At 71.4% G+C, this 351,844-nt stretch carries 335 protein-coding genes, 2 tRNA genes, 10 pseudogenes and 1 riboswitch; of the genes and pseudogenes, 184 read left to right on the top strand and 163 right to left on the bottom strand.

What is annotated here, in order from left to right; genetic code table 11:
• Positions 1–333 precede the first annotated feature (333 nt).
• A complete protein-coding gene (locus ACIQJT_RS28775) occupies positions 334–726 on the bottom strand; it encodes a GntR family transcriptional regulator (protein ID WP_402648358.1) in 393 nt (130 codons plus the stop codon).
• A 121-nt stretch (positions 727–847) separates the two neighbouring features.
• Between ACIQJT_RS28775 and ACIQJT_RS28770 the strand changes: the two genes are divergently transcribed.
• From ACIQJT_RS28770 to ACIQJT_RS28750, 5 genes are all read left to right on the top strand, one after another.
• Positions 848–1,390, top strand: coding sequence for an RNA polymerase sigma factor (locus ACIQJT_RS28770; protein ID WP_365452488.1), 543 nt, complete (start codon positions 848–850; stop codon positions 1,388–1,390).
• Between the two features lie 109 nt (positions 1,391–1,499).
• The gene (locus ACIQJT_RS28765) at positions 1,500–2,327 is read left to right on the top strand and encodes a zf-HC2 domain-containing protein (RefSeq protein ID WP_402648319.1); all 828 of its coding nucleotides are present in this window, start codon (positions 1,500–1,502) and stop codon (positions 2,325–2,327) included.
• A 61-nt stretch (positions 2,328–2,388) separates the two neighbouring features.
• Entirely contained in the window at positions 2,389–3,252 is an 864-nt protein-coding gene (locus tag ACIQJT_RS28760) for an ABC transporter ATP-binding protein (protein ID WP_365452484.1), read from the top strand.
• The gene (locus tag ACIQJT_RS28755) at positions 3,249–4,793 is read left to right on the top strand and encodes an ABC transporter permease (protein WP_402648316.1); all 1,545 of its coding nucleotides are present in this window, start codon (positions 3,249–3,251) and stop codon (positions 4,791–4,793) included. The genes ACIQJT_RS28760 and ACIQJT_RS28755 overlap by 4 nt, the downstream gene beginning before the upstream one ends.
• On the top strand, positions 4,780–5,436 hold the full coding sequence (locus ACIQJT_RS28750; protein WP_402648313.1) for an ABC transporter: 657 nt from the start codon (positions 4,780–4,782) through the stop codon (positions 5,434–5,436). The genes ACIQJT_RS28755 and ACIQJT_RS28750 overlap by 14 nt, the downstream gene beginning before the upstream one ends.
• A gap of 18 nt (positions 5,437–5,454) precedes the next feature.
• Here ACIQJT_RS28750 and mshD read toward each other — a convergent pair whose 3' ends face one another.
• Positions 5,455–6,381 (bottom strand): mycothiol synthase, encoded by a 927-nt coding sequence (mshD, locus tag ACIQJT_RS28745; RefSeq protein WP_402648310.1) that lies wholly within the window; start codon positions 6,379–6,381, stop codon positions 5,455–5,457.
• Positions 6,382–6,525: 144 nt separating this feature from the next.
• Here mshD and ACIQJT_RS28740 point away from each other — a divergent pair, with 144 nt between their 5' ends.
• Both ACIQJT_RS28740 and ACIQJT_RS28735 read left to right on the top strand, forming a co-directional pair.
• The gene (locus ACIQJT_RS28740; protein WP_402648307.1) at positions 6,526–8,325 is read left to right on the top strand and encodes a bifunctional metallophosphatase/5'-nucleotidase; all 1,800 of its coding nucleotides are present in this window, start codon (positions 6,526–6,528) and stop codon (positions 8,323–8,325) included.
• Positions 8,326–8,954: 629 nt separating this feature from the next.
• Positions 8,955–10,787, top strand: a complete 1,833-nt coding sequence (locus ACIQJT_RS28735) for an ABC transporter ATP-binding protein (protein WP_402648305.1) — start codon at positions 8,955–8,957, stop codon at positions 10,785–10,787.
• Here ACIQJT_RS28735 and ACIQJT_RS28730 read toward each other — a convergent pair.
• From ACIQJT_RS28730 to ACIQJT_RS28695, 8 genes and pseudogenes are all read right to left on the bottom strand, one after another.
• A complete protein-coding gene (locus ACIQJT_RS28730) occupies positions 10,729–12,492 on the bottom strand; it encodes an immunity 49 family protein (RefSeq protein ID WP_402648302.1) in 1,764 nt (587 codons plus the stop codon). The genes ACIQJT_RS28735 and ACIQJT_RS28730 overlap by 59 nt on opposite strands.
• An 89-nt stretch (positions 12,493–12,581) precedes the next feature.
• Positions 12,582–13,559: pseudogene (locus ACIQJT_RS28725) on the bottom strand (pectinesterase family protein); the annotation flags it as partial.
• A 210-nt stretch (positions 13,560–13,769) separates the two neighbouring features.
• A complete protein-coding gene (locus ACIQJT_RS28720; protein WP_402648299.1) occupies positions 13,770–15,236 on the bottom strand; it encodes a sensor histidine kinase in 1,467 nt (488 codons plus the stop codon).
• Complete coding sequence (locus ACIQJT_RS28715) at positions 15,233–15,970, bottom strand: response regulator transcription factor (RefSeq protein ID WP_365452468.1); 738 nt, start codon at positions 15,968–15,970, stop codon at positions 15,233–15,235. Before ACIQJT_RS28715 ends, ACIQJT_RS28720 begins: the two co-directional genes overlap by 4 nt.
• A 107-nt stretch (positions 15,971–16,077) precedes the next feature.
• Positions 16,078–16,257 (bottom strand): hypothetical protein, encoded by a 180-nt coding sequence (locus ACIQJT_RS28710; protein ID WP_402648295.1) that lies wholly within the window; start codon positions 16,255–16,257, stop codon positions 16,078–16,080.
• Between the two features lie 27 nt (positions 16,258–16,284).
• Positions 16,285–17,454: a S1C family serine protease gene (locus ACIQJT_RS28705; protein ID WP_402648292.1), complete on the bottom strand. Its 1,170-nt coding sequence runs from the start codon at positions 17,452–17,454 to the stop codon at positions 16,285–16,287.
• A 130-nt stretch (positions 17,455–17,584) separates the two neighbouring features.
• Positions 17,585–18,607 carry a LacI family DNA-binding transcriptional regulator gene (locus tag ACIQJT_RS28700; RefSeq protein ID WP_078959670.1) on the bottom strand — a complete coding sequence of 341 codons (1,023 nt, stop codon included), beginning with the start codon at positions 18,605–18,607 and terminating at the stop codon, positions 17,585–17,587.
• A 119-nt stretch (positions 18,608–18,726) separates the two neighbouring features.
• A complete protein-coding gene (locus tag ACIQJT_RS28695) occupies positions 18,727–19,494 on the bottom strand; it encodes a response regulator transcription factor (protein WP_365452462.1) in 768 nt (255 codons plus the stop codon).
• A gap of 119 nt (positions 19,495–19,613) precedes the next feature.
• Between ACIQJT_RS28695 and ACIQJT_RS28690 the strand changes: the two genes are divergently transcribed.
• From ACIQJT_RS28690 to ACIQJT_RS28680, 3 genes are read left to right on the top strand one after another with little or no spacing between them, the layout of a single operon-like run.
• Positions 19,614–20,474: an alpha/beta fold hydrolase gene (locus tag ACIQJT_RS28690; protein WP_365452460.1), complete on the top strand. Its 861-nt coding sequence runs from the start codon at positions 19,614–19,616 to the stop codon at positions 20,472–20,474.
• 37 nt (positions 20,475–20,511) lie between these two features.
• On the top strand, positions 20,512–20,766 hold the full coding sequence (locus tag ACIQJT_RS28685; protein WP_007382997.1) for a MoaD/ThiS family protein: 255 nt from the start codon (positions 20,512–20,514) through the stop codon (positions 20,764–20,766).
• Positions 20,767–20,768: 2 nt separating this feature from the next.
• A complete protein-coding gene (locus ACIQJT_RS28680; RefSeq protein ID WP_365452458.1) occupies positions 20,769–21,983 on the top strand; it encodes a hypothetical protein in 1,215 nt (404 codons plus the stop codon).
• Here the strand turns inward: ACIQJT_RS28680 and ACIQJT_RS28675 are convergent.
• From ACIQJT_RS28675 to ACIQJT_RS28650, 6 genes are all read right to left on the bottom strand, one after another.
• Complete coding sequence (locus ACIQJT_RS28675; protein WP_365452456.1) at positions 21,980–22,375, bottom strand: VOC family protein; 396 nt, start codon at positions 22,373–22,375, stop codon at positions 21,980–21,982. The genes ACIQJT_RS28680 and ACIQJT_RS28675 overlap by 4 nt on opposite strands.
• A gap of 10 nt (positions 22,376–22,385) precedes the next feature.
• Positions 22,386–22,646: a DUF3099 domain-containing protein gene (locus tag ACIQJT_RS28670; protein ID WP_020140201.1), complete on the bottom strand. Its 261-nt coding sequence runs from the start codon at positions 22,644–22,646 to the stop codon at positions 22,386–22,388.
• A gap of 76 nt (positions 22,647–22,722) precedes the next feature.
• A complete protein-coding gene (locus ACIQJT_RS28665; RefSeq protein ID WP_007382995.1) occupies positions 22,723–23,010 on the bottom strand; it encodes a DUF1416 domain-containing protein in 288 nt (95 codons plus the stop codon).
• A 60-nt stretch (positions 23,011–23,070) separates the two neighbouring features.
• A complete protein-coding gene (locus tag ACIQJT_RS28660; protein ID WP_365452454.1) occupies positions 23,071–23,910 on the bottom strand; it encodes a sulfurtransferase in 840 nt (279 codons plus the stop codon).
• A 390-nt stretch (positions 23,911–24,300) separates the two neighbouring features.
• Positions 24,301–25,029 carry a DUF2993 domain-containing protein gene (locus ACIQJT_RS28655; protein WP_402648283.1) on the bottom strand — a complete coding sequence of 243 codons (729 nt, stop codon included), beginning with the start codon at positions 25,027–25,029 and terminating at the stop codon, positions 24,301–24,303.
• A 150-nt stretch (positions 25,030–25,179) separates the two neighbouring features.
• Complete coding sequence (locus tag ACIQJT_RS28650) at positions 25,180–25,542, bottom strand: DsrE family protein (protein ID WP_123761657.1); 363 nt, start codon at positions 25,540–25,542, stop codon at positions 25,180–25,182.
• Between the two features lie 92 nt (positions 25,543–25,634).
• Here ACIQJT_RS28650 and ACIQJT_RS28645 point away from each other — a divergent pair, with 92 nt between their 5' ends.
• The 6 genes from ACIQJT_RS28645 to ACIQJT_RS28620 all read left to right on the top strand — a co-directional run bounded on the left by ACIQJT_RS28645 (position 25,635) and on the right by ACIQJT_RS28620 (position 30,607).
• Positions 25,635–26,462, top strand: a complete 828-nt coding sequence (locus ACIQJT_RS28645) for a hypothetical protein (RefSeq protein WP_402648280.1) — start codon at positions 25,635–25,637, stop codon at positions 26,460–26,462.
• Entirely contained in the window at positions 26,459–27,301 is an 843-nt protein-coding gene (locus ACIQJT_RS28640; RefSeq protein WP_402648277.1) for a hypothetical protein, read from the top strand. Before ACIQJT_RS28645 ends, ACIQJT_RS28640 begins: the two co-directional genes overlap by 4 nt.
• Before the next feature lie 206 nt (positions 27,302–27,507).
• Positions 27,508–28,362, top strand: coding sequence for a hypothetical protein (locus ACIQJT_RS28635; protein WP_402648356.1), 855 nt, complete (start codon positions 27,508–27,510; stop codon positions 28,360–28,362).
• A 223-nt stretch (positions 28,363–28,585) separates the two neighbouring features.
• Positions 28,586–29,161, top strand: coding sequence for an FABP family protein (locus tag ACIQJT_RS28630; RefSeq protein WP_053846074.1), 576 nt, complete (start codon positions 28,586–28,588; stop codon positions 29,159–29,161).
• 32 nt (positions 29,162–29,193) lie between these two features.
• A complete protein-coding gene (locus ACIQJT_RS28625) occupies positions 29,194–29,631 on the top strand; it encodes a Fur family transcriptional regulator (RefSeq protein ID WP_365452442.1) in 438 nt (145 codons plus the stop codon).
• Positions 29,632–29,641: 10 nt separating this feature from the next.
• Complete coding sequence (locus tag ACIQJT_RS28620; RefSeq protein WP_365452440.1) at positions 29,642–30,607, top strand: folate-binding protein; 966 nt, start codon at positions 29,642–29,644, stop codon at positions 30,605–30,607.
• A 4-nt stretch (positions 30,608–30,611) separates the two neighbouring features.
• Here the strand turns inward: ACIQJT_RS28620 and dtd are convergent, their stop codons facing one another.
• Positions 30,612–31,037, bottom strand: a complete 426-nt coding sequence (gene dtd, locus ACIQJT_RS28615; protein ID WP_007382986.1) for a D-aminoacyl-tRNA deacylase — start codon at positions 31,035–31,037, stop codon at positions 30,612–30,614.
• A gap of 168 nt (positions 31,038–31,205) precedes the next feature.
• On the opposite strand from dtd, the gene ACIQJT_RS28610 reads away from it, so the two are divergent.
• A complete protein-coding gene (locus tag ACIQJT_RS28610) occupies positions 31,206–31,829 on the top strand; it encodes an aerial mycelium formation protein (protein ID WP_402648272.1) in 624 nt (207 codons plus the stop codon).
• 71 nt (positions 31,830–31,900) lie between these two features.
• The gene (locus ACIQJT_RS28605) at positions 31,901–33,151 is read left to right on the top strand and encodes a GNAT family N-acetyltransferase (RefSeq protein WP_402648270.1); all 1,251 of its coding nucleotides are present in this window, start codon (positions 31,901–31,903) and stop codon (positions 33,149–33,151) included.
• A gap of 223 nt (positions 33,152–33,374) precedes the next feature.
• Here the strand turns inward: ACIQJT_RS28605 and ACIQJT_RS28600 are convergent, their stop codons facing one another.
• The gene (locus tag ACIQJT_RS28600) at positions 33,375–33,560 is read right to left on the bottom strand and encodes a hypothetical protein (RefSeq protein WP_031056588.1); all 186 of its coding nucleotides are present in this window, start codon (positions 33,558–33,560) and stop codon (positions 33,375–33,377) included.
• A 185-nt stretch (positions 33,561–33,745) separates the two neighbouring features.
• Between ACIQJT_RS28600 and ACIQJT_RS28595 the strand changes: the two genes are divergently transcribed.
• Complete coding sequence (locus ACIQJT_RS28595) at positions 33,746–34,663, top strand: GntR family transcriptional regulator (protein WP_365452434.1); 918 nt, start codon at positions 33,746–33,748, stop codon at positions 34,661–34,663.
• 34 nt (positions 34,664–34,697) lie between these two features.
• On the opposite strand, the gene ACIQJT_RS28590 is transcribed toward ACIQJT_RS28595, so the two are convergent.
• Positions 34,698–34,886: a hypothetical protein gene (locus ACIQJT_RS28590; protein WP_053851924.1), complete on the bottom strand. Its 189-nt coding sequence runs from the start codon at positions 34,884–34,886 to the stop codon at positions 34,698–34,700.
• A 183-nt stretch (positions 34,887–35,069) separates the two neighbouring features.
• Here ACIQJT_RS28590 and ACIQJT_RS28585 point away from each other — a divergent pair, with 183 nt between their 5' ends.
• From ACIQJT_RS28585 to ACIQJT_RS28565, 5 genes are all read left to right on the top strand, one after another.
• A complete protein-coding gene (locus ACIQJT_RS28585; RefSeq protein ID WP_365452580.1) occupies positions 35,070–35,948 on the top strand; it encodes a winged helix-turn-helix domain-containing protein in 879 nt (292 codons plus the stop codon).
• Complete coding sequence (locus tag ACIQJT_RS28580) at positions 35,897–36,682, top strand: HAD family hydrolase (protein WP_402648266.1); 786 nt, start codon at positions 35,897–35,899, stop codon at positions 36,680–36,682. Before ACIQJT_RS28585 ends, ACIQJT_RS28580 begins: the two co-directional genes overlap by 52 nt.
• Positions 36,683–36,955: 273 nt before the next feature.
• Entirely contained in the window at positions 36,956–38,869 is a 1,914-nt protein-coding gene (locus tag ACIQJT_RS28575; protein WP_402648264.1) for a phosphotransferase family protein, read from the top strand.
• A gap of 30 nt (positions 38,870–38,899) precedes the next feature.
• Complete coding sequence (locus ACIQJT_RS28570; protein WP_365452424.1) at positions 38,900–39,508, top strand: TetR family transcriptional regulator; 609 nt, start codon at positions 38,900–38,902, stop codon at positions 39,506–39,508.
• 55 nt (positions 39,509–39,563) lie between these two features.
• The gene (locus tag ACIQJT_RS28565) at positions 39,564–41,612 is read left to right on the top strand and encodes a HelD family protein (RefSeq protein WP_402648261.1); all 2,049 of its coding nucleotides are present in this window, start codon (positions 39,564–39,566) and stop codon (positions 41,610–41,612) included.
• Between the two features lie 72 nt (positions 41,613–41,684).
• Here ACIQJT_RS28565 and ACIQJT_RS28560 read toward each other — a convergent pair whose 3' ends face one another.
• On the bottom strand, positions 41,685–42,527 hold the full coding sequence (locus ACIQJT_RS28560) for a nitroreductase/quinone reductase family protein (RefSeq protein ID WP_402648258.1): 843 nt from the start codon (positions 42,525–42,527) through the stop codon (positions 41,685–41,687).
• A gap of 193 nt (positions 42,528–42,720) precedes the next feature.
• On the opposite strand from ACIQJT_RS28560, the gene ACIQJT_RS28555 reads away from it, so the two are divergent.
• From ACIQJT_RS28555 to ACIQJT_RS28545, 3 genes are read left to right on the top strand one after another with little or no spacing between them, the layout of a single operon-like run.
• Positions 42,721–42,897 carry a hypothetical protein gene (locus ACIQJT_RS28555; protein ID WP_402648254.1) on the top strand — a complete coding sequence of 59 codons (177 nt, stop codon included), beginning with the start codon at positions 42,721–42,723 and terminating at the stop codon, positions 42,895–42,897.
• A 2-nt stretch (positions 42,898–42,899) separates the two neighbouring features.
• Entirely contained in the window at positions 42,900–43,433 is a 534-nt protein-coding gene (locus tag ACIQJT_RS28550; RefSeq protein WP_402648252.1) for an HAD domain-containing protein, read from the top strand.
• A gap of 51 nt (positions 43,434–43,484) precedes the next feature.
• Positions 43,485–44,210: a class I SAM-dependent methyltransferase gene (locus ACIQJT_RS28545; protein ID WP_365452416.1), complete on the top strand. Its 726-nt coding sequence runs from the start codon at positions 43,485–43,487 to the stop codon at positions 44,208–44,210.
• A gap of 32 nt (positions 44,211–44,242) precedes the next feature.
• Here ACIQJT_RS28545 and ACIQJT_RS28540 read toward each other — a convergent pair whose 3' ends face one another.
• Together ACIQJT_RS28540 and ACIQJT_RS28535 are read right to left on the bottom strand one after the other, a co-directional pair.
• Complete coding sequence (locus tag ACIQJT_RS28540) at positions 44,243–45,997, bottom strand: ankyrin repeat domain-containing protein (protein WP_402648248.1); 1,755 nt, start codon at positions 45,995–45,997, stop codon at positions 44,243–44,245.
• Positions 45,998–46,037: 40 nt separating this feature from the next.
• Entirely contained in the window at positions 46,038–46,778 is a 741-nt protein-coding gene (locus ACIQJT_RS28535) for a VOC family protein (RefSeq protein ID WP_402648246.1), read from the bottom strand.
• A gap of 89 nt (positions 46,779–46,867) precedes the next feature.
• On the opposite strand from ACIQJT_RS28535, the gene ACIQJT_RS28530 reads away from it, so the two are divergent.
• The 4 genes from ACIQJT_RS28530 to ACIQJT_RS28515 all read left to right on the top strand — a co-directional run bounded on the left by ACIQJT_RS28530 (position 46,868) and on the right by ACIQJT_RS28515 (position 49,872).
• Positions 46,868–47,908, top strand: a complete 1,041-nt coding sequence (locus ACIQJT_RS28530) for a hypothetical protein (protein ID WP_402648244.1) — start codon at positions 46,868–46,870, stop codon at positions 47,906–47,908.
• Positions 47,909–48,051: 143 nt separating this feature from the next.
• A complete protein-coding gene (locus tag ACIQJT_RS28525) occupies positions 48,052–48,642 on the top strand; it encodes a helix-turn-helix transcriptional regulator (protein WP_365452396.1) in 591 nt (196 codons plus the stop codon).
• 69 nt (positions 48,643–48,711) lie between these two features.
• Complete coding sequence (locus tag ACIQJT_RS28520; protein ID WP_402648239.1) at positions 48,712–49,389, top strand: hypothetical protein; 678 nt, start codon at positions 48,712–48,714, stop codon at positions 49,387–49,389.
• 144 nt (positions 49,390–49,533) lie between these two features.
• Positions 49,534–49,872, top strand: a complete 339-nt coding sequence (locus ACIQJT_RS28515; RefSeq protein WP_030318102.1) for a DUF2516 family protein — start codon at positions 49,534–49,536, stop codon at positions 49,870–49,872.
• Positions 49,873–49,917: 45 nt separating this feature from the next.
• Here ACIQJT_RS28515 and ACIQJT_RS28510 read toward each other — a convergent pair whose 3' ends face one another.
• From ACIQJT_RS28510 to ACIQJT_RS28500, 3 genes are all read right to left on the bottom strand, one after another.
• Positions 49,918–51,225: a PP2C family protein-serine/threonine phosphatase gene (locus ACIQJT_RS28510; RefSeq protein WP_402648236.1), complete on the bottom strand. Its 1,308-nt coding sequence runs from the start codon at positions 51,223–51,225 to the stop codon at positions 49,918–49,920.
• Positions 51,226–51,501: 276 nt separating this feature from the next.
• Entirely contained in the window at positions 51,502–52,578 is a 1,077-nt protein-coding gene (locus ACIQJT_RS28505) for an NlpC/P60 family protein (protein ID WP_402648233.1), read from the bottom strand.
• Positions 52,579–52,951: 373 nt separating this feature from the next.
• Entirely contained in the window at positions 52,952–53,773 is an 822-nt protein-coding gene (locus tag ACIQJT_RS28500; RefSeq protein ID WP_402648230.1) for a class I SAM-dependent methyltransferase, read from the bottom strand.
• A 312-nt stretch (positions 53,774–54,085) separates the two neighbouring features.
• Here ACIQJT_RS28500 and mshA point away from each other — a divergent pair, with 312 nt between their 5' ends.
• A complete protein-coding gene (gene mshA, locus ACIQJT_RS28495) occupies positions 54,086–55,426 on the top strand; it encodes a D-inositol-3-phosphate glycosyltransferase (RefSeq protein ID WP_053853226.1) in 1,341 nt (446 codons plus the stop codon).
• The gene (locus tag ACIQJT_RS28490; protein ID WP_402648228.1) at positions 55,419–55,919 is read left to right on the top strand and encodes a YbjN domain-containing protein; all 501 of its coding nucleotides are present in this window, start codon (positions 55,419–55,421) and stop codon (positions 55,917–55,919) included. Before mshA ends, ACIQJT_RS28490 begins: the two co-directional genes overlap by 8 nt.
• Positions 55,920–55,957: 38 nt before the next feature.
• Here the strand turns inward: ACIQJT_RS28490 and ACIQJT_RS28485 are convergent, their stop codons facing one another.
• Positions 55,958–56,461, bottom strand: a complete 504-nt coding sequence (locus ACIQJT_RS28485; protein WP_402648225.1) for a hypothetical protein — start codon at positions 56,459–56,461, stop codon at positions 55,958–55,960.
• 9 nt (positions 56,462–56,470) lie between these two features.
• A complete protein-coding gene (locus ACIQJT_RS28480; protein WP_402648222.1) occupies positions 56,471–57,319 on the bottom strand; it encodes an AraC family transcriptional regulator in 849 nt (282 codons plus the stop codon).
• A gap of 49 nt (positions 57,320–57,368) precedes the next feature.
• Here ACIQJT_RS28480 and ACIQJT_RS28475 point away from each other — a divergent pair, with 49 nt between their 5' ends.
• Positions 57,369–57,794, top strand: coding sequence for a DUF2000 family protein (locus tag ACIQJT_RS28475; RefSeq protein WP_402648220.1), 426 nt, complete (start codon positions 57,369–57,371; stop codon positions 57,792–57,794).
• 39 nt (positions 57,795–57,833) lie between these two features.
• On the opposite strand, the gene ACIQJT_RS28470 is transcribed toward ACIQJT_RS28475, so the two are convergent.
• Positions 57,834–59,093 carry an MDR family MFS transporter gene (locus ACIQJT_RS28470; RefSeq protein WP_402648217.1) on the bottom strand — a complete coding sequence of 420 codons (1,260 nt, stop codon included), beginning with the start codon at positions 59,091–59,093 and terminating at the stop codon, positions 57,834–57,836.
• A 163-nt stretch (positions 59,094–59,256) separates the two neighbouring features.
• Between ACIQJT_RS28470 and ACIQJT_RS28465 the strand changes: the two genes are divergently transcribed.
• Positions 59,257–60,018, top strand: a complete 762-nt coding sequence (locus tag ACIQJT_RS28465; protein WP_356464169.1) for a phosphoglyceromutase — start codon at positions 59,257–59,259, stop codon at positions 60,016–60,018.
• A gap of 86 nt (positions 60,019–60,104) precedes the next feature.
• Here ACIQJT_RS28465 and ACIQJT_RS28460 read toward each other — a convergent pair whose 3' ends face one another.
• Both ACIQJT_RS28460 and ACIQJT_RS28455 read right to left on the bottom strand, forming a co-directional pair.
• Entirely contained in the window at positions 60,105–60,272 is a 168-nt protein-coding gene (locus ACIQJT_RS28460; protein ID WP_388171387.1) for a hypothetical protein, read from the bottom strand.
• 536 nt (positions 60,273–60,808) lie between these two features.
• Positions 60,809–61,411, bottom strand: a pseudogene (locus tag ACIQJT_RS28455) (tyrosine-type recombinase/integrase); the annotation flags it as partial.
• A gap of 253 nt (positions 61,412–61,664) precedes the next feature.
• Here ACIQJT_RS28455 and ACIQJT_RS28450 point away from each other — a divergent pair.
• The 4 genes from ACIQJT_RS28450 (at position 61,665) to ACIQJT_RS28435 (ending at position 64,277) form a co-directional block, all read left to right on the top strand.
• Positions 61,665–62,180, top strand: a complete 516-nt coding sequence (locus ACIQJT_RS28450) for a hypothetical protein (RefSeq protein ID WP_402648214.1) — start codon at positions 61,665–61,667, stop codon at positions 62,178–62,180.
• Between the two features lie 248 nt (positions 62,181–62,428).
• Positions 62,429–62,743: an immunity 53 family protein gene (locus ACIQJT_RS28445; protein WP_402648211.1), complete on the top strand. Its 315-nt coding sequence runs from the start codon at positions 62,429–62,431 to the stop codon at positions 62,741–62,743.
• A gap of 260 nt (positions 62,744–63,003) precedes the next feature.
• On the top strand, positions 63,004–63,534 hold the full coding sequence (locus ACIQJT_RS28440; protein ID WP_402648208.1) for a hypothetical protein: 531 nt from the start codon (positions 63,004–63,006) through the stop codon (positions 63,532–63,534).
• A 233-nt stretch (positions 63,535–63,767) separates the two neighbouring features.
• Positions 63,768–64,277 carry an SMI1/KNR4 family protein gene (locus ACIQJT_RS28435; RefSeq protein ID WP_402648206.1) on the top strand — a complete coding sequence of 170 codons (510 nt, stop codon included), beginning with the start codon at positions 63,768–63,770 and terminating at the stop codon, positions 64,275–64,277.
• 825 nt (positions 64,278–65,102) lie between these two features.
• Here ACIQJT_RS28435 and ACIQJT_RS28430 read toward each other — a convergent pair.
• Positions 65,103–65,369 carry a DUF6959 family protein gene (locus ACIQJT_RS28430; protein ID WP_402648204.1) on the bottom strand — a complete coding sequence of 89 codons (267 nt, stop codon included), beginning with the start codon at positions 65,367–65,369 and terminating at the stop codon, positions 65,103–65,105.
• Positions 65,370–65,674: 305 nt separating this feature from the next.
• Between ACIQJT_RS28430 and ACIQJT_RS28425 the strand changes: the two genes are divergently transcribed.
• A complete protein-coding gene (locus tag ACIQJT_RS28425; protein WP_402648201.1) occupies positions 65,675–66,046 on the top strand; it encodes a GIY-YIG nuclease family protein in 372 nt (123 codons plus the stop codon).
• A gap of 265 nt (positions 66,047–66,311) precedes the next feature.
• Here ACIQJT_RS28425 and ACIQJT_RS28420 read toward each other — a convergent pair whose 3' ends face one another.
• Both ACIQJT_RS28420 and ACIQJT_RS28415 read right to left on the bottom strand, forming a co-directional pair.
• On the bottom strand, positions 66,312–66,587 hold the full coding sequence (locus ACIQJT_RS28420) for a ribosomal protein L7/L12 (protein WP_402648198.1): 276 nt from the start codon (positions 66,585–66,587) through the stop codon (positions 66,312–66,314).
• A gap of 37 nt (positions 66,588–66,624) precedes the next feature.
• Positions 66,625–67,228: pseudogene (locus tag ACIQJT_RS28415) on the bottom strand (tyrosine-type recombinase/integrase); the annotation flags it as partial.
• A 344-nt stretch (positions 67,229–67,572) separates the two neighbouring features.
• On the opposite strand from ACIQJT_RS28415, the gene ACIQJT_RS28410 reads away from it, so the two are divergent.
• Positions 67,573–68,058 (top strand): DUF4265 domain-containing protein, encoded by a 486-nt coding sequence (locus ACIQJT_RS28410; RefSeq protein ID WP_402648196.1) that lies wholly within the window; start codon positions 67,573–67,575, stop codon positions 68,056–68,058.
• Between the two features lie 18 nt (positions 68,059–68,076).
• A pseudogene (locus ACIQJT_RS28405) lies at positions 68,077–68,244 on the top strand (integrase core domain-containing protein); the annotation flags it as partial.
• Here ACIQJT_RS28405 and ACIQJT_RS28400 read toward each other — a convergent pair.
• The 3 genes from ACIQJT_RS28400 to phoU form a co-directional block, all read right to left on the bottom strand.
• Complete coding sequence (locus tag ACIQJT_RS28400; RefSeq protein WP_365452376.1) at positions 68,241–68,705, bottom strand: hypothetical protein; 465 nt, start codon at positions 68,703–68,705, stop codon at positions 68,241–68,243. The pseudogene ACIQJT_RS28405 and the gene ACIQJT_RS28400 overlap by 4 nt on opposite strands.
• A gap of 24 nt (positions 68,706–68,729) precedes the next feature.
• Positions 68,730–68,978 carry an SCO4226 family nickel-binding protein gene (locus ACIQJT_RS28395; RefSeq protein ID WP_365452374.1) on the bottom strand — a complete coding sequence of 83 codons (249 nt, stop codon included), beginning with the start codon at positions 68,976–68,978 and terminating at the stop codon, positions 68,730–68,732.
• A gap of 476 nt (positions 68,979–69,454) precedes the next feature.
• Entirely contained in the window at positions 69,455–70,144 is a 690-nt protein-coding gene (gene phoU / locus ACIQJT_RS28390; RefSeq protein ID WP_053851307.1) for a phosphate signaling complex protein PhoU, read from the bottom strand.
• 224 nt (positions 70,145–70,368) lie between these two features.
• Between phoU and ACIQJT_RS28385 the strand changes: the two genes are divergently transcribed.
• Entirely contained in the window at positions 70,369–71,625 is a 1,257-nt protein-coding gene (locus tag ACIQJT_RS28385; RefSeq protein ID WP_053851306.1) for a cell wall metabolism sensor histidine kinase WalK, read from the top strand.
• Entirely contained in the window at positions 71,622–72,302 is a 681-nt protein-coding gene (locus ACIQJT_RS28380) for a response regulator transcription factor (protein ID WP_015659563.1), read from the top strand. The genes ACIQJT_RS28385 and ACIQJT_RS28380 overlap by 4 nt, the downstream gene beginning before the upstream one ends.
• 73 nt (positions 72,303–72,375) lie before the next feature.
• Here the strand turns inward: ACIQJT_RS28380 and ACIQJT_RS28375 are convergent, their stop codons facing one another.
• Positions 72,376–73,038, bottom strand: a complete 663-nt coding sequence (locus ACIQJT_RS28375) for a copper chaperone PCu(A)C (protein WP_053851305.1) — start codon at positions 73,036–73,038, stop codon at positions 72,376–72,378.
• 588 nt (positions 73,039–73,626) lie between these two features.
• Here ACIQJT_RS28375 and ACIQJT_RS28370 point away from each other — a divergent pair.
• The 6 genes from ACIQJT_RS28370 to ACIQJT_RS28345 all read left to right on the top strand — a co-directional run bounded on the left by ACIQJT_RS28370 (position 73,627) and on the right by ACIQJT_RS28345 (position 79,912).
• Positions 73,627–74,109 (top strand): CarD family transcriptional regulator, encoded by a 483-nt coding sequence (locus ACIQJT_RS28370; protein ID WP_003953493.1) that lies wholly within the window; start codon positions 73,627–73,629, stop codon positions 74,107–74,109.
• 327 nt (positions 74,110–74,436) lie between these two features.
• The gene (gene ispD, locus ACIQJT_RS28365; RefSeq protein ID WP_053851304.1) at positions 74,437–75,201 is read left to right on the top strand and encodes a 2-C-methyl-D-erythritol 4-phosphate cytidylyltransferase; all 765 of its coding nucleotides are present in this window, start codon (positions 74,437–74,439) and stop codon (positions 75,199–75,201) included.
• Positions 75,191–75,688, top strand: a complete 498-nt coding sequence (gene ispF / locus ACIQJT_RS28360; RefSeq protein WP_402648190.1) for a 2-C-methyl-D-erythritol 2,4-cyclodiphosphate synthase — start codon at positions 75,191–75,193, stop codon at positions 75,686–75,688. Before ispD ends, ispF begins: the two co-directional genes overlap by 11 nt.
• Before the next feature lie 49 nt (positions 75,689–75,737).
• Positions 75,738–77,135 carry a cysteine--tRNA ligase gene (gene cysS / locus ACIQJT_RS28355; RefSeq protein ID WP_365452370.1) on the top strand — a complete coding sequence of 466 codons (1,398 nt, stop codon included), beginning with the start codon at positions 75,738–75,740 and terminating at the stop codon, positions 77,133–77,135.
• A 103-nt stretch (positions 77,136–77,238) separates the two neighbouring features.
• On the top strand, positions 77,239–78,180 hold the full coding sequence (gene rlmB / locus ACIQJT_RS28350) for a 23S rRNA (guanosine(2251)-2'-O)-methyltransferase RlmB (RefSeq protein WP_402648187.1): 942 nt from the start codon (positions 77,239–77,241) through the stop codon (positions 78,178–78,180).
• Between the two features lie 118 nt (positions 78,181–78,298).
• Positions 78,299–79,912, top strand: a complete 1,614-nt coding sequence (locus ACIQJT_RS28345) for a DoxX family protein (protein WP_402648185.1) — start codon at positions 78,299–78,301, stop codon at positions 79,910–79,912.
• A gap of 127 nt (positions 79,913–80,039) precedes the next feature.
• On the opposite strand, the gene ACIQJT_RS28340 is transcribed toward ACIQJT_RS28345, so the two are convergent.
• From ACIQJT_RS28340 to ACIQJT_RS28330, 3 genes are all read right to left on the bottom strand, one after another.
• Positions 80,040–80,771 (bottom strand): nucleotidyltransferase family protein, encoded by a 732-nt coding sequence (locus tag ACIQJT_RS28340; RefSeq protein ID WP_365452365.1) that lies wholly within the window; start codon positions 80,769–80,771, stop codon positions 80,040–80,042.
• A 60-nt stretch (positions 80,772–80,831) separates the two neighbouring features.
• The gene (locus ACIQJT_RS28335) at positions 80,832–81,290 is read right to left on the bottom strand and encodes a hypothetical protein (protein ID WP_365452363.1); all 459 of its coding nucleotides are present in this window, start codon (positions 81,288–81,290) and stop codon (positions 80,832–80,834) included.
• Between the two features lie 226 nt (positions 81,291–81,516).
• Complete coding sequence (locus tag ACIQJT_RS28330) at positions 81,517–82,653, bottom strand: ABC transporter ATP-binding protein (protein WP_053851297.1); 1,137 nt, start codon at positions 82,651–82,653, stop codon at positions 81,517–81,519.
• 216 nt (positions 82,654–82,869) lie between these two features.
• Between ACIQJT_RS28330 and ACIQJT_RS28325 the strand changes: the two genes are divergently transcribed.
• Positions 82,870–82,943, top strand: a tRNA-Thr gene (locus ACIQJT_RS28325).
• Between the two features lie 45 nt (positions 82,944–82,988).
• Here the strand turns inward: ACIQJT_RS28325 and ACIQJT_RS28320 are convergent.
• The 5 genes from ACIQJT_RS28320 to ACIQJT_RS28300 form a co-directional block, all read right to left on the bottom strand.
• Entirely contained in the window at positions 82,989–84,374 is a 1,386-nt protein-coding gene (locus ACIQJT_RS28320) for a tyrosine-type recombinase/integrase (protein WP_402648181.1), read from the bottom strand.
• Between the two features lie 65 nt (positions 84,375–84,439).
• Positions 84,440–84,640 carry a helix-turn-helix domain-containing protein gene (locus tag ACIQJT_RS28315; RefSeq protein WP_280895332.1) on the bottom strand — a complete coding sequence of 67 codons (201 nt, stop codon included), beginning with the start codon at positions 84,638–84,640 and terminating at the stop codon, positions 84,440–84,442.
• Between the two features lie 496 nt (positions 84,641–85,136).
• On the bottom strand, positions 85,137–86,615 hold the full coding sequence (locus ACIQJT_RS28310) for an ATP-binding protein (protein WP_402648178.1): 1,479 nt from the start codon (positions 86,613–86,615) through the stop codon (positions 85,137–85,139).
• A gap of 2 nt (positions 86,616–86,617) precedes the next feature.
• The gene (locus ACIQJT_RS28305; RefSeq protein WP_402648176.1) at positions 86,618–87,445 is read right to left on the bottom strand and encodes a bifunctional DNA primase/polymerase; all 828 of its coding nucleotides are present in this window, start codon (positions 87,443–87,445) and stop codon (positions 86,618–86,620) included.
• Positions 87,442–88,512 carry a DNA cytosine methyltransferase gene (locus tag ACIQJT_RS28300; RefSeq protein WP_402648173.1) on the bottom strand — a complete coding sequence of 357 codons (1,071 nt, stop codon included), beginning with the start codon at positions 88,510–88,512 and terminating at the stop codon, positions 87,442–87,444. The genes ACIQJT_RS28305 and ACIQJT_RS28300 overlap by 4 nt, the downstream gene beginning before the upstream one ends.
• 118 nt (positions 88,513–88,630) lie before the next feature.
• Here ACIQJT_RS28300 and ACIQJT_RS28295 point away from each other — a divergent pair, with 118 nt between their 5' ends.
• Positions 88,631–89,542, top strand: coding sequence for an HNH endonuclease (locus ACIQJT_RS28295; protein WP_402648170.1), 912 nt, complete (start codon positions 88,631–88,633; stop codon positions 89,540–89,542).
• A gap of 10 nt (positions 89,543–89,552) precedes the next feature.
• Here ACIQJT_RS28295 and ACIQJT_RS28290 read toward each other — a convergent pair whose 3' ends face one another.
• The 8 genes from ACIQJT_RS28290 to ACIQJT_RS28255 all read right to left on the bottom strand — a co-directional run bounded on the left by ACIQJT_RS28290 (position 89,553) and on the right by ACIQJT_RS28255 (position 95,528).
• Positions 89,553–90,005: a hypothetical protein gene (locus ACIQJT_RS28290; protein WP_402648168.1), complete on the bottom strand. Its 453-nt coding sequence runs from the start codon at positions 90,003–90,005 to the stop codon at positions 89,553–89,555.
• A gap of 169 nt (positions 90,006–90,174) precedes the next feature.
• Positions 90,175–92,175: a plasmid transfer protein TraB gene (gene traB, locus ACIQJT_RS28285; RefSeq protein WP_402648352.1), complete on the bottom strand. Its 2,001-nt coding sequence runs from the start codon at positions 92,173–92,175 to the stop codon at positions 90,175–90,177.
• A 78-nt stretch (positions 92,176–92,253) separates the two neighbouring features.
• Positions 92,254–92,829 (bottom strand): plasmid transfer protein TraA, encoded by a 576-nt coding sequence (gene traA, locus ACIQJT_RS28280; protein ID WP_402648349.1) that lies wholly within the window; start codon positions 92,827–92,829, stop codon positions 92,254–92,256.
• Between the two features lie 47 nt (positions 92,830–92,876).
• Positions 92,877–93,362: a hypothetical protein gene (locus tag ACIQJT_RS28275; RefSeq protein ID WP_402648165.1), complete on the bottom strand. Its 486-nt coding sequence runs from the start codon at positions 93,360–93,362 to the stop codon at positions 92,877–92,879.
• Between the two features lie 60 nt (positions 93,363–93,422).
• Positions 93,423–93,803 (bottom strand): ParB N-terminal domain-containing protein, encoded by a 381-nt coding sequence (locus ACIQJT_RS28270; RefSeq protein WP_402648162.1) that lies wholly within the window; start codon positions 93,801–93,803, stop codon positions 93,423–93,425.
• 77 nt (positions 93,804–93,880) lie between these two features.
• Positions 93,881–94,261: an RRQRL motif-containing zinc-binding protein gene (locus tag ACIQJT_RS28265; protein ID WP_402648159.1), complete on the bottom strand. Its 381-nt coding sequence runs from the start codon at positions 94,259–94,261 to the stop codon at positions 93,881–93,883.
• Positions 94,261–95,268 carry a DUF2637 domain-containing protein gene (locus tag ACIQJT_RS28260; RefSeq protein ID WP_402648156.1) on the bottom strand — a complete coding sequence of 336 codons (1,008 nt, stop codon included), beginning with the start codon at positions 95,266–95,268 and terminating at the stop codon, positions 94,261–94,263. The genes ACIQJT_RS28265 and ACIQJT_RS28260 overlap by 1 nt, the downstream gene beginning before the upstream one ends.
• Entirely contained in the window at positions 95,265–95,528 is a 264-nt protein-coding gene (locus ACIQJT_RS28255) for a DUF6284 family protein (protein WP_402648154.1), read from the bottom strand. The genes ACIQJT_RS28260 and ACIQJT_RS28255 overlap by 4 nt, the downstream gene beginning before the upstream one ends.
• Positions 95,529–96,384: 856 nt before the next feature.
• On the opposite strand from ACIQJT_RS28255, the gene ACIQJT_RS28250 reads away from it, so the two are divergent.
• Both ACIQJT_RS28250 and ACIQJT_RS28245 read left to right on the top strand, forming a co-directional pair.
• Positions 96,385–97,140, top strand: coding sequence for a helix-turn-helix domain-containing protein (locus tag ACIQJT_RS28250; RefSeq protein ID WP_402648151.1), 756 nt, complete (start codon positions 96,385–96,387; stop codon positions 97,138–97,140).
• A gap of 3 nt (positions 97,141–97,143) precedes the next feature.
• Positions 97,144–97,617, top strand: a complete 474-nt coding sequence (locus tag ACIQJT_RS28245) for an NUDIX domain-containing protein (protein ID WP_402648149.1) — start codon at positions 97,144–97,146, stop codon at positions 97,615–97,617.
• On the opposite strand, the gene ACIQJT_RS28240 is transcribed toward ACIQJT_RS28245, so the two are convergent.
• Together ACIQJT_RS28240 and ACIQJT_RS28235 are read right to left on the bottom strand one after the other, a co-directional pair.
• Positions 97,605–98,171 carry an HD domain-containing protein gene (locus ACIQJT_RS28240; protein WP_402648146.1) on the bottom strand — a complete coding sequence of 189 codons (567 nt, stop codon included), beginning with the start codon at positions 98,169–98,171 and terminating at the stop codon, positions 97,605–97,607. The two genes, ACIQJT_RS28245 and ACIQJT_RS28240, sit on opposite strands and share 13 nt — an antisense overlap.
• Position 98,172: 1 nt before the next feature.
• Positions 98,173–98,523 carry a GntR family transcriptional regulator gene (locus tag ACIQJT_RS28235; protein ID WP_402648346.1) on the bottom strand — a complete coding sequence of 117 codons (351 nt, stop codon included), beginning with the start codon at positions 98,521–98,523 and terminating at the stop codon, positions 98,173–98,175.
• Between the two features lie 425 nt (positions 98,524–98,948).
• Here ACIQJT_RS28235 and ACIQJT_RS28230 point away from each other — a divergent pair, with 425 nt between their 5' ends.
• Entirely contained in the window at positions 98,949–100,682 is a 1,734-nt protein-coding gene (locus ACIQJT_RS28230) for an ATP-dependent nuclease (protein ID WP_402648143.1), read from the top strand.
• 289 nt (positions 100,683–100,971) lie between these two features.
• Here ACIQJT_RS28230 and ACIQJT_RS28225 read toward each other — a convergent pair whose 3' ends face one another.
• Together ACIQJT_RS28225 and vanR-Sc are read right to left on the bottom strand one after the other, a co-directional pair.
• Positions 100,972–102,048 carry a sensor histidine kinase gene (locus ACIQJT_RS28225; RefSeq protein WP_402648140.1) on the bottom strand — a complete coding sequence of 359 codons (1,077 nt, stop codon included), beginning with the start codon at positions 102,046–102,048 and terminating at the stop codon, positions 100,972–100,974.
• Positions 102,041–102,736 (bottom strand): VanSc-type vancomycin resistance response regulator transcription factor VanR, encoded by a 696-nt coding sequence (gene vanR-Sc / locus ACIQJT_RS28220; protein WP_402648137.1) that lies wholly within the window; start codon positions 102,734–102,736, stop codon positions 102,041–102,043. The genes ACIQJT_RS28225 and vanR-Sc overlap by 8 nt, the downstream gene beginning before the upstream one ends.
• A gap of 242 nt (positions 102,737–102,978) precedes the next feature.
• On the opposite strand from vanR-Sc, the gene ACIQJT_RS28215 reads away from it, so the two are divergent.
• Positions 102,979–103,965, top strand: coding sequence for an endonuclease/exonuclease/phosphatase family protein (locus tag ACIQJT_RS28215; protein WP_402648344.1), 987 nt, complete (start codon positions 102,979–102,981; stop codon positions 103,963–103,965).
• On the opposite strand, the gene ACIQJT_RS28210 is transcribed toward ACIQJT_RS28215, so the two are convergent.
• Both ACIQJT_RS28210 and ACIQJT_RS28205 read right to left on the bottom strand, forming a co-directional pair.
• On the bottom strand, positions 103,955–104,434 hold the full coding sequence (locus ACIQJT_RS28210) for a GNAT family N-acetyltransferase (RefSeq protein WP_402648134.1): 480 nt from the start codon (positions 104,432–104,434) through the stop codon (positions 103,955–103,957). The genes ACIQJT_RS28215 and ACIQJT_RS28210 overlap by 11 nt on opposite strands.
• The gene (locus tag ACIQJT_RS28205) at positions 104,431–105,366 is read right to left on the bottom strand and encodes an aminoglycoside phosphotransferase family protein (RefSeq protein WP_402648132.1); all 936 of its coding nucleotides are present in this window, start codon (positions 105,364–105,366) and stop codon (positions 104,431–104,433) included. Before ACIQJT_RS28205 ends, ACIQJT_RS28210 begins: the two co-directional genes overlap by 4 nt.
• Here ACIQJT_RS28205 and ACIQJT_RS28200 point away from each other — a divergent pair.
• Positions 105,365–106,018 carry a rhomboid-like protein gene (locus tag ACIQJT_RS28200; protein ID WP_365452353.1) on the top strand — a complete coding sequence of 218 codons (654 nt, stop codon included), beginning with the start codon at positions 105,365–105,367 and terminating at the stop codon, positions 106,016–106,018. The genes ACIQJT_RS28205 and ACIQJT_RS28200 overlap by 2 nt on opposite strands.
• 11 nt (positions 106,019–106,029) lie before the next feature.
• On the top strand, positions 106,030–107,427 hold the full coding sequence (locus tag ACIQJT_RS28195) for an NAD(P)/FAD-dependent oxidoreductase (protein WP_402648129.1): 1,398 nt from the start codon (positions 106,030–106,032) through the stop codon (positions 107,425–107,427).
• A gap of 78 nt (positions 107,428–107,505) precedes the next feature.
• Here the strand turns inward: ACIQJT_RS28195 and ACIQJT_RS28190 are convergent, their stop codons facing one another.
• From ACIQJT_RS28190 to ACIQJT_RS28180, 3 genes are all read right to left on the bottom strand, one after another.
• Positions 107,506–108,987 carry an MFS transporter gene (locus tag ACIQJT_RS28190; protein ID WP_402648126.1) on the bottom strand — a complete coding sequence of 494 codons (1,482 nt, stop codon included), beginning with the start codon at positions 108,985–108,987 and terminating at the stop codon, positions 107,506–107,508.
• A gap of 44 nt (positions 108,988–109,031) precedes the next feature.
• Positions 109,032–110,012: a zinc-binding dehydrogenase gene (locus tag ACIQJT_RS28185; RefSeq protein WP_402648124.1), complete on the bottom strand. Its 981-nt coding sequence runs from the start codon at positions 110,010–110,012 to the stop codon at positions 109,032–109,034.
• A 61-nt stretch (positions 110,013–110,073) separates the two neighbouring features.
• Positions 110,074–111,234, bottom strand: a complete 1,161-nt coding sequence (locus ACIQJT_RS28180; RefSeq protein ID WP_365452345.1) for an NAD(P)-binding protein — start codon at positions 111,232–111,234, stop codon at positions 110,074–110,076.
• Between the two features lie 151 nt (positions 111,235–111,385).
• Between ACIQJT_RS28180 and ACIQJT_RS28175 the strand changes: the two genes are divergently transcribed.
• Positions 111,386–112,063, top strand: a complete 678-nt coding sequence (locus ACIQJT_RS28175) for a pentapeptide repeat-containing protein (protein ID WP_365452343.1) — start codon at positions 111,386–111,388, stop codon at positions 112,061–112,063.
• 20 nt (positions 112,064–112,083) lie between these two features.
• On the opposite strand, the gene ACIQJT_RS28170 is transcribed toward ACIQJT_RS28175, so the two are convergent.
• A complete protein-coding gene (locus tag ACIQJT_RS28170) occupies positions 112,084–112,584 on the bottom strand; it encodes a hypothetical protein (RefSeq protein ID WP_053851287.1) in 501 nt (166 codons plus the stop codon).
• Positions 112,585–112,624: 40 nt separating this feature from the next.
• Here ACIQJT_RS28170 and ACIQJT_RS28165 point away from each other — a divergent pair, with 40 nt between their 5' ends.
• Positions 112,625–114,070 carry a M1 family metallopeptidase gene (locus ACIQJT_RS28165; protein WP_402648119.1) on the top strand — a complete coding sequence of 482 codons (1,446 nt, stop codon included), beginning with the start codon at positions 112,625–112,627 and terminating at the stop codon, positions 114,068–114,070.
• An 11-nt stretch (positions 114,071–114,081) separates the two neighbouring features.
• Here ACIQJT_RS28165 and ACIQJT_RS28160 read toward each other — a convergent pair whose 3' ends face one another.
• The 4 genes from ACIQJT_RS28160 to ACIQJT_RS28145 form a co-directional block, all read right to left on the bottom strand.
• The gene (locus tag ACIQJT_RS28160; protein ID WP_365452339.1) at positions 114,082–114,597 is read right to left on the bottom strand and encodes a GNAT family N-acetyltransferase; all 516 of its coding nucleotides are present in this window, start codon (positions 114,595–114,597) and stop codon (positions 114,082–114,084) included.
• Positions 114,598–114,626: 29 nt separating this feature from the next.
• Positions 114,627–115,220 carry a Uma2 family endonuclease gene (locus ACIQJT_RS28155; protein WP_402648116.1) on the bottom strand — a complete coding sequence of 198 codons (594 nt, stop codon included), beginning with the start codon at positions 115,218–115,220 and terminating at the stop codon, positions 114,627–114,629.
• Positions 115,221–115,269: 49 nt separating this feature from the next.
• Positions 115,270–116,121, bottom strand: coding sequence for a helix-turn-helix domain-containing protein (locus ACIQJT_RS28150; RefSeq protein WP_402648113.1), 852 nt, complete (start codon positions 116,119–116,121; stop codon positions 115,270–115,272).
• Between the two features lie 223 nt (positions 116,122–116,344).
• Complete coding sequence (locus ACIQJT_RS28145; protein WP_365452335.1) at positions 116,345–116,806, bottom strand: ATP-binding protein; 462 nt, start codon at positions 116,804–116,806, stop codon at positions 116,345–116,347.
• 125 nt (positions 116,807–116,931) lie between these two features.
• Between ACIQJT_RS28145 and ACIQJT_RS28140 the strand changes: the two genes are divergently transcribed.
• On the top strand, positions 116,932–117,768 hold the full coding sequence (locus tag ACIQJT_RS28140) for a helix-turn-helix transcriptional regulator (protein WP_365452333.1): 837 nt from the start codon (positions 116,932–116,934) through the stop codon (positions 117,766–117,768).
• Positions 117,765–117,968 carry a DUF397 domain-containing protein gene (locus tag ACIQJT_RS28135; RefSeq protein WP_365452331.1) on the top strand — a complete coding sequence of 68 codons (204 nt, stop codon included), beginning with the start codon at positions 117,765–117,767 and terminating at the stop codon, positions 117,966–117,968. The genes ACIQJT_RS28140 and ACIQJT_RS28135 overlap by 4 nt, the downstream gene beginning before the upstream one ends.
• 59 nt (positions 117,969–118,027) lie before the next feature.
• Here the strand turns inward: ACIQJT_RS28135 and ACIQJT_RS28130 are convergent, their stop codons facing one another.
• The gene (locus ACIQJT_RS28130) at positions 118,028–118,603 is read right to left on the bottom strand and encodes a TerD family protein (protein ID WP_037709701.1); all 576 of its coding nucleotides are present in this window, start codon (positions 118,601–118,603) and stop codon (positions 118,028–118,030) included.
• Between the two features lie 169 nt (positions 118,604–118,772).
• Between ACIQJT_RS28130 and arfB the strand changes: the two genes are divergently transcribed.
• Positions 118,773–119,210, top strand: a complete 438-nt coding sequence (gene arfB / locus ACIQJT_RS28125) for an alternative ribosome rescue aminoacyl-tRNA hydrolase ArfB (protein WP_053848704.1) — start codon at positions 118,773–118,775, stop codon at positions 119,208–119,210.
• Positions 119,211–119,368: 158 nt separating this feature from the next.
• Entirely contained in the window at positions 119,369–120,211 is an 843-nt protein-coding gene (locus ACIQJT_RS28120) for a sigma-70 family RNA polymerase sigma factor (protein ID WP_402648341.1), read from the top strand.
• Here ACIQJT_RS28120 and ACIQJT_RS28115 read toward each other — a convergent pair.
• Together ACIQJT_RS28115 and ACIQJT_RS28110 are read right to left on the bottom strand one after the other, a co-directional pair.
• Positions 120,208–120,678: a GNAT family N-acetyltransferase gene (locus ACIQJT_RS28115; protein WP_402648106.1), complete on the bottom strand. Its 471-nt coding sequence runs from the start codon at positions 120,676–120,678 to the stop codon at positions 120,208–120,210. The genes ACIQJT_RS28120 and ACIQJT_RS28115 overlap by 4 nt on opposite strands.
• Positions 120,679–120,720: 42 nt before the next feature.
• Positions 120,721–121,266: a flavin reductase family protein gene (locus ACIQJT_RS28110; RefSeq protein ID WP_365452576.1), complete on the bottom strand. Its 546-nt coding sequence runs from the start codon at positions 121,264–121,266 to the stop codon at positions 120,721–120,723.
• A 324-nt stretch (positions 121,267–121,590) separates the two neighbouring features.
• On the opposite strand from ACIQJT_RS28110, the gene cdgB reads away from it, so the two are divergent.
• Positions 121,591–123,246 carry a diguanylate cyclase CdgB gene (gene cdgB / locus ACIQJT_RS28105; RefSeq protein WP_365452323.1) on the top strand — a complete coding sequence of 552 codons (1,656 nt, stop codon included), beginning with the start codon at positions 121,591–121,593 and terminating at the stop codon, positions 123,244–123,246.
• A 121-nt stretch (positions 123,247–123,367) separates the two neighbouring features.
• On the top strand, positions 123,368–124,312 hold the full coding sequence (locus tag ACIQJT_RS28100) for a CBM35 domain-containing protein (protein WP_365452321.1): 945 nt from the start codon (positions 123,368–123,370) through the stop codon (positions 124,310–124,312).
• A gap of 3 nt (positions 124,313–124,315) precedes the next feature.
• Here the strand turns inward: ACIQJT_RS28100 and ACIQJT_RS28095 are convergent, their stop codons facing one another.
• The 3 genes from ACIQJT_RS28095 to ACIQJT_RS28085 form a co-directional block, all read right to left on the bottom strand.
• Complete coding sequence (locus tag ACIQJT_RS28095; RefSeq protein ID WP_402648338.1) at positions 124,316–125,245, bottom strand: 1-phosphofructokinase family hexose kinase; 930 nt, start codon at positions 125,243–125,245, stop codon at positions 124,316–124,318.
• 82 nt (positions 125,246–125,327) lie between these two features.
• The gene (nagA, locus tag ACIQJT_RS28090) at positions 125,328–126,539 is read right to left on the bottom strand and encodes an N-acetylglucosamine-6-phosphate deacetylase (RefSeq protein ID WP_402648102.1); all 1,212 of its coding nucleotides are present in this window, start codon (positions 126,537–126,539) and stop codon (positions 125,328–125,330) included.
• Positions 126,539–127,483, bottom strand: coding sequence for an ROK family protein (locus ACIQJT_RS28085; RefSeq protein ID WP_402648100.1), 945 nt, complete (start codon positions 127,481–127,483; stop codon positions 126,539–126,541). Before ACIQJT_RS28085 ends, nagA begins: the two co-directional genes overlap by 1 nt.
• Before the next feature lie 169 nt (positions 127,484–127,652).
• Here ACIQJT_RS28085 and ACIQJT_RS28080 point away from each other — a divergent pair, with 169 nt between their 5' ends.
• Positions 127,653–128,861, top strand: a complete 1,209-nt coding sequence (locus tag ACIQJT_RS28080) for an extracellular solute-binding protein (RefSeq protein WP_402648335.1) — start codon at positions 127,653–127,655, stop codon at positions 128,859–128,861.
• A 33-nt stretch (positions 128,862–128,894) separates the two neighbouring features.
• A complete protein-coding gene (locus tag ACIQJT_RS28075; protein ID WP_053848713.1) occupies positions 128,895–129,128 on the top strand; it encodes a DUF3263 domain-containing protein in 234 nt (77 codons plus the stop codon).
• 3 nt (positions 129,129–129,131) lie between these two features.
• Here ACIQJT_RS28075 and otsB read toward each other — a convergent pair whose 3' ends face one another.
• From otsB to ACIQJT_RS28060, 3 genes are all read right to left on the bottom strand, one after another.
• Entirely contained in the window at positions 129,132–129,953 is an 822-nt protein-coding gene (gene otsB, locus ACIQJT_RS28070) for a trehalose-phosphatase (protein ID WP_402648097.1), read from the bottom strand.
• Positions 129,954–129,955: 2 nt separating this feature from the next.
• Positions 129,956–131,350: a trehalose-6-phosphate synthase gene (locus ACIQJT_RS28065; protein ID WP_365452313.1), complete on the bottom strand. Its 1,395-nt coding sequence runs from the start codon at positions 131,348–131,350 to the stop codon at positions 129,956–129,958.
• A 110-nt stretch (positions 131,351–131,460) separates the two neighbouring features.
• Positions 131,461–132,405 (bottom strand): glucosyl-3-phosphoglycerate synthase, encoded by a 945-nt coding sequence (locus ACIQJT_RS28060; RefSeq protein ID WP_365452311.1) that lies wholly within the window; start codon positions 132,403–132,405, stop codon positions 131,461–131,463.
• 148 nt (positions 132,406–132,553) lie between these two features.
• A riboswitch (SAM riboswitch) is annotated at positions 132,554–132,712 on the top strand.
• Between the two features lie 17 nt (positions 132,713–132,729).
• Between ACIQJT_RS28060 and thrC the strand changes: the two genes are divergently transcribed.
• The 6 genes from thrC (at position 132,730) to ACIQJT_RS28030 (ending at position 140,369) form a co-directional block, all read left to right on the top strand.
• Complete coding sequence (gene thrC / locus ACIQJT_RS28055; protein WP_402648093.1) at positions 132,730–134,010, top strand: threonine synthase; 1,281 nt, start codon at positions 132,730–132,732, stop codon at positions 134,008–134,010.
• A 114-nt stretch (positions 134,011–134,124) separates the two neighbouring features.
• A complete protein-coding gene (locus ACIQJT_RS28050) occupies positions 134,125–134,400 on the top strand; it encodes a MoaD/ThiS family protein (RefSeq protein WP_123990075.1) in 276 nt (91 codons plus the stop codon).
• A 443-nt stretch (positions 134,401–134,843) separates the two neighbouring features.
• Positions 134,844–135,050, top strand: coding sequence for a cold-shock protein (locus ACIQJT_RS28045; protein ID WP_007382895.1), 207 nt, complete (start codon positions 134,844–134,846; stop codon positions 135,048–135,050).
• A 598-nt stretch (positions 135,051–135,648) separates the two neighbouring features.
• Entirely contained in the window at positions 135,649–137,271 is a 1,623-nt protein-coding gene (gene groL / locus ACIQJT_RS28040) for a chaperonin GroEL (protein WP_020140084.1), read from the top strand.
• A 363-nt stretch (positions 137,272–137,634) separates the two neighbouring features.
• Complete coding sequence (locus tag ACIQJT_RS28035; protein ID WP_402648089.1) at positions 137,635–138,756, top strand: NADH:flavin oxidoreductase; 1,122 nt, start codon at positions 137,635–137,637, stop codon at positions 138,754–138,756.
• An 89-nt stretch (positions 138,757–138,845) separates the two neighbouring features.
• A complete protein-coding gene (locus ACIQJT_RS28030; protein WP_402648086.1) occupies positions 138,846–140,369 on the top strand; it encodes a carboxylesterase/lipase family protein in 1,524 nt (507 codons plus the stop codon).
• A 9-nt stretch (positions 140,370–140,378) separates the two neighbouring features.
• Here the strand turns inward: ACIQJT_RS28030 and ACIQJT_RS28025 are convergent, their stop codons facing one another.
• The 4 genes from ACIQJT_RS28025 to ACIQJT_RS28010 form a co-directional block, all read right to left on the bottom strand.
• Positions 140,379–140,948 carry a hypothetical protein gene (locus ACIQJT_RS28025; RefSeq protein ID WP_402648083.1) on the bottom strand — a complete coding sequence of 190 codons (570 nt, stop codon included), beginning with the start codon at positions 140,946–140,948 and terminating at the stop codon, positions 140,379–140,381.
• 62 nt (positions 140,949–141,010) lie between these two features.
• Complete coding sequence (locus ACIQJT_RS28020) at positions 141,011–141,544, bottom strand: DinB family protein (protein WP_402648081.1); 534 nt, start codon at positions 141,542–141,544, stop codon at positions 141,011–141,013.
• 25 nt (positions 141,545–141,569) lie between these two features.
• Positions 141,570–141,764, bottom strand: a complete 195-nt coding sequence (locus tag ACIQJT_RS28015; protein WP_402648078.1) for a DUF397 domain-containing protein — start codon at positions 141,762–141,764, stop codon at positions 141,570–141,572.
• A complete protein-coding gene (locus ACIQJT_RS28010) occupies positions 141,748–142,587 on the bottom strand; it encodes a Scr1 family TA system antitoxin-like transcriptional regulator (protein WP_402648075.1) in 840 nt (279 codons plus the stop codon). Before ACIQJT_RS28010 ends, ACIQJT_RS28015 begins: the two co-directional genes overlap by 17 nt.
• A 116-nt stretch (positions 142,588–142,703) precedes the next feature.
• Here ACIQJT_RS28010 and ACIQJT_RS28005 point away from each other — a divergent pair, with 116 nt between their 5' ends.
• The 3 genes from ACIQJT_RS28005 to ACIQJT_RS27995 are packed head-to-tail and all read left to right on the top strand — an operon-like array spanning position 142,704 to position 144,454.
• Positions 142,704–143,096, top strand: coding sequence for a hypothetical protein (locus ACIQJT_RS28005; protein ID WP_402648073.1), 393 nt, complete (start codon positions 142,704–142,706; stop codon positions 143,094–143,096).
• A 9-nt stretch (positions 143,097–143,105) separates the two neighbouring features.
• Complete coding sequence (locus tag ACIQJT_RS28000) at positions 143,106–143,810, top strand: class I SAM-dependent methyltransferase (protein WP_402648071.1); 705 nt, start codon at positions 143,106–143,108, stop codon at positions 143,808–143,810.
• Between the two features lie 5 nt (positions 143,811–143,815).
• Entirely contained in the window at positions 143,816–144,454 is a 639-nt protein-coding gene (locus ACIQJT_RS27995) for a dihydrofolate reductase family protein (RefSeq protein ID WP_402648068.1), read from the top strand.
• Here ACIQJT_RS27995 and murQ read toward each other — a convergent pair.
• Positions 144,426–145,370, bottom strand: a complete 945-nt coding sequence (gene murQ / locus ACIQJT_RS27990) for an N-acetylmuramic acid 6-phosphate etherase (protein WP_365452289.1) — start codon at positions 145,368–145,370, stop codon at positions 144,426–144,428. The genes ACIQJT_RS27995 and murQ overlap by 29 nt on opposite strands.
• Positions 145,371–145,436: 66 nt before the next feature.
• Positions 145,437–146,324 (bottom strand): MurR/RpiR family transcriptional regulator, encoded by an 888-nt coding sequence (locus ACIQJT_RS27985; RefSeq protein WP_402648064.1) that lies wholly within the window; start codon positions 146,322–146,324, stop codon positions 145,437–145,439.
• Between the two features lie 55 nt (positions 146,325–146,379).
• On the opposite strand from ACIQJT_RS27985, the gene ACIQJT_RS27980 reads away from it, so the two are divergent.
• Both ACIQJT_RS27980 and ACIQJT_RS27975 read left to right on the top strand, forming a co-directional pair.
• On the top strand, positions 146,380–146,763 hold the full coding sequence (locus ACIQJT_RS27980; protein ID WP_365452287.1) for a hypothetical protein: 384 nt from the start codon (positions 146,380–146,382) through the stop codon (positions 146,761–146,763).
• A complete protein-coding gene (locus tag ACIQJT_RS27975) occupies positions 146,760–147,038 on the top strand; it encodes a DUF4031 domain-containing protein (protein WP_365452285.1) in 279 nt (92 codons plus the stop codon). The genes ACIQJT_RS27980 and ACIQJT_RS27975 overlap by 4 nt, the downstream gene beginning before the upstream one ends.
• On the opposite strand, the gene ACIQJT_RS27970 is transcribed toward ACIQJT_RS27975, so the two are convergent.
• Positions 147,035–148,138, bottom strand: a complete 1,104-nt coding sequence (locus ACIQJT_RS27970) for a GNAT family N-acetyltransferase (protein ID WP_402648061.1) — start codon at positions 148,136–148,138, stop codon at positions 147,035–147,037. The two genes, ACIQJT_RS27975 and ACIQJT_RS27970, sit on opposite strands and share 4 nt — an antisense overlap.
• Before the next feature lie 26 nt (positions 148,139–148,164).
• Positions 148,165–148,806: a hypothetical protein gene (locus tag ACIQJT_RS27965; RefSeq protein ID WP_402648059.1), complete on the bottom strand. Its 642-nt coding sequence runs from the start codon at positions 148,804–148,806 to the stop codon at positions 148,165–148,167.
• A 47-nt stretch (positions 148,807–148,853) separates the two neighbouring features.
• Here ACIQJT_RS27965 and ACIQJT_RS27960 point away from each other — a divergent pair.
• Both ACIQJT_RS27960 and ACIQJT_RS27955 read left to right on the top strand, forming a co-directional pair.
• A pseudogene (locus ACIQJT_RS27960) lies at positions 148,854–149,186 on the top strand (hypothetical protein); the annotation flags it as partial.
• A 125-nt stretch (positions 149,187–149,311) separates the two neighbouring features.
• Complete coding sequence (locus ACIQJT_RS27955; RefSeq protein ID WP_402648057.1) at positions 149,312–150,013, top strand: copper homeostasis protein CutC; 702 nt, start codon at positions 149,312–149,314, stop codon at positions 150,011–150,013.
• Between the two features lie 257 nt (positions 150,014–150,270).
• Here ACIQJT_RS27955 and ACIQJT_RS27950 read toward each other — a convergent pair whose 3' ends face one another.
• Positions 150,271–152,238, bottom strand: coding sequence for a HelD family protein (locus ACIQJT_RS27950; RefSeq protein ID WP_402648333.1), 1,968 nt, complete (start codon positions 152,236–152,238; stop codon positions 150,271–150,273).
• A 365-nt stretch (positions 152,239–152,603) separates the two neighbouring features.
• On the opposite strand from ACIQJT_RS27950, the gene ACIQJT_RS27945 reads away from it, so the two are divergent.
• Together ACIQJT_RS27945 and ACIQJT_RS27940 are read left to right on the top strand one after the other, a co-directional pair.
• Entirely contained in the window at positions 152,604–152,786 is a 183-nt protein-coding gene (locus tag ACIQJT_RS27945) for a hypothetical protein (protein WP_179200241.1), read from the top strand.
• 71 nt (positions 152,787–152,857) lie between these two features.
• Complete coding sequence (locus ACIQJT_RS27940; RefSeq protein ID WP_402648054.1) at positions 152,858–153,223, top strand: hypothetical protein; 366 nt, start codon at positions 152,858–152,860, stop codon at positions 153,221–153,223.
• A 12-nt stretch (positions 153,224–153,235) separates the two neighbouring features.
• Here the strand turns inward: ACIQJT_RS27940 and ACIQJT_RS27935 are convergent, their stop codons facing one another.
• On the bottom strand, positions 153,236–154,882 hold the full coding sequence (locus ACIQJT_RS27935; protein WP_365452275.1) for a DNA repair helicase XPB: 1,647 nt from the start codon (positions 154,880–154,882) through the stop codon (positions 153,236–153,238).
• A gap of 154 nt (positions 154,883–155,036) precedes the next feature.
• Between ACIQJT_RS27935 and ACIQJT_RS27930 the strand changes: the two genes are divergently transcribed.
• On the top strand, positions 155,037–155,576 hold the full coding sequence (locus ACIQJT_RS27930; protein ID WP_402648049.1) for a hypothetical protein: 540 nt from the start codon (positions 155,037–155,039) through the stop codon (positions 155,574–155,576).
• An 83-nt stretch (positions 155,577–155,659) separates the two neighbouring features.
• On the opposite strand, the gene ACIQJT_RS27925 is transcribed toward ACIQJT_RS27930, so the two are convergent.
• Positions 155,660–158,179, bottom strand: coding sequence for a helicase-associated domain-containing protein (locus ACIQJT_RS27925; protein ID WP_402648047.1), 2,520 nt, complete (start codon positions 158,177–158,179; stop codon positions 155,660–155,662).
• A gap of 156 nt (positions 158,180–158,335) precedes the next feature.
• Between ACIQJT_RS27925 and ACIQJT_RS27920 the strand changes: the two genes are divergently transcribed.
• Positions 158,336–159,376 carry a hypothetical protein gene (locus ACIQJT_RS27920; RefSeq protein ID WP_402648044.1) on the top strand — a complete coding sequence of 347 codons (1,041 nt, stop codon included), beginning with the start codon at positions 158,336–158,338 and terminating at the stop codon, positions 159,374–159,376.
• A 66-nt stretch (positions 159,377–159,442) separates the two neighbouring features.
• Entirely contained in the window at positions 159,443–160,087 is a 645-nt protein-coding gene (locus ACIQJT_RS27915) for an HAD family hydrolase (protein ID WP_402648041.1), read from the top strand.
• Here ACIQJT_RS27915 and ACIQJT_RS27910 read toward each other — a convergent pair.
• Complete coding sequence (locus ACIQJT_RS27910) at positions 160,054–160,314, bottom strand: hypothetical protein (RefSeq protein ID WP_053851154.1); 261 nt, start codon at positions 160,312–160,314, stop codon at positions 160,054–160,056. The two genes, ACIQJT_RS27915 and ACIQJT_RS27910, sit on opposite strands and share 34 nt — an antisense overlap.
• Positions 160,315–160,477: 163 nt before the next feature.
• Here ACIQJT_RS27910 and ACIQJT_RS27905 point away from each other — a divergent pair, with 163 nt between their 5' ends.
• Both ACIQJT_RS27905 and ACIQJT_RS27900 read left to right on the top strand, forming a co-directional pair.
• Positions 160,478–160,861 carry a cold-shock protein gene (locus ACIQJT_RS27905; RefSeq protein ID WP_365452265.1) on the top strand — a complete coding sequence of 128 codons (384 nt, stop codon included), beginning with the start codon at positions 160,478–160,480 and terminating at the stop codon, positions 160,859–160,861.
• Positions 160,861–161,316, top strand: a complete 456-nt coding sequence (locus ACIQJT_RS27900; protein WP_402648038.1) for a hypothetical protein — start codon at positions 160,861–160,863, stop codon at positions 161,314–161,316. Before ACIQJT_RS27905 ends, ACIQJT_RS27900 begins: the two co-directional genes overlap by 1 nt.
• Here ACIQJT_RS27900 and ACIQJT_RS27895 read toward each other — a convergent pair.
• The 4 genes from ACIQJT_RS27895 to ACIQJT_RS27880 form a co-directional block, all read right to left on the bottom strand.
• Positions 161,309–162,169, bottom strand: coding sequence for a 1,4-dihydroxy-6-naphthoate synthase (locus ACIQJT_RS27895; protein WP_365452261.1), 861 nt, complete (start codon positions 162,167–162,169; stop codon positions 161,309–161,311). The two genes, ACIQJT_RS27900 and ACIQJT_RS27895, sit on opposite strands and share 8 nt — an antisense overlap.
• Entirely contained in the window at positions 162,159–162,824 is a 666-nt protein-coding gene (locus ACIQJT_RS27890; RefSeq protein WP_402648034.1) for a futalosine hydrolase, read from the bottom strand. The genes ACIQJT_RS27895 and ACIQJT_RS27890 overlap by 11 nt, the downstream gene beginning before the upstream one ends.
• A 13-nt stretch (positions 162,825–162,837) precedes the next feature.
• On the bottom strand, positions 162,838–163,341 hold the full coding sequence (locus ACIQJT_RS27885; RefSeq protein WP_053851159.1) for a hypothetical protein: 504 nt from the start codon (positions 163,339–163,341) through the stop codon (positions 162,838–162,840).
• Positions 163,342–163,403: 62 nt separating this feature from the next.
• On the bottom strand, positions 163,404–164,747 hold the full coding sequence (locus tag ACIQJT_RS27880) for an MFS transporter (RefSeq protein ID WP_365452257.1): 1,344 nt from the start codon (positions 164,745–164,747) through the stop codon (positions 163,404–163,406).
• Between the two features lie 404 nt (positions 164,748–165,151).
• Here ACIQJT_RS27880 and ACIQJT_RS27875 point away from each other — a divergent pair, with 404 nt between their 5' ends.
• The gene (locus tag ACIQJT_RS27875; protein WP_365452255.1) at positions 165,152–166,078 is read left to right on the top strand and encodes a DUF3027 domain-containing protein; all 927 of its coding nucleotides are present in this window, start codon (positions 165,152–165,154) and stop codon (positions 166,076–166,078) included.
• A gap of 10 nt (positions 166,079–166,088) precedes the next feature.
• Here ACIQJT_RS27875 and ACIQJT_RS27870 read toward each other — a convergent pair whose 3' ends face one another.
• Together ACIQJT_RS27870 and ACIQJT_RS27865 are read right to left on the bottom strand one after the other, a co-directional pair.
• Positions 166,089–167,042: a CU044_5270 family protein gene (locus ACIQJT_RS27870; protein WP_402648031.1), complete on the bottom strand. Its 954-nt coding sequence runs from the start codon at positions 167,040–167,042 to the stop codon at positions 166,089–166,091.
• The gene (locus ACIQJT_RS27865; RefSeq protein WP_402648029.1) at positions 167,035–167,652 is read right to left on the bottom strand and encodes an RNA polymerase sigma factor; all 618 of its coding nucleotides are present in this window, start codon (positions 167,650–167,652) and stop codon (positions 167,035–167,037) included. Before ACIQJT_RS27865 ends, ACIQJT_RS27870 begins: the two co-directional genes overlap by 8 nt.
• A gap of 170 nt (positions 167,653–167,822) precedes the next feature.
• Between ACIQJT_RS27865 and ACIQJT_RS27860 the strand changes: the two genes are divergently transcribed.
• From ACIQJT_RS27860 to ACIQJT_RS27850, 3 genes are all read left to right on the top strand, one after another.
• Complete coding sequence (locus ACIQJT_RS27860) at positions 167,823–170,936, top strand: sacsin N-terminal ATP-binding-like domain-containing protein (RefSeq protein WP_402648026.1); 3,114 nt, start codon at positions 167,823–167,825, stop codon at positions 170,934–170,936.
• Between the two features lie 105 nt (positions 170,937–171,041).
• The gene (locus tag ACIQJT_RS27855; RefSeq protein WP_365452247.1) at positions 171,042–171,893 is read left to right on the top strand and encodes a DUF5707 domain-containing protein; all 852 of its coding nucleotides are present in this window, start codon (positions 171,042–171,044) and stop codon (positions 171,891–171,893) included.
• 132 nt (positions 171,894–172,025) lie between these two features.
• Entirely contained in the window at positions 172,026–172,826 is an 801-nt protein-coding gene (locus ACIQJT_RS27850; RefSeq protein WP_402648023.1) for a hypothetical protein, read from the top strand.
• 2 nt (positions 172,827–172,828) lie between these two features.
• On the opposite strand, the gene ACIQJT_RS27845 is transcribed toward ACIQJT_RS27850, so the two are convergent.
• Both ACIQJT_RS27845 and ACIQJT_RS27840 read right to left on the bottom strand, forming a co-directional pair.
• Positions 172,829–175,216, bottom strand: coding sequence for a cation-translocating P-type ATPase (locus ACIQJT_RS27845; RefSeq protein WP_402648021.1), 2,388 nt, complete (start codon positions 175,214–175,216; stop codon positions 172,829–172,831).
• A gap of 112 nt (positions 175,217–175,328) precedes the next feature.
• On the bottom strand, positions 175,329–175,613 hold the full coding sequence (locus ACIQJT_RS27840) for a DUF2530 domain-containing protein (RefSeq protein WP_365452241.1): 285 nt from the start codon (positions 175,611–175,613) through the stop codon (positions 175,329–175,331).
• A 111-nt stretch (positions 175,614–175,724) separates the two neighbouring features.
• Here ACIQJT_RS27840 and ACIQJT_RS27835 point away from each other — a divergent pair, with 111 nt between their 5' ends.
• The gene (locus tag ACIQJT_RS27835; RefSeq protein WP_402648018.1) at positions 175,725–177,119 is read left to right on the top strand and encodes an NCS2 family permease; all 1,395 of its coding nucleotides are present in this window, start codon (positions 175,725–175,727) and stop codon (positions 177,117–177,119) included.
• A gap of 22 nt (positions 177,120–177,141) precedes the next feature.
• Here the strand turns inward: ACIQJT_RS27835 and ACIQJT_RS27830 are convergent, their stop codons facing one another.
• Positions 177,142–177,324 (bottom strand): hypothetical protein, encoded by a 183-nt coding sequence (locus ACIQJT_RS27830; protein ID WP_053849503.1) that lies wholly within the window; start codon positions 177,322–177,324, stop codon positions 177,142–177,144.
• Positions 177,325–177,456: 132 nt separating this feature from the next.
• Positions 177,457–178,623 carry an RICIN domain-containing protein gene (locus ACIQJT_RS27825; RefSeq protein ID WP_402648015.1) on the bottom strand — a complete coding sequence of 389 codons (1,167 nt, stop codon included), beginning with the start codon at positions 178,621–178,623 and terminating at the stop codon, positions 177,457–177,459.
• A 264-nt stretch (positions 178,624–178,887) separates the two neighbouring features.
• Here ACIQJT_RS27825 and ACIQJT_RS27820 point away from each other — a divergent pair, with 264 nt between their 5' ends.
• Both ACIQJT_RS27820 and ACIQJT_RS27815 read left to right on the top strand, forming a co-directional pair.
• Positions 178,888–179,325 (top strand): MarR family transcriptional regulator, encoded by a 438-nt coding sequence (locus ACIQJT_RS27820; protein WP_365452236.1) that lies wholly within the window; start codon positions 178,888–178,890, stop codon positions 179,323–179,325.
• 97 nt (positions 179,326–179,422) lie between these two features.
• On the top strand, positions 179,423–180,697 hold the full coding sequence (locus ACIQJT_RS27815) for an MFS transporter (protein WP_365452234.1): 1,275 nt from the start codon (positions 179,423–179,425) through the stop codon (positions 180,695–180,697).
• Positions 180,698–180,700: 3 nt separating this feature from the next.
• On the opposite strand, the gene ACIQJT_RS27810 is transcribed toward ACIQJT_RS27815, so the two are convergent.
• On the bottom strand, positions 180,701–181,231 hold the full coding sequence (locus ACIQJT_RS27810) for a GNAT family N-acetyltransferase (protein WP_402648011.1): 531 nt from the start codon (positions 181,229–181,231) through the stop codon (positions 180,701–180,703).
• Between the two features lie 26 nt (positions 181,232–181,257).
• Between ACIQJT_RS27810 and thpR the strand changes: the two genes are divergently transcribed.
• Positions 181,258–181,830: an RNA 2',3'-cyclic phosphodiesterase gene (gene thpR / locus ACIQJT_RS27805; protein WP_402648008.1), complete on the top strand. Its 573-nt coding sequence runs from the start codon at positions 181,258–181,260 to the stop codon at positions 181,828–181,830.
• Between the two features lie 135 nt (positions 181,831–181,965).
• On the opposite strand, the gene ACIQJT_RS27800 is transcribed toward thpR, so the two are convergent.
• Positions 181,966–182,958, bottom strand: coding sequence for an aldo/keto reductase (locus ACIQJT_RS27800; RefSeq protein ID WP_365452228.1), 993 nt, complete (start codon positions 182,956–182,958; stop codon positions 181,966–181,968).
• A 133-nt stretch (positions 182,959–183,091) separates the two neighbouring features.
• Here ACIQJT_RS27800 and ACIQJT_RS27795 point away from each other — a divergent pair, with 133 nt between their 5' ends.
• Complete coding sequence (locus ACIQJT_RS27795) at positions 183,092–184,687, top strand: amidase (protein WP_402648330.1); 1,596 nt, start codon at positions 183,092–183,094, stop codon at positions 184,685–184,687.
• A gap of 57 nt (positions 184,688–184,744) precedes the next feature.
• On the opposite strand, the gene ACIQJT_RS27790 is transcribed toward ACIQJT_RS27795, so the two are convergent.
• The 3 genes from ACIQJT_RS27790 to ACIQJT_RS27780 all read right to left on the bottom strand — a co-directional run bounded on the left by ACIQJT_RS27790 (position 184,745) and on the right by ACIQJT_RS27780 (position 186,856).
• Positions 184,745–185,380, bottom strand: a complete 636-nt coding sequence (locus ACIQJT_RS27790) for a 1,4-alpha-glucan branching protein (protein ID WP_402648005.1) — start codon at positions 185,378–185,380, stop codon at positions 184,745–184,747.
• 17 nt (positions 185,381–185,397) lie between these two features.
• Positions 185,398–185,985 (bottom strand): Uma2 family endonuclease, encoded by a 588-nt coding sequence (locus tag ACIQJT_RS27785; RefSeq protein ID WP_402648003.1) that lies wholly within the window; start codon positions 185,983–185,985, stop codon positions 185,398–185,400.
• Between the two features lie 112 nt (positions 185,986–186,097).
• Entirely contained in the window at positions 186,098–186,856 is a 759-nt protein-coding gene (locus ACIQJT_RS27780) for a helix-turn-helix domain-containing protein (RefSeq protein ID WP_402648001.1), read from the bottom strand.
• Between the two features lie 227 nt (positions 186,857–187,083).
• Here ACIQJT_RS27780 and ACIQJT_RS27775 point away from each other — a divergent pair, with 227 nt between their 5' ends.
• The 4 genes from ACIQJT_RS27775 (at position 187,084) to ACIQJT_RS27760 (ending at position 190,409) form a co-directional block, all read left to right on the top strand.
• Positions 187,084–187,749 carry a DUF4097 family beta strand repeat-containing protein gene (locus ACIQJT_RS27775; protein ID WP_402647998.1) on the top strand — a complete coding sequence of 222 codons (666 nt, stop codon included), beginning with the start codon at positions 187,084–187,086 and terminating at the stop codon, positions 187,747–187,749.
• A gap of 38 nt (positions 187,750–187,787) precedes the next feature.
• A complete protein-coding gene (locus ACIQJT_RS27770) occupies positions 187,788–188,738 on the top strand; it encodes an ATP-binding cassette domain-containing protein (RefSeq protein WP_402647995.1) in 951 nt (316 codons plus the stop codon).
• On the top strand, positions 188,735–189,520 hold the full coding sequence (locus tag ACIQJT_RS27765; protein WP_402647992.1) for an ABC transporter permease: 786 nt from the start codon (positions 188,735–188,737) through the stop codon (positions 189,518–189,520). The genes ACIQJT_RS27770 and ACIQJT_RS27765 overlap by 4 nt, the downstream gene beginning before the upstream one ends.
• Positions 189,521–189,680: 160 nt before the next feature.
• Positions 189,681–190,409 (top strand): carbonic anhydrase, encoded by a 729-nt coding sequence (locus ACIQJT_RS27760; RefSeq protein WP_402647990.1) that lies wholly within the window; start codon positions 189,681–189,683, stop codon positions 190,407–190,409.
• Between the two features lie 16 nt (positions 190,410–190,425).
• Here ACIQJT_RS27760 and ACIQJT_RS27755 read toward each other — a convergent pair whose 3' ends face one another.
• The gene (locus ACIQJT_RS27755; protein WP_365452212.1) at positions 190,426–191,103 is read right to left on the bottom strand and encodes an SGNH/GDSL hydrolase family protein; all 678 of its coding nucleotides are present in this window, start codon (positions 191,101–191,103) and stop codon (positions 190,426–190,428) included.
• A 773-nt stretch (positions 191,104–191,876) separates the two neighbouring features.
• Between ACIQJT_RS27755 and ACIQJT_RS27750 the strand changes: the two genes are divergently transcribed.
• Entirely contained in the window at positions 191,877–192,869 is a 993-nt protein-coding gene (locus ACIQJT_RS27750) for a WD40 repeat domain-containing protein (RefSeq protein ID WP_365452210.1), read from the top strand.
• Here the strand turns inward: ACIQJT_RS27750 and ACIQJT_RS27745 are convergent.
• Entirely contained in the window at positions 192,852–193,625 is a 774-nt protein-coding gene (locus ACIQJT_RS27745; RefSeq protein ID WP_365452208.1) for a TetR/AcrR family transcriptional regulator, read from the bottom strand. The genes ACIQJT_RS27750 and ACIQJT_RS27745 overlap by 18 nt on opposite strands.
• Positions 193,626–193,712: 87 nt before the next feature.
• On the opposite strand from ACIQJT_RS27745, the gene ACIQJT_RS27740 reads away from it, so the two are divergent.
• The 4 genes from ACIQJT_RS27740 (at position 193,713) to ACIQJT_RS27725 (ending at position 198,865) form a co-directional block, all read left to right on the top strand.
• Positions 193,713–194,678 carry an ATP-binding cassette domain-containing protein gene (locus ACIQJT_RS27740; protein ID WP_365452206.1) on the top strand — a complete coding sequence of 322 codons (966 nt, stop codon included), beginning with the start codon at positions 193,713–193,715 and terminating at the stop codon, positions 194,676–194,678.
• Positions 194,675–195,484, top strand: coding sequence for an ABC transporter permease (locus ACIQJT_RS27735; protein ID WP_053850230.1), 810 nt, complete (start codon positions 194,675–194,677; stop codon positions 195,482–195,484). The genes ACIQJT_RS27740 and ACIQJT_RS27735 overlap by 4 nt, the downstream gene beginning before the upstream one ends.
• Positions 195,485–195,614: 130 nt before the next feature.
• Entirely contained in the window at positions 195,615–197,129 is a 1,515-nt protein-coding gene (locus ACIQJT_RS27730) for a cellulase family glycosylhydrolase (RefSeq protein WP_402647985.1), read from the top strand.
• A gap of 122 nt (positions 197,130–197,251) precedes the next feature.
• Positions 197,252–198,865, top strand: a complete 1,614-nt coding sequence (locus tag ACIQJT_RS27725) for an alpha/beta hydrolase (protein WP_402647982.1) — start codon at positions 197,252–197,254, stop codon at positions 198,863–198,865.
• A gap of 69 nt (positions 198,866–198,934) precedes the next feature.
• Here ACIQJT_RS27725 and serC read toward each other — a convergent pair whose 3' ends face one another.
• Positions 198,935–200,053: a phosphoserine transaminase gene (gene serC, locus ACIQJT_RS27720; protein ID WP_365452200.1), complete on the bottom strand. Its 1,119-nt coding sequence runs from the start codon at positions 200,051–200,053 to the stop codon at positions 198,935–198,937.
• Positions 200,054–200,256: 203 nt separating this feature from the next.
• On the opposite strand from serC, the gene ACIQJT_RS27715 reads away from it, so the two are divergent.
• The 3 genes from ACIQJT_RS27715 (at position 200,257) to ACIQJT_RS27705 (ending at position 202,508) form a co-directional block, all read left to right on the top strand.
• Positions 200,257–201,024, top strand: a complete 768-nt coding sequence (locus tag ACIQJT_RS27715; protein WP_402647978.1) for a metallophosphoesterase family protein — start codon at positions 200,257–200,259, stop codon at positions 201,022–201,024.
• A gap of 12 nt (positions 201,025–201,036) precedes the next feature.
• Positions 201,037–201,477: a GNAT family N-acetyltransferase gene (locus ACIQJT_RS27710; protein ID WP_402647975.1), complete on the top strand. Its 441-nt coding sequence runs from the start codon at positions 201,037–201,039 to the stop codon at positions 201,475–201,477.
• Between the two features lie 104 nt (positions 201,478–201,581).
• Positions 201,582–202,508, top strand: a complete 927-nt coding sequence (locus ACIQJT_RS27705) for an EamA family transporter (RefSeq protein WP_365452196.1) — start codon at positions 201,582–201,584, stop codon at positions 202,506–202,508.
• A gap of 255 nt (positions 202,509–202,763) precedes the next feature.
• On the opposite strand, the gene ACIQJT_RS27700 is transcribed toward ACIQJT_RS27705, so the two are convergent.
• Positions 202,764–203,504 carry a class I SAM-dependent DNA methyltransferase gene (locus ACIQJT_RS27700; RefSeq protein WP_402647972.1) on the bottom strand — a complete coding sequence of 247 codons (741 nt, stop codon included), beginning with the start codon at positions 203,502–203,504 and terminating at the stop codon, positions 202,764–202,766.
• A 139-nt stretch (positions 203,505–203,643) separates the two neighbouring features.
• Here ACIQJT_RS27700 and ACIQJT_RS27695 point away from each other — a divergent pair, with 139 nt between their 5' ends.
• From ACIQJT_RS27695 to ACIQJT_RS27660, 8 genes are all read left to right on the top strand, one after another.
• Positions 203,644–204,438: a TIGR03084 family metal-binding protein gene (locus tag ACIQJT_RS27695; RefSeq protein ID WP_402647969.1), complete on the top strand. Its 795-nt coding sequence runs from the start codon at positions 203,644–203,646 to the stop codon at positions 204,436–204,438.
• 145 nt (positions 204,439–204,583) lie between these two features.
• Entirely contained in the window at positions 204,584–206,260 is a 1,677-nt protein-coding gene (locus ACIQJT_RS27690; RefSeq protein ID WP_402647967.1) for an acyclic terpene utilization AtuA family protein, read from the top strand.
• Positions 206,215–207,855: an acyl-CoA carboxylase subunit beta gene (locus ACIQJT_RS27685; protein WP_402647963.1), complete on the top strand. Its 1,641-nt coding sequence runs from the start codon at positions 206,215–206,217 to the stop codon at positions 207,853–207,855. Before ACIQJT_RS27690 ends, ACIQJT_RS27685 begins: the two co-directional genes overlap by 46 nt.
• Before the next feature lie 11 nt (positions 207,856–207,866).
• The gene (locus tag ACIQJT_RS27680) at positions 207,867–209,708 is read left to right on the top strand and encodes a biotin carboxylase N-terminal domain-containing protein (protein WP_402647960.1); all 1,842 of its coding nucleotides are present in this window, start codon (positions 207,867–207,869) and stop codon (positions 209,706–209,708) included.
• Between the two features lie 42 nt (positions 209,709–209,750).
• Positions 209,751–210,881, top strand: coding sequence for an acyl-CoA dehydrogenase family protein (locus tag ACIQJT_RS27675; protein WP_365452184.1), 1,131 nt, complete (start codon positions 209,751–209,753; stop codon positions 210,879–210,881).
• Positions 210,882–210,911: 30 nt separating this feature from the next.
• The gene (locus tag ACIQJT_RS27670) at positions 210,912–212,480 is read left to right on the top strand and encodes a 4-coumarate--CoA ligase family protein (RefSeq protein WP_402647957.1); all 1,569 of its coding nucleotides are present in this window, start codon (positions 210,912–210,914) and stop codon (positions 212,478–212,480) included.
• On the top strand, positions 212,477–213,211 hold the full coding sequence (locus tag ACIQJT_RS27665; RefSeq protein ID WP_402647954.1) for an enoyl-CoA hydratase family protein: 735 nt from the start codon (positions 212,477–212,479) through the stop codon (positions 213,209–213,211). Before ACIQJT_RS27670 ends, ACIQJT_RS27665 begins: the two co-directional genes overlap by 4 nt.
• The gene (locus ACIQJT_RS27660; RefSeq protein ID WP_402647952.1) at positions 213,199–213,813 is read left to right on the top strand and encodes a TetR/AcrR family transcriptional regulator; all 615 of its coding nucleotides are present in this window, start codon (positions 213,199–213,201) and stop codon (positions 213,811–213,813) included. The genes ACIQJT_RS27665 and ACIQJT_RS27660 overlap by 13 nt, the downstream gene beginning before the upstream one ends.
• A gap of 75 nt (positions 213,814–213,888) precedes the next feature.
• On the opposite strand, the gene ACIQJT_RS27655 is transcribed toward ACIQJT_RS27660, so the two are convergent.
• On the bottom strand, positions 213,889–215,001 hold the full coding sequence (locus ACIQJT_RS27655; RefSeq protein WP_365452176.1) for a citrate synthase 2: 1,113 nt from the start codon (positions 214,999–215,001) through the stop codon (positions 213,889–213,891).
• A 169-nt stretch (positions 215,002–215,170) separates the two neighbouring features.
• On the opposite strand from ACIQJT_RS27655, the gene pdxH reads away from it, so the two are divergent.
• From pdxH to ACIQJT_RS27640, 3 genes are all read left to right on the top strand, one after another.
• Positions 215,171–215,800 (top strand): pyridoxamine 5'-phosphate oxidase, encoded by a 630-nt coding sequence (pdxH, locus tag ACIQJT_RS27650; protein ID WP_402648328.1) that lies wholly within the window; start codon positions 215,171–215,173, stop codon positions 215,798–215,800.
• A gap of 360 nt (positions 215,801–216,160) precedes the next feature.
• Complete coding sequence (locus ACIQJT_RS27645; RefSeq protein ID WP_365452172.1) at positions 216,161–216,619, top strand: GNAT family N-acetyltransferase; 459 nt, start codon at positions 216,161–216,163, stop codon at positions 216,617–216,619.
• Positions 216,620–216,740: 121 nt separating this feature from the next.
• Positions 216,741–218,150: a PAS domain-containing protein gene (locus ACIQJT_RS27640; RefSeq protein ID WP_402647949.1), complete on the top strand. Its 1,410-nt coding sequence runs from the start codon at positions 216,741–216,743 to the stop codon at positions 218,148–218,150.
• Between the two features lie 2 nt (positions 218,151–218,152).
• Here ACIQJT_RS27640 and ACIQJT_RS27635 read toward each other — a convergent pair whose 3' ends face one another.
• Positions 218,153–218,929, bottom strand: coding sequence for an SIS domain-containing protein (locus tag ACIQJT_RS27635; RefSeq protein ID WP_402647947.1), 777 nt, complete (start codon positions 218,927–218,929; stop codon positions 218,153–218,155).
• Between the two features lie 206 nt (positions 218,930–219,135).
• On the opposite strand from ACIQJT_RS27635, the gene ACIQJT_RS27630 reads away from it, so the two are divergent.
• Entirely contained in the window at positions 219,136–219,828 is a 693-nt protein-coding gene (locus tag ACIQJT_RS27630; RefSeq protein ID WP_053848992.1) for a metal-dependent transcriptional regulator, read from the top strand.
• Positions 219,829–220,387: 559 nt separating this feature from the next.
• Entirely contained in the window at positions 220,388–221,299 is a 912-nt protein-coding gene (locus ACIQJT_RS27625) for an alpha/beta fold hydrolase (RefSeq protein WP_402647944.1), read from the top strand.
• Positions 221,300–221,853: 554 nt separating this feature from the next.
• Here ACIQJT_RS27625 and ACIQJT_RS27620 read toward each other — a convergent pair.
• The 3 genes from ACIQJT_RS27620 to ACIQJT_RS27610 are packed head-to-tail and all read right to left on the bottom strand — an operon-like array spanning position 221,854 to position 224,909.
• Positions 221,854–223,443: a transporter gene (locus tag ACIQJT_RS27620; RefSeq protein ID WP_365452164.1), complete on the bottom strand. Its 1,590-nt coding sequence runs from the start codon at positions 223,441–223,443 to the stop codon at positions 221,854–221,856.
• Positions 223,440–224,210, bottom strand: a complete 771-nt coding sequence (locus tag ACIQJT_RS27615) for an ABC transporter ATP-binding protein (protein WP_365452162.1) — start codon at positions 224,208–224,210, stop codon at positions 223,440–223,442. Before ACIQJT_RS27615 ends, ACIQJT_RS27620 begins: the two co-directional genes overlap by 4 nt.
• Before the next feature lie 36 nt (positions 224,211–224,246).
• Positions 224,247–224,909: a bifunctional DNA primase/polymerase gene (locus tag ACIQJT_RS27610; RefSeq protein WP_365452160.1), complete on the bottom strand. Its 663-nt coding sequence runs from the start codon at positions 224,907–224,909 to the stop codon at positions 224,247–224,249.
• 293 nt (positions 224,910–225,202) lie between these two features.
• Between ACIQJT_RS27610 and ACIQJT_RS27605 the strand changes: the two genes are divergently transcribed.
• Positions 225,203–226,588, top strand: a complete 1,386-nt coding sequence (locus ACIQJT_RS27605; protein ID WP_365452158.1) for a transcriptional regulator — start codon at positions 225,203–225,205, stop codon at positions 226,586–226,588.
• A gap of 170 nt (positions 226,589–226,758) precedes the next feature.
• On the top strand, positions 226,759–228,480 hold the full coding sequence (locus ACIQJT_RS27600; protein WP_402647939.1) for a hypothetical protein: 1,722 nt from the start codon (positions 226,759–226,761) through the stop codon (positions 228,478–228,480).
• A gap of 36 nt (positions 228,481–228,516) precedes the next feature.
• Here the strand turns inward: ACIQJT_RS27600 and ACIQJT_RS27595 are convergent, their stop codons facing one another.
• On the bottom strand, positions 228,517–229,860 hold the full coding sequence (locus tag ACIQJT_RS27595) for an ABC transporter substrate-binding protein (protein WP_402647936.1): 1,344 nt from the start codon (positions 229,858–229,860) through the stop codon (positions 228,517–228,519).
• Between the two features lie 118 nt (positions 229,861–229,978).
• Here ACIQJT_RS27595 and ACIQJT_RS27590 point away from each other — a divergent pair, with 118 nt between their 5' ends.
• Together ACIQJT_RS27590 and purU are read left to right on the top strand one after the other, a co-directional pair.
• Positions 229,979–230,479, top strand: a complete 501-nt coding sequence (locus ACIQJT_RS27590; RefSeq protein ID WP_365452152.1) for a hypothetical protein — start codon at positions 229,979–229,981, stop codon at positions 230,477–230,479.
• Positions 230,480–230,525: 46 nt separating this feature from the next.
• Complete coding sequence (gene purU / locus ACIQJT_RS27585) at positions 230,526–231,407, top strand: formyltetrahydrofolate deformylase (protein ID WP_365452150.1); 882 nt, start codon at positions 230,526–230,528, stop codon at positions 231,405–231,407.
• 176 nt (positions 231,408–231,583) lie between these two features.
• Here purU and ACIQJT_RS27580 read toward each other — a convergent pair whose 3' ends face one another.
• A complete protein-coding gene (locus ACIQJT_RS27580; RefSeq protein WP_365452148.1) occupies positions 231,584–232,885 on the bottom strand; it encodes a maleylpyruvate isomerase N-terminal domain-containing protein in 1,302 nt (433 codons plus the stop codon).
• Positions 232,882–233,463, bottom strand: a complete 582-nt coding sequence (locus ACIQJT_RS27575) for a sigma-70 family RNA polymerase sigma factor (RefSeq protein ID WP_402647931.1) — start codon at positions 233,461–233,463, stop codon at positions 232,882–232,884. Before ACIQJT_RS27575 ends, ACIQJT_RS27580 begins: the two co-directional genes overlap by 4 nt.
• A gap of 315 nt (positions 233,464–233,778) precedes the next feature.
• Between ACIQJT_RS27575 and ACIQJT_RS27570 the strand changes: the two genes are divergently transcribed.
• Both ACIQJT_RS27570 and ACIQJT_RS27565 read left to right on the top strand, forming a co-directional pair.
• Positions 233,779–234,159: an STAS domain-containing protein gene (locus tag ACIQJT_RS27570; RefSeq protein WP_053846151.1), complete on the top strand. Its 381-nt coding sequence runs from the start codon at positions 233,779–233,781 to the stop codon at positions 234,157–234,159.
• Positions 234,160–234,342: 183 nt separating this feature from the next.
• The gene (locus ACIQJT_RS27565) at positions 234,343–234,855 is read left to right on the top strand and encodes an EF-hand domain-containing protein (RefSeq protein ID WP_402647928.1); all 513 of its coding nucleotides are present in this window, start codon (positions 234,343–234,345) and stop codon (positions 234,853–234,855) included.
• Here ACIQJT_RS27565 and ACIQJT_RS27560 read toward each other — a convergent pair.
• Positions 234,834–236,342, bottom strand: a complete 1,509-nt coding sequence (locus tag ACIQJT_RS27560) for a class I adenylate-forming enzyme family protein (protein WP_402647925.1) — start codon at positions 236,340–236,342, stop codon at positions 234,834–234,836. The two genes, ACIQJT_RS27565 and ACIQJT_RS27560, sit on opposite strands and share 22 nt — an antisense overlap.
• A 148-nt stretch (positions 236,343–236,490) precedes the next feature.
• On the opposite strand from ACIQJT_RS27560, the gene ACIQJT_RS27555 reads away from it, so the two are divergent.
• The 3 genes from ACIQJT_RS27555 (at position 236,491) to ACIQJT_RS27545 (ending at position 239,566) form a co-directional block, all read left to right on the top strand.
• Complete coding sequence (locus ACIQJT_RS27555) at positions 236,491–237,624, top strand: acyl-CoA dehydrogenase family protein (RefSeq protein ID WP_402647922.1); 1,134 nt, start codon at positions 236,491–236,493, stop codon at positions 237,622–237,624.
• 98 nt (positions 237,625–237,722) lie between these two features.
• Entirely contained in the window at positions 237,723–238,595 is an 873-nt protein-coding gene (locus tag ACIQJT_RS27550; RefSeq protein ID WP_402647919.1) for an acyl-CoA dehydrogenase family protein, read from the top strand.
• Between the two features lie 509 nt (positions 238,596–239,104).
• Positions 239,105–239,566: an ATP-binding protein gene (locus ACIQJT_RS27545; protein ID WP_365452140.1), complete on the top strand. Its 462-nt coding sequence runs from the start codon at positions 239,105–239,107 to the stop codon at positions 239,564–239,566.
• A gap of 314 nt (positions 239,567–239,880) precedes the next feature.
• On the opposite strand, the gene ACIQJT_RS27540 is transcribed toward ACIQJT_RS27545, so the two are convergent.
• Complete coding sequence (locus ACIQJT_RS27540; protein WP_402647916.1) at positions 239,881–240,807, bottom strand: cyclase family protein; 927 nt, start codon at positions 240,805–240,807, stop codon at positions 239,881–239,883.
• An 85-nt stretch (positions 240,808–240,892) separates the two neighbouring features.
• Between ACIQJT_RS27540 and ACIQJT_RS27535 the strand changes: the two genes are divergently transcribed.
• The 3 genes from ACIQJT_RS27535 to ACIQJT_RS27525 all read left to right on the top strand — a co-directional run bounded on the left by ACIQJT_RS27535 (position 240,893) and on the right by ACIQJT_RS27525 (position 244,069).
• Complete coding sequence (locus ACIQJT_RS27535; protein WP_402647913.1) at positions 240,893–241,759, top strand: SDR family oxidoreductase; 867 nt, start codon at positions 240,893–240,895, stop codon at positions 241,757–241,759.
• Positions 241,760–241,868: 109 nt separating this feature from the next.
• Positions 241,869–243,020: an acyl-CoA dehydrogenase family protein gene (locus ACIQJT_RS27530; protein WP_402647911.1), complete on the top strand. Its 1,152-nt coding sequence runs from the start codon at positions 241,869–241,871 to the stop codon at positions 243,018–243,020.
• Complete coding sequence (locus tag ACIQJT_RS27525; protein WP_402647909.1) at positions 243,020–244,069, top strand: Zn-dependent alcohol dehydrogenase; 1,050 nt, start codon at positions 243,020–243,022, stop codon at positions 244,067–244,069. Before ACIQJT_RS27530 ends, ACIQJT_RS27525 begins: the two co-directional genes overlap by 1 nt.
• Here ACIQJT_RS27525 and ACIQJT_RS27520 read toward each other — a convergent pair.
• Complete coding sequence (locus ACIQJT_RS27520) at positions 244,066–245,046, bottom strand: GlxA family transcriptional regulator (RefSeq protein ID WP_402647907.1); 981 nt, start codon at positions 245,044–245,046, stop codon at positions 244,066–244,068. The genes ACIQJT_RS27525 and ACIQJT_RS27520 overlap by 4 nt on opposite strands.
• Before the next feature lie 71 nt (positions 245,047–245,117).
• On the opposite strand from ACIQJT_RS27520, the gene ACIQJT_RS27515 reads away from it, so the two are divergent.
• Entirely contained in the window at positions 245,118–246,425 is a 1,308-nt protein-coding gene (locus ACIQJT_RS27515) for an MFS transporter (RefSeq protein ID WP_402647904.1), read from the top strand.
• On the opposite strand, the gene ACIQJT_RS27510 is transcribed toward ACIQJT_RS27515, so the two are convergent.
• The 6 genes from ACIQJT_RS27510 to ACIQJT_RS27485 all read right to left on the bottom strand — a co-directional run bounded on the left by ACIQJT_RS27510 (position 246,422) and on the right by ACIQJT_RS27485 (position 254,920).
• Positions 246,422–247,000 (bottom strand): flavin reductase family protein, encoded by a 579-nt coding sequence (locus tag ACIQJT_RS27510; RefSeq protein ID WP_365452128.1) that lies wholly within the window; start codon positions 246,998–247,000, stop codon positions 246,422–246,424. The two genes, ACIQJT_RS27515 and ACIQJT_RS27510, sit on opposite strands and share 4 nt — an antisense overlap.
• Before the next feature lie 65 nt (positions 247,001–247,065).
• Positions 247,066–247,851, bottom strand: a complete 786-nt coding sequence (locus ACIQJT_RS27505; protein ID WP_402647901.1) for an enoyl-CoA hydratase/isomerase family protein — start codon at positions 247,849–247,851, stop codon at positions 247,066–247,068.
• Positions 247,842–250,067 carry an acetate--CoA ligase family protein gene (locus tag ACIQJT_RS27500; RefSeq protein ID WP_402647898.1) on the bottom strand — a complete coding sequence of 742 codons (2,226 nt, stop codon included), beginning with the start codon at positions 250,065–250,067 and terminating at the stop codon, positions 247,842–247,844. The genes ACIQJT_RS27505 and ACIQJT_RS27500 overlap by 10 nt, the downstream gene beginning before the upstream one ends.
• 145 nt (positions 250,068–250,212) lie before the next feature.
• On the bottom strand, positions 250,213–251,718 hold the full coding sequence (locus ACIQJT_RS27495) for a flavin monoamine oxidase family protein (protein ID WP_402647895.1): 1,506 nt from the start codon (positions 251,716–251,718) through the stop codon (positions 250,213–250,215).
• A 148-nt stretch (positions 251,719–251,866) separates the two neighbouring features.
• Entirely contained in the window at positions 251,867–253,060 is a 1,194-nt protein-coding gene (locus tag ACIQJT_RS27490) for a flavin-containing monooxygenase (RefSeq protein WP_402647890.1), read from the bottom strand.
• A gap of 228 nt (positions 253,061–253,288) precedes the next feature.
• Positions 253,289–254,920: a subtype B tannase gene (locus tag ACIQJT_RS27485; protein WP_402647888.1), complete on the bottom strand. Its 1,632-nt coding sequence runs from the start codon at positions 254,918–254,920 to the stop codon at positions 253,289–253,291.
• A 189-nt stretch (positions 254,921–255,109) separates the two neighbouring features.
• Here ACIQJT_RS27485 and ACIQJT_RS27480 point away from each other — a divergent pair, with 189 nt between their 5' ends.
• The 4 genes from ACIQJT_RS27480 (at position 255,110) to ACIQJT_RS27465 (ending at position 257,693) form a co-directional block, all read left to right on the top strand.
• A complete protein-coding gene (locus ACIQJT_RS27480; protein ID WP_402647885.1) occupies positions 255,110–255,556 on the top strand; it encodes a DoxX family protein in 447 nt (148 codons plus the stop codon).
• Positions 255,556–255,966 (top strand): Zn-ribbon domain-containing OB-fold protein, encoded by a 411-nt coding sequence (locus ACIQJT_RS27475; RefSeq protein WP_402647882.1) that lies wholly within the window; start codon positions 255,556–255,558, stop codon positions 255,964–255,966. The genes ACIQJT_RS27480 and ACIQJT_RS27475 overlap by 1 nt, the downstream gene beginning before the upstream one ends.
• 218 nt (positions 255,967–256,184) lie before the next feature.
• Positions 256,185–256,781, top strand: a complete 597-nt coding sequence (locus ACIQJT_RS27470) for a GNAT family N-acetyltransferase (protein ID WP_402647879.1) — start codon at positions 256,185–256,187, stop codon at positions 256,779–256,781.
• Positions 256,782–256,820: 39 nt separating this feature from the next.
• Positions 256,821–257,693 carry a GNAT family N-acetyltransferase gene (locus ACIQJT_RS27465; RefSeq protein ID WP_402647876.1) on the top strand — a complete coding sequence of 291 codons (873 nt, stop codon included), beginning with the start codon at positions 256,821–256,823 and terminating at the stop codon, positions 257,691–257,693.
• Here ACIQJT_RS27465 and ACIQJT_RS27460 read toward each other — a convergent pair.
• The 3 genes from ACIQJT_RS27460 to ACIQJT_RS27450 form a co-directional block, all read right to left on the bottom strand.
• Positions 257,672–258,337, bottom strand: coding sequence for a pyridoxal 5'-phosphate synthase (locus ACIQJT_RS27460; protein WP_365452110.1), 666 nt, complete (start codon positions 258,335–258,337; stop codon positions 257,672–257,674). The two genes, ACIQJT_RS27465 and ACIQJT_RS27460, sit on opposite strands and share 22 nt — an antisense overlap.
• Positions 258,338–258,340: 3 nt before the next feature.
• Complete coding sequence (locus ACIQJT_RS27455) at positions 258,341–258,766, bottom strand: pyridoxamine 5'-phosphate oxidase family protein (RefSeq protein ID WP_365452108.1); 426 nt, start codon at positions 258,764–258,766, stop codon at positions 258,341–258,343.
• A gap of 97 nt (positions 258,767–258,863) precedes the next feature.
• Positions 258,864–260,033 carry a thiolase C-terminal domain-containing protein gene (locus ACIQJT_RS27450; RefSeq protein ID WP_402647872.1) on the bottom strand — a complete coding sequence of 390 codons (1,170 nt, stop codon included), beginning with the start codon at positions 260,031–260,033 and terminating at the stop codon, positions 258,864–258,866.
• An 81-nt stretch (positions 260,034–260,114) separates the two neighbouring features.
• Here ACIQJT_RS27450 and ACIQJT_RS27445 point away from each other — a divergent pair.
• From ACIQJT_RS27445 to ACIQJT_RS27435, 3 genes and pseudogenes are all read left to right on the top strand, one after another.
• Positions 260,115–260,576: pseudogene (locus ACIQJT_RS27445) on the top strand (acyl-CoA dehydrogenase family protein); the annotation flags it as partial.
• Positions 260,577–260,936: 360 nt separating this feature from the next.
• Positions 260,937–262,139 (top strand): acyl-CoA dehydrogenase family protein, encoded by a 1,203-nt coding sequence (locus ACIQJT_RS27440; protein WP_402648325.1) that lies wholly within the window; start codon positions 260,937–260,939, stop codon positions 262,137–262,139.
• The gene (locus ACIQJT_RS27435) at positions 262,136–262,627 is read left to right on the top strand and encodes a nitroreductase/quinone reductase family protein (RefSeq protein WP_402647869.1); all 492 of its coding nucleotides are present in this window, start codon (positions 262,136–262,138) and stop codon (positions 262,625–262,627) included. Before ACIQJT_RS27440 ends, ACIQJT_RS27435 begins: the two co-directional genes overlap by 4 nt.
• A gap of 45 nt (positions 262,628–262,672) precedes the next feature.
• Here ACIQJT_RS27435 and ACIQJT_RS27430 read toward each other — a convergent pair whose 3' ends face one another.
• Positions 262,673–263,308, bottom strand: coding sequence for a TetR family transcriptional regulator (locus ACIQJT_RS27430; RefSeq protein WP_053853061.1), 636 nt, complete (start codon positions 263,306–263,308; stop codon positions 262,673–262,675).
• Positions 263,309–263,443: 135 nt separating this feature from the next.
• Here ACIQJT_RS27430 and ACIQJT_RS27425 point away from each other — a divergent pair, with 135 nt between their 5' ends.
• From ACIQJT_RS27425 to ACIQJT_RS27415, 3 genes are all read left to right on the top strand, one after another.
• Entirely contained in the window at positions 263,444–264,196 is a 753-nt protein-coding gene (locus ACIQJT_RS27425; RefSeq protein WP_402647867.1) for a VOC family protein, read from the top strand.
• Positions 264,197–264,366: 170 nt separating this feature from the next.
• On the top strand, positions 264,367–266,718 hold the full coding sequence (locus tag ACIQJT_RS27420; protein WP_365452100.1) for a serine/threonine-protein kinase: 2,352 nt from the start codon (positions 264,367–264,369) through the stop codon (positions 266,716–266,718).
• A gap of 34 nt (positions 266,719–266,752) precedes the next feature.
• Positions 266,753–267,229, top strand: coding sequence for a hypothetical protein (locus ACIQJT_RS27415; RefSeq protein WP_402647864.1), 477 nt, complete (start codon positions 266,753–266,755; stop codon positions 267,227–267,229).
• A gap of 3 nt (positions 267,230–267,232) precedes the next feature.
• Here the strand turns inward: ACIQJT_RS27415 and ACIQJT_RS27410 are convergent.
• From ACIQJT_RS27410 to ACIQJT_RS27395, 4 genes and pseudogenes are all read right to left on the bottom strand, one after another.
• A pseudogene (locus tag ACIQJT_RS27410) lies at positions 267,233–267,322 on the bottom strand (alpha/beta fold hydrolase); the annotation flags it as partial.
• Positions 267,323–267,328: 6 nt separating this feature from the next.
• The gene (locus ACIQJT_RS27405; protein WP_402647862.1) at positions 267,329–268,102 is read right to left on the bottom strand and encodes an enoyl-CoA hydratase/isomerase family protein; all 774 of its coding nucleotides are present in this window, start codon (positions 268,100–268,102) and stop codon (positions 267,329–267,331) included.
• Positions 268,099–268,506, bottom strand: coding sequence for a Zn-ribbon domain-containing OB-fold protein (locus tag ACIQJT_RS27400; RefSeq protein ID WP_402647859.1), 408 nt, complete (start codon positions 268,504–268,506; stop codon positions 268,099–268,101). The genes ACIQJT_RS27405 and ACIQJT_RS27400 overlap by 4 nt, the downstream gene beginning before the upstream one ends.
• A 1-nt stretch (position 268,507) precedes the next feature.
• Positions 268,508–269,659, bottom strand: coding sequence for a lipid-transfer protein (locus ACIQJT_RS27395; protein ID WP_402647856.1), 1,152 nt, complete (start codon positions 269,657–269,659; stop codon positions 268,508–268,510).
• A gap of 105 nt (positions 269,660–269,764) precedes the next feature.
• Between ACIQJT_RS27395 and ACIQJT_RS27390 the strand changes: the two genes are divergently transcribed.
• Positions 269,765–271,315 (top strand): FadD3 family acyl-CoA ligase, encoded by a 1,551-nt coding sequence (locus ACIQJT_RS27390; protein WP_402647853.1) that lies wholly within the window; start codon positions 269,765–269,767, stop codon positions 271,313–271,315.
• A gap of 88 nt (positions 271,316–271,403) precedes the next feature.
• Here the strand turns inward: ACIQJT_RS27390 and ACIQJT_RS27385 are convergent, their stop codons facing one another.
• Together ACIQJT_RS27385 and ACIQJT_RS27380 are read right to left on the bottom strand one after the other, a co-directional pair.
• Complete coding sequence (locus ACIQJT_RS27385) at positions 271,404–271,589, bottom strand: hypothetical protein (protein WP_365452089.1); 186 nt, start codon at positions 271,587–271,589, stop codon at positions 271,404–271,406.
• Positions 271,590–271,789: 200 nt separating this feature from the next.
• Positions 271,790–274,768 carry a BTAD domain-containing putative transcriptional regulator gene (locus ACIQJT_RS27380; protein ID WP_402647849.1) on the bottom strand — a complete coding sequence of 993 codons (2,979 nt, stop codon included), beginning with the start codon at positions 274,766–274,768 and terminating at the stop codon, positions 271,790–271,792.
• 199 nt (positions 274,769–274,967) lie between these two features.
• Here ACIQJT_RS27380 and ACIQJT_RS27375 point away from each other — a divergent pair, with 199 nt between their 5' ends.
• The 7 genes from ACIQJT_RS27375 (at position 274,968) to ACIQJT_RS27345 (ending at position 283,071) form a co-directional block, all read left to right on the top strand.
• Positions 274,968–276,209 carry an amidohydrolase family protein gene (locus ACIQJT_RS27375; protein WP_402647846.1) on the top strand — a complete coding sequence of 414 codons (1,242 nt, stop codon included), beginning with the start codon at positions 274,968–274,970 and terminating at the stop codon, positions 276,207–276,209.
• Entirely contained in the window at positions 276,206–277,123 is a 918-nt protein-coding gene (locus ACIQJT_RS27370; protein WP_402647843.1) for an LLM class F420-dependent oxidoreductase, read from the top strand. The genes ACIQJT_RS27375 and ACIQJT_RS27370 overlap by 4 nt, the downstream gene beginning before the upstream one ends.
• A gap of 11 nt (positions 277,124–277,134) precedes the next feature.
• Positions 277,135–277,905 (top strand): glucose 1-dehydrogenase, encoded by a 771-nt coding sequence (locus ACIQJT_RS27365; RefSeq protein ID WP_365452081.1) that lies wholly within the window; start codon positions 277,135–277,137, stop codon positions 277,903–277,905.
• Positions 277,906–278,005: 100 nt separating this feature from the next.
• Positions 278,006–279,124 (top strand): LLM class flavin-dependent oxidoreductase, encoded by a 1,119-nt coding sequence (locus ACIQJT_RS27360; RefSeq protein WP_365452080.1) that lies wholly within the window; start codon positions 278,006–278,008, stop codon positions 279,122–279,124.
• Between the two features lie 94 nt (positions 279,125–279,218).
• A complete protein-coding gene (locus ACIQJT_RS27355) occupies positions 279,219–280,949 on the top strand; it encodes a D-aminoacylase (RefSeq protein ID WP_365452078.1) in 1,731 nt (576 codons plus the stop codon).
• Positions 280,946–282,403, top strand: a complete 1,458-nt coding sequence (locus ACIQJT_RS27350) for an aldehyde dehydrogenase family protein (RefSeq protein WP_402647839.1) — start codon at positions 280,946–280,948, stop codon at positions 282,401–282,403. The genes ACIQJT_RS27355 and ACIQJT_RS27350 overlap by 4 nt, the downstream gene beginning before the upstream one ends.
• Positions 282,404–282,537: 134 nt before the next feature.
• A complete protein-coding gene (locus ACIQJT_RS27345) occupies positions 282,538–283,071 on the top strand; it encodes a DUF3455 domain-containing protein (RefSeq protein ID WP_365452074.1) in 534 nt (177 codons plus the stop codon).
• Between the two features lie 62 nt (positions 283,072–283,133).
• On the opposite strand, the gene ACIQJT_RS27340 is transcribed toward ACIQJT_RS27345, so the two are convergent.
• The gene (locus ACIQJT_RS27340) at positions 283,134–283,526 is read right to left on the bottom strand and encodes a nitroreductase/quinone reductase family protein (RefSeq protein ID WP_365452072.1); all 393 of its coding nucleotides are present in this window, start codon (positions 283,524–283,526) and stop codon (positions 283,134–283,136) included.
• 92 nt (positions 283,527–283,618) lie between these two features.
• Between ACIQJT_RS27340 and ACIQJT_RS27335 the strand changes: the two genes are divergently transcribed.
• Together ACIQJT_RS27335 and ACIQJT_RS27330 are read left to right on the top strand one after the other, a co-directional pair.
• A complete protein-coding gene (locus ACIQJT_RS27335; protein ID WP_365452070.1) occupies positions 283,619–284,437 on the top strand; it encodes an endonuclease/exonuclease/phosphatase family protein in 819 nt (272 codons plus the stop codon).
• Positions 284,438–284,452: 15 nt separating this feature from the next.
• On the top strand, positions 284,453–284,626 hold the full coding sequence (locus ACIQJT_RS27330; protein WP_402647835.1) for a hypothetical protein: 174 nt from the start codon (positions 284,453–284,455) through the stop codon (positions 284,624–284,626).
• Positions 284,627–284,636: 10 nt separating this feature from the next.
• On the opposite strand, the gene ACIQJT_RS27325 is transcribed toward ACIQJT_RS27330, so the two are convergent.
• The gene (locus ACIQJT_RS27325; protein ID WP_402647833.1) at positions 284,637–285,773 is read right to left on the bottom strand and encodes an FAD-dependent oxidoreductase; all 1,137 of its coding nucleotides are present in this window, start codon (positions 285,771–285,773) and stop codon (positions 284,637–284,639) included.
• Between the two features lie 220 nt (positions 285,774–285,993).
• Here ACIQJT_RS27325 and ACIQJT_RS27320 point away from each other — a divergent pair, with 220 nt between their 5' ends.
• The 3 genes from ACIQJT_RS27320 (at position 285,994) to ACIQJT_RS27310 (ending at position 290,112) form a co-directional block, all read left to right on the top strand.
• Positions 285,994–286,836 carry an LLM class F420-dependent oxidoreductase gene (locus ACIQJT_RS27320; protein ID WP_402647830.1) on the top strand — a complete coding sequence of 281 codons (843 nt, stop codon included), beginning with the start codon at positions 285,994–285,996 and terminating at the stop codon, positions 286,834–286,836.
• Positions 286,837–286,893: 57 nt separating this feature from the next.
• Positions 286,894–289,479 carry a bifunctional FO biosynthesis protein CofGH gene (locus ACIQJT_RS27315; RefSeq protein ID WP_402647827.1) on the top strand — a complete coding sequence of 862 codons (2,586 nt, stop codon included), beginning with the start codon at positions 286,894–286,896 and terminating at the stop codon, positions 289,477–289,479.
• Positions 289,480–289,551: 72 nt separating this feature from the next.
• Complete coding sequence (locus ACIQJT_RS27310; RefSeq protein WP_402647824.1) at positions 289,552–290,112, top strand: hypothetical protein; 561 nt, start codon at positions 289,552–289,554, stop codon at positions 290,110–290,112.
• Here ACIQJT_RS27310 and ACIQJT_RS27305 read toward each other — a convergent pair.
• The gene (locus ACIQJT_RS27305) at positions 290,105–290,611 is read right to left on the bottom strand and encodes a DUF2165 domain-containing protein (protein ID WP_365452058.1); all 507 of its coding nucleotides are present in this window, start codon (positions 290,609–290,611) and stop codon (positions 290,105–290,107) included. The two genes, ACIQJT_RS27310 and ACIQJT_RS27305, sit on opposite strands and share 8 nt — an antisense overlap.
• Before the next feature lie 89 nt (positions 290,612–290,700).
• Between ACIQJT_RS27305 and ACIQJT_RS27300 the strand changes: the two genes are divergently transcribed.
• Together ACIQJT_RS27300 and ACIQJT_RS27295 are read left to right on the top strand one after the other, a co-directional pair.
• Positions 290,701–294,012: a tetratricopeptide repeat protein gene (locus ACIQJT_RS27300; RefSeq protein ID WP_402647821.1), complete on the top strand. Its 3,312-nt coding sequence runs from the start codon at positions 290,701–290,703 to the stop codon at positions 294,010–294,012.
• A gap of 121 nt (positions 294,013–294,133) precedes the next feature.
• The gene (locus ACIQJT_RS27295; RefSeq protein ID WP_365452054.1) at positions 294,134–295,252 is read left to right on the top strand and encodes an ADP-ribosylglycohydrolase family protein; all 1,119 of its coding nucleotides are present in this window, start codon (positions 294,134–294,136) and stop codon (positions 295,250–295,252) included.
• A gap of 3 nt (positions 295,253–295,255) precedes the next feature.
• Here the strand turns inward: ACIQJT_RS27295 and ACIQJT_RS27290 are convergent, their stop codons facing one another.
• A complete protein-coding gene (locus ACIQJT_RS27290) occupies positions 295,256–296,842 on the bottom strand; it encodes a sodium:solute symporter family protein (RefSeq protein WP_402647819.1) in 1,587 nt (528 codons plus the stop codon).
• 127 nt (positions 296,843–296,969) lie between these two features.
• The gene (locus ACIQJT_RS27285) at positions 296,970–297,758 is read right to left on the bottom strand and encodes an SDR family oxidoreductase (RefSeq protein WP_402647816.1); all 789 of its coding nucleotides are present in this window, start codon (positions 297,756–297,758) and stop codon (positions 296,970–296,972) included.
• Positions 297,759–297,844: 86 nt separating this feature from the next.
• Between ACIQJT_RS27285 and ACIQJT_RS27280 the strand changes: the two genes are divergently transcribed.
• On the top strand, positions 297,845–298,672 hold the full coding sequence (locus ACIQJT_RS27280) for a hypothetical protein (RefSeq protein ID WP_402647813.1): 828 nt from the start codon (positions 297,845–297,847) through the stop codon (positions 298,670–298,672).
• A gap of 46 nt (positions 298,673–298,718) precedes the next feature.
• On the opposite strand, the gene ACIQJT_RS27275 is transcribed toward ACIQJT_RS27280, so the two are convergent.
• Both ACIQJT_RS27275 and ACIQJT_RS27270 read right to left on the bottom strand, forming a co-directional pair.
• The gene (locus ACIQJT_RS27275) at positions 298,719–300,569 is read right to left on the bottom strand and encodes an MFS transporter (protein ID WP_365452046.1); all 1,851 of its coding nucleotides are present in this window, start codon (positions 300,567–300,569) and stop codon (positions 298,719–298,721) included.
• Between the two features lie 154 nt (positions 300,570–300,723).
• Positions 300,724–303,309 (bottom strand): D-alanyl-D-alanine carboxypeptidase, encoded by a 2,586-nt coding sequence (locus ACIQJT_RS27270; RefSeq protein ID WP_402647808.1) that lies wholly within the window; start codon positions 303,307–303,309, stop codon positions 300,724–300,726.
• 235 nt (positions 303,310–303,544) lie between these two features.
• Here ACIQJT_RS27270 and ACIQJT_RS27265 point away from each other — a divergent pair, with 235 nt between their 5' ends.
• From ACIQJT_RS27265 to ACIQJT_RS27255, 3 genes are all read left to right on the top strand, one after another.
• On the top strand, positions 303,545–304,300 hold the full coding sequence (locus tag ACIQJT_RS27265; RefSeq protein WP_365452042.1) for a GPP34 family phosphoprotein: 756 nt from the start codon (positions 303,545–303,547) through the stop codon (positions 304,298–304,300).
• Between the two features lie 350 nt (positions 304,301–304,650).
• Complete coding sequence (locus tag ACIQJT_RS27260) at positions 304,651–305,520, top strand: helix-turn-helix domain-containing protein (RefSeq protein WP_402647806.1); 870 nt, start codon at positions 304,651–304,653, stop codon at positions 305,518–305,520.
• 198 nt (positions 305,521–305,718) lie between these two features.
• On the top strand, positions 305,719–305,910 hold the full coding sequence (locus tag ACIQJT_RS27255; protein WP_007382715.1) for a DUF397 domain-containing protein: 192 nt from the start codon (positions 305,719–305,721) through the stop codon (positions 305,908–305,910).
• Between the two features lie 170 nt (positions 305,911–306,080).
• Here the strand turns inward: ACIQJT_RS27255 and ACIQJT_RS27250 are convergent, their stop codons facing one another.
• The 6 genes and pseudogenes from ACIQJT_RS27250 to ACIQJT_RS27225 all read right to left on the bottom strand — a co-directional run bounded on the left by ACIQJT_RS27250 (position 306,081) and on the right by ACIQJT_RS27225 (position 310,976).
• Complete coding sequence (locus ACIQJT_RS27250) at positions 306,081–306,584, bottom strand: glutathione peroxidase (RefSeq protein WP_365452038.1); 504 nt, start codon at positions 306,582–306,584, stop codon at positions 306,081–306,083.
• Positions 306,581–307,105, bottom strand: a pseudogene (locus ACIQJT_RS27245) (ArsR/SmtB family transcription factor); the annotation flags it as partial. The gene ACIQJT_RS27250 and the pseudogene ACIQJT_RS27245, both read right to left, overlap by 4 nt.
• Positions 307,106–307,119: 14 nt before the next feature.
• Positions 307,120–308,265, bottom strand: coding sequence for a DUF2235 domain-containing protein (locus ACIQJT_RS27240; protein ID WP_402647803.1), 1,146 nt, complete (start codon positions 308,263–308,265; stop codon positions 307,120–307,122).
• Positions 308,266–308,405: 140 nt separating this feature from the next.
• On the bottom strand, positions 308,406–309,323 hold the full coding sequence (locus ACIQJT_RS27235; RefSeq protein WP_402647800.1) for an N-acetylmuramoyl-L-alanine amidase: 918 nt from the start codon (positions 309,321–309,323) through the stop codon (positions 308,406–308,408).
• A 307-nt stretch (positions 309,324–309,630) separates the two neighbouring features.
• Entirely contained in the window at positions 309,631–310,308 is a 678-nt protein-coding gene (locus tag ACIQJT_RS27230) for a polysaccharide deacetylase family protein (RefSeq protein WP_365452032.1), read from the bottom strand.
• On the bottom strand, positions 310,308–310,976 hold the full coding sequence (locus ACIQJT_RS27225) for a glycoside hydrolase family 11 protein (RefSeq protein ID WP_365452030.1): 669 nt from the start codon (positions 310,974–310,976) through the stop codon (positions 310,308–310,310). Before ACIQJT_RS27225 ends, ACIQJT_RS27230 begins: the two co-directional genes overlap by 1 nt.
• A 324-nt stretch (positions 310,977–311,300) precedes the next feature.
• Between ACIQJT_RS27225 and helR the strand changes: the two genes are divergently transcribed.
• The 3 genes from helR to ACIQJT_RS27210 all read left to right on the top strand — a co-directional run bounded on the left by helR (position 311,301) and on the right by ACIQJT_RS27210 (position 314,699).
• Entirely contained in the window at positions 311,301–313,466 is a 2,166-nt protein-coding gene (gene helR, locus ACIQJT_RS27220) for an RNA polymerase recycling motor ATPase HelR (protein WP_402647797.1), read from the top strand.
• A 261-nt stretch (positions 313,467–313,727) separates the two neighbouring features.
• Positions 313,728–314,471 carry a hypothetical protein gene (locus ACIQJT_RS27215; RefSeq protein WP_402647795.1) on the top strand — a complete coding sequence of 248 codons (744 nt, stop codon included), beginning with the start codon at positions 313,728–313,730 and terminating at the stop codon, positions 314,469–314,471.
• Between the two features lie 54 nt (positions 314,472–314,525).
• Complete coding sequence (locus ACIQJT_RS27210) at positions 314,526–314,699, top strand: hypothetical protein (protein ID WP_402647793.1); 174 nt, start codon at positions 314,526–314,528, stop codon at positions 314,697–314,699.
• On the opposite strand, the gene ACIQJT_RS27205 is transcribed toward ACIQJT_RS27210, so the two are convergent.
• Positions 314,669–314,995 carry a GYD domain-containing protein gene (locus ACIQJT_RS27205; protein WP_402647790.1) on the bottom strand — a complete coding sequence of 109 codons (327 nt, stop codon included), beginning with the start codon at positions 314,993–314,995 and terminating at the stop codon, positions 314,669–314,671. The genes ACIQJT_RS27210 and ACIQJT_RS27205 overlap by 31 nt on opposite strands.
• A gap of 169 nt (positions 314,996–315,164) precedes the next feature.
• On the opposite strand from ACIQJT_RS27205, the gene ACIQJT_RS27200 reads away from it, so the two are divergent.
• The 6 genes from ACIQJT_RS27200 (at position 315,165) to ACIQJT_RS27175 (ending at position 323,202) form a co-directional block, all read left to right on the top strand.
• Positions 315,165–315,953, top strand: coding sequence for a hypothetical protein (locus tag ACIQJT_RS27200; protein WP_402647787.1), 789 nt, complete (start codon positions 315,165–315,167; stop codon positions 315,951–315,953).
• Positions 315,954–315,980: 27 nt separating this feature from the next.
• A complete protein-coding gene (locus ACIQJT_RS27195; RefSeq protein WP_402647784.1) occupies positions 315,981–317,138 on the top strand; it encodes a sensor histidine kinase in 1,158 nt (385 codons plus the stop codon).
• On the top strand, positions 317,135–317,827 hold the full coding sequence (locus ACIQJT_RS27190) for a response regulator (protein WP_402647780.1): 693 nt from the start codon (positions 317,135–317,137) through the stop codon (positions 317,825–317,827). The genes ACIQJT_RS27195 and ACIQJT_RS27190 overlap by 4 nt, the downstream gene beginning before the upstream one ends.
• A gap of 294 nt (positions 317,828–318,121) precedes the next feature.
• Positions 318,122–318,766, top strand: a complete 645-nt coding sequence (locus ACIQJT_RS27185) for an RNA polymerase sigma factor (protein ID WP_402647777.1) — start codon at positions 318,122–318,124, stop codon at positions 318,764–318,766.
• Positions 318,763–319,848, top strand: a complete 1,086-nt coding sequence (locus tag ACIQJT_RS27180; protein ID WP_402647774.1) for a CU044_5270 family protein — start codon at positions 318,763–318,765, stop codon at positions 319,846–319,848. The genes ACIQJT_RS27185 and ACIQJT_RS27180 overlap by 4 nt, the downstream gene beginning before the upstream one ends.
• On the top strand, positions 319,849–323,202 hold the full coding sequence (locus tag ACIQJT_RS27175) for a S8 family serine peptidase (RefSeq protein ID WP_402647771.1): 3,354 nt from the start codon (positions 319,849–319,851) through the stop codon (positions 323,200–323,202). It begins immediately after the preceding gene.
• Between the two features lie 239 nt (positions 323,203–323,441).
• Here the strand turns inward: ACIQJT_RS27175 and ACIQJT_RS27170 are convergent, their stop codons facing one another.
• The 4 genes from ACIQJT_RS27170 to ACIQJT_RS27155 form a co-directional block, all read right to left on the bottom strand.
• Positions 323,442–323,690, bottom strand: coding sequence for a hypothetical protein (locus ACIQJT_RS27170; protein WP_365452008.1), 249 nt, complete (start codon positions 323,688–323,690; stop codon positions 323,442–323,444).
• A 233-nt stretch (positions 323,691–323,923) separates the two neighbouring features.
• Positions 323,924–324,325 (bottom strand): hypothetical protein, encoded by a 402-nt coding sequence (locus ACIQJT_RS27165; protein ID WP_402647769.1) that lies wholly within the window; start codon positions 324,323–324,325, stop codon positions 323,924–323,926.
• A 246-nt stretch (positions 324,326–324,571) separates the two neighbouring features.
• Complete coding sequence (locus tag ACIQJT_RS27160; RefSeq protein ID WP_402647766.1) at positions 324,572–324,886, bottom strand: immunity 53 family protein; 315 nt, start codon at positions 324,884–324,886, stop codon at positions 324,572–324,574.
• Positions 324,887–325,698: 812 nt separating this feature from the next.
• Positions 325,699–328,317 carry a KGGVGR-motif variant AAA ATPase gene (locus ACIQJT_RS27155; RefSeq protein WP_402647763.1) on the bottom strand — a complete coding sequence of 873 codons (2,619 nt, stop codon included), beginning with the start codon at positions 328,315–328,317 and terminating at the stop codon, positions 325,699–325,701.
• Positions 328,318–329,314: 997 nt separating this feature from the next.
• On the opposite strand from ACIQJT_RS27155, the pseudogene ACIQJT_RS27150 reads away from it, so the two are divergent.
• A pseudogene (locus ACIQJT_RS27150) lies at positions 329,315–329,644 on the top strand (tyrosine-type recombinase/integrase); the annotation flags it as partial.
• 90 nt (positions 329,645–329,734) lie between these two features.
• Here the strand turns inward: ACIQJT_RS27150 and ACIQJT_RS27145 are convergent.
• From ACIQJT_RS27145 to ACIQJT_RS27135, 3 genes are all read right to left on the bottom strand, one after another.
• Positions 329,735–329,810, bottom strand: a tRNA-Arg gene (locus ACIQJT_RS27145).
• A 73-nt stretch (positions 329,811–329,883) separates the two neighbouring features.
• On the bottom strand, positions 329,884–331,476 hold the full coding sequence (locus ACIQJT_RS27140; RefSeq protein WP_402647761.1) for a helix-turn-helix domain-containing protein: 1,593 nt from the start codon (positions 331,474–331,476) through the stop codon (positions 329,884–329,886).
• 217 nt (positions 331,477–331,693) lie between these two features.
• Positions 331,694–332,983: a M6 family metalloprotease domain-containing protein gene (locus tag ACIQJT_RS27135; RefSeq protein ID WP_402647758.1), complete on the bottom strand. Its 1,290-nt coding sequence runs from the start codon at positions 332,981–332,983 to the stop codon at positions 331,694–331,696.
• 258 nt (positions 332,984–333,241) lie between these two features.
• Between ACIQJT_RS27135 and ACIQJT_RS27130 the strand changes: the two genes are divergently transcribed.
• A complete protein-coding gene (locus tag ACIQJT_RS27130; protein ID WP_365452000.1) occupies positions 333,242–333,886 on the top strand; it encodes a helix-turn-helix domain-containing protein in 645 nt (214 codons plus the stop codon).
• A gap of 95 nt (positions 333,887–333,981) precedes the next feature.
• Complete coding sequence (locus ACIQJT_RS27125; protein WP_365451998.1) at positions 333,982–335,523, top strand: MFS transporter; 1,542 nt, start codon at positions 333,982–333,984, stop codon at positions 335,521–335,523.
• A 107-nt stretch (positions 335,524–335,630) separates the two neighbouring features.
• Here ACIQJT_RS27125 and ACIQJT_RS27120 read toward each other — a convergent pair whose 3' ends face one another.
• Positions 335,631–336,140, bottom strand: coding sequence for a MarR family transcriptional regulator (locus tag ACIQJT_RS27120; RefSeq protein WP_365451996.1), 510 nt, complete (start codon positions 336,138–336,140; stop codon positions 335,631–335,633).
• Between the two features lie 119 nt (positions 336,141–336,259).
• On the opposite strand from ACIQJT_RS27120, the gene ACIQJT_RS27115 reads away from it, so the two are divergent.
• Complete coding sequence (locus ACIQJT_RS27115) at positions 336,260–337,051, top strand: dioxygenase (protein WP_402647754.1); 792 nt, start codon at positions 336,260–336,262, stop codon at positions 337,049–337,051.
• A 16-nt stretch (positions 337,052–337,067) separates the two neighbouring features.
• Here ACIQJT_RS27115 and ACIQJT_RS27110 read toward each other — a convergent pair whose 3' ends face one another.
• A complete protein-coding gene (locus tag ACIQJT_RS27110) occupies positions 337,068–337,598 on the bottom strand; it encodes an N-acetyltransferase family protein (RefSeq protein ID WP_365451994.1) in 531 nt (176 codons plus the stop codon).
• 226 nt (positions 337,599–337,824) lie between these two features.
• Between ACIQJT_RS27110 and ACIQJT_RS27105 the strand changes: the two genes are divergently transcribed.
• Positions 337,825–338,823 carry an RNA polymerase sigma factor RpoD/SigA gene (locus tag ACIQJT_RS27105; RefSeq protein WP_053849817.1) on the top strand — a complete coding sequence of 333 codons (999 nt, stop codon included), beginning with the start codon at positions 337,825–337,827 and terminating at the stop codon, positions 338,821–338,823.
• A 402-nt stretch (positions 338,824–339,225) separates the two neighbouring features.
• Here the strand turns inward: ACIQJT_RS27105 and ACIQJT_RS27100 are convergent, their stop codons facing one another.
• Complete coding sequence (locus ACIQJT_RS27100) at positions 339,226–340,197, bottom strand: helix-turn-helix transcriptional regulator (RefSeq protein ID WP_402648322.1); 972 nt, start codon at positions 340,195–340,197, stop codon at positions 339,226–339,228.
• 62 nt (positions 340,198–340,259) lie between these two features.
• Here ACIQJT_RS27100 and ACIQJT_RS27095 point away from each other — a divergent pair, with 62 nt between their 5' ends.
• The 5 genes from ACIQJT_RS27095 to ACIQJT_RS27075 all read left to right on the top strand — a co-directional run bounded on the left by ACIQJT_RS27095 (position 340,260) and on the right by ACIQJT_RS27075 (position 346,267).
• Entirely contained in the window at positions 340,260–341,786 is a 1,527-nt protein-coding gene (locus tag ACIQJT_RS27095) for an MFS transporter (protein ID WP_402647749.1), read from the top strand.
• Positions 341,787–341,962: 176 nt separating this feature from the next.
• Entirely contained in the window at positions 341,963–342,724 is a 762-nt protein-coding gene (locus ACIQJT_RS27090) for a DeoR/GlpR family DNA-binding transcription regulator (RefSeq protein ID WP_053853077.1), read from the top strand.
• Positions 342,721–343,668, top strand: coding sequence for a 1-phosphofructokinase (gene pfkB, locus ACIQJT_RS27085; protein WP_402647746.1), 948 nt, complete (start codon positions 342,721–342,723; stop codon positions 343,666–343,668). Before ACIQJT_RS27090 ends, pfkB begins: the two co-directional genes overlap by 4 nt.
• Positions 343,669–343,885: 217 nt before the next feature.
• The gene (locus tag ACIQJT_RS27080) at positions 343,886–345,913 is read left to right on the top strand and encodes a fructose-specific PTS transporter subunit EIIC (RefSeq protein WP_402647744.1); all 2,028 of its coding nucleotides are present in this window, start codon (positions 343,886–343,888) and stop codon (positions 345,911–345,913) included.
• 99 nt (positions 345,914–346,012) lie between these two features.
• Positions 346,013–346,267, top strand: coding sequence for a hypothetical protein (locus ACIQJT_RS27075; RefSeq protein WP_365451984.1), 255 nt, complete (start codon positions 346,013–346,015; stop codon positions 346,265–346,267).
• Between the two features lie 19 nt (positions 346,268–346,286).
• Here ACIQJT_RS27075 and ACIQJT_RS27070 read toward each other — a convergent pair whose 3' ends face one another.
• The 4 genes from ACIQJT_RS27070 to ACIQJT_RS27055 form a co-directional block, all read right to left on the bottom strand.
• Positions 346,287–347,033: a DUF6227 family protein gene (locus tag ACIQJT_RS27070; protein ID WP_402647742.1), complete on the bottom strand. Its 747-nt coding sequence runs from the start codon at positions 347,031–347,033 to the stop codon at positions 346,287–346,289.
• A 189-nt stretch (positions 347,034–347,222) separates the two neighbouring features.
• A complete protein-coding gene (locus ACIQJT_RS27065; protein ID WP_402647739.1) occupies positions 347,223–348,449 on the bottom strand; it encodes an Ig-like domain-containing protein in 1,227 nt (408 codons plus the stop codon).
• A 593-nt stretch (positions 348,450–349,042) separates the two neighbouring features.
• Complete coding sequence (locus ACIQJT_RS27060) at positions 349,043–350,074, bottom strand: P1 family peptidase (RefSeq protein WP_402647736.1); 1,032 nt, start codon at positions 350,072–350,074, stop codon at positions 349,043–349,045.
• A gap of 89 nt (positions 350,075–350,163) precedes the next feature.
• The gene (locus tag ACIQJT_RS27055; protein ID WP_402647733.1) at positions 350,164–351,363 is read right to left on the bottom strand and encodes a low temperature requirement protein A; all 1,200 of its coding nucleotides are present in this window, start codon (positions 351,361–351,363) and stop codon (positions 350,164–350,166) included.
• Positions 351,364–351,530: 167 nt separating this feature from the next.
• On the opposite strand from ACIQJT_RS27055, the gene ACIQJT_RS27050 reads away from it, so the two are divergent.
• Positions 351,531–351,722: a hypothetical protein gene (locus tag ACIQJT_RS27050; RefSeq protein ID WP_402647731.1), complete on the top strand. Its 192-nt coding sequence runs from the start codon at positions 351,531–351,533 to the stop codon at positions 351,720–351,722.
• 22 nt (positions 351,723–351,744) lie between these two features.
• Here ACIQJT_RS27050 and ACIQJT_RS27045 read toward each other — a convergent pair.
• Positions 351,745–351,844, bottom strand: a pseudogene (locus tag ACIQJT_RS27045) (IS481 family transposase); the annotation flags it as partial.

Here is a 351,844-nt window from a genome sequence, read left to right as displayed (position 1 = left end):
TGCGCAGTCCCCCGCGCCCCTGAGGCCGGCGGCGCCGCCGCCTGTGGGGGGGGGGCTTGTGTCGCGCCTGGGGTTCGGGGGGTGGGTCGGTGCCGGGGTGGGGGGTATCCGTCCTCGGTCCGGCGGCTCGGCCCCTTGAGTAGTGCTCGGTAACGGACGCCGGCCGCTGCGGGCGGACACCCCCCACCCCGTCCCCTCACCGCCGTACGCGACTGACGGTCCATCGTGGCGTGCGTGACTGCACCCACCCAGGGGCGCGGGGAACTGCGCGACCGGCCACGACGTGCGCTCACTCGCCCGACAACCGCACCCGGCACTCCCGTAGGCGCCCCGTCAGTGGTCCTCCTTCGGGAAGTGCTCGTCGAGTACGGCGGTGAAGAACGCGTCGACGTCCTCGCGGGCGAGCCCCGCGGACCGGGCGCGCCTGGCCCAGTCGTCGAGTTCGGCGCGCAGGGGGGTGTCGGCCGCCTGGACGCCGGCGCCGAGCGTCCTGCGGACGAAGGTGCCGAGACCGCGGCGGGCCTCGACCAGGCCCTCGCGTTCCAGTTCGCGGTACGCCTTGAGCACGGTGTTCGGGTTGATGGCGGTGGCCTCCACGACCTCACGGGCCGTGGGGAGCCTGTCGCCGGGTTCGAGCAGGCCGAGTCGCAGGGCCTGCTTGGTCTGCCGGACGATCTGCATGTAGGTGGCGACGCCGGAGCGCCGGTCGATGCGGTACTCGACCACGCGGACAATCACCCTTTCATTAATTGATCAGTGAAAACGTGATGCGAGGGGGCCCGAAAGTCAAGCGTGGTTTCTTTGTCGCGGGGTGAACCGGTCGGCCGGGGTCGTCCGATGAGGGGGCGTGAGGGAAACGAGAAGCGACGGGGATCTGCTGCGGGCCATCGCGGCGGACGGTGACCGGCGTGCCTTCGAGGAGTTGTACCGGCGGTACGCGCCCTGGCTGCTGGCCCGGCTGCGGGGGCGCTGCGCGGACGCGGGCGTGGTCGACGACGTCGTACAGGAGACCTTCCTCGCGGTGTGGCGGGGGACCGCGCGTTACCACGAGGAAGGTGATGTCGCCGGGTGGCTGTGGCGGATCGGCTCACGGCGGCTGATCGACGCGCTGCGCGGCGACGGGGCGCGCGGGCGGCTCCGGCAGGCGCTGTCCCGGCTGCGGCACCGGGACGAGGCGTCCGCGGAGGAACGCGTGCTCGCGGGGGTGGAGCACGGGGACCTCGCGGGCGCGCTCGTCCGCCTGTCACCGGAACTGCGCGCGGTGCTCCAGGCGACGGTCGTCGACGGCCTCACCACCCGCGAGGCCGCCGTCCTGCTCGGCATCCCGCCCGGCACGGTCAAGACCCGCGCGATGCGCGCCCGCAAGCAGCTCAGGGAGGCGCTCGCGTGAGGACGTACGGACGACGGCGGTCGGGAGCACGGGGGCGGAGCCGGCCGCAGGGCTGGTCCCAGGACCGGGCGCACGGCTCGGTGAGGGTACGAGTGAAGGAGGTGGCGGCATGACCTGGCATGTGGCCGAGGATGATCTGAGGGCTTACGCCCGGGGCGATCTGGCCGCCCCCCTGCTCTGGTCCGCCGACACCCATCTCGCCGCCTGCGCCGAGTGCCGGGGGCTGCTCGCCGATGTCAGCGACCCGGTGGCGCTGGACGCAGGGTGGGAGCGGCTCGACGCCGAGCTGGACGCGCCCCGGCCGGGGTGGTTCGAGGCGCTGCTGACACGGGCCGGGATTCCCGACCACACGGCCCGGCTGCTCGCGGCCACGCCGGTGCTCAGGCGCTCCTGGCTGGCGGCCGTGGTGTTCCTGCTGCTGGCGACCGTCGGCGCGGTGCGTACGACCGAGTCGCCGACCCTGTTCCTCGCTCTCGCCCCGCTGCTGCCGCTGGTCGGGGTGGCGCTGTCGTACGGCCCGGCACTCGACCCGACCTACGAGATGACGGTCGTCGCGCCCACCCACGGCTTCCGCCTGCTGATGATCCGCACGCTCGCCGTGCTGGTCGCGGGCCTCGGCCTCAACGGGCTCGCCACCCTCGCCCTGCCCGGCTACGGCCTGCGCGCCCTGGCCTGGCTGCTGCCCGCGCTCGCCCTCACCGCGACCGGCCTCGCCCTCACCCCGAGGCTCGGCTCGGTCCGCGCGCCCTCCCTGGTCGGCGGCGCCTGGATCACCGTACTGCTGGTCGCGCAGGCCGCACAGCAGGCGCAGACCGTTGTCCTGGCACCGTTCACGGCGGCCGGGCAGGGCGTGGCGGGCGCGGTGGCCGTGCTCGGCGCCGCCCTGCTCTTCCTCGTCCGTGACCGCTTCGACCTGTTCGACGGGAGCGCCGGATGACCGCCGCCGAGCCGCGCCCCTTCCACTGTCACCGTCTCGATCTCCGCAACGGGAGCTCCGCATGACCGCCACCGTCTCCGCCTCCGGGCTCCATCTCCGCTACGGCGGCACCCGCGCCCTCGACGACGTGTCGCTGCGGCTGACGCCGGGGGTGACCGGGCTGCTCGGGCCCAACGGGGCCGGGAAGACGACCCTGCTCAGGGTGCTCGCCACCGCCGTGCCCGCCGACCGGGGCTCCTTCACCGTCCTCGGGCACGACCCGGGCAGCTCGCGCGGCCGGCAGCAGGTCCGGCGCTCGCTCGGCTACCTGCCGCAGACCCCGGGCTTCCACCCGGACTTCAGCGCCTTCGAGTTCGTCGACTACGTGGCGATCCTCAAGGAGCTCACCGACCGCACCGCACGCCACCGCGAGGTGCGGCGCGTCCTTGAGGAGGTCGACCTCGGGGACGTACGCGCGAAGCGCATCAAGAAGCTGTCGGGCGGGATGCGGCAGCGGGTCGCGCTGGCCGCCGCCCTCGTCGGCGACCCCGGTTTCCTCGTCCTCGACGAGCCGACCGTGGGGCTCGACCCCGAACAGCGCATGAGGTTCCGGGAGTTGATCGCACAGGCGGGGGAGGGGCGGACCGTGCTCCTGTCCACCCACCAGACCGAGGACGTGGCGATGCTCTGCCACCGCGTCCTCGTCATGGCCCGTGGCCGCATCCTCTTCGAGGGCACCCCTGCCGAACTGAGCGCACGTGCCGCCGGCCGGGTGTGGAGCAGCACGGAACGCGCCCCCGGCGCCAAGGCGGGCTGGCGCACCGGCACCGGCTCCTTCCGCAACGTCGGTGATCCGCCGGCGGGCGCCGAACTCCTCGAACCCACCCTGGAGGACGGCTACCTGCTCACCCTGGACGACGTGGACGCGGAGGTGGCGGCGGCATGAGCCTGGTGACCGAGACGGCGGCCGAGTCCACCGCCGTACCCGAGGACGAGCCGCGACGGGCCTGGCCCGCCGTGTTCGCGTTGGCCCGTTTCGAGGCCCGCGACCTGCTGCGGTACATCCCGGTGCTGGCGACGCTGCTGCTGTACGTCGGCTACACGGCGTGGACGCTGTTCCACCCGCAGGACGGCATGGAGGCCTTCCCGGCCCTCCAGGACGCGGACCGCGCCACCCAGAACGGCCCCCTGCTGCTGGGGATCGCCCTGTTCGTGTGCGTCAACCGGTGCACACTGCGCTCCCGCAGGCGCGGTACCGACCGGCAGTTCGACGTCATGGTCATGGAGCCGTGGCGGCGGACGGTCGCCCATGTGCTGTCCGTGGTGCCCTTCGCCGCCGTCACCGCGCTGGTGGTGCTCGGCGAGTTCACCCGGCAGGCCCTCAGGCCGGGCGCGGTGGGCCACGGCTCCCTCGCCGAACTGGCCGTCGGCCCCCTGTACGTGCTGCTGTGCGGCGCGTTCGGCGTGCTGCTCGCCCGGCTGGTCCCGTCCACGTTCGCGGCACCGGTCGGCGTGGTCGGACTCTTCGTCCTCGGCGTGTTCGTCTCCGCGGGCACCAGCGGCGCGCAGTGGACCCGGTGGCTGTCCCCGATCGTCGACGAGACCAGCCGGAACACGGTCCTGCCCACGGACCTCGTCGGCCGCCCGGCCGCCTGGCACGCGCTGTACCTGACGGGGCTGATCCTGCTGCTCGCCCTCTGCGCGGTCCTGGCGAGCGGCGGCCGGACGCCCCTGCTGAAGGCAGGCGCGGCGGGCGCGCTCGCGCTGACGGTGACCGGTGCCATGGGCCAGTCCGGCGGTGTGTCACCGGAGTTGGCCGCCGCCCGTGAGCGGGTCTCGGTCTCCCCCGAGCGGGTCCAGTCGTGCGTACGGCTCGACGGCTCGACGTACTGCGCCTTCCCCGAGTGGACCGGCCGCACGGGCGACTGGGCGGGGGCCGTGGACCGCGTCCGGTCCCTGGCCGGCGGTACGGCCGCCCGGCAGCCCCTTGTCGTACGGCAGCGGGTCGAGGCCCGTTACGGCCTGGACGGCGACGCGGCGATCGAACCGCTCACCACGCCGCACCAGGTCACCGTCGGCACGCGGTGGGGCGGCAACCGGGTCCCCGAGTTCGCGGTCGCCGTCGCCTATGTGCTGGTCGCCGGTGACGAGTCGAAGGGCGGCGAACTGTGCGACGGCCGGGTGGTCACCACGATGTGGCTGGCCGTGGGCGGGGACGCGCACCCTATGACCGCCCTCGCGAACGTCCGCCTCGACGACAGCGTCACCGGGGACGCGGGTGTCCTCGCCCCGACCAGCGGACTCTCCATGACGGCCGGACAGACCGATGTCGTACGGGAGTTGCTGCGGCGGCCGCGCGGCGAGGTGACGGCTTCCGTCAAGCGGCACTGGAGCGAGCTGACCGCGCCGGGCGTCTCGACCGCGCAGGTGGCACGGGTGCTGGGCGTCGAGGTGCCGAAGGAGGCGAACGACTGTGCGGAGGAGTGACGGGCGCGCCCGGTGGGCGCTGGTCGCGGCCGTGGCACGCACGGTGCCGTGGCGGGCGGTCGGGGCCGGGGCGGTCGTCGGCCTGCTGGTGGTCGCGCTGCCGCGGCTGCTGTCCCGGACACCCGACGCGTGGCTCGGCGTCACCCTTCTGCGGGCCGCCGCCCTCGTCTTCGCCCTGGGCCTGGCCTTCCTCCTGGACGACCCGGCCCGCCGGCTCACCGCCCCCGTCCCCACCCGGCGGTGGGTGCGCAGCGGGCTACGGGCCGCACTGGCCGCGCCGGTCGCCGCCCTGTGGTGGGCGGCGGCACTGGCCCTGCTGCCCGAGGACGCGCGGCCGCCGGTGGGCGCGGTCACCCTGGAGGCGGCGGCGACGGCCGTCCTCGCGCTGGCCGCCGCGGCGGTGGCGGTCCGCTTCACCGACGAACCCGAACCCGGCCCCTCGGTGGCGGCCGGCCTCCTGACCCTGGCCCTCCTCGCCGCCTCCCTGCTCCCCGCCCGCTGGGACCTGTTCGTCCCACCGGGCGACCCGAACTGGCAGGCGGCGCACGTACGGTGGGCAGTGGTCCTGCTGAGCGCGACCGCAGTGTGGACGGCCTGCACCCCGGAGTCGCTACGACGCCTCGGGCCGCGTCCGGCCTCCTGATCCCGGGCGATCCCGATCTCAGGTCTCTGTGCGGTACATCAAGTCCGTCTCGTACGTCGTGAAACCGAGTCGTTCGTAGACCGAGACCGCCGCCTTGTTGTCGGCGTCGACGTAGAGCATCGCGGTCGGGAGGTTCTGCGCGGCCAGGTGGCGCAGGCCGATCGTCGTGAGGGCCTTGCCGAGGCCGCCGCCCTGGGTGCCGGGGCGGACGCCGAGGACGTAGACCTCGCCGAGCTGTTCGGCCGCGTGCACCTTGGTCCAGTGGAAGCCGACCAGTTCGCCGTCGCGGAAGGCCAGGAAGAAGCCCTCGGGGTCGAACCAGGCCTCGGCCTTGCGGTCGTCGAGGTCGCGCTGGGTCAGCGAGCCCTGCTCGGGGTGGTGGGCGAAGGCGGCCGCGTTGACCGCGAGCCAGGCGGCGTCGTCCTCGCCGGGCACGAAGGTGCGGACCGTCACGTCCGCCGGGAGCACCGGGTCGGGCAGTTCGAGGCCGGCCAGCGGGCGCCGCATCTGCCGCAGTTCACGGAAGAGGGTGAGCCCGAGGACCTGGGCGAGGTGGCGGGCGGCGCTGTGACCGCCGTGGGCCCACACCCGCAGCCGCTTCCCGGAGGCGGCGAGGAGCGCCGAGCCCAGGGCGCGGCCGTGGCCGTGGCCGCGGTGGGCGGGGTGCACGACCAGCTCCGCCGCCGGCGCCTCCACCGGGTCGGTGTCCTCCAACTGGGCGTATCCGGCCAGTTCGTCGCCGACGTGCAGCAGCAGATGGGACACGCCCTCGCGGGCGCCGCCCCTGAGCTGCAACCTGCCCTGTTCCGACACCGCTTGCCGGCCGTCGTGGCGCGCGGCCTCGGCGAGCAGCCCGAGGACCGCCTCGGTCTGGTCCGGCGAGAGCGCCGAAAGGGTCTCGATGGAGCGGGAGATGCCGGGGCGTGCGATGTCGTCGCTGGTCATGGCTACGAGGGTAAGGGGAGGTGCACGCAAAGCGGCGGCAAAGAAGCAACCAGGATGTAACCGCGGAACCTCTGTCGCGCTACGCGCGTTGACCCTAGGCTGCGCCGGACGGGGGCACTCTCACATCCGGAACCAGGGGGGCGTATGCCAGCCATGTCCCAGCAGCAACAGCGCCGCAGACGTACGTATCGACTCGTGGCCGCGGCCGCCGGTCTCGCCACCGCCGGCGCCCTCGCCGCCGCACTGCCCGCCGGCGCGCACGACAACCAGCACGGCAAACCGCTGCCGAGCCGCTACCAGGACGTCCAGCTGCTGTCCTTCAACGACCTGCACGGCAACCTGGAGCCGCCGTCCGGCTCCTCCGGCCGGGTCACCGAGCTCCAGGCGGACGGGACCATGAAGACGATCGACGCGGGCGGTGTCGAGTACCTCGCCACCCACCTGCGCGAGGCCCGCAGGAACAACGCCTACTCCATCACCGCCGCCGGCGGAGACATGGTCGGCGCCTCCCCGCTGATCTCGGGCCTCTTCCACGACGAGCCCACCATCGAGGCGCTGAACAAGCTCGACCTCGACGTGACGAGCGTCGGCAACCACGAGTTCGACGAGGGCGCCCGCGAACTGGCGCGGCTCCAGAACGGCGGCTGCCACCCCACCGCCGGCTGCTACACCGACGAGGAGTTCGAGGGCGCCGACTTCCCCTACCTCGCCGCGAACGTCCTGGACGAGAAGACCGGCAAGCCGATCCTCAAGCCCTACTGGGTGTGGAAGAAGAAGGACGTCAAGGTCGGCTTCATCGGCGTCACCCTGGAGGACACCCCCGGTGTCGTCTCCGCCGAGGGCGTCAAGGGCCTGAAGTTCAAGGACGAGGTCGAGACGATCAACAAGTACGCCCGCGTGCTCCAGAAGCAGGGCGTGAAGTCGATCGTGGCCCTCATCCACGAGGGCGGTGCCCCGGCCTCCGCCTCCTACAACTACGACTGTGACGCGCCCGGCGCCGGCGACGGCATCTCCGGTCCGATCGTCGACATCGCCAAGAACATCTCGCCGTCCGTGGACGCCCTGGTCACCGGCCACACCCACGCGGCCTACGTGTGCACGATCGACGACCCGGCGGGCAACCCGCGCATGGTCACCTCGGCCGCGTCCTTCGGCCGGCTCTACACCGACACCACGCTGACGTACGACCGTTTCACCGGCGACATCGCCCGTACGGCCGTGAAGTCGGCGAACCACGTGGTCACCCGGACCGTCGCCAAGGCGCCCGACATGACCGAGCTGATCAGCCGGTGGAACACCCTCGCGGCGCCCATCGGCAACCGCCCGATCGGTTACATCTCCGCCGACGTCCCGAGCACCGGCACCGAGTCCCCGATGGGTGACCTGATCGCCGACGCACAGCTCGCGTACGGCAGGTCCCTCGACCCGGAGACCGACCTCGCGCTGATGAACCCCGGCGGCGTCCGGGCGGGCCTGACCTACGCGGCCAAGGGGACCGAGGGGGACGGGGTGGTGACGTACGCCGAGGGCTTCACCGTGCAGCCGTTCTCCAACACCGTGAACCTCCAGGACTTCACCGGCGCCCAGCTCGTCAAGGTCCTCCAGGAGCAGGTGAGCGGCTCCAACGCGGCCTCGCCGAAGATCCTGCTGCCGTCGGCCAACCTCACCTACACGCTCGACCTGACGAAGACCGGCGCCGACCGGATCGTCGTCGACTCCGTGAGGCTGAACGGCACGGCCGTCGACCCGGCGGCCACCTACCGTGTCGCGACCAACAGCTTCCTCGCGGGCGGCGGCGACGGCTTCACCACGCTGGGCCAGGGCACCAACGACCTCGTCGGCGGCGACGACCTCGCCGCTCTGGTGGAGTACCTGACGGCCAACTCGTCGGCGAGCAGCCCGATCGCCCCGCCGGCCGCGAACCGGATCACGATCGTCAAGTAGACCGACGGCATCACCGCACGCAGCACCCCCGGCCCCGCCGACCACCCACCGCCACCCGAGGCGGTGGCGTCGGCGGGGCCCTTTTCATGTTCGCCCGTAAATTCTGTGTCAGCCTTTCGATTCTCAGGCGATGCACATCCAGTCTTATTGAGGTCTAAGGCGAAATGGCTTTTTTGGCTGCGGGAATGCCGTAACGTTTTCCATGTCGAAAGCGAACGACGCAAACGCAAAGGAGAATGCGATGAGCTTCCGCAAGGTCACCCCGGTGAAGAAGACCCACAAGCCTGCTCCGGCTACGAAGAAGGTTCAGCCGAAGAAGCAGGCGCCGAAGCGTCGCCCCGTCGCCCACAAGGGCTGACACAGAATTCACTGACGTAAATCAAATCAATTCACAGATGAGGATGCAGGTATGAGCTTCCACAAGATCGCCCCCGTGAAGAAGGCCGCCAAGCCCGCCCCGGCTCCGAAGAAGAAGGCGCACAAGAAGGCCGCGCCGAAGCGCCGTCCGGTCGCCCACAAGGGCTGAGGCAGCACGCCACGAGGCGGGGCCACCGGTCGGGCGAGCACGTCTCGCGCCGGGGCCCCGCCTCGGCCGTCCCCGCGGCCGCCGCAGCTGAAAGGGAGTCGTCATGAGGGAAGTCCGCGAGGCCTTCCGCCGTTTCTGGCCGCTGACCCGCGGCGACCGCAAGTGGCCGGTGGTGATCGTCGCGTGCGTGGTGGTGTCCGCGCTCGCCGAGACCGCCGCGATCCTGCTGTTCGCGGAACTCACCGACACCGCCCTGAAGGCCGGTTCCCTCTCCGCCTTCTGGGGGCCGGCCGGCGCCTGGCTCGCCGTGGCCGCGCTCGGCGCGCTCGTCGGCTGTCTGGGCAACTCGCTGGCGACCTGGACCGCGGAGAGATTCGTGCTGCGGTTGCGTGCGCAGGTCTTCCGGCACGTCCAGGAGCTGCCCCCGCACTTCTTCCAGCGGCACCGCCACGGCGACCTGGTCGAACGCCTCACCGGGGACGTCGAGGCCATCGAGCAGATGGTCGTGTCCGGCGTCGTCGGTACGGTCGCCGCCGCCTTCTCGGCGCTCTTCTACTCGGCCGCCGCCCTGTACCTGCGCTGGGACCTGGCGCTCGCCACCTTCGTCCTCGCGCCCCTGTTCCTGCTGGCCGCCCGCCGCTTCTCCGGCCGCATCAGGGAGGCCGCACAGGACGAACGGGTCGCGGACGGCGCGATCACCTCCGTCGTGGCGGAGTCCCTCGGCAACATCGTGCTGACCCAGGCGTACAACCGCCGCCGCGACGAGGAGCGGCGCCTGGACCGCGAGGCCCGCGCCTGGATGCGGGCCTCGGTGCGCGGAGCCCGGCTCAGCGAGATGTACGAGCAGTTCGTCGAGGTCGTGGAGACGCTCTGCGTGCTCGCCGTGATCGGGCTGGGCGTCTGGGAGATCTCGGCCGACCGGATGACGCTGGGCCGACTGCTCGCCTTCGCCGCCTTCATCGGCTACCTGTACCCACCGGTCCGCAACCTCGGGCAGCTCGGCCTCACCCTCACCGCGGCCACCGCGGGCGCCCAGCGCCTGAACGAGATCCTGGACGCGCAGCCGTCGGTCGGCGACCCGGCCGAACCCGTCCCCGCCTGGCCGGTCCGGGGCTGGATCGGCCTGCACGGTGTGCACTTCCGCTACCCGACCGCACACCGCGACTCCCTCACCGACGTGTCCTTCGCGGCCGCCCCCGGCGAGCTGGTGATCATCACGGGCCCGAGCGGCGCCGGCAAGTCCACCCTGTCCAAGCTCCTCACCCGCTTCTACGACCCCTCAGCGGGCGTGATCACCCTGGACGGGGTGCCGCTCCCGCACCTGCGCCTGGAGTTCCTGCGCGAGCAGATCGCCCTGCTCCCGCAGGAGACGCTGATCCTGACCGGCACGATCCGCGAGAACATCGGGGCGGGCCGGCCGGGCGCGAGCGACACGGAGATCGAACAGGCGGCCCGCGCGGCCGCGGCCCACGACTTCGTCACCGCCCTCCCCGCCGGCTACGACACCCGGATCGCCCCCGGCACGGCGGCCCTGTCCGGCGGCCAGCTCAAGCGGATCACCATCGCCCGCGCGATGCTCCGGGCCGCACCCGTCCTGGTCCTCGACGAGCCCACGGCCGGTCTTGACTCGGTGGCCGCCCGTCAGGTGGTCCAGCCCCTGCGCCGGCTGATGTCCGGCCGCACGACCCTCATGATCACCCACGATCTGAGCCTCGCCCCGGACGCGGACCGGATCCTGGTGGTGGACGACGGGCGCCTGGTGGAGGCCGGCACCCACACCGAACTGGTGGCCTGCCAGGGCGCCTACGCCCGCCTCCTCGGCCCGCTCCCGGAGGACACGGTGCCCCTGCGAAGGCTGCCGGAGGCGCCCGGGCGGATCAGAACGGTGTCGCCGCCCTCACGATCCGGGCCGGCAGATACGGTGAGCGGACTCTGATCTCCCAGCCCCGTCGGCGGGCGTGGCAGGTGAGGGCCAGGATGTCGAGGCTGAGGGCGGCGTCCGGGTCGGAGGGGCGGTCGGCGACGGCGTAGTGGTCGCGGTGGGCCGTCAGGGCGTCCAGGAGGGCCAGGTTGAAGCTCTCCTCGTCGCCCTCGACCAGCTGGGAGAAGAGGACCGCGGGCGGCGGCAGGAACCCCTGGTCACGGGCCTTGCCGGTGTCCCGCAGGGCCTCGTCCGTGGCGGGCACGGGGTCCTCGCCGCGCAGATAGGCGTGCAGGGCCCGGCGGTAGGGGGCCGACACGGAACGGTCCGGACCGACGCGCTCCGGGCCCGCCAGGACCAGCGGCGCCAGATGCTCCCGCCGGCCCGTGATCAGCGCGAGGTGCACCGCCCGGTGCCAGGCCCCCGGCCCGGCGTCCTCGTCCCGGCAGGCGGGGTACGTCACGGTCCGGCCGTCGATCGTCACCGGCACGTCGGTGCCCGGCTCCGCCAGCGTCGTACGGAACAGCGCGGCGCCGAGCTCCGCGGCCAGCCGCAGATTCTCCAGCTGGGCGTCGCTCGCGTCGGACGTGTGCGCGGCGCGGGTCCGGAAGAGCAGCTCCTGATAGGTGACGGCGTAGGCCAGCTCGAAGGTGGTGAGCGACTTGCCCGGCACCGGTGTGACGGCGTCCCGCGTGTACCGCTCGAACTGCTCCTCGCTGTCGGCGTCCAGGGGGCGCGGCTCCAGGGCCCGCCCGAACTCCACCACTCCCGCGGCGAGTTCGGCCACCGCGTCCGGGCGCCGGTCCCGGCCGTAGGGCCCCACCCGGGGCGGTGTGGCCTTGAACCCGGTGACCAGCGCGTCCGGCAGGTAGTCGCTGTCGACGGCCGGCGGCCAGCCCTCGTCGCGGTACGCCAGCGCTGTCAGCGCGATCGGCAGCAGGGGCAGGAGACTGCCCGGTCGCGCCCCGGGCCCGGGGGTGCCGGTCAGCGGCCGCAGCAGTCGTACGACCGCCTCGTCGAAGCCCTCCCGGTCACCCGCGGTCAGCGCGCGCAGCGCTCGCAGCCCGATGGCGTACGGCTGGTCGGCCAACTGCCGGCCGGTCTCCGTCTCCCGGGCCCGGACCCGGTCGAGCGCCGCGTCGAGTGCGGCGAGCTTCTGCTCGCGGGAGGGCGGCCAGGTGGCGTCGTCGTCACCGGTGTCACCGATGACGTAGGCCATGAAGCCGTTGATCAGTTCGGTGTCGGGGTGGCCGGAGCGGCCCTGCTGGGGTGCCTCGCGGGCGAAGTGGAAGGCCTCGCCGTGCCATTGGGTCTTCTCCACGAGGATCGCCAGGCAGAAGGCGTCCAGCCACCTGTCGGCCGTGACCGGCTCGGGGGAGCCGCCGGGCTCGCGGTCGTACACCATGCCCCAGTCGGGGTAGGTGAGGAAGACCTCGAAGCGGTCGCGCGGGAAGTACGCCGCGTAGGCCACCGCGCCGGCGGCCGCCTCGGCCGCGTCCTCCAGGACCGCCTTCGCCTCGGGGGAGTGGAGGTCGGGCGTCTCCACCGAGAGCGCGCCGAGGTACTCGACGAACTCCTGGGCGATCAGCCACCACTCCCACGCCGTCACCGGGCCGGCCTTGGACAGGGAGTGGACCTGCGCACCGATCCGGTTCGCGAAGTCCTTCCGCACCGCCGAGACGGCCGCCTCACCGACCCGATGCCGTTCGATACGCACCATTCTTCTGCTCCCCCGTCCGACTTCCCGACCTACCGCAACAGCCTAGAACGAGGGTCTGACACAGGGCCGGGAAGCCGACGAACAGCAGGTCAGGACGGGCTCGGCGTCCAGCCGGCCAGCCAGTCGGCGACCTCCTGGTCCGCGGCCTGCGCGTCGGTGAGCTGCGGCCGGTCGGACGAGGCCGCGCCCGAGCCCGCACCGGTGTTCCTGTACTCCGCGAACCGGTCGCCCTTCCAGGAGAAGCCGCTCATGTCGGTCCACGGTGTGGACTTGACCGCCGCGCTCAGCGAGGTGTTGCGGACCGTCGTCTGCGGGTCGAGGCTCGCGTCGCCGCCCGCGTGCCAGGGGCGGCCCAGGTAGAAGCTCGCCGACGAGACGTCCCCGTTCACCGTCGAGTTGGCGATGAGGATGCCCCTGCGGTTCGCGGCGGTGCTGGGCGCGGTGACGTAACCGGCCGAGGTGCCGTTCCAGCGCTTCTTCAGTGTGATGACGGACTTGTCGATCACGGCGGTGGCCCGGCCGAAGATGAAGTCGACGTTGCCGACGACGTAGGAGTTCGTCATGTAGACACGGCCGAGCCTGTCCTTGGCCGCGGTGTCCACCAGCAGCGTGTCCTGGTCGCCGGTGACGATGACCCCGTCGAGGAACACCTTGTCGGCGGCGGTGCGCAGGGCGACGGCCTGGCCCGCGATGTCCTGGTGGGCCGCCTCGTCGAAGTCGTTGGAGATCGTCAGGTTGCGGGCCTGGAAGTCGTCGGCCTCGACGGCGACGGTGGCACTGCCGCCGGTGCCGTAGGTGGCGGACCCGTCGGGCTTGGGCGTGCCGGACGCGTTGTTGTAGACGATCACCGTGTCGCTGCGGCTGGAGCCGGTGCCCTGGATGGTCACGTGCGGCTTGTCGGACGGCACCTTGACCAGCTCGCGGTACGTGCCCGGCTTGACCCGTACGACCACTCGGGAGGCGTTGCCCGCCGGTACGGCGTTCACCGCGGCCTGCACCGTCGAGTACTGTCCGCTGCCGTCCTTGGCGACGGTGAGCGTCGTGGCGGCCGCGGCCCCGGTGGCGGCGGACGCGGTGGTCCGGACACCGGGGAGCATGCCGTGGGCCATGACTCCCGAGGCGCTCAGCGCCAGCGGGAGACCGACCGCCAGGGCCGTCCTCCTCCTGCGGTGGCGGGCCTTGCTGCGTGTCTCGGTCATGTGCGGTTCCGTTCCGTGTGGGGGATGGACCGCAGTGCAGTCGCCGCTCCCGCACGGAAGGTTGCCGCCCGGCCCGGCCTACTGCGCGGGCGTCTCCGGCGGTGGAGTCGGCGCCCCCGGCAGCCGTACGGTCGCGACGGTGCCGCCGCCTTCGGCGTGCCCGAGGGTGACCTCGCCGCCGGCCTGCTGGACCGTGCGGGCCACGATGGACAGGCCGAGGCCGGAGCCGGGCAGGGCGCGGGCGCTGGGGGAGCGCCAGAAACGGTCGAAGACGAACGGGAGTTCCTCGGCGGGGATGCCGGGGCCGTGGTCCCGGACGGTCAGGACGCCCCCGGTGAGCCGCACCTCGACCGTGCCGCCGTCGGGGCTGAACTTTACGGCGTTGTCCAGGATGTTGACCACGGCACGCTCCAGGGCGGCCGGTTCCGCGCGGGTGTACCAGGGCTCCAGGGCGGCGTCGATGGTCAGTTCCGGTCCGCGTAGCCGTGCCCGGCGCAGGGCGGCCTCGACGGTGTCCTCCAGCGAGACGACCTGCACGCGTTCGCCGCGCTGGCCCTCGGAGCGGGACAGCTCCTGCAGATCGCCTATGAGGGCGGCCAGTTCGGTCATCTGCGCCTTCACCGAGGCCAGCAGTGCCTTGCGGTCGGCCTCGGGGAGGGGACGGCCGGTCTCCTCGCTGCGGGTGAGGAGCTCGATGTTGGTGCGCAGGGAGGTGAGCGGGGTGCGCAGCTCGTGGCCCGCGTCGGCGATGAGCTGCTGCTGGAGTTCGTGGGAGCTGGCGAGGGAGCTCGTCATCGAGTTGAAGGACCGGGACAGCCGGGCGACCTCGTCCTCGGCGTCCTCGTCGACGGGGATGCGGATGCTCAGATCCTCGGTCCTGGCCACGTGTTCCACCGCCTCGGTGAGCTTGTCCACGGGCCGCAGACCGGCCCGCGCCACGGCGAGCCCGGCGGCACCGGCCCCGAGGACACCGACGCCGGAGACGAGGAGGAGGATGAGGGCGAGTTCGTTGAGGGTGGACTGGGTGGTCTTCAGGGGTACGGCGACGGTGAGCGCGGCCTGGGTGTAGAGCCGGGGCGGCGAGCCCGGGCCCTGGCTGACGTACAGGGGGGTCGTCAGCACACGTACCGCCTTGCCGTCCGAGTCGGTGCCGTTGCGGAAGATGCCCTCCTTGCTGAGCGCGTTCTTGACCACGTCCTGGTCGGCATCGGTGGTCCTGACCCTGCCCAGCGAGTTCGACGAGACGCATGCCTTGCCGTCCGCCTGCACCAACTGGAGGTAGAGCTCGGCCCGGGTGCGGACATCCCCGTAGGTCTCCACCGGTGTCTGGGGACACTCGGTGAGGGTGGCCACGACCGCCTGGGCCTGCTGAGTCTGTGCCGCGTTCTGCAGATCCTCGTCGAGCTGGTCGTACAGCTTCCCCTGCACGATGAACCAGCACGTGACCGACACCGCCGCCACCGCGAACGCCACCGCCGCCGCCACCAGCAGGGCCAGGCGGGACCGGATCGGCAGGGAGCGGTACCGGCGCAGGAGCCTGTTCACTCCGCGCCGCCCTGCCGCAGCACGTACCCCACGCCCCGCACGGTGTGCACGAGCCGCGGCTCGCCGCCCGCCTCCGTCTTGCGGCGCAGGTACATGACGTAGACGTCCAGCGAGTTGGAGGAGGGCTCGAAGTCGAAGCCCCAGACCGCCTTCAGGATCTGCTCCCTGGTCAGCACCTGGCGCGGGTGCGCCATGAACATCTCCAGCAGGGTGAACTCCGTGCGGGTCAGCTCCACCGGCCGCCCCGCCCGGGTGACCTCACGCGTCGCGAGGTCCATCCGCAGATCGGCGAAGGTGAGCGCCTCGTCGTCCTCGGCGGAGGCCGCCCCGGCCGCCGCCGCGTAGGAGGACCGCCGCAGCAGCGCCCGCACCCGGGCGAACAGCTCGTCCAGTTCGAACGGCTTGACCAGGTAGTCGTCGGCGCCCGCGTCCAGCCCGGTGACCCGGTCGCCGACCGTGTCGCGGGCCGTCAGCATCAGGATGGGGGTCGTGTCACCGGCGCCGCGGATGCGCCGGGCGGCCGTGAGCCCGTCCATGCGGGGCATCTGGATGTCGAGGACGACCAGGTCGGGCCGGTACGCGGTCGCCTTGTCGAGGGCGTCCGCGCCGTCCACGGCGACCTCGGTGTCGTAGCCCTCGAAGGCGAGGCTGCGCTGGAGTGCTTCGCGCACCGCCGGCTCGTCGTCGACGATCAGGATGCGCTGGGGGTCACGGTCGCCTTCGGCGGGGCTCATGGCTCGGGATTCCTCGGGTGCGGTGGGGAGAACGGGGACTGAGGTCAGTGAACGCTTTCAGCCTCGCACGGTTCCCCGTCGGCGCTGAAGGACGTGCTCCCGCGAGGTCAGCCGCGTACCGGGCGGCGGCGGGCGCGGGCGGCGGTCGTCCCACGGCGGGCCGTCGCCGTGGACGCCACCTCGGGCGCCCGGGGCGCCGGGGCGTGCAGTGCGTACGCCACCTCGAGGGCCAGGGCGAACCCGGCCGGGTCGGTGCCGGTCACCGTGTGCGAAACCTGCTGGATCATGACGTGCTCCTCGCGGGGTCGGGTGGGTCAGCTGTCGGAGCCGCCGGCCCGCAGCGTGGCCAGGTCGGACTTGACGGTGTTGATCGGGATGGAGAAGCCGAGGCCCGCGCTGCCGGCCGTGGACGAGTCCGAACTGGCGGAGTACATCGCGGAGTTGATCCCGATGATGTTGCCGTTCATGTCGATGAGCGCGCCGCCGGAGTTGCCGGGGTTGAGGGACGCGTCCGTCTGGATCGCCTTGTACGTCGTCGTGGACGAGCCGGTGTCGCCGTTGAACTGCTGGCCGCCGAACTCGAACGGCCACTGTCCGTTGCCGCCCTGGTTCTGGCTCTGGCCCTCGTCGGTGGCGACGGTCACGTCCCGGTTGAGGGCGGAGACGATGCCGCTGGTCACGGTGCCGGTCAGGCCCTCGGGGGAGCCGATGGCCACGACCTGGTCGCCGACCTGGACGCCGTCGGAGTTGCCGAGGGTGGCCGGGCTCAGCCCGGAGGCGTTCTCCAGCTTGATGAGGGCGAGGTCCTTCTTGCTGTCGGTGCCGACGACCTTCGCGGTCCAGGTCTTGCCGTCGCTGGTGCTCACCTTGATGGTGGAGGCGCCGGAGATGACGTGGTTGTTGGTGATGATCTCGCCGTCACTGGTGATGATCACGCCCGATCCGGTGGACTCCCCGGCGTTCGAGGTGGCGTTGATCTCGACGATGCTCGGGCTGACCGCCTTGGCGACCCCGGCGACCGTGCCCTTGGCGGAGGACGGCACCACGTTGGTGCTGGTGCTGCTGGAGGCGACCGTGTCGTTGCCGGTCAGCTCCTGGATGCCGTAGGCGGTGCCGCCTCCTATGGCCGCGGCGACGATCGCGACGGCGGCGAGGAGGGCGAGGGGACCGCGGGTGCGCCGCCGGGGAGCCGGCGCTCCGGGCTCGGCGGGGGCCGCGGTGAGGAGAGCGGTTCCGCCGCCGTTGCCGTCACCGCCGTACGAGCCGGCACCCTCGGCGGCGAAGGCGGCGGTGGGCTGCGCCTGCTGCTGTCCCGGCCACACGGTGGTCGGCTCGACGACCGGCGGCTGGACCGGCGCCGCGGGCGGCTGGGCGGGCGGGGGCGGCCACTCGGGGTTCACGGGCGACGAAGCGTGCTGCTGGGCGCCCTGGTAGGGGTTCTCGTACTGCTCGTACTCGCCGTCGCGGCGGAAGCTCTCGGTCATGGCAAAAAGCTTGTCCCGTGACCATGAGAGCTTCCTGAGTGCTTGCTGAGAAGCCCGACAGAACCTCGTATGCCCGATATAAAGCCGCCGCTGGCCTTCGGTCAGGCCCTCTCAGACGGTCCTCAGAAACTCACTCGCAGCCGCAGGAGCGGCGCACGACCAGCTTCGAGGGGAACACCTTCAGCCGCTCCCGGCGGGAGCCGGCGACCCGCAGCCCGTCGTCCAGCACCAGGTCCACGGCGGCCCGGGCCATCGCCGAACGGTCCGAGGCGATGGTCGTCATCGGCGGGTCCGCGAGCGCGGCTTCCTTGATGTCGTCGAACCCGATGACGGCCAGTTCGCCCGGCACGTCGATGCGCAGCTCGCGCGCGGCCCGCAGCAGGCCGATCGCCTGGTCGTCGGTGGAGCAGAAGATGGCCGGCGGGCGCCGCGGCCCGGCGAGGATCTCCAACGCCACCTTGTACGCGTCGTAGCGGTTGTACGGCGCCTCGAAGAGCCGTCCCTCGGTCGGGAGCCCGGCCTCGTCCATGGCCTGCCGCCAGCCCTCCACGTGATCGGAGACCGGGTCGCCGACGGAGGGGGTGTCGGCCGTGCCGCCCATGCAGGCGACGTAGGGGTAGCCGTGGCCCAGCAGGTGCTCGACGGCGGTCTTGGCGCCGGAGAGGTCGTCGAGGACGACGGCGACGTCGTCGATCGCCTCGGGCCGCTCGTGCAGCAGGACGACCCGGGCGTCCCAGGCCTCGATCTCGGCGGCCGCGTTGTCGTTCAGCGCGTGCGAGACCAGGATCAGCCCGGAGACCCGCATGCCGAGGAACGCCCGCAGGTAGTGGACCTCGCGCTCACCGATGTAGTCGGAGTTCCCGACGAGCACCATCTTGCCGCGCTCGGACGCGGCCTGTTCGACCGCGTGCGCCATCTCCGCGAAGAAGGGCTGGCGCGCGTCCGGCACGATCAGACCTATGAGATCGGTGCGCCGCGACGCCATCGCCTGGGCGACCCGGTCGGGCCGGTACCCCAGCTCCTTGATCGCGGCGAGGACACGCTCGCGCGTGGCCGGGGCGACCGGCCGGGGTCCGTTGTTGATGACGTAGCTGACCACCGCGGTGGACGTCCCCGCGAGTCTCGCCACGTCATCCCTGGTTACCTTGGCCACGCGCGGAGTCTACGCGGATGGACCCGCTCTGGGCAGGGCGTGAAGGAGGTCCCCGTACTCCCGCCGCGAGGCGTGCGGGGGCGCGTCGGTGCCGGAGCCATGCCCATGCGCGGGAACCGCTAAGCCTCTACGTCCTCGAGGGCGGCGGTCTCGTCCGCATCCTCCGTCTTTGCCCGGTCCGCCCTGGCCTTCGCCTCGTCGGTGACCCGCTCGCCCTTCTCTGGCGTAACGAATCGATAACCGACGTTCCGGACGGTGCCGATCAGCGACTCGTGCTCGGGGCCGAGCTTCGCGCGCAGCCGCCGTACGTGCACGTCGACCGTCCGGGTGCCGCCGAAGTAGTCGTAGCCCCAGACCTCCTGGAGCAACTGCGCGCGCGTGAAGACGCGGCCCGGGTGCTGGGCGAGGTACTTGAGGAGCTCGAACTCCTTGAAGGTGAGGTCGAGGACCCGGCCCTTGAGCTTCGCGGAGTAGGTCGCCTCGTCGACCGAGAGGTCGCCGTTGCGGATCTCCATGGGGGAGTCGTCGTTGACGATCTGCTGGCGGCCCATGGCCAGCCGCAGTCGTGCCTCGACCTCGGCGGGGCCCGCGGTGTCGAGGAGGACGTCGTCGATGCCCCAGTCGGCGGTGACGGCGGCCAGGCCGCCCTCGGTCACGACGAGGATGAGCGGACAGCCGGGCCCGGTCGAGCGCAGCAGCTGGCACAGGCTGCGCACCTGGGGCAGGTCACGGCGTCCGTCGATGAGGATGACGTCGGCGCCGGGGGTGTCGACGAGGGCGGGGCCCTCCGCGGGCGCCACGCGCACGTTGTGCAGGAGCAGGCCGAGGGCCGGGAGCACCTCCGTCGACGGCTGGAGGGCGTTGGTCAGGAGCAGCAGAGAACTCATACGTCTGGTTCCTCCTCGGTCCCGCGAGGGTCAGGGCCTTCGTATACAGGGGTATCCGAAAGCACAAAAGGACCCGGGGGCTGCGTTGCCCGAGTCCTGTTCCGACGAGAATAGCCCACATGAGCATTGATCCGGCAGGTCGTGTGGTGCGTTCCACCGGGAGTCCGCACTCTGAGACACGCAGACATGCACCTATACGGACGTTTCTGCACACCGACGACGGCGTGACGATCGATTCCGTATACGATCCGCCCTCCTTCGTATACGACCCGTCCCGGCCACCCGCGCGTGACCTGGTGTTCGTGATCGCGCACGGATTCACCGGCGACGTGGACCGCCCGCATGTGCGCCGGGTGGTGCGGGCGCTGACGCGGTACGCGGGCGTGGTCACCTTCTCCTTCCGCGGCCACGGGGCCTCCGGCGGGCGCTCGACGGTCGGCGACCGCGAGGTGCTGGACCTGGCCGCCGCGGTGGCGTGGGCCCGCGAACTCGGCCACGCGCGCGTGGTGACCGTCGGCTTCTCCATGGGCGGCTCGGTGGTGCTGCGGCACGCGGCGCTGTACCGGCGGGAGGCCGGCGGCCGCGGGGACGCGCACACGGACACGGTGGTCTCGGTCAGCTCGCCGGCCCGCTGGTACTACCGGGGCACGGCCCCCATGCGCAGGCTCCACTGGCTGGTCACCCGCCCCGCGGGCCGCGCGGTGGGCCGCTGGGGCTTCCGCACCCGCATCCACCACCGCGAGTGGGACCCGGTCCCCCTCTCCCCGGTCGAGGCGGTCCCGAGGATCGCCCCCACTCCCCTGCTCATCGTCCACGGCGACCGCGACGGCTACTTCCCCCTGGACCACCCGCGGATGCTCGCGGAGGCCGCCGGCGACCACGCCGAGCTGTGGATCGAGCCCATGGGCCACGCCGAGCACGCGGTCGGCGACGAGCTCCTCGACCGGATCGGGGACTGGGCTGTCACAGCGGGCGGCTAGCCTGGCCCCGTACACCACCGAACGATTGAGGAAGCGGATGCCAAAGGTCACGGTGCGCTACTGGGCCGCCGCGAAGGCCGCGGCCGGGATCGCCGAGGAGCCGTTCGACGCGGCCACGCTCGCCGAGGCGCTGGACGCGGCGCGCGAGCGGCACCCCGGCGAGCTCGTGCGGGTCCTGCGGCGATGCTCGTTCCTCGTCGACGGTGACCCCGTGGGCACCCGCGGACATGAGACGGTACGGCTGGCCGACGGCGGCACGGTCGAGGTGCTCCCGCCGTTCGCAGGAGGGTGACGATGACGAACCAGCCGTACGAGGGCTACGACCAGTACCCGCAGCAGGGCTGGCCGGCCCACGCCCAGCAGGGGTACGAGGACCCGCAGGCCGCCCAGCAGTACACCCAGCAGTGGCAGGGCCAGACCTGGGAGACCCAGGTCCAGGCGCCGGTCGCGGGTGCCGCGGAGACGGCGTACCTGCCCCAGCAGACGTACGACGCGGAGTCCCAGGGGTACGACCCGGGCGGGCAGGGCCCCGCCACTCCCGGACAGGGCCCGGCCGCCTACGGCTCGGCGCCCCACGGTCACGCGGCCGGGGCGCCCGGACCGGACGCCTACGGTCCCGCTCCGGCCACGCCCCCCGGACCCGGCGCCTACGGTCCCGCGCCGGTCACGCCCCCCGGACCCGGCGGGCACGTCTCCGCCACCGGCCCCACCTCCTCCGAGTACGGCCCCGCCACCCTCGCCGGCAACGCGCGCGTGACCGACGCCCAGCGCGCCCGGCTGGAGGGCCGGTCCCCGATCATCGAGCCCGGCATGCAGCCCGCCGCGCTCACCGCGCTGCTCGGCCTGCTGCTCTCCGGTGCGGCGGCCGTCGGGTCGTACGCCCTCCTCGTGCCCCTCGTCCTCCTCCAGGCCGTCACCGCGGCCGGCTGGTTCCGGCTGAACGGCATGTGGCCCGCCCGCCAGGGCATCGCGCTGGCGTTCCTCGGCGCGCTGGTGGCGGACGCGGCCCTGCTGACGGCCGGCCGGGAGCACGGTCCCGCGGCGATCCTCGGCACCCTCGGCGTCTGGGTCCTGCTCAGCCTGGTGCTCCAGCTCCGCTCGCACGCCGACCCCGACGAGCGGATGTACGGCCTGATGGCGACCGTCGCCTCGGCGGCTCTCGCGATCGTCGCCACCGGGCACCTCGCGGCGGACCCGGACGCGGTGACGGTCGGCGCGGCCGCGGTGGCCGTGGCGGTCCTGGCCCGCGCGCTGCCCCTGCCGACCCCGGCCTCCGTGGTCGTCTCCCTGCTCGCCGCCGCGGGCGCGGGCATCGCCGTCGGCGGGATGACGGGCCTCGGCGCGAAAGGTGCCCTGCTCGGCGCGGGCGCCGCGGTGTGCGCACTGATCGGCCACCGGGTCGCGAGCTACGACTACCCCTCCCGCTTCGTGCACTTCACGGCAGGCGTGGCCCTGCCCCTGGCCGCGGCGGCCCCGGCGGTGTACGTCCTGGGCCGCGCGATCGGCTAGGCCGAGGTGGGAGTCCCGGTCCACAGGCAGAAGGGGTGCCCGGACGGGTCGTAGAGCACCCGCACGTCGTCCTGCGGCTGGTGCCCGGCCGGCCGTGCCCCCTGCGCCACCGCCCGCGCGGTCTCGGCATCCAGGTCGTCCACCTCGATGTCCAGGTGCAGCATCATCTGCTGGTCGCCGGGCTTGCGCGTGGGCCAGACCGGCGGGACGTAGTCGGGTTCGGTCTCGAAGGCGAGGGACGTGCCCGCGGTGCCGGGCGGCGGGCCGATGAGCACCCAGTGCGGCTCCTCGGCGCGCACCACGTACCCGAGCAGGCGCTGGTAGAAGGCGGCCAGTTCGTGGGCGTCGTGGGCGTCGAGCACGACGGTGGACAGCCACGCGGAAGAAGACATGCCCGCCTTCCTACTGCCGGCGCTTCTTCCCGTCCAGCTCGTCCCACCACTCGTCGGACTTCGGGTCGCCGGAGGGGTCGTCCCACCAGCGGTCGTCGGGGCCGCGCCGGTTGGCGACCATCGCGGCGAGCGGCGGGATCACCATGGCGACCACGCACATCCCCACGGCCACCGGCACCGACCAGAGCCGCACGACTCCCCACGCCAGGACGAAGAGGCCGATGCACGTGCCCATCATGGCGAAGTAGACATGCCGTCGTCGCGCCAACACAGGTCCAGGGTAGGCCCGGAAAGGCCGGAGGGCCGTACCTCAGGGGGTACGGCCCTCCGGCTGGTGCGCAGGTGCCTCAGACGGCGATCGCGACCTCGGCGAGCCCGCCCTGCTGGGCGACGACCGTGCGGTCGGCGGTGCCGCCGGGAACCAGGGCGCGGACGGTCCAGGTGCCCTCGGCCGCGTAGAAGCGGAACTGGCCCGTCGCGGAGGTCGGGACCTCCGCCGTGAACTCGCCGGTCGAGTCCAGGAGGCGGACGTAGCCCACCACAGGCTCGCCGTCACGCGTCACCTGGCCCTGGATCGTGGTCTCACCGGGCTTGATCGTCGAGGCGTCCGGGCCGCCGGCCTTCGCTCCGCACATGTCTTTCTCCAAAGAGGGGTCTGACCGGAAGGAAGGCCGGTCGGGTCGGAACTGGGTTTCTTACTTGTTGGCGCCGAGCTCGATCGGAACGCCGACCAGGGAGCCGTACTCGGTCCAGGAGCCGTCGTAGTTCTTGACGTTCTCGACACCGAGCAGCTCGTGCAGCACGAACCAGGTCAGGGCCGAGCGCTCACCGATGCGGCAGTACGCGATGGTGTCCTTGGAGAGGTCGACCTGCTCCTCGGCGTAGAGCTCCTTGAGCTCCTCGTCCGACTTGAAGGTGCCGTCGTCGTTGGCGTTCTTCGACCACGGGATGTTGCGCGCGGACGGGACGTGGCCCGGACGCTGGGACTGCTCCTGCGGCAGGTGGGCCGGGGCGAGCAGCTTGCCGGAGAACTCGTCGGGGGAGCGCACGTCGACCAGGTTCTGCGAGCCGATCGCGGCGACGACGTCGTCGCGGAAGGCGCGGATCGAGGTGTCCTGGGGCTTGGCCTTGTAGTCGGTCGTGGGGCGCTCGGGCACCTCCTCGACCAGCTCGCGGGCGTCCAGCTCCCACTTCTTGCGGCCGCCGTCGAGCAGCTTGACGTTCTCGTGGCCGTACAGCTTGAAGTACCAGTAGGCGTAGGACGCGAACCAGTTGTTGTTGCCGCCGTAGAGGATCACCAGGGTGTCGTTGGCGATGCCCTTCGCCGAGAGGAGCTTCTCGAAGCCCTCCTGGTCGACGAAGTCGCGGCGGACCGGGTCCTGCAGGTCCTTGGTCCAGTCGATCCGAATGGCATTGCGGATGTGGTTCTTCTCGTAGGCGGACGTGTCTTCGTCCACCTCCACGATCGCGATGTTCGGGTTGTCGAGGTTGGCCTCGACCCAGTCGGCGTCGACCAGGACGTCGCTGCGGCTCATGCTCTTTCTCCTCCGGGGCAGTTGCGGCGGGGCGTGCGGAAGGGTGCGCGGGGCGCACGGATGCCCTGGGACGCCAGGGCAGGGGGATGCGGAGGCCGGTGCCGTCCGCTCAGAAGGGGCGACAGAGCATGGCGGCGACGCGGCACAGGTCTACTGCCCGCCGCTTCGTGAGATCCGCCTGTCGCTTCATAGTGGTCGATCGTAGGGACGGACATACCGGCATGTCACCGGTGTGTCGCATGCTGAGATGCGATCGTCCGGGATGTGGGACCAGAAAGCCGCCCGGGCCGCGCTCCCGCGCTTCCCGGACGGCTGCGTCCGTCCTCGCATCTACGGTACGGACGTCACCGTCTCGCCAGTCGGACGAGCCGGTCCGGTCCGAGACTCGTCCTACCCGGCGAGCTTGACGTCCGAACCCTTCACCGCGATCTCCACACCGTTCGCACCCGCTTCGACCTTGTCGAGCTTGATGCCGCCGGGCAGACCCTCGACCTTCTGGTCGAAGTCGGCGACCGAACGGAAGTCGGAGTCGGCGAGGGTGATGTTCCCGAAGCTCGGGATCGAGTCGGCGTGCACCCGCACGGTGTCGCCGTCGACGACGCTGACGGTGCTGAGCACGGAGACGGGCTTCTCCAGGGCGCTGAACTTGATGTCGACCTTGATCTTGCCGTTCCCGCCGTCGGAGAGGCCGACGACCTTGGCGGTGACGCCCAGCGGGAGCCGGGCCTCCTGCGACCCGGCCGCCTTCAGCAACTGTTCGTAGGCGATGGTCGCCGAGCCGGCGGCCGTGGTGGCGGTGGCGGAGCTGTAGTCGCCGGAGAACGCGACGCCCTTCATGGCGGCATTCAGGTCGTCGATGCGGATCGTGCCGCCGCTGGTCCCGGTGTCCGCGGCGTAGTCCTTCATCCCGACCTCGACGTCGTCGAGCTCCCCGCCGGCCACCTGGGTCAGGAACGGGAACCCCTTGATGTCCACGCTCGGCGTGGTGGTCAGCCCCTCCTGCGTCTTCAGCCGGTCCGCGACCTCGCCCTCCGCGAAGTGGACCGCCAGACGGTCGGCGGCGACGAACAGCCCGCCGAGAATCACGACGGTGATCAGAAGTATTCGCAGGGCGCGCATGCGGTGGATTCCCCCAGAGCGGCGGTGGTGTCGACGGACGGGTGGCCGTCGACCGTGAGACTAACCGCGCCGGGTAAGGCGTTCCTTGAATTGTCGACCAGTTGTGACAGGCCGCGGGGCCGCTCAGTCCGCTCAGTCCGCACAGTCCGCTCAGTAGACGAGAGCCTGCGTCCCGTCGGCGAGCGCCTCCTGCACGAACACCTGCGCGCCCGCGATCCGTACGCCCTCGATGACGTCCTTCTCCGTGATGTCCCGGCGGGCCGCGCACTGGGTGCACAGGGTGAGCCGCCCGCCCGCGAGGACCGAGTCCAGCAGGTCGGGCAGCGGGGCCGCGTGCGGCAGCTCGAACTCCGCGGCCCGCCCCGGCAGCGCGAACCACGCCGACTCCCCGGTCAGCCACAGCGAGACGTCCACCCCGCTGGCCACGGCCACCGCCGCCACGGTGAACGCCTGCGAACAGCGCTCGGGTGCGTCGGCCCCGGCGGTCACCTTGATCACGAGCTTCTTCGCCATGGCCGAATCGTAACCAGCCCGGCCACAACTCCAGGCGCTGACCATGAGTCACCTGTGGCGCGCGTATATGGCATGCGCGCCTCAGGTTGGGTGTGAGGGATGTCTTGCAAGTACCCGAAGTAGAAGAAACAGGGGCAGCGCGTCCGCCCGGGGATGAGCCGATCCATCCGGCAGCCCCGGTCACGGAAGCCGTCCCCTCGGCCGGGAGCCGGCCGCCGCGCCGTCGCGGGCGGACCACGACACTGATCGCCGGCGCGGCCGTGCTCGGCGTCGTCGCCGGAAGCTGCGTCGGCTACCTGATCCAGGCCGACCGCGAGCCGACGAAGCTGCCCTCGCTGTCCCAGCCGGTGCTGGCGCAGGCCAAGGGCCCGGCCCCCGAACCGCTGTCCGCCGCTCAGGACCGCCGGGTGAAGACCGACGGCGACCTGCGCAAGCTGCTGCTGAAGAAGCCGAACGGGGCCAAGGCCGCCGAGTGGTCGGGCAGTGACGGCTGGATGACGCTGGCCGACATGGCGGAGTCGTACCACAAGCCGGCCGGGGCGTTCAGCGACCTCGTCGCCGAGGAGTTCCGCCGTGCGGCCGACACGGGCTGGCAGGTCGGCCGCACCTACGGGGTGGAGATCCGGCTGATGCAGTTCCGGCAGGAGGAGGAAGTGCAGGCCTCCGACGTGGCCGACGGCGAGAACTACGGCGAGGACGGCGAGGACGGCACCAAGAGCTGGCCGGTTCCGGGCAGCGACAACGGCATGGTGTACGTCCACACCAAGCCGGACACCAAGCCCGGTTACCTGCCGCAGTACAACGCCACGGCCGTCGCCTGGCGCGGGGACATCGTCATGAAGATCTTCGTCTGGGACGCCAAGCCGATTCCCAAGGCGAAGATCATGGACCTGGCCGAGCGGCAGGTGAAGAAGCTGTGAGTGAGAGCGAGAACCAGCAGGTGGGCGAGGTGGGCCAGGCCGAGCTCGTGGCCTCCGCCGAACCCGTACCGCCCGCGCCGGACAAGAAGCCGGTCCGCCGGGGCCGTATCGCCGCGGTGGTCGGGTCCGTGCTGCTGGCCGGGGCGGTCGTCGCCGGGGTCGGCTACACGGTGGTCACCGTCCAGGGCGCGGACGTCGATGCGGGGGCTCCGGTATGGAAGTTCCCGAAGGAGCGGACCGACAAGGAGAAGGCCGCCCCCGCGCAGGGGCTGTCCGCGATGCTCGTGCCGTACGGGGTCGACGGGTGGAGCCAGGGACCCGACATCGGGGAGTACGGGGCCGACGCCGAGCTCAGTGGAGCCCAGGCCACCGCGTTGCGCAAGCAGTCCTTGAACGGGCTGCCCCGGACCCAGCGCAAGGCGCTGGAGAAGCAGATCGACAAGCAGCGCCTCTCGGGCATCGCGATGCGCAGCTATCTGAGCACCGATGAGATCTCCTCCATCTACACGGACAAGGCCTCCGCGGTGACCATCGAGCTCTCGCGGCTGGACAACAAGGCCGCGCTGCGGGGGATCACCGAGTTCCAGCACGAGTTCCTGGACACGCTCGGGGACGTCCTGCGCGACGGGCCGCGCATCGAGGGCCACAAGGACGCCCGGTGCTTCCTGCTGCCGACGGACAAGGACGAGAAGCTGGACTCCATGTTCTGCTGGGCCCAGCAGGGAAACGTCCTGGTCAGCCTGGTCGCGGACAGCGCAAAGCCCATGCAGAAGACGAGTGTCGCCATGCTCCTGCGCGAGCAGCTCGACCGCATCGCGGAGCCCGGGGAGTCGGTATGACGGAACAGACGCAACAGCAGCCGCCGCAGCCCGCGGCCCCGCCGGCCGACCTCGAGAAGCTGGAGCCGGTCGGGTCCGGCGAGGCCGAGGCCGAGCAGAGCGATCCGCGGGACCACCTGCCGTCCCCCCGCTCCGCCGAGCCCTCGGCGGCCGCGTCCGCGACCGCGCCCGAACCCGGGCCGGCGCCCACCCCTGCGGCCGGGCCGCTGCCGGACACCGCGCACGGTACCGAGACCCCGGCACTCCTCGCGGCCGCCCCCGACCCGGCCACCGCTCCCACCCCCGATCCCGCGCCCAGGGACCGCCGGGTCCTGCGGGCGACCCTCCGCTGGACCGCCGCCGTCCTCACCTTCGCCGCGTTCGGCGCGGGGACCGCGTACGGCATCACCGGGATGGAGCGGACGGACGTGCCGGGGCTGGCGACGGTGTCGGACGGACGGTGGACGTATCCGACGTTGACCAAGGCACCGCTGCCCTCCGGGAGTCCGGGGCCGTTCGCCGTGGAGAACAAGGCCGGCAGCCACTACGCCGATCTGCGGGCGCTCGTGCTGCCCGCGCCCGAGGGAGCGACCGTCGACAAGGCGCTCAGCGGTACCGACGGGTGGCTGGCGACCAAGGACCTGCTCGTGGAGTACGCAGAGAAGGAGGACCGCGACGAGCTCGGGACGAAGTTCTCCGAGAACGGCCTGCGGCACATCGCGGCCCGCGGCTGGACCACCCCCGACGGCACGCACACCCGGATCTACCTGCTCCAGTTCGACACCGCGGTCGTCGTGGACGACCTGTTCGGCCAGGACCTCGCCCCCTACGGCAGCCCCGGCTACGCACTGCGGGACGCCTCCGACTCCGTCTCCGACGAGCACTTCCCGGCCGCGGCCCGGATCCCGGACCTCACCGCCTCCGTCTACGTCGAGTCGAAGCCGTACGGCAAGGAACAGACCCGGCATGCCTACCTCAGTGCCGGCGACGTCCTCGCCCTGGTCGTCCAGTCCCGCAAGGGCACCGCGAACCCCGTGCCCTTCCAGCAGACCGTGACCCTCCAGGCCCAGCTCCTGGGCTGAGCCGCGGAGGGGAACCTCGCACCGCCCCCGGGCCCCGGCCGCGTAAGCTGGGGCCCGGCCCGTGTACATGCACCGCACTCCGCTCATCCGAGGAGCACCCCGTGGAGATCTTCTTCGAAGCCCTGCTGGTCCTGGTCTGCGTCGGCGTCCTCGCCTTCGCCTACCTGACCGTGAAGAAGCTGTACCAGGGCCAGCGCTGACCCCCCTCTAGGAACCGCCACTCATGATCGAGATCCCGTCCGACCTCCACAAGGACCTCGTCCCGCTCGCCTTCCTGCTCGGCAACTGGGCCGGCGCGGGCGTGCACGACTTCCCGGGCTCGGAGAAGTGCAACTTCGGCCAGGAAGTGACCTTCAGCCACGACGGCCGGGACTTCCTGGAGTACGCGTCCCGGACCTGGGTCCTGGACAACGACGGCAACAAGGTCCGCCCGCTGGAGACCGAGCACGGCTTCTGGCGCATCGACTCCGACCGCAAGGTCGAGGTGACGATGGTCCGCGACGACGGCGTCGTCGAGATCTGGTACGGCGAGATGGCCGACCAGAAGCCGCAGATCGACCTGGTGACCGACGCCGTCGCGCGCACGGCCGCCTCGGGGCCCTACAGCGGAGGCAAGCGGCTCTACGGCTACGTCAAGAGCGACCTCATGTGGGTCGGCGAGAAGCAGACCCCCGAGGTCGAGCTGCGCCCCTACATGTCCGCCCACCTGAAGAAGGTCGTCACCCCGGAAGAGGTCGAGCGCTGGGCCAAGGCCCTCCCCGACGATATGCCGGACGACGGGATCGCCTTCTTCAAGTAGGTCCCGCACCCGGAGGTCCTAGACTTTCCGGTGTGGTGAGCACCGACTGGAAGAGCGACCTCAGGCAGCGCGGCTACCGGCTGACGCCGCAGCGCCAGCTTGTCCTCGAAGCCGTGGACACCCTGGAGCACGCGACCCCCGACGACATCCTCACGGAAGTGAAGAAGACGGCGTCGGGGGTCAACATTTCCACGGTCTACCGGACCCTGGAGCTCCTGGAGGAGCTCGGTCTGGTCAGCCACGCCCACCTCGGGCACGGGGCGCCGACGTACCACCTCGCCGACCGTCACCACCACATCCACCTGGTCTGCCGCGACTGCGAGAACGTCATCGAGGCGGACATCGAGGTGGCCGCCGACTTCACCGCGAAGCTCCGGCGGGAGTTCGGCTTCGAGACCGACATGAAGCACTTCGCGATCTTCGGCCGCTGCAAGGACTGTTCTCTCAAGGCTTCAACTACCGAGTCGTAGGCTTAGGCATATGAAGAGCCCTCTGCTGTCCCTGCCCGGCGCCGTCCCCGCCGAGGGCGTGGACGAAGGCGTCGCCGCGCACTACGGCGACCTGTTCCGCGAGCAGCGCGCCCTCGCCGACGGCACCGGATTCGTCGACCTCTCGCACCGCGGGGTCGTGTCCGTCTCCGGCGAGGACCGTCTCAGCTGGCTGCACCTGCTGCTCACCCAGCACGTCAGCGACCTGCCCACGGGCCAGGCCACCGAGGCGCTGATCCTCTCCGCGCACGGGCACATCGAGCACGCGCTGTACCTCGTCGACGACGGCACGACCGTCTGGGCCCACGTCGAACCCGGCACCCAGGGCGCGCTGATCGCGTACCTGGAGTCGATGAAGTTCTTCTACCGGGTCGAGGTCGCCGACCGGACGGACGAGATCGCGGTCGTCCACCTGCCCGCCGGTTCCATCGCCGAGGTGCCGGAAGGGGTCGTCGTACGCGAGACGCCGTACGGCCGTGATCTGTTCCTGCCCCGCGCGGACCTGGAGTCGTACGCCGAGAAGTCCGGTCCCGCGGCCGGCCTGCTCGCCTACGAGGCGCTGCGCGTCGAGCACCACCGTCCCCGCCTCGGCTTCGAGACCGACCACCGCACCATCCCGCACGAGCTGGGCTGGATCGGTACGGCCGTCCATCTCCAGAAGGGCTGCTACCGCGGCCAGGAGACCGTCGCCCGCGTCCAGAACCTGGGCAAGCCGCCGCGGCGCCTGGTCTTCCTGCACCTGGACGGCAGCGAGGTCCATCTGCCGCCCGCCGGCGCCGACATCCGGCTCGCGGACGAGGGCGCCGAGGGCCGCAAGATCGGTTTCGTGACGACGTCCGTACGCCACCACGAGCTCGGCCCGGTCGCGCTCGCCCTGGTCAAGCGGAACGTCCCGGTGGACGCCCGGCTGCTGGCCGACACCACGGCCGCGGCCCAGGAAGTGGTCGTGGAGCCCTAGGGCCTCACATCTCCAGCAGGACCGTGAACGGGCCGTCGTTCGTCAGGGAGACCCGCATCCGGGCGCCGAAACGGCCCGTGGCCACCGTCGCGCCCAGCGCGCGGAGCTGGGCGACGACCTCCTCGACGAGGGGCTCGGCGACGTCGCCGGGGGCGGCGGCGTTCCAGGTGGGGCGGCGGCCCTTGCGGGCGTCGCCGTACAGCGTGAACTGGCTGATCACCAGCAGCGGGGCGTCGATGTCGCTGCACGACTTCTCGTCGTGCAGCATCCGCACCGACCAGAGCTTGCGGGCGAGTTGGGCCGCCTTCTCCTTGGTGTCCTCGTGGGTGACCCCGACGAGGACGCACAGCCCCTCGCCGCTGATCTCCCCGACCGTCTCCCCGTCGACGACGACGCTCGCGCCGTCCACCCTCTGCACCACTGCACGCATGTGCCCATCATGCCGGTCACCCCGCAAGCGGCCGTGTTCGGGTTTGTTTTTGATCCTTAACCCCCCATCTGGGGCCGTTGGGGGCCGTTCGGGGGCACTCGGTCACATAGCGGCCACTTGGGGTGGCACGATGCTTCCACACGCCGGTCGAGGGGACGGTAGAGGCGCATGAGCACACCGAGTACCGGGCAGCACTCCGGGCCCGTCCGCGTTGCCCACAGGTCGGAACCGGAGCCGCTCCGGCCGCCCGCGCAGCGTTCGGACAGCCCCCTGCTGCCCCCCGATCCACCCGAGCAGGACCTCGCCACGCTGAGCCTGCCCGAACTGCGCGCCCTGCGCAGGGACGCCCAGCGGGACGAGGCCGACCTCAGCTACGTCCGACGGCTGCTCCAGGGCCGTATCGACATCCTCCGCGCGGAGCTGCTGCGCAGGTCCCCGACGGGTTCGGTGCTCGAACGGCTCCCGGAGGCATCCGTGGTCGAGCGGCTCCCGGAGATCCTCACCGACGCCCCGGCCCGCCACCGCTCCTCGGCCCGCCACGTCCGGCTGGGCACCCCGCACAGCGAGGAGTACCGGCTGCTGGCCGCCGAGATGCTCGCCGAGGTCGGGCTCTCGGACCTCTCCGCCCGCACCGATCTGGAACTGACCACCGCGATGGCCCGGCTGGTGCGCTACGAGCAGCAGGTCTCGGGCCGCCGGCAGCGGCTCCAGCGCACGGCGGACGAGTGCAGCGGGGAGATCGCCCGGCGGTACCGGGAGGGTGAGGCACAGGTGGAGGACCTGCTGACCTGAGGGATGCACGGCCGCCCGGGGGGCGGAGAAAAGTGCGCGACACCTCCACCCCGCCCGCCTACCGTGGCCCCATGAACGTCCCAGCCGACATCGACGTCCGTCCGATCACCGAGGCCGAGTACCCGGAGTGGCTGCGTGCCGTGCGGGCCGGGTTTCTGCGGGAGCCCGTCGTGTCGGCGGCGGAACTGGAGGCCCGTAGGGGGCAGTTCGAGCCGGGCCGGTTCATCGGTGCCTTCGAGGGGGACCGCTGCGTGGCGACCTTCCGGTCGTTCGCGCAGGAGGTGACGGCGGTCGGGGGCCGGTTCGTGGCCGCCGACGCGATCTCCGCCGTCACCGTGACCGCCACCCACCGCCGACGCGGCCTGCTGACCCGCATGATGAGCCAGGACCTCGCCGCCGCCAAGGAGCGCGGGGACGTCCTGGCCACGCTGATCGCCGCCGAGTACCGGATCTACGGCCGGTACGGCTTCGGCCCCGCCACCTCGGGCACCGAGTGGACGATCGACGTCCCGCGCGCGGGCCTGGACCCCCGCGGCCCGGATCTGGGCGGCGGCCGTATCGACCTGGTGGACCCCGACGACGTACGCAAGCTCGGTCCCGAACTGCACGACCGGATGCGCCGGGCCACACCGGGGGCGATCAGCCGGGACGACTGGTGGTGGCAGCTCAACACGGGTGCCGTGCGCACCGATCCGAAGTGGACCGAGCCGTTCTTCGCGGTGTACCGGGCGCCGGACGGCACGGTCGAGGGGCTGATGACGTACGACGTCGACGAGAAGTGGGCCGACACCATGCAGCCGGCGAACACGGCGAGCGTGCGGGGCCTGATCGCCTCGACCCCGGCCGCCGAGCGCGCCCTGTGGCACTACCTGTGCTCGATCGACTGGGTCACGCGGGTCAGGAGCGGCTGGCGGGCCCCCGACGACCTGCTCCCGCACCTGCTGCCCAACCCCCCGGCTGCCGGGGTCAGCATGCACGCGGACTGGATGTGGGTGCGGATCCTGGACGTCGTACGGGCTCTGGAGGCGCGGACCTACGACAGCGAGGGCACGCTGGTGCTGGAGGTCGTGGACGGCTCCGGACTGGCCGGCGGACGGTACCGCCTGGAGGCCTCGCCCGCCGGCGCCTCCTGTACGGCGACCACGGAGAGCGCCGACCTCACCCTCGACGTGCGGGAGTTGGCGACGCTGTGGCTCGGTGACGAGTCGGCGGTGCGGCTCGCGGCGCTGGGGCGGGTGCGGGAAGACCGAGCGGGCGCCGGCCGGGGGGCCGACGCCCTGCTGCGTACGTCCAGGCGGCCTTGGTGCCCGGACATGTTCTGACGCCTTCTTCCTGTCGACGACGGCTGACTGTTCATCCGTAGCTGTGCTCTTCGGTTGTGGCTGTACGGGTGGGGCTGTTCAGTTGTGGCTGTTCAGTTGTGGCTGTGCCGGTGAGGTCTTCAGTTGTCGGTGTTCAGTTGTGGCTGTGCTGACCGACCGGGCTCCCGGCTCCCCTCCAGGAGGGAGCCCGGTCAGCCGGATCCTGGGCCCGGTGGGGCGGGCGTCATCCGGACTGGGCGAGCAGCATCACGAGGATGACCGCTCCGATGCCGCCGATGGCGACGTTCTTCGACTTGACGCCGATGGTCAGGGCGAGGAACGCGATGATGCCCATCGCGCCCCACTTCCACTGGACGAGCGCTTCGAAGCCGACGGCGAGGGCGGCGATGGCGACGGCGATGAACGGCATGACGGTCCCCCCTTCGGGACGGTGGCCCCTGTCGACCGCCGAGTTGGCCAACCTCGTGAAGTTTTGACCATGTTTCTCAAGGTTGACCAAGTTGGCGACCAACTTCACTGTACTTATCTCCGCTTGGATGCGGCTCATAACCACCTTCCAGTGAACTGCCCAAAGATGGCGGGAAGTTGTAGTGTTTGGTCGTGGACCCCGAACACGCCTCCGTCAATGGGCGGAAGAGGGCACAGCGGCCACAGAAGTCACATCGCGAGGTGGCCGACGAGCTCCGCGCCCGGATCCGGTCCGGCACGCTGCGGGCAGGTCAGCGCATGCCCACACAGGCGCGGCTGGCCGACGAGTTCGGAGTCGAGCGCGGGGTCGTACGGCAGGCGCTGTACCTGTTGCAGACGGAACACCTGCTCACCAACGTCTCCAAGGGAAGCCCCGCGACCGTCGCTCCTGACCTGGGCCTCAGCAGGACGGCCGCCGGCCCCGGGGCCGCGCCACAGCCCACCATGGTCACCCTCGGCCCCCGGGTCGCCGCCGCCTTCGCCGCCCCGCACGTCGAGATAGACGCCCTGTGCCTGACGTCGGTGTCCCTCAACCTCGCGATCGCCGAGGCGCTGCGTCAGATCCACGCCGGACGACTGAATCCGGCCAAGGTCGACGTCCGCGTCCTGCTCCCGGGCCGGGACATCGACCTCGCCTTCCCGGTGCCGGTGGAGGGCCGCGGCGACGGCGACCCGGTGCACGAGCGCTGGCTGGCCCAGCGCAACGCGCAGGGCCAGGTTCTCCAGCACAACCTCCTGGCCCTGCGGGCCACGCACGGCATAGACGTGCACGTGACCTTCCGCGCCCTGCCCTTCACGCCGCCGGTGAAGCTGTACCTGCTCAACGGCGCGGAGGCGCTGTTCGCGTACTACACGCTGAGCCGCCGCAAGGAGGAGATCGACGACGAGCACCTGGAGCTGTACGACTCCGAGGGCACCCAGTCGATGCTGTTCGCCTTCGAGCAGGGCGCGGGGCTGCGGGACACGACGTTCGTGGAGCAGTCCCATCTGTGGTTCAACGCACTGTGGGAGACGATCAGTTCGGAGCTGGCGCTCACGAGCTGAGGTCTCCCACAGGGGCGGATCAGGGGTGCTCGGGTCATAGGGCGGGTCCCGCGACCAGCAGGGCGAGCACCACGGCCCCGGTCGAGCTGATCGCGGGGTTCTTGGCCTTGATGCCGATGGTGAGCAGGAGCATCCCGATGATGCCGCTGGCTCCGTACTTCCACTGCAGGGTCTGCTCGACGCCGACGACGAAGACGGCGGAGAGGAGGGCAAGGGCCGGCATGGTGGTTCCCCCTTCGGGCTTCGGGGCGGGCGAGGCGGGCAACGCGGGAGGGGCAGTGCGGAGGCAAAACTTCCGCCAACTCAATCAAGTTGGCAACCAACTCTAACTATGTTGTCCCCACTTGGCGGCAGTTGATAAACAACTTCGCGACAACTCCCCACAGATGGATTGGAGTTGTACCGTTTGGTCGTGACCCAGGAGAACGTGGCAGTGAACGGCAGCAGAAGGCTCTCGCCCCAGGAAATCGCCGACACCCTGCGGGAACGCATCCGCACGGGCGATCTCAAGGCCGGCGACCGCCTCCCCACCCAGGCCGAGCTCGCCGAGGAGTTCGGGGTGGAACGGGGCGCGGTCCGCCAGGCGCTGCGCGCCCTTCAGGAGGACGGACTGCTCAGCAACGTGAGCAAGGGGAGCCCGCCGCGGATCGCGGAGGTGCCGGTCACCCAGGGGAGTCCGCAGCCCACCATGGTGGCCCTGGCGCCCCGCTTGGCCGACGCGTTCGCCACTCCTCACGTCCGGATCGACGCGGCCTGCCTGACGGCGGAGACGCTCATGGTGGCCCTGAGCGAACCGGTCCGTCTCATCCACGAGGGCAGCCTGCACCCCGAGTCCATCGACGTGCGTATCCTGCTGCCCTCCCGCGACATCAACCTGGCCTTCCCGGTCCCGGTCGAGGCCCCCGACGACGACAACCCGGTCCACCAGCGCTGGCTGGAGATGCGCAACGCCCAGGGTCACGTCCTGCGCCACAACCTCCGCTCCCTGCGCTCCTCCCACGGCATCGACGTCAAGGTCAGGTTCCGCGCCCTGCCGTTCACCCCGCCGGTGAAGCTGTACCTGCTCAACGGCGTGGAGGCGCTGATCGCGTACTACATGGTCGCGCGCAGGGAGGAGGCGACCGACACCGGAACGCTCGACATGTACGACGTCCTGGGCACGGAGTCGCTGCTGTTCTCGTTCGAGAAGAGCGCGGGGGAACGGGACGCCGCGTTCGTGGAGCAGTCCCAGAAGTGGTTCGACGCCCTCTGGGAAACCATCACGACGGACCTGACACTCTCCTAGTGACTCCTGAGACGACGCACACTGAACCGGTGACAGCAGAGACAGCACGACTCGCATCACTGGTCGCCTCCGCTCGGTACGTGCTCTGGGACATGGACGGACCGATCTGCCGGCTGTTCGCGGGATATCCGGCACACCAGATAGCCGGGGAACTGGTGGAGAAGATCGACCAGTTGGGGATGGGCGGCTTGCTCACCGAGCAGGAACGATCCGGCAATGACCCGCAGGAGACCCTGCGCGGTGTGCACGAACGACACCGGGGAAGCGACCTGGTTCTCGAGCTGGAGGAGTGGCTCACTCGGCGCGAACTGATGGCCGTGGCCACGGCGATGCCCACGCCGTACGCGGACCCCTTGATCAGGACCTGGTCGTCGCTCGGCGCGCGGTTCGCGATCACCACCAACAACGCGGCGGTCGCGGCGACGGCCTACGTCGAGAGCCGCAAGCTGACGGACTGCTTTCCCCACGTCTACGGCCGCACGCCCAACCTCGACCTGATGAAGCCGAACCCGCACTGCCTGGATCAGGCCATCAAGGCCATGGGGGCGCTGCCCTCGACCACTCTGATGATCGGCGACACGCACACAGACCTCCGGGCGGCGCGGCAGGCCGGGGTCGCGTTCCTGGGCTACGCGCGTGACGAGAACAAGGAACAGATCCTGAAGGAAGCGGGCGCCGAGGTCGTCGTGCGCTCCATGGAGCAGGTTCTGGAGGTCCTGCAGAGTCCTGCCTGAGCAGTCGGCAGCAGATGGTTCGACTCGGCCGGCCGGCTCCTGGCGACGTAACGAAGCGGGCACGGAGACGTTAAAAACTCCGGCACGTCTCTGACATAGCCGACAGGTCTCCCTCCAAAGGACGCATCCGGGCCGTGCGGACAGGCGCGTGCCGCTATCGTGTGCATCAATTTTCTTGGATGCGCATCGTTTTCGATGTTTAGAACTAGGCTTTCAGGAGCATGGGTGGCGATCGGGGCTTGGCCTGACCGCGGGGGCGAAGTCCGTAATGCCGTGCTGACGGCATTTCTTCGCAACGGATACATCCGTGAGCTCTCCACGGCAGCACGGGTGGCGCCTCCCCGGACGGGGATCGGTGAACCGGTTCTGGCCTGTCCGTCCGACAAACCCGTCGACTCCCTGACCATCGGCGTACTGGCCCGGTTCCTCGCACAGTTGACGCTCGTTCGCAAAGAGGCGCTGCCCGCGCTGCCCGCCGAGTGGTCGCGCAACGAGCGGGACAGCAGGGCCTACCTGGACACTCTCGTGCGGCAGGCGCAGCGGCGGATGCTCGACCCCCATCGGACGGCGATCGGCGGGCTGTTCGCCGTTCTCGGTGTGCCGGAGGACGGGCTGATGCGGTTCGCCGAGCAGGTGCCCGCCCTGTCCCGCCGGCCCTACGCTCTCCTGCTCACCAACCTCGCCCGCGAGAACGTCACCGTCCTGCAGGGCCCCAAGCTCTCGGTGGCCCGTCTCGACTGGACCTCGGCGTCGTACGGAGACCCGCTGCACGGTCTCGCCAGCCATGTGGTGCGGATGCGATACCCGCAGGACCAGGTGGACGAAGTTGTTCAGGCGTGGGCGGACGAGATGCGGCGCACCAGGCCGCAGGCCGTCGGCGGTCTCGGTCGCGACCTCCCTCACTACGTCCGCTTCGAGCGCATCCATGCCGCGTACGACGAGGTCGTCCGCGCGGCGAGGTCTCTCGGGGACTCGGTCCAGGACCGCCCGCTGCTGGCGGCGGCCGCTGATATCGGTACGGCTCTGGAGAGCGCCGCCGGCCTGCTTGGAGTGTCCGAGGTCCCGCCGACGAAGGAGATCGCCGACGCGCTGTTCCGCTGGCAGGCCGCGCGCCTCGCGCGGGAGGCCGACAGGGTGCCGCACACGCTGTTCCGGTGGCGGCGTGACGACCGTGTACCCGAGCGGGACGACTTTCCGGCGGACCTGGTGCGCAGCGCCCTGGCGGTGGAGGGGATCGCCCCGGCCGACCGGGTCTTCCGCGGGACGGCTCATCTCAACACCGTCGTCCGGCTCAAGGGATACGGCCACTCCGTGGTGGTCCGGCGCGAAACCGCGGCGGCCCCCCGCCGGGAGCAGGGGCTTCTCCCCGAACACGCCGTCCTGCAGGTGATCGAGCAGTCGGGTGTGGAGGTGCGGACCCCGCGCATCCTGGCTCTCGGTTACGACGATCGCGGGCGCCATGTGGCGATCCACACGTACGAGGGTCCCGAGGGCGCGGCTCCCCAGCACCCCGTGGACGGGCTGCTGCCCGCCGAGGCGGACGAACTCGTCGACGAACTCGCCGCGCTGGCCGGCGTGGATCACTCGTCCCTGCCGTCGGAGGAGCCGAAGGAGGGCTTCTACCGCTGGCTGGCCGAACGGCTGGCGGACTTCGTCACCGCTCTTCCCGCCGAGACCCTGCGAGCCGCCGAGCAGCGGGGTCTGCCGGACGGTGATCTGCTCCGGCGGATCCTCGGCCGGTACCAGGTGACCGACCGTGCCCCCGTCCTCCTGCACGGAGACCTCAATCCCTGGAATCTGGTGCGTGGCGGGCGCCAGGGAGGGCTGACGATCATCGACTGGGAGATGGGGATGATCGGCGATCCTCTTTACGACCTGGTACGCCATCTGCACCTGACGCCGACCCGCACCGAGATGCGCGTGCGCATGTTCGACCGTTGGAGCAGGAAGCTTCCTTCCGGCTGTGTCGTGGGGTGGGAGCGGGACTGGCGCGTCTACCGCTGGATCGAGCAGATCCGCTCGGCGTACGTCGACCTGGACCGGATGACGACGGGCGCCGCACTGAGCACGCCGAACGTACGGCGGGCCGTCGACGCGTACGAGATGACCCTCTCCGCCGCCACCGGCTCTCTGGGGCTGCGCAGGCGTGTCGTGCCGAAGGCGCCCGCCTCGCTCAAGGCGTCCTGACCGCGGATCCCGGTGCGTAGGCTCACCCCCATGACCACCCCCGGCCTCCGCGAGCGCAAGAAGCGGCAGATGTACGAGACCGTCTCCGAGATCGCCATCCGGCTTTTTCTGGAGAAGGGCTTCGACGCCGTGTCCGTCGCCGAGATCGCCGCTGCCGCCGAGATCTCCAAGCCGACCCTGTTCCGGTACTTCCCGGCCAAGGAGGACCTGGTCCTGCATCGGATCGCGGATCACGAGGACGAGGCCGCGCGGGTGGTGACGGAGTCCGAGGAGCCGCCCCTCCTCGCCCTGCGCCGGCACTTCCTCGAGGGGCTGGAGCGGGCGGATCCCGCCACCGGGCTCAGTGATCATCCCCAGGTGCTCGCCTTCCACCGGCTGCTCTACGGCACTCCCGCGCTGGTCGCCCGGGCGCACACCCACCTGGAGCGGCAGGAGGCCGCGCTCGCCGAGGTGCTCGGGGGTGATCTGGACGCGCGGCTGGCCGCGGGGCAGATCATCGCCGTACGGCGGGTGCTCGCCCTGGAGAACTGGCGGCGGATCGCCGCGGGGGAGCGGATCGAGGACGTGCGGGGGGACGCCGTGGCCGCGGCCGAGCGGGCGTTCGGGGTGCTGGCGGGCGGGCTGACCTGGCTCACCTAATAGTGACCCGGTAAAGAATTTAACTCGGTTGCTTTTTGCGCGTACGCTCGTCCTCATGACGTCAGCCGAGCCCGCTCCCTCCCGTTCCGCCCTGAACGAGTCCCTCCACCGCGAGCGCGTCCACCACGACCGCTGCCGTGCCGCTCTCGCCGCCATGGTCGACGGGGCACAGGAGCAGGTCGTCGTCGGGGAGGACGTCTCCGCCTCCGGGGCCGACGCCGAAGTCCTCGGGTACCGGCTGCGGAGTCAGGCCAAGGAGATGCGGGAGCTGCCCGAAGGGCCGTTGTTCTTCGGGAAGCTGGAGTTCGACCGGGGAGAGCACGCCGGGCAGGCGTATCACCTGGGCCGGCTGCGGATCACCGAGCATCCCGCCGCCCCGCCGCTCGTCGTCGACTGGCGTGCGCCCGTCTCCCGCGCCTTCTACCAGGCGAGCCCGCGCGATCCGCGGGGAGTCGCCGTGCGGCGGCGGTTCGGTTGGGCGCCGGGGAGCAAGGGGGACTCCGCGGACCTGACCGGGCTGGAGGACGAGTACCTCAGGGACGGGGGCCCGGAGCAGGTCAGCGCCATCGTCGCCCGGGAGATCGAACGGCCCCGCGTCGGACCCATGCGGGACATCGCGGCGACCATCCAGCCCGAGCAGGACGACCTCGTACGCGGTGACCTCGCCGTCTCCGTGTGCGTCCAGGGCGCTCCGGGCACCGGGAAGACCGCCGTCGGGCTGCACCGGGCCGCCTACCTGCTCTACACCCACCCGCAGCGCATGCGGCGCGGCGGGCTCCTCGTCCTCGGGCCCAACCGGACCTTCCTCTCCTACATCTCCCAGGTGCTGCCCGCGCTCGGCGAGAGCGGCGTACGGCAGTCCACGCTCCAGGACGAGATCGCCCGCCATCCGGTCACGGCCGTCGACGCCCGTCCCGCCGCCGTCCTCAAGCACGATCCCCGCATGGCGGAGGTGCTGCGCCGGGCGCTGTACGCCCGTGTGTCGACCGCGCAGGTCGACTCCCTGGAGATCAGGGACGGTTCGTACCGCTGGCGGGTCGGTGCCGGCGAACTCGCGCGGATCGTGGCGGACGTACGGCAGGAGGAACCGCCGTACGGGATCGGGCGGGAGCGGGTGCGCGGGCGGGTGGTGCGGAGTGTGCAGTTGCAGGCCGAGCGGCGGGCCGGGCCGCAGAACGCCGCCTGGGTGCAACGGGTCTCCCGGTCACGGGCGATGGGGGCCTTCCTCGACGCCGTGTGGCCCAAGGTGCGGCCCGAGGAGGTGGTGGCCGGACTGCTGGCCGGGAGCGAGGAGTTGGCCGCCGCCGCCGACGGGATTCTCGACGCCGAGGAGCAGAGGGACCTGCTGTGGGCCAAGCCGCCGCGGTCGTGGAAGTCGGCGCGGTGGTCGGCGGCCGACCAGGTGCTGCTGGACGAGGTCGCCGGGCTGGTGGAGCATCCCGAGGGGTACGGGCATCTCGTCGTCGACGAGGCTCAGGACCTGTCCCCGATGGAGTGCCGGGCGATCAGCCGCCGGGCCCGTTTCGGGTCGGTGACCGTGCTCGGTGACCTGGCGCAGGGGACCACGCCCTGGGCGGCCCGCTCGTGGCACACCGTCCTGCGGCACCTCGGCAAGCCGGACGCGGCCGTCGTACCGCTGACCACCGGGTTCCGGGTGCCGCAGGCCGTCGTCGCCCTCGCCAACCGGCTCCTCGCGCGGCTGGACGTGGAGGTGCCGGAAGGGCGGTCGCTGCGGGGGGACGGTGAGTTGGCGGTGCGGCCCACGTCCCCGGACGGCCTGCCGGGCGCGGTCGTGGACGCCGTACGGGAGTCGCTCGCGTACGAGGGGTCCGTGGGGGTCGTCGCGGCCGACGCCGACGTGGCACGTGTGCGGCGGGCCCTCGACGCGGCCGGGATCGCCTGCGCCGGGCCGGACGAACTGGGCGCGCGGGTGAGCGTGGTGCCGGCGAGTGTGGTCAAGGGCCTTGAGTACGACCACGTCGTGGCCGTCGAGCCGGCCGCGATCGCGGAGGCGGAGGAACGGGGGCTGCACCGGCTGTACGTCGTGCTGACCCGGGCGGTGTCGCGGCTGGTGGTGGTGCACGGGCGGCCGTTGCCGTTCTAGGGCGTGCCGTTGGTGTCCGGTCGTGGCGGCCGCCCGAGGGTGTGCCCAGGTGGCGGCCGCCCCGCCGGTTGATCAGACCCCGCCCAGCAGCGGGAACAACTGCGCCTCCTCGTACGTCAGATGGGCTTCGAGTTCGGACGTGAGGCGGTCGACCTCCCCGCGGACGGTGTCGAGGTCCGGGTCGGCGAGGGTCTTCCTGAGCTCGGCGACCAGCGTGGCGATGTGTTCGTGTTCGGCGCGCAGCCGGTCCAGGGCGGGGGCCGCTTCCGGGTGGCGGTCGGCCAGGAAGGGGAACATCACCGTGTCCTCGCCGGTGTGGTGATTGTGCAGGCCCTGGCAGAAGGTCAGGCAGTTGACGCGGAGTTGGGCGCCGAGGGTGGTAGTGCCTGACTCCATCTCCCTTCGGATCAGCGCCAGTTCGCGGCGGAACGCGTCGTGGACGAGTCTGATGGCCTCCGCGGGGGAGGAGGCGTTGATGTTCGGCGGGCCCGGGCGGGCGATCTCGTGCAGGGCGATCACCGGCAGGACCCGGTCGGTCTTCTCCTGGTACCCGGCCCAGCCTCGGTCCGACTCCACGGCCCGCGCGAAGGCCCGGTCCCGTTCCTCGCCGGCCAGGACGACCGCCTTCGCCTCGTACGTGAACACACCGTTCTCCACGGTGACGTGAGGGTGCGCGAGCAGGTTGCGGTACCAGTCGGGGTGGCGGGGCGAGCCGCCCGCCGAGGCGATCACGAGGATGCGGTCGCCGCCGTCGGGGAGGTAGCCGACGGGTGTGGTGTGCGGGGCGCCGGTGCGGGCGCCGGTGGTCGTGAGGAGGATCAGACGGCCGCCCTCGAAGGGGCCGCCGACTTGGCCGTGGTTGGCGCGGAACTCGTCGATGATCCGCTGGTTGAAGTTCTGTACGGGGTGGGGCACTCTCTCTTCTTTCTCTCGCTGGTCTTCATGGAGGCGAAGGCGGAGAGAAAGGGGCGGGCTCCTGGCCCTCCCCCGCACTCGGTTGCGTTCGAGCGGGGGGACCCCCAGCGGCCTCACTCAGAGGCCGGGCACCCAACTCGCTCACGGCACGCGGCCGACCCGGCAGTCATACCCGCACGGTAACGTCCGGGGCGTGACCGAGACCAGCGAGTTTGCGGACGTTCCCCCGACCGCCCCGACCGCTCCGGCCGATCCGCTCGGTCGTGAGCGGGCCCTGGATGTCGGGATCCGGCCGCTGCGGGGCCCGGGGCCGGCCGGCTCGGGGGCTGGTACCGACGAACTCCTCGCGGAAGGCGGGGCCGAGGGCTGAGCGTGCTTCTCTTCCTCGACGTCGACGGGACCTTGCTGCCGTTCGGGGCGGCGGGGTCGTATCCGCTGTACGAACCGGCCTTTCCGCGGCCGGATGCCGTCACCGGCCGGCCGTCACCCGAGGCCGGCGCTTCGGCCGACCACCCGCTGCTGCCCCGCGTGAATCCGGCGCTCGGGGCACGTCTGACCGCGCTCGGCTGTGCACTGGTGTGGGCCACGACCTGGGGCGAGGACGCCGACACCGTCCTCGCGCCCTGGCTCGGGCTGCCCCGGCTGCCGTGCGTGGAATGGCCGGACCCGGCGGGTGAGGACGACGAGGAGCGGACCGGGCTGCACTGGAAGACCCGCCCGCTCGTCGCCTGGGCCGCCGGACGGCCGTTCGTGTGGGTCGACGACGAGATCACCGACGCCGACCGGGCCTGGGTGGCGGCCCAGCACCCCGAACGGGCTCTCCTGCACCGGGTCGAGCACCAAGTCGGGATCGGCGACGGCGACTTCGCGGTGATCGAGGAGTGGCTGGCGGGCGGAGGACGGTGACCGGGCGATATCGAGTGGTCGTCCGGGCCGCGCTGTCCTACGGTCGCCCGCATGGCTGACGAAGGGTTCACCCGTCCGCGGCTCGCCGCGATCTACGACGCGCTCGATCCCGATCGCAGTGACCTCGACGCGTACGTCCGCATGGTGGAGGAGTTCGGGGCCCGGCGGGTGCTGGACGTCGGCTGTGGGACCGGGGTGTTCGCGCTGCTGCTGGCCGCGCGGGGCGTCGAGGTCGTCGGGGTCGATCCCGCGCTGGCCTCGCTCGACGTGGCCCGCGGGAAGCCGGGGAGTGAGCGGGTGCGCTGGATCCACGGGGACGCGTCCGAACTTCCTCCACTGCGCGTGGACTTGGCGACAATGACGGCCAACGTCGCCCAGCAGATCGTGGGCGCGGAGGCCTGGCGGGGGACCCTGCGGGGCGTGTACGCGGCGCTGCGGCCGGGTGGGCGGCTGGTGTTCGAGACGCGGGATCCCGCGCGGCGGGCCTGGGAGGAGTGGAACCGGGAGGCGTCGTACGCCGTGACCGACGTGCCCGGTGCCGGGGTGGTGGAGAGCTGGGTCGAGGTCACGGCGGTGGAGGGGCAGTTGGTGTCCTTCCGGTGGACTTATGTGTTCGCGTCGGACGGGCGGGTGCTGACCTCGGACTCCACGCTGCGGTTCCGGGAGCGGGCGGAGGTCGAGGCGGAACTGGGCGCGCGGGGGTTCGTGGTGGAGGACGTACGGGACGCGCCGGATCGTCCGGGCAAGGAACTGGTCTTCGTGGCCCGGCGCGCCTAGGGGTCTCCCGTCCGGGGCCGCCGGTGCGGTGGTCAGCGTTGCAGTCGGGTCGGCAGGGGGACCCAGCGGCGGGGTGCCTGGCCGTCGACGGCGTCCCGTCCGTCGGTGATTTGCAGGCCGGCCGCGGCGCAGCAGTAGGCGAGGATGTCGGCGCCGTAGGGGAAGTCGTGCCCGCGCTGCCAGAAACGGAAGGTCCAGTAGGCGGCCGGGTCCGAGGCGTGCGGTCCGATGCCGATCTCGTCGGACGCGACGATCTCGCCGTCACGGGCCAGGGTGCCGAAGGTGCCGCCCTTGGGGTTGAAGTAGACCCCGTAGGCGGTGGTGCCCGCGGATATCGCGCGCAGTACGGCGTCGTCGCTCGGCATGAAGCCGGCCTGGGTGATCACACAGCCGCCGGGGGTGCCGTCGACGCCCCGGACGCCCACATGTCGCAGGGACTCGTCGTAGTCGCCCGGGTCGAAGGGCCCGTGGTCGGGGTCGGTCTTCGGGCAGTGGGCGGGATCGGCACCGAGCCGCCGCAGCAACTCGTCCTCCCCGAGACCCCGTACGAAGCAGACGCCGAGCCCTTCGGTCCATATGGGCTCGGTGCCGAAGGCGGCGATGAGCGCGTCGGCCGCCTGCTGGGCGGCCACCTCTTCAGGCGGCAACTCCACCGCGCCCGGCAGGTGCCGGACCAGCGGGGCGAGGGGCGTGGTCAGCAGCAGCCGGCCCGGTGACCAGGGTCCGGCCTGCGGGGTCCACACGTCCGCCCCGGCGTCGATCAGTGCGCGCACCGTGGCCTCGTCCATGCTGTGCACGGCGTGCCAGAGCGGGGTGTGGTCCTCGTCGTCGCGCACGTCGACGTCCGTGACGTGGGGCAGGAGCGCGGCCACCGCTTCCGCCGAGCCCTGTTCCGCCGTGAGGTGCAGCGGGGTGGCGCCCTGCCATCCGACGCGGGCGTCGGGCGGGGCGCCCGCCGCCAACCGGGCCCTGACGAGGGCGGCGTCGCCCCATTCGCCGTAGCCCATGCGCTGCCAGTCGGGCCGCGGTACGTAGCGCTGCCGGGCTTCCTCCGCACGCCGCAGAGCTTCGCGCTGACGTCGGTCGAGGGGCGGTGCGAGGAAGGCCGGCGGTCCGCCGACCTCCATCATCGCGAACGAACCCGACGGCTCCTCCCGGTCCGGTGGCCGGAGGCCGGGCCAGACCTCGACCGCGCTGCCCGCGGCGGCGCGGAGCGCGTCCGCGTCGACCGGGGTCCGGGTCTCGGGCACGCCCTTGTCCGGCCACTCGACCACCAACTGCGCCCGGCCGGGCGGGGGAAGCTCCGGCAGATACAGGTCGACGTCCGTCTTGAACAGGGATCTGTGGGAGTGGTGCAGGCCGGTGTCCAACGGGATCAGCCCGGTCGCCTGCTCGGTCGCCGCCTCCCGCGCCTCCCCCTGTGGTCCGGTGTACGGGATCCTGCGCGTCACCGTGCCGTCCAGCGAGGTCACCCGCCGGCCGTCGGAGAACAGCAGCCCCACCCGCAGCCCGGACTGCCGCCGCGGGTCCCCGCCCTGCCGGCGGACCCTGCGGAACACCGACAGATGCAGGGTGACCGACTGCGGCCACACGGACCACCCCGTCACCAGGACGCGCGTCTCGGCCCCCGCCCCGACCACTTCGAGCTGTGGCAGCAGGGCGGGCGCCCAGCGGTCGACGGGCGGCGCGTACCGTCCCTCGTCCTCCCCCGGCGGCCGTAACCGCGCCAACACGTCCTGCTCGGCGGCCGGTTCCTCCGCCAGCACCAGATCATCGAAGAACCCCATGCGCCGAGCGTGGCACACGGCACTGACAACGCCCCGCGCGTCAGGAACGGGCGAGGACGCAGAACTCGTGGCTCTCCGGGTCGGACAGGCACGTCCACGGGACGTCGCCCTGGCCGAGGTCGAGGTCGGTGGCGCCGAGGGCGTGCAGCCGGGCGACCTCCGCGGCCTTGTCGGCACCCGGGGACGGCAGCAGGTCCAGATGGACGCGGTCCGGCACGGTCTTCACGTCGGGCGTGCGGAGGAACTCCAGATACGGGCCGACCCCCTCGGCGGACCGCAGCACCGCATGGTCGTCGGTCACCTCGTGCAGGGTCCAGTCGATCGCCGCACCCCAGAACCGGGCGGCCTCCCGCGGGTCCACGCAGTCCGCGACCACGGCGGCGATCGGCCCGGTGTCCCGGTAGACCTCACGGGGCTCCAGCACACAGAACTCGTTGCCCTCGGGATCGGCGAGGACCGTCCACGGCACGTCACCCTGGCCCACGTCGGCGCGCGTGGCCCCGAGCGCCTCCAGGCGTGCGACCAGCTCCGCCTGATGGGCCGGGGAGGTGGTGGCGAGGTCGAGGTGCACCCGGTTCTTCGTCGCCGACTTGGACTCCGGTACGGGCACGACGTCGATCCCGAGGCCGACCGGGTCCGGCCACACGAGACCGCCCGCGGGGCCGACGTAGGTGGTGACACCGGGACGGTAGGCGCTCCACCCGAGCGCCTCCGCCCAGAACCGCCCGACCGCGGCCGCGTCGACGGCCTTGATGTTCACCTGCACGGGTCGCAGCACCATGGCGAGAATCCTATGCAGCCGTCCTGCGGGGGTGGGCGGCCCGGTTGCCGGTGCCGGAGTGTTCGCGGCTCGCCATAGACTCCCGCGCCATGGAGGAGATCTTCGAGCTAGGTGAGGTCCGTTGCCCCTCGGGGACCCTGGTCGTCATCGACGGCGGTCATCTGGGTCTGTGGAGCGGAGAGCGGTCGCCGGCGGAGATCGACCCCGCGCTCCTCGGTATCGAGGACGCGGCCCTGGCCGACGACGTCCGCGCCGCGGTCGACTTCGCCGTGGTCGGTCCTGACGCGGCGGCAGCGGCCCGGAGCTTCGACCGGCAGCCGGGCGTGATGCTCCATGACATCCCCGCGTCCGGGGCGGCCGAGCTCGGGGATCGGTTCGCAGAACACTGTCTGGCCGCCGGCCTGGACGCCCGCCTGGAAGCGTTGCCCGGTCGCGAACCGCATGCTCGACGAGTACGCCGGACCGCCGCTGGAGGCGGTGGCGGGTTTCTGATGTTCGGGGTGCCCGTCGTCGTGGTGGGCGGCGTGCCGCGCGACCGTTCTCTGCCGGTGCTGGCCTCGCGGGTCGACTTCGGCGACGGGGTGGGGCCGCGCTGGGCGGAGGTGGCGGTGCGGACGGGCGACGCGCCGGTGGAGTCGTCCGTGAAGCTCGGTGTCGTCGGAGTCGACTGGGCCCGGCTGCTCTTCGGTGATGCCGACGCCCTCGACGCCTGGCAGCACGAGGAGCCGGTGGACGGCTTGGCCGACGTCGCGTTCTGGGGCGCTTCCGCGGACGCGGCCGCCGCCACGTTCGCGGCACCCGAGCTGGGCGAACCCGGTGAAGAGGGCGTCCGCGGCTGGCGCGGGCTGCCGGTGCCGGAGGCCGTGGAGAAGGCCCGCGCCCTGCTGCGGTGGAAGGAGGGGAACGGCGGACGCATGGTGGTGGACTTCCGGCCGCATTCCCACCACTGGGAGGTGATGCGCCAGGTCCGCGCCTCCGAAGCGGAGGCCGGCACGGTGGACATCGGTGACGCTCGGCTCCTGTGCGCGATGACGAGTTGGGGCGACGGGTACTTCCCGGTGTACGCCGACCTCGATCCGTCGGGCGCCGTTCTCGCTGTGCGGGTGAGGTTCGCCGACCTGCCCCGGTAGTCCCGTGGACCGGTCTCGCACGGGAGCTTCGCGGCGGTGTACGCCAGTCGGGGGAGCCGGGGTGACGCGGACGGGGAGTGGCATGGCGCACTATTGCAAGCGAATGCTTGCAATAGTTAGCGGGAGTGGTGCACAGTGGGGACATGGCATCGCTCAACGTCGGCAATCTCGGTGAGTACCTGCGTGACCAGCGCCGCAGTGCGCAGCTCTCGCTCAGGCAGCTCGCCGATGCCGCCGGGGTGTCGAATCCGTATCTGAGCCAGATCGAGCGCGGGCTGCGCAAGCCGAGCGCGGAGGTCCTCCAGCAGGTCGCCAAGGCCCTGCGGATCTCCGCCGAGACGCTGTACGTGCGGGCCGGCATCCTCGACGCCGAGCGCGACCGGGACGACGTGGAGACACGTGCGGTCATACTCGCCGATCCCACGCTCAACGAGCGGCAGAAGCAGGTGCTGCTCCAGATCTACGAGTCCTTCCGCAAGGAGAACGGCTTCGAGATCGCCCCGCCGGACGCGGCCCCCGCGCCGGGCGACGGACAGAGCGACCGGTCGGACGACCGTACGGCGGACACCGGAGGCGACCTCCGGGACACCGACGTCCCGGCCGGGGGCGCCCCGGACGGTGACACCGCCGTACGGGAGGCGCGCCGGCCCCGTACCACCCGCAAGCCCCGCAGCACCCGTACGTCCCCCAAGACCGACGGCGACGACGCCGACCCGCAGCAGACGGCCGGATGAGCCGTCGCGCCGACAGGCGGCGCGGGACCCAAAACCCTCATCAGCAAGCGACCCGGGAGGACCATCACCATGGCCATCACCGACGACATCCGCAAGGCCGTCAAGGACCCGACCCCGCTCTACTTCCTCGCCGGCGCCGGTGACCTGGCCCTCCAGGAGGCCAAGAAGGTGCCCGGTCTGGTGGAGCAGCTCCGCGCCGAGGCGCCGGCCCGGATCGAGGCCGTGCGCGGCACCGACCCCAAGGCGGTCCAGGAGAAGGCCCAGGCCCGTGCCAAGGAGGCCGGCGCCAGGGTCAAGGAGACGCAGGTCACCCTGCAGAGCAAGGTCGGCGAGTTCCTCAGCAGCCTCGACGGTGACCTGAAGAAGCTCGGCAGCACGATCGACGCGGACCTGAAGAAGCTCGGCGAGTCCGCCCAGGACCTCGCCCTGCGCGGTGTCGGCGTCGCCGCCGAGTACGCCGTCAAGGCCCGCGAGACCTACGAGAAGGTCGCCGAGCACGGCGAGCAGGCCGTCAAGACCTGGCGCGGCGAGGCCGCCGAGGAGATCGAGGAACTGGCGATCGCCGTCGAGCCGAACGCCGAGCCGGGCGAGATCAAGACGCCGGCCACCACGACCCCGGTCGCGAAGCCGGCCGCGGCCGCCACGCCCGCCACCCCCGCCGCCTCGGCGAAGAAGACGGCTCCCGCCGCCAAGAAGGCCACGCCGCGCAAGACCAGCACGGCGAAGAAGATGCCGCCCGCCAAGTAAGGCACCGCGGAACAGGTCACGACACCGGGCCGGGCACTTACCGAGTGCCCGGCCCGTTCTCCGGGTAGCGACCTTGCGGGAACGGGTACGGTGACCGCGTAATCGCGAAATGACGAGCCGAGTCAGGTGGTGGACGTTGTGCTGATGCAGGGGTTCGCAGGCTTCATGTGGCTGCTGAGCATGGCCCTGATCGTTTTCAGCGGATTCGCGCTGTTCGACGCCGCCATCCGCCGTGAGGACGCCTACCGCGCGGCCGACAAGAAGACCAAGCCCTTCTGGCTGATCATCCTCGGACTCGCCTTCGTGGTGAACCTGATCTTCAACATCCTGTCGTTCCTGCCGATCATCGGCCTCATCGCGACGATCGTCTACATGGTCGACGTACGCCCGGCGATCCGCGCCCTTCCCGGCGGCGGCCGCAGCGGCCGGGGCCGGGGTTCGAGCAGTGACGGCCCCTACGGCCCGTACAACGGCGGCCGCTAGGAGGCCGTACCCCGCGGCCGGCCACGGCACGGCCCGCGAGGCGGTCTACCGCTGGCCCTCCCGGTCGAGCAGCAGGACCGCCACGTCGTCCGCCAGTTCGCCGCCGTTGAGGGCCCGCACCTCGTTCACCGCGGCCCGCAGCAGTTCCTCGCCGCGCAGCCCCTCGGAGAGCTGGCGGCGGATCATGGACACCATCCCGTCCTGTCCCAGCCGCTCCCCGCCCTCCCCGACGCGCCCCTCGATCAGCCCGTCGGTGTAGAGCATCAGGCTCCACTCGGCCCCCAGCTCCACCTGCATCCGAGGCCAGCGCGCCCCCGGCAGCATCCCGAGCGCGGGGCCGTTGTTGTCGTACGGCAGCAGTTGTGCGGGCCGCCCCGGCCGGGCCACCAGCGGTGACGGATGCCCGGCGAGGCACAGCCCCGCCCGACGGCCGTCCGGCGCGATGTCCACCGTGCACAGGGTCGCGAAGATCTCGTCGTCCGACCGCTCGTGCTCCAGCACCTCCTGGAGCGTGCCGAGCAGCTCGTCCCCGCACAGCCCCGCCAGGGTCAGCGCACGCCAGGCGATCCGCAGCTCCACGCCGAGCGCCGCCTCGTCGGGGCCGTGCCCGCAGACGTCACCGATCATCGCGTGCACGGTCCCGTCGGGAGTCCGTACGACGTCGTAGAAGTCACCGCCGAGCAGGGCCCGCGACCTGCCGGGCCGGTACCGCGCGGCGAACCGCAGGGAGGAGCCCTCCAGCAGCGGTGTGGGCAGCAGGCCGCGCTCCAGGCGCCGGTTCTCCTGCGCCCGTACCCGTCCCTCGGCGAGCCTGCGCTCCGCCGTGTCGGAACGTTTCCGCTCCACCGCGTACCGGATCGCCCGGCTCAGCAGCCTGCTGTCCAGCTCGTCCCGGAACAGGTAGTCCTGGGCACCCACCCGCACCGCCTCGGCGCCGCGCTCGGCGTCGCCGGACGCGGTGAGGGCGAGGACGGCGTGCCGGGGCGCGAGCTCCAGGACGTGGCGCAGGACGGCGAGCTCGTCGTCGTCCGCGGCACGGCCGGGCGCGGGCAGCGCGAGGTCGAGCAGGATGCAGTGCACGTCATCCGTGAGCAGCCGCTCCGCCTCGGTGAGGTTGCGGGCGGTGCGGACGCGGATGGGCCTGCCGGCCGAGTCCAGGAGCTCGGGGACGACCGTGGACCCGCCGGGATCGTCCTCGATCACCAGCAGGCTCAGTTGGGTGGCGGCGTTGTTGTCGACCGTGGCTTCCTTGCGCGGGGCTTCTTCCTTGGAGGGGTCGTCCTGGGGTGCGGCCGGCGCCTGACCACTCTCCACGGCCGGGATCGCTCGCTGCCGCGGTATGGGTACGGGCATCGTCTTGGATTCCTTCCCTCCCCCCGAGGGCTGGTGGGGCGAGGGACCTCGATCCACCGACGGGGACCATAGCGGGTGCCGGGCCGGTAAAGGAATGGCGTGAGACACGCCCCTGGGCCGGTGGCCACTGTCATATGCCGCGTTATCCACCGCAGTTGGACAGGTGACGGGTGGTGCGGGAATGACGAACGTCACGTCCACGGCAGGTTTGTGGAGGCGTCAGGGGTGCCCCGCGTCACATGACCCGGATCTCACCGGGTTGTCCGGCGGCGACGCTCAGGCGTCCGGCCGTACGACTCCGAGGATCGGCATCGAACCCGCGCCGGCGATCGTCACCGTGCGCCCGGGGCGCGGCGCGTGCACGATCGCGCCGTCGCCGAGGTACATCGCCACATGGCTGGCGTCGTCGAAGTAGATGACGAGGTCGCCGGGCCGCATGTCCTTGATGTCGACGTGCTCGAGCCGCTTCCACTGCTCCTGCGAGGTGCGCGGAATGGGCTTGCCGGCGCTCGCCCAGGCCTGGGAGGTCAGTCCGGAGCAGTCGTACGAGTCCGGGCCCTCGGCGCCCCATTCGTACGGTTTGCCGACCTGTGTCGTCGCGTAGGCGACCGCGGTCTTCCCGGCCTCGCTGGCCTTGCCGCTGACGTCCTTGAGGACGCCGGAGTCCAGCCAGGCGGTCTGCGCCCGGTGGGCGGCCTGTTCCTCCAGTTCGGCGAGGCGCTCCTTCTCCTCGGCCTCCAGCCGGGACTCGAGCCTCTCGGCCGCCGCGATCTGCCGCTCGACCTTCTTCTTGGCCGCCGCCTTCGCCTTGCGATTGGCCTCCAGCCTGGTCCACTGGGCGGAGGCGTCGTCGGCGTACTGCTTCAAGTCCTGCTGGGTCCGGGTCAGTTCGGCGATGAGCGCCTTGGTGGCGCGCTGGCCCTGGAGGACGCGGCCGGTGGCGTCCAGGAACTGCTGCGGATCGTCGCTCAGCATCAGCTCGGCCTCGTCCGGCAGGCCGTTGGTGCGGTACTGGGCGGCGGCCGCGGCGCCCGCGCGGGCCTTCAGTTCCGCCAGCTTCTCCTGCGCCTTGACGATCTTCTGGGCCAGCGCGACGATCTGCGCCGACTGCTGCTCGGCCTTCTCCTCGGCGGCGTTGTAGGCGTCGGTGGCGACGGCCGCGTCGTGGTAGAGCGCGTCGAGCTGTCTGCGTACGGCCTCGATGTCCTTGTTGGTCACGGCCGTCGAGGGCGAGGCGGTGGGGGAGGGGGTCGGGCCGGGGGCGGCGAAGGCGGTGGCCGGTGCCGCGAGTACGGCTGCCGCGCCGATCACGGTCACGGCCGTTGCGATCAGACCGCGCTTGCCCGTTCCCATACCTTGCCCCCATAACTGATTTACCGTCAGTAACTTACGGTGCTCGGGGGATCGTGCCACGTCATGGCCGAAAGCGACAGAGGCATGAGTGCCTGGCGCACCCCGCCGCGATCCGGCGCTCCCCGATGCCTCCCCCTGTCCCCGCCCCCCGAAGACGATCTCCCGGTCATTGTGACGAACGACTCACACGGATCGTTCCCCGCAGGTCAGATGGGGAGTGGGGCGGGTCTTCGGCTGGGCGGGCGCGGCACGGGGCTGTGGGTTCGGTGTGCCTTCGCCTCGCGGCCTGCTGTGCGCCGGGGTTGGCGCGTCTCGGCCCCACGGCCCGCCCTGCGTTTAGGGGTTCACGCACCCCGCGACCCACATCCCCCACTCACCCCTCACCCGGCGCCAACGCCCCCCATGTCACCGTCACTTCTCCCTGGCGCCACCGTGAAGGGCCGTCCGCCACCGGCCAGTCGGCCGTCAGGGACCGTGCCGTCCGGATCCACCGCTGCCGGGCGCCGTAGGACGCGTAGGGGGCGGCGGCTGCCCACGCGCGGTCGAAGTCGCGCAGGAAGCGGTGCACCGGCTCGCCCGGTACGTTGCGGTGGATCAGGGCCTTCGGCAGTCGTTCGGCGAGGTCGGAGGGGCGTTCCAGTGAACCCAGCCGGGTCGCGAAGGTGACCGTCCGCGGCCCCTCCGGGCCGAGCGCGACCCACACGTGCCGGCGCCCGATCTCGTCGCAGGTCCCCTCGACGAGCAGTCCGCCGAGCGACCCCCGCACCGGGTCCGCCGGGGTCAGCCGGGCACACAGCCGTGCCCATACGTCGGCCACGTCGGCCTCGTCGTACTGGCGCAGCACGTTCGCCGCCCGGATGAGCAGGGGGCGCTGGGGGAGCGGGATCTCGAACCCGCCGTGCCGGAAGACGAGCCCGTCCTGTTCGTAGGGCCGGGCCGCGGCCACCCGGGCCGGGTCGATCTCGATGCCGACCACGCGCGTGCGTGGAGCGTTCTCGCGGAGCCGGGCGAGCAGTTCGACGGCGGTCCAGGGCGCGGCGCCGTACCCGAGGTCGACGGCGACCGGATCCGCCGCCCGGCGCAGCTCCGCTCCGTGCGTGGCCGCGATCCAGCGGTCCATGCGGCGCAGCCGGTTGGGGTTGGTCGTCCCGCGCGTGACCGTGCCCACAGGGCGGGAGGCGGCGCGGGATGTCATGCCTACGAGGGTATGCGGCGGGAACCCGTATCACCGCGGGCCAGGCGTCCGAACCCGGTGGACCGTGCCACACCTGACCGCACGCCTGACCGCACACCTGGCCGCACTGACCGCCTGTCGACCGCACCACCCGACCGCACCCGCCCCCCAACCCACCGACGCCCTCGCCCCTCGAACGGTTGAGCGACATTCGGTAATACCTCGGCAAAAACCCCGCCGACCGGAATGGGAATGTCTCCCTCCGGTGTTGCCGCCCTTGGAGGGTGTCCCACGCCCTCCGTCCGGCATGCCCGCTGCAAGGAGGAACGCCACGTGAGCCAGTACGTCAGCAGGCTCCAGCGTCGCTCCCAGGCCGCCGTGCCCCACCGGCTGCGCCTGCACCGCCGCCCCCGCCGCGTCGCCATGCTCTCCGTGCACACCTCCCCCCTCCACCAGCCCGGCACCGGCGACGCCGGCGGCATGAACGTCTACATCGTGGAGCTCGCGCAGCGCCTCGCCGCGATCAACATCGAGGTCGAGATCTTCACGCGCGCGACGACCGGCGGCCTCCCGCCCACCGTCGAGATGGCCCCCGGCGTCCTGGTCCGCCACGTCGACGCGGGCCCCTACGAGGGCCTCAACAAGGAGGACCTCCCCGCCCAGCTCTGCGCCTTCACGCACGGCGTGATGCAGGCCTGGGCCGGCCACCGCCCCGGCCACTACGACCTGGTCCACTCGCACTACTGGCTCTCCGGCCACGTCGGCTGGCTCGCCGCCCAGCGCTGGGGGACCCCGCTGGTGCACGCCATGCACACCATGGCCAAGGTCAAGAACGCCAACCTCGCCGACGGCGACACCCCCGAGCCCGCCGCCCGCGTCATCGGCGAGACCCAGATCGTCGCCGCCGCCGACCGTCTCATCGCGAACACCGCCGAGGAGCGCGAGGAACTCGTGCACCACTACGCCGCCGACCCCGCCAAGGTCGCCGTCGTGCACCCCGGTGTGAACCTCGACCGCTTCCGCCCGGCGGACGGCCGTGCGGCGGCCCGCGCCCGGCTCGGTCTGCCGCAGGACGCCCTGATCCCCCTCTTCGCGGGCCGCATCCAGCCGCTGAAGGCCCCGGACGTCCTCCTGCGCGCCGTGGCGGTCCTGCTCGACCAGCGCCCCGACCTGCGCTCCCGCATCCTCGTGCCGGTCGTCGGCGGCCTCAGCGGCAGCGGCCTCGCCAAGCCGGAGGGCCTCCAGAAGCTGGCCTCCCGACTCGGCATCGCGGATGTCGTACGGTTCCAGCCGCCCGTCGGCCAGGAGCAGCTCGCCGACTGGTTCCGGGCCGCTTCCGTGCTGGTCATGCCCTCCTACAGCGAGTCCTTCGGCCTGGTCGCCATAGAGGCCCAGGCGGCCGGCACCCCGGTGCTCGCGGCGGCGGTCGGCGGGCTGCCGGTGGCCGTGGCCCACGAGCGGACCGGGTTCCTCGTACGCGGACACGATCCGGCCGCCTACGCGCGCGTGCTGGGCGACTTCGCCGACAACCCCGCGCTCACGGCCCGCATGGGCGAGGCGGCCGCCCGGCACGCCCGGTCCTTCGGCTGGGACACCGCGGCCGCGGCGACGGCGGACGTGTACGTGGCCGCGGCACAGTCGTACCGGCGTCACGTACGCTCGCTGCATGGCTGACGAAGAGAAGGCAGCGCAGGTCATCGAGGGCGTCCTCAAGGACACCGAGGTCGAGTGGGAGAGCCCCGCACCCGGCAACTACGTCGTGCAGCTCCCCGGCACCCGCAAGCTGAAGACGACCGTCTCCCTCCTCGTCGGCCGCCACTCCCTGTCGCTGAACGCCTTCGTCATCCGCCACCCCGACGAGAACGAACCCGGCGTCCACCGCTGGCTCCTGGAGCGCAACCTCAAGCTGTACGGCGTGAGTTACGCCGTCGACCGGCTCGGCGACGTCTACGTCACCGCCAAGCTCCCGCTCTCCGCGGTCACCCCCGACGAGGTCGACCGCCTCCTCGGCCAGGTCCTGGAGGCGGCCGACGGCAGCTTCAACACCCTGCTGGAGCTGGGTTTCGCCACCGCCATCCGCAAGGAGTACGAGTGGCGGGTGGCCCGGGGCGAGTCCACGCGCAACCTGGACGCGTTCGCGCACCTGACCCAGCGTGCGGAGGACTGACGCCGGGTCGTCTCCGGGTGGGCTCCGTCGCTCTGCGCCTAGCGGCGCGGCAGTGAACTGGAGGGCTGTGGCTCGCTGGTCGGCTCGTGGCCCGGGCCGGGGTCCTCGGGCGCGGCCGGCTTGTCGAGCTCGTCCGCGAAAGCCCTGAGCGCGTCGGCGAGTTCCTTCTTGGTCGGCAGTTCGTCGACCTTCCTGTCGAGTTCGGCGATGCGCCGGTTGAGCTCCTCCAGCTCGCTCGGCGTGGTGGGTCCCTCGGTGGGCTCCTCGGTGGGTTCTTCCGTGGGCTCGTCAGGAGACGTGGAGGTGGGGCTGGGGTCGACGCCCCCGGCGGTGCCGCCGCTGCCGCCGACCGTGCCGCCGTCACCGCCTCCGTCCGTGCCTGCGTCCGGCGGGAGGGTCTCCGACACACTCGTTCCGGCGGTGGGCTCGTCGTCCGAGCTCGCTGCGATGGCGCCGCCCACGCTGAGGGCGACCAGCGTGGCCGCCCCCGCGGCGGCCACGCAAAGACGTCTGAACGGCAAGGAGTTCTGTCTGTCATCCATGCCGTGACGCTAACGCGCGCCGATCACCGGACGGACGCCTTCCGTGGATCTCCCGGCACTGGTCCGGTAGCGCCCCGGCGTCACCCCCACCAACCGCTTGAAGTGCCGGGTGAGATGGGCCTGGTCATGGAATCCGGTGAGCGCGGCGACCTCGGCGGGCCCCTGTCCCGCGAGCAGCAGACGCCGGGCCCGGTCGACCCGCCGCGAGGTCAGGTACTGGTGCGGCGCGATGCCGTACGCGGCACTGAACGACCGTACGAGATGCGTCGGATGGGCCTGTACGACCCCCGCCGCCTCCTCCAGAGACAGCCCCTCCACGACCCGCTCGTCGAGGAGTTCGCGCAGGCGGCGGGCGAGGGCGGGGTCGCGGCGGGCGGGCCCGTCGTGGGACGGCGGCCGCAGCAGGGCCCGGAGCCGGTCGCCGATGAGCGTCAGTCTGCTCTCCGCCTCGAACTCCTCACCGGGCCGGGTCAGCGCGGTGTGCAACTGCCCCACCCGCCGCCGCAGCAGGGGATCGCGCAGGTCGGGACCGTCGACGGCGGCCCCGATGAGCTCGTCGCCGAGGTGGGTGCGGTCGAGGTAGAGCACCCGCTTGCGGAAGCCGTCGGGCGTGGCGGGCGAGCCGTTGTGCGGGACGTGCGGCGGCAGCAGCGACACGGTGTCGTCCGGTGTGCCGTGCTCGTGCCGGTCGAGGTCGTACCGTACGGCGCCGTCGTCCACGATGAGCAGCGTCCACGCCTCGTGCACGTGCATCGGGTAGGCGTACTCGGTGAAACGGGCGTGGAAGACCTCGGTGACGCCCGGAACGGCGGGTCGCCACGCGGTGACTTCCTGCGCGGGCATGGTCGGTGCCGCCATGCAAAGAACGTACAAGACGGGGCCGTACGACGCCCGCCAGTCTCAGCGTATGAACGATGAACCCATCCGCTTCGACACCAAGATCGCCGTCCTGCTGCGCGAGGACCTGGAGACCTGGCAGCGCCTGAACGTCACCGCGTTCCTCGTCAGCGGCCTGGGCACGCAGGCCCCCGAGGTGGTCGGCGAGCCGTACGAGGACGCCGACGGTGTGCCCTACCTGCCGATGTTCCGGCAGCCCGTGCTGGTCTTCGAGGGCACGAAGGAGACGCTGAAGGCGGCCCACGCGCGCGTGCTGTCCCGTTCGCTCCCGCGCGCGCTCTTCACGAGCGACCTGTTCGCGACGGGCAACGACCGGGACAACCGCGCGGCCGTACGGGCGGTGGCGACGGAGGAGCTGGACCTGGTGGGCCTCGCGGTGTACGGCCCGCGCAACGCCGTCGACAAGGTGCTCAAGGGCGCGCGGATGCACCCGTGACGGGACCGGGACCGGGTCCGGCGCCGGGTCCGGCGCCGATCAGGCCGCCCCGGCCTCGGCGGTCGCGGGCTGCTCGGGTACGACGGTCCCGGTGGCCGTCTCCCGGGACAGCCGCCGCATGAGGGCGGCGTAGCCCACCGCCGCCACCGTCCCGACCACCGCGCACAGCCCCCACAGCCACTCCGCCCCGAACCGGTCGATGACGAATCCGGACATCAGGGGCGCCACCAGGGCGGCGACCGACCAGGACAGCGTGTACATGCCCTGGTAGCGGCCACGGCCGTGGGTGGGGGAGAGGCGGACGACGAGCCCGGTCTGGGTGGGCGCGTTGATCATCTCGCCCAGGGTCCACACGCACACGGTGACGGCGAACAGGCCGACGGACCCGGCGAAGGCGGTGAGCCCGAAGCCGTATCCCGCGAGCAGGGACGACACCACGAGGAGCCGCTGCGGGTCCCGGTCCTGGATGAACCGGGTCACCGGGATCTGGAGCGCGACGATGAGGACGCCGTTGAGGGCGATGGCCAGGCCGTAGTCGGCGGGCGTGAACCCGGCTTCGCCCATCGCGACCGGCAGCCCGATCGAACCCTGCTGGAAGATCACGGCGACCAGGAAGGACAGCCCTACGACGCTCATGAACCGCCCGTCGCGCAGGACGGTGCCGAGGCGGACGTCGTCGGTGGCCGCCGCGGCCTTCTCCGTGCCGGGCCGGGACTCGGGCAGCCTGAGGAAGACGACGACCGCGCAGACGGCGGTCATCCCGGCCTCGATCAGGAAGCCCGCGAGGTAGCTGTACTCGGCGATGAACCCGGCGCCCATGGAGGAGACGGCGAAACCGAGGTTGATGGCCCAGTAGTTGAGGGAGAAGGCCCGCACCCGGTCCTCGGGCCGCACGATGTCGGCCATCATCGCCTGCACGGCCGGCCGGGAGGCGTTGGAGGCCATGCCGACGAGGAACGCGACGGCGGCGATGGCGACGGGGTGGTGCATGAAGCCGAGCAGCGCCACGGAGGCGGCGGTGGCGGACTGCGCGACCAGGAGGGTGGGCCGCCGCCCGAGCCGGTCGGTCATGACCCCGGCCCCGATCGACGAGACGACACCGCCCAGCCCGTGCAGCGAGGCGACGAGACCGGCGTAGGAGGCGGAGTAGCCGCGGTCGAGGGTGAGGTAGAGGGCCATGAAGGTGGCGACGAAGGCACCCAGGCGGTTGACGAGGGTGCTGGTCCACAGCCACCAGAACTCGCGCGGCAACCCGGAGACGGTCTCGCGGGTGGCACGTCTCAGGGCGGCGAGTGGCATGGCGGGTCCCCCACGGTGGCTCTACGTAAGTAAGTGGCTCTGACGGCAGGCACAACTTACGAAGGCGAGGTCGGGGCGGGCCACTCAATTAACAGATCCCGTCAACCGTCCGTCTGTCGAGCGGGCACCACCGCGACCGAAGGCTTGGATTACGCTCATACGCATGGCCGACGCACCGTACAAGCTGATCCTCCTCCGCCACGGCGAGAGCGAATGGAACGCGAAGAACCTGTTCACCGGCTGGGTGGACGTCAACCTCAACGAGAAGGGCGAGAAGGAGGCAGTCCGCGGCGGCGAACTCCTGAAGGACGCCGACCTCCTGCCCGACGTGGTCCACACGTCCCTCCAGAAGCGCGCGATCCGCACCGCCCAGCTCGCCCTGGAGTCCGCGGACCGCCACTGGATCCCGGTCCACCGCTCCTGGCGCCTGAACGAACGCCACTACGGCGCCCTCCAGGGCAAGGACAAGGCCCAGACCCTCGCGGAGTTCGGCGAGGAGCAGTTCATGCTGTGGCGCCGCTCCTACGACACCCCGCCCCCGCCCCTCGAGGACGGCACGGAGTTCTCCCAGTCGGACGACCCCCGCTACGCCACGATCCCCCCGGAGCTCCGCCCCCGCACGGAGTGCCTCAAGGACGTCGTCGTCCGCATGCTCCCGTACTGGTACGACGGCATCGTCCCCGACCTGCTCGCCGGCCGCACGGTCCTGGTCGCGGCCCACGGCAACAGCCTCCGCGCCCTGGTCAAGCACCTGGACGGCATCTCCGACGCCGACATCGCGGGCCTGAACATCCCGACGGGCATCCCCCTGTACTACGAACTCGACGCGTCCTTCAAGCCGGTGACCCCCGGCGGCAAGTACCTCGACCCGGAGGCAGCCGCGGCAGCCATCGAGGCGGTCAAGAACCAGGGCAAGAAGAAGTAAGCAGCATTGAAGAAGCCCCCTACCTGCGGTTTTTCCGGCAGGAGGGGGCTCTTCTATGCGTTGGGGCCGTGTCTGGGCCGTCGTGGTCAGATGCGGTGCAGCCTCACCCGGACCGACACGAGGAACGCCAGCGGGAGGACAGCGACGGGTTCGGCGCCGACCCACATAGCAAGGGTCGAGCCACCGAGGCCGATCAGCCCGAGCGGCAGCTCACGGGGGATGAGGTCGATACGCAGACCGCGTCGTGGCACCATGGGTTTCTCCGTAGGACGCATGACTTCTCCTATATCAGCGGTGAATAAGCGTGCCGACGGGTGAGGGGCCGCTCATGCCCGTGAGCGGCCCCTCTTCTTCTCTCGACGGCACGCTGGACTTTAGCGACCCAATAGAGGGAGTAACAAATCCCCAGCTAAAAGCCGTCGAGGTGGTCGTATGCTTCCAGTTTCACGGCATCGTGATCATGGTGTCATCGTGACGCTGGCACCTACGAAAATTCGTAGGTGACCCGCTTGCAGGCGAGCGGCCTCGTCCGGCGATAGGGACACACTCCTATCGTGTGGGTCAGGAGACCAGGAGCGTTGGTAGGCAGGTGAGGTGGGTAGATGGAGCCCGGCCGTGATTACTCGCCCGGTAATGTTGCGGCGGGTGGAAAGTTCACGTGTGGTGATTCCAAATGCTAGCTTCGGTAATTTGCGGCGGGTGGAAATTTCACGTGTGGTGATTCCAAATGCTAGCTTCGGCAATGCTGCACGGTAAGACAGGCAGGCGCGTGCGCTGTATGGAATCCTCATCAGGCGAACACGGCAGCAATCGCCTTGCGGGTACGCTCCTGGCTGGACGGCATGAGGTGTGGGTAGACGCGAAGTGTCAGGCCGGGGTCAGAGTGACCGAGGTACTCGGCGAGGGCCTTGATGTTCTCCCCAACGTCTAGGAGCACCGAGGCGTAGAAGTGCCTGAGGGCATGCATGCCGTTCTCTCGGGATTCTGCGTACGGCCTACCTCGCTCCCGTTCGGGGATCACCCACGCCGAGGCCAGGGCCCGCTTCCGCGCCTCCTCGTTGAGGGACGTCCGCCAGACGTGCCCGCCGCGAGCCCCTGGGGAGATCAGTCGCTTGGTCACCGAAGGTCCGCCAGCGACTTTCCATGGCAAGGTGATTTCGACTGGCGGGAACCGCTTCATGTGCGCCCGGAGCGCATCTGCGACGGGCCCGGGAAGCGGTACGTCCCGGAGCTTGCCACCCTTCGGTGGTGCGAAGACGGCCTTGCTGCGGCTCAGCTTCAGTTGCTGGACCACGTGCAAGGTGCCCTCCTCAAAGTCGATCGCGTCGACCGCGACGGCGAGGATTTCGCCCTGTCGCAGCCCGCATCCGGCACCCAGGTCGACCATGGCCTGGGGCACAGCCCGCCGTCTCAGTTTCCGTCTCATTCAGCCCGGTTCACAGGAGTGCATCGAGGACCGCACACTGAGCTCGCCTCACGGTCCGACCTCCCATGAACGCAGGTGAACGACCCTGTACGCGGTCCGACAAGGCACCCCCACAGTTGGAAAGCGTGCGCCACGTGGGACAGCACCGGCTGGCCGCCGCTTCAGGCCATGTCCCCGGCTAGGGTTGCCCGGTCGTGGTCGGATGGGTGGAGGTAGACAAGTGCCAGGACTGGATGAGTTGACACTGTTGCTGGGCGCGCCGTCTCTGCATGCGCACGCCCCCACAGACTGGAGCGGAGTCGAACGCTACGTCGGGTCTTCCCTGCCCAGTGACTTCAAGATCTTCCTGGACTCTTACGGCCCCGGAGTCATCGCCGACGAACTCGTCGTCTTCCACCCGCAGGGGCGCACTCCGCTCCTGGAGCGCATGCACAAGATCCACGGCACCTGGACCGAGGCACGCTCTCAACATCCCGCCGACTTCCCTTACCCATTCCACCCACAGCCCGGCGGCCTCATCTCGTGGGGCTATGACTACGGCGGTGACGAGCACTTCTTCCTTCCGTGCGACCAGGATCCCGACAGTTGGAAGATCGTGACCATGGCCCATGAGGAAGGCTGCGAAGTTTTCGATGGACCGTTCTCCGACTTCGTCATCGCGTTCATGAACCGGCTACAAGTCATGGACGAGGCCGGCGACATCAGGGCCGCTGTCCCCAGCTTCGAGCCGTACTGAGCGGGCTGGTCGTTCGCGCCATCGCTTCGGCGGCCACGGAGCGCCCAGGCGCGCACCACAGGCGCACCAGATAAGACGGGGAACAGAGGGGAACCACGGTGAAAGCGGACCAGCCCGCAGAGGCCGCATACCGGCCGTTCGCCCAGGTCAGCGTTCCAATCGGCCCGAAGTGCCGCAGCTTCCCAAGCTGATGGCCCTTAGCCTTCTACCGCGTTCGCGCCAGACAGGACCTCGTACGATCAGCATCCATGACAGAGACAGGCGGAGAACTCGGTTGGTTGGAGCAGTGGTACCGCGCCCAGTGCGATGGTGACTGGGAGCACGAGTGGGGCGTTCGGATTGCAACGCTTGACAACCCAGGCTGGACAGTGGAAATCGATCTTGAAGAGACGCCCCTGTCTGGCTGGCCCTACGAGAGGGCGGCCATCCGGCGCAGCGACTCCGACTGGGTGATGGCGACGGTGTCGGACGAGGTCTTCCAGGCGTCCTGCGGTCCGCTCAACCTTGGGGAAGTGCTGCGCCTGTTCCGCGACTGGGCTACCTCGGTGAGCGACGAGCGTTAGCCAACGGGGCTCACAACCGGGCCTGGCCGTCTCAGTTTCCGTCTCCTTCAAAGTCGTTCAGTGCCGTTCAGACCAGACCTAGGGGTGCTGCCACAAAGGTGGCTGGTCACCCACGAACACTGGTGAACGCCCCTGTACGCCGCCCCGAGAGGCACCCCCACAGTTGGTAAGCGTGCAGGCCCGAGGGGTGAAGTGAGCCGGATAGGGTGCCGCCAACTGGCACCGCACGGGGCGGAACCTGTCAGGAGTGGGAGTGTGCGTTGCTGGTGGAGACCGAGAGGCAGCGGTGGCCGTTCGTGCCTCTTGTCGGCGTGGGGCCGCTGCGGTTCGGAATGAGTCGCGACCAAGTCGTTGATCAAGTTGCGGTGACACTGGGCGCCGGCCCGGAGTTCGAAACGCCAGGCGACTGGATCACGTTCAGTGACCCGAACTCCTTCGCGCGGCCATTGACGACGTACTTTTCAGCGGCCGGAGGCCTTGCCTGTGTTGCTGTCGACGCACGCCATGGTCCACAGGTCACGTTGGGGCATCTGAGCTTGGTGGGGCAAGTCCCTTCCAAGCTGGAAGAGGAGTTCAGCGACCACATGAGTGCCCAAGGGTTGGACGAAGCCATCAGGTACTCGCAGTTCGGCGACCTCGGTACCGATGCTCTGGGAGTCGTTCTCCGCGCGCAGCGCGTTGGTGACGTCGTTCTGAGCCGACCTGTCTTCGTGGTCCGGGAGTGGGCGGACATGGTTTGGGACGCTTGGGAGGGGACGATCCCGATGAAGGAGTGGCACGTGTACTGCTGAGCAGCCTCGAATCTCGCGGGCCACGTCGAACAGCTCAGCACAACAAGCGCACCGGATCGAGCGGGGAATGGCGGGGGAGTCACGGTGTAGGCGACCAGGCTTCTGGGACCGCTCCGCAAGCGTTGGCCCAGGGCAGTACCTAAACGGCCCCCAAATGCCCCGCAGCCTCTCAAGCTCAGATTGCGTGCCGACGAGGCATCGACAGGAAGAGCAGTGTCACTAAACATTCTGGGGTGACTGACGACGAACTCGTCCTGACGGTACGTGCCCATGTGGCCGGCCGCGGATTGCCAGGCCCGGCGTCTGCTGAGGCCGTCGCCGCCTTCGAGGAGGTGGTGGGGCACCCCATGCCTGAGCTGTTGAAGCGGATCTATCTCGAAGTCGCCAACGGTGGCTTCGGACCGTGGCGAGCGGTGTCCCTGACTGAGACTGGCGACTGGTTCAGCGACTGCGCGGACATCACCATGGCGTACCGCGGATTCACCGGACCCGACGACGCCGTCCCCCCCCCCGGGATCGTCCCGCTGATGGACCGGGGCTGCGCGATGTGGACACTGATCGACTTCCGTTCAGCCGACGGACAGATGTGGGACTGGGACCCCAACCAGTGCTGCATCCGGCATGCCGCTGCGCCGATCGGACAATCCCTCGCACAGTGGCTCACCCAGTGGTTGCATGGCGCAGCGCACGAAGGCCCCTACCCCCTTCGCACACCGGCCGACTCCGAGTGCGCCAACCCGTGAGGCGGCCGACGGCCCCTCCCGGTTTCCGTCTCATTCAGCTACGTTCACCGTCGTTCAGACAGGGCCGCAGCTCCACCCCGGTGCGCGCGTCAACCGCCGATGAACGCAGGTGAACGCTGCTGTACTCACCCCCATGTCTCACCACCACAGTTGGAAGGCGTGTGGACGAGACACGGCGATCGTCACTCCGTGTAGGACCGCGTCAGCTTTACGAGCTCTGAGACGGACCGCAGGTGTCCTGCACGACCTTGGGGAGTAGGAGGCGGACGTCGAACTCTGTCCAGCAGTCCGAAATTTCGATGCCCACCTCTGCCCCGCACCGGCCGCACATCAGATTGGCGCCGGCCAAGCCGTCGGGGCGACAGCAACCCAACCGGCGAGCGGGGTCAGCGTGTGGTCGGAGCAACACGCCATCGAGAGGGTTGATGACGGCGGTCAGCCGCCCCTCAGAATTCGCCCCTTCGCTGGACTTGCCGCGCGGGGTGGGATCGAGCATGAAGGAGCCCCGGGGCGCTGTGGACGGCCCGTATGTGTAGTGCTCCCTGCCCGGGACGCGAGGCAGCGGCTGCCACTCCGCAGGTTGAAGGCTCGCTGAGAGCGGTGCATCACAACCCCGGCATTTAAAGACCGTGAACACCAGTCACCCCCAGGCTTGATCTCTCCACCGCTCGTACGCCAACGCTGCTGCCCAGGCCCCAGCTCGCTCGCTGCGGTACAGCAGCGAAGTACAGCAACCCCAGAGTCCGTCCCTGCCCAGTAGCGGCCGTGTACGGCCGTGCCGCAACCGATATGACCATCACCGACCAATCTCTGTAGAGCTACGGATCAGAAGGGGTGTCGCTCTCCGTGGGCGTCGAGAGCATCGGTGTAGCGCTGTAGCTTCGCCCCGAGTTCCGCCTGGAGGAGGCTTGCCGCTTGGCGGGCTTCCTCCAGATCGCCAGCCGCGCAGAGTTCGACGAGTTCGGCCACGTCAGCGGAGAGGATCTTGAGGGTGTCGCCCTGGACCAGGACTCCAGGAAAGCGACGGCCAGGCAGACGCACCACAGCGTCGTTGCCGGCGTCGGTGAACAGTTCGGCTTCCACTCGTTCCATCGGATCCCCGTCTCATTCAGCTTGGTTCAGGGCCGTTCGCAGCGCCCAAGCTCATGTCACGCAGCCGGAGGCGCTCTGTCAGCGTCGGCCAGTAGCCTGCGACGATCAACCGTGGCATGTCTGGAGGCTTCGTGGAGGCTACTGCTCTCGTCAGTCCTGTTCGGTTGTGGTCGGCACTGGAGGTCTTGGAGCGTCCGAGCCCTGTGCCGGGTACGGCAGGGGTCTATGGGTGGCACTTCAAGCAGCCGCCACACCCGGATCTGGAGGCTGGGCGCCTGCTCTACGTCGGGATAGCCCCGCGGTACATGGCGAACCGGACCAGCACGCAAAACCTGCGCAAGCGGGTGCGCTACCACTACAGGGGCAACGCGGCCGGCTCGACGCTGAGGCTCACCCTCGGATGTCTGCTCGGACTTGAGCTGCGCCGCGTGGGCAGTGGCAGGCGGATGACTTTCGGCAAGGCCGGCGAAGCCACCTTGACCCAGTGGATGGTGGACAACGCGCGGGTGTGCTGGATCGAGCGCAGCGAACCGTGGGGCCTGGAGTCGCAGCTCATCTCTCAGCTCGACCTCCCGCTGAACCTTGACCAGAACCGCCACAACCCGTTTCATGCTCGCTTGAAGGAGCTCCGGGCCCAAGCACGTCAGCAGGCACGGGAGTTGCCCATCAGCTCGTAGGCTGCTGAAAGGGTGGCGGGGCCGGCGCCTGGGCCGTCCCTGGGCCGTCCGAGGCCGCTCACCAGTGGCCAATGACGACCAACGACGACTACCAGGTGCACGAGCCCACCGCCCCCGACCAGCAAAAACCCAGCTCACCAAGACCCCGGACAGACCCAGGGCAAGAAGAAGTAACGAGATACCGGTAAGCCCCCGTCCTGCGAGTTCTTCGCGGGGCGGGGGCTTTTTGGTGGTCTTGGGCCGTCTACCGTCGATCTGGCCGTGATTAGTATTTCGGGAGGTCCGGCTCCGACCGTTCTCTCGTTTCTGCCAGGGCGCCCGCATCGCGGAGGGCCGAGACGGCTGCTGCCGCGTCCTCCTGGGGCACGCCGGCGAGAAGGACGGCGGGAGCCTGCGTTGCCAGGACCTTGCTGCGCCAGAGACTCAGTCCTGTCAGCCGGCGCACGACCTGAACGACGTCCATCATGCGGACGCCGGGGTCGGTGAGTACCACGTCGTGGGGCACGTCGTCGCACACCAGCAAGAAGTACTCGTCCGCCATGGTTCTCCCCCCCTTTCCGGTTCGGACTGTACGAGCCTCAGCCGTCACGTCTCGTCGTTTTGGTGGCGTCGAAGACAGCGGCCACGGCTTTGCGGGTCCGCTCCTGGCTAGAGGGCATGAGATGCGCGTAGACGCGGAGCGTCAGGCCCGGGTCCGAGTGGCCGAGGTACTCGGCGAGGGCCTTGATGTTCTCGGCGTACGGCTGGCCTTGCATCCGCTCGGGGATCACTCAAGCCGAGGCCAGTGCCCGCTTCCACGCCTCCTCGTTGAGCGACGTCCTCCAGACATGACCACCGCGCGGCCCGGTGAAGATCAGCCGCTTAGTCCTCCACGGCAAGGTGACCTCGACCGGCGGGAACTGGTTCATGTGAGTCCGGAGCGCATCTGCGACCGGATCGGGCAGCGGCACGTCCCGGAGCTTGCCAACCCTTGGGCGGGGCGAACACGGCCTTGCTCCGGCTCAGCTTGAGTTGCTGGACCACGTGGAGCGTGCCCGACGCCAAGTCGATCGCATCAACGGCCACACCGAGGATCTCGCTCTGTCGCAGTCCGCAGCCGCCACCTAGGTCGACCATGGCCCGGAACCGCTCCGGCATGCCGGCCCGGACGGCGAAGGCATGCCAGGTCGTGCGGGGAACCACGGGGAAGGGCGGGGACCAGGTTGCCGACCAGTCAGCTTCCGTAGCCTCTCCGTCGCAGGTCAGCCGAGACCCGCCCGTAGAAGACCCAAGCTTCCCAAGCCAAGGGCTCAGGCACCGCCATACGGGGTGGCCGCCTCCCGGCCTGCTCTGGTTGACGGCACCGGCAGCGTGTCGGAGACCGGTGGAGGTGCAGCGAGGCATACGCGCGTTTGGTTGGTCGGCGCACCCGCCAACGTGGCCGACTGTCGTCGGCAGAGGCGCAGACGACTCATGTCCAATGCTGAGCAGACGTCTTCGATCACCCACCCTCGGCCGGTGCGGCAGGACTGTGCATGCTGGGCACCATGACGAACCCCGAGGGCCCGTACGTGAAAGTGCAGTTCCGGCTTGAGGTTGAGGACGACTGGCCCCCGGCGTCGGTGGAGAGCCTGTGGGCGGTCGACCAGGGCGACGGCACCGCACGGCTCGACAACATCCCCTGGTTCGTGCGATGCATTGCTTGCGGGGACATCGTGGCCACCGAGCCTGACGAGGAGGGCGTGCGATGGGCCGGCGAGGTGGTTCGGCGCTCTGAGAACTGCACCATCCGCCTCATCGTGTTGCGTGACAGCGGCTCGGGAGCCGCGCGGCAGAGCGTGATCAACGCGTTCAAGGAACTCGGCGTCGATGGTGAGGGCATAGAGCGGTTCGGCATGGTCGCCCTGGACATTCCACCCACCGCAGATCTCACCAAGGTGCAACAGTTGCTCAACCACGGCGTCGCCAAGGAGTGGTGGGACATGGAAGAGGGGTGCATCACCGCACAGTGGCGGGCTGCCTCCGTCGGCTGACGCCGTTCATGTAATCCACGGCTGGGCCGTCCCTGGGCCTACCAACGGCCCTACACCAGCAACGACGAACGCACCGAAGCCCTGACAGACTTCCTGCACACCTACAACCACCACCGCTGCCACACCGCACTCGGCGGCCACCCACCGATCAGCCGCGTCAACAACGCTCCAGGTCAATACAGCTAGCGGCTGCGCTGCTGGGCCTCCCAGGACTGCTGTTGCCAGAACAGGGTGAGGAACAGGGCCAGGAGGAGGTCGGGGGACAGTTCGTCCGCGCCGGGGAGGTGGGCGTGGACGGGGCGGCTGCCGAGGCGGTCGTAGGAGATCTCGAGCGGACCCACGGTCCGGACCCGGCTGCCGCCTCTGTCGTGGCTGAGTTCGTAGGGGCCCAGGCGCAGCAGGCGGCCGCTGAACCTGCTGTGCTCACAACTCCACCGGCCGACGGTGAGCGGCAGGGCCGACCATCTGCGGTAGGTGATCTCGATACCGGCCACGGACCGCAGGCTCGTGCTGAACCGCTGGTACTCGAGCGGCCACGAACCCAGGGCACGCGGTGTGCCGTCCAGCCACTCCCGCGGACCGTACGTGACGTCCACACCACCGATGCTGCGCAGCAGGCCCCTGCGGTAGGTCAGCTCGATGTCCATGCCGCGCGGCTCCCCCTGTTTCCGTCACACCGACAACGGCACCGCGTGGATCTCGTCCGCCTTGTGACCCGCCCGTTCGTGGATCCGCTGGACCGCCTCCGGGGACGGGGCCTCCGAGAGGCAGTACACGACGCCGGACTCCGGGTCCGCCCAGGCGCGCTCGAAGTGCACGCCCTCTTCCTTCTCTATGGCGAGGTCGGCCCGGTGGGCCTCCATCAACTCGTCGGCCGTGATGCCCTGCATCCCACGGTGTACGTCCATGAACCGCGCCATGGCCTCCACCCTCCTGTCTTCCCCGAGCCGCACGGTCACCTCTGTCCCATGCTCCCCCTCCCCGCCCGCCCGGTCGAGCCGGGACGACGAGGGGCCCCGGGTGATCCCGGGGCCCCTCGATGTCGTACGCGATCCAGTCGTGCCGGCGTCAGCCGCACTGGCACGGGTTGCCCGACTGGCACCCGCATCCGCACCCCGAGCCGCAGCCGCACGCGCCGATGACCGTCAGGGTCCTGATCGCGGCGGGCTGCTCGGTCGGGCGTTCCTGCGTGGGGTCTGGCTGGGGAGTGCTGGGGGATTCGGCCATGGGTCCCTCCTCGAGGCGAGAGCCAGAACGTGCCGACTGCCGGACCGACCGTCGGATCGGGCCCCGGCTGTCGGACCGGGCCCTGTGCCCATTGCATGCCCGCCCCCCTGGGCGCATCAACGGCGCACTGGGGCTCGCACCCGCCCCGGACGGATCCGAAGGCGCCGGTTCAGGCCCCCTCGACGCCCGTCACCGGCTGGATCTCCTGCTGGAGCTCGTCCGCGTGCTCACCCGTCACCAGGTACACCACCCGCTTGGCCACCGACACCGCGTGGTCGGCGAACCGCTCGTAGTAGCGGCCGAGGAGCGTGACGTCCACCGCCGTCTCGATGCCGTGCTTCCACTTGTCGTCCAGCAGGTGCTGGAAGAGCGTGCGGTGCAGCAGGTCCATCTCGTCGTCGTCCTGCTCCAGCTGGAGCGCCAGGTCGACGTCCTTGGTGATGATGACCTCCGCCGCCTTGGCCATCAGGCGCTGCGCGAGCTGGCCCATCTCCAGGATGGTCGCGTGCAGGTCGTGGGGGATCGCCTTCTCGGGGAAGCGCAGCCGGGCCAGCTTCGCCACGTGCTGGGCGAGGTCGCCGGAGCGCTCCAGGTCGGCCGACATGCGCAGCGAGGTGACGACGATACGGAGGTCCGTCGCCACCGGCTGCTGCCGTGCCAGCAGTGCTATCGCCCGGGCCTCCAGGTCGTGCTGGAGGTCGTCCACCTTCTGGTCGGCCTCGATGACGCTCTCGGCGAGCTTCAGGTCGGAGTCGAGGATGGCCGTCGTGGCGCGTCCGATCGCCGAGCCGACCAGGCGGGCCATCTCCACCAGACCGTCGCCGATCGAATCAAGTTCCTCGTGGTACGCGTCCCGCATTGTCGGTTCCCTCTCGTACGTCGTTCCTGTGGGCTCCAGGGTCCGGAACCGGCCGTGAAACCGGTGCTGCGTACCCCACGCTCCCACGTTCGGGCGCCTACGCGTCCGTTTCCGCCCTCCCAAATGAACCCCCACTGGCTCCAAGGTGAACTCTGGGCGACGAGTGTTCGAGCTCGCACTCGGACGGCTGTGGCCAGGACGGAACCCATGCCTAACCTGGAGGCATGGACGTGAACGCGGCGGTCGCCGCAGCGGCAGCGATCGCCGGTGTGCTCACCGGTGTCATCGCCATGCTGGCGTTCCGCTGGAGCGAGCGGGAGCAGAAACGCCCCACCCGCACCTCCCTGCACACCGACCCGGTGCTTCCGCCGGGCGTGGACACCGTCCTCTCCGTGCTCCGCTCCTCGGCCGTCGTCCTCGACGAGGCCGACGCCGTCGTCAAGGCGAGCTCCGCCGCGTACGCCCTCGGGCTGGTCCGCGGCGGCAAGCTCTCGGTGGAGCCGATGCTCCAGATGGCCCGGGACACCAGGAGGGACGGGGAGATACGCCAGGTCGAGCTGGACCTGCCCAGGCGGGGGACCGGACGCGGGGAGGCGCTCGCGGTCTCCGCGCGGGTCGCGCCGCTCGGGTCCCGGCTGGTGCTGCTCCTCGTGGAGGACCTCACCGAGGCCCGGCGGATCGAAGCGGTACGACGTGACTTCGTCGCGAACGTCAGCCATGAACTGAAGACCCCCGTCGGCGCGCTCTCCCTCCTGTCCGAGGCCGTCATGGACGCCTCGGAGGACCCGGAGGCCGTGGAGCGCTTCGCCGGCCGCATGCAGATCGAGGCGACCCGGCTGACCAGCCTGGTCCAGGAGCTCATCGACCTCTCCCGGGTGCAGAACGACGACCCGCTGGAGGACGCCGAGCCGGTCCGCGTGGACGAGCTGGTCGCCGAGGCCATCGACCGCTGCCGGCACCAGGCCGGCACCAAGCAGATCACCATGGCCGCGGCCGGCGCGGCCGAGCTCAAGGTGTGGGGCAACCGCGGCCAGCTCGCCGCCGCCCTCGGCAACCTCGTCGAGAACGCCGTCAACTACTCGCCCGCCCGCACCCGCGTCGGCATCGCCGCCCGCCGGGTGTCCGCGCCGGGCGGCGACCTGATCGAGGTCGCCGTCACCGACCAGGGCATCGGCATCTCCGACAAGGACAAGGAGCGCATCTTCGAGCGCTTCTACCGCGTCGACCCGGCCCGCTCCCGCCAGACCGGCGGCACGGGCCTCGGTCTCGCGATCGTCAAGCACGTGGCCGCCTCGCACGGCGGGGAGGTCACGGTGTGGAGCTCGGAGGGACAGGGCTCCACGTTCACCCTCAGGCTGCCGGAGGCGGGCGCGGCCCGCGACCGCGCGCTCCAGCACCCCGACCTCGACGACGAGGACGGGCATTCCACCCCCGAGTCGGTTTCTTACGACCCGCTTCCCGCCCCGGAGGTCCTTCCGTGACCCGAGTGCTCGTCGTCGAGGACGAGGAGTCCTTCTCCGACGCCCTTTCGTACATGCTCCGCAAGGAGGGCTTCGAGGTCGCGGTGGCGACCACGGGCCCCGACGGACTCGACGAGTTCGAGCGCAACGGCGCCGACCTCGTCCTCCTCGACCTGATGCTGCCGGGCCTGCCCGGCACGGAGGTCTGCCGCCAGCTCCGCGGCCGCTCCAACGTCCCCGTCATCATGGTGACCGCCAAGGACAGCGAGATCGACAAGGTCGTGGGCCTGGAGATAGGAGCCGACGACTATGTCACCAAGCCGTTCTCCTCGCGCGAGCTGGTCGCCCGTATCCGCGCCGTACTGCGCCGCCGCGGCGAGCCCGAGGAGGTCACCCCGGCCGCCCTGGAGGCCGGTCCGGTCCGCATGGACGTGGACCGGCACGTGGTCACGGTCTCCGGCTCCAAGGTCGACCTGCCCCTCAAGGAGTTCGACCTGCTGGAGATGCTGCTGCGCAACGCCGGCCGCGTCCTGACCCGCATGCAGCTCATCGACCGCGTCTGGGGCGCCGACTACGTGGGCGACACCAAGACCCTCGACGTCCACGTCAAGCGCCTGCGCGCCAAGATCGAGCCGGACCCGGGCGCGCCGAGGTACCTGGTGACGGTCCGCGGCCTCGGCTACAAGTTCGAGCCGTAGACAGCAGCGCTCCACGACAGGAAGGGCGGGACCTCCTCGGAGGTCCCGCCCTTCCTGTCGTGGAAGCAGCCGGTCAGTGGCTCGCGGCCGACTCGGTGGCCGTCGCGCTCGCGGACGCGGCGTCGGTCGGCGTGGCGGAGCCGCTCGGCGTGGCCGAACCGGAGGGGGTCGCGGAGCCGGTCGGCTTCGGCGAGGTCGCCGACGCCGACGGGGCGGCGCTCGGGCCCCACTTGGTGTAGTAGGTGTCGGCCGGGACCACGAAGGCGCGCAGGCTCACGTCACCGGTCGTGCTGAAGGTGAAGGTGACCTTCTGCGCGTTGCCGTTCTTGACGCTCTCGCCGAGCTCGCTCACCGTGGCGGCGGCGTTCCCCTTGCCGCCGAGGACGATGGAGCTGTGGGCCGGGACGGTCACCTTGCCCTTGCCCTTGGCGGGCGTGAGCTCGGCGCTGCCGCCGCCGTCGATGCTCACGGAGTCCAGCGTCTGGGGCTTGTCGCCGGAGTTGAAGACGGTGGCGGAGACGACGGCCGGGCCCTCGGTCTCGCCGGAGGCCTCGGGGGTCGCCTGGGTGATCACCACGACGTTCTGGAGCTTGATGTCGCCCACGCGGATCTCCGCGTTGTCCGGCTTGACCTCCAGGGTCTGGGCGTTGTTGCCGGCCGCGCACGCGGAGAGCGCGGCGAACGAGAACGCGATGGCGGAGGCGGCGAGGGCGCCGCGTCGAAGGCTGCTGCTCACGGCGGCGGCAACTCCTTGACTTGAGCGGGGCGGCCCGTAAAGCCGCGCTAAGTGTCTGTCAGCGGCCTTAGGTTACCGAGCCGTTCCCGTGCGGCCGCACCCGACCCTCCCCAAGGGGCGTGTCACTCCGTTCACAGATGACCCGGGCGTCACTTGCATCCCGCACTCCGGCGCTCGTCGGGCATTCGGATAACAGGCTCGGCATCCAGAGGCAAATCTTCCGTGAAGGAATGCGCGACCGTCCCCGGAATTGATCACCACGTGATCCGCCGGCCGTGCGTGATCAATTCCGGAATCGGCGGGGAAGTGACACCGGACACCGAACGGAGTAGCGGAAGTCGCACACTTGGAACCGGACATTTGGGGACGTTAGCCCGCCCGGAGTGCCCTCCGGATGCGTGTAACGTACGCGTTTCACCTCGCCCGGAGAGCCGCTCCGACCTGCGAATTCCTGCTTCCGCTCGGCCTCCGCAGCACGTTCCTGTTGCTGTTGTCAAGCCCCGAGATATGCCCTGACCTGCGAAAACGCCATTCAGAACCCGCGGTTTCCGTGTTACCCTGGATAGCCACGGAAGGGGTACCTGTCACATGACGTTCAAGGTTGGCGACACCGTGGTCTATCCCCATCACGGGGCCGCGCTGATCGAGGCCATCGAAACTCGCCAGATCAAAGGCGTGGACAAGACCTACTTGGTGCTGAAGGTCGCCCAGGGTGACCTGACGGTACGTGTGCCAGCGGACAATGCGGAGTTCGTCGGCGTGCGTGATGTGGTCGGTCAGGACGGGCTGGACCGGGTCTTCGAGGTGCTGCGCGCGCCGTACGCCGAGGAGCCCACGAACTGGTCCCGTCGTTACAAGGCAAACCTGGAGAAGCTCGCCTCCGGCGATGTCATCAAGGTCGCGGAAGTCGTGCGCGACCTGTGGCGTCGTGAGCGCGAGCGCGGACTCTCCGCAGGTGAGAAGCGCATGCTCGCCAAGGCTCGGCAGATCCTGGTGAGCGAACTCGCCCTCGCGGAGAACACGAACGAGGACAAGGCCGAGGCGCTGCTCGACGAGGTTCTCGCGTCCTGAGCGTCCCTGTGCAGGCACCTCGCCCGCTCAGCTCAGCACACACTGAAGAATCCGAATTGCCGCACTGAAATGCCGCGGTGCCCGATGACGCGAAAGCTGTCGCCGGGCGCTGCGGCATGTCTGTCTCCGGATGCCGGACCAGGACCGCCCCGAGATCCCGGAGTGCCGTGCGCCTGTTCCTCTCGGAGGAAGATCCCCCGATACTTGGCGTGCCGGGCCCGGGCAGCAGGCTCGACCGGGGTCACGGAAGGGTCCGGTCAAGGCGTCGCGCCCGGCACGCTGTCTCCGTACCCACGTTGGCCGAGCACACAAACCTGACAGGAACCGATGTCTGACGTTTCGCGCCCTTCGCCCGCGGAAGCCCGTGCTGAGGCCCGCACCGCGGTGGTGATTCCGGCCGCCGGAAGGGGCGTACGCCTCGGTCCGGGCGCCCCCAAAGCGCTCCGAGCGCTGAACGGCACCCCCATGCTGATCCACGCGGTCCGCGCGATGGCCGCGTCCCGGGCCGTCTCCCTGGTCGTCGTCGTGGCCCCGCCCGACGGCGCCGGTGAGGTCAAGTCCCTGCTCGACGCGCACGCGCTGCCCGAGCGGACGGACTTCCTCGTCGTCCCCGGCGGCGACTCCCGTCAGGAATCGGTCAGGCTCGGCCTGGACGCCCTGCCGTCCGACTTCGGCATCGTGCTGGTCCACGACGCGGCCCGCCCGCTCGTCCCGGTCGACACCGTCGACGCGGTCATCGAGGCCGTGCGCGACGGCGCGCCCGCCGTCGTCCCGGCGCTGCCCCTCGCGGACACCGTGAAGGAGGTCGAGCCGGCGACCGCCCCCGGCGAGCCGGAGCCGGTGGTGGCGACCCCGGTCCGCGCGCGCCTGCGGGCCGTGCAGACCCCGCAGGGCTTCGACCGGGCGACCCTGATCCGCGCCCACGAGACGGTCACCGAGGACGTCACCGACGACGCGAGCATGGTCGAGCAGCTCGGCCTCACCGTCGTGGTCGTGCCCGGTCACGAGGAGGCGTTCAAGGTGACCCGCCCGCTGGACCTGGTCCTCGCCGAGGCGGTCCTGGCCCGCAGGAGGCTCAACGATGGCTTCTGAGCAGCCCGTGCTGCTGCCGCAGGTCGGCATCGGCACCGACATCCACGCCTTCGAGGAGGGCCGCGAGCTGTGGTGCGCGGGCCTGAAGTGGGAGGGCGAGGGCACCGGACTGGCCGGCCACTCCAACGCGGACGTCGTCGCCCACGCCGCGTGCAACGCCCTCTTCTCCGCGGCCGGGCTCGGCGACCTCGGTCAGCACTTCGGCACCGGCCGCCCCGAGTGGTCGGGTGCCTCCGGCGTCACCCTGTTGACGGAGGCGGCCCGGATCGTGCGAGAGGCGGGCTTCCGGATCGGCAACATCGCCGTACAGGTGGTGGGTCCGCGCCCGAAGATCGGCAAGCGCAGGGACGAGGCGCAGAAGATCCTCTCGGAGGCGGCCGGAGCCCCGGTGTCGGTGTCCGGGGCCACCACCGACGGCCTCGGCTTCCCCGGGCGCGGCGAGGGCCTGATGGCGGTGGCCACGGCCCTGGTGGTGCGGCAGGGGTGACGGGAGGACTGCTCCCACGCACCCCCTTCGGCCCACTACGCTAGGTCCCGTGACTATTCGCCTGTACGACACCAGCGCCCGGCAGATCCGTGACTTCGTCCCGCTCACCGCGGGCTGTGTCTCGATCTACCTGTGTGGCGCCACCGTGCAGGCGGCCCCGCACATCGGGCACATCCGCTCCGGCCTGAACTTCGACATCATGCGCCGCTGGTTCGAGTACCGCGGCTACGACGTCACGTTCATCCGCAACGTCACCGACATCGACGACAAGATCATCGCCAAGGCGTCCGAGCAGAACCGCCCCTGGTGGTCGATCGGCTACGAGAACGAGCGCGCGTTCAACGACGGCTACGACGCCCTCGGCTGCCTCCCGCCCACCTACGAGCCGCGTGCCACCGGGCACGTGACCGAGATGGTCGAGATGATGCAGGGCCTCATCGAGCGCGGCCACGCCTACGAGTCCGAGGGCAACGTCTACTTCGACGTGCGCTCCTTCCCGGGCTACCTGGAGCTGTCGCGGCAGGAGCTGGACAACCTGCTCCAGCCGTCCGGCGAGGGGGAGACCGGCAAGCGGGACCCGCGGGACTTCGCCATGTGGAAGTCGGCCAAGCCGGGCGAGCCGACCTGGTCGACGCCGTGGGGTCCCGGCCGCCCGGGCTGGCACCTGGAGTGCTCGGCGATGGCCCACAAGTACCTGGGCTCCGCCTTCGACATCCACGGCGGCGGCCTCGACCTGATCTTCCCGCACCACGAGAACGAGATCGCCCAGGCCAAGGCCTACGGCGACGACTTCGCGCAGTACTGGGTGCACAACGCCTGGGTGACCATGGCCGGCGACAAGATGTCCAAGTCGCTGGGCAATTCGGTGCTCGTCTCCGAGATGGTCAAGGAGTGGCGGCCGATCGTGCTCAGGTACTACCTGGGCACGCCCCACTACCGCTCGATGATCGAGTACAGCCAGGACGCCCTGCGCGAGGCCGAGTCGGCGTTCGCCCGGATCGAGGGCTTCGTGCAGCGGGTCGTGGAAAAGGCCGGCCCCGTCGAGCCCTCCGCCGAGGTGCCGCCCGCCTTCGCCGAGGCGATGGACGACGACCTGGGCGTCCCGCAGGCGCTCGCCGTCGTGCACACCACCGTCCGGCAGGGCAACAGCGCGCTCGCGGCCGACGACAAGGAGGCGGCCGTCGCCCGCCTCGCCGAGGTGCGCGCCATGCTCGGCGTCCTCGGCCTGGACCCGCTCGACGCGCACTGGGCCGGCGAGTCCGACCGGGGCGAGGACCTGCACGGCGTGGTCGACAGCCTCGTCCGCCTGGTCCTCGACCAGCGGGAGGCGGCCCGCGGCCGCAAGGACTGGGCCACCGCGGACGCCATCCGCGACCAGCTCGGCCAGTCGGGCCTGACCATCGAGGACGGTCCGCAGGGACCGCGCTGGACGCTGGGTCCTCGCTAGCCCCTTTCCTTGATCGATTGTGCCGCCCGGCCCTCCGGGCGGCACACTGCATAGACGTACGAACAACTCACCGACGTGGACACCCACGCAGAACAGGTAGGTCATGGCAGCCAACAACCGCCGCATGTCCGGCAAGAAGGGCGCGCAGGTCGGCAGTGGCGGCCAGCGGCGCAAGGGCCTGGAGGGCCGGGGGCCGACCCCGCCCGCCGAGATGCGCAAGGGCCACAAGAAGAACCGGATCGCCAACGCCAAGGCGAAGCAGGCGGTGCGCCGTCCGGCGCCGCGCGGCCGGGGCGGCAAGGGCACCTCGGAGATGGTCGTCGGGCGCAACCCCGTCGTGGAGGCGCTGCGCGAGGGCGTGCCCGCGGTGACGCTCTACGTCCAGCAGTTCATCGACAACGACGAGCGGGTCCGCGAGGCGCTCCAGCTCGTCGCCGACCGGGGCGGCGTCCACCTCATGGAGGCGCCCCGCCCCGAGCTGGACCGGATGACCAACGGGCTCAACCACCAGGGACTGGTCCTCCAGGTCCCGCCGTACGAGTACGCCCACCCCGAGGACCTCGCCAACGCCGCCTACGACGACGGCGAGGACCCGCTGATCGTCGCCCTCGACGGCGTGACCGACCCGCGCAACCTCGGCGCGGTCGTCCGCTCGGTCTCCGCGTTCGGCGGCCACGGCGTCCTCGTGCCGGAGCGGCGTGCGGCCGGCATGACCGCCGGTGCCTGGAAGACGTCCGCCGGCACGGCCGCCCGCACCCCGGTCGCCCGCGCCACCAACCTGACGCGCGCCCTGGAGGCGTACAAGAAGCAGGGCATCGTGGTCGTCGGCCTCGCCGCCGACGGCGAGCACGAGATCAGCGATCTGGAGGCCCTCGGCGGTCCGGTCGCCATCGTCGTCGGCAGCGAGGGCAAGGGCCTGTCCCGCCTGGTCGGCGAGACCTGCGACTTCCGGGTGCGGATCCCGATGCCGGGCGGCGCCGAGTCGCTGAACGCCGGTGTGGCGGCGGGGATCGTGCTGTACGAGGCGGCCCGCCGACGGGGCTGAACGACTGTTCGGCATCGTCCCCCACATGGGGTATTCCTGGCGTACGGGGCAAGCTTGACGGGGTCCGGACAGATCCGGCGAGTCAAAGCAGTGTCCTAACCACACGTCACTCGGTTAGATGAGTGTGGACACCAGAACACCCCGCACACCCACGGGGGACGGCCCGTCGGGCTTCGACGACGCTCCCGCGCTGAGCATGGTGAAGGTGCCGAGCGATCCGGCGCAGATCATCGTCAATCATGCGAGCTTCCGCGTGCAGTTGGGCGCGTCGACGAGACGCGCCCAGTCCCCGCGGATCGCACGGCACCTGATCGACGCCGAGGACACCGCCCGGATGCCGGCCGTCGGCGCCGCGGGGCGCCGTCGGCCCGTCGTGTGGAGCGGCAGGTCCGCGCCCGACGACACCGGCGCCCACCGCCTGTTGCAGGCCGTGCGGGGCGGCAGCGTCGGCCATGCCGAGCCGCCCGCCGCCGACGCCGGAGCCACCCAGGTCATCCCCCGTATCGACGTCGACCACGGCTACCAGGCCGACTACGGCGACGAGTTGGCCCAGACCATGGAGACCCCGGTCGTCGGCGCCCAGCGCACGCCCGACGGCGACGGCACCCGACTCCTGCCCCACATGCGCACCGTGGGCAGCGCGTACGACGAACCCGCCTACGACGGCGAGGAGTTCGACGACGGCTTCGACGAGGCCCGCGCCGACCGCGCCACCAAGCGGCAGGGCGACGAAGCCGCGCGGCACGCGTACTACCCCGGCCGCCGGATGAACCTCGGCGTCGTCCTCCTCCCGCTCCGGATCTTCCTCGGCTTCATCTCCATCTACGCCGGCATGGGCAAGCTCTGCGACCCCGTCTACTTCGACGGCGGCAAGCGCGGCTCCATGGTCAAGTGGCTCAACACCCTGCACCCGTGGGAAGTGGCCGAGCCGCTGCGCCAGTTCGCCCTCCAGCACCCCGTCGGCTCCGGCCTCGTCATCGCCTTCCTCCAGGTCATCGTGGGCGTCCTCACGGTCCTGGGCTGCTGGCAGCGCGTCGCCGCGGTCATCGGCGCCGGACTGTCCGCCGCGCTCCTCCTCACCGTGAGCTGGAAGAGCGTTCCCGCCTACGACACCCCCGACATCATCTACCTGGCCGCCTGGTCCCCGCTGATCATCGCCGGCGCCCCCGTCTACTCCGTCGACGGACGCCTCGCGGGCAGCGCCTGGCGCCGCCTCGGACCCCGCTCCGACATCTGGGAACTGCGCCGCTACGTGCTGCGCCGCGGCGCCCTCGTCACGGCCATCGTCGCCGGCCTCACCCTGCTGATCGGCTCCGTCCTCGGCAGTGCCGTCCGGGACGCCGACCGGGTCATCGTCCCCGGTCCCGGCGAGGCACCGCGCAACGAACTGCCGGGCTCCCCGCTCCCGCAGGACTCCGCCAAGGCCCGCAAGAAGAGCCCGTCGGCGTCCACCCGGCCCAGCCAGGGCGCCACCCGCGGCCCGTCCGCCGGCGCCTCCGCGGCCCCCGGCGCCACCCGCGACACCGGTACGGCCACCGGCGGCTCACCCAGCCAGACCCAGGGCACCACGGGCCGGACCTCGCCCCAGCAGTCCTCCCCGGCCCAGCAGGCCCCCAGCACCACCGCCGGCCCCACCGGGGGCACGAGCACCTCCGGCGGTTCGACAGGCGGCTCCGGCACCGGGGGCTCGTCCTCCGGCGAACCGGGCCTGGTGGGCGGCCTGTTGGGGTAGGCGGGCCGGTGGGCGACGTACTGGGCAACCCCACCGGCTGAGAGACACGGGCCCACGAGAAGGTCCCGCACCCGTGGGGGTGCGGGACCTTCTCGGCGTATGCCGTGGTGGGCTGCCGCGTACGCCGCTAGCGGCCGAGGGCCGCCAGCTCCTTCGCCGCCTCCGTCAGGTCCTTCGCGGTGTCGATGGCCCGCCAGTAGGCCCCCTGCGGAATCGGGAACCCGGCGAGCCGCAGCTCGCGCGCCAGCGTGGGGAACGTGGTTCGCTCGTGGTCCCCCCGCTCCGGCAGCAGTTCGGCGAACGCGGGCGAGAAGACGTACACCCCGGCGTTGATCTCGAACGTCGACGGGGGCGCCTCCATGAAGTCCGTGACGTGCCCGAACCCGTCGGTCTGCACGGCACCCCACGGGATCCTCGGCCGCGCCAGCGCGAGCGTCGCGATCGCGTCGCGCTCGGTGTGGAAGTCCGCCATGTCGCGCAGCGAGAACCGGGTCCAGATGTCACCGTTGGTCGCGTACCAGGCCCGGTCCGGGTGCGGCAGATGCGCCGCCGCGTACTTCAGCCCGCCGCCCCGGCCGAGCGGCTCGGTCTCGATGACGGTCCGGACGCGCACCGGGAGGTCGGCCGTCCGCAGCCAGTCCTGGAGCACCTCGGCGAGATGCCCGCAGCTGACCACCACGTCCGTCACGCCTTCCTCGGCGAGCCAGACAAGCTGATGGCCGATGATCGGAGTTCCCGTGCCGGGGATCTCGACCATCGGCTTGGGCCGGTCGTCGGTGTAGGGGCGCAGCCGGGATCCCTGGCCGCCGGCCAGGATCACGGCCTGGGTCGGACGGGACGCGGCGTTCGGATCGGTCATGCCCGAAACTGTACGGCGCGCCCCTTCCCCGACCTCGGCCGGTCTCCCCTCTCGCGGGGGTCAGCCGTGTGCCGCCGCCACACCCGTCGCGAAGGAGGTGTCGCAGACGGGGCGGGCGTACGACTGCGCGCGCGTGGGGCCGTACACCCGGACCGCGGCGCGGCCCAGGGCCTTCGCGATGGAGACGCAGTGCTCGGCGAGCGAGGGGCGCTCGTTCACGGCCTCCTGGAGGTGCGTGAGGGCGATGCCCGGGTTCTTCTCCTGGAGCTCGGTCAGGAGCTGGTCGCGCAGGGCGTCCTGCGGGGCGAGGCGCACGCTGCGCGGCTTGCTGTCCGAGAGCGTCGCGTCCGAGGCGGTGAGCACCGAGGAGCTCGAGGGATCCCCCGACCAGTTGACTCGGGTGACCGCGAGGGTCCCGGAGAGCACCAGGACGACGGGCAGGACAAGGGCGAGGGAGCGGCCGATACGGCGGGCGGGGCCCCGGCCGCGTCGCGTCTGTTGGTAAGTGGAGTGCTTCACGCGTGTGAGGGTAGCGTGCGGTAATGATTTGGCGACATTTAGTCACCGGTTCGGGGGATGAGACGGTGCCGTTTTTTGGGTAGGGCGTTGACGCACACTGCTCGAAATGACCGGTGTGCCGGGGTATCCGACGACACCCTCCAGACGCGGAAAGGGCCCCGCAGACGCTCTGCGGGGCCCTTCTCGTCAGCCTGGGTGAATCGCTGCTGTTCGTCCCGGTCCGGACTCAGTCGGACAGGCGCTCGCCCGTGGAGGTCGAGAACACGTGGGTCTCGCCCGGGCGCGGCACGACGTGCAGCGTGGCGCCCTTCTCCGGGACCGCGCGGCCGCTGACACGGACGACCAGGTCCTTCAGCTCGTCGCCGACCTTGGCGGAGCCGTAGACGTAGCCGTCGGCGCCGAGCTCCTCGACCACGTTCACGGAGACCGCGAGACCGGCCGGGGCGTCCTCGGTGTCCTTGCTGAGGGCGGAGGCGGCGGCGCCGTTGTGCTCGACGACGTCGAAGTGCTCGGGGCGGACACCGACGGTGACGGTGGTGTCACCCTTGTCGGAGGCGGCCTTGAGGGCCTCGCGGTTGACGGGCACCACGCTGTTGCCGAACTTCACGCCGCCGTCGGTGATCGGGACCTCGACGAGGTTCATCGCCGGGGAGCCGATGAAGCCGGCGACGAAGAGGTTCGCCGGGCGGTCGTACATGTTGCGCGGGGAGTCGACCTGCTGGAGCAGACCGTCCTTGAGCACGGCCACGCGGTCGCCCATCGTCATGGCCTCGACCTGGTCGTGGGTGACGTAGACGGTGGTGATGCCGAGACGGCGCTGGAGCGAGGCGATCTGGGTACGCGTGGACACACGGAGCTTGGCGTCCAGGTTGGACAGCGGCTCGTCCATGAGGAAGACCTGGGGCTCACGCACGATGGCGCGGCCCATCGCGACACGCTGGCGCTGACCGCCGGAGAGGGCCTTCGGCTTGCGGTCCAGGTACTCGGTGAGGTCGAGGATCTTCGCGGCCTCCTCGACCTTCTGCCGGATCTCCGTCTTGTTGACACCGGCGATCTTGAGCGCGAAGCCCATGTTGTCGGCGACGGTCATGTGCGGGTAGAGCGCGTAGTTCTGGAACACCATGGCGATGTCCCGGTCCTTCGGCGGCAGGTGCGTGACGTCGCGGTCACCGATGCGGATGGCGCCGCCGTTGACGTCCTCGAGCCCCGCCAGCATGCGGAGCGAGGTGGACTTGCCGCAGCCGGACGGGCCGACCAGGACGAGGAACTCGCCGTCCTCGATGTGGATGTCGAGACCGTCGACGGCGGGCTTCGTGGAACCCGGGTAGATCCGGGTCGCCTTGTCGAACGAAACAGTGGCCATGGCTCAGAGGCCCCCTTCTACCGGCAGGAACGTGCCGGACGATCCGTTGTAGGAAGGTGGTGGTCCAGTCCACGCAGGTGGACTGGCTCAGGACGGTACCTGGCGTTCACCCGTATGTCAGTACCTGGCGGACTGTGAACTTCGCGGAAATTTTCGACAGGCCCCCTCGGCGAGCTGGGTACACTGCTCGGGCACACGTCCGCGGAAGCGGGGCACGCCTCCTTAGCTCAGATGGCCAGAGCAACGCACTTGTAATGCGTAGGTCGTCGGTTCGAATCCGACAGGGGGCTCCGGTGAAGCCCAGCTCAGACCTTGTCTGAGCTGGGCTTTTTCGTTCAGCGGATGCGGCGACGGCGGCGGGCGCGGGCTGCGCGGCTGTCCGTGGTCTCAGTCCTGGTCTCAGTCGGGCGTTTCTGGCCGGGCATGAAGGCGTCTCCCATGCGGCGCATCGCGTCCTTCGAGAGGTGGGATCTGCCCTTGACGTACCGGCGGGTCTGGCTGATCTGGGTGTGCCGGAGGATCTCCATGATCGTGGGCATGTCCACCCCGAGTTCGTTCAGGATCGTGCCGGCTGTGTGGCGGCTGCCGTCGTAGAGGCGGCGGTCGTCGATCCCTGCCTCTTCCAGCAGTTCCTTGAATTCCTTCCAGTCCTGGCGGGGGTCGAGGGGGCGGCCGTCCGGGCGCGTGAAGACCAGCTTGTGTTCCTGCCACTCATCGCCGGCCGCGGCGCGTGCTTCCTCCTGCTGCGCCTTGTGCTCGCGCAGGTAGGGGATGAACGGCGGCGGGATGGGCACGGCGTTCCTGCTCTTCTTGGTCTTGGGGCGGGTGAAGACCAGGCCCCCGCCCTTGCGATCCGGGCAGACGCTCGCGTGTTTTGTGCAGTCCTTCGGGCACGGTTTGGGGCACCCGCGCTTGTAGTTCTTGTGCGTCGTGCAGTCCGGCGGGCACGGATCGAAGCGGTGGAGGCGCCCGCCGCAGGCGTGGGGGTCCTGGCAGCCATGGCGCCACGTGAGCCGCTGAAGCTGCCACTGTGGGTGGAACAGCTCGTTGTCGAGGTCGACGTACGGCCACCGCAGGCCCAGCGTCTCGCCCTGTCGGAAGCCCATGCCGACGCCGATGCACCACCGCATGAAGGTGGGGCGCTTGGCGGCGGCCTTCAGGAATGCCTTTGCCTCGTCCGTCGTGAACGGGTTCGCCTCGGTCTCATCCACTGTGGGCGGGTCCACGAGAGTGGCCACGTTCTCGACGATGAGCCGACGACGGTGAGCAATTTTCAGGGCGCGGGAGAGGATGCGGTGCACCTTGAGGACGTGGGAGGAGGCGTGACCCTCATCGAGCATCGCGCGGTACATCCGCTCAAGGTGTTCCGGCTGAAGCTTGTCGATTCGGTGCTTGCCGATACCGGGGATGATGTCGTTCCTAGTTTTGGACCAGTAGTCGTCCAAGGAGCGCGGTTTCAGCTTCAGGCTCGCGATATCGGTCAGGTAGGTGGTCATCCACCCCTCCACGGTCGGCTTGCGGCCGGCCTTGGGTGCGCGCCCCTTGTCGCGCAGCGCCTCCAACTCGCGGACCTTGCGCTTCACTTCGGCTTCCGTGCGGGCGCGGCGGTGGCGGCGGTCGGGGCTGCCGTCGTCCTTGACGCCCATGGTCACGCGGCCGTGCCACCAGCCGTCGTTGCCCTCGTAGATGGACGACTCCATGTTCGCGTTGCGGGGGCTCATGTGCTCCTCCATGCGAGAGGCGGCCCCGAACCTGTGGTCCGAGGCCGCCTCAGGGTGCGTGTGGGTCAGTTGGGCATCGGTTCGAGGCTGTTCACGAATGCCTCAAGGTCGCTCCGGCGGATGCGGCGGGAGCGGCCTCGCTTGACGTACTTCAGGGCGCCTTCGGCCATCAGCTCGTAGACGGTTGAGCGGCCGAAGCGGAGGACCGTGGCGGCCTCCTCGGGGGTGTAGAGCAACTGATCGGCGGGGGCGAGGGCGGTACTCATCGGGGCGTATCTCCTCGGGGTCGCTCGGGGGTGCTCCGGGACAAGTGGGTGCTGGTGCCGTGAGGCGAGGGCAGGAGGGAGCCTGCGTGTGTCCGAAGTTCGGATTTCTGCGTCACCGCGTCACCTGCGTCATTCAGGCCGCTGACCTGCGGTTATCGGTGACGTAGCACGGTGGGGTTGCGTCACCGCCGCGTCACCTGCGTCACCGGGGGGTGACGCAGGTGACGCACGATGACGCAGACGGATCGGCTCTGCGTCACCGCCTTCTCTGCTGGTCAGTGGCCGTTTTCCGGCGCGGGTGACGCAGGTGACGCAGCGTTCCCCTACTTAGGAAAGAGAGGGGGTGGTGTCTGTTGTTGTGCGCGGCTCAGCGCGTGAAGAAGGGGCCGCTGCGCGGCGCGTCCTTGGGGCGGTGCTGCGCACCGAACGGCAAGAGGAGCACCCATCGCCGCGTCGGCCCGGGTGCTCTTCTTGCTGTTGTGCGGTGACCTCGTGGTCAGAACGCGGCCTCCTGTTGCGGTTCGGGTGCTGGCGCGGGTTCGGTGAGCTCGATGTAGCGGGCCGTTTTGGTGCGTCCCCAGTCCACGATCAGGCCGCGGGCGGCGAGGGTGGGCTGAAGGCGCTTGAGCCGGTCGGAGAGGACCTTGCCGGTGGTCGGCCACCCCTTGGGCAGCGGGCGGCAGTCCTCGCCGCTGTAGAGCCGGGTGAGCAGGTGCAGCCACTCCGCGGACGTCATCCGCTCCTGCGCCCCGGGCTGCATGCCGGCCGCGTACTGGAGCACGGTCTGCGCGAGCAGGTCGCCCTCGATGACGTCGTCGTTGAGGTCGTCCAGCCCAGCCCGGTAGGCCGCCAGCGCCCCGAGGCCCATGGCCTGGTCGAGCTGCGCGCACAGGTGGGCGAAGTCCGCCATCCGCAGGTCGGTCGGCGTCTCCGCGGTGGCCGCACGCACCTTGACCGTCAAATCCAGCAGGGAGCCGAGCATCACGGGCAAGGCTTCCGCGTACTCCGCCCACAGCTCCGCTTCGGTGCGCCGCACCTTCGGGCGTTCCAGCCGCAAGGGCAGGAGGCGTTCGGCCAGGTCGGGGCGGATGACGCCCACGTCGATGCCGGTCAGCAGCAGGGGCCGGCGGTAGCGGGCGCGAAAGACATCCCCGTCGGTGAACAGGGCCCGTTTCACGGACTCGGCTCCGGTGACGATGCAGCACATCGCATCCGACAGGTCCGGGGTCATGTGGGAGAGGTTGTCCAGCGCGGTGACCCATCCCGCGGCCACGGCCGCGATCAGGTTGTCCTCGTCCTTCGGAGCCCGGCGCAGGTCCCCCGTCATGCCCTCGATGAGCCGAATCAGCATCCGCCCACCGGTCGACTTGCCCGCACCCTGCGGTCCGGTCAGGAACGGGGCGGGGACGGGCACGGAGGGTTCCAGGCAGCCGACCAGCCACGCCATGGCCAGGCACTCCGTCTCCGCGTTGGCGAAGTTGCACAGCCTGAACAGTGCGTCGATGCCCTTGCCGTTGGTGTCCTTGGCCGGCAGCGGCAGTTCCCCGGTGAGCTGAGTGCGCCGCCAGCACACCTCTGCCGGGTCGGGAACGGCGATGTCCCAACCGGTGGGGTGGATGCGCACGGACTGGCCGTCGTTGCGCCCCAGGTCCAACCAGGTGGCCCCGTCGAAGCCAGGGGCGACGCGGATGTGGACGGGCTGGACCTGCTCGGTGAGGGCGAGTGCTTCGATCAAGTCGAGTGCCTCCTTCATCGCGGTGCCGTTGAACGTGCCGAGTCCGTCCCTGAACAGGCCGACCATGAGTTCTTGGCGGTGGCTTCCGGTGGTGCCCTGGGATCGGATCGGGCGGGCCACGGGGTGGCCCTTGCGCTGTGCGTAGACGGTGCCGTCCGCGGTGCGGAAGTAGCGAAAGCGCTCCTGCGCGTAGTCCGCGATGACCTTCCGGGCCGGGTTCTTGTCGTCCTCGTTGTCCATGCTCAAAGCCCCAACCGCGTGCGGGCGTTGGTCCACGCGTCCGTGCAGTGCCGGACCGTTTCGCCCTTGGCCTGAGCGGCGGTGAAAAGGCGGGCGATGTGATCTGCGGTGAGGCAGCCGCACCGGCCATGCGTGGAGAGCACCGCCAGGAACGTTCGGTAGACCGTGTGGTGAATCGTGCTGCGAGCCTCGGTGATGCTCTGCTCCGCCATGGCGATGCCGCGCTCCAGGTAGGCGGGGGTGCGGTGGCGGCATTCCCCACCCCCGGCCGGCGCGGGAACCCTCACGGGAGCGGGGGTCGCGGGCTTGGCCTCGGTGAGCGCGCGCACCACGTCGGGCAGCGCCGTGATGGTGCCGGTGCCGGACCCGAGCCAGCGGGCGTAGGCCATCGTGGACTTGATGTCCACGCCGGGCCGCACGCCGTTGGCCGACGGCATCGTCCCCACGTAGAGCCAGTGCTCACCGCGGGTCGTGGGCACGGTCCGGGTGTCGGGCAGGGTGGCGCGGGCCCACGCGATGGCGTCGGCGTTGTCGCAGTCCACGACCGTCAGGCCCGCCCCGCCGGGGTGGTAGGCCACGGCTGCGGCACTCTGCCATGCGCTCGCCCATGCCGGCGAGGCGATGACGCTGGTGTCGGTGGTGGCGGCGGCCCAGCCGTGGCAGGGAGCCGGGCAGGTGCACGGGCCGGGAGTCTTCATGTTCGGCCGGCCGCCGCACGAGGTGTACAGGCACGCGGGGCAGTTGGCGAAGGGCACCTTGCCCTTGCGCAGCGGCAGCACGGGCAGCCCCTCGGCCGCGAGCTGGAGGGCGGTGCGCAGGTGCTCACTCATGCCGCCACCCCCCACGCGTTGCCCGGCTTGGCCGTACGGGAGGGCAGGAGCAGGCCGTAGGCGTGTCGGCCCTGTTGGGGCACGACGCCGTTGCCGATGATGCGGAGCTGTTCCTTGCGGGGTATGCCAGGCACGGCGGTGACCCAGCCGGCCGGCAGGCCCATCATCCATTCGGCGAACGCGGGCGACAGTCGGCGGTTGCCTCGGGTGCCGGTCTCGGTGGGGCAGGGCGCGGCCTGGCCGGTCACGCGTTCCCAGCGGCGGATGGCGGGCCCGTAGTCGGTGCCGTCGGTGGCGATCCAGCGCTCGTCCAGGCGCACCGCCTGGCCGGGCAGGTAGTAACGGCCCTGGGTGTCGCGCTGGTTGGGTCCGCCGTGCGGTCCGTCCGACGCCTTCGGGGTGGGCAGCAGCCTCAGTCGGCGGGCGGGGGCGGCAGCTTGGTCACCGCCGTGCGCAGGTTCATCCCGCCCCGCCGTTTCGGGCTCGTGCCGGGGCCCCCGGTGCCGTCCGCCGTGGTCGGGGTCGGCATCAGCGGGATAGGCGAGGCCGAACCAGCGGTCGCGCTCGTGCGGGGCGCCGACTTCGGCGTCACCAGCTCGTAGACATGTCCACCGCGCGTCATACCCGATCGTGGCCAAGTCTTGGGCGACGACGTCCAGCCCCCGCGAGCGGAGCGCCGCCACGTTTTCCAGGAACACGAGACGCGGTCGAAGGTGGCCCACAGCCTCAGCGACGTTTTTCCAGACCCGCGACCACTGGCCATTGATCCCATCCCTTCGTCCGGCGTTGGAGGTGTTACGGCAGGGGAAACCGGCACTGACCACGTCCGGCCCGTACAAGTCACGAACCCAGTCCCAGTCGGCGCGGGTGATGTCCCCGAGGTTGGGCACGCCCGGGTGCCGGTGGGTGTAGACGGCGCTGGCGTAGGGGTCGTTCTCCGCGAAGGCGACGACCTGGCCGCCGATATGGGCGCGCACGGCGGCTTCCAGACCGCCGTAGCCGGCGCACAGGCCGACGATGCGGGGCAGCGAGCCGGGGGCTCGCCGGATGTCGGTGGGTTGCGTCATGCTGGGATGTCTCCAGCTCTGCGTAGGGAATCTGGACATGGGGCAGCCGCGGTCTTTGGCGAGAGGGCGGCTGCCCCGGCATGTGTGCTTGGGGGGCGCTGTGACGAATGCTTGGTTGATGCTGGCCGTGGGGGACGAACGGCGGCAGCACGAGGGAAACGACGGATACGACGACAACCCGCGCTACCACTACGTCTGGGACAGCACAGTCCCCAACCACGCTCGCGTGGCAGTAGGTGACGTGATTGCGTTGTGGGACAGCAAAGAGCTGTTAGGTGTCTCCGTCATCCATGACATCGAAACCGGGACCGAAGACAAGACGATCTATTTCTGTCCCGAGTGCAAGCGGGCCGGATTCAAACGCCGCCGTCGAGTGTCACCGGCATACCGGTGCTATCAATGCGAAGCCCAGTTCGACGCGCCAGGGCAGAAGACGAAACCCGTGATCACCTACCGCTCGCACCACGGCAGGAGCTGGATCAGGGGTCGCGGCCTGCTCGACCGTGACGCCCTGCGAAACCTGTGTGACTCGCCTTCTTCCCAACTGAGCATGAGGCCCCTCCGCTGGGAGAAGCTGCGTGACGCACTTCTTGAACTCGTCGGCGGGGAACTGCCGCTGGATATGGAAGACGACGAACGCGCTCCCTTACCCGGTGGTCACAAGGTCTCCAAAGTCCGGATGCGTGTGGGACAGAGCGCCTTCCGCAACCGCCTCCTGAATGAGCAGGGAGAACAATGCGCGGTCACCGGTGCGGCACCTGCGGCTGTGCTTGAGGCTGCTCACCTGTACAGCTACGCGGAATCCGGCGAGCACCACGACTACGGTGGCCTTTTGCTCAGGCGGGACATCCACAGGCTCTTCGACCTCGGCCAGATAGCCGTGGAACCGGAAACCGGGCTGATCGATGTAGCCCCGAGCCTCCGTCTCTATCCCATCTACGCGCAGTTGCACGGCCAGCCGCTGACCGTACAACTACGTCCTGAGCATCGCGTATGGCTCGAAGCCCATTGGCTGAACAAGCGGGCCTAGGCCTGACAACTCAGCCGTTGAAGTGGCTGCGCTTGATGACGGCTTTGCGGATGTTGACCGTGGTGCCGCCGCAGTGGCGGCTGGTGGTGCCGAAGATCTGTACGGCGATCCAGCCGCCGAAGATGACCGCGGCGAGGATGATGAGCTGGGTGATGAACGCGGTCAGCGCGGCGATGAACGAGGTGAGCAGCATCAGACCCCCGCACACCGCGCCGAACCCGATCCCTCCGAGCGCGATGTTCACCGCGGTCCGCGAGGCGGCCGGCCGCGTGTCGACGGGCACCGGGGCCGGCGCAGGGGTGAGGGCGTATCCGGTGACGACCTGGCCGTTGGGCAACACGATCGACTGCACGGCGGATGCCGGGTGCGGCTGTACGTGCGCGAGGGGTGCGGCGGCAGGCTGCATGGTGATCGGGATGGGGTGGTGGACTTCGACGGCCGCGGGCCGTTCGGAGTAGGCCACGGGTGATCCTTCCGGGTAGCCCGTGGACCCGCGCCAGGGAGTGTGACGCGGGTGCCCGGGAGGGGTGTCAGGCGGGTGTGCGGGGGTGTGACGGGCCGCTGTTACGGCGCGTCACACCCGCGCCTGCCTAGGGGTTTGGGTGTGACGGGCCCGTCACATGTGACGGATGTCAGGCGGCCGTGAGGACGGGGACGATGCGCCACCGGCCGGTGGTGTTCGTCTGCTCCAAGCGGCCTTCTATGGCCGCTTCCTTCAGCCGCTTGGACACCCAGGAGCGGGAGAGGCTGTGGCGGTCGCACCAGTCCAGGAAGTCCTTCGGGCCCACGATCATCTGTCCGGCCTCCTCGAACTCCTCCAAGGCTTGGGCGAACAGCTCCCGCGCCTCCTCCGGGGAGGGCTTGCGGCCGGCTTCCTGGCCGAAGATCGGGGCGTCATCGCCCTCCTCCGCGGCGGGCAGTTCGGCCTCGGGGTCGATGTGCTGGTCTTCCGGGTCCACGAGCAGCCCGCCCGGGTCCATGTCGTCCTCCTCGGGGACGGCCCGCAGTCCCGCCGGCTGCGGGGCAGTGCCGGTCTCGGCCGTGCGGCCGGTGTAGGCGTTGCCTGCGACCGCGGAGGCGGCGCCGGCGGTGATGGGGTCGGCGGTGGCGCCGTTGCGCTGTGCCCAGGTGGCCAGCAGCTCCATGACGGGCACGGCCCGCTTGGTGAAGCGGCGGGTACGGCCCGGGGAGGCGTAGCGGTCCTCGGGGATGCCGGGAGAGACGACGTAGCAGTAGCCGGGCCGCCGGTTGCCCCACGCCCCCGGGTGCGCGCCCTGCGCCAGGACCTCATCCGGCAGCGCGAATCCCTCATCCCGCGCGTCACAGCCCAGCGCGATCACGGACGGCAGGGAGGCGCGGGTGGAGGTGGACATCTGGTCGTAGGACGGCCGCTGAAGCGACACGATCAGCGAGACGCCGGCGGAGCGGGCTTCCTGCGCGATGCCGGTGAACGCGTCGTCTCCGAGGTTGCGCAGGGTGTTGGCGGCCTCCTCGAACCAGGCCACCAGGAACGGCATCCCCGCACAGCCGCACGCCGTGCCGTCGGTGCGGCAGGAGTGCTCGGGGTCGTTCTGCTGCTCTGCTGCCGCGGGCACCCACTGGCGGTAGCCGTGGGCCCCGAGCCAGCGGGTGCGGGCCGGGATGACCGCTTCCACGGCCGCCACCATGACCTCGGTCTGGCTGCCACCCTCAGCGTCCCAGTCCAGACCAGCCCGCAGCGGGGCGAAGTCCTGAAACGCCTTGGGGTCGGAGAACCAGACGATGACGTCCCGGCGGGAGAGGATCTCCGTGAGCAGGTTCAGCGCGGCGTCGCCCTTGCCGGAGCCGGACTGGCCTGCGATCAGGCCGTGGGTGGAGTTGCGGCCCGCATCCGGGTCACCGGGCAGCCACATCACCAGCAGGGAGCCGTCGTCGTAGCGGCCGATGACCAGCGGCTCAGCGATCGAACCCCCCAGGTTCGAGGGGCCCTGCCATTCGACCACTTCGGACAGCATGTCCTCGGGGACGATGACGAGTTCGCCGCGGCGGTTGGAGTCGGGGTTGGGGGTGTAGCGGACCGCGGAGGTCGGCAGGTCCAGGGCGGAGGCGAGGTTGCCCAGTGCCTTGGCCATGTCGTCGTTGGTCTGCGATCCGGCATCCAGTGCGACGGGGGCGGTGACCCGGTTGGGTTCCACCTTCGCCGCACCGATCTGCGCCCGTGCGAGTCCGATCTTCTCCAGCAGGCCCTTGTCGCCGCCGGCGCCGGTGGCGTCGGGGGTGTGGCGCAGGGCCATGCGGATGTTCCAGGACAGCGCCACGACCGGGCCGCCCATCAGGAACAGGTCATCGATCGGTCCGGTGAGCGGTCCGGACAGGCAGGCCGCGGTCACCCAGGCGGAGCCGCATGCCACGGTGATGGCGGAGTGCAGGCGCCGCTGCTGGCTGGTGTTCTTGCCCATCCACCACGTGCTGCCGGTCAGTGCGACCGAGGCGAGGGTGAGGCCGACGCCGGCCCACGGGCTGTCGCCCCACTGCCAGTTGCCGACCGCGCCGACCAGACCGGTACCAGCCCAGCCGAACCATGGCGGCAGGTGCGGCTTGGCACGGTGCAGGAGGTAGGCGCGGATGGTGCCGTTCTCCGGGCCGCCCTGCATCTGCGTCAGGTAGCCGGGCACGCTCCCGTCGGGGAAGACGCTCATGTTGTTCTGGTCGCGGCCCATGGCCCAACCTCCTTACTGCTGAGCCCAGTTCATGACCGGCTGTTGCGGCTTGCGGGCGCGGTGACGGACCCGGTTGATCTCTTCCTCGAACTCCTGCTGGAACGTCGCGTAGCAGGCTGCGGCGTTCTTCGCGGCGTCCCGCAGGGCGTCGGCGGAGCGCTGCATCTTGCGCGAGACCTTCCGGGCCCTCACCCGGGAGCCGAACGCGCGGCCCTCCGGGTCCGGGACCGCGGTCAGTACGCCCTTGAGGATTTCGGCGCCCATGGCTACCTCGATGGACAAGGTCACGGCCGCGGCCCGCAGGGTGTTGCAGTAGTTGCGGACTTCTGCCGGGGAGCCGAACTCGGGGGCGGGCAGGAGGGATTCGGCTTGCGAGCGGCGACCCCCGCCGCGGCCCGCGGTCTTGTTGTTGTTGACGGTGACGTTGATCGGGGGGACGAAGGAGCCGCCCATCGCGCCGACGAAGCCGCCCACGGCGGCGCCCGCGTTGGTGAACTTGGCGCCCTTGTTCTGCGGGTTCGCGCCGCTGTTGCGCCGGGGGTTGGTGAAGGGCTGGCTTGCCTGGCGCCGGGCGAACTCATCGACCATGCGGGCGGAGGCGTTGCGGTTTGCTGCCATCGGGCAGTCTCCTCAAGTCAGTGGGTGCGGCGGACGATGAGCCAGGCGGACTGCGCGACGATCAGGGCGATGAGCCAGATCAGTCCGAGCGGGCCGGTCCACGGGCCGAATGCGGCGGCCAGGGCCGCCCACGCGCCGATCAGGGTGGCGAGCGCGCTCAGGGCGATGCGCCACGCCAGCGTGGAACCGTGACCGGGGCGCTGGTGCTGCAAGACGGCGAACCAGACCGCCGGCGCGAGGGCGAGCGGGGCGAGGACCAGGCCGGACCACCAGCCGAGCACGTGCAGGAGCGCGGTCACGACCAGCGCGAGCAGCGCGAGGGCGGTCGGGGCGAGCGCGGCGCGGAACGTCCACAGCAGCCGCCCGAGGAAACCCAACACCTCGCGGGTCAGCGACGGCCGGTCGGGCACGACGATCAGGAACGGCTGCGAGCGGCGCCCGCGCTGGCGCGGGATACGAACGGTGTGGACACCCGCGGCGCGGGTGCGGGTACGGCTGGACACAGCGAAACTCCCAGATTGGAGGGGTGATTGAAGGTGCTGTGCGATGCAGGGAAGACCCGCTCACCGAGGCTGCGGGCGTTCCGCCCGGCGGGACGCGGCGGATGCGCCGCTGTTCAGGCCGAGCAGGTGGAAGGGGAAGGGCTCGCGTTCCATCCGGACCCCGGACGCTTTGATCCAGTACCAGTGGAACGGGAACCAGGCCACGTGCAGCTCCATGAGGGCCACGGCCCGGTGGTGCCCGTCGCACACGTACACGTCCGGGTACCGGTCACTCACCCCCAAGATGATCGGCCGCAACAGGCCGTGCTCGGGGATGGACGCCTTGAGCTCTTCCACCTTGAGGTGGTCCTTGCCGGGCCGGGCGAACTGCCGGCGCGCGTGGCTCCATCGGTGGAAGTCGGTGGGGCGTATCTGCCGGTCGTTGAGGAACACGGTCCTCATCCGCCCGCGGTACTTCCCGCCCGCCCGACTCACAGCGAGGCTGGACACAGCGAAACTCCCAGGTGTGGAGGGGGTGTTCAGGCGGCGCGCTGTTCTTCGGCGACCAGGCACAGGCCGCAGATGCCGTGCGAGGTGGGGATGCAGTAGCCGACGTCGAGGCGGCAGCGCGGGCAGGTGCGCCGGGCGAGCATCGCCAGCGCCAGTGCGCCCCACTTGCGCGACGTCATCGGCCTCACCGGCTTGGCCAGGTCCTCGCGGTAGAGGAAGGCGACCCGGGCGCCGTGGTGACGGTTGAGGATCATCACCTGTGCGGCGATCGGCTGCCCGCCGGGCCGTAACCCCTTCACACGGAGCTGGCGGCGGGTGGCGTAGCCGGCAGGCGCCATGCGCCACGGATAGGTCGGTATGCCGAAGCGGGCCCCGTTCGGGTCGAAGCACTTCGCGTAGGCGGTGGCCATCAGACCATCGCCCCGTCAGCCTCGAACGTGGGGTGGCTGGCATCGCGGAACTCCTGATAGCGGGTGGACACCCACCCCACCGACCAGCCGCACAGCTCGGCAGCCGAGCGCACCGACAGGCCGGCCTCGAACGCGGCCTGCACCCTCGCCCGCGCCTGCTCCTCGGGAAGCTTCTCCGTGGCGGGCCCGGCGGCCAGCAGCGCGGCGCGTTCACGCTCAGCCTGTGCCTGCCGCTCCGCCTGTTCACGGCGTTCACGCTCCGCCCGCGCGGCCCGCTCCCGTTCGGCCTGTTCCGCGGCCTCGCGTTCACGGCGTTCACGCTCGCGGGCCTGCTGTTCACGCTCGCGTTCAGCGCGTTCACGCGCCTCCCGCTCAGCCCGCTCACGAGCCGCCGCCTGCTCCCGTTCCTCGCGGCGGGCCCGCTCCTCGCGCTCAGCCTGCTCACGGATCAAGCGGGCTTCGTGTTCACGCTGTTCACGCGCCAACAGGGCCGCGTGCTCGCGCTCCTCGCGGGCCAACCGCGCGGCCGCCTCACGGCGCTCGGCAATCGACCGCTCGCGCGCTTCGCGCTGCGCCTGCTGCCGCGTCTCCAGCTCTGCCACAGCGGCGGCGATCGCGCGCCGGTAGGCGAGCCCGGTTTCCGCGGTGACGATCAACAGCAGCGGCGCCACCGCATGCACGGCCACCCCGACCATGTCGTTGTGCAGGGCAGAGTCGGCGACGTTGAGCGCGAGGGTCATGCAGCCGGTCATCCAGCGCAGCACGATCGGCCAGTGTCCGCCGTGTCCCCCGAGCCGGGCCAGCACCGCATCCAGGCGGACCACGATGACCACCGCGGCATCCACCACCAGCGGCAGGATCGGCGCCGTCCACTTCCACTCATCGGGGGTGTGCGCAGCAGCGAGCGGAGTGACGGTGAGGATCGAATACAGCATCGCCCCCGCCACGATCAGCCACGTGCCGACCGACAGGGCCCGTTCGGCTGAACGGATCTGAACAGCGTTCACGCCCCGACCCCCGAGGCCGTGACCGTGTGGTTGATCAGCTCCACTCGCGCGGCCAGCGCGCGGCGGCGGGCCCGGCGGATGCGCCGCTCATCCAGCTCGGTCGGGGTGCGGTCGAGGGTGGCGATGTGCGCGTCGAGCAGGTCGATGTCCGCGAGGATGACCGGCATCTCCCGGTCGATCGCCTCCAGCTCCGCATCCGTCGGCTCCATGAAGTCGGCGAACGCGGTAACAGCTTCCTGAACAGTGACGATGTGGTCCATTGGGTCGTGGTCCTCCCAGAAGGTGAACGGCCCGAACAGCGGCCCCGGTGTTCCAGCACCGGGGCCGCGCGCCGTTGAAGTCGGAAGATCCGGCTCCCCGCGCTCCCGTCCGTCCCCCGGCCGCGAAGGCGGAACGAGGTACGGGCGGGAGAGGCAGCCGGCCGCAGCGTTCAGCGCTGCGAAGCCAGGGCGGACCGGAAGAAGGAAGGCGCCGCCGACCGGTCCGTCGCGGCGGCGCCTTGGTATGTCGTCGGCTCATGCCGACCTCCCGCGATTCGCAGGGACACGGCTTTCACCAGCCCGCCGTTGCCACAGCGGACCGGCCCCGAGCTGGGAACGTCGGGCGCGTCATCGTCACTGCTCTGACGCCAGCAGGGCGGCGCGCACCAGGTGGCACCCCGGGAGCCGCACGCCGTTGAAGTCGGTGAATCCGGCTCCCCTCAGCGCCGCTCGTACGAGACGAGCAGCGGAGGCAACCGGCCGCAGCCGAGCTGCGGAAAGGTCGGATTGCGCTATACCGCGCACAGGACAGGACCCATGCGCGCCCGCCCTCTTGCTCGCGGAGGTGGGACGGGATTTCCTCAGCACTCTGTTGAGTTCTCAACCAACGTGCGCTCACTTCGTACTCACCCCTTGCAGGGCTTTCCTCCGAACGCTTCATGCAGTACCTGTTTTACAGGTACTGCATAGGGTTCCGTCAAGGGCGCTGACCGAACCTCATGTGTTTCGCGCCGGAACTTCCTGGCGCACAATCAGAATCGCTCCAGGTCAGGGGAGTTGGTCACCCCGCCCGTGGACAGCTCTGAATCATCTGGCTACCGTCAAGAAGTCCCTAGAAGTCCGTGCGGGAGTGACGATGTCCAACGAACGGTTGAGGTCTGCTCTGTTGGCACGCGGCATGACGATTCAGGATCTTGCGGAGCAGATCGGCGTGATCCCTAAGACTGTCGAGCGCTGGGTCACGCAGGGGAAGGTGCCGTACAGGCGCCACCAGTACGCAACAGCAGCAGCACTCTGTGTTGACGTGACGATGCTGTGGGACGACTCCCGGACTCAGGAGTCCGCGGCCGACCTGAGCAAAGCGGAGATCGTAACGGTCTACCCGCATCGCCACGTCGTACCGACGGACTTGTGGCGGGAGATGTGCGAGCGTGCCAAGGAGTGCATCGACATCCTGGTCTACGCAGGCATCGGCCTTGCGGAAGACCCGCGCTTCCTCTCGGTCCTCGCAGCGAAATCGAAGAGCGTCTCGATTCGCGTCCTGATGGGCGACCCCGCGTCTGAGGCGGTCATCCAGCGCGGCATCGACGAAGGCCACCGCATCATGGACGGCAAGATCCGCAACGCCCTGGTCAACTACAGCCCACTGTTCACCAGCCACCCCGACATCGCGTTCCGCCTGCACGACACCGTGCTCTACAACTCGATCTACCGTGTGGATGAGGAGATGCTGGTCAACACGCACGTGTACGGCATCGGTGCGTACATGGCTCCGGTACTGCACCTACGGCGGCTCCCCGGTGCCGGGCTCTTCGACACCTTCGCCAAGAGCGTGCAGCAGACCTGGGAAGGCGCAAGGCCAGTGACCGAACACGACCTCACAGGAGCATGAGTCATGGGACGCATTGACTACCTTCACGACCCCGACGCCCCGCCGGCTAACTCGGTGGTGCCCTCCGTCGTGGCGTTCGTGCAGAACGATGTGGGACAGGTGCTGATGATCCAACGGTCGGACAACGGCCGTTGGGCCCTGCCCGGCGGCGGACACGACGTCGGCGAGTCCATCAGCGACACCGTGGTGCGTGAGGTCTGGGAGGAGACGGGCGTCAAGGCCGAAATCGTCGACGTGTCCGGGATCTACACCGACCCTGGGCACGTAATGCAGTACGACGACGGCGAGGTGCGCCAGCAGTTCAGTATCTGCTTTCGCGCCCGGCCGGTTGGCGGTGAACTCCGCACGAGCAATGAGACGACTCAGGTCCGCTGGGTCGACCCAGCGGACCTGACAACGTTGGACGTGCACCCCACGATGCGGCTTCGCATCGAGCACGCCATGGACCGGACGCGTCCGACCCCCTACATCGGCTGACGCTTGGCGGCGCCGACGCGTTCGAGCACACGTGATGTGCACGCCAGGATCTCAGGTTCGGCCCGGCGGATGAACTGCCCGATCAAGCTCTCCGGACCGTACCGTCCGGCGATCTCATTGATCCGATCGATTGGGTTCGTGGCTGTGCCGTCGGGCGTGGTGTTCATATCGCAGTAGCAGAGAGCATCGTTCAGGTGCGCGCTCTCCCGGGGAAACTCACCCTCCAACTCCTCGCGCATGCCACGGGCTTCCGCCTCCAACCAAGCACAGGAGTGATGAGCCACCAGGTTGGTGACCCGTGCGTCAGCGTTGGCTACGTCCCGGAGGTAGCGGGCGCCGTCCAGCGGGTGAAATCCCGTCTTGGCCAGGTCCGGCGCATAGCCGATGTCGTGCAGTACCGCCGCGGCCTCCAGCAGATCCGCGTCCTGGCCAAGAACAAGAGCGATCGTGCGTGCCCTCTCGGCGACTCCTAGACAGTGGTTCCACCGCCGGGGTAGCGGCTCGGCGAGCAGGGATTCAGCCAGGGGATAGGCCCACTCCGTCAACGTCGGCAAGCTACGTACGCTCCTCTCGGGTCGGCACGGCGCGGACTGTCCGCACCCTGCCCTGCCCTGAATTCGCCAGCACGCCGGCGGCCTCCAACCTGTCCAAAGCCTTGGTCACAGTAGGCCGCGATACTCCGAACCTTTCGGCGAGCACGGAAGCACTTGGGAAAGCTTCCCCTACGTCGAGTCCGTCAGCCGCGATGACGTCTGCGAGCCGCTGGTCGAGCGGACGCCGGTCGACTTGATCCCCTGAGCGCACGACGCGCCACCGCTCGCCTGGCGCAGGTTCAGCCAAGCCTTCCTGCCGCAGTACCCCGTATGCGCGAACGGCAACGCCGCGTGAGACGCCGTGTTCGCGCATGACCTCGGTCAGGGACGGCAACTCTGTCATGGTGGGTTCTGCTTCAAGCCGGGCCTTCACAGCGTCCGCGACCTTCAGGAAGGTCCCTCGGGGGCTGGCCTGCTGCGACACGCGCTCTCCCTCCCAGTCTCCTAGCTGTCCGTTCAAGCTTCCCATGGCTACCGCCGGCAGGGTGATGCTGTGCGCTGCTCTCCAGACTCGCACCGCCCTCGACTCACGAAGGCTCAGCAGCGGGTCACTAGGGGGAGGGTCGACCACCCTCTGGCTAGACATCGCGAGGGCGAGCGGACATTAAGGTCCTCGCCTGATCCGCAGGTTGCCTGTTCATTCAGGTGACAGAAGTAGTCCCCCCGCTGTGCGATGGCGGCGTAGGGCCGGTATCAATTTTCCAGACAGGGAGCTACTTAAGATGCAAGAGTAGGAGCATGACGCTTCTCGATGACGGTAGCTACAGGCCCCTGACAATTTTCACACGTGACGTCTTCCCGCTGGTCGACGCTGATGCCACGGATTTTATCAAGATTGAGCAATGGTCTAATCCGATCACGTATTTTGTTGGCCCGAATGGCAGTTGCAAGTCGCGGACTATTCGGGCAATCTCGCAAAAGCAGCCAATGGAAGGGGTGAGAATTCTATCCGCTGATCGACTTGTGGGGTTGATGCAGTTTGCGCATTACAACTGGGGCGCGAAGGTTCTCCCCAATTTTCGAGGACTCCCGCTTGGGGATCAGGAAAAGGGGCAGGCGCTCAGGGAAACCACTAGCTCTGGACAAGCAAATTCGGAGCTGTATTCCCTTCGTGATGAGCCCGAAGTCTGGCTCCGAGTTGTGGCTTTCCTGCGACGTGCACTGGGTCGGTATGTTGATCTGCGTGAAACATCAGGGTATCTGGACCCCTATGTCAGGATCGGTGATTCTGAGTTCTCTCTACTTCGAGACGAGGGTCACGGCCTAAAGGAGCTTACCGTTCTTCTCGCGGCTATCTACCGTAAAGACTGGAAGCTTCTTGTTGTCGATGAACCCGAGTTGCATCTTCACCCCTCTATGGCGCGCCTTTGGTTGAGTGAGCTACGAGCAACTTGCGTGAACCTAAATCGCCGGGCAATCGTCGTCACTCATGAGCCTTCATTGATTAGGCCCAAGTCAAAGGGGGATCTTGACTCTATCTGGCACTTCCCTGTCGGAGCGGCACCGCTTAATTCTAAGACTCGGCCGGTCAATTTGGGGGCGTGTGTATCTCCTATGCAGGAGGGCCGTGTTACTGCATCCCTGCAAGAGAACCCGCGATTGGTCAGTCAGCTCGTTTTTTCTCCGCGCCCTGTCTTGGTTGAAGGGGTGCACGACGTGACCGCTCTAAGTGTTGCCCTTAATAGGATCTCACCGCCGGAGGTAGTTGCCCAGACGGACTTTGTCGAATGCGGAGGTAGCGGAGGTGTCGCATTGTGGTACGAGATTGCCAGTAAGATCGGTTTGGACTTCCGCGCTGTGGCGGACCTTGATGCATGTTTCGCCCCTGAAGTTAAGCGTGCAATGGACGCGTCAGATAAAGTCACGCTCGGTTACAAGAATGAACTCGGCGCAGAACCAGCTATCACGGCCCAGGTCATCAAGCAGCTTATTGCTGCAATGGATAAAGCTGGAGTGGCCAAGGATCCGAAAAGTAGAGCCAAATGGCTCGCGGTAGACGTTCCAGAGGAATCTGGTAATTATATCCTCAAATCCAAGCTTCTCGAAATCTGGAAAGATGCTGGCCTGTGGTTGCATCCACAGGGAACCCTAGAAGATGTTCTAGGGGTAAAGGATAAGGGCGTGACGCAGGCCCGAGTGGCGGCTCAATCGCCGGGACCCATCGACGCCGTCGCCAGATGGAGTTCATTTGCAATGGACACGTTGGGTGACGTTAAGCTCCTACTGAGTGTTGCTGTCGAGAGAATTGCGCACGCAATTATGGAGGAGCTCAGGGAAATGCCTACCAGGCAATTTGAGCGTCCTGTGGGGCCAACGTCTGCGGTTGACGAAAAACTAGTTAGAGTTGAGCCATTGGGTAATGGGGTCCATCGAATCGTCGTGACCGCCCCCGCTGAGTACTCCGGCTACTGGCTGGAATTCTCGCGCGATACTCCAGCGGCTAACCTAATTTTGAATCCTCCTTCCCAATGAATGATGCTAGTAACAAATGCCGTTGAGGGCGAGCGCCGCCGACCAGGACTGTTTGGTCTCAGTCGTGGTCTCAATCGGTGCAGTGGCCAGGCACGTCCGTGGTTGTCCGTAAGGGGCCCAGCACCTACCTGACCGGGAACGATGCCTGTCTTGCGGATGGCCACGGACGTCCCGGGACCAAGATCCGACAACTTGTAATGCGTAGGTCGTCGGTTCGAATCCGACAGGGGGCTCCGGTGAGGCCCGGGTCGGATCACTTCTGACCTGGGCCTCCGTCGTGTGCGGGCGGTCAGGCCGCCGGGAGTTCCACGTCGATGCGCAGGCCGCCGGCGGTGCCCGGGGTCAGGGTGAGCGTGCCGTCGTGGGCGTGGGTGATGGTCTTGACGATGGCCAGGCCGAGGCCGACGCCCGCGTGGTCGGTGTGGATGCGCTCGGTGCCGCGCTGGAACGGTTCGGTGAGGGTCGGGACCAGTTCCTCGGCGAGCTGCTCGCCGGTGTTCTCGACCGTGAGCACCGCCCTCCCGAGACGCACGCCGGTCGTGACCCGCACGGTGCCCCCCTCGGGCAGGTTGTGGACGATCGCGTTGTGCACGAGGTTCGTGGTGAGCTGGAGCAGCAGCGCCTGGGACCCCGTCGTCGGGGTGATGTCGCCGTGGGTCTCGAGGGTGACGCCGTGCTTCTCCGCGAGGGGCAGGAGCGTCTCGGTGGCCTCCTCGGCCAGCAGGGACAGGTCGACGCGTTCCCGGGTGAAGGAGCGCTGCTCGGCACGGCTGACCAGGAGCAGTGCCTCGGTGAGGTCGATCGCCCGGGTGTTGACGGTGTGCAGGCGGTCGATGAGTTCGGTGGTGTCGTGGTCCGGGTCGGTGCGGGCCACGTCGAGGAGGGACTTCGAGATCGCGAGCGGGGTGCGCAGCTCGTGGGAGGCGTTGGCGGCGAACCTGCGCTGTTCGGCGACGTGCGCCTCGAGTCGCGCGAGCATGGTGTCGAAGGTGTCGGCGAGTTCGCGGAACTCGTCGTTGGGGCCGGGCAGCCGGATCCGGTGCGAGAGGGAACCGGTGGTGGCCAGGCGGGTGGCGTCCGTGATGCGGTTCAGGGGGGCGAGCATGCGGCCGGCGAGGATCCAGCCGCCGAGGAGGCCGAACACCAGCAGGAACGTCATCGCCGCGACCGCGGTGGGCGCGAAGGCCTTCAGGAACATGGTGGCCGGAGTGGCTTGCACCGCTCCCGCCGAGTTGAACGCCGGTTCGCCCTGCCGCAGCAGGAAGAAACCCACGGCGGCGATCAGCAGGACGCCCGCGAGCAGGAGGAACCCGGCGTAGCTGAGGGTGAGTTTGAGGCGGACGCTCAGACCGGGCGGCCTATCCACGGTCGTCCCTGTCGGGTCCGGTGCCCGGCTGGGTGTCGATGCGGTAGCCGACGCCCGGCACGGTGGCGATGATCCAGGGTTCGCCCAGCCGCTTGCGCAGGGCGGAGACGGTGATGCGGACGGCGTTGGTGAACGGGTCGGCGTTCTCGTCCCACGCGCGCTCCAGGAGTTCCTCGGCGCTGACGACCCCGCCCTCGGCGCCGACGAGGACTTCGAGCACGGCGAACTGCTTCCTGGTCAGGGCGACGTAGCGGCCGTCCCGGTAGACCTCCCGGCGGAACGGGTCAAGGCGCAGTCCCGCGATCTCCCGCACGGGAGGGCGGTGGTGGGCGCGCCGGCGGTCCAGTGCGCGCAGCCGCAGCACGAGTTCCTGGAGCTCGAAGGGTTTGGTGAGGTAGTCGTCGGCGCCCAGTTCGAAGCCGGAGGCCTTGTCGTCGAGGCGGTCGGCCGCGGTGAGCATGAGGATCGGCATGCCGCTGCCGGAGGCGATGATGCGCTTGGCGATCTCGTCACCGGAGGGGCCGGGGATGTCCCGGTCGAGGACGGCGATGTCGTAGCTGTTGACGCTCAGCAGCTCCAGAGCGGTGTCGCCGTCGCCCGCGATGTCGGACGCGATCGCTTCGAGGCGGAGACCGTCGCGGATGGCCTCCGCCATGTAGAGCTCGTCCTCGACGATCAGCACACGCATGCCATCGATGCTACGAGCGGGCGCGTATCGCCGGCGTATCGAAAACCGCATACGGGCCGGCAACAGCGGGCCGCCTTGACTGGCGGTACGACGCGAACGCCGGCGCGGGTACGCCGGCCCCGCACCGACCCGAGGACACAGCAGTGACCGACACCGTGACCGGCAGTGAGCGACGACAGGCGGGGGCGCCGGTGGAGACGGCGGAGCCCGCACCGGGCGGGGCCGCCGGCTCGGTGACCCGGCTGGTCCGCGCCTGGTCCGGGCCGGGCCCCTGGCGACGCGGCCCGCTGCTCACGGTGTCCGCGCTGCTGCTCGGCCTGCTCCTGCTGCTGCACGGGCGGATCACGGACCGTGGCGGCCTCGGCAGCCTGGTGGAGACGTTCCTGCCGTGGTTCGGGCTGTTCGTGCCGGTGCTGCTGGCCGGGGCGGTGTGGCGGCGCTCCGCCTCCGCGACGGTCGCTCTGCTGCTGCCGGCCACGGTGTGGCTGAGCCTGTTCGGCGGGCTGCTCGGAGACCGGTCCCACGCGGGCGGCGACCTCGTCGTGGCCGGCCACAACGTCGGCGCCGACAACCCCGACCCGGCCGGCACCGCCCGCGACCTGGCCGCGTCCGGGGCGGACGTGCTGGCCCTGGAGGAGATCACCGCGCAGGCCAGGCCGGTGTACGAGAAGGGGCTGGCGAAGGCGTACCCCCACCACACGGTGCTGGGCACGGTCGGGCTGTGGAGCAGGCTGCCGCTGTCGGACGTCCGGCCGGTCGACACCGAGACGGACTACGGGCCGCTGGCGGAGACCAGGGCGGCCGCCGACCGGCTTCCCTCCAACCGCGCGCTGCGCGCCACGGTGGCCACGGGCCGGGGCCCGCTCGCGGTGTACGTGGCCCATCTCGGGTCCGTACGCGTGATGCCCGGGACCGGCTTCTGGACCAGCAGCCGGGACCGCAACGCGCAGGCGCTCGCCCGGGCCGTCGCCGCCGAGCCGAACAGGCGGGTGGTGCTGCTCGGCGACCTGAACGGCACCACGGACGACCGCGCCCTCGCCGGCCTCACCGCACGGCTGCGCTCGGCCCAGGACGAGGCCGGCAAGGGCTTCGGCTTCACCTGGCCGGCGACCTTCCCGGTGGCCCGGATCGACCAGATCCTGGTGCGCGGGGTGCGGCCGGCAAGCGCCTGGGTCCTCCCGCCCACGGGCAGCGACCACCGCCCGGTGGCGGCCGCGCTCACCTGGTGACGCCGGCCGCCTCGGTGAGGGCTTCGTCGGTGAGGCGGTACACCGTCCACCCGTCCTGGGGGCGGGCGCCGAGGGACTCGTAGAAGTCGATCGCCGGGGTGTTCCAGTTCAGGACGGACCATTCGAGGCGCTGGTAGCCGCGTTCGGCGCAGATGCGGGCGAGTTCGGTGAGCAGGGCCTTGCCGTGGCCGCCGCCGCGGGCCGCGGGGCGGACGTAGAGGTCCTCCAGGTAGATGCCGTGGACGCCGCGCCAGGTGGAGAAGTTGAGGAACCAGACGGCGTAGCCGACCACCGTGTCCGTGGCGTCGGTCGCCACGTGGGCGTAGGCGGCGGGGCGGGGGCCGAAGAGGGCCTCGTGGAGCTGCTCCTGGGTCGCCCTGGCTTCCGGCAGGGACTTCTCGTAGTCGGCGAGTTCGCGGATCAGGGTGTGGATCGCGGGGACGTCGGCGGGGGTGGCGGGGCGGATCACGGCTGTCGGCTCCGGTGGGTGCGCAGGCGGTGGGCGATGTCCAGTTGGCGGGGTTCGAGGGGGCGGCCGTCCTCGATGTCCCAGAGGGCGTTCTGAAGGAGGCGTCCCATGGTCCAGGCACGCGCGCGTGCGCGGTCCAGGCCGAGGACGTCGGTCATGGCGTCGAAGCGCCAGAGGACCTCGTCGGGTTCGTAGCGGTTGTCGAGGGCGGGCCAGAGTTCGAAGCCGGGGTCCCCGGCGAGGGGTTTGGGGTCGATGGCGAGCCAGGGGGCGCGGTCCGCGGCGAGGACGTTCTCGTCGTGCAGGTCCCAGTGCAGGAGCCGGTCGCCGGGTTCACCGACGACCTCGCGGACGGCGGCCGCGCAGTCGGCGACGGTACGGCGGACCGCGGGGTCGGGGATGCGTCGCAGGGCGGCCGGGGTCTCGTCCAGCATGGCCCGCGCGATGTCCCCGAGCCGGCGCATCCCGGCTGGGGCGGGCCCCGCGGTGAGGCGGGCGAGGAGACCTGCGATGACCATAACCGCGTCCCGGGTGCCGGGCAGGGTCGACAGCATGCGGGCGGAGTCGAGGCGTTCCAGGAGCATGGTGTGGGTGACCGGGTCGTGGTCGAGGAGGCGGACCGCCCCGTCGCCGTCCCACCGGCGCAGGGCGACGGGTTCGCCGGCGCTCTCCTCGTCGAGGAGTTGCAGCTTGAGGGCGGCCCGGGTGCCGTCCTCGCGGCGGACGACCGGCAGGACCAGGGCGGCGACCCCGTGCATCGGCGGGCCGTCCGGTGTGAGTTCCCAGCGTTCCAGGAATTCCTCGATCAGCGTCGGCAGTCCGGCGATGAACTCCCGGCCCCGGTCGCCGTTGTAAAGCTCCTGGGCCGCCGCCAGTTCCTCCGGGATGTCGATCACGTGCCGGACCCTACCGGCGTGCGTGAATCGACTCATGCGAATCAACCGGGGTGTCCACAGGGTGTGGGCGTACGTCCGCAGCGCCCCCGGCACCTGTGTGTGGCTGGCGGTCCTCTTCGTGACGACGGTGGCGCTGCACCACATGTCGCCTGCGTTCGAGGAGCAGTTCCTGCGGCAGCGCTCGACCAACATCCACGAGCTGTCGAGCAATCCGGTGCGGGTGCTGGTCTCCAGCGCGATGTGGATCGACAGCGGGCACTGGCTGCCGTACGTCGTCCTCTACTCCCTCTTCCACGCGCCGGCCGAGCGATGGCTGGGCACCGCGCGCTGGCTGGCGGTGTGCGCGGCGGCGCACGTCCTGGCCACGCTGATCAGCGAGGGCGCGCTGCTGTGGGGGATCCGGCACGGGATGGCACCCGCCGCCGCGGTCAACACGCTGGACATCGGGGTGAGTTACGCACTCGCGGGCGTGGTCGCGGTGCTGGTGTACCGGATTCCGGAGCCGTGGCGGTACGTCTACGGGTTCGCGGTCCTCGTCGTGTACGCGGTGCCGCTGGTGACCGGGCGGACCTTCACGGATCTCGGGCACTTCACCGCGGCGCTGATCGGTTTCGGGTGCTTCCCGCTGGTCGCCGGGCGGGAGAAAGCACGGAATCCGAAGGAGACAGCGGGTGTGCCGGCGGGCTAACGTCCCAGGCCATGAGCAGCAGGACCGTGAACGGCGGCATCTCCTTCTGGTACGCGGACGACGGCTACCCGAAGGCGCGGGAGCCGCTCGCCGGTGACGCCTCGGCGGACGTCGTGATCGTCGGCGGCGGGTACACCGGGCTGTGGACGGCGTACTACCTGAAGAAGGCCGTGCCCTTCCTGCGGATCACCGTCCTGGAGCAGAAGTTCTGCGGCTACGGCGCCTCCGGGCGCAACGGCGGCTGGCTGTACAACGGCGTCGCGGGCCGCGACCGGTACGCGCGGCTGCACGGCCACGAGGCCGCCGTACGCCTCCAGAAGGCCATGAACGACACCGTCGACGAGGTCGTCCGTACCGTCGCCGAGGAGGGCTTCGACGCCGGGCTCCACAAGGGAGGCGTCCTCGAAGTCGCCCGTACGCCCGCGCAGTTGGCGCGACTGCGGGCCTTCCACGAGCACGAGCTGTCGTACGGCGAGAAGGACCGTGAGCTGTACGGCGCCCGGGAGACCGCCGAGCGGATCCGGGTCGCGGACGCGGTCGGCTCGTCCTGGACGCCGCACGGGGCCCGGGTGCATCCGGTGAAGCTGGTGAAGGGGCTCGCGGCGGCCGTCGAGGCGCTGGGCGTCACGATCCACGAGCAGACCCCGGTGACGGAGATCCGGCCCAAGCACGCGGTCACGCCGTACGGCACCGTCCGCGCGCCCTATGTGCTGCGCTGCACCGAGGGCTTCACCGCCGCGCTCAAGGGCCAGAAGCGGACCTGGCTGCCGATGAACTCCTCGATGATCGCCACCGAGCCGCTGACCGACGAGCAGTGGGCGGCGATCGGCTGGGAGGGGCGCCAGACTCTGGGGGACATGGCGCACACGTACATGTACGCGCAGCGCACCGCCGACGGGCGGATCGCGCTGGGCGGGCGCGGGGTGCCGTACCGCTTCGGATCGCGCACCGACAACGACGGCCGGACGCAGGCCGGGACGGTCGAGGCGCTGCGGGAGATCCTGGTCGCCTTCTTCCCGATGCTGGCCGGGACGCGTGTCGAGCACGCCTGGTCGGGGGTGCTGGGGGTGCCCCGCGACTGGTGCGCGACGGTGACCCTGGACCGGTCGACGGGCGTCGGCTGGGCGGGCGGTTACGTCGGCTCGGGCGTCGCCACCGCCAACCTGGCCGCCCGCACCCTGCGGGACCTGGTCCAGCAGGACTCCGGCCAGGGCGGCCGGACCGAACTCACCGAACTGCCGTGGGTCGGTCACAAGGTGCGCAGGTGGGAGCCGGAACCGCTGCGCTGGCTGGGCGTGCGGGGCATGTACGCCACCTACCGCACCGCGGACCGGCGCGAGCACGGCAGCCACAGCGCCGAGTCGTCCCGGCTGGCGCGGTGGGCGGACCGGATCGCCGGCCGCCACTGACCGGACGGAGGGGCGGCTCCCGGGCCGCCCCTCCCGCGGTCACGCCCCCCTCACGCGGTCACGCCGCCGAGCCCGCGTTCACGCCACCGATTCCGGCACCGGTGCCGGAGCGGGCGCCCCGTGCCGCGGGGGCTTCGCCGTCACCATCAGACCCGCGATCAGGCCGGCCAGGAGCATGATGCCGGCGGCCCACCAGATGGCGACGGTGTAGCCGTGCACGACGCCCTCCTTGACGATCAGCGCCTTCTGCGACGGGTCGGTCAGGTGGGCGCTGATCCAGGCCGTGCTGCTGGTCGTGGCGATCGTGTTGAGCAGGGCCGTGCCGATCGAACCCCCCACCTGCTGCGAGGTGTTCACGGTCGCCGAGGTCACCCCGGAGTCCTGCGGGGCGACGCCCGCGGTGGCGGTGGAGAACACCGGCATGAAGGTGAGGCCCATGCCGAGGCCCATCAGGAGCAGGGCGGGCAGGATCTCGGTGGTGTAGGAGCTGTCCACGGTCATCCGGGTCAGGACCAGCATGCCGCCCGCCGCGAGGACCATGCCGGGCACCATGAGCATGCGCGGGGCGACGCGGTTCATCAGCCGGGCCGAGATCTGGGTGGAGCCGACGATGATCGCGGCGGTCATCGGCAGGAAGGCGAGGCCGGTGCGCACGGGGGAGTAGGCCAGCACGACCTGGAGGTAGTAGGTCATGAACAGGAACAGGCCGAACATGCCGATGACGGCGAGCCCCATGGTGAGGAAGCAGCCCGCACGGTTGCGGTCCTTGACGATGTGCAGCGGGAGCAGGGGGTGCGGCGCCCGGGACTGCCACCACACGAAGGCCGCGAGCAGCACGACACCTCCCGCGATCAGCGCGATCACCAGGGAGTCGCTCCAGCCCCGGGGCTGGGCCTCGCTGAAGCCGTAGACGATCGCGACCAGGCCGCCGCAGCCGAGCAGGACACCGGGCACGTCGAGGCGGGCGCCCGCGTGGCCGGGGCGGTCGTGCAGCAGGGCGAGGGCGCCGAAGACGGCGATCACCGCGATGGGCACGTTGACGTAGAGGCACCAGCGCCAGTTCAGGTACTCGGTGAGCAGCCCGCCGACGATGAACCCGATCGCCGAACCGGAGCCCGCGAGCGCGCCGTAGATCCCGAAGGCCTTCCCGCGCTCCTTGGGGTCGGTGAACGTCGTGGTCAGCAGGGACAGCGCGGAGGGGGCGAGCACGGCCGCGAAGACGCCCTGGAGGGCGCGGGCGGCGAAGAGCATGCCGGAGCCGGTGGCCGCGCCGCCGAGCGCCGAGGCGGCGGCGAAGCCGACCAGGCCGATCACGAAGGTGCGCTTGCGGCCTACCAGGTCGGCGATCCGGCCGCCGAGCAGGAGCAGCCCGCCGAAGGCCAGCGTGTAGGCGGTGATCACCCATTGCCGGTTGCCGTCGGACATGCCGAGGTCCTGCTGTGCGGAGGGCAGCGCGATGTTCACGATGGTCGCGTCGAGGACGACCATCAGCTGTGCCAGGGCGATGACCACCAGGCCCCACCAGCGGCGTGGATCTTCACCTGTCCGGGTGACACTCATGGGGTCAGAAGACCATGCATCGGTACGGGTCGCATCTGGGCGTGTCATGGCTCCAGGACCACCTTTCCGGTCGTGCCGCGGGTCTCCAGCGCCCGGTGGGCGGCGGCCGCCTCGGCGAGCGGGAAGCGTTGTACGGCGGGGGTGAGACGGCCCGCGGCGGCTTCGGCCAGGGCGCGCAGTTCGAGGGTGCGGATGGGGTTCGGACCGCCGGCCTTCTGGGCCATGACGGGTCCGAGGACCTGCTCGGAGACGCCGTCGACGAGGTAGGGGCCGCCGTCGTGGATGCCCTCGCCGGACCAGCCGAAGACGATGTGCCGGCCGCTGTCGCCCAGGAGGGCGACGCTCTCGCGGGCGATCTCCCCGCCCACCCCGTCGAAGACGACGGTGGCCGGTCGGCCCCCGAGGAAGGCGCGGACCTTCCCCGGCCAGGAGGGGTCCGTGTAGTCGACGGCGAGGTCGGCGCCGTTGGCCTGCACCCGTGCTGTCTTCTCCGGTCCGCCCGCGAGGCCGACGACGGTCGCCCCGGCGTTCTTCGCGTACTGCACGAGCAGGGTGCCGATGCCGCCGGCCGCCGCCGGGACCACGACCACGGAGTCCGGGCCGAGCGCGGCGAACTGCACGATCCCCATGGCCGTTCGGCCGGTGCCGATCATGGCGACGGCCTGAGCGAAGTCGAGGTTCGCGGGGATCTCGTGGACGCGGTCGACATCGGTGACGGCGAGTTCGGCGTAGCCTCCCGGGGCGAAGCCGAGGTGGGCGACCACTCGTTTGCCGAGCCACAGTCCGGCGACGCCCTCGCCGAGGGACTCGACCGTGCCGGCGACCTCGCGGCCGGGGATGGTGGGCAGCACGGCCGGCCGGGGCGCCGGGCCCTGGTGGCCCTCGCGCAGGGCGGTGTCCAGCAGGTGGACGCCCGCAGCTCGTACGGCGATACGGACCTGGCCGGGCCCCGGCACCGGGTCCTCGGTCCGCTCGTAGGTCAGGTTCTCGGCGGGGCCGAAGGCGTGCAGGCGGATGGCGTGCATGGGAGGAACCCTCCTGTGTAGGTGTGCGCCCCTGTTGCAGGTGTGCGCCCAGCCTCCGACCTCAAGCATGCTTGAGGTCAAGGGCGTTGCGGCCCAGCGCCAGCGACACGGCGGTGAGCGCGCTGTTGAAGGAGACCTCCGAGAGCACTCCGGGCGCCGCGACCTGGTCGCCCGCGAGGTAGACGCCGTCGCCCCGGTCGACGGCCGGCCGGTCGCGCCAGCTCGTGCCCGGCAGGTCGACGGCTCCCGTACGGCCGCTCGCGACGGACTCGCGCCGCCAGGTGACCCGCTCGCGCCAGCCGTCGAAGGCCAGGTCGAGCAGTTCCTCCGCGCGCGCGATCCCGTCGGCCTTGGTCTCGTGCGGGGCGATCGGGATCTGCCCCTGGAGGAGCTGTTCGCCCGCGGGGGCCAGGGTGCGGTCCTGGGCGGTGAACCGCTCGATCCAGCCGGGGGCGTCGAGGTCGGAGACCGCGAAGGCGTCGCCGCGCCGGGTGCGCAGCGCGAGGTCGATCAGTGCCGTACGGCCGCTCGGCCAGGTCAGCGAGTCGTCGCGGAGGAGCCGGCGGGCCGCGTCGAGGGAGGTGGCGACGACCACGGGGGTGTCGGTGGGCAGGGCGTCGACCCGGGACAGCGTCTCCATCCGGACGCCCAGGTTCCAGGCGCGGGCGGCCATCCGGTCGACGACGGCGGCCCAGCCGCCGCGCGGGTAGTGCGCCTCGGGCGGCAGCTTGGTGGCGCGCCGGAGCCGCTCCTGCACGAACGCGGCGGACAGGGCGCCCGGGTCGTGGTGGAAGAGGGCGACGGCGGAGTAGTGGGCGGCGGCGCGGGCGCCCTCCTCGCCGGCCTGACCGGTGGCCCACGACATGAAGTCAACGTCGACAGGCGCCTGTTGGGCACTGCGGCGCAGCAGCTTCAGCATCGCGAAGGGCGGGGTGCGGCGCAGCGCGCCCTTGTGCCGCAGACGCAGCCGGGCCGCCTCCAGGGGCGGGAGCGGGGCGAGCGGGCCGATGAGATCGCGCTGCTGGAGCCAGGACCAGTGCGGGCCGCCGTTGTAGAGGGCGTGCGGGCCGTCGTTCGTGCGGTACGGCCCCTCGGCGGTCCTGGCCCGGCCGCCGAGCGTGTGGTGGGCCTCGTACACGGTGACCTCGGCGCCCGCCTCGGCGGCGGTGATCGCCGCGGTCAGCCCGGCGAGGCCGCCGCCGATGACGGTGATGCGGTGCATGGCTGTTGATCTCCCTCTGCTCGGGGTCGTGTCTTCGTCGCGTCCTGGTCGTGTCCTCGTCGGTATGACTCATCGAGGGCGCCGGAATGTGACATGGGGGCTGTCGCCGCAGGTCAGGGGGTTTGTCAGTGGCGGGGTGCAGGATGGGGCCATGGTGAGCCGAGGGACGGGCGCGGGCAGGGTGAAGGGGGCGCGGCGGCCGGAGGTGCGGCTGCCGCCGCTGGAGCCGTACGGAGGCGGGGGGCTGGAGCCGGACGGGGACTACGACGGCCTGGAGTTCCTGGAGGCGGACTTCGCGGGGCAGGACGGGGCGGGCGCCCGCTTCATGGACTGCGCGCTGAGAGGCTGCGCGCTGGACGAGGCCCGGCTCCACCACGCCCGCTTCCTCGACTCGGTCCTCACCGGCCTGCGGGGCGTGGGCACCGACCTCGCGGAGTCGACCCTGCGGGACGTCGAGGTGGTCGACGCGCGGCTGGGCGGGGTGCAGTTGCACGGTGCCGCGCTGGAGCGGGTCGTGATCCGGGGCGGCAAGATCGACTATCTGAACCTGCGCACGGCGGTCCTGAAGGACGTCGTCTTCGAGAGCTGCGTCCTGGTGGAACCGGACTTCGGCGGCGCCCGCCTGGAGCGCGTGGAGTTCGTCGACTGCGCCCTCAGGGGCGCGGACCTCACGGCGGCGACCCTCAAGGACGTGGACCTGCGCGGCGCCGCGGCACTGGAGATCGCCCGGGGCGTGGACCGCCTCGCGGGAGCGGTGATCAGCCCGTCACAACTGCTGGATCTGGCACCGGTGCTGGCGGCGGCGGTGGGGATCCGGGTGGAGGGCTGACCGGAGCCGGCCCTCCTGGATCACTTGACCCTCGGGAAGCGTGCCTGGAGGGTCCAGATCGCCGGGTTCTCGTCCAGGTCCTCGTGCAGGTCGACCAGGTCGGCGATCAGGTCGTGCAGGAAGTCGCGGGCCTCCCGGCGCAGGTCCGCGTGGGAGAAGGTGAGCGGGGGCTCCTCCGCCGGCATCCAGTCGGCCTCGATGTCCACCCAGCCGAAGCGGCGCTCGAAGAGCATGCGGTCGGTGGACTCGGTGAAGTCCAGTTCGGCGTGCTGGGGGCGGGAGGCGCGGGAGCCCGCGGGATCGCGGTCGAGGCGTTCCACGATGTCGCACAGCGCCCACGCGAAGTCGAGCACCGGCACCCATCCCCAGGCTGTGGACAGTTCCCGGTCCTCCCGGGTGTCCGCGAGGTACACGTCCCCGCAGAACAGGTCGTGCCGCAGCGTGTGGACGTCCGCGCGGCGGTAGTCGGTCTGCGGGGGGTCCGGGAAGCGGTTGGAGAGGGCGTAGCCGATGTCGAGCACGTAGGCGATGGTGTCACGCGCGCCTCATAGGATCACCGGCGTGCCCCGATCCGCGTCGTTTGCCGCCCTGCGCATTCCCACCGCCCTGCGAATCCTCACCTCCCCGCGTATCCCCACCGCCCTGCTCCTCGTGGGAGCCCTCGCCCTCACCGCGTGCGACGGCGGAGTGCACGGCACCCCGGGCGGCTCGGGCCTGCGCGACCCGTACTTCCCGAAGGCGGGCAACGGCGGCTACGACGTCAGCCACTACGACCTCCGCCTGGCCTACGACCCGGACACGTCGAAGCTCTCCGGCACCGCGACCCTCACCGCCCGCGCCGGCCAGGACCTGACCGCCTTCAACCTGGACCTCGACGGCCTGGACGTCGAGAAGGTCACCGTCGACGGCGCGGGAGCCCGCTGGAACCGCACGGGGCAGGAGCTGACCGTGCGCCCGCACGACGACCTCGACGAGGGCCGCGTCTTCCGCGTGACCGTCCGCTACTCCGGCACCCCCGGGACGATCACCGACCCGGACGGCTCGCGGGAGGGCTGGCTGCCCACCGAGGACGGCGCGGTGGCCCTCGGCGAACCGACCGGCTCGATGGCCTGGTTCCCCGGCAACCACCACCCCTCCGACAAGGCGTCCTACGACCTCACGATCACCGTGCCCGCGGGCCTCCGGGCCGTCTCCAACGGCGAGTTGCCGGCGAGCAGGACCGACGGCGGCCGTACGACGTCCCACTGGCACACCGCCGAGCCCATGGCGAGCTACCTGGCCACCCTCGCGATCGGCGACTACGACGTCCAGCGCTCCACCCTCGCCGACGGCCTGCCCGTGTACGTCGCGGTCGACCCGGCGGAGGCGGCCGCGAGCCGCAAGGTCCTGGGGCTCCTCCCCTCCGTGATGACGTGGGCGCAAGAAACCTTCGGCCCCTATCCCTTCTCCTCCACCGGCGTGATCGTCGACCGCGCGGGGGACGCGGAGTACGCCCTGGAGACCCAGAACCGCCCCTTCTTCCCCGGCGCTCCGGACACCGGCACCCTCGTCCACGAACTCGCCCACCAGTGGTACGGCGACTCGGTCACCCCGAGGACCTGGCGGGACATGTGGCTCAACGAGGGCTTCGCGACCTACGCCGAGTGGCTGTGGGCGGAGGACCACGGCGGCGACAGCGCCCAGGAGACCTTCGACGCCCTCTACGACCACGGCGAGGACGAGTACGACGACCTCTGGTCCTTCCCGCCCGGCAAGCCGTCCGACGCCGCGCACCTCTCCGACACCCCCGTCTACCAGCGCGGCGCGATGGTCCTCCACAAGATCCGGCAGCGGCTGGGCGACACCGCCTTCATGGCCCTCCTGCGCGACTGGCCCACCACCCACCGCCACGGCAACGCCGACACCGAGGACTTCACGTCGTACGTCGAGGACCTGGCCCCCGACGAGGACTTCGGGCCGGTCTGGGAGGAGTGGCTGTACGGGGAGGGCAAGCCGGACCGGCCGTGACCGGCGGGGACCTAGCCCAGCGCCTTGCGCAGCACCGAGCAGGGGCGGGCCAGTTGGCGGTCCGTGCGGTGGGCGATCACCTCGTAGCCGAGGGCGGTCCAGAAGGCGAGGGCTTGGTCGTTGCCGTCGAGGACGGCGAGGCGTACGGCGGTACGGCCCTCGGTGCGGAAGCGGTCCTCGACGAGCGCGGCGAGCCGTCGGCCGTAGCCCTGCCGGTGCACCGCCGCGTCCACCATCAGCAGCCCGATCCACGGGTCCGGGTCGGCCGGGTCCGGGTGGTGGGCCAGCGTGACGGCCACCCCGACCAGCCGGCCCTCGCTGCGGGCCAGCAGGACCTCCGCGTCCGGATGCGCGAGCTCCTCGGCCAGCGCCCCCGCCACCTGCTCCGGGCGGATGTCCTGCGGGTCCGGGAAGTCACCGCTGAGCGCGAAGAACTCGTGGTTGGCGGCGTACAGCGCGGTGAGCTCGGTCAGCAGAGGACCCGGGATGTCGTGGTCGGGGGTGAGGTCGAGGGGGGTGAGGAGCATGCCGGGCAGAGTAGTTGACGCTGTGCTGCCTAGTCCTTGTAGCGCGGCAGGCCGTCCGTGGAGATGGTCCAGTCGCCGATGGTGACGTCCTCGCCGTAGACGAAGTCCTTGCGGGTCGCGTAGCGCGGTCCGTCGGGGGTGGGGTGGATGTCGGTGAGGACGGCGCCGGTGGCGGTGCGGGGGTCGAAGATCGCGTAGACGGGGATGCCGATCAGGGGGTAGTCGCGCATCTTGGTGACCCAGTCGTTGTCCGGGTTGGACCGGGAGACGATCTCGATGGCGGCGATGACTGTGTGCGGATCGACGGGTCCCTCGACGTTCAGGTCCGCCCATGCGATCACCGTGACATCCGGATGCCGCTTGATGCCCTCGGGCTCGTGCTCCACATCGGGAGTGCCGTTGTGCGCCAGAAGATCGTCCGGCATGACCTTCTCCAAACGGCGGCTGACGTGTGCGGCCGTGACCTCGTGGAGCCCTCCCGGCGACATCATGTCGTGGACGATTCCTTCTTTGGTGATCTCGAACTTGCCGGGAACGGTGTCGTCGATGGATTCGACGAGGTCCCGCATGGCGCGGTAGACAGACGAGCTCTTTCGGTGCGCGTCGTCCGGTGCGATGGCCATGGCGCTCGCTCCTCGTCTGTGCCCGGCGGCAAGGATCGTCGCCTTCATGCTAGGTGGCCTCCGGAAGATCGCATCGGCAGTCGCGGCAGCGGCCCGGTTCCGGGGCGCGGAAGGCGCGGTCGCAGCCGTCGCAGGTCTGGAGCCGGTGCCGGACCTCCGGGAGTGGGGCCGGGGGCCGGATCGGGGGCAGGGGTGGCAGCTGGGCGGTGAGGCGGTGGGCCAGCAGGGCCGCCGGGCGGTGCAGGAGTTCCATGGGGAGGCGCGCGGTCAGGGCGTCCCGTACGTCGGTGGGGGTCAGGTCCCGTTCCAGCCAAGCGGCGACCCCGGGGGCCAGGTGTTCCGTGTCCGTGGCCGAGAGGAGCAGGCGGGGGTCGTGGCGGCGGAGCGTGGCGAGGAGTTCGATCGCCCGCTGGATGAGCGCGGGGGCGGGGCACCCCGGCTGCGGTACGGCGGGCAGGAGCTTCTTGCGGGGCGCCGGTTGCCGTTTCCCCGGCGGCCCCGGGGCCTGGTCCTCGCCGGTCCGGCCGCGATGGCCCGGCCGGTTGCAGGAGACCGTGCGGGAGACGATGCGGCCGCCGGGGACGCGTTCGCGGGTGCGGCGCAGGTAGCCGTGGGTCTCCAGGTCCCGCAGGGCGGCGGCGATCCGGTTCCTGCCCTCGGGGAAGCGGGTCGCGAGCGTCTTGATGTCCACGGGGGCACCGGCGGGGAGGGACTGGATGTACAGGGCCAGCCCTCTGGCGACGAGCGAGAGCTCCGGGTGCTGGGCGAGGTGGTTGCCGATCACCGTGAAGCGTTCGGTGTGACGGGCGTTCTCATGAACGAGGCCACCCGCGTGGGGGTGGTTTTTGCCCGCGGTACGGGACTGGGCGGGCGTCGGCGCGCTAGGGTTTTGCGTGTCCATCGGGAAGGTGTCTTCTTCCTTGGTGGTCAGGCCCTCGCATCGGGATGCCAGTCCCCGCGAGGGCCGTTGTATGTCCGCAGCAGGTCTGCGGTTGTGTCGCGCTGAGCGTAGAGCAAGCAACCCGGCCGAAATCCAGTTGAGTTGGCGATGTTCACTCGGGCGAGTGAGGCTAGTGAGCTGCGACTTCGAGGCGGGAGGAGGGGTGGGGCTTGGTGGGTTTCTTTCAACCTTGAGTTCTTTGGGAAAGGCCGCCTGTGCCACCGAAGTCCGGGTTCTCGGGACGCGGTGAGACATCGATTTCCGCCCACACCGTCTTGCGGGGACGGGGTCCCTGCGCGACACCCCAGCGGTCGGCGAACGCGTCCACGAGCGCCAGTCCCCGACCCGACTCGGCCTCCGGCGCCGGGGGTTGGACACACGGCAGACGGTCACCCCGGGTGTCCGTGACCTCGATGCGCAGGGTGCCCCCGACGACGTACAGCGTCACGCGGAAGTCGCGTCCCGGGACCCGGCCGTGCGTGGCCGCGTTCACCGCCAGCTCCGCCACGATGTGCTCCGCGGGGTGCAACGGCAGGCCCCACTCGCGCAGTTGCTCCGTCGCCAGCAGTCGGGCCAGGCGGGCTCCGCGGGGCGTGGGGGAGAGCAGGACGCTGAAGTTCCTGATGACGGCGGTTTCTTGATTCACGTCACTCAGCGTGGCGGCGCTCGCTTACCGTGAACAGTGATGGAGTCGATACGTACGGTGACTGTCCGGAGGTTGTCCGGTCGTGTCCGGGCTGTCGGAGGTCGTCGCAAGGGTAGGGGCGCGGGATGAGTGTGGACGGCGAGACGGTCGACCCGGACGACGAGTGGGGAGTCGCGGTCATCGCGACGGTCGGGAGGCAACTGAGGCTGCGACGCGAGGCCGTGGGGATGCGGGCCGCGGAGTTCGGTGAGGCGGTCGGGTACGGCGAGGACCTCGTCTACAAGATCGAGGGCGGCAAGCGGATTCCCCGGCAGGAGTATCTGGACAGGGCGGACGAGGTGTTGGGGGCCGGCGGGCTCCTCTCCGCGGCCTGGGAGGACGTCAAGAAGGTCCGGTATCCCAAGAAGGTCCGGGAACTGGCCAAGCTGGAGGGGCAGGCCGTCGAGATCGGGGTGTACGAGTCCAACAGCGTCCATGGGTTGTTGCAGACGGCAGAGCATGCTCGGGCTCTGTTCGAAGCAGCACAGCCGCCGTATTCGCAGGACGACGTGGAGCGGATGGTGGTCGCCCGCCTGGCCAGGCAGTCCGTCTTCGATCGTGACCCGGCTCCGTCCATCCACTTCGTGTTGGAGGAGTCGGTCGTACGTCGGCCGGTCGGAGGCACAATGGTGTGGCGACAGCAGCTCGAACGTCTGCTGGAGGTGGGGATGTTGCGCAGCGCCAGGCTTCAGATCATGCCGACCAACAGCGACGCCCACCCCGGTCTGGACGGCAAGATCGAGCTGCTGAAGTTTCCGGACGGGACGGCCGTGGGACGGTCGGACGGCGCCTTCAACGGCCGCCCTATCACCGACCCGAAACAACTCCGCATCCTTGAACTGCGGTATGGCACCATCCGGGCTCAGGCCCTCCCGCCACGGGAGTCGCTGGCTTTCATCGAGCAACTGCTGGGAGAGACATGATCCGCAAGCCCGCTGCCGGGGACACCTCCGAGCCGGTGTGGTTCAAGAGCAGCTACAGCAGCGGCACGGACGGCAACTCCTGCGTCGAGATCGCGATAGCACCCCGCACGGTCCACGTCCGCGACTCCAAGAACGACACCACCGGCCCGCGCCTGGCCTTCACCCCGGCCAGCTGGACCGCGTTCGTGTCGCGGACCTGACGCCGGAGCCCCCGGCCGGTGCGGCCGGGGGCTCCCGCTCAGCTCAGCGCGGCGACACGTCAGACGTTGACGCCGAAGTCCTGCGCGATGCCGACCAGGCCGGACGCGTAGCCCTGGCCCACCGCGCGGAACTTCCACTCCGCGCCGTTGCGGTACAGCTCGCCGAAGACCATCGCCGTCTCCGTGGCCGCGTCCTCGGAGAGGTCGTAGCGGGCGATCTCGGCGCCGCCGGCCTGGTTCACGATGCGGATGTAGGCGTTGCGGACCTGGCCGAAGTTCTGCGAGCGGTTCTCCGCGTCGTAGATCGAGACCGGGAAGACGATCTTGTCGATGTCGGCCGGGAGACCGGCCAGGTTGACGTTGATCGCCTCGTCGTCGCCCGCGCCCTCGCCGGTGCGGTTGTCGCCGGTGTGAACGATGGTGCTGTCCGGGGTCTGCTTGTTGTTGAAGAACACGAAGTGGGCGTCGGAGTAGACCTTGCCCTGCGTGTTGACCGCGATCGCGGAGGCGTCGAGGTCGAAGTCCGTGCCGGTGGTCGTGCGGACGTCCCAGCCGAGGCCCACGGTGACGGCGGTCAGGCCCGGAGCCTCCTTGGTGAGCGAGACGTTGCCACCCTTGGACAGGCTTACAGCCATTGTTGGGAGTCCCTTCCCTCGTTATGTAACGGGCACGAAGCTACAGCTACCTCTATGAACGCCGCGAGTGGTGTCGAAGGTTCCCCGCTTCTTTACTTTCTTTACCCAAGCGGAGGCGGGCGGCGGAGGGGCGATATTGGGGTGACGTGGACTGGTCAGAGGCGGGAACATGGACCCCATGTCCGGTCCTTACGTCATCCGCGGCTCCGTCTCCCTGCCCGAGGCCGAGCTCATGTGGCGTTTCTCGCGGTCGTCCGGTCCGGGCGGTCAGCACGTCAACACCAGTGACTCCCAGGTGGAGCTCCGCTTCGACCTCGCCCGCACCGAGGCCCTGCCCGAGGTGTGGAAGCAGCGGGCCCTCGCCAAGCTGGCCTCGCGGCTCGTCGACGGGGTCGTGACCGTCCGCTCCTCCGAGCACCGCTCGCAGTGGCGCAACCGCGAGACCGCGGCCGTACGCCTGGCGGCGCTGCTGGCCGAGGCGACGGCGCCGCCGCCGAAGCCGCGCCGGCCCACTCGGATTCCCCGTGGCATCAATGAGCGCCGGCTGCGGGAGAAGAAGGCGCGGTCGGACACGAAGCGGGGGCGGTCGGGGCGGGACTGGGGGTAACAGCCCGTCTGTAGGGCGCGGCGCCGTCGTGGCTTGTCGCGCCCACGCGGCGGAGCCGCATATCGATACAGCCCCGCGCCCCTGAAGGGCGCGTCACATTCTCGCCGTCTCATCCGTCAACTCATCGACAGGTGACGACGAGGAGAGCGGTGACCCCCATGCGCGACGAGGACTTCCTTGCCGAGCGGTTCGAGGCGCACCGCGGGCGGCTGCTGGCCGTGGCACGGCGGATGCTCGGGCCGGCCGGCGAGGCGGAGGACGCCGTGCAGGAGGCGTGGATGCGGATGAGCCGCTCGGACACCACCCACGTCGACAACCTCGGGGGCTGGCTGACCACGGTCGTCGGACGGGTCTGCCTCGACATGCTCCGCGCCCGCAGGTCCCGCGCTGAACAGCCCCTGGAACCCGAGGCACCGGTCCCGGCCACCGTCCCCGACCCCGAGCAGGACGTCCTCCTGGCCGACTCGGTCGGCGGCGCCCTCCTCGTCGTCCTCGACACCCTCACTCCCGCCGAACGGCTCGCCTTCGTCCTCCACGACCTCTTCGCCGTCCCGTACGACGAGATCGGCGGCGTCATCGACAAGTCCCCCGCGGCCGTCCGGCAACTCGCCAGCAGGGCCCGGCGCCGCGTGCGGGGCGCCCAGGCGGCCGAGGCGGATCCGAGGCGGCGGCGGGAACTCGTCGACGCCTTCCTCGCCGCCGCGCGCCAAGGCGACTTCGAAGGGCTGCTGGACGTCCTCGACCCGGACGTCGTGGTGCGCACGGAGGCCGGGGTTACGGCGGGGGCGCTCGCCGTGGCCAAGGGCGCCTGCGGCTACGCGCGGCACATCACCGGTGCCGTCGTCCCGGCTCTCGTCGAGGGCCGCACCGGCATCGCGCTGCTGCGGGTCGGCCGGGTGGAGCGGACCCTCGCGTTCACGTTCGTACACGACCGGATCGCCGTGATCGACATCACCACGGACCCGGCGACGGCCGCGCGTTCGGACGTCACCCTCCTCTAGGCGAGGCCCAGGACCCCCACCGTCTCTCCCTCGCTCAGCTCCCCGGTCCGGCGGAAGCCCAGCTTCAGGTAGAACTCGGCGGGGCCGTCCGGGCCCTCGTGCCAGGTGACGTACAACTCCTTCGTGCCCCGGCGGCGCAGCTCCGCGGCGACGGACTCGACGGCGAAACGGCCGTAGCCACGGCCCTGGGCGTCGGCCGCGATGTTCAGGCGCCACAGGCCGGAGCGGCGCACGGTGCCGCCGTCGGCGCGCCAGTCGATGTCGAGGAAGGCCATCAGGAAGCCGACCGTGCGGTCACCGTCGACGATCAGCCGGGGCCAGGCCACGCCCGGGGGATGGACGTACGCCTCGGCGAGGGACTGCATCACGGGGGAGACCGCGAATTCCTGTTCCGGGCGGACGCGTATGGCGGTCGCCGTTTCGAAATTCCCGGGTGTGACCTCTTCGAGGCGGGGTGCGAATGTCATCCGGGGACCTTAGGGCGGACCGGTGGCGCACCGCCACGGAATTCATCCCAACTGCCGGTACCGGCCGCGGAAATAGGTCAGCGGGCCGCCGTCCGCGCTCGGCACGTCGGCCGTCAGGACGCGGCCGATCACCAGGGTGTGGTCGCCCGCCTCGACGCGCTGCTCGGTGCGGCACTCCAGGGTGGCGAGGGCGCCGCCCACCAGAACGGCGCCGGTCGCCGAGCCACGGACGTACGGGATGTCCTCGAACAGCAGGCGGTCGCTGATGCGGCCCTTCATGGCGAAGCGGCCGGCGATGTGCCGCTGGCTCTCCGACAGGACGGACACCGCCCACAGCGGCTGCTCGTCGAGCAGGTCGTCCATGCGGGAGCCGGTCCGCAGGCTGACCAGCACCAGAGGCGGGTCCAGGGAGACCGACAGGAACGCCGTGGCCGTCATGCCGACGTCCTCGCCCGTGGGTCCCTCGGCGTCGAGCGGGGGCTCGAACGCGGTCACCAGGACCACGCCCGCGGCCAGCCGGGACATGGCGGCGCGGAACTCGTCGTTGCTCACCCCCACAGCATGCCCGGAAGCGGGCGGAGGGATCATCGGGACGGTGGGGGAGGCGGTGTTCGACACGCCGGAAACGCTAGTCCCGGGGCCGCGCCCGCCGCATCGGGCCTTCGCCCGAGACCGGACCTAGGTCTCCCGGCGGGCGGCCTGCCGGAACCTGCATAATCGCCCGAAATTTGCGTGCGGTAAACGCACAGGAAAAACACAGAAACCCCGCTCAATTGCTCATCTTTCGCTGTGACTTGAGTCACAAGAGGTGCCAATTGTTGACCCTGTGTACCGGGCGGGCAGCGCGCTGTGATTCAGTGGCTGGACAGATGACCCTTGATTCACTGCGAGGTCTCGGGGGGAGGGCGAGCAATGGAGAGCGAGTCGGAGCCGTACGTCCGCCTTGCGTCCCTGCGACAACTGCACCAGGTCATGGCCGACATGAACACGGCCCGCAGCCTGGCCGACACACTGCAGACCGTCGCGAACGGCGTGGTCACCGCACTCGGCTACGAGCTGGCGTGCGTCAATCTCGTGCGTCCCGACGGCGATCTCGTGGTCGCCGCCTTCGCCGGGAACCAGGCCGCCGAGGCGCTGATCACCGGCCGGGTGGGCTCCCGCGAGTCGTGGGAGCGCCGGCTGAGCATGGGGGAGACCTGGGGCGACCTGGTCTTCATACCGCACACCGAGGGCTGGATCCTCGACGACGACGACGTCCCGCAGTGGTACACCGACGGCCCCGCGCCCCGCTTCGAGGACGAGTGGCACCCCTCCGACCGGCTGTTCGCGCCGATGTACACGCCGGGTGTGCCGGGCGGCCAGTGCGGCGAGCTGATCGGCGTGCTCTCCGTGGACCGGCCGCGCAACGGCCGCAGGCCGGGCGCCTGGGGCCGCGAGGCGCTCCAGATGTACACGTTCCAGGCCGCCATCGCGATCAGCAACGCGCGCCTGCGCGCCAACATGCAGCGCGCGCTGGTCAGGCTCGAAAGGGAGCAGCAGGCGCTCAGGGCCAGCGAGGAGAGCTTCCGACAGGCCTTCGAGTACGCCCCCTCCGGCATGGCCATCGCCGAGATGGGCGGCGACCAGCACGGCCGGATCCTGCGCACCAACGACGCCCTGTGCCGCCTCCTCGGCCGCCCCGCGTCCGCGATGCGCCGCTACGCCTTCTCCGACCTGGTCCACCCCGAGGACATAGGCACCCTGCTGCGGACCTCGGCGGAGGGCGGACGCGCCGAGCTCCGCCTCGGGCGCCGGGACGGCACCTACGTCTGGGTCTCCCTGCGCAACTCGGTGGTCGCCGACGCCGCCGACGGCCCGCGCTTCCTGCTCACCCACGTCGAGGACATCGAGGAGCGCAAGCGCCGCGAGCTCCAGCTCGCCCACCGCGCCTCCCACGACTCCCTCACCGGCCTGCCGAACTCCGCCGAGCTGCGCTCGCGGCTGTCCTCCCGGCTCTGCCAGCGCCCCACCCACACCGGCGCCCTGGAGCCCGTCGACGCGGCCTTCGGGCACCCGGCCTTCGACGCGGGCGGCCACGGCTTCGACTTCCGGCAGGGCGGCGCCGAGGCGTTCGACGCCTTCGACCACCATGTGCACACCGTCGCCCCCGAGGGGGAGCGCGACGACGGCACCAAGGGGCTCGCGGTGCTCTTCTGCGACCTCGACGGCTTCAAGTCGATCAACGACCGGTTCGGGCACAACGCGGGCGACGCGGTGCTCATCGAGGTCGCCCGGCGGCTGTCCCAGTGCGTGCGCGACGGCGACACCGTGGCGCGGCTCGGCGGCGACGAGTTCGTGATCCTCGCCGACGGCCTCGGCAAGGCCGACGCGGCGGACCTCGCGGTGCGCCTGCGCAACGAGATAATCCAGCCCATCCGGGCCGAGGGACGGGCCGTGCGGGTCGGTGCCAGCTTCGGCATCGGCTGGGCGCACTGCGGCATGACCGCGGACGAGGTGCTGAAGTCCGCCGACGAGCGGATGTACGTCGAGAAACGATCTCGTCCCAAACAGCACAGACGCGCGGGCTGAGCCCCAGGTCAGCGAGCCGATGCGATCCGAGTCACCCGTTTGGGCCATCTGGAGCGGGTAGGCTCGCCATTCTGACTCCACGTATCGCATCCGATCCGCACCTGTTGAGGAGTACCAAGGGATGACGTCCGGCAACAACGGCGCGAGCACGCCCGAGGACGACGACCCGTTCGGCTACCTCTACGCCGACGGCCAGGCCAACGGGGCCCAGCCGCCCTCCGGCGGTTACGGCTACCCGAACTCCGTCAACAGAGTCCGCGCGGTCGGCCAGCGCCAGTACGGGCAGCAGCAGGCACCGACCGCGCCGACCGCGGCGTACGGCCAGGTCCCGCAGCAGCAGGCCCAGGGCGGCTACGGCCAGCCCAGCGCGCACTACGCCGCCCCCGAGACCTTCCCCGGCTCCGCCCCCACCAGCCAGCAGCCCATGCCGGGCTACAGCGGCGGCGGTGGCCGCCGCAGCGGCGGCCCCAACACCAAGGGCCTCCTGATCGGCGCGATCGCCGTGGTGGCCGCGGTGGTCATCGGCATCGGCATCGCGATCGCGGGCGGCGACGACGAGAAGGGCGACACGGGCAACGAGGCGGCGACGACCCCGACGGCATCCCAGAGCTCGGAGCCGAGCGCGTCCAGCTCGGCGACAGCGGAGGCCGAGTTGCCGAAGGCCGACGCGAAGACGATGCGGCTGGAGGGCGGCACCAGCGTCGCGTCCGACGTGAAGGGAGCCCAGGCCGACGGCGGTGTCTACGTCCAGGGCTTCAACCAGGTCGGTGCCTCGGTCACCTGGACGGTCAACGGCATCAAGAAGGCCGGCACCTATCGGGTCTACGTCCGCTACAGTCTCCCCGCCGAGGACGCCAACGCGACGGTGACGGTCAACGGGAAATCCGCATCCCGGCCGCTGAACATGAAGAACTTCGGTGGGCTTCCCGCCAACGAATGGCAGGAGACCTGGGCCCAGGTCTCCCTGACCAAGGGCACCAACACGATTCAGCTCTCGTGCCAGCAGGGCAACCAGTGCAATGCCCTGCTCGACCAGTTCTCCGTGACGGAGAACGTCGACCAGTAGGACTCACGCCGCACTGGTCTCCCTCGTGACCGTGACCCGGTTCAGCAGATCCTCGTAGGTCGGGCGGTCGAAGTCCCCGGCTGTCGGGGTCAGTACGGTCGCCGCCGAGAGGGCTGCCGCGTGGGTCAGGCGGGTCGGCCAGGGGAGTTGGCGCACCAGGCCGGACAGCAGGGCCGCGACCACCGAGTCGCCGGCGCCCGTCGGGTTGCCGGACACCGGGGCCGGGAGCGTGGCGCGCCAGCGGCCCTCGGGGGTGACCGCCAGGAGGCCGTCCTTGCCGAGGGTCGCGACCACCGACCGGGCGCCCCGCCGTCGTGCGTCCTGCGTCGCGCGCAGCGGTTCGTGGGAGCCGGTCAGTTCGGACAGTTCCTCGGCGTTCGGCTTGAGGATGTCGGGGCGGGCGGCGACCCCGCGGCGCAGTGCCTCGCCGCTGGTGTCGAGGAGGACCGGGACCCCGGCCGCCTTCGCCGTGCGGACCAGGCCCGCGTACGCCCCCACCGGCACCCCCGGCGGCAGGCTCCCGCACAGGGCCACCGCCGAGACCGACGGGACGAGATCCTCGTACGCCTCCTGGAAGGCGGACCACTCCGCGGGCGTGACGGTGGGGCCCGGTTCGTTGAGCTGGGTGGTGTCGCCGGAACGCTCGTCCACGACGGCGATCGTGCGCCGGGTCGGGCCGGTGACCGGGACGAGCGCGTCGACCAGTCCGGGGACGGCGGTGAGTTGCTCCTGGACGGTGCGTCCCGTGGCGCCGCCCGTGAAGCCGGTGACCGTCACCTCGTGGCCGAGCGCGGCCAGCACCCGGGCCACGTTCAGGCCCTTGCCGCCGGGGCGCTCGACGACCTCGGAGACCCGGTGGCTGGCGTGCGGCCGCAGCGACCGCACGCGGTAGGTGATGTCGAGAGCGGTGTTCAGCGTGACCGTGAGGATCACCCGGGCCGACCTCCCCCGAAGACGGACGGACATGTGCCCGTCCAGTCTCCCAGGATGATCCCGGACCCAACAGCGGGACAGATCACCCCAGTTGGGGATCGACCACCCATTCACCCCGGCGCATGACGCCCTTGAGGTCGAATTGATGGTCGAGGAGGACCAGGTCGGCGTCCTTGCCGGGCTCCAGGGACCCGATGCGGTCGGACATGCCCAGCAGCCGGGCCGGGTTGGCGGAGATGGCCGCGACCACGTCCTCGACCGGCAGCCGGTCGACGGTCACCGCCCGCTTGAAAGCGCGGTCCAGGGTCAGCGTCGAGCCGGCGATCGAGCCGCCCTCGACCAGCCGGGCGACGCCCTCGCTGACCTCGACCTCCAGGGGGCCGAGCATGTAGCGCCCGTCGCCGAAGCCGGCCGCGTCCATGGCGTCCGTGATGAAGGCGACCCGCCGCGCACCCGCGTGGTGGAACGCCAGCTGGAGGGCGGCCGGGTGCAGGTGGGTGCCGTCGTCGATGAGCTCGACCGTGATCCGCTCGTCCTCCAGGAGGGCGGTGATGGGGCCCGGGGCGCGGTGACCGAGCGGCGGCATCGCGTTGAACAGGTGGGTGGCGACGGTCGCGCCCGCCTCGATCGCCTCGACGGTCTGCTCGTAGCTCGCGTCCGTGTGGCCGATCGCCGCGATGACCCCGTGTTCGGCGAGCAGCCGCACGGAGTCGACGCCGCCGGGGAGTTCGGTGGCGAGGGTGAGCATCCTGGCCTGACCGCGCGCCGCGTCGATCAGCTTGCGGACCTCCGCCGGGTCGGGGTCGCGCAGCAGGTCCTCCGAGTGCGCGCCCTTGCGGCAGGGGGAGATGAACGGGCCCTCGAAGTGGATGCCGGCGATGTCGCCCTGCTCGGCGAGTTCGCTCAGCAGGCCGGCCCGGTGGGCGAGGAAGTCCATGTCGCCGGTGACGGTGGAGGCGACGAGGGTGGTGGTGCCGTGGGCGTGGTGTGTGGCGATGCCCTTGAGCACGTCCTCGATGGTGCCCGAGGTGAAGGAGGCGCCGCCGCCGCCGTGGTTGTGCAGGTCGACGAAGCCGGGCACGAGCCAGTGGCCCGAGACGTCGGTCCGGCGGGCGTTCTCGGGTGCGTCGGCGGCGATGCGGGTGCCGTCGATGACGACCTGGCCGTCGTCGACGGTTCCTGTGGGGAGGACGACGGTCGCGCCGGACAGGACGAGGGGGGTCTTGTCCGTCGCGGGGTGCGGGTGCGGCGTGGCGTGTCGCGCAGTTCCCCGCGCCCCTGGGGGAGTTGCCATCAGGGCGTTACCTCCGAGCTGTCCGTCGTGTCGAGGAGATCCCAGGCCAGGAGGCCCGCGCCCAGGCAACCCGCCGTGTCGCCCAGGGCGGCCGGGACGATCGTCGGGAGCTTCTGGAAGGTGACCCGGCTGCGGACCGCCTCCCGCAGCGGTGTGAACAAGGTTTCCCCCGCCTCCGCGAGGCCGCCACCGATGATCAGGGTGCGGGGGTCCAGGAGGGTGAGGGCGGTGACCAGGCCGTCGGCGAGGGGGTCCACGGCGCGCTGCCAGATCTCCCGGGCCTTCGGGTCCTCGGCCTCCACCGCCTTCGCGCAGTCCGCCGCGTCCGCCGCCGGGTTCCCGGTGGCCGCGGCCCAGCCCTCGCTGACCGCGGCCGCGGAGGCGTACCGCTCCAGGCAGCCGCGCTGGCCGCAGGGGCAGGGCGTGCCGTCCGGGCGTACGACGACATGGCCGATCTCGCCCGCGAAGCCGTGGGCGCCCCCCTCCACCCGGCCGTCGATGCCGATGGCGCCCGCGATGCCGGTGCCCAGGGCGACGAAGAGGAAGCGGTCGGTGCCGCGGCCGGCTCCGATGCGGCCCTCGGCGAGGCCGCCGGTGCGGACGTCGTGGCCGAGGGCGACCGGGACGCCGCCGAGGCGCTCGGCGAGCAGGGTGCGCAGGGGGACGTCCCGCCAGCCCAGGTTGGCGGCGTAGGCCGCGATGCCCCGGTCCTCGTCGACGATGCCGGGGACGGCGACGCCGGCCGCGTCCGCGGGGGCGCCGAGGTGCTCGGTGCCGTACGCGCGCAGCTCGGCGGCGAAGTCGAGGATGCCGTCGACGACCGCGTCGGGTCCGCGCTCGCGTCCGGTCGCCCGGCGGGCCCGGTGCAGGAGCTCGCCGCCCGCGCCGACCAAGGCCGCCTTCATCCCGGTGCCGCCCACGTCGAGGGCGATGACATGTCTCACGGGGGACAGTGTGACCCGTTGACCCGCAAGAGGTCTAGTCCACTCACGTGGTGTAGACCTTACTTCTGAGATATGTATGACTTTTCGAAAGTTTTCGAACGTGAGTTTGGGGCGGTTGTCGGTGCGGCGGCGTAGGACGGGAACGATCGCGGCGGTGTCCGCACTGGGTATGACGGCAGTCCTCGGCGGCTGCGGCCTGGGCGGCGGGTCGGACGAGGTGACGCTGAGACTGGTCGCCGCCGACTACGGCGACAGCGCGGCGAACAGCTCCCGCAAGTACTGGGACAAGCTCGTCCAGGAGTACGAGGCGAAGCACTCCGGCGTGAAGATCGACGTCAGCGTCTACTCGTGGACCGACGTCGACCGCAAGGTCAAGGAACTGGTCGACGCGGGCGAGGCCCCCGACATGGCGCAGATCGGCGCCTACGCCGACTACGCCGACAAGGGCCTGCTCTACAAGGCGGACGAACTGGTCGGGATCCGGGAGCAGGCCGACTTCGTCTCCCAGCTCGGCTCCGCGGGGCGGATCAACGGGATGCAGTACGGCATGCCGTTCGCCGCGTCGACCCGGCTGCTCTTCTACAACAAGACCCTGTTCGCCGAGGCCGGGCTCACCCCGCCCACCACGTGGAAGGAGCTCGCCGCGGACGCCGAGGCGCTCAAGGCGGACGGGGTGAAGTACCCGTACGCGCTGCCGCTCGGCCCCGAGGAGGCGCAGGCCGAGACCATGCAGTGGCTGCTGAGCGGGGGCGGCGGGTACGTCGACGACGTCGGCACGTACGGCATCGACTCCGAGGAGAACGTCGCCACCCTGACCTGGCTCAAGGACGACCTCGTCGGCAAGGGCCTGACCGGGCCGGTGGCGCCCGAGAACCTGAACCGGGCCGCCGCGTTCTCGGCGTTCGCCGCCGGGGACGTCGGCATGCTCAACGGGCACCCCTCGCTGATGAAGATCGCCGCCGAGAAGGGGGTGAAGTTCGGCATGGTGCCCATGCCCGGCGCCGACGGGCCGACCAGGAACTCCATGGGCGTCGCCGACTGGATGATGGCCTTCCGGCAGAACGGCCACGCCGAGCAGGTGGGCGACTTCCTCGACTTCGTCTACAGCGAGAAGAACGTCCTCGCGTTCTCCCGGGAGTACGACCTGCTGCCGGTGACCAACTCCGCCTCCGAGGTCATGAGCGCGAGCTCCCGGGACGCCGACCTCAAGCCCTTCCTGGCCGCGCTGCCCTCCGCCGAGCTGCCGCCGGTGGGCAAGACGTCCTGGGCCTCCGTCAGCGCCGCGGTGAAGAAGCGGATCGGCGCCGCGGTGAGCTCCGGCGGGAGCCCCACGCAGGTGCTGCGCGTCCTCCAGCTCACCGCGCAGAACGCGGAGTAGTCGCTGTCGGTGGCGGGGGTTACGGTTCCGGGCATGGAGCATGCGGGACTCGACCGCCGGGAGCGGGACATCCTCGCGCTGGAGCGCCGCGGTTTCGCGGGCCCCGGCGCCAAGGAGCGGGCGATACGTGAGGAGCTGGGCCTGGCGCCGGTCCGCTACTACCAGCTCCTCAACGCCCTGCTGGACGACGAACGCGCGCTGGCGCACGACCCGGTGACGGTCAACCGGCTGCGCAGAGTGCGCCAGGCCCGGCGCGAGGAGCGCTGAGGGTCAGGCGAGCCGCTCCGCCAGGGCCCGCAGCAGGCCCACCACGCCGGCCGGGCCGTCCACCACCAGGTCGGCCCGCTTGCGCAGCTCGGTCACCTCGTCGCTGCCGCTGCACACCAGGAGTCCGGCGGTGCCGGCGGTACGCAGTTCGTCGACCGCGGAGAAGGCGGGCAGGTCGCCCAGGTCGTCGCCGGCGAACAGCACGGACCGGGCGGAGACCTCGCGGGCGTGCTCCAGCAGGGCCACCCCCTTGTCCACGCCCGGCGGGCGGAGCTCCAGGACCAGACGGCCGGGTTCCACGATCAGGCCGTTGCGGGCGGCCAGGTCGGTGAGGGGAGCGCGCAGGGCCTCGAAGGCGGCCTGGGGGTCGGCCGCCCGGCGGGTGTGGACGGCCACCGCACGGCCGCCCTTCTCCTCCAGCCAGGCACCGGTCCCGGCCAGGAGCGCCGGCAGTTCGGCGCGGACCGCCGCCACGCCGGGATGCGGGGCGGGGGCGGTGACCTGGCCCGTCGCCGCCTCCCAGCGCTCCGCCCCGTAGTGGCCGAGCACGGTCAGGTGATCCAGGCCCGGGACCCCGGCGAAACCGCCGTTGCGCACCGCGACCGCGGCCGGGCGCCCGGTGATCACCGCCACGGACGCCACCTTCGGTGCCAGGGCCGCGAGCGCCGGCACCGCCTCGGGGTGCGCGACCGCCTTCTCCGGGTCCGCCACGATCGGCGCCAGCGTCCCGTCGAAGTCGAGCCCGATCACGGCCCGCCGCGGTTCGGCGAGGATCGCCCGCAGACCCTCCTCGCCGGCCGTCGTGAGAGGCGTGGGAAGGTTCATGCTCAGCCGTCCAGCGCGCGGAGCGCGTTCAGCTGGTCCAGGAACCACTGGGCCGGCGGGAGCGCCGTCGCCGCCGCGGCCAGCCGCTTCGCGCGCTCGGCCCGCTCGTGGGCCGGCATCGTCAGCGCCTCGTGCAGGGCCGCCGCCGTCTGCTCCACGTCGTACGGGTTCACCACGACCGCGTCGTCGCCCAGCTCCTCGTACGCCCCGGCCTCCCGCGACAGCACCAGCGCGCATCCCTCGTCGGACACCACCGGCACCTCCTTCGCGACCAGGTTCATGCCGTCCCGGATGGGGTTGACCAGCGCCACGTCGGCCAGCCGGTACGCGGCCAGGGAGCGCGCGAAGTCGTCCTTCAGGTTCAGCAGGACCGGGGTCCAGCCAGGTGTGCCGAAGGTGTCGTTGATCTCCTCCGCCACCCGCCGCACCTCGGCCGTGTAGTCCCGGTACACCGCGAGGTCCTGCCGCGACGGATACGCGAACGCCACGTGCACGACCCGCTCCCGCCACTCCGGCCGCGACTCCAGCAGCCGCCGGTAGGCGTGCAGCCCGCGCACGATGTTCTTGGACAGCTCGGTCCGGTCCACCCGCACGATGGTCTTCCGGCCCGCGCCGATCTCCTCGCGCAGGCCGACGATCCGCTCCTCGACGTCGGCCTCGTGGGAGCGGGCGCGCAGGAAGTCCGCGTCCGCGCCCAGCCCGTGCACCCCGATCCGGGTCTCGCCCAGCCCTCCCGCGAACTCCGCGGCGCAGGCCGTGAAGGCGTCCGCCCAGCGGCGGGTGAGGAAGCCGAGCCGGTCGGCGCCCAGCATGCCCCGCAGGACCTGGACCGCGATGTCGTCGGGGAGCATCCGGAAGTACTCCACCGGCGCCCACGGTGTGTGCGAGAAGTGGGCGATGCGCAGGTCGGGGCGGAGCTCGCGGAGCATCCCGGGCACCAGGCACAGGTGGTAGTCCTGCACCAGGACCGCCGCCCCCTCGGCCGCCTCCTCGGCGAGCGCCTCGGCGAAGGCACGGTTGTACGTCTCGTACGAGGCCCACTGGCGCCGGAACTCCGCGTCGAAGGACGGTTCCAGCGGGGTCTGGTAGAGCAGGTGGTGGACGAACCAGAGGACCGAGTTGGCGATGCCGTTGTACGCGTCCGCGTGCACGTCGGCCGGGATCGCGAGCATGCGGACGCCGTCCTCGCCGACCCCCTGCCGTACCGCCTCGCGGTCGCCGTCGGACAGCGCCGAGCACACCCACAGCGCGTCGGCCTCCGGCCCGATCGCCGACAGGCCCGAGACGAGGCCGCCGCCGCCGCGCTTCGCGTTGAGCTCGCCGTTTTCCTGGACCTCGTAGGAGACCGGGCCGCGGTTGGACGCGACCAGTACATGGGCGTTGTGCGATGAAGCCATGCCTCGAAACCTAGCCCGGTGTCCAACCGCTCAAACGTTCCCGTGGTGCATGTCGGCCGCGGGCCGTGGGGGCCGGGTGCGCAGTTCCCCGCGTCCCTGGAGGGGCGCTCCTAGGCGGCCCTTCTCTTCCTGTACTCCGCGATCTCCGTCATCGGCGGCCGCTCCTCCGTGTCCACCGAGTACGTCCGCGGCTCGAAGCCGTCCCGGCCCCGCTCGAACTGGGTGAGGGCGGGCCGGATCAGGTGGCCGCGGGCCAGCCGGAGCTGGGCGGTGCGGTAGATCGCGGCGGCCATCCGGCCCAGGGCCTGCCCGTCCTGGTGGCGGTGCTTGCGCACCCCGATGTCGACCTGGGCCAGCGCGTCCAGGCCCACCAGGTGCAGGGCGTCGACCAGCATGCCCAGCTCGACGCCGTAGCCGACGGGGAACGGCAACTGCTCCAGCAGCGAGCGCCGGGCCGCGTACTCACCGCCCAGCGGCTGCACGAAACCGGCGAGCTGCGGCCAGTGCATGTTCAGCAGCGGGCGCGCCATCAGCTCGGTGACCCGGCCGCCCTGCCCGGCGGCACCGCCCAGGGGACGGTCGTACATGCCCTTGACCAGGTCGACGCCGGGGTCGGTGAGCAGCGGGCCGACGATCCCGGAGACGAAGTCCGAGGAGAACTCCTTCAGGTCGGCGTCTATGAAGCAGACGATGTCCCCGCTCGTGACGAGCAGGGACCGCCACAGGACCTCACCCTTGCCGGGCAGGGCCGGGATGCGCGGGAGGATGTCGTCGCGGTGGACGACCCGCGCGCCGGCGGCGGCGGCGACCTCGGAGGTGCGGTCGGTCGATCCCGAGTCCACGACGACGATCTCGTCGACGAGCGGGACCTGCTGCATGAGGTCATGACGGATGACGGCGACGATGTCACCGACCGTCGCCTCCTCGTTGAGGGCCGGCAGGACGACACTGACCGTCCGGCCCGTGGCCCGCTTCGCCGCCATGATCCGGTGGAGCGGGCGATCGGTCACGGACCAGGAACGGGTCGCCAGCCAGCGCTCGACTTCGTTCAGCACAGTGCGCGGCTCCTCTGCGTGAGATCTGCGTGTGATCCATCTCGCCGTTCGGACGACTATCTCAACTGTCCTGGTCGTCGGTTACAGTCTTGAACAACGCGGGTGACCATCGCATGTCCTGGGTGGCCCGCCGTTCACAACTTCACACCGCTCATCCAGAGGGGCAGAGGGATACGGCCCGATGAAGCCCCGGCAACCCTCCAGTCGGCTCTCGTAGCGATCACCGACGATCGTCTCCGCGAGGCTCCCGGCTCGGGAAGGTGCCAAATCCGTCTCACGGCGAAGTGCGTCGTGAGGAAGATGAGGAGAAAGGGCCTCGCCTCCATGGCTGCGCAGACTGTTGCAAGCACCACGAACTCCGTCGACCTGGGTCCCGCCGCGGCGCTGAGCTGCCGCGAATGCGGCCACCGCGTCCCGCTCGGCCCGGTCTTCGCCTGTGAGGAGTGTTTCGGCCCGCTCGAGATCGCGTACGACTTCTCGGCCTACGAGACCGAGGAGCTCCGCAAGCGGATCGAGTCGGGACCCGCGAACATCTGGCGCTACGCCCCGCTGCTGCCCGTCCCCGCGGACGTGGCGGACAAGCCCAACATCAACCCCGGCTGGACCAAGCTCGTCAAGGCGGACAACCTCGCCCGCGAGCTCGGCGTGACCGGCGGCCTGTACGTCAAGGACGACTCCGGCAACCCGACGCACTCCTTCAAGGACCGCGTCGTCGCGCAGGCCCTGGAGGCGGCCCGCGCCTTCGGCTTCACCACGCTCTCCTGCTCCTCCACCGGCAACCTGGCCGGCGCGGTCGGTGCCGCCGCGGCCCGGGCCGGGTTCCGCTCCTGCGTGTTCATCCCGCACGACCTGGAGCAGGGCAAGGTCGTCATGGCCGCGATCTACGGCGGCGAGCTCGTCGGCATCGAGGGCAACTACGACGACGTGAACCGCTTCTGCTCCGAGCTGATCGGCGACCCGGCCGGCGAGGGCTGGGGCTTCGTCAACGTCAACCTGCGGCCGTACTACGCGGAGGGCTCCAAGACCCTGGCGTACGAGATCTGCGAGCAGCTCGGCTGGCGGCTCCCCGACCAGCTCGTGGTCCCGATCGCCTCCGGCTCGCAGCTCACGAAGATCGACAAGGGCCTTCAGGAGCTCATCAGGCTGGGGCTCGTCGAGGACAGGCCGTACAAGATCTTCGGGGCGCAGGCGGAGGGGTGCAGCCCGGTTTCCGTCGCCTACAAGGCGGGGCACGACGTGGTGCGGCCCCAGAAGCCGGACACCATCGCCAAGTCCCTCGCCATCGGCAACCCTGCGGACGGCCCGTACGTGCTGGACATCGCGCGGCGCACCGGCGGCGCGGTGGAGGACGTCGACGACGAGCAGATCGTGGACGCGATCAAGCTGCTGGCGCGGACCGAGGGCATCTTCGCGGAGACTGCGGGCGGGGTGACCGTGGGGGTGACGAAGAAGCTGATCGAGAGCGGGGTGCTGGATCCCTCGCTGACGACCGTCGTACTGAACACCGGGGACGGTCTGAAGACGCTGGACGCGGTGGCGGGTACGGGTCTGACGGCGACGATCCGGCCCAACCTGGATTCGTTCCGCGAGGCTGGTCTCGCGTAAGAGGTCGTTGTCCGTCTGCGGGCCGGTGGGGGCCGGTCGCGCCCACGCGGCGGCAGCCGCGAATCGACACCGCCCCGCGCCCCTGAAGCCCCAACCCGACCGGAGGTCCTGAACATGAGCGTTTCCGTCCGAATCCCCACCATCCTGCGCACCTACACCGGCGGACAGGCCGAGGTGCAGGCCGAGGGTGGGACCCTCGCCGAGGTCATCGCAGATCTGGAGAAGAACCACACCGGTATCGCCGCGCGCGTTCTCGACGACCAGGGCAAGCTGCGGCGGTTCGTGAACGTGTACGTGAACGACGACGACGTGCGGTTCGAGCAGGGACTGGAGACGGCGACGCCCGACGGGGCCGGCGTCTCCATCATCCCGGCGGTCGCCGGCGGGTGACCGTATGACTGGTCATTACCTTCGGTAACAGAAATTACCGAGTGTTCATCCGATTGCCCCCTCCGCGAGAGAAGCGGAGGGGGCAATTCTCTATGGTTGAGCGCGGTACAGTTGGGGAAGCTGCTGCTTCCTTCATGCCGGGCGCATATGAGTTCCGACTTCGGATGCGACGAGAAGTAGCCAAAGTGTGTGGGTTCTTTGTGTCTTATGCTCCTTTTATGGGGCCCGACTTGCCCCGAATTCGGGTGAATTCTCACTACATTCCGGACCCCTTCCGTCCAGAATTCTCGTCCGATTGACCTGTTGCAGACGGCAGTTGGACAGATACATTCAGCCGCGGTCGACGCGTTCCGGCGCACGCCCCCAACCATGTGGGGGGTGAGGTCTGACCCGGATCCACGAAGTGTGGATCCGTGCAAGGGCCAGTAATAGGGGAGTTAGGCATGGCTCAGGGCACCGTCAAGTGGTTCAACGCGGAGAAGGGGTACGGCTTCATCGCGGTCGACGGTGGTGCGGATGTTTTCGTCCACTACAGCGCGATTCAGATGGACGGCTACCGCACCCTTGAAGAGGGCCAGCGGGTCGAGTTCGAGATCTCGCAGGGTCAGAAGGGGCCGCAGGCGGACATGGTCCGTCTCGCGACTGGCTGAAGCACGCGCCGGGTAACAACAGCGTCGTTCTTCGTTCTTCACCGAAGGGCTCGTACCCCATGGGGAGTCATGGGTACGGGCCCTTCGGCATGTACCTCCGGTGGTTGAACGGGGTCCTGTGCGGGCGCGGGTGGGGTTTCGGGTGCGGGTTCGGTGGGGGCGGGCGTTTCTGCGCAGTTCCCCGCGCCCCTGGATGCCTGCGGCGGCCCCTGATCGTCCGTGGCGCCGGGCCACTGCAACCTGCCCAGGGGCGCGGGGAACTGCGCGCTCAGCTCCCACCGGCCGGTAGCCGCCCGACTGCCGAACCCATCGCCTCCGGGGCGCGCGATCCAGGGTGCCGGGAAGGGCGCGGGCCGGCCCTCACCGGCCCGAGCCCGCGCAGCGAACCCACCCCGGTCTTCGGCAGGCGCTTGCACTCGACCATGCCGAGTGCTAATCATTGGCGTTAGCACTCTGAAGGTGAGAGTGACAAAGATGGACCGGGTCGGTGAGGCCCGCAGGCCATGTGGGGCAAGGATCCACAGGCCGGCGAGCCGTCCGTCGCGGGCGCGGGCGCGGTCCGAAGGAATCACCCCCAGTCCTGGAGGGACCACTTCACATGGCCAAGATCATCGCGTTCGACGAGGAGGCGCGGCGCGGCCTCGAGCGCGGCATGAACCAGCTCGCGGACGCCGTGAAGGTGACGCTCGGCCCCAAGGGCCGCAACGTCGTCCTCGAGAAGAAGTGGGGCGCCCCCACGATCACCAACGATGGTGTCTCCATCGCCAAGGAGATCGAACTCGAGGACCCGTACGAGAAGATCGGCGCCGAGCTGGTCAAGGAAGTCGCCAAGAAGACGGACGACGTCGCCGGTGACGGTACGACCACCGCGACCGTGCTCGCCCAGGCCCTGGTCAAGGAAGGCCTGCGCAACGTAGCCGCCGGCGCCAACCCCATGGCCCTCAAGCGCGGTATCGAGAAGGCCGTCGAGGCCGTCTCCGCCGCCCTGCTCGAGCAGGCCAAGGATGTCGAGACCAAGGAGCAGATCGCCTCCACGGCCTCCATCTCCGCCGCCGACACCCAGATCGGCGAGCTCATCGCCGAGGCGATGGACAAGGTCGGCAAGGAAGGCGTCATCACCGTCGAGGAGTCCCAGACCTTCGGTCTGGAGCTGGAGCTCACCGAGGGTATGCGCTTCGACAAGGGCTACATCTCGGCGTACTTCGCCACCGACATGGAGCGGATGGAGGCGTCGCTCGACGACCCGTACATCCTGATCGCCAACTCCAAGATCGGCTCCGTCAAGGACCTGCTCCCGCTCCTGGAGAAGGTCATGCAGTCGGGCAAGCCGCTGCTGATCATCGCCGAGGACGTCGAGGGCGAGGCCCTGTCGACCCTGGTCGTCAACAAGATCCGCGGCACCTTCAAGTCCGTCGCCGTCAAGGCCCCGGGCTTCGGTGACCGCCGCAAGGCCATGCTCGGCGACATCGCCATCCTCACGGGCGGCGAGGTCATCTCCGAGGAGGTCGGCCTCAAGCTGGAGAACGCGACCCTGGACCTCCTGGGCCGCGCCCGCAAGGTCGTCATCACCAAGGACGAGACCACCATCGTCGACGGTGCCGGCTCCTCGGACCAGGTCAACGGCCGGGTGAACCAGATCCGCGCCGAGATCGAGAACAGCGACTCGGACTACGACCGCGAGAAGCTCCAGGAGCGCCTGGCCAAGCTCGCCGGTGGCGTCGCCGTCATCAAGGCCGGTGCCGCGACCGAGGTCGAGCTCAAGGAGCGCAAGCACCGCATCGAGGACGCCGTTCGCAACGCGAAGGCGGCCGTCGAGGAGGGCATCGTCGCCGGTGGTGGCGTGGCCCTGCTCCAGGCCTCCCAGGTCTTCGAGAAGCTGGAGCTCGAGGGTGACGAGGCGACCGGCGCCAACGCCGTGAAGCTCGCCCTGGAGGCCCCGCTCAAGCAGATCGCCGTCAACGGTGGTCTCGAGGGTGGCGTCGTCGTGGAGAAGGTCCGCAACCTCACCGTCGGCCACGGCCTCAACGCCGCGACCGGTGAGTACGTCGACATGATCGCCGAGGGCATCATCGACCCGGCGAAGGTGACCCGTTCCGCCCTGCAGAACGCCGCCTCCATCGCCGCGCTGTTCCTCACCACCGAGGCCGTCATCGCCGACAAGCCGGAGAAGGCCGCCGCGCCCGCCGGTGGCGGCATGCCGGGCGGTGACATGGACTTCTGACCGCCCCCGGGCCGCGAGGCCTGACGGTCGATCAACGTCCTTGCCGGGGCGGCCACTCCTGGGAACAGGGGGTGGCCGCCCCCGGTCGTTTCTTGCGCTATGCTTGATCACGAGCCGCTCGACGTGAACTCCCGTCGGTCGACTACGCGTTGGTGGTCCAAGGAAAGACGCCCCGCTTCCTGCGGGGAAATGCAGGTGCAAGGCCTGCCCAGCGCTCGACACGAAGCCCGTCCCGCAGACGCGGGGCGGGCTTTCTGCATGCGTGACCGGGGTCACAACGCGACGGGAAATCCTGAGGAGCACGGCACGGTTGGCACCTGTTGCAAGGTCCATGCGTATGCACATACCGAGGAGTACCCCCACGTGACCGCCTCCGCCCCCTCCCGTGCCGCCGAGATCCTCTCGCGTCCGGCCCACATCAACGGCCTGACCGTCCCGAACCGCATCGTGATGGCGCCGATGACCCGTTCCTTCTCCCCGGGCGGCGTCCCCGGCGAGAACGTGGCGTCGTACTACTCCCGGCGCGCGGCCGCCGGAGTCGGTCTGATCGTCACGGAGGGCACGTACGTCGGCCACGAGTCGGCCGGGCAGAGCGACAGCATCCCGCGCTTCCACGGCGAGGAGCAGCTCGCGGGCTGGGCGAAGGTCGCCGAGCAGGTGCACGCGGCGGGCGGCACCATCGTGCCGCAGCTCTGGCACATCGGCATGGTGCGCGAGCAGGGGCAGCCGCCCTACGCCGACGCCCCCGCGGTCGGCCCCTCCGGCCTGCGCATCGGCGCCGACGAGCCCACCGGCAAGGCGATGACCCAGCGCGACCTGGACGACGTGATCGGCGCGTTCGCCGAGGCCGCGGCCGCCGCCGAGCGCATCGGCTTCGACGGCGTGGAGCTGCACGGCGCCCACGGCTACCTCCTGGACCAGTTCCTGTGGGCGGGCACCAACCGCCGCACCGACGCCTACGGCGGCGACCCGGTCGCCCGTACGCGGTTCGCGGCGGAGATCGTGGCGGCCGTGCGGGAGACGGTGTCACCCGAGTTCCCGGTCATCTTCCGGTACTCGCAGTGGAAGCAGGAGGCCTACAAGGCGCGGCTCGCCGAGACGCCCGAGGAACTGGAGGCGATCCTCACCCCGCTCGCCGCCGCCGGTGTCGACGCCTTCCACGCCTCCACCCGCCGCTACTGGCTGCCCGAGTTCGAGGGCTCCGACCTCAACCTCGCCGGCTGGACCAAGAAGCTCACCGGCAGGACCACCATCACGGTCGGCTCGGTCGGTCTCGACGGCGACTTCATCAAGGGCTTCAGGGGCGAGGGCTCCCCGGTCAGGGGCATCGACGACCTGCTCGACTCCCTGGAGCGCGAGGAGTACGACCTGGTCGCCGTCGGGCGGGCGCTGCTCCAGGACCCCGAGTGGGCCGCGAAGGTGCTCGCGGGCCGGTTCGACGAACTCAAGCCGTACGAGGCGTCCGCGCTGAAGTCGTTGAGCTGACGGCACAGGGCTCCCCGGGTTGGTTGACCCAGGCAAGGGACGTGGGCTGGAGTAAGCGGAGCAGCCCCGACCTGTGAGGAGTTCGACCGATGACGTCAGCCGAGGGTCTCGAAGTGCGCACCGCGGCCGGTGCCGTGCGCGGGCGGGCCGAGGACGGACTGGTGGTCTTCCGGGGAATCCCGTTCGCCGAACCGCCGGTGGGCGCGGCGCGGTTCCAGGCGCCGCGGCCCGTCAGGGGCTGGGAGGGGACCCGGGAGGCGTACGCCTTCGGGCCCCCGCCCCCGCAGGAGCCCGCCTTCGGGGACCGGGCGGTGGCACTGCCGGCGCCCACCGGTGACGACTGGCTGACGGTCAACGTCTGGACCCCCGCCCCGGACCCCGCGGCCCGCCGTCCCGTGATGGTGTGGATCTACGGCGGCGCCTACAAGCTCGGCCACGCGGGCAACCCCGGCTACGACGCCCAGCACCTCGCGCGCGCCGGTGACGTGGTCGTCGTGACCCTCAACTACCGGGTCGGCATCGAGGGGTTCGCCCTGCTGGAGGGGGCGCCCGCGAACCGGGGGCTGCTGGACCAGGTCGCGGCGCTGGAGTGGGTGCGGGACAACATCACGGCGTTCGGCGGGGACCCCGGGCAGGTCACGGTGTTCGGGGAGTCGGCGGGCGCGGGGTCGGTGGCCTCGCTGCTGGCGATGCCGGCCGCGCGGGGCCTGTTCGGGCGGGCCGTCGCGCAGAGCGTGCCCGGCACGTACTTCACCGCCGGACTCGCCCGGGACATAGCGGTGGAGCTCGCCAAGGAGGCGGGTCAGGCGGCGACGGCCACCGCGCTGTCAGCCGTCGATCCCCGTGAACTCCCCTCGGCCGGGGAGCGGTTGGGCCCGCGCATGCGGGAGTTCGGCGACCGGTGGGGCCAGGCGGCGCCGACGCTCACGCCCTTCGCCCCGGTCGTCGACGGGGAGGTGCTGCCGTGCACGCCCTGGGAGGCGCTGGCGGCGGGCGCCGGGCGGGACGTGGAACTGCTCGTCGGGCACAACCGGGACGAGTACCGGCTCTTCCTGGCCCTCGGCGAGCGGCTCGGCAAGATCACCGAGGAGCAGGCGGCCGCGGCCCTGCGGACCTTCGCGCCGGGCCCGGACGGCGAGCGCTCCTACCGGGAGGCCTTCCCGGAGGCCACCCCGACCGAGCTCTACGAACGGGTGCAGACCGACTGGCTGTTCGGCATCCCGTCCCTGCGGCTGGCGGAGGCGCAGACCGCGGGCGGCGGGCGCGCCCACCTGTACGAACTGACCTGGAGCGCACCGGCGTTCGGCGGCGCGCTCGGCGCCTGCCATGCCCTGGACGTCCCGCTGCTGTTCGGCACGTACGACGCCGACCTCGGGGCCCTGCTGTTCGCGGGGACCGGGGTGCCGGACGAGGCCAGGACGCTGACCACGCGCTTCCAGTCGGCGTGGACCGGGTTCGCGCGAACCGGGGACCCGGGGTGGCCGGAGTTCGACCGCGTGGGGCGCGCCACCCAGGTCCTGGACGTGACGCCCGAGGTGCGGCCGTACCCGGAGGAGGCGGCGCGGCGGCTGTGGGAGGGGTACGACTTCGCGGCGCTGCCGCTGCTGAAGTAGGCGGCGCTGCTAGAGGTTGCCGAGCGGCTCGATGTCGACCCTGACCGGGGTGCCCCACACCCGCAGCACCTCGTAGTCGGTGAACTCGTGGACGAGCCGGTACGCCATCGCGGCGCGCGGCCCGCGGCGCTGGGCGGCGAGGTACAGCTCGGCCTCGTGCCGGTCCCGCCGCGGTGTCCCGCACAGCTGCCACTCCTGGCCGGTCCACTGCTCCGGCAGCCAGCGCTGCTGGGGCTGGGGCCGGTCCTCCCGCACCCCGTACCGGGAGGGCGCGGGTTCGGTGGAGCGGGGCCGTGCGGAGGGGCCGTTGATCTCGGCGCGGCGGGCCGCCCTGCGCCGCGTCTCGCACAGCAGGCACAGGTCGGGGGCGTTCTCGTCGACCGGGCCGTTCGGGTGCTCGGCGCAGCGGGTGGTGGGGGCGGCGGCGGAGACGCTGTCCTCCAGGAGGTCCAGGGCCCGCTTGAGGTCGCCCTTCATCTCGTGCAGCTTGGCGTCCGGGGTGTCACCGGTGAGGGCGTCCCCGTGCTCCCCGAGCACACGGAGGGCACGGCCTAGGGCGGTGAGCTGGGCGTGGTTCATGGTTTCAGGGTACGAGGGGGTCGAGCCCCCGCAGATGGTGCTGCACCTGCGGGGGGCTCCGGTCAGCCCATGCTCTTGGCGCCGTCCAGGGCCTCCCGGACGATGTCGGCGTGGCCGGCGTGCTGGGCGGTCTCGGCGACGATGTGCAGCAGCACCCTGCGGGCCGACCACTGGGCCCCGGCCTCGAACCACGGGGCCTTGGGCAGCGGGTGGGCGGCGTCCAGGTCGGGCAGGGTGGCGACCAGCTCGTCCGTCCGGTCGGCCGTCTCCGCGTAGGCGGCCAGCACGCCGGCCAGGGTCTCGCCGGGCAGCATCCGGAACTCGTCGGCCCGCCGCGCCCAGTCGTCCTCGGTCATGGCGGTGAAGTCGCCCATCGACGACGGGCCCTCCTGGATGAAGCGCACCCAGTTCCGTTCCACCGACGTGACGTGCTTGATCAGACCGCCGAGACACAGTTCGCTCACGGTGGTCCGCCGACCGGCCTGCTCGTCGGTGAGGTCGCGGGTGGTGAAGCGCAGGAAGTGCCGCTGCTTGGCCAGCGCCTCCAGCAGGTCGGCGCGCTCGTTGGTGGTCATGACGTGCGTGGTGTTGGTCATGGGCCCACGCTAGGAGCCGTAGAGGTCAGATCCTGACCTCTATGACCGCCTTGACGAACACGGACCATGACTGGGGCCGGAGCATGAGCTTCGGGCCGTGGGGGTTCTTGGAGTCGCGGACGGGGATGATGGCGGGGTGGTCTACGGCCACTTCGAGGCAGTTGTTGCCGCCACCACCGCTGTACGACGACTTGCGCCAGGTCTCAGGGTTGGTCCTCATGGGCGTAATCCTGCGTCAATGACTCGATCAGGGCCAGGGAGTTCTCCCGTGAGAGCGCGGAGGCCACCAGGAGATCGAACGTGAACCGCAGTTGGACGACCGTGGCCGGGTCGTCCTCCAGCCGGCCGGTGCGAACCCCTTCGTAGTAGGCCAGCGGAGGCGCGTCCTCGAACTCCATCAGCTTCAGGGCGCCTGCCATCGCCGAGTGGGCTCCCGCGCTGAAGGGCAGCACTTGCACGATGGCTCGGCCCTGCCGGGCCAGCTCGGAGATGTGGCGCAGCGCCTCCGCCATCACCGCCCGACCGCCGGTCTCCCGGCGCAGCGCCGCCTCGTCGAGCACCACCCACAACACCGGCTTTGTTGGACGGTCGAGGAGCCGAATCCGCTCGACCCGGCCCTCCACCCACATGTCGATGGTTTCCTCCGGTGCCGTCGGGTCGTAGGCGCGGTTCACAGCCCGTGCGTATGCGGGCGTCTGGAGCAGGCCGGGGATGAGGAGGGGCGCGTACTCCCTGATGGTCGTGGCCCGGGTCTCCGATTCCGCAGCTTCCGCGAAGTCCTCCAGGTACTTGGACTTGGCCGCCGCCGCACAGTTGCGCTGGAAGAACCCGTCCGTCCCGAGCACCTCGTCCAGCTGTCGCGCGACATCCCGCTGCATCCGCCGCGTGCCCGCCTCCAGCTGCCCCACGAACGAACCGCTCACGAACAGCCGTTGCCCCAACTCCTCCTGGCTGAGCCCCGCCTTCTCCCGTGCGTGCCTCAGCTCCGCGCCCAGCAGTGCCCTCGGTGAGGACGACGGGTCGAGGTCCTTCGGTCCCGGCATGTGCGACTCCCCATCCACCAGGTGCGGTTGTTGGGCTGGCCCATATGGCCAGGTTAGAGCCGTACCGGACACGCTGTGTGGCGAACCGTCAACTCAGTGTGCCGATGGAGGAAAGCGTGCGGTCCACCGAAGAAGTCCTGGAGTCCCTGCGGGAGGCGCTCACCGGGGTCGGCGTCGTGTTGCCGTCCCTCGCCGTCGACCCCCTCACCGGCGCCGGTAAGGAGCCGTTCCCGCTGGTCGACCTGGGGCGGTGCAACGTCCGCACGGCCGAGCGGCTGGCGTCCGTGCTGCGTGGGGAGAGGCCGCCGGTGGGGTCGTACGTCGTGGATGTGCGGGACGGGCGGGTGGGGGAGGTGATGGGGCACCTGGGCGGGAGAGTGCAGCTCAGGCCGCTGGGCGGTGGGCGGGAGTGGGACTGTCCGCCGGAGTCCACCGGGCCCGCGCCGCAGGCCGAGGTGCTGCGGGCGAGGGTGCGGAAGGTCAACAGGGAGGGACGGATGCCCTGTTGAAATGAACCCATGCCTCTCCTGGACGCCCTCGCCCGCTTCAACGACGCCCATCCGTGGAGCCACAACGCCCACTTCCACCGGTGGATCATGCGCCAGCTGCCCCGCCGCTTCGACCGGGCCCTGGAGGTCGGCTGCGGTGCGGGAGACCTGGCCCGGTTGCTGGCCACCCGGGCGAGGGAGGTCCACGGCATCGACCGCGACGAGCGGATCATCCGCGAGGCGAGGGAGTCCACCGACCCCGGGCTCCCCGTCGCCTTCTCCGTCGCGGACGCCCTGTCGTACGACGGGGAAGGCTATGACGTCATCACCTGTGTCGCCGTGCTCCACCACCTGCCCCTGACCGATGCCCTGGTCCGGCTCGGGCAGCGGCTGGCCCCCGGCGGCACCCTGGTGATCGTCGCCCTGACCCGGGAGGACACTCGCGTCCAGACCCTCCTGGGCCTTGTGTCCGTCCCGCTCAACCTGCTCACCGGGTGGATCAAGAACCGGGGGCGGAAGGCTCCACGCCCCGTCGCGATGACCGCCCCCACCCGCCCCGCCGACGTCCCCTACACCGAGTTCGTCCGCGAGGCCCGCCGCATCCTTCCCGGGGTTCGTCCGCGGCGGCGGCTCTTCTGGCGGCAGACCCTCGTCTGGAAAAGGTGCGCGCGGATGTCGATCCAGGCAGGCTCGGAACGACGCATGGGTGAGAGCACGACACCACACGAGAGGTGAAGGCCATGCCCAAGGTCCGAGTGCACAACGTGACGATCTCCCTCGACGGCTTCATGGCCGGGCCGAACCAGCGCCTGGACGCCCCGTTCGGCGACGGCGTCGGCTGGGGTGACGAGCTGCACCGCTGGTTCGTCTCCGCGTCGGAGGACCTGGCCGCCGGGAAGGGCGGCACCGACGTCGAGTTCTTCGTCCGCGGTGATCGGAACATCGGGGCCACGATCATGGGGCGGAACATGTTCGGCCCGCAGCGCGGGCCCTGGGAGGACGAGTCCTGGCAGGGCTGGTGGGGCGAGAACCCGCCGTACCACCACGACGTCTTCGTCCACACCCACCATCCGCGCCCGGATCTGGCGATGGCCGGCGGAACCACCTTCCGCTTCACCGACGAGCCGCCGGAGACGGTGCTCCGGCGGGCCTTCGACGCGGCGGACGGCAAGGACGTAAGGATCGGCGGCGGCGCGGCCACCATCCGGCAGTACCTGCGCGCCGGGCTGATCGACGAGCTCCACCTGGTGATCGCGCCCATGCTCATCGGGCGCGGCGAGCGGCTGCTCGACGACCTGGGCGGGGGGATCGACGGCTACCGGGTGTCCGAGCTGGTCGGCTCACCGAACGTCACCCACGCGGTGCTGGTCCGGCGCTGAGCGCAGCCCGCAGATGGCCTCCCGACTCCGCCAGCAGCCGGGCCGCCGTGGGCCCGTCGACGTCGGCCAGGATCGTGAGGATCGCGTTCTTCACCTCGCCGTCCGTGGCGGCCAGCGCACGCTCGACCTCCTCCGCGTCGGCGCCGGTGGCGAGCGCGACGATACGGCGGGAGCGGGCGCGCAGCTTCTCGTTGGAGGCGCGGACGTCGACCATGAGGTTTCCGTAGGTCTTGCCGAGGCGGATCATCGTGATCGTCGACAGCATGTTGAGGACGAGCTTCTGGGCGGTGCCCGCCTTGAGGCGGGTGGAGCCGGTGAGCAGTTCGGGGCCCACCACCACCTCGATGCCGTGCTCGGCGGCCGCGGCGAGCGCGCTGTCCGCGTTGCAGGACAGGCCCACCGTCAACGCCCCTTGCGCGCGGGCGTGCTGGACCGCGCCCACGGCGTACGGGGTGCGGCCGGACGCGGACACCCCGACCACCGAGTCCACGGCGGTCACCGCGAGCCCGTCCAGGTCGGCCCGCGCCAGCTCCGCGGAGTCCTCCGCCCCCTCCACGGAGGTGACCAGGGCGCCGGGGCCGCCCGCGATCAGGCCCACCACCTGGTCGGGGTCGGTGTTGAAGGTCGGCGGGCACTCGGAGGCGTCCAGGACGCCCAGGCGCCCGGCGGTGCCGGCGCCGGCGTAGATCAGCCGGCCGCCCCGGGACATCCGGTCGGCGATCGCGTCGATGGCGGCGGCGATCGCCGGCAACTGCCGGGAGACCGCCTCGGGGACGGAGGCGTCCTCGCCGTTCATCAGCCGGGCGATGTCGAGGGTCGGCAACCGGTCGATGTCGGCGAGCTCCGGCCGGAAGGCCTCGGTGGTCAGTGTCTCCAACTGGGCTCGCAGATCACGCGGGTCGGAGGTGGAGGTCATGGAGGAGTGGCTCTTTCTTCGTGACCGACGTCTCTTCGTGACCGACGTCTACCGGGTAACTCGTGCCTACCGACGGTGCCGGTGCGCCAGCGCCTCGTAGGACGCGGCCAGCGCGGGCGCCGCCGTCTCGTACGTCCGTTGCGCCACCCCCACGAACAGACAGTCCACCACGAGGAGCTGACTGGTCCGTGACGACATCGCCGCGGGCCGCAGCTCGCTCTCCCGGGCCGTGGACGTCGTCAGCACATGGTCGGCGTACTGCGCCACCGCCCCGTCCGGCCGCCCGGTGATGGCCACCGTAGTGGCCCCGTGCTCGAACGCGACCCGCAACGGCTCGATGACGTCCCCGGTCGAACCCGAGTGCGTGATCGCGATGGCCACGTCCCCCGCCCGCAGCTGCACCGCGTTCGTCACGGCCAGGTGCGGGTCGCTGTGCGCCTGCGCTATCAGCCCTATCCGCAGCAGCTTCTGTGTGAGGTCCTGGGCGACGAGACCGGAGGCCCCCACCCCGTAGACGTCGATGCGCCGTGCCGAGGCGGTCGCGGCGACCGCCGCCCCCAACTGCGCGGTGTCCAGCCCGGCCGCCGTGTCCGCAAGGGTCTGCTGCTCGTCGTAGGCGAGCTTGGCGACCACGTCCGCGATCGGATCGTCCACCGCGATGTCCGTGGTGATCGCAGGGGCCCGCCCCGACTGCTGCTGCGCGGCCAGCCCGGCGAGGGCGAGCCGCAGGTCGCGGTACCCGGGATAGCCCAGCAGCCGGGCCGTGCGCACGACCGTCGCCTCGCTCGTCCCGGTCAGTTGGGCGAGGCCGGTGACGGTGAGCGCCGCGCACCCCGCGGGGTCGTTGGCGACGGCCTCGGCGACCCGGTGCATGGAGCGGGTCATGGACGGGCCCAGCGTGCGCACCTTCGCGGCGAGAGCGCTGCCGAAAATTTCCTTCACATCCTGGGGCACACCTGAAAGATATTTTCGGCTCGGACTCGTGGTCAAGAGCCCGCACAATGGCTCCATGGAGTCCATCGGTCCACTCGAACAGACCCTGCACGCCGCACGCGCCCTCGTGCTCGCCGACCTGGCCGCGGGCGAGGTCGCCGCCGCCGACGTGGTGTCGATGGTCGAGGACTCCGTCGTACAGCGCCGCTGGTGGGTCCAGCAGTGGCCGGAGGGCGCGGAGTTCGTCGCGGGCCTGGTCGCCCAGGACGTCCAGGACGCGCTGCTGGAGACCTACGGCCGCTGGCCGCTGTGCCCGGTGTGCGGCTCCGGCGACCCGCACGCCCTGGAGGTCGAGCCGGAACTTGGCCCCGACCCGCACTGGGTGTGCCACAAGGCGGGCGTGAAGGTCGCGGCGGTCGGCTCCCTCGGCACCGCGGCGGGCGGGATCTCCGCCTCGTGACCGTCTACGTCGACCCACCCGCCTGGCCGGGCCACGGCCGCATGTGGTCCCACCTGATCAGCGACACCTCCTTCGACGAACTGCACCGGTTCGCCGAGGAGTTGGGAGTGCCCTCGCGGGCCTTCGAACGCGACCACTACGACATCCCGTCGCACCGGTACGCGGATGTGGTCGCGGCGGGCGCGGTGGAGGTCAGCAGCCGCGAGGTGGTGCGGTTGCTCACGGGGGCGGGACTGCGCCGGCGCAAGGGCGTCGCACGGTCCGAAGGCCCCTAACCGGCCCCACCCGGCAGGACGTACAGCCGCAGGCCCGTCTCCAGCTCGCCGTACGCCTGCTCCTCGTCCACGGACGCGCGGACGTAGCCGGCCCGGGCGATGACGCGCTGCGAGGCGGCGTTGTCGGACTCGATGGTGGCGCAGAGGCTGCGGACGTCGTCGCGGGCCAGGGCCCAGTCGCTCAGCGCGCGCAGGGCCTCCGTCGCGTAGCCACGGCCGCGGGCGCTCTCGGCCAGGTCGTAGCCGACCTCCGCGCGGCCGTCCTCGTCGGGGGCGCCGTGGAAGCCCATGCCGCCGATCGCCCGGCCGTCCTCCCGCCGTACGAGGACGAACAGGCCGAACTCCGGGCGGTGGACGCCCGCCTCGTACGCCTTCAGGGTCATGCCCGCGGCCTCGCGGGTGCCGTCGAAGGGGCCGTCCTCGACCCACTCGAAGTCGCCGTCGCCGCCCGCGGCCAGTTCGGCGGCGGAGGCGGGCGTGACGCCCTGGAGGGTCAGGCGCTCGGTGGGCAGCACGAGGTTGTTGCTCCAGCGCCACTCCGTGCGCGGGGCGCGGCCGGGCAGGTCGCCGCGCCCGGTGGCCCACAGCAGGGTGCGCCACGGGTCGGGGCCCGGCTGGACCTCGGGGAAGATCCGGGTCAGCACGTACTCGGGGAGGTGGGCGGGGGGTTCGTACGCCAGGCCCAGGCCCTCGGCGATGTCGTAGGTGTGCAGCAGCACCTCGGCGACGCCCATCGCGGCGAAGCCCGTGCGGTTCGCGCTGCGGAAGGGGTACGGGTGGAAGGCGCGGACCTCGCGCGGGGTGCTGCGCAGGGTCGCGGCGAACAGGACACCGGCCGTCTCGATCACGTGAAGGGTGCCCTCGGCACCGGTGCCGTCGTCCAGGGAGATCTCGAAGGGGACGTACGCCTCCTGCGCCCGGCCCGCCAACTGCCCCGCGTACGCGATCAGATCGCCCGCGACGTGCTCGGCCGTCCGCAGACAGCTCCACTCCAGCCGGCCGGCCGGCACCCCGGCCCAGTCCCGGTCCACCGCCTTCCGCAGGACCGCCACCGCGTCCGCGACAGCCTCCGTCACCCGTTCCGCGCCCATGTCTTCCATGCGGGCAGGCTAAGCCGCCGGGCGCCTCAGAGCGACAGCATTTCCAGCTCCGAGGCGAGGTTGTAGCGGGCCGTGGCCTCCCATTCGCGCGCCCCGTACGGCGTCCTGAACAGCCGGGGAAGGTCGAGCAGTTGCCGCAGGATCGCGGACCGGCCCTCGCGGAAGGCGTCGGTCGGCACGAAGCCGTACTCCTCGCGGACGGCGGCCGTGTAGGCGGCGTACGCGGAGGGCGGCGCGGCGAGGATCGCGAGGTCGGCGTCGCACAGGACCTGGCCGTCGCGGTCGTCGTCGGCCGGGTCGTGGGCGGTGGTGAGGCGGACGAGTCGGGCCACCTCGGCCGTCTCGCGGGCCGGGACCCCGGCCTCGGCGAGGGCGCGTTCGGCCAGGCGGGCGGAGCGCTCCTCGTTCTCCGAGCGGTCCGGGAGGTAGACGGCGTCGTGGAACCAGGCCGCGAGCCGCACCAGGTCCGGCCGGTCCGCGTACTCCTCCAGGACGTCCACGTGGTCGAGGACCGCCGTCAGGTGGGAGAGCGTGTGGTAGCGCCGCTGCGGCTCCCGCCAGCGGTCGAGGAGGTTGTCGGCGTACGGCGCCGGGTCGGGGCCGTCGCCGGCCCGGGCGCTCTCCAGGGCACGGGCGAAACGGTCGCGGAGGTCGTCGAGATCGGCCATGGCCTCATTGTCCCCCCGGCCGCCTCCCGACCACCGGGCGCGACGCCCTGATCCCCCTCCCGCACCCCCGCCCGGACGCCGAGTTCGCGCTGCCGACGCGGGGGTGTCCGGGTGGTGGAGGGCAGGTTCGAGAAGGGGGTCCTCTCGCCCGAGTCCGACGACCGGGACATCGCCGAGCGCGCGAGCCGGACCGACCGGCAGGTCGTCGACGAGCTGGAGCGGGGATGACGGAGGCGGGACCGGTGATCGCCGCGGCGGGCGGTGTGCTCGACCTCGTCGCGCCCCTCCACGCCGACTCCGACGACGTGGACGAACCGCTCCGGCTGGGCGACCCGGCCGGTGACCGCACCCCGGCCCGCTCCATCGGCGACGCGGCGACCCGCCAGAAGCCGAACATCTTCGCCGAGATCGGCTGAGACGCGGCGGTGAGGGGGACCCCGGGGCGGCGTATTCTTGAATTGGACTAGACCTGTAGCCGCCCGAGACCGTCGACGAATGGGGTCCCATGAGCAAGCGTGCAGTCCTGGAGGTGATCGCCCTCGACGTCGAGGACGCGGTCGCCGCCCAGGCCGGAGGCGCGGACCGGCTGGAACTGGTGACCGACATGGCGGCGGACGGTCTGACGCCGACGGTCTCCACGGTCACCGCGATCCGGGACGCCGTGGACATCTCGCTGCGGGTGATGCTCCGGCTGTCGGACGGGTTCGGGGCGGGCGACGCCCACGACGTCGGCCGGCTGGTCGGGATCGCCGGGGAGATGCGGGAGGCCGGGGCCGAGGAGTTCGTGCTCGGCTTCCTGGACGCGGCCGGCGACGTCGACCTCGCCGCGGTGGAGCGGGTCGTGGAAGCGCTGGACGGCTGCCGCTGGACCTTCCACCGGGCCCTCGACCACGCCTCGGACCGCGACGCCCTGCGCAAGCAGTTGGCCGACCTGCCGGGCCTGGACACCTACCTCACGGCAGGCTCCGCGAGCGGCGTCGACGAGGGCCTGCCGGTGCTCCGCACGGAGTCGTCGAGGACGGGCGAGCCGGGGTACGAGCAGCAACTGCTGGTGGGCGGCGGACTGCGACTGGACCATGTGCCGGACCTACGGGCATCCGGTGTCGCCGCCTTCCACATCGGCGGCGCGGCACGACCGGGCGGCTGGGAGGAGCCGGTGTCGGCGAAGGCGGTCAGCGAGTGGCGACGAGCTGTGGACCTGGGGTAACGGACCCCGGAGGGACGCCGTGGGGGGGGGGGAGGGGGGGGGGACCGATCCCGGCGGCGAGCAACCCCCGCGCACCCCCGGGCCGGGGTCGACGTGTGGCACGTCGGTGGGGCGCGGGGGCGGCCGGTCCCGGTGGGCTCCGGACTGGGGGTGAGCCGAACCCCTCAGGGGCGCGGGGAACTGCGCGAGCAACCCCCGCGCACCCGCAGACCGGGACCGGGCGTGGCACATCGGCGGAGCCGTGGGCAACCCCCGCGCTACTCGGCGAGCGCCGCCGGCAGCGGTGCGGTGTGCGTCACGATCAGGCCCGACACCGCTCGGGTCAGGGCCACGTACAGGCGCCGCAGGCCCGTGCGTTCGTCCGGTTCGCCGTCCACCACCGCCTGCGGCTCGTCCAGGACGACGTAGTCGTACTCCAGACCCTTGGCGAGGGACGCCGGGACCAGGGTCAGACGGGTCTCGGCCGTCGTCTCCTCGCCCGGCGCGAGGTACGGGATCCCCGCCTCCGTCAGCGCCTCGGCGAGGACCGGGACGCGGGCGTCCGCCGCGATCAGACCGGTCGAGCCCTCGTGGCGCAGCAACTCCTCGCAGGCGGTGACCACTTCGGCCGTGGCGGAGACCTCGCGCAGGTCGAAGAAGCCCGGGTTCTCACGGACCGACGCCACCGGCGTGAGACCCGGCGCGATGTGCGGCAGCAACCGGGAGGCGTACGTGATGACGTCCGTCGGCACCCGGAAACCGGCCGTCAGCTCCTCGATCACACCGTCCGGCTTGCCGAGGTGGGCCAGCGCCTCGTCCCAGCTCCGCGTCGCCCACGGTGTGGTGCCCTGCGCGAGGTCGCCCAGGACGGTCGCCGAACCGGTCGAGCAGCGGCGGCCGACCGCCCGGTACTGCATGGGGGAGAGGTCCTGCGCCTCGTCGAGCACCACATGCCCGAGCGAGTGCGTGCGCTGCACGAGGTCCGTCGCCTCGTCGATCAGCACCGCGTCCGCCGACGACCACCTCGCCGACTTCACCGAACGCACCGGCTTCGCCCACAGGATCGTCTTGCGCTCGTCCTCGGAGAGGATCCCGTCCGCGTGCTCCGCGAGGAAGTCCGCGTCCGTCAGCAGCCGCAGCACCAGCTTCGCCGGATCCACCGGCGGCCAGATCGCCTTCACCGCCGCCTTCACCGCCGAGTTGCGGGCCACCGCGTCCTGCACCCGGTCGTCCGGCGCCTCCCCGGACCGCTCCATCTGCACCAGCACGGCGTGCGCGATGCGCTGCGGAAGGGCCTCACGGGCGGCGCCGTACCGGATGCCCCGGTCCAGCAGCTCCCGGACGATGTCCTCGATCTCGTACGCCGGGACCCGCCACCTGCGCGACCCGCGCACCACCATCACCGGCTCGGTCGGCATGGTCACGTGCGAGTACACCGCCCGCCTGAGCACCTCCGCCATCCTCGCGTCGCCCTTGAGGACGGCGGCGGGCGCCTCGTCGGTGCCGCGCACCTCCACGTGCGCCACGAGGTCGTCGACCGTGGCCTGCCGCACCGTCAACTCGCCCAGGGCGGGCAGCACCTGCTCGATGTAGTGCAGGAAGGACCGGTTCGGTCCGATGACGAGGGTGCCGGTGCGGGCGAGCCGCTCGCGGTGGGCGTAGAGGAGATAGGCGACCCGGTGCAGGCCGACGGCGGTCTTCCCGGTGCCGGGACCTCCCTGCACGCAGACCGTGCCGCCGAGCCCGGACCGTACGATCTCGTCCTGCTCGGGCTGGATCGTCGCCACGATGTCGCGCATCGGGCCGACGCGTGGCCGCTCGATCTCCTGCTGGAGCAGCTTGCTGGTGGCGGCGGCCTCCGCCGGGTCGGACAGGTGCTCGTCCTCGTACGCCGTGATCTCCCCGCGCGTGTACCCGAAGCGGCGGCGCAGCCCGACGTCCATCGGGTCCTTCTTGGACGCCCGGTAGAACGGCTGCGAGACCGGCGCCCGCCAGTCGATCACCATCGGGTCGCCGTCGTGGTCGTGGACGTGCCGGCGCCCGATGTAGAAACGCTCACCCTCCGCGCCCTCGGCCCGGTCGGCGCCGGGGGCGTGCAGGTAGTCGAGGCGGCCGAAGAACAGCGGGGTGTCGCTGAGGTCCGCCAGTGCCTTGATCCGGTCGTCGATCTGGCGGGCCAGGACCTCGGCGTTGACCCAGTTCGCGGTGACGTCCTTGATGTCCAGCGACTCGACGTCCTCACGCATGGCGCGCAGTGCGGCACGGGAGCCGGCGAGGTGGGCGCGTTCGCGGGCGAGGGGATCGTCGTCTGCGGGCACGGGAGTGGACGACCTGGACAAGGGGGTGCCTCCGAAGGTGCTGCGGGCCGCGTGGTGGGATGCCGACCGGTTTCCGTCCGGGCGGCGGCACTCCGTGAGGGAGGCGGGCAAGAGCGGAGATTCTAGAGGGAACGCGTGAGAGGGGGCCAACGCATTTCTCCGGGACCGGCCCCTAGGGGATCGCCCCTCCCCCTTCCGGGGTGGCTCCACCCCGCGGGCCGTACTCAGGTAGCACGGAAAGGGACTACCTGAGACCGATGCCCTCTTTATCCCTGCTCGGCCACCATGGAGACATGAGCGCAGCGACCTTCACCCCAGCCCCCGGTCGCCCGTCCGGGGCGACCCCCGTCTCCGGTATCCACAGCACCCACCGCCTCGGCAACGCCCTGCGGGCGGTCCGCGTCTTCGCCGGCGCCGCCTTCGACGTCGTCATACTCGGCGAGTACGGCGAGGAGGCCGGCGTCCGGCGCCGCTGAGTACGGCACACGGCCCGGGATGAGTACCCGAGCCGATGTCCGGCCGCCTCCGCGGCGGTTCACTCGGCGGTATGACGACAGCGACCGCACCGGCCCTTCCCGACCGCGACCAGGACCGCCACGCGTGGGTGGCCCCGCTGGTCGCGACCGTCCTGCTGGTCGTCCTCGGCCCGCTCGCCCTGCTGTTCGGCGGCCTGTCCGCGATGGCCACCGACTCCTGCGGCCCCGACGACTGCCCGCGGGCCCTGACGGCGTCCCTGACCGTGATCTACGCGATCCTGGAGTTCGGGGCCCTGGTCACCCTGCCCGCCTTCGTCGCCTCCTGGGCCCTGCCCTGGCAGCGCCGCTGGTCCGCCCTGCGCGCGTGGCTGGCGCTCCTCGCGGTGCTGCCGCCGGCGACCGTCCTCGCGCTGGTCCTCACACTGCTGACGCCGTAGCCGCCCCGGCGCTCAGGACCCCTCCGCCAGCAGGTCGTCCGCGTCCACGATCCGGTAGGCGTACCCCTGCTCCGCCAGGAACCGCTGCCGGTGGGCGGCGAAGTCCTGGTCGATGGTGTCGCGGGCGACCACCGAGTAGAAGTGCGCCTGGTGGCCGTCCGCCTTCGGACGCAGCACCCGCCCGAGCCGCTGGGCCTCCTCCTGGCGGGAGCCGAAGGTGCCCGAGACCTGGATGGCGACGGTCGCCTCCGGCAGGTCGATGGAGAAGTTCGCCACCTTCGACACCACCAGCACGCTGATCTCGCCCTCCCGGAAGGCGCCGAAGAGCTTCTCGCGCTGGGCGTTGGTGGTCTCGCCCTTGATGACGGGGGCGTTCAGATGCTCGCCGAGTTCGTCGAGCTGGTCGATGTACTGGCCGATCACCAGGATCTGCTGGCCCGCGAAGCGCTTGACGAGCGCCTCCGTGACCTTCCGCTTGGTCGCGGTCGTGGCACAGAAGCGGTACTTCTCCTCCTGCTCGGCGGTGGCGTAGGCGAGCCGCTCGGAGTCGGTCAGGTTCACCCGCACCTCGACGCAGTCGGCGGGCGCGATGTACCCCTGCGCCTCGATCTCCTTCCACGGCGCGTCGAACCGCTTGGGCCCGATCAGCGAGAAGACGTCCGACTCCCGCCCGTCCTCCCGCACCAGGGTCGCGGTCAGCCCGAGCCTGCGCCGGGCCTGGAGGTCGGCGGTGAACTTGAAGACGGGCGCGGGCAGCAGGTGCACCTCGTCGTAGACGATGAGCCCCCAGTCCCGGGAGTCGAACAGCTCCAGGTGCGGGTAGACGCCCTTCCGCCGGGTCGTCAGCACCTGGTAGGTGGCGATGGTGACGGGCCGGATCTCCTTGCGGGTCCCGCTGTACTCGCCGATCTCGTCCTCGGTCAGCGAGGTCCGCTTCACCAGCTCGTGCTTCCACTGCCGGGCCGAGACGGTGTTGGTGACGAGGATCAGCGTGGTCGACTTGGCCTGCGCCATGGACCCGGCGCCGACGAGGGTCTTGCCCGCGCCACAGGGCAGGACGACCACTCCGCTGCCGCCGTGCCAGAAGTTCTCCACGGCCTGCTTCTGGTAGGGCCGGAGCGCCCAGCCGTCCTCGGCCAGCTCGATCGGGTGCGCCTCGCCGTCGACGTATCCCGCGAGGTCCTCGGCGGGCCAGCCCAGCTTCAGCAGCGTCTGCTTGATCTGCCCGCGCTCGGAGGGGTGCACGACCACGGTGTCCGGGTCCAGCCGCGCCCCGACCAGCGGGGTGATCCGCTTCGAGCGCAGGATCTCCTCCAGGACCGGCCGGTCGGTGGTGGTGAGCACGAGCCCGTGGGCGGGGTGCTTGCTGAGCGTGAGCCGCCCGTAGCGGTCCATCGTCTCGGCGACGTCGACGAGCAGGGCGTGCGGCACCGGGTAGCGGCTGTACTGCACCAGGGCGTCGACCACCTGCTCGGCGTCGTGCCCGGCGGCACGCGCGTTCCACAGCCCGAGCGGGGTCACCCGGTAGGTGTGGATGTGCTCGGGCGCCCGCTCCAGCTCGGCGAACGGCGCGATGGCCCGACGGCACTCGTCGGCCTGCTCGTGGTCGACCTCGAGCAGCAGGGTCTTGTCGGACTGGACGATGAGAGGACCGTTCACGTACATGCATCCTTCCGCACGGGCCAAACGTCCAGTGTGCCTCAACCAGGGACGATCAAGGGAGGCCGAGCCGGCCGGGGTCGCTCGCGGCGCAACCCCGGCCCCCGCTCGGGTGTCTTGACTGGCGGAAGCGGTCTGGGGAGGACACATGGGGATGTCTGCGGGCAGATGGGCCGTCGGCGGGGGAGCGGTCGTGGTGCTGGTGGCGACGGGTGCGTGGGCGCGCTGGCCGCCGGACGCCGACCCCCGGCTGTGGCACCAGGTGCGCCCCGCCATCGAGGCGCGGCTCGTGGAGCAGGCGCGGGGTTCCGGGTACGGGGAGAGCGAGCCCGGGCTGCGGGCGCGGTGGTTCTGCCGGGCGGAGGCGGTGGATCTCGACGAGCGGGACGGACTCGTGCGGGCCGGCGTCAGCACGCTGTGCCTGGAGTACGGGGTGCGCGCGGGGCACCTGGTGGAGTGCGGCGGCGCCGAGGTCCCGCAGGTGCTGCGGCTGCGGCGGGAGACCGACGGCGACTACACGGTCGTGTCGCAGGAGGAGCCCCCCGAGGGCGCGGGCTACGCGGAATGGCTGACGAGCCGCTTCGGCCGCTTCACGACGGTCTCCTTCGACGCCGACGTCGCCGCGGGCCCTCTGGAGTCCGCGGCCCGGACCCATTTCGGGCTGTCGGCCGGCTCTCCTCTCGCGGAGTGCTGACGGGGCTCCGGGGCTGCGCCTGAGCACCGCCCCTCGACACCGGTGCGGCTGCGGGCCCACTCCGGGCTGCCCGCCGGCTCTCCCTAGTCCTCCGCCAGTTCCGCCACCCCGGTCACCCGGTGCAGCGGGTACGTGCGGACCTCGTCGGCCGTGTGGTCGTAGGCCGTCACGAAGCCGCCCTCGACGCGGATGGGGGCGATGACGCGCTGGCTGGCCGCGCCCTCGGCGTTGACGTAGCCGATCCACAGGGCCTCGCCGGTCAGGACGGCGGCCTGCATGGTGGCGAGGGTCTCGGCGGAACTGGTGCGGGGGAGTTCCCCGGTGGCGGGCAGGGGCTGGTCGCCCTGTCTGCGCGGGGTCGTGGCGGCCAGGTCACCGGCCCGGATGGCCCGGATCGCGGCCGACAGGAGGGTCGCGTCGGGGACCGGCGGACCGTCCGGTACGGGTTCGGGGGCCGTGCGCGGCGGGGTGCGGTGGGCGTGGGCGCGGGTGATCAGGACATCGCCCTCCGTGGACTCGGCGGCCGGGGCGAAGCCCATCGCGCGCAGCCCCTCCAGCAGGGACGCCGGGTCGGCCTGCGCGGCCAGCACCGTCGGGGCCAGGCGGCGCAGCCGCAGGCCCGCGGCGCGCTTGTCGGCGAGGATCTCGTTGAGCAGGGCGTCGTCGTCGCAGCGGACGTACGCGGAGGCCGCGCCGACCCTGAGGTGGCCGTGCCGGCGGGCCACGTCGTCGATCAGGTACGTCAGCGGCTGCGGCACCGGCGTGCGCGAGTGCGCGGCGAGGAAGGCGTGCAGGTCGGACGCGGACTGGCCGGCGTCCAGGGCACGGCGGACCGAACCGGGCGTGAAGCGGTACACCGTCGCCCCGCCCTTGGACTCCACGTCGGCCAGGACGTCCAGCACCTCGGCCAGCGACCGCTGCAAGGGCCCGGGGGCCACCGCCGTCAGGTCCGCCTGGAGCAGGACGTGGTCGAGCGGCTCGGGCAGCAGCGGCGCGAGCAGCCGGGCGGCCGCGGCGGACGCGGTGGCCTGCTCGGCGGGGGAGAGGGGCTCGGCGACCGCGGGGCGGTGGTGCACGGGAAGCTTGTCCCCGGGGCCCTCCGGCACCGCGGCCGGCGTCTTCGGCGCGGTCAGCCCCAGCAGGGCCCGCCCGTGCCCGGACAGCGCGCCCCGTCCCGTCACCCCGAGCAGCTCCGCCTCCGCCAGCGTCCACTCGGCGAGCCGTGACCGCAGGTCGTCCTCGCGCTGCGGCCCGCGCAGCGGACGCTCCCAGCGCAGCCGGGCCAGCACCGACTCCCTGGACGGCGACGCCCCCTCCGGCAGCCCCGCGAGCAGCGTCAGCACCCGGTGCCGTACCTCGGGAGCGGCGCTGCGGTCGAGTCCCGGGCCCAGCGTCGACAGCGTGCGGTCCTTCGCGTCCCGGCCGCCCACCAGCCCGGACACCCGGGTGGCCGTGAGCCACGCCTGCGCCAGCCGGGCCCAGCGCTGTGCCGGGGGCTGCTCCAGCCACTCGTCGTGGGCCGGGGTCGCCGCGTACCGCTCGTCGGCCTCGCCGTCGGAGGCCAGCAGGCCCGCCGCGTACGCCAGCTCCACCCAGAACGCGGCGACCGGTTCCGCCACGTCCAGGGCGACCGCGGTGCGCTTGAGGTCGCGGACGCTGAGGCCGCCCGCCCGCAGCACCGAGGGGCCGCCCTCGTCCCAGTCCTTCAGCAGCTCCTCGACGGTCGCGAGCGCGGTGTACGCCTGCCCGGCCGCCGTGGCGTCCACCACCTGCGGACGGTGGGTCGCCGCGGGCTCCACGGCCGGCGGCAGCGGCTCCACCTCCCGGTGCGCCCGGCCGCCGCGCAGATGCAGGGCCACCTCCCGGGGCAGTACGACCGTCCCGGGCGCCGTCGGCACCAGCAGCCCCAGGTCCAGCAGGCGTCTGAGACGGGCCGCCGGGTCGGCGGTGACCTGGCCGTAGGGCGGGCCCCACACCAGCCGCGCGAGCACCTCCCGCGACTCCTCCGGAAGCCCGGCCAGCAGCGCCGACATCCGCTTGCGGTCGGTGAACAGCGCCGTCAGCGAGGCCACCGCGGAGACCGAGTCGTGGGTCGAGCCGAGCCCCGCCGCCGTGACGATGTCCTGGATGCGGCCCGGCGACATCCCCGCCGTGGCCTCCTGCACGGTCGGCCCGAGCCCGGTCGGCGACGGATGCTGCGGCGAGGGCGCCAGCAGTTCGCGGGCCGTCCGGACCAGCCGCAGCCGGTCGTCGTCGCCCCACACCAGGGCCTGCTCGCGCAGGGTGCCGAGGGCGCGCGGGAGGGCCGCCGAGACGGCCGGGTCACCGCCGTCTCCGGTCAGCAGGGCCAGCAGTTCGCCGTAGGGGGCCGGGTCGGCCGCCACCGCCAGTGCCTCCGCCGTCTGGAGCGCGAAACGGTCCAGCCGCTCCAGCGCCCGCACCACCGACGCCCTGGTCCCGGCCCGGGTGGCGAGCTGAGTGAGGTCCGTGGGCACGGGCGTGATCAGGTCGGGGCGGGCACGCAGAAGCGCGGCCAGGGATGCGTCGTCCCTGGCCCGGAGCGCTTCCGCGAGGGAGCGCGGCGGTACGGCCGGATTGCTCATCCGACCAACGGTAGCGGGTGGCGGCACGGGCCAGGGGTGACGTACGCCGCGCCCGCGCGACCGTCGTTCTCCGCGCCGGGCCCCGTCCCGTCGGCGGCTGCCTGCGCTAACGTCGTCCCACGGGGTATCCAACGCACCCGCCCCGGAGGGGACTTCGTGGGTATCGAGAGCGACCAGGTCGTCTACGAGTATCTGAGCCGCGTCGGCGATGTCGCGCAGCAGCGGCAGTTGCCGTCGTCCACCCGTATGCGGCTCGTCTCGGAACTGCGCAACGAGATCGACCGGCGGCGCGCCAAGGTGACCGTGGACTCGCCGGCCGCCGTCCGCCGGATCATCGCCAGGCTGGGCAGCCCGGACGAGGTGGTCACCGCCGCCGGAGGCACGGCGGACAGCGCCCCGCAGGCGCCGGTCGTCGCCATGCCCGTGCAGCGGGACCGGGAGACGGAGGAGACCGAGCGGCCGAAGGGGCTGCGCAAGGTCGTCCCCCGGCCGCGCCCCGACACCCCGCCACAGCCGGCCCCCGCGGCCGACCGCGACACCTCCCACGGGCCGCACCTGGCCGGTCTCGACGAACTCGGCGACAGCGCGACGCAGCCCGACTGGTGGCGGGTGGACAGCAGTCCCTTCGGTGTCGGGGACAGCGTGCCGGGCTTCGTGGGCGGAGTGGAGATCCCGGAGCTGCTGAAGCCCCCGCCGCCCAAGGAGGAGAAGAAGCCGGAGCCCGCGCCCGCCGTGGAGCAGACGGCGCCCGCGCCGGTGGTGAAGGCCCGGACGGCCTGGTGGAAGCGCGGGACGAAGGCGAAGGCCGCGGCACCGGTCGTCGAGGCCGCCCCGGTCCGCCGCCGGTTCGCCGGCCCCGGGAGCTGGAGCAACCCGCTCCTGCTGCTCGCCGCCGCCCTCCTGGTCGCCGGTGCGGTGCTCGGGAACCTGCTGGTCCTCGTCGTCGGCTGGCTCATCGCGTGGGCCTCGCGCCGGCTGAGCGACGCCGAGACCAAATGGGCCGTCGTGTTCCTGCCGAGCCTCGCGCTCACCGCGGGGATCGTCTGGCTGTGGGGCCGCAACGAGGGCCGCTGGGGCGAGCCGATCGCCCAGGGGCACATGAACGACGCGGTCGCCGAGACCTGGCCCTGGGTGGTGCGGGGCGCGGCCGTGGCGTCGGCGCTGTTCCTGGTGTGGCGCTCGCAGCGGCGGCGGTAGACCACGGGTGCCGGGGCGCCGGAAATCGTTGTCCGACGGCCTGACCGCTTGGGCACAATGGCTCATATGGCCTCTACAAGCACCTCCGCCCCGACCGTCGGCTTCGACCTCGACATGACGCTCGTCGACTCCCGCCCCGGCATCCACGCCTGCTGGGTGGAACTGTCCGAGCGGACCGGGACGTACGTCGACGCCGACCTGGTGGTGACGCGGCTCGGGCCGCCGCTCCAGGAGGAGCTGGCGCACTGGTTCCCGGCGGACCGGATCCCGGCCATGGCGGACCTCTACCGCGAGCTGTACCCGTCGTACGCCATCACCGGCACCCTGGCGCTGCCCGGCGCCCGCGAGGCCATACACGCCGTGCAGGAGGCCGGCGGGCGGGCGATCGTGGTGACGGCCAAGTGGGAGCCCAACGCCAGGCTGCACATGGAGCACCTGGGCATGGAGCCCGACGCGGTGATCGGCAACCTGTGGGCCGAGGGCAAGGGCGAGGCCCTGCGCGAGCACGGCGCGAGCGTGTACGTCGGGGACCACGTCGGCGATGTGCGCGGGGCGCGGATCGCCGAGGCCCTCTCGGTCGCGGTGACCACCGGCCCGTGCTCCGCCGCGGAACTGACCGAGGCCGGCGCCGATGTCGTCCTCGGCGCTCTCACCGAGTTCCCGGGGTGGTTTTCGGACTACCGCGCGGAGGGTGTTCCGGCCCGCGCCTGACGCCTTCCCGCCGCGACGGATTGCAGCACGCCCGCACCGGCCACCACGAAACCGACGGCCATGAGCATGCTCAATCCGAACATGTACGTCGGAAAAGGCGTCGTTCCGAGCAGGAACGGGGCCACGGTGACCAGAGTGGCCACCGCGCCGATGAAGAACACGATGGCTCCGGCACGGATCAGTCGGTCACCGGGAGCGGCGGAATTCGTTTGGGTTTTGTCACGCACCGGACCAGGGTAGTTCCCTGCCCGAAGGAACAACCGGGCGACGTCTTGTCACCGGCCTGAAGACCATTAGCCTTGGTACCGGCGGGTCCCGACGACCCGCCCCAGTGCTATCAAGAGCCGTTTCAGAAGCAGTTTTCCGACGAGTACGAGGACGAGGACAGACGTGCCTACCGGCAAGGTCAAGTGGTTCAACAGCGAGAAGGGCTTCGGCTTTCTCTCCCGCGACGACGGCGGTGACGTCTTCGTCCATTCCTCGGTCCTCCCCGCCGGAGTCGAGACGCTCAAGCCCGGGCAGCGGGTGGAGTTCGGAGTGGTCGCGGGGCAGCGCGGTGACCAGGCCCTCTCGGTGGCCATCCTGGACCCGACGCCCTCGGTCGCGGCGGCGACCCGCAAGAAACCGGACGAACTGGCCTCCATCGTCCAGGACCTGACGACCCTCCTGGAGAACATCACACCGATGCTGGAGCGCGGCCGCTATCCCGAGAAGGCCGCCGGGAAGAAGATCGCCGGTCTGCTGCGCGCGGTCGCCGACCAGCTCGACGTGTAGTGAGCGGACCCCGGGCCGAGGCGCCGTCCCTCCAGCTGCCGGAGCACATCCGGCGGCAGCGGCGCCACACCCTGGAGCTGCTGACCGTCTGCGCCATCGGCCTCGTCCCGTGGACGATCCTGCTGGCCTGCACGCTGCCCAGCGGGTACACGGTCCGTCAGTGGCGCACCACCTGGGTCGGCTTCGACGTCCTGCTGCTGCTCGCGATGGCCGCCACGGCCCTGCTGGGCCGGCGCCGCCACCGGGGGGTCGTGGTGGCGGCCGTGTCGACCGGTGCCCTGCTGGTCTGCGACGCGTGGTTCGACGTGTCGCTGGCCCTGGGCACCCCGGACGTGTGGGGTGCGGCGGCATTGGCGGTGTGCGTGGAACTCCCGCTCGCGGGCTTCCTCGTCCACCGGGTCCTGGGAATGTTGAAACTGGCCCAATGGCCGAGTGCCGCAAAGGGCGTCAGATAAACGACAACGCGTCGGGCCGCAAAGCCGGTACAAGCCCTTCCGCGGCCGCCCGGGTCAACAGCCCGCGAACCGCCGCATATCCGTCCTCGCCGAGGTCCGCGGTGAACTCGTTGACGTACAGACCGATGTGCTGATCGGCGACCGCGGGATCCATCTCCTGCGCATGCTCCATGACATAAGGCCGGGAAACCTCGGGCGCGTCCCAGGCGGTCCGCACGGAAGCCCGGACGGACTCGGCGAGCAGTGACAGGCGCTCCGCCCCCAGCGACCGCTTCGCGATGATCGCGCCCAGCGGAATCGGCAGCCCGGTCGTCGACTCCCAGTGCTCGCCCATGTCCGCGAGCTTGTGCAGACCGTAGTTCTGGTACGTGAAACGCGCCTCGTGGATCACGAGCCCCGCGTCGACCTTCCCGTCCCGCACGGCCGGCATGATCTCGTGGAACGGCAGCACCACGATCTCCCCGACCCCGCCCGGCAGCACGTCCGCCGCCCACAGCCGGAACAGCAGGTACGCCGTCGACCTCTCGGACGGCACGGCGACGGTACGGCCGGTGAGGTCCACCCCGGCCTCCCGCGTCAGCACCAGCGGCCCGCACCCCCGGCCCAGCGCACCCCCGCACGGCAGCAGCGCGTACTCGTCGAGAACGTACGGCAGCACGGCGTACGACACCTTCAGCACATCGAACTCGCCGCGCTCCGCCATCCCGTTGGTGACGTCGATGTCGGCGAAGGTCACGTCCAGCGCGGGCGCCCCGGGCACCCGGCCGTGGGCGAGGGCGTCGAAGACGAACGTGTCGTTCGGGCAGGGGGAGTACGCGATCTTCAGCGCTTCGGTCGTCTGCTCAGTCGTCATGGTGTTCCCAACTCTCCAGTACGGGCGTCAGCTTCCCGAACCCCTCCGTCAGGGCCGCGAGCGCGTCACCGATGCGCCAGGCGGCCCGGTCGCGCGGGCCGACCGGATTGGACACGGCACGGATCTCCAGCACGGGCACACCGTGGATCCCGGCCGCCTCGGCGACCCCGAAACCCTCCATGGCCTCGGCGAGGGCGGTGGGGTGGCGTTCGCGCAGGGCGTCCGCGCGGGCGGCCGTACCGGTCACCGTGGAGACGGTGAGCACGGCCCCGGAGCGTGCCCCGGTCGCGGCGCTCGCGGCCCGCACGAGAGCCGCGGGCGGACGGTGGGTCACGGCACCGAACCCCAGCTCGGTCACCGGCACGAACCCCTCGGCGGTCTCCGCCCCGAGGTCGGCCGCGGTGATCTCGTCGGCGACGACGAGCGAGCCGACCGGCGCGTGCGGGAGGAACCCGCCGCCGATCCCGGCGGACACGACGAGGCCGTAGCCGCAACCCTCCAGTGCGGCCCGGGTGAGCGCGGTGGCGGTGCCGGCGGCGGCGAGAGCGGGCCCGACCCCCACGGCGAGGACGTCGACGGCCGGCGCCGGGCCCGTGAACGCACGGGCCACCGCGTCCCGTTCGACCGGGACCGCGGTGGCCACGAGGATGCGCATCGGAATCAGCGGATCAGTAGTCGGAGTTCTCCAGCTTGAAGTTCCAGACGCCCTTGAACGCCTTGCTCTCGCCGGAGGACTGCTTGTCCTGCTCGACGATGCTGATGTACAGCGTCTTCTGCGGGGCCTGGCCCTGCTGCTGGGCGAACAGGTCGACACCGTCGAAGGCGTAGTACGTCTTCTTGTAGGCGTACGTCATCTGCTGGCCGTTGATCCACAGCGCCCAGCCGGTGTCCGCGATCTCGGGGTCGACGCCGACGCGCAGCGTCTCGCTCTGCTTGACCTTGATCGTCTTGACGTCCGACTTCTCCAGGGCGCACTTGGCGGCCTTCGCCTTGCCGAGGTCGTTGCCGTCGTCGTAGCAGACGGCCTCGGCGCTCACCGAGGTCGAACCGACCGTGACGGTGACGCGCGGCGTCGGCTTGTCGCAGGCCGACAGGACGAGCAGTCCGGCGGAAACGAGGCCGGCGGCGGCGACGGCGCGGCGGCGTCGCACATCGGATTGCAGCGTGGTCATGGCGGAAGGCTATCGGGCGGGTACAGCAGTCCCTTTATGCGGGGTGCGGCGAGCCCTGCCGGTTACGCCACTCGCGCCGTGGCGGAGCTGCCGTGCCGTGCCGAGCTCAGCAGCCCCTTGGCGGTGGCCAGCCAGCCCGCGGCCACGACCGCGGCGGCCACCGACAGACCCAGGTAGCCGTTGAGCGGCATCACGATGCCGACCGCGCCGCCGAACACCCACGACACCTGGAGCATCGTCTCGGAGCGGGCGAACGCCGAGGTGCGGACCAGTTCGGGCACGTCCCGCTGGATCAGCGCGTCCAGGGACAGCTTCGACAGGGCCTGCCCGAACCCGGCGACCGCCGCGAGACACGCCACCAGGAGAGCGCCGAAGAAGATCGCCGCCGTGATCGCCGCGCCCAGCACGATCGCCACCACCGTCAGGATGATGATCTCCGGCGCCCTGGACCTGAGCCACGCCCCGACCGCTGTGCCGAGCGCGTTGCCCGCGCCCGCCGACACGGCCACCAGCCCCAGGGAGACCGCCGCGCTCTCGCCGGTCAGCGGATGCTCGCGCAGCAGGAACGCGAGGAAGAAGGTGAGGAAGCCGGAGAGCCAGCGCAGGGCGGCGTTCGCGCCCAGGGCGTGGGTGACGGCGGTGCCGACCGTGCGCAGCCCCGGCCGCTTGACCGGCTTGAGATGCGGGCCGTGCAGATGCTCCTCGTCGGCGGCGAGCAGCGCCACGTCCTCGCCCTTGGCCGAGTCGACCTTCGGCGGCAGCGAGAACGACAGGAACGTGCCCGCGATGAAGATCACAAAGGCGCCGTAGAGCGGCCAGCGCGGTCCGATGGCCTGGAGCCCCGCGCCGACCGGGGCCGCGATGCCGGTGGCGAGGAGGCCGCCCAGGGTGACGCGGGAGTTCGCCTTGACGAGGGAGAAGCGGGGCGGGAGCAGCCGGGGCACGACCGCGCTCCTGACCACGCCGTACGCCTTCGAGGCCACCAGTACGCCGAGGGCCGCCGGATACAGCTCCAGGCTGCCCGTGGCGACCGCCCCGGCGATGATCAGCGCGAGCATCGCCCGGGCGAGCATGGCACCCGCCATGGCGGCCCGGCGGCCGTGCGGGAGCCGGTCGAGGAGGGGGCCGATCACGGGCGCGAGGACCGTGAAGGGCGCCATGGTGATGGCGAGGTACAGGGCGACGCGCCCACGCGCCTCGTCGGTCGGCACCGAGAAGAACACCGTGGAGGCGAGGGCGACGGTGATCATCACGTCCCCCGCGCCGTTGACCGCGTGCAGTTCGATCAGCTTGCCGAGGCCGGACTCGCCCGCCCCGTGCGCGTGGGTCGCCTTGCGGATGCCGCGGGCCGTACCGGTGAACGGGAAGTGCAGGGCACGGCCGACGGCACGCACGGACCCTGTCATCCGGCCCGAACCGCCACCGACTCCGGTGGCTCCCTGGGGTGTCCTCGTGGCTGCCACCCCGTCATAGTGCCCCGAGAAAGCTGTGAGTAGTGCGCTTACCGCGCGTATGAACGCATATGAAGTGCCACACGAAGCCCACCGGAAGCCCGCCGGAGGCCCACCGGGGGCAACGAACCATCACGTCGGTGTAGGCCGAGCGGCGGCGAACAGGTAGCGTGCGTAGCGCGCCGTGGCGAACGTTCTCGGCCGCGCGCCTCTCTGACATCCCGCAGAATGGATGGGAGCAGGTGCGCCCGAGCGCGATCGGGCGCGGACGTCGACGCGGTCCTCCGGTCCGCTCCGTCCGCACCCACCGCCTTCAGGCCGGCGCACCCGAGTGACGGCGTAGGAGAGAAGCGATACCTGTGAGCGCAGCGACAACGCGAAGCCGCACCCCCGACCGCCTGTGCGCCGAGGCCGTCGACCTCGCCCGCGCCGCAGCCGAGGAGGCCGCCGCGCCCGGGGTGGTGGGCGAGCACGCGGGCCTGGTCTCCGAGGGGGACCGTGTCGTCACGCACTTCTTCGAGTGCAAGGAACTCGGCTACCGCGGCTGGCGCTGGGCCGTGACCGTGGCGCGCGCCTCACGCGCGAAGATCGTGACGCTGGACGAGGTCGTCCTGCTCCCCGGCCCGGACGCGCTGCTGGCACCGGAGTGGGTGCCGTGGAGCGAACGCCTGCGCCCCGGCGACATGGGCCCCGGCGACCTGCTCCCCACCGACGCCGAGGACCTGCGTCTGGAGCCCGGCTACACCGGCGAGGACGAACCCCTGCCGAGCGCTCCCGTCTCCGAGGAGATGGCCGAGCTGGTCGAGGCGGAGGACGCGGAACTCACGGCGGGCGCCCCGTCGAACCTCCCCGTCGTCCCGACCCGCGGCTCCATCGCCGCGGTCGCCGAGGAACTGGGCATGCGCCGCGCCCGCGTCCTGTCCCGCTACGGCCTCCACATCGCCGCCGACCGCTGGGAGGAGGCCTTCGGCGCCAAGACCCCGATGGCCCAGGCCGCCCCGGCGCCCTGTGCGAGCTGCGGCTTCCTGGTCCCGCTCGGCGGCTCCCTGGGCCAGGCCTTCGGACTGTGCGCCAACGAGTTCGCCCCGGCGGACGGCCGGGTGGTGTCGCTGGCGTACGGCTGCGGCGGCCACTCGGAGGCGGCGGTCATGCCGAAGCCGCCCCAGCCGGCCCCGCCGGTGATCGACGAGACCCGGGTGGACCCGTTCCCGCTGCGCCCCGCCCGGGACTCCGGCTCGGTGCCGGAGACCGCGGACGAGGCGTCGGCGGAACTGGGCCACTCGTAGGGCCTTGGGCTCACGGGCGCTGGAACACCCGGTCCACGACGCCGTCGGCGACGATGTACTGCGACTGGTCGTAGGCGTGGGTCGTGCCCTTCCCCGTGACCCGCTCACGCAGCCCCAGGTACCGGTACGTCTTCGCGTCGAAGAGCAGCAGCCGCCCACCGTCCGCCCAGGGGGTGCCGGGCGGGCCGACGTACCGGACGCCGACGGCGGTGTGTCCGGCGAACTCGGTCCGGCGCGGCAGCACCTCGACCCCGGGGACGGCGGCGAGCGCCTCGAACGCCGCGGAGCGCAGCCCCTTGGGCAGGACGGGCCCGCCGAGCAGACCGGAGAGGTAGAACTGGATCCGCGGCCACTCGTCCGCCCTGGTCCTCCGGCCGAAGTCGGGCTTCGTGCCCGACTCGCGCAGCACGATCGTCAGCCTGGCCGGGTCGAGGGGCAGCTTCTTCACCTTCGACCACTCACGCGGTGGCCAGGAGTACTCGCCCTTCTGCGCCGGTGGCACCCACTGCCTGTGGCCCAGCTCGCTGACGTAGGACTTCTTGGACCCGTCGACCGAGCTCCAGCTCTCGTCGACGTACTTCTTCACGGGACCGCCCGCCACCGGCCTGCGCTCGATGACCTCCTTGGTGTAGACGAACTGGTCGTCGCGCGGGGCGAGCGGCTTCTCGGTGCGCAGTGCCTCGGCCGCCGCCCCCCGCAGCACGGTGGCCGCGCTCACGGTCCGGGTGCCAGGTGCGTGCTCCCCGGTGTCCTGGGAGATCACCACGGTCGCGGTGACGGCCGCCGCGGCGACGCCGGCCACGGCGATCCGCAGCAGCGGACGGCGGCCGACACCGGGTACGGCGGCGGGGGCGGTGGGTGCCCGCATCGCCTGGTGGAGGCGGAAGCGGGCCCGGGCGCGGGCGGCGTCCGTGAGCGGGGCCGCGTCCGCGTCCCACTCCCGCAGAAGTTCGATCTCATTCATCGTCGGATTCCTCTCGGAGAGCGGTCGGATCGGATCCGCCCAATGCCTCACGAAGTTTTCTGCGCGCCCTGTGCAGCCGTGACCGGACCGTCCCCACCGGCACCCCGAGGGCGCGCGCGACCTCGTCATAGCCGAGGTCGGCCCAGGCGACCAGGAGCAGCACGTCCCGGTGCCGGGCGGGCAACCGGGCCAGGGCACCGGCGAGTTCGGCGCGCACCGCCTGGGCGCTGACCCGGGCGGCCACCCGGTCCGCGACGGTCTCCTCGGCCGGTCCGCCGGGAGCGGCCGGGGGCAGCCGGCCGAGTGTCCGCAGCCGTCGGGCCTCGGCCCGCCGGTGCCGGCCGATGAGGTTGGTGGCGATGCCGAACAGCCAGGGACGGGCGTCGGCAGCCTCCGTGCGGTACCGGAAGCGCTGCTGGAACGCGGTGGTGAAGGTCTCCGCCATCACGTCCTCGGCCGCCTCCGCACCCAGCCGGCGTGCCGCGTACCGGTGCACCGAGTCGGCGTGGCGGTCGAAGAGCACGGCGAACGTCTCGGGCTCGTCCCACGACCGTTCGATCACCGAGGCGTCGCTGTCCTGCCCCACGCCGACGCCTGGTTCGACGGTCATCGGGGCTCCTTTCGTCGTAGTGGCGCTGTGCAGCTCGGGCTTTCACCCGTACTTCGCCGCTCGGCGGAATCCGGTTCCCGCGGGGAGCGGGCGCGGGGGCCGCACGGGGCGGAGTCACCGTCCTCCCTCGTCGCGGTACCTTCGTCGTCACGCCGATGAGGAGAGTCAACGTGAGCAAGTTCGTGCGGCCCGCTGCCGAGGGTGCCGACCCGTTCGGGACCGCCCGGCTCCGGCGAGGGGTGCTGGACGCCTGGGCCACCAGCCCCGCCCGGTTCCGGGAGGACGCCAACGCCGAGGAGGACCTCGTCCTCGGCGGGTACCGGGACCGGCTCGTCGTCGAGCTCGCGCAGAACGCCGCCGACGCCGCGGCCCGGGCCGGCGTGCCCGGACGGCTGCGGCTCACCCTGCGCGAGGGCGTCCTGTTCGCCGCCAACACCGGCGCCCCGCTGGACGCGGCCGGTGTCGAGTCCCTCTCCACGCTCCGCGCCTCCGCCAAGCGCGACCAGACGGACGGCTCGGTCGGCCGCTTCGGCGTCGGCTTCGCCGCCGTGCTCGCCGTCACCGACGAGCCCGCCGTCGTCGGCCGCCACGGCGGGGTCCGCTGGTCCCTCGCCGAGGCCCGCGACCACGCCGCCGAGACCGCCCGCCACAGCCCCGGTCTCGGCGACGAGATCCGCCGCCGCGACGGCCACGTCCCGCTGCTGCGGCTCCCGTTCGCGGCCGAGGGGAGCGCGCCCGACCCCTACGACACCGTCGTCATCCTCCCGCTGCGCGACCCCGCCGCCGCCGACCTCGCCGAGCGCCTGCTGAACGCCGTCGACGACGCCCTCCTCCTCGCCCTGCCCGGCCTCGAGGAGGTCGTCGTCGAGACGGCCGACGCGACCCGCACGATCAGCCGCCGGACCGAGGACGGCCTCACCGTCGTGGAGGACTCGCGGGACGGCACGACCCGGTGGCGCACCGCCTCCGCGCACGGGCCCCTCACCCCCGAACTCCTCGCCGACCGGCCCGTGGAGGAGCGGCTGCGGCCGCACTGGTCGCTCACCTGGGCGGTGCCCGCCGACCCCGACGGCACCCCCGCCCACCCCCGCACCAGCCCCGTCGTGCACGCCCCGACGCCCAGCGACGAACCGCTCGGCGTCCCCGCGCTGCTCATCGCGTCCTTCCCGCTGGACACCACCCGCCGGCACGCGGCCCCCGGACCGCTCACCGACTTCCTCGTGCAGCGCGCGGCGGACGCGTACACCGAACTCCTCGCCGGCTGGCGGCCGGTGAGCGAGGGGATCATCGCGCTGGTGCCGGGTCCGCTGGGCAAGGGCGAGCTGGACGGGGCGCTGCGGCAGGCGATCCTGGAGCGCCTCCCGCGCACCGCGTTCCTGCCCCCCGCGCTGGAACCCACCGACGACCTCCCCGAGGTGCTGCGCCCGCGCGAGGCCGAGGTCGTCGAGGGCGCCGGGGCCGACACCGTGCGGGTGCTCGCCGAGGTGCTGCCCACCCTGCTGCCCGCCGGGCTCGAACGGCGGGTGGAGCTGCGCACGCTGGGCGTCGCCCGGGTCCCGCTGACCGACGCGATCGACCGGCTGGCGGGGCTGGAGAAGGAGCCGGAGTGGTGGCAGCGGCTCTACGACAGCCTCGCGGGCGTCGACCCCGACCGGCTCACCGGGCTTCCCGTGCCGCTCGCCGACGGCCGTACGACCATCGGGCCCCGGCAGGTGCTGCTGCCCACCTCGGACGGGCCCCTGATCGACCCCGGCGTCCTCGCCCGGCTCGGCCTCAAGGTGGCCCATCCGGACGCCGCCCACCCGCTGCTGGAGAAGCTCGGCGCGCTGCCCGCGACCCCGCGCGCGGTGCTCACCACGCCCCAGGTGCGGGCGGCCGTGGCCGCCTCCCTGGACGACGACGGGGGCGTGAGCTGGGAGGAGGACACCCCGGACGCCGAGGAGCTGGCCGACACCGTCCTCGCGCTGGTCCGGGACGCGGGCCTGGAGCCGGGCGACGAGCCGTGGCTGGGCGCGCTCGCCCTGCCCGACGAGGAGGGGGAACTGGTCCCCGCCGGTGAACTCGTCCTGCCCGGCAGCCCGTTCGCCCGGGTGATCCGTGAGGACGAGCTCGCCTTCGTGGACGCCGAGCTGGCCCGCAAGTGGGGCGAGCAGCCACTCGCCGCCTGCGGGGTGCTCGCCGACTTCGCCCTGGTCCGGGCCACGGACGTGGTGCTGGACCCGGACGAACTGGAGCCGCGCGACGGCGACTTCGCCGAACCGGACGACGCCGGGCTCCTCGACGCGGTGGACGTGTGGTGCGAGGACATCCTCGACCGCTTCCCGGACACGCCCGTACCGCCGGTCGCCACCGAGCTGATCGCCGTGCGCGACCTGGACCTGGTCGACGAGGACAAGTGGCCCGAGGCCCTGGCCCTGCTCGCACAGCCCCCGCTCAGGGACGCCCTCACCCAGCAGGTCCGCATCCTCCTGCCCGACGGCACGCACGAGGTCGTACGGCCGTACACCGCCTGGTGGCTGCGCGGCAACCCGGTGCTGGACGGCCGCCGCCCCGCAGGCCTGCTGGCGGCCGGGGGAGACCCCCTCCTGCGCGGCCTGTACGACGAGGCGGACGCGACCGGGTTCGACGACGAGCAGGTGCTGCGGGCGCTGGGCGTGCGGACGTCGGTGGCCGCGCTGCTGGCGGAGCCGGGCGGGGCGGCGGAACTGCTGGACCGCCTGGCCGACCCCTCGCGGCCGGTCACCGGCGCACAACTGCACGGCCTCTACAGCGCGTTGGCCGACCTGGACCCCGAACAGGTCACCCTGCCCGACGAGCTGCGGGCGGTGACGGACGGCCGGGTCGAGGTCGTGGACGCGGCCGACGCGGTGGTCGTCGACTCGCCGGACCTGCTGCCCTTCACACAGGGTGTCCCCCTGCTGCCGGTCCGCCCCTCCCGGGCCGCCGAACTCGCCGAACTCTTCCAGGTCCGCCGGCTCAGCGAGTCGGTGACGGGTTCGGTGGACTCCGAGGGCACCGAGCACGAAGTCCCGGAGCCGGTACGGATCCTGCTGGGCGCGGGCACCCCCGCCACGTACGTCGAACACGACGAACTCGTCGTCGACGGCGTGGAGATCGACTGGCGCCTGACGAACGACGGCGTCCTGCACGCGTCCACCCTGGAGGGCGTCGCCGCGGGCCTCGCCTGGGCGGCCCGACAGTGGCCCCGCCGCTTCGAGGTCGCAGCCCTCCTGGAGGACCCGACCCGCACGGAGGAACTGGCACGGGACCGCTGGTTCGACTGAGCGCCCGCTCACACAAATTTCTTACCGTTTCTGCAACGCTTCGCCCCGGTCGCGCATCTGACCCCACGAGCCGCCAGGCTCTTCGACCAGTCCCTGGGGGAACGCATGCGCATCCGCACCACCGTGGCCGCCGTCTCCGGCGGCCTCGTCCTCGCCGCCCTCGCCGTCCCGGCCGCACAGGCCGACGGCGGGGGCCTCCACAAACCCACCGCCGCAGAGCGTTTCGGCGTTTCCAGAGCCGCGATGAGCGCCGCCGACGACGCGGAACCGCCGGTCGTCTCCAGCGTGCAGGTCAACGGCGGCAAGGCCATCGTGGCCGGTACCTCGGGCGTCAAGACCTTCACCGTGTCGCTGACCGCCAGTCACTCCGCCGGTATCCAGGACGCGTACATCGACCTGTGGCACGGCCGGGACACCAACCATGTCGACGGTGTGTTCGCTCCGAACGAGCAGAACGCCACCTGCACCGCGGTCAGCACCACGACCTCGACCTGCAAGCTCACCGTCACGGTCGACATCGGCCGGGAGCTGTACATGAACTCGCTGGCCGGCACCTGGCACGTGACCGCCGCGGCGATGGCCGCCGACGAGGCCGGCACCGACTACTGGAACGACTTGTACGGCACCCACCGGGTCCAGCGTCAGTCGAAGCTCACCGCCAACGCCTCCCCGGAGCCGGTGAAGAAGGGCAAGACCATCACCGTCACGGGCAAGCTGACGCGGGCCAACTGGGAGTCGCGGAAGTACGCCGGTTACTCGACCCAGCCGGTGAAGCTGCAGTTCCGCAAGAAGGACTCCAGCACCTACACCACGCTGAAGACGGTCAAGACCAACAGCAAGGGCGACCTGACGACCACGGTCAAGGCCACGGTCGACGGGTTCTACCGCTGGAGCTTCGCGGGCACCTCCACCACCCCGGCGGTCAACGCCGCGGGTGACTTCATCGACGTCAAGTAAGTCGGGCGGAAGCGAGCGTTGCGCATGTGCGGCCCACATCACGTCTCACGCGTACAACCAACCGCGTGAGTCAGGGATCTACGGAGTGAGTCAGCAGACTCCGAGATCCTTCTCTCCTCATGGGGAACGCACATGCGCATACGCGCCCTCGTCCTCGCCGCCTCCGGCGCCGTGGCACTTTCCGCCCTTGCCGTGCCGTCCGCCTCGGCCGCCACGGCCGGGCCCGCCGTCACCTTCTCCAACCTGAAGGTCAACAGCGGCAAGAACATCGTCGTCGGGTCGACGTCCATGGTCACGGTCTCGGCGACCTACACCGTGACCAAGCCCGCGAACCTGAGCGCGAGCTCCTTCCAGACCGGGCCCGTCCTCTACCGCGGCGCCACGCTCGGCATGGACTCCGACGACCTGCTTTTCGGTGACGACGCCGGTACCTGCACGGCCTCTTCCTCGACCGTGCTGAAGTGCTCGGCGAAGGTCCAGTTCCGCCCGAAGGGCACCGCCGAGACCGGCGACCTGATCAACAGCCAGGCGGGCACCTGGAAGCTGGGCGCCCTCGCGGTCAACGACAGCGACGGGATCACCTGGCAGGGCAACCTCGGCAGCACCCACCTCCAGCGCCGGGCCACCCTCACCGCCAACGCCTCCCCGGAACCGGTGAAGAAGGGGAAGACGATCACCGTCACGGGCAAGCTGGCCCGCGCCAACTGGGACACCAACACGTACGCGGGTTACTCGACCCAGCCGGTGAAGCTGCAGTTCCGCAAGAAGGGCAGCAGCACCTACACGACCCTGAAGACCGTCACCACGACGTCCACGGGCACGCTGAAGACGACGACCACGGCGACGGCCGACGGCTACTACCGCTACAGCTTCGCGGGCACGACGACCACGCCCTCCGTGAGCGCGGCCGGCGACTTCGTCGACGTCCAGTAGGACTAGGCGGAACCGCGGCGGTCGACCCACCTCCACAGGAGTTCCAGGGCGGCCGCCGCCACCACCGAGATGCCGACCGCGATCCACGGCATCGTCAGCCCGACCAGTTGCAGCGCGAAGAAGTCCTGGAGCCAGGGCACGGCCAGGACCAGGACGAATCCGAGGCCCATCGCCGCGACGAGCGCGAGCCGCCACCAGGTGTAGGGGCGGGCGATGATCGCCAGCACCCACATCGAGATCAGGAACAGGGTCAGGGTCGCCGCGCTGGTCTCCGCGTCCAACGCGCCGGGTCCGGTGTAGTGGTGGCGGGCGATCAGGTACGTCACGAAGGTCGCGATCGCCGCCACCACCCCGCCGGGGATCGAGTACCGCATCACCCGCCGCACGAAGTGCGGTTGTGCGCGTTCGTGGTTGGGCGCGAGGGCCAGGAAGAACGCCGGGACGCCGATCGTCAGCGTCGACAGCAGGGTCAGGTGCCGGGGCAGGAAGGGGTACTCGACCTGCCAGCACACCACGAGGAGCGCGAGCAGCACCGAGTAGACGGTCTTGACGAGGAACAGGGTCGCGACCCGGGTGATGTTGCCGATCACCCGCCGGCCCTCCGCCACCACCGAGGGCAGCGTCGAGAAGCTGTTGTTCAGCAGCACGATCTGTGCGACCGCCCGCGTGGCCTCCGAACCGGAGCCCATCGCCACCCCGATGTCGGCGTCCTTCAGGGCGAGCACGTCGTTGACCCCGTCGCCGGTCATGGCGACCGTGTGCCCGCGCGACTGGAGGGCGCCCACCATCTCCCGCTTCTGCTGCGGGGTGACCCGCCCGAACACCGTGCCCTCGTCGAGCGCCTGGGCCATCCCGTCCGGCTCGGCGGGCAGCCGGCGTGCGTCCACCGTGCTGCCGGTCAGCCCGAGCTTGGCCGCCACCGCCCCCACCGACACCGCGTTGTCCCCGGAGATGACCTTGGCGCGGACGTCCTGTTCGGCGAAGTAGCGCAGGGTGTCGGCCGCGTCGGGGCGCAGCCGCTGCTCCAGTACGACGAGGGCGGTCGGCCGTGCCCCCTGGGCCACCTCGGGGTGGTCGAGTTCGTGGGCGGCGCGGGCCAGCAGCAGCACGCGCAGCCCCTGTTCGTTGAGCCGCCCGGTCTCCGCGAGCGCGGGGTCGTCGGCGGACAGGAGCACGTCCGGCGCCCCCAGCAGCCACGTACTGGTCTGGCCGTCGCCCTCGCTGAAGGTGGCCCCGCTGTACTTGCGGGCCGAGGAGAAGGGGAGCGACTCGGTGCAGCGCCACTCCTGGACGTCCGGGTAGACGTCGATGATCGCCTGGAGGGAGGCGTTGGGCCGCGGGTCGGACTCGCCGAGGGCGCCCAGGACCTTCCGTACGTACGACTCGTCGGCGCCCTGCAACGGCCTGAGCTCGGTGACGTCCATGCCGCCCTCGGTGAGGGTGCCGGTCTTGTCGAGGCAGACCGTGTCGACGCGGGCGAGGCCCTCGATGGCCGGGAGTTCCTGGACGAGCGCCTGTTTCCGGCCAAGCCGGATGACGCCGATGGCGAAGGCGACGGAGGTCAGCAGGACGAGTCCCTCGGGGACCATCGGCACGATGCCGCCGACCGTGCGGGCGATGGAGTCCTTGAGGTCGTTGTCCTTCACGAAGAGCTGGCTGACGACCAGGCCGATCGCGGTCGGGACCATCATCCACGTCACGTACTTGAGGATCGTGGAGATGCCGGAGCGCAGCTCGGAGTGGACCAGGGTGAAGCGGGAGGCCTCTTCGGCCAACTGGGCGGCGTAGGCCTCGCGGCCCACCTTGGTGGCCCGGAAGGCGCCGCCGCCGGCGACCACGAAGCTTCCGGACATCACCTGGTCGCCGGGCCGCTTCACCACCGGGTCGGCCTCACCGGTGAGCAGCGACTCGTCGATCTCCAGGCCGTCGGCCTCCACGACCTCCCCGTCGACCACGGCCTTGTCGCCGGGCCCGATCTCGATGAGGTCGTCGAGGACGATCTCCGAGGTGCTGACCGCGGTCGCGGTGCCGTCCCGCCGTACGGTCGGACGTGCCTCGCCGATCACCGCGAGCGAGTCGAGGGTCTTCTTCGCCCGCCATTCCTGGACGATGCCGATCCCGGTGTTGGCGAGGATGACGTACCCGAACAGGCTGTCCTGGAACGGCGCGACGAACAGCATGACCAGCCAGAGCACACCGATGATCGCGTTGAACCGGGTGAAGACGTTCGCCCGGACGATCTCCGCCAGGGTCCGGCTGCTGCGCACCGGCACGTCGTTGACCTGGCCCCGCCGCACCCGCTCGGCGACCTCGGCGGCGGTCAGGCCGGTCACCGCCGCTGACGGGGCCGTCGTGCGGTCGAGTGCGGCGCCCGCGTCGATGTGCGTCATGCATTCGACGGTACGTGCGGTTTTGCGGCTTCACCCGCCGAGTGGCCGGAAGTTCCGACCTGGGGAGGAGACGGGACCGGGCGCGTGATGCCCTGGTACTAGGGGGCGCTCGTCACTCGGAAGCAGGGTCGGCGGCGGAGTCGGCGGCCGCCGCCTTCCTGATGGCGGCGTCCCGTTTGCGGACGTACCAGGTGCCGTACAGCCCGAGCACGCCCCCGGCCAGGCAGGTCCACAGCCACCAGGTGCGGTCGTGGTCCGCGAACCAGCCGTAGAAGGGGAGCTGTACGAGGAACAGCGCGAACCACAGGATCGTGCCACCGGTGACGGTGGCGACCACGGGGCCCTCCAGGGGCTCCGGAGCCTCGTGCCTGAGGGGTCCCGAGAAAAAGCCGGCCATGGGGACAGCTTACGAGGCGATCACATCTACGCGCGGAGATGGCTCCTCCGGCTTTATACGTTCATACTGAAACGGTTTGCGTCTGTCCACTTCTGCTCGTAGGAACATCCAATGCCGACCGCCCTCGACCGCTACTTCAAGATCTCCGAACGGGGCAGCACGCTGCCGCGCGAGATCCGGGGCGGCTTCGCCACCTTCTTCGCGATGGCCTACATCATCGTGCTGAACCCGATCATCCTCGGCAGCGCCAAGGACATGTACGGCCATCACCTGGACAACGGCCAGCTGGTCACCGCGACCGCCGTGACCGCGGCCTTCACCACGCTCCTGATGGGCGTGGTCGGCAACGTCCCCATCGCGCTGGCCGCGGGGCTCGGCGTGAACTCCGTCGTCGCGCTCCAGCTCGCGCCCCGGATGTCCTGGCCGGACGCGATGGGCATGGTGGTCCTGGCGGGCCTCATCGTGATGCTGCTGGTCGCCACCGGTCTGCGCGAGCGCGTGATGAACGCGGTGCCCTTCGGCCTGCGCAAGGCGATCTCCATCGGTATCGGCCTGTTCATCATGCTGATCGGACTCGTGGACTCCGGGTTCGTCTCCCGCATCCCGGACGTCGCCCAGACCACCGTCCCGCTCCAGCTCGGCGGTGACGGCCACCTCAACGGCTGGCCGGTCCTGGTCTTCGTCCTGGGCGCCCTGCTGACCCTCGCGCTCATCGTCCGCAAGGTCTCCGGCGCGATCCTGATCTCCATCGTCGCCATGACGGTCCTGGCGATGATCATCGAGGCCGTCGCCAAGGTGCCGTCCTGGGGGCTCACCGCCCCGAAGTGGCCCGGCAACCCGGTCGCCACCCCGGACTTCGGTCTGCTCGGCAAGGTCAGCCTGTTCGGCGGCTTCGACAAGGTCGGCGTGCTGACCGGCATCCTCTTCGTCTTCACGGTCCTGCTGTCGTGCTTCTTCGACGCGATGGGCACGATCATGGGCGTCTCCGACGAGGCCAAGCTCACCGACGCCCAGGGCCAGATGCCCGGCATCAACAAGGTCCTGTTCGTCGACGGCCTCGCGGTCGCCGCGGGCGGTGCCAGCTCCTCCTCCGCCACCACGGCCTTCGTGGAGTCCACGGCCGGTGTCGGCGAGGGCGCCCGCACCGGCTTCGCCAACGTGGTCACCGGCGCGCTCTTCGCCGTGGCCCTCTTCCTGACGCCCGTCGCCACCATGGTCCCGTCCCAGGCCGCGACCCCCGCGCTGCTCGCCGTCGGCTTCCTGATCCTGGCGAACTCGGTCCGCGACATCGACTGGGGCGACCACACCATCGCGATCCCGGCCTTCGTGACGATGGTGATGATGCCGTTCACCTACTCGATCACCAACGGCATCGGCATGGGCTTCATCACCTTCGTGGTGCTGCGCCTGGCGGCGGGGCGGGCCCGGGAGGTCCCGGCCGCGATGTACGTCGTCTCCGCCGTCTTCGCCTTCTACTACCTGATGCCGGCCCTGGGCCTGACGTGAGTCGCCCCCACCCGCCCCGGTCTCACGTGACGCCGTAGAACTTCTCGGTCTCGTCGACGGCGGTCTGGAACCGTTCGTCGAAGTCGTCCCGGACGAGCGTTCGGATCACATAGTCCTGGACGCTCATCCCCCTCTTGGCCGCATGGTCCCGGAGCCGCTCGAGCAGCTCCCCGTCTATCCGCAGGCTGAGCACACTGGTCCCCATGGAGACGAGGGTCGTCGTCCAGGGGGACCAGCGTTCACTTTCCGCACCCGACTCACTCGTTCGGGTGAAGATCCGGTTTCGGGGCCCGCCGGTGCGGGGAGCCTCGGCCTTCCGGCACCGGGCGGCCCGCCGCTACCAGGTCCACCGCTGGTCGGTGTTCGACGAGCACGGCCACTGGATGACCTTGGTGCCGATGGCCGGGTTGGACGCCGGGACGGCGAGGCACTTGTCGCTGTTCAGGTTGCGCAGCCGGTCGAGGCTGTCGTGGATCCAGACCTGTTCCTTGCCGCCGTTGCAGGTCCACTGGATGGCCTGGGTGCCGTCGGTGACCGAGGCGGCCGGCATCGCGAGGCACCGGCCGCTGTTGGCGTTCCTGACGACGTAGCGGTCGCCGTTGCCGCCCGCGACCGGCGTCAGGTGCCACTTCTGTTCGGAGCCGCCGTTGCAGGTCCACTGGATCAGGCCGGTGCCGTTCTCCGTGTCGGCCCGGGGCACCGCCAGGCACTTCGCGGTCCCCTGGTTGGTGAGGGGGCGGGCCGCGGTGACGGCGGTGTCGATCCAGGCGGCCAGTCCGTCGACACGGGCCGCCACGCCGCCGGTGCGCGTCTCGGTGGCGTCGATGCCGTAGCAGCCGCCCTGGTACGACCGGCTGGTGAGGGCCACCAGTCGGTCGGTGCCGTTCGTGGTGCGCACCACCGGGCCGCCGGTGTCACCGGCGCACGCGGCCACGCCGTCCGCGCCGGTGACCGTGATCGTGTCCGCGTCCGAGGCGTCCACCGAGAGCGCGCCGGAGTGCAGCTTCAGGGGTGCCCACTCGGTCCGGGTCCGTCCGAACCCGGCGAACGCCAGCGTCTCCCCGGCGGTGGGCTCGGACGTGGCCAGGGCCACCGGGGTGACATTGGTGACCGCCTGGTTCAGCCGGGCCAGGATCACGTCCCGCCCGGTGGTGCCGGGCACCAGCTCGACGACCTGGCGCACCGCGCCCGCCCCGGTGCTGAGGTCGGAGCGGCCGATGGTGGCGGTGGTCGGCGAGGCCGGCCTGCCCGCGGGGACGGCGAGGCTCACGGCCGGGTCGGCGGCGAAGCAGCTCGCGCCGGTGAGCAGCCACTGGGGGGCGACCAGGACCCCGGAGCAGCCGCGGTCGTGGTCGCCGACGACGAGCTGCGCGGTGTAGCCGAACGCGGTGTCGGCGGCGGGGGTGCCGGTGACGGCGGGCGCCGGGGCGGCGGACCATGCGGTGGGAGCTGCTGCCAGGACCATCGCCAGCGCGGCGAGCCGTAGCTGTCTGAGGTGTCGCAAGGCGGGTTTCCTCGGGATGGGTGGAGGCCGCGGACGGGACGCGGCACGACGGCCGGAGCTGCTGATGCAACCCTGTGCGGCCGACCCTGTCCACCACGTCAAAGCCCCTAAATGGGACGGTAGTTGAGGTTCCGCTGTGAGGTGGGTCACCGTCGTCGAAGGTTGTGCCGGGGCGGATGACGAATGGGTGACGAGTGGCCGGAGTCACGGGAATGCCCGTGTGCGCCAGCTTGTTTAGCCAGAGTAATGAGTTATGCTAAAGAGATGCCGGACCTTACCCATGGCGACGACGTAGCCGCCGTGAACTCCCTGCGCTCAGCCGTGATGCGACTGTCCCGTCGGCTCAAGCACCAGCGGGTCGACGAGTCACTGAGCCCCACCGAGATGTCGGTGCTGGGCACCCTCTCCATCTGCGGCCGGGCCACCCCCGGGGAGCTCGCCCGCAAGGAGCACGTCCAGCCGCCGTCGATGACCCGCATCGTGGCGCTGCTGGAAGCCAAGGGACTCGTCCGGCTGGAGCCGCACCCCGAGGACCGGCGCCAGAAGGTCGTCACCAAGACCGAGCAGGCCGAGGCCATGCTCGCGGAGAGCCGCGCCAAGCGGAACGCCTTCCTCGCCGCCCTGGTCGACGGCCTCGACGAGGACGAGTGGGCGAAACTGCGCGAAGCCGCCCCCGTGCTGGAGAAACTCGCACACCTGTAAGCCACGAAGAGGAGGCGAACGCACTTTGAGTACGGGACCCGGAGCAGAATCCGCCCCCGCACCGATCCCTTCTACCTCTGCGTCCCGCAAGTCATCCATGTTCAGTTCGCTGAAGGTCAGGAACTACCGGCTGTTCTTCGCCGGCCAGGTCGTGTCCAACATCGGCACCTGGATGCAGCGCATCGCCCAGGACTGGCTGGTGCTCAGCCTCACCGGCTCCGCCACCGCCGTCGGCGTCACGACGGCCCTTCAGTTCCTGCCGATGCTGCTCTTCGGTCTCTACGGCGGCGTCCTCGTCGACCGGCTGTCCAAGCGCCGCGCACTGCTGTTCACGCAGTCCGCGATGGGCGCCACCGGCGTCGCGCTCGCCGTCCTCACCCTGACCGGCCACGTCCAGGTCTGGCACGTCTACCTCGCCGCCTTCGCCGTGGGCCTCGCGACAGTCGTCGACAACCCGGCCCGCCAGTCGTTCGTCTCCGAGATGGTCGGCCCCGACCAGCTCCAGAACGCGGTCAGCCTGAACTCCGCGAACTTCCAGTCGGCCCGTCTGATCGGCCCCGCGGTCGCCGGTGTCATGATCACCGGCGTGGGCACCGGCTGGGCGTTCCTCGCCAACGGCCTGTCCTTCGTCGCCCCGCTGGTCGGCCTGCTGATGATGCGGGCGCGTGAGCTGCACGTCGTGGAGCGCGCCCCGCGCGGCAAGGGACAGTTGCGGGAGGGCCTGCACTACGTGGCCGGGCGGCCGGAACTGATCTGGACCATCGTCCTGGTCGGGTTCGTGTCCACCTTCGGCTTCAACTTCCCCGTGTACCTCTCGGCCTTCGCCGACGACGTCTTCCACGCGGGCGCCGGCTCCTACAGCCTCTTCAACACGGTGATGGCGGTCGGCTCCCTGGCCGGCGCCCTGCTCGCGGCCCGGCGCGGCACCGCCCGGATGCGGGTCCTCGTCGTGGGCGCGGTGGCCTTCGGCGCGCTGGAGATCGTCGCCGCCGTCGCGCCCTCGCTGTGGCTGTTCGCCCTGCTCATGGCCCCGATCGGGATGTTCGGCATGACGGTCAACGTCACCGCGAACACCAGCGTGCAGATGGGCACCGACCCGGCCATGCGGGGCCGCGTGATGGCCCTCTACATGATGGTGTTCATGGGCGGCTCGCCGATCGGCGCCCCGATCGCCGGCTGGGTCACCGACGCGTACGGCGTCCGGGCGGGCCTCGCGGTCGGCGGCGCGATCGCCGCGGTGGCGGCCGTGACGATCGGCCTGGTCCTGGCCCGCGTCGGCAACCTGCGGCTGTCGGTCGGCTGGAACCGCGGCCACCCGCACGTCCGGTTCGTGCCGCGCGAGGCGCAGGAGCAGTTGGCGCCCGCGGCCTGAGCGCTACGGCCGCACGCGCATGGCCAGTACCTGGCCCGGCCAGTCGTTGTTCGCCCCGGCGGTGTACGTCTGCGTCGGGGCGAAGCCGTTGGCCTCGTAGTAGGCGACCAGCCGGCGGTCGTCGCCCGCGTAGCAGTCCACCCGCAGCAGGCCGACACCCGCGCGCCGGGTCTGCTCGGCGGCGTGCGCGAGGAGGGCGCTGCCGATGCCGTGGCCCTGGAAGCGGCGGTCGGAGGCGAGCCAGTGGATGTACCGCTCGGGCTCGCCGGGCGGCGGCAGATGCGCCAGGTGGGCGCCGGGCGCGTCGGTGAGCGTGAGCGTCGCCGCCGGGACGCCGTCGGCCTCGGCGATGTACACGCTGCCCTCCGCCACGTACCGGGCGACGGACTCCACCGTCCCGGGACTCGCCGACAGCGGCCGGGTCCCCCACTGGCCGGGACGCCCCCGCGCGACCAGCCACTCCACACAGCTGTCCAGCATGCCGAGGATCACGGGTAGGTCGTCGGCGCCGCCGTCCCGGATGGTGATCTCCATGCCCCCATGGTGACAGGCTGGCCCCCATGAGACTCTTCGCCGCGGTACTGCCTCCGCAGGATGTCACCGAGGAACTCGCCTCAGTCGTCGCCGAGTTGAGGAAGCTGCCGGTCGCCGAGGCGCTGCGCTGGACCGGCGTCCCGGGCTGGCACTTCACGCTCGCCTTCTACGGCGAGGTCGACGAGGACGCCGTACCGGAGCTGTCGGAGCGGCTGGAGCGGGCGGCCCGGCGGACCGCCCGTTTCCCGCTGGCCGTGCACGGGGGCGGGCAGTTCGGGCACGGGCGGGCCCTGTGGGCAGGGGCCTCCGGCGGACTGCCGGTGCTGCGGCTGCTGGCGGAACGGGCTGAGGCGGCCGCGCGCAGGGCCGGCGTGGACACCGGGGAGCACCGGCGGTACAAGGCCCACCTGACCGTGGCGCGCAGCCGGGAGGCGGTGGACGTCCGGCCCTGCCTGGAGGTGCTCGCCGGGTTCACGAGCCGCACCTGGACCGTGGACGAGCTGGCGCTGGTGCGGAGCAACCTTCCGGGGTCCGGGGTGCCGGGGGAGCAGCCCCGCTACGAGGTGGTCGGCCGCTGGCCGCTGGGCGGAGCCGGTTAGGCTCGACACGTGGACCCGAAGACCCGGAACCGGATCATGGCCGGTGTGCTTGTGATGATGTTCGTCGTCGTGGCGTTGGCCGCCGTCCTCGGCAGGTAGGGGAACCGCGGCCGGCCGCGGTTCCCCCACCGGGCGCTACCAGGCGAAGGCCTCCGGAGAGGGGCCGGTGCCCGGGAAGATCTCGTCCAGGCCGGACAGGACCTCCTCGCCCAGCTCCAGCTCGACCGCCCGGACCGCCGACGCGAGCTGCTCGGCCGTGCGCGGGCCGACGATCGGGCCGGTGACGCCGGGACGGGTCAGCAGCCAGGCCAGGGCCGCCTCGCCGGGCTCCAGACCGTGCTTCTCCAGCAGGTCCTCGTACGACTGGATCTGGGCCCGCTTGGCCGGGTCGGCGAGGGTGTCCGCGGCCCGGCCGGAGGCGCGGCGGCCGCCCTCGACCTCCTTCTTGATGACCCCGCCGAGCAGACCGCCGTGCAGCGGCGACCAGGGGATCACGCCGAGGCCGTACTCCTGGGCGGCCGGGATGACCTCCATCTCGGCGCGCCGCTCGGCGAGGTTGTAGAGGCACTGCTCGCTGACGAGGCCGATGGTGCCGCCGCGCCGCGCGGCGATCTCGTTGGCCTGGGCGATCTTGTAGCCGGGGAAGTTGGAGGACCCGACGTAGAGGATCTTGCCCTGCTGCACGAGGGTGTCGATCGCCTGCCAGATCTCCTCGAAGGGAGTGGCGCGGTCGACGTGGTGGAACTGGTAGACGTCGATGTGGTCGGTCCGGAGCCGCTTGAGCGAGGCGTCGACGGCACGGCGGATGTTCAGCGCCGACAGCTTGTCGTGGTTGGGCCAGGCGTCGCCGTCCGCGGCCATGTTGCCGTAGACCTTGGTGGCCAGGACCACCTTGTCGCGGTTGGCGGCGCTCTTCGCGAACCAGTTGCCGATGATCTCTTCGGTACGGCCCTTGTTCTCGCCCCAGCCGTACACGTTGGCGGTGTCGAAGAAGTTGATTCCCGCGTCGAGAGCCGAGTCCATGATCGCGTGCGAGTCGGGCTCGTCGGTCTGCGGGCCGAAGTTCATGGTGCCGAGGACGAGTCGGCTGACCTTGAGTCCGGTGCGTCCGAGCTGCGTGTACTTCATGGTGGTCCAGCCAACGCCTTGGAGTGGACTCCAGGCAAGCACCGGCTTCGGGGGGATTGCTCCCCTGTCGAACCGGGGGACAGCCGGAGGGAGTTCGGGCGGTTCCGTCTCTAACGTGCCGTGCATGACACGCATGGAGGGAATCCGGGCCACCCGGCGGGACGTGCTGGCGCTCGGCACCGCGGCGGCGGCCACGCCCCTGCTGGGTGCGGCCCCGGCCCGCGCGGCGGATGTCGCGACCGGGGAGTTCGACGAGCTGTCCATCACCGAGCTGCGCGCGCTGATGGACAGGGGGCGGCTCGACGCGGAGCGGCTCACCCGCTACTACCTGGAGCGGATCGAACGCCTCGACCCGCTGCTGCACGCGGTGATCGAGGTCAACCCCGACGCGCTGCGGGAGGCCCGACGGCTGGACGCGGGCGGGCGGCCCCGGGGCCCGCTGCACGGCATGCCGGTCCTGCTGAAGGACCTGGTCGAGACCGCGGACCGGATGCACACCACGGCCGGCTCGCTCGCCCTGGAGGGGCTGCGGCCCTCGCGGGACGCCACGGTCGCCGCCCGGCTCCGGGCCGCCGGTGCCGTCGTCCTCGGCAAGACCAACCTCAGCGAGTGGGCGGGCGGCCTCTCGCTCACCCACCACGCCGGGTGGAGCGCGCGCGGCGGCCAGACCCGCAATCCGTACAAGCTGGACCGCTCGCCCAACGAGTCCAGCTCCGGCACCGGCGCCGCCGTCGCGGCCAACCTGTGCGTCGCCGGCATCGGCACCGAGACCAACGGCTCGATCATCGACCCGTCCTCGGCGAACTGCGTCGTCGGGGTCAAGCCGACCGTCGGACTGGTCGGCCGGGGCGGGATCATCCCCGGTGTGCCGAGCCAGGACAGCGTCGGCCCGATGGCCCGTACGGTCCGGGACGCGGCGATCATGCTCGGCGCGCTGGCCGGCGTCGACGCCAGGGACCCCGCGACGGCCGCGAGCCGGGGCCACTCCCACCGCGACTACACCCGCTTCCTGTCCGCGGACGGGCTGCGCGGGGCGCGCATCGGCATCCCGCGGACCGTGTACTTCGGGTACAGCGACCATGCCGACGACATCGCCGAGCGGGCGATCGAGGTGATGCGCGCGGCCGGAGCGGTGATCGTCGACCCCGCGGACATCCCCACCGCCGAGCAGCTGGAGGACCTGCCCGGTGCGATGGTCGTCCAGGCCTACGAGTTCAAGCGGGCCCTGAACACCTACCTCGCCGAGGCGCGTGGTGAGATCCCGCGCAGCCTGCGGGAGCTGATCGCCTTCAACCGCGAGCACGCCGACCGGGAACTGCGGTACGTACGGCAGGACGGGCTGGAGGCGGTGGAGCGGCTGGACTTCTCGGCACGGGAGTACGAGGAGGCGCTGGCGGTGAACCGTCGGCTGTCGCGGGCGGAAGGCATCGACGCGGTGCTGCGCCGGCACCGCCTCGACGCCCTCGTGATGCCGACGACCGGCCCGCCGGCCAAGATCGACCTGATCCGCGGGGACACCTACGGCGGCGGCGCGTCCACGCCCGCGGCGCTCGCCGGGTACCCCGCGGTGAGCGTGCCGGCGGGGTTCGCGTTCGGCCTGCCGGTCGGGGTGACGTTCATGGGCACGGCGTGGAGCGAACCGACACTGCTGCGGCTGGCGTACGCGTACGAGCGGGCCGGCCGGGTGCGCAGGGTGCCGACGTTCCGGGGGCCGGACGTGGGGTTCTGACGTCTGTTCAGGTCTTGGCGGAGGTGTGCCTTCACCCGGGCTGTGACACCCGTGTCCTCAGCCAGTGCGCAGGCTCGCGAGGACGCCTCGGGCTCGGGTGCCGTCCGGTGCGTCCCAGGCCCCGGTGACCTGGCCGATCGCGCCCTCGGGGGCGGTGGGCCGCGGGCGCCGGTGCAGGTGCAGGACCGTGCCGTCCGGGAGGGCGAACCCGGTGCCGTCCCGGTCCTCGGTGACCTCGACGGGGCCCTCGGGGACGGTGAGACCGGAGCCCGTGAAGGAGTGGGTGACCTCGTGGTCGGGGGTGTCACTGAGGCTCTGTGCCTGGGCCTGGACGCGGCCCTCGAACAGGGCGAGGAGTGTGCTGCGCAGCACCGGGTCGTGAATGCCGTCGTAGGCCCAGCGGGGGCCCAGCACGCCGTGCTCCATGGTGCCGACGAGGGCGTGTTCGGCGCCGGGGAGCGGGGCGGCGCGGTAGGTGAGGGGGGCCAGGTAGGTGACGGGTTCGGGGCCGGAGGAGTCGACGGCCACCAGGAACTCGATCCCGACCTCGCCCTCCGGGTCGTCAAGCCGGAAGCCGCCGGCCCTGGTCAGCTCGGGGGCGCCGGTGCCGGTGTACCAGGGGCGGGAGGGCAGCCAGGTGGTGAGGAGTTCCAGCTTGGTGGGCTTGAGGGTGGTCCTGTGGATGATCGACATGCGGCGGATTGTGTCAGTCAGTCACGGGGGAACTCATCCGTTGTGAGGGCGAGACCGACGACGGTGCCGGTGAGGTCCAGATCCTTGCCGAAGGGCACCCTGGTCTCGACCTCGTAGTCACCGCCCTTGGGGTCGGTGAAGATGTGGCACCGCCCCTGATACGGGTCCGCGATGACGTAGACGGGGACTTCCGCCATGGCGTAGGCAGCCTTCTTCGGGCCGTAGTCGTTGGCCGCGGTTCCTTTGGAGATCACCTCGGCGACGAACTCGACGTCCTCGTGGGACCAGCGGCCGTCCTCCGTTTTCGCGGCGCCTTCGGCCATCACCGTCACGTCGGTCGCGAAGCCGTTGAGGTGCCCCGGGTAGTCGATGCGCACGTCGGACTTCACACGCTTGCGCGAGTACTTGGTCCGCAACTGCTCGACGATGTCCAGGATGATCTCCCAGTGGGTGTCCCGCTGCGGCGACATGTAGACGGTCCCCTCGACGATCTCGACCTTGTATCCCTCGGGGACGGGCATCGTCTCGAGCCGCTCGAACATCTCGTCGAGGGTGCTCGTGTTGTCGCTCTCGGCCATCGCGATCCTGTCTTCGAGGACGGTCATCGTGGCGCTCCTCCCCGGCTGTCCCATGGACGAGTCCAGCCGCGCGGTACAACGATACGCACGGTGATCGGGACACGACGGGAGACGCCATGTCGGAGGACCACGGCACCGCTCACTTCGTCTCCCTGCTGTCCGGCGCGGGAGCGCTGTCCGGGGCGGGCTCCGGTTTCGTGTGGAGGACCTCGCGAGCCTGGTCCGCGGCGCGGGTGATGCTCTCGGAGACGAAGTCGAGGAAGCGGGCGATGTTCTCCAGGCGGGCGGCGGCCGGGGTGTCCCGGCCGAGGACGCCCACGCCCTGCCGTGCGGTCTCCGCGAGCTGTATGGTGCCGCGGGCGCTGGCGATCATGGACTGGTACCAGACGTCGTCGTCGGCGACATAGCGCTCGCGGCGCCGCTCGTCGCGCTCGCGGCGGACCAGGCCCTGGTTCTCGAGGTAGCTGATGGCCTTGGAGACGGACGCCGGGCTGACCTGGAGGCGCTGGACGAGCTCGGCGGCTGTCGTCGTGCCGGTGTCGCTGGTGTAGAGGCAGGTCAGCACCCTCGCCATCATCTTGGGCACGCCCGTCTGCATGAGGACGGTGGTGAACACCTCCTCGTAGTCGCGCACCGCTTCGGGATCGCGGCCGTGGGCCGGTGCGGGCGCCTGTGCCGCGCGCGGGGCGGTCTGCCGGCGGCGGTGGGCGCGGCGTTCGGCGGCGCGGTGGGCGAGGTCGGCGCGGTAGGCGGTGGGGCCGCCGTTGCGCATGACCTCGCGGGTGATGGTCGAGGTGGGGCGTTCGAGGCGGCGGGCGATCTCCGCGTAGGCGAGGCCGTCGGCCACTCCCAGCGCGATCTGCTGCCGTTCCTGCTGGGTGAGCCTGCCTCCCGGCATCGCGGCCTCCTTCGTGGTTCCTGGTGCCCGAAGCATAGCGTTCACTTCTGATCTGTTGCAACGAACACGAGCAGGGCGTTGCGTTGCTTTCTGATTCGTTGCAATGAAATTGATGCATTCACCTGCTGGTATTAGATTGCGGCGCAACAAGTACGTTGCCCAACTAGTGAATGCAACGTAGCTTTTCGTCCATCGGAAACACCGACGACGAAACGCAGGAGCAGCTGATGCACACGTTCGACACCCCCGCCCCGGTCACCGCCGTCATCGACCTGCCCGCCGGGCGCGTCCAGGTCATCGCCGCCGACCGCGCCGACACCACCGTCGACATCCGCCCCGCCGACCCCGGCCGCGGCCGCGACACCAAAGCCGCCGAACAGATCGAGGTCGACCACCGCGACGGCGTCCTGCGGATCACCGCCCCACCCGCCAAGAACCCCTACTTCGGACCCTCCGGAGCCGTCGAGGTCACCCTCCGGGTCCCGGCCGGCTCCCACCTCCAGGCCCGCACGGCCGCCGCCGAGTTCCGCGCCGTCGGACGCCTGGGCGACATCACCTTCGACGGCGCCCACGGCCCGGTCAAGATCGACGAAGCCGCGCGCCTGCACCTGACCGCCACCGACAGCCACGTCACCGTCCAACGCCTCACCGGACCCGGCCGCATCAGCACCCAGCGCGGCGACATCACCGTCCACGAAGCCGTCACCGGCACCCTCGACCTCACCACCCAGCAGGGCGACATCACCCTCGCCACCGCAGCCTCCGCCGCCCTGGACGCCGGCACCTCGTACGGCCGCATCCACAACACCCTCAACAACACCGACGGCAGCCGCGCCGCCCTGACCGTCCACGCCACCACCACCCACGGCGACATCACCGCCCGCGGCCTCTGACCCGCCGCCTCCCACAGCCCCCTCAAGGAGCACCCACCATGACCGACCTGGCCATAGCGGCGAACGGACTGCGCAAGTCCTACGGGGACAAGACCGTCCTCGACGGCATCGACATCCGGGTGCCGGCCGGCACGATCTTCTCCCTCCTCGGTCCGAACGGCGCCGGCAAGACCACCGCCGTCAAGATCCTCTCCACTCTCGTCCCGGCCGACCCGGGCACCGGTGACATCCACGTCGGCGGTCACGACCTGGCCGCCGACCCGCAGGGGGTGCGCGCCGCCATCGGTGTCACCGGGCAGTTCTCCGCGGTCGACGGACTGATCACCGGGGAGGAGAACATGCTGCTCATGGCCGACCTGCACCACCTCCCCAGGAGCGAGGGCCGCAGGGTCGCCGCCGACCTGCTGGAGCGCTTCGACCTCACCGAGGCGGCGAAGAAGCCTGCCTCGACTTACTCCGGTGGCATGAAGCGCCGCCTCGACATCGCCATGACCCTCGTCGGCGACCCGCGGATCATCTTCCTCGACGAACCGACCACCGGTCTCGACCCCCGCTCCCGGCACACCATGTGGCAGGTCATCAGGGAGCTGGTCTCCGACGGCGTCACCGTCTTCCTCACCACCCAGTACCTGGAGGAGGCCGACGAACTCGCCGACCGCATCGCGGTCCTGCACGACGGCAGGATCGCCGCCGAGGGCAGCGCCGAAGAGCTCAAGCGCCTGGTCCCCGGCGGACACGTCCGGCTCCGCTTCACCGACCCGGACGCCTACCGCAGCGCCGCCCGCGAACTGCGCGAGGTCACCGGGGACGACGAGTCCCTCACCCTGCGCCTCCCCAGCGGCGGCAGCCAGTCCGAGCTGCGCGCCCTCCTCGACCGGCTCGACGCGGCCGGCGTCGAGGCCGACGAACTGACCGTGCACACCCCCGACCTGGACGACGTGTTCTTCGCCCTGACCGGCCCCGCCCCGACCAAGGAGACCGTCCGATGAGCAACCTCGCCCTCGTGGTGCGCGACTCCTCCACGATGCTGCGCCGCAACCTCCTGCACGCCCGGCGCTACCCCTCGCTCACCCTGAACCTGCTGCTCACCCCGATCATGCTGCTGCTCCTCTTCGTCTACGTCTTCGGCGACACCATGAGCGCGGGCATCGGCGGCGGCGACCGCTCCGACTACATCGCCTACCTCGTCCCGGGCCTGCTGCTGATGACGATCGGCTCCACCACGATCGGCACCGCGGTCTCCGTCTCCAACGACATGAGCGAGGGCATCATCGCCCGCTTCCGGACGATGGCGATCCACCGCGGTTCGGTGCTGGTCGGACACGTCGTCGGCAGTGTGCTCCAGTCGGTGGTCAGCGTGGTCCTGGTCGGCGCGGTCGGCGTGGCCATCGGCTTCCGCTCCACCGACGCCACCGTCCTGGAGTGGCTGGCCGCCTTCGGGCTGCTCGTGCTGTTCGCCACGGCGCTGACCTGGATCGCCGTCGGCATGGGCCTCATCAGCCCCAACGCCGAGGCCGCCAGCAACAACGCCATGCCGCTGATCTTCCTGCCGCTGATCTCCAGCGCGTTCGTCCCGGTCGACGCGATGCCGGGCTGGTTCCAGCCGATCGCCGAGTACCAGCCCTTCACCCCGGCCATCGAGACCCTGCGCGGACTGCTCCTCGGCACCGAGATCGGTGACAACGGCTGGATCGCCGTCGCCTGGTCCCTCGGGCTCGCGGTGCTCGGCTACCGCTGGGCGACCGCGAGGTTCAACGGCGAGCCGAAGTGACCGAGTTGACCGAGCGAGCCAACTCCCTTGCCCGGTACACAGGTTGGAGGCCCCGAGGTCGGCCAAGAACGGTTCAGCGTTCGCCCATGAAACACCAACGCCCGGCCATGAAAAGGCAATCCGGACGGGAGGGGAACGGGTCGGACGTACGTTCCCCTCCGTGACCTCCGACCAGCGACCCCACAGAACCGCGCGGCGCGCCCTCCTGCGCGCCGCGCTCACCGGTACCGCGGTCCTCGGCACCGGCCTCGCCGCCGGCGCCCCGGCCGCCGTCGCCGCGCCCGCCGCGGTTCCGCCGCGCAAACGGCCCACCACCGCCGAGGAGGCCCTGCGCGAGCTGGCCGAGGGCAACCGGCGCTGGCGCACCTACCGCGAGCGGCACCCCGACGAGACGCCCGCCGTCCGGCAGGCGCTGACCACCGCCCAGCACCCCTTCGCCCTCGTGCTCGGCTGCATCGACTCCCGGGTGGCGCCGGAGCTGGTCTTCGACCAGGGCCTCGGCGACCTGATGACCGTGCGCACCGCGGGCCAGGTCCTCGACGAGGCGGTGCTCGGCAGCCTCGCGTACGGGGTGCTCGAACTGGGCATCCCGCTGCTGATGGTGCTCGGCCACCAGTCGTGCGGAGCCGTGAAGGCGGCGGTCCAGGCGGACGGGACGGGTGCGCAACTGCCCGCCCACATCCAGTACCTGGCCGAGCAGATCAGCCCGGCGATCGACCGTACGAAGACGGGGGACGCGCGGATCGACGCGACGGTCGACGCGAACATACGACTCGTCCGGGCACGGCTCGCGGCGGAACCCGACCTCGCCGCCAAGGTGGACTCCGGTGAACTGGCCGTCGTGGGCGCGCGCTACGAGCTGACCACGCAGGCGGTGCACTGCCTCTGACCGAGGCGCAGGCCCGTCAGCCGGCGTCGTAGGGCTCGCCGAGGCCCCACGCCTGGTACATGGCCTCCCCGAAGGCCGCCGCGATCTTGTGCTCGCCGCTCGCGTTCGGGTGGGTGCCGTCGTAGGTGTCGTGACTGATGTCGTACGACGACGGGGGCGATGCCGGCAGCAGAGGGGAGCGGGGCTCGTCCAGGTCGGCGATCACCTTGGCCAGGAGCTCGTTGAAGCGGGTGACCTCCGTGGCGAAGGGCGGGTCGGTCTCCGCCCGGACGTTGGGGATCACCGGGAGGACGGCCATCCTGATCCGGGGGTTGGCCCGGCGGGCCCCGGCGACGAAGGCGCGGACGTTCTCCGCGGTCTGTTCCGCGTTCGTGTAGAAGCCCAGGTCGATCAGGCCGAGCGAGACCAGGAGCACGTCCGCGTGGTGGGCCCGTACCGCCTCCTCGATCAGCGGGGCCATGTGAACCCAGCCCTCGCCCCAGCCGGCCAGGTGGGCCCGGGGGAAGTCGGGATCGGCGTAGTCGTACGAGGTCGGAGCGTCGGCCGCCTTGTCGTACAGCGTCTCGCGCGGTCCCACGAGGGCGAAGGGACCGCCGTGGCTGTCCCGCAGGTGCCGCCACATCCGGTACCGCCAGGTGTGCTCCCCCGCGCTTCCGATCGTCATCGAGTCACCGACCGGCATGAATCTGAGCATCCGCTCATGATGGATCATCGAGACCCGCTCCGGCGTGTGAGTCCGCCCACGCCCGCGCCGGCACCGGCGGACGAGCCAGTGCGGGGCTTCCTGCCCCTCCTGCCCGCGCCCACCCGGCGGGGCGGTCCCGGCCCGCCGTGCCGGGGTCCGCTCTCGTGGCCGGGCCTCTGGTCCCGCGGCTCCTCCGTCACCCCGTCTCATGACCTCGCGACCGCGCCCACCCCAGCCGCTCGACGGCACGAACCCCACCGCTCTGCCTGGCCGACGGCCGGGCCACCGAGCAGAACCTGGCGTCCCGTACCCCTCCGCGCCGAGGCCGAGGTGGTCACGGAACCAGGGGGCCGCTTTCCCTCCGGCCGCCGACGCTTCAGCTTCTGGGGCACTCCAGCCGTCCGGCCTCCCGCGCTTCAGCTTCTGGGGCCCCCAGCCCTCCGGCCTCCGGCCTCCGATGCTTCAGCTTCTGCGACCCCCAGCCCTCCGGCCTGCCACGCTTCAGCTTCTGCGACCCCCAGCCCTCCGGCCTGCCACGCTTCAGCTTCTGCGACCCCCAAGCCTCCGGCCCCCCGCGCCTCAGCTCCTCCGGCCCCCCACCCCCCGGCCCCACCCCGACCGCCGAACCCCTGCTCCCCCCCGGCCCACCTCCACCGTCCGTCTCGACCCCGGCCCGCCGACCCTCCGCCTCTCAACCCACCCGAGCCCGAGCCGCACCCGCGATCCCTTCCCCCAGCCGTCCCACCCCGCCCAACCCCCGGAGGGGATGGCAGGCTTGGGGCATGCGTCGATCCTTTGCCGTGTTCGTCGGGGTCCTGTTCCTGGGCGGCTTCACCCTGCCCGTGGTCGTGCCCGCCTCCGCCGCCGACGGGGACGGGAAGGGGGACCGGGGCTTCACCATCAGCGACCCCCGGATCACCGAGTCCAGCGGGCTCGCCGCCTCCCGGCAGCACCCGGGGATCTACTGGACCCACAACGACCAGGACACCGGCGCGTACCTGTACGCCGTGGACAGCGCCACCGGGAAGACCGTCGCCAGGATCACCATGACGGGCGTGGGCACCCCGAGGGACGTCGAAGCCGTCTCCGTCGGGCCCGACAACCAGATCTGGGTCGGTGACATCGGCGACAACGACGGGGTCACCTGGCCCTACGTGTGGATCTACAAGCTGCCCGAGCCGAAGGACCTGAAGGACCAGTCGGTCAAGGCCACCCAGTACGTCGTGAAGTACACCGACGGCTCGCGCGACGCCGAGTCGATGGTCGTCCACCCGAAGACCGGGCGCGTCTACATCATCGACAAGCAGGAGGACGGCGGGCACCTCTACGCGGGGCCCGCCACCCTCTCGCCCTCCGGGACCAACGTCTTCAAGCCCGTCAAGGCCGTCGACCTGTGGGCCACCGACGCCGCGTTCTCGCCGGACGGCCGGCAGCTCGCCGTACGCGGGTACTTCGGCGGCATCTGGTACGACTGGAACGGCGGCGACCTCAAGCGCGGCGGGCGCCTCAGCGTGCCGCTCGGACAGGGTGAGTCCGTCTCCTACTCGCCGGACGGGACCAAGCTCCTGCTCGGCATGGAGGGCGCCGACAGCGAGGTGGAGGCGCAGGACGCGCCCGGCGACGGCGGGTCCGGGTCGTCCTCGGACAGCGGAAGCCCCTCGGCGTCCGGAGGCGACGGCGGCGGGGACTCCGGCGGCACCGTCAAGATCGGCGCCCTCGCCCTCGGGGCGGTCGTCGCCTTCTTCGGACTCCGACGCCTATTCCGCCGTTCCTGAGTCCCCCCGCCGGCCGGCCACGAACACCTCAAGGCCGTCCAATATCCGCTGCAAGCCGAACTCGAAGTGGTCGAACCCGGGGCTCCAGGTGTCCTCGGCGAGGGAGCCGAGAACCGGGTAACGGCCGGTGGCCATGACCTTCTCCAGGAACGGCGCCTGGGCCGCGAAGAAGTCCGCCGTCGTCATGCCCGACGTACGCTCCGCCTCCCGCTGGTAGACCTGGGTGCGCGCGGCCCCGACGACGTACCCGTCGACCATGATGACCGCCGACACCAGCTCCGGGTCGGTCAGGCCCATCGGCCGGATCAGGCCCAGTATCTTCTCCATGCCGTCCAGCGCGCTCGGGCCGAGCAGCGGCCGGGCCTGGTTGACGCCGAGCAGCCAGGGGTGCCGGGTGTAGAGGGCGAGCGTGGCGCGGGCCATGGCCTCCAGGGCCGAGCGCCAGGTGCCGTCGCCGAGGTCGGCCGGGTTCTCCGAGGGGCGCTGGACGCGGTCGAGCATCAGGTCGAGCAGCTCGGCCTTGCCGGGGACGTACCGGTACAGCGACATCGCGCCGGTGCCGAGCTCGGCGGCGATCCGCCGCATCGAGACCGCGTCGAACCCCTCCTCGTCCGCGATCCGGACGGCCGTTTCCACGATCCGGTCCAGCGTCAGACCGGGTTTCGGGCCCCGGCTGGGGCGCGGTCCGCCGTCCCACAGCAGTTCGAGCGTGCGGACGATGTCCCCGCTGCCACTGGTCTCGCCGCTGCTCGTCATGGGGGCAGCTTAGTTCCGGCGAAAAACTGAGTACAGCGTACGCGCAATCGGGTACGGTGTACTCAGTTACGGAGTGAAGGGGGCACCATGACCGACGACGGATTCGCCGTGCGCGCCGAGGGCCTGGAGAAGCGCTACGGCGAGAAACGCGCGCTGGACGGCTTCGACCTCGCCGTCCGCGAGGGCACCGTGCACGGCCTGCTCGGGCCGAACGGCGCGGGCAAGACCACGGCGGTCCGCATCCTGTCCACGCTGATCCGGCTGGACGGCGGCCGGGCCACCGTCGCGGGACTGGACGTGGTCCGGCAGGGACGCGAGGTGCGGTCGAGGATCGGTCTCACCGGGCAGTACGCGGCCGTGGACGAGGTCCTCACCGGCCGGCAGAACCTGGAGATGTTCGGCCGGCTGTTCCACCTCGGCGGCAGGCGGGCCAAGCGGCGGGCCGGCGAGCTCCTGGAGCAGTTCGACCTCACCGACGCCGCCGACAAGGGCGTGGGCAAGTACAGCGGCGGCATGCGGCGCCGCCTCGACCTCGCCGCCTCCATGATCCTCGCGCCCGCCGTGCTCTTCCTCGACGAGCCGACGACGGGACTCGACCCGCGCAGCCGTGGCGAAGTGTGGGAGTCCGTACGGGCGTTGGTGGCGGGCGGCACCACGGTCCTGCTGACCACGCAGTACCTGGAGGAGGCCGACAGGCTCGCCTCCCGCGTCACCGTCATCGACCAGGGCCGGGCCATCGCCGACGACACCCCGGACGGTCTCAAGGACCGGATCGGCGGTGACCGGGTCGAGGTCGTGGTCGCCGAGCGGGCGGACATCCCGCGCGTGGTGAAGGTCGTCGCCCGGGTCTCCGACGGCGAACCGGAGTCGGACGAGGGGGAGTTGCGGGTGCACGCACCCGTGGTCGACCGGGTCTCCGCGCTCACCGAGGTGGCCCGCACCCTCCAGGACGAGGGGGTGAGGGTCGAGGACATCGGACTGCGCAGGCCGAGCCTCGACGACGTGTTCCTGCGCCTGACCGGACACCGCACGGAGAAGGAGTCGGCGGCATGAGCACGCTGGAGACCACTCACGGCCGCACCTACTGGGTCCTCGCCGACGTCTGGAACATCGTCCGCCGCGGACTCACCCACTACCAGCGCCAGCCGGTCAACATCGCCTGGCAGCTGGGCTTCCCGATCCTCTCCGTGCTGCTCTACGGCTATGTCTTCGGCAGTGCCATGCGGGTGCCCGGCGGCGGGGACTACAAGGACTTCCTGATGCCGGGCATGTTCGTGATGACGATGGCCTTCGGGTTCATCAACACCGCGACGCTGGTGGTGTACGACGCGACGAAGGGCGTGATCGACCGGTTCCGCTCGATGCCGATGGCCTCCTCCGCGGTGGTCGCGGGGCGCGGGGTGACCGATCTGCTGGTCGCCTGCGCCGAGTTGGCGATCATGATGCTCACCGCGGTGGCCATGGGCTGGCGGCCCGACGGCGGGTTCGGTTTCCTCGCCGCCTTCGGACTGCTGCTGTGGCTGCGGTTCGCGCTGATCTGGATCGGGGTGTGGCTCGGCCTGATGGTCCCCAACCCGGAGGCGGCGGGCGGCCTGTTCGCGGTCGCCTTCCCGCTCACGATGATCTCCAGCATCTTCGTGGCGCCGCAGCTGATGCCCGACTGGCTGGGCGCGGTGGCCGCGTGGAACCCGATCTCCTCGACGGCCGCGGCCACCCGTGACCTGTTCGGGACGCCGGTGGGCGGCGGGGACTCCTGGGTCGAGCAGCACGCCCTGCTGATGGCGGGGGTGTGGCCCGTGGTGCTGACGGCGGTCTTCCTGCCGCTGGCGGTGCGCAGGTTCCGGAAGCTCAGCCGGTGACGTCGCCCGCACCAGGTGACGTCAGCGGTCTTGACGTGTCCATGTGACCTGACTTCCATGGGAGGTGCAGGGCGATGGGAGCGCTCCCATCATGTTCCGGGCCCGCGCCTCCCGAGAGGAAGCAGCGAACATGTTCCGCAGCTTGCGAAGAGCGCTGTGCACGGTGGCGGCGGCTCTCCTGGTGCCGCTGGGGGCCACAGGTCTCCAGACGGCCGACGCCGCCGAGTCGGCCGGCGTCGGCTACTGGCACACCAGCGGCCGCCAGATCCTGGACGCCTCCGGGCAGCCGGTCCGGATCGCCGGCATCAACTGGTTCGGCTTCGAGACCAGCAACCTGGTCGTTCACGGCCTCTGGTCCCGCGACTACAAGTCCATGATCGACCAGATGAAGTCGCTGGGGTACAACACGATCCGCATCCCGTTCAGCGACGACATCTTCAAGTCGGGTGCCGTCCCGAACAGCATCGACTTCTCCGGCGGCAAGAACGCCGACCTCCAGGGCCTGAACTCGCTCGGCGTCCTGGACCGGATCGTGTCGTACGCCGGCCAGGACGGCCTCAAGGTCATCCTCGACCGGCACCGCCCGGACTCCGCCGGCCAGTCGGCGCTCTGGTACACGGCCGCCGTCCCGGAGTCGACGTGGATAGCCGACCTCAAGGCAATCGCGGCGCGTTACAAGGGCCAGAGCACGGTCGTGGGCATCGACCTGCACAACGAACCCCACGACCCGGCCTGCTGGGGCTGCGGGGACACCGCCACGGACTGGCGGCTGGCCGCCCAGCGGGCCGGGAACGCGGTGCTGTCCGTCAACCCCGAGCTGCTGATCTTCGTCGAGGGTGTGCAGACCGTCAACGGCGTCTCGGGCTGGTGGGGCGGCAACCTGATGGGCGTCGCCCAGTACCCCGTGCAGCTCGACGTCGCGAACCGGGTCGTGTACTCCGCCCACGACTACGCGACCAGCGTGGCCCAGCAGAGCTGGTTCAGCGACCCGGCGTTCCCCGCCAACATGCCGGGGATCTGGGACAAGTACTGGGGCTACATCTTCAAGCAGAACATCGCTCCGGTGTGGGTGGGCGAGTTCGGCACCACGCTCCAGTCGGCCGTGGACCAGAAGTGGCTCGCCGCGCTGGTGAGTTACCTGCGCCCGACCTCGACGTACGGCGCCGACTCCTTCCACTGGACCTACTGGTCCTGGAACCCCAACTCCGGTGACACGGGCGGCATCCTGAAGGACGACTGGCAGACCGTGGACACCGTGAAGGACGGGTACCTCGCGAGCGTCAAGGCGCCGGGCTTCCCCGGCTCGGGCGGCGGGACCGACCCCGGCGGCCCGGGCGGGGGCACGGCGGCCTGCACCGCCGCCTACACGGTCAGCAGCGACTGGGGCGGCGGCTTCAACGCCGAGGTCAAGGTGACCAACACGGGGTCGACCGCCCTCTCCTCCTGGAAGGTGACCTGGACCTGGCCGGGCAACCAGAAGGTCACCTCCATGTGGAACGCGTCGTACACCCAGACCGGCTCGACCGTGACCGCGGGCAACGCCGCGCACAACGGGACGGTGGCGGTGGGCGGTTCGGCGAGCTTCGGGTTCGGGGGCGCGCCCGGGGGCGGGGGTGTGCCGAGTGTGAGCTGCACGGCTGCGTGAGACCTGCGGGATGCGGTGCCGGAGGCACCTGGCACGGGCCAAGTGCCTCCGGATCAAAGGAGTTTCAAATCTTTCGCTCAGACGTTTCTCATCCGAAGACTTATTCGACAGGATGCGGCGTCATGAGAAGAAGCGCAGTTGTGCTGTGCGGTGCGACCGTCGTCCTGGCGGGAGCCGTCACGGCCGTCCCCGCCGAGGCCGGTACGTCCCGCACCGCGGCCCCCGCCCAGGCGGTGACGAAGGTCAGTTGGAAGAAGTGCGGCACCGACGACTACCCGACCCTGGAGTGCGGGTCGGTGAAGGTGCCGCTCGACTACGCCAAACCGAAGGGGCGCCAGATAACGCTGGCCCTGTCCCGGGTCCCGCACACCGCGAAGAAGTACCAGGGCCCGCTGCTGGTCAACCCGGGCGGCCCCGGCGGCAGCGGTCTCACGCTCGCCGGGTTCGTGGCCTCGAACCTGCCCGAGGCGGTCGCCGCCCAGTACGACGTCATCGGCTTCGACCCGCGCGGCGTGGGCGCGAGCAAGCCCGCCCTCGACTGCGTGCCGGGCTACTTCAACCCGGTCCGTCCGCCGAGCGTCCCGAGCACGCCCGCGATCGAGAAGGCCAACCTGGAGCGCGCCAAGTCCTTCGCCGCCGCCTGCGGCCGCAAGTACGCCGACGTGCTGCCGTACATCAACACGATCAGCGCCGTGAAGGACATGGACGCGATCCGCGCGTCCCTCGGCGCCAAGAAGATCAACTACTTCGGCTACTCGTACGGCACCTACCTGGGCCAGGTCTACGCCAAGCTCTTCCCGAGCCGGGTGCGCCGACTGGTCCTCGACTCCATCGTCAACCCGCACGGCGTCTGGTACGACGACAACATCGGGCAGGACTACGCCTTCGACGCCCGCCACAAGGCGCTCATGGCGTGGATCGCCAAGTACGACTCGACGTACGGGCTCGGCACGGATCCGGCCCGCGTCGAGGCCAAGTGGTACGCCATGCAGGCCGAGTTGGCGAAGAAGCCGGCCGGCGGCAAGGTGGGCGCGGCCGAGCTGGAGGACACCTTCCTGCCCGGCGGCTACTACAACGGCTACTGGCCTTACCTGGCCGACGCGTTCGCCGCGTACGTCAACGACAAGAACGCCGAGCCGCTGGTCGAGGCGTACCAGAACTTCGCCGCGATCGACCCCTCCGGCGACAACGGCTACAGCGTCTACGCGGCCGTGCAGTGCCGTGACGCCGCCTGGCCGCGCGACTGGAAGCAGTGGCAGAAGGACAACTGGGCGGTCTACAGGAAGGCGCCCTTCAACGCCTGGAACAACGCCTGGTACAACGCACCGTGCGCGTTCTGGCCCACCAAGTCGCTGAAGCCGGTGAACGTCGCCAACGCCAAGCTCCCGCCGGTGCTGCTGTTCCAGGCGACCGACGACGCGGCCACCCCGTACGAGGGCGGTGTCGCCGTCCACCGCCTGCTCAAGCACTCCAGCCTGGTCGTCGAGCAGGGCGGCGGCAACCACGGCATCTCGCTGAGCGGCAACGCCTGTCTCGACAAGTACCTGGCGAGGTACCTGACCGACGGCACGGTCCCGCGCGGCCACGGCACCGCCGACGCGGTCTGCCGGAAGCTGCCCGACCCGAAGCCGCTGGAGGCCCAGCCGGCGAAGGCCTCGGCCCTGACGGGCGCGTCCGCCCCGGCCGCTTCGGTGCCCGGCGGCACGCTGCACGGTCTGCTCGGCTTCCGCGGCTGACCGCGAGCTGACGGACGACGAGGGGCGCCCGGTGTGCACCGGGCGCCCCTCACTGTCGTACCGGAGTGATCAGAGCTTCTCGATCACGTAGTCGATGCACCGGGTGAGCGCCTCGACGTCCGCGGGGTCGATCGCCGGGAACATCGCGACGCGGAGCTGGTTGCGGCCGAGCTTGCGGTAGGGCTCGGTGTCGACGATGCCGTTGGCGCGCAGCACCTTGGCGACCGCGGCGGCGTCGATCTCGTCCGAGAAGTCGATCGTGCCGATGACCTGGGAGCGCTTGGCCGCGTCGGTGACGAACGGCGTGGCGTGCTTGGACTCCTCCGCCCAGGTGTAGAGGCGGGTCGAGGAGTCCTTGGTGCGGGCCGTCGACCAGGCGAGGCCGCCCTGGCCGTTGATCCACTCCAGCTGCTGGTTCAGCAGGAAGAGGGTGGCGAGCGCCGGGGTGTTGTACGTCTGGTTCTTGCGGGAGTTGTCGATCGCCGTGGGCAGCGAGAAGAACTCCGGGATGTGGCGGCCGGAGGCGTGGATCCGCTCGGCGCGCTCGATCGCGGCCGGGGAGAACACGCCGATCCACAGGCCGCCGTCGGAGGCGAAGGACTTCTGCGGGGCGAAGTAGTAGACGTCCGTCTCGGCGATGTCGACCGGGAGGCCGCCGGCGCCGCTCGTCGCGTCCACCAGGACCAGGGACCCCTCGTCCGCGCCCGCGACCCGCTTGATCGGGGCCGCGACACCCGTCGACGTCTCGTTGTGCGTGAACGCGTACACGTCGACGCCCTCCTCGGCCCGCGGCTCCGGGTGGGTGCCGGGATCGGAGGAGACGACGGTGGGCTCGGCCAGCCAGGGGGCCAGCTTGGACGCCTTCGCGAACTTCGACGAGAACTCGCCGAACGTCAGGTGCTGCGACTTGTTCTCGATCAGGCCGTGCGTCGCCACGTCCCAGAAGGCGGTGGAGCCGCCGTTGCCGAGGACGACCTCGTAGCCCTCGGGCAGCGAGAACAGCTCGGAGATCCCCTCGCGCACCTGGCCGACCAGGTTCTTCACCGGGGCCTGGCGGTGGGAGGTGCCGAGCAGGGAGGTACCGGTCGCGGCCAGCGCGTCCAGCGCTTCCGTCCGCACCTTGGAGGGGCCCGCGCCGAATCGACCGTCGGCGGGCTTGATGTCAGCGGGAATCTGGATCTCAGCCACGAGGGGAGCGTAGCCGCTGGGGAAACCTGGTCGAAACGTAGTCCGTCCGGTGAGACGCGGGGTGCGGGACGCACCGGGCCCTCTGACGGCCGGCGCGCTCTCGGCGCCGGGCGCCCCGGTGGGTCGGCGGTCGGCTCCGGGAGTGGCCGCATGCTCCCGCGGATGCCCCGGAACGACCGTGGGTCCGGTGCAGACTCGACCCCATGCCCGCCTACGACCGTATCGCCGTCCTCTCCGACATCCACGGGGTCCTGCCCGCCCTGGAAGCCGTCCTCGCCGAGCCCGACGTGGTCGCCGCCGACCGGATCGTGCTGACCGGAGACATCACCGCGGGCCCCCAACCCACCGAAGTGCTCGACGTGTTGAGGAGCCTGGGGGAGCGGGTGCTGTGGGTCGCGGGCAACGCGGACCGCGAACTCGTCGAGTACCGCAGGGGCGAGCGGACGGAGATCCCCGACCCGATCGGCCCCTATGCCGCGGGCCGGCTCACCGCTGCGGACGTCGACTTCCTCGCCTCGCTCCCCGCCACCCGCACCCTCACCGTCCGCGGCCTCGGCGAGGTCCTCCTCTGCCACGCCACCCCGCGCGACGACGAGGAGGTCGTTCTGGTCGACTCCCGCCCCGACCGCTGGGCGGAGGTGCTCGCGGACGTCCCCGGGAGCGTCCGTACGGTCGTCTGCGGCCACACCCACATGCCGTACGTCCGTCTCGCCCACGGCCGCCTGGTCGTCAACCCCGGCAGCGTCGGCATGCCGTACGGCCGCGCCGGCGCCCACTGGTGCCTGCTGGGGCCCGGCACGGACCTACGGGTGACCCCGTACGACATCCCGGCGGCCGTGGCACGGCTGGTCGCGGAGTGCGGGTACCCGCGGATCGCCGAGTGGGCCGACCTGTACCTGCACGCGCGGGTGACGGACACGGAGGCGCTGGCCGCCTTCGGGCCGCGCGACGGCAGGGGCGACCCGTCCTGACAGACTCCGGCCATGGACACGAGCACCTGGACGCTGCGCCCCGCGACCCCGGCCGACGTCGAGCCGATAGCCGAACTGCGGGCCGTGGTGATGCGGCCCGACCTGGAGCGGCTGGGCCGGTTCGACGAGCGGCGGGTGCGGCAGCGGTTCCGGGACGCCTTCGTCGCCGAACACCTGTCGGTCATCGTGGCCGACGGCCGCTTCGCGGGCTGTGTCGCGCTGCGCCCGGCCGAGGACGGACTGTGGCTTGAGCACTTCTTCGTCGACCCGGCACTCCAGGGCCGCGGCCTGGGCTCGGCCGTCCTGCGCACCCTGCTCGCCCGCACCGACGCCGACGGCGGACCGGTCCGGCTGAACGTCCTCCAGGGCAGCGCGGCCAGGCGGCTCTACGAGCGGCACGGCTTCGTCGTCGAGATCGAGGACCCGGTCGACGTGTTCATGGTGCGGCGCTGAGACAGTCGTATAACGGGTTTACGCACCTGACGAAGTCCACTAACCTGGACTGTGCAGTGCAGCGTGATGAACAGTAGTCCTCGAATCGACCTCCTGGAAGCCCCGTGACCGCCCCCAGCACCGACCTGTCCTCCTCGCTCCCGGTCGCCACGACGCCCACCGGCGGCCCCCGTCGCCTCGGCTCCCTCGGCCCCGTCGGACTGGTCCTCGCCGGCGGTGTCTCCGTGCAGTTCGGCGCGGCGCTGGCCGTGACTCTCATGCCGAGGGCCGGTGCGCTCGGAGTGGTGACCCTGCGGCTGCTGGCCGCCGCAGTCGTGCTGCTCGTGGTGTGCCGCCCGCGGCTGCGCGGCCACTCCCGCGCCGACTGGGGCACGGTCGTCGTCTTCGGTCTCGCCATGGCCGCGATGAACGGCCTCTTCTACCAGGCCGTCGACCGCATCCCGCTCGGCGCCGCGGTCACCCTGGAGGTCCTCGGACCGCTCGCCCTCTCGGTGCTCGCCTCCCGCCGCGCGGTCAACCTCCTGTGGGCCGCGCTCGCCCTCACCGGCGTCTTCCTCCTCGGCGGCGGGGACTTCGGCGCCCTCGACCCGCTGGGCGTGGCCTTCGCGCTGGGCGCGGGGGCGATGTGGGCGGCGTACATCGTCTTCAGCGCGCGTACCGGGCGCCGCTTCCCGCAGGCCGACGGGCTCGCCCTGGCGATGGCGGTCGGCGCGCTGGCCTTCCTGCCGTTCGGCGCCGTGGAGTCCGGCAGCAGGCTGCTCGACCCGGTGACCGTGGCCCTCGGCGCGGCGGTGGCCGTGATGTCCTCCGTCCTGCCCTACACCCTCGAACTCCTCGCCCTGCGCCGCCTGCCCGCCTCCACCTTCGCGGTCCTCATGAGCCTGGAGCCCGGTCTGGCCGCCCTCGCCGGCTTCCTGATCCTCGGCCAGTCCCTGTCCGCCCTCCAGGCCCTGGCCGTCGCGCTGGTGATCGTGGCGAGCATGGGAGCGGTGCGGACGCAGGTGGGCCGCGGCAAGGCGGCCACGCCCTGACCCAGGCGCGGTCGGCAGGGCCTTCGCCGTCCTCGCCGGGCGTACCCCGCTGCCGCCTCGTCGTGGCGGTCCGATCGGGGGGCGCCCTCGACCCGCACGGCTCGTCCGACCGCCCGTGCGGGAGCCGGGACCGGCGGCCGGCCGCGCCGGTCCGGCGGCCCTGCGCGGAGGCGACAGCGCGGCCCGGGAAGCGGTGCCCTCGGACGCCGTACGACGTCGACTCGCGCCGCGGGCCACGAGGGGCCGACCGGCCGGTCAGTCCGCCGGCTTCTCCCACACGGAGACGTGGGACTCGCTGTCGCCGGTGAAGGGGGCGCGCTTCCAGTCGGCCCACCGGTCCCGCAGCCGCATCCCGGCCAGCCTCGCCATGAGGTCCAGTTCCGCCGGCCACACGTACCGGAAGGGGATCGACCGGAAGGTGCCCCGGCCGTCCTCGACGCTGACGTGATGCGAGGCCATCGCCTGGGTGGCGGTGTCGTAGGTGTCGAAGCCGAGGCGGCCGTCGCCGACGTGGAAGGGCACGGCGTTCTGCCCGGGCGGCAGCTTCCGCAACTGGGGGACCATGACCTCGACGACGAACGTGCCGCCCGGCTCCAGATGGTCGGCGACGTTGCGGAAGCAGTCCACCTGGGCGTCCTGGGTCGTCAGGTTCATGATCGTGTTGAAGACCAGGTAGGCGACCGAGAAGCTGCCGGGCACCCGGGTCGTCGAGAAGTCCCCGATCGTCACCCCGACCGCCTCACCGCCCGGCTTGGCCCGCAGCCGCTCCGCCATCGCTGCGGACAGCTCGATCCCGTGCACCTCCACCCCGCGCGCCGCCAGCGGCAACGCGACCCGCCCGGTGCCGACACCCAGTTCCAGGGCCCGCCCCTGACCGGCGAGCTCTGCCAGCAGGTCCACGACCGGCTCCAGCGCCTCCGCCGTGAACATCGCCGCCGCCGACTCGTCGTACATCGCCGCGACGGACTCCCCGAAGTAACCGTCGATATCGCTCACCGGGGGACCGTACTGCGGGGAACGAGGCGGCCGCTTCCCAATATGCGCGCCCACGCCGACCTGCGCCCGTGCCCGCGTCCCGTGAAAATTAAATGCAAGCACGCTTGCTTGTTTCTTGGGTCGCTGACATCCTCGCCCCATGGCAGACCCCACGCCCGTCATCGACGACCTGTGTGCGGAGAGCGCTGAACTCGACCGGCTCGTGGCCGAGTTGAGCGCCGAGCAGTGGGCGCTCGCGACCCCCGCCCCCGGGTGGACCGTGGCCCACCAGATCGCCCACCTCGCCTGGACCGACCACTCCTCCCTGCTCGCCGTGACCGACCAGGAGGCCTTCTCCCGCGAGGTCGAGAAGGCGCTCGCGGCACCCGGGGACTTCGTGGACGAGGGCGCGGCGGAGGGCGCCAGGAAGCCTCCGGCGCGACTGCTCGCGTACTGGCGGGCGGGCCGCGAGGACCTGGCCGAGGCCCTGCGCAACGCCCCCGAGGGTGCGCGTTTCCCCTGGTACGGCCCGCCCATGTCCACCGCCTCCATGGCCACCGCCCGCCTCATGGAGACCTGGGCGCACGGCCTGGACGTGGCGGACGCGTTGGGGGTGACCCGAGAGGCGACCGACCGGATCCGGCACATCGTCCGCCTCGGCGTCCGCACCCGCGACTTCGCCTTCGGTGTGCACGGACTGACCCCGCCCTTCGAGGAGTTCCGCATCGAACTCGTCTCCCCGTCCGGGGAGTCGTGGACCTACGGCCCCGAGAACGCCACCGACCGCGTCACCGGCCCCGCCCTCGATTTCTGCCTCCTGGTCACCCAACGAGCCCACCGAGCCGACCTCGCCCTGCACGCCGAGGGCGAGGACGCGAACCGCTGGCTCGACATCGCCCAGGCTTTCGCGGGCCCGCCCGGCGGGGGCCGTGCGGCGAAGGGGGCGGTCGCGTGAGTGGGTGTATGGGTGACGCGGTCGGTCATGGCGGTGGTCCCTCCGGGCCCGGCGTCCAGTGCGCGGGCCCCGGTCGGCGGCTCGGTCTCGGGCTCGCCCTCGCGGGGGTGACCCCCGTGGGGCGCGCGGCCCAGGGGGCGGGGCGGTGACTCCTCTGCGTGTCGGCAACGCCTCCGGCTTCTACGGCGACCGCTTCGACGCCCTGCGCGAGATGCTCACCGGTGGCGAGCTCGACGTCCTCACCGGTGACTACCTCGCCGAGCTGACCATGCTCATCCTGGGCCGGGACCGGCTGAAGGACCCGGCCGCGGGGTACGCCCGCACGTTCCTGCGGCAGTTGGAGGAGGGGCTCGGCCTGGCGCGGGAGCGGGGAGTCCGGATCGTCGCCAACGCGGGCGGCCTCAACCCGGCCGGACTCGCCGCGAAGGTCAGGGAGTTGGCGGACCGGCTGGGCCTGGACGTGCGGGTCGCGCATGTCGAGGGCGACGACCTCACCACCCGGTACCCGGGCAGCCTCGCCGCCCACGCCTACCTCGGCGGCTTCGGCATCGCGGCCTGTCTGCGCGAGGGCGCGGACGTGGTCGTGACCGGCCGGGTGACGGACGCGGCCCTGGTCACCGGGCCCGCCGCCGCCCACTTCGGCTGGGGCCCGGCCGAGTACGACCGCCTCGCGGGAGCCGTCGTCGCCGGGCACGTCCTGGAGTGCGGGACCCAGGCGACCGGCGGGAACTACGCGTTCTTCGCCGAGGGCGGGCACGATCTGCGCAGGCCCGGCTTCCCCCTCGCCGAGATCCACGAGGACGGCACCGCCGTCATCACCAAGCACCCCGGCACCGGCGGCTTCGTGGACGTCGGCACGGTGACGGCCCAACTGCTGTACGAGACACAGGGCGCCCGGTACGCGGGACCGGACGTCACCGCCCGCCTCGACACGGTCCGCCTTGCCCAGGACGGTCCCGACCGCGTCCGGATCTCCGGCGTCCGCGGCGAGGCCCCGCCGCCCACCCTCAAGGTCGGCCTCAACCGGCTCGGCGGCTTCCGCAACGAGGTCACGTTCGTCCTGACCGGCCTGGACATCGAGGCCAAGGCCGCGCTGGTGCGGCGGCAGTTGGAGCCGGCCCTCGCCAAGGTCACCGACGTGCGCTGGGACCTGGTCCGCACGGACCGCCCGGACGCCGGCACGGAGGAGACCGCAAGCGCCCTGCTGCGGCTGGTCGTCCGGGACGCGGACCAGGAGACCGTCGGGCGCGCGCTCAGCGGGGCCGCCGTGGAACTGGCCCTCGCGAGCTACCCCGGGTTCCATGTGTCGGCGCCACCGGGGAAGGGCTCGCCCTACGGCGTCTTCGAGGACGCGTACGTCCCCCAGGGGGCCGTGGACCATGTGGCCGTCCTCGCCGACGGACGACGGATTCCCGTGGCCCCCGCCCGGGAGACCGCCGTACTCGAGGACCCGCCGGAACCGCCCCTGCCCGAGCCCCCGCCGTCCGGCCCGACCCGGCGGGCCCCCCTCGGGCTCGTTGCCGGGGCCCGCAGCGGGGACAAGGGCGGAAACGCCAACGTCGGCGTGTGGGCACGCACGGACGAGGGCTGGCGCTGGCTCGCGCACACGCTCACCGTGGAGCGGCTGCGGGAACTCCTGCCGGAGACGGCCGACTTGCCCGTCACCCGGCACGCCCTCCCGCACCTTCGCGCCCTGAACTTCGTCGTCGAGGGAATCCTCGGCGAGGGCGTCGCCGCCCAGCACCGCTTCGACCCGCAGGCCAAGGCCCTCGGCGAATGGCTGCGCTCCCGCCACCTGGACATCCCGGAGGCCCTGCTGTGACGATCCTTCAGTCCACCCTCGACACCACCGGCCCCGACTACCGGGCCCACCGCGACACCATGCTCGGCAAGCTCGCCGAACTGGACGCCGAGCACGCGAAGGCGCTCGCGGGCGGCGGCGAGAAGTACGTCCAACGGCACCGTGAGCGAGGCAAGCTGCTCGCCCGGGAGCGGATCGAGCTGCTCCTCGACCCCGACACGCCCTTCCTGGAGCTGTCCCCGCTGGCCGCCTGGGGCAGCGACTACACCGTCGGCGCCTCCCTGGTCACCGGCATCGGCGTCGTCGAGGGCGTGGAGTGCCTGATCACCGCCAACGACCCGACCGTGCGCGGCGGTGCGAGCAATCCCTGGTCGCTGAAGAAGGCCCTGCGGGCCAACGACATCGCCCTCGCCAACCGGCTGCCCTGCATCAGCCTGGTGGAGTCCGGCGGCGCCGACCTGCCCTCCCAGAAGGAGATCTTCATCCCGGGCGGGGCCGTCTTCCGGGACCTGACCAGGCTGTCGGCGGACGGGATCCCGACCGTCGCCGTCGTCTTCGGCAACTCGACGGCCGGCGGCGCCTACGTCCCCGGCATGTCCGACCACGTGATCATGGTCAAGGAGCGGGCCAAGGTGTTCCTGGGCGGCCCGCCCCTGGTCAAGATGGCCACCGGCGAGGAGAGCGACGACGAGTCCCTCGGCGGGGCCGAGATGCACGCGCGCGTGTCCGGTCTCGCGGACTACTTCGCCGTGGACGAGCGGGACGCGCTCAGGCAGGCCCGGCGGGTCGTGGCCCGCCTCAACCACCGCAAGGCATACGGCGATCCGGGCCCGGCCGAGCCGCCCAAGTACGACCCCGAGGAACTCCTCGGCATCGTCCCCGGCGATCTCAGGACCCCCTTCGACCCGCGCGAGGTGATCGCCCGGATCGTCGACGCCTCCGACTTCGACGAGTTCAAGCCGCTGTACGGGACCAGCCTGGTGACCGGGTGGGCGGCGCTGCACGGCTACCCGGTCGGCGTGCTGGCCAACGCCCAGGGGGTGCTGTTCTCGGAGGAGTCCCAGAAGGCGGCCCAGTTCATCCAGTTGGCGAACCAGCGGGACATCCCCCTGCTCTTCCTGCACAACACCACCGGTTACATGGTCGGCAAGGAGTACGAGCAGGGCGGCATCATCAAGCACGGCGCCATGATGATCAACGCCGTCAGCAACTCGCGGGTCCCGCATCTGTCCGTCCTCATGGGCGCCTCGTACGGCGCGGGCCACTACGGCATGTGCGGCCGCGCCTACGACCCCCGCTTCCTGTTCGCCTGGCCCAACGCCAAGTCGGCCGTCATGGGCCCCCAGCAGCTGGCCGGCGTGCTCTCCATCGTGGCCCGCCAGTCGGCCGCGGCGAAGGGCCGCCCGTACGACGAGGAGGGCGACGCCGCCCTGCGCGCCATGGTGGAACAGCAGATCGAGTCCGAGTCGCTGCCCATGTTCCTGTCCGGGCGGCTCTACGACGACGGCGTCATCGACCCCCGCGACACCCGGACGGTCCTCGGCATGTGCCTGTCCGCGATCCACACCGCCCCCTACGAGGGCGCACGCGGCGGCTTCGGCGTCTTCCGGATGTGAGGAACCCTTCAGTGATCACTTCTGTGCTCGTCGCCAACCGGGGCGAGATCGCCTGCCGGATCTTCCGCACCTGCCACGAACTCGGCATCCGGACGGTCGCCGTGTACTCGGACCCGGACGCGAACGCCCTCCACACGCGCGTGGCCGACACGGCGGTGCGGCTCCCGGGCGCGGCCCCCGCCGACACCTACCTGCGCCCAGACCTGATCGTGAAGGCGGCGCTCGACGCCGGCGCCGACGCCGTGCACCCCGGCTACGGCTTCCTCTCCGAGAACGCCGACTTCGCGCGGGCCGTCCTGGACGCGGGCCTGACCTGGATCGGACCGCCCCCGTCCGCGATCGAGGCGATGGCGTCCAAGACCCGCGCCAAGGAACTGATGGGCCTGGCACCCCTGCGGGACGTGACGCCGGCCGACCTGCCGGTGCTGGTGAAGGCGGCGGCGGGCGGCGGCGGCCGCGGCATGCGGATCGTGCGCCGCACGGAGGACCTGGCGGCCGCCCTGGAGAGCGCCCGCGCCGAGGCCGCGAGCGCCTTCGGCGACGGAGAGGTGTTCGTCGAGCCGTACGTCGAGGACGGCCGCCATGTGGAGGTCCAGATCCTCGCCGACACCCACGGCACGGTCTGGGCCCTGGGCACCCGCGACTGCTCCCTCCAGCGCCGCCACCAGAAGGTGATCGAGGAGGCCCCCGCCCCCGGACTCCCGGAGAGCCTCACCGCGGAACTGCACGAGCTGGCGGTACGGGCGGCCCGCGCGGTGGACTACGTGGGCGCGGGCACGGTCGAGTTCCTGGTCTCCGGGACCAAGGCCCACTTCCTGGAGATGAACACCCGCCTCCAGGTCGAACACCCGGTGACGGAGGCGGTGTTCGGTCTGGACCTGGTGGCGGAGCAGCTGCGGGTCGCGGAGGGCGCCGCCCTGCCCGACGAGCCGCCGCAGCCGCGGGGCCACGCGGTCGAGGCCCGCCTGTACGCCGAGGACCCGGCACGGGACTGGACCCCGCAGACCGGCACCCTGCACCGCTTCTCCGTCCCCCCGTCCGTCCGCCTGGACACCGGCTACGAGAGCGGCGACGACATCGGCGTCCACTACGACCCGATGCTCGCCAAGGTCGTCGCCCACGCCCCGACCCGTGCGGAGGCGGTCCGCAGACTGGCGGGCGCGCTGGAGCGGGCGACCATCCACGGCCCGGCCACGAACCGGGACCTGCTGGTCAACTCCCTGCGCCACGAGGAGTTCACCACGGCCCGCATGGACACCGGGTTCTACGACCGGCACCTGCCCGAACTCACCGAGCTCGCCCCGGACCCGCTGGCCCCCCTGGCGGCGGCCCTCGCGGACGCCGTCGGACGCTCCCGCTTCGGCGGCTGGCGCAACCTGCACTCGTCCCCGCAGGCCAAGCGCTACACGATGGCCGGCGAGGAGCACGAGGTCCGCTACCGCCACACGAACAAGGGACTGGAGGCGGACGGGGTCCGGGTGGTCCACGCGGACGCGGGCCGGGTCGTACTCGAAGCGGCGGGCGTGCGGCGGACGTTCGAGGTGGCGCGGTACGGCGACGAGGTCTACGTCGGCGCCACGGCCCTCAGGGCGCTGCCCCGCTTCCCGGACCCGCAGGCCCAGCTGGCCCCCGGCTCGCTGCTGGCCCCCATGCCCGGCACGGTCGTACGCGTCGCGGACGGCCTGGCCGAGGGGGCCGCCGTGGCGGCGGGCCAGCCCCTCCTGTGGCTGGAGGCGATGAAGATGGAGCACCGGATCACGGCTCCTGTGACAGGCACGCTCACGGCACTTCAGGCAGTACCCGGCCAACAGGTGACGGTCGGCTCTCTATTGGCAGTAGTGGAACCCACCTAAGGGCGCGGACAACTGCGCGACCAGCCACGACGAAGGAGCCACATGCCCACGATCGAAACGGACGAGCACAAAGCCCTCCGCGCAGCAGTAGCCGCTCTCGGCAAACGCCACGGCCGCGACTACGACCGGGAGCAACTCTGGGCCGAGGCAGCCAAACTCGGTTACCTGGGCGTCAACCTGCCGGAGGCGTACGGCGGAGGAGGCGGCGGAATCTCCGAACTCTCCATCGTCCTCGAAGAGCTCGGCGCGGCCGGCGCCCCCCTCCTGATGATGATCGTGTCCCCCGCCATCTGCGGCACGGTGATCGCCCGCTTCGGCACGGAGGCCCAGAAGCAGGAGTGGCTCCCCGCGCTCGCCGACGGCACCCGCACGATGGCCTTCGGCATCACGGAACCCGACGCCGGTTCCAACAGCCACCGCATCAGCACCACGGCCCGCCGCGACGGAGCCGACTGGCTGCTGACCGGCCGCAAGGTGTTCGTCTCCGGTGTCGACATCGCCGACGCCACCCTCATCGTCGGACGTACGGAGGACGCCCGGACCGGCCGCCTCAAGCCCTGCCTGTTCATCGTCCCCCGGGACGCCCCGGGCTTCGGCAGGCGCCGTATCGAGATGGAACTGACCGCCCAGGAGAAGCAGTTCGAGCTCACCCTCGACGACGTGCGCCTGCCCGCCGAGGCGCTCGTGGGGGACGAGGACGCGGGCCTGCTCCAGCTCTTCGCGGGCCTCAACCCCGAACGCGTCATGACGGCCGCCTTCGCGATCGGCATGGGCCGCTACGCGCTCTCCCGGGCGATCACCTACGCCAAGGACCGCACGGTGTGGAACACCCCCATCGGCGCCCACCAGGCCATCGCCCACCCGCTCGCCCAGGCCCACATCGACCTCGAACTCGCCCGCCTGATGACACAGAAGGCCGCCCACCTCTACGACGCGGGCGACGACGTGGCCGCGGGAGAGGCCGCCAACATGGCCAAGTACGCCGCGGGGGAGGCGTGTGTGAAGGCCGTGGACCAGGCCGTCCACACCCTCGGCGGCAACGGCCTCACCAAGGAGTTCGGGATCGCCTCGCTGATAACGGCCGCGCGCGTGGCTCGTATCGCACCGGTCAGCAGGGAGATGATTCTCAACTACGTCTCCCACCAGACCCTGGGCCTGCCCAAGTCGTACTAGGCCGTCCTGGAAGGCCGTCTTGGAGGAACCGTGTTCCGCAGCGAGTACGCAGACGTCCAGCCCGTAGAACTGCCCATCCACGACGCCGTGCTGGCGCGCGCCCCCGAGTTCGGGGACGCGCCCGCGTTGATCGACGGCACCGACGGCACCACCCTCACGTACGCACAGCTCGACCGGTTCCACCGCCGGGTCGCCGCGGGCCTCGCGGAGGCGGGCGTCGCCAAGGGGGACGTGCTCGCCCTGCACAGCCCCAACACGATCGCCTTCCCGACCGCGTTCTACGCCGCCACCCGCGCGGGCGCCTCCGTGACGACCGTGCACCCGCTCGCCACGGCCGAGGAGTTCGCCAAGCAGCTCTCCGACTGCGCGGCCCGCTGGATCGTCACCGTCTCGCCGCTCCTGGAGACCGCCCGCCGGGCCGCCGAACTCGCGGGCGGGGTACGGGAGATCTTCGTCTGCGACAGCGCCCCCGGCCACCGCTCCCTCATCGACATGCTCGCCTCGACGGCCCCCGAGCCGCACGTCGACATCGACCCGGTGACGGACGTGGCGGCCCTGCCGTACTCCTCGGGCACCACCGGCACCCCCAAGGGTGTGATGCTCACCCACCGGCAGATCGCCACCAACCTCGCCCAGCTCCAGCCGCTGATGTCGGCGGGCCCCGAGGACCGCATCCTCGCGGTCCTGCCCTTCTTCCACATCTACGGCCTCACGGCCCTCATGAACGCGCCCCTGCGCATCGGCGCGAGCGTCGTCGTCCTGCCCCGCTTCGACCTGGAGACCTTCCTCGCGGCCATCCAGAACCACCGCATCACCGGCCTGTACGTGGCCCCGCCGATCGTCCTCGCCCTCGCCAAGCACCCGCTGGTCGAGCAGTACGACCTGTCGTCCCTGCGCTACCTCGTCAGCGCCGCCGCCCCGCTGGACGCCCGGCTCGCCGCCGCCTGTTCGGCCCGGCTCGGCCTGCCACCCGTCGGCCAGGCGTACGGCATGACGGAACTCTCGCCCGGCACCCACGTCGTCCCCCTGTCCGCCATGCGCGAGGCGCCCCCGGGGACCGTCGGCAAGCTCATCGCCGGCACCGAGATGCGGATCGTCTCCCTCGACGACCCCGGCAAGGACCTCGACACCGGCGAGGCCGGCGAGATCCTCATCCGCGGCCCGCAGATCATGAAGGGCTACCTCGGCCGCCCCGACGACACCGCCGCCATGATCGACGCCGACGGCTGGCTGCACACCGGGGACGTCGGCCACGTCGACGCCGACGGCTGGCTCTTCGTCGTCGACCGGGTCAAGGAGCTCATCAAGTACAAGGGCTTCCAGGTGGCCCCCGCCGAACTGGAGGCCCTCCTGCTCACCCACCCCGGCATCGCCGACGCGGCCGTCATCGGCGTCTACAACGACCAGGGCAACGAGGTCCCGCACGCCTTCGTCGTCCGCCAGCCCACCGCGAGCGACCTCTCCGAGGGCGAGGTCATGATGTACGTCGCCGAACGCGTCGCCCCCTACAAACGCGTCCGCCAGGTCACCTTCACCGACTCCGTGCCCCGGGCCGCCTCCGGCAAGATCCTGCGACGACAGCTCAGGGAGCGCACATGACACCGATCGCCCGCGGCAGCGCACGCGGTGTGGAGACCCTCGCCCTCGACTCCCCGCACAACCGCAACGCCCTGTCGGCCACGCTGGTGGGGGAGCTGTCCGCCGCGCTGGCGGACTGCGCCGAGGACGACACCGTCCGCGCGATCGTCCTCACCCACACCGGCACCACCTTCTCAGCGGGCGCCGACCTCAAGGACCCCCCGGACCCGGACGCCCTGGTCGGGCTCCTGCGCCAGATCGTCGAACTCCGCAAACCGGTCGTCGCCCGCGTCACCGGGCACGTCCGCGCGGGCGGCCTCGGCCTCCTCGCCGCCTGCGACATCGCCGCCGCGTCCACGCGGTCGACGTTCGCCTTCACCGAGGTACGGATCGGGGTCGCCCCCGCGGTCATCTCACTGACCCTGCTGCCCCGCACCGACCCCCGCGCCCTCGCCCGCCACTACCTCACCGGCGAGCGCTTCGACGCGGCCGAGGCGGCCCGCATCGGTCTGGTGACGGCGGCGGGCGACGACGTGGACGCCGTACTCGAACCGATCCTGGACGGTCTGCGCCGGGCCGCCCCCGAGGCCCTGGCCGAGACGAAACGGCTGCTCACCGCTAGGGTGCTGGAGACCTTCGACCGGGACGCGGCCGACCTGACCGCGCTCTCGGCCCGGCTGTTCGCCTCCCCGCACGCGCGCGAGGGGATGACAGCCTTCCTGGAACGACGGGATCCCTCATGGGTGGTGTGACCACGATCGGCGACCGGGCCGACCGCGTGCCGAAGCAGGACCGCAGCCGGGCCACCCGGCAGCGCCTCCTCGAAGCCGCCGTGGCCTGCCTCGCCGAACACGGCTGGGCCGGCTCCACGGTCACCGTGGTCGCCGAACACGCCGGGGTCTCCCGGGGCGCCGCCCAGCACCACTTCCCGACGAGGGAGGACCTCTTCACGGCCGCCGTCGCATACGTGGCGGAGGAACGCTCCACGGCCCTGCGCGCCCTGTTCCCGCAGGGCGCGGCGGACGACCGCACAGCGGTGATCTCCGCCTTGGTCGACCTCTACACGGGCCCCCTCTTCCGAGCCGCCCTCCACCTGTGGGTCGCCGCCTCCAACGAGGAGCAACTGCGCCCCCAGGTGACGGAGTTGGAGGCGAGGGTGGGCCGGGAGACCCACCGGATCGCCGTAGACCTCCTGGGCGCGGACGAATCGAAGCCGGGCGTCCGGGAAACGGTCCAGGGCCTCCTGGACATGGCGAGGGGCCTGGGCCTGGCGAATCTCCTCACGGACGACCACGCTCGCCGTGAAAAGGTCGTGGCGCAGTGGGCCGTACTGCTGGACGAGGCCCTGCTTTGAGTTTTCAGGGGCGCGGGGAACTGCGCGACCAGCCACAAACGGCCCGCAGTCGCCCACGCTCCTCAAGCACTCCCTTCAGTGGGCGATGCTCCCGTACCCCTCGATGTCCTGCGGACTCCGCGAGCCGGGCCCCACATACCGCGCGGACGGCCGCACCAGCCGCCCCGTCCGCTTCTGCTCGAGGATGTGCGCCGACCACCCGGCCGTCCGCGCGCACGTGAACATCGACGTGAACATGTGCGCCGGCACCTCCGCGAAGTCGAGCACGATCGCCGCCCAGAACTCCACGTTGGTGGCGAGCACCCGGTCCGGCCGGCGCGCGTGCAACTCCGCCAGCGCCGCCTTTTCCAGGGCCTCCGCGATCTCGAACCGGGGCGCCCCCAGCTCGCGAGCCGTACGACGCAGCACGCGCGCGCGGGGGTCCTCGGCCCGGTACACCCGGTGCCCGAACCCCATCAGCCGCTCACCGCGGTCCAGCGCCTGCCTGACGTACGCCTCGGCGTCCCCGGTCCGCTCGATCTCCTCGATCATCCCGAGCACCCGGGACGGCGCCCCGCCGTGCAGCGGTCCGGACATGGCACCCACGGCACCGGACAGCGCGGCGGCGACATCGGCACCCGTGGAGGCGATCACGCGCGCGGTGAACGTCGACGCGTTCATCCCGTGCTCCGCGGCCGACGTCCAGTAGGCGTCCACGGCGGCCACGTGCTTCGGGTCCGGCTCCCCGCGCCAGCGGATCATGAACCGCTCGACGACCGACTGCGCCTTGTCGATCTCCCGCTGCGGCACCATCGGCAGCCCCTGCCCGCGCGCGGACTGGGCGACGTAGGACAGCGCCATCACGGCGGCCCGGGCGAGGTCGGCACGCGCCTGCTCGGCATCGATGTCCAGCAGCGGTTTGAGCCCCCACACCGGCGCGAGCATGGCCAGTGCCGACTGGACGTCCACGCGGATGTCCCCGGAGTGCACCGGGATGGGGAACGGCTCGGCGGGCGGCAGGCCGGGGTTGAAGGCGCCGTCGACCAGCAGCCCCCACACGTTGCCGAACGAGACGTGGCCGACCAGATCCTCGATGTCGACGCCCCGGTACCGCAGCGCGCCGCCCTCCTTGTCCGGTTCGGCGATCTCCGTCTCGAACGCGACGACTCCTTCGAGACCAGGTACAAAGCCGGGGTCGAGGTCGGACATCAGGCGGCTCCTCGTGATGTGTACGACGGATGACGCCACGATATCCCCGGGTGCCACCTTTGGGGAGAGCTGGCGGCACTCAGTGCCACCTCCGCGGGGGAGGCGATCCGTACGGCAAGATGACGACGTGACCGACGCAGCACACGCCGTCTCCCCGGACCCCGCCTCCATGCGCCGGCAGTACCGCGCGGAGGGCCTCGCCGAGACCGACCTGGCCGCCACGCCCGTCGAGCAGTTCGCGCGCTGGTTCAAGCAGGCGGCGACCGAGGCGCACCTCTTCGAGCCGAACGCCATGGTCGTCTCCACCGCGGACGCCGAGGGCCGCCCCAGCTCCCGCACGGTCCTGCTCAAGCAGTTCGACGAGCAGGGCTTCGTCTTCTACACGAACTACGACTCCCGCAAGGGCAGGGAACTCGCCGAGAACCCCTACGTCTGCCTGCTCTTCCCCTGGCACCCCATGGCCCGCCAGGTCATCGTCACCGGCCTCGCCCGCCGCACCGGCCGCGACGAGACGGCCGCCTACTTCCGCACCCGCCCGCACGGCTCCCAGCTCGGCGCCTGGGCCAGCGCGCAGTCCTCGGTGATCGAGACCCGCGAGCAGGTCGACTCCGCCTACGCGGAACTCGCCGCCCGCTACCCCGAGGGCGAACAGGTCCCGGTGCCGCCGCACTGGGGCGGCTTCCGGGTGGCGCCGGAGACGGTCGAGTTCTGGCAGGGCCGCGAGAACCGCCTGCACGACCGCCTGCGCTATGCGGCGGAGCCGGACGGGAGCTGGCGGGTGGAGCGGCTGAGCCCCTGAGCCGGGGGCCTGGAAACGCAGACGACCCGCGAGCTCTAGGTCCCTCCGCCTGACGGCGGAGAAGCCGGCCGGACGTACCGGCGAGCTCGCGGGTCGGGTGACTGCTGGGATTGGGCCGGCTGCACGCGTCTGTGACGCGCTGGTCCGGCACCGCACTCGGTGTGGTGACGGGCGCTAGCCCGCAGTCACCTCACGCGTCCGGGTTTCATACATCTGCCGAACCACCTCCCTTCTCGTGTAGCCCACACACTAGGAACCGACGCCCGCCCGATCAACCACTTTTTTTCGGAGGCCGAGATCATCTAGCGTGCCGCGCACGAGGAGCGACGGGCGATCCTCGCCGGAGGGGGAGTGGTGGCCGTGGCCGAGCTGAGGATCGTGCCGGTCGTCGGGGACGGCATGGCCGAGGAGTGGCGGCACGTGCACAACGTGATCGTGCCGCCGGCCGCCATGAGCGCCGAGGACGTACGCGAGCGCGTCCGGCGCTACCGGCTGGAGAACGCCTATCTCGGGGGCACGCTCGTGGGCTGCTCGACCGTCCGCCCGCCGGACGGGGAGGAGGCCGTGGCGACCGTCATCGCGCGCGTGCTGCCCGATTACCGCGGAAGGGGTTTCGGGACGGCCCTCTACGAGAAGGGTCTTGATCATGCGCGCGAGCTCGGCGCCCGGGTGATCGAGACATGCGTGCTGGCCGTCAACGGGGACGGGACGCGGTTCGCGCGGGCCCGCGGGTTCGTCGAGGTCGACCGGTATGTGCTGGACGGCGAGAGCGACGAGTGGATCGACCTGCGGCTGGATCCGGACCGGGAAGCCGGTTGAGGGGATTCGGGACGTTTCCGGCGTACAACGATTCCCTCAATCTTGCGGGAACCCGGTGTGTGCTGCGTCACGTTCGAGTTCAATGATTGTCAGTGAGTGAAGCAGCCGGCAGGGGGTCCAGGTGAGTGCTTCCCGGCGTAGTGGGACCACCGACGAGCTGGGGCCGGACGGGCCCGGGCCCGACGGCCCGGACGGCTCGGGCGGCTCCGACCTGCTCGCCGCGCTGCTGGACGGCATGGACGCGGCACTCTGTGCCTTCGACGCGGACGGGGTCGTCACCCACTGGAACCGCGAGGCCGAGCGCATCCTCGGATGGACCACGGCCGAGGCCGTGGGACGGCACGGGTTCGCCGGATGGGCGGTACGGCCGGCGGACGCCGAGGAGGTCGAGGGGCGGCTGATGTCCGCCATGCAGGCGCCCGGCCGGCAGGTGCACGAGTTCGCGCTGCTGACCAAGGACGGCGGCCGGGTGCTCGTGCGCACCCAGTCCGCGGCCGTGCGCGGCCCCGACGGCAAGCCCGCCGGGGTGTACTGCGCCTTCAGCGAGGTGCACACCCAGATCGACCTGGAGCGCTCGATCGCGCTCAGCGAGGCCCTGTTCGAGGACGCCTCGTGGGGCGTCGTCCTGGTCGACGCCGACCTGCGGCCCGCCGTGGTCAACGCGCACGCGGCCCGGTCCCTGGGCACCGGCCGTACATCCGTGCTCGGGCGGCCCCTCGGGGACCTGCTCGCGCAGGGCGTGGAGGAGCTGGAGAGCGCGCTCACCCATGTGCTGGCCGAGGGCGCGCCGCCGGCGCCGGCCGAGATCTGGGTCGGGGTGCGGACCCCGGACGGCGAGAAGCGGCGCTGCTGGCGCTGCGGGTTCGTGCGGCTGGCCTCGCCGCTCGCGGAGGAACCGGTGCCGCTGGGCGTCGGCTGGCTGTTCCAGGACGTCACCGAGGCCAAGCACAGCGAGCAGGAGGCCTCGCTGCTGCGGTTCCGCGCGAACCAGCTCCACCGGGCGGCCCGGGCGGCCGCGGAGTGCGAGGACCCGGCCGAGGCGGCCGTCGTCCACCTGGACTTCGCCCTCGCCGGGTTCGCCGACCACGCCTTGATCGACCGGGTGGCCGGGGGCGCGGTGGCCGACGGCGAGGAGACCGACCCGGTCCGTCTCGTACGGGTCGCCGCCACGCCCTCCGGGGCGCCGGGGCCGAGCATGCAGGCGTCGGGTGCGGCCGGGTTGCCGGTGCGGTACCCGGAGGGGCACCCGGCGTTGCAGTGCGCGGAGCGGGCGGGGTCGGTACGGGCGAGTGTGGGGTCGGTGCCGGCGGACCGGGCCCGTGAGTGGGCCGAGGCCCGCCAGTGGCCCCCGGACGTGGTGCACGCGCTGTGCGCGGTGCTGCGCAGCCGGGGACGCACGCTCGGCGTCGTGACGTTCCTGCGGGGCGCCGGCAGGGGCCAGTTCGAGCGGGGCGACGCGGTGTACGCGGAGGACGTGGCGGTGCGCATCGCCTCCGCGCTGGACCTGGGCGGGGTCGTGGGGCGGGCGTAGAGCTACTGCCGGTAGAAGATCCGGTCGCCGTACTCCTCGAACACCCGGTCGTTCCACTCCAGGCCGCCGTCCACGTTGCCCGAGCGCAGCAGCGGCGGCTCGATGCCCCGCTCCGCCAGCGCGCCCGCCGCCGTCGCCATCACGGCCTGGAGCAGCGCCGAGGTCACGACCGTGGAGGCAGGGGCGAAGGGGGCCGGGATCGTGTCCAGGGAGAGCTCCGCGTCACCCGGGGCGATCTTGGAGTCGAGGACGACGTCGCAGTGGTCCTTCAGGAACGTGCCCGAGCGGTGCCGGGGTCTGGTCTCCCTGGTGTAGGCGACCGAGGTCACGCCGATGACCTTCACCCCGAGGGCGCGCGCCTCCTGGGCCATCTCCACGGGGAGCGCGTTGCGGCCGGAGAGGGAGATGATCACCAGGGCGTCGCCCACGCGGAGGGGGGAGCAGTTCAGGACGGCGGTCGCGAGGCCGTCCACGCGCTCCAGGGCGGAGCCCAGGGTCGCCGGCATGACGTCGACGCCGACGACCCCCGGCACGGTCAGCAGGTTCATCAGGGCGAGCCCGCCGGCCCGGTAGACGAGGTCCTGCGCGGCGAGCGAGGAGTGCCCGGCGCCGAAGGCGAAGAGGCGGCCGCCGGAGGCGACGGTGTCGGCGAGGAGCTCACCGGCCGCCGCGACGGACCCGGCTTCCTCGTCGCGGACCCGTTGCAGCAGCCCGATCGCGGCGTCGAGGAACTGCCCGGACAGCTTGCCGTCGGCGCTCGCGGAGCCCGTCTCGCCCATGCGTCGTCCAACCCTTCGTCGCTGTGTCGCGGATCACCGTGCGGTCTGGACCAGTGGGATGTCAATACGGCCGCGCACCTGCTCGCGGACGCCTGGTTTCCACGGCACGGCACGGTTGTCAGCGGCATCCGGCAGAATTGACGTCAGGGCCAGCGCACACGCCGGGAAGCTGTCGTGCTTCCGGCAGATCTCATCAAGGGGCACGTATGTCCGGACTGATCGACACCACGGAGATGTATCTCCGCACCATCCTCGAGCTGGAGGAGGAAGGTGTGGTCCCCATGCGTGCCCGGATCGCCGAGCGACTCGACCAGAGCGGGCCGACGGTCAGCCAGACCGTGGCCCGGATGGAGCGCGACGGACTGGTGTCCGTCGCCACCGACCGTCACCTGGAGCTGACGGACGAGGGCCGGCGGCTGGCCACCCGCGTGATGCGCAAGCACCGGCTCGCGGAGTGCCTGCTCGTCGACGTGATCGGCCTGGAGTGGGAGCAGGTCCACGCGGAGGCGTGCCGCTGGGAGCACGTGATGAGCGAGGCGGTGGAGCGCCGGGTCCTGGAACTGCTGCGCCACCCCACCGAGTCGCCGTACGGCAACCCGATCCCGGGGCTGGAGGAGCTGGGCGAGAAGGACGGCCCGCACCCCTTCCTGGACGAGGGCATGGTGTCGCTGGCCGAGCTGGACCCGGGTCTCGACGGCAAGACGGTCGTCGTGCGCCGGATCGGCGAGCCCATCCAGACGGACGCGCAGCTCATGTACACGCTGCGGCGGGCGGGTGTGCAGCCCGGTTCCGTGGTGAGCGTGACCGAGTCGGCCGGCGGGGTGCTGGTGGGCAGCGGCGGCGAGGCCGCGGAGCTGGAGTCGGACGTCGCCTCGCACGTGTTCGTCGCCAAGCGCTGAGTGCGCCGGGGCCCAATTGCCTTGCGGCAGCGGGCAGTTGTGGGTTCCCCGCCGCTCGTGCGACAGGCCGGCCGGGGCTCGTCCCGGGTCTCGCGAGATTCCCTGTGCGGAATCGCAGCGCTTCGACGCTTCCCGTGCGAGGCTGTCGCGTGAGGCATATGACCGGAGGGGGCGGACGGATGTGCCGTGGACATGGGGATGGCCCCGGCGCCTCAGGGCGCCGGGGCCGGTCCTCCCCTGTGCTGACCCGGAGCCCCGAGCTCCCAGGGTCATTCCCCTCGGACCGATTTCCCCGAGCGGTCCGCCTCCCGCTGAAGGTCTCCCCTCGGCGGCGGCGATCATTCCTTGAGGGCGGTCACTCGAACGAGGGGTGTTGCGCTCCGAGAGCGCGTTTTCGAATGCGTATTCGATAATCTGGCGGGTGACGGGACACGCGGGACGTGCGCTGCACAGATGTACGGCAGGGCAACGGCGGACAGGACAGACACGGCAGTCAGGACACGGTTCACAGGGCGGCCCGAGCGGGAGCGGGCGTCCGGGCGGAGCTTGGGGGGTGCCAATGGCGCGGCGCATCGACGTGACCGGGGCGGGCGGCGTACGTCTCGCGGCCTGGGAGTTCGGTGACCCTCCCAAGACCGATCCGGCGGACCCGGCCAGGGAGAGCGCGCGGACCCCGGAGAAACGATCACCCGGGGTGCTGTTACTCCACGGCCTGATGGGCCGTGCCTCCCACTGGGCGTCCACCGCCCGCTGGCTCTCCGAGCGCTACCGGGCCGTCGCGCTCGACCAGCGCGGTCACGGTCAGAGCGACAAGCCCTCTCGGGCCGCCTTCACCCGCGACGCGTACGTCGAGGACGCGGAGGCCGCCCTCGAACAGCTGGACCTCGCCCCGGCCGTCCTCATCGGACACGCGATGGGCGCCCTGACCGCCTGGCAGCTCGCCGCCCGGCGCCCCGACCTGGTCCGCGGGGTGATCATCTGCGACATGCGTGCCTCCGCCCTCGGCGCCGCCTCGCAGCGGGAGTGGGGGGAGTGGTTCCGCGCCTGGCCCGTCCCCTTCGCCACGCTGGCCGACGTCCGCAAGTGGTTCGGCGAGGACGATCCCTGGGTGGAGCGGCCCAACCCCGCGCGCGGCGAGTTCTACGCCGAGGTGATGGCCGAGTCCCCCGACGGCTGGCGCCCCGTCTTCGACCCCGAGCAGATGCTGTCGTCCCGCGAGAGCTGGGTCTACGACGCCCACTGGGAGGAACTGACCCAGGTCAGGTGCCCCGCCCTGGTCGTCCGCGGCCTCGACGGCGAACTGGGCCGCGCCGAGGCCCAGGAGATGGTCCGCGTCCTGCCCCGGGGCGAGTACGCCGAGGTCGCCGACGCCGGCCACCTCGTCCACTACGACCAGCCGGAGGCCTGGCGCGCCGCGATAGAGCCCTTCCTGGACGCCCTGGACACCCACCCCGACAAGCCCGGCGACTGACCCCGAGCCCACCGCCCCGCCCCTCCACGCCCGCCGTGCCCACCGCCTTGCCCTCCGCGACCGGGCACAGCCCCGGCGTTACCTCGGACGCCCCCGGCGGCGCCCGTGGCGTGAGGCCGGCGCCCGCGCTCGTGGCGCCCGGTCCGCGCCCGTGGGCGTGAGGCTCGCGCCCCTGGCGCCTGTTGCCCTCCCGGGCACCGGGTGGTGGGGGACGCCCCGGGCAGTCGCCCCGGTGAGCCTCCGTGGGTTCGTGGCGCCGCGTCCGGCGGCGTGACACCGTGCCCGGAACGCCCGCTGCCCCCTCCCCCGGGGCCGTCGGCCGGGGCGCAACCGGCTGCCGCGGCTCCCCGGCAGTCGTCGCGGTGATTCTCCCTGGGCCCGGCCCCCCTCGGTCGGCGTGGCACCGTCCCCGGGAGCCGGTGGGTGGCCGGGCGCAGCCGGCTTCCCGGCGGTCATCCCTGTGCGCCTTGCGGGGCCCGGGCCCGCGCGTCCATCGCCGCAGGTGCTCTCAGATGCCCGCAGATTCGTCAGCCACGACAGGTGTCGCCCCCACCTCAGCCCTTGCTGACCGCCTGCAAAATCTCCGGGAGTCGGCGGGCCGTGCGGGGGGCCGCCAGGTGGAGGCCTGCCAGGGTGACGGCGGTGCCGTAGGCGGTGCCTACCGGGAGCAGGATCCAGTTCCAGTCGTCGCCGTTCGGGCTGAGGGCGGCCCAGACGGCCAGGGCGATCACGGGGGCGCACAGCAGGGCGGCCGAGACCATGCCGCCGACGACGGCGGCCGCGGCGAGGCCGGACTGGCCCGGGGCCACGTTCTTGTAGCCCTCCTGCGGGATCGAGTACGGGAAGCGCGCCGACGTCCACGCCCCGGTCGCCAGCATCGCCCCGAGCAGCGCGAACGACACCCCGAGCACCTCGGGCAGTTGCGGCCAGTCGCCGATCAGCGCGGTCGTGAGGACGGTGACGAGGGTGGCGTACGGCACGGTGATCACCAGCAACGCGAGGGCCCGCGCCCGGAGTTCGACGTAGGCGTCCCGGGTGGAGGAGATCGTCAGCGCGACCATCCAGAACGCGGAGGTGTCCTGCCCGAACTGGTTGTACATCTGCACGCCGAGCATTCCCGACGCGAAGCACGCGAAGTAGATGGACCCCGTGCCCTGCACCGCGTTGAACACCGGCACGATCAGCCCGATGGCCAGCGACGTCACCCACGCGGCCTTGGTCTTGGGGTCGCGCCACACATAGCGCAGGCTGCGTTCCATGACGGTGCCGGTGCGCCCGGCGGGCAGCAGCCGGCCGAGCCCCGTCGAGGTGCGCTCACGGGCGGCCCCCTCGGCGGAGGGGAGTGTGGAGCCGTCCGGGGAGGTCATCAGCCGGGTCAGATGGCGGGACCAGAGGGCCAGCAGGCCGGCCAACGCGGCTGCGGAGAGTCCCAGTTGCAGGACGGCGACCGCGTACGACCCCTCGCTCGCCGAATCGACCGCCCCGATCGCCGAGGCGGGCGGCACCCACCGCAACACCGACGCCGGACCGTCGAGTTGACCGAGTCCGCCCGAACCCAGCCGCTGGGCACCGAAGTTCACGACCTGCGCGCCGACAGCGATGACGAGCCCGCTCAGCACCGCCAGGTCACGGCCCTTGCGGCTGGTCAGCAGCCGGATGTTGGCGACCGCGACGGCCCGCGCCAGCGCCACGCAGACCAGCAGCGCGAGCACGACCCCGAGCACGGAGAAGACGTACGCCGGCACCCCGTGCGCGACCGACACGACGGACCCGACGAGCAGGCAGAGCGTGAACACCGGCCCGATGCCGACCAGCGAGGCCACCAGCAGCGCCCGGACCAGGGGCCGGGGCCGCAGCGGCAGCATCACCAGGCGGGTGGGGTCGAGTGTCTCGTCGCCGCCGGGGAAGAACAGCGGCATCACGGCCCACCCGACCGCCAGCACGGCGACCAGCGGGACGACGACGGAAGCGGCGTGCTCATCCCCGCGCAGGGCCACCAGACCCAGCAACTGGAGGACGGAGAAGAGCAGTACGGCGATCGCCGAGGCGATGTAGGCGGCCCGCCGGCCGCCGGACCGCCGCAGCCCGTTCCTGAGCAGCGACAGCTTCAGCCGTACGACGACCGGGGTGATGTCCGCGCTCACCGGGCCCCGCCGCCCAGCCAGTCGAGGTTCGCCCCGGGGTCCTGCCCCTGCGCGCCCACGAGTTCGAGGAAGGCGCGCTGCAACGAGGGCGCCTCGCCGCGCACCTCGTCGAGCGGGCCGTGGGCGCGGATGCGGCCGGCCGCCATGACGGCCACCCAGTCGCACAGGGACTCCACGAGCTCCATCACGTGCGAGGAGAAGACGACGGTGGCGCCTGAGGCGGTGTACCGCTCCAGCACTCCGCGGATGGTCTGGGCGGAGACGGGGTCGACGCCCTCGAACGGCTCGTCGAGGAAGAGCACCTCGGGGTTGTGGAGCAGGGCGGCCGCGAGCCCGATCTTCTTCCGCATCCCGGTCGAGTAGTCGACGACCAGTTTGTGCTGGGCCCCCGCAAGATCGAGCACGTCGAGCAGTTGGGAGGCCCGCCGGTCGACCTCGCTCCCGGGCAGCCCCCTCAACCGGCCGGAGTACGAGAGCAGTTCACGCCCCGAGAGCCGCTCGAACAGCCGCAGCCCCTCGGGCAGGACGCCGATCCGGGACTTCACCTCGACGGGGTCGCGCCACACGTCGTGCCCGGCCACGGAGACGGACCCCTGATCGGGCCGCAGCAGTCCGGTCACCATGGAGAGGGTGGTGGTCTTGCCGGCCCCGTTCGGACCGACGAGACCGATGAACTTCCCCGCGGGCAGCTCCAGGTCGATACCGGCCACGGCAACCTGCTGCCCGAACCGCTTCCAGAGCCCACGCACACTCACAGCCGACGTCATGGACGCCCACCCTAGGGGCGCGGTGCGGGGAACCCGTCACCGATCCCTGCCGCACGCGTAGGCGAGCGGTGAGATCAGCTCCTCGGCGTCCGGCAGCCAGCGGTTCGCGGGCGTCGGCCGGCAGGCCCACTGCACGGCACCGCCGGACCCGTACCGGGTGGGGGGACCGGCGACGTACGCCCCTTCCCCCAGGGCGACCAGATCGAGCGACGACGGGGTCCAGCCGAGCTTGCGGACCAGCTCCGGCACCTTCACCGACGCCCCCGGCAGCACGAAGAACTGCATCCGGCGGTCAGGGGTCAACGTCACGGGCCCCAGCGTCAGCTCCATCCGCTCCATCCGGGCCAGCGCCAGGAACCCCGCGGTCTCCGGGACGGAGACGGCGTCGAAGGTCCGCCCGGTGGGCAGCAGGATGGAAGCCGTCGGCTGCTTCTGCCACATCCGGCGCGCGACCGTGGCACTGCCGGTGGCCTGCGTGGCCCAGTCGTCCCGGGAGGGATGCGCCCCGGGCGCGGCGCACGCCGTGTCGCCGCAGGAGCACCGCTGCACCCCGTCGACGGCTTCCAGCCAGGTGCCGGGAAAGACGTCCCAGTGGCGCTCCTCGGCGTATCGTACGGCTGTCTCCAGCAGCGATTCCCCGCGCTGCTTCGGAATCTGAGCGGCTTCGGTACCCGCGATCGTCTCTTCCACGCAGAGCACAACTCCCGCACCCACCTCGGGTTACGGCCGCGCCAGGACCTCCGCGCGCGGGGGAAGCGCACCGGTTCCGTGTCCGGGGCGCATGGATGCATGGGTGGGGGCGCAGAGGAGGAACCCCGGCGTGGGCTGGGTAACCACGTCTGGGGTCGGTACGAGTCTTTACCCCGGCAATCCTCGCATGCCTCGCATTTTCGACACGTTGGTGGGGCATTGATCTTCACGGCCGGAACTTTTCGGTGGAAGACACGTCAACTCGGTGCGTGGGCAGGCACCGCAGCCACAGGGGGTACGCCATGGCCGCAAGGCCTCTCGTCGCGCGACAGCCGAACGAACGGCTGCAGGCGCTCATCCAGGAGGCGGGGTGCTCGAACGCCGGGCTCGCCCGCCGGGTCAACATGTGCGGTGCCGAGCACGGCCTCGACCTGCGCTACGACAAGACGTCCGTGGCCCGTTGGCTGCGCGGACAGCAGCCGCGGGGCCGGGCGCCCGCGATCATCGCGGAGGCCCTCGGGCGCAAACTCGGCCGCACGGTCACGATCGACGAGATCGGCATGGCCAACGGCAAGAACCTCGCCTCGGGCGTCGGGCTCCAGTTCTCGCCCACGGTCCTGGGCGCCATCGAGCAGGTGTGTGAGCTGTGGCGCAGTGACGTGGGCCGCCGGGACTTCCTGTCCGGCTCCTCGGTCGCCGCGTCCGCGCTGGTCGAGCCGAGCCGGGACTGGCTGATCTCCTCTCCCGACTCGCAGGTGGCGCGCCAGGCGGGCCCCCGCGTGGGGCAGTCCGACGTGGCGGCCGTGCGCGCGATGACCCAGGCGCTCGTCGACCTCGACCACCAGTACGGCAGCGGGCATGTGCGCCCGGTTGTCGTGCACTACCTCAACAGCGTGGTCTCCGGGCTGCTCGCGGGGTCGTACCGGGAGGCGACGGGGCGTGAACTGTTCGCCGCCGTCGCGCGGTTGACGGAACTCGCCGGGTACATGGCGGTCGACACCGGGCAACCGGGCCTGGCCCAGCGGTACTACATCCAGGCGCTGCGGCTCGCGCAGGCGGCGGGCGACCGCGGATACGGCGGTTACGTGCTCGCCGCGTCCATGAGCCACCTCGCCGCGCAGCTCGGGAACCCGCGCGAGATCGCCCAGTTGGCACGGGCGGCGCAGGAAGGGGCGCGGGGGCGGGTGACACCGCGCGCGGAGGCGATGTTCTACGCGGCGGAGGCACGCGGGCACGCCCTCATGGGCGACGCGCGGGCCACCCAGGCGGCGTCCGGGCGGGCCGTGCACGCCCTGGAGGCGGCCGACTCCTCCTCCGGTGACGACCCGGCCTGGATCGCGCACTTCGACGAGGCGTACCTGGCGGACGAATTGGCCCACTGCCACCGTGACCTCGGTCAGGCCGACGCGGCGGCGCGGTGCGCGCAGGAGTCCCTGGACGGGCTCCCGGAGAACAAGGCGCGCCGGCGGGCCATCGGCCTGGTCCTGCTCGCCACCGCGCAGGTGCAGCAGCGCGAGATCGAGCAGGCCTGCAACACCGGCCTGAAAGCGGTGGAGTTGCTGGAGACCGTGCGCTCCAACCGGGGCGCTGAGTACCTCGACGACTTCCAGCAGCGCCTGGAACCGTTCCGGGACGAGCCCGTCGTAAGGGAGTTCGGGGCCAGGCTGGACCTTCAGGCGGCCGCGTAAAGGAGGACATACGGAGCGGATACGGGCCCGGAACCGTCACGTGATCTCCCGGGACTTGTTACTGCGGTCACAGGGACGCAGGTCACGTCCTGTGCTACGTGGCACCGGGCTCGGAGGACCCGGTAGCGTGAGCCGACGATTCCGAAGTTCCCCCATAAGTAGGAGTCCCGGTGACGCAGAGTGGACAGGGCGAGCAGCCCTCGGCGCGCGAAGCGCGCGAAGGCATCGTGCTGCCCTCCGACGGCGGGGAACCCCTGCTGCCGGGACAGACGGGTGGACACGGCGGTCCGCAGCCCGGCTACGGCCCTCCGCAGCAGGGCGGTTACGGCGGCCCCGAGGGCGGCCGGTCCGGCCAGGCCGCCGACGCGGCCTACGGCCAGCCGCCCGGCGGCCAGGCCTGGGGCACCCCGTGGGGCCCGGACCGGCAGCAGGGGCAGCAGCCGCACCAGGACCAGTCCCAGGCACAGGCCCAGGACTGGTCGCAGCCGCCCGCCCAGCCCTGGGGGACACCCCAGCAGCCGGGCGGCACACCGCCGCAGCCGCAGCCGCAGCCCGCGTACGACACCGACGAGCCGACGTCCTACTACCTGCCGCCCGTCGGTCAACCCGCCCCCCAGTCGCAGCCGTTGCCCCCGCAGCAGGGCCAGGTCGCGTCCCACGGGAATCCCGGGACCGGCGCGCCCCAGCAGCAGGCCACGCCCGGCTACCACACCGACGAGCCCACCTCGTACTACCTGCCGCCGGTGGGCCGGCCGCTCCCGTCCGCCCCCGGCGCACCGGCCTCCGCGCCGCTGCCGCCCGCCGACGAGGGCGCCACCCAGTTCATACCGCCGGTCCCGGCCGCCCCCGCCGACCACGAGGGCGCCACCCAGTTCCTTCCGCCCGTGCGCCCCGGCGCACTGCCGCCCGAGGCGGCCACCGGGGCGGCGCAGTACCCGGGACAGCACCCGCAGGCCCCGTACGGCGCCCAGCCCCCGCAGCACCCGGCCTCCGGCCCCGACGCCGAGGCCACGCAGTTCATCGCGCCCGTGCCCGGACAGGCCTACGGCGGGGAACGGCAGCCGCCCTCGGACTTCGACAACCTCTTCCGCGGCGGCCCGGGCGGTGACGGCGGCGCCGCGTCCACGCAGCAGATGCCGCGCTTCACCCAGCCCGAGGCCGTACCGCCCGCGTACGGGGCCCCGCAGCCGTCGTACGGTTCCCAGCCGCCGTACAGCCCGCCCGGCGGTGACCACTACGACGACGGTGACCGGGGCGGCCGCCGGCGCTCGCGGGTGCCGGTCATCGCCGCCGTGGGCATCGGCATCGTCGTGCTCGGCATCGGTGCGGGCGCGCTGCTCGCCGGCGGCGGCGGGGACGGCGACGGCGGCGACAAGAACCAGACGGTGTCGGCGACGGCCCCCGCGAGCGACGGTTCCTCCTCGCCGGCCGCCGATCCGGCGCAGGCGCAGGCCGTCGAGCTGGACAAGCTGCTGGCCGACAGCGGCAACAGCCGCTCCTCGGTGATCAGCGCGGTGGCGAACGTGAAGTCCTGCAAGAACCTCGGCCAGGCGGCCACGGACCTGCGGGACGCGGCGGCCCAGCGCACCGGCCTGGTGACCCGGCTCAAGGCGCTCTCCGTCGACCGGCTGCCCGCGCACGCCGAGCTGACCGACGCCCTCACCAAGGCCTGGCAGGCGTCCGCGTCCGCCGACAACCACTACGCGGCCTGGGCCGACCAGGCCGCCGGCAAGAAGGGCTGCAAGAAGGGCCAGGCCCGCATCACGGGGGAGACCCAGGCCGGCAACCGGGACAGCGGCACCGCCAGCACCCAGAAGGCCAAGGCGGCCCGGCTGTGGAACACGATCGCCAGGAAGTACAGCCTGACCGAGCGCACGGCCACCCAGCTCTGAACGGTCCGCGGGGGGCGCGACGGCGTCCCCCGCGGGTCAGTCGACGTCCGCGTTCTGGAGGGTCCTCGTCGCGTCGGTGAAGCCCTCACGGGCCGCCACGAGCTGGCCCCCGCGCACCACCTGGAACGTCACATGGGCGTTCACCATGCGCGGGAAGCCGACCGTCGCGAGGTCGTCGGCGGTGCTCCAGGTGTCCCGGGTGGTCCACTGGAGGGTCGGCGTCAGACCGCCGGTGGAGATCTTGAGGCCGCCGTTGAGCGCGCCGCGCACGCTGTCGGCGGACACCTCGCCACTGCCCAGCGACTCGACAGCCTTCTCGAAGACCTGGTAGGCGATCCAGGTGGTCTGCACGCCCGCGTCCGCCGAGTCGATGCGGTTGTCGCCGAAGGCCTCCGCGTTGATGACCTTCTTCATCGCGTCCCAGCGGGCGTCGCTCTCCACCGGGTACCAACCGGTGATGTACGACCCCTCGTACGGGCCCGACGCCCCGCCGGACGCGTCGATCACCGTCTGGTCGACGCTGCCCATCGCCATGGCCGTGCGCACCTCGGGGTAGTCCTCGCGGGCGCGCCGGAAGGAGTCCATGAAGGTGCTGGTGCGGTCGCCGAGCGCGGGCACCACGCACCCCTCCTTGGCGCCCTTCACGCCGGAGCCCGCGGCGCCGGACGTCGAGCTGACGAGCGCCTTCGTCGACTGCGCCGAGTACTCGGTGGCGTCGTCCGCCGCCCGCACGTCGCTCGCGGCCCGGTGACCGCCGGTGCTCAGCCCGGAGTCCAGCAGGACGGGCAGCTCGTCGCCCACGATGGTGTCGGGCCGTACGAGGGTGACGTTGCCGCAGACCGCCGCGAGCTCCTTGCCGAGGCCGGCGAGCAGGGTCGGCTGGCCGCCGTTGACGGGGTAGGACAGCGGGCTGGTGAACTCGTCGTTGGTGACGCCGTAACCGCCGATGTAGGGGATGCCGGCGCCCTCCAGCGGCGGGAAGAACGAGTCGCCGTACTGGCTGTAGGAGCCGACGACCGCGACGACGTTCTCCTTGACCGCACGCCGGGCGCACTGCGCCGCGGACACCCCGTCGTTGTGGTCGTTGCAGGTCAGGACGGTGAGCTTACGGCCGTTGATGCCGCCCCTGGAGTTGACCCAGCGGGCGTAGGCGCGGGCGAAGGCGGGCATGCCCGGCTTGTTGGTCGCGTTGGTGTCCGACGGGGCCCACGTCATGACCTTGATCGGGTCGCCCCCGGAACCCCCCGTGGTACCGGGGACGACCCCGCAACCGGTGACGAGGGAAGCACACGCCATCAGGGCCCCCGCCGCGAGGGCGGTGACTCCGACGGGCCGGTGCCGGGGGAGGAAGGTGCTGCGGATGCGTCGCCTGCCGGTCATGGGCACACACGCTTCCGTCACATCGCCAACTCGGAAGTGACCCTCGGTCAAGGGAAGGTGACGTAAAGGTGAACAGCGAGGGCCTGTGCGGCACGTTTGGGGGAGGAACGTACGATCGGTGACCGTGCAAGGTTCGGAGAACTCTTCCCGTCGCGGCCGTCGCTCCTCCACCATGGGCGGCATGCCACTGAACGACATGCCGTGGTGGCGCTGGCGCAGCAATGTGCGCTCCGCGCTGCACATGCTCTCCGACCCCGTGTTCCAGCAGAACGTCTGGCTGGCCGGCGTCGAGGGGTACGGGGACGTCACCGACGCCGTGTACCGCCTCGTCGAGGACACCTGGCTCGACAACTGGTCCGCCGAGAAGTACGTCGGCACGATCTTCCGGGACTCCCAGGAGGCGGCCCTCGTCGACACCGCCGTGCTGCGGGTGCTGCGGATCATGCACCAGGTCGGCCCGGACGCCCCCGTCTCCGTGTACATGGAGAACCCGGGGTGGCCGGACGCGGTGCGGGCGGCCCGGGACGCGCACGTACGGATGGCGACGGCCGACGGCGAGGACCCCGACGCGCCCCCGCGCACGCTCCAGGTGCTCCAGATCATGACCCGGTCCGCGTGACGGACGCGGTGTCTGCCGCTCCGGTGGATATGCGACCCTGTCCTGCATGAACGAGCAGTCCCCCCGAGCCGAGGCCCTGGCCGACCAGTACGTCCTGACCCTGTCCTGCCCCGACAAGCAGGGCATCGTGCACGCCGTGTCGAGCTACCTCTTCATGACCGGCTGCAACATCGAGGACAGCCAGCAGTTCGGCGACCACGACACGGGTCTGTTCTTCATGCGCGTCCACTTCTCGGCCGAGGCCCCGGTGACCGTGGACAAGCTGCGGGCGTCCTTCGCGGCCATCGGCGACTCCTTCCACATGGACTGGCGGATCAACCGGGCCGAGGACAGGATGCGGGTCGTGCTGATGGTCAGCAAGTTCGGGCACTGCCTGAACGACCTGCTCTTCCGCGCCCGCATCGGCGCCCTCCCCGTCGAGATCGCCGCCGTGGTCTCCAACCACACCGACTTCGCCGAGCTCGTGGGCTCGTACGACATCCCCTTCCACCACATTCCGGTGACGCGGGAGACCAAGGCCGAGGCGGAGGCGCGGCTGCTGGAGCTGGTGCGGGAGCAGGACGTCGAACTCGTCGTGCTCGCCCGGTACATGCAGGTGCTCTCCGACGACCTGTGCAAGCAGCTCAGCGGGCGGATCATCAACATCCACCACTCGTTCCTGCCGAGCTTCAAGGGCGCGAAGCCGTATCACCAGGCTCACGCCCGGGGGGTCAAGCTGATCGGGGCCACGGCGCACTACGTGACCGCGGACCTCGACGAGGGGCCGATCATCGAGCAGGAGGTCGAGCGGGTGGGGCACGACGTCACTCCGGACCAGCTCGTGGCGATCGGGCGGGACGTGGAGTGCCAGGCGCTGGCGCGTGCCGTGAAGTGGCATGCGGAGCGGAGGATTCTGCTGAACGGTCGGCGAACGGTCGTTTTCGCCTAGTTCGCCCAGGGGCTCGGGGTCGACTGTCGCAGGGCGGCTGCGGGCCGGTGGGGGCCGTTCGCGCAGTTCCCCGCGCCCCTTGAGTACGTGCAGTGAACGTGCCTTCAGGGGCGCGGGGAACTGCGCGAACGGCCCCCACCACCCGCAGCCGCCCACGAACCGGCACCCGCCCCCACCTACATGCGGCTCAGGCTCGCCGCGGCGAACAGCACGTCCCTGATCGCCTCACGGTCACCCCCCTGCCCCGCCGCGGCTTCCGCGGGAGACACGTGGCCGGCCGCCAGCTGGCAGAACTCCACCCCGTCCAGCGCCACATGCGCCACCTCGTGCTCCGCCGAACCCACCGCGGCCGGGGAGTCGAGGGGGATCAGCCACTCGCCGCCGCCCAGGCCCTCGATCTCCAGGCGCAGGGTGCGGCCGGGGCCGCCGGCGGTCACCAGGTGCCGTCCGGGGGCCGGTGACGTCAGCCCCTTCTGCCGCCGCTCCGCCAGCACCGCGGGCAGCATCCGGGCGGCCAGGTCGATCATGCGGTTGAGGTGGCGGGGGGAGGGCGGGTCGTACGGGTAGTCGACCGCCGTCGCGATGTCCTCGGCGTGGACCCAGCACTCGAAGGCGCGGTCCAGCATCGCGTCGTGCAGGGGCAGCGTGAAGTCGCCGTAGGCCACCTCCAGCTTCCCGGCCGTGCCGCCGGTGAAGGAGACCGTGCGCACGAGGTCGTGGCTCTGCTCGCGCCACCGGGGCCGGACCGAGCGGGTCGGCGGGAAGTGCGAGGCGCGCCAGAACGCCTCGGTGCGGCCCGACGGCGTGGGCACGTCAGCGGGGGACTCGCCCAGCGGGTCGTCCAGGCCCAGGGCGACCGCGACGAGGCCGTCGACCGACAGCAGGTGGGCTATGACCCCGGCGACCGTCGTACGGCGGCTCGTGGCCTCGTCGGCGTCGAACCAGCGCAGCCTCACCGGGGCGTGCCACTCGGCGTCGCCGAAGTCCTGGAGCAGGGCGTCGAGACGGGCGGTCTCGGCGTCGTAGGGGGTGGCCCAGTCGGGGATCGGGATGCGCGGCGGGCGCCGGTCGAGGCAGCCGTCGAGGACGCGGGTGCGCAGGCCGGGGTCCAGGTCGAGGCTCTCCGGCCGCTGCAGCAGGCCCACCGCGCCGCGCAGCCGCAGCGCCTCCTCGGCACAGGTGCCGCACTCGCCGAGGTGGTCCTCCACGGCGGCCGTCTCCTCAGCCGAGCACGCGGCCAGCGCCCAGGCCCCGAGCAGCGACTTCAGCACGTGGTGCTCCAGGACCAGGGGAGTGGACGGGGCCGGCTCGTCCAGCGCCGGCAGCGGACGGCCGGTGTCCTCGACGGAGGCGCGGGGGAGCGGTATGCGGGCCGGACGGCCGGGGTCGCCCTGGTCGCTCGGTCCGCCGGTCCCGTCGCCGCCGGCACCGTCGTCGTTCCGGTCGTCGTACGCCTCGAAGCCCTCTGTCCCGCTCATGCCGCGCCCCCGTATCCCGGCGGAGCGCCGGGCGCTCCGGTGTCGTGGGCCGTGGACAGGAGCTGGAGGCCCAGGCGCAGGCGGCGGCGGGCCTCGTCCTCGGTGATGCTGAGGTCGGCGGCGGCCTGGCGGTAGTCGCGGCGCTGGAAGTAGGCCAGCTCCAGGGCGGCCCGCAGCGGGGTGGGCATGGACTGGACGATGTAGTCGGCGCGGGCGGCGACCGAGGCGTGCCGCACCTTGCGTTCCAGCTCCTCGGCGGAGCCCTCGCCGGCCCGGGTGAGCGCGGCGGTCTCGGTGGCGCGCAGCCGCTGCACGGCCAGGCGGTGGGTCAGGGCCGCGACCCAGGAGCGCAGCGGGCCCTGCTTGGGGTCGTAGGTCTCGGGGTGCTCCCAGACGTGGGCGAAGACGTCCCGGGTGATGCCGTCGGCGGCGTGCTCGTCCCCCAGCACGCGGTGGGCGAGGCCGTGCACGAGGGAAGCGAAACGGTCGTAGAGCTCGCCGAGGGCGGCCGCCTCACCGCGTGCGAGCCGCTGCTGCATCTTGCGGTCCCAGCGGGGCGGTGCGTCCTTCTTCGCCATGCGGCCCCCTCACCCCCCGGAAGTGTCCGGTCAAGCCTGCGCCGACCGTCTCCTCGAATGTAGTCCGCACCCCCGACAGCGCACGCCCCTTTGTTCCAATGCGCGCCCCCCGAAGGGCCTCAGGTGGTAGTGGACGTTCCTCTACCCGTCCGCTCTTTGATCAGACCTGATCGAACAGGATCGAAGCCGACTAAAACAAGCCTCTTTCGAACGCCTTCCGTTTCTTGCTCTGTGTTTCAGGGAACGGCCGCTGGGCAGCCACGCTGCAAGGAAGCGTAGGCAAGGCTTCCGTTTGCTTTCCGGCGAATGAAGGGCATGGTGGTGGCGTTCAATGTGACCGGCGAAGAGCAGGGCGACTGGACCGTGCTCAGTGTGTCGGGCGAGCTGGACCTGGTGACCTCGCCGGTGCTCCGCCAGCGGGTGCACGACGCGGTGGCCGAGGGCCGCCACAGCCTCGTCCTCGACCTCTCCGAGGTCTACTTCTGCGACTCCAGCGGTGTCGGCGTCCTCATCGCCTCCCGCCGCCTGATCCGCTCCTGCCGGGGCGAGCTGCGGCTGATCCTCCCGGCCCAGGGTGCCGCCGACGGTTCCCACGTCAACCGTGTGCTCGGCGCGCTGGGCGTCCGCCGTCTGTTCGAGGTCCACCCGGACCTGGACTCGGCGACCGACGAGGAGGCGGGACCACTGTCCGCCTGACCCGGCACCGGCGAGCCCTTCCGTCCGCACGGCTGTGACCTGGGGCACCCCGTCTGCCACACCGTTGTCCCGAAATTCCCCCGGTCCTGGCACAAGCGCCGCCTTCCGGTCCCCTGGGCGCCGCTCGCGTCGTACGCTCCGTGCCAGATGCACCCGATGTGATGTGAGGCGGCCCGAAGAGACATGGTCAGCAGCGAGTACGAGCGCAGGATCGCCGACCGGTTCGCCACCTTCGACCAGGACGGCAACGGCTACATCGACCGCGAGGACTTCAACGTGGCGGCCAAGGCGCTGCTCACGGAGTTCGGCACGGCGGCACGCTCCGACAAGGGACAGGCGCTGTACGTCGGCGCCGAGGCGTTCTGGCAGGGCATGGCCGGGATCGCCGACCGTGACGGCGACCAGCGGATCACCCGCGGCGAGTTCGTGAACGGCGCGCTCAAGCGGCTGCGCGACAACCCGGACCGGTTCGCCGAGATCGCGCGCCCCTTCCTGCACGCGGCGATCGACGTGGCCGACCAGGACGGCGACGGACGCGCCACCGTCGAGGACACCGCGCGAGTGCTGCGCATCCTGGGCGTCGGCGAGGACGTCGCGCGGGCGGCCGCGGCCACCCTGGACACCGACGGCGACGGCAAGGTCGGCGAGGCCGAGATCGTGCCCGCCTTCGCGCGCTACTTCACCGTCCCCGAATAGCGCTCCCTGAGCTTGTACTTCAGGACCTTGCGCAGGGTCTCGTTGCGCGGAAGGGCGTCCACCACCTCCAGTTGCTCCGGCAGCTTGTGCGGCGACAGCCCTTCCGCGCGCAGATAGCCGGTCACGGCGTCCAGGGACAACTCCGGCGCGCCTTCCGGCTGTTCCACCACGGCACACACGCGTTCCCCGCGCTCGGCGTCCGGCAGCCCGATCACCGCCACGTCCCCGACGGCCGGATGCGCGGCCAGCAGGTCCTCGATCTCCCGCGCCGAGATGTTCTCGCCCTTGCGGATGATCACGTCCTTGAGCCGGCCGGTGAGCACGAGATGGCCGCTCTCCTTCACGAACCCCAGGTCGCCGGTGCGCAGATACCCCTGTTCGTCGAACGCCTCCGCCGTCTGGGACGGGTCGAGGTACCCCTGGCAGACCGCCTCCCCCTTCAGCCGCACCTCCCCGTCCACGATCCGCACCGACATCCCCTCCGGCGGCCGCCCCTCGGTCGTCGCCAGGTTCTCCGCCGTGTCGTCCGGCGCCCCCATGGTGATCATCGGCACCTCGGTCATGCCGTACCCGTGCGTGAGCTGCACCCCCAGCTCCCGTACGACGGCGTGGTAGAGCTCCGGCGGCTTGGGCGCCCCGCCGCCGGCCAGCAGCCGCAGGGTCGGGATGATCCGCTCGCCCGGGCGCTTGCGCTGCTCGGCGAGGAACATCGAGTAGAACGCCGTCGAACCGCCCGCCACCGTCACCCCGTGCCTGCGGTACCCCTCCAGCGCGTCCGGCAGCGCGAACTGCTCGAACATCACCGCCGGGAAGCCGTACAGCAGCAGCATCACCGTGTAGTCGGGGCCCGCGATGTGCGCGTACGGGAAGGCCATCGAGCCCACGTCGTCCGCCGTGAGACGCAGTGCGTGCGCGAGGCAGGAGCCGCCCGCGATCAGCGAACGGTCCGTGTGCAGGACGCCCTTGGGATCGGAGGTGGTGCCCGAGGTCCAGTAGATCCAGCGGACGGAGGTGCCGTCGGCGGGCGGGGGCGGGAGCACCGCCGGGTCGCCGTCCGGGAGGTCGTCGTACGCCTCGAAGATCCCCTTGGCGCCGAGCCGCCGGGCCATCTCCGTGTGGTCGAAGCCGCGCCAGGTGCCCGGCACCGCGAAGAACTCCGCCTTCGACTCGCGGAGGGCGAAGCCGACCTCGCGGTCCCGGTAGAAGGGAATGACCGGCGACTGCACGGCGCCCAGGCGGGCCAGGGCGAAGGAGAGCAGGGCCGTCTCGATGCGGGTGGGCAGCTGCCAGGCGACGACCGTGCCGGGGCGTACACCCAGGTCGTAGAGCCCCGCCGCCACCCGTTCGGCACGCGTGCGCAGTGCGCCGAAGGTGAGCGTGCGGTCGTCCTGGAGCAGGACCGGGCGGTCCGGGGTCAGGTCGGCGCGGCGGGCGGCCAGGTCCCAGAGGGTGCGGGACGCGCCGAGCGCGTGGGCGGTGTCGGTCACGGTGGCCCCCTTGTGCGGCAGTAGAACTGACGGGTCGTCAGATCGTGGGCAGAGTGTAGGGCTCGGCACCTTGCCGGTCCAGGGGTGTGCGACCTAGCCTTCGTGCACGGGCTGTATCTGACGAGTCATCAGATATGGGGTTGGCGTCATGGATCTCGCGTACACGCCGGAGGAGGAGGAGTTCCGGGCACGGCTGCGCGAGTGGCTCGCCGAGGCGCTCCCCACGCTGCCGCCGAAGCCGCCCCCCGGGGACTGGCCCGGCCGCAGGGCGTACGACCTCGGCTGGCAGCGCATGCTCCACGACGCCGGGTACGCGCACGTCCACTGGGACGCCTCGCCCACCACCCGGCTGATCTTCCTGGAGGAGACGGAGACCGCGGGCGCGCCCTACGTCGGCGCCGGGTTCGTCGGACTGCTGCACGCCGGGCCCACGATCGCCGCCGAGGGGACGCCCGCACAGCGCGAGCGCTGGCTGCCGCCGATCCTGCGCGGCGAGGAGGTCTGGTGCCAGGGGTTCAGCGAACCGGACGCCGGCAGCGACCTGGCGGCGCTGCGCACCCGCGCGCGCAGGGACGGCGACCACTACGTGGTGACCGGGTCCAAGATCTGGACCTCGCACGCCGAGGTGGCCGACTGGTGCGAGCTGCTGGTGCGCACGGACCCGGCGGCGCCCAAGCACCGGGGCATCACCTGGCTGGCGATGCCGATGTCCGCACCCGGGGTCGTGGTCCGTCCGCTGCGCACGCTCGCCGGGTCCGCCGAGTTCGCCGAGGTGTTCCTCGACGAGGTGCGGGTGCCGGTGGCGAACCGGGTGGGCGAGGAGAACGACGGCTGGCGCGTGACGATGGTGACGCTGTCCTTCGAGCGCGGCACCGCCTTCGTGGGCGAGGTCGTCGCCTGCCGGCGGGTGCTGGGCGAACTCGCCCGTACGGCCCGGGAGAACGGCCGCTGGGACGACCCGGTGCTGCGGCGCAGGCTCGGGCGGCTGAACGCCGAGTTCCGGGCGCTGTGGCGGCTCACGCAGTGGAACGTGAGCGAGGCGGAGGCGAGCGGGGCGGTGCCCGGGACGGGAGGCTCCGTCTTCAAACTCCGGTACTCGCACGCGCGGCAGGACCTGTACGACGCGGCGGCGGAGGTCCTCGGCGCCGAGTCGCTGGACCTCGAACGGCCCTGGGTGCTGGACCGGTTGTCCTCGCTGTCGTACACCATCGCGGCCGGGACCTCGCAGATCCAGCGGAACATCGTGGCCGAGCGGGTCCTCGGGCTGCCGAAGGGGCGGTAGCGGTCGAGCGCCGGGTGCGGGCGGGTGGGGTCTGGTCGCGCAGTTTCCCGCGCCCCTGAGTGGGTTGCCCCGACCCCTCGTCCAGAAGGAGGCGTGAGGTGCGGTTTCAACTGACGGATGATCAGCTGGTGTTGCGGGACGCGGTCCGTGGTCTGCTCGCCCGGCATTTCCACCGGGACGCGCTCCGGGCAGCCGTGCGGGAGCCTCGCCTGGACCGTGTGCTGTGGCGGGCGCTGGGGGCCGCCGGGTTCTTCTCGCTGCGGGTGCCGGAGTCGGACGGTGGGGTCGGACTGGGGCTGCCCGAGGCGGTGTTGGCGTTCGAGGAGGCCGGGCGGGTGCTGCTGCCCGGGCCGCTGGCGGCGACCCACCTCGCCGCGGGTGTGGTGGACGGGGCCGCCGAGGGGGAGGTCGTCGTCACCGGCGTCGACCGGGACGGGCTCGTGGAGTGGCTGGACGAGGCTGACGTGGTGCGCGGGGACGCCGTCGGGGCCGTGGCCCTGAGATCGGTGGACCCGCTCACTCCGCTCCACCGGGTTCCCGGAGCGCGCCCTGCTGCGGTCGATCCCGTCGGCGTGCTCCTCACCGCTGCCGAGCAACTGGGCACCGCCGCGCGCCTCGGTGAGCTCGCGGTGCAACACGCGCGGACGCGGCAGCAGTTCGGGCAGCCGATCGGGGCCTTCCAGGCGGTCAAGCACCTGTGCGCCCAGATGCTGGTGCGCACGGAGACGGCCCGGGCCGCGGTGTACGCCGCCGCCGTGACCGCGGACCCCATGGACATCGCCGCGGCGCGGCTGCTGGCCGACGAGGCGGCCGAACGGGGTGCCCGGGACTGCCTCCAGGTGCACGGCGGGATGGGCTTCACCTGGGAGGGCGAGGTGCACCTGCATCTGAAGCGGGCCTGGGTGCGGGCCCGTCGGGCCGGTGGCGGTGCGGAGAGCGAGGAGTCGCTCGCCGTCGATCTGCTGGCCTGAGGCGACCGCGACCGGCCCGCTCTCCGGGACGCCCGCAGCGGATGTCGCGGATCGTGGCACACCGGAATCACGGAGCGTTGATATCGGGTTGTGTCCTATGTGTGACTCGTCACGTCCTGGAGTCGGTGCCCCGCTCCGGTACCTTGTGTGGGATGCGAGTGGTTCCGAGCACGAGCCGTGCCGGTGTTGCCGATGGGGCGGCGCCGGATCCGGCGATGCGCGCCGCTGCTCGCAGGGCGGGAAGGCAGGTGGCCACCGCCTGTTCGACTCCTCGCGGCGACCGTCGCACAGTATCCCGCAGGGGTACTCCTTCGCGCTGGAATATGCCCGAAGCGCTTGTTGGCGTGACTGTACGTCAACCATGCTGTCCCGTAAGGGATTCACGTTCCGTGACCCCGGCTTCGGTCATTGTTCGGGTCATGCAAAAAATGGCTACGATCGTGGCCCTCGTGAGGCGCGAGGCCATGTGCCCGCCGGTTCGGATGGTGTGAGCGGTGCAGGTGCTTCAGGTGCAGCTTGAGATCCGGCCCGACCCCGCGGAGGTGGGGCGAGCCCGGAGGTGGGCCCGCTCGCGGCTCGCCGGGTCCGGGATGGAGGCCGACGAACCGCTCGCCGAGACGCTGATCCTGCTCGTGTCCGAACTGGTCACCAACGCCGTGGTGCACACCGGCCTGCCCGCCGTGCTGCGGCTCTCCCTGCCGGGCACCGAGGAGGAGTGGGCCACCGTCCGCCTCGAGGTCGCCGACCGCAGCGGCCGGGCCCCCGTGCCGCGTTGCGTGGACGGTGACGCGACCGGCGGCCGCGGCCTGGCCCTCGTCGACGGTCTCGCGGACCGCTGGGGCTGGAGTCCCGAGGGTGCCGGCAAGAGCATCTGGTGCGAACTCGACCGCTGCGAGCGGCCGCGCAAGGCCATGGAGGCCTACGGCATCGACGCCTCGGCCTACGAGGGGCTGGCGTTCGAGGCGGTGTGACCGGCGCACGGTGGCAGGGACCGCCGGCCCCCCTTCCTCGCTGCGGGGCGGTGCGCCGGGATGTGCATCCGTGCGCGGTCGCGACAAAAGGGTCGTAAGCAATAAATCCCCCTTCGGGTGTTGACGCAGTGTGTTCGATTGATGACGCTGGTGGTCAGCGATTCGCCGCGAGGGGACGGCGAGGGGTCCGGTGACGGGAGTCCTCGACGAGTGCGGATCGTGACGCGGTGTCGATTTCCTCAGGGCGGAAGGAAGTCGATGACGGCGGCGCGCGATGCCGTGCTCGGGGCGGACCTGCGCGCCGCCGGCCGACCTCACAGCACGGCGACCGGTGCCACGGGCGTCCCGGTGGCGCCGACGAACGGTTCGGGCATCGCCGACAGCAGGAACGCGTACCGGCCGCTCTCTCCACAGGCTGTGGACAACTCCTCCAGGTTCCAGTTCTGGCCCTGGAGCATCCCCATCTCCACGAGGTCCAGCGCGTGCACGGGCAGCCACAGGTCCTCGATCTCGGGCGGGAAGATCTCGAAGGTGAGCGTGTCGTCGGCGACCGCGGCCACATCGCGCGCGTGGAACCACTCCGGGGTGCGGACCGACAGACCCGGCGAGGGATGGGCGTACCCCTCCCGGTCCCCGGCGAGATACACCTGGATCTGCCCCGTCCGCACCAGCACGACGTCCCCGGCGCGCACCCTTGTGCCCGCGAGCTCCTCGGCGGCCTCCAGGTCCTCGGGGGTCACGGCGTGCGCCCCGTCGAGCCGGTCCACGCCCAGCGCGCGGGCCACGTCGAGCAGCACCCCGCGCGAGACGACGTACCGGGCCTTGTCGATGCCGCTGAACTCGGCGCCGCCGTGCGCGGTGACGGTGGCGGCGGGGCGGCCGTTGTAGAGCATGCCGGAGTGTGAGACATGGGTGAGGGCGTCCCAGTGGGTGGCCGCCTGAAGTCCCATGGTCACGGCGTCGTCGCTGCACGCGACCGTCCCCGGGCCGAAGATCTCCTGGTTGATCTGCACCATCGTGTGCAGCGGGTTGACCCGGCCCGGCATCATCCCGGTCTGCACGCCGTCCTGCCGCAACGGCAGCGCCAGGGGGATCCGGCGGCCGGTGCGGATGGTCGCGGCGGCCTCGCGGACGACCTCGTCGGTGATCAGGTTCAGGGTGCCGATCTCGTCGTCGGCGCCCCAACGCCCCCAGTTGTTCACGCGCTTGGCGATGTCGTGGAACGCGGCCGGAAGTGACATCGGGCCCTCCCCGGGGCTTGTGTCCGCACATCTGACGGGTCATAAAATCTAACGGTCCGTCAGAAACCGCGGGAAGGGGCCGGGCGTGGGGAACTTCTTGGCAGACAGGGTCGTCGCCGTGACGGGCGCGGGACGCGGGATCGGGCGGGCGGTCGCGCTGGCGGCGGCCGCGGAGGGCGCGCGGGTCGTCGTCAACGACTACGGCGTCTCCGTCGACGGGGCGTCCCCCACCAGCGAGATCGCCTCGGGGGTGGTGAAGGAGATCGAGGCGGCCGGCGGCGAGGCCGTCGCCGTGGCCGACGACATCTCGACGATGGCGGGTGGACAGCGGGTCGTCGACACCGCCCTGTCGTCCTACGGGCGGCTCGACGGCGTGGTCTGCGTGGCCGGGATCCTGCGTGAGCGGATGCTGTTCAACATGTCCGAGGAGGAATGGGATCCGGTCCTCGCGACCCATCTGAAGGGGACGTTCACCGTCTTCCGGGCCGCTTCCGCGGTGATGCGGCAGCAGCGGGCCGGGACCCTGATCGGCTTCACCAGCGGCAATCACCAGGGCTCCTCCTCGCAGGCCAACTACAGCGCGGCCAAGGGCGGGATCATCTCGCTGGTGCGCAGTGCCGCGCTCGGGATGCACAAGTACGGGGTGACCGCGAACGCGGTGGCGCCGGTCGCCCGGACCCGGATGTCGGCGAACGTGCCCTTCGACCTGACGGAGATCGGGGAGCCGGAGGACGTGGCCGCCATGGTGGTCTACCTGCTCTCCGAACGGGCCCGGGAGATCACCGGGCAGGTGTACACCGTGGCGGGACCGAAGATCGCGGTGTGGGCCCAGCCGCGGGAGCTGCGTGCCGCGTACGCCTCCGGCGGGTGGACGCCGGAGTCGATCGCGGAGTTCCTGCCGCGGAGTGTGGGGGTGGATCCGATGCCGTTGCTCTCGGGGCGGGGCGCCTAGTGGCTCGGGGGCGCGTGTGGTCGGGCGGGTGCGGGCTGTCTGTGGCCGGTCGCGCAGTTCCCCGCGCCCCTGAGTGACTCGCCTGGGCCGGTGTGGAGAGGAGGACTTCGTGGATTTCGGGTTCACCGAGGAGGACGAGGCGTTCCGTAGTGAAGTGCGGGAATGGCTCTCGGTCCACGCCGATGGTGCTCAGGACCGTCGTACCTGGGAACGGACTCTCGGTAAGTCCGGGTGGATCGGGCTCGGTTGGTCGGAGTCCGGTTACGGGAACCGGACCGCCACGCTCACCCAGCAGGTCGTCTGGGCGGAGGAGTACGCCCGGTCGGGGGCGCCGGCCCGGTCCGGGCACATCGGGGAGAAACTGCTCGCGCCGACCCTCCTCGCGCACGGCACCGGCGAGCAGAAGGCGCGCTTCCTCCCTCCCGTCGCCGCCGGGGAGGAGCTGTGGTGCCAGGGGTACAGCGAACCCGGCGCGGGGTCCGACCTGGCCGGAGTGCGGACCAGGGCCGCGCGCGCCGGGGACGGGACGTACCGGATCAGCGGGCAGAAGATCTGGACGTCCCTCGCCCACGAGGCGGACTGGTGCTTCGTGCTCGCCCGCACCGATCCGGAGTCACGTCGGCATCACGGACTGACCTTCCTCCTCGTGCCCATGGACCAGCCGGGGCGCATCGAGGTGCGGCCCATTCGGCAGATGAACGGGACCAGTGACTTCAACGAGGTGTTCTTCGACGGGGCACACGCGCGTGCCGAGCACGTCGTCGGGGGCGAGGGGCAGGGCTGGCGGGTGGCGATGAGCCTGCTGGGCTTCGAGCGCGGGGTGTCCACGCTGGCCCAGCAGGTCGGCTTCGCCGAGGAGTTGAGCTCGGTGCTGCGGACCGCCGTACGGACGGGCGCCGTCGCCGATCCGGTCGTCCGCGCCCTCCTCGTGCGGCAGTGGGCCGAGTTGCGGACCATGCGCTGGAACGCCCTGCGGACGCTGGGGGGTTCGCAGGACGCCGGTGCCGCCAGCGTGGCCAAACTGCTGTGGGCGGGCTGGCACCAGCGGCTCGGCGAACTGGCGATGCTCGTGCGCGGCGCGCGGGCCACGGTCGGACCCGGTGACTGGTCCCCTTCCGCGCCGTACGAACTCGACGCGGAGCAGCAGCTGTTCCTGTTCTCGCGGGCCGACACCATCTACGGCGGCTCGGACCAGGTCCAGCGCACCGTCATCGCCGAGCGCGTGCTCGGCCTGCCCAGGGAGCCCAAGGGGGTCGTCTGATGCGTGGCGTGCTGTTCGACGGGAGGCAGGTCCAGGTCGTCGACGACCTGGAGGTGGGAGACCCGGGGCCGGGCGAGGTCCGGGTCGCGGTCGCGGCGGCCGGGCTGTGCCACAGCGACCTGTCCGTCGTGGACGGGACCATCCCGTTCCCGGTCCCGGTGGTGCTGGGGCACGAGGGCGCGGGCGTGGTCGAGGCGGTCGGGGAGGGGGTCACGCATGTCGGGCCGGGCGACCACGTGGCGCTGTCCACCCTCGCCAACTGCGGTGTCTGCGCCGACTGCGACCGGGGCCGGCCGACCATGTGCCGCAAGGCCATCGGGCGGCCCCGGAGGGTGTTCTCACGGGGCGGCGAGCGGCTGTTCCAGTTCGCGTGCAACTCCGCGTTCGCCGAACGGACCGTGGTGAAGGCCGTGCAGGCGGTCCGGATCCCCGGGGAACTCCCGCTGACGTCCGCCGCGCTCATCGGGTGCGGGGTGCTGACCGGTGTGGGAGCCGTGCTCAACCGGGCCCGGGTGGACCGGGGGGAGAGCGTGCTGGTGATCGGGACCGGAGGGATCGGGCTCAACGTGATCCAGGGGGCCCGGATCGCGGGGGCGTCACGGATCGTCGCCGTGGACGCCAACCCCGCGAAGGAGGCGGCGGCCCGGCAGTTCGGGGCGACGGATTTCCTGACCTCCACGGAGAGTGTGCGGGAACTGCTGCCCACCGGGGCCGACCACGCCTTCGAGTGCGTGGGACGCGTGGAGCTGATCCGCCAGGCGATCGACCTGCTCGACCGGCACGGCCAGGCCGTGCTGCTCGGAGTGCCTCCGTCGGGGGCCGAGGCCTCCTTCCTCGTCTCCTCCCTCTACCTGGACAAGTCGATCCTGGGCTGCCGCTACGGCTCCTCCCGCCCGCAGCGCGACATCCCGCTGTATGCCGAGCTCTACCGGCAGGGCCGGCTGCTCCTCGACGAACTGGTCACCGAGACCTACCCGGTCGAGGACTTCGAGAAGGCCGTGGACGACGCCGAGGCGGGGCGGGTGGCCCGGGGGGTGCTGACCTTCTAGCGGCTGAGGGCCCCTGCCCGGAACGTGCGCCGGTAGGCGGTCGGGGTCACCCCGAGGGCCGCCTGAAGGTGCTGGCGCATCGACTGGGCGGTGCCGAAGCCCGCGTCGTGGGCGACCTGGTCCACCGAGAGGTCGGTGGACTCCAGCAGGTGCCGGGCGCGCTCCACGCGCTGCTGGGTGAGCCACTGGCCGGGGCTGACGCCGACCTCCTCGCGGAAACGCCGGGTGAAGGTGCGCACCGACATGGCCTCCTGCGCGGCCATGTCCCGCAGCTGGATCGGCTCGTGCAGACGGCCCAGCGCCCAGGCGCGGGCCGAGGTCGTGGTCGACTGCTGCGGTTCCGGCACGGGCCGGTGGATGTACTGCGCCTGACCGCCGTCGCGGTGCGGCGGTACGACGGTGCGGCGGGCCACGTCGGTGGCGACCGCCGTGCCGTGGTCGCGGCGCACCATGTGCAGGCACAGGTCGATGCCGGCGGCGACGCCCGCCGAGGTCAGCACGTCACCGTCGTCGATGAACAGGACGTCCGGGTCGACCCTGATCTGCGGGAAGAGCCGCTGGAGACGCTCGGAGTCGGCCCAGTGCGTGGTCGCGGGACGCCCGTCGAGGAAGCCGGCGGCCGCCAGGACGTAGACGCCGGTGCAGATCGAGGCGAGCCGGGTGCCGGGGCGGATGCGGGCGAGGGCGGCGGCCAGCCCCTCGGTCAGCACGCCCTGCTCGAAGACCGGGCCCATCTCGTACGACGCCGGGACGATCACGGTGTCCGCGGTGGCCAGGGCCTCGGGGCCGTGCTCGACCTGGACGGCGAAGTCGGCGTCGGTGCGCACCGGGCCCGGCGGGCGGACGGAGCAGGTGACGACGTCGTACAGGCGACGCCCCCGGGCGTCCCGGGGACGGCCGAAGATCCGGTGCGGGATGCCCAGCTCGAAGGGGAGCACTCCGTCCATGGCGAGGACGACGACGCGGTGCGGCTGCATGGCCCGATCCTAACGAATACTGTCCTCCGGGCCAATGGATCTGCCGGGCCGCGGGCCGCAGGCTCTATGGCGTGACCCAGACAACCGAAGCCGCAGCCGTCGAGGAAACCCCCTCCTCCGGAGGATCCCGCATCCACCGCGCCTGGTTCGTGGCCGCCGTCACCTTCGTGACGATCATCGGCGCGGCCGCCTTCCGTTCCCTGCCGGGCCTGCTCATCGACCCCCTGCACCAGGACTTCGGCTGGTCGCGCGGCACCATCGGCGCGGCCGTCTCCGTCAACCTCGCGCTCTACGGGCTGACCGCGCCCTTCGCGGCCGCGCTGATGGACCGCTTCGGCATCCGTCGGGTCGTCGCGGTCGCCCTGACCGTCATCGCGGTCGGCTCGGGCCTGACCGTGTGGATGACGGCCGCCTGGCAGCTGATGCTCTACTGGGGCCTCCTCGTCGGCCTCGGCAGCGGCTCGATGGCGCTGGCCTTCGCCGCGACCGTCACCAACCGCTGGTTCACCGAGCGGCGCGGCCTGGTCACCGGCATCCTGACCGCCGCCTCCGCCTCCGGCCAGCTGATCTTCCTGCCGGTGCTGTCCTGGATGGTGGAGAAGCACGACTGGCGCCCGGCGGCGATCACCGTCGCGCTCGCCGCCCTCGCGGTGGTCCCCTTCGTCTGGCTGCTGCTGCGCGACCACCCGGCCGACGTGGGCCTGAAGCCGTACGGCGCCGTGGACTTCGTGCCGAAGCCGGCGCCGGTCCAGGGCGCCGCGCGGCGGGCGGTCACGGTCCTGTTCAAGGCCGCCCGCACCGGACCCTTCTGGCTGCTCGCCGGCACCTTCGCGATCTGCGGCGCCTCCACCAACGGCCTGGTCCAGACCCACTTCGTGCCCGCCGCCCACGACCACGGCATGCCGGTCACGGCCGCCGCCTCGCTGCTCGCGGTCATCGGCGTCTTCGACGTCGTCGGCACGGTGGCCTCCGGCTGGTTCACCGACCGCTTCGAACCCCGCCGCCTGCTCGCCGTCTACTACGCCCTGCGCGGCGTCTCACTGCTGTTCCTGCCCATGCTGCTGGCCCCCTCCGTGCACCCGCCGATGCTCTTCTTCATCGTCTTCTACGGCCTCGACTGGGTCGCCACGGTCCCGCCCACCGTCGCCCTGTGCCGCGAGCAGTACGGCGACGACAGCGCCATCGTCTTCGGCTGGGTCCTCGCCTCCCACCAGGTCGGCGCGGCCCTGATCGCCTTCCTCGGCGGCGTCGCCCGGGACGTGTTCGGCACCTACGACATGGTCTGGTACGCGTCGGGAGCGCTGTGCGCGGCGGCGGCGCTGATGGCGCTGGTGATCCGGCGGCGGCCGGCCCCGGTGCCCCTGGCGGCGACGGCCTAGAGGAACCGGCCCCGGTGGAACAGCAGCGGAGCCCCGCCCCCGCCCGTCCCCAGCGCCGCCACCCGCCCCACCACGACGAGGTGGTCCCCGCCGGTGTGCACCGCGTGGATCGTGCAGTCGATCCACGCGAGCGTGCCCGCGAGGCGCGGGGAGCCGGAGGCCGGGGCGGGGTCGTGGGCGACGCCCGCGAACTTGTCCGCGCCGCTCACCGCGAACGCCCGGCACAGCCCGCCCTGGTCCGCGCTCAGCACGTTCACGCAGAAGACGCCGGCCCGGGCGATGCGCGGCCAGGTGGTCGACGTACGGCCCACCATGAACGCGACGAGCGGGGGGTCGAGGGAGAGGGACGAGAAGGACTGGCAGGCGAAACCGGCCGGAGGGGTGCCGGGAGCCGTGATCACCGTGACCCCGGTCGCGAACTCGCCCAGCACCCGCCGGAACCCGGCCGGATCGACCGGTGCCCGCTCGTCCTCGCGGACGCACCGGAGCTCGGGCCGGGGCAGCGCCTCGACGGGGCGGCCCTTGCCCGACCTGAGATAGCGGACGGCCGCTTCCGCCATTCCTGCTTGTCCCATCACATCCCCATTGAAGCTGACGGGTCGTCAGATGGGAAGGGGCGGGCCGGTCGTACCGTCGGTCCTCAACGGCCTCGGAACACCGGGGTTCTGCGCTCCACGAAGCTCGCCACGCCCTCCTTCGCGTCCGTCGTCGTCATGTTGATCTCCTGAGCGGCGGCCTCCGCGGCGAAGGCGGTGGTGCGGTCCGTGTCCAGGGCGGTGTTCACCAGCTGTTTGGTCAGGGCGAGGGCGCGGGTCGGGCCGGTGGCGAGCCGGGTCGCCCACTCGCGGGCCGTCTTCTCCAACTCGCCGTCCGGCACCACCCGGTTGACCAGGCCCAGGCGCTCGGCGTCGGCGGCGCCGAGGGCGTCCCCGAAGAACATCAGCTCCTTGGCGCGCTGCGGGCCGATCAGACGGGTCAGGAGATGGGCGCCGCCGCCGTCGGGGACCAGGCCGCGGCGGACGAACACCTCGACGAACCGGGCCGACTCGGCGGCCAGGACCAGGTCGCAGGCGAAGGCGAGATGCGCGCCGAGCCCGGCCGCCGTCCCGTTGACCGCCGCGATCACCGGCTTCTCGCAGTCGAGGACGGCGGCGATCAGACGCTGGGCGCCGAGGCGGATCGTCCGGGCGACGTCGCCGGGGGCCGTGGCCGTGGGTGCGCCGCGCAGGTCCGCGCCCGCGCAGAAGCCGCGTCCCGTGCCGGTGAGGACCACCGCCCGCACGTCCGGATCGGCCGACGCGTGCGCCAACAGCTCGACGAGCAGGTCCCGCCCGCCGGGCGTGAGGGCGTTGAGGACCTCCGGCCTGTTCAGGGTGAGGTGTGAGACGTGGCCGTCGACGGTGTGGGTCACCTCGCTCACCGGCATACCACCAACGCGTCCAGCGCGACCGCCCCCTGCCCCCGGGGCAGGACCATGAGCGGGTTGATGTCCAGCTCCGCGACCTCGTCCCCGAGCTCCACCACCATCCGCTGCACGCGGAGCACGACTTCCACGAGTGCGTCGAGATCCGCGGGGGGCCGGCCCCGGACCCCGTCCAGGAGCGCCCGCCCGCGCAGGTCCTCCAGCATGTCCCGGGCCTGCTCCTCACCGAACGGCGGCACCCGTACGGCCGCGTCCCGCAGCACCTCGACCAGGACCCCGCCGAGCCCGACCGTCACCGTCGGCCCGAACAGTTCGTCGTGCGCGGCCCCCACGACCATCTCCACGCCCCGCTCGACCATCTGGCAGACCAGGACGCCGTCCAGGGACACGTCCTCGTAGCGGGCGACGTCGGTCAGCTCGCGGTAGGCGTCCCGGACCTGGCTCGCGGAGGTCAGGCCGATCTTCACCAGGCCGAGCTCCGTCTTGTGGGCGATCCTGGCGCCGGAGGCCTTCATCACGACCGGGTAGCCCACCAGACCGGCTGCCCGGACGGCCGCGGCGGCGCTGGTCACCAACTGCTCGCGCGGCACCCGGATCCCGTAGGCCCGCAGCAGTTGCTTGGCCGCGTGCTCGCTCAGCTGCCGGCCGGGGCGCATCAGGGCCTGCGCCTTGCGGAAGGACGGCGAGGGGGTGCGCGGGGCCTCGTCGAAGGGGGAGCGGTAGCCGGTGACGAAGCGGTGGTGGTCGCGCCAGGCGCGCACCGCGGTGATGCAGTTGCCGACCGTGCGGAAGGTGGCCACCCGGGAGGAGCCGAGCAGGACCTCCCGGTAGGCCGGCTCGGTCCCGACGGGCGAGCCCCACACCACGCACACCAGCTTGTCGGTCTCCTCGGCCGCGTCCACCAGGTCCTGGACGAGCCGGTCGCTCAGGGGCGGGAAGGGGCCGGTCACCGGGCAGATCAGCACCCCCACCGAGGGATCGGCGAGGATCGCGTCGATGATCTTCCTGCCGCGTTCGTCGCCGACCGGGTGCCCGCCGTTGTCGACGGGGTTGGCCACGCTCAGGAACTCCGGTATCCACTGGTGCAGTTCGGCCTGCTTGGCCGCCGACAGGGCCGGCAGTCGCAGCCCCGCCTCCGTCGCCAGGTCGGCGAAGTGGGCGCCGGTGCCGCCCGAGATCGAGTACACCACCACTCCCTCCGCCCGCGGTGGCCTCGCGCGGGCCAGCAGGGCCGCGGTGTCCTGGAGTTCGTCGAGTCCGTCGACGCGGATCACGCCGTACTGCCGCATCGCCGCGTCCACCACCGCGTCCGCGCCGGTGAGCTTGCCGGTGTGGGAGGCCGCCGTGCGGGCGCCGGTCTCGGTGCGGCCCACCTTGACCGCGACGACCGGCACCCTGCGGCGGGCGGCCCGGTCCGCGGCGAGCAGGAAGGAACGGCCGTCCTTGAGGCCCTCCAGATAGCAGGCGACGGCCCCCACCTCGGGGCGTTCGGCGAACCAGGAGAGGAAGTCCGCGGTCTCCAGGTCGGCCTCGTTGCCGGTGGGGGCCCAGTGGGTGAGGCGGATGCCGAGTTCCTGGAGGGCGAAGACGGGACGGCCCTGGTGGCCGGACTGGGTGATCAGGGCGATCCCCGGGCCGTCGAGGTCCTCGCGGAAACGCTCGAAGGCGTTCAGGTTGGTGTTGGGTCCGAGCAGCCTCATCCCCGACTGGGCCACGGCGGCGGCGAGACGCTCCTGGGCCGCCGCTCCCGCCGCGCCCGTCTCCGCGAACCCGGAGGCGAAGACGACGGCGAACCTCGCCTTGGCCTCTGCCAGTTGCTCGATCACCGGCAGGGGCTCGGCGACCAGCAGGACGGCGAGGTCGACCTGTTCGGGCAGCTCGGTCACGGACGGCACACAGGGGATGCCGAAGACGGCCGGACGCGTCGGGTGCACCGGGTGCAGCCGGGCCCCGACCCGCTGCGCCCACTCGATCAGCTGCCGGGTGACACCGGTGTTGGGGCGGCCCTCGGCGTCGGAGGCGCCGATCACGGCGACCGACTCCGGCCGGAAGAAGCGATCCAGATCGGGGACGTCGGCGTACAGCGGGCGGCCACCGACGTCGAGGTCGTCGACGGCGGCCGGCCGGCCGTGGACGGCGGGCCCGGGTGGCTCGCCGCACGCGATGACCCGGGCCCGGCGGGAGTCGGTGGTGAGGGTGCCGTGGGTTGATCCAAGCATCGGTCCGCCCGCTCCTGTGTGACAGCCTGCATAACTGACGCTGTGTCAGATTACAGAACTGACGAGGTGTCAGGAATGGTCGTGCACACAGAAACGAACGGACCGGGAAGGGCCGCGCCCCGCCGGGGAACGGCGCGGACCGGGCCTACAGCACCGCCAGCACCTCCTTCGCCACCCGCTCGCCCGAGCGCACGGCACCGTCCATGAAGCCCATCCAGTGGACCGACGTCTCCGTCCCGGCCCAGTGGATGCCGCCCACGGGGGCACGCAGGGCGGGGCCGTACTGGGTGAGCACCCCGGGCGCGCCGATGGAGACGGGGCCGCCGCGGGTGTAGGCCTCGTTGTTCCAGCGTTGCAGCACGAAGGAGGTGGGGGAGGCCGCTTTCGGGCCGAAGTACGTCACGTAGTCCTTGAGGACGGCCGCCTTGACCTCCGCCTCGCTCGCCGCGTCGAACCTGCGCGCCTCGTCGGCCTCGATGAAGCCCATCAGGGCGCCGTAGGAGGCGTCCGGCGGGGAGTTGTCGAAGGTCGAGCTGATCACGCCGGTGTCGCTGACGACCTGGCCGTTGAGGCCGTCGGCGCGCCAGAAGGGCGTGTCGTAGATCGCGATCGCCTTGCCCACCGAGGCCATCGGCAGACGCTGGGTGAGCTGGTCGCGGGCGGCGGGCAGCAGCGGGTCGTAGGTGATGCGGGCCGCGAGCGGCGGGGGTACGGCGACGACGACCCGCTTGGCGGTGACGGTGACCCCGTCGGCCGTGACGACGTACTTCGCGCCGGACCTGGCGATCGTGCGCACCGGGGCGTTCAGCACCACCCGGTCGCCCAGCGTGGCGGCGAGCTTGATCGGCACGAGCTGGGAGCCGCCGACGAAGCGCAGTTCCTGGGCGCCGCCCGCGGTCTCGGTGAGGCGCTCCAGGGTGCCGGGGGTGGACTCGTTGCCGGCGGCGGCGATGTAGAAGAGGACGAACAGCAGGGACAGTTCCCGGGGTTCCGCCGAGAAGATGGACGTGCAGGCCACGTCCAGGAGGAACTTGGCCGACGGGATCACCGCGTTGGCGCGCAGCCAGGTCTCGAAGGTCTGCCGGTCCCACTCCTCGGCCTTGGCGGCGGTCCAGGGCGCGTCCACCGGGACCTGCTTGGCCATGTCGTCGAGGGAGGCCTGCACGATCGCCGCGTTGGCGAGTCCTGCCGCGTCGATCGGCGGGACCGAACCGAGGATGCCGTCGGTGGCGTAGGGGGTCCTCCTGCCGTCCTTGTAGAGCAGGTTCTTGCCGGTGTTGTAGGTGGCGAAGGTGGCCACGCCCAGCGAGTCGGCGAGTGCCTTGATGCGGTCCTGGGTGGGGCCGATGAACTCGCCGCCGCCCTCGGTGACACCGCCGTTGGCCAGGTTCAGGTTGAGGACCCGGCCGCCGACGCGGTCGCGGGCCTCCAGGACGGCGACCGTCTTCCCGCCCGCTACCAGGTCACGGGCCGCGGTGAGCCCGGCGAGACCGGCGCCGACGATCGCGACGTCCACGTCACGGGTGGCGGCGGAGGCGGGGGCGGCGGCGGTGCCGGTGAGGGTGGCGGCCCCGGCCGCGGCGGCGGCACCGCCGAGCAGGGAGCGGCGGGAGAGCCGGGGGAGCGGGGGGAGCTGTCTTTCGCGTGCCACGTGCGTCCTCCGTAGTGGAGAGAGTGTGGAGCTAGAACATGAGAAGTGTTCACATTCTGGCCCCGTACGACCGCACACGACAACGCTCCCGTCACATCCGGCACTTGGGCAACGGGGTTCGGTCGCAGGAGAGTTGGGGTCCCGCGCGTCAGACGGGGAGCCGCGAGAGGCTGCCCGCCCCGTCCTTCACCACGGCCTTCGCGATCTTCTCCGCGTCGATCGCGACCTCGCGGAACGTCCCGCTGATGGGGGTGACGTAGCCCGTGAAGTAGAGACCCGGGGCCTGCTCGGGAGACCGCGCGCCGTTGACGACCGGACGGCCGTGCGGGTCGAGGACGCCGAGGTGGCCGACCAGGCCGTCCAGGGCGCGGGTGTACCCGGTGGCCGCGATCACCGCGTCCGGGGCGATCCGGGTGCCGTCCGTGAGGAGCACCTCGCCGTCCTCGAAGCCCTCGACGGCGGCCACCACCTCCACCCGGCCCGTGCGGACCGCGTCGACGAGGCCGACGTCCTGGACCGGGATGGCGCCCTCCTTGACCCGGCTGTAGAGGCCGGTGTCGGGGCGGGGCAGGCCGTGCGCCGAGAGGTCGGGCACGCTCAGCCTGGCCAGGGGCCGGGCCAGCCGGTCCACCAGGCCGACCGGCAGGCGTCGTACGAGCACGCCCGTGTACTGGGCGGCCCAGCCGGCCGTGGAGCGGCGGACGATGTGCGGGACGGTGCGCACCGACAGCCGCACCCGCGAGGCGCCGCCCTCGACCAGGTCCACGGCGATCTCGGCGCCGGTGTTGCCGACGCCGACGACCAGGACGTCCCGGCCGGCGTAGGGCGCCGGGTTGCGGTACTCGCCGGCGTGCAGGAGCTCGCCCTTGTACCCCTCACGGCCCGGCCAGTCGGGCAGCAGCGGGGTGTGGTTCCAGCCGGTGGCCACGATCACCGCGGCGCCGGTCAGTTCGCGGCCGCCGGTGGCGCGCAGCAGCCAGCCGGTGCCGTCGGGGGTGCGCTCGACACGGGAGACCTCGACGCCGGTGACGGTCTCCAGCTCGTGGAACTCGGCGTACTTCTCCAGGTAGCGCACCACGTCGTCGCGGGAGACCCAGCGGCCGAAGCGGCGGGGTATCGGCAGGCCGGGCAGGGCCGACAGGCGGCGGGTGGTGTGCAGGTGCAGCCGGTCGTAGTGCCGCCGCCAGGACGCGCCAACCTGCTCGGCCTTCTCCAGGACGACCGCGCGGACACCCCGGGCCCGGAGCGCGTACGCGACGGAGAGCCCGGCAGGGCCGCCGCCGACGACGTACACGGGACGATCGGGCTGCTCGGGGCGGGTTGCGGGTGCGGAGTCGGCCATGAGCGCGAGCGTAATCAGACAGCGCGTTGATGGGTCTCGGTCAAGACGGGAATTGGTTGCGGATCGATCACGCCTGTAGGAGAGGAGGGTGGGGCCTGTGGCGTAGGTCACCTGGTTGTGCGGGTACGGAAAAGGCCACGGCGCCGGGCCCGCCGGGGCGGGGCTCGACGCCGTGGGGTGCGGCGGCCGGGGACTGACGGGGAACCCGGGCCGCGGTTAGGGGCCGGGTTACTTCGTCCGGGCCTTCTTGTGGCCGGTGACGTCCGCGATCCAGGTGATGAAGTCGCCCGGGTCGGTGTTGGCGCCGTGGCCCTGGTCCCAGTAGTAGAGGTGGTTCACGTCGTCGCCGAGACCGGCCGCGGCGGCGGCGAGGTTCGCGGAAACCGTCAGCGAGGTGTCCGAGTCCTTGGTGCCGAGGCGGATCCACCAGTGCTTCGAACGCCCCTCGTTCCCGCGCTCCAGGAAGTACATCGGGTTCATCAGGTTCAGCTTCTCGGGGATGTCGCTCGCGACCCGCTTGCTGGTCAGGCCCGTGGTGTCGTTCTTCGCGCCGTACGCCGTGAAGTGCCGGCTGACGGTGGTGCCCGCGCCGAACTCGTTGTTCTCGCCGGCCGACAGGTCGAAGGCGTCGAAGGCCGGGGCGTCCTTCTTGCGGGCGCCCACGTGGGTGAGGAAGTCGGCCCAGGTGAAGGTGGCCCGGCCGCCGGACCAGGTGATGAAGGAGTTGGCGGCGAGGTAGCTCTCGCGGGCGGAGTCCGACAGGGCGGCGAGGTACTTGGTCGCGGAGGGTTCCAGGTACTGCTTGACCAGGTACTCGTCGTAGTTGCGGGCGGTCAGGGTGCCGAAGCCGTTCAGGCCGCGCAGCCTGAGCTTCGCCTGGTACTCGGCGAACTGCGACCGCAGCTCCTTGGACACCGTCCGGTCGGCCTGCTTGCCGGAGCTCAGCGCGTTGTCGCCCCAGTTCCACTCGTAGGCGCCGTCGGCGTGCTCCAGGTCGGTGATCGGGCACCAGGCGCCGGTCGCGAAGATCGCGTCGGAGGCGTCGGCGGCGCCGATCTCCTTGAGGTACTTGTCGTAGGCCGGGCTGTCGCCGGAGGCGCCGAGCAGTGCGGACAGGGCGCCGCCCGCACTGGTGCCCGCGGAGACGATCCGCTCGACGTCGCCGGGGATGCGGCCCTTGTTGGCCTTGATGTACCGCACGGCCGCCTTGAGGTCGACGATCGCGGCGGGAGCGGTGCCGTAGTACTCGCCCGCGGAGTTCTTGAGGGTACGGCCGCGGGCGCCGGGCTCGATCACGACGTACCCGGCGGCCAGCGCGAGGAGCTGGTTGCTCGCGGTGGCGCCGCCGTTGGCGTTGGTGTTCGCGTTGGCGTTCGGTGCGGCCGAGGCGCTCGCGGAGGCGCTGCCGGTGGGGGCGCCGCCCATGCCGCCGCCGCCCATGCCGCCGCCCATGCCCCCGGCGCCGACGCCGGTGGCGTCCGCCACGGAGGACGGCATGTAGCCGCCGACGGAGTTGGCGAGCAGGATCGGGGCGTCGCTCGCGTCGACCGCGGTGCCGTCGATCTCGACCGGGGCGCTGACGATCAGGGACTGGTAGGCCGCGTCGACCGGCTTGGAGACGTAGGTGACGGCCTTCCAGAAGTGGTAGGTCACCGAGTGCTCGGTGCCCTCGGTGTCCGTGACCGTGGTCGTCAGCTTCGTGTACGCGTCGGGGTCGAAGACGAGGCCGTCGTCGCCGCTCGAAGTGGAGCCGCCGGTCGACGCGCCGGCGTTCAGGGCCAGGCCTCCGACGGCCGCGGCTCCGGCCGTCGCACCGAGGCCGATGACGACGTTCCTGCGCTTGACTGCCCTGTGCTTCACGTTGGCTCCCTAGGCGGTTTTTGCTGGCGGGAACGAACGTAGCCACATGCTCGACAAAATTGCCAACAATCCGTGGCCCTTCATCGGGGACCCACAGCTTCCGGGGTGGCGCACAGCCGCCGCACAGGGACTCCCGCCCCGGGGTGCGGGTCTTCCCGGACCCCTCGATCTGACGTACCGTCAGATTTCATGGACACGATCTGGCTGACCGGCGCGCAATGGCTGGCCGTCCTGCGCATAGGCCTCGGCCTGTGGTGGCTGGAGAGCTGGCGGCACAAGGACAAGAGGACGTGGTTCGAGGGCGGCGGCATCACCTGGGCCGCGGACATCGCCGCCAAGCACCGCTGGACCCCGGTCCGCAGCGGCTTCGACGTGGTGGTCGCACCCCGCCCGAGGACCATGGCGTACGTCGTCGCCTACGCCGAACTCGCGCTGGGGGCGGGCCTGGTACTCGGCTTCCTGACCCCCCTGGCCCTGGCCGGCGGCCTGCTCCTGAACGTCCTCTACTTCACCCTGATGATCCACGACTGGGCCGAGCAGGGGCAGAACTCGATGATGGCCCTCATCTCGGTCGTCGCCCTGTTCGCGATGTCCTGGCAGACGTGGTCGCTCGACGCGGCACTGGGCTGGTTCTGATGGACGCGAGGTACGACCTGCCGGACACGGACGCCTTCACCCGGACCTACTGGGAGGCGGCGGCGCGCGGTGTCCTGCTGCTCCGGCGCTGCGGCGCCTGCGCCCGGGTGCACCACTACCCCCGCGAGTTCTGCCCGCACTGCTGGAGCGAGGACGTCTCCTGGCACCCGGCGACCGGCCGGGCCACGCTCCACACCTGGTCCGTCGTCCACCGCAACGACCTGCCCCCCTTCAGGGACCGCACCCCGTACGTCGCCGCCGTCGTCGACCTCGCCGAGGGCCCCCGGATGATGACGGAGATCGTCGACTGCGCGCACGGGGACCTGCGGCCGGGGTTGGACCTGGTGGCGGTGTTCCCGGAGGGGGTGCCGAGGTTCCGGCCCGCGGGGGTGTCCGGGCGGGTGGGGTGAGCGGCGGGGCGGGCCCTGCCGTTGCCGGAGGGGGCGGCGAGGTCTCCGCCCACCGGTGTGTCCGGCCGGCCGGTCCCGCTTCACTGCCGGGTCCGTCGGGCACCGCAACGACCCGGCGTCCTCCAGGAACCCACCTCGCGTCGTCCTCGGGCGCGTCACCTTCCCGAGGTGCCGGAATTCGGGCTGCGCGGGAGGGACCCGGCCGTTTGAATGGGCGGATGACCGACGCCGGCGATCAGCACCTCATACGCCCCTTCACCCCCCTGCACGGCCACGGCCTGCGCCTGTGCGCCTGGGACGCCGACTCGGACGCCCAGGCCGAGGACTGGCTGCGCGCCACGCTGGACCCCGAGTTCGGGCGCTGGAACACCCCCCTCACCCTCATCCGTGATCTCGACGGCGCCCGTGCCGCCATGCGCCGCAGGGCCGAGCAGGCGGTGCAGGGCACGAGCGCGTCGTACCGGATCACGGACGGGTCGAGCGGCACGACCCTCGGGCACCTCGGCGTCGACATGATCGACCACGTCTTCCGCACCGCCCGCGTCGGCTACTGGGTGCTCCCCGAGGCCCGCGGCCACGGCGTCGCCACCCGCGCCCTGCGCCTCGCCGCCCGCTGGGCCCTCACCGACCTCGGACTGCACCGCCTGGAACTGGGCCACGCCCTCGGCCACGAGGCCTCCTGCACGGTCGCCGAGCGGTGCGGCTTCCGCTACGAAGGCACGCTGCGCGGTGCGATGTTCGACGCGGGGCGGCACGACGCGTTCCGGGACGTGCACCTGCACGGCCGGCTGGCGACGGACCCCGAGCCGTCGTAATTCGGAGGCGCCCGGAGCGGTCGCGCAGGACCATGAGACATGCGCCCGACCGCCTGGCACACCACCGAAGACCTGGACGACTTCCTCAGCCGCGCCGGTCCCTTCCTGCGCTCCCGGCCGGACCTGCACACCGTCCCGCTCACCGTGACCGACGCTCTGCGCACCCGGGGCCCGCACGCCTACGGGAGCGAGGCACCTTCCTTCGGGCTGCTGGAGGAGGACGGAAGCGTGCGCGGGGCGTACTTCCGGACGCCACCGTACCGGCTGTTCCTCACACCGGTGACCGCGCGGCAGGCCGACTCCCTCGCCGCCCACCTGGAGTCCCTGGGCCGGGCCGTCCCCGGGGTGGACGCCGAGACCGCGACCGCCACCGGCTTCGCCGAGGCATGGCGGCGCCGCACCGGCACCACAACCGTGCTGCGCCGGCGGCAGCGGCTGTACCGGCTCGGCACCCTCACCGTCCCGCGGCCGGTGCCGAAGGGGCGGCCGAGAATCGCCGGGGAGCGGGACCGGGAGCTGCTGGTGCGCTGGTTCGGCGAGTTCAGCAGGGACGTCGGCGGGGACGCGAACGTACAGGCCGAGACCTGGGCCGACGCCCGCCTCGCCCACGGCGGTGTCACCCTCTGGGAGGCCCTCGACGGCACGCCCCTCGCCATGGCCGGGCTGACCCCGCTGGTCGCCGGCCAGATCCGGGTGGCGCCCGTCTACACCCCGGCCCCGCTGCGCGGCCGCGGCTACGCCGGTGCCGCGACCGCCGAGGTCAGCCGGCTCGCCCGGGAGCGGGGCGCCGACCAGGTGCTGCTCATCACCGACCTGGCCAACCGGACGAGCAACGGCCTTTACCAGCGCATCGGTTACCGCCCGGTGGCGGACTTGGCGGTGTACGACTTTCAGGGCCAGAGCAGTTCCTGAGCCCAACCGCCGTCCGTGCGCCGGTAGCTGAGCCGTACGTGCCGTCTGCGCTCGTCCCCCTGGAAGAACTCCACCTCCTCGGGCGCGAGCCGGTACAGCGTCCAGGACGGGACCGGCGCAGCGGGCTCGCGCTGCGCCCGCTCCCACGCCTCCTCGGACGCCCGCGCCAACTCGTCCAGCGAGCCCAGGACTTCGCTCTGCCTGCCGGTGAGCGCGGCGGCCAGCGCCCCGGTGGAACGGGCGTGCAGATCCGCCGCCGCCTCCTCGGAGGGCGCGGCGGTCACCGGCCCCCGCACCCGCACCTGCCGGCCGAGGACCGGCCAGTAGAAGCCGAGGGCGGCGTACGGCCGTACCGACAGGTGGCCGCCCTTGCGGCTGTGGGCGTGGCTCGCGAAGGCCCAGCCGTCCGCGTCGGCGCCGTGCAGCATCACGGTCCGCACGTCCGGCAGGCCCGCCGCGTCCGCCGTGGCCAGGGACATGGTGTGCGGCTCGGTCTGCCCGGCGGCCACCGCCTCCGCGAACCAGGCGGTGAACAGCTCCAGCGGGGTCGCGGGCGCGGCGGCGGGGTCGAAGGAGGGCAGCGAGGTGACCTCCGGGTCCCACACCCGCAGCGATCTGAGCAGCTCGTGAAGATCCGTTCCCATGCCTCAGACGGTACCGAGGTCGGACGTCACCCACCGCTCGGGCCGCATCCGGACGATCACCTGCTCGCCGTGGTTCTTCGCGGCGAACTCCACGTACCCGTCGACCTTCTCGGCCGGCAGGTAGCGGGCGGAGATCTCCCGGAGGTGGGCGAGGGTGCCCGGGGCGGTGTCGACGACCGGTCCCTCGACGGACACGTAACGGATGGTGGGCTCGACGCGCTCGACCAGCAGGGAGAAGCGGCCGGCCGTCTCGATCAGCCGGTGCTTGCGGGAGTCCGCGCCGGTCATGATCCAGAGGTCGCCGCCCGGTTCGTACTGGTACCAGATCGGCACGGTGAGCGGCCCGCGCCCCTCTCCCGCGTCGACCGCCAGCGCGGCGACGTGCGGCTCGGCCAGGAACTGTTCACGTTGTTCACGAGTCAGGGCCATACAGTGCAGGGTACTTCGGCCGGGACGGGGAGCGCTGCGGCGAACCGCTCGCCGGAACGGGTCGCGGGCGGGCGCAGAGGTCCGTCCAGGTCGTGCCCTACCGGCCCAGCACGACCGTCCCCGACGAGCAGAACCAGCCCCCGGTCCCGGACGCCACCGCCAGCCCCGGCGCCGAGCCGTCCCGGCGCCGCACCTGCCGTGCGCCCGCCTCCCCGCGCAGCTGCCGTACGGCCTCCACTAGCAGGAACAGCCCCCGCATACCGGGGTGCTGGGCCGACAGTCCGCCGCCGTCGGTGTTCACCGGCAGGTCCCCACCCTCGGCCAGCAGCCGCCCCTTCTCCACGAAGGAGCCGCCCTCGCCCTTCCCGCAGAACCCGAGGTCCTCCAGCGTCACGAGCGTCATGTAGGTGAACGCGTCGTATATCTCGGCGAGTTCGATCTCCTCGGCGTGGACGCCCGCCCGTTCGAAGGCCAGCCGTCCGCTCACCGCCGCCGGGGACACCGTGAAGTCGGGCCACTCGGACATGCTGACGTGCGAGACGTGCTCCCCGGTGCCGAGCACCCAGACGGGCGCGGTACGGCAGTCCCGGACGTACTCCTCGGCCGCGAGCAGCACGGCCGCGCCGCCGTCGGAGCGGATGCAGCAGTGCAGCTTGGTGAAGGGGTCCGCGATCATGGGCCCGGCGAGCACGTCGTCGACCGTGATCGGCTCGCGGAACATCGCCTCCGGGTTGAGGGCGGCGTTCGCCCTGGCCTGCACCGCGATCTGCGCCAACTGCTCGACGGTCGTGCCGTGTTCGATCATGTGGCGGCGGGCCGCCATCGCGTACTTGGCGATCAAAGTGTGTCCGTAGGGCACCTCGAACTGGAGGGGTCCGCGGGCGCCGAAGGAGAGGGTGCCGGTGCGGCGGCCCGCCTTGATGTCGGCGCGGGCCGTGGAACCGTAGACCAGCAGGACCGCGTTCGCGTGCCCGGCGGCTATCGCGTCGGCCGCGTGGGCCGCCATGACCTCCCAGGCGGCGCCGCCGACCGAGGTCGAGTCGACCCAGGTGGGGCGCAGGCCCAGGTACTCGGCGATCTCGGCGGGGGCGAGGGTTCCGGTGCCGGCGGAGGCCAGGCCGTCGACCAGTCGGCGATCCAGGCCCGCGTCGGCGAGGGCGCGGCGGGCGGCCTGGGCGTGCAGGGCGTAGGGGGTGGTGCCGTCCACGCGGCCGCAGTCGGCCAGGGCCACGCCGGTGATCGCGACTTTCCGGCTCCCGGGGGGCATGCGGGCCTCCTGCCTCTGGGCATCTGGTGCGGGCGCTCCTAATATGACGGACCGTCAGATCCGGAGGGAAGAGGAAGAGCCATGGACGCTCGCTTCACCGCCGAACAGGACGAGATCAGGGGCGCGTTGCGCGAACTCCTGCGGAGGCGGTGCGGACCGGCGGAGTCGAGGAGCGCCGCCGACACACCGGCCGGGTACGACCGGGCGCTGTGGACGGCCCTCGCCGAACAGCTCGGGCTGCCGGGACTGGCCCTTCCCGAGGAGTACGGCGGGGTCGGGTGCACGGTCACCGAACTGGCGCTGGCCTGCGAGGAGACGGGCCGGGTGCTGGCACCCACCCCCCTGCTCGCCACCGCTGTCCTCGCCGCGCCCCTGGTGCTGGCCCTGGGCACGGAGGCCCAGCGCGCGGACCTGCTGCCGCGCATCGCGGCGGGCTCCCTGACGGCAGCCCTGGCCGTCCCCCCGGGGCCGGCCCTCGCCCTGACCGCCGACAACACGGGCGACTGGGCCGGAGGCGGCCGCGCGGGCGGAGTCCAGGCACGGCCCGCCCCGAGCACGAGCCGGGCCACGCTCCCCGAACCGCCCCACGCGCCAGCCGCCCCGAGAGACCCGGGAACCGCCGCCCAGGAGGGACGGCCGTCGCCCGTCGTGGACCCGGAGCGGAAGGCGCCCGCGCCTCTGGCGGGTGCTTCGGGGGGTGTGGGGGCCGTTCCGGCGGGGCGGTCGGCTGCGGTGGGGCCGGGGCAGCAGGCGCCCGCGTCTTCGCCGGGCGCGGCCCTCGGAGGGCCGGGAGCCGCCCTGGCGGGGCGGTCGGCCGGGGTGGATCCGGAGCGGAAGGCGCCCGCGCCTCTGGCGGGTGCTGCTGGGGGCGCGGGGGTCGTTCCGGCGGGGCGGTCGGCTGCGGTGGGGCCGGGGCAACAGGCGCCCGCGTCTTTGCCGGGCGCGGCCCTCGGAGGGCCGGGAGCCGCCCTGGCGGGGCGGTCGGCCGAGGCGGATCCGGAGCGGGGGGCGCCCGCGCCTCTGGCGGGTGCTTCGGGGGGTGCGGGGGTCGTTCCGGCGGGGCGGTCGGCTGCGGTGGGGGCGGAGCAGCAGGCGCCTGCGTCTTTGCCGGGTGCGGCACTCGCGGGGCGGTCGGCCGTGGTGGGGGCGGAGCGACAGGCGTCCGTACCGTCGGCAGGCGCGGGCTCCGCAGGGGCGGGAGCCGCCCCGAGCGGGCTGTCGGCCGTGGTGGGTCCGGGGCGGGAGGCACCCGTTTCGTCGGCAGGCGCGGGGCGGGGCGGCGGCCGGGTGGGGCGGTCGGCCGTGGTGGGGGCGGAGCGGTCGCGGTCCGGGGTGGGGCGGTCGGACGCCGTGGTCGTCGCGGCCGGGCAGCCCTCCGCCGTTCCGGTGCACCGCGGCAGCGGGTGGCGGCTCTACGGGCAGGTCGATCAGGTGCTCGACGGGCACAGCGCCGATCTCCTCCTGGTCGCCGCTCATGCCGGGGGGTTCGCCCGGTCCCGGACCCTGCTCTTCCTCGTCCGGGGTGACGCCCCCGGCCTCGTCCGCAGCCGGCAGACCGCCCTCGACGCCACTCGCCCCCAGGCCCGGGTGCAGCTGCGGGACGTGGAGGCCGAACTGCTCGGTGTCGACGGAGCCGATGTCCTCGGGGCGCTCGCCCGCACCGGGGACACAGCCGCCGCCGTCCTCGCCTGCGAGGCCGTCGGGGCGGCCGACCGGGTGCTGGCGACGACCGTCGAGTACGCCGGGCAGCGGGAGCAGTTCGGGCGGCCGATCGGGTCGTTCCAGGCCGTCAAGCACCGGCTCGCCGATGTGTACGTACAGCTCCAGGCGGCCCGTTCCGCGGCCTGTTTCGCCGCCTGGGCCGCCGCCCACGAGGAGCAGCGGGTCGGCGGTCTCGCCCTGGCCCAGGCCCTCGAAGCGCTGCGGACGGCCGCGGCCGAAGGGATCCAGTTTCACGGGGGAATCGGCTTCACCTGGGAACACGAGGCGCAGCGGTACTTCAAGCGTGCCGCCGCGGACGAGCTGCTCTTCGGGCCGGCGCACCGGCTGCGGGCGCACGCGGCCGAGGTGGCGCGGCTGTTCGAGCGGACGGAGGTGTCGGTGTGATCGGCGAACGGCTCGTCCAGAAGGTGTCGTCCACGCGCGGCTTCGCCAAAGTCGCGCCGCATGTGATTCCCGTGCTGGACCGGGCCGTGCACCGGCTCACCCGGGGCCGGGTCCTCCTCAGCGCCCAGATGCTGCCGGGGGTGATCCTCACGTCCACGGGGGCGCGGAGCGGCCTGCCCCGCCGGACCCCGCTCGCCTGCATGCCCGAGGACGACGGCCGCACCTGGATCCTGATCGGCTCCAACTTCGGCCGGCCCGGGCACCCCGCCTGGACCGCCAACCTCATCGCCCACCCCGACGCCGAGGTCAACTGGAAGGGAGCGGACATCCCGGTCCGGGCGACCCTGCTGACGGGTGCGGAGCGGGCGGCCGTGTGGAGGACCGCGCTGGCGTTCTGGCCGCCGTACGCCACCTACCAGGCGCGGGTGGAGCGGGAGATACGGCTCTTCCGGATCACACGCACGACGGGCGGCCGTCCACCGGTGTGAACGACCGCCCGTCTGACAGGACTTGGAACCGGGAGCGGGGCCGAGCTACTTCGTCGGCTTCTTCCCGGTGACACCCAGGTGCACCAACAGCGCCAGGTTCGGCTTGAGTTCGGCCTGCTTGACACCCCAGGTCTGGAAGCCCTTCTGGTGCGAGGCCACCGCCGCGAGCATCGCGACGAGCGACCCGGCGACCGCCGCCGGGTTGACCTCCTTGTCGACCTTGCCCTTGGCCTGGAGCTCGGCGACCGCGTCCGCGAGGGAGTTGTTCACCGAGTTGAGGATCTTCATACGGATCTTGTAGAAGCGCTTGTCGCCCTCGGCGGCCCCGAGATCGACCACGCGCAGGATCGCGTCGTTCCTGCGCCAGAACTCCAGGAACCCGTCCACGAGTTCCTGCGCGGTCTGCCAGCCCGCCTTGCCGACCCATGACCGGCCCTCGAGCAGCTGCGTCAACTGCCCGCCCTCGGTGGCCATTTGCTCGGCGATCTCCAGGACGGCGCCCTCGACGTCCGGGAAGTACTGGTAGAAGGTCGCGGGCGAAGTGCCCGCCTTCCGGGCGACATCGATGACCTTGACGTCCCGGTAGGGGGAGGAGCTGAGCATCTCGCTGAGGCAGTCGAGCAGCTTCTGCCGGGTCGCCTGCCCACGCCGGCCGGCCACACGGCCGTCGACGGTACGCACTTGTCCTGTCATGCCGTCAGCTTACCGAGGGGTGATCGGAGCGCGATTCGGCCGACTGCAAATGGGGTGCACGAGGTCCGGGAGGCGGGTGTGCCTGGTCCTGCGGGGGGCGCGCGTCGCCGTTACTTTGACGGTATGGCCGAAAACAGGGCATCCGCAGACGGAACGGCATACGGCGAGGGCGTCCCCTGCTGGGTGGACGCGCAGTTGCCCGACGTGGCCGCCGGGAAGCGGTTCTACGGTGAGCTCTTCGGGTGGACCTTCCAGGACCGGCCGGAGGCCCACGGCGGTGCCGTGTGGGCCCTTAGCCAGGGCGAACCGGTGGCGGCTCTGGCCCACAAGGCGGACGGCCGCATGCCCACCGTGTGGACGGTCTACTTCGCCACCCCGGACATCGAGAACCTCGCCGACCGGATCTGGGCGGCCGGCGGACAGGTCGTCACCGCGCCCCTGCCGGTCGCCGAGCTGGGCACGTCCGCCCTGGTCACCGACCCGGAGGGGGCCGTCTTCGGGCTCTGGGAGCCGGCCGCCCACCCCGGCTTCGGGGTCCGGCACGAGCCCGGCACCTTCGCCTGGGCCGAGCTGTACGCGCGCGACACCGAGGCCGCCAACACCTTCTACGGCGGGCTCTTCCACGACGCCCTCTTCGGGCCCGAGGCGCACCCCGACTTCGGCCGCGCCTCCGTCTCCGACGTCTTCCCCGCCGAGATGCCGCCCCACTTCCTAGTGCACTTCGCCGTCGAGGACTGCGAGCGGGTGCTCGGGACGGTCAGCCGGCTCGGCGGGCGGGTCCAGGCGCCGCCATTCGAGACGTCGTACGGAAAAGTGGCCGTCGTCACCGACAATCAGGGGGCGTCGTTCGCCGTTCTGGAGCGATCGGAGCGGTAGAAGGTACCGCTTTGCGGTATGACACCCTGTTTGACCCCGGGTTCGCCACCAGGCCCCCGGCCAGGAAGAATCAGGGTTGCGTGCCGCCATGGCGGTGCGGTGGTGAGACGCTGCACGGGGTCGCGTACATATGTGGGTGGCGCGGCTTGTACGGGGAGGTGGCAGGCAGAGTGGTGGATCAGCTGACGCAGCACGATCCGCGCAGGATCGGGCCGTTCGAGGTGCTGGGACGGCTCGGTGCCGGCGGCATGGGGCTGGTCTATCTCGCGCGCTCGGCGTCGGGCCGGCGCGTGGCGATCAAGACGGTCCGCACGGAGCTCGCCGAGGACCAGCTCTTTCGCGTCCGCTTCACCCGCGAGGTGGAGGCGGCCCGGGCGGTCTCCGGCTTCTACACGGCGGCCGTGGTCGACGCCGACCCGCGCGCGGCCGTGCCGTGGCTCGCCACCGCGTACGTTCCGGCGCCCTCCCTCGAAGAGATAGTGAACGAGTGCGGGCCGCTCCCGGCCCAGGCGGTGCGCTGGCTCGCGGCGGGCGTGGCCGAGGCCCTCCAGTCCATCCACGGCGCCGGGCTGGTCCACCGCGACCTCAAGCCCTCCAACGTCCTGGTCGTCGAGGACGGGCCCCGGGTGATCGACTTCGGCATCGCGTCCGGCGTCTCGAACACCCGTTTGACGATGACCAACGTCGCCGTCGGCACCCCCGCCTACATGTCGCCCGAGCAGGCCAAGGACTCCCGCAGCGTCACCGGCGCCAGCGACGTCTTCTCGCTCGGCTCCATGCTGGTCTTCGCCGCCACCGGCCACCCGCCCTTCCACGGCGCCAACCCGGTCGAGACGGTCTTCATGCTGCTGCGCGAGGGCCCCGACCTCGAGGGCCTGCCGGACGAGCTGCGCCCGCTCATCGAGTCCTGTATGCAGATGGAGGCCACCGGGCGCCCCAACCCGGCCGACCTCCAGGCCCAGCTCGCCCCCCACCTCTTCGGCTCCGGCTCCGACGACAGCGGCACGGCCTCGGCCTGGCTGCCCGAGAAGGCCGTCGCCCTGATCGAGTCGCGGCGCGGCGGCCGCCCGGCGCCCACGCAGACCGGCGGTGCCCGCAACGGCGGCGGCCGCCCCGCCGCCGTACCGCCACCGCCCTCCTACGACCCGCCGCAGCCCGCCCCGGTCCCGGTGGGCGCCCCCGACACCGGTCCGGTGCGCCTCGCCGGCGCCCAGGTGCCGATCGGGCCCGGCCCCCGGGTCGCCGACGCCCGGGCCGCCGCCGTGAAGGCGCCCCCGCCGGAGGCCGGCCTGGTCGCCTCCTGGTCCCGCCCGCGCCCCGGTGTCAACGGCACCGACGCCGCCGTGGGCCCGGCCGTACCGGCGCCCCCGCCCGCCCCGCCGGAGACCGCGGCCGGCTGGCGGCCCTGGCGGTTCCGCATGTCGAACGACGTGTGGGGCACCCCGGCCGTCGCCGGGGACCTCGTCTACGTCACCTCCTTCGAGGTGCACGCCCTGGACGTCGGTACCGGTCGCCGCCGCTTCAAGACGCGGGACGTGGCCTGGTCGATGGCGGTCGCTGACGGCCGGATCCACGCCTCCGACGGCCCCACCCTCTTCGCCCTGGACGCCCGGGAGGGCGCCGACCAGTGGCGGATCGGCACGGACGCCTGGGTGTACTCGCTCAAGGCCGAGCGCGGCACCGTCATCACCGGCACCCGCGGCGGCGGCGTCCAGGCCTGGGAGGCCGCCACCGGGCAGAAGCTCTGGGAGATCGCCGGCTGCCAGACGGACTTCGAGTCCCCCGAGGCCGGACCCGCGCTCCACGAGGGCACGGTCTACGTCTGGCAGGAGGGCCGCCTGCGGGCCCTGGACGCCCGCACCGGCGAGGAGCGCTGGGCGTTCCCCATCGGTGACGCGGCCTCCTGCGGCGGGGTGCCGGTCCGGGTGGCCCAGGCCCACGACGGCTCCGTCTACGTCTCGGCCGGCACGCGCGTCATGGCCCTGGACGTGGCGAGCGGACGGGTGCGCTGGCACTTCGAGGCCCCGGCGGTCTTCCTGTGCCCGCCGACCTTCGTGCCCGGGGCCGCGGTGACGGGTGGCGGGGTGTACCTCGCCGACTACCTCGGCACGGTGTACGCCCTCGACGCGGCCGACGGCCGCGACCGCTGGCGCATCGCCACCGAGGCCCGGGCGTCGGTCGAGCCGGTGCTGGTGGCCGGGGGCCATGTGCATGTCGGCAGCGGCAAGGGCCTGTACACGCTGGACGCCGTCACGGGCACGCCGAAGTGGCGGTTCCAGGCCGGCGGCGACATCGTGGGGGCGCCCGCGGTGGCCGAGGGCCGGATCCACTTCGGGTCCACCGACCACCTCCTCTACACCCTGAAGGCCGACGACGGCCGGCTGCGCTGGAAGCTCGCCACCGGCGGGGAGATCACCGGCTCGCCGGTGGTCAGGGACGGCGTGGTGTACGCGTGCAGCAAGGACCGGTGCGTGTACGCGCTGGACGCGGAGAAGGGGACGGGGACGGCCCGGGCCACCTGAGCGGGATGTCGGTGGCGCCCACTAGGGTGACCACATGCGTTCACGGGGGCGGGTTCTCAGGTTCACGGCGGTCACGGCGACGGTGGTCCTCGCGCTGACCGGGTTCTCCAGCGGTCACAAGAGCAGCGGGCGGCACAAGAGCGGTCACAGTGACAGCGACGGCGGCGGGGGGTGCAGCAGCTCCAGCCAGGACCACGACAGCTACACGCCCCGCACCACCGGCACCCGCCGTGCTTCCACACTCCAGGACGGCACGGCGGTGCTGGTGAGCTGTGCGACGAGGACGGCTCCGCACGCCACGGTCGAGGTCACCAACCCGAACAGCCGCGAGGCCGTCTTCGAGGTCGAGTTCTCCTTCACCGACGCCTCCGGCCGGACGCTGAGCCGCGGGGACAGGCAGGTCACGGTATCGGCCGACGGCACGTCGAGGATCCAGGTGCCGGCGAGTCGGGCCGTGCTGGCGAAGCTCGACCAGTGCTGGGTCGAGCCGGAAGCCGACCTGGTGAACTGACCGTCAGTCCCGGAGCCCGGTCAGGAACTCCACGAGCAGCGCGTTCACCTCGTCCGGCCGCTCCTGCTGCGTCCAGTGGCCGCAGTCCGGCAGGAATTGCTAACGCAACCTGAATCCGGGCTGCCGGGAACGGAACAGGCCGGCCTGCCGGTCCGGCGGCAGGTTCCCGAGCGTGACGAGGTGCGGAGCCTGTGCGAAACCCCGTTGCACGGCGGCCTCCTTGGCGGCCCAGAGCGCGCGGACCGTGCCCTGCACCCCCTGCGTCGGATACCCGGCGATCACCTCCGCGGCGGCGGTCGCGGCCGCCAACGCCCCGCCTGGGCCGGTGACTTCGGTGACCAGTCCGATGGTGTGGGCGCGCTCGGCGGACAGCCGTTCCGCCGTCCCCATGAGCGCCATGCGTGCGGCCTCGCCGTGCGGCACGAGCTGCGCCATGAGCACCGACTCGTAGGCGCTGACCATCCCGTAGGCGGTGTGCGGGTCGAAGAAGGTGGCGGTGGGGTCGGCGATCAGGAAGTCGCTCTCGCCCAGGAGGTAGAAGGCGCCCCCGCAGGCCATCCCGTTCACCGCCACGACGACCGGCTTCCACAGGTCGTTGGACTTCGGTCCGACGCGCAGGAGCGGATCGTCGGTCATGTAGGGGGAGTTCGGCTGCGGGACCTCAACGTCCCGGTCCAGGCCGGTGCAGAAGGCCCGCTCCCCGGCACCGGTCAGGACCACGGCCCGGACGGAGTCGTCGAAGCGCAACGCCTGCCAGCAGGCGGCGAGTTCGTCCCGCATGGCCAGGTCGACGGCGTTCAGCCGGTGCGGCCGGTCGAGGGTGACGACCGCGACTTTGGTGTCCTTGTCGGCGGTGACCCGCAGCCCCGTCACGCCGGCACCCACTGCGGAAGCCCGTCCGAGAACACCACCCGCACCCGGGCGCCCATGCGGATCCGGCCCGGGTCGAAGGAGTCGAGCGCCGCTCCCGCCGCGCTGACCAGGTTCCCGACCAGCCGTATCCGCGGGGCCTCGGCCAGCTCGACCACGATCACGTTGTACGGCGCCAGCGCCGCGTAGTCGGGCAGGAGGGGTGGGTGGGGGACGACCCAGGACCAGATGCGGCCGTGCCCGGAGACCTGCCGCCACTCGGCCTCGAAGGACTGGCAGTGCGGGCAGCAGGGGCGGGGCGGGAAGCGGAGTTCGCCGCAGCCGGCACAGGCCTGGACGCGGAGTTCGCCCCGGGCGGCGTACTGCCAGAAGGGGGCGCCCGTGGCGTCCGTCACCGGTTCGAGCATGTCAGCTCCTGTTGGTCAGCAGCAGGGCGGAGGTGGGGACGCCCTCGCCGGCGGTGACGAGGCAGGTGGCGGCGTCCGGGACCTGCGCGGTGCTGGTGCCGCGCAGTTGCCGTACGCCCTCGTCGATGAGGTTGAAGCCGTGCACGTAGGCCTCGGACAGGCCGCCGCCCGCGGTGTTGACCGGCAGCCGTCCGCCGGTCTCCAGGGCGCCGCCCTCGGTGAAGGCGCCGCCCTCGCCGCGGCCGCAGAAGCCGTAGCCCTCCAGGGAGAGCGGGACGAGGGAGGTGAAGGCGTCGTAGATCTGGGCCGTGTCGACGTCCTGCGGGGTGAAGTCGGCGTGCTTCCACAGGTGTCGGGCGGCCGTCCAGGCGGGCCCGGTGAGCGGGTCGTCGTTCCAGTAGTTGACCATGCCGTGGTGCTGGGCGGGCAGGCCCTGGGCGGCGGAGTGGACGTAGACCGGGGTGTTCGGGCAGTCCCGGGCGCGCTCCCGGCCGACCAGCACGCACGCCAACGCCCCGTCCGTCTCCAGGCAGTTGTCGAACAGGCACAGGGGCTCGCTGATCCAGCGGGAGGTCATGTACATCTCGCGGGTCAGGGGGCGGTCGTACATGATCGCGGCGGGGTTCTGGTTGGCGCGGTTGCGGCAGGCGAGGGCGACGTTGAAGAGGTGGTCGCGGGTCACGCCGTACTCGTGCATGTAGCGGCGGGTGAGCATGGCGATCTCGTCGGCCGGCCGGAGCAGTCCGAAGGGTCTGGTCCACTGGGCGGGGGTGGGGAGCTGGACGGTGGTGTCGGTCCAGGGGCGTGGGCCGGAGCCGCGCTTGCGGGAGCGCCAGGCGACCCCGACCGTGGCCTGCCCGCTCGCTATCGCCGCCGCGAGGTGGGCGACCGTCGCGCACGAACCGCCGCCGCCGTAGCCGACCCTGCTGAAGAAGGTGAGGTCGCCGAGGCCGACCGCCTTCGCCAGCTCGACCTCGTCGGTCTCCTCCATGGTGTACGAGGCCAGGGCGTCGACCTCGGCGGGGGCGATCCCCGCGTCGTCGAGGGCGGCGAGCACGGCCCGGCAGGCCAGGGTCCGCTCGTCCTCGGCGAGGTGTTTCGCGAAGGGGGTCCGTCCGATGCCCACGATCGCCGTGGCGTCCTTGAGGGTCACGCTGCACGCACCTCCGCACACTGTGAGGCCTGCTGACAGCCCGTCAGGCTACAGCTAATCTGACGGGTAGTCAGCTGACGCGTTCGCGCTTTCGGGGAGGCCGATGTGGAGTGGCGGAGCATCCCGGAGCTGGTCCGGTGGGCGGCGCGCCGGTACACCGCCACGGAGGCGGTCGTGGAGGGCCGGACCCGGGTCACCTACGGCGAGCTGGGCGCCCGCGTGGAACGCGCGGCGGCGGCCTGTCTCGCGAACGACGTGCGGCCCGGCGACCGGGTGGCCGTCTGGGCCCCCAACTCCCTGGACTGGATGGTCGCGGCACTGGGCGCGGTGTCGGCCGGGGCGGTCCTGGTGCCCCTCAACACCCGCTTCAAGGGCGCCGAGGCGGCCGACGTGCTGCGCAGGAGCGGGACCCGGCTGCTGTTCGTCACCGGGACCTTCCTGGGCACCTCGTACGTGGCGTCCCTGCGCCGGGCGGTCGCGGAGGGCCCGGGCCTCCCGGACCTGGAGCAGGTCGTGGTGCTCTCCGACGACGCCCCCGCCGACTACCGCACCTGGAAGGACTTCCTGGCGAGCGGGGACGGGGTGGGCCAGGCGCGGGTGCGGGCGCGCGCCTCGGCCGTCGAGGGGGCCTGGCCCTCGGACATCGTGTTCACCTCCGGGACCACCGGCCGCCCCAAGGGCGCGGTGATCACCCACGGGCAGACCCTGCGGGCGTACGACGTCTGGTGCGAACTGGCCGGGTTGCGGCACGGCGACCGCTACCTGATCGTGAACCCCTTCTTCCACACCTTCGGCTACAAGGCCGGCGTGATCGCCTGTCTGATGCGCGGCGCGACGATGATCCCGCAGCCGGTGTTCGACGTGGACACGGTCCTCGCCAACATCGCGGCGGAACGCGTCTCGGTGCTGCCCGGTCCGCCCACCCTCCACCAGTCCCTCCTGGACCACCCGGCGCGCACCTCCCACGACCTGTCCGCCCTGCGCCTGGTGGTGACCGGCGCTGCGGTCGTGCCGCTCAGGCTGGTCGAGCAACTGCACGGCGAACTGGGCGTGGAGACGGTCCTGACCGCGTACGGCCTCTCGGAGGCGAGCGGCATCGTGACCATGTGCCGGCGCGGCGACCCGCTGTCCGTGATCGCGTCCACGTCCGGACGGGCCATCCCCGGCACCGAGGTGCGGGTCGAGGCCCCGCCCGGGCAGCCCGGCGAGGTCCTGGTCCGCGGCTTCAACGTGATGCGCGGCTACTACGAGGACGAGGCGGCGACCGCTCAGGCGGTGACCGAGGACGGCTGGCTGCGCACCGGCGACATCGGCGTCCTGGACGCTGCGGGCAACCTGCGGATCACCGACCGGTTGAAGGACATGTTCATCGTCGGCGGCTTCAACGCCTACCCGGCGGAGATCGAGCAACTGATCGGCCTGCACCCGGCGGTGGCCGACGTGGCGGTCGTCGGCGTGCCCGACGCGAGGCTCGGCGAGGTCGGCAGGGCGTACGTGGTCCGCCGCCCGGGTTCGGTCCTGACCGCCGACGACCTGATCGCCTGGGCCCGCCGGGAGATGGCCAACTACAAGGTGCCGCGGACCGTGGAGTTCGTGGCGCGCCTGCCCCGCAACGCGAGCGGCAAGGTGGTGAAGGGGGAGCTGCGCCGGTCCTGAACGCACCGGCCCCCGGACACGCCTCGGCCGCGACGGCTCCCCCTCCGCGCCGCCGCGGCCGATCCCCGTGTGTACGGAAAGGTCCTCGTCAGACCGTCTCGTCCGTGGCGTGGTTGTCGAGCGGCTTGACGGTGCCGTCCGTGGTGCCGGCCAGGGTGACGACCTTCTCGGCGCCCGTGGCGTGGTTGTCGAGGGTGGTGACCTCGTCCTCGGTCCCCGTGGCGTGGTTGTCGAGCGGCTTGAGGGTGCCGTCCTGCTTCTCGGTTGCACTCATGGGTGGTGACTCTCCCGTTTCGATGATGGGCCGGACCGCCCGGCGACTCCCCCGAGGGCCGCCGGGCGGACATGTCAGGGTCGGTAACCCTAGCGATGGCGACCACCGCTGACCCGTCTGCCCCCCGACGCGACGGATCGACAGGACGAGTCTGCCGGGCGGCGATAAACGAACGATGAACGCCGCACCCGCACCCCGGCCTACACCGTGGCCGACGGCGTGAGCAGGTGCCGTACCTCGGCGGCCTCCGGCGAGCCGAGTTGCTCGAAGATGCCGAGCGCCTCCTGCCAGCACGCCTCCGCCCGGCCGGGCTGCCCGAGCCCGCTGAGGGCGCGGCCGAGGACCGTCAGGACGTTGCCGCGCCGCCACTCGCCGCCGATGCCCCGCAGCACGGCCAGGGCCTGCTCGGTCAGGGCGGCGGCCTGCGCGGGCCGGCGCCCCGCGAGGTGGGCCTCGGCGAGCCGGAAGAGCGTCATGCCCTCCCACAGCCGCTGCCGGCTGTCCCGGAAGACCTCCAGCGCCTCCGTCAGCCGGTCCACGGCGGCGTCCAGCCGCCCCTGCCCGGTGAGCGCCAGGCCCAGCGCGTACCGGCCGTTGGCGCCGCGCAGCGTGTGACCCAGCTCGTCGTAGATGACGATGCCCTGCCGGGCGAGCTCCACCGCGCTGGTGCTGCGCCCCATGGCCAGGTGGATACGGGAGAGGTTGCACAGCGCGCTGGCCTCGCCCGCGAGGTTCCGGTCGCGCCGGAAGCTCTCGATGGCCTCCTTCAGGCACGCCTCGCCCTCCGCGTGCCGCCCCTGGTAGAGCGCGATGATGCCGCGGTCGTTGGCGGCCCAGCAGCCGGCCACCAGGTCGTCGGCCGTGCGGGCGAGCTCCATGGCCTGCCGGGCCTCCGCGTCCGCCTGCTCGAAGCGGCCGGCGGCGAGATGGACGTTGGTGAGGGTGGTGAGGGCACGCGCGCGGGTGCGCGGGTCGTCCGCCGCGTCGGCCGCGTCCCGCAGGGCGACGGCGGCGGCCTCGTACTGCTTGGCGTTGGCCCCCGACTCGGCCAGGTCCTTCGCCACCCACAGCAGGTCCACCGCGCGCCGCAGCAGCGTCCCGTGCGCGCACTGCTGGACGAACGCGAGCAGGGCGTTGGCCTCGGCGTACAGCCAGTCCTGGGCGGCGTGGCGGTCCTCGAAGGACAGCCCCGGGTGGCGGATCTCCTCCAGGTGCTCCACCAGCCGGTCCCCTGGCCGCTCGATGGCGTACACGGCCGCCGTGGTCGCCAGGTAGAAGTCCAGCAGCCGCGACAGCGCCGCCTCGCGCTCGCTGGGCGGCCGCTCGTCGCGCTCGGCGCACGCACGCGCGTAGAGCCGTACGAGATCGTGGAACCGGTAGCGGCCGGGCGCCGCCGACTCCAGCAGCGAGGTGTCGACGAGGGCCTCCAGCAGGTCCTCGGTGTCCTCGACGGGCAGGTCCAGCACGGCGGCGGCCGCGGCCAGGGAGATGTCCGGGCCGTCGGCGAGGCCCAGCAGCCGGAAGGCACGGGCCTGGGCGGGCTCCAGCTGGCCGTAGCCGAGCTCGAAGGTGGCCTTCACGGCGAGGTCGCCGGCCTGGAGCTCGTCGAGGCGACGGCGTTCGTCGGCGAGCTTCGCGGCGAGGACGGAGACCGTCCAGGTGCGGCGGGCCGCCAGGCGGGAGGCGGCGATGCGGATGGCGAGCGGGAGGAAGCCGCAGGCGGCGACCACGTCCAGGGCGGCCTTGCGCTCCGAGGCGACCCGCTCCTCGCCGACGATCCTGGTGAAGAGCTGGAGCGCCTCGTCGGGGGACATGACGTCCAGGTCGACCAGGTGGGCGCCGGCGAGGTCCACCATCCGCACCCGGGAGGTGACGAGGGCCGCGCAGCCCTCGGTGCCCGGCAGCAGGGGCCGTATCTGGGCCGCATCGCGGGCGTTGTCGAGCAGGACGAGGACCCGGCGGCCGTCCAGGACCGAGCGGTACAGGGCGGCCCGCTCCTCCAGGGAGTCCGGGATCGCCGAGTCGGCGGTGCCGAGGGCCCGGAGGAAGGCGCCGAGGACCGTCTCCGGGTCGGCGGCCCGGGCGCCGGCGCCCTGGAGATCGACGTAGAGCTGCCCGTCGGGGAAGGCGGAGCGGGCCTGGTGGGCCACGTGCACGGCCAGCGTGGTCTTGCCGACGCCGCCGATGCCCGCCAGCGCGGAGACCGCCATCACCCGGCCCTCGGAGCCGGAGGTGAGCACCTCGCTCAGTTCGGTGACGAAGGAGGCGCGGCCGGTGAAGTCGGGGACCGTGGCCGGGAGCTGGGCGGGGCGGACGGGGGCGGCGACCGGTTCGGGCTGCGGGGAGGAGGGCTCCGCGAGGCCGGGGTCGGCCTGGAGGATGCGCTGCTGGAGCTCGCGCAGGCCGGGGCGCGGGTCGACGCCGAGTTCGTCGGCGAGCAGCCGGCGGGTGTCGGCGTAGACGGCGAGGGCCTCCGCCTGCCGGCCGCTGCGGTACAGGGCCAGCATGAGCAGTTCGCGCAGGCGCTCGCGCAGGGGGTGCTCGGCGGTGAGGGCGGTGAGCTCGGAGACCGCCTCCGCGTGGCAGCCCTGCTCCAGGTCCATGTCGAGGCGGGACTCGAGGAGTTGCAGCCGCCACTCCTCCAGCCTGACGCGCTGTGCCTCGGCGTACGGTCCGGGCACGCCCGCGAGCACCTCGCCGTCCCACAGCGCCAGCGCCCGGGTGAGCACGTCCCGCGCGTGGCACAGGTCCCCGGCGCTCCTGGCCTTCTCCGCCTCGGTGGCGAGCTCCTGGGCGGCGGCGAGGTCCAGCGCGTCCTCGCCGAGGCCGCGGATCGCGTAGCCGCCGGACTCGCTGACCAGGATCCCGGGGTCGAGGACCTTGCGGAGCCGGGAGGCGTAGGTGCGCAGCGCGGCCAGGGCCTGGTCCGGCGGCTCCTCGCCCCACAGGGCGGCGATCAGCTCGGCGGCGGTCGCGGTGCGGCCCTCGCGCAGCAGCAGGGCGGCGAGCAGGGCGCGTTGCTGCGGGGAGCCGGTGTTCAGCAGTTCGTCACCGCGCCGGGCGCGCACCGGTCCGAGCACGCTGAAGCGCAGCGGCGCGGTCTCCGCCGGCGTGTCCTGCCCGGCCCCCGCCGGGGAGCCGGGACGCCTCTGCTCCGGCACCCGCGGTACACCGTCCATCGCCGTCCCCCTAGGGCCTGTTTACAACTCCGTCAGTCTGCCTTGTCCACGGCGGATGCGTCAGCCGTGGAGAGCCTGATCACAGGAGGACGCGCGGGATGTCACAAGGCTCTCACCCGCCCTCCGCACACGCCCGCACACGAACCGTCGCGATCGGCCACCGTCCACGGAGCTGACGGACCGTCAGATCGGCGCTACGGTGAGCGCCATGGAGACCACGACGGCACTTCCGAAGATCATCTCCGTCGACGACCACACGGTGGAGCCCTCCGACGTCTGGCAGAGCCGGCTCCCGAAGAAGTACCTGGACACCGGCCCGCGCGTGGTCCGCGCCCCGCTCAAGGAGATCAGCTTCCTGGGCGGCCGGTTCAAACCCGTGATGGGCGCCCCGGGCGACGACGGACCGCTCGGCGACTGGTGGCTCTACGAGGGACTCCAGCGCCCCCTCACCCGCCTCGACACCGCGGTCGGCTACAGCAGGGACGAGATCAGGCTGGAGGTCATCACCTACGAGCAGATGCGCCCCGGCTCCTACGACGTCCCGCAGCGCCTCGCCGACATGGACGTCAACCACGTCCAGTCCGCCCTCTGCTTCCCGACCTTCCCGCGCTTCTGCGGCCAGACCTTCACCGAGGCCGAGGACCGCGAACTGGGCCTGCTGTGCGTGCGGGCGTACAACGACTGGATGGTGGAGGAGTGGTGCGGGCCCGAGGCGCGGGGGCGCCTCATACCCCTCACCCTCGTCCCGCTCTGGGACGCCGAGCTGGCGGCCGCCGAGGTCCGCCGCAACGCCTCCCGCGGGGTACGGGCCGTCGCCTTCTCCGAGATACCCCCGCACCTGGGCCTGCCCTCCGTGCACTCCGACGACTGGGACCCCTTCCTCGCCGCCTGCGACGAGACCGGCACGGTCGTCGCGATGCACATCGGCTCCAGCAGCCGGATGCCCTCCACCTCCGCCGACGCCCCGCCCGCCGTCGGCTCCACGATCACCTTCGCCAACTGCTGCTTCTCGATGGTCGACTGGCTGATGAGCGGCAAGTTCGAGCGCTTCCCGAACCTCAAGGTGATGTACGCGGAAGGGCAGATCGGCTGGATCCCGTACATCCTCGAACGCGCCGACATCGTCTGGGAGGAGAACCGCGGCTGGGGCGGCGTCGCCGACAAGGTCCACCGCCCGCCGTCCGAACTCTTCGCCGAGCACGTCCACGGCTGCTTCTTCGACGACGCCTTCGGCCTGAGGAACCTCGACGCGATCGGTGTCGGCAACGTCCTCTACGAGACCGACTACCCCCACTCCGACTCCACCTGGCCGAAGTCGAAGGAGGTCGGCGAGGCCCAGATGGGACACCTGGACGCCGACGTGGTGGAGCGGATCGTCCGCGGCAACGCCATCGACCTGCTCGGGCTCACCCCGGACGGGCTGTGGGGCGGCCCCCGGTGACGGCGTACGGCATCCAGCTCCCCGTCCAGTCGCAGAGCACGATCTACGCCGAGCCCTGGGAGGCCGACGCGGGACCGGAGGATCTCGCCGAGATCGCCCGGGCCGCCGACCGCGCCGGGTTCGCGTACATCGCCGCCTGCGACCACGTGGCGATCCCGCGCCGTCTCGCGCCCGCGATGAGCACGGTCTGGTACGACCCGGTCGCCACCCTCGCCTTCCTGGCGGGCGTGACCGAACGGGCGAGGCTGCTCAGCCATGTGGCCGTCGTGGGGCTGCGGCACCCGCTCCTCACCGCCAAGCAGTACGCCACCCTCGACCACCTCAGCGGCGGGCGACTGATCCTCGGGGTCGGCGCCGGGCACGTGCGGGAGGAGTTCGAGGCGCTCGGGGTCGACTTCACCGGGCGCGGGGCCGTCCTCGACGAGTCGATCGACGCCCTGCGCACCGCCCTCGGCCCCGAGGAGTTCCCCGAACACCACGGCAAGCTCTACGACTTCGCGGGCCTCGGCCAGCGCCCGCGTCCCGCGCAGGCCCGCGTCCCGGTGTGGATCGGGGGCTCCTCACCGGCCGCCGTGCGTCGGGCCGCTCTCAGGGGCGACGGCTGGCTGCCCCAGGGCGACCCCCGGGAGAAACTGCCCGGGCAGATCGAGCGGATACGGCGGCTGCGGGCGGAGGCGGGCCTCGAAGGACCGTTTACCGTCGGGGCCATCGCCGAGCCGCTGTACCTCAACACCCCCACCTGGGACGTCGGCCGCCGGACGCTCAGCGGCCCGCCCGACGCGGTCGCCGAGTCCCTGCGCGCCTACCGCGCGATGGGCGTGGACCAGATCCAGGTGCGGTTCCGCAGCCGCGACCGCGCCGAACTCGTCGACCAGATCACGGCGTTCGGCGCCGACATCGCCCCCCACCTCTGAGGAGTCACCGCATGGGCAAGCTGGACGGACGTGTCGTCCTCGTCACCGGCGCGGCACGCGGGCAGGGGGAGCAGGAGGCCCGCCTGTTCCGTCAGGAGGGCGCCCAGGTCGTGGTGGGCGATGTGCTGGACGAGCGGGGCAAGGCGCTCGCCGAGGAGATCGGGGCGCTGTACGTGCACCTCGACGTGGGCCGGGAGGCGGACTGGCAGTGCGCGGTGGAGGCCGCCGTCGAGGAGTACGGGCGGGTCGACGGGCTCGTCAACAACGCGGGCATCCTGCGCTTCAACGCCCTCCTGGACACGCCCCTCACGGAGTTCATGCAGGTGCTCCAGGTCAACCAGGTCGGTTGCTTCCTGGGGATCAGGAGCGTGGGTCCGGTGCTGTCCGACGGCGGCACGATCGTCAACACGGCCTCCTACACCGGCGTGACCGGGATGGCCGGCGTGGGCGCCTACGCGGCCTCCAAGCACGCGGTCCTCGGGCTCACCCGGGTCGCCGCGCTGGAGCTGGCGCCGCGCGGGATCAGGGTCAACGCCATGTGCCCCGGAGCCGTCGACACCGCGATGTCCAACCCGGCGGTCCTGGACCCGTCGGCGGACGCGGAGGAGGCCTCCCGGGGGCTCGACCGGTTCTACCGCAAGCTTGTGCCGCTCGGCCGGATCGGGCGGCCGGAGGAGGTGGCGCGGCTCGCGCTCTTCCTGACCTCCGCCGACTCCTCGTACATCACCGGCCAGCCGTTCGTGATCGACGGCGGCTGGCTCGCCGGGGTCTCCGTCATCTGACAGGCCGTCAGCTATTGACCCCGGGTGCGCCCGGTGCCACAGTCGGCGGCAGATCAGACATCTGACGGAGCGTCAGAAAAACTGGGGACGGTGAACCTCCTTGGAATTCGGGCTCTTTGTACAGGGATACGTGGGCAAGCGCGCCGAGACCGACCCGCTGGCCGAGCACAAGGCGCTGATGGAGGAGACCGAGTACGTCATCCAGGCGGACCGCTCCGGCTTCAAGTACGCCTGGGCCTCCGAGCACCACTTCCTGGAGGAGTACTCGCACCTGTCCGCCAACGACGTCTTCCTCGGCTACCTGGCACACGCCACGGAGCGCATCCACCTCGGCTCCGGCATCTTCAACCCGCTCGCCCAGGTCAACCACCCCGTGAAGGTCGCCGAGAAGGTCGCCATGCTCGACCACCTCACCCAGAACCGCTTCGAGTTCGGCAGCGGGCGCGGGGCCGGCTCGCACGAGATCCTCGGCTTCCTCCCCGGCATCACCGACATGAACCACACCAAGGAGATCTGGGAAGAGACCATCGCCGAGTTCCCGAAGATGTGGCTCCAGGACGAGTACGCCGGCTTCCAGGGCAAGCACTGGCAGCTGCCGCCGCGCAAGGTCCTGCCGAAGCCGTACGGGAAGTCGCACCCCGCGATGTGGTACGCCGCCGGGTCGCCGCCGTCGTACGCCATGGCGGCGAAGAAAGGGCTCGGGGTGCTCGGGTTCAGCGTGCAGAAGGTCTCCGACATGGAGTGGGTGCTCGAGCAGTACAAGACGGCGGTCGTGAACGCCGAGCCGATCGGGGACTTCGTCAACGACAACGTGATGGTGACGACGACCGCGATCTGCGCGCCCACGCACGCCGAGGCCATCGAGATCGCGGTGCACGGCGGCCTGCACTACCTGCCCTCGCTTGTCTTCCGCTACCACGACACGTTCCCGCGGCCCGAGGGGTTCCCGGTGTGGCCCGAGACGCTGCCCGAGTACACCGCGGAGTTCGTCGAGGTGCTCATCGAGGAGGAGCTGCTGATCTGCGGGGACCCCGACGAGGTGGTCCGCCAGTGCAAGCGCTGGGAACAGGCCGGGGCGGACCAGCTCAGCTTCGGGCTGCCGGTGGGGGTGCCGAAGGAGGAGACGTTGCAGACGATCCGGCTGATCGGGGAGCACGTGATCCCGAAGATCGACACGGATCCGGTTCACAGGACCACGCGGTTCCGGGAAGCCGCCTGAGGCCGTACGGCGGCTGCGGGCGGGTGGGGGCTGGTCGCGCAGTTCCCCGCGCCCCTGAGTAGGCCGATCCCCTGTATGCCAGGAGGTGAACCCCATGCTCGATCACGTCATCAAGGGTGCCGCCGTTGTCGATGGGACCGGTGCGGCCGCGTTCAGAGCCGACGTCGGCATCCGTGACGGACGTATCGCCGTCGTCGGCGACGTCACCGAGGACGCACGTACCCGCGAGGACGCCACCGGGCTCGTCCTCGCCCCCGGGTTCGTCGACCCCCACACCCACTACGACGCCCAGCTCTTCTGGGACCCGTACGCGACCCCCTCCCTCAACCACGGGGTCACCACGGTCGCCGCCGGGAACTGCGGGTTCACGCTGGCGCCGCTGAACCCGGGACGCCCGGACGACGCCGACTACACCCGCCGCATGATGTCCAAGGTCGAGGGGATGTCCCTGGTCGCCCTGGAGGAGGGCGCGCCCTGGAACTGGCACTCCTTCGGCGAGTACCTCGACGCCCTGGAGGGCCGGATCGCCGTCAACGCCGGGTTCATGGTGGGGCACTGCGCCCTGCGCCGGTACGTCATGGGCCCGGACGCCGTCGGCGGCCGGCCGTCCGAGGAGCAACTCGACGCGATGCTGCGGCTGTTCCACGAGGCGATGGACGCCGGCGCCTGGGGGTTCTCCACCACCCAGTCCGCCACGCACTCCGACGGCGACGGCAGGCCCGTGGCGTCCCGGCACGCGCTGCCCGCCGAACTCCTCGCGCTGTCACGGGCCGTGGGGGAGCACGAGGGGACCCAGATCGAGGCCATCGTCGCCGGCTGCCTCGACCAGTTCAGCGACGCCGAGATCGAGCTGTTCGTCGAAATGAGCGCGGCGGCCGGACGCCCCCTGAACTGGAACGTGCTGACCATCGACTCGGCCGTCCCCGAGCGGGTGCCGAGGCAGCTGTTCGCGAGCGAGCAGGCCCGCAAGGCGGGCGGCCGGGTCGTCGCCCTCACCATGCCGATCCTCACCCCGATGAACATGTCCCTGGGCACCTTCTGCGCGCTGAACCTCATCCCCGGCTGGGGCCCGGTCCTCGCCCTGCCCGTCCCCGAGCGCATCGAGAGGCTGCGCGACCCGGACGTGCAGAGGGAACTGCTGCGGCACTCCCGGTCCAAGGAGGCCGGGGTCTTCCGGCGGCTGACCAACTTCGGGCGGTACGTCATCGGGGACACCTACAGCGACACCAACCGCGGGCTCAGCGGACGCGTCGTGGAGGACATCGCCGCCGAGCGCGGGCAGGAGCCGTTCGCCACGCTCGTCGAGATCTGTGCGGCCGACTCGCTGCGGACGGTCCTGTGGCCCATGCCCACCGACAACGACCCGGCGTCCTGGGCCCTGCGGGCCGAGACCTGGCAGCACGAGGACGTGCTGCTCGGCGGGTCCGACGCGGGCGCGCACCTGGACCGGATGTGCGGGGCGCCGTACACGACCCGCTTCCTCGGGGACTGCCTGCGCGGCCGGAGACTGACCTCGCTGGAACAGGCCGTGAAGATGCTCACCGACGACCCGGCCCGGTTGTTCGGGCTGCGCGAGCGCGGGCGGATCGAGGAGGGCTTCCATGCGGACCTCGTGCTCTTCGACCCGGAGCGGATCGCCGCGGGCACGGCCACCCTGGTGCACGACCTGCCGGGCGACAGTCCCCGGCTGGACTCCAAGGCGATCGGCGTCCGGGCCGTGTGGGTCAACGGGGTCGAGGCCATCCGCGACGACGTGGTGAGCGGAGCCGTGCCGGGCCGGGTGCTGCGGTCGGGGCGGGACACGCGGACGGTGAGCACCAGGTGAGTGCCCCTGAGGAACAGGCGCTGTTCGTCGGCGGTGCATGGGTGGCTCCGGACGCCGGGCACTACGCGGTGGTCGACCCGGCCACCGAGGAGACCGTCGGACGAGCCCCGGAGGCCTCACGGGATCAGGTGCGCGCGGCCTGTGCCGCGGCCCGCGAGGCCCTCGGACCGTGGTCGCGCACGGCACCGGAGGAGCGGTGCGCCGTGCTGGCGCGGGCCGCCGACATCATCCGTTCCCGGCTCGGACCGTACGCCGAACTCGCCCGGGCCGAGACCGGCGCGACCACGGCGGTGGCCCGGGGCATGCAGGTCGGGGTGGCCGCCGCCCGGTTCCGGCGGTACGCGCGCGTCGAACCCGCGGAGTGGGCGATCGAGCCGCAGGTCAACGAGGCCGGACCGATGGGGGTGGCAGCGGTGATGGGGGCGCTGGCCGTCCGGCAGCCCGTCGGGGTCGTCGCCTGCGTCACGTCGTACAACAACCCCTGGGCCAACCCCGCCGGGAAGATCGCCCCCGCCCTCGCCATGGGCAACACGGTGGTGGTCAAGCCCGCCCCGCAGGACCCCCTCTCCGTCTACCGCATGGCGGAGGCGCTGGAGGCGGCCGGGGTGCCGCGCGGGGTCGTGAACGTGGTGAGCGGCCGTTCCGTGGAGGTCGGCGAGGCAGCCGTCGACTCGCCCGACGTCGACATGGTCAGCTTCACCGGCTCCACGGCGGTGGGACAGCGCATCGCCGAGGCGTGCGGGCGGTCCATGAAACGGCAGTTGATGGAACTGGGCGGCAAGGGGGCGGCGCTCGTCTTCGAGGACGCGGACCTCGGATCGGCCGTGGCCGGGATCGGCACCACCTTCTCCTTCTACAGCGGACAGATCTGCACGGCACCGACGCGGGTGCTGGTCCAGCGGGCGGTCCACGACCGCCTCGTCGAGCAACTCGTGGCGTACGCGGCCCGGTTGAAGGTCGGTGACCCGCGCGAGTCCGGGACGGCCGTCGGTCCGGTGATCTCGGCCGCGCACCGGGAGCGGGTGGAGTCGTACGTCGAACTGGGCCGCAAGGAGGGCGCTGTGGTGGCCGCCGGCGGCGAACGCCCGCCGCTGGAGCGGGGCTTCTACGTCGCCCCGACGCTCCTCGTCGACTGCCGCCCCGACATGCGCGTGGTCCGCGAGGAGATCTTCGGCCCGGTCGTGACCGTGACGCCCTTCGACGACGAGGAGGAGGGCATCGCCCTCGCCAACGACAGCGACTACGGCCTGATCGACTACGTCTGGTCGGCGGACGTCGCCCGCGCCTTCCGCGTGGCCCGGCGGCTGCGCGCCGGGGGAGTCGGGGTCAACACGGTCGGCCGGAACATGGAGGCGCCGTTCGGCGGCTTCCGCAGGAGCGGGGTCGGACGGGACTGCGGGTCGTACGCGCTGCACGCCTACAGCGAGGTGCAGTCGATCATCTGGCCGGGGTGAGAGGGGCTTCGGGAGCGCGTGTTCGGCCAACTGGCCGGTAACCCGGGGGTGGCCCCGTAGAGTCCCGGCCGGGGGGCGGCGAGTTCGACACCGCCGTACTGAAGACCAGTCAAGAACCCTTCCGGAGAACTGACTTGAAGCTCACCAAACGCCTCACTCTGACCACTGCGGCCCTCGCCGCGACCGCCTTCCTGGGGACGACCGCCGGCAACGCGGCCACCGCGGACGCCGCGCCGAAGCCCGTGAAGGCCCCCGCCGCCGTCAAGGTGCCGGACGGCAACAAGCTGACCGGCGTGTACCCGGCCCGGGGCGTGCAGACGTACACCTGCACCGACGGCGCCTGGAAGCTCCTGGAGCCCGCCGCCACCCTCTCCGACCGGAGAGGCCGCACCGTCGCCCTGCACTCCCGCGGCCCCGTCTGGGTCTCCACGGTGGACGGCAGCGCGGTGAACGCCACGGCCGTCGCCACCTCCCCCAAGGAGGGCACCATCCCCGAACTCCTCCTCCAGGCCACCGCGACCCGGGGCACGGGCGTCTTCGGCGGTGTCTCCTACATACAGCGCCTGAACACGACCGGCGGCGTGGCCCCCGCCACCACCTGCACCGGCACGGACCAGGTGAGCGTGGCGTACACGGCGACGTACGCGTTCTACAAGCCGGCCAAGTGAGGCGGGCGACGCGCTGAACGGCGGCGCGGCGGTGGCCCCCGCCTGGCCGGGGCCGCCGCCCGTCAGCCGTCCAGATCCACCCGCACGGTCAACTGCCCCGCCCCTATGGCCCGTACCGCCACGCTGTTCAGCGCGGGCAGCGAGCGCAGTCGTACGGCGGTGTCGTCGTCCGGCAGGAGATGGGCGGTCCCGGTGTGCCAGCGCCCCCGGATCCGCACCCTGACCCGTGCGTCCGCCTTGATGTTGCGGACGTACTGCGAGCGCTCCCCGAACTCGGAGACCAGCCAGAAGGAACCGCCGATCCGCCTGCCGCCCACCGGGGTCCGGCGGGGCAGGCCCGAACTGCGGCCGGTGGTCTCCAGGACGGTCTGGAGGGGCAGCCGGCGCATGACCGGGTTGAGCAGGCGCTGAACGGCCCTGGCGGCACGGTACTTGCGCTCGGCGTCGCGGGACATGGGCGGTCGGGACTCCTGTCTCTCGTCTTCCGTAACCTGACGGGCGACCCCGATGATCTCAGGGGCGGCCGGGTGGACGAAGGGTGTCGGCGATGCGCGTGGTGACCTGGAACCTGTGGTGGCGCTTCGGCCCGTGGGAGGAACGGCAGAAGGCGATCCTGGCCGTGCTGCGGGAGCTGCGCCCCGACGTGGTCGGCCTCCAGGAGGTGTGGTCGGCGGGTACCGAGAACCTCGCCGAGTGGCTCGCGGGCGAGCTGGGCCTGCACTGGGCGTGGGCCCCGTCGCCCGCCTCGGAGCGCTGGCAGCGGCGGATCGGCGACCCGGGCGTGGAGGTCGGCAACGCGGTCCTGAGCCGCTGGCCGGTGCTCGACCGTGCAGTCCTCCGGCTCCCCGCCCCGGACGACCTGGACGACGGCCGCCTCGCCTTCCACACCCGACTGGCAGGCCCTTGCGGTGAGATCCCCTTCTTCACCACCCACCTCACCTCGGCCCCCACCGCCTCGGCGGTCCGCTGCCAACAGGTCACCGCGCTGGCGGAGTTCGTGGCCGCCCACCGCTCCGGCACCGACTTCCCGCCGGTGATCACCGGCGACTTCAACGCCTGGCCCGACTCCGACGAGGTCCGCCTCTTCGGCGGCTACAGGACGGCCCCGGCCGCCCCCGGCCAACTCTTCCTGGACGCCTGGGAGTACGCCGACCCTACGGCCCCCTCCGCGACCTGGGACCCCGCCAACCCCTACGTCCGCCTGGACCCGCCCGTCCGCATCGACTACATCCACGTGGGCCCACCGGCCCCTTCGGGACTGGGCCACGTCCTGGACGTCCGGCGCGCGGGGGACGGCCCCGTTGACGGGGTGTGGCCCTCGGACCACATGGCGGTGGTGGCGGACCTGGCGGACGGGCCGGAGTGAGCCGAGGAGAAACCGATGGGCATCTACGTGTCGGTCAGAGGCTGGCTGGAGTGCGACGAGGACGGGGACCGCGTCAGTGGCCTGTTTCTCGCCAGCCACGAGATCGACGGCACCGCGGAATGGCAGGTCCGGGACGGCGAACTCCTCATCTCGCCGGGCGGCGGCAGACACCGCTGGCCCGACGGATGACCGGCCCGGGTCACTCGCCCCCCTCCTCCTCCCTGAACAGGCTGATCAGCCCGTGCGGTGTGTCTGCGCCGAACATGAGGGCGTAGAGCTCGGTGCCCTCGGTGGCGGTCTCGGCGCTGCGGGGGAACATGGCCTGCTCGTATGCGGTGAGCGCGGTCTCGATGTCGTCGGGGTGGGCCGCCAGGGACCGGGCGAGTTCCGCGCCGTCGAGCATGGCGAGGTTGGCGCCCTCGCCGTTCGGGGCGGCCACATGGGCGGCGTCGCCGATCAGGGTCACTCCCGGCACCCGCTCCCAGCGGTGCCCGGCGGGCAGGGCGGCGAAGGGACGCAGCACCGGGGCGGTGTCGGCCTCGCTGATCAGCGCGGTGAGTTCCGGTGCCCAGCCGTCGAACTCCCGCAGGATGCGCGCGAGGGCCGCGGCGGTGTCGGTGAAGTCGATGTCCGCGAACCAGTCCTGCGGCCGGGCCAGCATCACGTACGTGTGCAGGTCGCCGCCCCGTTCCCGGTGCGTCACGAAACCCTTGCCGGGCGCGAGCACGAACAGCGCCCCGCTTCCGACCACCTTCGCGGCGGCCGGGTGCCGGGTGTCGGCGTCGTGCAGGTACACCTCGACGCAGGACATCCCGGTGTACTCGGGCTGCGCGGCGGAGAGCAGCGGACGTGTCCGCGACCAGGCGCCGTCCGCCCCGACCAGCAGGCCGGTGGCGACCGAGGTGCCGTCGGTGAACGTCACCTCGTGGCGGCCCCCGCCCAGCGTCCTGGCGCCGCTGACCTTGTGGCCCCAGCGGACCGTGCCGGCCGGCAGCGAGTCCAGCAGGAGCTGCCGCAGTTCGCCGCGCTGCACCTCCGGGCGGTCGCCGGTGCCGTCGTCGGGCTTGTCGAACAGGACGGTGCCGTCCGGGCCGGCCATACGCATCGCCTCACGGCCCTCCAGGACGAGGGCGCGGAACCCGTCCGTCAGACCGGCCGCCCGGAGGGCCGACTGCCCGTTGTAGTCGTGGATGTCGAGCATCCCGCCCTGCGCGCGGGCGGTCGGCGAGGACTCCGCCTCGTAGACGGTGGCCGGGATGCCGTTCACGTGCAGGACGCGGGCGAGGGTGAGACCGCCGAGTCCGGCGCCGATGATCGTGACAGGGGTTCGCAGCATGGTGGCTCCTTCGGGACGGGGCCGCCGGTGAGTTCCGGCCGGCCGTCTCCGGCAAGGCTCCGGGGCCCCGTCGACAGACCGCCGACATCGGACGTACCGCCCCGACAGGCGGCCTACGGTCCCCGGACAGACCACCTACAGGCCCCACGGGCCGCCCTCCCGATCGCGATGCCGACCAGTCGGTATGGACATCCCCGGCCCGGCCCGGTACAGATGCCTCATGCGTATTTCCGTGACGATCTTCCTCACCGACGAGACCATCACCCCGACCCGGCTCGCCCGTGAGCTGGAGGCGCGGGGCTTCGGAGGGCTGTATCTGCCCGAGCACACCCACATCCCCGTCGAGCGGGTCACCCCGTACCCGGCGGGCGGCGAGCTGCCGCGCGAGTACGGCCGTACCCTCGACCCCTTCGTCGCGCTCGGCCAGGCCGCCGCCGTCACCGAGCGGCTCGGTCTCGGCACCGGGATCACGCTCGTCGCCCAGCACGACCCGATCGACCTCGCCAAGCAGATCGCCACCCTCGACCACCTCTCCGGCGGCCGGTTCACGCTCGGGCTCGGGTTCGGGTGGAACGTCGAGGAGGCCGCCGACCACGGCGTCGAGTGGCGCACCCGGCGTGACCTCGTGCGGGACCGGATGGCGCTCATGCACGCCCTGTGGGCGGACGAACCGACCGCCTACGAAGGCGAGTTCGGGAGTGTCAGGGCCAGCCATGCCTTCCCGAAGCCGGTGCAGAAGCGGACCCTGGTGGGCGGTGCCGCCGGACCCAAGCTGTTCTCCCACATCTGCGAGTACGCCGACGGGTGGCTGCCGATCGGCGGACGGGGGCTCGGCGAGTCCCTGCCGGTGCTGCGCGCCGCCTGGGCGGACGCGGGCCGCGACCCGGGCACCCTCCAGGTCGTCCCGTACGCCGTCCTGCCCACCCCCGGCAAGCTCGCCCACTACGCCGAGCTCGGCATCGAGGAGGTCGTGCTCCAGCTGCCGCCGGCGGGGGAGGGTGAGGTGCTCAAGGTGCTCGACGAGTATGCCCGTTATGTCCAGGGCGGCACCGGCGGTGTGTGACACCGCCCCGGCAGGGCGGCACTCCTGCGCTGATCACACCGCTCGTATGCTCGAAGGATGACGACCTCCGCGACCTCCGGAACCGGCCCCACCGAGAACTCCATGCGTCGCGCTCTCAAACGTGCCCGGGACGGCGTCGCCCTCGACGTCTCCGAGGCCGCGGTGCTGCTCCAGGCCCGCGGCCCGGCCCTGGACGACCTCACCGCGTCCGCCGCACGGGTACGGGACGCCGGCCTCGAACAGGCCGGCCGCCCCGGTGTCATCACGTACTCGAAGAGCGTCTTCATCCCGCTGACCCGGCTGTGCCGGGACAAGTGCCACTACTGCACCTTCGTGACCGTGCCCGGCAAGCTCCGCCGGGCCGGTCACGGCATGTTCATGTCCCCCGACGAGGTCCTCGACGTGGCCCGCAAGGGTGCCGCGGTGGGCTGCAAGGAAGCCCTCATCACCCTCGGCGACAAGCCCGAGGACCGCTGGCCGGAGGCCAGGGAGTGGCTGGACGCGCACGGCTACGACGACACCATCGCCTACGTGCGGGCCGTCTCCGTCCGGATCCTGGAGGAGACCGGGCTCCTGCCCCACCTCAACCCGGGCGTGCTCTCCTGGACCGACTTCCAGCGGCTCAAGCCGGTCGCGCCGAGCATGGGCATGATGCTGGAGACCACGGCCACCAGGCTCTGGTCCGAGCCCGGCGGTCCGCACCACGGCTCCCCGGACAAGGAGCCCGCCGTACGGCTACGGGTGCTGGAGGACGCCGGGCGCTCCTCCGTCCCCTTCACCTCGGGCATCCTCATCGGCATCGGCGAGACCCACGAGGAGCGCGCCGAGTCCCTGTTCGCCCTCCGGCGCACCGCGCGGTCGTACCACGGCATCCAGGAACTGATCATCCAGAACTTCCGCGCCAAGCCGGACACCGCGATGCGCGGCATGCCGGACGCGGAGCTCGACGAACTGGTCGCCGCCGTGGCCGTCGCCCGTCTCATCATGGGCCCGGCCGCCAACATCCAGGCCCCGCCGAACCTCGTCGACAGCGAGTACGAGCGCCTGATCGGGGCCGGGATCGACGACTGGGGCGGGGTCAGCCCGCTCACCATCGACCATGTGAACCCCGAGCGCCCCTGGCCGCAGATCGAGGAGCTGACCGAGCGGTCCGCCGCGGCCGGCTTCGAACTGCGGGAACGCCTGTGCGTGTACCCCGAGTTCGTCCAGCGCGGCGAGCCCTGGCTGGACCCCCGGCTGCGGCCGCACGTGGCGGCCCTCGCCGACCCGGCCACCGGCCTCGCGCGTCCCGACGCCCTCCCGCAGGGCCTGCCCTGGCAGGAGCCGGAGGAGGTCTTCGTGGCCACCGGCCGCACCGACCTGCACACCTCCATCGATACCGAGGGCCGTACGTCCGACCGCCGCGACGACTTCGACGAGGTCTACGGCGACTGGGGCGCCCTGCGCGAGGCGGCCGCGCCCGGCATGGTGCCCGAGCGCATCGACACGGACGTGCGCGACGCGCTGCGGACCGCCGCCGACGATCCCACCAGGCTGACCGACGAGGAGGCCCTCGCGTTGCTGCACGCCGACGGCCCGGCCCTGGACGCCCTGTGCCAGGTGGCCGACGACGTCCGCAAGTCGGCGGTCGGCGACGACGTGACCTACATCGTCACGCGGAACATCAACTTCACCAACGTCTGCTACACCGGCTGCCGGTTCTGCGCCTTCGCCCAGCGGCGCACCGACGCCGACGCCTACACGCTCTCCCTCGACCAGGTCGCCGACCGCGCCCAGCAGGCCTGGGAGGTCGGCGCGGTGGAGGTCTGCATGCAGGGCGGCATCCATCCGGACCTGCCCGGCACGGCGTACTTCGACATCGCGAAGGCGGTCAAGTCCCGCGTCCCCGGCATGCACGTGCACGCCTTCTCGCCGATGGAGGTCGTCAACGGCGCCACCCGCACCGGCATGTCGATCCGCGAGTGGCTGACCGCGGCCAAGGAGGCCGGCCTCGACTCCATACCCGGCACGGCCGCCGAGATCCTCGACGACGAGGTCCGCTGGGTGCTGACCAAGGGCAAGCTGCCGACGGCGACCTGGATCGAGGTGATCGAGACCGCCCACCAGGTCGGCCTGCGCTCCTCCTCGACGATGATGTACGGCCACGTGGACCAGCCCCGCCACTGGCTGGGCCACCTGCGCACGCTGGCCGGCATCCAGCAGCGCACCGGCGGCTTCACCGAGTTCGTGACGCTCCCCTTCATCCACACCAACGCCCCGGTGTACCTGGCCGGCATCGCCCGCCCCGGCCCCTCCATGCGGGACAACCGGGCGGTCACGGCGATGGCCAGGCTGCTGCTGCACCCCTGGGTGCCGAACATCCAGACGAGCTGGGTGAAGCTCGGCACCGAGGGGGCGGCCGAGATGCTCCGCTCCGGCGCGAACGACCTCGGCGGCACGCTGATGGAGGAGACGATCTCGCGGATGGCGGGCTCGTCGTACGGCTCCTACAAGTCGGTGAAGGACCTCGTCGCGGTGGCGGAGGCGGCGGGCCGTCCCGCCCGGCCGCGCACCACGCTGTACGGGCCGGTGCCGGAGGAGCGCCAGCAGGCGGCGCGGGCCTCCGACGGGCACCTGCCGGAGCTGCTGCCGGTGCTGGACTGACCGGAGAGGTGTTCGGGCGGGGGCCGGTACGATGATCCGACCCCCGTTCGACGGGGATCCTGAGCCGAGGAGATGCGTGCCGTGCCAGCCCCGAAGGTCTGGGTGACGGGTCTGACCGTGGGGGCGATCGCCGCCGTCGTCGCCCTGGCCGTACAGGCCGACAAGGGAACCAAGCCGGGTGTGGCCCTCACCGGCAGGCCGAGTGTGTCGGCGTCGCCCAGCGCGTCCGCGCGGCCCGAGCCGTCCGCGACCGCGGTGCCGGACGGCTCCGGCACCGGCCGCCGGATCGTCTACTCGCTCGGCGACAAGCGGGTGTGGCTGATCGACGCGAGCGAGGCGGCCCGCCGGACCTTCGCCGTCTGGCCGGGGACGGTGGCCCCCGCCCCCGGCACCTACTCCGTCTCCCTGCGCCGGGGCGAGCCGACCACCGGCTCCGACGGCGTGCGGATCGAGCACATCGTGTACTTCACCGCCGTGGACGGCGTGAACGTCGCCTTCTCCAACGCGGTGGACGGCTCCTCGCCCCCGCCCGCGAACGGCGCGCCAACCGGCGGCATCCGCATGAAGGCGGCGGACGGCTCGGCCCTGTGGACGTTCGGCGAGACGGGGACGAAAGTCGTCGTCGTCAACTAGCGCTGCGGTCGGGCAGGTTGACCACCAGCAGGGCGACCCCGCTGAACACGAACACCCGCAGCGCCGCGTCCAGCCCGTTCCAGGTGTCCGACTGCCACATGGAGAACCACTCGCCGCCGATCGCGATGAACCCGGCGCCGAACAGCAGCATGAGCATGAGCAGCCCGTAGGTGGAGAACCGCCGGGCCGCCTGGTCGTCCCGGCGCACCCACAGCCAGGTGCCGTAGATCAGCACGAGCGCCGCGAGCGTCTCCCAGACGATGATCGCCACGTACGCCGTGTTCTGAAGTCCCTTGCTGGTTATGGCTCTCCACATCAGGTCGTCGTCCTTGAACGTCGTGTCCATCGCGAGAACGTGCTGCACGAACGCCTGGTTCGTCCCGAAGTCGGTGATGTTCCCGAACGCGACGAGCGCTGTGTACAGCGCGACGCTCGCGGTCAGCAGGGTGGCGGAGAGGTGGAGAGCACTGCGTGTGGTGCGTGGGGGTGTCGATGCCATGGAGGCCATCTTCCCCCGGCGGGGCGGTGTGATCCAGAGCGGTTGCGCCAGAATGGGAGGCAGGCGGACCGCGACGAGGGGACGGACGCATGGTGCAGGCGGAGCCGTCGGCGCAGGAGCTGATCCTGCGGCGCACCCGGGCCGGATTCGTGGGCCGCGAGGCCGAACGGGCCGCGTTCCTCGGCAACTTCGACATCCCGCCCGGCGACCCCCGGCACCGCTTCCGGTTCCACGTCCACGGCAGCGCGGGCATCGGGAAGACCTCCCTCGTCCAGGAGCTGGCCCACCTCGCCAGGGAACGCGGGGCGCTCACCGCCCATGTCGACGACAGCGTGGGCAGCGTGCCCGAGGCGATGGAGACGCTGTGCCGTGAACTCTCCGCCCAGGGACGCCGGTTGAAGGACCTGGAGCGGCGCCTCGCCACCTGGCGGGAGCGGCGGCGCGAGGCGGAGGCCGCCACCCTCGCGGCCCTCGCACCCGACGCCGCCATGGAGACCGCCTCGACCGGCAGCAGGATGGCGGTCGACGTCGGTCTGGGCGCCCTGGAGGCCGCCCTGCCGGGCGCCCAGCTCGTCACGCGCGCCCTTCCCGCCGACCGGCTCGCCCAGGGCGCCGACAGGCTGCGGGCCGGCCTCGGCGCCCGCTTCCGCAACCCCGACGACGTCGACCTGGTCCTCACCCCGGAGCGGGTCCTCACCCCGGTGCTGCTCGGCGACCTGCGGTCCGCGGCCGCCGCCGTCCCGTGGATCGTCCTGTTCTTCGACACGTACGAGCGGACCGGCCCCTTCCTCGACCCGTGGCTGTACGACGTCCTCACCAAGCCCAGGGAGCACGGCCGGCTGCCCGCCGCCGTCGTGGTGGTCACCGCGGGACAGCGCCCCCTGGACGCCTCCCGCTGGGGCGGCCTGGACGCGGTGGCGGAAATGCCGCTGGCCCCGTTCACCGAGGCCGAGGCGCGACGGCTGCTCGCCGCGCGGGGCGTCGTGGCGGAGCCGGTCGTCGAGGAGGTGCTGCGCCTGACGGGCGGCCTCCCCGTCCTCGTGTCGACCCTCGCGGCCAGGCGGCCCGACGGCCCGGACAACGTGATCGACCCCAGTACGACGGCGGTGGAACGCTTCCTGAAGCCCGAGCCGGAGGCCCGCCGCAAGGTCGCCCGTGCCTGCGCGCTGCCCAGGAAGCTGGACGCCGACGTCTTCCGGCTGCTCGTCCCCGCCCCCGAGGACGAACTCGACGCGCTGTACGCGTGGTTGACGGCACTGCCGTTCGTCGGACAGCGCGGCGCGCGGCTCCAGTACCACGACCTGGTCCGCGCGCAGATGCTGCGCCTGGAGCGGCTCCGGTCCCGCACCGACTGGACGAGCCGGCACCGGCGGCTCGCGCAGGCGTACACCGAGTGGCGCGAGGACACCGAAGCCGGCCGCCGCCGCGAGGAGTTGTGGGCGGACGAGGAGTGGTGGGAACTGCGGCTGGAGGAGGTGTACCACCTGCTGTGCGCCCGCCCGCCCGCCGCGCTCGCCGAGGCGCTGCGCGGCTTCGTCACCGCGTGCCGTGAGGACGAGGTCGTCGCCCGCCGCTGGGCACGGATGCTGGAGGAGGCGGGCGACGCCACGGACCACGCCGTACTGCGCGAATGGGGACGGTCGCTGGGCGCGGCACTGGCCGACGAGGAGAACGGAGTGAGCGCGGCGCTGGACCTGCTGCTGACCCGCCCCGGCCTCGACCTGCCCGGCCGGGCGGAGGCGCACGCCCTGCGCGGCAGGGAACTGCGCAGGCGCCAGGAGTACGCGCAGGCCCTCCGGGAGTACGACCGCGCCATCGAGCTGGACCCGCAGCAGCCCCTCGCCCACTACGGCCGGGGCCTCACCCACCAGTTGCTGGACGACTACCCGGCGGCCCTGGCCGCCCTCGACCGGGCCGTCGAACTCGCCCCCGACGCGGCCTGGGTCATCGCCGAGCGGGCCGAGACCTACCGCCTGGCGTCCCGCCTCCCGGAAGCGGACGCCGACTACACCCGTGCCCTCGCCCTCGACCCCACCGACGACATCGCCCTGGCCGGGCGGGCGGCGTGCCGGCACGCACTGGGCCGGCTCGACGAGTCGCTCGCGGACTTCGACCGGGCGCTGAGCATCGACCCCGAGTACCTCTGGGCGCTGGTGCGCCGGGCCCGGCTGCACCGCACGCGCGGCGACCGGGACAAGGCGTTCGCCGACCTCGACCGGGCGGCCGCGCTCGCACCCGACCGGGCCTGGATCGCCTCGGAACGCGGGGACGCCTACCGGGTCGAGGGGCGCTACGAGGAAGCCGTGGTGGAGCTGGCGCGCGCGGTCGAACTGGAGCCGGGACACGCCTCGGCGCTGGCGAGCCGCGGACAGGTGCTGGGTGAACTCGGCCGCAACGAGGAGGCGTTGGCCGACCTGGACCGGGCGCTGGCGCTGATCCCCGACTACGCCTGGGCGCTGGTGATGAGATCCCGGGTGAAGCGCGCGCTGGGCGACCGGGACGGTGTCCTCGAGGACCTGCGGCGGGCTGTCGCGGCGGAACCGGAGACCTACTGGATCCAGGCCGAGCTCGCCTCGGCGTACCGCTTCGAGGGCCGCCACGACGAGGCGCTGCCCCTGTTCCACGCCGTCCTCGCGCAGGACCCGGCCCACGCGACCTGCCTGGCGGGCCTGGGCGCGATCCACCACGCCCGCAAGTCCTACCAGGAGGCCCTGGACCACCTGGACCGCGCCCTCGCGTCCGACCCGGAGTACGCCTGGGCGTACGGCCGGCGGGGCCGGGTGTGCCTGGCGATCGGCCGCACCGAGCAGGCCCTGGCCGACCTGGACCGCTGTGTGGCGCTGGATCCCGAGATGACGGAGGAGCGGGAGACGGCGATCGGACTGCTGCTGCTCAGCGAGCGCTGGGAGGAGGCGGAGGAGCGGCTGGCGGCTTCCCCCCTTCCGGGGCCGGACGACACATGGGTGGAAATCCACCGCCACCACGGCCGCTGGGCGCAGGCCCGCGCTCATGCCGAGCGCCTGCGGGAGCGGGAGCCGGTCCTCGGCACGTTCCAACTCGCCATGACGGTCCACTGCGCCGAGGGCCCCGAGGCCGCCGAACCCCTCTGGCAGGACCTCGCGAGGCTGGTCGAGCAGGACGCCGACATGGAGCCCGTGATGCGCGCCCAGGCCCACTGCTTCCTGGGCTGCGCGCTGGCCGACGACCCGCGGGCGGACCGTGGGCTGTCCGAACTCCTCGCCGTCGCCCCGGAATGGGACGACCTGGCCACCCTGGCCCTCATCCTCGCCGAGCTCCTGGCCGCCCCGGGCGCCGACCGGTCCTCCCGCCTCACCACCTGCCTGACAGCGGTGACGGAGGCCAAGGCCGCGCTCCAGGAGCGGTGGTCCGCGGGGAGCTGACCGAAGGGGGGCACCCCGGCCGTTGAAGTGGCGCATACCCACACGTCCCCTGAACCCCGCACCCCCCGTCGATTACAGTGCTGAGCGTCGTACATACGGACGGTCGCCACGGGAGGTCTTGGTGGGTGCGACAGCCGGGGCCGTCGTCTGGGGGCGCGCCGAGCAGCAGGACTTCCGGAGCCGGGTGCGCGGGACCCTCCTCGGGGTGGCGGTGGGCGACGCGCTGGGCGCACCGGTCGACGGGCTCGGGCTGGACGAGATCCGGGAGACGTACGGCGCCGAGGGCCTGGTGGACCTCGGCTTCGGGTACGGCCGGCGCGGCGCCGTCACCCACCTGACCCAGCTCAGCCTCTTCACCGTGGACGGGCTCATACGGGCGCAGGTGCGCCGGGACACCGGCGCCTGGCACCCGCCCACCGACCTGCACCGGGCGTATCTGCGCTGGGCCGCCACCCAGCGGGACTGGGGGCCCGACGAGCGGCGCAAGGACGACGGGTGGCTGGCCCGCGAGGAGTGGCTGTACGCCCGCCGCGACCCGGCCCGGTCCCTGCTCATCGGGTTCGGCGACGACACCATGGGGACACTGGAGTCGCCCAAGAACCCCAACGAACTCGGGCCCGAGGCGGCGGCCCGTTCCGCGCCCTTCGGGCTGCTCGTCGGATGGGAGCCGCAGCTCGTCGTACAGCTCGCCGTGGAGTGCGCCGCGCAGACCCACGGGCACCCCGTCGCCTATCTGTCGGCGGGCGCGTACGCCGTGATCGTGCACGCGCTGGCCCTCGGCGACAACCTGGACGGGGCGGTGCAGCGGGCGCTCGCGCTGCTGGCCGCGCGGCCCGGGCACGAGCCGGTGTCGGACGCGCTCCAGCACGCGCTGGGGGCCGTACGGCAGGGGATGCCCACCCCGGCACGCGTGCAGGAGCTCGCGGCCGACGGTTCGGCGGACGGGCTGCTGTCCGCCGCCGTGTACTGCGCGCTGGTGGGGGAGGACGTACGGCACGGTCTGTGCCTCGCCGTGAACCACGACGGTCCCTCCGCCGCGGCCGGCGCCCTCACCGGCGGTCTGCTCGGTGCCCTGCACGGCGAGACGGCCCTCCCGCCGGCCTGGCTGGCCGAGCTGGAGGGCCGTCCCACGCTGCTGGAACTCGCCGACGACTTCGCGATGGAGATGACCCAGGGCCCCGCGCTGCACGGGCCCGCGGGGGCGTCCCCGGGGTGGCTGGTCCGCTATCCGAGGGCCTGAGCCCTACGGCCGGGGCTGGTCCTTCACCCCCAGGCCGACCACGTCCTCCACACCGCCCGCCGGCGTCGGGATCGCCGCGGCCGCGGCACTGTCCCCGTCCGTGTTGATCTTTTCGATGATCGCGAGGCGCTCCGGGGTGTCCTCGGGCTTGACGAACCCGATGAGGACGTAGAGGACCAGGGAGACGGCCAGCGGGATGGAGACCTGGTACTGGAGCGGGACCCCGCCCTCGACGTTCCAGCTGATCGGGTAGTTGACCAGCCAGAACGTGAGCAGGCCCATCGACCAGCTGGTGAGCGCGGCGCTGGGGCCGGAGCGGCGGAAGGGGCGCAGCAGGCCGAGCATCATCGGGATGGCCATCGGGCCCATCAGACCGGCCACCCACTTGATCACCACCGTGATGATGTCCTTGAAGGTGGGGGAGTTGACCTGGGTGGCCGCCGCCATCGACAGGCCGAGGAAGACGACCGTGGTGATGCGGGCGACCCTGAGCCCCTGCCCCTGGCTCCAGGAGCGCGCCCTGCGCCACACCACCGGGGCGCAGTCCCGGGTGAAGACGGCCGCGATGGCGTTGGCGTCGGAGGAGCACATGGCCATGGTGTGCGAGAAGAACCCGACGATCACCAGGCCCAACAGGCCGTGCGGCAGCAGCTGTTCGGTCATCAGGCCGTAGGAGTCGGAGCCGTCCGGCTTCTGCGACTCGACCAGCAGCGGGGACATCCACATGGGGAAGAACAGGACGACCGGCCACACCAGCCACAGGATCGCCGACAGCCGCGCCGAGCGCTCCGCCTGGTGGGCGTTGGCCGTGGCCATGTAGCGCTGGGCCTGGTTGAGCATGCCGCCGTTGTACTCGAACAGCTTGATGAAGAGGAAGGCGAGCAGGAAGACCGTGCCGTACGGCCCGACCAGCGGCTCCCCGTGGCCCTGGAGCTCCGGCTCGTCCCAGGCGCCGAAGAAGCCGATGCCCTTGTCGTCGAGCTTGAGGACGACGGCGACGAACATCGCGATGCCGGCGAGGAGTTGGATGACGAACTGGCCCAGCTCGGTGAGCGCGTCGGCCCACAGCCCGCCGATCGTGCAGTAGACGGCGGTGATGCCGCCGGTGATCAGGATGCCCTGGTTGAGGGAGATCCCGGTGAACACCGACAACAGGGTGGCGATCGCGGCCCACTTGGCGCCCACGTCCACGATCTTCAGCAGCATGCCGGACCAGGCCAGCGCCTGCTGGGTCTTCAGGTCGTAGCGGTTCTTGAGGTATTCGAGCGGGGAAGCCACATGGAGGCGTGAGCGCAGCCGGTTGATGCGCGGCGCGAACAGCTTCGATCCGATCGCGATGCCGAGGGCGATGGGGAAGGACCAGGTGACGAAGGACGTGACGCCGTAGGTGTAGGCGATGCCCGCGTACCCGGTGAACATCACCGCGCTGTAACCCGACATGTGGTGCGAGATGCCCGACAGCCACCACGGCATCTTGCCGCCCGCGGTGAAGAAGTCGCTGACGTCGTCCACGCGTTTGTGCGACCAGACGCCGATCGCGACCATCACACCGAAATAGCCGATGAGCACGGCCCAGTCGAGACCGTTCATATGCGCCCTCCCAGGGGATCAGCCCGGCGCTCATCGTGGGGGTCGCTGCGTGGACACGACAAGGCGGCGTAAGGTCAAAGGGAGGTAAAATCATTCGAGCTGATGGCCTGCGTTCATCTACATGAACTCACCGCATCAGCTCCCCGGCGTTGACCAGCAACGACTGTCCGGTGATCGCCCGGGCCCGGTCCGAGGCCAGGAACACCGTCGCGTCGGCCACGTCCCCGTCGGTAGCGAGGTCGGGCAGCGCCATCCGGTCGGTGAGCCGCTTCAGCACGTCCGCCTCCGGCACCTGCTCCGTGTGGGCCGTGAACCGCACGTACGCCTGCACCGGCGGCCCCCACATCCAGCCCGGCAGCACGGTGTTGACCCGGATCCGGTCCGGCCCGAGCTCCCGCGCCAGCGAGTACATCGCACTGGTCAGCGCCCCCTTCGAGGCGGCGTACGCGGCCTGCCGCACCTGCGAGGGCGCGGCCACGGCCGACTGCGTCCCGACGAACACCACCGAACCCCCGCCCGCCGCCCGCAGCCCCGGCAGACAGGCCCGGGTCATCCGCAGCGAACCCAGCAGGTTCACGTCGACGACCGACTGCCAGGTCGCGAAGTCGGCGTCCTCCAGCCCGCCGAAGTAGCCGTCCCACGCGGCCACCTGCACCATCGCGTCCAGCCGCCCGAACCGCTCCATCGCCAGTTCCGCGAGCGCCTCGCACTGCCTCTCGTCGGTGATGTCCGTCGGCCGGTACGCGGTGTGCGCCCCGTCGGGGTCGATCTCGGCGGCGCTCTTCGCGAGGTTCGCCTCGGTGCGCGCCCCCAGTACGGCGTTGCCGCCGTCCCGTACGACGGCCGCGGCGACCCGGTGGCCGAGCCCGGCGCCGACTCCCGACACCACGACGGTCTTCCCGGAGAGAAGTGACATACCGGCGGCCTCCCTGATTCCTGCCTCTGGCGCAATATCTGACGGAGCGTCAGAGTATGGGCGAGCGCTGGAGGAGGGAAGGTCCCATGTCGGAGGAGACCCGCAGCGAGACGTACGCCGAACTGGCCGCCACCGGACCCTACGGAGTCCGTCCCGGTCACGCCCTGATCACCATGGTCGAACCGCATCCCGGCCACGAGTACGCCTACAACCGCTGGTACGAGGACGACCACTACTACGCCGGTGCGATGGCCATGCCCTGGATGTTCGCGGGCCGCCGCTGGGTGGCCACCCGGGACCTGCAACTCCTGCGCGTGCCGGAGAAGTCGGCGGTGGCCCAGCCGGTGACGACGGGCTGCTACCTCTCCGTGTACTGGGTCACCGAGGGCCGCTACGACGACCACATGAAGTGGACGGTGGCCATCAACAAGCGCCTCAACCGCGACGCCCGCGTCTATCGCGACCGCACCCACGTCTTCACCGCGTTCCAGGACCACGAGGCCACGGTCTACCGCGACGGAGCGGCGGGCCCGAGGGACTTCCACGCCCTGGACCACCCGTACGCGGGCCTGGTGCTGGAGGTCATCGACGCGGAATCCCCCGAGCGGCGTGCGGAGTTGCTGGAGTGGCTGGTCTCCCGCCACCTCCCGAAACGCCTGGCGGGCTCACCGGCGGCCATGGTGACCGTGTTCCGCCCGACCCCCCTGCCCGGCGACCGCATGACGTACGTGAAGCAGGTGGAGGGCGTCGACACCCGGCTCACGCTGCTGTGGTTCCTGGAGGCGGACCCGAGGGAGTGCTGGGAGCAGTGCTTCGCCGACCCGGCAGACCCTGACATGGGCCGCCGTGAACTGCTCGCGCCTTTCATCCCGACGATCCCGGGCACCGACAAGTACGTGGACCAGCTGCGGTAGGCCTCGTCAGGAGCGCGGGGAACGGTGCGACAAGCCAGCCGCGAGACTACTTCAACTCATCCGGACAAGGCGTCCCGCGCGGCACCGTGTACGGCGCCGCCAACCGGTACGTCCCCGCCCGCGGAGCGAGCAGCATCGTCCACTTGTCCCCGTCCGCGTCCTCCGGCGTCTCCATCAGACACCCGTTGACGTTCTCGAAGACCTTCGGCGAGGCATCCCGCTCCTTGGACTCGTCCGTCTCCTGCGGCGGCTGCACCTTCTTGCCCTCCGCGTCGACGATCGACAGCCACGGCGAATACGGGATCCGGATCAGGATCCGCCCGGCCTTCTTCACCCGCATGGTCATCTCGCCCTGCGCGGCCCGGTCCACGACGGTGTTCGGGGAGGCGAGCGGCGCCGGGTCGGTCACCCGGAAGAGCTGCCAGTTCGCGTCGCCCCAGATCTGCCGCAGGTACGGCATCCCGCGCTGGACGAGCTCACGTTCCCGCTCGCCGCCGTCCCCGTCGGGCTCGTCCTTCGGCACGACCACGAAGTGCACGGCCCAGCGCTGGAGCCACTCGTGGTAGTTCGCGGAGTTCAGGGTGTCGTCGTAGAAGAGCGGGTTGCGCTCCATGTCGGCCTGCCGGTTCCAGCCCCGGGCGAGGTTGACGTACGGCGCGAGCGCGGACGCCTCGCGGTGGGAGGCGGCCGGTACGACCTCGACGCGGCCCTTCTCGGCGCCGACCTCCTGGAGCTCGTTGACCAGGGGGGCCAGCTCGCGCGCCCAGGACGCGGTCGGGGTCGTGTGGACGACGTCGTCGACGGACTTGAAGCCGATCCAGACGGTGAAGCCGGCGAAGGCGACGACGACGGCGTACCACTTGCGCGAGCGCGGCACCGTGAACGGCAGCGCGGCCGCCAGGGCCACCCCGGCGAACAGCATCGACAGGCGCGAGATGTTGGAGCCGATCTGCGAGCTGACCAGCCAGACCAGGACGACCGAGAGGCTGTACACGCCGGCGGTGATCCGGACCGTCGTCCACTCGCGCGGGACGAGGAGGAAGACCAGGACGCCGTACACCAGGGGCAGCAGCACCGAGGCGATCTTCATCGGCTGGGTGCCGGCGAACGGGAAGAGCCAGGCGGACAGCGCGACGACGGCCGTGGGCGCGAGACCCAGCGCCCAGGCACCCGGACGCCGTTTCTGAAGGAAGAGCGCGACCGCCACCAGGCCCACGAAGAGCCCCGCGACGGGCGAGGCCATGGTCGCGAGGGCGGCGAGCGGGGCCGCGCAGGCGGCCTTGGCCCAGCGCTTGTAGCGCCAGCGGTGCGGCCAGCAGAAGACGACCGCGACCGCGCCCAGCGCGAAGACCGTGCCGAGCCCGAAGGTCACCCGGCCCGAGGCCGCGTTGCACAGGAAGGCGTACACGCCCGCCAGCGACGCCCACAGCGGGTTCCGCACCGACCGGCTGCGGATGAGGACCAGCGTCAGCAGCCCGGCCGAGACCGTCCCGGCCAGCATCATCGTCGTACGGACGCCGAGGACCGACATCAGGTACGGCGAGACGACGCTGTACGACACCGGATGCATGCCGCCGTACCACGCCAGGTTGTACGCGGAGTCCGGGTGCCGGCCGACGAACTCGGCCCACGCGTCCTGCGCCGCGAGGTCACCGCCACTGTTCGCGAACGTGAAGAACCAGACGATGTGGAGGACGCCGGACAGCGCGGTCATGGAGAGGACGGGGTGCCGCAGCAGCCGCTCGCGCAGCGCGAGGAGCGCCGACCAGGTCCTGCCCCGGACGCCCTTGGGCGCCCCGCCGGCATCGGCGCCGGAGTCAGCGGGCACCCCTATTCGCGGGCCGGTACCCGGGCCCGGGTCGGTGTCGTCGGCGCGTGTCGGCTCCGCAGTGGCCACCTGAAGGCACTCCCCGTGGTGTCCCGTCTTCGTTTCTCGGCCGCGCCCCAGCGTCGACCTGCCCCGGTTCGTGACGCTAGCACGCGGCCCGCCGACCGGAACCCGGGCGGGGTCCGGCCGACGGGCCGAGACGCTGCGTGCGTCCCTTCCGGGCTCAGCCGACGCGGGTCAGCTTGTCGGTGAGGCCCGGTTCGGTCAGATCCTTCTGGAGGGTGACCGGGACCTTGACCGCGCCGCCCTCTCCGTCGCCGACGGTGAGGGTGCCGACCTTGGTGCCGGCCTTCGCGGTGTGCGGTACGTCGTCGGCGGCGAAGGACAGCTTCACCTTGTAGCCGGCCCAGCCGACGGCGGTGACGTCCTTGGTCAGTACGACCGGGGTGTGGCCGCCGAGGCCGTCGTCCACGTAACCGACGACGTCGCCCTTCTTGAGGATCTTCGCCGAGGTCAGGTCGTCCTGGGCGGCGAGCATCGCGACCCGGCTGACGTCGTTGACGGTCTTGATGATCGGTGCCTTGTGCTGGCCGAGGATCGCGCCCACGAGGGTGACGGTCTCACCGCCGACCTCCTTGCGCGCGGCGAAGAGGAGATTGCCGCCGGCCGCGCTGGTAGTGCCGGTCTTGATGCCGATGGCGCCGTTGTAAGGGACCAGATAGTTGTAGTTGTACCACTTCTGTCCGGACGGATCGATCCACTGCCCCATGGACGTGATCTCCATCAGTGCCGGGATCCTGACGAGCTCGTTGCCGAGCTTCACCTGGTCCTCGGCGGTGGAGACGGTGGTCTCCTTCAGGCCCGAGGCGTCGGTGTACGTCGTGTTCTTCATGCCGAGTTCCTTGGCGGTGGCGTTCATCTTCGCGATGAACGCCTTCTCGGAACCGGCGTCCCACCGGGCGAGCAGCCGGGCGATGTTGTTGGCGGACGGGATCATGATCGCCGCGATCGCCTGCTTCTGGGTGAGGACGTCGCCCTGCTTGACCGTGTCGAGGGTCGACTCGCCGTCCTTGTTGTAGCCGCCCTCCTTCTCGGCGAGCGCGTCGACGGTGATCTTCGCGCCCTCCTCGCCGGACTTGAGGGGGTGGTCCTTCAGGACGATGTAGGCGGTCATGGCCTTGGCCACGGAACCGATCGCGACCGGCGTCTGCTTGCCGAAGTCGCTCATCGTGCCGACGCCGTTGACGTCCATCCAGCCCTGGCCCTGGGTGGGCCACGGGAGGGTGACCTTGCTGCCGTCGAAGGTGTAGGAGTCCTCGGCGGTGAGGCTGAGCGTGGGCTCCGGCAGTGGACGCAGGGCCTGCACGATCGCAAACACGACGACCAGCAGGAGGACCAGCGGGGTCCAGATCTTGACCCGGCGCCCGAGGGTGCGCAGCGGGCTGGGCGGGGGCGGCGGGGTGTTGGTGAGCTCCGCGAGCAGGTCGAGGGGCGGCTTCGGCGGCAGGGGCTGCTGCCTGGTCCGCTCCGGGCCGACCTGGGGGACGGCGGCGGTCACGTCCGGCTTCGGCCGTGCCTCGCGGGGCTCGTCGAGGTCCTTCAGTGCGACGAACTTGCTCGTCCGCTCGGCCTCGGCCTCCGGCTCGGGCCGCTTCTCGGGCTCGGGCTTCGCCTTCGGCTCGGCGGCATCCGGCGCCTTGCCGAGCTTCAGCATGGTGGTGGGCTGGTCCACGGGCGGCCGGGGAGCCTTGAAGACGGCGGTGGGCTGGTCGACGGGGGGCTTGTCGGCCACGTCCGCGTCCTCGGGCACGCGGTCCTGGGGGTCTGCTTCGGGCTCGTCGTCGGGCCGCGGGTCGGCGGGGGCCGGTCGCACGGTTCCCCGTGCCCCCGGGGTGTCCGACTCGCCGGTGTCCGGATCGTCGGCCTCGTCGTCGGCGGGAGCTTCGTCGGCAGGGGGTTCGTCGGCGGGGGCTTCGTCGGCCACGGCCGTCTCGGCGGTGCCGGCCCTGGCCTCGGCGTCCGTCTCCGGCTCGGCGTCCGACTCCGGCTCGCTGTCGGTCCCCGCGTCCGGGGCGGACTCGGGGCCGTCCTCGTCCTCGTGCGAGGTCTCGTCGGCGGCCTCGGCGGGCTCGGCGGCCTTGCCGTCGGACTTCTCCACGGCCTCCGAAGGAGCCTTGTCCTCCGCCTTGCCGGACTCCTTCCCGGAGTCGGCGCGGTCACCCGTGGCGACCCATGCCGCCACCGCGTCCCGCAGCCGCGCGTCCCCCGCCGCGGCCGGCTCGTCGCGCTCGTCCCGGTCACCGGCCTCGTCGGCGGCCTCGCCGCCACTCCCGCCCGTACCGGAGTCACCCGCAGCGGAGTCGCCCGTACCGGAGTCACTCGTGTCGGAGTCACTCGTGTCGGACTTCTCCGACCCGTCCGGGTCCTCAGCCGGAGCCGCGTCCTCCGCGTCGTCTCCCGAGTCGTCCGCCCCCTCGGCGTCCTCCGGGCGCTGCTCCGCGGGCGCGGGCGCGTCCTCGGGCTCCCCGGTGCCGGAACCGTCAGTTCCGTCCGCTGCGGGGCGCTCGTCGCCGTCCTCGGCGCCCTCGGCGTCCTCGCGGTCCTTCGGGAGGTCACGCACCGAGAAGACCTTCGTGGCCGTGTCGACGCCTCCGAGGGAGACGGACTCCCGTGCCACCGCGAGCCTGGGATCGCGGGCGGAACTCCTCGCCTCGGGAACCGGACTCGCGCTCCCCGACGTCGGTCCTGCCGACGACTCGCGCTGCTTCGACCTGTCGGGGGACTCGCCCGCCACCGATGCCTCCTCCATGTGCCGCGGGTGATCGGTCTCCGTCACCCTGCGTCTGCCGAACCGTTGAACCGCCGCCCGGGCAACCGCCACACCACGCTGTCCGAACCATGTACCAGTGTCCTGTGTGCGGCCCTGTCCCAAGCGGTAGACGAGAACGACATACCTACCGGTTCCACTACAAACAGGTCACGCACCCTCGACAGATGAATGTGAGAGGGGTCACCCTGTCTTTCATCCACGCGGGGAGGCATGGATGGGCAGGAGCCGCAGAACACTTCCGGAGGAGCTTCTGCTGCTGGCGTTGGACCCGACCACGGGTACCACCGCACAGCCGCAGTCGCTCGACCTCGGTCTGGCCGGAGCACAGCTAGTGGAGCTGGCGCTGGCCGGACGGATAGCCCCAGACGGGGATCGTATCGCCGTGGTAGCCCCACGGCCGACTGGAGATCCGACTTTGGACTGCGCGTTGGAGTTGCTGCGAAGGCGTGGCGCTCCCGTGCGGGCAGTGAACTGGATCGGCGGGCCGCGTCTCGGGCTCCGTCAGACCTATCTCTCGCATCTGGAGCGGTGCGGCATGGTGCATGCCGTGGCGGGCCAGATGTGCGGAGTGCTGCCGACCACCCGCTACCAGGCGACGGACAACGAGATCAGCCGGGAGATCAGGGCCCGGCTGGACTCGGCGATCCGCACCGGCGTACCGCCGGACCCGCGGACCGCGGCGCTCGCCGCCCTGGCACACGCGGTCGGCCTCGGCAAGCACCTGTATCCGGGCAACGAGGGCCGTTCCTCGCGCTCCCGGCTGCGGGACCTGATCAGGCACGACCCCATGGGCGGACTCGTCGCGCACGCCGTGATGGACGTCCAGAACGGCGTGGCGGCACAGCCACGTCGCAGCCCGGCACCGGCCGGCCGGCAGGCCGCCCCCGGAGCCAGGCCCGCGCCGGAACCCGCTCGTGGCGTTCCGATGCAACCGCGCCGAGGACCGATGGCGCGCGCCGTGGCTCACTGAGCCGCAGAACCCTCGGCACGCACCGCCGGCAGCACGACCGCACCACGCACGACCCGCACCGCGTACGACCCGCACCACTCAGCCGCCGCACCGTCAGTCCCCACAGACCGGTTCGGGAGCCGCTGGTCCGCGCGGGGCGACGGAACCGTACGTCCGTACACCGGACGTCGCAGGGTTCCGGCGCCCCGCGCGGCCGCATGTCCGGGCACAGCCGGCCGGGCGGCCCCAACTGTCGTGCACGCAGCGCATATACACGGTTTCCCAGCGGTAATAAGCACCTTGGTGGCAGTCTGCTCAACAGCAGATACGCAAAGTCAAGAACGAGGCACGCAGCCGGAGGTGCACGTCCCGTGGCGTCCAATGTCAATCCCACCGTCAGGCGGCGCCGGCTGGGCCAGGAGCTGCGCAGGCTCCGCGAGCTCAAGGGCATGACGGCCGAAGAGGTGGCGGAGCGGCTGCTCGTGTCGCAGTCGAAGATCAGCCGGCTGGAGAACGGCCGGCGCAGCATCAGCCAGCGCGACGTCCGCGACCTGTGCGGGGTCTACGAGGTCGAGGACCAGCGCATCGTCGACTCCCTGATGCAGATGGCCAAGGACTCGCGCCAGCAAGGCTGGTGGCACGCCTTCGGGGACATCCCTTACAGCGTGTACATCGGCCTGGAGACCGACGCCGAGTCGCTGCGCGTGTACGAACCCCAGATCATCACCGGCCTGTTGCAGACCCGGCCGTACGCCGAGGCCATCGTGCGCGGCGGCGCGCCGGAGGCCACCGAGACGGAGAACGACAAGCGCGTCGAGGTACGGCTGCGGCGGCAGAGCCGGGTCTCGGCCGAACGGGATCCCCTGCGCCTGTGGGTCGTTCTGGACGAGGCGGCCCTGCGCCGGGTGGTCGGCAGCCGCCAGGTGATGCGCGAGCAGCTCGAGTACCTCGTGGAGATGTCCCAGCAGCCGCACATCACCGTGCAGGTGCTGCCGTTCGACGTCGGCGCCCATCCCGGGCTCAGCGGGCAGTACTCCATCCTGGAGTTCTCGGACGCGGCGGACTCCAGCGTCGTCTACATCGAGGGCGTCACCAGCGACCTGTACCTGGAGAAGGCGCACGACGTGCAGAAGTACACCGTGATGTACGAGCACTTGAGGGCGCAGGCGCTCAACGTCGACCAGTCGCGTCAGCTCATCGAGGACATCGCCAAGGAGTACGCCCGTGAGTACGCCCGGTGACCTGCTGAGCCGCTCCCGGACAGGGCGGGCCGGATAGTACACCCCTGACTCGTCCGCCTGGAAGAGTCCCTTGGAATATGCCGCCAGAAGAGTGAATGACTGCTCCGAAAGAGGAAGTCGGCGAGTAGCGTCGATCACGCCAACGATCAGTAAAGGTTGGCGTGATCCGAACACTGCGCATCTGGCTACGGAGCGAATATGGCAATTCGTCTGGGCACCCTGGACACATGGACGACCTCCACCTACACCAACGCCAACGGGGCGTGTCTGATGGTGAGGTCGACCGAGGAGGAAGCACTCGAACTCGGCGACACGAAGATCCCCGAGGGCCCCAAGCTGGCCTTCCCCGCCGAGGCGTGGAGCGCCTTCGTGGCCTCGGTCAAGGTGTGACACCAGGCCACACCCCTACAACTGCACAAGCACCACCACAGAGCCCTCTCGACCAGATCGCCGTCCTTGCCGAGGGGGCTCGGCGTGTGCCTGCGGCGCTTCAGCGGTGGGATTGTGCGTCGGGCTCGGGCCGGTGGGGGCCGGTCGCGGCCACGACGGACCCGCAGCCGCTAGGCCAGCGCATTCTCCACGGCGGTGACGATCTCCTCCGACTCCGGCTCGGTCTGCGGGGAGAAGCGGGCCACGACCTTCCCGTCCCGCCCGACCAGGAACTTCTCGAAGTTCCAGCGGATGTCCCCGCTGTGCCCCTCCGCGTCGGCGAAGCCCACCAGCCGCTCGTACAGTGCGTGCCGCCCCTCGCCGTTCACCTCGACCTTCTCGGTCAGCGGGAAGGTCACGCCGTACGTCGCCGAGCAGAACTCCGCGATCTCCTCGGCGCTGCCGGGCTCCTGTCCCAGGAACTGGTTGCAGGGCACGCCGAGCACGGTGAAGCCCCGCTCCGCGTACCGCTCCTGGAGCTTCTCCAGGCCGTTGTACTGCGGGGTGAGCCCGCACTTGGAGGCCACGTTCACGATGAGGACGGCCTTGCCGGCGTACTGGGAGAGGTCGGCGGAGCCGCCCGTGAGGGCCCCGATCTCGACGCCGAGGGGGGAGGAACCATCTGTAGTCGTCATGAGCGGATGCTAACTCCGCCCGGCGCATCCCCGGCGCCTGCCCCCGAGGCCTCCACCAGCACCTCCCCGGCCGCCGTCCGCACGTACAGCACCGACCGCCCCGCCCGCCGCCGCTCCACCAGCCCCGCGTCCCGCAGCACCCGCAGATGCCGCCCCACCGAACCCAGCCCCTGCCCGGTCACGGCGACCAGCTGGCTGGTGCTCAGCGGGGAGTCCAGGAGGACGAAGACCCGGGCCCGCCCGGCGCCGAGCAGGGTGCCGAGGCTCGCGGGCACGCTCCGGGCGCCCGGGTCGGCGAGGGCGCCCGCGCAGCCGTAGACGAGGGCGTAGCGCCCCGGCTCCTCCCACGTCGCCCAGCCGCGCCCTGGCGTCACCGGGACGAAGACGAGTTCGGCGCCGCGGATGTCGCGGGGCGGGCGCTCGTGCCGGTTCACCTGGAGCCGGTTGCCGCCGAGCCAGCGGGTCTGGCCCGGCAGCAGAGAGTCGATGACAGCCGCCCAGCCGCCCCGGCTCACCTGCGAGGGAACCGTGGACCTCAGGGGACCTCGACGGGCGCACGGCTGAAGCTGAGCGGGACCGCGTCGACGTCCCGCTCCCCGACCTCCTTCAGGTAGGTCTCGAGCGCCGGCGGACGGTAGCCGGGGTCGCCCTCGCGGCGGCGCAGCACCGTGTCCGCCAGGTGCTCGTTGCCGACGGGGCGGCCCTGCTCGTCCTTCTCCCGCCCGACGGGCCGGTGCAGGGGCTTGAAGAGCCGGTAGAAGCCCTTCCGGGAGGGGTTCCACGGGCCCATGGGATCGGGCTGGACGGCGAAGTCGGCGCACTCCTGCGGGCGCATGCGGTCCGGTCCCTCCGCGCTGAGGACCACGGGGTCGAACTCCAGGCCGTACCGGGCGGCCTGCCGGGCCATCCACAGCAGGGTGATGTCGGACAGGCCCGAGTCCTTCTCGCCGCCCCCGACGGACAGGTGCACCCCGGCGAACCACACCTGTCTCAGCTCCTGGTCCCTGTCGGCCCCCTTCTCCTGCCGCCACAGGGTCGGCGGGAACGCCGAGCGCTCCTCGTCGACGGCCAGCGCGTGGAAGGCGCCGTTCACCGACTTGCTGAGGGTGGTGTCGTGGAAGGCCCAGCGGTGGTTGAAGCGGTCGACGAGCGGCTGGAGGAACCGGGGCGCCGGGACCGGGATGCCCAGGGAGCCGACCGTGTCCCAGACGCCCACGAAACGGATCTCCGTCTCGTACGAGTACGCCCCGCGGAACAGGGTCGCGGCCACGCTGGTCGGTTTGTCGGCGCGGCTGCGGTACAGCGCCCACGCCTCGTCGATCCGGTCGGCCTGTTCCGGGCGCAGGATGCCGCAGTTGCGCACCAGACCGGCCAGGCTGCGCGCGGTGAACGCGCCCCGGCTGAACCCGAACAGGTACAGGGCGTCCCCGGGCTCGTAGGTGTGGATCAGGAAGCGGTAGGCGTCGAGGACGTTGCGCGACAGGCCCATCCCGAAGGCCCCGCCCCGCAACCGGTCCTTCCGGCTCGTGCCGACCCCGCTGTGGTAGTACACCCGCTGTTCCGTTCCGGCAGCGGTGCGTCGCCGTACGGCCAGGGCCACCTTGGCGACGTTCGTCTTGCTCGGCTGGTCGGCGAGATTCCAGGTCCCGTCGCAGCAGACCACCAGACGCTTGGCCATCATGTGCCTCCTCTCCCTGTCGACCCTGTAGAGAGGACCCCGCGACTGCTCGGCAGATACAGCCAGTACCGCAGGGACCGCGCCGACCCGCAACTCGACGCCCCGGAGCGGGGCGGCGGCGGGCCGGCGGCGGGGTGCGCGGGTCAGGCCACGACGGTGAAGAGCCCCGTCCTCTCGCCCAGCCTGGACAGGGAGATCTTGCCGGGGATGCCGTTGGCGTCGGCGCCGGTGTAGCCGAGGTGGCGCTGCCACTTGGCGTAGGCGGCGACGGTCGTGCTGCCGAACGACCCGTCCCCGGCGTACGACTTGGAGAGGTAGCCGAGTTCGACGAGGGCGGCCTCGGTGAGGTTGGTGCCGGTCATGTAGCTGACGTGGCCCTGCTTGGCCCCGGGGTCGGTCCTGGCCGCCGCCACCAGGCGGGACAGGTCGACGCGCGGCTTGCCCGCCGGCTTCGTCGGGGCCGTCGCTCCGGGCCCGGCGGCGAGCTGCTTCTTCACCGCGGCCCGGAAGTCGTCCATGTCGAAGCTCGGGTCGATCTTCCCGGGCTGGCACTCCTTGTGCCCGGCGACGGACTTCTCGCTCCAGCCGTGCGCCCGGCAGATCGCCGCCGCCCACAGCACGGCCTGCCGGTACTGCGCCGCCGGGTAGGGGTCACCGCCCTTGCCGCGGTTCTCGATCTCCAGGCCGTACAGGCAGTCGTTGCCGTCCGCCTTCGCCACGTCGTCGTGGGGCAGGGGCCTCTCGTCGCGGATGGCGTTCAGGACATCGATGTCGGCGTAACCGGCGTGGTTGGTACGGCCGTTGCCGATCATCCACAGCCCGGCGGTCTTGCCGAGCCAGGCGTGGCACAGCGGTCCCGGAAGGTCTGATCTGCCCTTGAAGCAGAGCTCCTTGTCGTCGTGGCCGCCGGTGTGGTGGATCAGCACCCCGATGACGGGCCCGAAGGACTTCCCGGACGCCGCGTCGCGGTTGTGGGTCTTCCAGCCGGCGTGCTCGTGCACGGTGAGGCCCTCGGCCTTCAGTGCGGCGAGCATCTTCGCGGCGGACAGGGGAGTGGCCATGACTGCGGTTCCCTCCGGGATGACGCGCCGACGACGCGTCAAGTGGGCGACGGATCATGTGACTTGGCGTACGGATGGGTGCGCGGGGCCTGCCCGCCCCGCCCGCCGCTCATGATTGCGGGCCGTGGCCCGCTCCGTCGGGGAAATCGCGGCATTCACAGCCGAACGGAGTCACCCCGCCCCGTGTTCGGCGCGGCGGCCCGAAGGGGAGACGACCGCCGCGCCGAGCCCGGGTGGCCGGGGCCCGATGGTTGTGGCCAGATGGTCGTGCCGTGGCACCGCGGCCGTGTCACCGCGGCCGGGCGGATCAGCCCGGTGCCACCGCGCGGCCGGTCTGGGGCGAGATCATGCCCGCGCACAGCCCCTTGGCGGCCAGTGTCTGCGCGATGCGCGGGATCGCCGCGCGGGTGTTGGCGGGCCAGTCGTGCATGAGGATCACCTGGCCGTCGGTGAGCCGGCCGGCCGCCGCGACGATCGCGTCCGTACTGGCGTTGTTCCAGTCCTGCGAGTCGACGTTCCAGATGATCTCGGTCAGTCCGTACCTGGCCTCCACGCCCTTCACCGTGGCGTTGGTCTCGCCGTACGGCGGGCGGAAGAGTCTCGGTGTGCCGCCCCCGGCGTTCGCGATCGCCTGCTGGGTGCGGGAGATCTCCGAGTCGACCGTGGCCTGGCTCTGCTGGGTCAGGTGCGGGTGCGTGTAGCTGTGGTTGCCGACCCACATCCCGGCGCTGACCTGGGCCCTGACGAGTGCCGGGTTGGCGGCGGCGTTCTGGCCCGTGTTGAACATGGTGGCCCGGAGGCCGTACTGCCTCAGGGAGCCCAGCAGGGCGGTGGTGCCGCTGCCCGGGCCGTCGTCGAAGGTGAGACCGACGTATCCGGAGCAGGCGGCGGCCTGCCCGGGGGCTGCGGCGGCGGGGACGGTGAGGGTGCCGGCGGCTGCCAGGGCGGCGGCCGCCAGTAACGGGAGGTGCGCCCGGCCCCTCATCACGCCACCGTGATGTTGGAGTTGCCGCTGCTCTGGTAACCCTCGGTCGCGAGGATCATGTAGTACTTGAAGCTGCCCATCGGCATGCCGGCCCGGGCCCAGGCGTCGAAGTGGTTGCCGGTGGTGATGGTGCCGCCGGTCCGCCGGGACTGGCGGACGCTCCAGTACTGGTTGAAGGTCTTGGTGCCTTCCACGGACGGGGCGTTGTAGCGGGTGGTCTGGTAGATGTCGTACGTTCCGCCGTCGCTGCTGACGGTGCCCTTGTACGTCCCGGTGGGCCGGTAGTTGCCCCAGTTGTCGACGACGTAGTACTCGACGAGCGGGTTGGACGTCCAGCCGTACAGGGCGAGGTAGGCGTTGCCGGACGGGTTGAAGCTGCCGGAGTAGCTCACGGTCCTGCGGGAGCCGTTGCTCCAGCCCTTGCCGGCCACGAAGTTGCCGGTGTTGCGCCAGGACGTGCTGTAGTTCCCGCCGTTGTTCAGGGTCATGGAGACCGTGCCCTGGGCGTCCGTCCAGAACGAGTAGTAGTAGCCGTTGTTGGTCCCGGTCTGGTTCGTGGTGATGACCGTGGCCGCCTCGGCGGTGCCGGGCAGGGCCAGCGTGGCGCCGGTGGCCAGCAGGAGGCCGCAGACGCTGCGGCGCGTCGGGTGTGCGGGTGTGTCAGTCATGCCCCACAGTTTTGGCCTGCCCCTGTCAAGCGTCAACAGTTTCGACGGATGTTTCGAATGCTTCGAGAAGGCTCCGACCTCAGCAAACCAGCGAAATCTTTCGGAAGATCGCAGGAGAAGGAGGGTCCGTGGAGGTGAGTGATATTCGAATGTTTCGAAGAGCTTCCGGATGATCGGAGGCAAAAGAAAAGGCAGGGAGTCAGTACCTCCTTGCCATGTTCAACCTATAGCGCACCGGGGGACTTGCGGCAAGGCCCCGGTGAAGGCGCACACTTACCGGCCGTAGGCCCCACGGCCGCCGACCCCCACCCCGGAGCTGTCCTCTTGAGTACCCTGCCCACCAGCGTGTTCGACCTTCCCGAGCGCCTCGCCGCCAAGGCCGACCCGACGCTGACCGCCGCCGACGAGGGACACTTCGCGGCCATCGCGGAGTGCCTGGAGCAGACGATCGCCGAACTGTCCGACACCCTCGCCGCCACCCTCCGGGCGCCCGGAGGGATCGGCCAGGAGGCCATGGACCGCGACACGGAGATCCACCGCCTCAGCGCCCGGCTGCGCACCCTGCGCCGCTTCGGCCTGGACCTGTGCCTCGGACACATGGTCCACGCGGACGACCCCGAGCCCGTGTACGTCGGACGGCTCGGCCTCACCGACAGCACGGGCCGCCGACTGCTCGTCGACTGGCGTTCCCCCGCCGCCGAGCCGTTCTTCGGAGCCACCCACGCCAATCCGATGGGGCTGGCCAGCCGCCGCAGGTACCGCTGGAAGAACGGCCGGATCGGCGACTACTGGGACGAGGTGTTCGCCCCGGACGGGTTCGCCGGGCACCACGCCTCCCTCGACGACCAGTCCGCCTTCATCGCCAGCCTCGGCAGCGACCGTTCGGAACGCATGCGGGACGTCCTCGGCACCATCCAGGCCGACCAGGACGCCATCATCCGCGCGAGCTCCCGGGGCGCGCTCGTCGTCGACGGCGGTCCCGGCACCGGCAAGACCGTCGTCGCCCTGCACCGCTCCGCCTACCTGCTGCACTCCGACCCGCGCCTCGGGCACCGCCGCGGCGGCGTCCTGTTCGTCGGCCCGCACCGGCCCTACCTGGCCTACGTCTCCGACGTCCTGCCCAGCCTCGGCGAGGAGGGCGTGCAGACCTGCGTCCTCAGGGACCTCGTGGCCGAGGGAGCCACGGCAGGGGTCGAGACCGACCCGGAGGTGGCCCGCCTGAAGTCGTCCGCGGACCTGGTGAAGGCCATCGAGAAGGCCGTCCGCTTCTACGAGGAGCCGCCCACCGAGGGCATGACCGTCACCACCCACTGGTCCGACATCCCGCTGACCGCCGCCGACTGGGCCGAGGCCTTCGACGCCGCGGAGGGCGCCCCGCACAACGACGCCCGCGACCAGGTCTGGAACGAACTGCTCACCATCCTGGTGGACCGGCACGACGGCGACGCCCCGGAGGCGCTGCTGCGCAGGTCGCTGCGCCAGAACAGGGAGCTGCTCACCGCCTTCAACCGCGCGTGGCCGCTCCTGGAGGCCGCCGACCTGGTCTCCGACCTGTGGACCGTCCCGGCCTACCTGCGGATGTGCGCCCCCTGGCTGGACCGCGACGAGGTACGACGGCTCCAGCGCGCCGACGGCCAGGCCTGGACGGTGTCCGACCTGCCGCTCCTGGACGCGGCACGGCAACGGCTCGGCGACCCCCGCGCCTCGCTCCGCAAACGCCGGAACGAGGCCACCGTCGCCGCCGAGCGCGAGCGCATGGCGACCGTCGTGGAGAACCTCAGCGCGGTCGCCGACGACGAGTACGGCATGGGCCTGGTGACGATGCTGCGCGGCGAGGACTTCCACGACGCCCTGGTCGACGAGAACTCCCTTCAGGTGAGCGACCCCGACCTGCTCGCCGGACCCTTCGCGCACGTCGTGGTCGACGAGGCGCAGGAACTGACCGACGCGGAGTGGCAGATGCTGCTGCTGCGCTGCCCGTCCCGCAGCTTCACCATCGTCGGCGACCGCGCCCAGGCGCGGCACGGCTTCACGGAGTCCTGGCAGGACAGGCTCGCGCGGGTGGGTCTCGACCGCGTCGAGATGGCCTCCCTGACCGTCAACTACCGCACCCCGGAAGAGATCATGAAGGAGGCCGAGCCGGTCATCCGCACCGCGCTCCCGGACGCCAACGTCCCCACCTCGATCCGCAGCACGGGCGTCCCGGTGACGTACGGCCCGGTGACGGACCTGCCGACGGTGCTGGACAGGTGGCTGGAGGACCACCCGGAGGGCATCGCCTGCGTCATCGGCGCCCCCGGCCTCGAGCCGGCCCCCCGGGTTAGCTCCCTGACCCCGGCCCTCTCGAAGGGCCTCGAATTCGACCTGGTGATCCTCGTGGACCCGCAGGACTTCGGGGAGGGCGTGCAGGGGGCGGTGGACCGGTACGTGGCGATGACGCGGGCCACGCAGCGGCTGGTGATCCTGACGAGCACCACCCCGACAGGCTGAGGGCCGGTCCGTGGGCCCCGGCGGGTGGAGCGCGGGCCCGGTGCCGGCCCCGCGGACGGCTGCGGGCAGCACCGGGTCCGACCACCCCTGGACTGCCGCCGCGTACCGGTCGGACGCGGCGGCGGCCGAGGCGGCGGGAGCGTCCGGCTGCGCCCGTGCCCGAGACCCGTCCGACGCATGCGGAAGCCGGGACGGCGAAAGCCCGGAAGACCGGAAGACCGCGACGGTGCGGCCGGCTCCCGCTCTGCTTGGATACCGGGGATGACGACGAGTTCTCCCGCGCCCCGTGCAGACGACACCGACACCGACCGCCTGAGGACCCTGCTGGAACGAGCCGCCACCGGGGACGGCCGGGCCTGGAGCGACCTGTGGACGGAGCTCTTCCACAACGGCACGCTGGACGTCGCCGATCCGCTGGTGCCGCGCGCGTTGGCCGACATGGCGGAGGCCGGCACAGCCGACACGGCGGCTTCCGCCCTCCACCTGGCCGGCGCCGTGCTCGTCCAGGCCGACCAGCGCTTCGAGACCCGGAACCTACGGGACCGGTACGCGCCGGAGATCGCACGCCTGCTGGCTGCCGCGAACCGGTGGCGGCAGGTCACCGCCGACCGGAACGACTACTGCCACCTCCTTGAGGCGGTCCTGAACCTCGAGGGCGACATCCACTGGGCGGAGGACCTGGTCGGGGGCGTGGTCGGCGAGGAGTACGAGCTCGAGTGCCCCGATCCCGACGGCTGCGCCTCGCTGTGGGTGGTCCTCGGAGAGCGCGGCTTCTTCAGCACGGCGGAGGACTACGCCCTCTCCGACGACCTGGAGACCTTCCCTCTCCATCCGGCCGATCCCCGCGCCCTCGAAGGCCTCGGCCGGCGCCTCCACGACCTTGCCCTGGCCGACGGCCACGAGGAGGTCGCGCGCGCCCTGACGTATGCCTTCGGCGAGGCCACGTGCCCGGAGTGCGGGCGGCGCTTCTCCGTCGTCGGACAGGTCGCCGCCCGTTCCTCCTGAACGGCGTCGGGACGGCGGAGTCCGGGGGCGTGACGGCACGATACGGTGCGCCTCGTGGACATACCCGGCTGGTTCGCCTGGCTCGCACTCGCTCCGGCCGTCCTCCAGGCCCTCGGCCTCGTTCCCGTCGTCCACCGACTGCGCGGACCGGACGCATCGGCCCGATTCCAGGCGCGCCTGGACCTGTTGCACGACCGCTACGTGCCAGGGGCCCGGTACTGGACCTGACCGGCTTTGCGCAGGGCCTCCATGGTCTCGTCGACGGTCAGGAGAACGGTCGTCTCGAACGAGCCGAGGGCGCCGCCGCCGCTGATCGCCAGGGCGACCGCGGCCATGGAGACGTTGTCAGGGGCCTCCCAGAGGTTGTAACCGTCGCGGGCGCCGAACGCGTACCAGAAGCCGTGGAGCCTGCCGCCGACAGACTCGATGTACGACCGAGCGGCCGCCGCACGGTCCTCGGGGTGGGCGATGAGTCTCGCCCAGGTCTCCGGCGTGTAGCTGAACCTCGACAGATAGAGCGGCATCAAGTCCCCTTTCGTCCCAGCAAGGGATGCCCCCGCAGGGTGGGACACGTCTCCGGGACCACCCGCACGTCCCCCGAATGCCGGACGTCGGGTCATACCCAGGTCTGATCCCGGGGTTCGGATCCTGGTCCGACGCGCCGCCGGGCACGGTGAAGGCATCGTCGTCGGCATGACGAACCCGACGACATCCCCGGCCGCCCCGGTCACAACGATCGGCGCCCGACTGCGTGGCGCTCTGCCCGTCGAGCGGTGGGAGGCCACCGGTTTCCCCGGACGCTGGGTGGGCGGCACCGCCCTGGTGCTCGGCCCGCTCCTGATGCTGGCCGGCGCGCTGCTGCGGGCCCGCTTCCACTTCTTCTACCCCGACCAGCTCGCCGCGTACGAGCGCCACCCCACCCTGATGGCCACCGCGTACGGCCTCTTCGCCGCGGGCAACCTGCTGCTCTGGCCCGCGGTGGCCGTGCTGGCCGCACGGATCGGGGCCCGCAGCGCCGGCTGGGGCCTGTGGGGCGGGGTCCTGGTGATGTTCGGACTGTTCGCCCGTTCCTTCCACGCGGGAGTGGACCACCTGGCCTTCCAGCTGGTGCGTTCCCAGGGGGCCGGGCCCGCCACCGACGCGGTCTCCGCCGGCTACGGCGCCTTCCACGTCTTCGCCGCGCTGAACCTCGCCGTCCTCGCCGGGTGGACCGTCCTCGCCCTCGGCGCCTGGCGCACCCGGGTCCTCGGCCCGGTCCGCGCCGCCGCACTCGGTCTCGCCTCGGCCCTGCCCCTCGGAGTGCTCAAGGGGACCACCCCGCTGTCCCTGGTGGCCCTGGCCGGACTGTGCACGGCACTGGTGCCGCTCGGCTGGGCCCTGCTGCGGGGAGCGCCCCGTCCCAGCCGGGCGGCGGTGCTGCGCTGGGTGCCGCTGACCCTGGTGACGCTAGGGCTGACGGTGCTGCTCGGACAGGCCGGTTGAGTGCACACGGACAGATACGGTCGGGCCATGAAGTCCAAGGGGCAGCGCCATCTCTACGCCCTCGACGTCAGCGCGGCCCTGGCCCTGACCGTCGTGTACAACGGCTTCGCCCGGCTGACCGCAGCCGACGACGGCCAGCCCGTCTACCGGGGACCGCTCTGGCTCGGCTGCCTGATCGCCGCCACGGTCGGCCTGCCCATCGCCGTACGCCGACGCTGGCCGCTCGCGGTCCTGCTGACCGTGCTCGCCGGCCTGACCACGGCATCGCTCCTCGACGTCCCCCGTGAGCCGTACACCGCCGCCGGGCTCGCGGCCTACCTCGTCGGACTGGCCGAACCCGCGCGCCGGTCCGTGTCCGCACTCGCGGTGACGCTGCCGGTGGCGTGCGGTGCCGTCTACCTCGGCGCAGCCGTGGTCACTCCCGCCGAGGACCGGCAGGGCGCCGTCGGACTGGCCGGGCTCGTGCTCCTGGTGATCGGCGGGGCCTGGCTTCTCGGGTTCACCGTGCGCGGGCGCCGGGCCGCGGCCGCCCGGGAACTGCGGCGCCGGTCGGAGCGCGCACTGGACGAGGAGCGCCTGAGGATCGCGCGTGAGCTGCATGACATCGTCTCGCACAACCTCAGCCTGATCGCCGTCAGGGCGGGCGTCGCAGGGCATGTGGCGGAGGCCGACCCGCAGGAGGCGCGGGCCGCGCTCAAGGCCATCGAGGAGACAAGCCGTTCCGCGCTGGCCGAGATGCGACGCACGCTCGGTGTGCTGCGCACCGAGGGCGCGCCCCTGGGCCCCGTACCGGATCTCGACGGCCTCGACTCGCTCGCCGCAGACGCACGCCGGGCAGGGGTGGACGTCGACCTGACGGTGCACGGCACGGGCGGCATGGCCGAGGGCACACAGCTGACCGTCTACCGGATCGTCCAGGAGGCCCTCACCAACGCGGTCCGGCACGCGGCCCCGACCCGCTGCCAGGTCACGGTCGAGGCGGACGCGCGCGAGATCCGCATCGACATCACGGACCGGGGACGGCCGTCCGCACTCGGCCGGACCGTCCGCGAACTCCCGGGCGGGCACGGCCTCTTGGGGATACGTGAACGGGCGATGATGTACGGCGGCAGCTTCGAGGCGGGCCCCCGGCCGGAGGGCGGCTTCGCGGTGTCCGTCCGCCTGCCCGTCGAAAGGAACCCATGACCATGACCGAGATGCCCCCGGTCCGGGTACTGATCGCCGACGACCAGGCGATGGTGCGCGGCAGCTTCCGGGTCCTGGTCGACCACACGCCCGGCATGACAGCCGTGGGCGAGGCAGCGAACGGGGCGGAGGCCGTCGAACTCGCCCGCCGTGAACGGCCGGACGTCGTGCTGATGGACGTACGCATGCCGGACCTCGACGGCATCGAGGCGACCCGGCAGATCTGCGCGGACCCGGCCCTGACCGGCGTCCGCGTCCTCATCCTCACCACCTTCGACCTGGACGAGTACGTCTACGCCGCCTTGCGCGCCGGCGCCGCGGGCTTCCTGCTCAAGGACACACCGCCCACCGAGGTTCTCACCGCCGTCGGCGTCGTCGCCGCGGGCGAGGCACTGCTCGCGCCCTCGGTGACCCGCCGCCTGATCGCGGAGTTCGCCCGCCGCCCGGAGCCCGCGCGCCCGCCCAGCCGATCGCTGGACGGGGTCACCGACCGGGAGTTGGACGTGCTCAGCCTGATCGCGCGCGGTCTGTCCAACACGGAGATCGCAGAGCACCTCCATCTGAGCCTGGCCACGGTCAAGACCCATATCGGCCGCCTGCTCGCAAAACTGCGTGCGCGCGACCGTGCCCAGCTCGTGATCGTCGCCTACGAGACCGGGCTCGTGAGCGACCGCCGACGCGGAGCGTGAACCGCCGCCCACCAGGGCGACAGGGCCACGAGCGTTGGGGCGTTCGGGCTCTCGCTGGTGAACTGTTCCGCACCGGCGTGCGGCCTCGGCACCTCCGACAGCTCCTCGACCGGCCTGCGCACCCCCGGACCGGGTCCCGCACCGGATCGGGCGCCTCGCTTTCGGGCCTCGCAGCCTGAGCGGTGCGCTCAGCGGCTGCCACCGAGTCCTCGTGCGGTCACCGCCCCGGTGAGCTGTGCGCCCACTGTGACGTGTCTCACCGGAACCCAAGCGCACCGTACGTCAGCTCAAGACGTGACCACAGATATGCGAACCCGGGTGCGAGACGGAGATCCGGACGCCTTCGCGGAACTCTTCGACGAGTACGCCCGCGCGGTGTACAACCACGCCTTCCGGCTGACCGCCGACTGGTCGCTGGCCGAGGACGTGATGTCGACGACCTTCATGGAGGCGTGGCGGCGCCGTGCCTCGGTCGAGGCCGAAGGCGGCTCGCTGCGGCCGTGGCTGCTGGGCATCGCCACCAACGTCGCTCGCTCCCACCACCGCAGCAACCGCCGCTACCGCAACGCGGCGAGCGCCGCGGCAGCCGCGAACGCCGCCGGGGAACGGGTCGAGGACCATGCCGAGGAGACCGCCGGACGCCTGGACGACCGGCGCCGTATCAACGCCACGCTCGCCGCCCTCAGCCTGCTCAGGCGTCCCGAGCGCGAGGTCCTGACGCTGTGCCTGTGGGAGGGGATGGAGTACACCGAGGCGGCCCGCGCCCTCGGCATCCCGGTCGGCACCGTCCGCTCCCGCCTCTCCCGCGCCCGCTCCAAGCTGCGCAAGCTCACCGACGCGCAACTGCTCGGAGAAAAACGGGAACCCACCCGCACCAACCGGCAGACAACAGGCGATCGCGGATACGCGGTCCGGTCCGCACAGGAAGGAAACCGATGAACGCCAGCCCCTCCCACCGGCCCCACCCGGCCGAGTGGACGGAGACGCAGGGTCTGCTGCCCTCCGCCGAGCGGGATCTGCCGGCGGGCCGCCACCAGTTCCACAAGGAGCAGATGATGGCCCGGATCCACGAAGACCTCCGCACCTCCTCCCGCACGTCCGCCACCTCTCCGGTCGCGCCCGTGAAGCGCTCCAACCCGTTCCTGCGCCGTACGGTCCTGCTGCCCGCCGCGGCCTTCGCCCTGGCCGGCGCGGTCGTGGGCGGTCTCGCCCTCACCGGCGGCGGCGCGGACGACGGCAGGACCGCCCTGGCCACCGGCCCCGCACTGACCACCCGCATCGGCGTCGCCGACCCCGAGGGCGCCCCCCAGCTCCTCGAACGCATCTCCCTGGCCGCCGCCGACACCTCCGCGCCCACCCCGCGCAAGGGCCAGTACATCTACATCGCCTCGAAGGTGGCCGACACCTACATCAAGACCGTCGGCGACAAGAGCGAGGTGGTCAGCGACGAGCTGCACTCCCGCCAGGTCTGGAACTCCCTCGACGGCAGGGACGGCTGGCTGATCGAGGCCGGCAAGACGAGCGACAAGGGCATCACCCTGAAGGGCGACACCCCGTTGACCGGCGCCTACAACACCCTGGCCGGGCTGTCGACCGACCCCGACACGCTGCTCCGGTGGATCTACCGCGAGTCGGACGCCGTCCGGGACCCCGAAGTCCCGCGCGACCAGGCGGCCTTCGTCGCGATCGGCGATCTGCTGTTCGAGAGCTACCCGCCCGCCGAGGTCGGAGCCGCCCTCTACAAGGCCGCGGCCAAGATCCCCGGAGTCGTCTCGGTGAACGACGCGGTCGACGCCACGGGCCGGCACGGGGTCGCGATCGCGCGGGAGAACCCCGTCGACGGCGAGCGCATCGAGTGGATCTTCGACAAGAAGACGCTGCGGTTCCTCGGCGAGCGCATCGTCGTGGTCAAGGCCACGGCGGACAATCCCCTCAAGGTCGGTACCGTCACGCACACCAGCGCGATCACCGAGCGCGCGTTCGTCGACGCCGACAAGCAGCTCCCGGGGCAGGCGAGCTGAATGCGCGACAGAACCACAAGCGCCTCGCTGGCCGCCCTGCTGGCGGCGGGGCTGATGACGGGCGTCTCGGTGGCGGCCACGGGCTCCGGCCTCGGCGTACGGACGCAGGACACCGCCACCGCCACCCTCGCGGCGCCCGCCGGCTCCGCCTCCGCGGCCGGCCGGTACGTCACCCTCCTCACCGGCGACCGGGTCCGGCTGGACGCACGCGGCCGGGTGACGGGCGTCCGGCACGCCCCGGGCCGTGAGCACGTCCCGGTGTCCGTGCGCGGCGTCGGGGGCGACCAGTACGTCGTTCCCGCCGACGCCGCCGCCCTGATCGGCCAAGGCGTCCTGGACATGCGGCTGTTCGACGTCAGCGGTCTGATTCGCGCCGGCTACGACGACACCCGGCGCGGCACGCTCCCGCTGATCGTGTCGTACGAGGGCAGGTCAGCCCAGCGCAGGAGCACACAGAAGTCACTGGTCGCTGACGCGGACGTCACCGTGCGCCGGGAGCTGCCCAGCGTGGCGGGCGCCGCGATCACCGTGCCGAAGGCCGGGGCCGTCGACATGTGGCAGGCCCTCACCGCGGAGCGGGGAGTCGCGCGGGTCTGGCTGGACGGCCGGTTCAAGGCGCCGGTGGACGAAGACGGCGCGAACGCCGGTGAGTTGGGCGGCGGCGTCGCACAGATCGGCGCCCCGGCCGCCTGGGCGGCCGGATACGACGGCAAGGGCGTCAAGGTCGCCGTCCTGGACACCGGCATCGACACCACACACCCGGACCTCGCCTCGGCGGTGGCGACAGCGAAGGACTTCAGCGGCACGGGCAGCACCGACGACAAGGCCGGCCACGGCACGCATGTCGCGGCGACGGTGGCGGGCTCGGGAGCCCGCTCCGGTGGGCGCTACAAGGGAGTCGCACCCAGCGCGAAGATCCTCAACGCGAAGGTGCTGAACGACGACGGCGAGGGCACCGACTCGTCCGTCATCGCCGGCCTGGAGTGGGCCGCCGGGCAGGGCGCCAAGGTGGCCAACCTCAGCCTGGGCCAGGTGGACACCCCGGGGGAGGACCCGGTCGAGGCGGCGGTGAACGCCCTCGCGAAGAGCACCGGCATGCTCACCGTCGCCGCGGCGGGCAACGAGGGCCCCGACGCGGGAACCGTCGACTCGCCGGGGGCCGCGGAATCGGCGCTCACCGTGGGCGCCGTCGACGGCGAGGACCGGCTCGCCGACTTCTCCAGCACCGGCCCGACCGACGACAGCGCGCTGAAACCGGACCTCACGGCACCCGGCGTCGACATCGTCTCGGCGAAGGCGGCGCACGGCCACCTGGGCGACCCGGCCGCCGACGGCTACGTCTCCATGTCCGGTACGTCGATGGCGACACCCCATGCCGCCGGGGCGGCCGCGATCCTCGCCCAGCGGCACCCCGACTGGACCGGCGCACGGATCAAGCAGGCGCTCACCGCGTCCACCACCCCGACCACCGGCGCGACCGGCTACCAGCAGGGAACGGGCCGGCTCGACGTGTCCCGGGCACTTCAGGCGGCGGTGGCGAGCGAACAGACCTCCGTGTCCTTCGGCAAGCAGCGGTGGCCCCACACCGACGACCGTCCGGCCACCCGGCACCTCATCTACCGCAACGACGGCGACCACCCCGTCACCCTCGACCTGACGGCCACCGCGACCGGCCCCGGGGGCAGCACGGCCCCCGAAGGCATGTTCACGCTGAGCACCACACGGCTCACCGTCCCGGCGGGCGGCACCGCCGGCGTCGACCTCACCGCGGACACCCGTGTCGAGGCGGCGGACGGCGCCTATTCGGGCACGCTGGTCGCCACCGCGAGGAACGGCGCCGACCTGGCTGCCGTACGGACCGCCTTCGGCGTCGTACGCGAGGCCGAGTCGTACGACCTGACCCTGAAGTTCCTCGACCGCGGCGGCAAGCTCGTGAGCGCTCCGCTGACGGAGATCCTCGGGTACCCGGGCACGTACTGGACCACGAACCTCGCGGACTCCGAGCAGATCTCCAAGGGCGTGTACCGGGTGCGGGTCCCGCGCGGCGACTACGTCGTGGACACCGTGCTGGACGACCCCGGAGGCACCTCCGCGCTGGTCCGGCCGAGGCTCTCGCTGACCGGGGACACCACGGTCGTCTTCGACGCGCGCAAGGCGAAGCCGGTCGGGGTCACCGCACCGCAGGGGGCGAGGATGTCCGACGGCCAGCTCAACCTCGCCGTGGCCACCGGAAGCGAACCGCACAACAGCACCCTGTTCTGGGGAACGTTCAAGAACCTGCGCACCGCGACCCTGGGACCGACCGCCCCTCCCGGGAGGCTCAGCACGCAGCTCGGCGGCCTGTGGCAGAAGGGCAGCACCACCTACCACCTGCTCCACAACCTGCCCGACCGCTTCCCCACCGGCTACCGGCACACCACGCGCATGGACGAACTGGCCCTGCTGAAGCGCGACTTCGGCTCGTCCGCCGCCCACCGCAAGGGCATCGTCAACGTCCTGTGGAGCGGCCCCACCCTGTCACTGGGCACGGTGAGCGCCCCCTTCCCGCTGCCGACGACCGCGAAGATCTACGTCACCACGCCCAGGGGCTTCAAGTGGACGGCCAACCTGGGCCAGCGAAACGCCTCCGGAGACGACGAGGTCTTCTACGGCACGGAGAGCGCGAGGTCGTACCGGGCGGGCCGGACCTACGCGGCGACGTACAACGTCGGTGTCTTCAGCCCGATCACCGGCGGCCCGTACGGCGCGCGGCGCGACGGCGACACCCTGGACCTGTGCGTCCCCGACCTCGCCGACGGGAGCGGACACCCCGCCTCCTCCACCGCGCAACGCCACACCACGGTGACCGCGGACGGCAGCACCCTGCTCGACAACGACGGCGACCTCTGCCAGACCGTGCAGAAGCTCCCGTCCGCCCCGGCCCGCTACACGATCCGGACCAACCTGACCCGCCCGCCAGGCGTGGCCACGACCACGAGCCGCCTGACAGCGGCCTGGACCTTCACGTCCAGCCCCTCGGACTCGGGCCCCCTGCCCCTCTCCACGGTCCGCTTCCACCCGAAGCTGACCCCGACCGGCACGGCCTCAGCGGGCCGCCGCACCAAGATCCCCCTCTCCCTCCAGGGCCCGGCGGCCACCCACCTCAAATCCCTGACGGTGAAGGTCTCCTACGACGCCGGCAGCACCTGGTCCCCCACCCCGGTGACCACCACCCGCGGCCACATGACCCTCACCCTGACAAACCCGAGTAACGCCCGCTCGGTCTCCCTCAAATCTACCCTGACCGACACCACGGGCAACACCTACGCGGTGACGATCCTGAAGGCATACCTCCTGACCGAGCCACGCACATGACGAGCGGGCTGGTAGTGGCACGGATGCGACACGGGCGCTGAAACGGCTGGGGGCCAGCCTGGAAGGAAACCCCTCCTGAGCTGGCCCTTCTGTCTGTGCCCCCGGCAGGATGCGAACCTGCGACACTCGCTTTAGACGTTCGATCTCCCTGCGACGCAGCGTGCTGCAACGGGGCTCGGTGGGCGCGCGTCGATCCGGCCGTGACCGCTGCGGTGCGTCAGCGTTCGCCGCCGTTGATGTCAGCTGCTGATGTCAGGAAGGGGCTCGCTGGGAGCCTCAGAGATCTGCCGCGCCAACTCGTCGACGACCTGCGGGACGACCCGTTGAGCGTCCTCCTGCTGCAGTGCTTCGACAAGCGCTTGGTGGACTGCCGCGTACGGTTGCCCCGCGTGAGAGCCGCGTGTTCGGTTGACCGCCCGCTCGATCTTCGCCAGGTGGGCAGCCACTATGGGCATTGCCTTCTCGTACTCGCTGGGGTCCGTGGCCATGAGACCAGCCGATCAGGGCGCACCTATGAGGTCAAGACGGGCGGTTGACCATCAGTTGGGGAAGCTCTGCGGGCATTTGAAGGCGGGTTCGTGCGCTGACCTGGGTGAACGGTCGAGGCATGGTCTCTTGGGTCCGGCTGTCTTCACCGTGATTCCCCGCTGTTCCCCGCCTCAACTGGTGCGCTGCTGGTGCGGGGTGGTGCGCGCTCAGTAAGTCGCGCTCCTGAGCGGACCTACCACTTCCGCCACCTGTCCGTGAGCTGGTAGCGCCCCAGTCCGTGGCGGGCCGTCAGCGCAACTACATCGACGCCGTGCTCGGTGAGCGACTCGTCGATGTAGTCGCACAGCTCCTCACGCTCGTCGGTTTCGAAGGCGCCCCCATTGTGAGCCTCGTCTACCGCGTTCAGGGCCAGGACGATGCGTTCCACCACAGCGAAGACTTGCTCGTCGCCGGCCTTGCCAAGTCCGGGAAGCTCACCCTCGAAGGTGTCGAGGACAGCGTCAGTTGCCGTGAGCAGCTTCTCGGGGAACAGTTCTGCCATGCAGGCGCAGTCAGGATCAAGGGTGCCGGCGGCAAGCTCTTGGGCTTCCTCCGCTATGCCGTGACGCCAGCTTGTAGTTGGTCTCTCAGCCATGGTCGGGACCGTACAGGGCAGGACTGACAGCGAGCCGCGCACGATCTGACGGCGGTCTTCATGGCATCCCGCGCACGCTCTCCAACTGTGGTGCCTCTCGGGGCGGCGTTCAGGGGCGTTCACCAGCGTTCGTGGGTGACCGGCCACCTTTGTGGCAACGCCTTTAGGCTTGGTCTGAACGGCAGTGAGCGACGGTGAATGAGACGGAGACTGAGACGGCCGGACCCGGTCGTGAGCCGTCGTTGGCTAACGCTCGTCGCTCATCGAGGTAGCCCAGTCGCGGAACAGACGCAGCACTTCCCCAAGGTTGAGCGGACCGCAGGACGCTTGGTAGACCTCGTCCGACACCGTCGCCATCACCCAGTCGGAGTCGCTGCGCCGGATGGCCGTCCTCTCGTAGGGCCAGCCTGACAGGGGCGTCTCTTCAAGATCGATTTCCACTGTCCAGCCTGGGTTGTCGAGCGTTGCAATCCGAACGCCCCACTCGTGCTCCCAGTCACCGTCACACTGGGCGCGGTACCACTGCTCCAGCCAACGCAATTCTTCGCCTGTCTCTGTCATGGACGCTGATCGTACGAGGTTCTGCCTGGCGCGAACGCGGTAGAAGGCACTGGGCCATCAGTTTGGGAAGCTCGGGTTTCCTGAAGGCGCTGCCTGTTGTGACCTTCGTTGAACCTGGAGTGGGGCGGAAGTGGCCATCAATTGTTCCCCGCTGTTCGCCGTGGCCCTCCGAAAGACCTGGCTTACATCTGGCACGCCCGACTACGTTGGGCTGAGAGCATAGTCCAGTGACTGATGATGAGGTTGTCGAGGCGTTGCGGGTCGTAGCGAGGGAGGGGACTTTGCCATCGCCCGCAACGCCGGAGGCTGTCGCCGCGGCGGAAGAGGTCATCGGGTTCCCGTTGCCTAGCCACTCCGCGAGGTTCACGCCCTGGGGCCAGCACTCGCCTTCGCCGGTTGACTCACGTGCTGGTGCTGACCTAGGACTGGGGCTGCACCATCTGGTCGCTGATCGACTTCCGTGACCCCGCGGGTGACTAGCACGCTGACAGGAACCCTGACGGTGGAAACGCTGCTGGAGAGCCAGCCCACTTTGTAGACCCAGTTGCCAGGCTGCCCTGGGCTGGCACTTCTCCTTCATGGCTGCGGCACTTGAATCCACGACCTCTTCGTCCCGAAGCAACTTGGACGGGAGCGTTGCCTGGACTGATGCCGGTCTCACCAGCGCTGATGGTCCGCACGTCTTCGCGTTTTTCCGCGTCTGTTTTCCGGCGTTGTCACGCAATTAGACACTCAGGGCACAGCCCGCTGTCCGAGCGCCGATCTAATCGGGCCGCGTTCTGTGCCGCCTGAGGAGCTCCCATCATCGTTGGCTATGCCTGACCTCGTCGCGTCAGCCCCAGAGCGAGCCTGTACAGATCGGGCACTCTGTACCGACGTACGTCGTCTTGCGTGCCCTCGTAGATCTCCAAGAGACCCACTTCGAGAGCGAGGTCTACGCGCTCGGCAGCGCTTGGGTCAACCGCTTCGATTTCGCCCGGTTCGATCGGGGTTCTCCGCAAGCTCCTCAGAGCTTCGACAACGCCTTCAAGCTCTGGGAACTCTTCTTGTAGAGCGCTAAGCGCTTCCACGCTAACCTTGTCAAGGCTAGGCACGAGAGCTCGTGGCCTCATGATGCTGCGGTCGTAACTACTCCGCGTCTCTTCCCGCCTTTCCCATTGGACGGCCTCATGGAAAAGCTGGGACAGTGAGCGCGGTCCGTGATCTCCTTGCCCGTCGGCTAGACGGTTCCACACCCAGTTACGTGTGAAGGTTGTCTTACCTCCCTTCATTCGCTCTCCAACAAGTACGTTCCATGCGCGGCGCACCTCATCGTCACGCCAATCGTCGACAGACGGACCCACCCGCGTTTCCGCGAGCATCTCCCGATAGATATCACTACGTACGGCCTGTTTAAGCACGGTCTTGAAATAGTCGTTCTGATCCCGCCACATAAGCTGAACAGAGCGCCCATAAAGATGACTCTTGTTCTCGAATCGAAGCTGTTGCCAGATGTCCACCCGGAGCATCACCTTGAAAGACAACGAAGTAAGGTGCGCTTCTGACTCTGTGAGGAAGGTCATCAAACCCGTTACAGCTCGAGTCCTTCTCTTCCGGCTCTCGGCATTGTTGCCGAATCCCGTATCAAGGCCGTCAAAGAGAAGCATGTGCCGGTTTTTTGCACTGCTGTTGATGTCTCGCAGCCATCGAGATCCGAGAAGCCCGGCCATGGGGCGGTTCATCATATGCTTGATTACGTCGAGTGTAGACAGTTCGTCGTAGACGGCATCAAGAGATTCTTTGGTGATTTCGAATCTGGCGGGCGGGTCTGCACGCTCCTCTTGCGGCAAGGCGAAGTATGCGGCTAGTGCCGTGTAACAAGGCCAGAAGGTGGTCCACGAGGACTCCCCTGGAAATTCAGCTTCAACAATCTCCAGAGCCTGGGAGCTGAGAGTCCACTTGTAGGAGTTCCTGAAGGCGTGAGGGGAGAAGACGACAACTGGGTTTTCGTCTTCGCGATATCTCTCCATGAGCCAGCGGAAGACGGCCGTCTTTCCCGTTCCCTTACGGCCAATTACCAGCGGGGATCGAGCGTCAAGTGCTTGTTGCGCTACGCGTGTGTGCACGAAGTCATCTAGAAGGCTGGCTTGCTGCTCTGCCGTGCCAGTAGAGAAGTCGAGTTGCTGAAGAACGTCATGCTTTCGATTTCTGCTTGAAGCTGAAAGCGCGTAGGTTTGGGGCAGCAGCTGTTCAAGCCAATCTGCCACGGCTCCGTACGCCTCACGATTTGCTACACCGTTGCTCACTTTGTCTCGAAAGGCAGTATCCGGCGAGTAGCTTACTGCATGAGTAATTTCGTCTGCTCGGAGGGGATCATATTCTTCAGCGCGGCGGCTTTGAGCATCACCGATCCAGTGGTCGATCCATGTGATTGCGCGGGTGAGCACGGTATCCGCGGACGGTCCGGGGGGCACTGGAGAAACGATGAACCGTGGTTCAGGTGTGAGTGGAGTGTCGGATGTTGCCCTACGACTCTTGGCCGACATGAGAGCTTTCACAAGAAGCTCAGTCCCCCGTTCTGCCTGGGGGTGGGGGTAAAAGCAAATGACGGCTAGATCTGAAACGTCGAACAAAAGAGGTGCGGCCACTGGCGAGATTCCAGTGCGGGAATCCAGAAGAATCAGATCCGGCTCAAGCGCTGACTCTTTTGCCAACTGCAAGAGTTGGTGAAGTGGATTGTTGGCCTCTCTGTACCAAATTTCAGGGTCAAGGAGGCGAAGCCGATCGGCGTAATCGCTGCTGAGTTGCCCTGCCGGCAGGCAATAGAGCTCCTCACCCTCGTTGACTCGCAGCACGTGATCCCTGATATCGACTTCTTCTCCGCGCTCTAGAGCAAGGAGAAGGGGGAGCACTCCCTGATCCTCCCTGGGTTCGGGGCAGCCCAAGACGGTGGCCAGTCCCGGCGCTTCGAGATCCATGTCAACGCAAAGCAAGCGGCGTCCACGCTCAGACAGGATTCGTGCAGCAGCTGCAAGCGCAGTGGTGCGTCCGACACCACCTCGTAGAGAATAGAAGGTAACGATGGCCGGAAGTTCGATGTCCTGGTCAAGGTCTGTAGCGAATGTGAGTTCATCCGCTGAGAGGGGACGGCCTAGGACTTCATGCCAAAGTGGCATCTGGCCGGTAGCTTCACTGAATGGTGGGCCGTACCATTCTTCTTCGCTGGGAGTGATTAGCTCGGCAGTCGAAACAATATTTGACACTCCCTTAAGGAGCAACTTGCGTCGTTCTGAATCATCTAGTGCACTCAGTGATTCGTGAACAACTCGAACCAGATAAGATCCAAATCCGTCTTCAGCGACGTAAATTTGAGCATCAGTAACACCGGCGGAACGGGCGTTTCCTTCGATCTTCTGCCGGACAGATCGATTAGTCGTGGCCTCGCCGGTCATCGCTTTCCTCCTTTGTTGTGCGGTCGAGCGTAACGAATTCGAGAGGTTACGTATGATGCTAGTTCTTGTGCTCCGCGGAGGAGTTCTTCTGCCGATGATCCGTCAGGCAACTTGGCGCTGTATCTGAGACTCGTTGTCCACGTATCCATGAAGGCCTTCTTGTGGCCGCTTAGATCCTGGCTTCTGAGTCCGGCCGCATCCCAGAGCCCTCGAAGGTCGTGTCCAGCCGAACCTGATCGAGGGAATGATTTTCCCTTTTTGTTCAGGAGAGTTTTCAGTTTGCATTCGACGACGTATCCAACCAAGTAGACAGCGCCGCACAACTGGTCGTGCTCTTGTAGCAGCTTGGCTTCCCGCTGGCGTGCTCGCGCTGCATCCTCTAGCAAGATACCGTCCCCCTGCCATGATCCTCGGCAGTCTAGCGGCCGTTGTGATTCTGGGCGTCGATGGACGCTGGACTGGGCCGATGTGAGGTCGGAAAGCGGTCGGGCGAGGTTTCAAGGTCGGTGGAGCGGCTTTGGGGCGGTGCTGCTTTGGCGGGAGTGATCATGGCCCCGTAAGCTTCCGGCGCGTCGGGCAGTCTGTGGACATGCCCGGTGCAGCACGACGTTGGGACCATGACCTTCGAGGCTCGCGCCGAAGTGGCACCGTGGAGCCGACCGCCCTAGCCACGACGTACCCCCTCTCTAGGATCAGGCGGCTGCATGCTTTGAGCGCGGCACGGGCGCCGGCCGGGCCGCGCGCGGGGAGCGGAGCGAGCCGCCTTGAACCAGTAGAGAAAGTTGTAACTCAGTCGGCCTGTCGGGGCGTGTGAGGCTCTGTGCGCGGTTTGAAGTCGTGAGCTCAGGAAGGGAGTTCGGCCCCGCGGTGTGCCAGCGGCAGGAAGATCACAGGCTGGATAGTCCATGTGATGCGAGACGGGCCTGGGTGAGCGTCACCGTGCAGGGCTCGGCGCGTAGGAGCGGCGCCTTGTACATCCGCCCGCAGACTCAGCGGCATCACTCTGCTGCGCTGGCACCGGATGCGGCAGGTGGCTGCCAAGCAGCGTGCGGGGGAGTCGTGGGATGACGGTGGATAGTGGATACGTCTTCGCCACCCGTACCGGGCGCCCGGTCGAGCCGCGGAACGTCTACCGCTCCTTCACCCGCGCCGCCCAGTCCGCCGGCCTCCGCGTGATCAGGCTGCACGATGCCCGGCACGGGTGCGCCACGCTGCTCACCGCTGCCGGGTGGCTCCCCGTGTCGTGATGGAGATCCTCGGGCGCAGTCGGATCAGCATCACCGTGGACGTGTACACGCACATCGTGCAGGACACCCAGCGCTGCTGAAGCGACGGCGACCGGCTGCCTGAAAGGCGACTGTCGTCAGATGGTGCCGTCAAAAGGCCCCGGACCATGATCGGTCCGGGGCCTTTTGCCTGGTGCCCCCGGCAGGATTCGAACCTGCGACACCCGCTTTAGGAGAGCGGTGCTCTATCCCCTGAGCTACGAAGGCGGACGGTGGCCGTGAAGGTCACTGGCGTCAGCGTACCGGATCTGTTGGGCGACGGCGTGGGGGTTCCCCCGCGTCAGAACAGGGGGACCTTCGTGAAGTGGCCGGCCGCGTGCAGCTCGTCCTCGATGCGGGTCGCCGTGAGCCGGAGTTCCGGGAGGAGTTCCTCGACGCACTCCTGCGCCGTGCGGCCCGCCGCGTGCAGGGCCACGTTCACGGCGGCGACGACCCGGCCCGCGCGGTCGTGGAGGGGGACGGCGATCGTGCGCAGCCCGTCCTCCCAGTCCTCGTCTAGGAGGGCGTGGTCCGGGGCGTCCGGGAGCAGCACCCGGCCCAGCGAGGTCGCCGCCGCCGGCAGCCGGGTGCCCACCCTGATGTCGACGCCCATGATCCGCGGGGACACGGCCCGCGCCGTGTACTGGATCTCCGGGGCGGAGTCCGGCCCCGACGGCACCAGGATCGCCAGGGCCGTCGACTCGCCCACCCGTGCCGAGAGGTCCGCCAGGTGCGGGGCGGCGATGCGGGGGAGGGTCGTACGGGACAGGGGCGGGAAGCCGAGGGAGAGGACGCGGGGGGTGAGGGCGAAGGTGCGGGAGTCCGGCTGCTGGCGGACCAGGCCCAGGTGTTCGTGGGTGATCAGGGCGCGGCGGGCCGTCGCGCGGGCCAGGCCGGTCGCCCGGGCCACGTCCGTCAGGGTGAGCGCGGCCCTGCCCTCTCCGAAGGCCGTCAGGACCGTCAGCCCGCGTGCGAGGGACTCGACGAAGTCCCGGCCCAGTGCGATCTTGGACGCGCCGATCCAGGCGGCCGACCCGGTGGGCGGCGGGCCCGGGTCCGGCTCGGGGGCGGTGGCCAGCGCGCGTTCCATCTCGGCGACCGTCGCCCGCAGTCGCGGCAGCAGGGTGTCGCGCAGGTCCGTCGCCGTGTGCCGGCTGGTGTGGCTCACGACGTTGGCCACGCAGGCGATCCGGCCCGTACGCGGTTCCCGTACGGGGACGGAGACCGCCACCAGGCCCGGTTCGATCAACTGGTCGTCCAGGGCCCACCCGTCCCGGCCCGCCCGTGCCGCCGTCGCCTCGAAGTCACCCTCTCGGAGCGGGAGTTGCCGTGGGGGTACGGCCGGGAAGCCCCGGTTCTCCGGGTCCGCCGCCCGGCGGGCGCGCCACACCCGCCAGTCGTCGTCCGTCCACTCGGACGCGAACAGGGGCCCCGGCGCGGTGCGTTCGGCGGGCAGCAGGTCGCCGATGCGGAAGCTGAGGGACATCGCGCGGCGGCGGGTGGCCTGGTGGATGAAGCGGATGCCGTCGCGGTCGGCGACCGCCAGCGACACCGACTCGTCCAGCTCGTCGGCGAGGGCGTCGGCCCGACCGGACAGCAGGGCGGGCAGGCGCAGGGCGGCGAGATAGGCGTTGCCGAGTTCCATGAGGTGTGGGGTCGCCACCGCGTCCCGGCCGTCGAGGCGGACGTATCCCATCCGGGCCAGGGTCGACGTGACGCGGTCGACCGTGGAACGCGCCAGGCCCGTCGCCCGCTCCAGACCGCTCAGGCTCAGCGTGCCGCCCGCGTCGGTCAGTTCCCGCAGCACCCTGACCCCCCGGATCAGCGGCTCGACCGCCTCGGCCGGCGCGGCGGACTCCGGTACCGGCGGGGGAGTGGTCGTCTCAGCGGGCATCGGCTCTCCGGTACGGCGGTCACGGCAGGCCTACGGTAATCCGCCGGGGCGCCCGCCACGCGCCACGGGCCCGGGGGAGCCGGCGGTCGGTCCGCCTTCGGCCCTGGCGGCGCGCCACCCCGGAGGGGACCCACGATCCCGTCCCTGTCCCCGTCCCCGGGTCGCCTCGACGTCCCCCGGCGTCACCCAGACCCGACAACGCCCGCCCCCGCCCCCGTCACCCCCGCGTCACCCAGACCCGATAGCCTCCGCCCCCGTCCCCGCCCCCGTCCGCCCCCACCACCCGTACCCGGACATCCCGGGCCGGGTCCCGGAACTCCTCCCCGGTCGTGAACAGGGCGTCCGAGAGTTCCGCGTGGACGTTGGGGCTGCGGGTGCAGCCGCCGCTGTCGCGGTGCGCGTCGTACACGCGGACCGGGCCCCGCCCGGTGTCCACGTCCGCGTCGACCTTGTAGACCAGGACGCCCGGCCGGCACACCGTCTCGTCGTTGCCCTCGCGGGTGCGGAGCTCGATCGCGTAGCCGGTGCGGCGGCCGAGGGGGACGAACAGGAGCTTGGTGCCGAGGCCGGGCCGGGCCAGCGGAGTCAGCGTGTACTCCGAAGTGCCGCGCGCCGTGACGCAGTTGACCTGCGTCGAGTCCAGCCAGCCCAGCTTCCACTTGTGCCAGCCGAGAAGGTCGTTGTTGGCGCCCCAGTCCTCGCTCATGATGTCCCAGTGGCCGACCGCGCCCCCGCCGTTCTGGGTGTAGAGGTCGGGCAGGCCGAAGACGTGGCCGTTCTCGTGGGGCAGGACCCGGTAGCCGGTCTGCGGGTAGGAACCGGAGCCGTCGTCCTGGCGGGAGTACACGAAGGAGGCGTTGGCGACGGGGACGCCGTCGGCGACGGGGGCGTCGGTGTTGCCGGCGAAGGTCACCGACAGGACCGTGTCCAGGGCGGAGGGGCCGGCGTTCGGGGTCACCAGGACGTTCAGGAAGTCGTACGACCGGAAGTCCACCCTGGGGTCTGCGGCGGCCACGATGTCCTGGACGAGCCGGCGGTAGCCGGGGTCGAAGGGGGCGCCGCGTTCTATGCCGTAGGCCCGGAAGGACTTCGGCATGCGCAGCCAGTCGGTGATCGGGGTCTCGGGACGGTAGTCGAGGCGGCCGTAGGAACTGGTGCGGAACCAGTCCTGGGTCTGGGGGAAGAACTCGCGGAAGCGATCGAGAGCAGTGCCGGAGCCCGGCGCGTCGGAGAAGTCGATCATCAGCGTGAGGGCGTGGACGGTGCCGGTGGAGCGCGAGTAGCCGCCGGGCGTGGGCAGGCCCTCGGACATCTGGACGGCCGGGCCGCCGCTGATCTGACAGGCGCCGTGGGAGTCGGGGCGGGCCACGGCGACCGGGCCGGCGGTCGTGGTCCCGGAGGCGGGGCGCTCGGTGCCGGCCGCGGTGCTGACCGCGAGGGTGAGCGCGGCCACGGAGGTGAGGGCGGCGACGCGGCGCGGGCGTATGCGACGTCTGGTCCACGGCATGCGAGCACCTCTCGGAGCGCGGCAGCCGCTGGTCGGAGGGCTGCTCCTCTCCGATCACCCTGTGCCGGGGCAGGGGCGCACGCGCGCTGGAGGAGACCGAACGTGGGTATCGCGGATCTGTGACTCAGGTCACAACATGTTTTTCCCTCAACCCGAAATAACCGGGGAGCGTCTCCCCGTTTAGACCTGTGTCCGAGCGAAACGGGGACTGCCTCCCCGGATCGTGGAGCTTCAAGTCTTCGACCAGAGGAGTGCACCGTGACCGCCACGACGACCGCGCAGCGCAAGGCGCCCCGGCCCCGTGCCGACGCCCTGCGCAACCGCGAGCGGATCGTCAGCGCCGCCCGCGAGATGTTCACCGAGTTCGGCCCCGACGTGCCGCTCGACGAGATCGCCCGCCGGGCCGGCGTCGGCAACGCCACGGTGTACCGCAACTTCCCCGACCGCGACGCGCTCGTCCGTGAGGTGGTGTGCTCGGTCATGGACCGCACCACCGAGGCGGCCGAGATCGCGCTCGCGGAGACCGGCGACGCCTTCGGGGCGCTGGAGCGTTTCGTGCACACCGCCGCCGACGAGCGGATCAGCGCGCTGTGCCCGATGATCCAGAGCACCTTCGACCAGAACCACCCGGACCTGGAGGCCGCGCGCGTGCGGTGCGAGGAGCTCATCGTCGAGCTCATGAACCGCGCGAAGGCGGCCGGCCAGCTCCGTACCGACGTGGACTCGGGTGACCTGCTGCTCGTGGTCGCCCAGCTCAGCCGGCCGCCGGCGGGCACCGCCTGCTTCCAGGTCGACCGGTTCGTCCACCGCCATCTCCAGCTGTTCCTGGACGGACTGCGGGCCCCGGCCCGCTCCATCCTCCCGGGCGCGGCCACGACCCTGGAGGACCTGCGCCGGGCCTGACCTGATCCGGCGCCGATGAGTTCAGAACACCAGACCAGTCCTTAGTACGTCCTCGATCACCTTTTCCGTTCCGAAGTCCCGAAGTGGGTACCCCCATGTCTGAAACAGCCGCAAAGGCTCCCGGCACACCGGCTCCGTCCGGTGACGCCAACCGCTGGAAAGCGCTCGTCTTCATCGCGCTCGCCCAGCTCATGGTCGTCCTCGACGCCACCATCGTGAACATCGCCCTGCCGTCGGCCCAGACCGACCTCGGCATATCCGACGGCAACCGGCAGTGGGTCGTCACGGCCTACGCCCTCGCCTTCGGCGGGCTCCTGCTCTTCGGCGGCCGCATAGCCGACCTGTGGGGCCGCAAGAACGCCTTCGTCGTCGGCCTGATCGGCTTCGCCGCGGCCTCCGCGCTCGGCGGTGCCGCGACCTCCGGCGCCATGATGTTCGGCGCCCGCGCCCTCCAGGGTGTCTTCGGCGCCCTGCTCGCGCCCGCCGCGCTCTCCCTGCTCGCCGTGATGTTCACGGACGCCAAGGAGCGCGCCAAGGCGTTCGGCATCTACGGCGCCATCGCCGGCGGTGGCGGTGCCGTGGGCTTCATCCTCGGCGGTGTGCTGACCGAGTACATGGACTGGCGCTGGACCTTCTTCGTGAACATCCCGTTCGCGATCGTGGCCGCGCTCGGCGCGTACTTCGTCATCCGTGAGCCCGAGGGCGGCCGCAACCGCAACCCGCTCGACATCCCCGGCGTCCTGCTGTCCACCCTGGGCCTGGTCGCGCTGGTCTACGGCTTCACCCGCGCCGAGTCCGACGGCTGGGGCGACTCCGTGACCGTCGGCATGTTCGTCGCGTCGGCCGTGCTGCTGATCGCGTTCGTCGTCACCGAGGCCAAGGTCAAGGCCCCGCTGCTGCCGCTGCGCGTGATCACCGACCGCAACCGCGGCGGGATCTACCTCTCCCTCGGCATCGCGATCATCGCGATGTTCGGCACCTTCCTGTTCCTCACCTACTACCTGCAGATCGTGAAGGGCTTCACGCCGATCAAGACCGGCTTCGCCTTCATGCCGATGATCGTCGGCATGATGGTCGGCTCCACCCAGATCGGCACCCGTCTGATGACCCGCCTGCCGGCCCGCATGCTGATGGCCCCCGGCTTCCTGGTCGCCGCGGTCGGCATGCTCCTGATGACCCAGCTCGAGATCGGCTCGTCGTACGCCTCGACGATCCTGCCCGCGATGCTGCTGCTCGGCCTCGGCATGGGTACGGCCTTCATGCCGGCCATGTCCCTGGCCACCCTGGGCGTCGAGCCCCGGGACGCCGGTGTCGCCTCCGCGATGGTCAACACCTCGCAGCAGGTGGGCGGCGCGATCGGTACGGCCCTGCTGAACACGATCGCGGCCTCGGCCACGACCGCGTACATCAAGGACCACATCGGGTCCGCGGCCTCCAAGTCCCAGCAGCAGCTGGTGGCGCTGGAGGGCCAGGTGCACGGCTACACCAACGCGATCTGGTTCGCCGTCGGCATGCTGGTGCTCGCCGCCGTGATCGTCGGCACCCTCGTCAACGCCGGCCGTCCGGACACGTCCGCCGTGGCCGGTGCCGGTGAGGGCGCGGAGGAGGAGCTGGCGGTACCGGTCGTCGCCCACTGACGACGACCGTCCGGTCGTACCCCTTCGAAGACCTCGTGCGTACGGGGATGGGGACGCTCCGTACGCACGGCCCCAGGAACTGCCCTGGTTCTCGCTGAGTGAGCGGCTCAGCGGAGCCAGGGCAGGTCCGCGCCCGCCTCGTTCGGCTGGAGTCCCTCGGCGACGATCTGCATGATCTCGCCGAGGGACTTCTGCTGTTCCGGGCTGAGCCGGTCGAACAGGGCGTTGCGCACGGCCCGCACATGGCCCGGCGCGGCGCTCCGCAGCATCTCCAGGCCCGGGTCCGTGAGCACCGCGAACTGGCCGCGCCGGTCGTCCGGGCAGTCCTCGCGCCGCACCCAGCCGTTGCGTTCCAGGCGGGCGATCGCGTGCGAGAGGCGGGAGCGGGTGATCTTCGCCTTCATGGCCAGCTCGGTCATCCGCAGCCGCCGGTCCGGGGCCTCGGCGAGGCCGACGAGCAGCCCGTAGTAGATGTGCGGCATGCCCGCGTCCCGCTGGAGCTGGCGGTCGAGGTGATCCTCGAGCAGGGTCGTGGCGTGTACGTAGGAGCGCCAGATGCGCTGCTCTTCGTCGTCGAGCCACTGGGGCTCCTCGTGGGGGGCGGATGCCGTGTTCATGTGTCCCACTCTACGAGCTCTCTCCTTGAAGCTTAAACAAATGAGGCGTACAGTCATGCGAGTAGAAGCTTTAAATTTTAAGCATCAGTCGCATCGGAAGCCCCGGAGGAGTCCCCGCCATGTCCGCCGACACGCTGGAGCGCATGCCCGCCCTCTACCTGAGTCACGGGGCCCCGCCGCTCGCCGACGACCCGATCTGGCCCGGTGAGCTCGCCGCCTGGTCCGCGGACCTGCCCCGCCCCAAGGCGATCCTCATGGTCTCCGCCCACTGGGAGGAGGCCCCCCTCGCCCTCGGCGCGGTCACCCCCGTCCCGCTCGTCCACGACTTCTGGGGCTTCCCCGAGCACTACTACCGGGTGACGTACGACGCCCCCGGCGCACCCGGACTCGCCGAGTCCGTCCGCAAGTTGCTGCGCGCCCCCGGCACCCCCGTGCAGGACATCCCGGACCGCGGACTGGACCACGGGGCCTACGTCCCGCTCGTCGAGATGTTCCCCGAGGCGGACATCCCCGTCCTCCAGATCTCCATGCCGACCCTCGACCCCGTCAAGCTCATGGAGATCGGCCGCAAGCTCGCCCCGCTGCGCGACGAGGGCGTCCTGATCGTCGGCTCGGGCTTCTTCACCCACAACCTCGCCGCCCTGCGCCACACCGGCCCCGGCGTGCCCACCTGGTCCTCCGAGTTCGACGACTGGGGCCGGCGGGCCCTGGAGGCGCGGGACGTGGACTCCCTGCTCGACTTCCTCGACAAGGCCCCGGCCGGGCGCTACGCCCACCCCCGCACCGAGCACTTCGCCCCCCTCTTCGTCACCATGGGCGCGGCGGACGTGAGCGGCGAGCTGGACACGCAGAAGTCCGTCATCGAGGGCTTCTGGATGGGCATGGCCAAGCGGTCGGTGCAGTTCGGCTGAGCCCTGCCGCGGGGGCCTACAGGTCCTTCTCGTACCAGGCCACGTCCCAGTAGCGGCCGAACTTGCGGCCCACCTCCCGGTAGGTGCCGACGTGCCGGAACCCGAAGCGTTCGTGCAGCCGCGTGGACGCCTCGTTGGGCTGGGCGATGCCCGCGTAGGCGCGGTGCAGGTCCTCGCCCGCCAGGGCCTCGAAGAGGGCCTTGTAGAGGAGCGTGCCGACGCCCCGGCCCACCGCGTCCGGGGCGAGGTACACCGTGACCTCCACGGAGGTCGCGTACGCGGGCTTCGCGCGGAACGGGCTGGAGGTGGCGTACCCGAGGATCCGCTGTGAGGTTCCTGTCGGGTCGGTGTCGGTGGCAACCATCAGCCGGTACGGGCCGTCTTCAGGGTGGGAGAGCAGCCAGGGGCGGCGCTCCTGCGGGGTGAAGACGGCGGTGTCGAACGTGATCGGCGTCTCACGGACGTAGTGGTTGTAGAGGTCGGTGAGGGCCCCGAGGTCACCTTCGGCTCCCGGCCTGACCTGCACCTCTGCGTGTTCCGACGACATCACGCCTCCTCGTGTGGCCGGACAGGGTACTGCAAGATCAGAAAAATAGGGGGACGGGTTGGGAATTCTGTCCGGTTTCCAGTCGTTGTTTCCATCGGATGCAGGGCACCCGAGGAGAGTCCGGAAAGCAACCGGAGCCCGGACCCAGCGTCCGAAGGACCCACCCGCTGACCCTCCCCCAGTGCCCTAAAGGCCTGGGGGGACCCCCACTCGCAAGGGAGCACGCATGGCAACCCGTGCCGTCGCCCGTCGTAAGTCCGCCACCGGCGGGTCTACCGACGCGGCACGCAGTGTTCGCGTCCATGGCGGCGAGATCGCCGACCGCGACCTGGTCGGCATGTACCTCGACGAGATCGCGCGTACGCCGCTGCTCGACGCCGCCAAGGAAGTCGAGCTGTCCCAGATCATCGAGGCGGGTGTGTTCGCCCGACAGGTCCTCGACGGGTACGAGGAGGCCAAGGCCGACGCGACCCGCGAGGAGTTGGAGGCCCTGGTGGAGGAGGGGGAGCGCGCCAAGGACGTGTTCATCCGCTCCAACCTCCGCCTGGTCGTGGCCGTGGCCCGCCGCTACCCGCGCAGCGGGCTGCCCCTGCTCGACCTGATCCAGGAGGGCAACGCCGGCCTGGTCCGCGCGGTCGAGAAGTTCGACTACCGCAAGGGCTTCAAGTTCTCGACGTACGCGACCTGGTGGATCCGTCAGGCCATCACCCGCTCCATAGCCGACCAGTCCCGCACCATCCGGCTGCCCGTCCACCTCGTGGAGGAGCTGGGCCGCATCCGCCGGGTGCAGCGCGAGTTCAACCGCGAGCACGGCCGCGACCCGGAGCCCGCGGAGATCGCCGCCGAGCTCGGTTCCAACGCCGAGCGCGTGACGGACGTCCTGGACTGGGCCCGCGACCCGGTCTCGCTGAACATGTCGGTGGACGACGACGGCGACACCCAGTTCGGCGACCTCCTGGAGGACACGTCGGCGGTCTCGCCGGAGCAGTCGGTGCTGACCCTGCTGCGCAGCGAGGAGCTGGACGACCTCATCGGCCGCCTCGACCAGCGCACCGCGTCCATCATCAAGATGCGGTACGGCATCGAGGACGGGCGCGAGCGCACGCTGACCGAGGTGGGCAAGGAACACGGCCTCACCCGTGAGCGGATCCGGCAGATCGAGAAGCACGCGCTGCTGGAGCTGAAGAAGCTGGCGCGGTCCACCGGGTTCGACGCGGCGGCGTAGGCGGGTGGACCCGCGTACGCCGGGTGGCGAAAGACCGCGCAAACATGGCTGTACTAGGCCGCTTCAACCGGCTGGACCCTGGGAACAAGTCTTCAGGGTCCAGGTGTTCGGGCCCCGAAGACCTGACCTTCGGACCCCCCTGAACCAAGTCCCGACGCAATCCCCCCCCCGGCGCCGGGACTCTCCCCGAGCCGGACTTCGGCGCCCCTCCCCCCGGGCGCCGGGGTCCGGCTCTTTTTCGTGCCCCGGAAAGGCGAACGGCGGGTCACCCCGTACCTGAACCACGGGGTGACCCGCCGAAGGGGAGATTCTGTCACATCGGGAAGGCGTGCCCGTCGAGTGAGCAAGGCGGCCAACGGTCCGTCCCGCCACAGGTGACTGCGACCTGCCAGGCCCGCCCCCTCAGGCGGCCTCCCCCGACGCCCTGACCAGCCGGCCCCCCAACTCCCGCACCGCCTGCACCAGTTCCGGTGGCTCCTCCACCCGGAACTCCACCCCCGTCATCGCCAACCGCACCGCCATCCACTCCACCGCGTCCCCCACCGACGCCCGCAACCGGCACCGTCCCTCGCCCAGCGGCTCCGGCACACCCACCCATCCCGGCACCCGGGGCCCGACCACCGACACGTCGGCCTCGAACGTCACGACCAGCTCGTACGTCTCCTGGCGCCGGTACATCGACTGCCGCAGGTACTCCGCCGCGCTCCCCGACGGCAGCTCCCGCGGAGCGAACCGCGCCCCCGTGGCGAAGGGGTCGTTCACCCGGTCGACCCGGAAGGTCCGCCAGTCGCCGCGGTCGAGGTCGTAGGCGACGAGGTACCAGCGGCGGCCGGTGGAGACCAGACGGTAGGGCTCCACCACCCGTCGGGACTCGGCGCCGTCCTTGGCCCGGTAGGCGAAGCGGAGCCGCTCGTGCCCGGCCACCGTCGACGCCATCACGGTCAGCGTCTCGGTCGGGATGCTCGCCCCGTCCCCGTGGGTCAGCGGAGTCGTCGCGGCCTGGAGGGTGGCGACGCGGTGCCGCAGGCGGGACGGCAGGACCTGTTCCAGTTTCGCCAGCGCCCGTACGGACGCCTCGTCCACCCCCTCGACGGCGTGCCCCGCGCCCGCCCGCAGGCCGACGGCGATGGCCACCGCCTCCTCGTCGTCGAGGACGAGCGGGGGCATGGCCTTGCCCGCGACGAGCCGGTAGCCGCCGTCGGAGCCCTTGGACGCCTCGACGGGGTAACCCAGTTCGCGGAGGCGGTCGATGTCCCGCCGGACCGTGCGGCGGGAGACCCCGAGGCGGTCGGCGAGCTCGCCGCCGGGCCACTCGCGGGGCGTCTGGAGGAGGGAGAGGAGCGTCAGGAGCCGTGCCGGGGTGTCCGTCGTCATGAGTTCGAGGATGCCGCAGAAGTAGGACACGATCTGACCTATTGGGGTCATAGCTTGACGACATGACCTCCACCGAGACCACCCTTCCGGGCACCCTCGACGCACAGCCCGCCCCGGGCGACCGGCGTCGCTGGTTCGCTCTCGCCATCGTGATGACCGCGGCCTTCATGGACCTCGTCGACGTCACCATCGTCAACATCGCCATCCCGTCCATCCGGCAGGACTCCGGCGCCTCCGTCAGCCAGATCCAGTGGATCACCGCCGGTTACGCCCTGGCCTTCGCCGCGGGGCTGATCACCGGCGGGCGGCTCGGTGACATCCACGGCCGCAAGCGGCTGTTCCTCGTCGGGATCGGCGGGTTCACCCTCGCGTCGGCGCTGTGCGGCTTCGCCGCGAACCCGGAGATGCTGGTCGCGGCCCGGATCCTCCAGGGCGGCATGGCCGCGATGATGGTCCCGCAGGTCCTGTCGATCGTGCACGCGACCTTCCCGGCGCACGAGCGGGGCAAGGTGTTCGGGCTCTTCGGAGCGGTCGTCGGTCTCGGCGCCGTCTCCGGTCCGCTGCTCGGGGCGCTGCTGACCGAGTGGAACCTCTTCGGGCTGGAATGGCGGCCGATCTTCCTCATCAACCTGCCGGTCGGGATCATGGGGCTCGTCCTCGGGAGCCGTTTCATCACCGAGTCCAAGGCCCCGCGGGCGCTGAAGCTGGACCTGGCGGGTGTGGCCATGGTCGTGCTCGGGCTGCTGATGCTGCTCTACCCGCTGACCCGCGGCGAGGAACTGGACTGGCCGGTGTGGGGACATGTGTCGATGGCCGGCGCGCCCCTGGTGTTCGCGGCGCTGGTGGCGTACGAGAAGCGCAAGGGTGAGCGGGACGGGTCCCCGCTGGTCGAGCTGTCGCTGTTCAAGGTGAAGAGCTTCGCCGCCGGGATCGCGGTGCAGACCGTGTTCGGGATCGGGCTCGGCATCTTCTTCCTGGTGTGGACGCTCTACATGCAGACCGGGCTCGGCTGGAGCCCGCTGCGGGCGGGGCTGACCGGGGTGCCGTTCTCGATCGCCGTCTCCACGGCCGCCGGACTGTCGGTGCAGAAGCTCGTGCCCCGCTTCGGGCGCGGGGTGCTCCAGGCCGGTGCGCTGCTGATGGCGGTGGGCGTGCTGCTCTACCTGTGGGAGGCCGAGCGGTACGGCATGGCGATCAGCTCGTGGCAGATGGCGCTGCCGCTGGTCGTGATGGGCGTCGGCATGGGTCTGATCGTCGCGCCGCTCACCGACGCGGTGCTGTCGGAGGTGCCGCGCGAGCACGCCGGTTCGGCGTCCGGGCTCATCAACACCGTGCAGCAGATGGGCAACGCGCTGGGGCTGGGGCTGGTGTCGGTCGTGTTCTTCGGGGTGATCGGCGACGACCTGCGGCCGGAGCAGATCGGACCGGCCTTCGTGGACGCCTTCCAGCACGCCCTCGGGTGGGTCGCGGCGGTCATGGTCGTCATCTTCCTGCTGATGTTCGCGCTGCCGAAGCGGCCCGCGCAGCACGTGGAGGGGGCCGGCGAGCTTCCCGTGGCGGAGGAGAAGGAGCCCGCGCTCGTCTCCTGAAACCCGAGGTGAGAGGCCCGGTACCTGCCGAGGTACCGGGCTCCCTTGTCGTATACGGGCACAACCGGAAGTCCGTTCATGCCCGGATGGTGCCCGAACCTGTTTACTTCTCGGACATCCCGGCGTAGCCTCCGACTGAAACCACACGTTCGGGCATCAGTCGGAGGCGAGCGGACATGTACGCACCGGAGCGGCAGCAGGAGATCCTCCGGCTCGCCCGTGACGGCGGGCGGGTGGACGTCGTCTCGCTGGCCGAGGAGTTCCAGGTCACCGCCGAGACCATCCGGCGCGACCTGAAGGCCCTCGACCGCGCGGGTCTGCTGCGCCGGGTGCACGGCGGGGCCATTCCGGCCGGGCGCCTCGACTTCGAGCCGGACCTCGCCGAGCGCGAGACCACCGCGGCCGACGAGAAGGACCACATCGCCAAGGCGGCCCTCGCCGAACTGCCGGCCGAGGGCACCCTGATCCTCGACGCCGGCACGACCGTGGCCCGCCTCGCCGCCGCCGTCCCGCTGGAGGCCTCGCTCACCGTCGTCACCCACAGCCTGCCCATCGCGGCCCGCCTCGCGGACCACCCCGGCATCCAGCTCCACCTGGTCGGGGGGCGGGTACGGCACCGTACGCGCGCCGCCGTGGACGCCTGGGCGCTGCGGGCGTACGGCGAGATCCGGGCCGACGTCCTGTTCGTGGCGGCCAACGGCTTCTCCGCCGAGCACGGCCTCACCACCCCCGACCTCGCCGAGGCCGCGGTCAAGCGTGCCGCGCTCGCCGCCGCCCGCCGCGTGGTGCTGCTCGCCGACTCCTCCAAGCACGGCCAGGAGCACTTCGCCCGCTTCGGTGACCTGAGCGATGTGGACCTGCTGATCACCGACAGCGGGCTGAGCCCCGAAGACGCCGTCGCCATCGAGCGCGGCGGCACGGAAGTAGTGCGCGCATGATCCTCACCGTCACCCCCAACCCGTCCCTGGACCGCACCTACGAGGTCCCGTCCCTGGAGCGCGGCGAGGTCATCCGCGCCACCGGGGAACGCATGGACCCCGGTGGCAAGGGCGTCAACGTCTCGCGGGCCGTCACGGCCGCCGGACAGCGCACGGTCGCGGTGCTCCCGCTGGGCGGGGCGCCGGGAGCGCTCGTAGCGGACCTGCTCGACGCACAGGGCATCGAGGTCGCGCCGGTGCCGGTCACGGGCGCCACCCGCTCCAACATCGCGCTCGCCGAGTCCGACGGGGTGCTCACGAAGATCAACGCGCCGGGTCCCGAGCTCTCCCCTGAGGAGCAGGAACTCCTCCTGGAGACCGTGCGCGAGCAGTCGCGCGACGCCTCCTGGATCGCCTGCTGCGGGAGCCTGCCCCGCGGGCTCGCGCCCTCCTGGTACGCCGAGGTGGTCGCGCGGGCGCACGCCGGCGGTGCCCGGATCGCGCTGGACACCTCGGGGCGCGCGCTCCTGGAGGCGCTGCGCGAACGGCCCGACGTGGTCAAGCCCAACGCCGAGGAGCTCGCGGAGGCCGTCGGACGCCCCCTGGCCACGGTGGGCGACGCGGTGAAGGCCGCCGAGGAACTGCGGGAGATGGGTGCGCGGGCGGTGCTCGCGAGCCTGGGCGCCGACGGACAGCTTCTCGTGGACGGCTCGGGCGTCTGGTTCGGCAGCGCCCGAGTGGACGCCGTACGCAGCAATGTCGGCGCCGGCGACTCGTCGCTGGCCGGCTTCCTGATCGCCGGCGGCAGCGGCCCCTCGGCCCTCGCCTCCGCGGTCGCGCACGGTGCGGCCGCCGTTCGGCTTCCCGGCAGTGTCATGCCGACCCCGGACGACCTGGACCCGGCCGCCGTCACGGTCACGGCCGAGGTACCGGTGGACCGCGCGCTGACGGAGCCGGTGTCATGACCGCCCCCCTGTGGTGCGCGACGCCGAAGCGGCGAGGCTCCCCGTTACTCGCCGCGGCCCAAGGGCGGCAGGGCCACCCGAGCCGCCCCGCCGTCCGATGGGGGAGGGACTTCCCCGGCCCCGCCCCCGCCGCCCCCGAGACCCCACACCGCTGCACCCCCGTCCCCACCTGCGCCCACCACACTCCCCGGGCGATACGCGTGCGAAGGAGCCCGCGATGAGCGAAATGATCACCGCGGACCTGGTCGATCTCGACCTGTCCGCCGACACCAAGGAAGCGGCGGCCCGTGCCCTCGCCGAGCGCATGGTCGCCCTGGGCCGGGTGACCGACCTGGAGGGCTTCCTCGCCGACGTGGCCGCCCGCGAGGCACAGATGCCGACCGGCCTCGACGGCGGCATCGGCATCCCGCACTGCCGCAGCGCACACGTCACCGAGCCGACGCTCGCCTTCGGGCGCAGCACCGCCGGTATCGACTTCGGCGCGGCGGACGGACCCGCCGACCTGATCTTCCTGATCGCCGCCCCGGCCGGCGCGGACGACGCCCACCTGACGATCCTGTCCTCCCTCGCACGGCAGCTGATGAACACCGAGTTCACCGACGCGCTGCGGTCCGCGGACAGCGCTCACAGCGCGGCGGCGCTGATCCGCGGGGACGAGGCGCCCGCCGAAGGCGCCACCGAAAGCTCCGTTGCGGCATCGGCGGCGGCCTCCGCCGATGCCGCAACGGCCAGTTCCACGCCCGACGTCCCCGAGGCCCCCTTCCGGATCGTCGCCGTCACCTCCTGCCCGACCGGAATCGCCCACACCTACATGGCGGCCGAGTCGCTGGAGAACGCAGGCCGCGAGGCGGGCGTCGAACTCGTCGTCGAGACGCAGGGCTCGGCCGGCTTCGAACGGCTCGACCCGGCCGTCATCGCGGCCGCGGACGGCGTGATCTTCGCCCACGACGTCCCCGTGCGCGACAAGGACCGCTTCGCCGGCAAGCCCACCGTCGACGTGGGGGTGAAGGCGGGCATCAACCGGCCCGCGGAACTCATCACCGAGGTGCGCGGAAAGGCCGCGCGCGGCGAGGTGACGGCCGCCGCGGGCGCGGGGACGCCGGTCGAACGGGCCGGTGAGGCCGGCGACGGCTACGGCACCAAGCTCCGCAAGTGGCTGATGACCGGCGTGAGTTACATGGTCCCGTTCGTCGCCGCGGGCGGTCTGCTGCTCGCTCTCGGGTTCGCGATCGGCGGCTGGCAGATCGCGAGCGCGCCCTCGGTCATGAAGCACTTCTCCTGGACCGAGATCGACAGCTGGGGCGCCCTGCTCTTCCAGATCGGCCAGGTCGCCTTCGGTTTCCTCATCCCGGTCCTCGCCGGTTACATCGCCTACGGCATGGCGGACCGCCCCGGTCTCGTCCCCGGCTTCGTCGGCGGCATGATCGCCTCCAACATCGCCGCGGGCTTCCTCGGCGGCCTGGTCGCCGGTCTGCTGGCCGGTGCTGTGGTCCTCTCGATCCAGCGGATCAAGATCCCGCCGGTGCTGCGCGGCATCATGCCGGTGGTCGTGATCCCGCTGATCTCCTCGCTGATCGTCGGCTTCCTGATGTTCGTCGTGATCGGCAAGCCCATCGCCGAGGCCCAGAAGGGCATGACGGACTGGCTGGGCGGCCTCTCCGGCACCAACGCGATCCTGCTCGGCGTCCTCCTCGGCCTGATGATGTGCTTCGACCTCGGCGGCCCCGTCAACAAGGTCGCGTACGCCTTCGCCACCGCCGGCATCGCCGTGCAGGACCCGAGCGACTCCGCGATGAAGGTCATGGCCGCCGTGATGGCTGCGGGCATGGTCCCGCCGCTGGGCATGGCCCTCGCGACCACCCTCCGCAAGAAGCTCTTCACCGAGACCGAGCGCGAGAACGGCAAGGCCGCCTGGGTCCTGGGCGCGTCCTTCATCTCCGAGGGCGCGATCCCGTTCGCCGCGGCCGACCCGCTGCGGGTCATCCCGGCCTCCATGGCGGGCGGCGCGGTCACCGGCGCCCTGTCGATGGCCTTCGGCGCCACCCTGCGCGCCCCGCACGGCGGCATCTTCGTGGTCCCGCTGATCGGCAGCCCGTTCCTCTACCTGATCGCCATCGCGGCGGGCGTGTGCGTCACGACCGCGCTGGTGATCGTCCTCAAGAGCATGCGCAAGCCGGCCGCGGGCACGACGCCCACCGCGGCGCCCACCGCCCAGGCGGAGACCAAGCAGCCGGTCGCCGCCTAGAGCGTGCCCCTTTGGGGCGGCTGTGAGGTGTTCACGGCACCTGCGAGATACGTCACGGTCCGGGGCCAAAGTCCCGGACCGTGGTGTCTACTGGACGGCATGCCTGAGCACGTCTCCGTCTACCAGTTGCTTGGTGTGACCCTGCTCGTCCTGGTGGTCGTCGCCTGGACGGCGGGGTTGGCCTACATGCTGCGCCACGGCCGACACGAGGCCGTCGTGTGGCGCGTCGCCCACGGTCTGCCCGCCCTCCCGCGCCCGCGCGCGGCCGCCCCCGGCCACGAGTCCGTCGAACTGACACCGGCGGAGAAGGACGCGTTCGCGGGTCTGGTACGCCAGCTGAGCGGCGGCCGCTGACCCCGAACCGTCGGCCGCCTCAGGACAGTTGCGCCGCCCGCCGCTCCATGGCGTCCCGGGCCGCGTCCTCGGTGACGTACACCTCGCACATGTGCCGCCCGTCGGGCGTCGCCGTGTGCTCGACCTCCCACAGGGAGATCTCCGTGCCGTCGCGCAGCAGGAACGCGTGCTCGTACAGCGAGAAGCCCAGTCCGGCCCGCCCCGCCCGGCAGGGCCGCCCGAACGCCTGGGTGATCTGGTGGGCGAACGCCTCCGCCAGCAGCGCGGCCGTCTCCGGGCCCGGCCGGTCCGCGTTCTCCGCGCGGCGCAGCAGCCGGCGCGCGTGGTCCGCGGAGTCGTCCGGGACGTAGGCGTGCCGCGGCGGCTGCGCGGGCGCGAGCTGCACCGTCACCGGCAGTTCGAAGTCCGGGGTGTCAGGCGGCAGCGGCAGCCGCGCGGTCGCCGCACGCAGCTCCTCCTCGTCGACGTACACCTCGTGCTGCGGGACGCTGTCCCGCGCGGTGTTGTGGACGAGCTCCCACAGAGTGAGCGCCGAGCCGTCGGCGAGCAGCCAGGTGTGCCGGTACGTCTCCCGGTGCAGCCCCGCGCTGTGGTGCGCAGAGTACAGCGAACTGTCGTACGCCAGCGCGCAGTCCAGTCTCCTGATCACTTCGTCGGGCAGCTCGAAGGAGTTCAGGGCACGACCGAGGAGCCGCGCGAGGTGCTCCTCCGGAGACTCGGGCGACTCGGGTGGTTCGTACGCTGCCGTCTCGTACGGAACGCTCAAGGCTTCTCCCGGCGTTGCTGCATGTCACCTTGTGGGTGCATACCGTAGCCCCTCGGTCGGACATCATGTCCGGGAACCGAGAAAACGTGCGTCGGGAAAACGGGCGGGCCGCGCAGGAAATTCCCACGCGACCCGACGAATCGTCAAAAATCCCCGGTCAAAGGGGCTTTGTGCCACCTCTCGCCTCGCTCAGGACGAGCCGACGGCACTCCCCGCGACCCACTCGTCCCACGACATGTTCCAGCCGTTGAGGCCGTTGTCGGGTGCCACGGTCTTGTCGGGGGAGTTCTTCACGACCACCACGTCCCCGATCAGCGAGTTGTCGTAGAACCACTTCGCCGGGGTGTCCGCCCGGCCGCCCTTGACGTCCCGCAGTCCGACGCATCCGTGACTGGTGCCGGTGCGCCCGAAGGGTGGATTGCCCTTGTTGTACCAGTAGTTGCCGTGGATGAAGGTCCCCGACTGCGTCAGCCGCATGGCGTCCGGGACATCGGGAATGTCGTAGGCGTTGGCCAGTGCGACCGTCCGGCTGTCCATACGGATCTTCTTGTACTTCTCGGAGATCACCATCTGCCCGTTGTAGGTGGTGAACTCCGGGCTCCCCGTGGAGATCGGCACGGTCTTCACGGTCGTCCCGTCCCGCACGACCTTCATGGTCTGGGTGTCGGCGTCCACGGTGGACACCTGCGAGCGCCCGATCGTGAAGCGGACGGTCTTCTCCTGCACACCGGTGACGCCGTTGGCCCCCTCGACCCCGTCCAGGTCGATCTTCATCGTGACCTTGGAGCCGGCCTTCCAATACTCCTCGGGCCGGAAGTCGAGCCGCTGCGCCCCGAACCAGTGCCCCACCACCTGCTGCCCGCTGCTGGAGCTGACGGTGATGTGCGACTGCACGGCCTTCTTGTCGCTGATCGCCTTGTCGAAGCGGAACGACACGGGCATCCCCACACCGACCGTCGTCCCGTCGTCCGGCGTGTACGTACCTATGAAGCTGTTCGCCTTGGATACGGTCGTGAAGACGGACTTCGCGGTCACCGCCTTGCCGTCCGAGTCCTTCGCCGTCGCGGCTATCTCGTACTTCGTCCCGCGCTCGAGCTGCTCCTCGGGCTTCCAGCTCTTCCCGCCCGCGGCCAGCGCCCCCGGCACCTGCTGCCCCGTGCCCGCCACCGTCATCTTCACGCCGGTCAGCGTGCCGTCGCTGACCTTCACACCGGTCCTGTTGATCGACGCGCCCGTCGAGCCGTTCCTGGCGGAGATGACGATCCGCGCCGCGGAGGTCTTCGCGGGGTCCTTGCCGCCCTTCCCCTCGCTCGTGCCGTCGGAACCGCCTCCGCACGCGGTGAGGGTGAGGGCACCGACCATCAGGACGGCAGAGGCTCCCAGTGCGCGCCGTGCTGCTATGTCCGGCGTTGCCACGTGATGCTCCATCTTCGTGTGATGCGTCGTCCACTCCACTCAGTGAGGAAAGAGGGACCCGGTCCCCGCCCGGGTTCCCTCAGAACGCAACGAATGCCCCGACGTCTGCGCTGGCTTGGCCGGGGCGCCTACGCGAGTGCCGGGTGCGCTTGTCGAGCGAGTGCGCGTGCGTCGTGGCCGGTCGCGCAGTTCCCCGCGCCCCTGGGTGGGTGCAGTCGCCCGTGCTCCTACGGGCCGTGTGCCGCGGAACGTCGTAGAACGGCTGCGGGCCGGTGGGGGCTGGTCGCGCAGTTCCCCGCGCCCCTAGGGGGTGGCAGTGGACGCCCGCCACGACGGGCCGTTGGCCGCGTACGGCGGTGAGGGGACGGGGTGGGGGGTGTCCGCCCGCAGCGGCCGGCGTCCGTTACCGAGAACTGCTCGATCGACCGAGCCGCCGGACCGAGGACGGATACCCCCCACCCCGGCACCGACCCACCCACCACACCGCACGCGCTACACGAACCCCCACCGGGCAGCGACGGGCCGCCGCAGGCATCAGGGGCGCGGGGAACTGCGCGACCAGCCCCCACCCAGCCGCAGACCCACAACTACCGTCACCCACCCCCGTACAACTCCCGATAACTCGGCCACGACCCCCCCGCCCCCACCCCCTCCACCGACTCCGCCGCCCACACCGCCCGCACAATCGCCCGCGTCACCACATCCGCCCCCGCCGCCAACACCGCGTTGAGCGCGAGCGGATCCGCGTCGAGCGCCCGCGCCCCCGTCGCCAGGGCGAACACCGTGTCGCCGTCGTGCAACAGGTGCACCGGCCGCACGGCACGCGCGATGCCGTCGTGCGCGGTCCCCGCCACCTTCTGGGCCTGCGCCTTCGACAGTTCCGCATCGGTGGCGACCACCGCGAGCGTGGTGTTCAGGGGCGGCGCCCCGTTCCTCGCCACCGTCTCGGCGAGCCGCCGCCGCGCGGCGTCATGCACCCGCTCCTCCGGATACCGCACCCGCCCCTCGAACAGCTCCCCGTACAGCACCCCCGTCTCCGGATCCGACACCGCCCCCACCGCGTTGGCCACCACCAGCGCCGCCACGGTGATCCCCGACGGCAGCACGACACTCGCCGTCCCCACCCCGCCCTTCAGCGCCCCCACCACGGCCCCGGTACCGGCCCCCACACAGCCCTCCGGCACCACCGTCCCGAAGGCGCTCGCCGCGGCTGCCTCGACGGCGGCCCGCCCGGTCGCCGCGTCGGGCCGGGCTCGGAAGTCGCCGCCCCGGCCGAGATCGAAGACACAGGCGGCGGGCACGACCGGCACCACGTGCGAGGGATCCGGCCCGACCCGTACCCCCCGCCCCCGCTCCTCCAGCCAGGCCATCACCCCGGAGGCCGCGTCCAGCCCGTACGCACTGCCCCCGGTCAGCACGATCGCCTCGACCTTCTGCACGAGGTTGCGCGGGTCGAGCGCGTCGGTCTCCTTGGTTCCGGGGCCCCCGCCACGCACGTCCACCGCGGCGACGGCCCCGCCCTCCGGGGCGAGCACGACGGTGGTGCCGGTGAGCCAACCGTCGCCGGTGCGCGTCGCATGCCCCACGCGCACCCCGGCGACATCCGTCAGAGCGTCAACTGTCATGCCCCCAGTCTCGCCCCACCGCCCCACCGCCCCACCGCCGCACCGCCTCACCGGAGTCGGCGCGGTCGCACGACCGCACGACCGCGCGATCAAGCCACCCGAGTCGGCACCCTCCGCTCCCGTACCCCCATCCGCGCGGTCAGCGTCGTCCCGGTCACCACGGCCACCGCCGCCACGATGCCCGCCGCGAGCACCGCCCAGTCGCCCAGGAAGGTGCAGCAGATCACCAGCAACGCCGTGACCGGCAGCACCAGTTGCTGCGCGATGCCCACCTTGTAGTAGCGCGAGTGCAGGAGCCAGACGGTGAGCAGGTAGAGCGCGGTCGGCAGGGTGACCGCGGCGGACGCGGCCAGGGCCGAGATGTGCGCCTTGCCGACGGCCTGCTCCACGGCCACCTCCAGGCCCGCCCCGATCGCGGCGGCCGAGGCGAACACCACGTAGTGGCCGTATCCCCACAGGAACGCCTGCCGGTTGGACCGCAGGTGGCCGTGGATGGGGACCACGAAGTAGATCCACCAGGCCGCGAAGATGATCAGGAGCCCGCCCGCGGCGATCGGCAGCAGTTCGTCCAGGGCGTCGTTCTCGTCGATGCCGGATTTCACGGCGACCGTGGCGGCGGCGATCGTCTCGCCGAGCACGATGATCGTGAACAGCCCGTAGCGTTCCGCGATGTGGTGCGGATGCCAGGTCGTCGGGTGAGCCCGCTCGGCGAAGGGCGGCACGCACATCTCCAGCACCGCCATCACCAGGAACACCCAGGGCCGCCCGCCCTCGGGCAGCACGATCAGCCCCATCCAGCCGACCTGGCACAGCAGCACACCGAACGCGTACCGCAGGGCCATCGTCCGCTCCGCGCCCTCCGTCGAACGCGCCACCCGCAGCCACTGCGTGATCAAGGCCAGCCGCATGATCACGTAGCCCACCAGCACGGCCAGGAACTCGTGGTCCTCGAACGCCCTGGAGACTCCGGCCGCCAGCACCAGGACGCCGGCGATCTGGACCAGGGTGACGACCCGGTACAGCGCGTCGTCGTTGTCGTACGCCGAGGCGAACCACGTGAAGTTCATCCACGCCCACCAGATGGCGAAGAAGACCATCGCGTAGTTGAGGATTCCCTCGCCGGCGTGCCCTTCGGCGACGGCGTGCACCAGGGCCACGCCCGCCTGGGCGATCGCCACGACGAAGCAGAGGTCGAAGAAGAGCTCCAGCGGCGAGGCGACCCGATGGGCCTCGTCGCGGCCGCGGGCGGTGAGCCTGCGCAGCGGGCTGTGTGTCGGACTGGACGTCATGGAGCCAAGCACAGCAGATGTCGTCCGGAAACGCTTGCGCACCCCGCACCGGCACCGACTGGCCAGAAGCCCGGGCCGGACTCGGACCCGCACCGGGACCCGCACCGGGGCCGGGGCCGGGCGACCGCTCCCACCCTGTGGGTCCGGCAGGGCCGTACCCTTGAACCATGAGCAGCGCCCCCCGCCCCGAGCCCCGCGAGCCCCGCGAGCCGAAGCCCACGCTGGTTTTCGACGATCCGCTGGACCAGCAGTCCTCGGACGACACCGACCGGGGCTGGGGCGACCGGCCGCGCTCCGACGGCGACAGCGCGGCCGACCTGCAGCGCTTCCTCGACGAGAAGCCGCCCCACCACATCTGAGCGTGCGGCGGCACCCGGCGCGCTAGCTGTATTGGCCCGCAGCGTTGTTCACGCGGCTGATCGGTGGGTGGCCGCCGAGTGCGGTGTGGCAGCGGTGGTGGTTGTAGGTGTGTAGGAAGTCT

It is taken from the genome of Streptomyces sp. NPDC091972 (assembly GCF_044756385.1).
Lineage (GTDB): Bacteria > Actinomycetota > Actinomycetes > Streptomycetales > Streptomycetaceae > Streptomyces.
The sequence above is the reverse complement of the archived record's forward strand: the minus strand, read 5'-3'. Positions and strand labels throughout refer to the sequence as shown.

Bases quoted from the DNA above. Each gene is read 5' to 3' on its own strand.
- ACIQJT_RS28765 (WP_402648319.1), top strand. From the start codon at position 1,500: ATGACCTGGCATGTGGCCGAGGATGATCTGAGGGCTTACGCCCGGGGC.
- ACIQJT_RS28760 (WP_365452484.1), top strand. From the start codon at position 2,389: ATGACCGCCACCGTCTCCGCCTCCGGGCTCCATCTCCGCTACGGCGGC.
- ACIQJT_RS28755 (WP_402648316.1), top strand. From the start codon at position 3,249: ATGAGCCTGGTGACCGAGACGGCGGCCGAGTCCACCGCCGTACCCGAG.
- mshD (WP_402648310.1), bottom strand. From the start codon at position 6,381: ATGACCAGCGACGACATCGCACGCCCCGGCATCTCCCGCTCCATCGAG.
- ACIQJT_RS28740 (WP_402648307.1), top strand. From the start codon at position 6,526: ATGCCAGCCATGTCCCAGCAGCAACAGCGCCGCAGACGTACGTATCGA.
- ACIQJT_RS28735 (WP_402648305.1), top strand. From the start codon at position 8,955: ATGAGGGAAGTCCGCGAGGCCTTCCGCCGTTTCTGGCCGCTGACCCGC.
- ACIQJT_RS28730 (WP_402648302.1), bottom strand. From the start codon at position 12,492: ATGGTGCGTATCGAACGGCATCGGGTCGGTGAGGCGGCCGTCTCGGCG.
- ACIQJT_RS28715 (WP_365452468.1), bottom strand. From the start codon at position 15,970: ATGAGCCCCGCCGAAGGCGACCGTGACCCCCAGCGCATCCTGATCGTC.
- ACIQJT_RS28710 (WP_402648295.1), bottom strand. From the start codon at position 16,257: ATGATCCAGCAGGTTTCGCACACGGTGACCGGCACCGACCCGGCCGGG.
- ACIQJT_RS28705 (WP_402648292.1), bottom strand. From the start codon at position 17,454: ATGACCGAGAGCTTCCGCCGCGACGGCGAGTACGAGCAGTACGAGAAC.
- ACIQJT_RS28695 (WP_365452462.1), bottom strand. From the start codon at position 19,494: ATGAGTTCTCTGCTGCTCCTGACCAACGCCCTCCAGCCGTCGACGGAG.
- ACIQJT_RS28690 (WP_365452460.1), top strand. From the start codon at position 19,614: ATGAGCATTGATCCGGCAGGTCGTGTGGTGCGTTCCACCGGGAGTCCG.
- ACIQJT_RS28685 (WP_007382997.1), top strand. From the start codon at position 20,512: ATGCCAAAGGTCACGGTGCGCTACTGGGCCGCCGCGAAGGCCGCGGCC.
- ACIQJT_RS28680 (WP_365452458.1), top strand. From the start codon at position 20,769: ATGACGAACCAGCCGTACGAGGGCTACGACCAGTACCCGCAGCAGGGC.
- ACIQJT_RS28675 (WP_365452456.1), bottom strand. From the start codon at position 22,375: ATGTCTTCTTCCGCGTGGCTGTCCACCGTCGTGCTCGACGCCCACGAC.
- ACIQJT_RS28665 (WP_007382995.1), bottom strand. From the start codon at position 23,010: ATGTGCGGAGCGAAGGCCGGCGGCCCGGACGCCTCGACGATCAAGCCC.
- ACIQJT_RS28660 (WP_365452454.1), bottom strand. From the start codon at position 23,910: ATGAGCCGCAGCGACGTCCTGGTCGACGCCGACTGGGTCGAGGCCAAC.
- ACIQJT_RS28655 (WP_402648283.1), bottom strand. From the start codon at position 25,029: ATGCGCGCCCTGCGAATACTTCTGATCACCGTCGTGATTCTCGGCGGG.
- ACIQJT_RS28650 (WP_123761657.1), bottom strand. From the start codon at position 25,542: ATGGCGAAGAAGCTCGTGATCAAGGTGACCGCCGGGGCCGACGCACCC.
- ACIQJT_RS28630 (WP_053846074.1), top strand. From the start codon at position 28,586: ATGATCGAGATCCCGTCCGACCTCCACAAGGACCTCGTCCCGCTCGCC.
- ACIQJT_RS28620 (WP_365452440.1), top strand. From the start codon at position 29,642: ATGAAGAGCCCTCTGCTGTCCCTGCCCGGCGCCGTCCCCGCCGAGGGC.
- dtd (WP_007382986.1), bottom strand. From the start codon at position 31,037: ATGCGTGCAGTGGTGCAGAGGGTGGACGGCGCGAGCGTCGTCGTCGAC.
- ACIQJT_RS28610 (WP_402648272.1), top strand. From the start codon at position 31,206: ATGAGCACACCGAGTACCGGGCAGCACTCCGGGCCCGTCCGCGTTGCC.
- ACIQJT_RS28605 (WP_402648270.1), top strand. From the start codon at position 31,901: ATGAACGTCCCAGCCGACATCGACGTCCGTCCGATCACCGAGGCCGAG.
- ACIQJT_RS28600 (WP_031056588.1), bottom strand. From the start codon at position 33,560: ATGCCGTTCATCGCCGTCGCCATCGCCGCCCTCGCCGTCGGCTTCGAA.
- ACIQJT_RS28590 (WP_053851924.1), bottom strand. From the start codon at position 34,886: ATGCCGGCCCTTGCCCTCCTCTCCGCCGTCTTCGTCGTCGGCGTCGAG.
- ACIQJT_RS28570 (WP_365452424.1), top strand. From the start codon at position 38,900: ATGACCACCCCCGGCCTCCGCGAGCGCAAGAAGCGGCAGATGTACGAG.
- ACIQJT_RS28565 (WP_402648261.1), top strand. From the start codon at position 39,564: ATGACGTCAGCCGAGCCCGCTCCCTCCCGTTCCGCCCTGAACGAGTCC.
- ACIQJT_RS28545 (WP_365452416.1), top strand. From the start codon at position 43,485: ATGGCTGACGAAGGGTTCACCCGTCCGCGGCTCGCCGCGATCTACGAC.
- ACIQJT_RS28540 (WP_402648248.1), bottom strand. From the start codon at position 45,997: ATGGGGTTCTTCGATGATCTGGTGCTGGCGGAGGAACCGGCCGCCGAG.
- ACIQJT_RS28535 (WP_402648246.1), bottom strand. From the start codon at position 46,778: ATGGTGCTGCGACCCGTGCAGGTGAACATCAAGGCCGTCGACGCGGCC.
- ACIQJT_RS28530 (WP_402648244.1), top strand. From the start codon at position 46,868: ATGGAGGAGATCTTCGAGCTAGGTGAGGTCCGTTGCCCCTCGGGGACC.
- ACIQJT_RS28525 (WP_365452396.1), top strand. From the start codon at position 48,052: ATGGCATCGCTCAACGTCGGCAATCTCGGTGAGTACCTGCGTGACCAG.
- ACIQJT_RS28520 (WP_402648239.1), top strand. From the start codon at position 48,712: ATGGCCATCACCGACGACATCCGCAAGGCCGTCAAGGACCCGACCCCG.
- ACIQJT_RS28515 (WP_030318102.1), top strand. From the start codon at position 49,534: ATGCAGGGGTTCGCAGGCTTCATGTGGCTGCTGAGCATGGCCCTGATC.
- ACIQJT_RS28510 (WP_402648236.1), bottom strand. From the start codon at position 51,225: ATGCCCGTACCCATACCGCGGCAGCGAGCGATCCCGGCCGTGGAGAGT.
- ACIQJT_RS28505 (WP_402648233.1), bottom strand. From the start codon at position 52,578: ATGGGAACGGGCAAGCGCGGTCTGATCGCAACGGCCGTGACCGTGATC.
- ACIQJT_RS28500 (WP_402648230.1), bottom strand. From the start codon at position 53,773: ATGACATCCCGCGCCGCCTCCCGCCCTGTGGGCACGGTCACGCGCGGG.
- ACIQJT_RS28490 (WP_402648228.1), top strand. From the start codon at position 55,419: ATGGCTGACGAAGAGAAGGCAGCGCAGGTCATCGAGGGCGTCCTCAAG.
- ACIQJT_RS28485 (WP_402648225.1), bottom strand. From the start codon at position 56,461: ATGGATGACAGACAGAACTCCTTGCCGTTCAGACGTCTTTGCGTGGCC.
- ACIQJT_RS28480 (WP_402648222.1), bottom strand. From the start codon at position 57,319: ATGGCGGCACCGACCATGCCCGCGCAGGAAGTCACCGCGTGGCGACCC.
- ACIQJT_RS28475 (WP_402648220.1), top strand. From the start codon at position 57,369: ATGAACGATGAACCCATCCGCTTCGACACCAAGATCGCCGTCCTGCTG.
- ACIQJT_RS28470 (WP_402648217.1), bottom strand. From the start codon at position 59,093: ATGCCACTCGCCGCCCTGAGACGTGCCACCCGCGAGACCGTCTCCGGG.
- ACIQJT_RS28465 (WP_356464169.1), top strand. From the start codon at position 59,257: ATGGCCGACGCACCGTACAAGCTGATCCTCCTCCGCCACGGCGAGAGC.
- ACIQJT_RS28460 (WP_388171387.1), bottom strand. From the start codon at position 60,272: ATGGTGCCACGACGCGGTCTGCGTATCGACCTCATCCCCCGTGAGCTG.
- ACIQJT_RS28445 (WP_402648211.1), top strand. From the start codon at position 62,429: ATGACAGAGACAGGCGGAGAACTCGGTTGGTTGGAGCAGTGGTACCGC.
- ACIQJT_RS28430 (WP_402648204.1), bottom strand. From the start codon at position 65,369: ATGGAACGAGTGGAAGCCGAACTGTTCACCGACGCCGGCAACGACGCT.
- ACIQJT_RS28425 (WP_402648201.1), top strand. From the start codon at position 65,675: ATGGCGAACCGGACCAGCACGCAAAACCTGCGCAAGCGGGTGCGCTAC.
- ACIQJT_RS28420 (WP_402648198.1), bottom strand. From the start codon at position 66,587: ATGGCGGACGAGTACTTCTTGCTGGTGTGCGACGACGTGCCCCACGAC.
- ACIQJT_RS28410 (WP_402648196.1), top strand. From the start codon at position 67,573: ATGACGAACCCCGAGGGCCCGTACGTGAAAGTGCAGTTCCGGCTTGAG.
- ACIQJT_RS28400 (WP_365452376.1), bottom strand. From the start codon at position 68,705: ATGGACATCGAGCTGACCTACCGCAGGGGCCTGCTGCGCAGCATCGGT.
- ACIQJT_RS28395 (WP_365452374.1), bottom strand. From the start codon at position 68,978: ATGGCGCGGTTCATGGACGTACACCGTGGGATGCAGGGCATCACGGCC.
- phoU (WP_053851307.1), bottom strand. From the start codon at position 70,144: ATGCGGGACGCGTACCACGAGGAACTTGATTCGATCGGCGACGGTCTG.
- ACIQJT_RS28385 (WP_053851306.1), top strand. From the start codon at position 70,369: ATGGACGTGAACGCGGCGGTCGCCGCAGCGGCAGCGATCGCCGGTGTG.
- ACIQJT_RS28370 (WP_003953493.1), top strand. From the start codon at position 73,627: ATGACGTTCAAGGTTGGCGACACCGTGGTCTATCCCCATCACGGGGCC.
- ispD (WP_053851304.1), top strand. From the start codon at position 74,437: ATGTCTGACGTTTCGCGCCCTTCGCCCGCGGAAGCCCGTGCTGAGGCC.
- ispF (WP_402648190.1), top strand. From the start codon at position 75,191: ATGGCTTCTGAGCAGCCCGTGCTGCTGCCGCAGGTCGGCATCGGCACC.
- rlmB (WP_402648187.1), top strand. From the start codon at position 77,239: ATGGCAGCCAACAACCGCCGCATGTCCGGCAAGAAGGGCGCGCAGGTC.
- ACIQJT_RS28345 (WP_402648185.1), top strand. From the start codon at position 78,299: ATGAGTGTGGACACCAGAACACCCCGCACACCCACGGGGGACGGCCCG.
- ACIQJT_RS28340 (WP_365452365.1), bottom strand. From the start codon at position 80,771: ATGACCGATCCGAACGCCGCGTCCCGTCCGACCCAGGCCGTGATCCTG.
- ACIQJT_RS28330 (WP_053851297.1), bottom strand. From the start codon at position 82,653: ATGGCCACTGTTTCGTTCGACAAGGCGACCCGGATCTACCCGGGTTCC.
- ACIQJT_RS28320 (WP_402648181.1), bottom strand. From the start codon at position 84,374: ATGAGCCCCCGCAACGCGAACATGGAGTCGTCCATCTACGAGGGCAAC.
- ACIQJT_RS28315 (WP_280895332.1), bottom strand. From the start codon at position 84,640: ATGAGTACCGCCCTCGCCCCCGCCGATCAGTTGCTCTACACCCCCGAG.
- ACIQJT_RS28310 (WP_402648178.1), bottom strand. From the start codon at position 86,615: ATGGACAACGAGGACGACAAGAACCCGGCCCGGAAGGTCATCGCGGAC.
- ACIQJT_RS28305 (WP_402648176.1), bottom strand. From the start codon at position 87,445: ATGAGTGAGCACCTGCGCACCGCCCTCCAGCTCGCGGCCGAGGGGCTG.
- ACIQJT_RS28300 (WP_402648173.1), bottom strand. From the start codon at position 88,512: ATGACGCAACCCACCGACATCCGGCGAGCCCCCGGCTCGCTGCCCCGC.
- ACIQJT_RS28295 (WP_402648170.1), top strand. From the start codon at position 88,631: ATGCTGGCCGTGGGGGACGAACGGCGGCAGCACGAGGGAAACGACGGA.
- traB (WP_402648352.1), bottom strand. From the start codon at position 92,175: ATGCAGGGCGGCCCGGAGAACGGCACCATCCGCGCCTACCTCCTGCAC.
- traA (WP_402648349.1), bottom strand. From the start codon at position 92,829: ATGGTCGATGAGTTCGCCCGGCGCCAGGCAAGCCAGCCCTTCACCAAC.
- ACIQJT_RS28270 (WP_402648162.1), bottom strand. From the start codon at position 93,803: ATGAGGACCGTGTTCCTCAACGACCGGCAGATACGCCCCACCGACTTC.
- ACIQJT_RS28265 (WP_402648159.1), bottom strand. From the start codon at position 94,261: ATGGCCACCGCCTACGCGAAGTGCTTCGACCCGAACGGGGCCCGCTTC.
- ACIQJT_RS28255 (WP_402648154.1), bottom strand. From the start codon at position 95,528: ATGGACCACATCGTCACTGTTCAGGAAGCTGTTACCGCGTTCGCCGAC.
- ACIQJT_RS28250 (WP_402648151.1), top strand. From the start codon at position 96,385: ATGTCCAACGAACGGTTGAGGTCTGCTCTGTTGGCACGCGGCATGACG.
- ACIQJT_RS28245 (WP_402648149.1), top strand. From the start codon at position 97,144: ATGGGACGCATTGACTACCTTCACGACCCCGACGCCCCGCCGGCTAAC.
- ACIQJT_RS28235 (WP_402648346.1), bottom strand. From the start codon at position 98,523: ATGCGCGAACACGGCGTCTCACGCGGCGTTGCCGTTCGCGCATACGGG.
- ACIQJT_RS28230 (WP_402648143.1), top strand. From the start codon at position 98,949: ATGACGCTTCTCGATGACGGTAGCTACAGGCCCCTGACAATTTTCACA.
- vanR-Sc (WP_402648137.1), bottom strand. From the start codon at position 102,736: ATGCGTGTGCTGATCGTCGAGGACGAGCTCTACATGGCGGAGGCCATC.
- ACIQJT_RS28200 (WP_365452353.1), top strand. From the start codon at position 105,365: ATGCGAATCAACCGGGGTGTCCACAGGGTGTGGGCGTACGTCCGCAGC.
- ACIQJT_RS28205 (WP_402648132.1), bottom strand. From the start codon at position 105,366: ATGAGTCGATTCACGCACGCCGGTAGGGTCCGGCACGTGATCGACATC.
- ACIQJT_RS28195 (WP_402648129.1), top strand. From the start codon at position 106,030: ATGAGCAGCAGGACCGTGAACGGCGGCATCTCCTTCTGGTACGCGGAC.
- ACIQJT_RS28190 (WP_402648126.1), bottom strand. From the start codon at position 108,987: ATGAGTGTCACCCGGACAGGTGAAGATCCACGCCGCTGGTGGGGCCTG.
- ACIQJT_RS28185 (WP_402648124.1), bottom strand. From the start codon at position 110,012: ATGCACGCCATCCGCCTGCACGCCTTCGGCCCCGCCGAGAACCTGACC.
- ACIQJT_RS28180 (WP_365452345.1), bottom strand. From the start codon at position 111,234: ATGCACCGCATCACCGTCATCGGCGGCGGCCTCGCCGGGCTGACCGCG.
- ACIQJT_RS28175 (WP_365452343.1), top strand. From the start codon at position 111,386: ATGGTGAGCCGAGGGACGGGCGCGGGCAGGGTGAAGGGGGCGCGGCGG.
- ACIQJT_RS28160 (WP_365452339.1), bottom strand. From the start codon at position 114,597: ATGCTCCTCACCCCCCTCGACCTCACCCCCGACCACGACATCCCGGGT.
- ACIQJT_RS28155 (WP_402648116.1), bottom strand. From the start codon at position 115,220: ATGGCCATCGCACCGGACGACGCGCACCGAAAGAGCTCGTCTGTCTAC.
- ACIQJT_RS28150 (WP_402648113.1), bottom strand. From the start codon at position 116,121: ATGGACACGCAAAACCCTAGCGCGCCGACGCCCGCCCAGTCCCGTACC.
- ACIQJT_RS28140 (WP_365452333.1), top strand. From the start codon at position 116,932: ATGAGTGTGGACGGCGAGACGGTCGACCCGGACGACGAGTGGGGAGTC.
- ACIQJT_RS28135 (WP_365452331.1), top strand. From the start codon at position 117,765: ATGATCCGCAAGCCCGCTGCCGGGGACACCTCCGAGCCGGTGTGGTTC.
- ACIQJT_RS28130 (WP_037709701.1), bottom strand. From the start codon at position 118,603: ATGGCTGTAAGCCTGTCCAAGGGTGGCAACGTCTCGCTCACCAAGGAG.
- arfB (WP_053848704.1), top strand. From the start codon at position 118,773: ATGGACCCCATGTCCGGTCCTTACGTCATCCGCGGCTCCGTCTCCCTG.
- ACIQJT_RS28120 (WP_402648341.1), top strand. From the start codon at position 119,369: ATGCGCGACGAGGACTTCCTTGCCGAGCGGTTCGAGGCGCACCGCGGG.
- ACIQJT_RS28115 (WP_402648106.1), bottom strand. From the start codon at position 120,678: ATGACATTCGCACCCCGCCTCGAAGAGGTCACACCCGGGAATTTCGAA.
- ACIQJT_RS28110 (WP_365452576.1), bottom strand. From the start codon at position 121,266: ATGATCCCTCCGCCCGCTTCCGGGCATGCTGTGGGGGTGAGCAACGAC.
- cdgB (WP_365452323.1), top strand. From the start codon at position 121,591: ATGGAGAGCGAGTCGGAGCCGTACGTCCGCCTTGCGTCCCTGCGACAA.
- ACIQJT_RS28100 (WP_365452321.1), top strand. From the start codon at position 123,368: ATGACGTCCGGCAACAACGGCGCGAGCACGCCCGAGGACGACGACCCG.
- nagA (WP_402648102.1), bottom strand. From the start codon at position 126,539: ATGGCAACTCCCCCAGGGGCGCGGGGAACTGCGCGACACGCCACGCCG.
- ACIQJT_RS28080 (WP_402648335.1), top strand. From the start codon at position 127,653: ATGACGGCAGTCCTCGGCGGCTGCGGCCTGGGCGGCGGGTCGGACGAG.
- ACIQJT_RS28075 (WP_053848713.1), top strand. From the start codon at position 128,895: ATGGAGCATGCGGGACTCGACCGCCGGGAGCGGGACATCCTCGCGCTG.
- otsB (WP_402648097.1), bottom strand. From the start codon at position 129,953: ATGAACCTTCCCACGCCTCTCACGACGGCCGGCGAGGAGGGTCTGCGG.
- ACIQJT_RS28065 (WP_365452313.1), bottom strand. From the start codon at position 131,350: ATGGCTTCATCGCACAACGCCCATGTACTGGTCGCGTCCAACCGCGGC.
- thrC (WP_402648093.1), top strand. From the start codon at position 132,730: ATGGCTGCGCAGACTGTTGCAAGCACCACGAACTCCGTCGACCTGGGT.
- ACIQJT_RS28050 (WP_123990075.1), top strand. From the start codon at position 134,125: ATGAGCGTTTCCGTCCGAATCCCCACCATCCTGCGCACCTACACCGGC.
- ACIQJT_RS28045 (WP_007382895.1), top strand. From the start codon at position 134,844: ATGGCTCAGGGCACCGTCAAGTGGTTCAACGCGGAGAAGGGGTACGGC.
- groL (WP_020140084.1), top strand. From the start codon at position 135,649: ATGGCCAAGATCATCGCGTTCGACGAGGAGGCGCGGCGCGGCCTCGAG.
- ACIQJT_RS28030 (WP_402648086.1), top strand. From the start codon at position 138,846: ATGACGTCAGCCGAGGGTCTCGAAGTGCGCACCGCGGCCGGTGCCGTG.
- ACIQJT_RS28025 (WP_402648083.1), bottom strand. From the start codon at position 140,948: ATGAACCACGCCCAGCTCACCGCCCTAGGCCGTGCCCTCCGTGTGCTC.
- ACIQJT_RS28020 (WP_402648081.1), bottom strand. From the start codon at position 141,544: ATGACCAACACCACGCACGTCATGACCACCAACGAGCGCGCCGACCTG.
- ACIQJT_RS28015 (WP_402648078.1), bottom strand. From the start codon at position 141,764: ATGAGGACCAACCCTGAGACCTGGCGCAAGTCGTCGTACAGCGGTGGT.
- ACIQJT_RS28010 (WP_402648075.1), bottom strand. From the start codon at position 142,587: ATGCCGGGACCGAAGGACCTCGACCCGTCGTCCTCACCGAGGGCACTG.
- ACIQJT_RS28000 (WP_402648071.1), top strand. From the start codon at position 143,106: ATGCCTCTCCTGGACGCCCTCGCCCGCTTCAACGACGCCCATCCGTGG.
- ACIQJT_RS27995 (WP_402648068.1), top strand. From the start codon at position 143,816: ATGCCCAAGGTCCGAGTGCACAACGTGACGATCTCCCTCGACGGCTTC.
- murQ (WP_365452289.1), bottom strand. From the start codon at position 145,370: ATGACCTCCACCTCCGACCCGCGTGATCTGCGAGCCCAGTTGGAGACA.
- ACIQJT_RS27980 (WP_365452287.1), top strand. From the start codon at position 146,380: ATGGAGTCCATCGGTCCACTCGAACAGACCCTGCACGCCGCACGCGCC.
- ACIQJT_RS27970 (WP_402648061.1), bottom strand. From the start codon at position 148,138: ATGGAAGACATGGGCGCGGAACGGGTGACGGAGGCTGTCGCGGACGCG.
- ACIQJT_RS27965 (WP_402648059.1), bottom strand. From the start codon at position 148,806: ATGGCCGATCTCGACGACCTCCGCGACCGTTTCGCCCGTGCCCTGGAG.
- ACIQJT_RS27955 (WP_402648057.1), top strand. From the start codon at position 149,312: ATGAGCAAGCGTGCAGTCCTGGAGGTGATCGCCCTCGACGTCGAGGAC.
- ACIQJT_RS27950 (WP_402648333.1), bottom strand. From the start codon at position 152,238: ATGCGTGAGGACGTCGAGTCGCTGGACATCAAGGACGTCACCGCGAAC.
- ACIQJT_RS27945 (WP_179200241.1), top strand. From the start codon at position 152,604: ATGAGCGCAGCGACCTTCACCCCAGCCCCCGGTCGCCCGTCCGGGGCG.
- ACIQJT_RS27940 (WP_402648054.1), top strand. From the start codon at position 152,858: ATGACGACAGCGACCGCACCGGCCCTTCCCGACCGCGACCAGGACCGC.
- ACIQJT_RS27930 (WP_402648049.1), top strand. From the start codon at position 155,037: ATGTCTGCGGGCAGATGGGCCGTCGGCGGGGGAGCGGTCGTGGTGCTG.
- ACIQJT_RS27925 (WP_402648047.1), bottom strand. From the start codon at position 158,179: ATGAGCAATCCGGCCGTACCGCCGCGCTCCCTCGCGGAAGCGCTCCGG.
- ACIQJT_RS27915 (WP_402648041.1), top strand. From the start codon at position 159,443: ATGGCCTCTACAAGCACCTCCGCCCCGACCGTCGGCTTCGACCTCGAC.
- ACIQJT_RS27895 (WP_365452261.1), bottom strand. From the start codon at position 162,169: ATGACGACTGAGCAGACGACCGAAGCGCTGAAGATCGCGTACTCCCCC.
- ACIQJT_RS27890 (WP_402648034.1), bottom strand. From the start codon at position 162,824: ATGCGCATCCTCGTGGCCACCGCGGTCCCGGTCGAACGGGACGCGGTG.
- ACIQJT_RS27885 (WP_053851159.1), bottom strand. From the start codon at position 163,341: ATGACCACGCTGCAATCCGATGTGCGACGCCGCCGCGCCGTCGCCGCC.
- ACIQJT_RS27880 (WP_365452257.1), bottom strand. From the start codon at position 164,747: ATGACAGGGTCCGTGCGTGCCGTCGGCCGTGCCCTGCACTTCCCGTTC.
- ACIQJT_RS27870 (WP_402648031.1), bottom strand. From the start codon at position 167,042: ATGAATGAGATCGAACTTCTGCGGGAGTGGGACGCGGACGCGGCCCCG.
- ACIQJT_RS27865 (WP_402648029.1), bottom strand. From the start codon at position 167,652: ATGACCGTCGAACCAGGCGTCGGCGTGGGGCAGGACAGCGACGCCTCG.
- ACIQJT_RS27855 (WP_365452247.1), top strand. From the start codon at position 171,042: ATGCGCATCCGCACCACCGTGGCCGCCGTCTCCGGCGGCCTCGTCCTC.
- ACIQJT_RS27850 (WP_402648023.1), top strand. From the start codon at position 172,026: ATGCGCATACGCGCCCTCGTCCTCGCCGCCTCCGGCGCCGTGGCACTT.
- ACIQJT_RS27845 (WP_402648021.1), bottom strand. From the start codon at position 175,216: ATGACGCACATCGACGCGGGCGCCGCACTCGACCGCACGACGGCCCCG.
- ACIQJT_RS27840 (WP_365452241.1), bottom strand. From the start codon at position 175,613: ATGGCCGGCTTTTTCTCGGGACCCCTCAGGCACGAGGCTCCGGAGCCC.
- ACIQJT_RS27835 (WP_402648018.1), top strand. From the start codon at position 175,725: ATGCCGACCGCCCTCGACCGCTACTTCAAGATCTCCGAACGGGGCAGC.
- ACIQJT_RS27830 (WP_053849503.1), bottom strand. From the start codon at position 177,324: ATGGGGACCAGTGTGCTCAGCCTGCGGATAGACGGGGAGCTGCTCGAG.
- ACIQJT_RS27820 (WP_365452236.1), top strand. From the start codon at position 178,888: ATGCCGGACCTTACCCATGGCGACGACGTAGCCGCCGTGAACTCCCTG.
- ACIQJT_RS27815 (WP_365452234.1), top strand. From the start codon at position 179,423: ATGTTCAGTTCGCTGAAGGTCAGGAACTACCGGCTGTTCTTCGCCGGC.
- ACIQJT_RS27810 (WP_402648011.1), bottom strand. From the start codon at position 181,231: ATGGAGATCACCATCCGGGACGGCGGCGCCGACGACCTACCCGTGATC.
- thpR (WP_402648008.1), top strand. From the start codon at position 181,258: ATGAGACTCTTCGCCGCGGTACTGCCTCCGCAGGATGTCACCGAGGAA.
- ACIQJT_RS27800 (WP_365452228.1), bottom strand. From the start codon at position 182,958: ATGAAGTACACGCAGCTCGGACGCACCGGACTCAAGGTCAGCCGACTC.
- ACIQJT_RS27795 (WP_402648330.1), top strand. From the start codon at position 183,092: ATGGAGGGAATCCGGGCCACCCGGCGGGACGTGCTGGCGCTCGGCACC.
- ACIQJT_RS27790 (WP_402648005.1), bottom strand. From the start codon at position 185,380: ATGTCGATCATCCACAGGACCACCCTCAAGCCCACCAAGCTGGAACTC.
- ACIQJT_RS27785 (WP_402648003.1), bottom strand. From the start codon at position 185,985: ATGACCGTCCTCGAAGACAGGATCGCGATGGCCGAGAGCGACAACACG.
- ACIQJT_RS27780 (WP_402648001.1), bottom strand. From the start codon at position 186,856: ATGCCGGGAGGCAGGCTCACCCAGCAGGAACGGCAGCAGATCGCGCTG.
- ACIQJT_RS27775 (WP_402647998.1), top strand. From the start codon at position 187,084: ATGCACACGTTCGACACCCCCGCCCCGGTCACCGCCGTCATCGACCTG.
- ACIQJT_RS27770 (WP_402647995.1), top strand. From the start codon at position 187,788: ATGACCGACCTGGCCATAGCGGCGAACGGACTGCGCAAGTCCTACGGG.
- ACIQJT_RS27765 (WP_402647992.1), top strand. From the start codon at position 188,735: ATGAGCAACCTCGCCCTCGTGGTGCGCGACTCCTCCACGATGCTGCGC.
- ACIQJT_RS27755 (WP_365452212.1), bottom strand. From the start codon at position 191,103: ATGCTCAGATTCATGCCGGTCGGTGACTCGATGACGATCGGAAGCGCG.
- ACIQJT_RS27750 (WP_365452210.1), top strand. From the start codon at position 191,877: ATGCGTCGATCCTTTGCCGTGTTCGTCGGGGTCCTGTTCCTGGGCGGC.
- ACIQJT_RS27745 (WP_365452208.1), bottom strand. From the start codon at position 193,625: ATGACGAGCAGCGGCGAGACCAGTGGCAGCGGGGACATCGTCCGCACG.
- ACIQJT_RS27740 (WP_365452206.1), top strand. From the start codon at position 193,713: ATGACCGACGACGGATTCGCCGTGCGCGCCGAGGGCCTGGAGAAGCGC.
- ACIQJT_RS27735 (WP_053850230.1), top strand. From the start codon at position 194,675: ATGAGCACGCTGGAGACCACTCACGGCCGCACCTACTGGGTCCTCGCC.
- ACIQJT_RS27730 (WP_402647985.1), top strand. From the start codon at position 195,615: ATGTTCCGCAGCTTGCGAAGAGCGCTGTGCACGGTGGCGGCGGCTCTC.
- ACIQJT_RS27725 (WP_402647982.1), top strand. From the start codon at position 197,252: ATGAGAAGAAGCGCAGTTGTGCTGTGCGGTGCGACCGTCGTCCTGGCG.
- ACIQJT_RS27715 (WP_402647978.1), top strand. From the start codon at position 200,257: ATGCCCGCCTACGACCGTATCGCCGTCCTCTCCGACATCCACGGGGTC.
- ACIQJT_RS27710 (WP_402647975.1), top strand. From the start codon at position 201,037: ATGGACACGAGCACCTGGACGCTGCGCCCCGCGACCCCGGCCGACGTC.
- ACIQJT_RS27695 (WP_402647969.1), top strand. From the start codon at position 203,644: ATGGCAGACCCCACGCCCGTCATCGACGACCTGTGTGCGGAGAGCGCT.
- ACIQJT_RS27685 (WP_402647963.1), top strand. From the start codon at position 206,215: ATGGCTGCGCTCCCGCCACCTGGACATCCCGGAGGCCCTGCTGTGACG.
- ACIQJT_RS27675 (WP_365452184.1), top strand. From the start codon at position 209,751: ATGCCCACGATCGAAACGGACGAGCACAAAGCCCTCCGCGCAGCAGTA.
- ACIQJT_RS27665 (WP_402647954.1), top strand. From the start codon at position 212,477: ATGACACCGATCGCCCGCGGCAGCGCACGCGGTGTGGAGACCCTCGCC.
- ACIQJT_RS27660 (WP_402647952.1), top strand. From the start codon at position 213,199: ATGGGTGGTGTGACCACGATCGGCGACCGGGCCGACCGCGTGCCGAAG.
- ACIQJT_RS27655 (WP_365452176.1), bottom strand. From the start codon at position 215,001: ATGTCCGACCTCGACCCCGGCTTTGTACCTGGTCTCGAAGGAGTCGTC.
- pdxH (WP_402648328.1), top strand. From the start codon at position 215,171: ATGCGCCGGCAGTACCGCGCGGAGGGCCTCGCCGAGACCGACCTGGCC.
- ACIQJT_RS27635 (WP_402647947.1), bottom strand. From the start codon at position 218,929: ATGGGCGAGACGGGCTCCGCGAGCGCCGACGGCAAGCTGTCCGGGCAG.
- ACIQJT_RS27630 (WP_053848992.1), top strand. From the start codon at position 219,136: ATGTCCGGACTGATCGACACCACGGAGATGTATCTCCGCACCATCCTC.
- ACIQJT_RS27625 (WP_402647944.1), top strand. From the start codon at position 220,388: ATGGCGCGGCGCATCGACGTGACCGGGGCGGGCGGCGTACGTCTCGCG.
- ACIQJT_RS27615 (WP_365452162.1), bottom strand. From the start codon at position 224,210: ATGACGTCGGCTGTGAGTGTGCGTGGGCTCTGGAAGCGGTTCGGGCAG.
- ACIQJT_RS27605 (WP_365452158.1), top strand. From the start codon at position 225,203: ATGGCCGCAAGGCCTCTCGTCGCGCGACAGCCGAACGAACGGCTGCAG.
- ACIQJT_RS27595 (WP_402647936.1), bottom strand. From the start codon at position 229,860: ATGACCGGCAGGCGACGCATCCGCAGCACCTTCCTCCCCCGGCACCGG.
- purU (WP_365452150.1), top strand. From the start codon at position 230,526: ATGAACGAGCAGTCCCCCCGAGCCGAGGCCCTGGCCGACCAGTACGTC.
- ACIQJT_RS27580 (WP_365452148.1), bottom strand. From the start codon at position 232,885: ATGAGCGGGACAGAGGGCTTCGAGGCGTACGACGACCGGAACGACGAC.
- ACIQJT_RS27575 (WP_402647931.1), bottom strand. From the start codon at position 233,463: ATGGCGAAGAAGGACGCACCGCCCCGCTGGGACCGCAAGATGCAGCAG.
- ACIQJT_RS27570 (WP_053846151.1), top strand. From the start codon at position 233,779: ATGGTGGTGGCGTTCAATGTGACCGGCGAAGAGCAGGGCGACTGGACC.
- ACIQJT_RS27565 (WP_402647928.1), top strand. From the start codon at position 234,343: ATGGTCAGCAGCGAGTACGAGCGCAGGATCGCCGACCGGTTCGCCACC.
- ACIQJT_RS27555 (WP_402647922.1), top strand. From the start codon at position 236,491: ATGGATCTCGCGTACACGCCGGAGGAGGAGGAGTTCCGGGCACGGCTG.
- ACIQJT_RS27540 (WP_402647916.1), bottom strand. From the start codon at position 240,807: ATGTCACTTCCGGCCGCGTTCCACGACATCGCCAAGCGCGTGAACAAC.
- ACIQJT_RS27525 (WP_402647909.1), top strand. From the start codon at position 243,020: ATGCGTGGCGTGCTGTTCGACGGGAGGCAGGTCCAGGTCGTCGACGAC.
- ACIQJT_RS27520 (WP_402647907.1), bottom strand. From the start codon at position 245,046: ATGCAGCCGCACCGCGTCGTCGTCCTCGCCATGGACGGAGTGCTCCCC.
- ACIQJT_RS27510 (WP_365452128.1), bottom strand. From the start codon at position 247,000: ATGGGACAAGCAGGAATGGCGGAAGCGGCCGTCCGCTATCTCAGGTCG.
- ACIQJT_RS27505 (WP_402647901.1), bottom strand. From the start codon at position 247,851: ATGCCGGTGAGCGAGGTGACCCACACCGTCGACGGCCACGTCTCACAC.
- ACIQJT_RS27500 (WP_402647898.1), bottom strand. From the start codon at position 250,067: ATGCTTGGATCAACCCACGGCACCCTCACCACCGACTCCCGCCGGGCC.
- ACIQJT_RS27490 (WP_402647890.1), bottom strand. From the start codon at position 253,060: ATGGCCGACTCCGCACCCGCAACCCGCCCCGAGCAGCCCGATCGTCCC.
- ACIQJT_RS27480 (WP_402647885.1), top strand. From the start codon at position 255,110: ATGGACACGATCTGGCTGACCGGCGCGCAATGGCTGGCCGTCCTGCGC.
- ACIQJT_RS27475 (WP_402647882.1), top strand. From the start codon at position 255,556: ATGGACGCGAGGTACGACCTGCCGGACACGGACGCCTTCACCCGGACC.
- ACIQJT_RS27470 (WP_402647879.1), top strand. From the start codon at position 256,185: ATGACCGACGCCGGCGATCAGCACCTCATACGCCCCTTCACCCCCCTG.
- ACIQJT_RS27465 (WP_402647876.1), top strand. From the start codon at position 256,821: ATGCGCCCGACCGCCTGGCACACCACCGAAGACCTGGACGACTTCCTC.
- ACIQJT_RS27460 (WP_365452110.1), bottom strand. From the start codon at position 258,337: ATGGGAACGGATCTTCACGAGCTGCTCAGATCGCTGCGGGTGTGGGAC.
- ACIQJT_RS27455 (WP_365452108.1), bottom strand. From the start codon at position 258,766: ATGGCCCTGACTCGTGAACAACGTGAACAGTTCCTGGCCGAGCCGCAC.
- ACIQJT_RS27450 (WP_402647872.1), bottom strand. From the start codon at position 260,033: ATGCCCCCCGGGAGCCGGAAAGTCGCGATCACCGGCGTGGCCCTGGCC.
- ACIQJT_RS27425 (WP_402647867.1), top strand. From the start codon at position 263,444: ATGGCCGAAAACAGGGCATCCGCAGACGGAACGGCATACGGCGAGGGC.
- ACIQJT_RS27415 (WP_402647864.1), top strand. From the start codon at position 266,753: ATGCGTTCACGGGGGCGGGTTCTCAGGTTCACGGCGGTCACGGCGACG.
- ACIQJT_RS27400 (WP_402647859.1), bottom strand. From the start codon at position 268,506: ATGCTCGAACCGGTGACGGACGCCACGGGCGCCCCCTTCTGGCAGTAC.
- ACIQJT_RS27385 (WP_365452089.1), bottom strand. From the start codon at position 271,589: ATGAGTGCAACCGAGAAGCAGGACGGCACCCTCAAGCCGCTCGACAAC.
- ACIQJT_RS27380 (WP_402647849.1), bottom strand. From the start codon at position 274,768: ATGGACGGTGTACCGCGGGTGCCGGAGCAGAGGCGTCCCGGCTCCCCG.
- ACIQJT_RS27365 (WP_365452081.1), top strand. From the start codon at position 277,135: ATGGGCAAGCTGGACGGACGTGTCGTCCTCGTCACCGGCGCGGCACGC.
- ACIQJT_RS27355 (WP_365452078.1), top strand. From the start codon at position 279,219: ATGCTCGATCACGTCATCAAGGGTGCCGCCGTTGTCGATGGGACCGGT.
- ACIQJT_RS27340 (WP_365452072.1), bottom strand. From the start codon at position 283,526: ATGTCCCGCGACGCCGAGCGCAAGTACCGTGCCGCCAGGGCCGTTCAG.
- ACIQJT_RS27335 (WP_365452070.1), top strand. From the start codon at position 283,619: ATGCGCGTGGTGACCTGGAACCTGTGGTGGCGCTTCGGCCCGTGGGAG.
- ACIQJT_RS27330 (WP_402647835.1), top strand. From the start codon at position 284,453: ATGGGCATCTACGTGTCGGTCAGAGGCTGGCTGGAGTGCGACGAGGAC.
- ACIQJT_RS27325 (WP_402647833.1), bottom strand. From the start codon at position 285,773: ATGCTGCGAACCCCTGTCACGATCATCGGCGCCGGACTCGGCGGTCTC.
- ACIQJT_RS27320 (WP_402647830.1), top strand. From the start codon at position 285,994: ATGCGTATTTCCGTGACGATCTTCCTCACCGACGAGACCATCACCCCG.
- ACIQJT_RS27315 (WP_402647827.1), top strand. From the start codon at position 286,894: ATGACGACCTCCGCGACCTCCGGAACCGGCCCCACCGAGAACTCCATG.
- ACIQJT_RS27310 (WP_402647824.1), top strand. From the start codon at position 289,552: ATGCGTGCCGTGCCAGCCCCGAAGGTCTGGGTGACGGGTCTGACCGTG.
- ACIQJT_RS27305 (WP_365452058.1), bottom strand. From the start codon at position 290,611: ATGGCATCGACACCCCCACGCACCACACGCAGTGCTCTCCACCTCTCC.
- ACIQJT_RS27300 (WP_402647821.1), top strand. From the start codon at position 290,701: ATGGTGCAGGCGGAGCCGTCGGCGCAGGAGCTGATCCTGCGGCGCACC.
- ACIQJT_RS27290 (WP_402647819.1), bottom strand. From the start codon at position 296,842: ATGAACGGTCTCGACTGGGCCGTGCTCATCGGCTATTTCGGTGTGATG.
- ACIQJT_RS27285 (WP_402647816.1), bottom strand. From the start codon at position 297,758: ATGTCACTTCTCTCCGGGAAGACCGTCGTGGTGTCGGGAGTCGGCGCC.
- ACIQJT_RS27280 (WP_402647813.1), top strand. From the start codon at position 297,845: ATGTCGGAGGAGACCCGCAGCGAGACGTACGCCGAACTGGCCGCCACC.
- ACIQJT_RS27270 (WP_402647808.1), bottom strand. From the start codon at position 303,309: ATGGAGGAGGCATCGGTGGCGGGCGAGTCCCCCGACAGGTCGAAGCAG.
- ACIQJT_RS27265 (WP_365452042.1), top strand. From the start codon at position 303,545: ATGGGCAGGAGCCGCAGAACACTTCCGGAGGAGCTTCTGCTGCTGGCG.
- ACIQJT_RS27255 (WP_007382715.1), top strand. From the start codon at position 305,719: ATGGCAATTCGTCTGGGCACCCTGGACACATGGACGACCTCCACCTAC.
- ACIQJT_RS27250 (WP_365452038.1), bottom strand. From the start codon at position 306,584: ATGACGACTACAGATGGTTCCTCCCCCCTCGGCGTCGAGATCGGGGCC.
- ACIQJT_RS27240 (WP_402647803.1), bottom strand. From the start codon at position 308,265: ATGATGGCCAAGCGTCTGGTGGTCTGCTGCGACGGGACCTGGAATCTC.
- ACIQJT_RS27235 (WP_402647800.1), bottom strand. From the start codon at position 309,323: ATGGCCACTCCCCTGTCCGCCGCGAAGATGCTCGCCGCACTGAAGGCC.
- ACIQJT_RS27230 (WP_365452032.1), bottom strand. From the start codon at position 310,308: ATGAGGGGCCGGGCGCACCTCCCGTTACTGGCGGCCGCCGCCCTGGCA.
- ACIQJT_RS27225 (WP_365452030.1), bottom strand. From the start codon at position 310,976: ATGACTGACACACCCGCACACCCGACGCGCCGCAGCGTCTGCGGCCTC.
- ACIQJT_RS27215 (WP_402647795.1), top strand. From the start codon at position 313,728: ATGACGACGAGTTCTCCCGCGCCCCGTGCAGACGACACCGACACCGAC.
- ACIQJT_RS27205 (WP_402647790.1), bottom strand. From the start codon at position 314,995: ATGCCGCTCTATCTGTCGAGGTTCAGCTACACGCCGGAGACCTGGGCG.
- ACIQJT_RS27200 (WP_402647787.1), top strand. From the start codon at position 315,165: ATGACGAACCCGACGACATCCCCGGCCGCCCCGGTCACAACGATCGGC.
- ACIQJT_RS27195 (WP_402647784.1), top strand. From the start codon at position 315,981: ATGAAGTCCAAGGGGCAGCGCCATCTCTACGCCCTCGACGTCAGCGCG.
- ACIQJT_RS27190 (WP_402647780.1), top strand. From the start codon at position 317,135: ATGACCATGACCGAGATGCCCCCGGTCCGGGTACTGATCGCCGACGAC.
- ACIQJT_RS27180 (WP_402647774.1), top strand. From the start codon at position 318,763: ATGAACGCCAGCCCCTCCCACCGGCCCCACCCGGCCGAGTGGACGGAG.
- ACIQJT_RS27175 (WP_402647771.1), top strand. From the start codon at position 319,849: ATGCGCGACAGAACCACAAGCGCCTCGCTGGCCGCCCTGCTGGCGGCG.
- ACIQJT_RS27170 (WP_365452008.1), bottom strand. From the start codon at position 323,690: ATGGCCACGGACCCCAGCGAGTACGAGAAGGCAATGCCCATAGTGGCT.
- ACIQJT_RS27165 (WP_402647769.1), bottom strand. From the start codon at position 324,325: ATGGCTGAGAGACCAACTACAAGCTGGCGTCACGGCATAGCGGAGGAA.
- ACIQJT_RS27160 (WP_402647766.1), bottom strand. From the start codon at position 324,886: ATGACAGAGACAGGCGAAGAATTGCGTTGGCTGGAGCAGTGGTACCGC.
- ACIQJT_RS27155 (WP_402647763.1), bottom strand. From the start codon at position 328,317: ATGACCGGCGAGGCCACGACTAATCGATCTGTCCGGCAGAAGATCGAA.
- ACIQJT_RS27140 (WP_402647761.1), bottom strand. From the start codon at position 331,476: ATGCCCGCTGAGACGACCACTCCCCCGCCGGTACCGGAGTCCGCCGCG.
- ACIQJT_RS27135 (WP_402647758.1), bottom strand. From the start codon at position 332,983: ATGCCGTGGACCAGACGTCGCATACGCCCGCGCCGCGTCGCCGCCCTC.
- ACIQJT_RS27125 (WP_365451998.1), top strand. From the start codon at position 333,982: ATGTCTGAAACAGCCGCAAAGGCTCCCGGCACACCGGCTCCGTCCGGT.
- ACIQJT_RS27120 (WP_365451996.1), bottom strand. From the start codon at position 336,140: ATGAACACGGCATCCGCCCCCCACGAGGAGCCCCAGTGGCTCGACGAC.
- ACIQJT_RS27115 (WP_402647754.1), top strand. From the start codon at position 336,260: ATGTCCGCCGACACGCTGGAGCGCATGCCCGCCCTCTACCTGAGTCAC.
- ACIQJT_RS27110 (WP_365451994.1), bottom strand. From the start codon at position 337,598: ATGTCGTCGGAACACGCAGAGGTGCAGGTCAGGCCGGGAGCCGAAGGT.
- ACIQJT_RS27105 (WP_053849817.1), top strand. From the start codon at position 337,825: ATGGCAACCCGTGCCGTCGCCCGTCGTAAGTCCGCCACCGGCGGGTCT.
- ACIQJT_RS27100 (WP_402648322.1), bottom strand. From the start codon at position 340,197: ATGACGACGGACACCCCGGCACGGCTCCTGACGCTCCTCTCCCTCCTC.
- ACIQJT_RS27095 (WP_402647749.1), top strand. From the start codon at position 340,260: ATGACCTCCACCGAGACCACCCTTCCGGGCACCCTCGACGCACAGCCC.
- ACIQJT_RS27090 (WP_053853077.1), top strand. From the start codon at position 341,963: ATGTACGCACCGGAGCGGCAGCAGGAGATCCTCCGGCTCGCCCGTGAC.
- pfkB (WP_402647746.1), top strand. From the start codon at position 342,721: ATGATCCTCACCGTCACCCCCAACCCGTCCCTGGACCGCACCTACGAG.
- ACIQJT_RS27080 (WP_402647744.1), top strand. From the start codon at position 343,886: ATGAGCGAAATGATCACCGCGGACCTGGTCGATCTCGACCTGTCCGCC.
- ACIQJT_RS27075 (WP_365451984.1), top strand. From the start codon at position 346,013: ATGCCTGAGCACGTCTCCGTCTACCAGTTGCTTGGTGTGACCCTGCTC.
- ACIQJT_RS27060 (WP_402647736.1), bottom strand. From the start codon at position 350,074: ATGACAGTTGACGCTCTGACGGATGTCGCCGGGGTGCGCGTGGGGCAT.
- ACIQJT_RS27055 (WP_402647733.1), bottom strand. From the start codon at position 351,363: ATGACGTCCAGTCCGACACACAGCCCGCTGCGCAGGCTCACCGCCCGC.
- ACIQJT_RS27050 (WP_402647731.1), top strand. From the start codon at position 351,531: ATGAGCAGCGCCCCCCGCCCCGAGCCCCGCGAGCCCCGCGAGCCGAAG.